Genomic DNA, 461,373 nt, shown 5'->3' on the forward strand with positions numbered 1-461,373 from the left:
ATTTCTTCATCATTGTATGCAGAGAATTTTGATTCTGTAAACCAATCAATTTCTATTTTATCAAAAAATACAATTAATTTTAATAATCCGACAAATCTTGCATCAGCACTTATTGGAACATCCGGTATTTTCATGCAACAATCTAATCATGGAGCTGGTTCGCCATTTGTAAGAGGTTTAACCGGAAATCAAACTTTAATTTTAGTTGATGGAATTAGATTAAACAATTCTACCTTCCGTTATGGTCCAAATCAGTATTTAAATACAATCAATCTTGCAGAAATTGAAAGAGTAGAAATTTTACGTGGGTCTGGATCTGTTCAATTTGGTAGCGATGCTATTGGAGGAGCTGTTCATATTATTACAAAATCACCAAAAATTGGATTGAAAAATAATTTATCATCCGAAATACAACTAAAGTGTTTATCTGATAATATGGAAAAATCTGCAAATGCTTTTATTGAATATTCTAGTGTGAATAGCGGATATTCTGCAAACTTTTCAGTTAAAAATTATGGAGATGTGATTGCCGGTAAGGGAATTGGTAAAGAGTCACCGTCCTCTTATAATGAATATTCATTCAATTTGAAAAATACTCATTTAATAAATGAAAAAATTTTACTTACTTATAATTATCAATATTTACAGCAAAATGATGTTGACAGATTTGATCAAGTTGATGAAAGAGGTTATGAATATTATAAATTTGATCCGCAAATAAGACAGCTTGCGTATATCAAAAATGAAATATTTTCTGAAAATGATTTTTATAAAAATATAAGTTTAACTTTTTCTTGCCAAAAATCTTCTGAAGTACGGAAAATTAAAAAACTTAATGAATTAAAAAGTACATATGAGAAAGATGTAATTGATACTTGGGGAGTAAATTTATTAGTACTTTCGCAGCCAATTAGAAATATGAAAATCAATTCTGGAATTGAATACTATTATGATTTTGTAAATAGTTTTGCAAAAGTAAATAATCTTGAAAATAATACTGTTGCAACCAAACGAGGATTATATTCCGATAAAAGTAAATTCCACAATTTCTCAATTTTTTCTTTAGCAAATTATGAATTAAATCAATTTGAATTTGGCGTTGGAGGTAGATTTAATTTAGCAAAATTGGATATAAATGATGAAGAGTTTGGAAAACCAAAAATAAATCCAAATGCAATTACCGGATATTTTTCTGTCGCATATAAATTGAATAAGATTTTAAAAATAATTTCGAAAGTTAATTCAGCTTATAGAATTCCAAATATCAATGATGTTAGTACATTCGGACTTTTTGATTTTGGTATTGAAGTCCCAAATAATAAACTTGCTCCCGAAAAATCAACTAATTATGAAATTGGGTTAAAACTTTTACATCCAAAAATATATTCTTCAATTTTTTTGTTTAGAAATAATCTCACTGATTTGATTGAAAGAATTAAATCAACATATAATGAAAGTGAATTTAATAATGGTGAAAATGTTTACACAAAAGTGAATTATGGCGAAGCTTATATTCAAGGTTTTGAATTTGATATGCAATTTATTTTACTTGAAAATTTATTTTTGACAAATAATCTAACTTACACTTACGGACAAAATACCACCTTAAATGAACCAATGAGAAGAATTCCACCAATTTACGGAGCATTTATAATTTCATATCATCTTTCGAATAACATTGAATTAAAGGTTGATTATTTATTTGCTGGTAAACAAAAAAGATTATCTTCCGGAGATTTGGATGATCATAGAATTGATAAAAGCGGAACACCAAACTGGAATATACTAAATTTTTATTCTCAATATTCTTACGCATTTTTAAATATAGGAATTGGTGTAAATAACATTTTTAATGAAGCTTACAGAACTCACGGCAGCGGAATTGATGGAATTGGAAGAAGTTACCAAATTATTTGTAAAGTTTTAATAAATAAATCGACTAATTAAACAAAAATATTTCAATCATAAATATCAAGTTTACCTAACAAATATAAAGTTACTTCCCAATTTCATTTCTTTCTTAAAACCTCAAATTTATCTTTAATCCATTCTTAAAAATAAGAGGATATTAAAGGTATTTCTAAAAATTAAGAGATAAGTTATAGAAAAATATATAATTAGTGTAAAAATCAACAAAAAGTTTTGTTGCATAATTGGCATAATTTTGGAATTAAATTCGAAATCGTTTTATAATCTAAAATAAAAATAGATAAGGGATAAAATGGAAAGACAGAAAATAACAATAGACGGCAATGAAGCCGCTGCTTATGTTGCTTATCATAACAGTGAAGTAATTGCTATTTATCCAATTACACCATCATCAGGAATGGGTGAAATGTCGGATGCTTGGGCCGCACAAGGCAAGAAAAATATATGGGGAACAGTTCCTCACGTTTCGGAATTGCAGAGCGAAGGTGGCGCTTCTGGAGCAGTACACGGAGCACTTCAAAGTGGAGCATTAACTACAACTTTTACAGCTTCTCAAGGTTTGCTTTTAATGATTCCGAATATGTATAAAATTGCCGGTGAATTAACTTCTACAGTATTTCATGTTTCTGCAAGATCTTTGGCTGCATCTGCTTTATCAATCTTTGGAGATCACAGTGACGTAATGGCAACTCGTCAAACCGGTTGGGCATTGTTGGCTTCATCTTCAATTCAAGAAGTTATGGATATGGCTGCAATTGCACACAGAGCAACTTTAGAATCAAGAATTCCATTTATTCACTTTTTTGATGGATTTAGATCATCTCACGAAGTTAACAAAATTGAACAATTATCTCTTGAAGATCTTAAATCAATGATTGATGATAAATTAGTAAGAGAACACAGAAAAAGAGCACTTACTCCGGATAATCCATTTATTAGAGGAACAGCACAAAATCCGGATGTTTATTTCCAAGGTCGTGAAGCTGTAAATAAATTTTATGATGCTTGTCCGGATTCTGTCCAAAACGCAATGAATAAATTTGCAGAATTGACCGGAAGACAATATCATTTGTTTGATTATTTTGGCGCTCCGGATGCTAAAAGAGTAATTGTGATGATGGGTTCGGGAAGTGAAGCTGCCCTTGAGGCAATTGATTATATGACAACAAGAATGGAAGAAAAAATTGGAGTTTTAAAAGTTAGATTATATAGACCATTTGCAATTGATAAATTTATTGAAGTACTTCCAAAAACTGTTGAAAAAATTGCAGTTTTGGATAGAACAAAAGAACCTGGTGCAATTGGTGAACCGCTTTATTTAGATGTAGTTACCGCGCTTATTGAAAATATGAATTCTGCTAATCCAAGATTTGAAAAATTACCAAAAGTTGTTGGCGGCAGATATGGATTATCATCAAAAGAATTTACTCCAGCAATGGTTAAAGCAGTTTTTGATGAATTGAAAAATGATAATCCTAAAAATCATTTTACTGTTGGAATAAATGATGACGTAACTTTTACAAGTTTAAATTATGATCCAAATTTTATTACTGAAGGGGAAGATGTTGTAAGAGCATTGTTTTACGGATTAGGTGCGGATGGAACTGTTGGTGCAAATAAAAATTCGATTAAAATTATTGGGGAAGAAACAGAAAATTATGCACAAGGTTATTTTGTATACGATTCGAAAAAATCCGGTTCAACAACAGTTTCACATTTAAGATTTGGTAAAAAAGAAATTCATTCAACATATTTAATCCAAACTGCAAATTTCATTGGTGTTCATCAATTCAATTTATTAGAAAATTTTGATGTTCTAGAAAATATTGTTGATGGAGGAACTTTTTTATTGAATAGTCCATATTCAAAAGAAGACACTTGGAATAAACTTCCGCAAAAAATGCAGCATCAAATAATTGATAAAAAATTAAACTTTTATGTAATTGATGGTTACGCTGTAGCAAAACAAACCGGAATGGGAGCAAGAATTAATACAATTATGCAAACTTGTTTCTTTGCAATTTCCGGTGTTTTACCAAAAGACGAAGCAATTGCACAAATTAAATATGCAATTAAAAAAACATACGGTGGAAAAGGTGAAATTGTTGTAAATAAAAATTATGAAGCTGTTGACAGCACTTTGGCTCATTTACATAAAATTGAAATTCCGAATGAAGTAACAAGTAATATTATTTTACCTCCAGTTGTTTCTAATAAAGCTCCTATTTACGTTCAAGAAACTTTGGCAATGATGATGAAAGGCAAAGGTGATTTAATTCCGGTTAGTCAAATGCCATTAGATGGAACTTTCCCTTCAGCAACAACACAATGGGAAAAAAGAAATATTGCTTTAGAGGTACCGGAATGGGACCCAGAAGTTTGTATCCAATGCGGAAAATGTGCAATGGTTTGTCCTCACGCAACAATTAGAATTAAAGCTTATGATAAAGAGTTAACCAATAATGTTCCAGAGACTTATAAATGGACTGAAGCTCGTGGAAAAGAATATGAAGGGTTAGCTTATACAATTCAAGTTGCAGTAGAAGATTGCACTGGTTGTGCACTTTGCGTTGATATTTGTCCAGCAAAAAATAAAAGAGAAACCGGTAAAAAAGCAATTAACATGGTTCCACAAATTCCATTAAGAGAAAAAGAAAGAGCAAATTATGATTATTTCTTAAATATTCCAGAATTTGATAGAACTAAATTAAACGTTGGTTCGATAAAAGGCAGTCAATTATTACAACCATTGTTTGAATATTCCGGAGCATGCGCTGGATGCGGAGAAACTCCATATGTTAAATTAGTTTCACAATTATTTGGTGATAGAGCAATAATTGCAAACGCAACAGGATGTTCATCTATTTATGGTGGAAATTTACCTACAACACCATGGGCAGTAAATCATGAAGGTAAAGGTCCTGCTTGGTCAAATTCACTTTTTGAAGATAATGCTGAGTTTGGTTTTGGTATGAGATTATCAATTGATAAGCAAAAAGAATTCGCAGAAGAATTGTTGAAAGCTTTTGAAAATGTTGTTGGTCATGATTTAGTGAATTCAATCCTTAATGCTGTTCAAAATTCTGAAGCAGATATTTATGAGCAAAGACAAAGAGTATCAGAATTAAAAGAAAAACTTAAATCCATAAATACAGATGAAGCTCAAAATTTATTAATGATTGCAGATTATTTGGTAAAAAAATCAGTTTGGATTATGGGTGGAGACGGCTGGGCTTATGATATTGGTTACGGTGGTTTGGATCACGTTTTAGCTCAAGGAAAAAATGTTAATATTTTAGTTCTTGATACTGAAGTTTACTCAAATACCGGTGGACAAATGTCAAAAGCAACCGGATTAGGTGCAGTTGCAAAATTTGCTGCTGCTGGAAGACCAAATCCTAAAAAAGATTTGGGAATGATGGCAATGGGTTATGGAAATGTTTATGTAGCTCAAATTGCAATGGGAGCAAATGATACACAAACTTTAAAAGCAATTCTTGAAGCTGAAGCATATGATGGTCCATCTTTAATTATTGCTTATAGTCACTGTATTGCACACGGTTATGATTTAGCAAAAGGTATGGAACATCAACAATTAGCAGTTGATAGTGGACATTGGCCATTATACAGATACAATCCAGAAAATGTGAAAGAAGGCAAAAATCCACTAAAACTTGATTCAAAAGCTCCAAAAATTAAACTAGAAGATTTCATTTACACTGAAACAAGGTATAAAATGCTGCAAAAAATTGATCCGGAAAGAACAAAGTATTTACTTGGTTTGGCACAAACTGAAGTTGATAAAAAATGGAGCCATTACGAACAACTGGCATCAATGGATTATTCTAAATCTAAACAAGTCTAAATTATGCCGCTAATTCATTTAGCGGCTTTATAAAAGTTTAATAAAATTTTGGAGAGAAAATGGATTTATCAACAAAGTATATGGGATTAAAATTAAAGAATCCAATAGTTCCATCAGCATCACCTTTATCACAAACCGTTGATTCTGTGAAAGCTATGGAGGATGCGGGTGCAGCAGCAGTTGTGGTTTATTCGCTTTTTGAAGAACAGATTACGCATGAATCCGGTGAATTAGATCATTATTTGAATTACGGAACGGAAAGTTATGCAGAGGCAACTTCATATTATCCCGAACAAGAAGATTACAACTTGGGACCGTATGAATATTTAGATCATATTGCAAATTTAAAGAAAGCTACTGATATTCCAATAATTGGAAGTTTGAATGGAGTTAGCAGCGGCGGTTGGGTAAAATATGCCAAAAATATTGAACAAGCCGGAGCTGATGCTTTAGAATTAAATGTATATTACATTCCGACAAATGTTAATCTTACCGGCTCAGAAATTGAAAATATGTATGTTGATACTTTGAAGGCCGTAAAAGATCAAATAAAAATTCCTGTTGCAATTAAACTTAGTCCATTCTTTACATCAATGTCAAATATGGCAAGAAGATTAGATAATGCAGGAGCTGATGCTTTAGTTATGTTCAATAGATTTTATCAACCGGATTTTAATTTAGAAAAGTTGGAAGTTTTTCCTAATCTTGTATTAAGCACAAATTGGGAAATGAGACTTCCACTAAGATGGATTGCAATTTTATACAGTAATATAAAAGCGAGCATGGCAGCAACAACCGGAATACATAATTACAAAGATGTATTAAAAGTTATGATGGCTGGTGGCGATGTTGCAATGATGTGCAGTGAATTATTAATGAATGGCGTTGGACGAATTACTGATATTCTTTCCGAATTAAAAGTTTGGATGGAAGAAAACGAATATGATTCAATTGATTTGATGAAAGGAAGTATGAGTCAAAAAGCCGTTAATGAACCAGCCGCATTTGAAAGAGCAAATTATATGAAAGCTCTGCAATCATACAGAACAAATCTTATTTAATTTCATAATTGTATATGAATTAAAAGCCATCTCAAAAGGATGGCTTTTTTTTTACTTTGTGAGTATTGGAATTATAAATAACTGTCAAAATTATGAATTATTTAATTTAAAGTAGTAATTCCAAAAAATGTGAAAAGTGAAATGTAGAATGTGAAAAATAGAATTAAAATTGTAGAGACTGGATAATTCATCTGTACTTTAAGTGATTTATGATATTCTTGTCAAAGAAGTTGCAACAATAGTAAATCAAAAACAAAAACCCGGTAATTATGAAGTTGAATTTGATGGAAGTAATTTAACTAGTGGAGTGTATTTCTATAAATTACAATCTGGTGATTTTATTGAAACAAAAAAGATGTTATTAATCAAATAATTTAAGTTATATTTAATATACTAATAATTTTAAGGAATCAATATTATGAATGTGGGTTCCTATAAATATTCAATTGTTTTATACCTTTTTTTCATTTCTACGTTTCATTTTCAGAATTTTAATAAACCAATTAGTATTGTTCCGGATTTTCAAGTAAATGAAAATGGAGGTTACAAATATTCAAGTCAAACCGATCCTAAAATAGCTTCCGATTGCGAAGGCAATTTTGTTGTTGTTTGGGAAGATGATAGAAATGCAGGGAAGGGGATTTATTTTCAATATTTTTCTAATTCAGCTATTCCAATTAAACAAAATATAAAAATTTTAGATAATATTTCTCCTTCCACAATAAGCAAATTTCCAAAGGTTTTAATGTTAAACGATGGTAGCTTTATAATAATTTGGTTTCAACTGAGTAATTCAAATTATGAAATTTGTTTTAATCATTATTCAAAAGAACTTGAGCAAATTGGAAATACAATAAAATTTGAAATTGGTAATTTGTATAGTGCCGAGTCTCAAATATTTATGAATGAATCGGGAAAAATCTTAATAGCTTGGATGGAATATAATGCAGATGAAAGTAAAAGTATTTTTGCTCAAATGTTTTCTTCAGATTTTACAGCTATTGGAAAAAGAATACTTCTTAAAAATGAAACGGAAAATCTATACATTGGATCTTATTCAATTTCATTTGATAATCTTAATAATTTTATTTTTGCTTGGAAAGAATGGAAAAGTGGAACACCAAAATTATTAATTCAAAGATTTTCAGAATTAGGTGAAAAGATTGGAATAGAAGTTAATGTAATTGATAACAATGCAGTTAATTCTAATCCATGTGATGTTACCATTGCAAATGATAGTAGCGGTAATTTCATTACAACTTGGTTTGACTCCAGAAATTCTATTTACTCAGTTGATGTTTATGCACAAAGATTCAATAAAGAAGGTGAAAAAATAGGAAACAACTTTAAGATCAATACAAGTGATTCTTATGATTCGTATACTATTGAAATTTATTACTCAGATTTCAATGAATATTTAATTACTTGGACTCAACATTCTGGAGACTTTAAAAACAATGTTTGGTATCAACGTTTAGATGAAAATGGAAATTTAATAGGAAATAATATTAAAGTAAATTCCATCCAAGATAGCATGAAAAATATTATGCCTACAATTACATCTGATTGTTTAGGAAATTGCTTTGTAGCTTGGGTAAAAGAAGAGCATTTAAGCGGACATTATAATTTTGATGTTTACTGTAAAAGTTTTGATATTAATAATAATCAACTTAGTGAAGAAATTAAAGTAAATGATGATGATGGAATTCCAGTTGCAGAACAATCCTCGCCGGATATTGCTGTGAGCCAAAATGGAAATTTCATTATTTGTTGGCTTGATTTTAGAAATAATTCTGGAATAGAAATTTATGCACAAAGATTTTTAAATGATGGAAGTTTTATTGGGAATAATTTCAAAGTAAGTAATAAAAAAAGTTATATTTTTTCCTCTCCGAAAATATCAATTACTCCTAATGAAAATTTTGTAATTGTTTGGATCCAAAATCCTTTAACACAAAATCCAAATGATTTTCCCAAAACACAAATAGTCGGGCAATTTTATAATTCTAAAGGCGAAGCAATTGATTCAAATATTATTCTTTCAGAACTTCCTTTGAATTATCAAAACGATATCGGTGTAATTTCTGCAAATGGTTTGGAAAATTATATTATATCTTGGAGAACAGCTGATGATTCAACAAATAATATAAAAATTTATTTTCAACTTTTTTCAAATAGTGGAATTGCACAATCTGATAAAATATTATTGGATGATGATATTAATTTTGAAGATCAATTTGTACCTTCAATTTCTGTTTTTCCTAATAATAATTTTATAATTAGTTGGCTTGCTTTGGACAAAAAAGATAGTACGGAAACTTTGTTTGCTCAAATATTTTCTGCAGATTGTAATAGAATTGGTGAAAAGTATAAAATCTCTAGTAGCGACAAAAGATTATATATTGCCGGTAATAAAGTTGCTGTAAACTCTGATGGAAGTTTTAAAATTTATTGGGTTGAAGCAGACGCAATAAATCAGAAAAGGTATCTTAAATTCCAAAAGTTTACAAATGAAGGAAATATTCAAGAATCAGTTAAAACTTTAGAAGTAAATAATAGCATTTATAATAGTATTTTTGAGCCATATGCAATTGATGAAAATGGGAACTTTATAATTTTAGATTTACAAGAAATTGATTTACATAATTACATTTACTATGCGCAACGTTTTGATAATGATGGAAATAAACTTAACTCAAATTTCAAACTTCTTAATCATGAAAATACAACAGCTGGAGGGTTTAATATTGAGATAAAAAATAGCAGAATTTATTCTACTTGGACTGAAAGTCAAAATGATAATGATAGTGATGTTTGGGCAAATATTTTAGATTGGAATAATCCGACTTCAATAAAAACGAAAGAAACTTCAGTAATACCTTTAAATTCAGAACTTTTCCAAAACTATCCAAACCCGTTTAACCCAACAACAAAAATAAAATATACAATTCCGCAAAACGTGAAAGGTGTATCAACAAATGTAGAGACGCAAAATATTGCGTCTGTACAGCTAAAAATTTATGATATTCTTGGAAGAGAGGTTAAAACATTAGTAAATGCAAACCAAAAACCCGGAAATTATGAAGTTGAATTTGATGGAAGCAATCTGCCAAGCGGAGTTTATTTCTATAAACTACAAACCGGAGTATTTACGGAAACGAAAAAAATGATTCTTTTAAAATAAAGGTGATAAAATGAAAAAAATAGTTTTTATATTCACAATTATTGCTTTCTATTTCAATATCATAGCTCAGACAGATAATAGAATAGTTATTGGGTGTATTGATAGTATTCAATCAAAAATATTGAATGAACAAAGAAAAGTCTGGGTCTATGTTCCTGACCAGGGTGCGAGTAGAATTTTTAGCCAACAGCATTATCCAGTAGTTTATTTATTGGATGGGGATGCGCATTTTTATTCAGTAGTGGGTATGATTCAACAGTTGAGCAGTGTCAATGGCAATATGAAGTGCCCCAAAATGATTGTGGTGGGTATACTGAACAAAGACCGAACCAGAGACCTAACTCCTACTCATATTAATGTAGAGCTTGATCCAGACCCACCATATGTGACTATTTCTGATAGTGCTTTCTATAAAACATCAGGTGGTGGCGAAGATTTTATCGCATTTATCGAGAAGGAATTGGTGCCACAAATCGATGCAAAATACCCAACAGCTCCATATAAAATGCTTATTGGACATTCTTTTGGAGGCTTAGCTGTTATGCAATCTTTCGTTCATCATATAAATCTATTCAATTCTTATATTTGCATCGACCCGAGTATGTGGTGGGATAAACAAAAACTATTGAAACAAGCACAAAAGGTTTTGTCAGAGAATAATTTTGATGGGAAATCCTTGTATTTGGGCATTGCAAATACTTTAAATGCAGATATGGATATTAAAAATGTTCAGAATGATACTTCTAGCAGCTTGAAGCACATACGTGCAATATTAGCATTGCAAGTCACTTTAGAGAAAAACAAACAAAATGGATTAAAATATAAAGGGAAGTATTACGATGATGACACGCATGGATCTGTTCCTCTTATTACAACTTACGATGCTTTACGCTTTTTCTTCGATTTTTATCCTTTAAAACTCTCCGAAAAAGACTTTACTGATTCTACAAGTACTTTAGTTAACAAATATCTAAGCCATTTTACCCAAATCTCGAAAAAAATGGGCTATGAAATAAAACCGGATGAAGAAGAGATCAATTCAATGGGTTATGATGCACTTGAAAGAAAATTCTATAAAAAAGCAGAAAGTTTTTTTAAACTTAATTTACAAAATTACCCCGAAAGTTATAATGTATATGACTCTATGGGGGATTATTATGAAGCCATAGGTGATAAATCAAATGCTATTAAATTTTTTGAAAAAACTTTATTAATTAAAGAGTATCCTGATACCAGAAAGAAATTAGAAAAACTTCAAAGCAAGTAAGAAACAGTCTAATACATCAGCTTAAATATATGCAGCCAGATTACTGCGTAAAGACTTTGATGTGTAAATACGCTACTTTGTAAAACTATTTATAATTACAATAGAACTCTTGCTTTTATGGTTTCTGGAATTGCTTTCAGTTCGCGAATAATTTCTTCCTTATGTTCTATACTATTAATGTCAATAATTACATAACCAATATGGGACTGTCTGTAAATACGGTGATGCAATATTAAGGTTTCTTGAGGTAAACACATTTGAATAGTAAGATTTATTCAACTTGGACTGAAAGTCAAAATGATAATGATAGTGATGTTTGGGCAAATATTTTAGATTGGAATAATCCGACTTCAATAAAAACGAAAGAAACTTCAGTAATACCTTTAAATTCAGAACTTTTCCAAAACTATCCAAACCCGTTTAACCCAACAACAAAAATAAAATATACAATTCCGCAAAACGTGAAAGGTGTATCAACAAATGTAGAGACGCAAAATATTGCGTCTGTACAGCTAAAAATTTATGATATTCTTGGTAGTGAAGTAAAAACATTGGTAAATCAAAAACAAAAACCCGGAAATTATGAAGTTGAATTTGATGGAAGGAATTTACCGAGTGGAGTGTATTTCTACAAATTGCAATCCGATGATTTTATTGATACAAAAAAAATGATATTACTAAAATAGATAAAATATTATTTACCACTTTTAAAAAGCTCTTCTAAAATGAAGAGCTTTTTTATTTTAAATTATGTTTTTATGAAAATACTTAATTATATTTACTCAAATTTGAAATTCTCAAATCATTAAATTCTTTAGGTGATATATGAAAAAAATTGGAATTCTATTTGGTCAAGAAAATACTTTTCCACAAGCATTTGTTGATAGAGTAAATTCAAAAAAAGAGAAGGGAATTATTGCGGAATTAGCAAAAATTAATGTTGTTGAACAAGGTAAACCAACTCAATATGATGTTCTAATTGATAGAATTTCCCAAGATATTCCTTTCTATAGAGCATATTTAAAAAATGCTGCATTAACCGGAACTGCCGTAATTAACAATCCGTTTTGGTGGAGTGCAGATGATAAATTTTTCAATAATGCAATTGCAACAAAAATTGGTGTAAATGTTCCAAAAACCGTAATACTGCCTTCCAATCAACATCCGCCGGATACAAATGCAAATTCAATGAGAAATTTAGCTTATCCATTAGATTGGAATTACATTTTTGATTATGTGGGATTTCCGGCTTTCTTTAAACCATTTGCCGGCGGCGGATGGAAAAATGTTTATAATCCCAAAGATATAAATGAGTTTTTTAGAGATTATCACGAAACCGGAACTTTAGTAATGTTGCTGCAAGAAGCAATTGATTTTACTGAATATTTTAGATGTTATTGTTTGGATAGAAGAGAAGTAAAAATTATGCAGTATGATCCTAAACAGCCGCATCAATTGAGATACGTGCAAAATCCAAAACCAATAGAAAGCAAATTATTAAAAACAATTGAAGAAGATGTTTTAAAAATTAATAACGCATTAGGTTATGATTTTAACACTGTTGAATTTGCTGTGAGAGATGGAATTCCTTATGCAATTGATTTTGGAAATCCCGCACCGGATGCAGATATAAATTCTGTTGGTGAAGAAAATTTTGAATGGGTAGTTGAAGCTGCGGCAAATATGGCAATTAGAAAAGCGAAAAATCATAAAAAAGGAAAAAATAATTTAACATGGGGAGATTTCGTTACTGCGTATACATCTGATCAAAAATTAACTTCAAATAAGAAGAAAAATAATTGAGGCAATTATGCTTTCTGATAAAACTTTTACATTAGGAATTGAAGAAGAATTTCAAATTGTTGATCCGGAAACCAGAGAATTAAGATCAAGAATTGAGCAAATTTTAAGCGGCGGGACAATTCATCTTAGAGAAAAAATTAAAGCTGAACTTCATCAATCGGTTGTTGAAACGGGATCAAAAATCTGCACAAATATTAAAGAAGCCCGACAAGAAGTTGTTCATTTGCGTTCGCAATTAGCAATGCTTGCAGAGAAAGAAAAATTAAAAATTGCCGCTTCGGGAACACATCCATTTTCAAGATGGGAAGATCAAGAAATTACAGATCAACCAAGATATGCCGGAGTTGTGCAAGATATGCAGCAAGTTGCAAGAGCAAATTTAATTTTTGGTCTTCATGTTCATATTGGAATTGACGATAAGGAATTGGCTATTCATATAATGAATGCTGCGAGATATTTTCTACCGCACATTTTTGCATTATCAACAAACTCACCTTTTTGGAAAGGTAGAAATACCGGATTGAAATCTTACCGTGCAAAAATTTTTGATAGATTTCCTCGAACCGGAATTCCGGATTATTTTGCAAGTCATGGGGAATTTCAATCATTTGTAAATATGCTTATTAAAACAAAATGCGTTGAAGACGCAAGTAAAATTTGGTGGGATATTCGTCCGCATCCAAAATATCCAACATTGGAATTCAGAGTCTGCGATTTGCCAATGACTGTTGACGAAACTGTTGCACTTGCTGCTTTGTGTCAAGCTGTAGTAGCAAAATTGTACAAGTTAATAAAACAAAATTTAGGTTTTAGACTTTATAGAAGGTTGTACATTAATGAAAATAAATGGCGTGCTGCAAGATACGGTATTAGCGGAAAATTAATCGATTTTGGAAAACAAGCTGAAATTGAAACTCCGTTGTTAATTGAAGAACTTTTGGAATTTATTGATGATGTTGTTGATGTTTTAGATAGTCGCGAAGAAGTAAACTATGTAAGGGAAATTTTGAAAAACGGAACCGGAGCCGATAAACAAATTGCTGTATGGGATCAAACGCAAAATTTGAATTCAGTTGTTGATTTAGTAATTTCTGAAACTTATAAAGGATTGAGTTATTAAAATATGATTAAAGAAATTAGAGAAAAATATATTTCGTTATTTGATGATAAAACTTATGAAATATTTATTCAGAAAATTAATTTAGAAACTAATAATAGATTGGATTTCAGAATCTCCGAAACACCTTTATTTATTGATGAAAACTTACGCGATAAATTAATTTTTGCTGGTGAAGATATTTTAAAACAAATTCAGAAAAGTGAATTTCTTGAAAAATCTAAAAATGCAGTTCCGGAAAAATATTTTGTCCCAAATGAAGATGATCATCCAATATTTTTACAGATTGATTTCGGAATTACAAAAAATTCAAATGGTGATTTTATACCGCAATTAATTGAGCTTCAAGGATTTCCATCACTTTATGCATATCAAATATTTCTCGATCAAAAATTAAGAGAACATTTTTATATTCCGAAAAATTTTACTACTTATTATAATTCATTTGATTTTAATTCTTATGTAGATTTACTTAAAAAAACTTTGATTGGAAATTCTAATCCGGAAAATGTTATACTTTTAGAAATTGAACCCGATAAACAAAAAACGAGAATTGATTTTTACTTAACCGAAAAATATGCAGATGTTGAATCGGTTTGCATTACGGAAATAATTAAAAAGAAAAGAAAACTTTATTATAAAAAAAAGGGATTTGAAATTCCGATTGAACGTATTTACAACAGAGTTATTTTTGATGAATTAGAAAAAAAGAATTTAACTTTTAATTTTGATTTCCGAGATGAGTTAAATCTTAATTGGGTTGGGCACCCAAATTGGTTTTATAGAATTAGTAAATTCAGTTTGCCGGAAATTAAAAGTGAATTTTCACCACAAAGTTATTATTTAAATGAATTGGAAACATATCCAAGTGATTTGGAAAATTATGTTTTAAAACCATTGTTTTCTTTTGCCGGTTCCGGAGTTGTAATTGATCTAACCAAAGAAATTTTAGATTCAATTAATGATAAACAAAATTATATACTTCAGAAAAAAGTTGATTACTTTCCGCTGATTAAAACTCCTGAAGGAAATGCTAAAGCAGAAATTAGAATGATGTACATTTGGAATGAAAACCCTATTTTGGTTAATAATTTATTGCGTACAAGTAAAGGTAAAATGATGGGAGTTGATTTCAATAAAAACCAAACGTGGATTGGCTCAAATACAGTTTATCATCCTCAATAAATTTAGATGATTTGATTTCAAAATAATGTTTCTTTTTGAATTCTTAAAATTATTCTACAAATAAAAATTATTCTACTAATTGGTTTGGTACACCATTCGGAAATAATTTATTTATTTCGGATTTAATTTGTGAAACTCTATTTGAAGGATTTGGATGAGTGCTGAAAAATTCTGCTTGATTTCCGCCACCGGATGCTTCTTCCAAAATTTTCATAACTCCAATTAATGCTTCCGGATTATAACCTGAATTTGACATAAAGTGAACTCCAATTTTGTCCGATTCAAGTTCATCTTCTCTTCCGTATTTCATATTAACTAATTGTGCAATATAAGCTGCAGCTTGCGCAGAACTGCTTGATGGATCGCTGGCAATCAAAACTCCGTTTAAAATTCCTTGTGTTAGATTTGATTTTGCCATTTGCTGAGCTGAATGTCTTGCAACAACATGTCCAATTTCATGACCTAAAACTCCAGCTAATTGTGCTTCGGTTTCTAATCTTCCAAACAATGCGGCAGTTATAAAAATTTGTCCGCCCGGAAGAGCAAAAGCATTTACGGTTTGTCTATCATTCAGCAAATGAAAATCAAATTGATATTCTGTTTCTGAAGCTTTAGAATTTTTGATTAAATTCATTCCAATTCTATCAACAATATCTTGATATTGCTGATTAGGATAAAGCCCGCCATATTGCTGAATCATTTGAGGTGCGGCTTGTAATCCCAATGCAATTTCTTGCTTCGGTGTCATTCCAATATATTGTTCTTCACCGGTTACGGGATTATATTCTTTTGAGCTAAGAAAAGAAATCAGAGAAAATCCAATAAAAAGTAATGCAATAAATATTCTTGATTTTCCAAAGCTTCTTGATGTTCCAGTTCCGCCAATCATTTTAACTCCTAATAATTATTCAGCTGGTACAAATTCTTCAACTTCTAATAATTCGTAAACTCCGCCGGCAATTGCTCCAAACAAAATGTGTGTAAGTACAAAAGGCCAACTTCCCAAAACGAAAAACCACGGGAAAAAATAACTTAACGAGTAAAAATTAATTAAATAAATTGCCAGTCCAAAAATTGCACCGCCAATAATTCCTGTTACCAAACCATATTTATGTAGAACGAAAGCAATTATTAATGTAAATAATTCTGATAAAACAAAATTTGTAATTACACATACAATTAGTGCTGTCGAATCAAAAGTTGCGGGTGGAGCTAAAATTGATTCACCTAAAAATATTGAAGCGAATAATCTAATTATAACCCACATATTTCCACCAAGTAAAAAGGGAATAAGAAAAATATTAAGCAACAAAAAAACAAAACTTGCTATCAATCCAGACCAAAGTGCTGCTTTCCAATCCATAATTTGTTTCATTTTTTTATTCATAAAGATTCCAACGAAATTTCTTAAAATTAGTTACAATTTAATAAAATTGCAAAAGGTAGAAATTTAAATTTATTTTCATAAAAGTCTTAAAAATGAAACAACTGAAACGCTTCAAATTATTTTTAATCAAGTTAAATAATTTAAAAATTTGTTAAATTTCAATGTTTAATTAAATTAGATATTTATATATTATTTTATAAAACTTAGAAAGGTAAAATATGAAAGACAAAAAAAACGAACCGACAAATTCTATTGGCGGATTAAAACAATTACGTGAAATTATTTTTGGCGAATATTTAGACAATTTGCAGAATCAAATCAACCAGTTACGTGAAGAAAATAAACTTTTAAAGCAACAAGTAAATACACATGATAAAAATATTGAAAAATCTTCAACGCAAATAACTGACTTGTTTTCAAAAAGTAAAAATTCGGATACAACAGTTCAAAAAACAAATGACGATATTGATAAATTACGTGCAGAATTTGAAAGTAAAATAAAAGATTTGAAATTAACAAAAATTGATAAAAATCAAATTGGTCAAGTATTTATTGAATGGGGAATGAAAGTTAAACAGGAAGAACAATAGGCAATTAAATTATGATTTTTGATGAAGAAAAATCTTTAGAAATTATTAAGCAAATTTTATTAAACGAAAACAATAAGAAATTGGAAGATCTTGAAAAAGAATTTTCCGATTATAAATTTTTGCTGAACGATAAAGAATATCAAATTACAACTTTGTACCCAATTCTTACTGATTTAATTGATAGAAAAATTATTGATTCAAAAAGCGATTTGGTTAGATCTCTATCGCCAATTATGGGACAAGCAATTAAACAGCAAGTTGTTGAATCAAGAGAAGATGTAATTGATGCTTTGTATCCAATTATTGGTTTTACAATTCAAAAATCAATTGCTGAAAAAATTAAGGAAATTTACCAAGCATTAAATGATAAAATTGAAGCATCTTTGCAAAAGGGAATTTTATCCAAAATTGTTAAATCAAAAATTTCCGGTGTTTCTACAACAGATTTAATTCTGCAAGATGTTTTTCCGTTTGAAATGAAAGAAATATTTTTAATTCATGAATCTACCGGAATTTTAATTTCACATGTTTCTTCTTTAAAATTTCAGAAAACAGTTGATGCAGATTTAATTAGCGGAATGTTAACAGCAATTAAAAATTTCGTTTCGGAGTCTTTCAAAATAAATTCGGAAAATCAGAATTTATATGAAATTCAATACGGCGATTCTAAAATTATTTTGGAAAGAGGAAGATATTCTTATTTGGCACTTGTAATTTCCGGACAAGAGCCGACAAGTTTAAATAATAAATTATCAGATCTGAATATTGAAATTCATAAAAAATTTCACAAACAGCTAAGAGAATTTGATGGAAATATTTATCCTTTTAGTAAAGTTGAAAATCCATTAATTGAATTCATCAATATTTACGAAAGTGAAAAATCTTCTCAAGAAAAACCTAAACAAAAACCGCTTGTACTATATGCTTTTGGAATTTTATTTGGATTTATTTTGTTGATAATTGCAATTTTCACATTGCCAAAATATTTTAGAGAAAAAACAATTTCTGATAAAGTTGAAGAAAAATTTACTTTGCTGAATAAAGCAGAAATTGAAAATATAAAGTGGGAAGTTGAAAATAGAGATTTAAATTTAAACGGAGTAATTCCGTCTTTTTCAGTAAAAAATAAAATTGATAGTTTAATTTCTACAATTTCTGAAATAGAAAAAATTAATAATAATTTGGGAATAATCTTACCAATTGTTGATGAAAAAATAATTTCGGAAAATGTTAAAAATATTCTTTCAAAATCTGAAATTTCTGAAAATCAAAAAATAACATTTGAAATTGATAACGATGAAGTTACACTTTTGGGAAATATTTCCACAATTGAAGAAAAATTGAAATTAGGATTTGATATTTCTCAAATAAATGGAATTAGAGTTTTAATAAACAACCTTGAAGTTTTAGAAAATTCAAATTTAAGTGAAGCTGATGCGATAAAAATTTTAAATGAAACCGTAATAAATTTTGATGTTAATAAAACTTCGTTAACAAAAACTCATATAGAAATTTTAGAAAAGATAATTCCATTTTTGCAGAAAAATAATCATCTAAAAATTGAGATTATTGGAATTTTAGATAAAACCGGAAATAAAAATGTAAATCTTCAAAAATCAAATGAAAGAATTGAAAGTGTAATAAATTATTTTAATACTCAAGGAATTTCAAAAAATATTTTCATTAAGAAAAATTCTGAATCAGATAAATATGTTAGAAGCGTAGAATTTAAAGTGAAGAATTGAGGAAAATTTGTCGGTACAAGTTATAACAAAAAAGAAAATTTGTTTGCTGGGTTCATACGGAGTTGGGAAAACTTCATTAGTTCGCCGTTTTGTTTTCAACAAATTTGAAGAAAAATATCTTTCCACAATAGGCGTTCATATAAGCAAAAAAACAATTTATATAAACGAAAGCGAAAGTAATAAGTACAACAAAGAAATTGAACTTTTTATTTGGGATATTGCAAATATTGAAAAGTTTGATTCGGTTACAAAAAGTTACATTAACGGAGCTCATGGAGCAATAATAGTTACGGATTTAACGCGACAAAATACAATTCAGCAATCACTGGATTATGCCAAAATATTTTTAGAATTAAATCCAAAAGCTAAAATAATTTTCGTAGGAAATAAATCAGATTTAGTAGAAAATTTACAAATTGATAAAGAAAAATATATTTCTAATTTTAATTTTTATAAAACTCACTTCCTTTTTGCAAGTGCAAAAACCGGAGAAAATGTTGAACAAATTTTCAGCATAATTGGTGAAAAATTATCAGAGGAATTATAATTTGATAAATATTTACAACCAGCTTTTAAGTGAAAAAAAAATTGGTTTTGCGCTTTATGATAATAAATTAAACCTAGTAGAAAAAAGTGAAAATCTTACATCAATTCTTCAAACTACCGAAATAAAATTTGAACATTCTATTTTTGATACTTTCCCAGAATTTTTTGGATCTGAGAAAGAAATTTATGAAGTTCAATCAAAAAAGAAATTTAAATTTTCTATTGAAAAGGTAAATAAATTAAGTAAATATGGCGAAATAAAATATTTAGATTTTACAGTAATTCCATCAAGTGAAAATCAAAATTACATTTTAGTAATTGTTTCAGATTCTACATCGGAATCGTCACTTCAGCAAAAAATAAAACAACAGCAAAATGAAATAAAAATTCTAAGAGAAAGTTTAACTCAAATAAAAAATGATTCCATTAACAATATTTTAGGTAAATCTGAATTAATAAATTCCGTAAAAAAATTTATAACAAAAGTTTCAAACGTAAAAGATACTTCAATTTTAATAACCGGAGAAAGTGGAACCGGAAAAACATTAATTGCACGCGCAATTCATAATTTATCCAACAGAAATGATTCACAGTTTGTAGAAATTAATTGTGCAACAATTCCCGCAACATTGTTGGAATCCGAAATATTTGGTCACGTAAAAGGAGCTTTTACAAATGCGGTTGAAAATAAAAAGGGACTTTTGGAAGAAGCAAATGGCGGAACTTTATTTTTAGATGAAATTGGTGAACTTCCTATTTCTCTTCAGCCAAAATTATTAACATTTTTAGAAACTAAAAAATATAGATCGGTAGGTTCTACAAAAGAAAATCAAGTAAATACGCGAATAATTACTGCGACAAATCGCGATTTGAAAAAAGCAGTTGAGCAAAAAGAATTCAGAGAAGATTTGTTTTACAGAATTAATGTTGTATCACTAGAAGTTCCGGCTTTGCGTGAAAGAAATGAAGATATTATGGTTTTAGCAAATCATTTTATTAAACATTTTTCAAATGAATTTTGCAAAACAAATATTCAAATTACTAGGGATGCAGAGAAAAAATTAATAAATCATTCTTGGCCCGGAAATATTAGAGAATTAAAAAATGTTATTGAAAGGGCAATGATTTTTTGCGAAAAAAATATTATTGATGCGGAAGATATTTTTATTTCCGAAAGTGGTAAAAAAAGTGAAATAAAATTAAATTCAGAAATTCCGGATGAAGGCATTTCTTTGTTGGATATTGAAAAAAAATATCTAAAAAATGCGTTAGAAAAATCAAATGGAAATCAATCAAAAGCTGCAAAATTATTAAATCTTTCTTTGGATACATTCCGTTATAGATTGAAAAAATTTAAAATTTCGTAAATAAAAATTACTTAAATAAATACATTTTAGTTATTAAACCAAATTAGGTTATATGTTTGGTTATTTCACCAAATTCATTCCTAAAACATTCTATAAAAAGCTTAAATAACTCAAAAATGCAATATAGTCACTCATTACTTTTTGGCATTATTAATGAATAAATAAATCAGAATTGAAAACAAAAATTGTGACTGAAACAAATGGAGAACTCCCCCTTTTCTCCAAGCGTGAATGTCACTAAGTAGGGAATTAGGCAACTAGTTCCCTATACTTTATTCAAAATATGGAACTACTTTTATGGATGATTTATTAAACTCAATTAGGTATTTATTTTTCATTATGATTTTGTACTTTTTAAGTTCTTTAGTTTCAATAATAAATCTTTAGTTAATTTTAAAATAATTAAACTTATAATTTTATAAGAGTTAGGATTTATTTAATGGAAAAATTAAAAATAATTGATGAGTTTGAACATTTTGATGAAGCGAGTGTAAAAATTCTATCAATTATTTCTCATGAAATCCGTGGATCATTTAATACAATTAATGGAATTAGCAGTCTTATCCTGCGAGATAATATAATTAAAGATCCGGATGTACGTGAATTAATTATGTTAATTCAATCAACTTCAACAAAAAGTTTTGATTTGCTTGATAAGCTTTTGCAGTTATCAAATATTGATTCAGATGTTGTTATAAATGATATAAAAAATATAAATATCAATAATATCATTAAAGAAATTATTGAATTTTATAAATTTCAAATTGATCAGAAAAAGCTCTTAATTATGCTTGATTTGGATAATAATGCAGATATTAAAATAAATGAAAGCATGATGATTTTTATAATTAGAAATTTGCTTTCGAATGCAATTAAATTTTCAAATATAAATGGGAAAATTGAAATTTCGTATAAATGGAAAAATGATTTCTTTGAATTTAGCATTAAAGATTTCGGAATTGGAATGAGTAAAAGTAAAATTGATGAATTGATGAAAAATATTTATCAAGTAAGTTTTGATGGAACAATTGGTGAAAAGGGAACTGGAATTGGATTAAATCTATGTCAACATTTTATAAAACAATATAAAGGAAGTTTTGAAATAGAGAGCAGTTTAGGAAAAGGAAGCAAAGTTACAGTTATATTACCTGTATAGAATATAACACAAAGATGAAACAGAAATTATTTTTGTACCGAAGGCCGGACTCGAACTATATATATATTGAAATATATCATATCTACGAAATTTTATTCAGCAGTTCCATAAGTGCTTATAATACAATATATTAACATTATATACTATGATACTGGTGCCTTTACCTTATTTCGTTTTACCCCAAGATCTGATAATTACGAAGAAATTGAAAGTATTAGTGCAAAGTTAAATAATCCTCTCATAATAAAAGCTGGTAATTAGCAACTAAAAATTCTACAAATTAATCCTAATTAAGTATTAATAATAAAATTCAAAATAGTTATTTAATTTTTAGAAATTTATGTTATTGAAAAATAGATTTCAGAAATACCGTTTATCATATACCTATTTGGTATTTAATTGGATTGATTAAATATTTCAAAATTGTGAACAGATATTAATATACAAAACTTAAAGGATCTTAATGATTATTCAAAAAAAACCAACTTTGCTTATACTTGCTGCAGGTTTAGCTTCTCGATATGGAAGTTTAAAGCAAATTGATAGAATCGGACCTTCTGGAGAAAGGATAATTGACTATTCTGTATTTGATGCGATCAAGGCTGGTTTTGGAAAAATAGTATATGTTATTAGAGAAAACTTTAAGATAGAATTTCATGAAGTAATAATAAATGAACTTCCCTCAGAAATTTACACTGATACTGTATGCCAAGAACTAAATGCGGTTCCAACAAAAATCAGATTTTCTAAGGAAAGAATTAAACCTTGGGGAACCGGGCATGCATTGTTAGTTGCTTCATCAGTGATTAATGAACCTTTTACGGTAATTAATGCAGATGATTTTTACGGAGCAGAATCATTCAAATTAGCTTATGATTTTTTGACATCAAATAAACAGTCTGCAGAACATGCATTAATTGGATTTAAGTTAAATAACACGTTGTCAGATTATGGATCTGTATCTCGCGGTGTTTGTGAGGCAGATAAAAATAATTTTATGACATCAATCATCGAAAGACCGGAAATAAAAAAAGAGAAAGAAAAAATTCTTTTCAAGAATGAATTTGGTCACTGGAATCCTCTAACTGGTAGTGAAATAGTTTCTATGAATATGTTTGCCTTTAAAGATGGAATATTCAAAATGTATAAGGAAAGCTTTAGTAAGTTTTTAAAAAACTATGGGAATGATCTAAAAGCTGAGTTTTATTTGCCTTCAGTGGTCGATGAATTAATAAAGAATAATATCGGCAAAGTAAAAATACTAGAAACACCGGATTCTTGGTTTGGATTAACTTATAAAGAAGATAAAAAAATAGTAACAGAACGTATTAATGAACTTGTTGAAAAAGGAATTTATCCTCAAAAATTATGGGATTAAAAAATGATTGAACAAATATTATCAAATTTTAAAATTTATGGTGATTTTATGTCTGCAATACCTTTTGGAAAGGGACATATAAACGACACCTTTTTAGTATCTTTTAACCAAGCAGGAATAAAAACAGAGTATATTTTAAGAAAGATAAACAAATTTGTTTTTAAAAATCCGGAAATAGTTATTTCAAATACAGAAAATGTAATAAATCATATTACAAAAAAATTAAAAGAGTCTGGTATAAAAGAAATCACAAATCATGTTATGCAATTAATTGAAACAAAAGATTCAAAATATTATCATATAGATGAAAAAAATGATTACTGGTGTTTAATGTTCGTTATTAAAAATGCATATACAGTAGAGTACACAGATTCTAATGAAAAAGCCTATCAAGCTGCAAAGGCGTTTGGACGTTTTCAAAAATATTTGATAGATGTAAATTTACATGATTACAAAGATACAATTCCAAATTTTCATAATCTTCAGAACCGTATAAATTCTTTCGAAATATCTTTAGAAAAAAATCCAGTTGGTAGGGTGAATTATGTAAGAAAAGAGATAGAAATAATTAATTCTTATCGATTTTTATCGGAAAAAATAACTATGCTTTTAAAAAACAAGAAGCTGCCAATTCGGTTGACACATAACGACACTAAAATTAATAATGTAATGCTAAATAAAGAAACGCACGAAGGACAATGTGTTATAGATCTTGACACCTTAATGCATGGTACAGTTTTATATGATTTTGGCGATATGGTGCGCACATCAACTAGTCCCGTTGAAGAGGATGAAAAAGATGCAACAAAAGTATTCATGGATATATCTACTTTTGAAGCACTTGTAAAAGGTTATCTTGAAGAATTAGCTGATGTTTTATTGGAAATAGAAATTAGTAATTTAGTTTATGGTGCAATGATAATAGTTTATGAACAAGCAGTCAGATTCCTAACAGATTATATTCTTAATGATGTTTATTATAATATTGAATATCCTGAACATAATCTTGTAAGAACAAGAACTCAAATCGCATTACTTGAGAGTATCAAAATTCAAAAAGATTCAATGGAAAGTATAGTTAAAAAATATTCAATATACCCACTCTACCATTCTTAAAGAAATAAAGTATTAAAATAAACTTGATATTCATAATGGACACAAATTAATGTCCAAACAAAAATTAGAATGCCCAAATCACTTATTATTTTTAATTAAAAAATATTTGATATTGATCGTTTAGAATTAGTAAAAATGAAAAAAGTATTGATAAGACATTTATTGCTCATTAAATTCAAACAATCAGCAAAATTCTCTGAATTAGAAGAAATTATGGTTTTATTTGAATCATTGACTAATAAAATAGAAGGAATACTATCTGTCGAGTGTGGAGTGAATGATAATCCTGATAATAAAAATAAAGTCTACACACATTTAGTTATGATTACTTTTGAAAATGATGAATATCGTCGTAACTACTTAATGCATCCCGAGCATGTGGAGCTCAAAAAAATCTTTAAACCCTTAGTAGAGGAACTGATAGTATTTGATTACAAAGTATTATTGTTACAAAATGAGTTAGATAAGAAAGGTACGATATATTAGAAATGATGATGAAAATTTTAGCGAAAGTATTGCAGATTTATTTTTAGTTTTTATTTACTATTTAAAGAATAATAGAATTATATCTAAAATTTTTAAATAAGCTGATTTTTTAACTTTAATAGTTTTAATACAAAAATACTTTATAAAATGTTAAATAATAATTACATTAAATTATTTCAAGAATTACAAACCATTATTCCGCATGAAAGATTATTTCAAGATGAATTAAATACTCTAGCATACGGAACCGATGCAAGTTTTTACAGACTTACTCCTAAAATTGTTGTTAAAGTAATTTCGGAAGACGAAGTTGTAAAAGTTATAAAAAGTTGTAATAACTTAAACATTGCAATAACTTTTCGCGCTTCTGGAACAAGTTTATCTGGACAATCAATTTCTGATTCTGTTTTATTAGTTGCAGATAGATCTTGGAATACAATTAAAATTTCAGAGGATAAATCAAAAATAACATTAGATCCAGCCGTTCTGGGAGCCAGAGCAAATTTTGAATTAGCTAGATTCAACAAGAAAATTGGGCCGGATCCCGCTTCTATAAATGCTGCAACTGTTTGTGGTATTGCATCTAATAATGCAAGTGGAATGACAAGTGGTGTAAAATATAATTCTTATAATACAATTTCTGATATGAGAATTGTTTTTGCAAATGGAGAAGTTCTAGATACTTCTGATTCTGTACAAAAAGTAAAATTTATTGAAAATAATAGAGAGTTTATTGCCGGGCTCTTTAATATTTCATTTGATTTGAATCATAATGATATACTAAAGACGAGGATTAAGAATAAATATCAAATTAAAAATACAACTGGTTATAGTGTAAATTCATTAATAGATTTTAAAGATCCCATCGAAATTATAAAACACTTAATGATTGGCTCTGAAGGAACCCTTGGATTCATTTCTCAAATAACGTTTAGTACTATTAAATCGAATCCAAATAAAGGAACAGCATTAATAATTTTCCCAAATATAAAAACAGCATGTTCAGTAATTCAAATTTTAAATGAACTTCCGATTGATGCAGCAGAATTGATGGATAGGGCTTCTTTAAAATCAGTAGAAAATAAAGAAGGAATGCCGATTTATCTTAAATCACTTGATATTGATGCGACTGCACTTTTAGTTGAAACATCTGCACCGGATGAAACAATCCTTGATTTTAATATTAACAAGATAATAAATGAGTTAAGTACCGTTAATACTATTTATCCAATTGAGTTTACCAAAGATAAATTTGAATATTTGAAACTATGGAATGTTAGAAAGGGTTTATTTCCTTCAGTAAGTAAATCTAGAAAAAAAGGGACTACAGTTATTATTGAAGATCTTAATTTCAATACTGAAGATTTAGCCGATGCAGTTATTGATTTAAAAAAACTATTTATTAAACATGGATATTCAGAAAATATAATCTGGGGACATGCTCTTTCCGGAAATCTCCATTTTGTATTTGCTCAAGATTTTAATATTCCAAACGAAATAGACAGATATCGAATATTTATGAATGAGGTGGTGGAATTAGTTATTAAAAAATATGACGGCTCACTAAAAGCAGAACACGGAACAGGAAGAAATATGGCTCCATTCGTTAAATATGAATGGGGTGAAGAAATTTATAATATTATGTGTGAAGTTAAAAATTTATTTGATCCAAAAGGAATACTGAATCCAGGTGTGTTAATAAATTATGATGATCAAGTTCACTTAAAAAATTTGAAACCAACGCCAATTGTAAACGATATAATTGATAAATGTATTGATTGCGGATTTTGTGAAAATAATTGCCCATCAAAAAATTTAACACTAACCCCCAGGCAAAGAATTACAGTTTGGAGAGAAATTAATAATCTTAAAATTATTGGAACAAACGAAACTAAACTAAGGAGTTTGGAAAACTCTTATAAATATTATGGAGAACAAACTTGTGCAACAGACGGCTTGTGTGAGTTAAGCTGTCCAGTAAATATTGATACCGGAAAACTCATTAAAGAAATCCGAAACTCTATCATAACAAAACATGAAAAATCCATTGCCGAATTTAGTTCGAAATATTTTAGTACCTTAACTTTTTTGATAAGAAAGATGTTGAATTTTGCCTCAGTGATGCGTAAGATTTTTGGCGATAATTTTTTATATCAAACATCAAACAAACTCAGAACAAAATTTAAACAAAATCTTCCTATTTGGAACAATGCATTACCTAAAGGCGCAAAGTTTAAATTCAATAGAGAAGAAATTTCACAATCTGAAAAAACAGTTGTCTATTTTCCAAGCTGCATAAGCAGAACTTTTGGCAATCAACCAAATACTAAATTTAAACATGAATTAAATTCTGCTATGGAAAATTTATTAAAGAAATCTGGTTATCAAGTTATATATCCCGACAACATAAATTCACTATGCTGTGGTATGCCATTTTCAAGTAAAGGATTTTTTAATGAAGCAAATAAAAAAAGTAATGAATTATATCTTCAATTATTAAAATCTTCAAATAATGGAAATATTCAAGTTGTCTTTGATACAAGTCCATGTGTAAAAACATTTAAAGATTATTTAAAAAAAATTGAAGATAAAAAATTGCATGTTTTTGATAGTATTGAATTTATACATGACTATTTACTAAATGAATTAGAAATAATATCAACAGACGAAGCAATTACGCTTCATAGTACATGCAGTGCAACTAAAATGGAATTACAAGAAAAGTTAGTTTCAATTGCTAAAAAATGCAGTAAAAATGTTTATGTCCCAGAAGAAATAAATTGCTGCGGTTTTGCTGGTGATAGAGGATTTACCTTCCCTGAATTAAATGAATCTGCTCTCCAAAATTTAAACACTTTTGTGGAAGAACATAAATGTACAAACGGATTTTCAACAAGTAAAACTTGTGAAATTGGATTAACAAAAAACAGTGGAATTAATTATCAGTCAATTATTTATTTGGTAGAAAGCTGCAGTAAATCAAAAAAATAAATTTTTCTTATTTTCTTAAACTATTCATAACAATTTTAAGCTATTATTTCTAATAAAAAATATTTTATAAAATGGGACATTGTAAAAGAATTCTAAAGTAAATCTAAATCATTGGAATAGAATATTAAAATAAAATCTAATTGAATTTCGATTATTAATTTTGTGAAACGTTAACATAGTATCTACCACGTTAATTGTTAAAGAATTAAACAATTTGGTAGACGATGGAAAATAAATTAGTTGTCATTGAAATAGATCATCTCTTTTCTCTAATTAAACAAGCATTAAATGAAGAACTTATTAAACGAGAAAAATCTGAAAAACAAAAAGATTTACTGAATTTTAGGGAAACTTGTGAATTTTTAGGAATTCATCCATCTACACTGAATAAATGGAAAGCAAAGAATAAGGTTCCTTATAAAAGGCTAGGTAAAAGAATATTTTTTCAAAGAGAAGAAATACTTAACTCACTTAAAGAATCCAATTACTATAAACTAAAAAAGATTTACAGTCAATATAATTGACATAGTAATTTTCATATCTCACTTCACGAACAACAAATTATCCTTAATTTTATAACAATAAAAATATTGCTAACCTTATTTTCTTCTCAATAATTAAAATTATTAAAAAAAATTATTTTCTGACCTGCCCCCGATAAATGTACCAATGATAAAGTTAGTTATACCTATCATCAAGCATTGGCTACTTGGTGTAGGAGTATTACCTCCGGTACCGGAGGTAAAAAATTTAATGAACTATGCGGTCTGATTTTATTAAATTCTTGCCGCCACCTTTCTGTTAAAACTTTTACCTCTAATATAGAATCAAATATCTCTCCATTCAATAATTCATCTCTTAATTTTCCATTAAATGATTCTATATATCCATTTTCCCATGGACTACCCGGTTCTATATAGGCTGTCTTGACTCCTATTCTTCTTAACCATTTTCTAAGTACTATTGTTGTAAATTCACTCCCATTATCTGATCGTATATAATCTGGAACTTCATGTGTAATAAACAACTCTGATAACTTATACAGAACTTCAGAGGACTTGATTTGAAGTTCAACATGTATTGCTAAACATTCCCTTGTATATTCATCAATTATGTTCAACATCCTCATTGTTTTTCCATCACTTGTTCTTTCATACACAAAATCATAGCTCCAAACATGATTTTTATATTCCGGCTTTAGTCTTATGCATGATCCGTCATTTAACCACAATCTCTTCCTTTTGGGTTGTTTTTGTGGAACTTTTAGTCCTTCTGTTCTCCATATTCTTTCAACCCTTTTATGATTTACTTTCCACCCCTTTATTTTTTAGTAATGCTGTTATTCGTCTGTAACCGTATCTTCCATAGTCTTTTGCCAGCTTTATTATATCATTTGTTAATGCTTCCTCATCGGCTCTCTTTTTCTCTCTTATTCTTTGGGTTGAACGTGCTTGACCTTATACTCGACACGCCTTCCGTTCTGAAACACTTAATATTTTCACTATTTCTTTTATTGCCCGATTTATCCGCCGTGGTGGACGCTTCTTTGCCGGGCTTAATAATTTCCCCGACTTGCTTTCTTCAATATTGAATTATCTAATGTCAATTCTGCTACTATTTTTTTTAAATCGACTATTTTCTTGTTCCAATACTTTCATTTTTTGCTTGATCTATTCGTATGCTTCCATATTCTTTCCGCCATCGGTAATATGTCTGTTCATGTATTCCTAATTGTTTACATATCAGATCTATACTCTTACCTTCCGTATGCATTACTTCTGCTTCTCGCAGTTTATTTATGATTTGTTCTGTTGTAAATTTAACCCTTCCCATATTTTTTCTCCTTTTGATCCTAATATACTAACTGGATCTCTTTTTGGGGGGCACGTCAGTTTAAAGATTTATTTTGAAGCCCATAAAATTGAAAATTCTCCTCATACTTTTTGGCTTTTTAATCCTTGGTTTAACACAAAAAATGAAATTATTTTAAATTTTCTGAATAAAATTTTTACAGAAAAAAGTAAATATTGATTGATTTTAATAATGATAAGTTCTAGAAAAAATCAATAATTTCTTGACTTTTTATCAAAATTTGATGAATTTAGTAACCGTTTAAGTAATCGATATAGTTACTGATAAAGTTAATTCACTTAAATTTTTTCTGTGTTGAATAATAATAATTTATGTTAGTTGACATAAGGCTTTTATGAAAAGATTAATTTTTATAATAATTTTGTTTATTTCAATTTCTACAAACGCTCAAATCGAAAATTCGCTAAATCCTGAAATTCAAATTTCACCAAAATTATCTTGGTCAGAAAGAATTGCACAATCATTTGTTTTGCGTCATCCCGGCTCAGTAACTTATGATAAATACATGACAAAAAATAATTGGAATTATGAGCAAGGCGTTATGCTTGAAGCAATGAAAAAAATGTATGAATTTACCGGCGATTTACAATATTATAAATTCATTAAAGAAAATATTAATCAATTTGTTAATGATAATGGTGAAATTAAAACTTATAAAATTTCAGAGTTTAATATAGATCACATCAATGCCGGAAGGGCTTTGCTGTATTTGTATGAAAATGAAAAATTAGAAAAATATAAATTTGCAATTGATTCTTTACGAAAACAAATTGAATTACATCCAAGAACGTTAAGTGGAGGATTTTGGCATAAAAAAATTTATCCATATCAAATGTGGCTTGATGGACTTTTTATGGCTCAACCTTTTTATGCAAATTATTCACAACAATTTAAAGAAGATAATTTTGATGATATTTTCAAGCAATTTAATTTGATGTATGAAAAAACTTTTGATGAAAAAACCGAATTACTTCATCATGCATGGAATGAAAATAAAGAACAAAAATGGGCAGATAAAGTAACCGGAAAATCTCAACATTTTTGGGGAAGATCAATCGGCTGGTATTTAATGGCAATTGTGGAAACACTTGATATTATTGATGAAAATGATAGTCGTAGAAATAATTTAATAAATATTTTGCAAAATGTTTCTGAAGCATTGTTAAAATTTAGAGATTGCAAAACCGGTTTATGGTATCAAATAATTGATATGCCCGAACGAGAAGGAAATTATTTGGAAGCTTCATGTGCAGCAATGTTTACTTATGTCTTTGCAAAAGGTGTAAATAAAAATTATTTGGATAAAAAGTTTTTAGTTATTGCAAAAGAGAATTTTTATTCAATAATTGAATATCATGTTAAAATTGATGAGAACGGTTTTGTAAATCTTTTTAATACTTGTGCTGCTGCCGGATTAGGCGGAAAGCCTTATCGCGATGGTTCTTTTGCATATTACATCAGTGAACCAACACGAATAAATGATTTTAAAGGTTACGGTCCGCTTATTTATTCTGCAATTGAATTAGAGAAAGCAAAAGTTTTGAGTAAATAATTTTTATGAAATTTATTACAGAAATAAAATGACAAGTAAATCAATAAGATTAAGTGATATAGCGGAGAAATTAAATGTTTCTACCGTAACGGTTTCCAAAGCTTTAAGAAATCATCCGGATATTTCTCCTCAGACAAAGAAAATGATTTCAAAAGCTGCTGCCGAAATGGGATATACTCCGAATTTCATGGCAAGAAATTTATCATCAAGAAAATCCAATACAATTGGAATTGTTGTTCCCAAAATTGCACATTTCTTTTTTGGATCAATCATTGAATCAATATATGATATTGCATTTAAAAACGGTTATGAAATTATTTTAACTGTTTCTCAAGAAAACGAAGAACGAGAAAAAAAACATATTCAAACTCTACTTTCTATGCGGGTTGATGGAATTATAATTTCAATTTCACAAGAAACAAAAAATTATGAAATTTTTGAAACTGTTAAATCCCGCGGAATACCAATTGTATTCATTGATAGAATTCCGCAAATCCCCAATATTGATACCGTTTTTGTTGATGATAGAGGCGGTGCATTTAGAGCTGTTGAACATATTATAAAATTAGGATACAAAAAAATTGGGCACTTTGCCGGTTATTCGGAAATTAATATTGGTCGACAAAGATATCTTGGATTTGAGGATTCAATGAAAAAATATAATCTTCCAATTAAAAAAGAGTGGGTTTGTCATGGTGGGTTTGGAGAAAAATATGGTTACGATGCATTCATGAGATTATATAAAGAAAATAATTTACCTGATGTAATTTTCTCAGTTACTTATCCAGTTGCGCTTGGAATTTATATGGCAGCAAGTGAAGTTAATGTAAGAATTCCGGATGAGATTGATGTTATTTGTTTTGGTGATGCAAAAGTTCAAAAGTTTCTTTCACCACCGTTGAGTTGTATTACTCAACCGACAAATTTAATTGCAGAGAAATCGATGGAAATTTTATTAAATAGAATTAATTATCCCGAAGAAAAACCTAGTCAAAATATTGAAATTCCAACAGAATTGGTTATTCGCGGAACTTGTAAAACATTTAATAAAAAATGATCAATTCCAACAATTATATTGAAATAAAACAAAATACAATTTATCTAAGTTTTGTATTGCTTTTAATTTTTATTTGCTTTAGTTGTTCAACAAATTCAATTGAACAAAATATCGATTGGAATTATGCTAACGAAATAATTTCGCAAATTGAAATTCCAAAATTTCCGAAAAAAAATTATAATGTAATAGAATTCGGTGCAAAATCAGATTTATTATTTGATAGCAAATTAGCTATACAGAATGCGATTGATAAATGCAATGAAAATGGAGGCGGAAAAGTTATAATTCCAGAGGGAAAATATTTTTGCGCCGGATCAATATTTATAAAAAGTGATGTAAATCTTCATCTTGAAAAAGATTCAGAGATTATTTTTAGTACAAACTCAAGAGATTATCTTCCACTTGTTTTGTCACGTTGGGAAGGAGTTGAGTTATATAATTACTCGGCACTTATTTATGCAAAGGATCAAAAAAATATTGCAATTACCGGTGAAGGAATTTTAAATGGAAATTCCAACAATAAAAATTGGTGGTGGTGGAAAGGTAAAAAAGAATATGGATTTAAAGATGGAATGCCGTCTCAGCTTGATAGTTTAAACCGACCATTATTGCTTAAAATGAATAATAAAAATATAAATCTTGAACAAAGAATTTTTGGTGAAGGAAAATATTTGCGACCAAATTTTCTTCAAACAATAAATTGTAAAGATATATTGATTGAAAATGTAACTTTTCTTGATTCACCAATGTGGTTTTTGAATCCGGTTCTTTCAGAAAATATTACAGTTAGAGGAATTACTGTTAAAGGCAAAGGACCTAATAATGACGGGCTTGATCCTGAATCATGTAAAAATGTTTTAATCGAAAATTGCGATTTTGATACTGGTGATGATTGCATTGCCATTAAATCTGGAAGAAATAATGACGGAAGAAGAATCAATATTCCATCGGAAAATATTGTTATTAGAAATTGTAAAATGAAAGACGGACACGGAGGAATTGTAATCGGCAGTGAAATTTCCGGTGGGTGTAAAAATATTTTTGTAGAAAATTGCAAAATGGATAGTCCTAATTTAGAACGGGCACTTCGTCTCAAGACCAATAAATTTCGCGGTGGAATTATAGAGAACATTTTTATGAAAGATTGCACAATCGGTGAAGTTTTCGAAGCTGTTGTAAAATTAAATTTAAAATATGATGAAAAAACTGAAAGTGGTGATATTCACTTTCCCATTGTAAAAAATATTTTTATAGAAAATATAAATAGTAAAAAAAGTAAATACGCGTTTTATTTTGATGGTTTGGAACAATCGCAAATTGAAAATATTTATATTAAAAATTCCAACTTAAACGGCGTATCAGAAAAAAGTATTCTTAATAATGTGAAAAATATTTCAATGGAAAATGTTTTTATAAATAATGATATATATAAAAATTAAAATGGTGAAGAAATGATCAAAAATATTGCCAAAATTATTTTGTTAATTATTTTATCAATAAATATTTCTGCCCAAAATACAGAATTTAATCTTTATGAAGAAATAAACATTGATGTTACTAATCCCACAAATATTGAGCGAAATGATGAATTGGTTTCGATCTATATCGATGATCTGAAAACGGTTAGAAGTAATTTCAACAAAGAAGCATTTATAATTTATCAAAACGAGAATGAAATTCCTTCTCAGCTTAATAACGATGATTTTGCATGCAACTTAATTTTTGTATACAATTTCAAACCGAATGAATCAAAAACATTTTCAGTGAAATATTTAGAAAATGGAAAATTAAGAAGAGATTATAAAAATAGAACTTATGCTGAATTAGCAATGAAGTTTGATGCAATTTACAAGGATAAAAAATTTAACGGAGATCGTTTTCAAAATTTTACAAAAGTTGTAGTTCCAAAAATACATACAGACCACGATGCTCTATTTAAATATGAAGGTCCAGGTTGGGAATCGGAAAAAGTTGGCTATAGATTTTATCTCGATTGGAGAAATGCGACTGATATTTTCGGGAAAAAAAATAATGAATTAATTTTGCACAAAGTCGGAATTAATGATGTAATTGCAAACGATGATTCATATCATAATATGCAAGAATGGGGAATGGATATTTTTAAAGTCGGCAATAGTTTGGGAATTGGTTCAATTGGAATGATGAATAATAATAAAATTGAAATGTTACACAAAACCGATGATGTAATTTGCGAAATAACTCATAACGGACCAATACTTTCCGAAGTGAAAACAAATTATAAAGGCTGGCTTGTTGGTGAAAATAAATTTGATGTTGTTTCAAAATATTCTATTTCTGCCGGAAGCAGAATTACAAAATCGAATTTGCTAGTTTATGAAAATGCAGAAAATATTACAACTGGTTTAGCAAAACATGCTAATGCTGAGTTTATTAAATCAAATCAAAATGGCGATTGGAATTATTTTGCACTCTATGGAAATCAAACTTTAAATAATGATAATGTTGGGATTGTTCTATTTTATAAAAATTCTGATTTAATAAATCAAGGTGAAGATGAATTAAATTATTTCGTTTCGTTAAAACCCAACAATAAAAAAGTTGAATATGCCATTGCAGCCGCATGGGAGCTTGAGAAGAACGGAATTAAAAATAAAATAGAATTCGAAAAATATATAAATGATGAATTAACAAAATTGAATAATCCATTAAAAGTTGAAATAAAATAGAGAATTTAAATGAGTGAATTTATTTTGAATGAAGACAGATTTTTTGATGCGAATCCGGCAATTAGAAATATTGCTCGTGAATTATATTTTGAAGTAAAAGATTTACCAATTGTAAGTCCGCACGGACATGTTGAACCAAAAATATTTGTTGAAAATAAACCTTTTCCAAATCCAACCGAATTATTTATAACTCCAGATCATTATGTTTTTAGAATGTTATATTCGCAAGGAATTTCTTTAGAAGAATTGGATATTCCTCAAAAAGATGGAAGCAGATTAGGAAAGGATCCAAGAAAAGTATGGCAGATTTTTGCTGAAAATTATTTTTTATTTGCGGGAACGCCCTCCGGCGTTTGGTTAGATTATGAATTTAACAAAGTGTTTGGAATCAAAGAAAAATTAAACGGAAGAAATGCTCAGAAAATTTATGATGATATTAATGAAAAATTACAAACTCCGGAATTTTTACCAAGAAATTTATTTAAGCAGTTTAAAATAGAAGTTTTATCTACTACTGATGCTGCAACTGATCAATTGGAAAATCATAAGAAAATTAAAGAATCCGGTTGGGAAGGAAAAATTGTTCCGTGTTTTAGACCGGATGGACTTACAAATCTTTTAAATCCAAATTGGAAAAATGAAATTGCTGAACTTGAAAAATTAACATCACTCGAAATAAATAATTATAAAAATTTCATTTCTGCTCTTGAAATGAGAAGAGAATATTTCAAGAAAAATGATGCTACATCTACTGATCATGGAGTTGTTTCACCAAATACACATAAGTTAAGCCAAAATGAAGCCGATGAAATATTTTCGCGTGCATTACAAAATAATGTGAACGAAAAAGACGCTAATTTATTTACTGCAAATATGTTGATGGAAATGGCACGTATGAGTTGTGAAGATGGTTTAACAATGCAGATTCATGCGGGTTCAAATCGAAATCATAATAAATTAATTTTTGATAAATATGGCGCTGATAAAGGCTGCGATATTCCGAAGCAGACAGAGTACACAAATAATTTACAAGAATTGTTGAACACTTACGGTAATAATCAAAATTTTACGGTAATTGTTTTTACGCTTGATGAAACAAATTATGCAAGAGAATTAGCGCCGCTTGCCGGACATTATCCCGCAATGAAATTAGGCCCAGCATGGTGGTTTCATGATAGTATTGAAGGCATGACTCGTTACCGCCAAAATATTACGGAAACAGCCGGTTTTTATAATACGGTAGGATTTAATGATGATACTCGTGCGTTTGTTTCTATTCCAGCACGACATGATGTTGCTCGTAGAGTTGATTCAAATTTCTTAGCCGGATTGGTTGCCAAACATATTATCAGCATTGGTGATGCACAAATATTAATTAAAGAATTAACTTATAATTTGGTTAAAAAAGCATATAAATTATAAAGGTATGAAAATGATATTGGATAAAATTATTGAGTTAAAAGAAGCTGCAAAAAATGGTAATAATGATTTATTGAAGTTAGAAAATTTAATTGGCGAAGAAATATTTATCTATCCCAAATCTATAAATCATTTAGGAGAAGTAACGTTTTTTATTGGAAAGAAAAATAACGAGAAATATCTTTTTTTAGGTTGCAAAAATAATTCAGAATTTATGGAGAATTTTGAAGGTAATAATTACGATTTGTCTGATATAAATATTTTACTAAAACAATGTCCGTTAAATCATAATAATGCAATTCAGCTTCAAAAAATATTTCCTTTTACAAAACCAATTTTATTGGGTCTATCAAATTCATTTGGACTTGGCGATAGAATTGGCTTAGCAAATCCGGCTCACATTCGAGCTTTAGAAGGAAGTGATTTTAAACCAATTATTGCTCAGCAATCAATTCGTGAATTAACAAGAACTCAAAGAACTCCAGATGAAGTTATGGATGCGGCAATCTGGGCAGTTTTTCAAGAAGGTTATAAAAACGGATTTGGTGCAGATGCAGATCATTTAAAAACTATTGAAGATATTGACTTGATGATCAATGCCGGATTTACAATGTTTACATTTGATCCCGGTGAATTTGTTATAAATGAAGCAGATTCTATTTCAATTGATGAGCTTGAGAAAAAATCAAATGATTTAAATTGGGAAAAATTAGAAGATACTTTTTCAAATTTAATAAATCGTTATTCTCACATTGAATTCGATTTGAAGGAAGGATTGATTATTCATCCCACTTATGAAAATGTTCTTCGAGCTATTGTAAAATATGGAAATGCAATTGCTCACATCAAATATTTATTTGATCATTTGAGCAAAAAATATTCTCATCTTCCATATGAGGTTGAAATATCAGTGGATGAAACCGAATCTGTAACTACTCCATTTGAGCATTTCTTTATGGTTTCTGAGTTAAACAGATTGGGAGTAAAAATAATTAGTCTCGCTCCAAGATTTATTGGAGATTTTGAAAAGGGAATTGATTATAAAGGTGATATTGAAATTTTCAAACAAGAATATTTAAAGCATGTGAAAATTGCAGAATATTTTGGGTCATATAAAATAAGTTTACATTCCGGAAGTGATAAATTTACTGTGTATAAAGCAATTGGTCAGCTCAAGCGAGGATTTACACATGTTAAAACTGCCGGTACAAGTTATCTGGAAGCTTTAAAAGTTGTGGCTTTTGCTCAACCAAACGAATTTAGAAAAATATTAGATTTTGCCAGAATTGAATTTGAAAAAGAAAAACATTCGTATCATGTTTCCGCTATTTTAGAAAATATTCATTCATCAGAAAATTATACAAATGAGCAACTGCTCGAATTGTTTTGTCAAAATGATGCAAGACAAGTTCTTCATGTAACATTTGGCAAAACGCTTACCACATTGGATGAAAACGGAGATTCATTATTTAAAGATACTATTTTAAAATGCCTAAAGGAGAATGAAGAAGTTCATTATAAATATTTAATTAACCATTTTAGAAATCATTTAAATCCATTTAAATAATATGACGCGAGAAGAAATTAGAAATAAAATTATTGCGAGAAAAGTTGTTGCGGTTATAAGAATGAAAAATTCTTCGCAATTATTAAAAGTTATAGAAGCGATTAAAATTGGCGGAGTTTCTGGAATTGAATTAACGATGACTATCCCAAATGCAATTCAATCAATTGAAATTGCGAACAAAGAATTTGGTGATGAAATATTATTAGGAGTTGGATCAGTTACAAATTCTCAAACCGCAATTGATGCAATAAATGCCGGTGCAAAATTTGTTGTTTCACCTATTTATAAACCGGATGTTGTCCAAACTGTAATTGATAAAAATTTAGTAGTAATTCCAGGATGCTTTTCACCAACAGAAATACAAACTGCATATGAACAAGGTGCGGATTTTGTAAAAATATTTCCAGCAGATAATTTGGGAATGAGTTTTATTAAATCAATAAAAGCTCCGTTGCCACATTTAAAAGTAATTCCAACTGGAGGTGTAACATTGACAAACGCCATCGATTGGATAAACCACGGTGCAAGTGCTGTTGGTATTGGCTCAGCGCTGGTTGATAATAAAGCAATTGAAAATAATGATTTTTTAACTCTCACAAATAATGCTATAAAACTTTGTGAAAATCTGGGAATTAATTAGGGAAAATTATGCAAAAATATTCATTCGAAGATTTAAACGAAAAAGTTTGTGTATTAACCGGCGGCGGTGGAATAATTGGAGCAGTTCTTGCAAAAGGTTTAGCAAGCGTTGGTGTTAAACTTGCAATTCTTGATATTAAAAAAGAATTAGCAGATAATGTTGCAAATGAAATTAACAATATTTATCATACTGATTCTATTGGAGTTGAAGCAAATGTATTAGATAAATCATCTTTAGAAAATGCTAAGAAAATTGTATTAAAAAAATTTGGAAAGATTGATATTCTGATTAATGGAGCCGGCGGAAATTCTCCAAATGCAACAACAAAAGATGAATTTATAACTGATGAAAATATTAATTCTTTGAATGATACTTTTTTTGGGTTAGAACTTGAAGGATTTCAAAAAGTATACAATTTAAATTTTCTTGGTACACTTTTGCCAACTATGGTTTTTGCAAAAGAAATGGTAGAAAAAAAATCCGGAGTTATTCTAAATATTTCTTCAATGAATTCTTTTAGGCCATTAACAAAAATACCAGCGTATTCTGCAGCTAAATCATCTATAAATAATTTTACGGAATGGCTTGCTGTTCATTTTGCAAAAATGAATGTTAGAGTTAATGCAGTTGCACCGGGATTTTTTCTTACAAATCAAAATAGATTTTTACTTATTGATGAAAAGACAAATGAACTTACACAAAGAGGTAAAAAAATTATTGATAATACACCTATGGGAAAATATGGTGAACCGGAAGATTTAATCGGCGGAACTTTATTTTTGCTTTCAGATATTTCCAGTTTTATTACGGGAATTGTTTTACCGATTGATGGCGGATTTAATATTTATAGTGGTGTTTAAAAATAAAATGGAAAATAAATGAGTATAGAATTAAAAAATAATTACAAATATTCTTTGGTTGTGCCCACAAGTATGGGTGTTAGAATTACACCGGCGAATGGTCAGCCGGTTCATAGCAGCGAACAGTTTACTTTATATGTTACCAGTGCAGAAACAAACGTTGCAAGTATTGCTTCATATTTAGGAATGCCGGTAAAAGTCTTAACAACTTTTGTAAAAGATAGCCCAATTGCAAAAATTATTAAATCAAATATAAAATCTAGAAATATGGATTTTGAAGGCAAAGAAATTTCACAAGACGGTCCTTGGGGATATCGTCATCAATTTAATATTGCAGATAGCGGAATTGGCTCGCGCGGACCTAGAGTTCACAATGATAGAGCTGGAGAAGTTGGTCGAACTTTAAACGCAAAAGATTTTGATCTTGAAAAGATATTTAATAAAGATGGAGTTCAAATTTTACATTTATCCGGATTGATTGCAGCGCTTTCTCCGGAGACAAGTAATTTTTGTTTGGAGTTAGCAAGAGCAGCAAAAAAGTATGGAACTAAAATATCATTTGATCTAAATTATCGCGCATCGTTTTGGAAAGGAAGAGAAAAAGAATTATCATCAGCATTTTCTGAAATTGCTTCAGTGTCAGATATTCTAGTTGGTAATGAAGAAGATTTTCAACTTTGTTTAAATATTGAAGGACCGGAAGCTGGTGGAAAAGGTTTGGAAAAAAAAATCGAAAGCTTTAAAGAAATGATAAATAAAGTGAAAGCTAAATATCCAAATACTTCAGTTTATGCAACAACTCTTCGTGAAGTTGAAAATGCCAATAAACATTTGTGGGGAGCAATTATGCTTGAGGGTGAAAATTGGCATATTGTAAACCCAAGAGAAATAAGTGTGTTAGATAGAATTGGCGGCGGAGATGGATTTGTCGGTGGATTGATTTATGGAATTCTGAAAAATTGGGAACCGGAAAAATGGATTCAATTCGGCTGGGCTTCCGGTGCTTTGGCAACAACATTTTTGACCGATTATGCCCAACCGGCAGATGAGGAAATGGTTTGGAGTGTTTGGGAAGGAAATGCTAGAGTTAAAAGATAGTATTTAAACATAAAATGATGGAAAGGTAAGTATAAATGTTATTGTTTGCTCGCGGATCAGAAAATGATGTTCTTGATTCACAAATATTGAGGGAAGCGCTTTTTACTTCTTTTGAAAAATTAGGAAATAAAAATAAAGTTCTTGCTATACCTCCCGATTTTACTCGTTATCATTCACGTGCCGGTGAACTTACAACCATTTCATATGAATATTATAAGAAAAATTTAACTGATATTCTTCCTGCGCTTGGAACTCATTTTGCAATGACGGAAAAAGAAATTGATAAAATGTTTCCGGGAATTCATCATAATTTATTTCGAGTTCATAATTGGAGAAATGATTTAGTTACATTGGGAAAAGTTCCATCGGAATATATAAAAAATGTTTCTGAAGGAAAAGTTGATTATGATTGGCCAGCTCAAGTAAACAAACTTTTAGTTGAAGGAAATTTCGATTTAATTCTTTCAATCGGACAAGTAGTTCCACATGAAGTTGTGGGTATGGCAAATTATAATAAAAATATATTTGTCGGAACCGGCGGAGCTGAAGGTATTAATAAAAGTCATTTCCTTGGTGCTGCATATGGAATGGAACGAATGATGGGCAGAGCTGATACACCGGTGAGAAAAGTTTTAAATTATGCATCAGATAATTTTGCTAATCAACTACCAATTATTTATGTGCAGACGGTTATTGGTAAAGATGAAAATGGTAAATTAGTTGTAAGAGGATTATATATTGGAGATGATTTTGAATGTTTTAAACTTGCTGCAGAATTATCTTTAAAAGTAAATTTTCAAATGCTGGATAATCCATTAAAAAAAGTCATAGTTTTTTTAGATCCATCAGAATTTAAATCAACTTGGCTTGGTAATAAAAGTATTTACAGAACCCGCATGGCTATTAAAGATGATGGTGAATTAATTGTACTTGCTCCGGGTTTAAGAGAATTTGGTGAAGATCCCGGGATAGATAAATTAATTAGAAAATATGGATATGTAACAACTCCCGAAGTTTTGGAGTTAGTAAAAAAAAATGATGACCTAAAAAATAATCTAAGTGCAGCTGCACATTTAATTCACGGTTCTTCAGAAGGAAGATTTAAAATTACTTACTGTCCCGGAAATATTTCTCAAAAAGAAATTGAAAGCGTAAATTTTAATTATGCTGATCTTAATGAAATGTTAAATATTTATAATCCAGAAAACCTAAAAGATGGTTTTAACACTATGCCAAATGGAGAAGAAATCTTTTTCATCTCAAACCCCGCTTTAGGTTTGTGGGCATGGAAAAATAAATTTATTGATTAAAAATAAAGATATCTCAATTGCAAAATCGCTGATTCGATATGAAAAGAGGAGTTGTCATTTCGAATCCGTTGGCTAACAGATGAGGAATCTCGTTTATAAAAAAAATTATGGTAAAAAAAATAAAAATTATTGCAGATGATAAAATTCCATTTCTAGAAGGAGTGCTTGAACCCTTTGCTGATATTGAATATTATCCTGGTAAAGAAATTACAAATAGAATTATAAAAAATGCAGATGCATTAATTACTCGTACAAGAACAAAGTGTAACAAAGATTTTCTTGATGGATCAACAATAAAATTAATTACAACTGCTACAATCGGTTATGATCATATCGATACAAAATATTGTGATGAAATTAATATAAAATGGGTAAACGCACCCGGATGCAATTCATCGTCTGTTATGCAATATATTACTTCTGCATTATTAACCATTGCGAAAAAAGAAAGTATAAATTTAGAAGAAAATACAATTGGAATTATTGGTGTTGGTAATGTTGGAAGTAAAATTCAAAAAGTTGCAGAAATTTTGGGAATGAAAATATTGTTAAATGATCCACCACGAGAAAGAAAAGAAGGAAGCGAAAAATTTTCCTCACTAAAAAAAATAATTGCTGAAGCAGATATTATTACTTTTCATGTGCCGTTAAATAAAGTTGGGATTGATAAAACATATCATTTAGCAGATGATAATTTTTTCAATCAACTAAAGAAAAAACCAATAATCATAAATTCTTCTCGGGGCGAAGTTGTTGAAACCAATGCTTTAAAATCTGCAATAAAAAATAAAAAAATTAGTAATGTAATTTTAGATGTTTGGGAAAATGAACCAAATATTGATTTGGAATTATTAGATCTAATTGATATTGCAACTCCACATATTGCGGGTTATTCAGCTGATGGTAAAGCAAATGGAACATCTGTTTGCGTAAATAAAATAAATGAATATTTCAATTTGGGTTTAGAAAAAAAATGGTATCCTAAAAATATTCCTTTACCCCAAAATGGCAATGAAATAAATATAAACTGTTCAAATAAACAAGATCAAGAATTATTATTTGAAATTGTTGAACAAACTTATTCAATTGTTGAAGATGATTATCGTTTGAGAAACTCAACTCATACATTTGAAAAGCAGAGAGGGGACTATCCAGTCAGAAGAGAATTCAATAATTATATTTTAAATATTGAAAACTGTAATAATGATGTGATATGTAAACTTTCTAAACTAGGATTTAACATCAAATAAAATATTTTCAAAAAAATATATGGATAGAAAGACAATGGAAAAAAAAGCTGATATTGGAATTGTTGGTTTAGCAGTAATGGGTGAAAATCTTATACTTAATATGGAGAGCAAAGGGTTTACTGTTGCAGCTTATAACCGAACAGTTGAAAAAGTTGATAATTTTATCAATGGAAGAGCAAAAGGGAAAAATATTATTGGAGCACATTCTGTTGAAGAATTTGTTGCATCTCTTAAAACTCCACGTAAAGTAATGATTATGGTTAAAGCTGGTAAACCAGTTGATGATTTTATTGATCAAGTAATCCCTTATTTGGAAAATGGCGATATAATTATTGACGGAGGGAATTCTCATTTTCCAGATACAACTCGTAGAACAAAATATGTTGAAAGCAAAGGATTATTATATATTGGTACGGGAGTTTCCGGTGGAGAGGAAGGTGCACTTAAGGGACCTTCAATAATGCCGGGAGGTTCGCATAAAGCTTGGGAACATGTAAAACAAATTTTCCAATCTATTTCTGCAAAGGTAAGTGATGGAAGTCCTTGCTGTGATTGGGTTGGCGAAAATGGTGCCGGACATTTTGTTAAAATGGTTCACAACGGTATTGAATATGGTGATATGCAATTAATTACTGAAGCATATCAAATTATGAAAGAATTATTAGGAATGTCAGCTGATGAAATGCATGAAGTTTTTAAAAAGTGGAATGAAGGAGAGTTAGATAGTTATTTAATTGAAATTACTCGGGATATTCTTGCTTATAAAGATGAAGATAATTTACCTCTTGTCGATAAAATTCTTGATACAGCCGGACAAAAAGGAACCGGAAAATGGACCGGAACAGCTGCATTAGATTTGGGCGTTCCACTTACACTTATTGGCGAAGCCGTATTTGCAAGATGTTTATCAGCACAAAAAAAGGAAAGAGTTGAAGCATCAAAAATTTTAAGCGGACCAGATCCAAAATTTGGTGGCGATAAAAAAGAATTTATAAAAGATCTTGAAAGAGCTTTATACGCAAGTAAACTTGTTTCTTATGCACAAGGATTTGTTTTAATGAAAGCCGCCGCCGAAGAATATGGATGGAATTTAAATAACGGGGGAATTGCGCTGATGTGGAGAGGCGGATGTATAATTCGTTCGGTATTTTTAGGCAAAATTAAAGAAGCATTTGATCGTAATCCAAATTTATCTAATTTATTGCTCGATCCGTTCTTTAAATCAAAAATCGAAGAAGCCCAAGAAAGTTGGAGGAAAGTTATATCAACTTCTATACTTAATGGTATTTGGGTTCCGGCTATGAGTACTGCGCTAAATTATTTTGATGGATTTAGAAATGAACGATTACCTGCAAATTTACTACAAGCTCAACGTGATTATTTTGGTGCACACACATATGAAAGAATTGATAAACCAAGGGGAGAGTTTTTCCATACAAACTGGACCGGACGTGGTGGCGATACTGCATCATCGACTTATACTGTATAATTGAAAAATAGAATATTGTAAAATAAAAATGGAGAAAAAATGGAAGTTCGAAATTCACCTGATAAAATCGGCTTTAGTTATCTATCAACTGATGAATTAAGAGAAAGTTTTTTGATAGATTCGTTATTTGTGAAAAATCAAATTCCGTTGGTGTATTCCGATGTTGATAGATCAATTACCGGTTCCGCAGTTCCGGTTGGTAAAATGTTAAAATTGGTTGCAACAAAAAAAGAAATGGCTGCCGATTATTTTACAGAAAGAAGAGAAATTGGCATAATCAATATTGGTGGAAAAGGAACAATTACTGTTGATAAAGTAAATTATGCAATGAACAACATTGATGCTCTATATATTGGTAAAGGGGCAAAGGATATTTCTTTCAAAAGCACTAATTCAAAAAATCCAGCTAAGTTTTATTTTGTAAGCTATCCTGCACATACTTCTTATCCAACTAAACAAATAAAAATAGATGATGCAGTTTCTGTAAATTTGGGAAGTGTGGCAGATTCTAATAAAAGAACAATTCACAAATACATTTTACCTGGCAAAGTTGAAAGTTGCCAGCTTGTAATGGGATTAACAATTTTAGATGAAGGAAGTGTTTGGAATACAATGCCGGCGCATACACATCAGAGACGCTCAGAAGTATATATGTATTTTAATTTACGTCCGGAATCTATTGTTGTTCATTTACTTGGGGAGCCTTCAGAAACAAGGCATGTAATTATTCGTAATGAGCAAGCTGTACTTTCTACAAGCTGGTCAATGCATTCCGGCTGCGGAACACAAAACTATTCATTTATCTGGGCAATGGGCGGTGAAAATCAAGTATTTGATGATATGGATTGGATAGATATGAAAGAGTTAAAATAAATTATTTTCTCACTTAAAAAGGGAAGAACAATGCTTGAAACAAAAACAGAATTGACGAAAACTGACGATGATCAAAAAAAGAAAATTGGTAATTACAGGTGGCTTATAGTTGCATTAATATTTTTTGCTACTACAATTAATTATGTTGATAGAGCAGTTTTGGGTGTTCTTGCCCCAACTCTTAGAGATGAAATAGGATGGAGCGACCAAGAATATGGTTATATTAGCGCTGCATTTACATTAGCCTATGCAATTGGTTTTCTTTTTGCCGGCTGGTTTATTGATAAGGTTGGATCAAAATTAGGTTATACTTTATATTTAACTATTTGGTCATTAGCTGCCGCAGCACATGCATTAGTCAAATCAACTTTCGGTTTTGGTATTGCACGCTTTGCTTTGGGCATTGGTGAATCAGGAAACTTTCCCGCTGCAATAAAAACCGTAGCAGAATGGTTTCCCAAAAAAGAGAGAGCATTAGCAACGGGAATATTTAATGCTGGTACTAATGTTGGAGCCGTAATTGCTCCATTGGTTGTTCCGTGGCTTGCATTAAATTGGGGATGGCAATCAGCTTTTATTGTTACAGGATTATCTGGATTAATTTGGATTGTATTTTGGTGGCCAGTTTATAAAAAACCATCAGAACATCCAAAAGTTTCAGAAGCAGAATTAGCGCATATTGAAAGCGATCCGCCTGATCCGGCAATAAAAATATCTTGGTCTAGATTATTGCAATTTAAACAGACTTGGGCTTTCGCATCTGGAAAATTTCTTACCGATGCTATTTGGTGGTTTTATTTATTCTGGTTTCCATTATTTATGAATGATAGATTTGGCGTAAACTTAAGCTCTATCGGGTTACCTATGATTGTTGTTTATGTTCTTGCAGATTTTGGATCTGTCGGCGGAGGATGGCTCAGTTCATTTTTACTTAAGAAAAATTGGACTGTGAATGCCGCTCGAAAAATTGCAATGTTAATTTGTGCATTATTAATTTTACCTGTTGCAGCTTCACCATATGTTGAAGATAAATGGATTGCTGTAATTCTAATTGGTGTTGCAGCCGCCGCGCATCAAGGATTTTCAGCTAATATTTTTACAACTACTTCAGATATGTTCCCGAGAAAAGCAGTTGGTTCGGTTGTTGGAATTGGAGGCTTCGCTGGTGCAATGGGAGGTTTCATTATGAATTTAGGTGCTGGATGGTTAAAACAAAATACCGGAAGCTATGAAATTATGTTTGCCATTGCTGCGGTTATTTATCTCATTGCTTTATTGATTATGCACGTGTTGGTTCCTAAACTTGAACCGGCTGTAATTGAATAAAATAAAAATTTATTAAATATATTTTTGGGTTAAAATTGATAATTGAATCAAGAGCATATGCAAGAGCCGGATTACTCGGAAATCCTTCAGATGGATATTTTGGGAAAACAATATCGCTAATTATTAAAAATTTTGGTGCGCATATTTCTTTATATGAATCCCCAGAATTAATTATTGAGATTCTTGATCAAGATAAAAATGTATTTAAAAATATCTATGATCTTGTTGATAGAATTAAACTACATGGATATTATGGCGGCGATAGACTAATAAAAGCAAGTATAAAAGCTTTTTTTGATTATTGTAGAGAAAAAGAAATTAAAATTAACAACAAAAATTTTTCTGTCAGATATAATTCTTCAATACCAAGACAAGTTGGTTTAGCCGGCTCAAGTGCAATCATTACTGCAACAATGAAAGCTTTGCTTAAATTTTTTGAAGTTGAAATTAGCAAAGAAATTCTTCCCACTCTTATTCTTTCAGCTGAAATAAAAGAACTTAATATTAATGCTGGACTTCAAGATAGAGTAATTCAAGTTTATGAAGGTTTAGTCTATATGGATTTTGAGAAAGATTTTGTGGAAAAAAATAATCATGGAAAATACGAGCAATTACCAATTGAAAATTTACCGAAAGTTTATTTAGCTTATAAGGATTCGTTAGGTAAGATTTCCGGTGTAGTGTTAAACGATATTGCAAGTCGATATAAACGCGGTGATAAGCTTGTTATAGATACTCTAAATGAAATAGCAAATTGCGCTGCTGAAGGTAAAGATGCAATTATGAAAAAGGATTTCAAACTTCTTTCAGAGTTAATTAACAGAAATTTCGACCTTCGCACAAAAATTATGAATATTAGCGAAGAGAATCTTGAAATGGTTGAAATAGCTCGTAAATGCGGAGCTTCGGCAAAATTTGCCGGTTCCGGCGGTTCAATTATTGGTACTTATTCAAACGATGAAATGTTACATAAATTAATTATGGAATTAAAAAAAGTAAATGTAAGAGTTGTAAAACCATTTATTTCTTAGGAGATTTTAATGATAAAAAAAGCTGTAATCCCGGCAGCAGGACTTGGTACAAGATTTTTACCGGCAACAAAAGCACAACCAAAAGAAATGCTGCCTATTATTGATACGCCAACAATTCAATATGTCGTCCAAGAAGCTGTGGATTCCGGAATTGAAGATATTTTAATTATTTCCGGTAAAGGAAAAAGAGCAATTGAAGATCATTTTGATAGAAACATTGAATTAGAAATTGCACTCGAAGAAAAAAATGAGCAAGCACTAAATGAGATTAAGAATATTTCTGACATGGCGAAAATTCATTATATCCGACAAAAAGAATTAAAGGGTTTAGGCGATGCAATTTATCATGCAAAACATCATGTTGGTAATGAACCTTTCGCTGTTTTGTTGGGAGATACGGTTGTAAGATCAGTTATTCCTGCTACTCAACAACTTATCGATATTTATGAACAATATAAGCAAATCGTAATTGGTGTAGAGCAAGTTCCAAAAGAAAAAGTTCATAGATATGGAATTGTTGGAGGTGTAAAAATTAATGATTCGCTTTATCAATTAAATGAAATGATAGAAAAACCAAGTATTGAAGAAGCCCCATCCACTTTGGCTGTTGCAAGCAGATATATTTTAACTCCCGATATTTTTAAAGCTTTGGAAGAAACTAAAGCAGGAAAGAATAATGAAATTCAACTTACCGATGCTTTAAAAATATTTTTATCAAGAGGGAGTGTATATTCTTATACATTCGAAGGAAAACGTTATGATATTGGCGATAAGCTTGATTATTTAAAAACTACTGTAGAATTTGGATTAAAAAGAAAAGAATTCAGAGAAGAATTTTTGGAATTTCTAAAGGAAATAATATCTAAGGAAAATGGGGACAAATTATGATTTTAGATAAATTTAAATTAGATGGAAAAGTTGCATTAATAACCGGTTCAAATCAAGGTATTGGACAAATGTATGCAATAGCATTAGCCGAAGCCGGTGCTGATATTATTGGCGTTTCATACACCGATGATTTTGAAGAAACCGAAAAATTGATAAAAAAAACCGGAAGGAATTTCAAGTATTACGTTAGTGATTTTTCAAACCGTGATTCACTTTACGAATTTATCAAAAACGTAAAAAAAGATTTTGAAAAAATTGATATACTGGTTAACAATGCCGGAACAATAATGAGAAAGCCAATCTCAGAACATCCGGATGAATATTGGGATAGAGTAATTGAAATAAATTTATCCGCACAATTTATTTTAACTCGTGAGCTTGGCAGAGATATGGCAGAAAGAGGTTACGGTAAAATTGTATTTATTGCGTCATTACTTTCTTTTCAAGGTGGAATTACTGTCCCCGGCTATGCTGCATCAAAAGGCGGAATTAAACAAATCACAATGTCTTTTGCAAATGAATGGGCTTCAAAAGGAGTTACGGTTAATGCAATTGCTCCGGGTTATATTGTTACTGAAAATACTAAAGCATTAAGAGAAGATGCAGTAAGAAATAAAGCAATTTTGGATAGAATTCCGCAAGGTAGATGGGGAACACCGGAAGATTTAATGGGAACAGTAGTTTTCCTAAGTTCAGATGCATCAAATTATTTAAATGGAAGTGTGGTAACAGTTGATGGCGGCTGGATGGGAAGATAAAATATTTATATACCAAATAATTATTCCATCTTGTAAAATTGATAAATTTAATCAGTAAAACTTTAAAGCAGAATTATAATTTTTGAAGTTGTGTTAAAATTTTTTTGACAAACCTTAAATCAATGTTCAATCCAAAACCAAATAACTTATTTTGCGTAAATTGGTTATAGAATTACTAAATTAGGCTTTTACAAAGAGTTGAGAGAATGACCTGCCCCCGATAAATGTACCAATGATAAAGTTAGTTATACCTATCATCAAGCATTGGCTACTTGGTGTAGGAGTATTACCTCCGGTACCGGAGGTAAAAAATTTAATGAACTATGCGGTCTGATTTCATTAAATTCTTGCCGCCACCTTTCTGTTAAAACTTTTGCCTCTAATATAGTATCAAATATCTCTCCATTCAATAATTCATCTCTTAATTTTCCATTAAATGATTCTATATATCCATTTTCCCATGGACTACCCGGTTCTATATAGGCTGTCTTGACTCCTATTCTTCTTAACCATTTTCTAAGTACTATTGTTGTAAATTCACTCCCATTATCTGATCGTATATAATCTGGAACTTCATGTGTAATAAACAACTCTGATAACTTATACAGAACTTCAGAGGACTTGATTTGAAGTTCAACATGTATCGCTAAACATTCCCTTGTATATTCATCAATTATGTTCAACATCCTCATTGCTTTTCCATCACTTGTTCTTTCATACACAAAATCATAGCTCCAAACATGATTTTTATATTCCGGTTTTAGTCTTATGCATGATCCGTCATTTAACCACAATCTCTTCCTTTTGGGTTGTTTTTGTGGAACTTTTAGTCCTTCTGTTCTCCATATTCTTTCAACCCTTTTATGATTTACTTTCCACCCTTTATTTTTTAGTAATGCTGTTATTCGTCTGTAACCGTATCTTCCATAGTCTTTTGCCAGCTTTATTATATCATTTGTTAATGCTTCCTCATCGGCTCTCTTTTTCTCTCTTATTCTTTGGGTTGAACGTGCTTGACCTTATACTCGACACGCCTTCCGTTCTGAAACACTTAATATTTTCACTATTTCTTTTATTGCCCGATTTATCCGCCGTGGTGGACGCTTCTTTGCCGGGCTTAATAATTTCCCCGACTTGCTTTCTTCAATATTGAATTATCTAATGTCAATTCTGCTACTATTTTTTTAAATCGACTATTTTCTTGTTCCAATACTTTCATTTTTTTGCTTGATCTATTCGTATGCTTCCATATTCTTTCCGCCATCGGTAATATGTCTGTTCATGTATTTAAATATCAGCTCTATATTCTTACCTGCCGAATGCATTACTTCGGCTTCTCGAAGTTTATTTATGATTTGTTCTGTTGTAAATTTAACCCTTCCCATATTTTTTCTCCTTTCGATCCTAATATAACATTTGGATCACTTTTTGGGGGGCAGGTCAAATCAAAGTATCGGCAGAACGGCAGACGATTTACTAGCTTCATTTAAAAGTATAATTAAAACTAATATGTGGGGACATAGACTTGAACATCTGTTAAGAAACGGATTTAACGGATTACTACACATCGAAAATTCAACATTATTTGATCTTCTAATAATATTTGAACAATCAAGAAACATGAGCAGAGAAAAAAGAATATTAACCGACATAATTAAAAATGCAGTTGAAAATGAGGTAGCAAAAAGATTTTGGCAGAAAGATTTTCCAAGCTATAAACGAGACGATTTTGCACCTTCACACCACAAATTGAGTATGCTGTTAAACTCAGATGAAACAGTTTCATTAATGCTCTCACAACCAGACAACAAATTAAATTTTAATGAAATAATTGAGCAAAATAAAATAATACTTCTTGATCTATCAAATGTAGGACCGGATACAAGAAAGATATTAGGATCATATTTGCTATCAACTTTACATAATTATTCAATTTCAAGAAATAACATAGATATGAATAACAGAAATCCTTTTAGTATTTATTGCGATGAAGCCCACAAATTCACACCGGATACATTAGAAGAAATGATAACCGATGCAAGAAAATTTGGAATAAATTTAATTTTTGCTCATCAATTTCTAAATCAATTCAATACAGATCAAAGAGATGCATTATTAAGCATGGGATCAACAATTATTTTCAACGTTGATTTATTTGATGCAAAAAACCTCACAAACAATTTACAAACCAAAGTAGAAGTAAAAGATATACTAACACTTAAAACCGGTGAAGCATTCTCAAGAATCGGAACACAAATAATAAAATTTGAGACTAATAAACCAGAACAAATACTTAAAGAAAATTATAAAAATGAAATAATCAAAAAATCCATAGAAAAATATTACAAACCAATAACTACAGTTAAGAAAATTGTCAATGAAAGATTAAAGAGATTCGGAATAGATACGGAACCAATAAGAATAATTGAAGAATTAGAATTAGATAAATCTGACTTCAAATTTGAATATGATGAATTTGACTGAAATACTACAACTTCTTGATGAAGAAACAATACAAGAAAAAATTGATAAACCAATCGATGAAATATTTAATCAAGTTTATTCAATAACTGAGCAATTAAATTCACAAAGGAAACTAAAAAGTATAATTTATTTCTTAATTCAGAAATTAAAGAAGAATAAAATAATTTTTACAACGAATAATAAATACTCGGATTTAGTTTGGTTCTTAAACCAATATTATTCAGCAGAAGGATCTCAAGGTTACGAAAGAGCAATCTTTGACATAAATAATTACAAAAAAGAAGGAATATTACATATACTAGAAACAACTTCAGAATCACTCAAAAAAGAACAAAAAGAAAAATATTTACAATGGATTTACACTTCGAAAATAGAACACACTAATTGGGAATCGAAACTTAAAATTGTAGAACAAATAAATAAAACATCAAATAATTCTTCAGAAATACATAGCTTAACTAATATTCAAAAAGCATTATATCTAAAAGAAATAATTCAACAACAAATTGAAACAAGTCAAGCCATAAAATCATTGTTGAAGCCCAAATCGTTTTAACAGTGAAACGATTTAGACTTTGATACCACAAATCAATAAAACAATTGATTAAAATGATTGATAACGAAAAATTATCGGACAAAGAAAAAATAAGATTATTCTTTTCACTCTTCCATGGATTAGAAAGTGTATATGGTACATACAGTACACAAAGCGGAAAACACTGGCAGATCAAAGGGAAAGTTACAGAAAAGGTAATCGAAAACCATCTGAAGGGAAAACAACCATATGGATTCTATCCACTGATTAGTGATAAAACATCTGTTGCAGTTGCAGACTTTGATAATCTTGATCCAAGACCACCTATCGAGTTCATTAAAAAAGCAGAACACTATGGATTATCTGCATATCTGGAAAAAAGCAAATCAAAAGGATATCATGTTTGGTTGTTCTTCCCAAAGGATGGAATAAATGCTAAAAAAGTAAGGCAAGTTATAAAATTTATTTTAATGGAAATTGATTCAATAAATACAGAAGTTTTTCCCAAACAAGATTCAATCACAGATAGCGGATCATTTGGAAATTTTATCAATGCACCAATATTTGGAAAACAAATTTCAAAAAATAAAACAATTTTTATCGAACCAAACTTTTCTTTAAAACCTTACCAAGATCAATGGGAATTTCTAAAATCTATAAAAAACAACTCTGAACAATTATTAGACTCAATAATATCTAACAATGATATAAAAAATGAATGCAGATCAAAGAAAACCAATAGTACAAACAATGGATATTCAAAATTTGGGTTACCAATTTGTGCAAAAAAAATATTACGAGATGGAGTTACATTTGATCAAAGAATTACGTGTTTCAGATTGGCAATAAACCTAAAAAGAATAGGAACTTCAAAAGGAAAAGTAATTGAGATATTAAATGATTGGAAGCAAAAAAACAAACCAATAAATGGAAAAAAAATAATCACAAGGGAAGAAATAATAGAACAAGTCAAATGGGCATATATAAAAGACTATAAAGGTTATGGGTGTGAAGCACCTATAATAAAAAGTTTCTGCGATTCAAAATGCAAAATAAATAAACGATAAAATTTAAATACTTGTAAAATAATTTTGAAAATCAACAATCAAATTGAAAATGGAAAACAAATTAGTTTTAATAAAAATCGATCAACTTTATGCTATCATAAAGCAAGCAATTTTAGAAGTAATCAAGAAAAAAGATGACGAGGACCAGCAAAAGGAGATACTGAATTTTAAAGAAACATGCGAATTTCTAGGAATCCATCCATCAACATTGAACAAATGGAAAGCTCAAAACAAAATACCATACAAACGATTAGGAAAGCGAATATTTTTTGAAAGAAAGAGAATTCAAGCTGCACTTAAAGAATCAAATTACTGTAAATTAAAAGAGATTCAAGTTAATTTATAAACTACGTTTCTTTTTATCATTAATAGCTTGGATTTCAAAAAATAATTAAAATATGATGATAAGCTAATGTTCTTAATTATGAAGATTTATTTTGATCTTTTTCTATCAAATATTTGTTAGCAAATAAAATAATATGGATTTACAAAATATTTTGTGATTAATTAAGACATTTTTAAAAATATGTAAAATGAAATAAAATGTTTGGTTATTTCAATAATTTTAGTAACTTAGTATACCAAGTATAACTATTTATTTTTGTTATGAAATTTTTTTATCTGATAATAATTTTACTTACACAAAGTTTAAATTACTTTGCTCAGACCAAATCAGTCACTCATGTAATTGATTTTGGGAATCAAACCATTGTTAACAAAAGTACTGGTTTTCAAAATTTTAAAATCCATACAAAAGATTTTGAGATTATTCATCAAAACTCAAAATGGGCAAATTATCATCCATTTTTAACAGACGGTATCGCCTGTAAAAATGAAATTCAATTTGAAATTAAGTTGAATCCCGGTAAATATTATTTAGAGTTAATAATGCCGGGTGGAAATTTCGGAAAATGGAAAGGGAAGATTGGTTTAAACAAAAAAATATTACCTTTTGAATTAGTTTCTTTTACGGCTGATCCTGAATCTGATGAACCGCCAAAATATTGGTCATATTTAAACGAAATTGAAATAACTGAAAGCACAACAATAATTTCAATTATTGCAGAAAATCAAACAACAGCTATAAACTCAATTTCATTTTATCCAAAAATTGTTGAAAAAATATTTTTGACAGAGGGAAAAATTCAAAATGAAAATATGAATTTTCCCAACATTAATCTTGTGGTAGAATTAATAAATAAAGGCAGTGTTAAAGAAGCATTGCGACTTGTCAATGCTGTTCCGGATAAAGATTTTCGATATGAAAAAGCGCTTCTTCTTATGTCAATTGCCGGAAGACTTGAAACAGAAAATCCGAAACAACTTGTTGAATATGCAAAATATTTACTTGAAGAAGAAATTCAGCAAAATCCAAACTCTGGATTAAAATTCAATCTAAGAATTGCAGAATTATTTACATACGGAATTGAATCATTTAATAGAGGTGGTTGGGATTGGAATAAGCAAATTACAGAATCGGGAATATTTGATCACATAAATTTTGCCGGAATGGCTTTCGAAGAAATTACTAAAATTGCAGATCACCCTCTAAATTTAAGAGCATCTTACGAATTAGCAAAAGTCTGTTATTGGAATTGGGTTGAACAGCACGGAGAGAGATTAATTATAAAAGCTGATGAACATTTTAAAAAAGTAAAAAAGTTTTATCCTAATAATGAAATATTAAAGATGTATTTGGGCGAAAATATTCAGTCAAATGAAATACCACAAAATATTGATAGTGTACCAGAGTGGGCTTTTTTACAAAAAATTGCTTTGGATGGAGTAACTGATATTATTCATTATTGGGTTGAAAACCGGCAAGCAGAAAATGGAGAATTTGGCGGTAAATTTGATGATGATGTTGAAATGATGAGATGGTGGCCTGTTGCAAGAACAGTAGCAAAAGATTCTTTAACTTTAGTCGGAATGGAAAAATTGGTTAACGGTATTTGGGAAAGCGGATGGATTGAAAATGGATTTTCTAAAAAATTAAGAGATGTTGAGCATTCTTCTGAGCCTGTTGCAGATACACAACCGATGATGATCGCACTCGATTATGGAAATCCTGTTTATATTGAAAGGTGTATGCAAAGTTTGGATAAAGTTGATTTGTGGACCGGCATTAATAAAAATGGTCATAGACATTTTAAATCAAGTTGGTATTCAGCTACAGATATTGATACTGCCAAACCAAAAGACTGCGATGTAGAAATGAATACCAGAACAGTAAAAGCAATTAGATGGCTTGCATGGTATAATCGACATCCAAAAGCAATGAAATTTTTAAGAGAATGGAGTGATTCATGGTTAGAGGATTGTTTAAGAACTGATAAAGGAAAGCCAAAAGGAATTGTACCAGCCGCAATACATTTTGAAGAAGATGAAATTTGTATTTATACAGATAATTGGTATGAATCGGGAATGTTCTGGCATTATTATGATTATACCGGCGGAACTAAAATGCTAAACGAATTTCTTTCAAGCTATCTTTTATTTAATGATAAAAAATATTTGGAACCCCTTGAATTAACATTAAAATTAATTGAGAAAAATATTAATAAAAGTTTGGATGAAGTTGAAAAAGGCAGCGAAGAATGGATCACAAAAATTTTATTGGAATCTGATAATTTTGCTGAGACAGTGGAAATTTGGAGATTATTAACAGGCAATAATTCTTTTGATAATTTAATTGAACAAATTGGTTCTGATTATTTAAAGTTTAGACTTAATGGAAATGAACAGCATTTAATTGATGGAAGTATAACCATAATTGATAATTCTTATTATAACAGAAATTTAATTACTACAGAAGCATATTTTACAGATAGAGTTGAACTTAAAAATTTAAGGGGGGGGAAAGATCAAGGTACTTCACACATTGAGGCAATGTATAACGGCAGTTCATTCGCTGATATTTTCTATCCATTCTCACCAATTTCTTGGAATAATGTAGGTAATAATTTATCTGCAGTTGTTAAAGAGTCATCAGATTCTGCAATTTCGATTATTGTGTTCAATCATTCAAAAGAAAAAATATTTCCTACTATAATGTTTAATCAACTTAAAGACGGGTTATACAATTTTAATTTAGCAGAAAAAAAATCTAATAAAGTTAACAAGGATGAAAATTTTGAAATAAGAAAAAGAAATACTGAATTTACATTTGAGCTTAAAAGTAATTCTGAAATGATTGTAGATATTTCACAAATAAAAAAAATGGAAACGGATGAAAACAATCGTCCGGATTTAGCAATTAATTTTTCTGAATTAAAAATATCTGAAACAAATAATGATAAAATTAATGTTGAAATTCCGATTCATAATATTGGTATTGAAAATGCAAAAGATTTCAATGTTAATTTATATTATTTGCATAATGGTACAAACCATTTAATACAGAGTGAAAGTATAAAAAATATTTCGGCTCCTTTTGATTTAAAATCAAAGACAGTTCAAATTAATTTTATAATAAATAATAAAGTTGGTAAGTATAGAATTATCATTGATAATGAAAATAAGATTAATGAAATAACGGAAATTAATAATCACATTGAATTTTATTTAAACTAGTTTTTGGTGCTAAATGAAAAAATATTTAAATCAAACAATTATTTTTATTATTATTTCTCAAGTTTCACTTTTTCCACAGTCAAAGATCACTGCAGATTTAAGTGATAAAATAATGCAGTCAATCATAAAGGGAGCAGATTTTACTGAGGAAATATTACTTGATGAAAATGGAAAAAGCCGTTGTGATTATGACATCGTAGAAGGTAAATGGTATGATTATGAACCTCCTTGGCATACTGGTCAATTGATTTATGCACTGACCAGAGTTTATAATATAACAAAAAATGAAAGGTACCTTGATGCAGCAAAAAAAGCCGGTGATTGGTGGGTAAGTTTAGAAATTAAAGATCATCCAAAACTGAAAGGAATGTTACGTGCAATTCACGGCGCAGGAGTAGACTATATAATTTATGCAACTGTTACAGATGGATCAGCTGGTTTATTTAGATTATACGATATAACTCAAACCGAGAAATATGCCAAAATTGCCAGTCAAGCTGGTGAGTGGATGAGGCAAAATATGTATGAACCACACTCAAGAATGTTTTATGATGCTGTTGATCCTGAAACAGGTGAAGTGAAAAAGGAATGGAGTCCATTTTGGTCAGACCGTAAAAACCAAGTTCTAAATGATGTTGCAAGACCAAACAACGAAGGTTCTATTTATAAAGATATGTATGAATACACTGGCAATGAAGAATACAAAAATCTCTTTATTGATTTATGCGAAAGTTTAGTAGAAAAGCAGGGTGAAGAAGGTTTGTGGATGGATTTTACTCCAAATGATAAATCGGAAGGTTCATTTCATCCAAGATTTAATATTTGGTATGCCGAATCACTTCTTGAAGGATATGATTTAACAGGCAATAAAAAGTATCTTGAAGCTGCACTAAAAACAGCTAGGTTTTATACAAAGTTTCAGCAGAAAAACGGAATCTTTTTTTATAAGAATTACATTAACGGAGAAAATGATCCTTATTCAATCAGTGGTTCAACTTCTGCTTTTGCTGGAATAATATGGCTTAGATTGTTAAAATATGGAGTAGGTGAAGAGTTCAAAGAAAACATAAATAAATCATTGAATTGGATTTTAGAAAATCAGATTAGTGAAGATCATCCCGATAAAAATTTAGCTCGTGCATTTCCTGAAATTCGTTCCAAATCTAAAAAAGGAATTCTAAATGTTTATAACAGAGATGTTGGAACATCATTCTGCCTAAGATTTCTTTGTGATTATTATGCGTATCTAAACAGTAAATAACAAAACTTTTTAGAAGTATTTATCAGAGATTTGAAATGAAATTAAAAATCAAAATAATAATTATGCTGTTTGTTTCAACCAGTTTTGTATTTGGCAGGTTACCAAAAAATAATTCTGGTAATATTTCTGAAGACGATACAGCAAGCTTTGTCGGGAAAAAAATATCTCCAGAGTTTAATTCGTGGAAGGATGAAAATTCCGGGTATGAAATTACGCAATGGACTTCAAACGGCTCAAGCTCTCATCCTTACTTTACAATTAATTCATTTATTGATGAAGAAAATGTTTTAATCTTTTCTAAAAGATCTGGAAAAAAACAATTATATAAATTAAATCTTACTTCCGGAGTAATGATTCAAATTACAAATCTAAACCGACTCAGAAATATTGAGCATTTACCAGATTTAAAAACAGTTTGGTTATTTGATGAAAAAAACCTTATTTCACTAAATACAGAAACCTTAGAAACAAATGAAATATTTAATTTCGAAGATTTTCCATATTCCGTTGGTTCTTTCACTGTTACCTGTGATGGTAAATGGTTTGTTTTTTCATCTAACAGAAAAGAACAAAAAGATGGAGATTGTGAATACGGTCCATATGAGATTTATAAGTTGAATCTTATTGATAAATCAATATCTCCAATAATTCATATAACCGGTTTTAATATTGGACATTTGCAAGCTAATCCAGTTGATCCAAATTTAATATTATACTGCTGGCAGTGGGAAGCTTTAGGCAGACAAAAATTAGTTGGTGATACACCAATCAGAATGTGGTGGATTAACATTGATGGCACAGATGGTGGACCATTAAAACAAGCTTTTGGGTTACACGCCACACATGAAGCTTGGAGTCCTGATGGGAAATTTGTTACTTATTCCGGCGATTTTAGATTCGGGCTTCAAAAAGGAAGGGAGATTCTGGGTTTTCAATCATTTGACGGTACTGTAAATAAAATGTATGATGCATCGGTATGGCATGCACATCAAACAATTTTTAAGGATAACAAACATTGGATTTCTGATCTTTATAATCACGACGATCGTAAATTAGTTATGTTTACACGAGGTGAAGATAAAATGGAAAAGGAAGAAATTCTATTTGAACACGGATCAAGCTGGGATGGACAAGATTCACATCCGCATCCAAGATTTAGTCCAAATGGAAAGTATATTTTATTTAGTACAGATAAAACTGGTGATGCCCAAGTTTATACTGTGAAAGTTAATTTAGAAAAAATTAAATAACTTTTAGTTAATGCAAAAGATATTTCTAAAAGTAGTAACTAAACTAAAAATTATAAAATTGTAGGATTTGATTTAATGAAAAAAAATATTTTTTTGATAGTAATTTTATTTTTAATAATACACATTAGTTGTTCAAATAAAGAAAATAAAGACATTTTATTAAAACCTGAATTAGCAAAAACTTTAATTGAACTTGATAATGCATTATTAAATCTTCAAATTAAAGATTCTACTCAAATAGATTTTGGCTCAATTCAATGTCCTCATTGTAATATTCTTCATACTCGAGCAGCGGAAGCTGTTTATCCATTATCTGTTGCATTTAAAATTACGAAAGAAAATAAATATTTAAATTCAGCAATTAGTTTAGGTAATTGGTTAATTAAACATCAAGAAGAAGATGGTTCGTGGAAAGAAACTCCCGAAGAATGGACTGGAACAACTACAGATCAGCTTTTAATGATGATACTTGCTTATTCAATATTGGAAAAATCTTTATCGGATTTTGAAAATGAAAGTTGGAAAAATTCAATGATAAAAGCCGCCGATTATTTAACTGAAGTAATGTCACCCGAATTTGCAAGTATAAATTATGTGGCAACAACCACGGCAACTTTGGCTGCAGCTAATAAATTATTAAGAAATGAAAAATATTTGCATAAAGCTAAAAGTTTAGCACACAGAACAATTTCAAAAATGGATGAAGATGGTTTCATTGAGGGTGAAGGCGGCAGAAGTCTTAATAATAAATACGGCGTTGATTTAGGTTACGATATGGAAATGTCACTTTGGGGTTTAGGGTATTATTCAAAGCTTACTAATGATTCATTGGTTAATAATTACGTTAAAAAAGCTCTGGCAAATCATATCTATTTTGTTTATCCCGATGGATCACTTGATAATTCTTGGGGAATTAGATCAAATAAATGGACGAATTACGGAAGTGCAACATCTGATGGAATGCAAGTTTTAATGGCATTATATAAAGATGAAGATCCAATTTACGCCAATGCATCAAAATTAAATTTGGAATTTCTACGAAAAAATATAAAAGATGGAATTGTAAGTTATGGCTCATTATACTGGGAAATATTTAATGATCCACCGTGTATTTATCCAACATTTGCTAAAGCCAAAAATTTAGCAATGGCATATGAACTTGATGATGAAAAACCTTTTGAAATAAAAAATATTTATACTCAAAATAAAAATTGGATAAAGCATTTCAATACATTAAATGTTGTGCTTTTTAGAACAGATGAAATTGTATCAACAATTACAGCATATAATTATAAAGATTATGAAAAAGTTAATAAAAGTAAATATATGTATAGACCAGCCGGTGGATCTATATCGAATTTGTGGATTGAAGGACACGGTTACTTGCAAGCCGGTTCTCAAACCGAATATCACAGATGGGAACCAATGCATTTCCCGGAAGCAGAAAATGTTAAAGCATTAACACCAAGAATTGAATTAAAAACTAAAGACGGATATTTTACAAATTTATATGAATTCGACTCACGTATTGTTTCGGAAAAAATTGCAGATAATAACTTTAAAGTAACAACTTATGGTGAATTGAAAAACAATAAATGGGAAGCAGTAGGTATAGCATATAAGCTTTCACATACATTTAAAAATAATACAATTACTAAAAATATTGAATTAAGATATCATGACTATTCTGATACCGTATTTGTTGTTGAACCAATTATTCAATATCCTAATGTGGAATTTGAAAAACTTGATTCCAAAAATGTTGATATAAGCTCACAAAATAAAAGTTTTCAATTTAAAATATTGCAAGGTGATTTTGAATTAATTTTAGGAGAAGAGAAAGAAAATTATTGGTCGCCATATCCGGCACTAAGAGCATATCCTATAAAGATTGTAATTCCGCCAAATGAAAATGGATTTATCAATACAATTGAATTTGAAATAAAAATAAAATAAGGATTTTAATGCAAGAACTATTAGGTGATAATTTAAATGTATACATTTATTTAAATCGACAAGAAATGGGTAAAAAAGCTGCGATTGATATTGTTGAGAAATTGAAATCGTTACTAAAAATAAAAGATGAAGTGAGAATGATTTTTGCTGCAGCTCCTTCTCAAGATGATATGACTTCAGAATTAATTAAGTATACAGAAGTTGAATGGAATAGAGTAGTTGCATTTCATATGGATGAATATATTGGTTTGGAACAAGATGCTCCTCAAAAATTTGGAAATTATTTAAAGAAAAAAGTTTTTGATCATCTGCCATTTAAAGAAGTTCACTATATCGATCAGCCTAATTTATCAGCTGAGGAAATTTGTTCAAAATACGAAACAAAGATAAATGAAAGACCAATTGATATAATTTGTATGGGAATTGGTGAAAATGGTCATATTGCTTTTAATGACCCCCCGGTTGCCGATTTTGAAGATAAAAAATTAGTCAAGATAGTTGAACTTGATAATATATGCAGACAGCAACAAGTTAATGACGGATGCTTTGCTTCATTCGATCAAGTACCGAAACACGCTATCACCCTTACAATTCCAGTATTTAAAAATGCTGAGAATTTATTTTGTGTTGTTCCTAATGAAAGAAAAGCTAAGGCAGTTAAATCTACACTTGAAGATTCTGTATCAACAGAATGTCCTTCAACAATTTTAAGAAAACATAAATCAGCTAAGCTTTACTTAGATAGAGATTCTGCAAAATTATTATTATTGCAATGATAAAAATTGTTTCAATTGATAGCTGCTTCAAGAAAATATTTATATATACTTTCATTTTTACAATTAATTTTAGCAATGCATTTTGTAAATATAGAAACAATTACTTAACAAATTTTCCATATGAAAAATTAAAAATATTTATTGATTGTGAGGATTGTGAAAAAGATTTTATAATCAGACAGTTATCCTTATTTGATATTGTAAGAGACCCTACCTTAGCAAATATTCATATAAAAGTAATAATGCAAAAAAATGCTTCTGATGGTAAAAATATTACAATTAATTTTTATGATTATAAAAATCTTAAAAAAAATGATTACCAATACAATTTTAACTCTCCAAATGATGAATCAGAACTCGATCTTCATAAAAAGTTAACGAAATTAATACTTATTGTATTATCTAATTATCTTGACGGAAATGCTATTGTTGAATTATATAATGTTAATACAATAAAATCCGACTCAAGTTTTACATATAATGTCGTAAATGATATATGGAAAGCGTGGGTTTTTACTATCGAATTTAATGGTGGGTATGAACTTGAAGAAAATGAAAGTTTAATTAATATTGAAGGCGAGCTATCTTCTGAAAAAATTACAGATGATTTGAAAATTCAAGGTATTTATACTTATGAAATCGAAAAGGAAAAATTTATTGATGATAATAGAACTATTGAAAATTCACTTTTAAGCAATTCATTTAATCTAAATATTATAAAATCCTTATCTGAACATTGGTCAACAGGCTTCAAAGGGAAAGTCTATTCTTCATCGTTTCACAATATTAATACTTCTTTCGAGACTTTTACTGCAATTGAATATAATTATTTACCTTGGAGAGAATCGTCCACAAAATATTTAACAATTGGATACTATGTGGGTTTTTCCAGATTTAACTATATTGATGAAACTATCTTCAATAAAAGCACAGAATTTCTTTTTAACCATTCATTAAAATTAGGTTCAAAATATTTATCAAATTGGGGGAGTGTAATGGGAGAAATAAATTATTCTCAATATCCATTTCTTGATAAAAAATATAATATTGAATTTAATTTAGAATTTGATCTTAATGTATATTCTGGTTTTGCATTTGAAATAGAACTTTCAGCTCAAAGTATACATGACCAGATTTATTTGGCAAAGGGAGACGCTTCCTTTGAAGAAATATTATTAAAAAAAAAACAACTTAAAACATCTTTTAACATGGAATCATCTATAGGATTAAAATATACCTTTGGATCAATATATAACAATATTGTTAACCAAAGGCTTTAATATGTTAAATTATATCTAAGGAATAAGATGACTTTAAAAATTCTTAATTTAATGACAAAAATGATAATTTTGATTTTACTCATTAAATCAATTTCAATTGCTCAAAATCAAAAAAAAATATCAAACTTTGGAGAGTTAAGCTTAATATTAAATGTTTTAGATTATGGCGCAATTGGTGACGGTATACAATTAAATACAAAAGCTTTTCAAAAAGCAATAAATGACTGTTCGATTAGTGGAGGAAAGATTATTATTCCACCCGGTAAATATTTAACTGGATCTTTAACAATCAAAAGCAATGTGACAATTGAAATACTAAATGGAGCTGCTATTTTAGGTTCAACAAAATTAACGGATTATGAAGAACATATTCCTGAACTTCAATCATATAATGATGTTTTTTTACGTTACAGTTTGTTCTATGCTGAAAAAGCTGAAAATATTAAAATTAGCGGAGATGGTACAATTGATGGTCAAGGTTCATCTTTTATCAGAACAACCAAAGAAAAACCGCAGAGATATATGAATCGACCATATGTGATACGTTTTGTTGAATGTAAAAATGTATCAATTGAAAATATTAATATGCAGAATTCTGCAATGTGGATGCAGCAATATTTAGCTTGCGAATATCTTACGATTAGAGGAATAAAAGTTTATAACCATGCAAATTATAATAATGATATGATGGATATTGACGGATGTAAAAATGTAATTATTTCCGATTGTTTTGGAGATACTGATGATGATGGAATTACTTTAAAAAGTACAAGCAATAGAATTACAGAAAATGTAACAATTACCAATTGTGTTGTTAGTAGCCATTGTAATGCAATTAAATTAGGCACAGAATCAATTGGCGGATTTAAGAATATCACAATTTCAAATATTGTTGTAAAGCCGTCTGAATCTAAAACAAAAATAACTGGCTATCACGCTGGAATTAGCGGAATAACATTAGGAATGGTAGATGGTGGAATTTTAGACGGTGTGATGATTAATAATATTATAATCGATGGACCGCAAGTTCCAATATTTTTAAGATTAGGAAATAGAGGAAGAACAATAAGAGATGATATGCAAAAACCAAATGTTGGCGTATTTCAAAATGTAAATATTTCTAATATAATTGCTTCAAATACTGGACAATTCGGTTGTTCAGTTACGGGCTTAGAAAATTATCCAATAAAAAATATTTCATTATCAAATATTAGCATTCACTATAAAGGCGGAATAACAGAAGAAATAAGTTTGGTTGTTCCTGAATTAGAGAATGAGTATCCTGAAAGTAACATGTTTGGAATACTTCCTTCATATGGATTTTATTTTAGAAACATTGAAAATTTGAAATTAGATAATATTGATTTTAGATTAACTGAGAAAGACACTAGGTATTCAATGATTTTTAAAGGTATTAATATTCTTACATTAAAAAATATTCTAATAAATAATAATTATTCTGAAAAAGGAGTAGTTTTATTTGATAAGGTAATGCGCACTAATCTGGAAAATCCAAAAATTAATTACGGAAGTTCTAAATATTTTGATTATATGAATGTGGATTAGTTTTCTTCGCGGTAATAAAATTCAAAAATTATTTAATAAAACATCGTAAGTAAAAAATATTGAAAAACACAAAAATACTTATTGCAGTTGATTCATTTAAAGGAAGTTTATCCTCAAGTAATGCTGCAAAAATTATTTCTAAAGGATTTTTAAAAATTAATCCAAATTTGGAAATTAAAACAGTTGCAATTGCTGATGGAGGAGAAGGAACTGTTGAAGCATTTATTGAAAATTTTGGCGGGAAGTACGTTTCAGCTTATGTAAGTAATCCTTTAAAAAAAAGGATTAGAGCAAAATTTGGTTTAATTGAAAATGAAAAAACTGCAATAATTGAAATGTCTGCCGCGTCCGGGATCAATTTAATTTTACCTGAAGAAAGAAACCCACTTTTTTCTTCAACTTTTGGGACCGGTGAACTGATTCTAAAAGCTTTAAAGAATAATGTAAATAAAATTATTTTAGGAATTGGTGGAAGCGCAACAAATGACGGTGGAATTGGATTAGCTTCTGCTCTTGGAATAAAATTTCTAAATAAAAATAATAAACAAATTGGAATTAATGCTGAAGTTTTAAGTGAACTGGAGTTTATTAATATTCAAGATAGAAATAAATTAATTAAATCAGTCCAATTAATTGTACTTAGTGATGTTACAAACCCTTTACTTGGCCAAAATGGTGCTTCATTTGTGTATGCAAAACAAAAAGGGGCAACTAATGATACAATTAAAATTCTTGAAGAAAATCTTAAAAATTTGGTTAGAGTTGTAAAAAAAGATCTCAATCTTCATATTGAGAGTTTACCATGTACTGGTGCCGGTGGTGGTTTAACTTATGGATTAGTTACATTTTTCAATGCCAAAACTGTAAATGGAATTGAATTTCTGATTAACCAGCTAAATTTGGATGAAGTAATAAAACAATTTGATTATGTAATTACCGGCGAAGGAAAAATGGATATCCAAACAACTTATAATAAGGCTCCATGGGGAATTATGAAAATTGCAAAAAAGTATGATAAAAAAATTATTGGAATCGCCGGAAAAATTGAAGATAACGAAGAAAAAATTCTAAGTAAAAATTTCAATTATCTTTATTCAATGGTAAATTCAAAAGTTTCATACAATGAATCAATAAAACACCCAAAAGCAATTTTAAATAAATTAAGTCAAAAAATTGCTAAAGAACTTTTTTGTTAATTATTATTATTGAATTTTAAATATGTAAACATTTGACAAAGAAAATAAAATTTTACTTTGAATAATTTGAGGGATTCATTAACTTAGTATACCTAATATATCCAATAAACCAAATGGTAGCTTGGTATGTTTTGCAGGATTAACAGTAAAATAGAATAAATCAATTTTATACTATTTGGTTAAAATGTAATTAATTTGGTTATTAGAAAAAATTGGAAGTTTTTGACAACTTTTCATATTTAATTAATCAAATAGTTGCAAAAGTAAAAATATTAAGAGGTGAAACTTGAAAATCGATTTAAATGATCCGACTCCTTTTTATGAGCAAATTGAAAATATTATCAGATACGAAATTAAAACTGGAGTTTTAAAAGAAGGTGATCAAATAGGATCACACAATGAACTTGCCGGAAAGTATAGTGTAAGTTTAATTACAATCAAAAAAGCATTATCAAATTTAATAAAAGATGGCGCATTAATTAGTAGAATTGGTAAAGGAACTTTCGTTAGTTCCGGTGAAAAAAAATTAGATTTATCCAAACATCAAAGCATTGGATTAGTACTAAGAGATCTAAATCATCCATTTTTCTCTCCAATTGTAAAAAGTGTTGAAAAAAAAGTATCAGATTTGGGTTATAATTTATTATTAGCAAGCACTTCCGGTGATATAGAAAAAGAAGAAAATCAAATTACCCATTTTAAGAGAATTGGTGTTAGCGGATTAATAATTGCCTCAATGTCATTAGATTATAATGCTTCAGATTATATCAAAAAACTTCAGATTACTAATTTCCCTTATATTATGATTTCTTATATGCATGACCCGGATTATTGGTATGTAGGAATTGAGCAAGAACTTGGCGGATATCTAGCAACAAGACATCTTATTAATTTAGGTTATAAAAAAATTGGCTGTGTTCACGGAGGAAAGGGAAATGTATTAGGGGAAATCAGAAAAAATGGTTACTCAAGAGCTTTATCCGAAAAGAATATTCCATATAACTCAAAGTATATTTATTATCTGGATCAGCAGAAAAGTAGATTCGAATCCGGAAATGATTTCGGCAAAATATTCACTCAAATTGATGATAAACCCGAAGCTTTGTTTTTCTATACAGACTCTTCTGCTTTAGGATTTCAGCAAGCCGTGATGGAAAAAGGTTTAAAGATACCGGATGATGTAGCAATTGTTGGATTTAATGATATAGAATTAGCAAAATACGCGGCTGTTCCATTAACAACTATTAAACAAGATGCATCCAAAATTGGAAAATTAGCAGCAGAAATTGTAATTAGCAGAATTGAAGGAAAAGAACAGCCAAATAGGACAATACTAAAACCGGAATTAATAATACGTGAATCTTGCGGAGCAAAAAAATTAGTATTGAAAATGAAAGTAAAATAATTTCGAATAATTAACATTTTTGGATTAAAAATAATATTAAATATTTAGCTAATAATATTGAATATACAAACGGATGAAATGATGTTAAATATTAAAGAAAACAAATTCAGAACAAAAATTAACTTATGTGGATTATGGAATTTTAGAGTTGATCGTCTTAAAATAGGCGAACAAGAAAATTGGTATAAAGAATATAAAGTAGAATTTGATATCGCTGTTCCGGGAAGTTGGAATGAACAGTTAGAAACCGAAGGATTAATGAACTATTTAGGTGATGTCTGGTACCAAAAAGAGTTTTTCATTCCAAAAGATTTTAACAAAGGTAAAATATTTTTGAGAATTGACTCTGCTGATTATCATTCTAAATTATGGATAAATGGAACTTATGTCGGTGAAAATATTGGCGGATTTTTACCATTTGAATTCGATATTACAAACTTTATTAAAACTGATGAAACAAATCTAATTTCTCTTAAAGTTGATAACGAATTAAATTGCAATACAATTCCGCAAGGCATTAGTTCATTAGATTATGAAAAAGAAGATAGAATAAGAGAGGAAACTTACCCTCCAACACGATTTGATTATTTTCCCTTTGGCGGAATTCATCGCCCAATTTATATTTATTCAACTCCAAAGGATTTTATTCATGATGTAAAAATCAAATCAAAAATCATTAGCGATAAAAACGCTAAAATTATAGTAACTACTTTAGTTAAATCTGAAAAAGCAAACTTAATTAGATATGAAATATCACATAGAAGTAAAAAGATTGAAAGCATATTTGATATTTTAAAACAAAAATCTTCAAATGAAATCAATATTGAAAATTGTCAACTTTGGGAAATTGAAAATCCATTTTTGTATAAAATAACTATTATATTACTGAAAGATGAAGAAATTCTCGATTCATATGAAATGGATTTTGGAGTTAGAGAAATTAAAGTTGATGGTGTTAAACTCTTACTTAATAACAAACCTATTTTTCTTAAAGGATTTGGTAAGCATGAGGATTTTCCAATAATTGGTAAAGGACTTAATTTACCGTTATTAGTAAAAGATTTTTCATTATTAAAATGGATAAATGCAAATTCTTTTCGCACTTCGCATTATCCATATGCTGAAGAATGGCTTGATTTTGCAGATAAAAAAGGAATTTTGGTAATAGATGAAATTCCGGCAGTTAGTTTGGATTTTAGAAAAATAACTGAGCATACTCTAAGCAATCATAAAGATTTTATTAAAAGACTAATCGACAGGGATTATAATCATCCTTCTGTAATAATGTGGGCTCCGGGTAATGAACCAAATTTGGTTGGTGAGAGCAGTTATTATAATGGAAGCGGAGATAATTACTGGAAAGAAATTTGCAGCTATACTAAATCTTTAGATGATTCACGACCAATTACAATTCCAAATTGCCAACGGGCTGGAATTGAGGATCCAGTATTCAAATATTCAGATATTATTTCACTAAATAGATATTATGGCTGGTATGAAAATCCGGGTAATTTAGAAACCGCAATAATCCGTATGGAAGATGAGATGGATGTTATTGCAAATAAATACAAGAAACCTGTTATTGTTACGGAATTTGGAACTGATACTGTACCTGGATTTCACTCCATTTCAGATCAGATGTATACGGAAGAATATCAGTCAAAGTTCTTAGAGCTTTATTGTAATTTAATTGAATCCAAAAATTATACAGTTGGTGAACATGTTTGGAACTTTGCCGATTTCAAAACTCCTCAGAATTTTAGAAGAGTTGTAAATAATCTGAAAGGTGTATTTACTCGAACTCGCGATCCAAAACAAGCTGCTTTTGTTCTTAAGAGGATCTGGAATAAAAATAAAAATAGAAGAGAATTATAAAATGTTTGGACTTTCTATTTGGGATATTTTAGTTGTTGGCATTTACATTTTTGTAATATTGATGTTAGGATGGCAATCAAAGAAAAAGGTTAATTCCACCGGTGATTATTTTATGGGCAACAGACGTGGCAGTAAAATTATGATGATTGCGAATGCAATTGGTGCAGGCACTCATACGAATCAGGCTGTTTTAGTAGCAGGTGCAACATACGAGATTGGACTGGCAGGTGTTTGGTATCAATGGTTTTTTTTATTTGCAACACCTTTCTTTTGGCTTATTGCACCAATATATAGAAGATTACGTTACATAACAATGGCAGATTTCTTTGAACGAAGATACGGTTCTAAAATGGGTGTTCTTTATGCATTTATGGGATTACTTTTTTTTACACTAAATATTGGATTATTACTTAAAGGTACAAGTACTGTTTTAGAATCAATAACAGGAGGAGAATTATCAACGGTATTGATTGTCTTAGGGTTAACAGTTTTCTTTTTGGCTTATAGTGTCCTTGGAGGATTAGTTTCTGCACTTAGAATAAATGTATTGCAGGGATTTTTTGTTGTAATACTCTCTTTTTTATTAATTCCTTTTGCACTTTTTGCCGGTGGTGGAATAACAGAAATTAAATCGAGTTTGCCAGAATATATGTTCAGCTTTGTGGCTCCAAAAGAAGTTACACTTTTTTTTATCGTCATGGTTGTTCTTAATGGACTTGTTGGTGTTGTAGTAGAACCACATCATATGGCAATTGGCGGTGCGGGTAAATCTGAACTTAATTGCAGAACTGGTTGGACTTATGGAAATTTTGTAAAACGATTTGCAACATTGGGGTGGGCATTTATCGGAGTATTTGCTGCAGCATTGTATCCTGGTTTAGATCATGCAAATCGTGAGCAAGCTTTTGGAATTGCAGTCTCAAAATTATTACCTGTTGGTTTACTAGGATTAATGATTTCTGCAATGATTGCAATGGTTCTTGGGGCAAGTCATAATTTTATGGTAGGGGGTTCAGCATTATTTACACGAAATGTTTATAAAAAATACATTCATAAGAATTCATCTGATGATAAATTGTTAGCTGTTGGCAGAATATCATCGCTTATAATTGTTATTGGCGGTGTAACTATCGCTCTTACACTTTCAAGCGTTCTTGAAGGTATTAAATTTTTATGGCAGATTACTTCATTCTTTGGATTATCGTTTTGGTTAGGAGTAATGTGGAAAAAGGCTAATAGAATTGGAGCCGCAGCAAGTATTATTGTTATGAGTATAATTGCAATTGTTACGGGTCCATGGATTTTAAAATTTCCATTTGAATATCAAATTGCATTATATCTTCCTGCGGGATTTCTAGTAATGATAATAACAAGTTTGCTAACTAAACCAGAATCAGAAGTTAAATTGAATGAATTTTATACATTACTGCATACGCCCGTTGGCGAAGAGTATAAATTAAAAGAAAAGGGTATTGAAATTTTGTTGGAAGGTCAAGCTGAAAAATCTATTTCTTTACAGAACTCAGATATTGCACTTGAAGATAAAGGATATGGATTGCTAATTGTGGATTTAATGAGTTTATATAAAAAATTTAACTTTAATAAATATAGTATAGATTTGAAAGGTTTTGGTTTTGCAATTCTATTTGTTTTGGCAATTCTGGCATTTGGAATATTCTCTGCAAACATTGGTTGAGAAATATATTAAAGAAAATGAAATTTATTATAAAATGATATTGTTACAGATTATTAATTAAAAATTTTAAATACACGAAATATTCTATATAAATTGAAAAAGTCTATGATAAAAAAAATAGCATTATTTTTAACCGCAATGGGACCCGGAATTTTCTTAGTTGGTTATAATATTGGAACGGGAAGTGTAACATCAATGGCTTCTGCAGGAGCTAGTTATGGAATGAACTTAACTTGGGCAGTTCTTTTATCTTGTGTTTTTACATTCATCCTAATTGTCACTTTTGGTCAGTATACTTTAATTACAGGCAAAACAGCAATTCAAAGTTTTAAAGAAAATTTTGGTAAAGTACCCGCTCAAATAGTTTTATGGTCATTAATTATTTCAGAAATGATTTCCAGTATTGGTGTAATGGCAATTGTTTCTGAAGTAATCCACGAGTATTCAAAAATTCTATCCGGCTCCGGAGATGGAATTAGCACTATTATAATAACTATAGTAATAGCTGTAATAATTGTAGGACTTCTTTTTAATGGCAAATATTCTTTAGTTGAAAAAATATCAATTGTTTTTGTTACAATTATGGGGTTTAGTTTTCTTCTTACATCTTTTATAGTAATTGATAATCCCTCTGAAATTTTAATTGGAATGATCCCCAATATTCCTAACGAAGCAAATGCCGGACTTATTGTTGCTGGAATGATTGGCACAACAATGGGTGGCGTTCTATATGTAATCAGATCGGTTACTGTTAAAGAAAAAAAATGGAATATATCAGATCTAAAAAATGAAAAGAAAGATGCTTTACTTTCTGCATTTTTAATGTTTTTGTTAAGTGCCGCAATTATGGCCGCAGCCGCCGGAACATTACATCCACAAGGATTGAAAATTGATAATGCAATAGATATGGTAAAATTATTGGAACCTTTAGCAGGAAGATTTGCAATTTCACTTTTTGTTGCCGGATTAGTTGCTGCTGGAGTTTCATCACTTTTTCCACATTATATGCTTGTGCCAATGTTATTTTCAGATTATCAAAATAAAAAATTGGATCTTTCGACATTTAGGAATAGAGGAATTATAATTTTTTATGCCTTACTTGGATTAGTGGTCCCAATTTTTGGAGGTAGTCCGGTTCTTGTTATGATTGTATCGCAAGCATTAGCATTAATTGCTACTCCAATAGTTTTAATATTAATGTGGATTCAAATAAATGATAAAAAGATACTTGGCGAATATTCAGCATCAAGAATTAAAAATATTGTAATTGGACTAATTACTTTATTTACCATTTATATTTCTATCATTGGTTTTTTAGGGATTATTGAACTTACATAATTATCATAAAAAAAATTATAGTATGAGAAAAGTTGATAAAAATATTATTTATACATTGTTCATTAGAATAATTATTTTATCAGGTTTTCCATTTAATATTGGTTACAGCCAAAATGATGAAATAAGATCGGCATCTCAAGTTGCAAGACAAATTGTTGATAAAATAATTAGTGAAAGTTCTTTTGAAACTAAAACTGTTAAGTTATTATCAGAATTAGGAATGCAAGTTTTAAATTTTGATGATTTGAATACAACTCAGAAAAATTATCATTATTACTCAATTACAAATATTTATTGCCCCTCAGATACATCATTAAATTTTGGTTTAAATTTTTCAGGTGATTTAGAAATTTATATAAATAACAAATCAGTGTTCGATAGAAAAAATGGCAATGAAACTTTTATAAAAGAAATTGCTTATACATTATTTAATTTCTCAGATACTTTCACTGTTGATTTAGAAAAAGGTAAAAACACAATTTTGTGTAGATTGAAATCTAATAATGATCAACCAATTGTTTTTCTAAGAGAAATACCTAAAATGGCTGAGGATGAATTAACCGCAGAATTTAAACTGAATATTTTGAGTAATGAAAATCTTTTGAATCAATGGTTAATTGTTGGCCCAATTGATCAATCTTTTAATCTATTGCCTGAGTTATTAGAAAATAAAATAAAAGATAATTATGTAATTGGTGATAAAAAGTATGAATGGAAGTTAATTGAAGAAAAATCAGTTGAAGAATTATTTATACCGAAAATAAATACTTATCAAAGAGAATCATATTTAGAATGGCATTATGCAAACGGAACTGTTTTATTCGGAATGCAAGAAGTTGCTAAAGTTTTGCATGATTCAAAGTACTCGGATTTTGTTGATAAAGCACTTAACTATACATTACAAAATTATGAATTATTTAAGAAGCAGTATTTTAACAAATTTGCTTTCAGAGGAAGTAATCATAGAATGTTTAGGAAAACAATGCTGGATGATACCGGTGCACCAGCTTTACCGTATCTTCAAAATTATTTAGAAACAAAAAATAAGAATCTAAAATATCTTATTGATGAAATGTGTGAATATGTTTCATCACAACAGATTAGACTAGAAGATGGAACTTTTTGCAGACCGGAACCAATCGAAATGACGATTTGGGCAGATGATTTATTTATGAGTGTTCCATTTTTAATTCGCATGGGAAAATTAACCAACGAGAATAAATATTTTGATGACGCTTCAACCCAAGTGATAAATTTTTATAATTATCTTTTTGATGAAGAAATTGGTTTATGTAAACATGCTTGGTTTAGTCCAACAAATGGAAAATCTGTTGCATATTGGGGAAGAGCAAACGGTTGGATGTTATGGGCAGTTTCTGAGGTACTATTGTATTTACCTAAAAACCATGCAAGCTATAGTAAAATTTTAAATTTATTTCGGAATCATTTGAATGGAATAATTAAATTTCAAGAAAAAAACGGTATGTGGCATCAAGTTTTAGATAAACCAGAATCTTTTGAAGAAACTTCTTGTACGGCCATGTATATAATTGCAATTAGCAGAGGAGTACAAAATAATTGGATTGATACAGACAATAAGAAATATGCTTCTCTTGCATGGCAATCGTTAAAGACGAAAATAAGTTCTAATGGAATAGTAAAAGATATATGTAGAGGAACATCTGTTGGTTACGATTATGATTTTTATTTCAATCGTAAAAGATTCGAAAATGATCCGAGAGGATTAGGTGCAGTTCTGACTGCTACGACCGAAATGATAAAACTTGGATACTAATTTTATAGATTTTAAATAAATAAGGTATCAAAATGTTATACTTGACAAAAAGGTATTAATTAACTAATTTTCAAGCAGGTATACCTATAATACCAAAACAACTAGGTAAGACTTAACAATAATCAACGGTTAACTATGAAATTAAAATATTTATTACTTAATTTAATTTTATTCCAACTATTTATAGTATTTAGCATTTATGCATCCGGAAAACTAAAGGGAGAAATATCTGATTCGCTAACAAATTCTCCATTGGGTGGAGCAAATATATACATAATTGGAACTGCATTTGGAGGTGTTGCTGATTACGAAAATGCGGATTATGAAATTTCTGGAATACCAGAGGGAATTTATCAAATCAGATGTTCTTATGTCGGATACAAATCAAAAACAATTCAAGTTAAGATAGAAGATAATAAAACACTTATCATTAATTTTGAACTTGTGCTAGATGTTTTGGAAGGAAATACAGTAATTGTAACCGCACAAGCTCTTGGTCAAGCGGCTGCAATAAATCAACAATTGAACTCAAATACAATAACAAATGTTGTATCTTCGGATAAAATTCTGGAAATACCAGACGCAAATGCCGCAGAATCCGTTGGACGTTTACCGGGAATTTCAATTATAAGAGAAGGTGGTGAAGGTAACAAAGTTACAATTAGAGGTTTAGCACCTACTTATAATTCAGTTACAATTGGAGGTGATAAAATACCATCGACAGATTTTAATGATAGAAGCGTTGATATGAGTATGATTTCTTCAGAAATTCTTGCTGGCATTGAGGTTACAAAAGCATTGACTCCTGATCAAGAAGCAGATGCTTTGGGTGGAACAATTGAATTTAAATTAGCTGAAGCTCCTAAGGGCGGATTCAAATATAATTTGAGGATGCAAAACGGTTACAATAATCAAAGGGAAGAATTAGGTCAATATCGTGGTAGTTTAACAATTAGTAATAGATATTTTACTGAAAAACTTGGTCTTTTAATTACTGGAAATGCAGAAAAAGCTCAAAGAGGATCAGATCAATATAAAGTTGCATATGATATGTTAAGAGAAAAACGAGATGATGAAGAATTTGCTCCACTATCTGCTTCTAGTGTACGATATAAGTATATTGAAGATATTAGGGAACGTCTAGGATTTACAGTATTAATGGACTATCAACTTGAAAATGGTAAAATATTAATTAGTAATTTTTTTAGCAGATTAGATAGAAGCAGACAAACACAAGAACGAAGATTTGCATTATCCGGAAATTATCAATACCACAATTGGTTTGATGAAGATACTCAAATTGATATTATGACAAATTCAATTAGCGGCGAACATGTCGTTTCTGCTTTTTTAGTTGACTGGAGAATTTCCAGATCTCAATCTTATTCAAGATTGCCATATAGTAATTTAGTTGAAATTAGAGAGCAAAGTGCCTTTGATTATTCCTTATTGCCAGAATTTAAGACACCAGATAATATTGTTGATGCGGCAAGAAATAATTTAGAAGAAACATATTTATATGAAATCTGGTTTGATACAGAAAAATCCTTAGAAAGAGATCTTGCTGGTCAATTAAATATTCAAATGCCGTTTAATTTTTCAAACAGTGTTGTTGGAAAGGTTAAAGCAGGCGCAAAAATTAAAAATAAACAAAAAGAAAGAGATCGTGGATCACTTAGCACAAGACTTGATGAACGTGCATATGGAACACGTATTGCGAATCTACTAGCACCTCATCACACTAATTATGGTAAAGAAGGATTCGAATATATGTTTACCACGCAAGGTTTTGCTCAAATTGTTAATTATATTGATCCAAATTTTAAGGCTGATGATTTTCTGAATGGAACAAGAGAATTTGGAATTGGTGTAAATGGTGAAGAATTGAATCATGCTTTATCATCATATATTTTAGACTCATTAACACATTCTTCAGCTGTAAGAGATATTGATGATTACGAATTAAGTGAAGAAGTTACTTCAGGTTATATAATGACTGAAATAAATTTCGGTCAATATATAATGTTTCTCCCTGGTATAAGATTTGAAAATACATTTGTCGATATGACCAGTCGAAAAGGAAATGTTCCTGATGACTATTCCGATTTGCCGTTAGATAGTCCGCCTCAAATATCAGATACTAGCGGAACTTTAACTTTTTCAAATTGGTTCCCAATGATTCATTTAAGAATAAAACCAACAAATTGGTTTGATATAAGACTTGCATATACACAATCTATTTCTAGACCAAGATTGGATTATTTACTTCCAAAATTAAGATTAAATGGAAGTTCAAGAACTATCACTCTTGGTAATCCAGAACTTAAACCACAAATATCTTCAAATTTCGATACATATTTGTCAATTTATGCAAACAGCATAGGTCTTTTTACAGGCGGTGTATTTTTTAAGAAAATTGATAATCTTATTTATGATAGAGAACAACGATTACTGCTTGATCCAGTAGCAGATGGATATGAAGCAAATTGGAAAGGATATTATTTAGATAAACCAGAGAATAGTCCATATGTTACAAATATTACCGGATTTGAAATTGAATGGCAAACAAATTTTAAATGGCTTCCAAGTCCATTTGATGGATTTGTTTTGAATATCAATTATACACATGTTTGGTCGGATACTAAATACCCTAGAACAATTGTTGAAAAAACAGTAATACCGGTTTTCCCATACGTAACAACCACAGTTAATGATACAAGTCGTTCTGGTAAAATGATTAATCAAGCAAACGATATTGCAAATATTTCAATAGGATATGATTACAAAGAATTTTCCGGCAGAATTTCAATGTTATTCCAGGGAAAAACTTTAGCTGAAGTAGGAGACAGACCAGAGTTGGATAGTTTTACAGATGATTATTTACGATGGGATCTTCTGTTAAAATATAATTTTACTAAAAATATTGGTTTATATCTAAATGTTAATAACTTCACAAATTCTCCAGATAGGAATTATACATTATCTCAAATTTATCAAACAGCTGAAGAATATTATAACTGGACAGCTGATTTAGGCTTGAATATTAGGTTAAAATAAACATAATAAGTTAAACAACTTAAAGGAGGCAAGACAATGAAACAAAAAATATTACTATTTGCATTTCTGTTTTTTATGATTCTGGTTTTTTCTATTGAACTTAATGCCCAAGAATTTGATTATTTAGATGTTGCCCCGGGCTACGAGACACTTAATCTGGCAATTTCTAGTGATACTACTTCTTCGGGAGAACCAGTTAGTGAAAATCGTGTTTACAGACTTAAACGCGGAGATGTTTATTTACTAAATGGGACAATAGAAAATGTTGGCGGAAGTGTTTTAAGAATATTTGCTGAGGAAGGAGAAGGTCCCAGACCAATGATTATGGCTACAGCTGATGATGCTGGTACAAGTTATCGTCCATTTGCACCAACAGCAGATGCGTATTTTAAAAATATTTATATATCTGGCAGAAATAATCTTGGAATTTATACAGATGACTCAAAAGATATGATTCGATTACAAGAAGAAGGTATTACACTTACTCTTGATGGTTGCTTTTTAGAACATGAATGGAAAGATTTTGTAAGAATGAATGCAAGCGAGCAATCAGTAATTATTAAAAATTCAATATTAAGAAATGCAGGCGATTTAGCTGATGGCAGTGATAATCAATTTATCGATACTCGTTCAAATGTTCAAGAATTAATTATGATGCAAAATTCAACTTTACATACTTCAACAGGCCGAGCATTTAGAACGGGAGGTGGTTCTTTCTATAAGAATTTTGTACTTGACCATTGTACTTTTTATCAAATTGGAAATGGTGATGGATCTAGAGGAGCAGTAGATTTTGAAGAAACTCCATTATTTTCTGTTGAACGTGCACAAAATGTTTCGGTAACAAATTGCCTTTTTATGGATGTAGTTTTTCATGGTGATGAAATAAATACATATGAAACTGATGATACATTAGATTACCCAATTTTTGGATTTTTATCACTTGATGATTCCGTAATAACGGATGATACCCGAAATATTGTAATGAGAAATAATGCACATGGTACAACTCAGGCATTGTTAGATTATTATGCTTCTGTAGATACTGTGAAACCCCCAGTTTTCTTAAATTCATATTCTATAAATAATTTCTTTAATAAATATCCTCAAACGTGGATTAATGAAAATAATTTCTCAGAAAATGTAATTTTTACTGATGCACCATCACCTGATCCAGTTGTAAATTATGCCTCATATAGAAGAGCAAATGGATTCACTGAAGAAAATGTTCCAGAATTTTGGGCGGATAGAAATGGAATAGGTGAAGATCCAACTACTTGGGGTCCGGCAAATGATGAATATGATTTTAGTTATAACACTTCTTCTATAGCTTATACTGCAGGAGATGAAGGATCACCATTGGGAGATTTAAATTGGTGGCCAGAATGGATAGTTGCAGTGAAAGAAGATGTCAAATTAACACCAACTGAATTAACATTAAATCAGAATTATCCGAATCCGTTTAATCCTTCAACATTAATCTCATATAATTTACCCAAATCAAGTAAGATTAGTTTAGATATTTACAATCTTTTAGGGCAAAAAATAGTTTCACTTGTAGATAATTTATTACAAAATAGCGGTAAACATCAAATTGTATGGAATGGAAAAGATCAATACGGTAATGCATTAGCAAGTGGTACTTATTTCTACAGATTAAATGCTAATAATAACGTAATAACTAAAAAAATGATGCTGATTAAATAATCATTTGGTGCAGCAGAATTTAACCTCTGCTGCACTTAAAAATTTTAAGATTAATTGAGGTAGTGATGTTCAAATCTTTACTAAAGACAATTATAATAATAATAGTTTTTACTTTTGATTTTATTGCCCAAAACTCTGAAACTAAAATTCAAGTTTATGGAATTGGATCAATCCCGATTGGACCTTATGGCGAGACAATTGGAAGTTCAATTGAATTAACAAGAAAAAGCGGTCTTGATTACGGCTCAGATGTAGGGTTGGCAATTTTTGGTTATGGGATTGGTGCCGAAATAAGCTCACCAGTATTGATTGATGGTTTGGCTTGGCAATTTGGTACAAAGTTTCTTTTAAATCCAACTGATAATTCTGATGTTACTGAAGCATTTAGTTCGGATGTAAGAATACTTAACGATTTAGTTTTAAAAACTGGTAATTGGATTAATATTCCGATTGTCTCAGGTTTCAGTTATGGAATCAACTTATTTTCAAAGTTTAATTTTTATTTACAACTTCAAGCTGGAATTAATATAAGTGATCAACCGGAAAGAAAGGCAACTTATCAAAATGTTATTGTTGAAGAAGTTAAATATAATACATTAGTTGATTTTGCATTTGAAACGGCAATAAGCATTGATTATGATGAATTTTATACTTTAAGTGTAAGGTATATAAATCTTAATTCTCCAAGATATGAAGGCACAAGATATTTAAACGAAAAATTATTTCCGGAAATATCCACAAGAAATTTTATTATTGCTGCTGAAGAAAAACCAGTGGAGATGTTATTATTTACTTTTGGTTTAAAGTTTTAATAAAAATATGGGAAAAAGTTCTACAATTTTTGATATTGCCAATAAACAAAACATCTCTATTGCAACTGTTTCAAAAGCGTTAAGTAATAATTCCGGAATATCAGAAATAACCAAAAAAAATGTTCTGAAAGCAGCCGATGATTTAAGTTATATGCCAAATTATTGGGCAAAAAATTTAGTTAATCTCAAATCAAATTTAATTGGTCTTATTGTTCCGAATCTAAAAAATAGTTATTTACAATTATTAGTTGATTCTTTATATGAGCAGGCAGATTTAAGAAATTTTAATATTATTCTATCTATTTCAAAAAATATTCCTTCAACAGAAATTAATCAAATTCATAAAATACTTGCTTACAATCCTTTAGGTTTTATAATAGTTTCGGAAAATTATATTAAAGAAGATTTTGATTTTTTAAATAAAAAAAATATTCCTATCGTGTTTATAAATCCAAGATTTCGAAATATTAATTTTAACTCAATTGTTGTTGATTATTCAAATGGTGCTTACCAGATAATTACTAAAGCAATCAACGAAGGCGTTAATAATTTAGCATGTTTTTGCAATGGATTAAGCAATTCAAGTGAGAATGAAAAATTTAACGGCTTCATAAATGCGATAGTGGACAAAAAAAAATCAATAAATCTTGAATGGATTAATTACGGAGATTTTAGTTATGAAAAGATATTCAATATTCTTGTTGAATTTAAAAAATTAAATAAACTTCCGGAAATAATATTTATTACGAACGAAGAATATACAATTTGGATAATATCGATCCTCGAGAAACTTAATTTAAAGATAGGTGAAGATATTGATTTAATATATTATGGTGAAGGTTCGGAATTTCGAACATTTATAACTCCATATTGTTTAATCAAACAGCCGATTGAATTGATATCTATAAGTTCAATTAATATTATAGCTGAACAAGCAGACAAAAAATTACCATATAAACCAATTATTAAAAAACTATTTAGTAAAAATGTATACCGTCAACTTAGAAAAGTTGAAACCACATAAAATTTAAAAACTTAATTAAAAAATATTTTTAGCCATTTACTTAAATGCGAATATTCATTTTTATACTATTAATTTCTATAAAAATCATAGGTCAAAATCAATCGACAAAAATTGATATTATTCCTCAAAGAATAATTTTAAATTTAACTGAATTGCCCGCTACAGAACTTGCCGTTACTTGGATGACAAAAGACTCTGTTGAAAATTCACTGATACAAATTTCCAAAGCAAAACCTTGGGCTGATTTTGTTGATTCTGTTTTTTCATATAATGCTTTTTCGTCCAGTTTGAATAATGGTAAAAGTAAAAATGTTTTTTTCCATTCTGTAAAAATTTCAGAATTATTACCTGATACAAAATATGTATATAGAGTAGGAGGGGATTCTATCTGGAGTGAATGGAATCAGTTTAAAACTTCAAATAATAAAAATGAGGAATTCGAATTTACATACTTTGGGGATATGCAACATGATGTTAAAAAGTTTGGCTCACGTGTTTTTCGAAAGGCAATTCAAACTTCTCCAAATTCAAGTTTTTGGCTTTTTAGTGGTGATTTACTTGATAGAGCAGAATTTGATTATCAATGGGAAGAATATTTTCAAGCAACAAGTTTCATATCTTCAATTATGCCGGCAGTATTTGCTGCAGGAAACCATGAATATGCAGATACAATAATTAATGGAAACGAAACGGAAATATTAGCTGAACTATGGAAATCACATATAACGCAACCAAGTTGTAGCATTAAAGGATTAGATGAAACAGTATTTAGTTTCGAATTTCAAGGTGTTCGATTTATAATTTTAAATGGAAATGAAAAACTTGAAGAACAAGCAAAATGGCTTGAACAAATTTTAGAAAATAATAATTCAATTTGGACTATTGTTACAATTCATCAGCCTATTTATTCAATGGGGAAGAATAGAGATCAAAGAAAAACTAAAAATGCATTTGTTTCTTTGTTTGATAAATATAATGTTGATATAGTGTTACAAGGACATGATCATGTTTATGCAAGAACACACAAAATAAAAAATGATAAAATAGTTAATAATTCTGAACATGGTACCGTATACATTACATCAAATTCCGGTTCAGATTCATATTCGGCAAAAAGTTTAAATTCACATTTAACAGTTAAACATGCCAATAGTGCTCAACTTTTTCAAGTAATATCGATTAAGAAAAGAAATCTACAGATGTGTACATATACAGCAACTGGAGAATTATATGATAAATTCGAATTAACAAAATAAGTGAAGAAAATAAAAAGGAATAATAAATGAATAATTTCATTTTAAAAATATTAATATTTATTTTTATCGTAAACTTGAATTATGCTCAAGATAATAAAATACCTGAACGAATCATTATTACTCTTACAGAAACACCAACAAATAGTATGGCAGTTAATTGGAGAACAGTTGAAGAAATTATGAAACCTGAAGTTCAAGTGGCAGAGCCAACTGCTTGGACGGAGTTTGAATCGAATACAAAATCGTTTAATGTTTTGAGTAAAAAATTATTAACTGATAAAAAAGTTGAAGTAAATGAATATTCGGCAAGAATGATTGATTTAAAACCAAATACCCTTTATGCTTATAGAGTTGGTGGTGACTCAGTTTGGAGTGAATGGAACCAATTCAGAACAGCGGAAGATACAATTGCTCCGTTTAAATTTGTTTATTTTGGTGATCCGCAAAATGATTTAAAGCAGCATTGTTCACGTGTGTTTAGAGGCTTTTAAAAATACACCAGACGCATCATTCTGGTTGTTTGCGGGAGATATTGTATCAGAGCCGGAAGATGAACAATATGAAGAATTATTTTATGCAGGTGGATTTATTTTTGGTACAATGCCTTCAATTATTGTAACTGGAAATCATGATATTGGCTATTTAATGGAGAATGGCAAAATTGTAAGAGATAAAAAAGGTAAAAAACAACGAGGAAATAAAGTTGCAGAAATGTGGAAAGAGCAATTTACATTACCGGAAAACGGAATTGCTGAATATAATGAAACATCATATTCTATTGATTATCAAGGCGTAAGATTCATAATTGTTAATACAAATGATGAAAAAGATTTATCTTTACAAATTCCTTGGTTGGAAAATTTACTTAAAAATAATATTAATAAGTGGACTGTTGTTGCTTTTCACCATCCAATTTATTCGGCTGGAAGAGATAGAGATGATGATGATACAAGGAATGCTTTTCTTCCACTTTTTGATAAATATGGAGTTGATCTGGTGTTAACCGGTCACGATCATGCTTACGCAAGAAGTTACAAAATTAAAAATGGCGAAAGAGTTGGAGAAGATGAATCTGGAACAGTTTATGTGGTTTCTGTATCTGGACCTAAAATGTATTCTGTAAATTCTAACTATAATCATATTATGGCAAAAACCGGAGGAAATGTTCAACTATTCCAAACGATTTCTATAAATAATAATATTCTAAATTATGAATCACTCACTGTAACTGGTGAACTTTACGATTCTTTTGAATTAAAGAAATAGCCAATTTAAAATATTAGGAGTACGATGAAATCCAAAACTGCTATAATTATTAGTATTCTGCTATTAAATTTTTCTATATATGCGCAACAAACTGTTAATTTAAAAAAAGAATATTTTGAAACACTAACAGTTTTAACGGAAGCTTTATTGTCTCTTCAAGAGAATGAAAATATGAGTTTAGATTTTGGCGCAATATCTTGTCCTTCATGTAATATTTTACATACACGTGCGGCTGAAGCAGTATTTCCATTTGCTATAATGTATAGAGAAACAAATGATTCTAAATATTTAAGTGCAGCAAAATCCCTTGGCAATTGGTTAATATCGCAACAACTTGAAGAGGGGCAATGGAAAGAAACACCGTGGGAATGGACAGGAACAACAGCAGATCAGCTTTTAATGATGAGTTTGGCTTATCCAATTATTGAGGAACAATTATCTTCTTCAGAAAAAGTGAATTGGAAAAAATCAATTAAAAATGCTGCTGACTATTTAGTTAAATATATGAGTCCGGATTTTGCAAGCCTTAATTACAATCCAACAACAGCGGCTTGCATGATGACAACTTATCAATTGATTCCAGATCAAAAATATAAAGATAAAGCCAAAATATTAGCTGATTGGACTATTGCAAAAATGGATGAAGATGGTTTTCTGGTTGGTGAAGCTGCAAGATCATTTGGAGTAAAATATGGAGTTGATTTAGGTTATGAGATGGACATGTCACTGTGGGGTTTAGAATTATATGCTAAACTTAATAATGATGGAGAAGTTCATAATACAGTAAAAAGATCTTTAGAGAAAAACCTCAACTTTGTTTATCCCAATGGTGCAATTGATGGATCATGGGGAAGCAGATGTTACAAATGGACAACTTTTGGAAGTAAAACTGCTGACGGAAGCCAAATTCTTTTTAGTTTGTTTGCTGATGAAGATCACCGATATGCAACCGCTTCAATTAGAAACCTTAACTATTTACGTACAATGATTAAAGATGGCTTAATTGGTAATGGTCCGCACTTCTGGGATATTATGCCAGATAAACTTTGTAACTATCCGACTTTTGCAAGAGCAAAAAATTTAGCACTTTCAATATTTTATACTGATAAAAACGAATTTGATCTTACACCGATTCCATCAGATATTTCAAATTGGTACCATTTTTATCCGACTGTTAATACGCTTGTTGCAAGATCAAAAAATTTTATGACTACTATTTCCGCTTATGAATATAAGGATTTGACAAATACAAATAATGGGCAGTATAATCAACACCCAACCGGTGGTTCGACTTGCAACATATGGCTCAAGGATTTTGGTTTTCTACAAACTTCAAGCCAAACAAAATATATTAGAGGAGAAACCGTGCATATGCCAATAATGAGTGATACTGTAATTGCACTTACTCCAAGAATTGAGTTTACAAATGAAAATGGATATTTCACAAATCTTTACGAATTTGAAGGCAGAGTAAAAGTAGGTGATGTTGAAAATGGTTTAGTGAAAATAAAAACTGTCGGTGAATTAAAAAACGAGCAATGGTTTCAAGGAGGAGTTGGTTATACTTTGGAACATCTTATAACAGATAACTATATTGAAAAAACAGTTACAATATTTTTTCATGATCGTAACCCAGAAGTAAAAATAATTGAACCAATTGTTGAATCGGAAGGAACAGAAATTCAAATCATTTCAAAGAAAAAAGCTATAGTAAAAGGAATGAAAGTGAATGTAATGTTTGAATTAATTAGTGATGATTTTGAATTAAGTATTGCAGATAATGCAGATAGATATTTATTCCCTTTCCCTGCAATGAAATGTTTTCCAATAGTTATCAAAGTTAATAAGCCTTTAAGCGGTTATGAACAAGAAATAAAATATAGAATTAGTCTTGTTGAATAATTGAAATATTTATTAAATATAAATTCAGAACAATAAGTATTCTAATAAATTGTAAATATATTTTTTGATCATCAAATCTGATTTTTATAATTGTTTTTTGTGAAATGGACTAAGAAATAAATATAATTTTAAGGAGTGACTAATGAGTAATCTAACAAGAAGAGATTTTATTAAAGTTGGTTCAGCGGCAGGAGCTGGAATATTACTAACCAATAATATTTTTGCAAACTCAATGAATAATTTAGATAGAAAAAAAAGATTTGCAATTGTGGGAGTTGGTCACAGAACAGAAATGTGGCAAGAAGCACTTTATAAGGATTATAAAGATAATTGTGAAGTGGTTGGTTTTTGCGATACAAACCTTGGAAGACTTAATCTATATAAATCCTATGCAAAAGAACTCACAGGAAGTGATATACCTATTTATTTAGATAATGAGTTTGATAAAATGATAAACGAAACCAAACCAGATACGGTAATTGTTACAACAATTGATGGTATGCATCACAAATATATTATTAGAGCAATGGAATTAAATTGCGATGTAATTACTGAAAAACCAATGACAATAGATGAAATAAAATGCCAACAAATTATTGATGCTCAGCATAAATACAAAAAAAAAGTTTTAGTTAGTTTTAATTATCGATATTCACCAGTTAGAACTCAAGTAAAAGATTTGTTAATGAACGATACGATTGGTGATATTCTTTCAGTTGATTTTCATTGGATGTTAAATACACAGCATGGTGCCGATTACTTTAGGCGTTGGCATAGTCAAAAAGAGGTTTCTGGTGGTTTGATGGTTCACAAGGCAACTCATCATTTTGATTTAGTAAATTGGTGGCTTTCAGCAATTCCGGTAACAGTTTATGCAAATGGTAAAAAAGAATTCTATACTCCTGAAATGGCAAAAAGATTTGGTTTATCAAATTACCACGAAAGGTGTCATACTTGTCCGGAAAAAAATACTTGCGGATTTGAATTAAAATTAGCTTCTAATAAAAGATTAAAAAAACTTTATCTTGATAATGAGCATCATGACAATTATTACAGAGATAAATGTGTTTTTAGACCAGATATTTCAATTGAAGATACTATGAATGTTATAGTTAAGTACAATACAAATGTAACACTTAGCTATTCACTTAATGCATTTAATTCTTGGGAAGGATATTATATAATATTTAATGGTACAAAAGGAAGGTTAGAACATAAGATAGAAGAAGGAATTTATGTAGCTGGAGATGGCAATGAACAAGGCGGAATTAAAGATGGAGGAGCTTTCATTAAAATATTTCCTTTAAGAGGTCCTTCTTATGATGTGGAAATTTGGGAAGGCACAGGAGGACATGGCGGAGGCGATGATATTATGTTAAAAGATATTTTTGGTTCTTCAAAAGAAAATGATAAATATTTAAGATTTGCTGATCATAGAGCAGGAGCTTATTCCATTCTTACTGGTATTGCAGCAAACCATTCAATGGCAACCGGGAAAGAAATATTAATTGCGGATCTCGTAAAAAATATTGAAATACCGGAATTTACTGAAATGCCAAACCACCATGATTCAATAATAATGCCTCAAAAATATTAATAAAATTAAATGCTGAATTTAATAATTCATTTAAGTTCGGCAAATTTATTGTTTAAGAAAAATAAACATTATTATATAAATGATAACTATTAATAAACTTATCTCCATTTTCAAATGAACAAATTAAAAATCGTCATTATATTTGTTTATTTCATTCAGTTACAAACTTTAATTTCTCAACAAAACATATTTGATGAAATTCAACTTATACCTTCACCCCAAAAAATAATTTGGCAATCCGGAAGTTTTGAGATAAATAAATTCACAAAAATAGATTCAATAAAAAATGCTAAAATTTCTGTTGATTTTTTAAACGACAAATTAACCAAAACTTTAGGATTCAAATTATTATTCAAAAATGATTCAAAAGATAATTCCATTGAATTTATTTTAGATCCATCTCTTTTGCAATATGGGAAGGAAGCTTATAAGCTCGAAGTAAATCCAAATAAAATTGTAATTTCCGCTAATTGCGATGTTGGATTTTTTTATGCAGTTCAAACTTTATTACAATTATTACCAAGTGAATTTGCTGGGGATATTAAATTAAATATCAATAAAGTTTTTATCCCAAGTGTTACTATCTTAGATTTTCCGAAGTATGAGTGGCGAAGTTTTATGTTGGATTCAGGCAGACAATTTCAATCCATCGATTTCATAAAAAGATATTTGGATTATTTGGCTATGATGAAAATAAATGTATTTCACTGGCATCTTACTGAAGGTCAAGGTTGGAGGATTCAAATTGACCAATATCCAAAACTTCATGAAATTGGTTCACGCGTTGCTTTTGGTGAAGAACAACAAGGTTATTACTCAAAGGAAGACATAAAAGAAATTGTAAATTATGCTGCAAAAAGATTTATTACAATTGTTCCAGAAATTGATGTCCCCGGACATGCAGAAGCTGCTTTAATTGCATATCCAGAATTGAGCTGCACAAAAAAGGCTCCTGAATCAGTCATGGGTTTTTCATCAAATATTTTTTGCGGAGGGAATGAAGAAACTTATATTTTCATGCAAAATGTTCTTGATGAAGTTTGTGAATTATTCCCCGGAGAATATATTCATTTGGGAGGCGATGAAGCACCAAAGGAACATTGGGATAAATGTTCATTTTGTCAGAAGAAAATAATAGATGAGCAATTAAAAAATTCGAATGAACTTCAAGTTTATTTTTCATCAAGATTGGCGAATTATTTAAGACTGAAATCAAAAAAAATAATACTGTGGGGAGATGTTATTGAAGAGAGTGCTTTTAAATTACCAGAGAATGTTATTATCTATTGGTGGAACTTTAGAAAAATGCAAGATTTAGCACTCCAAAACGCGAGAAAAATTGGCAACAAAATAATTTGCGGAACCAACTATTATACATATCTAAACTATCCTGTAACACCTTGGTCCAAATATAATCAAGATCGAACGTTTGACATTCGGGATGTTTATGAATCCAATCCTTCAAATATTAAAAATCCGGATTCACTAATAATTGGAATGGGAACAAGTTTATGGACAGACTGGAATGTTACGATGGAAATGATAGATAAAAGAGTGTTTCCAAGAGTTTTAGTTTTGGCAGATCAGATGTGGGGAAGTGAAAAGGAAATTCCTTTTGAAGTTTATTATAAAAATATTAAGAAATTTTATCCAAGATTAAAATCACTTGGAATAGATTATGGTCCGGCTCTTAGAAATGAAGTTCCCCCAAATTTCAGTTGGGATTAAAAACTATTAAAAATTAATTTTGAGATAATATGCGCACGTTAATTAATAATTTAAACTATTTTGAAATTGCGAAGAATAATACAATATCAAAAGAAAGGATAATCTCTGTGGATGCCTTGCGTGGGTTTGATATGTTTTGGATTATCGGCGGTAAAAAAATTATTAAAGGTTTAGACAAAGCTTTAGACAATTCGGTAACAAATTTTATTTATTCACAGCTTGATCATGCGGAATGGTTAGGTTTAACATTCTATGATATTATTATGCCGCTTTTTTTATACCTTGTTGGAATTTCGATGGTTTACTCCTTTAGAAAAAGGCTTAATTCTGATAAATCAAAAATAAATTTATGGAAACATATTTTTATTAGAATATTTTGGCTTTGGATTTTAGGAATGATGGTTCAAGGTAAATTATTAACTTATGATATAAATGAAATAAAACTTTATAGCAATACACTTCAAGCAATTGCAGCGGGTTATCTAATTTCTGCAATTATAATTTTAAATTTTTCAGTTATTAAACAAATCTTTGCAACACTTGGATTGCTTTTAATTTATTGGGGAATTATGACATTCTCTGCAATCCCAGAAATTGGGGCTAATAATTTTCTTCCGGAGAATAATTTTGCACTTTTTTTTGATAAATTATTATTGGGAAATTTCCAAGACGGAACAACATATACATGGATAATTTCAAGTATTAATTTTGGAGTTACAACAATGCTTGGTGTTTTCAGTGGATATATTCTTCAATCAAATCAAAAACCTTTAGCTAAATTTTCTAATTTATTTGCTTTTGGAATTGCTTTGATAATTTTTGGCGAAATGTGGAGTATATGGCATCCATCAATAAAACATATTTGGACAAGCTCATTTACATTAATTTCCGGAGGAATTTGTCCAATTCTTTTATCTTTATTTTATTTCATAATTGATGTTCTGAATTTCAAAAAGTGGACAACATTTTTTGTTATAATTGGATCAAATGCAATTTTTGCTTATGTAACCGCACATGTTTTTGATTATAGAGTTATTGCTCAAGTTTTTACAAGCGGTTTAGAAAAGTATACTGGTGACTGGTATCAATTTATTTATGCTTTAGGTGGATTCTTAGTTTTGTTTCTTATACTTAAATTCATGAATAAAAATAAGATTTATGTTAAAATTTAAAAATTATCTCAGAGAATTTTGTTGATTACACAATATTTTTTTCAATTAAATTCACACAAATTTAATTATATCACACTTACACATTATTTTAAAAAATAATCACACCAGATGTCACTTTTTATCTCCTCGTGAATACTAATTCAGTAAATCACACATAATTCATAAAATCAATGGAGATGAAAAATGAAATCATTACAAATAACAAATTCAATTAAAAAAAACTATAACCATTTTATTATGGCTTTTTTCATAACAGTTTTATCAACTTTAAATCTTTCCGCACAACAAGAAATAGAAGTTAAAGGAAATATTTCAGAACTTGGAAGTGACTTTTTAGTTGTAAAAAATCTTAAGTTTTCTGTTGATCAAAATACAGAATACCGAGACAGAAATAATAATAGTTTCAGTTTCTCAATTTTACAAGTGGGGGAACTTGTTGAAGTTAAAGGTTATAGCAAAGGAGACGGAACTTACTTGGCAGATAGGGTAAAACAAGAAGACGATTCAAGTAGTGAACATGAATCTGAATTTGAAGTAAAAGGGCACGTTACTTCATTGGGAGAATACTCAATTGAATTAAACAGTTATACCTTCTTAATAAATGCCAGTACAAATTTTGAAGGCAGAAGTAACACAACTTTTACATTTGATCAAATTAAAGTCGGTGACTTTATTGAAATTAAATCATATAAATCATCAAATGGAGATTTGGTTGCAGTTCGAGTAAAATTTGAGGATGATAATTCACACGAACACGAAGTTGAATTGACCGGAAGAATTGACAACATTCTTACTAATTCAGTAATTCTTGGCAAATGGGAATTTATTATAAATGATCAAACAATTATAATGAACAGAAATAAATCACTTATTTCATTTTCTGATTTGAATGTAAATGATTTGGTTGAAGTTAAAGCATATAAACAATTTGATGGTTCATTTTTAGCCGTAAGAATTAAATTTGAAGATCACAGCGATAGTAGTATGAATAATAGCGGAGAAACCGAATTAAAAGCTCAGATTGAATCGATAAACGGTTCGCAAATAACTGTAAGAGGAATTACATTTAACACAGATACAAACACTGTTTTCTTGGATAATAATAGAATCCCAACAAGTTTTTCTGCGCTTTCAGTAGGAATGTTAGTTGAAATTAAAGGTTACAGAAAATCAGACGGAAATTATTATGCATCAAAAATAAAAATTGAAGATTTCTTTAACAGCGAAATTGAGTTAAAAGGAAAAGTTGAAGAAATCGCAGAAACATATATTATCGTAAATGGTGTAAAATATTTAGTAACTAATACAGTTGTTGTTTTGGATCATTTAAATAATCCAATAGAATATTCATCTTTAAGTGTTGGACAGTTAATTGAAATAAAAGGTTACAATTTGAATGGAGTTGATTTAACAGCAGTTAGAATTAAAATTGAAGGAAACGAAGATATTGAACTCTATGGGAATATTTCATCAATCAATACAACTTATTTTGAACTAAATGGTTTGGTAATTAATGTTGATGATTTAACAGCTTTCTTAAATCATAGAAATGAAAGTATTAGTTATTCAGATTTTCAAGTTGGATATTTTGTTGAAGTAAAATATGTAGTTAATTCAGATGGCTCAGCAAAAGCATTACGAGTTAAAATTGAAGATCAGCCGGGATTCTTAAAAGTTGCTGGCTCAATCGGAAGTATCAATTCATCAAGTATTCAAGTAGAGTTTTCAGATTTTCAAATTACTACATCAACAATTTTTATAGATAAAAACTTTACTGTGATTTCAGCAAATAGTTTAAATTTTGGTGATGCAGTAAATGTCTGGGTTGATGCAACCGATGCTTCAAATAGAATTTTATTACAAGTTCAATCCAGCACTACTTCACCAACTTCCGTAAATGAAGAAAGGGAAATTGTAAATCAATTCACGCTAAATCAAAATTATCCAAATCCATTTAATCCATCAACAATGATTTCATTCTCTTTGCAGAATAATCAATTTGTTACATTAAAAATATATAATGCAATTGGTCAAGAAGTTAAAACATTAATTAGTGAAAATATGTCAGCCGGCTTACACAATGTTTCATTCAATGCTACGGATTTAACATCAGGTGTTTATTTCTACAGATTGGAAAGCGGAAATTCAGTTAGTGTTAAAAAAATGTTATTAATGAAGTAAGCATAAAAAATAATTGGACACAAAGAGTGCTGCCAAAATTGGCGGCACTTTTTTTTGGTTTAATTATTCATAACCCACTTAAGAGATTGTTAAATTAAAAGTCTATAGTTTTTATCATTAAATGAATGATTATCATGACCTAATTGGATATAAACGATTTTAGATTTACCGTAACTATTTGTCCAGCCAATAATTGTTTCACTTTCCGGATGAGTGGTTGTAAATATTGGAGAAACAGTTGTTAGTATTTTATACTTACCATAAATCTCATCATGAATAATAAAATCCTCCAAACCTTTTGTAATTGGATGATTTTTATCTACAATTTGTACCGGAATTTCTACATCATGCTTATAGGTTGATTGTGTAAATTTCAAACTATCTTTATAATTTGTAGATTGATAATATCTTCCGCCAATTATTTTTTCATACTCATCCCAACCTTGATAAGAAACTAGTGAATGATGAAGAAATAAAATTGATTTACCTTTATTTAATAATTCTAAGAATGCTTGTTTTTGAGGATCATTTATTTATTGAACGAAATCATAAAATACCAGTGCATCATAATTGTCAATTTCGGGTGAACCATACAAATTATTTACTTCAGGTTGAACAACTTCTTTGAAAGAAATGTATTCCATGTCTTCAAAAATTTTTAAAAAACTTTCTCTTTCAAAATTTTTTCCACCAGTAATAACCAAAACTTTGTGGTTACCGTAATCACTTTGACAGTTTGAATAAGAGGAAATAAAAATTAGAAGGAATAAAGAATACCCAAGATTTTTTAAGTATAAAAATAAATTTTTCATACTTACTGCTCAAATGTATTTTAGATCATCAATCAATAACCAGTAAAAACTAAGTTTAAAAATTTATTATTTTTTTTTTACAGTAGTTTTTAAAATAAGCTATTTATCAGAAAGTTAAAATGTTTTTAAAGCTAGAAGTAAACATTTTTGTTACATATTTGAATATAATGAGTGTAGTAATAGATTTTAAAGATGAAAAATTTATCAGATAAATATATGAAATATAATTGCAAAGTTTACGAACAAAAAACTTCTAACTTATTATAATTAAATAAATTAAAAGTTTATTACAATCTGATATTCTACAAAACTACTTTAATAATATAGCTTTATGATTTTTAATATATTTTATAGTTTCTAATCTTATAAAATAAATTCCGGAACTTAATTTACTTCCGTCAAAAGTAAATTGATGCAAACCAGTTTTTATTTTTCCTTCAAAAATTGTTGTAACTTTTTCACCTAAAATGTTAAGTACTTCTAAAACAATTTGGTCTTCATTCGGTAAAAAGAATTGAATGTTGGTATTTGGATTAAACGGATTGGGATAATTTGGAAATAAAATCGGATTATTAGGAATTTCTCTTTCCGAAGTAATTGAATTTATTAAAAAATTAATTTCAATCCCATTTATAGAAAAACTTGTAATATCAATTTCAATTGTATCTTGACCTTCATACTTGAGATTTCCGAATTGGTAGGCTGTTAATTTGTATTTTCCCAAAGGAAGATTAATAATATTGAAATTTCCCAAGGAATCAACTATTGCATAATTTGTAATGGAATTGTCAATCAAATTTTGTGCAAATAAAATAAATTCAATGTTTTGTGCTGGGTTAGAATTAATTAAAATTTTTCCGCTAATATTTCCGGCACCATAAGCAGAATCACGTACAACAAACAAATCTTTATTTGTTATATTGTTGCCGATATAAATTGAATCCGCATCCTGAATTGAAATTGCCGGAATATTTGCGTTGTTTGCAAAAGAAGGTGTATAAAAATCCGGAAATGTTTGTATGTAATAAAATCCGGGTTCGATTGTTTTATTGAATTTATAAGAACCATCAGATAATATATTTGTTGAGTATGAAACAAGTTCTGAATTATCTTCAAATATTTTATTCAAACTTCTTGTCGGGGTGTGTTTGCCTTTTCTTACAATTATAATTCCTTTTCTTGGTGCTGCTTTAGTTTTAAAATTGAAAATTTTTCCTTCTAAAATTGTATTGGTTTCAATTGTTTTTTCAATATTCCAATTTATATTTTTAGTTGAATCATGATCTATAAAAAATTGGTTGGCTTCATAAATATCAAATTTATTTTTATAAAAAGTAAAATAAAAACCTTCTTTTTGAGCTGCCGCAGTATAAAATCCTTCAGGTAAATTTATTGTAAAATTCCCTTCAGAGTCCGTCATTACAGAATCATACAAGTACTGGCCATTTCTATATAAATAGATCTCTGTATTTTCAACCGATAAACTGTCATTGGAAATTTTTCCATTTAGAATTCCAACTTTTTCATCATCATCAAAAAATTTAATTCTAACTCTAAGATGTTGATCTTTATCTGAATTTGATGTAAAAAATGAAATTGTATCAGCAGTATCCGCGGATGTTACCGAAAAAAAATTAGTTAAAATTATATCCATATTTATTGTGTCATTTGGAAAAATTTCAATTGGAAAAGCTGTGGGTCTATCAAAAACGATTTCAAATAATTTTTCATTAAAATTAATTTCGTTAATAAATAATGATTGATCTTCTTTATTAAACAACATCACATTTTCAATTCGGTGAAAACTATCTTTAAAATCTACATTTGATGGTTTTATTTCTAATTCACCTTGAGAATAATTGATATTTTGGAAAAACATAATTCCAATAAATATTTGCATTAAAGTTTTCATATGATAAATTTTATTTATGATTTGTATATTATTAGTATAAAATTTAACCAAAAAGTGACATTAATTTTTGAAAAATAAATCTTATCACTATACGAATTTTTCCAAAGACGAATTAAACGATCTTTTAGAACAAAGTAAAAATGGGAATAATCAATCCTATAATTCTTTAATAACAATAATTAGAGAAATAGCATTCAGTTATTTTGAATCAAAGTTTAAACTTGGCAAATTAAAATCTAAAGATGATGCTGATGATTTGGCTCAAAACATTTTTATCACATTTTCTAAACAATATCAAAATATTGATAAAATAGAATTTTGGCTTAGAAAAGTTATGTTTTTAACATATTCAAATTTCTATAAAAAAAATGCAAATCAAAATCACTTTGAATTCAATGAAGAATTTTATCAGACAAAAGATGAAAATGATTTTGATGAAAATGTTGATACTCAAAAAATTGTTGAGATAATAAATCAGCTTGATGATAAAAAACAAAATATAATTAAACTTAGATTTTGGGGCGGATTAAAATTTTCTGAAATTGCTGATAAATTTGAAAGCAACGAAGCAGCGATAAAAAAAATGTTTTACAGAACTTTGGAAGAAATTAAACAGAAATTTTAAATGTCACTTTTTAATAAAATCAAAATACTATTACAGTAACAAAGAGATTAAAAAATGAACGATAATTTAGAAATATATAATTTGCTAGAAAAAGAATTTCTGACTGATATCGAGAAAATACAATTAAGTAAAATGATTTCTGAAAATCCGGAGGTTTCTGAAATAGTTGATTTTTACAATAGATTAAAAAATGCTGTGAAAAAATCTGCTCACATTGATGTTGAAATTTTATCGGAATATATACTTTTTCAAAATTCAAACGAAGCTTCAGCTATTTTTCTTAAAAAACTTCAGCCCAAAATTGAAGATCATTTAAGAGTTTGCGGAATCTGTATGGAAAATTATAAATCACTCAACTCAGAATTTTTAGAAATAACTAAATTTGTTGATACTAAAATTGTTGATAAAAAAGCTGAGGAAACAAAAGTAAAAATTTATCCTATAAACGTTTTTAATAATTTTCGTTACACAAAATATATTACTGCAATTGCTGCTATTTTATTGATTTATGTTGGCTCGCTTTTTTATTCAAATTTCACTACTCCTAATTATCAAAACAAAGTTATGGAATATCAATCTGAATTAAATTTTAATTCAAGAGGAAGAACGACCGAGGAATTTTTATTAGGAATTTCCGAATTAGAAAATGGAAATTTTGAAAATGCAATTGAAGCTTTGAATTTGGATTTAAGTAAAAATCAGAATTCTCAAACAATTTTTTATACGCATTTTATTTTAGGACAAATTTATTTACAAAATTCCCAAAATAAATTCATTGGAATTAATTTTGGATTTGATAAAAATTATTTATCGCAAAGCATTTCCGAATTTAATAAATCAATTGAAACAAATAATGATGAAAGATTTGCAAATATTATTTCGGATTCGCATTACTTTATTGCACAATCGTATTTGCTTTTGAATGAAACAAAAACTGCAAAAGTTTATCTTCAAAAAGTTATTGATAGTAAAGGAAAATATTATTCAGAAGCTCTTGAGCTAAATAATGAAATTGAAGGCAAATAATGTGGAAGTCAATTCCCTTAATATTGCTCATTATAATTTCTTTTACTTCCATTTTATTTGCACAAGAAATTTCAGAAATAAAATCAGAATTAAAAACCTCAGGGTTTACAAAGGAAAATTCGCATAAATATATTCTGTATTTATTAAACAATGAAATCAATTCTAAGAACGAACTCAATTTTCTAAATCAATTCTCAAAAAATAATTTTGATAAAGAATTTGCAAATGCAATTATCTTAAAAAAGGAAAATAAATTTAATGAAGCTTTTGAAAAACTTTTTAGCCAACTAAACGGCAAACAATCTGATTTACTATTTTATGAAGAATTGGCTTGGCTTACAAACGCAACAAATCAATTTGAAAGATTAAATAGAAAACTTGTTTCAATAAATTCCGTTTATAAAAAATATTTAACTGGATTAGTAAAATTAAATGAAGGAAAATATAAGCAAGCGTTGGATGATTTAATTGCATTCAGCAAAATTGCCAATAAACATTTCGAAAATAATTACTGGCTTTCTTATACTTATAGATATTTGGGTGATTATCAAAATGCAATTTTAAAATTGAAAGATGCTGAGAGAATTATAGATTCAACTTACTTTGAATATTCGGCATTTTTAAATGCGAAAGGAAGTTTGTATTATCTTTCAAATAATTTAGATAAAGCAAAAACATTTTATGTATACGCAAATATTCATTCACAGAAATATGGCAATAACATTGAAAATACTAAATCACTTATAAACTTAGCTATTTTAGAGGATGAATCAGGCAAAGTGAATGAAGCAAGAAAGCTGTTTTATAAAGCTGAAAATATTGCTGAAAAAATAAATTCTCAAAACTTGCAAGCTCTAATAAATTCCGAACTCGGAGTTTCATTTACTTTTGATTCGCAATTTGATAAATCAAAAAAACACTACTTAAAATCCTTGGAAATTTATAAACAAATAAATGATAAGCTTAGAATATCTTTGGTCTACAACAATTTGGGAAATATTTATTTAACAACTTTTAATTATAATTCTGCAATGAAATATCTTCAGAAAGGTTTAGAAACTTCTTTTGAAAATAAGCGTTCTAAAATTCTAAATCTAATTTCTCTCGGCGATGTTTACTCAAATTTATCAAACTTTTCTCAAGCAATAAAATTTTATGAACAAGCAAAAAAGTTATCAAAAGAAATTAAAGAAATAACTTTGGAGTTTGAAGTTGAAATGAGTTTGGGAATTCTGGAATTTAATTTGGGCAAATATAAAAATTCACTTGATATTTTTTATTATGCAAAAAATATTATAAGCGAAGATTCTAATCCTAATTTAATTGCTGAAGTTTTACACAAAATAGGATTATCAAATTATGCATTAGCAAATTATAAAAACGCTGAAACTAATTTTTTAAAATCATCGAAGATTTTTTCTGAAAGTGGTGATGTTCAAAGTAATCTGAATGTAAGATTAGATCTTGCTAATACTTATTTAAATATCAAAGAAATAAAAGAATGCAAGAATATTATAACTGATATTGAGCCAACCATTAGATCAAATAATTTTGAATATATGTTTGCAAATATTTTACTTTTAAAAAGTGAAATTGCTGAATTAGAGAACCAACATAAAATTAGTAATGAATATTTACAAAAGGTTTTAGCAATTAGTAAAAAAATAATTGAGCCAAATATAGAGATTGAAGCAAATTATCAACTTGCAGAAAATTATTACAAAGAAAGCAAAGTTGATCTTGCTGAAGCTCACTATCTTAATGCGATTAAAATAATTGAAGAAATTTCAAATAATTTTATCTCTAATAATAAAATTCAAATTTCACATTTTTCCAAGTTTGATGAAATTTATCATTCACTTACCGAATTTTATATTCAAAATGCGAAATACAAATCTGCTTTTGAAATTATTGATAAATCCAGATCAAGAAATACATTTCAAAATATTAAAAATCACAAATTATTTTCAAACAATATTTATGAAAGAGATTATGATAAATTATTATTTCTCGATTGGCAAATGAAGCAAAGTTATTTTCTCGAAAAGAGAGATTCGCTCAAATCTGAATTAATAATTGTAAAAAATGATTTAATTAAAAAGAATCCGGAATTAAAAAATGTTTTTAACCCTAAGCAATATTTTTCATTGGAAGAAAAACAAATGAAGTTAAAAAATTCAGAAACATTTATTTCTATTTACATTTCTGAAAAATATTCGCAATATTTTATAATAAAGAAAAATGATTTCATCGCCAATAAAATCAATATTGGAAGAGAGCAATTAAAGAATTTAATTACCAAGATTTCGCCTTATTATACAAAACATTCTTCTGAAGAGATAATTTTCAATCAAGATTTGTTCTCTTTTAATTTGAAAAACTCAAATGATTTGTACAAATTATTTTTTAAAGAAATTATTAACAAATTTGCGAAGAATAAAAATTTAATATTTTCATTACCGAACGAGTTAATTAATTATCCTCTTGAAACTTTAGTACTAAATTTCAACAGTAATGAAAGTCCATATAACTATGAAAATGCAAAATTTTTAATTGAAGATTATCAAATTTCTTATGCGCCATCTTTTAATATTTTTTCAGAATTAGAAAAGTTACATGCAAAAAATAATAATAGTCATTTATTAATTGGTAATCCTAATGTGAATAATAATGATTTTTATATAAGTTTCAGAAGTTCGTTAGTGAATGAAAATTATAATTTAAATAGAAATATTAAACTAAATCCACTAAAGTATAGTGAAGAAGAAATATCATCAATAAATTCAATTTTAACTAATACAAATAAATTTACTTCACAAGATGCAACGGAAGAAAATTTTAAAAAGTATGCATCTTCTAGTAATATTATTCATATATCAACACATTCGTTCCTATTAAATCAACAACCGTTTATCGTATTTTCTGAAGATAGAAAGTCTTCGGAAGATGGGTTTTTAGAAGTTGGTGAGATTATTAATACAAATTTAAATTCTGATTTGGTTGTGCTAAGTTCATGCAAATCCGGTTTAGGTGTAATTGATAAACAAGAAGGAATATTAGGAATGCAAAAGTCATTCTTCGATGCCGGTGCGAAAAGTGTGATTGTATCTCTTTGGGATGTTAATGATAGAAATACGTTTTTATTAATGGAATTATTCTACGAAAATTTAAAAACCGGGATAAATAAATCCCAAGCATTACAGAAAGCAAAATTAGATTTTACCAAAAAGTATTCGCCAAATCCTTACTATTGGGCGGCATTTGTATTAAGCGGAAATAATTCAGAAATTAATATTACTTCAAAAAATTACAGTTTCTCATTCTACATATTAGTTATAATAATTATGTCTGCTTCAGTTTGGTATTTTTTTAAAAGAAGGAATTCTAGTACTTTCTGAATTTTAAAACATATTTTTATATATCATCATTTTAGATAATAATTGCAAACTCAAAAGTTAACAAAGAAGGGAATTAAAGCTACTTTAGTTGGAATTTTTACAAGTTTAATTCTTGCAAGTATAAAAATTATAAGCGGTATAATAGGTAACTCTTATGCTTTAATTGCCGATGGAATTGAGTCAATTTCTGATGTATTTACTTCATTTGTTGTTTTGACCGGACTAAAAATTGCGGCAAAACCTGCTGATGAAAATCATCCATATGGACATGGCAAAGCTGAACCACTTGCTGCAGCAGTTGTGGCTATTTCTTTGTTTCTTGCCGCATTTATAATTATTTACCAGAGTATTCATGAAATTATAACACCACATCATGCACCTGCAAAATTTACTTTAATAGTATTACTATTGGTGATATTTACCAAAGAATTTTTATTTAGAAAAATAATTAAAATTGGTTCTTCAATCGAAAGTACGGCTGTTAAAAATGATGCTTGGCACCATAGAAGTGATGCCATAACTTCATCGGCAGCATTTATTGGAATCCTTATTGCTATTCTTGGTGGAGAAGGGTATGAAAGTGCTGATGATTTTGCAGCACTATTTGCCTCACTGATTATTCTATATAATGGTTACAGATTATTAAAACCAACTCTTTATGAACTTTCAGATGCAAATATTTCTGAAAAATTAATTTTAGATATTAAAAATATTGCTTTACAAATAGATCAAGTTTTGGAAGTTGAAAAATGTTTTGTTCGTAAAATGGGTTTTGATTATTACGTAGATGCTCATATTGTTTTAGATGGAAATTTAACAGTTAGTGAAGGACATTTAATTGCTCATAAAGTTAAAGATCGAATAATAAATTCAAACCCAAAAATTAGAGAAGTTCTTATCCACGTTGAACCTTCTGAAGATACAAAAATATAAAACAATCAATTCATAAAATTCATAATTCTTCTTTCTTAAAAAGTAATTCATAAAGTATAAGGAATGCCATTGTATAAAACATAAAGCAGCTCTAGCACTTAAAACTTTGCTTGAAAATCCGAGACCTAATTCCAGTCTAAAACTTGAGTATTTTAATGAATCCTCTTGCGGAATAATTGTTTGGGTTAAAACAAGTAATAGAATTAAAATATAAATGACTTTCATTTTGATTATCCTTATTTATTCTTTTGACCAAGAAACTGAAGTATCACTTACTCCGGGAGCATTTGTAATCTGTGTTAAGTTATTACCGTTTTTATCTATTACATAAATGTGAGATTCAGTACCAGTTTTATTTTTATTAAATGCTATATATTCACCGTCTGGTGACCAGCATACAGAAAGCTCATAGGTGCCAGCCCAATCTATATGGTCTGCTAAATCCCATTTACAAATTACATTTACTTCATTTGTTGCAATATCTAGAACAATTATCTGTTCTTCGATAATTTCTTTCTCATTTTCGGTACGTTTTTTTCTTTCTGCAAATGCAATGAATTTATTATCAGGTGACCAACGAGGATTATATATAATACCAGTTTCAGAGGTATATAACTTATGCTTTTTGCGATCCTTATCTAGAAGTATTAGTGATGAACTTCCAAAAATAATTTGTTCATTACTATTTATTGAATAAGGCGACCAAGGGAAATCATAAGATGATAAATAAAGTTCACTTGATTTTGAAAAATCACTGAAATCCGTTTTAATAAAGTGAAATAGTATTTCTGGAATATTGATATATAAAAGATATGCTCCGTCAGCACTCCAATTTGGATATTGTCCATCATCAACTGATGTGAGTTTCTTTGAATTTAGGTTCAAAAGCTTTAGATCAAATTCATTGTAATCATAACTTCTAAAAAATATATTCTGACCATTGGGGGATATTACAGGTGTTTGATATAAACCCTGGAACGTCAATGCTGATTTATTTTTAGAATCTATAACAACTAATCCCGAATAATTATTTTCAAATGGTCCTATTCTTTCGAATGCAATTTTCCCTTTGCCAATTTTATCATAAGGAATTTCATCTTCAAGCTTTTCAGGAATTTGTGGAAGGTATGAATTATTTGATTCTAATGGAAGTTCTTTACTGCACCCAACAAATATTATTAGAATTATTATAGCAATTATCTTTTTCATATTCGCTCCAATTATTTAACCGTCTATGACTAAAATAAATTTCAGCGAACACTACGTTGTCATAAAAATGTCAAAGAATTTTAAAAATATTATGGAAGCACATTGTGAGAGATTCAATTAAATGTATTCAAATTTCGTCATTACAATTTTATCCAATAAAATTTTATTAATTCAGTCAAAATTATTAATCATCATACATTTGTATCAAATCAATCAACTAATCACAAACAATAAGGAGTATAAGTATGTCAATGGCAATATTATTAGCAATTTTCTTAGTCTTAGTTCAAGTAGCAAAGATATTTAACAAACATAATCTTGTAGACAAAACATTCAGTCTATTTGAAGATCCAAATTCTACATGCAATAGATGCGGTAGAGATGTATCGGTAGGATCTGGATTTTACAACAACAGGATAAAGGATAACGATTCCATCGAGATCAGGAAATCAAAAGGTGAAAAAATATTCGAGGTTAAAATTTACAATAGAACAACAAATTAACAAACTTCGAGAATCAAAAGTAATAAATTCAGAAGGTAAGAGTATAGATTTGTTATCAAAACAATTAATAATACATAGACAGACATTTTTTCGAGGGAAGGTCAAGCTTATTTTATGTATTTAATAGTAAAATTCTACTATTATATAATATGAAAGATTACGAATTAAATCTGATGCTGAAATTTATAAAAGTACTATCAAATCAATATTACTTGCACATTTTGTGTAGATAATGTGTAGATAAAAAATAAGCCCTTATAAAATAAGGACTTTTGTACCGAAGGCCGGACTCGAACCGGCACCTATTTGCATAGACTAGATTTTGAGTCTAGCGCGTCTACCAATTTCGCCACTTCGGCTAAAAATGAGTTGTAAATGTAATAAAGTTGTATACTTCTTACAACTAATAAAATTTAATTTTCTTTAATAAAAAGAACTTGAATAATTAATAAAATAATAGTTATTTTTAATTAGATATAAAGCTCCCAAAATAATTAAATAAAAGCGGGGATATTATATGTATGCAAGAATGACAACATTTTATTTAAATGTTAAAGCAATGGATCAAGCTTCAAAAGTTTATCAAGATAGCATAATTCCAGCAGCAAAAAATCAACATGGTTTTCTGAAAGCATTTTTCTTAACAAATAGCAATGCGGGGAAATTTGTTGCAGTAACAATTTGGGATAATATTGAACACGCATTGGCAAATCAGAAATCCGGATATTATCAAGCACAAATTGAAAAGTTTAGCGAATTTATGATTGGTGACCCGGAAATTGAAGGATTTTCGGTTGGAGCAATGTCCCTTTAGTAATTAATTGCTCAAAAAAGTTGAATTTGTAAATTGTTATAAAACAACAAATTACGATAGGTACAATCATATACTAATATATTAAAGTAGTGCTAATTTTATTTGGAAATTATTTTGGACCAAGTATCTTTTAAAGTAACAGTTCTATTAAATATTAAATTTTCATTTTTAGAATCTTTGTCCAAACAAAAATATCCATTTCTTTCAAATTGATAATTTTCACCAACTTTGGCAGAAATTAAACTTGGTTCAAGTTTACAATTCTTCAAAATTGTTAGTGAATTTGGATTTAAAAATTCTACAAAATCTTTTTCCTTATCTTCTTCCGGAAATTCTACACTAAAAAGTCTGTCATAAAGTCGTACTTCAGCATTAATTGCATTTTTAACAGAAACCCAATGAATTGTACCCTTTACTTTTTTCTCGCTATTTCCGCTTCCGCTTTTTGTAGCTTCATCATAAGTACAATGAAGTTCTAAAATTTTACCATTTTCATCTTTTATCACTTTTTCACATTTAATTATATAAGCATAGCGCAACCTAACTTCTTGCCCGGGTGAAAGTCTGTGAAACTTTTTATGCGGAAATTCTTGAAAATCATCTTGCTCAATAAATAACTCACTTGAAAAAGGTACTTTCCTTGTTCCCATTTTTTCATCTTGAGGATTATTTACTGCTTCTAATTCTTCCATTAAATTTTCATCATAATTTGTAATTACAATTTTTAAAGGATTTAAAACTGCCATAACTCTTGGTGCAGATTCATTTAAATCTTCACGTAAACTATACTCAAGAAGAGAAATATCAATTACTCCATCTCTTTTTGCAACGCCAACTCTTTCAGCAAAACTTCGTATTGATTTTGGTGTATATCCACGCCTTCTGAAACCGGAAATGGTTGGCATTCTTGGATCATCCCAACCGTTAACTAAATTTTCTTGAACTAATCTTAATAATTTTCGTTTGCTCATTACTGTGTAATTAAGGTTTAATCTTGCAAACTCAATTTGTTGCGGATGATGAATTCCTAATTTCTCAATAAACCAATCATATAAAGGTCGGTGATTTTCAAATTCCAATGTACAGATTGAATGTGTAATTCCTTCAATTGAATCAGATTGACCGTGAGCCCAATCGTACATTGGATAAATGCACCACTTATTTTCTGTTCTGTGATGATATGCATGACGAATTCTATACATTATTGGATCGCGCATATTCATATTTGGTGAACTCATATCGATTTTTGCACGCAAAATATGTTCGCCGTCATTAAATTCACCAGCTCGCATTTTTGAAAACAATTCCAAATTTTCTTCAACTGAACGATTTCTAAATTTGCTTAGTTTTCCAGGTTCAGTCGGAGTTCCGCGTTCATCTTTTATTTCTTCCAAAGTTGAAGAATCAACATAAGCTAATCCATCTTTAATTAATTTTATTGCATATTCATAAAGTTGTTCAAAATAATCAGATGCGTAAAGTTCAGTTCCTTCCCATTGAAATCCCAGCCATTTTATATCTTCTTTTATTGATTCAACATATTCAACATCTTCTTTTGTGGGATTTGTATCATCAAAACGTAAATTAGTTTTTCCATTATATTCTTTACCTAAACCGAAATTCAAGCAGATGGATTTTGCATGACCAATGTGTAAATATCCATTTGGTTCCGGAGGAAAACGCGTATAAACTTTTCCGTTATTTTTGTTTTCCTTCAAATCATTATCAATTATTTCTTGAATAAAATTTTTCGGTACTTTTTTCTCATCTTCCATTATTATCACAAATTTAATTATTTATAAATATTTAGGAATTTCTAAAATTCCTTTATCAATTCTGGTTATAACTTCTTCTTTGCCGATAATATCCAATAAATCAAAAACTCCGGGACCAATTCCAACTCCTGAAACCGCTAATCTAATTGGATGAATTAATTTTCCCGCACCAACATTATTTTGTTCAGCAATTTTATGTAAAATATTTTCATAATCTATTTTATTCGGATTTTCAATTTTTAATAATTCAGTTGAAAATTCTTTCAACAATTTTTCTGAATCATCTTTCCATCTTTTTTTAACAATTGCTTCATCATAAATTTTTGGAGTTTCATAAAAATAAGTGCAGCTGTTTATAAAATCTTTTACAAATTCAACGCGTTCTTTCATTGCTTCAATTATGGCAAAAAGTTTGAAATCGGAAATTTGAACATTTGCATAATTTGAATTCTGTAATTCAATCTTAAATAATTTTAATAAATCATCATTACTTTTATTTCGTAAATGTTGACTGTTAAGCCAATTTAATTTTTCAACATTAAAAACTGCGCCGGATTTATTTACACGATCTAAAGAAAATTTTTCAATCATTTCATCAATTAAATAAAACTCTTTGTCGTCGCCAAAATTCCAACCAAGTAAAGCAACAAAATTTATTAATGCTTCTTTCAAATAACCTTTATCTCTGTAATCTTCAACAGCAACATCACCTTGACGTTTGCTTAATTTACTTTTATCCGGATTTAACAAAAGAGGAAGATGAGCAAATTGGGGTAGTTCCCAGCCAAAATGTTGATAAAGTAAAACATGTTTTGGTGTTGATGAAAGCCATTCTTCACCGCGAATTACATGAGAAATTTCCATCAAATGATCATCAACAACATTTGCCAAATGATAAGTCGGAAATCCGTCACTCTTTATTAAAATTTGGTCATCAATTGTATCAGAATTAAACTCAACAATTCCTCTAACAATATCTGAAAATTTTACGGATTGATTTGGTTCAACATTTAATCGTATAACTTTAGGAATTCCGTTTTCCAATTTTTGCTTAATTTCAACTTTAGATAAATGAAGACAATGCTTATCATATTTTGCTTGAGGAAGTTTTAACTTTTGCTGCTCTTCTTTTAATGCTGAAAGTCTTTCCGGAGTGCAAAAACAATAATATGCTTTTTTTTCATCAAGTAATTTTTGAACTTGTGAGGAATAAATTTCTAATCTCTGAGATTGAAAATATGGACCAAAATTTCCGCCAACTTCCGGACCTTCATCATAATTTAATCCAACCCATTTTAGTGAATTTACTAATTTTTCAACTGCGCCTTCAACGTAACGAGATTGATCTGTATCTTCAATTCTTAAAATGAATTTTCCGTTATTTTTTTTTGCAAAAAGATAATTGTAAAGTGCGGTTCTTAATCCTCCAACGTGTAAATATCCGGTTGGACTTGGTGCAAATCTAACTCTAATTTCTTTATTCATTTGTTTAATTACTAAAATTTTGGAATGAAATATAAGAATTTTTTGCGGATTTCTTTGAATTGATTTAACGTAAAAAATTTGAAATATTTTTGAAAGTGTATTTTGGTAATTATTTTGTTATAAATTCATTACGAATTATTTCAACATTTTGATATAATAAAATTTTAGATTCCGAAACAATCCGTTGGCTAACGGACGGAATGAAAAAAAATTATATTTGGAATAAACTAATTCTCAATTTTTATTTGTGTATAGTATTTTACCTTCTCAATAAATTCTTTACTATCAATTGGTTTAGGAATATAATCTGTTGCACCGGCTTCTAAACATTTCTCACGATCTCCTTTCATTGCAAAAGCTGTTAATGCAATAATTGGTGTATCTTGGTAACCATCAATTTCTCTAATTTTTTGAGTTGCTTCAAATCCATTCATAACCGGCATTTGCATATCCATAAGGATTAAGTCTATTTTTTCTTTTTTACAAATATTTAAAGCTTCTTCACCATTCTCTACAACAACAACATTTTCAAATCCACTTTTTTTCAAAAGTCGTGTAACAATTATTTGTGAATGTTTATAATCTTCTGCCATTAAAATTGTTTGGGAATCACTTTTTACTTTTACTTCTTCAATCGATTTAGTTTCTTCAAAATTATTTATCATTGTAGAAATTGCATTTTCCAGTTCATTCAAACTTGTACTTTTTTTATCAAGCAGATCAACAAACATTCCATCAATTTTTTGTAAATCTTGTTGATAATCTTCTTTTCCGGTGTAAATAATTATTGGAAGTTTATCAAATTTTCCGTGAGATTTTATTTGTTTTATCAAATCAAAACCATTTAATTTTGGCATATCCAAATCAACAATTGCTAAATCTAAATCTTTATCTATAATTAAATCAAGAACTAATTCCGGTCTGTGTTCTGCAATTACATTAAATCCGGCGGTTTGTACAGCTTGCTGAACCAATTTCAAAGTCGGCTGATCATCATCAACACAAAGTACTGTTGAATCTCTTCTTAATTTATAACTTGTTAAAATTTCAACAAGATTATTATAATTTATTGGCTTTACTAAATATTCAACTGAACCCATTAAATAAACTTTTTCTTTTTCCGCTTCCATTGAAAATACAATTACAGGAGTATTTCTTGTATGCTTATTGTTTTTAATTTTTTGCAAAATTTCTAAACTGTTTTCAGTGCCTTGCTCTACATTTAAAATTACCGCAACATATTTATTTTGTTGAAGAAGTTTTAATGCAAACTCACCGGAATTTACAATATCAGTTTGGTAATTCCATTTTGATAAATAATTATTTAAAAGTGTAGATGAAGCTTGATCGCTTTCTATAACAAGAATTTTATCTTTTCCTAAATTATTATTTCCCATCAAAATTTCGTGAATTGATTTTTGAATTTCTTCTTGAAACGGCAAATTTAGATTTATTAAAAAATTATTTTCTTCAACATTTAGTTTTAATGATCCATCAAAAGATTCAATTAATTTAGTTAATAGATTTAGTGTTAAACCGCTTGTTTTATTTAATAATTCACGTTTTCCAAATGGTGTTTGAAGTTGATTTAATTCTATATTTTTAATTTTAGAATTTTTAGAAATAAAATTAAGATTTACATTATTTTCTGAAATTACTAAAGCATTTATTTCAACTTCGTTTAATTGAGATAAATCAATTGCAAGCTTTAAACAATTATCAAAAATTGATCTAAAAATATTCTCATCAAACTGAATTTCAATTTCGGAAATATTATTTAAAGTAATTTTACACTCAGTAAATTCATTATTTTTTTTGTTTAAATAATTCTCCGTGAAATTTTTAATATTGATTTTGCCTCTTAATTTATTCGTTTTATTTTCAAAAAGATTTAAAATATTCTCTAAATCTTCCAAAGTTGAAGAAATAAATTGATGAGAATTTTTAATTTGATTTAAATATTTATTAATGATGTTAGTAGGATTTTCTTCTTTTGCTAAAGTAACCAAACCGTTAATCGTTTTTAATTCTTTTTGAAAACCTTTAATACTTTTAGAGATTAGATTTTCGCTTGAATTTAATTTACTTGTAATAATATTTTCAGAATTTTTCCAAGTTGAAAAACAATTCTGCACAAATTGTGAAATGATTAAAAACTTTTTTCTATTTACTGATGAAGGAAGAATTTTGTGGATTAATAATAATATTCCAAACTTATTTTCATCTAAATTAAAAATTATTGATTGCACACTTTCATTACTAAAATTTAATTCCGGATTGCATTCTTTAAAAATATTTCCGGTGAAGTTTAATTCATTTTTAAAATTGTAAAATTCTTTTACTGAAATATTTCGCGGAATTGATTGATCATCAATATTGAAAGATTTGCCAATCTGTAAAAAATAATTTTCTGAATTTTCTTCGAATAAATAAACTGATTTAAGATTTAGTTCATCGCTTAAAAACAAACACAAATCATCAGGAAATGATTTACTTCCTTTTTTTGCTAACTTGCGAAGAATATTTAAGTTTTCAAAAAGATTTAATTTTATATCATTTATCATTTACAACTTTCCAATCTTTACCACAAAGTTAAAGGTGAATTTTTGAGAATGCAATATTATTATAATTGTAACTTATATTCGTTAAAAATTGCCATAATTTGAATATTATGAATATGTTTCAAAATTGGAATTAAAAATTCACAATATCTTTTTGAGATTTTTTTAACATTCCTAATTAAAATTAGTTGCAAAAAAAGTTTACAAAAATTTTAAAAAACATTAAAACCATATTTTTTACATTATTTTTTTTAATGAATATTTATTTAAATAATTTGGCATAGAACGTGAAAGTTGAATTTACCTTATGAAAAATTATAGTTAAAAATAATTTATAATTTGAAAGTGAAATACTTTTTAAAATTATTTTTGAATTTGGATAAATTTTAGCAAAGGGTATGGGGGAAATTAGCTCCGCTTTATGGCGGAGCCGATTTCCAAAATTTGATTAAAGATTATCGAAAAAGTAGTTTGAAATTTTTGTATATAGATGAAGCGCATCTTTTCCGCCAACTCCATGACCGTGTCCAACGTAAGGATAAAAATCTAAAGGTTTATTTAAGTTTGCAGCTTTTTTCGCAAATTCTAAAGTATTTTCCCAAACAACAGTCGGATCTGAAGTTCCATGAACTAATAAAAGTTTTCCGTTAAGATTTTCAATATAGTTTAACAAACTTGCATTTTTATAACCTTCCGGATTTGTTTCCGGAGTATCCATATATCTTTCACCGTACATAATTTCATAAAATTTCCAATCAATTACCGCACCTCCGCCAACACCAACTTTAAAAGTGTTATTTGTTCTCAACATTAATGAAGTTGTCATAAATCCACCGTAACTCCAGCCAAAAACTCCGATTCTTTCATGATCAATAAAATTTAGATTTTTCAAATAATTAATTCCTACCAGTTGATCTTCAATTTCAACAGTTCCCAAATTTCTAAAAATAGCTTGCTCAAATTCCAAGCCTCTATTAGCTGAGCCTTTATTATCAAGGGTGAAAACGATGTAACCATTTTGAGCCATAAATTGAAACCAAAAATCATAACGACCGAAATACCAATTATTTGTAACTAATTGTGCATGCGGTCCGCCATAAACGTAAATAATTACAGGATATTTTTTTGTTTCATCAAAATTTGGTGGAAGAATCATTCTGCAATAGAGATCAACATTATTTTTATCTTTTATTGTAAAAATTTTAGGCTTGGAGAAATTAAATTCCTCAATCGGATTTTCACTTTTATTAAGTTCAACTATTAATTCTCCATCTTCATCAATAATATTAGTAACAGAAGGAATGTCCAAACTTGTATATGTATCAATAAAATAATTATTAAAAGAATTGAATTTTACTCTGTGATTTACATTAGCGCTTGTAATCCTTTTAATATCATTATTTTTTAAATTAATTATGTAAACATTATCTTCGATTGGAGAATCTTTAGTTGCTGTAATAAATAAATTTTTCCCAGATTTATCAAAACCAATAATTTGTTTTACAATCCAATTTCCGGAAGTAATTTGTTTTATTAATTTTCCATTAATATCATATAAATAAATGTGCTGCCAATTATCTCTTTCAGAAAACCACAAAAACTTTGTTGGATCATTTGGTAAAAATGTTAATTCATTTTCAGGTTCAACATATTCATTATCTTTTTCTTCAAACAAAATTTGTAATTGTTCACCGGTTAGAACATCATATTTTGCTAATTTTAAATGATTCTGATCTCTATTTAAATGTGCAATAAAAATATATTTTTCTGTAGGATCCCAAGAAACATTAGTTAAATATTGATCATTTGGTTCACCGGTTTTCAACCAAGTTGTATTTTTATTTTCGAAATTATAAATTCCAACTCTAACAATTTCAGTATTCTGTCCCGCCATTGGATATTTTATATTTTTCAATTTAGCAGGAGTTTCACCAATATCCACAATTGGATAATCAGTTACATTAGATTCATCTTTTTGATAAAATGCCAAGTAATTACTTTTAGGCGACCAAAATATTCCATCATTTATACCAAATTCAGAACGACTTACAGTTTGACCGCTAACAATATTTTTATTTTCTTCATTTGTGATCTGAAATTTTTTTGATGAATCTAATGAAGCAAAAAGATTGTTATCTATAGTAAATGCAGAATAAATATCGTTTGAAGCTGTTTCAAGATTTTCAGAATTAGTAGAAATTTTATTTAGAATTTTGTGAGATTTATTTTTTAAATCGATTGAAACTAAATAATTATTATTCCAAAATGTAAGTGTTTTTGAATCAATAAAATTAACATTTGGAAATTTGGATAATTTGTTTTCAAAAATTGAATTACTTAAAATATTATTCAACTGATTTAGGTTTAGTAAATTATTTTTACTTTTTTTTGAAACATTAAATTCAATTAAAACCGAATCGCCATCGATAAAACCTACGCTATTTGTATTTGGAATCCAATTGAGTTGCTTTAAAGTTTTTGGCGCCAATTTGGAGTATGAATTAAAAACAACATCTTCAATAGTAAGATTTTTCTTCTGTGCAAAAGTTGAATTAATAATAAAAATAATAATAAATATTAAAATATTTGATTTCATACAAATCCTATTTACGTTCTAAAAATTTGTTAATACAGTAAAGTTACAAAATGAAATAATGTTTTTTTTGTTTTTATAAGAAATGTTTACATGTAAAAATTACATCTTATTGTAAAATTGAATATTGATCACGAAATGTTATTTGTAACAAAGTAAGAAAAATTTATAAATTTGGGATTAAATCATGTCTCAAATAAAACCACTATGTGATTAAAATCAAAATTATTGTTTTTACATTTTTACAAACATTCAAATTTCAACAAATAATATTGCATTTACTTCAGGAAAATAAATTCCCACAAATCAAATCATTTAAACTTTTATTGTGGCACAAAATGTGTTTATTATCACAAGTTTAAGATCACTTATAGGAAGAAAAATGACTGAAGCTCAATCAACAATTAATAATAATGGTAAAGCCGTTATTTCCGAAGAAAATTATTTATCAAATAAAATTTCTGAAATTAAAGAAAATCATCTAAAAAATATTTCACCAATAATTTTAATAAAGCCGGCAATATTTTCGTTTTTTGTTTTGTTGGGATCGATGTTTATTGATCTTTCTTCAGTTCCAATCTTGGGTAATATAACAATTGATATTGCAAAATCATTATATCCGGATTGGCAACAATCTGAAAAAACTATTGAGCCAATTCAATTTTGGTGGCTTCCATTAATAAGTTATTTATTTTTTATTTCAATTGCGATAAAAGAATACAAAGGATTATTTAGTCATGTTCGTTCAACAACTCCGCGAGAAAATATTGATAGAATAATTTCATCCTCAATAAGTTTGATTGACGGTTACGCAACTGCGCTTCCTTTAATTGGTGCTGCATTTTTATTAGTAAGTATAAAATTGGGTCCGGAAATATTTTTAGGTTTATCTGTTCCATTTGAAATTAAAGCATTAATAGTTTTGGCAATTGCAAAATTATTTGAGCCGGTTTTAGATTATATCGGTGTGAAATTTCAAAAAGTGATAAATGTTGCTTCAGATTATCAAGAACAATTTTATCAAAAACTTCAAGTGAAGCAAACAGATAAATTGATAAAATTACTTTCAGAAAATCACTCGCCAAAGGTTGCGGAAAATAATTTATCAATTGATAATTTGAAAAATCTCCGTGAAGAATTAGAAAAAATTAAAACATTAAGTTTTGAATCATATCAGAATTTTAACATACTAAATAAACTTACAACCCAATTAAATTCAAGTCTTGAAAATAACGGAAAACACTTATCTGTATTGGGTCAAATGAGTCAATCAATTGATTCTATGGCATCAAATTTAAATAATGATAAAGTTTTACAATCATTAAATAGTCTTGAACTTATTGTAAATAAAAGGTAAGTAAAATGGTTAGAAGAAGCAGAGATGCAAAATTTGTTATCTACCAAGTGCTTTACATTTTTGTAATTACAGTATTAGCATTAAAAGGTGCAGAAATAAACTTGGGTGAAGTTGTAAAAAAAGAAAACGTTGTTTCTAAAACTGTGAGAGATTCTTTAATAAATGTTGTGGATTCTTTAAGCAAACTTGGGTTGAAACTTAATATAGAAATTGATCAAGATGTGGTTTCTGAAAATAAAGATTTAAAAGAAAAACTTTCTCAACTAAATAATCAAGTTGCATCACTTTCTCAAAAAGTAAAAGAAACTCCAATTTTAGAACCTATTATTGAAAAAGAAATTAAAAAAGAAGAAAATGTTCCTTCGCCATTTTCTAAAAGTTTGGAATTTTTACAATATGCTACAAACACAGCTGAAAATAAAGGAGATTACACTGTTACTTTAATCGATCCGAAGAATAATTCCGAATTAGTTAAAGTTGAACCAAATTCTAAAAAAGATTTTGAACTTTCAAATCAAAATGAAGTATTAATAAAATTCGCAAATCAAACAGAAAGAATAAAAGTTAAAAATAATCTTCCGCCAGAAATTGATATTAAAAAAGTTACAAATAAAATGGATAAGGGAGATATTTATGTTAAAGATTTGCAAAAAACTACTTGCTTTACTGTAGAAGTAAGAGATGAAAAAATTGAACAACTAAAAATTACTTTCTCTGGACCAATAACAGTTTCAAGTGCGCAAAAAGATAAAAAGGGGAATTTGATTTATAACATTTCACTAAATCTTGCAAACACAGAAGAAAAATTCAATTCTTGGGCAGATAGAAATGAACAATTAGTAGATTCTGAAGGACGTTTTAAAACTAACTTTTTCTTTACCGCTTACGATACTAAATCTAAACAAAAAACGGAAGTTGGCGAAGCATTTTACTTTACTGAATTTTCAAAATAAACGAAATAAATTGACATGAAAAAAATTACTCTTATTATACTTTTAATTTTAAGTTTTGTAAATCATAATTCAATTTTTGCTCAAGATGAAGAAGAGCAAATTTTGTATTTCCAAATGGAGCCGCTTGATGACTCTTTATTCGTAAACATTCAAGAAAATTTATTTATTGATCCACCGGATCCCAAAGCTGAAATGATTGTTGATTTGCGTGATTCAAAAAATAATACGATTGAAATTAAAAGCAGAATTTATCCTCTTGCAGCTTTGAAAGAAGAACTTCGTGCAAGAATTATTACTTATCCATTTAAAATAAATTTACAAGAAAACATAACTTACACAACCGTTTTTACTGATGTTTTCAGCAAAATGAAATTCAATAAAATTTTTGATACGCCAACTAAATATCAAATAAGTGCAGATCTGGCTTATATAAATCCGTATTTACAACTTTTCGGAGGTGAAAGATTTGGCGTTCCAATTAAAAAGGATATTGGAATTTCAATGGGATTGGGAACTCCATATTCCGGTCCGATGGAAACAGATTTGGTTGAAGCAAATTTTCATATTTTGGGATTTAGATTTGGTATGTTTGGATTTGTTGAAGCATTTTCAAAATTGAAAGATGTAAACAACCATAATAATTTGTACGGTGCTCAAGGTTTTCAAGTAGGTTATGTAATTCCATTCGGAAATTTTTTTGAAATCAGTTACCATAGTGTGAATCAAGAATTAAGCGAGAGTGAATTTGCTTATCGAATGCAAGATTCAGTTGCGAGTTTAAACTATAAACCAATGATAATGAAAGATTCATATTTAAATTATGAATTGAGATATCCAGTTAGATTTTTAGGTTCAACAAGAAGTAGATTTTACGCAGCAAAATATTTGGATGAATGGCATTTCGGATTTGCAGGAAGAGAATTATCATTAGCTGGAAGTACATTTGATTTAAGATTAGACGCAATGCCAAAAAGTGAAGTAAGAAATCCGCAATATTTAATTGATATTTTAGTTCAAAGAATTATGGAAAATTGGGGATTTAGTTCATTTGCTTTAGGACCATCTGCAATATTTTCTAAAACGGATAATGGAAAATTTGGAGTCACTTCATTATTTGTAAATTTAAGATTAAAAGTTGGTACATCATTATAAATTTCATCTCTCACATGCAGAAACAAAAAACTCCGATTAGCGTCGGAGTTTTAAATTTTAAATAAAATTTAATTTTTATTTTTTATCAGAATCGCCGAGCATTTTTCTTCGTTCGTGAACTTTATCTATAATTTTATAATCAACAGCTTCTGTAGCTGTCATATAATAATCTCTATCGCAATCTTTCATAATTTGGTCAGTTGATTTTCCGGTATGATTTGCAAGAATTTTATAAAGTTTATCACGAGTTTTAATCATTTCTTTTGCATGAATTTCAATATCTGTTGTTTGTCCTTGTAAACCACCAACCCAAGGTTGATGAATCATAATTTTTGAATGAGGAAGTGAATAACGTTTATTTTCTGCTCCGCCAGCCAAAAGAACTGCTCCCATACTTGCTGCTAATCCAACACAATTTGTAGAAACATCCGGTTTAATAAATTGCATTGTATCATAAATTGCTAATCCGGCAGAAACACTTCCTCCTGGTGAATTTATATATAAATTTATATCCTTTTCATGATCTTCAGCTTCTAGAAAAAGTAATTGAGCAATTACAACGCTTGCAACATGATCATCAATTGCTTCTCCAAGAAATATAATTCTCTCACGTAAAAGTCGTGAAAATATATCCATCCCACGTTCACCGCGTCCGGATTGTTCAATTACATAAGGAATTAATGCATTATAAATTTTATCTGACATTTGATTTCCTAAATTTAGTTTAGAATTTTTCAGAAACTATTTTTTATCTTCGTCTGAATTTTCTTTTTCTTTAGTTTTAGAACCTTTTTTACTTTTTACTTCTTTAGCTTTTGTTTCCGGATCAACTTCTTTTGATTTATTATTTTCTCTTAAAAAGTTAAGAATTTTTTCTTCAACTAAAGATTCGCCTCTATTAGAATCTTTATAATATTTCAATAATTTTTCAACAGGAATATTAATTTTTTCAGATTCTTCTTTTGCTAAATCTTCCAACTCTTTTTCTGTCACTTCAATTTTTTCTTTTTCTGCAATATTCTCAAGAATAATCTGCCATTTTGCATTCCATTCTGCACGAGGTTTTAAATTTGTTTTTAAAACTTCATCATTTGGGATTGGAGATTTATATTGTTTTGCATTTTGTTTTTCAGTTTCAATTAATCTATTTAAAATTGTTTCAACATAACTTTTGGAAGGTTCAAAATCGTTATTTTTCACAATTTGATCTAGCAAAGTATTTTCATAAATTCTTATAGATTGATCCTTGTAATAATTTTCATAATTAGACTTTGTGAATGCTTTCAATTCATCCAAAGTCTTAGCTTTTTTACCGGACAATTGTTCGATTAAATCTTCAGTAATTTCAGGCGAAACAATTTTTTCTATTTTTTTAATTACAGCAACATAGCTAAATTCTTCTACATGTTTATGATCGCCGTGCATATGTTCATCAACAAAAGAAAAGCTAAATTCTTCACCGGATTTTTTGTTTTGAGCATTTTTAACAATATTTTCATTAACTTTTTTATCACTCAAATCAATTAAAATATTTGAACTTTTATTTCCTTCGATATCTTTACCTTCTGAATCAACTCTTTGCAAATCCACTGTTATTCTGAAATTATTATCAGTAATTTCTTCAGCAAGCTCAAAAGTTGCTTTTGATTTTAACAAATTATTTACTTCCGCTTCAATATCTTCATCATGAACTTTAAAGATTGGTTTTTCAATTTCTAATCCGGTATAATTTTTTAGATCGAGTGTTGGTTTAACTTCATATTTTACTTTGAAATTTAGAAACTGATTTACTTCAAAATCCAAAGAGGTCATTTGCGGCATACTAAGTGGTTTTAAATTTTGCTCTTTTACAATTTCCCAAAATTTTTTATTGGCAATATCTTCACTTGCCTTATATTCAATTGCTTCACCGTAAGCTTTTTTTAACATACTTAGCGGAACTTTACCTTTTCTAAATCCTGGCATTGTAATAGTTTTTAGTTCTTTCTGATAAGCTTCATCTATATCCGATTGAATTTCCGAATATAATAATTTTACTTCAAGTTCGTGTTCAGTATTACCTAATACATTTACTTTTGATTCCAAAAAATACCTCTAATTATTGTTAAAAAGGAGGAAAATTGGTACGAGAGGGGGGACTCGAACCCCCACACCGTGAGATACTAGATCCTAAGTCTAGCGCGTCTGCCAATTCCGCCACTCTCGCAAAAAATAAAGCACAAAGTTAAGGTAATTTTAAGTGATTTACAAATATTCAGATTATTATTAAGTGCGAATATCTTGTTAAATTATTTAGTTTTTATTACGAATATTAAAGTATAAATAAAATTAAGTTGCGAAAAAAATTACTTTCTATTATTTAATAACAAGAATAAAATTATGTGATCAAAATCACATATAAATATAAATTTGATAATTTATTAAAATATTTATGTTTGAATTAGCCCCCAATCCATATTCAGACCCAATTAAAAAATTCCTTTTGGAATTTAAATCTATTCAGTGGAAACCTCCATTTATTTTGCAAGCAATTCAAGCTATTGTTAGTGTAATAATCATTAGTGTTTTATCAATTCTTTATGTAACTGTTGGAATTATTGCACAAATTAGTACAACATTTTGGGATTTGATTGTAGGTTTGGGTGAGAAAATGAGTTTTTCTCAACCAATTGAAAGCACAGCTTATGCAATTGCATTAGCACTATATTTCATCTTATTTTTACCTTTTTTCATACTTCAATCTCCAATTTGGATGTGTGGATGGCTATCTTCAAAAATTGGATTTAAACCATTTATTGCAATTCTTTTTATTTTAGCTTTATCAACAACAATTTATTTTTATACTCCAGAAACTGCCACAAATTCATATACCAAAATTATTCAAATTCAAGATTCGATAAGAAAAGAGTATTTTGCAAAAGACACGCTTTCATCACCGCCAATTGAACAAATTGCTCAGGAACCAGATGAAATTGTTAAGGAACCAAGAAAAAAATCCATCCGTTCAAGAAAAAAGAAATAATTCCAAAAAATATTTATATTCATAAAGTATTTTCAATTGTTAGTTAATTAATATCGAATTATATTGCATTATACTTTTTATTCATCCAATTAATGTGCAACTAATTACAATTAAAAATTGTTTTTCCAAATTTTGGAGGTGGTTATGCGCATTGAAACAACACGTGATATATTAGAACATTCTAAAAAATTCCATCAAATTATTGCTCAATATTACAAACAGTTGAGAAAAATCGAAGAAAAAGAACGGGTAAAACTTTTACTAAATTACCTTGAAGAACGTGAAAATCAAATTGAAAAAACAATTTCTGAGATAGAAAATTCAGCATCGGCAAATGTTTTGAATGCATGGTTTTCTCATAGTCAATGCGAAAAAAAACTTGAAGTTTTAGCAACTTTAGTTAAGGAAGAAAAGGTAACTGTTGATGAATTAATTGATCTTTTTGTGTATGTTGATAATTGCTTAATTGATCTATACACAAAACTTGTCGATAATGCCGAAAACACTGATGTGCAAGAATTGTTTAAGAATTTGAGCAAAATGGAAGAAAATCACAAAATTAAAACACTTAAAAACGCTTCGCAAATTGAAGATATTTAAAATGAAAAATTGAATTTGGCACGTAAAATATTTTCTATTTTAATTAGAACTTCTATATTTAGCATATCAAAATAAAAATTAAGGAAATTTATGGATAAATTTGTAATTCATGGCGGAAATCCATTAACTGGCTCAGTAGAAATTAGCGGAGCAAAAAATTCTGCATTAGCTTTAATGCCGGCAGTTTTATTGAATAATGGTGTGAATAAAATTAGTAATGTACCGGAAGTAAATGATATTTTTACTATGTCAAAACTACTAAATCAACTTGGCATCAAATCGGAATTTAATAATCAGGAAATTATTTTAGATTCAAGTAATATTATTTCGCAAACAGCCCCTTATGAACACGTAAAAAAAATGCGTGCTTCCGTTTATGTTTTAGGTCCGTTATTAACAAAATATGGATATGCAAAAGTTTCGTTACCAGGAGGTTGTGCTTGGGGACCAAGACCAATTAATTTACATTTAGAAGCTATGAAAAAGTTAGGCGCTGAAATTGAATTAGATGAAGGTTATATTATTGCAAAATCAAGAAAACTTATTGGAGCAAGATTAAATTTTGATATTTCTTCTGTGGGAGCAACCGGCAATGCTCTTATGGCAGCAGTTTTGGCAAAAGGAGAAACACTAATTACAAATGCAGCGGCAGAACCGGAAATTACACAATTAGCACAATTACTTGTTTCAATGGGTGCAAAAATTGAGGGAATAGGTTCGAATATTTTAGAAATTCAAGGAGTTGATAATCTTTCTCCAGCTAATGTTTATAATATTCCAGATAGAATTGAAGCTGGAACTTTATTAATTGCCGCTGCTATGACGAGAGGAAAAATTGAACTTACAAACTCCAATTCAAAACATCTTAATTTGGTTATACAAAAACTTGAAGACTCCGGAGTTAAGTTATCTTATAATAATAATATAATGTCTTTAGATGCAAGTAATATAGATGCAAAAAGTATTGATGTTACTACAGGAGTTTATCCCGGATTTCCAACAGATATGCAAGCTCAATGGACTTCATACATGGCAATTGTAAATGGGTCATGTAAAATTACCGATACAATTTATTTGGACAGATTCAAACATATTCCTGAACTTAACAGATTAGGTGCCGATATTGAAATTTTAGGAAATAGTGCAATCGTTAATGGTGTGAAAAAGTTAAAAGGTGCAACTGTAATGTCGACTGATTTAAGAGCAAGTGCTTCTTTAGTTTTAGCCGGATTAGTTGCTGAAGGTACAACTGAAGTATTGAGAATTTACCATTTGGATCGTGGTTATCAAAGAATTGAAGAAAAATTAAGAAAATTGGGAGCACAAATAGAAAGAGTTAAAACTCAAGAGTTTTAGCTAAAAGTGTTTATCAATTGATAAGAATAAACAAATCCATAATTCCAATTATAATAATAGCTTTTGTTATAATTTTAAATATTTTCTTTACAAAATTTCCTTTAATAAGTCTTCTTGGATATGAATCTAGTTCAATAAACGGAATAATTTTCTATTTTGTTTCTGCATTTTTTCAATTTTTTCAAAATAAAAATTCGATAAACTCTAATCATAATAAATTTACAAATCCAAAATATTTTTATTCAACAATTATATTTTTGCCATTACTAATTTTAACTTTTTCAACTATAATTTGTGAAAAGTGTCCAATTTCTAATGGAATTTATTTCTATTTAGTATTGGCAATTCCCTCAATTCTTGTTGGAGCATCAATTGCAGAGTTAGCAATTTATATTTCCAATAAATTTAAGTTCTTCATTTTCGCAATTATTTCTATCATATTACTTTTAGGATTTGTTCCGGAGTTATATTTCAATCCACAAATTTATTTTTACAATCCAATTTTCGGTTACTATCCAGGTGTAATTTATGATCAAAATATTAAAATTTCAGATAAATTATTATTCTACCGATTTATAACAATCATTTTAACTTCTTCAATTTTAATAGTTGTTAAATTAGAAAAATATTTAAATAAGAAAGTACAATTTGTTGTAATATCGTTAGTTATATTACTTTACTTAACTTCAGATATCACAAAACCATTTTTAAAATTCTCAACAACAATAGACAGAATTGAAAATGAACTAAAAGGTAAATTTGAAAATCATAATTTTCTAATTCTTTTTCCAAAAAGCTTAAATGAAAAAGCGAAGAAAATTCTAATTGCAGAACACTTTTATTTTTTAGAAAAAAATAATCGTTTATTAGGAATTAAATTTAACGAAAAAGTAACTTCAATAATTTTTGAAACGGGAGCACAGAAAAAAGATCTATTTGGGTCACAATTTGCAGATGTTACAAAACCTTGGCTAAATCAAATTTATATTAATTTTGATAATTATGAAAATAGTTTAAATCATGAATTGCTTCACGTATTTTCTAAAAAATTTGGTAAAGGATTATTTAATCTTCCAACAAATTATAATCCTGGTTTAATTGAAGGTTTTGCAACTGCATTTGATAATAATTTTGATAAATTTGATATCGATTATTTTGCGTTTTTAGCTTATAAAAATAAGTATAAAATTTCTTTAGAAAATTTGTTTTCTAATTTCAGCTTTTTCAGCAATGTTTCTTCTCTTTCATATATTTATGCAGGTTCATTTATTAAATATCTTTCAGGAAAATATTCTATTCAAAAAGTTTTAGAATTTTATGCAAACCCGGATTTTGAATATGTATTCCAAAAAAATATTCAAACTTTGGAAAACGATTATTTTAATTATTTGGAAAATCTAAATTTCGATGTGAATATTCACAAAGCAAATTTATATTTCGGAAGAATTCCGTTGGTAAAACAATTTTGTGCGCGAGCAATGGAAAAAGATCTGCAAAATGCTTGGGAATTTTTTCATTCAAATAATTTCAAAGAATCGGGAAAATTATTTCGTGAAATTTTTAATTACTCTGATTCTTATGCTGCACTTAATGGAATTGTACAAAACAAAATTAAAACTCAAAATTTCGCTTCGGCAATTCAGCTTTTAGAAAATGAAAAACCAAATTTTCAAAAATCATCTTACTATTATAATATTGAGTATTTATTGGCATTTTTATATGGAAAAACAAAAAATATAAATTCTGCAATTGCAAATTATGATAGTTTAATTTTACAAAATGTTAGTGAATTTTATACAAATAGTTCAGTAGTTTATAAAACAATTGCGAAAAATGATTCTTCAGTTTTTAATAAATTTCTTGATGAAGAATTTTCACGAAAGAAAATTATTAAAAGTTTTTTAAGTAAAAATGATGATAAAATTTATCAATATTATATTGATAGATATTTGTTAGAAAATATTGATACTTTGCATAATTCCGAATTAGAAAATGAAATGAACGAAATTGAAAAATCTTTGAAAAATTTTAAACCAAGTTCCGATTTGTATTTTCTAATATCAAAGTATTTTTATAAAAATTTAAACTTTCATAAAGCGATTGAATATTCTAACTTGGCTTTAATAAATGCAAAAAAAGAAAAAAAGAAAATATTGGAAAAATTTATGCTCAAAGTGAATTGGATGAAAAATAATATTGATATTTTAGAAAATTATGAATTTTAGAGATTACTTAAATACAAAAGATTTTTTCAAAATTATTTCGCAATTGGCAAAAGATAAAAATGTAAAAGTTTTTATTGTTGGCGGATTTGTAAGAGATTTAATTTTAAATAGAGAAAAACATGAAATTGATTTTCTCGTGATTGGCGATGGAGTTTTGTTCGCAGAAAATTTAGCTGAAAAATTTGGTGAGAAAAATGTGAATATTTTTAAAAATTTTGGAACCGCACATTTTAAATATCAAAATATTGATTTTGAATTTGTTGGAGCACGAAAAGAATCTTATAAAAAAGAAAGCAGAAATCCGTTTGTGGAAATTGGAACTTTTGAAGATGATATTAATAGAAGAGATTTTACAATAAACACTTTGGCAATTTCGTTAAATGAAGAAAATTTTGGTGAAATGATTGATAAATTTAACGGATTTGAAGATATTCAAAATAAAATTATAAAAACTCCGCTTGATCCAAAAATTACGTTTGATGATGATCCTTTAAGAATTATGCGAGCATTTCGATTTGCTGCTCAACTAAATTTTGAAGTTGATGAGAAAATTTTAATTGCCGCAGAAGAATTATCTGAAAGATTAAAAATTGTTTCGCAAGAAAGAATTTCAGATGAATTTTTTAAAATTTTGGAATCTGAAAAACCTTCAATAGGATTAAAACTTATGCAAAACACAAAAGTTATGCACGTAGTTTTTCCTCAAATTGCAAATTTAGCTGGAGTTGATCAAAGGAAAGATTTTCATCACAAAGATGTATTTCTTCATACTTGTCAAGTTGTAGATAATATTTCTAAAAATACAAAAGATGTTTGGCTAAGATTTTCGGCTTTGGTTCACGATATTGCAAAACCTCAAACTAAAAAATTTGTTGAAGAAATAGGATGGACATTTCACGGTCACGAAGAACTTGGCGCAAGAATGATGAAATCAATTTTTAAACAATTAAAACTTCCTTTAAACAAACAAAATTATGTAGAAAAACTTGTACGTTTGCATTTACGACCAATTGCATTAGCTTCTGAAGAAGTTACCGATTCTGCAATTAGAAGATTAAGTGCAAATGCGAGCGAAGATTTAGATGATTTGATAATGCTTTGTCGAGCAGATATTACGAGCAAAGATCAAAACAAAGTTTCCAAATATTTGCAGAATTATGAAAATGTAATGAAGAAAGTTAGAGAAGTTCAAGAGAAAGATAATCTTAGAGCTTTTCAGTCTCCGGTAACTGGAGATGAAATAATGGAAATTTGTAATCTTAAACCTTCAAAGAAAGTTGGCGAAATAAAATCTGCAATTGAAGAAGCCATTTTAGATGGAATAATTCCCAATGAATATAATGCCGCATTTAATTATTTGATGAATATAAAAGAAAATTTTCTAAAATAATGCAACTGTCAATAATATTAGTTGTAAAATAAAAAATAATATTTTGTAACTTTTCTTTAATACTTTCGTCATAATTACATATGACTAAAATTTACAAGCTCAATTAACTAAAACTGGAGATTAAATATGAGTAGGATTTGGTTAGTGTTCATCTTTCTGATTAGCACAAATCTATTTGGTCAAAAAATTTTAACATTAGAAGAAGCTGTTAAAATTGCACTTCAAAGAAATTCCAACCTAATTAAAAGTAAAAATGCTTTAGAAATTGATAAGGCTACTATAAAAAATGCATATGGTGAATTGTTACCGGATTTAGGAGTTAGAGGAAGCTGGGGTTGGCAAAGTGTTAGTGATGCCGGTGGAACTCAATTGGATTATTTGGGAAATTCAATTATTACACCGGAAACAAAAACTGATACAAGAAATTATAGTTTGTCTGCCGGAGGAAACGTTATACTCTTTGATGGTTTGGCAAATTATGCAAGAATTTCTCAAGCAGAAGAAAATTTAGAATCAGCAGAATTTAGTTTGGAAAAATTGAAACAAGATATAATTTATACTACTACAACTCTTTATAATTTAATTATAAGCAATGAAGAATTGGTTAAAGTTAGAGAAGATAATGTAAAGTTCAATCAAAAATTACTTGAGCAAATTCAAGAGAGAAATAAACTTGGATCAATTCCAATTGCTGATGTTTATACTCAACAAGTAAGTGTTGGTAATGCTCAATTACTTTTAATTCAAGCTCAAAATGATTATGAAACTGCTAAAAATAATTTTCTTAATTATTTAGCTTTAGACATTTTTGAAAATTATTCAATGGTTGATCCTTACAAAACTTCAAATGCAACAGAAGAAGAATCTTTACTAAAAGATTTCGACAATATTGAAAATATGGTAACTGAAGCTTTGGAATCGAGAGCTGATTACAAAAGTGCAAAATTATCTTTATCAGCTGCTGAAAAAGGTGAAACAATTGCTTTTTCAGGAATGCTACCTTCACTTTCCGGAAATTATTCATATGGTACAAGTGCAACAAAACCTAATGCATTATTCGACCGCCAAAATTACAATGTGGGATTAACTTTAAGCCTTCCAATATTTTCGAATTGGAGTACAGAAGCAAATATGCAGATTGCAGAAGTTAACAAATTAAATTTGCAAGAAGATTTATTAGCACTTGAAAGAACAATAAAAATAGAAGTTAAAGAAAGTTATTTGAATTTAATTGCATCAAAAAAACAATTGGAAGTTACAAATTCAAATATTATTGCAGCAAAAGAAAATAGACGCGTAAATAATGAACGCTACAATTTAGGTTCCGGAACTATTTTAGATGTTCTGCAATCAGATAAAGATTATACTCAAGCATTGCGAGATAATATTAGTGCAAAATTCCAGTATTATCAATTTAGAGATAAGTTGATGAATGCTATTGGCAAATTGGAAATTGGAAAATATCAATAAAATCGGTAGAGGAGATTTATCAATGGGTAAAACTAACAGAAAAAAGTCAAAGAAAAAGTTGTTTATTTTTGGCGGACTTGGACTTTTATTGCTGATTGTCATACTATTAGTTTTGTTTAGCGGTGATAAAGAAACTATAGTTTCTGTACAAACTGAAAAAGTTACAAAGAGAAATATTACGCAAATAGTTTCAGCAAATGGCACAATTGATCCGGTAGAAAAAGTTGAATTAAGACCAGAAGTAACGGGAGAAATAGTTGAATTACCGGTTAAAGAAGGTGATAGAGTCAAAAAAGGTCAATTATTGATTAGGTTAAAACCAGATCAATATATTGCAAGAAGAAATGTTGCCCGCGCAAGTTTAAATTTAGCTGAAGCTTCATTAAGAGAAAGAGAAGCAACTTTAGCAGAAGTTGAGGCAAATTATAACAGAACTAAAGAATTGTACGAAAAGAAATTATCAAGCGATTCAGATTTAGAAGCAGTAAAATCTGCTTACATTGGCGCAAAATCAAGAGTTGAAGCTCAAAAAGCTTCAGTTCAACAAGCTCAAGAAAATTTTAATGATGCTGTTGTTGAGCTTGATAAAACTGCAATTTATGCTCCTTTGGATGGAACTGTTAGTGCGTTAAATGTTGAAAAAAGTGAAAGAGTATTGGGAAGTTCATTTAGTCAAGGTACGCATTTAATGACAGTTGCAGATTTAAGTAAAATGGAAGCAATTGTTGAAGTTGATGAAAATGACGTAGTACTAATTTCAATTGGTGATACGGCAACAATTGAAATAGACGCATTTGGTGAAGAGAAATTTACTGGAGTTGTTACACAAATTGGAAATAGTGCAAAAACATCGGAATTAGGCACGCAGAACGAAGTTGTAAATTTTGATGTGGAAATAAGACTTTTAAACCCAAGTGATAAAATTCGTCCGGGAATGTCTTGCGATGCTGATATAAAAACTGAAACACGAAAAAATGTTAATTCTGTTCCAATTCAAGCTGTATCTTCAAGAATGCCAAAACCAAAAATGAATGATGATAAAAAATCAAAAAATGAATCAAAAAATGCAGATGAAAATAAAGAGAAAATGAAACCGGTTGAAGTTGTATTTATTGAAGAAGGTAACATTGCAAAAATGGTAGAAGTTAAAACGGGAATTAGTGATGATGCATATATGGAAATTAGCAGCGGATTAAAAGAGGGACAAATGATAATAAGCGGTCCTTATAAAGCAATTTCTAAAGAACTTAGTGATAGTTCAAAAGTTAAAATTACAAATAAACGTGGTGGAAATATTCCAGAAAACGAAGAAGAAAGTAATTAACCAATTGGAATAATAATGAACATAATTACAATTCAACATATTGCCAAAATTTATCAAGTAGGAATGGAAGAAGTTCATGCTCTTAGGGATGTTTCTGTTAATATTGATAAAAACGAGTACGTAGCAATAATGGGTCCATCCGGTTCCGGAAAATCAACTTTAATGAACATTTTGGGATGTTTGGACACGCCGACAAAAGGATTATATACTTTTACAGGAAAAAATGTTAGTGATATGAATGATAACGAATTGGCATCAATAAGAAATAAAGAAATTGGATTTGTATTTCAAACTTTTAACTTATTACCAAGATCAAATGCCTTGCACAATGTTGAACTTCCTCTAATTTATGCCGGAGTTGGAAAAGAAGAAAGACGTGAACGTGCAAAAGATGCTTTGATCAAAGTAAACTTGGAAGATAGAATGGATCATAGACCAAATGAACTTTCTGGCGGTCAAAGACAAAGAGTAGCAATTGCACGTGCTTTAGTTACAAATCCATCAATAATATTAGCGGACGAACCAACCGGAAACTTAGATACCAAGACTGGTGAAGATATCATGGCTCTTTTCGAAAATCTATACACACAAGGAAACACAATTATATTAGTAACACATGAAGAATATATTGCGGAGCACGCAAACAGAATAATTCGTTTACGCGACGGAATTGTTGAAAAAGATGAAATACTTTCAAATAGAAGAGTTGCAAAACCACAACATTTAGAAGTCTAAATAAACATGACCAATTTTCTTTTTGAAATAAAAGAAGGACTGTTAATTTCACTAAATGCAATTAGAGCGAATAAAATTCGCTCAATTTTAACAACACTTGGAATTGTTATTGGAGTAACATCAGTTGTTTTAATGTCAAATGCAATTAAGGGAATTGACAAATCATTTCAAGATGGAATTTCCAGCTTTATGGGAACTGATAATTTATTTATTGATAGATGGGCTTGGTTTAGTAATGTTCCTTGGTGGGAATTGAATAAAAGAAGACCGCTTGAAATTGAAGATTATGAAAAATACAAAGAACTTGCAGAACTTCCTATTGCCGTTTCTCCGGTACATGATGCCGGTGAAGTAACTGTAATTAAAGGAAATAATTCGATTTCGAGTGCAAGAGTTTCCGGAACAAACCAAGATTATATTTACACAACTAATCTTGAATTTGCCGAAGGAAGATTTATAAGTGAATTGGAAAGTGAAAATGCAAGAAGGGTTATCGTTTTAGGTTATGAATATGCAGAAAAATTATTCCCTTTTGGAAATGCACTTGATCAAGAGGTTCAACTCAATGGAAAAAATTATAAAATTATTGGAATTCTGAAAAAACAAGGCAGTTTTTTAATGGGAGCTTTTGATCCCGATAATCAATCATTCATTCCTCTTAATGCACTTTTTAAGGATTTTCAAAGCAGATTTGGCGGAAGTGGAATTACAATAGTTTCCCGTGCTCCAAATAATCAAATGGTTCCAGAAGTTAGGGATGAAGCAATTGAAGTTATGAGAAGAATTCGTGGTTTAAAACATAATGAACCGGATGATTTTTCAATTAACCAACAAGATGCTTTTTTGGAAATGATTAACCAAAGTGTTGGTGTAATTCAAATTGCCGGATTGTTTATTACCGGACTTTCATTATTTGTTGGCGCTGTTGGAATTATGAATATAATGTTTGTTTCCGTTAAAGAAAGAACTCGCGAAATTGGAATTAGAAAAGCAATTGGTGCAAAAAAAAGTGTAATTCTCAGACAATTTTTGGCAGAATCTGCAATTCTTTGTCTTTTAGGCGGGCTAATAGGATTATTCTTTGCAATTATCGGCGGAAAAATTATTGAGCAATTTAATTTTCCAGTTGATTTACAAATTGATTCAATTATTCTCGCAATCGGAATTTCACTTATCACCGGTGTGCTTTCCGGATTAGCTCCGGCTTGGACTGCGGCAAAAATGGATCCGGTAGATGCTTTGAGGTATGAATAATGGAAGTTTTTAGAATTGCATTACAATCGCTTAAAACAAATAAGCTAAGATCGTTTTTAACAATTCTTGGAATAATTGTTGGAATTTTTTCAATTATTTCTATCAGTACAATTCTTTCAATGCTTCAAAATACAATAGAATCAAATGTTAATTCCGGATTAAGCTCAAATACTTTTAAAATTACAAGATTACCTGCAACAATAATGGGAGAAGACGAGTGGAATAGGGTTAGAAAAAGAAAAGATATAACTATTGATGAATATGAGCTACTTAAAGATAAGTTAGAAAATGAAGTAATGTATATTGGTGCGGAACAATCATCTGGTGGTAAAATATTTAAATACGGAAATAAAAAGACAAATCCCGATATAGGATTTTATGGCGGAACAACTGAATATTTTCCTAATAATCAATTAGTTATTGCAAACGGAAGAGATTTTAATAATCAAGATTACCAGAGATATGCAAAAGTAATTGTTTTAGGTGATGCCTTAGCAAAATTTTTATTTGATGAGAAAAATCCTGTTGGTGAAGAAATTACTGTTAATGGTTATAAATTGTTAGTAATTGGTGTAATTGAAAAAAGAGGTGATATGTTTGGGCAGAGCAGAGATAATTTTGCAGTTACTCCATTAACAACTTTTCAAAATATGTTTGGTAAAAGAACAAGAAGTGTGAACATTGCAATTAGTTTATTTAACAATGCAGATTATGAAGACATGGTTGAAAAAACTAAAGGATATTTTAGAACAATTAGAAAAATTTCTGCTGGTGATGAAGAAGATTTTTCTATTATATCCGGAGAATCTTTGTTATCCGATATTGACAATATGACAAGAGGAATAAGAATTGGTGCTTATGTAATTGCTCTTATTGCGCTTTTAGCTGCCGGTGTGGGAATTATGAATATAATGTTGGTTTCTGTAACAGAACGAACAAAAGAAATTGGAATAAGAAAAGCAATTGGTGCAAAGAAAAAAAATATATTGGTGCAATTTTTAATTGAATCTGTTGTTCTATCTTTATTTGGCGGAATTATTGGAATCATAATTGGTTTAATTATAGGTAATATTGCTGGTTCTGCATTAAACGCAAAAGCAACAATTCCAATAGATTGGGTAATTATCGGCGTTTTACTTTGCATTATTGTCGGCGTTGGCTTCGGAACTTATCCTGCCTATAAAGCTTCTAATCTTGATCCAATTGAAGCACTTCGATACGAATAATTTTTTAAGAAAGGAATTTTAATGGCACATTTTCTGTTTGAACTTAAAGAAGGTCTTATTATTGCTTTCAATGCAATTCGAGCAAATAAAATTAGATCAATTTTAACAACGCTTGGAATTGTAATTGGTGTTGCTTCGGTTGTCTTAATGTCAACAGCAATTAAAGGAATAGATGAATCATTTCAATCAAGCGCAACAAGTATTATGGGAACGGATAATATTTTTGTTGATAAATGGGCATGGTTCGGAACAGTTCCTTGGTGGGAATTAAGGAACAGACGTGATATTGATATGGAGGTTTTTGAGAAATTTAAAGAACAAGCTACACTTCCAATAGCAATTTCTCCTCGATCCATTAGGCGCGAAACAGCAACACTTAGAGATGTAGTTGTTGAAGGGTGTTTTATTGTTGGTACAAATCAAGATTATATCAAAACTACAGATTTAAAATTTACCGAGGGAAGATTCTTTACTGAAATTGAAAGTAATGCTGGAAGAAGAATTTGTGTTATTGGCGGTGAAATTGCTGAAAAATTATTCCCACTTGGAAACGGTGTAGATCAAATAATAAAAATTGGTGGAAATAAATATCAAGTAGTTGGTATTAATGATAAACAAGGAAGTTTCTTATTCGGTGATTTCAACCCGGATAATATGATTTATATTCCAATTGGAGCAATGTTTAAAGATTTTCAAAATAGACGATGGGGAGGTGGAATTTCTATTTGCGTTAGAGCTCCCAATAATCTTTCTGTTCCGGCAGTTAAAGAAGAAGCAATTAGTATAATGAGAAGAATTAGAGGATTAAAATATGATGAGCAAGATGATTTTTCTATTAATCAGCAAGATGTTTTGCTTGATATGATAAATCAGCAAGTCGGTGTTATTCAAATTGCCGGTTTATTTATAACCGGACTAGCACTTTTCGTAGGTGCAATAGGAATCATGAATATAATGTTTGTATCAGTTAAAGAAAGAACAAGAGAAATTGGAATTAGGAAAGCTATTGGTGCAAAGAAAAGAACAATTTTAGGTCAGTTTCTCACTGAATCCGCTGCAATATGTTTAATTGGTGGTTTAATCGGTTTATTTATTGCTGTACTTGGTGCAAAAATTATTGAACAATATAATTTCCCAGTTTCGGTTCAAATTGATGCAGTAATTATAGCAATTGGAATATCATTATTAACTGGGGTTTTATCTGGATTAGCTCCAGCATGGACGGCAGCTAAAATGGATCCCGTAGACGCATTGAGGTATGAATAATGGAAATATTATTAGTTGCTTTAAGCTCTTTAAGAGCAAATAAATTAAGGTCTCTTTTAACTATTCTTGGAATTATTGTCGGAATATTTTCAATAATTACGATTAGCACCATAGTTTCAATGCTACAGAACAGTATTGAGGAAGGTGTTTCTCAATTAGGACAAACAACATTCCAAATTCAAAAATATCCGGCAATGATGAATAGAGGTGATCGCGCAAAATTTAGAAATAGAAAAGATCTTACTATTGATGAATATTATGAATTGCGTGATAAATTGCAAGGTCAAGTTGAAGCAGTTGGGGCAGAACAATGGGAATGGGGAAAATTATTTACTTATGAAAATAAAGAGACAAATCCAAACGTACAGCTTGTTGGATGTACACCGGAAGCATTTCCAAATAATAAATGGATAGCAGAATATGGAAGAAATTTTAATTACAATGATGTAAATAGATATGAAAAATGTATTGTTCTTGGCAAAACACTTGCAGAAACTTTGTTTGGTGATCTTGATCCAATAGGATTGGAAGTAAAAGTTGATAACAAAAAATTAAAAGTAATTGGAGTTTTAGAAAAACAAGCAACTTCTTTTGGCGATGATAAAGATAATTTTGGTGCAATTCCAATTACAACTTTCCAAAACTTTTATGGCAAATACGGTGAAAGTGTAAATATTACAGTAAGTTCATTTAGCAAAGAAGATTATAATGATGTAATTGAAAAATCTGTGGGATATTTTAGAACAATTAGAAAAGTTCCTCCCGGAGAAGATGATGACTTTGCTATTTTCTCAAATGAATCAGTATTAAATGATATAAACAGTATGACAGCTGGAGTTAAGATTGGAGCTTACGTAATTGCACTAATCGCTTTACTTGCAGCCGGAATAGGAATTATGAATATTATGCTCGTTTCTGTTACTGAAAGAACTAAAGAAATTGGAATAAGAAAAGCAATTGGTGCCAAAAAGAGTAATATATTATTTCAGTTTTTAATTGAATCTGTTGTACTTTCACTATTCGGCGGAATTATTGGAATTATTATCGGCTTAGTTGTTGGTAATCTTGCCGGCTCTGCAATTGGTGGAGAATTTTCAATTCCAATGGATTGGGTAGCAATCGGAGTTTTACTTTGCGTTATTGTTGGAGTTGGATTTGGTACCTATCCAGCTTACAAAGCCTCAAACTTAGATCCAATTGATGCACTAAGATATGAATAGAGGAAATATCAAAAATTAAAAATCAAATTGCAAAAAGTAATATTTTAATTCTTGCATTAGTGGCAAATAATTAAATTCAATCCCATCAATTCGGTGGGATTTTTTATTTTATTGACTTGCATAAACTAATCTCACCTTTTAGTTTTGATAAATAAAATTCTCGACTTACAAAAAGTTTAATATTTGAAATCATTTAATAATTTTACAATAATATTTTTATTTTCAATTTATTTTTCAAATTTGCATGCACAAATTGATAGTTTGCAAATTTCTAAAATTGATACCTTTAAAATAAATTTTGAAAATGTATATGAATTAAATGCAATAAACTTCATTCCATTTTCTGAAAAAGTTGGAATAAATAACAGAGAATTAAACTCCACTCAATACAAAATCAATTTAGAAAATAATTCACTTTCACTTTCGGATACAATACAGTATTCAATTTTTGATACTTTATTCGTTCAATATAATTCGATGAATTTTAATCTGAAGAAAAATTATAAGAATCGTTCATTGATAAAATACTTTGATAATAATATTAATAATTATATAAGTACAGTTAAAACAGAAACTGTTGATCTTTCTGCAAAAAGTATTTTTGGGAAAGAGCTAAAAAGTAACGGAACTCTTTTACGCGGTTTTACGTTTGGTTCAAATAAAGATTTAGAAGTTAACAGCGGTTTACGACTTCAACTTGCTGGAAAAATCTCTGATGAAATAGAAATTGTTGCGGCACTAACAGATGAAAATACTCCAATTCAGCCGGAAGGAAACACTGAAAGACTTGAAGAACTTGATAAAGTTTTCATCGAAATAAAACATAAAAATGCCAACGCGGTTTTTGGTGATTATAATCTAAAACAAAATATTGGCGAATTTGGAAAAGTTGAAAGAAAACTTCAAGGTGTTGTAGGAAATTTTAATATCGAGAATTATAACGGTTCAGTTTCATTTGCTTCTTCACGCGGAAAGTTTAATTCAATGCAATTTGCAGGAATTGACGGAGTACAAGGTCCGTATAGACTTTCAGGAACTAATGGTGAAAATGACATTATTGTAATTGCCGGAAGTGAAAAAATTTATTTGGATGGCAGACAATTAAAACGCGGTGAAAATAATGACTACATAATTGAATATTCAATTGGCGAAATAACTTTTACACCAAAAATATTAATTACTTCTTTAAGCAGAATTACAATTGATTTTGAATACACAAATCGTCAATATGATAGAAATACAATTTCGGCAAATGCTCAAGGTAACTTTTTCTCAAATAAACTTAAATTTTATATTAATGCAATTCAAGAAGGAGATAATAAAAATAGTCCAATTGATTTTACAATTTCTGATGAAAGTGAACAATTACTAATTGATGCGGGTGATAACCAATTGCTGGCGGCTCAATCTGGAATTATCCAATTGGAAGGTGATTCATTAGGATTATATTATGATTTGGATTCACTTATAAATGGAGAAAATTATAAAATATTTATCTATTCTCCGGGTTCTGAAAATGCAAAATTTAATATTGTTTTTAGTTATGTAGGTGAAAATAATGGAAACTATATTCGCGAAAGTATTGGGAAATTTAAATTTGTTGGAATTAACAAAGGTGCGTATTTACCTATTCGACTTTTACCGCTGCCAGAAAAAAATCAGTTAGCAAATTTTGTTTTTGATTATTCTCCAATTGAAAAAATAAATATCAATTTAGAATTAGCTGGAAGCAGTTATGATAAAAATACTTTCTCATCAGTTGATGATAAAGATAACAATGGATTTGCTCGAAATCTAAAATTTAAAATTGAACCAATTGATGTGAATCTTTTCGAAACATATTTAGGAAAAATCAGTTCAAGTTATCGTGATAGACTTCTTAACAAAAGATTTAAATCAATTGATAGAATTAATGAAATTGAATTTGAAAGAAATTATAACACAAAAAACTCAACACTAAATGAAGAAATTTTGAGGGAGTTTCTTATAAACTTCAATCCGGTGGAAAGTATTGATTTTATTGGTCAATATGGAAATCTAAAAAAAGGAAATAATTTTTCATCAGAAAGAATTTATGCAAAAACAAACTGGAGAAATTATAAAAATACTAACATTAATTATGAATACGATTTTGTAAATTCAGATAATTCTATTTTACAATCTGATTGGCTGAAACAAAATGGTGAAATATCATATCAAATCAATATGTTCCAACCCGGATTTTCATTTAGATCAGAAGATAAAAATGAAAATAAATTATTTACCGATTCATTATTAAATAGCAGCCTAAAATATTTTGAATATTCACCATTTCTAAATTTAAGTTTTGAAAATAATTTAATAATTTCTGCAAAATATACTTTTACAAAGGAGTCTTCGCCACTTGATGGAATTATGGAAGAGGAAGCAAAATCATATGCACACACATATTCATTAAATTGGAATGAATTTAAAGAGTTCTCAACTTTATTGGATTTTACTTTCCGTAATAAGAAATACTCCGATAAATTTTCTCAATTAGGCTTTGGTGATAATGAAACAATTCTTTTACGTTCGCAATCAAATATTAATTTGTTAGATAGATTTTTTAGTGGAAATATTTATTACAACGCAGCTTCGGAGCGAAGCGCAAAATATGAAAAAGTTTATATCAGAGTTACTCAAGGCACCGGTATGTTTTCGTATCAAGGCGACTTAAACAATAACGGAATTGCAGATGAGAATGAATATATAATTGATCCTTATGAAGGAGATTATATTCAAACTACCTTACCTACCGATGAATTATTTCCGGTAATTGATTTAAAAATAAATTCACGTTTTCAAATTGACTTTGCAAAACAGTTTGATCAATCAAATTTATTCAACACAATTTTAAATTCTTTATTTACCGAAACGACTTTTAGAATTGAGGAAAATAGTAAAATAACTGATACAAGAAAAATTTACTTACTTAATTTTAATTATTTCTTAAATGATTCGCTTACTTTACGCGGTACAAATTATTTTCAGCAAGATCTTCATATTCTAAAAAATCAACGTGATTTATCTTTTCGATTGCGATTTACAGAAACAAAAAATTTAAATCAATATAGCTCTGGTTTAGAAAAATCTTTTTTGAAAGAAAGAAATATCCGTATAAAATTCAGAATGGTTGATGAAGTTAATAACGAAACAGAATTTATAAATAAAATAGAAAACGTATTTGCGCCCGTGAATACAAATCGATCGCGTTTTATTAACTCAAATGAATTGAAAACTGATTTTTCATATCGTCCTTATAATAATATTGAATTAGGATTTCTAATTAAAGTAGGAAGATTGGAAGATAAATTTCCAACAATTCCAACCATTCTTGATGAAAATAAACTAAATTTGCGATTAACATTATCTCTATTGGAAAAAGGTCGTTTAAGATTTGAAATTGAGCGAACCGAACTTTTGGTTAATACAAATGAAAATATAATTCCCTTTGAAATTACAAACGGAAATTTGATTGGGAAAAATTATATTTGGAGAACAAATTTCGATTATCGTTTTACCGGAAATTTGCAAACGAATATTAATTATTCCGGCAGACTTCAGGGTAAAGGAAAAGTAATAAATACTTTAAGAGCAGAAGCGAGAGCATACTTTTGAAAATAATAGGAAATAAAATGAGAATTGTATCAACTTTGATTGAAGCACACATTATTAGAATTAAAAATGATAATGTTGAATTTTTATTATTAAAAAGATCACCTAATGAAAAATACCCCAATATTTGGCAAATGGTTACTGGTAAGATTATAGTTGGTGAAAAAGCATACGAGACTGTAATTAGAGAGATTAAAGAAGAAACAAATTTGGAAATTGATGAACTATTTGTTGTTCCCAAAACAAATTCTTTTTATAATGAAATTGATGATACAATTGTGATGATTCCAGTTTTTGTTGCAACAATTAAAAATTTTGAAAATATTGCATTAAGTAATGAACATTGCGAATATCAATGGGTTGAATTGCAAAAAGTAAAAAAACTTTTAGCTTGGCCCGTACAAAAAGAATCTGCAAAAATTATTAATGATTATTTCACCAAGAAATATAAATCTCTAAATTTTATTAAAATTGAAAATTCATTATGAGTTTAAATTTCTTGATAAAATTATATTTTCTAATTTTCATTCTATTAATATTTTCACAAAAAATTTCAGCTCAAGAATTAAGTAATAGAATTGATTCATCAAAAATTACAAATATAATTTGTGATGATACAAAATTAATATTGGAAAATAATTTAGATTATTTTTCTCGTCCAGCTCAATTTAACACTTATGATTGGCTTATTTTTTCCGGAATAGTTGTTTCAACCGGATTGCTTTCAACAATTGATGAAGAAGTTAAAAACGAATTGAGATTAAATCAAACAATTTTCCAAAAAGATTTTACAAAAGTTGGAAAATTATACGGAGATTTAATTTCTTTATTTGGAATCCCTTTATCAATTTATGGAAGCGGTTTGGTTTTTAAGAATAAGGAATTGCGAACAACCGGAAGAATTTTGATTGAATCTTTAGCTGCAGCCGGAATAGCAACATCAGTAATTAAAATTATTACCGGAAGAAGCAGGCCAAAAAAAAATATGGGTGAATTTGATTTCAACTTTTTTGAATTCAAAAATATAAACGTTTCATTACCAAGCGGACACTCAACCGTTGCTTTTACAATCAGTACAGTTTTATCGGAGCGAATTGATAATATCTATGCCAGCATTGCATTATATGGATTAGCTTCATTAACTGCATATCAAAGAATTTATTCAAATAATCATTGGCTTTCTGATACTTTTCTTGGTGCTGCAATTGGAATTTCTGCCGGAAAGTTTTTCTCAAATTTGGAGAAGAAAAGAAATGAAAAAAATCCTGATAAATTCAGTTATCAAATTTTGCCAAGTATAAATTCATCTAATATTGGGCTTCAGATTCATATTCAATTTTAATACAATTTTCAAATCACTAATTAAATAAACAATTAATTATATTTCGGTTATAATTTTTGATTTTATTACGGAGGAAATTTGGATTTAGTAGTCGTTGGTTCTGTTGGTTTAGATTACGTAGAAACCCCATTTGGCAAAATCGAGAATGCTTTAGGCGGTGCTGCAACTTACATTTCACTAACTGCAAGTTATTTTACACAACCTGTTAAAATGATTGGAGTTGTTGGTGACGACTTTCCAAAGGAACATATTGAAATGTTAGAAAATCATATGGTTGATTTGGAAAATCTGGAAATTATAAAAAATGGAAAAACATTTCGCTGGGGCGGAAAATATCATTATGATTTAAATGTTAGAGATACACTTTACACACACTTAAATGTATTCGAAAATTTCAATCCAATTATTCCTGAAAAATCTAAAGAAAATAGTTTTGTAATTTTAGGAAATATTCAACCATCGCTTCAGCTTTCCGTAATTGATCAACTTAAAGGAAATAACTTTATTGTTTGTGATACAATGAATTTATGGATTAATACAACTTTGGATGATTTAAAAAAAGTTTTAGCAAAAACAAATGTTCTTATTATTAATGATTCGGAAGCGAGACTTTTAGCAAATGAGGCAAATCTTATTAAAGCTTCAAGAATTATTAGAGAAATGGGACCTGAATATTTAATAATTAAAAAAGGTGAACATGGTGCTTTGCTTTTTCATAATAATACAGTTTTTTCTGCACCCGCGTATCCGCTTGAATCAATTTTTGATCCCACCGGAGCGGGAGATACTTTTCTCGGTGGTTTTGCCGGATATCTTCATAGCACGATAGATTTGAATTTTGATAATGTAAAAAGAGCTGTAATTTATGGAAGTGCAATGGCTTCATTTTGTGTTGAACAATTCAGCACAAAAGGTTTGGAAGATTTAGATAAACTTCAAATTCATGACAGATTTATTGAGTTTAGGGAGCTTTCAAAATTTGATGACAAATAGTTTTAATTCAATAGAATTTATAAATGATGAATTAGTTTTAATTGATCAGACAAAACTTCCTTTGATTGAGTCGTATATAAAGACAAATGATTATGAAAGAATTGCAATTGCTATTGAGCGTTTAGAAGTTAGAGGTGCTCCGGCAATTGGAATTTCTACTGCATATGCAATTGCACTCAGTTTTAATAAAAATGTTGAAAATATTTCAACTCATTTTGAAAAAGTATTTTCACGGCTTTCTAAAACAAGACCAACAGCAGTAAATTTATTTTGGGCTTTAGAAAGAATGAAAAAAATTTTTGAGAAAAATCAAACATCAGCAAATTTGTATAACATTTTATTGGATGAAGCAAAACAAATTCACCAAGAAGATATTTTAATGTGTGATAAAATAGCTGAAAACGGTTTACAAATATTTAGAAAAGAAAGTGTTGTTTTAACTCATTGCAACACCGGAAAACTTGCAACTGGCGGAGATGGGACTGCATTTAATGTTATAAAAAATGGATTCGCAAAAGGGAAAGTCAAATTCGTTTATGCAGATGAAACTCGTCCACTTTTACAAGGCAGCCGACTTACAGCATTTGAACTTCACAAAGCCGGAATACCATTTTCTATAAATACAGATTCCACTGCGGCATTTCTTATGCAAAATAATAAAATAGATTTAGTAATTACCGGAGCAGATCGAATTGCAATAAATGGTGATTCAGCCAATAAAATTGGGACATACAACTTAGCAGTATTATGTAATTTTCACAAAATTCCATTTTATATTGCAGCTCCAACTTCAACAATTGATAAAAGTTGTAAAACCGGAAATGATATTCAAATTGAATTTAGAGACAAAAAAGAAATTAATTCATTTAGAAATGAAAAAATAACAGATGATGAATATAACTGTTTTTCTCCGGCTTTTGATTTAACACCAAATAAATTAATTTCCGGAATTATTACTGAACAAAAAATTCATTTCCCGCTTTATAATTTTGGATTAATCTAAATTTTCAAATGGTTGAAATTGTAAAAAATGAAGCAATTGTATTAAAGAAAGTTAATTTTGGTGATACAAGTTTGATTATTCATTTTTATACAAAAGAGCATGGAAAAATTTCCGCAGTAATCAAAGGCGCAAAAAGTGGAAAATCAAAAATTGGAAGTAAAGTTGATTTACTTAATTTGGTTGAAATTGTTTATTATAATAAAGAAGAAAAGGAACTTCAGCTTGTTACTCAAGCAAATTTGATTGAGTATTTCCCAATTATAAAATCTGATTTAGAGCGATTAAAATATGCTTCCGGAATTTGTGAGCTAATTATTAAATTAGTTTTGGAAAAAGATATTAATGCAAAATTATTCAGAGGTGTTGTAAAAATTTTAACATTATTAAATAAGAAAGAATCTGACCCAATTTTTTTATTTACACAATTTCTAATTTTCTTTATCAAAGAAATTGGATTCGAGTTGAATTTTAATAATTGTTCAATTTGTAGAAATTCGATAAGCGAAAATGATCAAAATGCATTCAGCTATCCGGACGGAATTATCTGCGAAAATTGTAATTCAAATAAAATCACTACTTTTGAATTTTCTAAGGAACTTTTCAAATTATTTACATGTTTAACCTCAAAAAACAAATCAATTTCTTATAAGAAAAACGATTTAGAAAATATAATTTTTATATTAGAAAAATTTTTAGTTTACCATAATTCAGAATTTAACGGAATCAAATCACTACAAATATTATAAAGGAAGGTTCAAAAAAATGAAATCGAGAAATTTAATTGGTAAAATTTCATTGATAGTAATAGGTATTGTATTTGGAGCAATTCTTGTTTCAAGCGCAGATTTAGTAAAATTTAGCAGAGCAGAAAATATAAGTATCGGAAGTGAAAGCTCGCCGGTTGAAAATTTAGCATTATCAAATTTTAATACAGCATTTATTGAAGTTGCAGAAAAAGTTACTCCATCAATTGTAAGTATAAACGTTGTGAGTTCGGTAAAAGAAGATCCTCATAGCAATTTATTTGATTTTCCATTTAACTTCCCGCAGTTTAAGGACAAGAACAAAGAATTCAAAAGAGAAGGCGGCGGAAGCGGAGTTATAATTTCTAAAGACGGATATATTTTAACAAATAATCATGTTGTAGAAAATGCATCTAAAGTTACAATTCATCTATTTGATAAAAGGGAACTTGAAGCTGAAATAATTGGGAAAGACCCATTAACGGATTTAGCTGTTGTTAAAGTTGATGCAGATAATTTACCAGCTGCGTATATGGGCGATTCAGATAAATTAAGAGTTGGCGAATGGGTTATGGCAATTGGAAATCCTTTGAGTTATTTAACATCAACTGTTACTGCAGGAATTGTTAGTGCAACAAGCAGAAATATAGGAATTATAAAAGATAATTACGGAATTGAAGATTTTATTCAAACAGACGCAGCAATAAATCCGGGGAACAGTGGCGGAGCTTTAGTTGATTTAAACGGTGCAGTTGTTGGAATTAATTCGGCAATTGCAACAAGCGGTTTTTCCGCAACATATATTGGTTATGGTTTTGCAATTCCTATAAATATTGCAAAATCTGTAGCTCAAGATTTAATAGAAAATGGCGAAGTTAGTCGTGGTTATATTGGTGTTAGTATTACGGAAGTTGATGCTGCAACAGCAAAAGCAATTGGTTTAGAAAAACCAATGGGCATAATGATTCAAAATGTTGTTGAAGATGGATCTGCTGCATCAGAAGATATTATAGCAGGAGATGTAATTTTAGAAATTGATGGCAAAGCAGTTGATAAACCAAATCAATTACAAAGTTATATTGCTACAAAACGTGCTGGAACTGAAGTTCACTTAACTTTATTTAGAGATGGTAAAAAAATAAATAGAGATGTAGTGCTGAAGGCAAGAAACAATGAAAAGGAAGAAAACACTGAAGTTGTTGAATTAAAAAAAGAAAAGAAAAAGGATTCAAATAAAGTTCAGGAAGTGAATTTCAAAGAATTGGGTTTAACTGTACAAGATTTAAATGATTCATTACTAAAAAAATATAAAGTTAAAAACGGAGTTTTGATTAAGGATGTAGAACAATTTGGCAAAGCTTCTGATCAAAAATTATTTCCCGGTTTGTTAATTACACAAATTGATAAAAAGAACATTAATTCTGCTGAAGATTTTGAAGATATAATTAATTCAAAAAGAGGTGAAGCAGTTTTACTAAAAGTTATGGATGAAAATGGTAATACAAGATTTGTTGGATTAGAGATTCCAAATGAATAATTGAATATAGAAAAATAATTAATTAAGAAAACGCCTATATCTCTTAGGCGTTTTTTTTATATTTATGAGTAAAATATTAAAGGAAAATAAATGATAAGAATTCTTACTGCAGGCGAATCTCATGGAAAATCTTTATCCGTAATTGTTGAAGGATTTCCATCAAACATTCCAATTACAAAAGAATTTGTTGATAATCAATTGCGTAGAAGACAAATGGGATATGGTCGCGGTGGAAGAATGAAAATTGAAACGGACCAAATCGAAATCTTATCCGGAATAAGATTTGGTAAAACTTTAGGTTCTCCAATTTCTTTTAATATCACAAACTCTGATTGGAAAAATTGGACAGAAATAATGAGTCATACTCCAATTAAAAATAAAGTTGAGAAAATTACAATTCCACGTCCGGGTCATGCAGATTTAACGGGAATAAGTAAATTTAATTTTGATGATATTAGAAATTCAATTGAAAGATCAAGTGCAAGAGAAACTGCAGCAAGAGTTGCGGGCTCCACAATTGCGAAAAGATTTTTAGAAGAATTTGGAATTTCCGTTGGAAGTTTTATAGAAAGTATTGGAAATATTTATTCCAAAAATAATTTTGCTCAAAATTTATTTGATAATAATTTACCGGATAATTTTTCCGCACAATTTTTAGCAGATGAAGCTGATAAAAGTGATGTAAGAGTTTTAGATATTGATCAAGAAAAAAAGATTATCAATAAAATTAAAATAGCGAAGAAAAACGGAGATACATTAGGCGGAAATATAATCGTTGTAGCTACCGGAATACCAGTTGGACTTGGGTCTTATATGCATTTTGATAAAAAATTAGATGCGGCAATTGCATTTGAGTTTATGTCAATTAATGCTATTAAAGGTGTAGAAATTGGTTCGGGATTTTATTCAGCAAGTTTATTCGGCTCAAAATCACACGATGAAATAATTTTACAAAATAACAATTTTTCTAGAAAAACAAATAGAGCCGGAGGAATTGAAGGCGGAATATCAACCGGTTTACCAATAATTGTAAGAGCCGCAATGAAGCCAATTGCAACATTAATGCAGCCGATTGAAACAATTGAATTAAAAGAAATGAAATCTGTTAAAGCAAGAAGAGAGCGAAGTGATTTTGTTGCTGTTCCGGCATGTGGCGTTATAGGCGAAGCTGCACTCGCTTGGGTTTTAGCTAAATTTATGTTAGAAAAATTCGGTGGTGATTCTTTGGAAGAAACTAAATTAAATTATAAAAATTACACTAAAAACTTATTCGCAAATATTAAAAGAAATTTTAAATAAAATTAAATGATAGAAATTCAAAAATTTATTTTTAATCCATTTCAAGAAAATACATATGTTGTTTGGGACAAATCTACAAAAGAATCGATTATAATTGATCCAGGTTGTAATTCAAATTATGAAGAAGAAATTCTTATTGAATTTGTTGAAAAAAATAATCTTAAAATAAAATACTTAATAAATACACATTGTCACATTGATCATATTTTTGGCAATTCATTTATTAAAGAAAAATATCAATGTGATTTTTTAGCACCGGAGCTTGACATTCCTCTTTTAGATAAATTACTTGATCAAGCAAATATGTTCGGTGTTTCGGCAAAAAAATCACCTCGGCCAAATAAATTTATTTCTGAAGATTTAAAATTAAATTTAGGTGAAAATAAGATATCTTTTCTATTCACACCGGGACATACTGCTGGAGAATTTAGTATTCTTATAAACAATAATATTTGTTTCAGTGGTGATGTATTGTTTCTTGAAGGAATTGGAAGAACTGATTTGTGGGGCGGAGATTATAAAACTTTAATAAACTCGATTGAATCAAAATTATTTAGATTAGATGATAACACAAAAGTTTATCCGGGACACGGCGATGAAACTACAATTGGATATGAAAAAATTAATAATCCATTTTTAAAATAGGGAATAATTGATTATACTAAACTGATTAAATAAATTTTAACATTTTCGAAATAAAATTTATATGTCCAAGACTAATATTTATATACCAAAAAATTATTATGTAACTTTTGCTTTTTTATCGTCACTATTTTTTGTCTATATAATTTTATTTGAATTTATCCTTCCAATTAATTCAATTTTTCCGCGCCCGTCTATTTTAATTGAATCAATTCCATCTCTTTATAAGGAATATTATTTTATACAAAATTTCCTTTTTACTGTTACTTTAATTTATTCAAGTTTTATTGCTTCATATTTTTTAATAAAATTATTCTTCGCAATAATATTTAGGATTTCCAACCAGTTTAATAAAATTTATCAGATATTAAATTCTGCAAATTATTTTCTTCCAATATTTCTAATATTTCTTTTTAATATTTGGTTTGATAATTCAATTCTTGGAGAAATATTATTTTTATTATTTATCACAATGGGAATGTTGAAATCTCAAGTTATTTTAAACTCCAATAAAGTTAATGAAGAGTATATTTTATCGGCTCAAAGTCTTGGTTTAGATCAGAAAGAAATTATATCAAAAATAATTTGGAAAAATTTCCAACCTCAACTTTTCAATGTATTTGTTAGAAATCATTTTTTAATTTGGACTTATTCATTGATTTATGAATTTATAAATAAAACCAATGGATTAGGAAAACTATTTTACTTAACATTAAAATATGATGACTTTGTAATACTAATTTTAACAATAATTGTATTGGTAATTTCATTTGTGTTCTTTAATTATTTAATGAAATTAATAAAAGATAAATTTTTCTTTTGGGAAAATTTTAATGAGTGAAAATATTTTGAAAGCTGAAAATATTTCTAAACATTATTCCGATCAAGTTGGATATACAATTCATCTTTTAGAAAATATTTCTTTCTCAATTAATAAAAATGAGTTTGCCACTATCTTAGCTCCAAAAGGTTCCGGTAAAACTTCATTGTTAAAAATTATTTCTGGATTAGAAAATCCTTCTGCTGGAAAAATTATTTCCGAAAGTAAAAAAATATTTTTCATTCCTTCAAAACCTTCATCTTTTCCTTGGCTAAATGTTTATGATAATATTTCTTTCAATACTAAATTGGATAGAAATAAAATTGATGAAATAATAAAATTAGTTGGATTACATGGATACGATGAACATTTTCTGCATACTAAAAGTGAAGGATTTAGATTTAGAATTTCCATTGCAAGAGCTTTAGCAAATGAACCAGATTTATTAGTTATTGATGAACCTTTCAATAATCTTAATGACAAAACTCGTGAAGAAATTTACATTTTGTTGCGAAATATTTTCAACATAAAAAAAATATCAATTTTGTTTGGAACAACCAATATTACAGAAGCTATTTTTCTTTCTGATAAAATTTATCTGATGAAAAAAAATCCTGGCGAAATTATAGAAAAATTAAAAGTTGATTTATCCAAAAAACGTGAAATATCTTTGATGGAAACTGAGCAATTTCAATCTTCCAGAAATGAAATTGAAGAAATATTTAAAACTAAACTTCAATGCACACTATATCATTTTTCGGTTTAAAATTTCTATGTTAGATAAAAATAAAAATCTTGAAAATATTAGAAGCGAAGCTAAACTTGGCGGCGGTGAAGAACGAATAAAATTTCAACATGAAAAAGGTAAATTAACTGCACGTGAAAGAATTGAATTATTGTTGGATGAAGGAAGTTTTGATGAGATTGATATGTTTGTAAAACATCGATCAAATGATTTCGGATTGGATAAACAAAAGTTTTTAGGAGACGGAGTTGTAACTGGATTTGGCAAAATTAATAATCGCCCAGTTGCAATTTATAGTCAAGATTTTACTGTGTTTGGTGGTTCACTTTCCGAAGCTCATGCCGAGAAAATCTGCAAATTAATGGATATGGCATTGAAAATCGGTATTCCAATAATAGGATTAAACGATTCCGGCGGAGCAAGAATACAAGAAGGAGTTGTGAGTCTTGGTGGTTACGCTGAGATATTTTTAAGAAATACTTTAGCTTCGGGTGTAATTCCGCAAATTTCTGCAATTTTAGGACCATGTGCGGGGGGAGCAGTTTATTCACCGGCAATTACTGATTTTATTTTTATGGCAAAAAAAACAAGTCACATGTTTGTTACTGGACCAAATGTTGTAAAAACTGTAACACATGAGGAAGTTTCATTTGAACAACTTGGAGGTGCAGAAACACACACATCAAAAAGTGGAGTTGCACATTTTGCTTATGACAGTGAAATTGAAGTTTTAAATAACATTAGAAAATTAGTCGATTTTTTACCATTAAATTGGAAAGATAAATCTTTTGAAAAGGAATTTGATTTTAATGCAAATTTATTAATACCGGAGTTAGATGAAATTATTCCGGAAAATTCCAACAAACCTTATGATATGCATAAAATAATTTCTAAAATTGTTGATGATGCTGAATTTCTGGAAGTTCACAAAAATTTTGCTGAGAATATTATTGTTGGATTTGGAAGAATTGGTGGAATTTCGGTTGGAGTAATTGCAAATCAGCCGGCAATTTTAGCCGGAGTTTTAGATATTAATTCATCTGTAAAAGGTGCAAGATTTGTTAGATTTTGTGATGCATTTAATATTCCGCTTTTGGTTTTAGAAGATGTACCAGGTTTTCTACCGGGAACAGATCAGGAATGGAATGGAATAATTAAACATGGCGCAAAATTACTATTTGCTTTCAGCGAAGCAACAGTTCCAAAAGTTACAATAATTACTCGCAAAGCTTACGGCGGTGCATATGATGTTATGAATTCAAAACACATTCGCGGCGATTTTAATTTTGCTTGGCCAACTGCGGAAATTGCAGTAATGGGGCCAAAAGGTGCCGTTGAAATTATATTTAAAAAAGAAATTCAAACATCTGAAAAACCGGAAGAAAAGTTAAATCAAATGTTGGAAGAATATATTGAGAAATTTGCAAATCCTTATATTGCTGCTGAACGTGGATATATTGATGATGTAATTAAACCAAGCGAAACAAAATTAAAATTAGTAAATGCATTTCAATTGTTAAAAACAAAAGTTGATACTAATCCAAAGAAAAAACATTCAAATATTCCTTTGTAAATTATTGTTAAATATTTCGATTAAAATCTTCCAATCAATTTTAATTAATTATTGTAAATTTCTGTATAACAAAATAATTTGTAATTAATAATAGGTGAAAAAATGAAATTAAAATATTTTTCACATTCGGCATTTCAGATTACAACAAATTCCGGAATCACAATTTTAATTGATCCATTTTTGGATGATAATCCAACTTCTCCGGTTAAATCTAAGGATGTTGATGCAAATTATATTATATTAACTCACGGACATGGTGATCATATTGGAGATGCTTTCAAAATTGCTAAAAGAACAAATCCCACTTTTATTTGTGTTAATGAACTAGCAAATTATTGTATTTCAAAAGGATTTAATGCACACAATATGCATATTGGCGGAGCACATAATTTTGAATTTGGTCGAATTAAATTTACAATTGCACATCACGGATCACAAACACCGGATGGAACTTACGCGGGTGAACCTGCCGGAGTTATTATAACAATTGAAAATAAAACAATTTATCATACCGGGGATACAGCTTTATTTTTTGATATGAAATTAATAGGCGAAATGAATAAAGTAAATTATATGCTGCTCCCAATTGGTGATAATTTTACAATGGGAATTGACGATGCAGTAAAAGCAGTTGAATTTGTAAATCCGGAAATTGCAATTCCAATTCATTTTAATACTTTTTCCATAATTGAAGCAAATCCAAATGAATTTAAGAAAAAAGTTGAATCAATAAATAAAAAATGTATTATTCTTAATTTTGGTGAAGAGATTGAATTGTAAATTTAGGAATTTAACATTAGATTGTAATTTTAAAAAAGTTTTTAAGTATTGTAATTTTAGGTATTCATGGCAAATATTATAGCAATTGCCAACCAAAAGGGGGGCGTAGGAAAAACATCAACAGCAATAAATTTATCTGCATCTGTGGCGGCGGCAGAATTTAAAACATTGCTTATTGATATTGATCCTCAAGCAAATTCATCGCATGGTTTAGGAATTTACAATAACGAAAATTCCATTTATAACGTAATTATTGGAAATGTTCCAATTGAAAATTGTGTAGTAAATTCTTATATGCCAAATCTAGATATTTTACCATCTCATATTGATTTAGTTGGAGCTGAAATTGAAATAGTCAATATGGAAAATAGAGAAAAATTGTTAAAAAAATCATTAACGGAAATTACTACTGAATATGATTTCATAATTATCGATTGTCCACCATCGTTAAGTTTACTAACATTAAATGCATTAACTGCAGCTGATTCTGTAATTATTCCGGTGCAGTGCGAGTATTTTGCTTTGGAAGGTTTGGGACAATTACTAAATACAATTAATATTGTTAAAAAGCAGTTAAATCCAAATTTGGCAATTAATGGTGTTTTGTTAACAATGTATGATCAAAGATTGAATTTATCAAATCAAGTTGTTGAAGAAGTTAAAAAATATTTTGGCGAAAAAGTTTTTACGACAATTATTCATAGAAATGTAAAAATTTCTGAAGCTCCAAGTCATGCAAAACCCGTAATTTTATATGATGCAATTTCAACGGGAGCAAAAAATTATATTTCACTAGCATCAGAAGTAATAAACAGATGTAATCATAAACAGTTGAGCATAAAAGATAAATGAGTGATAAAAATAAACCGGCTCTTGGAAGAGGTTTAGAAGCATTATTAAATCCTTCAATCAAAATTGAAAATCATGAAAATATTGATTTGGCAAATCAAAATCTTAGTAATGATGATGGAATTTCTCAAGATATTTTAGCAAAAATTGAAGTTGAAAATATTTCTCCAAATCCGTTTCAACCAAGAACTGAATTTGATGCGGAAGCTTTGGATGAACTTAAAAAATCTATTCTTCAAAATGGATTAATTCAGCCAATAACGGTTAGACGAATTTCAGAAAATAAATATGAGTTAATTTCGGGAGAAAGAAGACTTCGCGCTGTTAAAGAAATTGGATACAAAACAATTCCGGCTTATATTATTGTTGTGGAAACCAAAGAAGCAATGCTGGCTTTGGCTTTAATCGAAAATATTCAAAGGGAAAAATTAAATCCGATAGAAATTGCACACGCTTATAAAAAATTAATTGATGAGTGTAATTTATCACAAGAAGAAGTTTCTGAAAAAGTTGGAAAAGATAGAACAACAATTACGAACACAATTAGATTATTAAAACTTCCTATTGAAATTCAGAACAGTTTAGTAAAAGATGAAATTTCATTTGGTCACGCACGTGCAATAATTAATATTTATGATGAAAGATTACAGCTTCAAATTCTTGAGAAAATAAAAAAAGAAAATCTATCTGTTAGAAAAGTTGAGCAAATTGTAAAATCTTTTCTTGAAGGAAAAAAATCTGAAAAGAAAGAACAAACAATTTTAAATGATCAAGATTTAATTTCTCAAAGAGATATTGAAAATAAATTGCGGATAATTTTTGGAACCAAAGTAATTTGTAAACAAAGAAAAGACGGCGCCGGACAAATTACAATAGATTTTTATTCAAATGAAGAACTTGATAGATTATTTGAACTTTTTGATTTAATTGAAAAAGCTAATTCTTAAAATACTTTTCCTTAGTATCATAAGTTTTATTAGTGTTTTTTGTCAAAACATTGATAAAGATTCCGTTTCTACAATTAACGAAGATGACTCGACTTTTATTATGCAAAAATCACCAACTGGAGCAATGTTAAGAAGTGCGATAATTCCTGGTTGGGGACAATTATATAATGAATCATATTGGAAAATTCCAATAATTTGGGGAGCATCAGCCTGGTTTATTTATGCTTGGATTAGACAAGATGATAATTATAATTATTACAGAGATTTATACAACAAAAGTCTTATCGAAACGTCTAACGGTAATGCAAATTATAAAAAATTACGAGATTTTTACCGAGATGACAGAGATTTATTTGCAATTTATTTGGGCTTAACTTATTTCTTAAATATTATTGATGCATATGTAGATGCACATTTATTTGATTTTGATATTGGAATGAACAGTTTTACAAATGAACCGGAATTTAAAATTAAACTCAATTTTTGATGAATACAAATTTTAACATTTGCCAAAATTGCGGAGAAAAAAATCCATTATATTTAAATAAATGTACAAAATGTCATCATTATTTTAGGGCTGCGGTTGTTAATATTGATTTATGGAGCACGATTTGGAAAATTTTTGAAACACCAAATGATGCGTTAAAAAACATAATTTATGCGGAACACAAAAATTTTATAACATTTTTGACATTTTTTCTTTCCATTAAATTTCTACTGATTTCTGCATTTGTTCAGTCATTTATTGATGACAGCGTAATGAATTCTACGAGTTTTATTTATAATATTTTAATTCAATCGGCAATTTATATATTATTTTTGATACTATTTTCAATCATCCTAAATGTAAGTCTAAAGAAATTTACGAAAACAAAATTTAGAAATACTTTTTCCTTAACAATATTTTCATTTATTCCAATAATACTCTCATTGTTCGTTTTAACACCAATTGAATATGGAATATTTGGGAAACACTGGTTTATTTTTAATCCATCACCATTTTTAATAAAAGATATTCCAGCTTACATTTTAAGTTTTGTGGAAATTGTTTTTATTGCTTGGAGTTTTGTTATTTTATTTAAGGGAATTAAACTTCAATCGAATTCGAATATTTTTAGTTTTACGATGCTTTTATTTTTTATATGTTTTTTGATAACTATTATTTATAAAATACCTTATATTATTATTTAAGTTTATTAATGTAATCAATTATAATTCCATATCTTAAACCTCTTCCACTAACAAATATTTTATCAAGTTTTTTTAATTTCATAATTGATTCTAATATTAAAATTCCAGCAAATAAAACATCTTGTCTTCCTTCAACAACATTTCCAAAATTTGCATTCATTTCATCTGGTAAAATTTTTGCTATTTTTTCTTTTAATTGAATAAGTTCATTCAAAGTAATAAATGAACCTTCTACTTTTTTTTCATTATAATCTTTTAGATTTTGCTTGATGCAAGATAAAGTTGTTGGAGTTCCAGCAACAGCAATTGAATTTAAATTATCCGGAATATTTGATGCAAATTCTATAAATAATTTATTCAAAAAATCTTCAGCTTTGGAAATATCATTTTGAGATATTGGTCTAATGTTAAAATATTTTTCCGTTAAACTAACAACTCCGGTTTGAAAACTATGCTTGAAATAAATTTCTTTAAAATTTCCATAAATTATTTCCGTACTTCCGCCGCCAATATCAATTACCATCTTTTTATCAAATTGAGGGAAAGTCGAAGATGCTCCCAAAAATGAAAATTCTGCTTCAGTTTTTCCATCAATTATTTCAATATCTAAGTCAAGTTTAGATTTTACCAAAGTGCAAATATCATCTGAATTAGAAGCAATCCTCATTGCATTTGTTGCTTTTAATAAAATTTTTTGAGAATTGTATTTAGTTGCTTTTATTTTATATAGAGTTAAAATTTCGAGTAAATTATTAATTCTGTCATCCAAAATTTTCTTACCGGGAATCAAATCTTTTCCTAATCTAGGTGATTTATAAATATTAAGTAGGGGAATGAGATTTTTATTTTCAATTTTGGCGATTAATAAAAGAACAGTATTTGAGCCAATATCCACACTTGCAATGTTCATAATTTCCAAGTTTTAATTGAGTTAAAGAATTGTTATTTTCAAATTATAAATTTATTTTCTTTCTAAATATAAAATATCATAAATGAAAATTAAAGAAAAAGAATTTGAAGAAGTTCTAGAAGATTTGAAATCTGTTGCTTCTCAAATGGGAGCAAAAGTTAGATTTGAAAGAGGTGATTTTAAAGGTGGATATTGTATTGTTAAGGAAAGTAAAATTATTGTTTTAAATAGACTATCAACAACTCAGAGAAAAGTTATTACACTTTCTGCAGCACTTAAAGAACTAGGAGTTGATGAAATCTATTTACCACCAAAATTAAGAGAAATTATTGAACAAATGGATGAAACAAAATGAAAATATTAGTTATCAATGGACCAAATTTAAATTTATTAGGTAAAAGAGAAGAATCACAATATGGTAATTTAACTCTTGAAAAAATTGAAGAAATTATTAAAAATGAATTTCCTTCAATTTATTTTGAATTTTACCAAAGTAATTTAGAAGGTGAAATTGTTGAAAAACTTCATAAATCACAAAATAATTTTGATGGAATTCTAATAAATCCCGGCGGTTACACGCATACATCTGTTGCAATTAGAGATGCTTTGGAAATTGTTAAAATTCCTAAAATTGAAGTTCACCTTTCAAATGTGTCTGCAAGAGAAGATTTTAGAAAAGTTATGATAACTACGCCAATCACAAATGGTTATGTTTCGGGTTTTAAAGAAAATAGCTACCTAGCGGGTGTTTATTTACTTACCAAAATAATTTAAACAAAAAATCGTGCTCCCATCATCGATTATCCCAAAAACTATCAAATTCACAATAACGAATAATTATTCATTCTAGAAATCATTTAAAAATTTCATACATTTTTTCGAAAATAATTGTATAAAAATTTCCGGTAATAGTTACCTAAGTTAAGCAAAAGCTTGATATATTAGAAATATATTTTAATTTTAAATTATCTGATTGTTTGAAGCAAAAATTTAGATTAAATTCTAAACTTGCTATTTTTTAACACTTTATATATTTTAGCTAAAGTATAAATCGAGGAATTATATGAAAGATTTTGGCTTAAAAAAATTGTATTACTCCATTTCTGAAGTAAGTAAATTAACTGATTTGGAGCAATATATTTTACGCTATTGGGAAACTGAATTTGAACAGCTGAAACCTTCTAAAAATAGAGCCGGAAACAGAATTTATACCAACAAAGATATTAAAATGATCCTTTTAATAAAGCATCTTTTAAGAGAAGAAAAATATACAATTGAAGGCGCAAAAAAGATTTTAAGTGATCCAAGTGAATTAAATAAAATAAGCACAGAAAGTAAAAATAATTCAAATCAAAATACAGTACCTCAAGAAGTTGTTATACAAGAACAACGCGATATTAAAAGAGACCTTGAAGATTTAAAGAACTTTTTAGTAGATTTACGTTCTAAGATATAAAACTCGGAACGTAGCGCAGTCCGGTAGCGTACTTGAATGGGGTTCAAGAGTTAATTGAAAATTTGTTTCGAATTTGATTAAAAATCAAAGAAAATAATCGAGAAAATTTTCTTGGTTGCAGATTGGTTGCAAAATTGATTTTAAAATATTGAAAAAGATGGCAAAAAATTTGTCATTTTGTTGCTCATAAAATTTATAAGAATTTAAACATCAGCTTTCTTAATTGTAGTAAACCGTTTTTATAATGTTGAGAAATTAGTCCTTCCGAAACATCTGCACTTTTAGCAATAAATTTATTTGACATACCTTGTAATTTACATCCCATAATTATTTGTTGTGTTCTACCTAATTTTGGAATTAAATCGATCATCATTTTATATATCTCATTATTTTCCATCTCATCAAAAAATTCAATGTTCTCAGAAGTAAAATTTATCTCATCCGAATATTCATAATTTATTTTAACCTTTCTTATCACATCAATAATTCTAAATCGTATTAACCATATACAATATGTTGTGAATTTAATTTTACTATGAAAATTGAAATCATAGTTAATGCTGCTTAACAAAACGGTATTAGCGATTGAAAACTGAGAATCATAATCAGTTAAATTTTTCGGAATTCCTTGAATTGCTTTATGTATCATTAGCTGGTGGTTTTTAACGAGAATTTCCAAAGCTTTTGGGCTTTTCGTTTTTCGATAAAATTTAATAAGCTTTTTAGTATTTGTATCTTCCATAAAAAATAGGGAGCATATTATATGCTCCCAAAATTATTATGAAAATACTTCATTGGAAAGATTATAATTTTCAATATGAATTAAAGTTTCTAACGGTTCAACATCTTTCAACTCTTTGAATAGTTCTTCTAATTCTTGTCGTCTGAAATTCAATTCATTGGGTAACATTTTTTCAATTTCTGTTTTTGAAGTTGTACCAAATATTTTTTGAATAATTGCCGTTTTGACTTTTTTATCTTCATTGGCTCTTGGAGTTCCCAAATTATTTAATTCAAATACTCCTTCGATTTTTTCTATTTCGATTTTCCTTCTAAGTTCTCTTTCAAAATAATCTTTATCTGTTGGAATAAGATTTTTTTCAGTTTCCTCTGCAACAATTCCAGTCGGTAAATTTTGAATAAAGTTAATTACAGGTTTAAAATCTTTAAAAGTAGGGAAGGAAAGTACTTTACCATTTATTGAATCTGATCTATCTTTTAAAACATATCCAAAGATTTCTTTTGTAGGTTTACCTTCCTTATTGTAAATATCATTTGAATTCATCCAAACATTTAAATCTGTTTCATACGGAGTTTCTCCGGCAATTTTCATCTTAAATCCGGATTTTACAAATTGGCCTTTTTGCGTTACAACTCCATTTTCATCTTTTTCATCTTCTTCTTTTTCATATTCGAATCCACCTCTTCCGGTAAAAACGATATTACCTTCTGATTGAACAAATTTTTCTGAAAATTCCTCATTCCAAAGTGGAAGAATTTTTCCCCAGTCTTGAAGCGTCATAAAATTTTTATTATTTCTTAAGCGATAATCTTTTATATATCTGTAATAAATTTTAGTTAGTGAATCGATAAAGAGAAAATCAATTTCTTTTTTCTGCAAAAAGTTGAAAGATTCTTGAACATCTTTTAAAGATGTTGTTTCTTTTGCGATTGCTTCAATTTTATTTTTCTTGAATAAGTTGATTAAAAAACGTGATCCCTTTTCATTATCTAAAATCAGAATTGGTTTTGAAAGTTTCATTTGTTTGTAAGTTCCGGTAATAAACTCGAAAGCGGTCCGGGTTTTACCCGAACCTTGAAATCCGCCAAAACTTGCTTTAATGAAATGATCTTTACTAATTAACGGTTTTGCAAAATCTGATAAGTTCATTTTATAATACTCCTTTTTTTTTTAAGTTTTCCAAATTATTGTAATTGTTTTTAACTTCTTCCGATGCAATATTTCTTATTCTTTCAGAAGCGTTTAATATTACCGGTTCAGCAGATTCTTTTAATATTGTTTCAACTTCAATTCTAATTTTATTAAATGAATCAGAAATTTGTAAAATGCGATCAGCTATTATAAGAGCATCCATTTTGTTTATTCTCCTTTTAATTTATAAAGTTTGGTTAAGATCTCAGCCATTTCCAATTGTACCATGATTCTAAATTTATTAAGTATAAATCTTGAATCATTTCTTTTGAAAATATCTTGGCACTCTCTGGAAATTTTATTCATAATATTCCGGATAATTTCTTCGGAATCTTCATCGGCTTTAATTTCTGTCGGAATTTCTTCCGGCGTTGTAAATTCATCATAAGGTGTAAAATAATTTCTTGGGTAAATGTTTTGTTTCATTTCAATAAACCTTTTATTAATGTTTTAATTTCCTCAATTGTTGAATTTGGGCTTAAACGCATAACCAATTTTTTGTTTTTGTCTTTTAATTTGAAACAATTATAAAATTTTGAAATTGTATAAGATTTACCGTTAAGTGAAATTTTGATCGGTTTTTTACCCAATTCATTAAATCTTTCCAAAACTGTTTTTTCACATATTGATTTATTCATTTTCGTTTATTTCCTCAGTTTGAGAAATATCAAAAACAACTGCACTAAAAAAATTGCTTGGTTCTTCTGTTTCTTCACCTTCATTTTTCTTTTTATCAACTCCAACCGGATATAAAATAACTGCTCCGTGTTCACCTTTTTTTACAATTCTGCCGTGCTCCTTCCATTGATGAAAGCCGCCGCAAATAGTTGGAATTAAAATGTTTTCAAATTGTAAAGCGATTAACATTTGGTTTCTGCCGGAATAAACTCTTCCTTCAATTGATGAAATTACATAAGCTGATAACTCCAATTTTTGATCATCAGAAAGAGAATTTAATTTTTGAACTAAAATTTTTGTTCTTTCTTTTCTAGTTAATTTTTCTGTTGTTATCATTTTAAAGCCTCTCTTAGTTTATTGTTAATGTCTGCGATTATTTTTAAGATTTGTTCTAATTGTTTAATAATATCTTCCATTGTGTTCCTTTAGAAATAGTTAACTAAATGCATTTGTTTTTTGCTGAATTGCTTAAAGGAAGTAAGAAATTTCTTTTCTATTTTTTGCGGAATTGCCAAAAAAATTACTGCGTAAGATTTACCTTTATAATTAAGTGTAGTTTGAAAATACTCTGATGAATTATGGTTTATGCGTAACCACTGAAAGAAAAAATTATTATTATGCTGAGGATTAAAGAAAAAAACCAACTGACCCAAATAACCGGAAAGAACATTATTAAAAGGTTTACCTCCGATGAAAGAGCAATTATATTTAAATGCAAATGATGTTAATTGATTTATTGTATACATACTGCCACCTAAAAAAGATTTAATTGATTTTGTTGATTTTGCTTATTAATACCGGTTATATTAAAAAACTTGCTTTGTGCTTTTGATAATTGCTTAAACGAAAAATGATAATGCTGACCACTTACCAAATAAATATTTATGTTATAACTACCATTAAAGAATGTTAAGCGATAAAGAATATTGTTTTTACGAATTTGATTTAGAACCATAACCACCACACTTAAAAAGAAAAAAATGAAATAAAAAAACTGTAAATTGATTCATGTGCAGGGCGGAGAAAAAGCAAGGGCGGGCTGATATTTGCCCGCTTTGTACACCCTTGTCTTTTTTGAGCAACGAAACATATTTTGCTACATTTTTTTTAACATTTTTTTATTTGATTAAATGGTATGATTGAAGAAAAGTTATTTAACGAAGTTATATAACTGAAACTTGGGCGTGAGGAATGAGCGACCGGAATAATAAAAACTAAAAAAATACTTTATGAATGAATGATGGAGCGATTGACGAGGTTCGAGGATTGAGCGACTGAATGAAAGAATAATGTATTATAAAAACTAAACAAAGTTCCACGAACGAAGTGAGGTTGAAAGTTAAATAGTATTGAGGGACGAAACCGAAGGTGAGGAGTGAAATATTATTTACAAGTTTTGAGCTGAACAATGTTTTATTTGCCGGTTCAACCAGCAAATTGCTAAAACTTTGTGAAGTGCTTAAAGATTTGTTTTGAACGTGCTTTTATGTTTTTAATGAAAGTTAAATAGCTTTGAGTGAATAACTTAAGTTACCGAACGAAAAGTTATTTATAGGCTTTAACTGAACAATTTTGGCTAATGCTATAGCACTATACTACTTAATAATATTTTTGAAGGTATTAATTTTGTTGAAAAAAAACTAAAGTTTGATACCAACCCAAAATACTAAAAAAAACTGCAATAAATTCAAAAAATGATAAAATTGGACTATTATAACATTGTAGTACTGAAAAGAACAACTTTAAATGAACAGACAATTCTTTATTTAAGTTAAAGATATTGTGTAATTGGTACTTCTATGATCCAATCAAACTCAAAAAATAATTACATTATTTTAAAAAAACTGACTTTTATAACTACTATATGTTTAACATATCTATTTTTAATATTTAATTTATTTAACGAAAAAAGAGGATTTAATGAAAAAGTATTTTTCATTCGCAGTTTTTTTTATGTATATCAATTTGGTATATCCTCAACAATTCATTAAAACAATTTATGTTGAGCAAAAGGAATTGACCACTGGTAGTGCTGATAAAAAAAACCAAACTGTCCGTTGGACTAATGAACCACTAATATTTGTAGGAGATAATACAGGAATTGGATCAGGAGATTATAGAGGTTGGATTGAATTTAATGTAGATAACTTTCCAACTAAAGTTGTTGTAAATAAGGTTGAATTACGCATTTATTGTGCATCATCTTCAAATAGTGGTCATAAGCTTATGATTCGTCAATTTGGAATTGATGGTGATTATTTTTATCTGCACCCCACTGATCTTAGTCCACTAAATTATTCTTATTTATATGATCATGCGGCGACTGGAACCATTTATGTTGATAAATCTTCATTATTGGCTAATACAACAGTTGGGTGGAAAGTATTTGATTTAGGAAATAAAGCTGTTGCAGATTTTCAAAAAATTATTGATGATGGGGATGGCAGATTCTCATTAGGTTTACAAGAATACGGTGATGATGATAATCCACCAGCACAGGTTTATGGAAGTACTTCAAAATATAAACCCTACCTTACTATTACTATGACTGATATTAATCCACCAACTTCGCCAGGTACACCGACTGAAAATAATCCAGATATTGATTTTACAAATACTCAATTTACGGTTATGTGGAATTCATCTTATGATTATGAATCTGGATTTGATCACTATGAATTATTTGAGCAAGTAAATAATGGACAATGGTCTAGAATAGCATCACCCACTTCTACAACTTCATATGTGAGGGACCTACCTGAAGGGAATTATTACTATTATGTGAAAGCTTTTGACAAGGTAGGAAATGGAAGTGAAATTTCACTTAATGATGATGGAATACTAGTTGATAAAACAAAGCCAACCAATGGTATAATTAAAATTGAAAATGGCGCAGCGACATCTAGGACATTGAAGGTGAATCTAAATAATATTTCAGCAACTGATAATAGTTCTGGAATAGAAAAAATGAAGTTTTGTAATGATAATTCTAGTTGGTCAAGTTGGGAAAATTATTCTAGTACTAGAAGTAATTGGGATTTATCACAGAATGGTGGAAATTCTAATCCAGGAATAAAAAAAGTATATATACGATTTAAGGATAAGGCCGGTAATGAGTCTTCTTCGTTTTATGATGAAATTGAATACATTGTACCAACAATTTCAGTAAATAATCCCGAAATTGATTGCGGAAATGCTGTGGTTGGTTATGAATCGGAAGTAGTAAGTTTCAATATAAGTTGTAAAAATTTGGAAGGTGATGTAACTATTACTGCACCAAACAATTTTAAAGTTTCAAAATATTCTAATACAAACTTTACAAGTTCTTTAAATATATCAAATAATAATAATTCTTTTACAGGTACAATATACGTTAAATTTTATCCGAATGTGGTAAAAGAATATGCCGATAAAATTAAAATTACTTCGCAAAATGCTAATGATGTTTACGTAAATGTATATGGAGATGGAGAAGAACCTTTTATTAAAGTTAGCCCAACAAGTTTAGAAATAGGTTTTGGTTCTGGCAGCACTGGAAAATTTGAAATCACTTCAAATATAAATTGGAAAATTGCAGGAAAACCAGATTGGCTAAATGTTTCACCAGATAAAGGAAATGTAGAAGATGAGACAAATAATAGCAATGTAACAGTAACAGCAACAAGTGCCAATAGTACAACAAGCTCAAGAACAGCAACAATGACAATTAGTGGAACAGGTGTTTCAAATAAAACAGTAACAGTAACCCAAGCAGGTAACCCAAATACAGCACCGGTGATAACAACGGCAGCAGTAACAAACGGAGTTGTAGGACAGCTGTATAGTTATGATGTAGATGCAACAGGAAATCCGGCACCTACATATTCATTAACGACATCACCAAGCGGGATGACAATAAATTCAACGAGTGGTATAATACAATGGACACCGAGCAGTTCAGGAAGTTATAATGTAACGGTAAAAGCGACGAATGGAGTAAGTCCGGATGCAAGTCAATCATTTACGATAGTAGTAGCTTTACCAAATACAGCACCGGTGATAACAACGGCAGCAGTAACAAACGGAGTTGTAGGACAGCTGTATAGTTATAATGTAGATGCCACAGGAAATCCGGCACCTACATATTCATTGACAACATCACCAAGCGGGATGACAATAAATTCAACGAGTGGTATAATACAATGGACACCGAGCAGTTCAGGAAGTTATAATGTAACGGTAAAAGCGACGAATGGAGTAAGTCCGGATGCAAGTCAATCATTTACGATAGTAGTAGCTTTACCAAATACAGCACCGGTGATAACAACGGCAGCAGTAACAAACGGAGTTGTAGGACAGATGTATAGTTATGATGTAGATGCAACAGGAAATCCGGCACCTACATATTCATTGACGACATCACCAAGCGGGATGACAATAAATTCAACTAGTGGACTAATACAATGGACACCGAGCAGTTCAGGAAGTTATAATGTAACGGTAAAAGCATCGAATGGAGTAAGTCCGGATGCAAGTCAATCATTTACGATAGTAGTAGCTTTACCAAATACAGCACCGGTGATAACAACGGCAGCAGTAACAAACGGAGTTGTAGGACAGCTGTATAGTTATGATGTAGATGCAACAGGAAATCCGGCACCTACATATTCATTGACGACATCACCAAGCGGGATGACAATAAATTCAACTAGTGGACTAATACAATGGACACCGAGCAGTTCAGGAAGTTATAATGTAACGGTAAAAGCATCGAATGGAGTAAGTCCGGATGCAAGTCAATCATTTACGATAGTAGTAGCTTTACCAAATACAGCACCGGTGATAACAACGGCAGCAGTAACAAACGGAGTTGTAGGACAGCTGTATAGTTATAATGTAGATGCAACAGGAAATCCGGCACCTACATATTCATTGACGACATCACCAAGCGGGATGACAATAAATTCAACGAGTGGTATAATACAATGGACACCGAGCAGTTCAGGAAGTTATAATGTAACGGTAAAAGCGACGAATGGAGTAAGTCCGGATGCAAGTCAATCATTTACGATAGTAGTAGCTTTACCAAATACAGCACCGGTGATAACAACGGCAGCAGTAACAAACGGAGTTGTAGGACAGCTGTATAGTTATGATGTAGATGCAACAGGAAATCCGGCACCTACATATTCATTAACGACATCACCAAGCGGGATGACAATAAATTCAACGAGTGGTATAATACAATGGACACCGAGCAGTTCAGGAAGTTATAATGTAACGGTAAAAGCGACGAATGGAGTAAGTCCGGATGCAAGTCAATCATTTACGATAGTAGTAGCTTTACCAAATACAGCACCGGTGATAACAACGGCAGCAGTAACAAACGGAGTTGTAGGACAGCTGTATAGTTATGATGTAGATGCCACAGGAAATCCGGCACCTACATATTCATTGACGACATCACCAAGCGGGATGACAATAAATTCAACGAGTGGTATAATACAATGGACACCGAGCAGTTCAGGAAGTTATAATGTAACGGTAAAAGCGACGAATGGAGTAAGTCCGGATGCAAGTCAATCATTTACGATAGTAGTAGCTTTACCAAATACAGCACCGGTGATAACAACGGCAGCAGTAACAAACGGAGTTGTAGGACAGATGTATAGTTATGATGTAGATGCCACAGGAAATCCGGCACCTACATATTCATTGACGACATCACCAAGCGGGATGACAATAAATTCAACGAGTGGTATAATACAATGGACACCGAGCAGTTCAGGAAGTTATAATGTAACGGTAAAAGCATCGAATGGAGTAAGTCCGGATGCAAGTCAATCATTTACGATAGTAGTAGCTTTACCAAATACAGCACTGGTGATAACAACGGCAGCAGTAACAAACGGAGTTGTAGGACAGATGTATAGTTATGATGTAGATGCAACAGGAAATCCGGCACCTACATATTCATTGACGACATCACCAAGCGGGATGACAATAAATTCAACTAGTGGACTAATACAATGGACACCGAGCAGTTCAGGAAGTTATAATGTAACGGTAAAAGCATCGAATGGAGTAAGTCCGGATGCAAGTCAATCATTTACGATAGTAGTGCCAGAATTAAATACAGATCCAGTAATTACACTTCAACCAATTAGCCAAACAATAAATGAAGGACAGACAGTAACATTTAAAGTGGAAGCTAACTGTAGTAGTCCTCTTGAATTTCAATGGTGGGGTGTAGGCTCGAATCAATGGAACAATGGTGATAAAAATGGACGAATTACAATAGTAAATGAAAGTAATTCCTCAACACTTAAAATTACAAATGTAAATTTTACTATTGATAATAATAATGAATTTACTTGTGAAGTAATTAATACTTCTGGAGGTTATCCAGATCCAAAATATTGGGAAAATTCAAACACCGTAAAATTAACTGTAAACGTAAATATCCCTTCACCAACCGAATTAAATGTGGTCACATTTAATGATCAAAGTATAGAAATAAAATGGGTGGATAATTCTAAGACAGAGACAAATTACATAATAGAAAGAAAAGAAGGAAATAGTGGGTCTTGGAGTGAACGAGGAAGAGTAGATGCAAATGTTGTAACATATAAGGATATAAATTTAGGTCCAAATACAACATATTGTTATAGGGTGAGAGCATATAATGGTAACGGTAGTACATATTCTGGATATTCTAATGAAGTTTGTGCAACAACATCGCCATATATACCTAATACACCAACCGAATTAAATGTGGTCACATTTAATGATCAAAATATAGAAATAAAATGGGTGGATAATTCTAAGACAGAGACAAATTACATAATAGAAAGAAAAGAAGGAAATAGTGGGTCTTGGAGTGAACGAGGAAGAGTAGATGCAAATGTTGTAACATATAAGGATATAAATTTAGGTCCAAATACAACATATTGTTATAGGGTGAGAGCATATAATGGTAACGGTAGTACATATTCTGGATATTCTAATGAAGTTTGTGCAACAACATCGCCATATATACCTAATACACCAACCGAATTAAATGTGGTCACATTTAATGATCAAAGTATAGAAATAAAATGGGTGGATAATTCTAAGACAGAGACAAATTACATAATAGAAAGAAAAGAAGGAAATAGTGGGTCTTGGAGTGAACGAGGAAGAGTAGATGCAAATGTTGTAACATATAAGGATATAAATTTAGGTCCAAATACAACATATTGTTATAGGGTGAGAGCATATAATGGTAACGGTAGTACATATTCTGGATATTCTAATGAAGTTTGTGCAACAACATCGCCATATATACCTAATACACAACCGAATTAAATGTGGTCACATTTAATGATCAAAGTATAGAAATAAAATGGGTGGATAATTCTAAGACAGAGACAAATTACATAATAGAAAGAAAAGAAGGAAATAGTGGGTCTTGGAGTGAACGAGGAAGAGTAGATGCAAATGTTGTAACATATAAGGATATAAATTTAGCTCCAAATACAACATATTGTTATAGGGTGAGAGCATATAATGGTAACGGTAGTACATATTCTGGATATTCTAATGAAGTTTGTGCAACTACACTAGTACAGAGAAAATCTCCAACTATAACCTCAACAGCAGTAACAAACGGAGTTGTAGGACAGCTGTATAGTTATAATGTAGATGCCACAGGAAATCCGGCACCTACATATTCATTGACAACATCACCAAGCGGGATGACAATAAATTCAACGAGTGGTATAATACAATGGACACCGAGCAGTTCAGGAAGTTATAATGTAACGGTAAAAGCGACGAATGGAGTAAGTCCGGATGCAAGTCAATCATTTACGATAGTAGTAGCTTTACCAAATACAGCACCGGTGATAACAACGGCAGCAGTAACAAACGGAGTTGTAGGACAGATGTATAGTTATGATGTAGATGCAACAGGAAATCCGGCACCTACATATTCATTGACGACATCACCAAGCGGGATGACAATAAATTCAACTAGTGGACTAATACAATGGACACCGAGCAGTTCAGGAAGTTATAATGTAACGGTAAAAGCATCGAATGGAGTAAGTCCGGATGCAAGTCAATCATTTACGATAGTAGTAGCTTTACCAAATACAGCACCGGTGATAACAACGGCAGCAGTAACAAACGGAGTTGTAGGACAGCTGTATAGTTATGATGTAGATGCAACAGGAAATCCGGCACCTACATATTCATTGACGACATCACCAAGCGGGATGACAATAAATTCAACTAGTGGACTAATACAATGGACACCGAGCAGTTCAGGAAGTTATAATGTAACGGTAAAAGCATCGAATGGAGTAAGTCCGGATGCAAGTCAATCATTTACGATAGTAGTAGCTTTACCAAATACAGCACCGGTGATAACAACGGCAGCAGTAACAAACGGAGTTGTAGGACAGCTGTATAGTTATAATGTAGATGCAACAGGAAATCCGGCACCTACATATTCATTGACGACATCACCAAGCGGGATGACAATAAATTCAACGAGTGGTATAATACAATGGACACCGAGCAGTTCAGGAAGTTATAATGTAACGGTAAAAGCGACGAATGGAGTAAGTCCGGATGCAAGTCAATCATTTATTATACTAGTACCAGGACTTGAAATTACACCTACTAATCAGTTAGTATCATTTACATCAGGCAGTACAACATTTAATGTGAGTTCAAATATTAGTTGGAGTGTAAGTACAAATGAGAACTGGATAACGGGTATAAGTCCTTCAAGTGGAAAAAATAATGAAACAATAACAGTGAATTACGCAGAAAATTTAGGAAGTCAACGAGTTGGAACAATAATAATATCTGGTGGCGGCTTAACCAAATCAGTTACAGTAACTCAAGCTGAAGGGCCAATATTAACAGTAATACCATCAAATAAAGATGTAGAATATATTGCTGGCAGTACGACATTTAATGTGAGTTCAAATATTAGTTGGAGTGTAAGTACAAATGAGAATTGGATAACAAGTTTAATTCCTTCAAATGCGGCGCTAACAGTTCAATATACAGAGAATAAGGGGATTCAACGAGTAGGAGTTATTACAGTTAGTGGAAGTGGGTTAACGAGTACCGTGACAATTACGCAAGCAGAAAATCCACCAAAACTTTTAATTTCACAAGGAGAAATAAGTCATCAATTTGGCAGTTTTGCACAAGGCAGTAATCCTGAACCTAACAATTTTAATTTTGAATTAAAAAACAGTGGTGGTGGAATTTTATTCGGTACAATATCTTTTTCAGGAATTTGGTTAACTATTGATTACAATGAATTTAGTTTGAATGCTGATGAATCAAAATCATTTAATGTAACTGCAAATACAAGTAATTTAGAAATTGGAGAATATTCTGATTCGCTAAAAATATTTTCTAATGCAGGTAATTTAAATGGAGAAATATCATGTAATTTAATTACAGGGATTGATGATCTATCAAAAATTGGAAATATCCCAGAAGATTATTATATAGATAACAATTATCCAAATCCATTTAATCCAACAACAATCATTAGTTTTGGATTACCAGAACAAAGTACAGTTAGTTTAGTGGTATATGATATTACAGGAAATGAAGTAGAAAAATTCTTGAATAATGAGAGATTAGCAGCTGGAAGATATCAATATTCATTTGATTCAAAAAAGCTAGCTAGTGGAATATATTTTTATAGAATCTTGGCTGAAAAATTTGTGCAAACTAAAAAAATGATTTTGATGAAATAAAGGAAAGTAAATAAGAAAAAGTAATTAAGTTGTTATTAGGTGGTAATTCAGTGGGGAAGGAAGACGGAAAAAATTAAAATATTGCTAAGATTGCATGATTAATGATCCGTTCAGCGTTGGGTGACAAAAAAAGTTAAATAGTGAATAAGCTTAGAAAAGTTATTCACTATTTTTTTATACTTTCTTTTTCCAGTTACTTAGAGCAACGGTTAATTTTGAACTTATTGCGCCAAAGGTACCATTAAAATTGAATTTCTCCATTGCAGATTCTTTTTGACCTTTTAATGCTAAATCGAGAACATTAGCAGCGGTTTTATGGAAGCTTGAATGAAGCTCTTTAACAGTCTGAAAATCCGTTGATGATCTGTCAATAGCAGAAAGACTTTCCAACCATTTACCGAATTCACATACATTATCTTTTTGAACTTTAGCGACTTGGAATTCAGATTTCCCGGATTCAATAGCACTAATGAGGCGGCGTTTCCAAATTACATGATTATTTATAGCAGAATTAATTGCTTCTTTTGAAACCATATTTCCCCCAAAAAATAATTTATGATATAATCGGAGGAGATATCCAATATTTAAGACTATAATTAAAAAAAATTAAGAATTTAGTATTCAGAAGACAGAAATCAGTTATAAGGAGTTAGAAGAAAGGGAAGAAAACCGGAGAAAGAAATAGAAATAAAAATTTTTTAAGCTCACTAAATGTGGACATTTTTATTTTTAGCTGAATGAAATTAAATAGACTCAATTAACCATTAGCTTAGAATTATTAATAAAATAAGGACTTACTAATAATTTGAATAGTAGGATTAATATAATAAGTAAAATTCTGAGAATAAAAAATAAGCTAAATGCAATTTAATAAATATCCATTTAGTCTTCAAAAAATTAATTAGATACAATAATTATCCAAAAAATTAACTTTTTGGACTATTAATTAGTTGGCATTAAGCCAAATAATTGATAAAATTTTTTAGGAGAAATGATGAAAAAAATAACTCTTTTAGCAATCTTTCTACTTAGTATTTGCGCAAATATTTATGCACAACAAGAACCATTTATTTATTACCCCTTTAACAGTAATTCAAATGATGAAAGTGGAAATAATTACAATTTATTGAATGGGCATGCACAATTAACAAATGATAGGTTTGGTAATTCGAATAGTGCATACTCATTTAATGGAATTGATGATTATTTTGAAAGAGATGGCGGAATAACATTAAATAATAATATAACAATGGCAGTTTGGATAAAAAACTCTGGCACAACAAATTGGAGTATGCCAGTTTGTATTGGTAATAGTTACTTTAACATTAGACTAAGTTTTGATGGAACTAACAACAAAGCTGGATTTAATGGTTGGATGGGTGGATTTACTGGAATTGAAAATAGTGTTTTAACAATGCAAAATAATGAATGGTATCATCTTGTAGGTGTGAGAACCGGGAATTTATGGAAACTTTATATTAATGGTACGCTTGATAGTGAAATATTTGCTAAACCAGATACACATACTGATCTGAATATTGCTGTTTCAAAAAATGCATATTCAGAATATCATCAAGATTATTTTAAAGGAAAAATTGATGATATTAGGATATATAATACAGCATTAACTGAAAATGAAATTATAACACTTTATAATGAAAACAATTTTCAAAATAATGGTCTTGTTGCTTCCTATCCATTTAACGGAAATGCACAAGATGTAAGTGGAAATTCTCTTAATGGAATTGAACAAGGTTTAACTTATATTTTTAATAATAATAATAATCAAGCTGCAAAGTTTCTATCATCTAGTTCTGTCAATATAACTGATAATTATTTGTTTGATTTCTCTGCTGTAGCTGGTTTTACAATTGAAGCACAATTCAAATTACTTGAAGCAACCAATGGATATATTTTAATTAAAATGGGACCTGGAGGAGGAGAAGATGATGAATATTCTCTATCAATATCACCTGAAGGACAGATTTCAGGAGCATGCAATAGAAATGCTTCAGTTTATAATTCTGTTAATTCAATAGGTAGATTATCTTTAAATACTTGGTACAATGTAATATTTGTTTGGGAAAATAATGGCGATATGTCACTATACATTGATGGTGTATTAGATAATAAAATAAATTCACAAGTTACTTCGATTCAAAATACTAATACTCCAATTATTATTGGAGACCCAAATATGAATGCCCCACATTCTATTGTTGGTTTAATAGATAATATTAGGATATACAATCGAAAATTAAATCAAAGTGAAATTTCTGAACTTTATGCTAGTAATCAACAGAACGCAGATTTCATATTTAAATATGACTTTGAAACTATTACAGACAATATTATTATTGATAGATCCCCGGAAGGTTTACACAATGGAATTATTCAAGGTGAAAAAAGTATCGGTATGAGCTATTGCACAAGAGGCTCTGCAGCTTATTTTAATGGAGCATGGAGGTTTGTAGTTGAAAATTCAAAATTAGAAGACTTCCCTTTGACAAATGATTGGACTTTAGCATATTCAATCTATTTAACTTCGCAAAGTGACGGAGGGAATGGATTAATTACAAGAATGTCATCCAACAGTGGCTATTGTGGTGATAGAGGGTTTTATATTTATATAACACCCGAACCAGAAAATAATAGATTTATTGCAGCGTTTGATGATTCTTATATATGGGATGCTGGAAATAATGATAGAGTTAATATCACAGGCTTAGTAAATGATTCTTGGAATAGAGTTATAATTGTTCATCATTCCAATGGGTATGTTGATTTATATTCTAATGGGATTCTTGTGGCAGAAAATCAAAAATTATTTATGAGCGAAACAAATCAAAAACAAATGTCTATTGGGGGTAATTATTTAAATTTGCATTGTTATGGTGTAGGATTTGCAAATAACATTAAAATGGATGACATTGCTTTGTATTCAGGAATCTTAACAAATGAAGAATTATTAGCAGATAATCTATTGAATCCATTCGGATTTTATCAAAATGGAATTTGCAATGTTTTACCAATAGCTCAAGCAGGAGAGGATCAAGTTATTGAATGTGGAGGAGTAGATGGAACCGAAGTAACACTAAATGGGAGTGGCTCCACTGATTCGGATAATGATTCATTATCATTTACTTGGTATTTGAATGAAGAAGTTGTATCAACAGAAGCAATAGCTAATTTAAATTTAACTGTTGGAGAATATAATTTTACGTTAGTAGTTGATGATGGAAATGGCGGAACAGCAAGTGATGATGTTTTAATTAAAGTTGAAGATACAACAACACCAGTCCTAACATTAAAAGCGCCCATAAAGATTTGGCCGGTAAATCATAAATATGTTAATATAAATATTACTGATATGGTAAATGGAATTACTGACGGATGTAGTGGAAATTTACAAGTAAATGATTTAAGAATATTACAAGTAACAAGTGATGAATTAGAAGATGATCCAAGTGGCGGTGATGGTAACACATTAAATGACATAGTTATTAATGAAGGATGTAAATCAGTTGGATTAAGGGCAGAAAGATTAGGAAATGCAGATGGAAGAGTTTATACAGTAATAATTGGAGGCAAAGACTTAAACGGAAATGTAGGAACTGCAGAATTTGAAGTACAAGTACCACATAGTAAAAATGGAACAGCCGTAAAAAGTAATGTCCAATACTTAGTAGAAGGTACATGTGAAATACCATTACCAAATGAACAATTAGCAAAAGAAGTCAATGAAAACAGAGAAGAAGAAATTGCAGACGTTATACCAAGCAATTACATATTAAATCAAAATTATCCGAATCCATTTAATCCAACGACAAAGATAAGTTATTCGATACCAGAAAATAATTATGTTACTTTAATTGTATATGATGTTTTAGGAAATGTCGTAAGTTTATTGGAGAATGGATATAAATCAGCTGGAAATTACACATATAATTTTGATGCAAGCAGAATTTCGAATGGAGTATATTTCTACAAATTACAAGCTGGAGATTTTACTGAAACAAAGAAGATGATTTTGTTAAAATAAGATAATCTAAAATTTTATTAAACATTCAAGCCCTTCGAAATAGAAGGGCTTTGTTTTTAAAAATTAGTTAACTGTAAAAAGAGAAATATGAATTTGTTATTTTGAGAAAATTAATTCAATTGAATCAATTTCAATATTTTTGTTAAGTATGATTGGATTACTATTATCAACGCATCTAATAATTTCATTACTTGGAGAAATTTTCAGTTCGAAATTATTTACAGTATCTGAAGTTTCTGAAAAAATGTAAATTTTAGTAAAATTTGGTTCAGCATAAACTTTAATGAAATAAAAATTACTTTCATCAATAAAAGTATTATTGCTGATTTTTGAATTTAGTGGTGACTTTGCTGCAAGTTTATCAATTTCAGATATTATATTATCGGGCAAAGTAATTTTTTTTAACTTGACTGAATTAAAAAAAGTATATTCCGGAATTTTTTGTGAAAGTTTTATTTTAATTCCATGGCTTAATTCAGAAACTGTATTGTTCTTAAGTTCTTTGTAAAAGTCGATTATTTCAATATATGATCTTTCATTCTCGATGGTAATGTGTTTTTCTGCCGGTATATTATTTGGGAAAAAAACATAAGTGAATAAATCGACTTCTTCAATTTTCATTTGATTTTCTTTCATTTAACATTTAAATACTCTTAATTTGAGACATTTTGGAAAAGAAATTACTTATCCAACCTTATTTTTATCTCATTTTTCAAAAATTTAAACAAATACTCGAAAGTATTTTGATATTTGTTTTTATAATCATTGAAATTGGATTGAGGTAATTGATCTAATAAATAGTTATGTAAACCATTTGATATACCGCCATTTTTCATATCAATAAGAATATTACTTAAAGCGTTTGTAAAAGCTTCAGTTTCAAAATCATTAATTTTATTTTTTTCTGTATAAGTTTCTTTTAATTTTTTTATTGTATTATTATATGCAATTTGAGTTAGCGATTCAATTTCTGGTATATTTTCAAAACTCGTTGCTTCCGAATTATAGCAATTTGATAATCTTATTTTTTTTAGTTTCTGTACAAGTGCATTTAAAGGAATTGCTGGACTTTTATCGGTATTTTCTTTAAGAAAGTTAAAAAGCTTTAGTAACAAACTTGAGTTATCATCAAAAATTTCAATAGGGAGCTGATTAATAAATTCTGTATCTGGTAAAGAACCTAATTTTATAAAATCTTGACTTTCAACTATGTAGGTTGTGCCTAATATTTGTTTTTTAGTAAAGTTGTTTTTTGTAATTAAATAATTTACTGAATCTAAAATACTTGAAAAAAACGGGTCTGAATTTCTTAATAGTTCCGAAATATACTTTTCAGCACTTTTAGCTGCCAATTTATTAAGAAAAAATAAAGCTTTTTCTTCAGAATTTATTTTTGGTTCCCAAGAATTAAATGACTTAATAATTTTTATAAATCTGCCATTTCCATCCCTTTCGAACAATGGTGCAATTGCATCAATTGCCATTTCTTGTAGAGTTATATTTTCAGCAACAAAAACCTTATAAAGATTTCTGTTTTTGTATCTCAGATAAAAAAACGTAAAAGAATAAATTTTTTCGACAAGTTGATTGGTTTCAATTTTCGAAAGCTTATTCTCTGCAAGAAAATTTAATAATTGAAAATATGATGTTAAGCTTTTCATTAAAGAAAAATAACAAAAAAAGATAAAACTATTTGATATTGGATAAATATAAAAATTGTGTTTTTTCCGAAACCTTTTGGTTTTAGTGTATTTAAATTAGATATAAAAAGGGAGAATTTATGAAAAAGAGGCACCAATTAATAACATTTATTATTTTTATTTCAAATTTGATTTTTGCACAGGTACCAACAAATGGTTTAGTTGCTTATTATACCTTAGGAAATAATTTAAAAGATTACAGTGGGAATAAAAATGATGGTATTGTTATAGGTGAAGATCCAATTACTGCAATAGACAGATTTGAACATCAAGATTCAGCTCGTTTTTTCAATATCCAAAAGAAAAATTTTATTCAAATTCAAAATTCAAATTCTCTTGATAGTTTTGCCTCAATTACAGTTTCTGTGTGGATAAATAGTTTAGGTATGACAAATGATAATCAAACAATTATTGGAAAGTGGAACGGTAGTCTTTCGAATCAATCTTGGACTTTAGACTTAAGTTATCATAGTACCCAACCCCAATTTGGGATAAGGCGTTCCAATGGAGAAATAGTATCATTAATTTCAAATAAAAGTTTAGCAGCGGGTGAATGGTACAATATAACATGTGTTTATGATGGAATTAATACAAGCTTATATATTAACGGTAAGCGTGATTCAATGTTAACACATACATCTAATTTTTCAATTATTCCTGCAAATACCACGGTAACTATTGGCGCACATGACGAGCTGATTACATCAGATGTTAATCGATTTAACGGAGGAATAGACGACATAAGAATTTATAATCGAGCATTAAGTGAAAATGAGATTCTAGCACTTTATAACAATCAAAGTATTGAAGTATCAAAAATACCGATTATATTTATTCCTGGGATAATGGGATCTCCATTATATGATGATTTGAATAATAACAATTTATTATTAGATGAATTTTATTCAGACAAGAATGAAAGAATTTGGTTCAATTCATTAGTTCCACAACAATTTCTGTATGATCTGCAACTTGATGATAGCGGTGAGAATCCTTTAAATAAAAATAACAATATTAAAGTAGCTCCAATAAGGGGAGACATAAGCAATACTTTAAAAGATAATTACGAGACAAAACTTCCCTTAAGTGTATACAAAGGATTATTTATGTATTTTGATACAAAAGGGTATCAGATTGATGACACTGGACAAATGGAAGCAAATTCAAATACAAATTTATTTTGTTTCACTTATGATTGGCGAAAAAGTGTTATTGATAACGGTAATAAATTATCTGATTATATAAACAAAGTCTTGGCTTGGACAGGTGTACAAACAGTAAATATAATTGCTCATAGTCTTGGTGGATTAGTAACAAAAAGCTGTGTGAAGAATAATGGATCAGATAGAATAGACAAGATTATATTTGTTGGAACACCTCATTTGGGGGCGCCTAAAATATACTATACAATGCTTACAGGTGATGTTGAATTTGGATTTTTCAAGGATATTTTCTTAATTAATAAAATAATAAAAGATATAAGTAGGAATATGCCCTCAACTTATGAGTTATTTCCATCTGCTGAATATTTTAATGCAAAAATAAATAGAAACATTTCTGGTAATGATTTATATAATTATTCAATTTTAAATGCACACTATACACCATTAATTTCAAATATTGAATATTTTGGATATAATGATGCAATTAAATTTTTTGAAAATTTACAAGTTGGCAGTAATAATTTATATAATGTTGATTTAATTGAATCTGCAAAGACAATTCAAGATAACCTTTCAAATGTGGATTTTAAAGATATTGACGTTTATAATATAGTTGGATATAATACTTCAACGATTGGACAAATCTGGGTAAGGAATCTTTTTAATAATCAATATTCACAAGATGCCATCTATAATTTGGACGGTGATGGTACAGTACCTTTAAAAAGTTCTGAAACTATAAATGGGAATATTTATAACCCTAATAAAACATTTTACATAAAAGGTGGAAATCACCAAGCCTTACCCTCAGATAAAAATGTTTTAGACATTATTAACAATATCTTGAATGATTCAGCTAATAATTCATATAATTTACCCCAAGAATATAAATATTCTAATTCAAATTGGTTGCAGACGATAGTCGCTTGTCCGGTTATAGTTAATGCTTACGATGATTTTGGGAATAAAACAGGCCCCACATCTGATACTACTTATATTGAGGGAATTCCAGGTAGCAAATATATTCCCGCAAATCTTTTAGATCCAGAATCAAAAAAAATATTTTTATTACCAAGAAATGGTGAATATAGATTTGAAATAAATTCCCAAGATACAAATAGTACTTTTGATTTTTCTGTATTAGATATAAAAGATGGCAATATGGAATCATTATTAACCATTGATAGTATAAAAATGGAGAATAATACAAAAGCTTTTTGCAAAGTAGACTCTACAATATCTAAGACAATTATGTATGTAGATACAAATGGAGACGGCAGTATAGACACGACATATAATTCAAATTATAGTAAAATAACGTCAACTAAAAATTTAACTTTATTACCGTCAATATTTAGTTTATCACAAAACTTTCCTAATCCTTTTAATCCAACTACAAGAATTAGCTATACAATAAGTGAACAATCAAAAGTTGTTTTAATTGTATATGATATACTTGGTAGAAAAATAAAAACTCTTATCGATAAAATACAATCATCCGGAAACTATTCTATCGAATGGAATGCAAGTGAATATCCAAGTGGAGTTTATTTTTACAAGCTTCAGGCAGGAGAATTTACAGAAACCAAGAAGATGATTTTGTTAAAATGATATTAGTTAAATTTATTTGCATCTTAAAGCCGTTCTAAATTAGAGGGCTTTGTAATTTTGAGACTGTAAAATTATTGAAGTTGCTCTCGAGATACAAATTCTTTGCCGTTCCAATATTTTATTTGGGATTTTAAAATATTGCAATATTCTTCTGTATCAGTAAATGGAAGTTTTAATTTGCCGTGAACAACGAGTGAATCTCTTTTTACTCTATAAGTACTAGTAATTACAATATCTATATCTTTTAAATTAGGATTTATTTCGTAACCAATTGCTGGTTCTTCTTGGTTTAAACCTATCGATGTTGCCAGACAAAATTTTTGGCTTTCCTCTTTTTCATAAAAACTTCCAATATTAAAAGTTGGTGTTCTAACACCAATATATTTATCATAATCTGTTTTTTGAATTCGAATATACGCTTTCATCTTTCTTACTGGAAAATTGCTTATCAAATATTCGGCAGATGTTAGACGCACCGTTTTTAAAGTATCAAGATCATAAACAAAAAAAACTAAATCTTCAAATCCATTATCATAACCAATACCAATGATTTCTTTTTTTCCATCTTGTTCAATATCTTTAACCATACCATCAACTATGTGACCAGATGCCCAAAATGTACCAGGTAACCTTTTCCCAGTTTTTAACTCTAAACCATATATTGCAGAACTGAAGGAATTTACACTGGATGAAACTAAAAAAATGGATTTTTTTCCACCTAAGGTTGTTGTATCAATAATACTATAACCGCCGTAATCCGGAGCAATATGACCAGTATGAGTTTTCACTGTATCTTTAAATTGATAAGTCCAAATAATTTTTTTGTTTTTATCAAAACATGTTACAGCATTTGGTGTGTTTGCTGTTTTATTTATTGAATAATCTGGAAGACTAGAAATCACTTCATTTGAACCATCATTATTTACATCAACAATTTTCACAAATTGACAAGCATAATTTGTTTTTAAAGATGATGGACTTGCATGGGACTTAAAAGACCATATTGTACGCCCATTCTTATTTTTTATATAAATTGAATTACCATCAGCATAAAATGTATAAGGATTATCATCCCAATCAACAACAAATAAATAAGCAAACAGAATTGATAATATTAAAGAAGAAACGGCACTAATCCAATTCTTTTTAATGAATTTTGTGCTTCTGATGATAGGATTTTGTTTTTTAATTTCAACTAAATCACGGCGGTTTAGAATTGCTTCTATATTATCAAAAGATTCAATCCGTAATTTCCTATTCGGATATTTATTGTTAAGCAAATGCAGTGTTTGTTTCGCATGAATCTCATCATCTTTATGAAAAATAAAAACTTGGGAATCAGAATAGAATAAAGTATTTATTTTTTGTTCTATTATCTCATTCCCGGATTTTTGTATTTCACCGCATGTATTTATTCCGCCGGTAAACGCAATCTTACCAATTAGATTAATCGTATAGGTAGGATTATAAAATTTCAGTATTTCTTCCAAAAATGAAAAAGTTAATGCAATTCCTAGTGAATTACCTTCATAAAATCCTTCTTTCTTATCAAAGCTTAATATTACCTCATGAAACTCGTTAGTCTTTTTGACAAATCTTTTAGAGATTGAAACAGCCAATTCCCAAGAATTTTTACATTGTGAAAAAATATTTTCTTCTATCTTCTTTTCACTAGGAACTATAATAAATTTATTAGATGATGACGATTTATTTATTCTAACTGTAACTGATTCAACAATTCCATAAAATCCATGATTGCTTTTTTTGTAAATCAATGGAAAAGCAGCTTTTTGGTCTTGAGTTATATTGTGTTCTTTTCCATCAAGTATGTTCCCAAGTTTTATAACTTCATTCTGAAGTTTTAAAATTTCATCTTTCAGGAATGATAGAGGTATAAACAAAATTCTTTGATCAAAGATTTCCTTAAGCTGATTAACAATATTAGCAATAAAATCAATATCAGTTCCAAATGCACCGATTTTTGAAACCGCATATTTAAATTCATCAATAAATTCTTGTAAAAATGCTTCAGCGACATTTGGGTTATTAAATTTGAGAGCTGTAAGAAAATAACTATTATAATCAGAAATAAATAAATGAGGGAAGGATGAATTATTACGTTTTATAATTAAATTAATTCTTTGTTCTTCAAGTGAGTTAATTGATAAAGTAGAAGTCATAAATATTATTTAATTAATAAAAATTAACTTAATAATGTTAATATTAATAAAAATAATTTTTATTGTTTTAGTTATTTTAAAAAAGTAATTCAGTTGTTATTAGTAATAATGCGATAGGGAAAGGAAACGGAAAGCGAAGACAGAATGAAAAAGAAATTATGAATTAAGAATTCAGAAAACAGAAGACAGAATGAAATAAAATTAAACAAAAGATTTTAAAACAGAAAAGAGAAAGAGTAAGACCTTCCTACATACCTTCGGTACGTAAACCGGTAGGCAGGTTAAGAGTAAGATTAAGAATAAGATTAAGAATAAGATTAAGAATAAGATTAAGAATAAGATTAAGAATAAGATTAAGAATAAGATTAAGAGTAAGATTAGGAATTAGAAAAAAACTTGGTAATGACGAGATGTCAAATACCAAGTTTCTGCAATTAACTAAGATGGCAATGTTTATTTTAATAAAACTCTGATAAGCTGGTTTGCTCCGGTGGCAGCATCTAAAGCAAATCCGTTAAATTCTCCGGATGCGAAAACAATTGCTTGTCCATTTGCATTTGATTGAACTTTAGCACCAAGTGTAACAGCGGCGCCGGAAACAACAAGAGCAATACCGGATGTCATTACCGGTCCGTAATCATTTGCTTGAGTATCTGCATTTAACACACCAAGAGCTTTGGCACCGTTTCCGCACAAAGCACCGTCTAAACCAATGAATAAATTTTTTGTTCTATCTGCCGGCATTAAAACCGAAGTGATTAAAGTTGATTGTTCTGTCTGCATATCTTTTGTCCTTAATTTATAAAGTAAATAGGGATTACGCGCATAGAAAAAATGATTGTTGTCATATACCCAAGTCGCTGAATATAATGACGGCTGACCAAATCCGTTTAATTCCGTCCAATGATTGCTAAAAGTATTTTCATTTAATGAATTATAAGAATTTGGATAGGTAGAACAGATTAAAAGAACTCTTGCATCCCAAAAGGAAAGATTATACTCATACATTAAATAAGCGATATAGCCGGCAATTCTTCCGGGTGAAGATTGAGCATATTCATTTCCATCAAATACGCGCGGAGACATTGTATCGGGAAGCCAGAAATCGCAATTATAACCATACGAATTATTTTCATGGGGAAATGTTCCGGTGGAAACAAATTGAACTATCTGCAATTTGGGTAAAATATTACAATGTGAATTAGTTAAAGAATTACACGAACCAAAAATTAAATTAACCGAAGGGAAATAATGCCTTATCATCAGCAAATCAGCAGAATTAAAATAATTATAAGGCAATACTACTATTGAAAATTTATTATTAAGTGCATAAATAAGAGCTTCTTCAAGATCAATATAACCGAAATAATATCTTTCGATATATTTATTGCGGTTATAATAAACATTTTGAAGTTCTTGAAACCCTTGAACAATTTGATTTTCCAATTCAGCATAAACAAGATTTTTTGGTTCATCTTTATCACTGGGATCTGTTGGAACTTTACCGACGATTAATATTTTTGGAAATTCTTTCAATTATCTATTTCTTGATTTCTTTTTAGATTGAAGTACTTCAGCAGAAACGGAATTATTTATTTCGGATGAACTTTCATTTACAGTTTCCGGAACAATTATTTCAGATTCTTCTAAAACTTTCTCGTCTTGAATATCTGCAGATGAATTTTCAAGGAACGGTAATAATTCATCGGTTGGACTTCCAGGGAAATCCATACCGATTTTATAAATTGTTCCATCATGAACGAAATTTTCTATTACTTTCATATTAGATCACCGTATTACTAATTAAATAACCAGCATCCGGTCCAACAATTTTAGGCTGGAATATGTCGGTCGAGCGCACAAACAAAACTTTTCCATCACGGTCAAAAGTATCGACTGAAGGATAAGCTTTTTTCTTAAAAGTGTATCCAAAAGATGGTTCATAATAAGAACGCTTTTCATTTGTCTGTGCTTTTGGAAGGTAATACAAACCCATAAAATCGCCGAACAAATCGGCATTAACATTTGTATCATTAGTATAAACAGCATTGCCGATAAATAATTCATCAAAACCTAATAATTGGCGTAACAAATCCGGGGTAACAACTGCATTCATTGTGTATTTGATACGATCTACAATAGACGGATGATTTTTAAGAGCCATGTAAGTAATAGCTCCCAAAACAGCAACATTAGGATATTTTGCAATTTGCGCACGGACAGCATTTTTTGCATCGTCAATAATTTGAATAGGATTTGAAGCTGATTGATTAAAACCGCTTCCGGTAGTAAGAGTAATTCTGTTAGTTGCCGGATAATTAGCAGTATTCTGAAGTAAATCTGCGATTTGCTTTTCGAGACGTAAATTGATGCCATTTGAAACCACATTAGTAGCATGCATTTTTAAAGGAATATCATCTTCGTCTAATTCTCTGTAATCTATTGGGTAAGAAAGATCGTGCTCCGTTAAAACAAAATCAACAGTACTTCTACCTTCGGGAGAAATCTGATTAGAAGCTGCACGGATTGCTCTTTCAGTATTATAAATTTTGAAAGCTTCTTTGTTGAACAAAGGCACTTTTCCGCCTTCTTTAGAAACTACAACAATTGGGAAAATTTTAGTACCGATATGTTCGGCATTAGAGTAGCCTCTAGCTAATTCAGTAAGAACGGCGTCGTTAACTCTCTTTTGTTTTAATGTTCCATCCATATATGGACCTCATATTTAATTATGTTTTAATTATTCATTAATCTTAGAAGCGCATCCTTATAAGAAATTTTCTGTTCCTTGGATAACGCCAATACTTTTTTATGAAGTGCAAAAGATTCAGCATCAACTTCATAGTTATCATATTCATACTCAGATTTAGAACTGCCGAGATTTTTTGCGAAATCATCCAATAAAAGCATATTTGGGAATTGATCAATAAGCGAATCAAATTTTGACAAAAGAATTTTAGTCTGATTTAGCGGATCAGAATCGTGCTCCGCATTTATAAATTGCAAAATATCCATTATTGAATTTTTTACTGCGGGAGTAAGCGAACCGGATTTAATTTTATCATTAAGAGATGATTCAAATTTTGCGATATCAATTTTTAACTGAACGGAATAATTAAGCTGTTTGGTTAGATCATCTTTTAAATTTGTAAAATCTTCTTTAAGATTTGTAACAACAGATAACAAATCATTTGCTGAGGATTCTGGGGAGGATGAATTAATATTTTTCTCTTCAGATAGTGGTATTTCTTCCAAAGGATTTCCGGATTCATCAAGAATTGACGAATTAAAAGCGACAAATTTTTCCGTCCTATAATTTTCTATAATATCATCAACAAAACCCATTGCAAGAGCTTCATCGGCGTTAATGAAAGTTGATTTATTACAGAAATCCTTAAGTTTTTCATCATCCAAACCGGTTTTTGCTTTGTAAATATCTATTAGCGTATCCCGGAATTTCCCAAGATTGTTTGATTGGTCTTGAAAATCATTTGTATCACCGATTGCGATATTCCAAGGATTGTGAATAAACATGTAGGAATTTTTGTAAGCTAAGATCTTATTTCCGGCAAGAGCAATAACGGAAGCAATTGAAGCTGCGATTCCGTCAACAATAGTAGTTACGTTTCCGAAATCGCGTAATTGGTTAAAGATTGAGAAGCCTTCGAATAAACTACCTCCGGCTGAATTAATTCGAACTTCAATTTCAGAAATATTTTTTGATTTGAAATCTTCAAGAGTGTAAAGAATTGTTTTAGAAGAAATGCCAAAACTTGAAATGTGATCAAAAATGTTAATAATACCTTTATTCATTTTATCCTCGAAAAACTGTTTAATATTAGCCAATTGTTTGAATATAACCAAAATAATTTATAAGTTAGAATTAAACAAGTAAAAAAAATAGCGGATACGTAAAATTAAATATCATTTATCCGCACTAAAATGAGTGGACGAAATAAAAAGAGAATTAATCATAAAAAGGTTGAGGAATACATACGGATTGGGCTTTCCGGCAGAGAAATAGCGAAATTAGTAGGTGTTGATGAGAAGACGATTAGGAATAAATTTTCCGCACTTTTACAAAAAAGGGAACATGAAAATATTTTGGAATTCCAAAAAAAAAAGTTAAAAATAGCGGATAAGCAATATGAGAGAGCGATGGAAGGAAGTGATATTATGTTAATCTGGCTAGGAAAGAATTGGCTAAAACAAAGTGATAAAATGGAACAAAACGGAAGGCGGAAATTGGAAATAACTAAAAAAGAAATCAAATAAAACAGAATCCGTTAGCTAACGGAAGAATTCAGAAATCAGAAGTCAGAAGAAAAAATGAAGAATGTAAAAAAGATTTGAAAGAAAAATTAGGAATTATGAATTAAGAATTCAGAAGACAGAATGAAGAATGAAAAAATTAAAAAAATTAGGAATTATGAATTAAAAAAGTAAAGGAAATTTTGAATGAAGAATTAAGAATGAGGAATGAAGAATGAAAAAATTAAAAAAATTATGAATTAGGAATTAAGAATTAAGAATGAAAAAAAATAAAAAGAGAGATTGCTTCGGAAAAGCTCTCGCAATGACGGGATAAAAAAAAAGAGTAAGAAAAAGGAAAAAGTGAAAAATCCAAAAATTCAAGATTACAAGATTTCAAGATTGAAAAAAGTATTAAAAAAAATAAAAGCAGATTAAGAATAAGATTAAGACCAGCTTGCAGCTGGCAAGTTAAGAGTAAGAAATAAAAGAAATAGAATTTGAAGGCTTTAATAATTTATCATACTAATGCACTTGAACCGGCGCATTCAGACGCAGTAAAAACTGCGTTTATAAACGGCGGTGGAATTAATGCAGATATTTATTTAATAACAATTTTTAATCAAGCGATTTTGGATTATGCAAGAGATAATAATTATGATGCAATAATTTACAGTTATGAAGGATTGTCAAATTTTTTACAATTGGCAATAAATAATCCAGACATAATGATATTCATGCCGACTCATTCAAGTTATGCAGAACAAATACAGCAGTTAGTCGTTACCGAAAGCTTACAAGATTTGCAAGGCGGCGAATTTGAATTTAAAGATTCAACACAAAACAAGGATTCATTTAGCAATGGTTACATCTGCGGACAGTTATTCAAAATAGCCGAATTAAGAAATTGTAATTTACAAGATGCAAGATTTTTAGCGAATAAAACAAAAAATATAAACGGAATAATAAATGTCAATGACGCAATAAATTACCAAACAGAAATTTTTATTGATGAGCCAAAAGAAATAGAACTAGAATATTTACAAGACTACCAAGTAAAAGTAAATTGTGATATTGTTAGAGATGCAACTGAATATGAATATCAAATATTAAAAGAAAATAATTACATAGGTGAAAGAGAAAGAATAATTGAATTTAGTGATTCGGAAGAAAGATTTATAAAGTACAGAGCAATTAGAGGAAGCAATATTTCAAATTGGAGTGAATTATTTAAAATATATCCATTAGAAGAAAGGAGAAAAAAAATGGGAAAAGTATCAATGTTTAGTCAGGTTGGTGTTAGAAGAAAAGAATTAGTTGAAGATGTGCCAACCGATGAAGGTCAAAAATATGTGAGTAAAATTGTAAATGGCGTAATGCAGATGGTTAAAGTGCCGGATTTACGAATGTTGGTTGGAAGATTTACATGGGAAGATACTCCATCAATGAATGTGCAAATATACTATAATACAATTGGACCAATACTGGACATTGAATATTATGAAGATCAGTTATACATAATTTTCCCAAATAATTTGTTCAGTTATGCAAACGATAGAATAATAGCATTTGGATATCAAAATAGGGATTCAAAATTACAATATAATATCGAAACTGTTTATCCCGGACCAAGATTAGTAATAGATATTAAACTAGATAATGAAGATTCATTTGAAAATGGCGGAAGTTATGATTTTGCAATAGGATTAGTAAATAAGTATAACCAGCAGAATATTTATAAAGAATAATAAGATTAAAGATTAGTTAAAAATTAAGAATTAATAATGAGGAATTAGATGAAGATTAAGATTAAGACCAGCTTGCAGCTGGCAAGTTAAGAGTAAGAAAAGGAAAGAAAAATTAAGAATGAAAAAAAGTAAAAGAAATTATGAATTAGGAATTAAGAATGGAAAAAGAAAAACGTTGAAATGTTTAGACGTGAAAACAGAAAAAAAAAGAAAAAAAGAATATGATTAAGATTAAGAACAAGAAATAAAAAGAGAATGGAAGAAGAAAGTATTAGTCAGATTGAAATTAATTACCATAAAAATCAACTCAAGATATTTTTTGATTCGAAGAAAAGATATAAGGTAATTACAAAAGGGAGAAGGTTCGGGCTTACTAAAGGTATGGCAAATTTTCTCATTGAAAAAATGTTTGATGAAACCATTAAAGCTCTTTGGGTTGATACGACTTATTCAAATATTCAGCGATATGTAGAAAGATATTTTCTTCCCGTGTTAAAGAATGTTCCGAAAGAATTTTGGAGATGGCGAAAAAAAGAATCAATATTGGAAATACAAGATTCATATTGTGATTTTAGATCAGCAGATAGACCGGAAAACATAGAAGGTTTTGGATATAATTTAATAATTCTAAACGAAGCCGGAATAATATTAAAAAATAGAAAATTGTGGATTGAATCTATTCGTCCCATGGTAATGGATTATAAAGCCGATGTAATAATCGGCGGTACACCAAAAGGTAAGAAACATAAAGGTGAAAAGCATTTATTTTATGAACTTTCGGAATTATGCAAAGTTGAAAAAGATTGGGAGTTGTTTCAATTCTCGACTTATGATAATCCGCTTATTGATGTTGATGAAATTAAGCAGTTGGAAAGAGAAATTGCTTCATCAATTAGGGACCAAGAAATATACGGAAAGTTTATTGATGTAACGGAAAACGCAATCATTAAAAAAGAATGGTGGCAATATTTCAGAAATGAAAGTTATAAATCAGAAAACATAACCGGAATTTATCAGAGCTGGGACACTGCATTCAAAAAAAATGAGGAGAATGATTTTTCTGTCTGTACTACCTGGGCTATTACAAAAAATAAAATATTCTTAATTGATGTTTACAGAGAGCGATTAACATTCCCGGAATTAAAAAGAATTGCCGTTCAACTTTTTATGAAATATGATCCGAAGGAAATTTTAATTGAAGATAAAGCAAGCGGAACGAGTTTAATTCAAGAATTAAAAAGTGAATCATTACTTCCAATAAAAGAGATAAAGGTCGATGGTGATAAAATTGCACGAGCCAATGCCGTTACACCGCTAATAGAAATTGGGAAAATCTTCATTGATGAAAACGCAAGATGGAAAAAAGATTTTATTGATGAATGCGAAGAATTTCCAAACGGACAATTTGACGATCAGGTTGATTCCATCACGCAATTTTTGAATTACATAAAGAATAAGCAAAAAGAGAATGCTGATATTACTGCAAGAATTATAAAATATAAAAAACCGAAAAGGAATTTTAGGAATGTGAGAGGATGAAAGCAGAAAGTGACTAGTGATCAGTGATGAGTGAAGAGGAGTAAGAAGGAAAAAGTGAAAAGTGAAACGTGGAGAAGTTTAGACGGAAAGGGAAAAAGCAGAAGACAGAATTCTGAATTCTGAAGTCAGAATGAATGAAAAAAAACAATTAAAAATTAAAGAATAAGAGAAAGATCAAGATAAAGAGCAAAAAGAAAAAATTAAAAAAAGATTAAGATTAAGAATAAGATTAAGAAAAAAAAGAAAAAGGGATAAAAAATAAATTGCCGAAGATAATTATTAAGAAGGATTTTGCGACTGCGGAGAAGGTGGAGTGGTGGAAAAAGTTACAATATACAATACCAGATCCCGATAAAATTTTGCAGGATAATGGTTTTGATTATTCGATCTACAGAAATTTATTGAGTGATCCGCATTTATGGAGCACGATTCAGCAGAGAAAAGCACAAGTTAATCAAATGGGCTGGACTTTAGATAATGATGATTATGAAGATTTAGCAAATGAAATTATTGAAGTTTTAGAAAGAATTCAAATCAATAAGGCAATTGATCAGATTTTAGATTGTACTTTATTTGGTTTTGATGTTGAGGAAATTAGATATGATGTTATTAATAATAAAATTACACCCATTGAATTAAATCAGAAACCAGTGGAATGGTTTATTTACTCGAATGAAAATGAATTGAAGTTAAGAAAAATAACCGGCGGAAGTTACGTTTTTGAAGAAGGTTTAACATTACCGGAATACAAATTTATTTTATCTCAGCATAAAGCAACGTATCAAAACCCTTACGGTGAGAAATTACTTTCCAAAGTTTATTGGCCCATTACTTTTAAAAAAGCAGCGATTGATAATTGGGAGAAATTACTTAACGAACACGGCGTCCCTTATATAGTTGCAAGGCATCCAAGTAATGCAACAGAAGATCAAAAATTAATTATCGAACAGAATCTTATTGATTTATTAAATGATCATGTTGGAATGTTAAGCGAAGAAATAGGATTGGAATTTAAGGAAAGTCAGAAATACAATGCCGGTGATTTGTTCAAAAATATGATTGAGACTTTGAACATAGAAATATCCAAAGCAATATTAACAGTAACATTAACAACAGAAATAGGAAGTACCGGAAGTTATAAAGCTGCGCAAATCCATAGAGATATGCTTGAAATGATTGGACTTCAAGATAAAAAAATTGTTGAGCGTGCTATAAACAAACTGATAGAATATTATGTAATTCTCAATTATGGAACTAAAATAAAATATCCAAAGATTGTTCTTGAGAAAAAAGAAGGAATTGTTGATGCGACAGTAGAAAGGGATAAAACATTAAAAGAAATGGGCGTAAAGTTCACCAAAGATTATTTTGTAAGAAGGTACAATTTACAAGAAACAGATTTTGAATTAGAAATTGAACAGAAATAAAAAAAAATGATAATCGTTGAAATGGGAAAAAGAATACTGTCATTCAGTTGTCATTAATAGTCATTCAGTTGTCATTAATAGTCATTCAGTTGTAAAGATGAAAAAAAAGTGAAAAAGCAAAAGTGAAAAAAAACGGATATATAATGAAAGGAATACAGCAAAAGACAATCGGTGAATTGGAAAACCCAGTTGATGCGTTAAAGGAAATATTTAACGGTTACAGCATTGGAGAAATAAAAGCCGGAATTGATGCGCTTGTAGAATTCGGAAGAATAAAGAAAATGACAAAAAAATATAAACTCTTATTCATAATACCTACATTGTTATTTGCGATGTGGTTTTTTGGATGGGACTTTGAAACAATAGTTAAACTACTTAAATAAGGGGGAATGAAAAATGCAACAAATATTAAAAAACATTATTGCAATTATTGGGTTGGCAAAGTTATTAAACTATGTTTGGGAAATTGCCTTTGATGAGTTAAACAAGCTTGCAACGGACAGCGAAGCGGCATGGGATGATAAGGCTGTTAAGGTTTTGGATGAGATTGTGAAGGGAGTTATTAAGTCGTTAGAAGTCAAAAGTGAAAGGTGAAATGAAAGAAAAAATGTAATTCGGTAGTTATTCAATTGTGATTCAGTGAAAAAAGAAAGAGTAATTCGGTAGTTATTCAGTGGAAATTCAGTAGTGATGCGGTGTGAGAGGGAAAAGTGATTCAATTGTAATTAAGTTGTAATTCAGTGGGGATTCAGTGGGAAAAAAATTAAAAAGTAAAAAGTAAAAATTAAAAATTAAAAAGTAAAAAGTGAAAAATAAAAAGTGAAAAGTAAAAAGTAAAAATTAAGAATTAGAAATTAGGAATTTAAAAGACGGAAAAAGAATAAAGAATTAAAAATAGAAAAGGAAAAAAATAGAGCAAAGTGAGTAAGCCGGATATGAAAAGTTCGGCTTTTTTTTTGTAAAAGCGTATAATTTTGACCACAAAAATAATGACTTTGTAAGTAATTATACTTACAGTACGTACTTATACGTATTTACAAAAAGATATTTTTCTCTTATATTATATTTAAGATTTAAGTTAAAATTATAAAATAATTATTAATGTAGGTTAGTTGGCGAAGCAGTATTTATTCCGATTAAAGATAATTAGTATTATTATTGAAATATAATAGTAAATGAATTTAGAATAACTGAGAAAATATATTGAGAATTAAAATATATTCTTTTAATTTAAATTATAAGTTTTAGTTTTAATAAGATTATTAAAAAATAAAGTTTATTAGGAAAAGGTAGGAATGCAAGAAAAAAAGCCGAAATTAATTGAAGAAGTAATCAATTATTTACGACTTAAACATTACAGCATAAGAACCGAAGAGGCTTATATAAATTGGATAAAAAGATTTATAATATTTCACAATAAAAGACATCCGCTAGAAATGGGTGATAAGGAAATACGGGAATTTTTAACAAAATTAGCAGTTAAAGATAAAGTAGCAGCATCTACACAGAACCAAGCTTTATGTGCAATAATATTTCTTTACAAAGAAGTATTGAAAAAGAAAGTCGGCGAATTGGAAGAAATGGTATGGTCGAGTAAGCCAAAGAAATTACCGGTAGTTTTTTCCAAGGATGAAGTAAGAGCAGTATTAAAGAACTTAAACGGAATAGATTGGATAGTAAGCAATATACTTTACGGTGCCGGATTAAGATTGATTGAATGTTTAAGGTTACGAGTACAGGATATTGATTTTTCACTAAATCAAATAATTGTAAGAAACGGCAAAGGTGATAAAGATAGAATTACAATTTTACCAGAAATAGTAAAATCAGCATTAAAAGAAAGAATTAAAGAAATACAGATTCAACATAAAGAAGATTTAGAAAAAGGATATGGAAAAGTTTATTTACCGTTTGCCTTAGAAAAGAAATATCCGAATGCAAACACGGAAATAGGCTGGCAATATTTATTTCCGGCAGATAAATTATCAGAAGATCCGAGAAGTGGAGTAATAAGAAGGCATCATTTAGGAGAGAGCGCAATACAAAAAGCAGTAAAAACGGCAATGGGGAAAGCGGGAATTAAAAAAAGTGCAGGATGCCATACTTTTAGACATTCATTTGCAACACATTTATTAGATAGAGGCATAGATATAAGAACTATACAGGAATTACTTGGACATGAATCACTAAATACAACAATGATTTACACACATATAATAAATAAAGGTGCATTTGGGATAATGAGTCCCGTTGATACGTTGTAATAACAAATAATTAAATTTGAAAAAATCGGTTACATATAGAAGACTTACGGCGGGGCAACCAGGGACAAAAAGCATGGTTGAAAAATATGGTGAAAAATTATTATATATAAGATACAGATATGATTCAGAAAAAAGAGTAAAGTATAAAACAGTAGAATTAGTTGAAGAAAGCGGAATTTATGAAAGCAGCCAAAGCAGAAAAAAAGCTGAAAAGATAGTTGAAATAAAGATAGAATATCAGGAAGAGGAATTAAGGACACGTGTAAAAGAAGCCGGCGGGAAGTGGAATTTAGATAAAAAAGTGTGGGAAATAAAATTTAAAGAAGTAAAAAAGTTAGGAATAGAAGACAGAATAAATGATAAAAAAGTTTTCTGATATAAGAAAACCGAGTTTTCGGATATAAGAAAAGTTTTCTGATAACAGAAAACAATTTTCTGATAACAGAAAAATTAATTAACGGCGCTTGGCGCCTAATTATATATGTTATATTTTATGTTAGATGAAATGAAACAAGAAATAGTAGAATTAAAAAGAGAATGGAAATATGATAAAGTATTATTAAAAAATAACATTTTATTCTTATCTCCTAATTTGTGGTTTTATATAATGCCATTATTTTTAATTACAATAATGTTTAATATTATTTTAACTATGGCAACTGATATTTTCCCATTTTGGCTTGTAATTCTATTTTACTCATATTTGAACTTATCATTTCTTTACATTTTTATAAAAAAGAATAAATCTTTATCAATTAATTATCAAGAAAATTCAATAGCTCTAGAATTTCATTCTACATTACTAAAACTAATTTCATTAAATAATAAAATTAAATATAGATTTTCGCCAAGAATTTTAGAGTTTGATGAAGTAAATGAATTTTGTGTTGGTCATAGTATAAATGGAATTTGGCTTGGGTGGTTTGTCTTTGCAAAAAAACACAATGGTGAAGGAGTCCCTTTATATTACTCAAATAATAAGAAATTCATTTTTCAGTTAAAAGAAATTTTAATAAAATATAACCAACAAATCAACTTGACCGCCGTTCTGGTTCGGCGGAAATTGTAAAAAATAAGTTTGGAAATTTTATTTTTGTTTTTTGTTAAAGTGGAACAATGTTTTAAAAGTTAAGTCGCAATGTTTTTTAAGAAAATTAAACATTGCTCCGGTAATTTTACCATTCGTTATTAAATAAAATTATTGTTTTGGGCGGCAAGTTATTTGCCACACCGTTATACAACTTGTGAGAAAATATGAATTTAAATACATTATTAAATAAAAGTAAATTCAAACATCTAAAAAATTTGTGGGAAGGATTTAATTATTATTTTAATTCTGAGAATTCAATATTTGACGATATTATTAATAACGATACTGCTACAATTGCTTTCATATTAGTTCAATATGAAATTAATCGAAAATTTATTTCAGAGAAAATATTTAATTATGTTCAACTTGGTGATGAAAATAAAAATAATAAGATACCTTTTATAGAAATCCGTGATGAAATATTATTAAAAAATAAAATTAATATTAACCTTTTAAATATGGATTATAATACTAACTCAACTGATTGTATTAAATATCTAAAGAGTTGGAAAGGATATCGAATATATGGTGACATGGAAAATTCTTTGGCTTCATTTTTATCTCCATTTTTTTCATTTAAGGATTTCGAACAAAATCTATATTTAGTTGAAGAAAAATTAAATATAGGAACAGAAAATAAAAAATTAGACCACATTGAAGGTCTTATCAAAAATCATTGGCAAGGGCTTTTTGATTTTCTTAGTAATGAAACTAATTATTTTTTTAAGAATTTAGAAATTCTAATAATCAAAAACATTAGTTAATATTTAAAAGTTGTATAACCAACAAATCAACCCGACCGCCGTTCCGGCTTGGGTTTTGTGCAAAATAAAAGTTTGAAAGTTATTTTAGTTTTTTGTTAAAGTGAAGTACAATTTAGAAAAGTAAGTCGCAGTTTTTGTTAAATGTAAATTAAAAACTGCTCTTTAAAATAAATCATTCGTTATTAAATAAAATTGTTGTTTAGGGCGTCGGGTTATTTGCGCCGCCGTTATACTGCAAAAAGGAAAAATTATGATTAAGGAAAAGGATAGTGCAATTTGTGGAATTTGTGGAGAAAAGATTGAAAAAAATATTAGAAAAGTTGGAATTACTATTAACCTTGAAGATGGCGGAACACAGCATATTTTCACACACATAAAATGTTTAAAGAAAGTTTTACATAAATCAGTACCAGTTGCACTTTGGGAAGATGAAGAATAAAAGTAAAAAAAATGGGAATCGAAAGAAAATTCAAAAAGATGATTATTGAAATTGCTGAGAAAAAGTTAGAAAGAAGTTTGACAAAAGAAGAAAACAATATTTTGAATCTACCAAGATCATTTATTGCTTATGAAATGATTAAAGATTATTTGTCATCTCCAGAAATTTCTAAAAATGAAATACAAAATTAAATCAAAAGTATGATTAAAGAAGAATAAAAGTTAAAATAGTTATTTTTAATAAATGCAGTATAACCAGCAAATCAACTTGACCGCCGTTCCGGCTTGGGTTTTGTGCAAAATAAAAGTTAGAAAGTAATTTTAAGTATTTTGTTAAAGTGAAGTACAATTAAAAAAGGGAAGTCGCAAAGTTTGCTAAAGACAAGTTAAACTTTGCTTTGGTAATTCAATTATTCGTTATTTAATAAAATTGTTGTTTAGGGCGTCGTGTTATTTGCGCCGCCGTTATGTTGTTGGTCATAATTAAATACATATCATTTGAAATTAAATTATATAAAATTAGATAGGTACTAAAAACTAAAATGAGGTCAATATGAAGAAATCATTTGTTTTAATTTTATTCTTGGCATTTTCAACTGTTATATTTTCGCAAAATCCAGTATCAAAAAATACCTATAGTATTGGTGGAGAAATTAGTTATTATCACTATTCTGAAGATGAAGGTAGTTCTAGTCATTTATGGATGTATCCTAGTTTTGGTTATTTTTTTATTGATAATCTCTATACTGGAATTATGCTATCTTATTCTTACGTATCAAATGATGGATTTTCAAATTCTTCGTATGGAATTGGACCAGAGGTAAGGTATTATTTTACAAAAAATAATATTAATCCATTTATTGGATTAGATTATGGATATTCATTAAATATTGATAGTGATGATGATGAGGTTACATCGTCTTCTTTTACAGCTACTTTAGGTTTAGATTTATTTATTACAAATTATTTTGCTATTGAAGGCAGTATTAATTACAGTATAAATAATAGAGAATTTTCTTCTGATTATGGTTCAAGTAATAATGAAACAAATGTTTTTAGAATTGGATTTGGAACAAGGGTATTTATTCAATAACAACATAACCAACAAATCAACCCGACCGCTTCGCTAATTTGGGTTTGGTTTGTAAACAGAAAGTTAGAAAGTAATTTTAAGTTTTTTGTTAAAGTGGAGTAGAATTCAGAAAAGTGAGTTGCAGTTTTTGTTGATGAAAAATAAAAACTGCTCTTTAAAATAAATCATACGTTATTAAGTCAAATTGTTGTTTTGGGCGGACGGGTTATTTGCCACGCCGTTATAAGGTTAGAAATGAAATTTAAATATTTATACTTAATAATATATTTTCTATCGACAATTGTCTGGTGTCAAAATTATAAGTATAGAATTTATAACCTAACAGAGCAAAATCTTAACTTTATAGTTTTTAATACAGATGATCACGAAATAGTAACTGCAGATTCAAGTTTAGGAATCGAACTTATAAAAATTTGGACTGTCCCAATAATCGATTCAAAAAATTATCCAAATCCATTCTCACCTAGTCAAACATTTCAATTTGTGGTTGAAGATTGTGATGCTGTAAAACTTGAATTGTTAAATAAAAATAGAGAGCTACTTTCTGTAATATTTAATGAAAAATTTTCACCTGGTAGTTATACAATGGAATTGTTAAAAAAAAGTATAAATACTGGATATTTTATTTTGAAATATTATAAAAATGATAAAAATTGGGAATATCTTCTAAGAATAAATTAACCTTATAACCAACAAATCAACCCGACCGCTTCGCTAATTTAGGTTTGGTTTGTAAACAGAAAGTTTGAAAGTAAATTTTAGTTTTTTGCTAAAATGTAGTGCAATTCAGAAAAGTGAGTCGCAGTTTTTGCTAAAGATAAATTAAAAACTGCTTTGTAAAATTTCCCAATCGTTATTAAATAAAATTGTAGTTTAGGGCGGACGGGTTATTTGCCACGCCGTTATGCATTAAACAGATCGAAAAAATGTTAACAATATTTCTATGTAAATACATTTTAAATTATTCAAAATTTTGAAATTTTTTGGAATTTTTGCAAATGGGGTATAAATTTTTAAGGAAGTTCTAATGAACAAATATAAATTAATATTCATCATTTCTCTCACAATACAATCCATTGTAAATTGTCAATGGGTGCAGTCGGACCTAATTAATAAAGATTTATTCATTACTGCTATCTCCGCAAAGGATAGTGTAATTTTTCTAGGATGCAAAAACTTTGGGGATAGTGTTATTGTTAATTATTACTATTCAAAAGATTACGGTACTACATGGAAAGAAAGTTATAGTAACAATGCAAATCACCCAAATATTTTTATTATTTCGGATAATTATATTTTTGCTGGTGATGGATATGAAGGAGGCAATATTTATCGAACTTCTGACTGGGGAATAAGTTGGGAAAAATGTTTTAATAATGGTATTGGAGTAACTTCAATGGCTCAATATGGGAATAATATTTATGCTGGAACAACAAGTGATTTTAGCTTTCAAGGTGTATGGAAATCCACTGATTATGGCAACAATTGGATAGACATTTGGCAAGAAGGTAGTGTATTAAGTGTTCGGTCATTAATTGCAATCGATTCATTTATTATTGCTGGCACAAGTACAATTGGAGTTTATGGATCATCAGACAATGGAGAAACTTGGCATGAGTTGAATAATGGTTTACCGTCTAATAGTTACATAAAAAGTATGATATTATTTAATAATAAAATCTTTGCTGGAGTAACTTATGAAGAACAGAAATCAGGAAATTATTATTCTACAGATTTTGGATTAAACTGGTTACCATTAAATGATGGAATTGGAGATTTTTCTATTCATAGTTTTGCCTCAGATGGAAATTACTTATTTTCTATAGCAGGTTCAAAAGTATATGTTTTACTTGAAAATGAAAACAAGTGGAAAGAAATTACAGATGATTTACCAGATTTGTATATCTTATCTATTGCTGTTTCTGGAGATAATCTATTTTTAGGTGCTGTGGAGAATGGTCTTTGGTACCGAAAAATTTCAAATATAACAAAAGTAATAAATGAAAAAAAGAAACAAGATTTGTTTGCACTTTCACAAAATTATCCTAATCCGTTTAATCCAACAACGAAAATAAATTATCAATTAGGTCGAGCAAGTAATGTTACAATTAAAGTATTTGATTGTCTTGGAAGATTAATTAAAACCTTAGTTGACGAATATAAACCCCAAGGCTTATACTCACTTAATTTTGATGCTTCAACTTTGGTTAGCGGTATTTATTTCTATCAATTAAGCACTGATGAATTTATTACAACAAAAAAAATGATAATTTTACAATAATAATGCATAACCAACAAATCAACCCGACCGCCGTTCCGGCTTGGGTTTTGTGCAAAATAAAAGTTAGAAAGTAATTTTTAGTATTTTGTTAAAGTGAAGAACAATTTAAAAAAGTGAGTCGCAGTTTTTGTTACTGAAAATTAAAAACTGCTCTTTAAATAAATCAATCGTTATTTAATAAAATTGTTGTTTTTGGCGGACGGGTTATTTGCCACGCCGTTATATGGCTAAAATGTGAGATCAAAATATTATGCTAAAAACGTTAGTAACAATATTTTATTTACAAATAATTTTTCTGTTTACAGTTTCATTTGGACAGAATATTGAAAAATCTATCTATCCCAAAATTGATGTGAACGCTGGAATGTCTTATTCAAAAGGATCATATGTAGGAAGTACAATTATGTTATCCAATAAATACTCAATTGAAATGTCTTATGGTGGAAATGTTGGATTATTTTTGGTTCCTACTGATTCGCAAAGAAGAATAAGTTTTGGATTAAATTATCATATACTTTGGCCAATGATTCTAAATTGCACTTATACTTTTATGGAACAACTTCAACCAGCGTATTTTAAGGGGCAAATTATTTCAGCTAATGTTGGATTACTATCATTAAGAAATAAAGGCATTCATTTTTTTATTTCTGCTGGATTAAGATATCAGTATGAAAATAAATTTGGTTATAAAGAAGGACTATTTGCAGCAACAATGAATATAGGTATTGGTTTTACATTCCTTTAATAAAAAGCCATATAACAAGCAAATCTACCCGACCGCCGTTCCGGCTTGGGTTTTGTGCAAATTTAAAGTTAGAAAGTTTGTTTAAGTTTTTTGTTAAAGTGAAGTGCAATTCAGCAAATATAAAAACAATGTTTTTGGAAAATCAAAATAAACATTGTTTTAGTAAAATTTGAAATTCGTTATTTAACAAAATTGTTGTTTTTGGCGGACGGGTAATTTGCGCCGCCGTTATACGTATAAAAAACATGAAGAAATTTAATGATAAATATGAAACTTGTGAAAGAACTTATGCAACATTGTGTATTTATCCAAATAAATATGGACCAAATTTCATAAGTGAAACTCTAAATATTAAAGCGACTAAATTACAGTTTGCTGGTGAAAAAGTTCACGAGAAAATTGAGAGAAAGCATAAAATAAATGCATGGTTTTTATCTTCCAAAGATAAAATCGAATCAAAAGATTCAAGAAGGCATATTCAATGGATTATTGACCAAATTAAAGGAAATGAAGAACAAATAATAACTTTACAAAAGAAAAAAATAAGAATGTATATATTTTGTTTTTGGTCAAGTGCACATGGTCATGGTGGTCCGACAATTGATCCCGAACACATGAAATATTTGGGTGAATTGAATTTAGAAATAGTATATGATTTTTATTGTTAAATAAAAATACGTATAACCAGCAAATCAACCCGACCGCTTCGCTCAATTCTGGTTTGGTTTGTAAACAGAAAGTTTGAAAGTAAATTATAGTATTTTGTTAAAGTGAAGTACAATTCAGTTAAGTGAGTCGCAGTTTTTAGTAAAACCAAATTAAAAACTGCTTTGTAAAATTAACCATTCGTTATTTTGTAAAATTGAGTTTTTGGCAGCGGGTTATTTGCGCCGCCGTTATATTTTACATTTTATTCATAAGTGATGAAAGAATTTAATACTTGGAAAAGTTATAGGAATTTTGCCAAAACAATTAGATATGATAATAGATATTTCTTTAATCAAGAAATAAAAATATTCCTTGATACTTTAATCCATACGAGACAGTCACGGATAAATAAAATTGGTAAAGGGACAGTTTATTGGCGTGCTCAATTAGGTTGTCAATTAATTCCCAAATTCGAAAATGGAAAACACAATTATGATATACAACTACCTTACCCCAAAGAAAGAATGAAACCATTACCTAATCAAGCAAAGGAAGGGCGCGCAAACCCTGCTGGAATTCCATATTTATATGTTTCAACTAATAGGAATACTGCTCTTGCAGAAGTTCGACCTTGGATTGGTTCTGAAATTTCACTTGCTAAACTAAAAACAAATAAAGATTTGACTCTTATAGATTGTTCAAAAAATAATTCCACCATTAGATATCATCTTGATGAACCAAATCCAGAATTAAGAGAACAAATAGTTTGGGCAGATATAGACAATGCTTTTTCAAAACCTATTACCTCTGCCGATAGTTCAACCGATTATATACCAACTCAAATAATTTCCGAATTATTCAGAAATCACGGATACGATGGAATAATATATAAAAGCACTTTAGGAAAAGGGTTAAATATCACTTTATTCAATTTAGAATGTGCTGAGATCATTGATTGTCAACTATATAATCTTGAACATTTAAGTTTTAAATTCACTAAAACTAGTGGAAAGAAAAAAACAACAATAATATTACGTAATTCTAATTTGTAAAATATAACCTCTTAAATAAGTAAAAAGTCAAGAGGGTATAAAAATTTATCACAAAAATAAATTGTTAAAAAAAGTTGTACACGATAGGTGCATAAATTAGATAAACAATAATAAACAACAAACAAAGCCAGAATATCTTTAAAGGTTATCCAAATAGATGGCAACCAAACCTCTTAAGGAGCTTACTAACAAAAAAAATGTTAGGTGTTCCAAAATAAAAAAGGAACAATCTCAGATATTTAATAGGCAAACGAGTTGTTTCCCAATCCAGCGCGAGGATTACGGTGTAGCAGTAATCAGTTATGCGTAGGGGCTTACAACTCGTGGCCATTGTAAAGATTTAGTGTGTTCTAAAACCTTACCCTTAAATTTATTATTAAAGTTAGTTTTGTATTTAAGTACATGAAAAACAATATTCGCAATTTCTTTGGCAATAATAGTTTTAGCTATCTGTTTATTTTTTTTTCTCATTAAAGAATTATTGTATTTTTCTTATTACTGGGTAATATTGAATAGCATGAACAGCAGCATCAGAGAAAACAACCTTAAGATATTTGTTCCCATCTTTAGAGGAACGTTGTATAGCTTTGCCGGCAGAGTTACGAGCAGAAGGAGATAAACGGCAGTAAGAATAGAAGTTGTTAATAGATTCAAACCGGTTAATATCATCAACTTCTAGAACAATGTTGAAAGCATTCAACTTCCCAATACCGGGAATCCAGAGTAACCGTTGAATGTCTTGATTAGGAATTAAGATTGGATAGAGTTGTTTTTCAAGATCAAGAATTTGATCATTGAGTAAAGATTCTAAGTTTGCTAATTGTTGATATTGGTATTTAGAGATACCAAATAGCTGAGATGGATTATCGAAGTTAAATTTAGCTAAAAGCAGATACATAGAGTTGGTTACAGAAGTATGCCGTTGAACTATTTTTAATCTAGCTCTAAGAGCATCTCTGAGAGTTCTGTTTTGAATAGAAATTTTATAAGCTTCTGGAATGTAATCCATACGAAGGAGTTGCGCAAGAGTGTGAGAATCAACTTTATCGGTTTTAACTTTGGCATAAGCAATAGCTTTAACATATTTAGCATGGGCAAGGACTAATGGTATTTTTAGAGAATTGAGTAAATCATCTAACCAATACCAAGTCATAGTGGATTCAACAGTTGTTAAATTCTCAGTTCCAAGATCAGAAAAATATTGAACAAAATTATAATCTGTGTTCTTAATGTTTTGCTGTTTGATAATATTTCCGGATGAATCAACAGTTGTTAGATATGAAGTAAACTTGTGAAGATCGATTCCGGTGTAATACATTTGATACCTCCAATTGTTGTTAATGTTATTACTAACATATTTATTATTTTACTTATTGGAAATATCAAGCGCCTCAACCAGCGCCTCAACCCGACCGCCATTTTAGTTCGGCGGATTTGTAATTTTTGGCGTTTAGTTTTTGTTCGGCATTTTGTTCTAATTGTTCGTTCTAATTAATTAACTTACAAACTGCATTTACTGATGCAAGTTAAATGCAGTTTGTTTAATCATTGGCATTTGTGTTTTACTCGGCTTCCCTGTTATGGGCGGCGGGTTAGGCGCAACGTCGTTAGGCAACAAGGATTGTTAAAGTATAAAAGGAATAAAAATGGAAAAAAATATCTTTCTTTTCGTAATATCAATTCTCTTAACTATTCTAGGATGTAAAGAATTTTCAACTGAGCCTGAACCTACGCCTGCAGCTTCTTGGTCGATTATTACACTTGCTCCTGGAGAAGACACTGTGCATACGAGTAAAAAGAGAGCATGGAGTTCCGATATATATTCAAGTGATGTTGTTCTGCTCTCAATAGAAGCCCGAATTGGATGGCATAGCCTAGCAGGTGGCGCATGGATAATGGAGATATTGATAAATGATAAACCTGTTACTGGTGAATTGCTTGTAAATAAGCCGATTACTTTTACTTATGCGGATGGTCGGATTTTCAATTACTACAGTGGAGGAGCAGAGCTGGAATTGCCACCATATTGGATATTGTTTTACAGCCATGATTACGAGTCAAACAATACCCTTGAGTCTAAATATCAAGTACTTGAAGGTCAATCATGCTTGTACATATTTGATATTACAAGTTTAGTTGAATATGGACAGGAAAACACAGTGGAGCTGATTAATCGGGGAGAACGAGTAAGTGACATTTTAGATCAGCCGATTCCACTTGTATTTCGGCAAGTCAAGCTTATCAAGAAAACAAAGGTATAGTTGGTATAATATAAATTGCCTAACACTAATTGGGAATATGGATGATTGACTTTATGTTGAAAATATTAAAAATCAAGAAAATAAAAGTTGCCTAACCAACAAATCAACCCGACCGCTCTGCCACGGCAGACAAGTTCGCTAATTTGGGTTTGGTTTGTAAATAGAAAGTTTGAAAGTCAATTTAAGTATTTTGCTAAAGTGAAGTGCAATTTAGAAAGTTTAGTCGCAAAGTTTGCTAAGATAAATTAAACTTTGCTTTTAAATAAATCAATCGTTATTTAATAAAATTGTTGTTATTGGCGGACGGGTTATCCGTTAGCTAACGGAGCCACGCCGTTATATGCTTAGTAGAATTATAAAATAAAGTAAGTGAGATTATTTTATGAAAGGAAAAAACATATTTACCAAATCCGAAATAGCAGAATTACGAAGTCTTATTCAAAAACGAATCAGAGCTAATAGAAGTGAACAAAAGTCTATTCGTAATAAAATGAGAACCATTGGATTTTATGGAAAAGATGATTTTAATGTAATTGATATGCAACCAATTGATTTTGAAAATTTGATATTATCTGGAAGAATAAAAATATTAAACGGAAGTATTACTAAGGAAACCAAATTTAAATCAGAAGACATAATTCCATTTAAAAAAATCAAAACTATTTCTGAAAAGAATTCCAGCGAAATTGATTTAAAAAAATTTATAAGGTTTAATCCTTTGTTGGATAGCGATAAAATAATTCCAAATGCCCCCGGGAATTATATTATTTGCTTAAATACAAACTCATATTTACCAGAAATTGGTTTAACTTGTGAAACAAACACTTTCAATAAACTTGTTGTAATATATACTGGAATTGCTAGTCGGAGTTTACGAACAAGAGATTTTAGACAACATTTTTGCGGAAATAATGCTGGTAGGTCAACTTTAAGGAAAAGTATTGGCGCAATGTTTAAATACAAACAAGTTCCAAGAGATAAAGACCCGAACAATGGAAAGACTAAATTCTCAGAAAGTGATGAAGTAAAACTTTCTGAATGGATGAAGAAAAATTTAACACTATTTTATCAGCAGAATGATTGTCCAGATTCCTATGAAGAATTTCTAATTGCAAAATTAAATCCGCCATTGAATTTAGATAAAAATAAAACCACAGTTAATCAAACATTCAGAAAAGAATTATCTAGATTAAGAAATATAAAATAGTTAATGTCGCACATAACAAGTGGCTCAAGGCGACAGCGTTTTCGCATTCGGCATTTTACAAGTTTTAATGTTAGTCGTTCCGTTTTAAGTTTCTTGTTTTAGGTAGTTGTGCCATGAAAGTTTTTTGTAATTATAAAATTTATTAACAAGTTCGGCATTGTAGCTATGGGCTGCGCCTTAGCCACCACGCCGTTAGGCAACTTACAAAGGTTGAGGTTATAAATGAATAAGATAATATTACTATCAATTTTATTTATCTCAAATGTATTTTCTCAAGGCTTTGGATTTGGTTTAGGTTATAGCACTTCAAATGCGTTATTTGGTGATGTGTGCTATATTAGTGACAAAAGTAGTTTTCATATTGGTTATACATCTGAATCAAACGATGCAGTTGGAAAATTAGTAAGTGAACAAAAATCAAATTATGGCAGAACAATTAGTGGAACTGGTGAATACTTTTCATCATTTGATTTAGGATATGGTTATGAAGTTATAGAAAAAGTTAGATTAAACATTGAAATATCTTTCGCATCAAAAAATTATTATAGTAATTATGTAGATAGACGATTTGATGGAGGAGGATATCATATGATAACAAAAGATGAATCAGATGTTGGAATTGGTGGATTTGTTGGTTACAACATTGATAATTTTGATTTTTTTATTGGTTATAATTCAGTTCGAAAAATAGGATTTGGTCTACGTTTCATTTTTAAAAGATAATTCATTTTTAATTTAATTTGAGGTAATTATGAATAAAGGTGGATTTTCATGGAAGAGAGCACTCGGTGTAACAAAAGCAAAACAACAACTTTCACGACAAATTGGAATTCCATTAACTAAAAGTGGACGTCAAAGAAAAATTGGAAGTATGATAACTGGAAAAGGTTGTTTAATTGTCATTCTGATTCCTTTTATTCTTTCATCTTTTATAATATTCTTTTAATATAATTCAAATTTTTATGCAACTAAAAAATATTGTTGAAAATAACGAAACAAAGTCTGGAAGAATTTTTGATTTTGTAATTCAATTTTTAATAATAATTTCATTAATTAGTTTTACTATTGAAACAATCCCAAATTTAAGTAATCAAACAATATTTTGGTTAAATCTCATCGAAATAATTTGTGTTACTATTTTTACAATAGAATATTTACTTAGACTAGTTTTTGCAAATAAAAAGTATAAATTTATTTTTAGTTTTTATGGATTAATAGATCTTTTTGCAATTTTACCTTTCTACTTATCAAGCGGAATTGATTTACGTTCAATAAGAATATTTCGATTATTTAGACTTTTAAGAGCTTTTAAATTATTTAGATATAGCAAAGCATTACAAAGATTCAATGATGCTTTTAATTCAGTTAAAGCAGAATTGTTTCTTTTTTTAGTTGCAACTCTATTTTTACTTTATGTTTCTTCTGTTGGTATTTATTATTTCGAAAATGAAGCCCAACCAGACAAATTTTCTTCAATATTTCATTGTTTATGGTGGGCAGGCGCAACCTTAACAACTGTAGGTTATGGAGATGTCTATCCTATAACAATTGGCGGTAGAATATTTACTTCATTTGTTGTATTAATTGGAATTGGAATTGTTGCAATCCCAACTGGATTAATTGCCTCAGCATTAACAAAAGTTGTGAATGAAGAAAAATAAAAAAGTTGCCTAACCAACAAATCAACCCGACCGCCGTTCCGGCTTGGGTTTTGTGCAAAATAAAAGTTTGAAAGTAAATTTTAGTTTTTTGTTAAAGTGATCCGTCAGCTGACGGAACAATTCAGAAAAGTGAGTCGCAGTTTTTGCTGATGAAAATTAAAAACTGCTTCGTAAATAAATCATTCGTTATTAAATAAAATTGTTGTTTTCGGCGTCGGGTTATTTGCCACGCCGTTATACGTTTGTTAAAATTTGAAGGAAAGAATTAATGAAATATTTCATTTCCATAGTTTTATTATTCATTTTAGCAGCTTGTAGTACATATACTATTCCCGTGCAAAGCTTTAGAGAACAATTTAAAGATATTGATACAACTGATTTTAAAATTGTACAAATTAATATTCCATTGGGAACAACTTATGCTTACACAGAAATTGGAAGTTTTTACCCAGCAAATCCTATTGAAAATATTTTATGCTACGATGGCGAAAATCAAATTTCTTTAAAAAATGGTCCATCAATTGAAATTAGATTCACAGATAAAAATGATGATAGTAAAATATTTTATTTTGACACGGTTTATCTAAAAGATTCTTTAATAGTAGGTGCACAATCAAGATATTTTCCAACAATTAGGGATACAATTAAATTAAATAATGTCAAATTAATTGAAGTTCAAGACGGTAAAAAACAATTTTATTATATAGAAAAATAAACGTATAACAAACAAATCAACTTGACCGCTTCGCTCAATTCCGGTTTGGTTTGTAAACAAAAAGTTTGAAAGTTCATTTAAGTTATTTGTTAGAATGAAGTGCAATTTAGCAAAGTTAGTCGCAGTTTTTTCTGAATAAAATTAAAAACTGCTCTTGGTAATTTTAACCATTCGTTATTTAATAAAATTGTAATTATGGGCGGCAAGTTATTTGCACCACCGTTAGGCAACTTTATGAAAAAAATAATCATTCTAATATTTCTAAATTTGAACATTATTTTTCCTCAAAATAATGAACTAAATGAAGCCATATTATATTATCCCTTACATATTGGGGATTATTGGCAATATAGTCTTACTAAGTCCCACTTAGCCGGTTCAAATTATGAGCATTTGGGATATGCAAGTATTGAAATTGTTGGAGACACAGTTTTAGAAAATGAGAAAAGATATTTTCAAAAAAAGTTTGAGAATATGAACAACTATTATATTCTAGACCATTTAAAATCAAAGTACTTAAGAATAGATTCAACCAGTGGAATAGTTTATGGTAAAAGTACAACAGATAATGAATATGCAGTTGATAGTTTGTTAGCAAATATAGATGACTTTACGCAATCATTCAGATTAGTTGACTTAACAACAAAAAATATTCTTGGAAATGATAGACTAACAAAACACTATATCCCATATTGGATTTCAAGTTATGATTATTATGGATGGGAAATATCACAAGGTTTAGGACTTACATACACCTATTATGGAGATGCTACTCAAATGGAAAAGTATGAATACAGATTGTTATATGCAAAAATTAATGGGAATGAATATGGAGAATTAGTTTCAGTGGAATTAGAAAAAACTATATCAAATAATTTTATATTGAACCAAAATTATCCAAATCCATTTAATCCTAATACAACAATAAGTTTTACTCTAGGAAAAGGACAGAATGTAAAATTAAAAATATATAATACACTTGGGGAAATTATTGAAACATTAATTGATAATTATAAAAATCCCGGTTTTTATGAAGTCGAATTCAATGGAATTAAATATTCAAGTGGAATATATTATTATGTTGTTCAAAATGAGGATGTAACTTTAATTAGGAAAATGTTACTATTAAAATAGTTGCCTAACAAACAAATCAACCCGACCGCTTCGCTCAATACTGGTTTGGTTGTAAAATTTAAAAGTGAAAGTTCATTTTAGTCTTTAGTTAAAGTGGAGTACAATTCAGAAAAGTAAGTTGCAGTTTTTGTTGATGAAAATTAAAAACTGCTTATAAAATAAACCATTCATTATTAAATAAAATTGTTGTTTTGGGCGGACGGGTTATTTGCCACGCCGTTATACGTTTTGAGGAAATATGAAAAATATACTTTTATTTATTTTTATTTTAATAATAATTTCGTGTCAAAATAAACAATCAAATTTTGTAATAACAGACTTTCAAAATGGATTACCTCAAGAAATAAAGTTTACCTGGGAAAATACTTTTTTTACTCAAATTGAGGGAGGAGACTATTTTAAGAAGATATATTTGATTTCACGTGATTCACTTAAATCTGAAAATAATTTAGCTATTGCACCAATTCAATTAAATGGTAATTTTTCTTTTTTCAGAATCAACTTTGAGAAAATAGATGATAACTTATTTAGATCTGCAATTAATCTTAATACTGAAAATGAAGATTTATTATCAAAACTAATTTTACAAATTGACTTAGAACAAAAACAATTAAAATATAAATGGGAAAATACTGATTCAGCAAATATAAAATATCCAACAATTATTCAAGAGTATAAATTAAAAGTTGGAAAAACTTTTCCAATTGTTAAGATCGAGACTCAAGAAGGCAATTGGACAAACGAAAATAATAATAAAATTATTTTAATAAACTGGTGGGCAACTTCTTGTATTCCTTGTATTGAAGAAATTCCCGGCCTCAATAAATTAGTTGAAAAATATAAAAATGAATCAGTTGAATTTCTTTCAATAATCTGGGATGCTGAGAACTTAGATAAATTTTTATCAAAGCATAAATTTAATTATCTTCATGGATATTCAAGCGAATATTTAACTTCACTTTTAGGTGAAACTTTCCCCAGAAATATTATTATAAATAGAAATGGTGATATTCTGTATAATAAATTGGGTGCAACAAAAGATACTCATTTAGAATTAGATAAGATAATATCTAAATATTTATAAAAACGTATAACCAGCAAATGCCAATGACCACTTTTTATAATGTGCGAAACATGGCTAATTAAGTTTTTATATTTGTTTTTATTCATACATCTCAAAAATCACATTCTTCCATTTAATAAATTTAGTTTTATGGTTTTGAAAAGGTGATCTTTTATTCCGGAAAATAGTATCTGAATAAACAATAGCGTAAGTTTTATATACAATTGAATCGTGAAAATTCTGCGTGAAATAAAACCATGCTGATGAATCGATATCTACGAGAGTGTTGACAGTATCGACCAAATAGGTTAAAAGAGTATCGTATTCAATTACTTTGAAGGAATCTATTTTAACGATTTCCAAAGTATCAAAAATTACTTGTGGTTTTTGATCACTGGGTTGGCAGGAAGGAAAAAGTAAAAAGTTAAAAGTGAAAAGTAAAACCATGCCTAGCGGCCGGCAAGCGTGAAAAGTAAAACGAGAAACGAGAAAGGAGAAGTTATGCCTAGCGGCAGGTAAAAGTAAAAACAAAATGGGGATAAATAAAAAGTACTTCATCTTCTGACCTCGACATTTTTACGATTTCTTGTGCATCCGCATGTGCCATGCCTAACATGCCTATCAGCAGTCAAGCCGGCAGGCAAGCTTGTGTGTTTTGTTTTTACATCATACAGTCTGGATTGAAACAAATTATTGCAATGACATGATCCGTTATCCGTTGGCTAACGGAAACGGATAAACCGATTGAATTTCTGTGAATATCACTTCCGGTATGACGGATAAATTTTATTTTATTTTGCATAGTTTTAGTACCTCATATTATTTTGCATAACTTTATTATAAACTGTAAAATTCTTTTCATCTTTTACCGCGATTAAATTTCTGCACTTATTGTTTTTTGGATCATTAAGATTTGAGATGTGAATCCACTCGCTGAATTCCAAAATAAGCTGATCATATTTAAACCTACCAGCGTTTGCCAAATAAATAATCTTATAAAATACATCTTCCACGTCAAAACCCGGAATTATAAAATCGGCTGCCTTACCTTGACAATGTTTTGAATTAAAACTTCCGCCGATTCTTGAATTTAATTCCTTGCTTCTGAAACCGGATGTAATGATTATTGGTTTATTGTAATAAGCCCTAATTGGCTCCAAGACATTTCTGCATAATAATTTCATATTATTTATATGCTGTTGATTAGGAATATTTTTTATATTGAGCCTAACAGCGGTTTGAGATTTGTGGAATTCCGATAAATAAAAATGTTCTGAAAGTTGAATATCCGGCATATTAATTTTTATAAAAAATATTGAAAAATTTATGAGTAAGGATTTTAGAATAGTAAGAGCAGTTAGAGCAATAATATTTAAAATATCTGCTGTAGATTATTGAATAGATTTCAATAAAAGTAAAAGGGATTTTAATTGAGAATAAAACTTTTGCTTTTCTTACTTTAATAAATTTATTACCGCAAAAAGAACATCTTTTTGAAGATTCTTCAATTAGCGGCGGAGTTAATATTTTCAAGTTTTTCATAAATTTTTGTCGATGCCGAAAGATTTTTACCTTCCGTGATTAAAGTGTTAATTTCATTATATTCTTGATTAGAGAACAAAGAAACATTTTCGAGGAGCAATGTTTTTGTTTCTTTTGTTAAGAGTTCCTTATCTGATGGAATAACTGAGGAGCTTTCTTTTTTTCTTTCTTTATTTCTTTCTTTAGACGAACCGTTACTTTCATCAAGATTTATTGTTATTGTATCGTTACTTTCACCAAGATTTACTGTTAATGTACCATTACCTTCTTGATACTGTGTTGATACAGTATCGTTACCGCACTTATCGGCAGACAAGCCGTACCTATCGGTAGGCAAGCTGTAATGATTTGGTTTTGGTTCCGGAATTACGGAATCTTGAGGTTTGGGAACGAATTGGTGATTTTTCCAGCCATGAATTTTTATCACTTTTTCATCTGAAATAATAAGATTAAGATCGTGCAGATTTCTAATTGAATTGGATAAATAATCTTGAGTTAAATTATTGCATGGAAAAATTGATGCTTTAATAGAAAGAAGATCATACCAAAGTTTACCGTAGTCATCAGCGATAGAGAATAAACCAATAAAAAGAAGTTTCTCAAAATCGTTACATCTAAGAAACTTTCTGTTGGTCCATATGCTAGGATTTATCATTCGTTTGCGCATGAGTAACCGAATTTAATATGTGGAAGATTTCATTAAAATTGATTGGTGTAATGCTAATGTTGAATTTTTCTTGAAAATATTTTTTGAATGATTCACGAAATTGAACCGAGTCAAAGAAATTATAGAGACGAAAATATTTTATATCGTTAGGATAAATTTGGTTGAAGGTCCATAAAACATCTTGATCAATTTCATGGAAATTTTTAATGTCTTTTACTTCATCCGAGATATTTAGGAATAAAGTTATGGGTTCGTTTTCCATTTATTAATCCAAATTATTTAAGGTAGGTTCTTTAGATTCTTTGAAGTTTAATTCGTGCTGCAGAACTCCAATAACAGTATCACTATCAGAAATAATAAATCCGTTTTTATCGAGCTGGGTTGTTAGTTTAATGGATTTAATACCCGGATGTTTTTCTTTTATTTTATAGGAAATACTGCCGAAACGTTCATCCTTACTTGGGAAAATATTTATTTCCAAAGTAACTTGAGTTTCAACTCCATGATTTAAAGCTGAGAACTGTACCCGTTCAAAAGCTTTCTGCATATCGGCGGCGAGAGTACCATCGCCGATTTCAAAAAATGCCATTTTTCTTTTTTCGTTCATTTAAGCTCCATAGTTAAAGTAATTTTAATTGATTTGGATCTTCTGTAGGAAAGGCTAAGTTTATCATTTTATCTATTTTGCCGGTTAAAGCAAGAATTGATTTAGCACGTTCTGAATAATAACTGCGACCATTGATTGCTTCGTTTCTATTTTTTGCGATGTAATAACCATTGCCGGAAGAAAAAACCAAATGAAAAGGCTTTTTTAAAAGTGAATAATAGATTTGATCATTTTGAATTTCTTTAAATAGAGATACAATTTTCTTATTGTAGTTGAAAAAATCAGCTTCTTTGATTTTGTACTTATGGAAAAAGTAATAAGCATCAAGCGGTTTTTCAAAGGATGAAAAGTTTATAAGTTCGAATAAAAGAGTTTCTTTCGAAATCATATCAGAATACCAAAAAAAAAAAAAAAATACAGTAAACGAGATTCCTAAAAAGTTTGGGTGCGGGTCAAACTTTAGAAGAAAATAACGATTACTGTATTATTTATATATTAAAGATTTAATATAATAAAATATAAAATTAAATAAAGAAAATTTTTTATCTGCAATTGAAAAACTTGAAGATTTTTTTTTAAATGTATAAACGCAATAATTTCTATTGGATTCAATGCTAACCATCATTTTCAACCTCAAGGTTTGAATATCTTTTATGACTTAATTTATTTGCCGTAATAAAGATTTTAAGATGCAGATTTGGATTTGACTGCAAAGACTCGATAAAATTATCCAGGTCTTTGCGATAAATTTTAGGTTTCTTATAACCGGGAAGAAATGTGAGTCGGATTAAGTTATGAGAAATAAGAAATCTAAGCCAAAAGATATTTATGTTAAGATAATTTGAAGCACCGGAAAAGTTAAATAAACCCCCCTTGAAATCATTTATTTGTTTTTCTAGTGCCTCAACTCTTTTAATTAGAGAAGAATTAGTTTTTTCGTTCAGTTCCAACTTTGGAGATTCCGTCTAAAATTATGGATTCAACGAAGTATTTAATTTTGAGATTATTGGTCTTTGTAAAGCGAGTAAGCTTTTTATGAACTTTTTTTGAGATTTGAATAGTAGTATCTTGATTATTTGGATTCATAATATTACCTTTATACTAAGATATATAAAAATATAGAAATAAATATCTAATAAGATATATAAATATAGCTATAAAGATATTTACAAGCAAATTAATTATTCAAATAGATATATTATAAATTGCAACAAAATTTAAAAAAAGGGCGGGTAATATGGAAGAATTCGATATTGAGGGATTCTCCGAACGGTTAAAAGAAATAGCAATTGTACAATTTGGCAGCATAAAAAATTTATCGGAAAAAAGTGGGGTTGCTAATATTTCTATGTATACTCAAAAAAACGCACGAGAGCCGAGAGCTTCGGTATTGGCAAAATTGGCAAACGTGGGCGTTGATGTAAACTATTTGTTAACGGGAAACGCTTCACAAATTAATAGTAATACAAATGAGATTCATAAGCTAAAAGCAGAGATTTATGATTTACGTGAGATGGTGAATGATTTACGAAACAAAAATAAATCCATTGACAAATGATTTGTTGAACAAATAAAAACTTTTTGTATGGCTTCAATATTCTCTAAACGTGGCGAACTTTGGTTGGGGTGGATCGAACATCAAAACGGGAGCAAGATTCACCCGCAAATAAACTTAAATTTAGTCGACAATAAGCAGAACAGAAAAATAGCACTTGAGATAAAAAAGAAGAAAGAGTACGAATTAAAGCATACCGAAATATTTTACGTAAAGAAATTAAAAGTTGCGGAAGCAAAAGAAACTTTCCTTGAAATTAAGAAGAAGAAAAAAAAGAATACCTTTCTAATTTATGATTATTCTTTGCAGAAATTGAATAATTATGATGAAAAATTTATTAACGAAATAAGTAAAAAGGATATTGATAAGATTGTAGAAATCTTAAAAACTGAGGGAAAGAAGGAACAATCAATTATCACATACTTAAAGCATATCAAAATATTTTTTGATTACTGTTTAAAAAACAAGTTAGTTACAAGTAATCCGGTAATAATTCCGAAAGCAACAATCAATAATGTAGTAAAAGTTATTAGTGATGATGAAATTAAGGAAATTTTAGAGTATTTTAGAGAAAGAAATAAAAAACATTATTATCTTTTAGAATTATTGAATAATACGGGTTTGCGTGTAAGTGAATTGTTGAGTATTAAGTGGGAAGATATTAATTTTAATAAGAAAACAATAGTAATAAGAAATACAAAAGGGAACAGAGACGAAGAAATAATATTAACCGATACAGCAGAACGAATATTGAACGAAATGCCACGTGTTAATGAGCGGTTATTTGATTATAAGAGTAGACAATCGTTAAAAGGCATAAAAAGAGAATTAGCTAAGTTCGGTTATTCATTTCATGATTTTAGGCGGACATTCGGAACAAGATGTGCAAGAATATTGAAACCTTATGAACTTAAAAAAGTAATGAGACACAAAGATATAAGAACGACTGATAAGTATTATATAAATATAGAGTTGGATGAAATAAGGAGTAAGATTAATTTTTGATGGTTGCAGATTGGTTGCAGAAATTAAATAAAACTGTACAAAATTGTACAAAAACAGAAACAAGAAAAGAAAGAAAAGTAACAAATATTGCTAAAATAGCATAAAAATAAACTCGGAACGTAGCGCAGTCCGGTAGCGTACTTGAATGGGGTTCAAGGGGTCGCGGGTTCAAATCCCGCCGTTCCGACTCTTAATCATCTCTAACTAAATTTTCGGAAAAAAATTGAAAATTGATAAACCTCAATGTCATTGTGGTATTTTTGGTATTTTTGGTGTAAAAAATCCCGCTGTTTATACTTATTATGGTCTCCATTCACTCCAACATAGAGGACAAGAGGCGAGTGGAATAATTTCTGCTTCAAAGACTGATACCGGAAAAGTTAAATTTAATATTCATAAAGGTATAGGATTAGTTTCAGAAGTGTTTTCAAATTCTGAAGTTTTTGAATCAAAATTATTAGGTTTTTCTGCAATAGGACATAACAGATATTCAACTACCGGAGCATCTGAATCAGAAAAAAATATCCAGCCATTTAAAGTTAATTATAGAATGGGAAATCTTGCCATTGCTCATAATGGTCAATTGACAAATGCAGATATAATTAGAAAAGAATTGATTGATGACGGAGCAATTTTCCAAACAACGAGTGATACAGAAGTAATTTTACACTTAATTGCAAGATGTAAACTTGCATCACAAATTGATCAAGTTTTAGAAGCATTAAGAAAAGTTGAGGGAGCATATTCTGTTGTTATTCTAACTGATGATAAATTAATTGCTGCAAGAGATCCACATGGTTTTAGACCTTTGGTACTTGGCAAAATTGATAATTCTTTCGTTATTGCTTCGGAAACTTGCGCTTTCGATATAAACAGAATTGAATACATTAGAGATATTGAACCCGGTGAATTAATAATTATTGATAAGGATTCTTCAAATGTTGAAGAAATTAAATCTCATAAAATAAATTCTGAAAAAGTTGAAAAGAAACATTGTGTTTTTGAGTTCATTTATTTTTCAAGACCGGATAGCAGAATATTTGGATCAAATGTTGATAAAATGAGAAGAAAGCTCGGAAAAGTTTTGGCAAGTCATCATCCGGTTTTCCCCGATAAATCAGATGAAAAAGTAATAGTAATAAGTGTTCCGGATAGTTCAAATACAGTTGCTATTGGTTATCAAACTCAACTTGAAAAAATGGGAATTCGCTCAAAACATGAAATTGGATTAATTAGAAGTCATTATATTGGTAGAACATTTATTTTACCCGGACAAGGAAAAAGAGAAGTTGGTGTCAGAATTAAATTCAATACAGTAAAAGGTGTATTGGAAGATAAAAAAGTTGTTTTAATTGATGATTCAATTGTAAGAGGTACAACTTCTAAACAATTAATTAAGCTAATTAAAGAAGCTGGAGCGCGATCTATTCATGTAAGAATCTCATCTCCGCCAATTTTGCATCCATGTTACTACGGAATGGATTTTCCTTCATCTGAAGAATTAATTGCTAATAGATTTAATGGCGATATTAAGAAAATTGAAAATTATCTCGGAGTTGATTCTTTATCATATATGACTTTAGATCAAATGTTGGAAGCAATGGTTGATCATACACCAGATAATTTTTGTACAGCATGCTTTTCGGGAAATTACCCAGTTCCGGTAAATACTAATTTCGAAAAGTCAGCTTATGAAATTTAAACTTGCAATTATATTTTTTTTAACTTGCAATTATATATTTCCGCAAACTAAGTACTTTATAAAATATAAAGATCATGTACCTATTGAAGAATGCAAACAACATCTTTCCCAAAAAATAAAAAACGTAAAATTATCAAACCGATTTAATCAAACTCCCAAAAGCATTTATTCTAAAAATATATTTGATAGAATTTTCACTATTAACATTCCAAGTGACCAAGAATCAATATTATTAGAATTGAAAAGTAATTCTGAAATTGAGTATATACAAAAATCTGTAAACTATAAAATTGATTTAGCTCCGATTGATTCTTTGTACGATGAACAATGGGGATTGCAAAATATTAATGCTGAGAAATCTTGGGATTTAATTCCGCAAAATTCAGAAACTATTATTTTAGCTTTAATTGATACTGGAATAGATTATTTGCATCCCGATTTGAAAAATCAAATATTCAGAAATCAAGGTGAATTAGGAATTGATAAAAATGGAAATAATAAATCAAATAATGGAATTGACGATGACGAAAATGGTTTTGTTGATGATTTTTCGGGGTGGGATTTTGTTAACAAGACTGAAATTTATAATTCTGAGATTAATTATGATTTTACAAATTGGGATAACGATCCTATTGATGAACACGGTCACGGTACAAACATTGCCGGAATTATTGGCGCAGAACATAATGAAATTGGAATTGCTGGAATAAATCCAAAAATAAAAATATTAAATTTACGTGCATTTGATAAAAATGGTAATGGTGAAGAAGATGATGCCGCTTCTGCAATTATTTATGCAGTAAATATGGGTGCAAAGATTATTAATATGAGCTGGGGTGATTCAGAATATTCTCAAGTTTTAAAAGATGTTTTAGATTTTGCATATTCAAATGGTGTAATATTGGTAGGGAGTTCCGGCAATTCTGGTTCCAATCTTCCACACTATCCTTCAAGTTTTTCTAATGTAATAAGTGTTGGTGCAATTCAGAAAGATAAAACAATAGCAAGTTTCTCAAACTATGGTTCTACAATTGATTTAGTTGCACCGGGTTCACAAGTAATTACAACAAATTTGAATAATAGTTACAAATCGGTAAGTGGAACATCTATTTCTACTCCGTTTGTTAGTGCAGCAATTTCAATTATTCTATCATTCAATAATTTTAACAACGAAGAAATTAAACAAATAATTAAAACAACTTGTAATGATTTGGGTGAAGCAGGATGGGACGATAAGTTTGGTGCCGGAAATTTAGATTTAGAAAAAGCTTTAAAATTTTTATTACCTTCTGAAATAAAAATTAACTATCCTCCAAATGAATTTTATACTTCTGAAGAAAATATTAAAATAAATATTTCTTGTATTTCACCAAGTTTCAAATCTTATAATTTGCAATATGGTATTGGGCTTAATCCAACACGTTGGATTAATATTGATTTGCAAAATAATCAATACCAAATTTTGAATGAAGATGTTTATAGTTTTGATCTATCAAAATTAGTTGATACAACTTATACAATTCAACTTTATTTAAATACAATTGACAACAAGACTATTATTGAAAGATCTTATTTTACTATTGATAGAACACAACCGGAAATTCTGTCATTTAGTTTCTCTACAATTATATTAAACGATGAAGAAACTTTGCAAGCTTCAATAATTTCCGATGATAAAACTTCTGCGCAAATATTTTTTAGAAATAAATTTTCAAATGATAATTTTCAATCAACCTATTTAGATGAATTTAATTCCGATATAAAAAATATTTCACAAAAACACTTTAGTTTTATTCCGACTAACCTAATTAAGAATAATTTAGATATTGAATTTTACTTTGTTGTTACAAATCAAGCTGGAAAACAAATTTTGATTAAGGATGGTGATAATTTTTTCACATCTGAAAACTCTTTTAAAAAAAATCTGCAAAGTTATGAAAAGAAAAATTATACAATTCAAAGTGGAAGAATTTTTCCTAATAAAATTAAATTTAATGGATTGGAAAATAATTTTTTGCTTGTGAATGAAATTTTATCCGCAACCGATTTAAGTATTTTTGAATTTCAAAATTCTCAATTTGTAAAAGTAAATTCCTTGAAAAATCGTATTCCAATTTCTGTTGGTAATTTTAATGATAACGAAAATACGGAAATATTAAGTCTGTTTGTAAAAAGTGGATTTATTGAAACTCAGATTGAAAATGGAAGTATTAATTTTAGAAATGTTTTTAATGATTCATCACAAACATTTTGGCCGGCTTTAGCAGAAAATATTGATAGCGATTCAAATATTGAAATTATTGCTTTCAGCGATGATCGAACAATTTCTATTTGGGAAGTTCAAAATGATTTTCAGATGATCAAAGAAAACGATTTACAAATTTATAATTCCAATAATAATCAAAATTCAATTTTTAGAAATAATGAAATTTTAGTAGGAGATTTTGATAACGACTTAAGTAATGAAATTTGTGCATCGGATAATTTTGGAAATCTAATTTTTTATGAAATTAAAAATCATGGAAATTTTACAAATGATTTTTTGATTAAAATATTTTCCGGATATGAATCTCAAACCCAAATGGCAAAAGGAGATTTTAACGGTGATGGAATTTTAGATATTGCTTCATTAACAAAAATTGATGATAAAAATTATGAATTACCGATTTTTCATGTTTCGGTTTTTTCATTTATAGAAAATAAATTTGAGCGAATTTTTGAGAAATCAATATTAAAAACGGATGAAAATTTTACAAGCAGTTTCGATAAATCATATTCATCTATAAGATTTGCAAACATTATTGATGACGAAAAAGAGGAATTAATTATTTCTCAAAATCCGAATTTGTACATTTTTGAATTTGATGAAGAAATTGACAATTTAATTTTCCACCTGACAAACGTAAATTCGCAATCTATTTTTTGGGGAGATATTGACGAAAATGGAATAAATGAAATTGGTATTCCCCAAAATGATTTAATCAACTTTTTTGAATTAAATAATAAATCTGAAATTATTACTCCGCAAATTATAGATTACTATTCAATAGATTCAATAAAAAGTTATTTTGAATGGAAATCTGAAAATTCCCAAACAATTATTTATAAAGGAAAGAATCCGCAAAATTTGGCAAAATATGATTCGACTTTTAACAATTACTATATAGATTCAGTTAGTTCAAATGAAACGTATTTTTACGCAATTCAAATAAAAAATATCTTAAATAATTCAGTATCAAATAAAAGTAAAATAATTTCAATTTTTTCACATGCTCCCGGAAATTTCATTTCACTAAAAATATTGAATCAAAATTCAATTGAATTACTATTTTCAATTCATGTTGATAAAAGTTCTATAAAATTAAATAACATTTTTATAAATGATGAAAATCCAAATTCATTTGTTTTTAGTTCAGAAAAAAGTCTAATAATTTTCACTAACTCAAAATTGGAAAGTGATGATAACAATTTAATTTTTAAAAACTTTCGAGATATTTATAACACACCGTTTCCTGATTCATCGATAAATTTCCAAACTGATTTTAATAATTTCACAGAAAACGAGTTACTAATAATAAATTTTAAAATAATAGATAATTATAAAATAAATATTATTTTTAATTTTAATTTAGATTCATTAACTGCTCTAAATATAAATAATTATGAGTTTTTACCTAAAAATAATATTAAGCAATTAAATCTGGATAAATTTGAGGGAAAATCTTTAAATGTTATAGTTGAAAACCCAATTGGATCTGTTGGAAAAGATTATATTTTATCAATAAAAAATATTTTTTCATCCAAAGAAAGCGGATATTTCCCAATCAAAGAAAATGCGGGAAGTCAAATTATTTTAACTTCTAATTCAGAAAATCTCAATAAAATATTTGTTTATCCAAATCCAGTAAATTTAAATGAAGTTGAGGAAATGACTTTTGCAAATTTAACTCAATTTGCAGAAATTCTAATCTATTCATTAGATGGTATATTTGTGAAAAAATTAGTTGAAAATGACGGAAACGGTGGAATTTCATGGAATTTAATTAATGAAAATAATATCAAAATTTCTTCCGGAATATATATTTTTAAAGTAATTTCTAAAGATTTTGAAGGTAAAAATATTCAAGAAAAGTTAGGTAAATTTGCTGTAATTCGGTAAAATTATGAAAATTCAATTAAATAAAATTCATACAATTTCAAATTATATAAGTTTTTTAAGATTACTTCTCGCAATTCCAATTTTTTATTTCATCAGTAATATAAATGAAATTTCGGGATCACGAATTATTTTAGTTTCGATTTATTTATTTGCTTTTTTAACAGATATTCTTGATGGATATTTTGCACGAAAATTTAATGAAATTTCTGAGCTTGGTAAAATAATTGATCCTCTTGCAGATAAAATTCTGGTAATTATGATTGTGTTTTTTCTTTTTTACTTTAATATCATTTCAGAATTTTACTTTTGGTTAATTGTTTTGCGGGATTTAATTATCTTTACCGGCGGAATTTTTGTGAGTAAAAAAATCGGTTTTGTTTTACCTTCAAATTATTTAGGAAAAGCAACGGTTTTATCAATCGGAATTTATATTATAATTGTTACGCTGGGATATAATTCTTCGCACATTTCTCATCAAATTTTCTATTATTTATCAATTATTTTAAGTTTTCTCTCAGTAATTATTTATGCATTGAGAGGATATAAAGAAATTAAAAAGGGTAAAAATGAAGTTGTTTAAAAATCTTAATTTTGGAAAACTTAAAGACGGATTAACCAAAACCAGAGAGAAAATATTTAATAGTATTTCTGAAACAATTAGCGGAAAAGCTAAAATTGATGATGAAGTTTTAGATGAACTTGAAGAAATTTTAATTTCAAGCGATATTGGAATGGAAACCGCCGAAAGAATTATTGAATCAACTCGAAAATCCTTAAAGAATGAAAAAGAAAGATCAGAAGAAAAAATTATTGAAATTCTTAAAAATGAATTGATTTTACTTCTTGAAGAAAAAAGTTCTAAAGTTACAGAATATGATCTTATTGAAAAATTTAAACCATACGTTATTTTAATTGTTGGAGTAAATGGTGCTGGCAAAACAACAACAATTGGAAAACTTGCGCATAATTATAAAAAAGCTGGATTGAAAGTCGTTATTGGTTCTGCAGATACTTTTAGAGCTGCGGCCAATGAACAATTGGAAATTTGGGCAAATAGAGCTGGAGTTGAAATTATTCAACGGGAGCATGGTTCCGATCCTTCTTCTGTTGCATTTGATACTTTAACTTCTGCAAAAAAAAGTAATGCAGATATTGTAATAATTGATACTGCCGGAAGATTGCATACAAAAACAAATTTAATGGAAGAATTAAAAAAAATTAAACGTGTTTTAAATAAAGTTTTAGATTTTGCACCAAATGATACATTTTTGGTAATAGATGGAAATACCGGTCAAAATGGTTTAACACAAGCTCAAGAATTTGCAAAATCAACAGAATTAACTGGACTGATTGTAACAAAACTTGATGGAACCGCAAAAGGCGGAATAATTTTTCAAATAACTGCTGAACAAAATATTCCCGTAAAATATATAGGAGTTGGAGAGGGAATTGAAGATCTTCAAACTTTTGATGCAAAAGAATTTGTGAATGCAATTTTTGGGTAAAATCCATTCTTATTTTTTAATAATTGATTTTACAATAAAAACTAACTTTTTCGTTAAAGTGTACAATTAATCATACATGTATTTTATACTAAAATATACACAAAAATAAATTAAATTAAGTTTTTACATTATAAATTCGGCACAATATTGGAGGTTCTAAATTAAAAAGTTGTGCTGAGTTTATGAAAACTGCAATTATTACTTTTTTCATTTTCGTAATTGTAAATCTTTCTTCAAACATTCAATATTCTCAAACAAGAAACTTAAATCACAGAGTAAAAGAAAGAAAACAAACTGAAGAAAGAAACACAAATAAAAATGATAAACAACCTGGAAGAACAAGAAATGATGAATCTATAAATGATGAAATTCCAAAAAGAAAAAAAGAAAATCCAAGAATTGAAGAAACCAAAATTTCAAATCCGGTGAAATCTAATCGTCCAATTATAAAACCACAAAAACCCATTTATATTGAAGAAATAATAGAAATTCCGGTAGAAACATTTATTGTTGAAACTCCAGAAAATAAAAAATTTACAATAGATGATGTTTATCCAAATTTTCCGTTAAGATTTATTGAAGCAGAAATAAGTTATATTTATTCGGTAAAGAATGAAGATGATGAAAAATATACAGATTTTTATGAATTAAATTTCAGTATAAAACCTAAAACCGATTCTTACTTTTCTCAATTTGGAATTCAGATTTTCAGTTCGAATGATTACGAATATATTCAAATTTTTAATGAAGATGAAAATACTTTATTTCAAGATAGTACGTATAATTTTGTTTCAGAGATTGAATTGGAAAAATCCGGTTATGTAAATTTAAGAATCGGATTTTATGATAAAATCGAGGAAATATTTTATCCCGCAATTGAAATTCCAAATAAAACAGATTTTTTGATTTTTGTTAAAAATGTTGATGAAAAAATTTTATTAGAAGAATTAATATAATTTTAACATACCTAATTCAACTTCAGCGATTGCTAATTCTATAGATTCTTTACCTACAATTACCTAAATTATTTCCTAAAATTTTTGAAAGATTTATTTTGAATAAAAATAGAGTTATAGTTGCAATGAGCGGCGGAGTTGATTCATCTGTTGCGGCAGCTTTACTAAAAAATCAAGGTTTTGATGTAATCGGAATTACAATGAAAACTTGGGGATTTATGGAAGTCGGTGGAGCACCAAAACATGAATCCGGCTGCTGCTCTTTAGATGCAATCTTTGATGCAAAAAGTATTGCCACAAAATTTGGATTTCCACATTATACTGTTGATTTTACAAAAGCTTTTGAGGAAAATGTAATTACAGATTTTGTCGAAGAATATTTAAATGGAAGAACTCCAAATCCATGTGTAATTTGCAACAGAAAAATTAAATGGGAAGAACTTTTAACAAAAGCAGATTCTTTAGATGCTTTTTATGTTGCAACCGGACATTATGCAAAAGTTGAATATAATAATTTAACAAATCGTTATTGCCTAAAATTAGGAAATGATACAAACAAAGATCAGACTTACGCACTTTGGGGTTTAACACAAAAAAGTTTAAGCAGAACATTATTTCCTTTAAGTGATTTTACAAAAACTGAAGTTCGTAAAATAGCTGAAGAATTAGGAATCAAAACTGCAAATAAACCGGATAGCCAAGAAATATGTTTTGTATCAGATAATAATTATGAAAGATTTTTACGTGAAAGAGTTCCAGATGAAATGGAAAAAGTTGAAAAAGGTGATTTAATTTTTGAAGGCGAAAAAGTTGGAAATCACAAAGGAATTCCTTTTTATACAGTTGGACAAAGAAAAGGTCTTGGAATTGCTTTAGGAAAACCGGTTTATGTTAAATCAATAAATAAAGAAAATAATATTGTTGAATTAGGAAATGCCGAAGATTTATTCAAAACAAATGTAATTGCAGATCAAATTAACTATGTAAGTGTTGATAAATTGGAAATTGGAAATATTGTGAAAGCTAAAATTAGATATTCCGATAAAGGTTCATTAGCAAAAGTTGTTGACGCAAATTCTGATAAAATTATTTTGGAATTTTTGGAACCAAAAAGAGCAATTACTCCTGGACAATCTTTAGCAGTTTATGACGAGCAAGGATATTTATTAGCTGGTGGCATTATTTCAAAAGAATAAAAAGTAAAATGAGATTGGAGGCAATTTCGAACACACATATTCAAATAATGGTGTATTAAATGCACGAGTACTTTTACTAAATCAAAGTTATGAACCGCTTACATTATGCTCCGCAAAGAAAGCTGTTGTTTTGGTTTATTTAAGAAAAGCTGAACTAATTAAAGAAAATCCCAAACTTATTGTTAGGTCTGTTTCAACATCATTGCCATGGCCAAGCGTAATTCGATTAAAAACTTATATTAAAATTCCACATAATAATATAAATCTTACCAGAAAAAATATTTTAAGAAGAGATAATCACAAATGTGCATATTGCGGAAGAGGAGATTTGGCATTTACTGTTGATCATGTAATTCCAAAATCAAAAGGTGGAAAAGATTCTTGGGAAAATTTAGTTGCCGCTTGTCTTCCATGTAATAACAAAAAAGGTGATAGAACACCCGAAGATGCTGAAATGAAATTAAGAATTATTCCTCACAAGCCAAATCATATTATGTTTATTCTAAATTCCATCAGCAGAATTGATGAAAATTGGAAACCATATTTGTTTCAATAATAGGGAAATTATTTTGAAAAAATACCTAATTATTTATTTTGTTTTATTCGGTCAAATTATTGCTCAAAACCCATTTACCAAAGGAGTTAATCTTAGTGGATGGTTTCAAGAAGACAAAGCAACATTGATTCATTTTGGGAAATATACAAAACAAGATTTTAGAAATATTAAATTACTTGGTTGTGATGTAATCAGACTTCCAATTAATTTACACTTCATGACTGACGGAGCACCCAACTATAATTTAGATCCAATTTTCGTTCAATTTCTTGATAGTGCAGTAACTTGGGCGGAAGAAATAAATATTAATTTAATTTTAGATAATCATACTTTTGATCCGGCAGTAAGCACTAATCCAAATGTTGGAGAAATCTTAATTCCGGTTTGGCGACAAATGGCAGAGCATTATAAGAATAGATCAAAATTAATTTTTTACGAAATCTTAAATGAACCAAACGGAATTTCCAGAACTATTTGGAATTCAACTCAGCAAAATGTTATAAATGCAATTCGAGAAATTGATTCTGTACATACAATAATTGTTGGAGGCACAAGCTGGAATTCATACAATGAATTAAATTACCTTCCTCAATATTCGGATACAAATTTAATTTATACTTTTCACTTTTATGATCCATTTTTATTTTCGCATCAAGGAGCAAATTGGACAACTCCATCAATGGAAAATCTATCAAACATTCCTTTTCCATATTCTGCAACCGAAATGCCATCATTGCCAAATTCATTAAAAGGAAGTTGGATTGAAACTTCGTATAATTCCTATAAGAATGAGGGAACAATTCAAAAAGTTAAAAGCTTAATTGATATTGCAGCAAATTTTAAGAAGAACAGAAATGTCACCGTATATTGCGGTGAGTTCGGAATTTTTATGAATAATGCAAACAATGAAGATAGAATTGAATGGTATAAAATTGTTAGAGAATATTTAGAGGAAAAAGAAATTGCATGGACAAGCTGGGATTATCAAAATGGATTTGGAATTTTTGAAAAAGGTACAGAAGAACTTTTCAATTATGATTTAAATTTAGCTTTGCTTGAAGCATTAGGATTAAATCAAATTGAACAAGAGGAATTAGTTATTGAGCCCGATTCTATTGGGTTTGAAATGTACAAAGATAAATTTCCAAATTTTACGATAATCAATACATATACTACAAGTGGTGAATTGAATTTTTACGATAACTTAAATTCGCATCAAGGTGAATTTGCAATTTATTGGTCGAATGCAAAGCAATATGATTTTATAAACTTTAATTTTGTTCCAAATAAAGATTTATCGCAATTGGTAAATAATTTTTACTTGCACATTAATGTAAAATGTAAATCTCCCGGAACTCAATTTGATTTAAGATTTATCGATACGAAAAAATCCGATCAAAATGATCACCCTTGGAGACGAAGGTTTACAGTAACAGAAAGTTATATTGGTGCATGGGATGATTCATGGCACGATTTGTCAATCCCATTAAAAAATTTTGTTGAACATGGTTCGTGGGATAATAATCAATGGTATGTTCCAATTGGCGCATTTGATTGGAAGAATGTTGATAATTTCGATATTGTAGCTGAAGAATCAAGTTTATTAAATAAAGAAATTTGGTTTGATAATATTTACATTTCTGATAATCCAGTCGGAATTAAAGAAAATAAAATTAATTCCGAATTTTCACTTTCGCAAAATTATCCGAATCCGTTTAATCCAATTACCACAATTAAATATTCAATTCCGAAAAATGTGAAAAATGAAATTCCTAACGTACATTTAATCATTTATGATATTTTGGGCACCGAAGTTAAAACCTTAGTAAACGAAAAACAAATTCCCGGAAATTATGAAATACAATTTGACGGAAGCAAATTATCAAGCGGAGTTTACTTTTATAAAATTCAAGCTGGAACTTTTTCTGACATAAAAAAAATGATGTTAATTAAGTGAGAAAAATATTTTTATTCGTTTTAATATTTCTTTCTTTGCACAATGTATATAATGGTCAAACTCGATTTACAAAAGGTGCAAATCTTACAAATTGGTTTCAAACTCAAAATATTTATGAAATAAATTTTTCTAAATTCACCAAAGATGATTTTTTCTATTTAAAATCAATTGGCTGCGATATTATAAGAATCCCCATAAATTTTAAAGCAATGGTGGATGAAAATAATAATTACAAAGTTGATAATTATCTTTTATTTCTTCTCGATAAAGTCTGTGATTGGGCGGAAGAATTACAAATAAATATTATTATCGATAATCATCCTTTTAGGAAAGATATAACTAATGAAAATTATGATGAAATTTTAATTCCAATTTGGAAAGAACTAAGCAAACATTTTAAAAATCGTACAAATTTAATTCATTACGAAATCTTAAATGAACCGCATGGAATTTCAAATTTTAAGTGGAATAAAATTCTACAAAATGTTTTAAATGAAATTAGAAAAATTGATACTTCTCATTCAATTATTATTGGTGCAGCAAATTTCAATAGTTATAAAGATTTAGATTCTTTATTAATTTTTAATGATAAAAATATAATTTACACTTTTCATTTTTATGAACCGTTTTTGTTTACTCATCAAGGTGCAAGCTGGATAAATCCATCCATGGAAAAAGTTAAAAATATTTCATTCCCGTATAATGAAAATAAAATGCACATAGATAATTCTTACTCCAAAAGTTGGATACAAAGTTTATTTAAAAGATATAAAATAGAAGGAACTGAAAAATATTTATATGAAATGATTGATAAAATTGCTGAATTTAAAAAGAAAAATAATGTAAAATTATTTTGCGGTGAATTTGGCGTTTTGAATTTTAATGTTGATAAAAATGATAGAAATTACTGGCATAGAATTGTTTCTGAGTATTTAACAAAGAATAATATTGCTTGGACAGTTTGGGATTTTAACGGCGATTTTGGATTATTTGATAAAAATCAAAAAATAAATTTAGAACTTTTAGAATCATTGAATTTTAAATCCGTTAATTATGAAAATCAAATTCAAATTGGGAAAAATTATAAAATATTTTCTGATTACTGCGAAAAGGGAGTTAAGCCAATAAAATCAGCTAATATGAAAAATATTACTTTTTCAATTGAAGAAAAAACGGAAGGGAAATATTCATTAAAATGGAAAAATGCTGAAAAATATTCAACAATTACTTTTGATTTTTCACCTAATAAAAATTTACAAAATTTCGCAAACGAAAATGCTGTTGTAAAATTTTCAATTAAATTTAGTAATCCAAATACAAAAATTGATTTGAGATTTGTTGATTCAAAAATTAATTCTTCAGATCATGCGTGGAGAAAAAATTACTCAATAGAATCTGACAATTCAAATTCTTGGCAAAAGTTTGAAATACCATTAAATGATTTTTACGAAACTGGTTGTTATGAAAATGGGAAATGGTACAATCCTGAAAATAAATTTGATTGGAATGAAATCGATAAATTTGAAATTGTTGCAGAGCAAGAATCTTTAATGGGTAAAACAATTCTATTAGATGAAATTGAAATTTCAATCCCAAATTAAATTGAATATTTTTATTCTAATCTTATTCTTAATGTTAATCACATAGAAAATCGGATCAATAACTAAACTCAATTTTCTGAAATTTTATCAAACAATTTTTGTAATTTTGATACTCATTTTAAAATTATTACAAAATTATCTCGTTATGGAATTGGTAAATACAAAAAGAAGAATTTTAAGTGGAATGCGCCCTACTGGTAAATTGCATCTTGGACATTATGTTGGTGCGTTAGAAAATTGGGTAAAACTTCAAAATGAATATTTTAGTTTTCACTTAATTGCTGATTTGCATGTTTTAACTACTCAACTTGAAACGGATCAAATTTATCAAAATACAATTGATATGGTAATTGATTGGCTTGCCGTTGGACTTGATAATGAAAAAGCTCCTTTTTTCCGTCAATCACAAATTAAAGAACACAATGAATTATTTTTAATATTTTCAATGTTAATAACTAAAGCCAGACTTGAGCGAAATCCAACTTTGAAAGATCAAGTTAGAGATTTAAATATTGAAAATATTGTATTTGGACATTTAGGTTATCCGGTTTTGCAATCTGCAGATATATTATTGTATAAAGGGGAAGCTGTTCCGGTTGGTGAAGATCAAGTTCCCAATGTTGAAATCACAAGAGAAATTGCACGTAAATTTAATAATCAGTACGGATTTGTTTTTAGAGAACCAAAACCATTGTTAACAAAATTTTCTAGATTGGTTGGTTTGGATGGCGAAGCAAAAATGAGCAAATCTCTCGGAAACACAATTCTTCTTTCTGATGAACCTAAAGAAGTAATTAATAAATTGAAAAAAGCAAAAACCGATCCGCAGAAATTAAGAAAAAATGATCCCGGAAATCCAGATGTTTGTTTGGTATTCAGTTATCACAAAAAATTTAATGAATCAGAAATTAATGAAATTGAAACCGGATGCAGAAGCGGAGCTTTAGGCTGTGTAGATTGTAAATTGAATTGCGCTTCAATGATGAATTTATTTTTAGAACCGATTCTTGAAAAAAGAAAAATGTTCGAAAATAATATTACCAAAGTTGAAGAAATAATTTTTGATGGCGAAACGAGAGCAAGAAAAGTTGCACAAGATACAATGAAAGAAGTAAGAAATGCAATGCATTTGGGATAAAAATTGTACAAAATTAAATTAAATACTTTTGAGGGACCGCTTGATCTTCTTTTATTTTTTATCCGAAGAGACGAACTGGATATTTATGATATTCCAATTTCAAGAATTACAAAAGAGTTTATTGAATATTTAGGATTATTAGAAAAGTTAGATTTAGAGATTGCCGGGGATTTTTTGTTAATGGCTGCAACGCTTATGCAGATTAAGGTTAGAATGCTTCTTCCAAAAGAAATTGATGCAAAAGGTGAAGAAATAGATCCAAGAATGGATTTAGTTAATGCATTGATAGAATATAAAAGATATAAAGAAATGTCTGAAGAATTTTCATTTCTTGAGGCAAATCATAGAAAAGTGTCATATCGTGGAAATTTTGAAAATGATGAAATTGAACATCAAGGTGAAATAGAAACTTTGCTAAAGAATGTTACAATTTATGATTTAATAAAAGCATTTCAATCTGCCCTGATGGAAAAACCTAAACCGGTTTTGCACGAAGTAAAAAAATTAAATGTAACTATTGATGAACAGATTGATTTTATTTTATCTAAAATTGCTGAATTTGGAAAAGTACATTTTATTGCTTTAGTTAAAGAAATGCATGAGAAAATTAGAATAGTTGTTACATTTATTGCGTTACTTGAATTAGTAAAAATGGGAAGAATTGGTTTGAATGAATCTCCAAAATTTAATGATTTTGAAATTTACGCATTGAGCAATGGATAACATTTATAAATCTATTATTGAATCACTAATTTTTGCTTCGGATGATCCAATTCCACCGCAAGAAATTATTAAAGCAATTAAGGAAATTGACGGTGAAGATATTGAAATAAATATTTCCGATGTTGAAAATTCCGTAAATGAGTTAAATGAAAAATATAATAATGAAGAATCATCATATCGAATACTAAAAATAGCAGAGGGTTTTGTATTTGCAACAAAACCGGAATATGCAAAATATGTTGGATTTCTTTCAACAGAAAAAAGTAAACGTAGATTAAGTCAAGCGGCGCTTGAAACTTTGGCAATTGTTGCATATAAACAGCCAATTACAAAACCGGAAATTGAAACAATTCGTGGCGTAAATTCTGATTATATTATTAATACGCTTTTAGAAAAAAATCTCATTACAATAAAAGGTAGAGCAGATTCAATGGGAAGACCTTTGTTGTATGCAACTACAGATGAATTTCTGAAATATTTTGGTTTGAATAGAATTTCGGATTTGCCAAAGCCGAGAGAAATTGAAGAAATAGTTAAAGATGCTGATTTTATTGAACAAAAAAGAAAAATTATGATGAATGAAATTGAAGAAAATTTGGAACAAGAGATAATAGACTCGAGTGGAAATGATAACACGATTGAATAAATATTTATCAGAATGCGGAATTGCATCTCGAAGAAAATCTGATTTGCTAATTCAAGAAGGAAGAGTAAAAGTAAACTGTAAAATTGTTTTTGAACTTGGGACCAAAATTGATACTGAGCAAGATGAAGTTTCGATTGATGGCGAAAAAAGTAAAGCTCAGCGAAAAGTTTATTTTTTGCTTAATAAGCCAAAAGGTGTAATTACTTCAACCGATGATGAAAAAAATAGAGCTACGGTTGTTGATTTAGTTAAAACCAGAGAAAAAATTTTCCCGGTTGGAAGATTAGATTATAATACAACCGGACTTTTAATTCTAACAAACGACGGTGATTTTTCCAATTTCATTACACACCCAAAAAATGGAATTGAAAGAGAATATGAAGTTAAACTTGATAAACCTTTAACTAAAGAGCACAGAGAAGACTTGCTAAAAGGAATTTTTATTGATTACAGAAAAAGTAAATTTGTGAAAATTTCTTTTCCAAAAGATAATAATTTTTCGATTGTCAGAGTTGTAACGGTTGAAGGGAGAAATCATTTTGTAAAAAAAATGTTTGATCATTTTGAATATAATGTAAAAGATTTAACCAGAATTAGATTCGGAAAACTTACATTGAAAAATCTGCAAAGAGGCGAAAGCCGAATTCTGACTGAAAAAGAAATAAATTTTTTAATTAGTAAATAAATATTGAGATATTTTATTCGGAGGAATAATTTGGAAAATCAGTCTTTAGATAAAGATGTAAACACGTTGATTGCAAGAAGATTTGAAGAACTTGCAGAAATAAAAAATAAAAATGTTCGCCCATATGAATATTCGTTTGACGTTGATACATATTCGGTTCAAATAAAAAATAATTTTGAAAATTTTGAAAATAAAACAGTTAAAATTGCCGGAAGACTTATGGCAATTAGAAAAATGGGAAAAGCTTCATTTGCACAAATTCAAGATAAAGATGGAAGAATACAAATTTATTTGAAGAAAGAAGAAATCGGTGATCAATATGATATTTTTAAATTGTTAGATATTGGTGATTTAGTTGGTGTTGAAGGATTTGTGTTTAAAACTAAAACTGAAGAAATTTCAGTTCATACAAAATCTTTAACTTTGCTTGCAAAATCAATTCGACCAATTCCAATTGCAAAAGAAGTTATTGATGAAGAAGGTAACAAGAAAATATTTGATCAATTTGCTGATAAAGAATTGCGTTATCGTCAACGCTATGTTGATTTGGTAGTTAATCCGCATATTAAAGATGTATTTGTAAAACGATCAAAAATTATCAGCTCAATGAGAAATTATTTGGATAAAAATGATTTTCTTGAAGTTGAAACTCCGATTTTACAATCGCTTTATGGAGGCGCTTCTGCAAAACCTTTTATTACGCATCATAATGCCCTTGATATAAAATTGTATATGAGAATTGCTGATGAGCTTTATCTAAAAAGATTAATTGTCGGTGGATTTGATAGAGTTTATGAAATCTCTAAAGATTTTAGAAATGAAGGAATGGATAAAACTCACAATCCGGAATTCACAATGATGGAACTTTATGTTGCATACAAAGATTATGAATGGATGATGAAATTTGTCGAAGAAATGGTTTACCACATTGCCAACGAAGTTTTGGGAACATCAAAATTAAATATTGAGGGAAATGAAGTTGACTTCAAACCGCCGTGGAAAAGAATTTCAATGGTTGATGAAATTAAAAAAGAAACAAACATTGATGTGCTCACAATTTCCAAAGATGATTTAGTAAAAGAAGTTAAGATACGTGGAATTAAATTATCAGGCGGCGAAAGCAAAGGAAAATTAATTGATGAATTATTTTCAGCAGTTGTTGAACCAAAATTAATTGAACCAACTTTTGTTATGGATTATCCGGTTGAACTTTCTCCATTAGCAAAAAAACATAGAACACGCGAAGGACTTGTTGAAAGATTTGAAGGTTATATTTTAGGTCGCGAAATTTGCAATGCATTTAGTGAATTGAATGATCCGATTGATCAAAAAGAAAGATTTGAAGAACAAGTAAGATTTATGGAAGAAGGGGACGAAGAAGCACATCAAATAGATGAAGACTATGTTAGAGCTTTAGAATACGGCATGCCGCCAACTGCCGGACTCGGAGTTGGAATTGATAGATTGACAATGTTATTAACAAATCAACCATCGATTAGAGACGTAATTTTATTCCCTCAAATGCGTCCGGAAAAATAATTTTATTAAAAAATGATTGAGTTTAGGAGTAAGATTAAGATAAAAAATTCAAAGAATTTTAAAATTGCTAAATTGCAAATTTTTGTTAAATCAAATTTCTTGTTCTTAGTTTTTTTCTTAATCTTATTCAATCTAACAAAAGCTCAAAATAGTTCAGATTCAATTCAAGTTAAAATTCCAATTTGTTTGATGAATCAAAATTTTTCCGAAAAAATTAATCCATTTAAAACAGAAATTAATTACCCAATGTTAGCTGGAGTTGGACTAAGTTATTCATTTATCATTTATCAAATTAATAATTACTATCAAAATACTTGGTGGAAAAAAGATTCAAATTATGTTTACAATAATAAATTTAATATTGTTAGTGATAATACTTATGCGAGAAATATTGATAAAATTGGACATGCTTTTGGAACTGCAGTTATATCACATTTTTTTGCTGCGGGATTTGAAGCTGCAAATATTGATGAAGAAACATGTGTTTGGCTTGGGGCGCTTGGCGGATTAGGAATGCAAACTTTTGTCGAAATCAATGATGGTTATTCACCTATTGATAAAATTACCGGAAAACCTAAATGGGGATTTAGTACCGGTGATGCAATTTCAAATTTTATTGGAGCAAGTTATTTTGTTTCAAGATATTATTTCCCAGAATTAAATAATTTCCAATTGCGTGTAAGTTATTTTCCTTCTAAAGAAATGTTAAATGGAGAAAAACCCGATAATAATATTTCTGACGATTACGAAGGTCAAAAAATGTGGTTAGCGTTACGAATGAAAAATTTATTACCTAAAAGAATATCAGAATATTGGCCATCATTTTTAATGTTGTCAGTCGGATATCATGTTAGTAATGTTGGAGAAATTTACGAAAAACCAATCAAAGAAAATTACTATTTAGCTTTGGATATTGATGCAGAAACAATTCCGCTGTATGGAAAGTTTTGGACATTTATAAAAAACACTTTAAATTATATTCATTTTCCTATGCCGGGAATTCAATTTTCCAAAGATGGAATTTCTTTCGCATTAATTATTTATTGAAATTATGAATTACAGTATAATTATTCCAACATTGAATGAAGAAAAATTATTGCCAAATTTGCTCCAAAAAATTTGTGATAAAAATCTTCAGAAAAAATATAATTATGAAATAATAATTTCAGATGGAGGAAGTACAGATTTAACTTTAGAAATTGCAAAAAGTTTTGATGCAATAATTGTTAAAAAAAAATTTGAAGAAAAACAAAATATTGCAATGGGAAGAAATCTTGGTGCAAGAATTTCAAAAGGGGAAATTTTAATATTTTTTAACGGAGATATTGCAATAGAAAATTTTGAAAAAATTTTAATGGAAGTTGAGAATAAATTTTCACAAAGTAAATACTTAGCAATGACTACCAAAGTTGAAGTTTTTCCTGAAGAGCAAAAATTTATTGATTTAATTTTCCAAACATTTTATAATTTTCATTTTCATGCTTTAAATGTAATTGGGATGGGAATGGGAAGAGGCGAGTGTCATATAATTAAAAGAGAAATTTTCGAAAAATTAAATGGTTACAATGAAAAACTTGCCGCCGGTGAAGATTTTGATTTATTTAAGAGAATTAGAAAACATGGCAAAATTTTTTTCGATCGAAATTTAATCATTTATGAATCACCAAGACGTTATAGAAAACTTGGACATTTTAGAATTTTCTTTACATGGCTAATAAATAGTGTTTATATTATTTTTACTAAAACTTCAAAATCTTCTGAATGGGAAGAAGTTAGATAATTCATGAAAAATATTTTTCTTTTTATATTTTATTTTTTACCATTTTTACTTTATCCGCAAGTTGGATATGTTCCGGTTGAAGATGAAATTTATCTTTATTTAGAAAGAATGAGTTCGTTGGAAATTATTGAAAATTTTAACTCATTTGAAATACCAAAAACACGTAAAGAAATTTCCAAATATTTAATTGAAGTTAAAAATAATTCAAATAAAATTGATGAAATTGATTTAGCAAAACTTGATGATTATTTTATCGAATTTGAATTGGAAATTTCCTGGGAACTAAATAACTCGGAAACTTTATTTCCAAATTTTGATTTCAATTATTTAAAATCTGAGAAAGAAAAATTTTTATATAAATATTCAGATTCAAATGAAACTTCTTTATTTGTTAATTTCGTTGGAATGCTTGATTTTCTTAATCGAAATGATGATAAAAATAATCTCTCAAGTTTGCTTTACAGATTTGGTGGAGAAATTAGAGGAACATTGTTTGATAAAATTGGATTTTCCGTTAATTCAACAAATGGTTCATATACTGGAAGTAAAGAATTAGCACAAAATTATTCTTCATTAAAATATAATTTCAAATTCAATCAAGAAACTGCTTCACAAATTGGAGATAATTATTTCGATGAAACCACTTCATTTGTTACAACAGATTATGATTTTGCAAAATTAAAATTTGGTAATGATAGAAAAAATATTGGCTACGGTTTCCATAAATCAATTTTAAGTAATAATGCTCCGCGAATGGAATATGTTGAACTAAATTTAAATTATAACATTTTTAATTTTTCTTTCCTTCATGCAAAACTTTTAGGACCTTTTTCTTATAAATTTGATTCAATACGCGGCGGACAAAATTTAGTTGATGATAAATATTTTGCTTATCATAGATTGGGTTTAAATTTGGGTAAGCATCTTCAATTTGGTGCTGGAGAAATGATAATTTATGCAAATAGAAATATTGATTTTTCTTATTTAAATCCATTTAACTTTTACAAAAGTTCGGAACATGCAAATCAAGATAGAGACAATTCATTTTTATTTTTTGATTTTCAAAATAATTCTGTAAAAGGATTGAAATTTTATTCAACAATTTTAATTGATGATATTGATTTCGGTAAGATTGGTAGCGGTTGGTATGGAAATCAAACATTAATGAATTTTGGTATTTACTCAAGTTCACTTTATAATACTATTCCAATGGAATTTGAAATTCAATACCTCAAAATTGATCCATATGTTTTTACTCATCGATTTATAGAAAACAATTTTACAAATTCTAATTTTAATTTAGGTACAGATATTCCGCCAAATTCATCTTCTGCAATAATAAATTTTTTCTATCGATTACATCATCGTGTAAATTTAAATTTGGAATTTAGATATTCCGTTCATGGCGCAAATATGATTGACGAAAATAGTAACATTACAAATTACGGCGGTGATATTTTATTGGGATATAGATTTAATGATTCCGAAAAAGTTTATTTGTTAAAAGGTGAAAAAGAAATTCTTCGTTCCATAAAACTTAATTCACAATTTGAGCCAATTAAAAATTGGATTTTTATGCTTAATATAAATTATAATAATAATTCATTAGCCAGATCACAACATTTTGAAAATTTCTTCACTACTTTCTCTTTATATACAAAAATTTAATGAGTCAATCGATTGAAAAATAAAACATTTACAATTTTGTTCTCCATTATAATTTTACTTTCCGGAATTTTAATCGGATTTTTTCTAAATAATTATTTGGTTAATGAGGAAGTTTTAGAAGGTTCTAAAAAATTTAATGAAGTTTTAGGATATGCTCAGAAATATTATTATCAAGATGTTGAAACAAAAGATTTAGTAGATGATGCAATTACGGGAATGCTTAATGATCTTGATCCGCATTCAGTTTACATTCCGCCAACTGATCAAATTCACATTGAAGAAGAATTTAGAGGGAATTTTGAAGGCATTGGAATTGAATTTCAAATAAATAATGATACAATAAATGTTGTTTCACCAATAACCGGCGGACCGAGCGAAAGTGTTGGAATTGAAGCTGGTGACAGAATTATTAAAATTGATGAAAAAAATTGCATCGGTTTTACAAACAAAGATGTTGTTAAAAATCTTCGCGGAAAAAAAGGTACAAAAGTTAAAATTACTGTTTTCAGACCTTTCATAAAAAAGAAATTAGATTTCGAAATTATACGAGATCAAATTCCAATTTATACTGTAGATGCAGCAATTATGATTTCTGATACAATCGGATATATTTCTCTATCCAAATTTGCTGAAACTTCTATTTTGGAAGTTAAACAATCCTTAGAAAATCTGACAAAATTTGGAATGAAAAAAATAATTTTTGATTTAAGAAATAATCCGGGTGGATATTTGGACCAAGCGTTCCAGATTGCTGATTTATTTATTGATCAAAATAAATTAATTGTTTTTACAAGAGGAAGAATTTCAAATTTTGATGATAATTTAAATGCAGAAAAATCATATCCTTATGAAAAAATTCCAATAGTAATTTTAATAAATCGCGGAAGTGCATCAGCAAGCGAAATTGTTTCCGGAGCTATTCAAGATTGGGATAGAGGAATTTTAGTCGGCGAAACATCATTCGGAAAAGGTTTGGTTCAAAGACCATTTATTTTAGAAGATAGCTCAGCAGTAAGAATTACAATTTCAAAATATTTTACTCCATCCGGAAGAGCAATTCAAAGAGAATATAAAAACAAAGAAGATTATTATGAAGAAGTTATGAATCGTGAAGAAAATGAAGGTGAAAATATTAATCACACTATTGAAACAGACTCTACTAAAGAAATATTTTTTACTTCGGGTGGAAGAAAAGTAATTGGTGGTGGCGGAATAACTCCGGATTTTATTGTTAAAAATGAGGAACTTTCAGATTATTCGATTAATCTTAGAAGTAAAAATATTTATTATAAATTTGCACGAAGATTTATTGACGCAAATTCCGAATTAAATAAAATTTACAAAAACAATTTTAAATTGTTCAAAACGCAATTTAATTTTACTGAAAATGATATGAAATCATTTATTAAATTTGCGGAAGAAAATGGTGTTCAATATTCCAACCAAGATTTTTTGAAAGATGAAAAATTTATTAGAGCAAGATTAAAAGCTCACATTGCAAAAAACTTTTGGAATAATAACGGTTGGTATTCCATACTTTTAGATGAAGACGAACAATTTATAAAAGCAAAAGAATTGTTAGAAAAAAATTATCAACTTCCAATTTCAAAGAAAAAATAACAATGAATTACGAAACAAATTTTGATGATAAATTATTTCCATATTTAGATCTTTTCCCAAAATTAGATGAAAATGTTTTTTTGGCAGAAGGTGTAAAAATTATCGGCGATGTTGCAATTGGTAAAAACTCAAGTGTTTGGTACAATTGTGTAATTCGCGGCGATGTGCATTACGTAAAAATCGGATACGATACTAACATTCAAGATTTAAGTATGCTTCACGTTACGAATAAAAGATTTCCATTAAATATTGGTAATAAAGTTACAATCGGTCATTGTGTAAAATTACACGGTTGCACAATTAATGATTTATCATTGATTGGAATTGGAGCAATAATTTTAGATGGAGCAATTGTTGAAGAAAACTCAATGGTTGCAGCTGGTTCTGTTGTAAAACCGAAGTTTGTTGTTCCATCTGGAAAATTAGTTGCCGGAGTTCCAGCAAAAATAATCCGTGATTTAACAGAAGAGGAAATTAAAGATTTGGCTGCATCGGCAGAACGTTATAAAAAATATACGCAAATCACAATTGATTCACTTAAAAACAGAGTGAAAATTTGATAAAAAATCTTACAGTTTATTCAATTCCCAAAATTAAAATTGATAAAAGAAATGTTCACAAACTTGTGTTATTGATCAAGAAAGAATATTCTTTTAACATTTCTTCACTTATAATAAATTTTATTTCAGAAAAAGAAATTATTCCAATCAACCAAAAATATTTAGATCATAATTTTTCCACTGATATAATTACCTTTAATTATTCTGGAGAAAATGATACTTTAGACGGTGAAATTTTTATTTCTTTTGATGATGCATGTTTTAACTCAAAAAAATTTGATGTTTCTATAGATATTGAACTGATTAGGTTAGTTATTCACGGAATTTTACATTTATTGGGATTTGATGATAAAGACAAAATTGCGAGAAAGAAAATGAAAATTGAAGAAAATAGATTAGTAAATAAATTTCAGAATGAAATTAAAAAAATTACGATAAATTATGACTGCTAAAATTGTTGAAGTTCTAGCTAAAATTTTAGAGGGACTTAAAAAAAATTATACTATAGAAGAAGTAACAAAAAAACTTAAAACAAATAAAGATTTTGATGAACAAACAGTAAGTGCCGCATTTAGTTTGGTTTTCGATAAATTTTTAACAAACCGTTTAGAGCTAAGAAAAGAAGGAAAATTAGCAAATAAAGGTTTCAGAATTTTAACAAACGAAGAAATAAATATTGTTGGAACTGAAAATACCAAATACATCCAGCATTTAGTAAATGTCGGGCTTTTAGATCCAATCGATGTAGAATTACTTATTGAACAAATGACAATGTTTCCGGAAGAGAAAATTTCCAAGGATGATATAAATTGGATTATTCTTTTCTCATTAGTAGATTTCGATTCAGAAATATTACCGGGAAGCAGAGTTTTGTTATACTCATCCGATACAATAAACTAAGGAATTTTAAATGGCTAAAAATCTTGTTTTGGTGGAATCTCCATCAAAAGCTAAGACTATTAATAAATATTTAGGTAAAAATTATATTGTTGAAGCTACAGTTGGTCATATTAAGAATTTACCGAAAACAAAGTTAGGAATTGATATTGAAGACGGTTTCAAAGTTCAGCTTTTAAATATTAGAGGTAAAGGCGATACCATAAAGAAAATTAGAAAACTTGCCGGAAAAGCTGAAAAAATATTTGTTGCAACTGACCCGGATCGTGAAGGGGAAGCTATTGCACAAGATATTGTAGAAGTTTTAGAAGGAAAAACAGAAGCTCATATCTATAGAGTTTTGTTTAATGAGATTACAAAAAATGCTGTAAAAAAATCAATGGAAAATCCATTAGAAATTAATGATGCATTGGTTCAATCTCAAAGAGCAAGACGTGTAATGGATAGAATTATTGGTTACAGTATAAGTCCGTTATTGTGGCGTTCAATATTAGAAGCTTCCGGAAATTCACTTTCTGCCGGAAGAGTTCAATCAGTTGCACTTAGACTAATTTGTGAGCGCGAAGAATTAATTGATAATTTTATTCCAACAGAATATTGGGTAATTTCTGCTGAATTTAAATCTGAAAACGGTGATATTTTAACTGTAAAACTTGCAGAAAGAGACGGCAAACAATTAAAAATTCAGCCAAAACCGGAAATGAGTGATTCTGATTGGGAAGAATTTTTAGTTAAAAATTTTGCAATCACAAGTATAGATGAAGCTGAAAAAATTCTTGAAGAAATTAAACATGCAAATTCATTTATAATTAGTGATATTTCAAAAAAGCAATCAAAAAGAAATCCTTCACCTCCATTTATTACAAGCACATTGCAAGCGGAAGCTTCTCGCAAATTGGGTTTTAGACCAAGAAAAACAATGACAATTGCTCAAAGTTTATATGAAGGAATTAAACTTGATAAAGGTGAAATTACTGGTCTTATAACTTATATGAGAACAGATTCAACCAGATTAAGTGAAGATATTATTTCTTCTGCAAGAAATTTTATTAAAGAAAATTACGGGAATAATTATTTACCAAATCATCCAAAGTTATATGATAAGAACAACAAAAAAAATGTTCAAGATGCTCATGAAGCAATTCGACCAACTTCTTTGGATTATTCTCCTCAAGCTGTAAAAGAATTTTTAGAAAAAGATCAGTTTAAACTTTACCAACTTATTTGGCAAAGATTTGTTGCTTGCCAAATGGAATCTGCAGATGTTGAATCAACGAATGTTTCGGTAAAAGCAGATAAAAATATTTTAAAAGCATCCGGTTCCGTAGTAACTTTTGATGGATTTTTAAAAGTTTATCAAGAAGAAAAAGAAAACGGAAATGAAAATGGTGAAAGTTCACAAATTCCTGCTGGATTAAAAATTGATCAAAATTTATTTTTAAATTCTGCTGAAAAATCTCAACAATTTACAAAACCACTTCCACGTTATACAGAAAGCACTCTAATTAAAGAGCTTGAAAGTAACGGAATTGGACGACCAAGTACCTATGCTTCAATAATTGGAACAATTCAAGATAGATTTTATATCGATCAAAGTGAGAAAAAATTAGTTCCAACAGAATTAGGCAAAAAAGTAAATTCTGTTTTAGTGAAAAATTTTCCAAAAATTTTAGATGTAAATTTTACTGCTAAAATGGAAGACGAACTGGATATGATTGCTTCGCAAACAAATAATTATATCCAAGTTTTAGAAGATTTTTATAATCCGTTTTCTAAACAATTGAATATTGTTAAACATAATTTAGAAAAAGTAATTTGTGAAAAATGCGGCTCAGAAATGGAAATTAAAATTGGCCGTTTTGGAAAATATTTTGCATGTACGTCATATCCAAATTGTACAAATATTAAATCAACTAATGAACTTAAAACAAAAAATAGTGAGCCGGAATTTACCGGTGAAGATTGTCCAAAATGTGGAAGTAAAACTGTTTTTAGAAGTGGAAGATTTGGGAAATTTATTGGATGTGAAAATTATCCAGAATGCGATTTTACTAAACAAATTACATTGGGAATTAAGTGTCCGGTTTGCAGTGATGGTGAAGTTGTAACACGAAGAGCAAAAAGCGGAAGATATTTTTACGGATGTAGTAATTATCCAAAATGCGATTATGTAAGCTGGAACAAACCAGTTCAAGAACAAGTAAAAAGCGAAACTGAACAATCAGAATAAAAAAATTTAATGATATCAAATACTCTTAACGAAAGTATAAATGAATTTATTTCAAATCTTTCTGCAATTAAAAGAGTTTCCAATAATACAATTATTTCTTACCAAAATGATTTAAAGCAGTTTATCGATTTTCTGGAAGAAAAGAAAATTGAAGAATTAAAATTTATTTCTGAAAAAATTATTAGATCATTTATTCTGAATCTAAATGAACAAAATTTCGGCAGAACTTCAATTTCAAGAAAATTATCTGTATTGAGAGGATTTTTTAATTTTCTCATTCAGATTGAAAAATTGAAATCAAATCCACTTGAAAATATTCACAATCCAAAACTCCAAAGAAAACTTCCGGAGATAATTACTCTTGACTCTTATTTAAAAATTCTTAAATTTCTGGATGAGGAACAAAAAGATAATAGAAACAATAAACTTATTTTTGAATTATTATACGGTTGTGCACTTAGAGTTTCAGAACTCTGTAATCTAAATTTTGGAGATATTGATCTGAACCGTAAAAGTATAAAAGTTTTGGGTAAAGGAAGCAAAACGAGATTAGTTCCACTAGGTGAAAAATCTCAAATTATTATGGAAGATTATCTTTCATCTAGACCGCAAATAAAGAATTCTGATCCTTTAATTCTTACCGATTCTAATAAACGAATTTATCCAAAATATGTTGATAGATTAGTAAAAACATATTTTTCCAAAGTTTCTGATATTGCAAAAAAAAGTTCACATATTCTTAGACATTCTGCCGCAACACACATGTTAGATAATGGTGCGGATTTACTTGGAGTTAAAGAATTATTGGGACACGAAAATCTTTCAACAACACAAATTTATACACATGTTAGTGTTGAAAGACTAAAGCAAGCATATAAAAACGCTCATCCAAAATCATAAGGAGTTTTTATGAATGTTAAAATAACATCAAGAAAATTTAAGGCGAAAGATTCATTGAAAGAAGAGATTACAAACGAATTGAAATCTCTTGAAAAATACAATGATGATATTTTGGACGCAAATGTAATCTTAAGTTATACACACAATAAAGATAGTATAAAAACTGTGGAAATTAATATAAATATTCCAGGAAAAACTTTATCAGCAACAGAAACAAGTGATGAATACGGAAAAGCTTTAACTTTGGTAATTCAAAAATTAATTAAACAACTTAAAACACTTAAATCTAAAAGAATTTCTAAAGCAAGATAGTGAACATAAACAATAAAAATATATTTAGAAAAGAAAGTATAACGGTCGATTTTTTCTACCAAAAAACCAAAGAGCGTTTTGATATTGAGTTGCTCAATAAAGATGTAGATTTAAACCGACCGATAATCGAACAAAATTTACACAGACCCGGTTTAGCACTTGCCGGGTTTGTAGATTTATTTTCCTACAAGCGAGTTCAAATTGTCGGTAATACCGAAGTTCATTACATGAAAAAATTAACTTTGGAAAAACGAAAAAATGCTTTGGAAAAACTATTTGGCTTTAATATTCCGTGTATAATTTTTACAAATTACAATAAACCGGAAAAAGAATTTTTAGAATTAGCAAATCAATTTAAAATTCCAATATTTCTTTCAAGCTTAACAACTACAAAACTTTCTTATTTAGTAAGTGATTTTCTTGATGATCAATTTGCACCGAGACTTTCTGTTCATGGTTCTTTTATTGATGTTTACGGAATTGGAATGTTGATTGTAGGAAAATCCGGAATTGGAAAAAGTGAAGTTGCTCTCGATCTTATTGAAAGGGGACATAGATTAGTTGCAGATGATGTTGTGATTTTAACTAAAAAAGGTGAAGGAATTATTATGGGCTCCGGAACCGAATTAGTGAAACATTTTATGGAAATTAGAGGAATTGGAATTCTTGATGTTAGAAGTATGTTTGGAATTAGAGCAATACGTTTTCAAAAAAGATTGGAAGTTATAATTGAGCTAGAAGTTTGGGATGATAAAAGTGAATATACGAGAACCGGATTAGACGCAAGAACTTCAAGCATAATGGATGTTGATATTCAAACTGTTAAAATTCCAATTGTTCCAGGTAAAAATATAACAGTTATTTGTGAAGTTATAGCATTAAATTATGTACTAAAGCATTATGGATATGATGCCGCCGAAGTATTAAATCAAAGATTAAGAACCAAAATTAAATCGAAAAATGCGGATACAAACAGATCTGTTGATTATTTTGAGCACGATTTTGAGTAATTTTTTTCTTTATTTAATTAGGTAAAATTGCTTGCTTAAAATAATGTCTTTTTGTATTTTCAAAACCAAATTAGTCAAATTAAGGTATGAAGAAAAGTCTTTATTATTACTCAGATAAAAAACTCCAATTCATCGAAATAAAGAATTTTTACTCAAAATTTCTTTCGTTAGTTGCTCTATTTGGGTTACTGTCTTCATTAATAATTTTTGGTGGATATCTTTTTATTTCTAGTTTTATAAATTCCACTTTTGATATAGAATCATTAAGTACTGAGAATAAAATTTTAAAATCAAAATACAAAGAAGTTGCAAATCATTTAATTGCACTTAATGAAACAATAGATAAGTTGAGAGAAAAAGATGATGCTCTTAGAATTTCAGTAAATTTAAAACCTTTACAAAATGATGAAAAGTATTTTGGTATTGGCGGTTCTGAATTTAAAGAAATTCTTCCAACAAGTATTTCTGATGTAAGCAATCTTTTAGAAAATTTGGATAATTCAATTAATACATTAAAGACAAAAATTACAGTTGCTGAAGAAAATTATAACGAAATAGAAAATTCCTTAAAAAATAATATTAAACTTTTTCAATCAATTCCGGCAATTTTACCAGCAGATGGAAATATTGGAGATAGATTTGGAATGCGTTTTCATCCTATTTTAAAAATTAGCAGAATGCATACCGGTCTTGATGTGGTTGTTGATACCGGAACGGAAATATTTGCGCCGGGCGATGGAAAAGTAATTGAAGCTGGAGTTCATTACGGCTATGGGAATACAATACAAGTTGATCATGGATTCGGTTATGTTACACTTTATGCTCATTTATCCAAAATTAAAGTTTCAAAAGGACAAAAAGTTAAAAGAGGTGATTTAATTGGATTATCCGGAAGTTCCGGTGAACTTTCTACCGGACCACATTTGCATTATGAAGTTTTACATGACGGAGTTCATTTAAATCCGGAAAATTTTATATTTAGTGATATTAAAGTATTTGATATAAATAATGAAAAAGTTCAAAGTAGGGGAGTGATACAATAATGATTTGGACTATAGAATTAGCATCCTATTTAGTTGATGCACCTTGGCCGGCTACAAAAGAAGAATTAATCGAATATGCCGATAGAATTGGAAGTCCGGTTGAAGTTATAGAAAATCTGAATGAATTAGATGATGACGAAGAAATATATGAAAGCATCGAGGATATTTGGCCGGATTATCCAAGCGATGAAGATTTCTTTTATTTTGATGATGAGAACGAATTCAATTAGTGAATTCCAAGAATAATAATGCATGAATTATTGCTTGATGTTAAGGGTCAAACTTCTGCATTAAATATTTTATTCAATATCTATTCTTCAAAAAGAATTCCCAATGCAATTTTACTAACTGGAATAGAAGGTGTAGGTAAATTCTTCTCCGCTATTCAGTTTTTAAAATTGCTAAATGGAAATTCCAATTCAATTAATAACAAAATTTCAATTCTATCAGAACCGTTTGTAAAACTGATTTTTCCATTGCCAAGAGGTAAATCAGAATCAAATTTTGATATGCCGCTTGATAAATTAACCCAAGATGAAATTGAAACAATTAACGAACAACTGAAAGAAAAATCATTAAATCCATATCATCAAATCTCACTTAAAAATGCGAATAATATTAAGATCAATAGTATTCGTGAAATAAATAAAGTCCTTTCTCTTAATTATGATGAAATACAGTTTAGAGGAATAATTTTACTTGATGCTCATAAAATGAGTATTGAAGCACAAAATGCTTTTTTGAAAAATTTAGAAGAACCTCCAAACGGTGTAATATTTATTTTAATATCGAGCCAACCAGATAAACTTTTAACAACAATAAAATCAAGATGTTGGACAATAAATTTCTCACCTTTACCAGAAACTGAAATAAAAAAAATATTAAAATATCGATATAAATATTCCGAAGAAAACATATCTGAAGTTTTACCTTTCGTAAACGGCTCAGTAACAAATGCAGTTTTTTTGTTAGAAAATAATTTTGAAAAATATATTCAAAAAGCTATTACAATTTTAAGATATTCTTTAGCTGGTAAATTGTTTACGGCAACAAAAGAATTTTCTAATCTTCTTGATAATAATACCGTAAATAATCTAAGTACAATAATTGATTTAATAATTACGTGGTTCAATGATACTTTAAGATCAAAATATGAAATAAATAATATTAAGTTTTGTAACTATAAAGATACATTAGAAAAATTCAATAATAGATTTCGCAAATCTGATATTAATGAAATTATTGCAAAATTGGTTTTATTAAGAGATGCTGCGGATCGGAATGTTAACTTGAATCTTATAATGATGAATGTTATATTTGAGTTAGCGTCTATTGGAATGAAAGCAAAATGATTGATAAATCCCAACCGAATTCACACAACCATCACAGTCTATCAAACACTCTTATTGACGATAATTATTACAATTTAGTTCATGATAAAATTACTAAAGAATTAATTTGCTGTAATTCTGAAATTCTTGAAATTCAACCCAATGAAAAAATTATTGAAGAAATAAATAGTAACGGTAATTCAAAAATATTAATTGCAAAAAGTAAGGGTCTTTTAGGTATTCACTTTTGTGAAAACAGTGGAAATTTACCCATTAAATTATTTGATGATGTAATTTTAAAAGTAGATGATGAATTTGAATTTGCTACAATTATAGAAACCGGTAAAATTGTAGATTTCAAACTTTCCAAGATTGAAACTAGTGAAATGAAATTGCCAGTAATTGACAGAGTTGTAAATGAAAAAGATATTGAAAGAAATATAAGTAATGTTATTAATTGCTCAGAAGCAAGAAAAATTTTCTTAAAGTATGTTCATGAACTTTCTTTGGATATGAAATTAGTTGATATACATTTTCAATTTGATAGAAAAAAATTATTCTTTTTTTATACTTCAGATGGAAGAGTTGATTTCCGCGAATTGGCTAAAAAATTGGCTGCTACATTTAAAACCCGAATTGAATTAAGACAAATGGGTGTTAGAGATGAAGCTAAAAGAATCGGGGGATTAGCAACTTGCGGAAGGGAATTTTGCTGTACAACATTTATCACAAACTTTAAGAGAATTACTACAGACATTGCCGAAGAGAATAATGTGGCAAACAGCATTTCAAAATATACAGGTCCTTGTGGAAAATTAAAATGTTGCCTTTCTTTTGAATTGGAATAATTTAATTTATCGGGAGCACATAAGTTAAACAATATAATACTTCTTATCAGATTTAATTTAATGTGAAAGCTAATATGGAAATTAAAAAAATTGTAGTTATTGGTGCAGGAACAATGGGAAACGGTATTGCGCATGTTTTTGCACAGAATAATTTTAAGGTTGATTTTGTAGATATTTCTGAAGAATTAGTGAATAAAGGAATTTCAATAATTAAGAAGAATCTTGATCGCCAATTACAAAAAGGAATAATTTCGGAGTCTAATCTAAATGAAACAATTCTAAATATAAATCCAATAGTGGGAATTGAAAATATTTCAAGTAATGTTGATTTAGTTATTGAAGCAATAATTGAAAACAAATTAGCTAAAATCAATTTATATAATAAATTATTAGATATAATTAAACCAAATTGTATCATTTCTACAAATACTTCATCAATTTCCATTACTGAATTGAGTGCAAATATAAATGCTGATAAATTTATTGGAATGCATTTTATGAATCCCGTTCCAGTTATGAAATTAGTTGAAATTATAAGAGGATTTTCAACCAGCGATGAAACATTTTCAGCAATAAATGATTTAGTGATAAAAATTGGGAAAATTCCAGTAGAAGTAAACGATTATCCCGGATTTATTTCCAATAGAATTTTAATGCCAATGATTAATGAGGCAATTTTTGCACTTTATGAAAATGTTTCTAAAAAAGAAGATATTGATACGGTAATGAAATTAGGTATGGCTCATCCAATGGGACCGCTTGAATTAGCAGATTTTATTGGTTTAGATGTATGTCTTTCTATTATGAATGTTTTATATGAAGGATTTAATGATTCAAAATATCGTCCATGTCCATTATTAAAAAACATGGTTGCTGCAAAAAAATTAGGACGAAAGTCTGGTGAAGGTTTTTATAAATATTGACATTAATCTAAGTAAAAAAAATAACATTTATTTGTCATATAATGTATATTATGTAAACTAATAAATTCCCTATTTAATCAGATCTTGATATTTAATTATCAAATACAAAATAATTATTAACAGCAGAACAAATATTATTGGCGATCTTTTTCTTGTTGAATTATTAAAATTATTTCTAAACCCAAGTTTTCTTTTTCTTTTTTCTGATTTATCGGTTTCTGGTTTATAATATCTTGGCTGATAATCAAATTTTCTATTTTTGGGTTTCTTTAAAATCATTTTTATACCATTTCTATTATTTGTAATTTTTCTTCAAGAATAGAAATTTCCGCAGATTTCAAATTATCGCTTATTATTTCACCATCACAATGAAAATAATACGGTTTTTGCAAAATTAAATTTACTTTTTTTGTTTGCATTAATCTTGCTTCTGGAATTTCATTTACCTTATTAACTAGAGCTTTTGGCAATGCAACTAATAATCTTTTTCGAGAAATTTGTTCAAAAAAACTAACATCAAGTAAACCGTCATCAATTTTTGCATTCGGAGTTAAATAAAAACCACCTCCATGTGAAATTCCGTTTCCGAAAGTAATCATTAATTTATTTTCAACAATCTTTAAATTATTGATTTCAACATTTACATTTATCATTTTATAATTAAACAATGCTTTAACAACACTAATTAAATATGCTAAAATTCCGGATAAAACTTTATTGTTTTGAGTTAATGCACCAACATAGGCGTCAAATCCTATTCCGGCTCCGTTTATGAATTTATGATATTGATTATTTTGATTAACCGTATCATATTTTACTTCATATAAATCAATTTTTCGTGTTTTATTAGTTTCAATACCGCAAATAACTTTTAGATTTGAAATTAGATCTTTTGATAATTTTATATTTTTTGAAAAATCATTTCCACTTCCAATCGGGAGCACGCCAAGTTTAACTTTTGCAATTAGTTCATTTTTTATTCCGTTTACAACTTCATTTAAAGTTCCGTCTCCACCAACAGAAACAACAACTTCAAAATTCTGTAAATTCTCAAGTGAAAATTCAGTTGCAAATTTTGGATATTGAGTAATTATTAGTTTGTAATTTATACCTTCATTTTGTAAAAATTGTTCAATAATCGGAATAGATTTTTTTCCTCTTCCCTTTCCAGAAACCGGATTTACAATAAAGAGATATTTCATAATTTTAATTTATCATAGGAATTGATTTGATGAAATTAGTTTAAATGATTTGAATAAATAATCGCAAAACATGTAACGTAATTTTCTGAGTGACTCATGGAAATTTTTAACAATTTATCACTTCCAAGAAATTGTTGAAGTTTTCCGTGTAATTTAACATTTGGCATTCCGGAACTTTCATTAAATATTTCAATATCTTTCCATCTAAAACCCTTACTCCAACCAGTTGCCAAGGCTTTTGCAATTGCTTCTTTTGCTGCAAATCGTGCAGCCAAATGCTGAAATTTATTCTTCTTTTTTAAACAATATTCCAATTCTGTTTGAGTATAAATTTTATTAAGAAAAAGTTCGTCAAATTTTTCCACACTTTTTTTTACTCTCTCAATTTCAATTATGTCAATCCCAATTCCGAATATCATTTTAACTCGTTAAAAAAGATCAACATCGGCCTTAACTTCCAATCCGCCATTATCAAGTTGATTGTTTAATGTGTTTGTTAATTTTTTCAACTGTTCAAGAGATTCTTTCAAATTATTAAATAAATTTTCATCATATAAAATTTTTCCGATATTATTCTTACCGGATACAGTTTCATCTGCAATTTTATTAATATTTTGAACCAAAGAATCTGCATTTTGCAAAGATTTATTTGATTGTTTTAATAATTCATTAACTAAAGTTTTATTTTCAGAAATAAAATCATTAGTCTGATTTGTTAAATTTTTTGTATTATCGATAATTTGTGAAATATCACTTTTGTTAATAATAATCAATTCATTCAAATTTTTTGTAACTGATTGCAAATTAGAAATTGAATTATGCAGATTGAATTTAAACTCATCATTAGAAAAGTTAGAATTGATAAAATGCAAAGACGTTTTTAAATCTTTTATTACAGAAATCAAATCGTCTTCAACAGAGTTTAAAGTAGCCATAACTGTTGAAATATCTCCGGAAAATTTGCCATAATATGTCTTATCAAAATTTATTTTATTTTGAGAAGTTCCGTTTAATATTTCAATTTTTTTTCCGCCCATTAAATCCAGCATCATAATTGAAAATGTTGCATCTTCATTTAAATTTGGACTTTCTGTAAAATGAATTTTAACTAAGGCTGAATTCTCTTCAGAGTTTATTGATTCAACATAACCTTTTTTAACACCGTTCACACTTACTAAATCTCCAACTTCCAAGCCAGCAACTGTATTAAATTTAACATTCAACAACAAATTCTCTGAAGATAAATTAAAATTTCTTGCCCAGCCAAATATTAATGCTAAAAGAATGAGTGCAATAAATATAGTTATGCCAACTTTTAGTTCAATTTTTTTTTCTTCATTCATTTGTTTTTAGGGATTGTTTAATAAATGCAAATTCTAATGAATCTATTTTTGAATCTTTAATAATAAGTTCAATATTTTGTGATAGTTCTTCAAGTTTGTTAATTTTTTTTTCAACATTTTTATTTTCAAAACCTGTAAAGAATTTTTTCATTTCAAACTTTAATGAATCTACATACTCTTTATTTTGTAAATTATCTAAATCAGAATTTAACTTTGATTCTGCAAATTCTAAAACTTTATCTTTACCAATATTTATTAAGTCTTCGCCATGAAATTTAATTAAATAAAAAATTGTAGCAACAATTACTGTTAATGTAATAATTACCGTTAAAAAACATCCTTTTTTCATTGTGATAATTTTTCAACTTCTACTTTACTAATTCTGTTATTTTCTAATGCAATTACTTTAAATGAATATCCGTATTTTTCAAACTTATAACCAATATCCGGAATTGTTCCAGCATGATTAAAAATAAATCCACCCAAAGTTTCAAAATCTTCATTGGGAACTTCAATATCGATTTTCAATTTTTCTTCTAATTCATCAATATACACTTTTCCAAACATAATAAATTTATTTTCACTAATCTGCATAATTTCATCTTCTTCAGTATCGTATTCATCGCGGATTTCTCCGACAATTTCTTCCAAAATATCTTCTAAAGTTATCAATCCGGCTGTTCCACCGTATTCATCAACAACAATACTAATGTGCATGTTTTTCTCTTGAAATTCTTTCATCAATGCACTAAGTAATTTTGTTTCCGGAACAAAAAGACATTCTCTTGTAACTTTTTTAATGTTGAATAAACTTTCATTATTAAGATATGGAAGTAAATCTTTTGCATGAATTACGCCGATAATTGAATCTAAATCATTTGAATATACCGGTATTCTACTATGACCGGAAGTTTTAATTATTTCAATTAATTCGCTAAACGGAATATTTTCCGGAACAGAAATTATATCAACTCGCGGAGTCATCACTTCTCTTGCAAGTAAAGTTTTGAATGAAACTAATCCGTGAATTAATTCATGTTCTTCCTCTTCCAAAGTACCTTTTTCAATTCCGATATCTGCTAAATCAGCAATATCAGAAGTTGACAAAGCAGTTCTCGATTTATCATATTTTACATTAGATGTTAAAACTTTCATCAATAAAGAAAGTAATTTTGAAATTGGACTTATAATAATGCTTAAAAAATGTAATGGAATTGCAATAAGTTTTGAAGCTTTAACCGGATATTTATTTGCCCACACTTTTGGAGTAATTTCGGAAAATAAAATAACAATTATTGTTAGAATTATAATTTGAATTAGCAAAACTATATCAACCGGATAGTTATATATTTTTGCAATATCTAACGAAATAGAAACAGCAATAATTGATAAGGCTACATTGCTGATTGTGTTTCCAATAAGAATAGTAATTAATAATTTTTTTGGAAAAGCAATTAATTTTGTAATGTATTTCCCTAAGTGCTTAGAACGTTTATTAATTTCATCTAATTTTTTATCATCTAATGAAAATAATGCAACCTCAGAACCGGAAAATAATGCGGAAAATAATAGAAGAACAATAAGTAAAATTGTTCGATAAAACCAATCAACGTCCAAAAAATATTCTTAACCTATGTTATTTTACATAAAAACTAAAATGGGAGATCATCGTCTTCCGCAGTAGAATTATTTGTAGATTCTACTTGAACAAAATTGGCTGAATCACGTGAGCTATAATTTTGTGATCCGCCTTCCGAACTATCTAGAGGAATAATGCTAAGTTTATCAGCAATAATTTCTGTAATATAAACTTTTTGACCTTCTTTATTTTCATAATCTCGTTTACTTATTCTTCCTTCAATATAAAATTTTCTGCCTTTTTTTAAATTAGCTTTTAAGAAATCAGTAACACCAAATAATACTATATTATGCCAAGTTGTTTCATTAACCCAATTTCCATCTTTTCCTTTGAAACTATGTGAAGTGGCTATAGAAAAAGTTGTAACTTCAGTATTATTAGTTGTAAAACGATGTTCAGCATCTTGTCCCAAATTGCCAATCAACATTACTTTATTTAATGAAAATGCCATTGAAATTTCTCCAATAAATTATAAATATTATTCAGATACAATAAATGCATCTTTAAACATATTTTGATTCCATAAACCTTCTCTAACCATTTGCGCTTCTGGTTTAGTTTGGTAAGCAGAACTTCTAACCGTATAAAGTGAATTGGTACTATTAAAAACTATTGATAAGCTAAAAGGGACTTTTGATTTATTCTCATTTAAAAATTGTTCTGCTCTATCTTTTGTAGAAAATGCACCGAGCTGTAAGAAAAATCCATGTTGATTTGATTTAAAGTATTCATCTTTTTCGCTGTCATCATCATCAAAAGTAGTTTCAACTTCCTTTTTAACTTCATCAACTTTATTAGTTTTATTTTTTGAGTCATCAACTTCATCAAAAACGTAAACTTCTTCAGCATCAGCTTTTGCTTGTTTTTCTTCTTCTTCAGATGATTGAAAAATTGAACATGCTGAGAGAGATAAAATAAGAAACAGAATTAATAATATATTTTTCATTTTTTACACTTTGATTTGTTGGTAATACTCAAAAATAATCAGCTTAAACTAAAATATCAATTAATAAAATATTCTCTCAAAAGTACCTTTTTCAAATTTAGGAAGATTATTTTTATCATATTTAATTTTTTTCGCTAATTCCAAACTTCCCGGAACTTCCGATACATTTATTTTATCAATTTTAGCATTAAATGATTCATTAATTTTCTCAATAAATAAATTTGCAATTATTGCATAACCTTGACTTGTTGGATGAACTCCATCCAGACTAAAAATTCCACCTGAAATATAATCAGTTGTAAATTCAACTCCATTTGATAAATAGCCGTTTTCAGCTACTTCATTAAAAAAGTTATTAACATCAACTAAATGAAAACCATATTTTTGAGCTATGGTTGTGATTGATGAATTAAAACTACTTACTACATTTTTTACGATAATTTGCTCAGATGGATCTAAAACAAAATTATTTGGAAATGGATTTTCCGGAGCTAATCCAAACGGATAAGCAGTATTTACTCCTTCCGGAACGGAAATTGAATTTGATGAATAATATAAACCTTTTGTATCACCAATAAATTCAGCAGCTGCTGAACCTCTTAAAGTTATCATTGTTTTGTTTGTTGCTAAATCAGAAACCGAAGCTATTCCAATTGGAATCTCAGTAGAAGAGGATGAATAAACTAATCCTTGAATTTGCGGATTTTGTGATTGTGCAGTTTGTATATTTCTTCCGATAATTGGCGCTGCAGTTGTAAAAAATGGAATTGCACTAACATTAGGAATATTTGCAAGAACAACTGGAATATTTGCTTGTGCCAAACTTCCACAAAGCTGATCATATAAAAATGTAAAAGTTTCTGTTGGAGTATGAGGTAAAGTTCCTCCGCTTGTTGCATAACCTAAAATATCATTATTGCCAATCCATAAACTTACTAATGTTGGTTGAGCAGCTATTGCCATTTCAATTGGAGTTTTATCTTGATTTCTTAAAACAATGTCAAAGAAAACATTACTTTTGTCAAGTGCAGTTGCTGTACTTTTTGCAGTTAAAATATCCGGTAAAAGTGCTCCGGGAATCCCTAAATTATTATAAATTCCATTGTAATTCAGATTTGTTGGAGTTCCGGCATTTAATGATGCAGTTGAAGTTACAAGAGGATTTAAAGTTTTAATTTCAATTCTTCCGCCAATTCCGGGATCACTAATTGTCGGTTGAATAAATTCAACTCCAACTTGATCTGCAATTTGCTTTCCGAATGAAAATTCTTGTGCAGATTCATAAAGTGAACTTGATTGAAATCCTGCAGTTAAACTATTTCCTATAGTAACAAATTTTGTAAAGTTAGCTGTTCCAGTATCCGGTGTTGAAGGTTCTGTCAGTTCACTTCTGTCTTCGCAAGATAAAATAAAAAATCCAATAAAAATTATTATAAAAAATTTCTTCATAAGTTCTCCAAACATTAAAATTTATAAGCCAATGTAACTGAAAATAAATGTGCAATTGAATTATACATCCCGTTCATTGGTGAAATACTATTTTCAATACCGCTATAATTTTCTGCAGAATTTGTAATTTCTCTTTCATCAAATCTTAAAAACATATATGCAGCTTCCAATGCTATATTTTCATTAAGATTTAAAGTTCCACCAAAATTAAATCCCAATCTATCGGAATCCGGTAAAGTTGGGTCTAATCTTTCATCAGAAACCGGATTTCGATCATATAGAAACCCACCGCGAACAGCTAAAGATTTACTGTAATTATATTCTGCTCCGATTCTAGCAATAAAACCATTATCATATAATCTATCTGAAGTTGAAACAAGTAGTTCACCGGTTTCAGAATCAATAAATTCTTCAAACTGAACTTCAAGTTTATCATAACTATCCCAGCCAACATATTGATAATCTGCGGTTAATGTAAAATTATTCAAAGGTCTAATTGCAACCCCAAGAGTAATATTTTGCGGAGTTGTTAATGGTGCAGTAATTTTTCCATTTGGAAGCAAACCTTCAAATTGTGAAGAATATTCTGAAGGAATTGCATCACCTTCAAAATCAAATTTTACTTGACTTCTAAATGACAACCCAAGTGAAATTGCTTTTATTGGATGAACAAAAATTCCTGCTGTAAATCCTGCTCCATAACCTGTACCTTCTAAATTCAAAGATGGTTCACTGTTAAAAGGTGTTAAATTAATTTTTCTATTTATCAATACATCTCCGTAAGCAAAAACGTATCCAAAACCAACAGAAACTTCTTCCATAATTTTGTATGAAGCAACTGCGTTGAAAAAGAATGTTCTAATTTCGGTTTGAACCGTCATAAATCTGCCAACCCAATTTTCATCCCATTTTGTACCAAGTCCGTAATTATTGCCAACTCCAACACCAAGAAAAAATTTATCAAAAACTTGATGTGTAGCATATAAGTGAATTGGATTAAAAACTTGAGATTCCATTTTCGTTTCCGAAATTGATGGATAGGGACCTCTAAAAGTTGAACTTGGAAGAATTAATGTTGCTCCGCCAATAAAATGTGTGCCGTATAGTTGAGTAATACCTGCAGGATTAAAATAAATTGCTGATGGATCATTTGCTAATCCGGTAAACGCTCCGCCTAATCCCATTGCTCTTGAGCCTTGTTCGTTAATTTGAAATCCGCTGGAATAAAAATTTGAGAATGAAAGAATAATTAAATATAAAGTTGTAAGATATTTTTTCACCAAACCTCCTTTTAGAGTATAAAGCATTTTAAAGATAGCAATTAAAAATATCCAATTGCAACATTTATATTATTCTATAGTAAGTAAAAGTTGATTTTTTTCTACGGAATTTCCCGGTTTAATAAGAATATTTTTTATCTTTCCGGTTTTTGGTGAGTGAATTTCGTTTTCCATTTTCATGGCTTCAAGTAAAATTATTGGTTCTCCTTGATTTACATTTTCATATATATTTTTATAAACTTTTAATATCAAACCCGGCATTGGAGAAAATATTTCTTCGATTGAATTATTTGTTTCGGATTGCCTTAAATAATTTTCTGCCTTTTCTTCCAATAAAGTTTTTATTGATGTTTCAATGTAATGACCATCAATTAAAAATGTAATTTTATTATTATTTTTTTGTGTAACTGTAACGTGAAAAATTTTATTATCAATTTCTACTTTGTAGGTAAATTCAGAAAGTTTTGATATTTCACAATTGGATTTTTGTTCATTTATTTCAACTACAGAAAAATCTGAAGTTTTAATTAATATTTTTTGATTATCGATTGTTGAAATAAACTCATTCATAATTTTGATTTGACCAATTATTATTTGTTGAAATACAATTTTTTGATGGTTTTAAATTATTATTTCCAAACTTTAAGTATGCGCTAAGAATTGCTGAAATCTCTTTATATTTTTGATTTACATCTTTACGCCATTCATTCTTCTGCAATGTTAAAAAATGATTATCTAAAAAATTATTGTCAAATGTCGAATTCAAAAAAATCTCGTTTTCTAAAATCCAATTGAAAAAATTAATATTGGTTTTAACACCGGCAATTTGATATTCCCCAAGTGCTCTTTTCATCCTTTCTATTGCTTCATTACGATTTTTTCCCCAAGTAATTAATTTTGAAAGCATTGGATCGTAATAAATTGAAACATCTGAAAGAATATCAATTCCTCTATCAACTCTAACTCCGTTTCCGGATGGCAATCTATGATGCAATATTTTCCCAGTTGATGGAGCAAAATTGTTGTCAACATCTTCTGCATAAATTCTACACTCAATTGCATGTCCATTAAAATATATTTCATCTTGAGTAACAGATAATTTTTCTCCAGCAGCAATTTTAATTTGTTCTTTTACAACATCAATTCCGGTAATCATTTCGGTTACCGGATGCTCAACTTGCAATCTTGTATTCATTTCGAGAAAATAAAAATTCTCTTTTTGGTCGTATAAAAATTCAATTGTTCCTGCATTAAAATAATCAGCGGCTTGTGCTGCTTTTATTGCAATATCTGTAACTTTTTTTCGTAATTCATTTGTGAGCGAACCGGAAGGTGCTTCTTCTAAAACTTTTTGATGTCTTCGCTGAACAGAACATTCACGTTCAAATAAATGAACATAATTTCCGCATTCATCTGCTAAAATTTGCACTTCAATGTGTTTCGGATTTACAATAAATTTTTCAATATAAACCGAAGAATCTCCAAAAGCTTTCTGAGCTTCATTTTGTGCAAATTCTATTCCCTTTTGTAATTCAGCTAGTGAAGAAATTTTTCTCATGCCTTTCCCACCACCGCCAGCTGAAGCTTTTATCATTATCGGAAACCCAATTTCATTTGCAATATTTTCAGCTTCAGAAATATTTTTAATTGGATCAATAGTTCCCGGCACAATTGGAATTCCGTTTTCAATCATTAATTTTCTTGCGGCAGTTTTGTTTCCCATTAACTTAACAGAGTGAAAATTTGGACCAATAAATTTTATTCCTTTTTCAGTAACTTTTTTTATAAATTCAAAATTTTCCGAAAGAAATCCGTACCCTGGATGAATTGCATCAGCATTTATTTTAGTCGCAATTTCAATAACTTTATCAATATTTAAATAAGAATCCGAACTTGGCGATGCACCTATTCTGTAAGCTTCATCAGCAGATCTAACATGAAGAGAATTTTTATCAGCATCCGAATAAATTGTTGCAGACGTAATTCCCATTTCTCTGCAAGCATTAGTTATTCTCACCGCAATTTCACCGCGATTTGCAATTAATATTTTTTTGAAATATGACAAATTGATAGAATGGTTAAAATATTTATTTTAAGATAGGAAAAAAAAATGAGAAAAATTATTTATTTTAATTTTACAAAAGTTGTGCCTGCTCCGCCAAAATCTGCGTTAGCTAATTCAAATGATAAAACCATTTCATGGTTCTTTAATATTTGATGAACAGTTTCGCGCAAAACTCCTGTTCCTTTTCCGTGAATAATTTCAACATTTTTCAAATTGCTTAAAAAAGCATCATCAATAAATTTTATTAGCTCAAATTCAATTTCTTCGGGCTTTTTCCCTCTAATATCAAACCGCGAGCTTTCAACAGAATTTAGCATAAATGAATTTATCAATTCAGATTTTTCATCTTTATTTTTTTTGGTGTGAATTAAATTTTTGGATTTTACTTTTATTCTTAATTTTCCGGTATCAATAGTTATAATATTTTTTTCATTATCTATTTCAACAATTTCACCAGAAGTTCCGGAATCTTTTATTAGCACATAATCATTGACTTCAAATTTTTCTTTTGAATGAATTTCATTTTGAGGAATTTCAAAATTAATTTTTGTAAAATTTTTTATTTCTGCAATTTTTTGTTTTTCTTCAATTATAACTTTTTTATCTGCATTTGATTCTTTGATTTTTTTTATCGTATTCTCAAATTTACTATTTACATCATTCAAAAATTCTTCAGCCTTTTGTTTTGTTTCTTTTAATATTTTTTCTTTCTGTTCTTTTAATTTTTGATTTTCTCTTTCATATAAACTTGTTAAGCCTTGCAATCTTGAGTTTTCAATTTCAAGCTGATTTAATTTTTTATTCAATTGATGAGATTTATTTTCCAACTCTGCAATAAAATTTTCAACTTTAAATTTATTAGAATCCAAATGTTCTTTTGCTAAATCAATTATATTTTTTTCTAAACCAATTTTTGTTGCAACTTCAAAAGCATAACTCGAACCAGGAATTCCTTGTCGAAATTTATAAGTTGGGAGCAAATTTTCAATATCATATTCCATTGATGCATTTTGAAAATGCTCTAATTCTGAAGCGATAATTTTTAAATTTCCGTGATGAGTTGTTGTAACAACTATTGAATTTAATTCAGATAATTTTATTAAAAATGAAGTTGCAAGAGCAGTTCCCTCACTTGGATCAGTTCCGGTTCCGATTTCATCAATTAAAATAAGCGAATTTTCATCTGCATTTTCTAAAATATTTTTAATATTTCTAAGATGAGAACTAAATGTCGAAAGATCATCTTCAAGCGATTGTTCATCACCAATATCCATCATGATATTTTCAAAAAACATAAATTCAGAATCGGGATGAACCGGAATATGAATTCCCGATTTTACAAGAAGTGAAAGTAAACCTATTGTTTTTAAAACTACAGTTTTTCCGCCAGCATTTGGTCCCGTAATAATTGTAATATTGTTTTTATCAAAATTAAAATTAAGAGGAACTGTATTTTCTCTTCCAATTTTTTTTAACAAAATTGGATGGCGACCATCAATAATTTTAATTTTTCTATTCGAATTTATTTGCGGAAATGTTCCAATTATTTCAAGAGAATATTTTGCATTTGCAAAAATATTATCAAGATCGGTTATTGCATCAAATGCTAAAAGTAATGAATCGGAATTTTTACCTATTATTACTGTCAATTCACGCAAAATTCTTTCTACTTCCCTTTTCTCTGCAAAAATTAAAGATAAAATTTCGTTATTAAGTTCAAGTGTTTGTTCCGGTTCAATGTAAACAGTTTGTCCAGTATTTGATTCTGAATGAATAAATCCTTTTACGTGGCGCTTATGCTCAGCTTTTACGGGGATTACTAATCTACCTTCACGCTGTGTAATGTATTCTTCTTGAACTAAATATGAATTGCTTAAATCTTTTAGAATTTTTTCAACAACATTAGTTAGAATCGAATTCTTTTTAATTATTTCTTTTCTTATTTCATTTAATTTAGGACTTGCAGAATCTCTCACTTCTCCGGTTTCGCTAAAAATTTTGGAAAAAAGTGCTTCGAAATTTTTATCGACAAAAAACAAATTTGAATATTTGTTAAATAATTCTGAATTAGTTGAATTTGATTTTAAGAATGATAAAATTTTTCTTGAAATCTGCGCAAGTTCAAAAATTTTAATTATATCTTCCTTCTTTAAAACTGTACCTAAAACTTTACTTTGTATCAAAATCTTTTGAAGATTTGGCAGATAATTTATAGGAGGATATTCATAATTGATTAAAATTTCTTTGGCTTCAGAAATTAATTTACCTTTTTTGATTGCCGATTCTTTTTCCGAAAAAGGTAATTGTGATTGAATTTGAATTTTCCCAAACTCTGTTGCTGCATAGTTTGAAATGTAGTGTAAAACTTTACTATACTCAATTTTTTCTAAAACAGAATTATTTATCATTTTTGGAATTTAATGTATCTAAATCGATTGGTTCAGAAAAATCCTCGGGAATTTCTTTATCATTTTTACTATTAATATAATCTTTAAGGAAACCTTCAGTTTTAAAATTTGAACCAATGATTAAATCAATTATAGTTGGAGTTACATTGTAAATTGAACTGTAAAGAAGTGAGTTATCTTTATCATTCTGTTTGGGAACATTTAAAACATTTAACAGCAATAAAAATACACTTACAAAAAAAATAATTTGAATTGTTCCTGTTATTCCACCAAGAAGCTGATTGATAAATTTATTTACTTTATCAACCGGATGAACCAATCTTTTAATAATTGATGCAAACAAAATTGTTCCTAAAAAAATTACCAACCCGCCAATCATTTTAGCAAGATAAGTTTCATCGTTAAAGATTGGAGCTAATTTTTCTCCAATAACATCAGCGTAAGAAATCGCAAGATAAATTCCGAGAATTAAACCCAATAAACCAATCAGTTTTCTAACTAATCCGTCTTTATATCCAAGAATAAATCCGATAAAAATAATTACAATTAAGATGTAATCAATATAATTCAAAATCTAACCTAAAAGTGATTCCACGATTTTTCTAATTTCGTTTCCATCTGCTAAACCTTTAAGATTTTTCATAGCAGCTGGCATAAGTTTACTAAAATCCGCTTTGGAAGTTGCGCCAATCTCTAGAGCAATAATTTTTATTTTTTCTAAAATTTCCTCTTGCGAAAGTTGTTTTGGTAAATAACTGTGAATTATTTCCAATTCTTGAGTTTCTTTTTCAGCAAGATCAATTCTTCCGGCATTTGTAAATTGCTCAATTGAATCTTTTCTTTTTTTTGCTGCAGAACTTAACATTTTAATTTCATCATCCGGAGAAAGTTCCTTTACAGCTCCACTTTTTTCATATTCTAAAATTAATGCTCTAATTGATCTAATTGTATTCAATTTAACTTTATCTTGCGATTTCATCGCTTCTTTTAAATCGTTATTAATCTTTTCTTTTAATGTCATTTCAATACCTATTACAAATAATATTTAAAAAAAAAGCAGATTATAAAACTATAATCTGCTTAAAAATACTTTAAAATATTTTCTACAGTTTACCAACAGCAGAATAATTTATTCTTCTTGCATCAGCTTTTCTAAGAGATTGTTGAATATCCATAATTAAACCCATACTAGAATTTTTATCAACTCTTAATGAAACAATAACTTTTGGAATATCAACTCTTTTTTTATACATAATATCTTGAATTTCTTTTAGTTCAACAATATTATCATCAATTTGAATTCTTTCATTATCGCCAATCCAAATGTAGGATACAAGTCTTTTATCCTCAATTTTTTGAACTGCTTTTGCTTCGGGAAGAACAAATTTAACAAATATTTCCTGCTCTCTCATAGTTGTTGCAACCATGAAGAATAGAAGAAGCATAAAAATAATGTCTGGCATAGAAGCTGTGGAAACTTCAGTTTTTGCATTAGCACGTGATTTTTCAAATTTCATTTTCAATCCTTCAAATATTTTTACTACTTCTTAATTGATTCTGGTTCGGCAAAAGATACAACTTTATAAACCTTTTCTTTAAGTTCATCAGTTTCTTCTTCAGTTAAATCCATAACTTTTTTGCCCCATCTCGAAGTTGCATATTCTTCTCTAACTTCGGAAAAAGCGATTTCAACTTGATCAAGAGTTTGGATAAAAATATTATAATTAGTTTCTCTATCTGTTTTTATAGATACGACTAATTTTTTGTTTTTAGGTAAATCGATTTTACTTTTTATTCTTTCCTTTAGTAAATCTTTTATTTGAGGTATTGCAATAATTTCATTATTTAACAAAACATCGCCATTTTCATTTACCAGAATAGCTACTAACCTATCTTTTGATAGCGGTTGTTCAATTCTTTCATCTTCTGGAACATATTCCGGAAGAACCATACCAATACCTGTGTCAACATCAATATTTGTTGTTACAAGAAAGAATAAGAGAAGTAAGAATGTTATATCTGCCATTGAAGCAGCAGAAAACTCTCCGCCAGGTCTTGTTTTTTTCTTATCTGCAATCATTATTTTCTCAGTTTATTAGATTATTTTTTCATTTCGTAAAGTGCATCAATAAGCTCAATTGAACTTTCTTCCATATCGCCAACTATTCTATCTATTCTTGAAATAAAGAAATTATAGAAAAATTGTAAAGTCATTGCGACGATAAGCCCAAATAGTGTTGTTAACAATGCAACAGAAATACCGTTTGCAACAATTGCGGGAGACATTGTGTTTGCAGCTGCAATATCATCAAAAGCTTGAATCATTCCTTGTACAGTTCCGGTAAACCCAAGCATTGGAGCTAAACTGATAAATAGTGAAATCCAAACCAAACCTCTTTCTAAGAAACTCATTTCAATTGCACCATATGTCATGATAGCTTTTTCTGCAGCTTCAACGCCTTCATCTGCTCTTAATAAACCAGCATGAAATACAGAAGCTATTGAACCCCTTGTGTTTTCACACAATTTCATTGCTTCCTTAACTCCACCTTTTTTCAATGCATCTTTAACAGTAACAATGAATTTTTTTGTATTTGTGCTTGATCTTGTAAGAGTCCACATTCTTTCAAAAGAAAAAGCTAAACCTAAAATCAAACATCCTAAAATTGGCCACATGAAACCGCCGCCAGCAACAAATTTTTCTTGTAGATAACTAAGCATGCTGGTAGATTCAGCTTGCGCCAAAATGTAAGTAATTGATCCAAATATTTCAGTAATTTGCATGAGAACTTTCCTCCAATATTATTTTTATTGTTCTTTAATTTAATTGCAAAATTAAGTTGGTTAACATTAAGTATTTAGTAAAAAAAAGTCAATAAGTAAATTTAAGTGTTGTTTTCATTGAATAAAAGACATTTCTCTCTCAAAATTAATTTTTTATCATGAAATTGGCACCAATGGGGAAATGATCGCTAAATCCGCCTAAATATTTTTTCCCACCGTATGTTGGAAATGGATTGCCTTTATACTTACCTTCCTTTTCAATCATAAATTCCGGTTTAATAATTTCAAAACTATCACAATCATATTCAGAATTCTTGGAATCAAAAAATCCTTTTGAAATAATTATTTGATCAAGCATATTCCAATGATCTTTATATTTGTAACTGCCTTCTCCTTTTTGAAATAAATTATACGACAAATTATATAAGAAATTTTCAGAATCATATTTTTTGCAATTTAATTTTACGGCACCAAGTACTTTAGCAATAGAGTGATTTGATGGTAAATCATTAAAATCTCCAATTATAATAATACTACAATTCTCGTCATTATTTTTTAATTTCTCGATAGTTTCTATTAAAGATTCTGCAGCATCAATTCTAAATTTTTCTGTTTCTTTTAAACCTTCTCTTCTGCTTGGCCAATGATTAACAAAAACGTGTATGAGTTCATTAGTCATTTTTAGTTTAAAAGTTGTAAACAATATATCACGCGAAGATTTTTTTTCATCAAACTTAATTTTAATGGATTCAGAATATTGCAAATCAAATTTCTCTGAATTATATATTAGTGCATTATCAATCCCTCTTCCGTCCGGAGACTCGGAATGAGTAATTTTATATTTTGAGTTATCTAAATATTTATCGACTAGCAACTCAACCACAAATTTATTTTCTACTTCTTCAAATCCTAAAATATCCGGACCATTTCCGTCATTCATAAACTTTATAACTTTTGCCAAATTATTCAATTTGGTATTTAACTTTTCTTCATCCCAATTAATTTCACTTTCCGGTAAAAACCATTCATCATCTTTTTGGGGATCGTCAACGGTATCAAATAAATTTTCAACGTTCCAATTTGCAACATAAAATTCATTGTTTGATTGAGCAATTGAATTTGAATTCTGTGAACAAGAATTGCAAATTAAAATAGTATAAAGTATTAAAAATGTTTTATGATATTTTTTCATATTTCACAAATTTTAGTTATTGTTATAAAGAATTTATATTTTGAGGAAATAAAATAACTATAAAATTTTAGAAAGTATTGGAATAAAATGGCAAAGAAAAAATTTGTAATTATAGATGCAATGGCAATTACTTATAAAGCGTATTTTGCTTTTATGAGCAGACCGTTGCAAACCTCAAGCGGTGAACCAACTTCTGCAGTTTACGGATTTATTACTCAACTTATAAGAATTATTGAAGAAACCAAACCGGATTATTTAGCAGTTGCAACAGATTCAAAAGAAAAAACTTTTAGACACGAAATGTTTGAAGGTTACAAAGCAAGCCGTTCAGCAATGCCCGAAGATATGATTCCACAAATTAATAGAATAAAAGAGATTATTTCCGCATTCAGAATTCCACTTTACATAAAACCCGGATTTGAAGCTGATGATATTATTGGAACTGCTGTAAAATTAGCTGAGCAAAATAATTTAGAATCTTTTGCTGTAACTCCCGATAAAGATTATATTCAATTAGTTTCGGAAAATATTAAACTAATAAAAACCGGAAAATCAAACGATGAACTTATAATTACCGATGTAGAAAAAGTAAAAGAAGAATTAGGATTTGAACCAATTTATATGATTGATTATTTGGCATTAGTTGGTGATTCATCAGATGATATTCCCGGAGTTGCCGGAATTGGGCCTAAATCAGCCCAGCCATTAATTCAAAAATTTGGTCACCTTGAAAATATTTATGAAAATTTGGATAAAATTGATAAAGTGGCAATTAAAAATAAACTTGAACAAAATAGAGAAAACGCATATCTCTCAAAAAGATTGGCAACAATTGTAACAAATGTTGAAATGGATTTTGATTTCGAAACCAAAATTAAAAATCCAGATTTTGAAAAATTGCAATCAATTTTCAATGAATTAGAATTTAAAACACTTTTTGATAAAGTAAAAAAATTATATAATTCTCAATCAGTTGAACAAGTTGAAGAAATTCAAACAGAGAAAAAAGTTTTTGAAAAAGGGAAAGTAAATTATCATCTAATCACAACGAAAAAAGGCGCAGAAAATCTCGCATCACTTCTAGAAAAAAGTGATGAATTTGTGTTCGATACAGAAACAGATTCACTTGATACTATTGATTTAAACATTGCCGGTGCTTCTTTCTGTTTGAAAAAAGGTGAAGCATATTTTATTGCAATTAATCCAAATATGAAAAATAATTCACTTTTTGAGTATGATTTAAGCAATCGATTAGATGTAGAAATTTTTATAAAAATATTTAAGCCAATTTTCGAAAATGAATCGATTAAGAAAATTTGTCAAAACGGGAAATATGATTTAAGCGTTTTAAAACGTTATGAAATAAATTTAAAAGGATTTTACTTTGATACAATGCTAGCAAGTTATTTACTCGATCCAGATCAGAAACATGGAATGGATGCGCTTTCTGAAAAATATTTAAATTACGAACCGATTCATCTTAAAGATTTATACGATGTTAACAAATATCCGACGCAAATATTTTCTGTTGAGCCGGAAAAACTTAATGAATATGCGAGCGAAGATGCAGATGTAACTTTTCAGCTTTATACAAAGTTTAAGAATGAACTTAAAAATAATGATTTGGATGAAGTAGCTTATTCTATTGAGTTTCCACTTGTACCGGTTTTAGAAAATATGGAAAGAACCGGAGTTAGAATTGATAAAAAAGGTTTGAACGATTTCAGTATTGATTTAGAAAAAATGATTTCAAAATCAACAGAAAATATTTATAATTTTGCCGGTGAAACTTTTAATATAAATTCTACAAAACAACTTCAAACTTTACTTTTCGAAAAATTAAAACTTAAGCCGACAAAAAAAACAAAAACCGGATTTTCGACTGATGCAAAATCTTTAGAATTACATCAGGGTGAACATGAAATTGTTGATGAACTTTTAAATTATCGTCAATTATCAAAATTGAAATCAACTTATGCAGATTCACTTCCCAAATTAATTCATCCGCAAACTGGGAAAGTCCATACTACGTATAGTCAAACTGTTGCTTCAACCGGAAGACTTTCAAGTTTAAATCCAAATTTGCAGAATATTCCAATCAGATCTGAACTTGGCAAGGAAATTAGAAAAGCATTTATTCCAACCGATGAAAATTATTTAATTCTCAGTGCCGATTACAGTCAAATTGAATTAAGAATTATGGCTCATTTAAGCAAAGATGAAGCTCTAATTGATGCGTTTGAAAAAGGCGAAGATATTCACAGAGCAACTGCCGCTTTAGTTTTTTCTGTAAAACCGGAAGATGTAACTCCGGATATGAGAAGAAAAGCCAAAGAAGTAAATTTTGGAATTTTATATGGAATTGGAGCTTTCGGTCTTGCTGGAAGATTAGGAATTCCAAGAAGTCATGCTCAAGAAGTAATTGATACATATTTTAAGACTTTTAAAAATGTAAAAGGAATGATGGATACTTTAATTGAAGAAACTAAGAAAAATAGTTTTGCTAAAACAATTATTGGAAGAAGAAGGTTTTTGAGAAATATAAATTCAAGCAACCGAGTTGTTCGTCAGTTTGAAGAAAGAGTTGCGATAAATATGCCAATTCAAGGAGCTGCCGCAGATTTAATAAAATTGGCAATGATAAACATTCACAATGAACTGGAAAAAAGAAAAACGAAAACTAAAATGATTTTACAAGTTCACGATGAATTACTTTTTGATATTCACAAAAATGAAGTCGATGAATTGCGACCAATAATTAAAAATATTATGGAAACTTCTATGAAATTTAATGTACCAATTGTTGTAGATACCGGAATTGGAAAGAATTGGTTGGAAGCGCATTAGAAAGTGAAAAGTGAAAAATTAAATATCAAAAGTCAAAGAATAGAAGAAGCGAAATCTGTTTTATTTCAAAATGTTTAGATATGATTTTAATTTATTTCCTTCAATTAAAATTGTATTACACTCAGAACCTTTTAATCTATATTTAAGAATATTCTGATATTCTTGTGAAAAATACCAATCATCAAAATCTTTTTTTGAATCAAATTGAATTAAAACACATTTCGTGTAATTCCACTTCCCTTCCAAGATTATTGGATTTTCATCGACCGAAATATACTTTCCATTAAATTTTGAGAAAATATTATCAACTTCATCTAAATATTTTTTATATTCTTTTTCATCATTGATTTTAATATTTGCAATAAAATAGTAACTCAATTTCTTTAATGGTTTATTTAATTTTTTGTTTAAGTTCAATTAACAATTTCACATTTTCAATATCTTTTTGCTTTGAAAAATCAATACTAATAGCTCTAATTTTTCCAAATTTTTGTCCGGTTAAAAATTGAACTTTCAATTCTTCTGAAATTTTGCTGTTTATAATTTCTGCTTCAGCTTTTTCGCCAAAATAAAATGTAATCCTAAAATTCTTTTCAAAAACTGTTAACCAAAAAATAGTTTTAGTTTTTTTAGTAACTTTTAAAAGCCAACTCTTTCCATCATTGTAATATCTCCATTCTTTATTTATTTCGGGATAATTTAATGAAATCATTGAGAATAAAATTTCCCAAAATTTTTGTTTCTTTCCGATAATTGAAAAAATTAATTCATCATTCGGAAAAATATTCGGATCTGTAAGAATTGGCTTTTCCATTTTCAATCCCAATTTTTAACTTTTCATTTTTGACTTTTAACTTTCTTAGATTTCAAATTTAATACCTTGAGCCAAAGGCAAAGTTTTCCCATAATTAATTGTATTAGTTTGTCTTCTCATATAAGCTTTCCAAGAATCTGAACCAGATTCACGTCCGCCGCCTGTTTCTTTTTCACCACCGAATGCTCCGCCAATTTCAGCTCCGGAAGTTCCAATATTTACATTTGCAATTCCGCAATCTGAACCAGAAGCGGATAAGAATATCTCTGCTTCTTGTAAATTATTTGTAAAAATTGCAGATGACAATCCTTGTACAACACCATTGTGAAGTTCAATTGCATTTTCAATTGAACCTTTATATTTAATTAAATATAAAATTGGAGCGAATGTTTCTTCTTGAACAATTTTAAAATGATTTTCAGCTTCAACAATTGCGGGTTTAACATAACATCCGGATTCAAATCCTTGTCCTTGTAAAACTTCTCCTCCAAAAATAATTTTACCACCTTCTTTTTTTGCAAGATTTAAAGCATTTGTAAAATCAGCAACGGCCGATTTATCAATCAATGGTCCAACGTGATTTTTCTCATCTAACGGATTTCCAATTTTCAAACTTTTGAAAGCTTTTAGTAATGAAGATTTCATTTGATCATAAATCGATTCGTGAACGATTAATCGACGAGTAGTTGTGCATCTTTGTCCGGCTGTTCCAACTGCACCAAATACAATTGCCGGTAAAGCAATTTTCAAATCAGCTTCCGGAGTTAAGATAATTGCATTATTTCCACCAAGTTCCAAAATCGATTTTCCAAATCTTTTAGAAATAACTTCAGCACCGTGTCTTCCAACATGAGTTGAGCCGGTAATAGAAATCAAAGGAACTTTGAGATCATTCAACATTTTTTCACCGACTGAAGAACCTTTACCAATTACTAAAGTAAATAATCCTTCCGGCAAATTATTTTCTTTAATTACTTCACCAACAATATTTTGTACTGCAATTGCCGAAAGAGGAACTTTTGACGAAGGTTTCCAAAGATTTGTATCTCCGCAAACTGTTGCCAGCATTGCATTCCAAGCCCAAACAGCAACGGGAAAATTAAATGCGGAAATTGTACCAACAACTCCAAGCGGATGATATTGATCATACATTCTATGATTTGGTCTTTCCGACTTCATTGTAAATCCATAAAGCTGTCGTGACTGGCCAACTGCAAAATCACAAATGTCAATCATTTCTTGAACTTCACCCAAACCCTCTTGCAAAGATTTTCCCATTTCATATGAAACTAAATGTCCAAGCGGACTTTTATATTTTCTAAATTTATCACCAAGTTGTCTTACAATTTCTCCTCTTTTGGGAGCTGGAATATTTCGCCATTCAAGAAATGTGTTGTGAGAAATATGAGAAACCTTTTCATAATCATCAATTGAAGCTTGGTAAACCGAAGCAATGAATTTTCCATCAACCGGTGAATAAATCTTTAATTCACCTTGATTTTTTGTTGTATTCCATTTTAATCCCGTTGATGAACCGAAATTATTTTTTTTAATTCCAAGTTTTTTTAAGAAATCCATATCACACCTTAATTATTTTATATTTTATGAATGATAAATTAGTAAGAATTTTTCGAAATGGCTTAAAATTTATTTTAATTTTTCATTCAACTATTTTGATTGTTTCAGTAAAATAATTTATTTTGAATTGCACTAAAAATAAAAGGATATCACTACTTGCAAATTAGCGGCTCCAATGGAGCCGTTAATGTTTAATTATGGATCAAGGTAAATTATATATTGTTGCAACTCCAATCGGAAATCTTGAAGATATTACTTTGCGCGCAATAGAAACTTTAAAAATGGTTGATTTTATTATATGCGAAGATACAAGAACAACTAAAATACTTCTTGATAGAATTAATATTTCCAAAGAATTAATTTCATTTAATGCACAATCTGAAATAAGAAAAATTGATTATGTAATCAAAAAAATAATCAACGGTGAAAATTGTGCATTGGTTTCCGATGCCGGAACTCCATGTATTTCAGATCCGGGAGTTAGATTAGTAAATTCGGCAATTAAAAGTGAAATATTAATTTCCGGAATTCCAGGAGCTAACGCTGCAATTCTTGCATTAAGCATTTCCGGATTACCAACTGATGCATTTATTTTTGAAGGTTTTCTCCCTCAAAAAAAAGGTCGTCAGAAAAAACTTATACAACTCTCGAATGAAGAACGAACAATTGTACTTTACGAATCGATGTATAGAATTGAAAAATTGTTAAGAGAATTAAATGAATTTATACCAAACCGATTTATTGTTATTCAAAGAGAACTAACAAAGAAATTTGAAGAAAGTTGGCGTGGTTTTCCAAATGAAATTCTTTTAGAATTACCAAATAAAATTATTAAAGGTGAATTTGTAATAATTATTTCTCCACTTAATTGGAAGATTTGAATATTCATTCACTTTTCTATTGATTATATTAAAAATATTTTTTTATAATTCCGCTACGAAATAAAGTGCTTTGTTATTTTCTAATGATGTATATAACTTTGCACAATTTTTTAAACCTAATTCATAAGGAATAAAAATATGTCAGAATGTCCAGTATGCGGTGCAGAAATTGTTTTAGAACGCGGAACCGTTAAAGGAGAATTAATTGAATGTACAGATTGTGGAACAGAGCTAGAAGTTGTTAGTGTTAATCCAATAATTGTTACAGAAGCTCCGCAAGAAGAAGAAGACTGGGGAGAATAATTGCTTCAAATACTTGATACAACTCTTCGCGAGGGAGAACAAACTCCCGGAGTTTATTTTAATCGTCATATCAAACTTGCAGTTGCAAGAATGCTGGATGAAATTGGAATTGATATTATTGAAACCGGACATCCGGCAGTTACCTCTGAAATATATGATTCGGTGAAAACTATAGCTCATGGTGGATTTAATGCAATAATTGGTGCTCATTCAAGATCTATTAAAAGTGATGTTGAATTAGCATTGGAATGCGGTGTAAATTTTCTTGGAATCTTTTATTGTGTTTCCGATGAAAGATTAGATTCAGTTTTCAAAAAAGATTTAGATGAAGCAATCAGTCAAATTACGTCGGTAATTTCATTTGCAAAATCTCAAAATCCAAATTTGTTAATTAGATATACACCGGAAGATACAGTTCGCTCGCAATTTGAAAATGTAATCAAAGCTGCAAAAGCTGCAGTAATTGCCGGAGCTGATATTATTTCGGTTGCTGATACAACCGGTTATATGGTTCCCGGAACTGATAGAAATATGTTTGATTATATTTCAAGATTAAAAAAAGAATTAGCTGCAAGCAATTTATTTCCCAAAATTGCAGTACATTGTCATAATGATAGAGGTTTTGCACTTTCTAATGCACTTGATGCATTTAGAGCCGGTGCAGAAATTATTGATGCTTCTGTCTTAGGATTAGGTGAAAGAGCAGGCATTGTTGATCTAGCTCAACTTCTTGTTGTCCTAACAGCAGATTATAGTATCAACAAATGGGATCTAAAAAAACTTGATGAACTTTATCAATTTGTTAGCAAACATTCCGGAATTCCAATTCCCGTACATTTTCCAGTAATGGGAAAAAATGCATTTACACATTGTGCCGGAGTACATACTCATGCTGCCTCTGTTAATCCAACACATTATGAGAGTTTAAGTCCAGATTTACTTGGGAAAGAAAGACATTTTTCACTTGATCATATGTCCGGAATTGCTTCATTAAAATATGCATTCAAATTATTAGATATAAGCGATATAGATTTAGAAATACAGATTGCAGTATTGAATGAAGTCAAATCTTTAGGACAAAAAGGGAAAGTTGTAGAACTAAATGAACTTCCTCATATTGTTGAATTTACAAAACAAAATTATAAACATAACCAAATCAAGGCTAAGTGATTTCGCTTAGTCTTTTCAGAATAAATCCAAATAACTAATTGAAAAGAACTAAATTAAGGGAAACCAAAAATGGAAATTGGCTTTTTACATTCAGTGATGAGAAAAGATGAAAAACTTCTTATTGATGAATTTAGCAAAAGAAAAAATGTTAATCTCACAATGATTGATGACCGAGAATTGAAATTTGACCTTAAGAAAAATAAGTTCCCTTTTGATGCAGTTATTGAAAGATCAATAAATCATTCGCGAGCTTTACATGCCTTAAGATTATTTGAAAGTGCCGGAATTAAATGTGTAAATTCTTTTAAAGTTGCTTCAATTTGCGGTGATAAACTACTAACTTCAACAGCATTGCAAGATGCCGAAATTCCACAGCCAAATGTAAAAATTGCTTTTACAGAAGAATCGGCACTGAAGGCAATTGAAGAAATGGGATATCCGGTTGTGCTAAAACCGGCTGTGGGTTCGTGGGGCAGGCTCTTATCAAAAGTTAATGATCGTGATGCTGCAGAATCAATTCTTGAACATAAGACTGTGCTTGGTTCATATCACCATTCAATATTTTATATTCAGCAATATGTTGAGAAAAAAGGAAGAGATATTAGAAGCTTTGTAGTTGGTGATGAATGCATTGCTGCTATTTATAGAACTTCGCCACATTGGATTACAAATACAGCGCGAGGTGGTGTTGCAACAAAATGTGAAGTTACAAATGAAATTGCAGAACTATCCCTAAAAGCAGCGAAAGCCGTCGGTGGAGGAGTTGTAGCATTAGATATTTTTGAAACTTTAGAAGGCTACCAAATTAATGAAGTGAATTATACAATGGAATTCAAAAATAGTATCTCAACTACTGGTGTGAATATTCCAGAGCATATTGTTGATTATGTAATTAAAGTTGCGCAAGGAAATTAAAATGGACAAAATTAAAGTTTCGATTGCCGGTGCTTCCGGTTATACCGGTGGAGAATTATTGCGTTTGCTTTTATTCCATCCAAATGTTGAAATTTTTCAAGTTACTTCAGAAAGTAACTATGGGAAATTAATTTCGAAAATTCATCCAAATTTACGTGGAATAACTAATTTAAAATTTACTGGATTAGCAGATTTAGAAAAATGTGATTTGCTTTTTCTGTGCTTGCCGCATGGTTCATCGATGAAAAGTATGGGAAAGTTTATGAACATCTCAGATAAAATAATTGATTTATCCGGCGATTTCAGATTAAAGAATAAAGATGATTATATCAAATGGTATAAAGAGGTACATACAAAACCAGAATTGCTTGAAAAATTTATTTACGGAATTCCCGAACTTCATCGTGAAGAAATGAAAAATTCAAATTACATTTCAAGTGCCGGATGCAATGCAACAACTACAATATTAGCTCTTTATCCCCTCTTCAAGAATAATTTAATTGATGAAACTAAAACAGTTGTTGAAGTTAAGGTTGGTTCTAGCGAAGGCGGAAAAAAATCTTCGCAATCATCTCATCATCCAGAAAGAAGCGGCTCTTTAAGATCATATAAACCAACTGCTCACAGACACGTTGCCGAAATGCTTCAAGAACTTTGTTTAGGGAAAAAAATTGATATCCATTTTTCTGCAACAACAACGGATTTGGTCAGAGGAATTTTAGCTACAAGTCATGTTTTCTTAAAAGATGATTTGGATGAAAAAGAAATATGGAAAGTTTACAGAAAAGAATATTCAGAAGAACCATTTATTAGAATTGTAAAAGAGAAAGAAGGTAATTACAGATTTCCAGAACCAAAATTACTTTACGGAACAAATTATTGCGATATTGGTTTTGAGAAAGACACATTTTCAAATAGATTAGTTGTAATAAGTGCAATTGACAATTTGATGAAAGGTGCAGCTGGACAAGCTTTGCAAGCGTTTAATATAATGTTTGGATTTAATGAAAAAACGGGTTTGGAATTTCCGGGATTACTTCCAATTTAATTATCTTTACTTCCTCTTAATCTATTTTTTATTTGTTTTTTTTAACATAAAAAAAGATAAGTTGCAGATTAAGAATAAGAGTAAGATAAAGATTAAGAAGAATATAAAACTATGTGCAGATTATTATTTGTAAAATCTGATTTGGATTTTGAAATATCATACCATCTTGAAAAATTTGCTGAAGTTTGTAAATCAAGTAAAGAATTTCAAGGGCATGGTTGGGGCTGCAGTTATTTGAATGAAGAAAATGATTGGCAGCATTATAAAAATATAAATCCAATTTGGGAAGATGATTTTACAAAGTTTGAAACAACAAATCGGTTAATCGTACACGCTAGAAGTGCTTTTGAAGATAAAGATATTTTTATTGAAAACAACATGCCGTTTTATGATGATGAATTTATCTTCATTTTTAACGGTGAATTAAGAGGAGTAAAAATAAACTCTGAAGGTAGAATCGGTGCAGAAAAAATTTTTAATTTCATTAAAAGATTTCATAATTATGATATGAAAAAGGCAATTGAAAAAGGAACTGAAATAATTGTTAAAAAATCAAATTCCATTCGGGCTATGAATATAATAATTGCAGATAAAGAAAATGCTTACGTATCTTCCCTATTCAACGTGGAACAAGATTATTTTCAAATGTCATATAAAAAATCAAATGATGAATTAATTATTTGTTCTCAAAATTATGTTGGCGAAAATGATTGGATAAAAATCAATAATAAGAGTTTAGAGGTTTTTTAATGTATATAGTAAAAATTGGCGGCGGCAAAGATTTAAATTTGCAAGGAATTATTAACGACTTAGTTAATCTTAATGAAAAATTTATAATTGTTCATGGAGCAAATGCTTTAAGAGATGAGCTAGCTGAAAAATTAAATAAACCGAAAAATGTTATAACTTCTGCTTCCGGTTATTCAAGTGTTTTTACAGATGAAGAATCATTAGATATTATGATTATGGCTTATGCTGGTTTAAAAAATAAACGAATTGTTGAAATGTGTCAGCAAGTTGGAATAAATGCTGTTGGGCTTTCTGGCATTGATGGAAAAGTAATTCAAGGTAAAAGAAATAGTGGGATTAGAATTAAGGATAATGGAAAATTAAAAATAGTTCACGATTTTTCCGGCAAGCCAAAAACAATTAATATTTCATTATTAAATATATTATTGGATAATGGATATATTCCGGTTTTGTCCGTTCCAATAATTGATGAAAATAATTTTGCAATCAATTCTGAAAATGATGATATAGTTGCTGTTTTAAAAAATGATTTGAATGCCGATAAAATAATTCAGCTTATTGAAGCTCCCGGATTTTTAGAAAACCCCAAAGATCCAAATTCTTTAGTTAAATATATTTCGAAAGATGAATTAGAAAGAAGAGAAAATCAAGTTGAAGGAAGAATGAAAAGAAAAATCTTAGCTTTTAGAAAACTTTTTGAAAAAGGAGATGCAACAATATATATTGGCGATGGAAGAACCGAAACTCCAATTTCAGACGCAATAAACGGAAAAGGAACTATAATAAAATGAGTATTTACAAAGAATTGATTGATAAATATGAAGTAAATGTTTATCCCAAAAGAGACGTTGTAATAGTTAAAGGAAAAGATGCAAAACTTTGGGATGAGAATGGTAAAGAATATATTGATTGTGCAGCCGGCATTGGTGTTGCAACAATTGGTCATTGCAATGAAAAAGTTACCGAAGCAATTTCGAATCAAGCTAAAACTTTGATAACAAATCCCGCAATTTTTTATAATGATAAACGTGCACAAGTTTTAGAAAAATTAATTTCAATTGCACCAAAAAATTTAACAAAAGCATTTTTAACAAATTCCGGTACAGAAGCAGTTGAAACAGCCATAAAATTTGCAAGGGTTTCAACGGGAAAAACAGATTTTATTACAGCGATGAAAGGATTTCACGGAAGGACTTTAGGAGCATTAAGCGGGACATATAAATCAGAGTATAGAGAACCATTTGAGCCTTTAGTTCCGGGATTTTCTTTTGTTCCGTTTAACAACTTGGAAAAACTTGAAGCCGCAATTACTGAAAAAACAGCCGGAATAATATTAGAAGTTGTTCAAGGCGAAGGCGGAATAAATATTGGGTCAAAAAAATATTTTGATGGAGTTAGAAAGATTTGTGATGAGAAAAATATCCTTTTCATAGTTGATGAAATTCAATCCGGATTTTGCAGAACCGGAAAAATGTTTGCTTGTGAATATTTTGATATACAACCGGATATTTTAACTTTGGCCAAAGCAATTGCTGGAGGTTTCCCAATGGGTGCAGCATTATGTTCTGAAAAAATTAATATTTCTGTTGGAAAACATGGAACAACATTTGGCGGAAATCCGCTTGCTGCAGCAGCTTCAATTGCGGCAATTGATTTTATGTTAGAAAATAATTTAGCAAAACAAGCTGAAGAAAAAGGTAAATATTTTATTTCAAAATTTAATATTGAAAAATTATCCAAAGTTAGAGCAATTAGAAATCTTGGATTAATGATTGGAATTGAACTTAAAGAAAAAGTTCAGCCATATATAATTGAGCTAATGAACAAAGGAGTTTTAGCAATGCCCGCCGGTACAACCGTTTTGCGATTACTTCCTCCGATTGTAATTAGTTATGACGAATTAGACAAGGTTGCAGAAATTTTAAATGAAATGTTGAAGTAAAATATTTACGATTTTATTAATACTTTTGTAAATCCTAATATTGTGGGAATTGCTTTCATTTTAGAATTATCATTACCGTAAATAGTTGGAATAGAGATAAATCCCAATTTGTAATTTTGTTTACAAAGTTTTACAATCATTTCACTTTCCGCTTCAAATCCCATATATTCCGGCAAAATATTTTCAAGTATATTTGTTTTAAAAGCTCTAAAACCAGATTGGCTATCAAGAATTTTCGTTCCGGTTTTTATACTCAATAATTTTGAAGTTAAATAATTGCTTAATCTTCTGTGAATTGGCATTTGTGTATTTCTCGTTTCCCTTTTCCCTATTAAGCAATCATAATTTTCAATGTGATTCAAAAAGTTTGGAATTTGTTTTGGATCATGTTGAAGATCAGCATCCAAAGTAATTGTGAATAATGTTTTTAATTCAATACTTTTTGTAAACCCGTTTTTTAATGCTGCACCTTTGCCTAAGTTATTTTCATGTGAAATTAAAATTAATTTTTCATTCGTTGGAATTTCAGTTTGCCAATTATCTGTTGATCCATCGTTTACTAAAATTAATAAATCAACAAAATTTAAAGTTTCGGAAATAATTTTATCTAGAGTGGATTTTTCATTGTAGAATGGAATTACTGCACAAATTTTATTTTTGTTTTCTGAAATATTCAAATACGTGTTTTATCCCTTTTTCTTTGGATGAAATCATGCTTTTTACAATTTGATTTTTTAATCCTTCTCTTGAAAGTCCGGATATCAATTTTCCTTTATCAGCAATTGATATTCCGCCGGTTTCTTCGGAAACAATAATGCTTATTACATCTGCATTTTCCGTTATTCCAATTCCAGCTCTATGACGCATTCCCAAATTTCTACCATCAATTGAAGTTCTTTCTGTAAGTGGCAAAGTGCAACGAGCTGCTTCAATATTATAATTATTAATAATAACTGCTCCATCGTGTAAAGGACTTCTTGGGAAAAAAATTGATCTGAGCATATTTTTACTAAGTTTAGCATTTAAAATTTCACCACTTTCAATAACACTCCGCAATCCCGTTGATTTTAAGTAAACTATTAAAGCTCCATGTTGATGTTGAGCTAATTCAAATGCAGCTTCAGTAATTATATCGGCGGCAGAATTGATTTCATCATTTTTTACAAAAACATTAAATAATGGATTTTTACCAAGAATAACCAAAAGTCTTCTAATTTCTGGTTGGAATAAAACTATAAAAGCTATTACCCAAATATCTGTTATTAAATTTAATAACCAGCCTAAAGCCCTCAAATTTATTGCTTGTGCAACAAAAGAAAGAAATAAAATTATTACTAATCCAATAAATATTTGTGCGGCAATAGTTCCACGGATTTTTTTGTATAATTTGTAAATTATGAAAGAGACCAATAGAATATCAATAAAATCGAGAAGTGTGAAAGGTAAAAATCCTATTTTAAATATTTCTAACATTTTCAGTTATTTGATTCAATTAAATTTTTATAAATTTTTTTTAGTTCAACTGCATTTTTAACATTATGTGTTCGAATTATTTTTGCACCTCTCATTACCGCAATTGTTTCGGAAATTATTGTTGAATTTTCTCTATCACTCACTTCAAGATTTAATGATTTACCAAGAAATGATTTTTTTGATAATCCAACCAAAATTGGGAAATTAAATTTTAATAATTTTTCAAGATTATTTAATATTCGAAAATTATCTTCAACTCTTTTGCCAAATCCAATTCCCGGATCAATTATAATTTTTTCAATTCCAAATAATTTTAGTTCAGAAATTTTATTTTGAAAAAAATCGAATATTTCATAAATAGTATTTTCATAAAAAGGTTTATTCTGCATATTTTTCGGATTACCTTTCATATGCATAAGAACATAAGGAATTTTATTTTTCTTAACAATATCTAAAATTTTTGGATCAAAACTTCCTGCACTAATATCATTAATTAAATTTATTCCACAATTTATTGCTTCTTTTGCTACTTCGGATTTTGTTGTATCAATTGATAAAAAAACATCATTGTTATTTTTTCTAATATTTTCCAAAACCGGAATCACACGTTTTAACTCTTCTTCAGAGGAAATTTGGTCTGCTCCAGGTCGTGATGATTCTCCTCCAATATCAATTATATCTGCTCCAAAATCAATAAGATTTAATACATGATTTAAAGCCGAATTTGCATCTAAATATTTTCCACCATCAGAAAATGAATCCGGTGTAACATTTACAATTCCCATTATTAAAGGAATTGAAGAATTTTTTAATTTAGTGTAAAAATCATCCATTCATATTTAATTTTTCTGAAATAAACCTAATTTCCCCATTCATAATTGTCATTTCAACATTTAACTCTTTATCTAAGACAACAAAATCTGCCGGTTTTCCACTTGCTATAATTCCGCTATCCAATTTTATAACTTTTGCTGGATTAACAGTAGCCATTCTTACAGATTCAGTTAATTTTGCTCCGGTTGTTTCATACATATTTTTTATAGCACGATTAAGTGTCAACGTGCTCCCGGCAATTGTTCCATCTTCCATAACTGCTTTGTTTCCAGAAAGAGTTACATTTTGATCAGAAAATTGAGTTTTTTCACCTTCATGCATTCCACCAACTCTGATTGAATCCGTAATTAAAATTATCCCTTTTGATGTTTTAGATTTCAGCAGAAATTCCATAGTTGCTGGATGCACATGATAAGTATCTGCAATAAGTTGTAATTTTAATTCATCCCTTAAAAGTGCGGCAATTGCAACCCCGGGATTTCTATGATTTATCGGTTTCATTGCATTGAACATATGAGTTACATGTGCGGCACCATGATCAATTGCCAAATCAACTTGTTCATAACTTGCCGTTGAATGTCCGATTGAACAAACAACTCCATTAAATGATGCTTCTCTAATTACATCCAAAGCTCCATCAAGTTCGGGAGAAATTGTCATCATTTTTATTAAACCTTTTGAAGCCTCCCACATTTCTTTAAAAGATTCAATTGATGGTTTCCATAGATAATTTTCATTCATTGCACCTTTTAATTCCGGATTTAAATATGGTCCTTCCATATGAATCCCAACAATATTGGTTTCAGGATTATTTTGAATAAACCGAGCAACTCTATCCAAATCATCCAAAAGTGCTTGTTTGGGTTTCGCATGCAAACTTGCTAATATTGAAGTAGAGCCTTTTGTTATAAAATATTCACTAATTTTTTTTATACTTTCATCTGATTCATCAGAAAAACCGTAACCTCCAGCTCCGCCATGTACCAATAAATCTATGAATCCAGGAAACATATATTTATTCGAAACATCAAAAATTTTAATTTCCTTTGGAAGTGTAATTTTATCTTCGGGCCCAACATGATAAAATTTTCCTTCTTTAGTAGTAATAATTCCTTTTTTAAGAATTCTGAACGGAGTTACAATATCTCCGCCAATAAATGCTAATTCCATAAATATTATTCCATTAATAAATTTTTTAGTTCAACCGTTGTCTTTGTGATATCTTCATTACCAAAAACAGCTGTTCCGGCAACAATAATATTGCATCCGGCATTTTTAACTTTTTGAATATTTGCTTTAGTTATACCACCGTCAACTTCAATGTAATATTTATAATTATTATTTTTTTTCAAATTATCCAATTGAATAATTTTATCTAAAGTATATTCAATAAATGATTGACCACCAAACCCCGGATTTACTGACATAACAAGTACCAAATCAACGTTTTGCAAAACAGGTAAAAGTGTTTCAACTGATGTTGCGGGATTTATTGCAACTCCAGCTTTTAAATTTAATTCTTTTATTTGTTGAATTACTCCATCCAAATGATCATTATTTTCTTGATGTACGGTAATAATATTTGCTCCAGCTTCAGCAAATTTAGGAATTAAATTTTGCGGATTATTAATCATCAAGTGAACATCAAGTGGAATATTTGTTATTTTTTTTAATGCAGAAATTACTAATGGACCAAATGTTAAATTTGGTACAAATTGTCCGTCCATAATATCACAGTGAATAAAATCACAATTGCCTAATTCTACTGCTCTTATTTGTTGTGATAATTTAGTAAAATCTGCTGCAAGAATTGAAGGAGCTAAATAGGCCATTTTTAATCTTGATTTTTTGTAATAAATATATCTACAGAATCTCCAATTTCTATTAGAGAGTTTTTACTTGGATATTGTGAAATTACTGTATTTGGTAAAAGATTTCTGGATTCTTCATAAGTTATATTTCCAATTTCTAATGAATTTGTTTCAAGAGTTGATGAAGCTTCTTTGAGCGACATACCCAACAAATCCGGAACTCTAACCATTCCCCTATTTGGACCAATACTAACCATCAGTTTTATTCTAGAACTTTTTGATAAATTCATTCCGGCAGAAGGATATTGTTCTACTATTGTGTTTGAAGAGAGTTCAGATTTAACTTCGTCAATTTCAGAAATTTCAAACCCCAATCTTTCAATAGTAAGTTGTGCATCTCTAACAGATTTACCAAATAAATCCGGCATCTTTTTTAATGGATTTCCACCGCTTACATGTAGAGTTATTCTTCTATTTTTCTTTACTGAATTTCCGGCAAATGGTTTTTGAAAAATTATATGATCCCTCGGGATTTTTTCATCAAACCTTGTAATATCGAAAGAAGCAACCAAATTATTGTCTGCTAGAATTTCCTCTGCTTCCTCTTTGGAAAAACCAATCACATTCGGAACTTCGATTTCATCGCTATCAACATATAATGGCATTATAAAAACATCTAAAATAAATGCGAGAATTGCGATAATTGCCGCCGCAATTGAAGTTATTGTTAAAATCTTATAAAATAATGCTTTCATTGGCTCAAATATATTAAATGACTTTTTTTATAACAACTTATAATTTTTTATTATTATTAAAATATTGTAATTTTACTTTTATACGGACTAAAAAAATAATTTTTCAAATTTATTTGGGGTGTTATGTTCAAAAACCATCCGCAAGGCCTTCCGATTTTGTTCTTTACCGAAATGTGGGAACGTTTCGGATATTATACAATGTTGGCAATTTTTGTTTATTATTTACAAGAAAATTTTGGCTGGGACCAAGCAACAGTAACTAATATATATGGAATATTTTTAGCAGCAGTTTATTTTACACCAATTTTAGGAGGTTGGATTGCTGATAATTTTTTAGGTTACGGCAAAACTATTTCAATCGGTGCAGTAATAATGGGAATTGGTTATGCTTTAATGGCTGTACCAACTGATCAGCCATATTTATTATTTACAGCTTTGGGAATTGTAGCATTTGGGAATGGTTTGTTTAAAGCAAATATTTCAGTTCTTGTGGGAAATTTATATGCGCATTCACAAATCTCCTTAAAAGATGCTGGATATAATATTTTTTATATGGGAATTAATGTCGGAGCTTTTTATGCCCCATTTGCAGCAGCTGGAATTAAAAACTTTTTTATGGAAAATTTTGGAACAAGTTTAGCTCAAGGTTATAATGCTGGGTTTGGAATTGCATCAGTAGGAATGATTTTTTCATTAACAATTTTTACACTTTTTAGAAAATATTATAAAGATGCAGATTATCAATCAAAAAATGTTACCAAAACCGAAAAAGATGTAGTTTTAACTAAAGAACAAGAACGTGATAGAATAATTGCACTGTTAACTGTTTTTGGAATTGTAATATTTTTCTGGATGGCTTTTCATCAAAATGGAGCTGCTTTGTCCTTATTTGCACGAGATTATACGCATCAATTTGTTGGGAAATTTACATATTTACTTTTTGACGTAATTAGTCTTCATGCAATTTTATTTATAATATTTGGTTTTGCTGCAATTCTAAAAAAATCTTCTTCCGGAAGAACAAAATTAATTGGAGGAATTTTTTCTGCAGTAGGTTTATTGGTGTTATTATATAAAATTAATTCGTTACCAGATTCAGGAAAAATTTCACCCGAACAATTTCAAGCATTCAATCCTATGTTTATTGTGTTGATGACTCCAATTATAATTGGATTGTTCACAAAATTTAATAAACAAGGCAAAGAGCCATCATCACCCGCAAAAATTGGAATTGGGATGTTAATTACGGCACTTGCTTATGTAATTATGGTTTTTGCATCAATAGGTTTAGCACCGGTTCATTCACTAAATGGAACAACTTCAGCAATTACTGTTAGTCCTTTCTTTTTAATCTCTACATATTTTACTTTAACTATTGCAGAATTACATTTAAGTCCAATGGGACTTTCATTTGTTTCAAAAGTAGCACCTCCAAAAATGAAAGGATTGTTAATGGGAGGATGGTTTGGTGCAACAGCAATTGGAAACTACTTAGCCGGTTTTGTTGGAAGATTTTATCAAGAATGGGAATTATGGCAATTCTTTTTGATATTAATAATTTGTGCATCACTCGCATCATTTATGGTTGTATTAACTTTAAAGAAATTAAAACGAGCAACATCTTAAAATTTAAGGGATAAATAAATGTTAGTTATTATTAAAAATGATTATGAATCATTAAGTAATGAAGCTGCAAAAGTTATTGCAGATAGATTAAAGAAAAAACCAAATTTAGTATTGGGACTTGCTACGGGGAGTACTCCTTTGGGTTTATACAAAGAACTTATTAGAATGCACAAATACGAAGGTCTTGATTTTTCAAAAGTTGTAACATTTAATTTGGATGAATATATTGGTCTTCCACCTTCACATGATCAAAGTTATCATTATTTCATGCAGAAGAATTTTTTCTCAGAAATTAATTTAGATCCGAGGTTTATTCATGTTCCACAAGGAATGGCAAATGATATAAAATTATTTTGCAACTGGTATGAAGAAAGAATTAAAAGTTTTGGAGGAATTGATATTCAAGTTTTGGGAATTGGTGCAAACGGACATATAGCATTTAACGAACCAGGTTCTTCATTAGGTTCTAGAACAAGAATTAAAACTCTAACCCCAACAACAAGAGATGATAATAGAAGATTTTTTGAAAAAGGTGAAGATGTGCCAAAATATGCAATTACAATGGGCGTTGGAACTATTATGGATGCAAAAGAATTATTGCTAGTTGCCTCTGGAGAATCAAAAGCAGAAGCAATAAAAGCTGCAGTTGAAGGACCAATTACTGCAATGTGTCCGGCATCTATAATTCAAATGCATAAAGAAGCTTTTGTAATTATTGATAAAAATGCTGCTTCAAGTTTAAGCGGAACTTATGTTGATACTTGGGAATCTCTAATTCTTTAAATTAAATAAAGGTTAAAAGTGAAAAGTATTTGCATTTTTGAAGATGAAGAATATAAGCAACTTCAACCATTAACATTTTTTCGTCCATCATATCATTTAAAATGTGGAATATTATCTCTTCATCGAAAAATTAGAAGAAATTATCCAAATGTTAGAGTTGAGTTAAATACACGCGGATATTTAAGAAATGTAATTAAACAAAATCATCCATCGGAAATTGTAAATCATGTAATGTCAGATATGATGTTATTTCTTAATGGCAGAATTCTTGTTGATGACACTTTGGTTAATCAAATTCCACTTGATGGGAAAGATGAAATTTTTGTTTCTAAAAATAATTTTATTGGTGCTAGAGTAAGCGAAAAAAATTTGGAAAGTATCAGCAATTCACTTAAAGACGTTTTATCAATAAATGATTTTCCGGAATTACCAAGAAAAGAAGTTGATGTAACAATTATAAATTATCCTTGGGATTTAATTACTTATAATCATCAAGAATTAATTAAAGATTTTAAAAAGCTTACAAGCGAATCAGAAAATTTTATTAAAGATTTTCCGGGTGTTTATTTCTTAAATAAGGAAAATATTTTTTTAGGTAAAGATGTAAAAATAAAACCCGGCGTAATTTTAGATGCTGAAGAAGGACCAATTTTTATTGGTGATAATGTTCAAATTTTACATAATGCTTCAATTCAGGGTCCGGTATTTATTGGTGAAGAAACAATTGTAAAAATGAGTGCAACAATTTATCACAATACAAGTGTTGGAAAAGTTAGCAAAATTGGCGGCGAAATAGAAAACACAATTATTCATAGTTATTCTAATAAACAACATAATGGGTTTTTAGGAAATTCATATTTGGGTTCTTGGGTAAATCTTGGTGCCGGAACAACAAACAGCGATTTGAAAAATAATTATGGAACAATAAAAGTTTTAATTAATAATCAACAAATTGATAGCGGAAAACAATTTGTTGGTTTAACTATGGGAGATCATTCAAAAGCTGCAATAAATACTTCATTTAATACCGGTGCGGTAGTTGGCGTTTCCAGCAATATTTTTGGAGGAACTTTCCCACCTCGTTATATTCCCTCTTTCAGCTGGGGAGGCTCCGAAGCATTAACGACGTATGATATTGATAGAAGTATTGAAGTTGCTGAGAGAGTTATGCAAAGAAGAAATGTTATTCTTACAGATATTGATAAAGAACTATTTAGAACTGTTTTCAAATTGACTGAAAAAGAACGAAGAGATAAAGGTTTCCCAAAATAAGCTCGAAAATTATTTTGAATGTATAAAAATTATTTTTACTTACTCAGATCGGTTAATGAGTTACTTCCGAAAATATTAAATTCAACTATTACTGATATTTATTCTCAAGAAAAAGATAAACTTTTTCTAAAAATTCCGAATGAAGAATTTCCTGATAGGCATTTAATAATTTCTGCAAATCCTAATTCAACATTTTTACAAATCAAAAATTCTCACTTCAAAGCAAAAAAAAATGTTATTCAAATTTTTAGCGATATATATTTTTCGAAAATTCAAAATGTCCTAATTGCGCAGAAAGATAGAATTGTAAAAATAGAATTAGATTATTCTTCAATCTATTTTTCTATTAGAGGAAATAAAACAAATATTTTTCTTATTACAAAAAATGGTGCAATATCTTCATTTAAAAAAAATAATAATGATAATTTTAATTATGAATTGGAACAAGAATATTTTAATGGAAACAATTTCTCTCTAAAATTAAATAATGAAAATAATGTTATTGAAATTTCTGATTTGAAAAAAATATTCCCAATGATTTCTAATGAAATTAAAAATGAAATTGAATTTAGAAAAACATTTGAGCAAAATTCAGTTTTGCAAATCTTTGAAAATATTTTTTATGATATATTAAATTCACATATCAGAATTGGGTTTAATCAACATTTGCAAAAAATTATCTTTTATCCCAATGCATTTAAAACTTTGGAAGTTGTAAATGATTTCAAAGATTTTGATAATTTTAATGAAGCTTTGCAATTTTATTTTTCATCATTTTATAAACTGACTTCCAAAACAAATATTTCAAATGAACTGGAAAAATATTTTGATAACGAATTATCAACTTTATCTTCAAAATTAAATAAGTTAAAAAATAGGATTGAAAGTGGTTCTAATGAGCAATTATATTACAGTTACGGAAATTTACTTTTATCAAATATAAATTTGCTTAAAAAAGGTTTAAGTGAAATTACTCTGAAATTTCCAGAAGACGAAAATATTTGTAAAATTAAACTTGATCCAAAATTAAATTCCAAAGAAAATATTGATCGATATTTTGAAAAAGCAAAAGATGAAAAAGTAAATTATAAAAAGTCTGTTGAATTATATAATTTATCTTTGGAAAAGTTTGATAAAATTAAGAATGAAAATGAAAAATTTAAATCGGCAAAAACAATAAATGAAATTGAAGAAATTTATAATCGAGTAATTCCTAAAAAAGAAAAATTAGTTAAAATGGATTCGGGAGAAAAATTTAAATATTGGCTTTATATTATTGATGAAAAATACAAAGTTTACATTGGTAGAGATAGTAAAAGTAATGATTATCTTTCAATAAAATTTGCAAATCAAAATGATTATTGGTTTCATGCAAGAGGTTTACCCGGTTCTCATGTTGTTTTGAGAATTGATAATTCTAAAGAAGTAGTTCCAAAAGAAATAATTAAAAAAGCGGCTTCACTCGCGGCATTTTACAGTAAAGCAAAAACTGCCGGTTCCGCACCGGTTTCATTCACATTTGCAAAATTTGTACATAAGAAAAAAGGAATGGAACCCGGAAAAGTTTTATTGCAAAAGGAAAATTCAATTTTGGTAAAACCGGAAATTCCAAAGAATTGCGAATTAATAAATGAATAATTTTTAATTATGAAAATAAATTTTAATTACAAAGCTATATTTATAATTTTAAGTGCATCAGTTTTACTTGGAATAATTTATAATACTTTTTCATCAAGTGGAATTGACTTTATTCGGAAAGAAATTAAAATTGAATTTGTAGATATAGGCGATTCCGAAAATTCTGGTAATTTGAAAGGAATTAAACTTTCCCAAGTTCTTGAATTATATAATTCGAAATCAGCAATTTTTGTCGATGCAAGAGATCAATGGGATTTTTCTGAAAATCATATTACCGGTGCAATTAATATTCCTGAATTCAGTTTTGATGAAAATGAATTTATGCAATTAAACATTCCGAAAGAATCAGTTTTAGTAATTTACTGCGATGGTGATGATTGCGATACTAGTAAAAGATTGGCAATACAAATTTATAAATTAGGTTATAAAAACATTTATGTTTTTCTTGACGGAATCAAAACTTGGATAGAATCCAAACTTCCAATATCAAATGTGAAAAAATGAAAAAAGAAAATGTTATAAATTATTTAATTGCAATTACTCGAATTTATCTTGCAGTTTATTTTATTTTAAGCGGATTGGGAAAAATTAATAATTTAGATTTCTTCGCAAACTCCATTGAGAATTATAAAATTTTTCCAACTGAAATTATAAACATTCTAGCAATTATAATTCCATGGATTGAAGTAATTTCCGGCGCACTACTATTATTGGGAATTTATATTCGAGAAAATTCCTTGATAATTGCTTCATTACTTTTTGTATTTACGATTGCAGTAATTTCTGCTGTGTTAAGAAATTTAGATATTGATTGCGGATGCCACGGAACTATTGACGGACAAAAAGTTGGAATTCTAAAAATTATAGAAAATATTTCTTTGTTTATTGTTTCAATTCTTAGCATAAAATTTCCTAAACAAGAATTAACTTTTATAAAGCAACCACAATTCATTTCAAAATAAATTGAAAAATATTCAAACATATTTCGCAAATTTATTTTTACAACTCGCAATTAAACTATTAAAAAAAAGTAAATCTTCACATAAAATTTCAATAAATCGGGATTCAAAAATTTTAATAATAGTTTTGCGAAATAAATCTGAATCACTTTTGATTACTCCGCTTTTGCAATTAATTTATGAAAAAACAAATTCGCAAATTTCTGTTTTAACTAATGAAGAAAATGAAATTATATTTTTAAATAATCCTTTTGTAAAAAATATTTATAGAATTGATGATAATTTATCATCCCAATTTTCGCAGATTCTGAAATTTAATAAAAATAATTTTGATGTAATTGTTAACCCGAATGAAATTTATAGTCAAACTGAAATTCTATATTCAGCTTTTATAAAATCAAAATTCAAAATTGGATTTAAAAATATAAGTGATAATATTTTCTCACATATTTTAGAAAAACACAATCCTGTAACAAATCATTTTGTTGATAGAATTATTAGCTTATGTGAAGTATTTGAATTTGATATTGATAAATCTCACTTGAATTTGTTTTATCAACCATCACAATTATCCTTGGATGAAGTTGAAAGGTTTTTGCTGACAATTTTTAACTCTAACAAATTATTGGTTATCATTAATATTTCGGATGAAACTAATAATAATTTTTGGGGTGTTGATAGTTTTAAAAAATTAATCAGATATCTAAAGAATTATGATGTGAATATTATAATTACAACGTTGCAAAAAGATGTTGAGTTTGCTGATAAAATATCTGATGGAAAAGAGAAAATATTTTTTATAGATGAATTTGATAAATTTGCGGCTTTGATTTCATACTCAAATTTTATTTTTACACTCGATAATTTTGCCTTACAGTTAGCAACAGTATTTAAGAAACCTGTTTTTTGTCTTTTTGGTAAACAGAATAATAATGAGTTAATCAGAGTTCCGTATATTTCTGATTTTGACTTTATACGAAGTGATGAAAGTGATTTAAGCGATTTACATTATGGGAAAGTACTGAACAGTTTTATCCCCTATTTTGATTATGTTTTTGAGAATTTTCAAATTAATAAATTTTAGAAAGTTTACCATTGAAGAAAATAGAAAAAACATTTTGCGAATTAACAAAATCAGAAATTGAAAAACATAGTGAAGAAATTTTAAAGTTAATTGATAAACCCAAATATTTTTGTAAAAAATGTTTACGTGTTTCAATAGATAAAAAATATTTGTGTAAATCAGAAAAGATTAAATAAGTTTTAGAATTTATGAGAATTAAAAAGAGTAAAATTTTAGTCACAAAAATTGTATTAATGTTTTTATCAATTTTTATTTTAAAATGTAATGAGAATTCAGTTGAACCAAAATTTCAGCCAATAAATATCGATGTTAGAATGGAAGTTCAAGTTTTAGATTCAACTTACCATTTTTATAAGCGACCATTCACACAAATTTATTTTACAACTTATAAACTAACTTCCAATAATGAAAAAGTTGAATTACTTCAATCTGATACAACATCTTGCAGAAATGGCTGGGGTGTAAAATTACTAAATTTTACTTTTAATAATTCTAATGAAAAAATTATTCTTGGTGCCTCATGTGAAAATTATAACGGAAATAATTACCGAGAAGAAGAAATTTCTTATAATGAAATTGAATACAGAATCGATGAATCAAATTATGTAAGCATTACAAAAACTTTTGCAATTTATTATAAATAAAAAGTAAAATGCTTAAAAATAATTCAACGCAAAAAATAATTTTATTTGATGGAATTTGTTCTCTCTGCAATTTTGCAATTGCCAATCTTCAAAGAAATCTACAAAATCAAAATTATAAATTTATTCCATCTCAATCAGATGAAGGTCTAATTTTAATTGAGAAATTTAAACTCGGTGATATTACGAATAATTCAATAGTACTTTTTTACACAAATAAAATCTATTTTAGAAGTGATGCAATTTTAAAAATTCTTGATGATATGCCAAGCATATATAAGATATTTAAACTTGCAAAATATTTACCAAAATTTGTTAGAGATAAACTCTACGATATTATTGCAAAATATCGATATTTTTTATTCGGAAAAATTTAAAATAATATGAATATGGAACGAATTAATATTTCATCAAATGCTGTTTGGGAAAATATTGTAGGTTATTCCCGACTTGTAAAAATCGGCTCGCAAATATATATTTCCGGAACAACTGCAACAGATGATAATGGAAAAATTATCGGAATTGATAATCCATACGAGCAAACAATCAAGTGTATTAAAAACATAGAAGCTGCTTTAATTAAAGTCGGTGCTAATTTATCCCACATTGTTCGAACAAGAATTTATGTTAAAAATATTAATCATTGGGAAATTATTGGGAAAGCTCATGGTGAATATTTTGATAAAATTAAACCAGCTACAACTATGGTAGAAGTTAGTAATTTAATTCTTCCGGAAATTTTGGTTGAAATTGAAGCAGAAGCAATTTTATTTAAATAAATATTTGGGCGTTAAACATGAAAGTATTATCAGTTTTTTTAGCAATTATTATTTTAAGTACTTTATTTATTTCTTGCAGAGATGAAGATGAATTAATTGCCGGATCTCCAATAAATATTGATTTACCAGAGTATGATAATATTCCGGTAATTGCAAATATTAATAATAATTTTGTTCTTACTCTTAATGCCAAAAACTTTAACTACAACTATAATGATTATCTGTATTTTACGAATGATTCCTTGGTGATATCAATTACAAATAGCAGATCGAGTTCATCAAATAGTGATTTTATACTTTTTGATAATTTGAATGAAGAAATATTTTCGGAGAATTTTAATACGGATAAAGTTGTTGTAAAGGATAATTTAGGCGGAAAAGTTCCGGCAAGAATTAAGATTAAACTTGAAAATTATACTGGTATGTTAAATATTGTTGTTGCCGTAAAAGATTAATATTAAACATTTCATTGTAATTTTATGCAATTTTATTCTTTATGAATAAAGACAATATTTTGTCGTTATTTTCAAATTCAAGAAAACCACTACTACTTGATGGAGCAATTGGAAGTCTGCTTCAGCAAAAAGGATATAGGTCCGATAAACATTTGTGGACAAGTTATGTAAATTTTAAATACCCAAATGTTATCAAAAAAATTCATGAAGAATATATAAAAGCCGGATGTGATTCAATCACAACAAATACCTTTAGAACAAATCCAATTGCTTTTAAAAAAACGAGTTTTGAAATTGATCAAGAATTAATAATTGAACAAAGTGTCAATTTAGCAAAACAAGCTATAGGAAATGCAAATGTTATTATTGCCGGATCAAATCCTCCAGCAGAAGATAGTTATCAAAATTATCGATCAATTTCAAAAAATGAGTTAATTCAAAATCATCATCAACATATTGATTTGCTATATAAATATGGTTGTGATTTTATTCTTAATGAAACTCAAAGTCATTTTGATGAAATAGAAATTATTTGCAAATATTGTTATGTAAATAATTTTCCTTATGTAATTAGTTTACTTATAACAGATGATATGAAAATTTTTAGTGGAGAGAATCTTACTGAAGTTTTGTCCATGATAAATTTATATAATCCACTGTTGATAAGTTTTAATTGCATATTTCCAAATACATTTTACAAATTATTGAATACGAATTGCCTAATTAATAATTGGGGTTTTTATTTAAATTGCGGTAAGGGAAATTATTCCGATAAAAATATTTCTTGCGGAATTTCTCCTAAAGAATATTTAGAAATTGTTAGAAATTCAATAGTTTTTAAACCAAAACTAATTGGTACATGTTGCGGTTCAAATCCACATCATACAAAAATTATAAGAGATTTTTTAGATGAAAATTTTAGTACTTAATTCTCCAGCAAAAATCAATTTAGGTTTAAATATCGTTGAAAAAAGAATTGATGGTTTCCATAATTTAAATACATTTTTTTACCCGATTTATGATTTATGCGATAAAATTACTTTTGAGCATTCTGCAAAATATATTTTCGATTCTAATAATATAGATTTGGTGAAAGATGAAAATAATTTAATTCAGCGCGCTGTCACAATTCTAGAAAATATTTTTAATAAAAAATTCAAAGTGAAAATTTATTTGGAAAAAATAATTCCAATTGGTGCCGGGTTAGGCGGTGGAAGTTCAAACGCAGCTTCAACATTAATGGGATTAAATGAAATGTTTGAATTAAAAATCAGTAATGAAAAATTACTTGAAATAGCTTTAGAACTTGGTTCAGATGTTCCATTTTTTATTTATTCAAAACCTTGTGTTGGTACTTCAAGAGGTGAAATTTTACAAATAAGTAAAATGTACATTGATGATGTTTTTTTAATAGTAAATCCAAATATTCATATTTCTACAAAAGAGGCTTTTTCCAATATTAAGCCTAAACCATCAAATTTTAATTATGATTATTTTATTAAAAATGAATCAATTGATTACAAGGATTTAAAAGGAAAATTATCAAACGATTTTGAGTATTATGTTTTTAATAAATATCCCGAAATCGAAAACATAAAAAATACTATGATTGCAAACGGAGCTGAATTTTCTTTAATGAGTGGAACCGGATCAACAGTTTATGGAATTTTCAAAAGTATTGAACAAGCAAATTATACTTCAGAGATTTTACCAAATAATTATTTTAAATTTATTTCATCGAATTAATTTTTTCAATTTCATAAAAATTAACTCAATATATAAGCACCAATTAAAATTAGAATAATTCCAATTCCCTTCTTTAAAAGATTTTTTTCATTAAATAATTTTCCGCCAAGAATTGATGCAAAAAATACGGAAGTTCTTTTCACGGTTAAAACAAGTGCAACCGGAGCTAATTTAATTGCCTCAATCTGAGTATATCTATAACCAATTGTTAAAACAGAAATTAATATTATCCAAAGAAAATTATTTTTTGAAACTTTACTTAATATTTGAAATGGATTTTTTAGTTTTAAAAAAACTAATAATGTAAAATTAATTGCTAAAAATATTTGTTGAAAAACAACAAAGTTAAATGGTGTTAGATTGAAATCTTTTATAATCAGTTTGTCAATTACAGATGAAATTGATAAAAGTAATAATGCATAAAAAATATAACGATGGTAGTTTGTTCCTAATAAAGTTTTAAAAGGATCTAAAAAATTATTTCCTCTTTTTAATTCTAAAACGTATGTCCCAACTAACAAAATTAACATTCCTAAAAATTCAAGACTTGTTATAGATTCCCCAAGAATTATGAATGATAGTATAACAACAATTCCCGGAGTTAAAGTCATTAATGGCAGAGCGCTGCTTATTTCCAAATTTTTAATTGCAAGCATTATATTTAAAAATGCTGCTGCTCCTAAAATAGTTTTGAAATATAAAATCACTAAACCTTGCAATGATAGTTTGGAATAATCCATTTGCGGGAAAAGAAACAGTGCAATTATCAAATTGAAAATTGAAAGGATAAATGAAAATTCTAACGCATCAAAATTAAACAGAACTTTCTTCTGGAATATTGCTGCAAATGCTGAAAGTATTGCGGAAACTAAAGCAATTAAAAACCATTCACTCATTTTATTTTAGAGCAATATTTATTTTTGCAAAAATATTTCTACCGGGTTCTAACAAATTAATTCCTCTAAAAGTTGAAAGATGATTTCTAAATGCTCTATTAAATATATTTTCCATTCCAATTGATATTCTTACAAATGAACCGAAAAATATTATTTCATCACTATTTAATGAAAAATTAAAAACAGTATAACCACCAGTACGGTTTTCATCATTTGCAATTTTATCTTGATTCGCAAAAATATTCATATTTACATCGCAGTTTATCTCATCAATTACTTCAATTTGAGTTCCTAATACAAAATTTAATGGCGGAATTTGAGGAAGATAATTATTTGATATTAAATCCTTTCCAATTACAAATGATGCAGTTCCATAAAATGAATTATTTTTAAAATATTTATAATCCGTACTCAAATCAAATCCATAAAGCATTGCTTTACCAATATTTTCTTTTCTATAAACACTATCAGCAAATATTTCTTTATCGATTACAAGATTTGATAAATTATTTAAAAATGTATTGAATCTTAAATTGTAGTTATCTTTCCAAATTCTTAAACCGGCATCAAATGAAATACCTTTTTCCGGATTTAGATTTGGATTACCAAAACTTTTAATACCGCCAAGATCAATATATTGATATCTTTCTTCTATTGACGGAGATCGGAAAGTATAAGCCGCATTTATTGTAAAGTTAATTTCTTTATTTAATTTATATAACGCTCCAAAATTTCCACTAAACGATTTATTATTTTCGTTAAAAGCCAAATATGAAGCATCTTCATTTTTTGTATTATAATTTATTGTTCCGTTATTATTTACGTAAACTGGATTTTTTGTTTCATCATTTTTAATATTTATAAAATCATATCTTCCACCTATTGTAATCGCAATTTCATTTTTTATTAATTCAAATTCATTAGTGATAAAAATCCCAAAATTCTTAAATTTAGAATCCGGAACTGGTTTTTCCACTGTAACAATTTTAGCTTTTTTATTTGTTGTTGTTCGCAAACCTTCATATTCCCTTTGCCAATAATCAATACCGGTGATAAGAATATTTGATTCGTTAAAAATCCAATTATTTTGAATTGTAAAACCATTCATTGTATGGGTTGCATTTGGATTAGAGACAGCATTTGCATTGGGTTTTACTTCAACATTTCTTTTTATTTTTTGATGATAAAACTTTAGCTGTGTTTTTGCAGAATATTTGGAAAGATTATAAAAATAAATTTCTCCATTAATTATTTCCCTCTTTGCAAAAATATATTTTGCTTCAGCAGTTTCTTGAAAAGGCTCTCCACCCGGAAGTCCAACATCATATGCAGAAAATTTATTATACGATAAATTAACTTCAATATTTTCGATTGGCGAAATTTTGATTTTCCCGTTTAAGCTTTCATCTTTAAATGAGCTGTTTTTTAAAATGCCATTAGGTGTTTCGATATCATCAGCGGTTCTGTATAATCCGCTTAAATAAAAAGACCAAATTTGGTTTCCTGTTGATATACTTAAATTATTACTTACACCATTATTTACTGAATTATATGAAGATGTAAAATTTGGTTGAATGAAAAAATTACTATCAAATTTTGGTTCTTTACTTTTAATATTTATTATTCCGCCAGTTGCTCCGCTTCCGTATAAAGAAGAAATACCACCTTTAACAATTTCAATATTTTCAACATCGTTTAGATTAAATAATGATAATCCGGCAGAAAGATTTGTTGAAGTTTCAATTCGGTAGCCATCAACCATGTAAATAATATTTTGTTTACTTAATCCTCTAATATTAATCGATGTTCCCCATGGGGCATCTTTTATTAATGATATACCGGCATTTTTACTTACCATTTCTGATAAAGTTAAGAAATTCGTTTTTTCAATTGTTGAATTATCAATAAATTCAATTGGAATTACTGTTTCTTTTAATAGCTTCTCATAACGACTACTACTCACCACGGCTTCACCAATATTAATAAGACTTTGCTCTAAAATTATATTTAGTTCATAATTTTCATTTTCCTTTATGAAAAAATTTTTCTCAACTGATAAATATCCAATGTGAGTAAACATCAATTTTAAATTTGCATTTGAAAATACCTCAATTTCGTATTTACCATTTTTATCTGTATAAAATTGATTTTTATTTCCATTAAGATAAATCGATACATTACTCAAAGTTTTCCCTTTCGAACTAACAATTCCAAATATTTTTGATTTTTGTGCAATTATAATATTTGCAAAAATGAATGTAGCAATGACAATTAAAATTATATTTTTCATAAAAAACGATTTCTTTCTTGGTTATTGATTAATTGGAAATTTAATTGTAACACTTGTGCCGGGAAACTCACTATTGCCGATTTTCGATGGGCTAATAATACTTATGCTTCCATTCAATCTTTCTACAATTTCTTTAACTAGAGATAAACCCAAACCACTTCCTTCAATATATTTACTTGGTAAATTTGTTGCTCTATAAAATTGTTGAAATATTTTATCTATTTCATCTTTAGGGATTCCAATTCCATTATCAGAAATATCGATTTTAACATATTTTTGATCTTCATTCAAATCAATAAAAACAGCTTGATTTTCTTTTGTATACTTAACTGCATTTCCAATTATATTTGATAATACTAGTTCAAGCATAATTGGATCGCAATCAATTTCGTGTTTATGATTTCTAAGATCATTTACTTTTAATTCAATGTGTTTATTTTTTATCAAATCAGTTTTTTGAGATAAAACAATTTTCAATGTTTTTAATAAATCAACTTTTGAAAATGTAATATCATTTAGCAATTTTAATTTAGATATTCGCAAAATATTATTTATTAAATTCAAAGCTTCATCGGTTCTTGTTTTTGTGCGAACAAGTTTTCTTTTCATCTGTTCGTTAACTTCACCAACATAACCATTTTTAATAAGTTCTATAATTGATTGTGCAGCTACAATTGGACTTTTAATTTCATGAACAACGGCCATTATATATTTTTGCTTAGCTTCTTCAACATTATTTAATTCTTCCAAAGTTTCTTTTAACTGTTGTTCACGTTTATAAAGCCTTTTTGCAATTCTGCTTGTAATTCCAATTGTTGTATAAATTGTAAAAATAAAAATTCCGAGAGAAAAAATTATAAATTTTACATTGTGAACATTTTCGCTAAAATATATTTCATTTATATGATAATGTGGAATACTTCCCAAATGTTCAAGAGTAACTATGCTTGAAAATGATAGAAGTAATAATGTAGCCATTATAAAAATTACATGCACCGGAAGAATCAAACTTCCAATTATCATGTGAAATATATAAAGCATATAAAGCGGAGTTTCAATGCTTCCCGTAAAATAAACAAGTAAAGTTAAAGCAATTAAATCTAAAACCATTTGCAAAAGTGAGTAATGCAAAACATTGAATTTCCCAGGTGTGCATTTTACCTTATTACTAAATAAAATTAGAATAATATTATAAATTGCAATACTTACCGAAATAAAGATAAACCACTTTACTTGATGTTCGCTGAATTGAATTTCAAATAATTTTTGAGCAATTAGAAACATTAGAATAAGCATTACAACCGCACCAAATCTTAGCTGAATAAACCAAATATTTCTAGCTCTAATTGATTTCCAATACTCTTCGTAATTATACGCCCATTTAGGTACAAGTTTAAACATATTTCTCAAAATTAGACTCACTAATTGAGTGAGTCTAATAAATAATTTTAGTTATGCAATATATTTTCCACGTTTAACATAAGTTGTATGCAAAAGCTTATGTGATAAATGTCCACAAGGTCCTTCCGTTAAAAAGTTTTCATAAATAAAATTTATATGAGGATTTTCATGTGACTTTCTTATTGGAAGTCCTTCTTCTTCTTTATAAATAGCTTCAGCACGTTTCTTTCTTATTTCAAGACTTGTTGGTATTGGCTGTCCTCCTCCGCCCAAACATCCGCCGGGGCAACCCATAAATTCAATAAAGTGACATTCACTAAATTTACCTCCTGCTTTTATATCTTCCATAACTTTTTTAGCATTTGCTGTTCCATGAGCGACCGCAACTTTTAATGTTGCACCTTTTAACCAATCCCAACTTGTAAAATATTTTTTATATATTTCTGGCACCAGACCAACTTCTGTTATTGGAAATTCAACAAATCTAATTCCCTCAAAACCTCTAATTGGAGTTATGTTGGCATTTTCAAAAATATTTTCAACTTTCTTACCGGTTACTAATTCAATTACTGTTCGTAATGCAGCTTCCATTACACCACCGGTTGCGCCAAAAATTAAACCGGCTCCGGAAGCATTACCAAAGGGATCATCAAAATCTGATTTCGGCATTTCCGGCAAAAATATACCGGCTTCTTTAATCATTTGTGCTAATTCACGCGTGGTTAAACCATAATCAACATCTTTATAACCGGAATCAACCATTTCGGGCCTATTACATTCAAACTTCTTTGCCGAACATGGCATTAAAGCAACAGTAATAATATCTTTTGGATTTATTCCGCAGATATTAGCATAAAATGTTTTTATCACCGAACCAAACATTTGCTGTGGTGATTTTGCAGTACTTAAATTATCAATATAATCTGTGTAAAAATGTTCTAAATATTTTACCCATCCTGGTGAACATGAGGTAAATTGAGGTAAAACAGCATTCGGATCGTTTTTTACCAATGCATTATATAATCGTAGTATCAATTCTGTACCTTCTTCCATAATTGTTAGATCAGCTGTAAAATCAGTATCAAATACTTTATCAAATCCTATTCTTCTTAATGCAGTATTTAATTCACCAGTTAGTGAGTGCCCTGCTTCAAGTCCAAATTCTTCACCAATTGCAGCTCTTGGTGAAGGCGCAGTTTGAATAACAACATGTTTATTAGGATCATCAATAGCAGCCCAAATTTCATCTCTGGGATCGTTAGCTCTTAATGCACCAGTTGGGCACCTATTTATACACTGTCCGCAATTAATGCAAATTACATCCGATAATTGTTTTCCAAAAAATGTTCCAATATGAGTTTCCGCGCCTCTATCAATTGCTTCCAAAACTCCAACTTCTTGTAAATCGATACAAGTTCTAACACATCTTTTGCATAGAACACATTTATCCATATCTCTCACAACAGAGTAGGAGGAATTGTCAATTTCAAATTTCGGTTCTGATTTATGTCCAAAATTGTAATGATCAACGCCATATTCTTTTGCCAGCGCTTGAAGTTCGCAATTATTATTTCTAAAACAAGAATAACATTCGCCGTAATGTTCACTTAATAATAAATCAAGAATATGTTTTCTTGCTTTTCTTACCATCGGTGTAGAAGTATGAATTTTAATGGGTGCAGTTATTGGGAATGCGCACGATGCTTGTAAAGTTCTCATGTTTTCTACTTCAACAACACATAATCTGCAAACGCCGGCAACGCATAAATCCGGATGATGACAGAGTGTGGGTATATGAATATTATGTTCTTTGCATGCTTCTAAAATTGTAGTTCCCATTGGTACAACAATTTGCTTTTCATTTATTTGAATTTTAACTGATCCCCCAATATATTCTGGGTTTTTTGGTTTTTCAATAATATGGGATTTTTGGCTTATCGGAGCTCGATCATGTTTATATTCTTCCATTATTTCCTCCGTTGGAGTAATTTAAAACTTCATCTTTGAAATTTTCTAAAATTGAAATAAATGAATTTGGGCTTGATTGACCCAATCCACATTTTGAAGCGACTTGCATTGTTTTTCCTAAATCTTTTAACTTATTCAGATATGTAAATGTATGTTCACCCTTTTCAATCATTTCAACGCCTTCTAGCAATTTAACATTTCCAATTCTGCAAGGCGTGCATTGACCGCAAGACTCTTCAACAAAAAATTCCATAAAGTTTTTCAGAACTTTTAACATATTTCTTGATTCATTAAAAATTATAACTGAACCACCGGTTGAGATATCCTCATAAGAAAGTTTTCTATCAAATTGTGATTTTGGAATGCAAAATCCGGAAGCTCCTCCAATTTGCACAGCTTTTGTGTTTTTAGCTTCTACTAAATTTAGAAGTTCATTAATTGTTGTACCCCAAGGTAATTCATATACACCTGGTTTTGCACAATCTCCGGAAACAGAAAATAATTTTGATCCGGAAGAATTATCAGTTCCAACATTTAAAAACCATTCTGCACCTTTTAAAACTATGTGAGGAATTGTTGCAAGTGTTTCAACATTATTAACAGAAGTTGGTTTTCCGTTATAGCCCGTATTTACTGGGTATGGAGGTCTATTTCTTGCTTCACCTCTGTTGCCTTCTAAAGATTCAATTAGTGCAGTTTCTTCACCGCAAACATAAGCTCCTGAACCAAGAAAAATTTCTATATCAAATTCAAATCCAACTTTTCCTAAAATATCTTTCCCAAGTAAATTATCTTTTCTCATTTCATTCAAGTAATCTTGCAGAGATTTTAGTAGATATTCATATTCTCCGCGTAAATAAATAATTCCCTTTTTTGCTCCAATTGTATATCCGGCTATTACCATACCATCCATTACAAGTTCCGGATATTCAACAAGCAATACTCGATCTTTAAAAGTTCCCGGTTCGCCTTCATCAGCATTACAAATTATATATTTTTCATCACTGATTGAAGCTGCTGTAAGCATCCACTTTGTAGAAGTTGGAAATCCAGCACCACCGCGACCTTTTAATTTTGATGTTTTTAATTCAAGTAAAATTTCTTCTCTTTTTAATGAAATAGCTTTTTTAATTCCATCTCCTCTTAAATATTCAGAGAAAATGACTTTGCCTTGTCTATTTTTATTCTTATTCATTTTCTCCCTCACTTAACTTCATTTAAAAGTTTAATTGCTTTTTCCGGTGTTAATTTTGTATATACTCGATCATTAATTGACATTGCAGGAGATTCATCGCAAAGCCCAAGGCAATTTGCAAATTCAACAGTGAATTTATTATCCTTGGTTGTATCTCCAATTTTAATTTTAAGTTCTCTTTCAATTGCTTTAACAAGAGATTCTTTTCCCTTCATATCACAAGAAATTGTTTGGCAAATTCTTACAATATTTCTTCCTTTAGGTTTTGAGTTTAAAAATGAATAAAATGAAATTACGCTGTACACTTCAACAGGATGAATATTAAGATGACGTGCAATTTCTTGTTGTGCATAATCAGAAATGTAACGGTGTTTTTTTTGAATCTCATGTAGAATGGTTAATAAAGCAGATCGATTGTTACCATGCTTTTTTACTAATAATTCGATTTCTTCGGCAAGCGAAGTTTTCTCTTCAACAAACATAATTAACTCCCCAAATTTCTTAAAGTAAGTTTTGAACTTTCTTAATTAATTCTTCCGGTGAAATTGGCTTTTCGACAAAATCATCTACTGGAACTAAATCATTAGCTCCAAAATGTAATCCAATAGCTTTTGAAATTGAAGTATACATTAAGATTGGGGTTTTAATACCTTCTTTTCTAAATCTCTGGGCAAGAAAAAAACCATCGTCAGCTTCATCCATCATAACATCAAGAATAATTAAATTGGGTTTCTCTTTTGTCACAATTTCAAAACCAGTTGTAGGATTAGATGCGGTTACAACTTCATAGCCATTCGCTTCTAAAATTAATGTACTTGCTTCCAAAATATCTGGATCATCATCAATCACAGCGATTAGTGCCATATTGTTCTCCTAGTTAAGTGTCTATTTATTTAAATGGAAAGTGTACAGTGAAGTTACTTCCTTCGTTATATACACTTTCTACATTTATCTTTCCTTGGTTTGCATCTACTAATCTTTTAACAATTGATAAGCCTAAGCCTGTTCCACTAACTAACTTTGTATGTTTGTTTTTCGCTCTATAAAATTGCTGAAACAAATTTTGTTTTTCATCATCTTTTAAACCAATCCCAGTATCAGAAATAGAAACTGAAATAAAATTTTTATTCAGCAAATAGTTAATATTTATTTTACCATTCTCTATGTTATATTTTACTGCATTACTAAGTAAGTTTGAAAATATTTTTGTAATATCATTTCGGTCAATTTTTATTTCTGGAATTTCAAATATTTTATTATGATTTATCGAAATTGATTTTTTCTTAATTTCGAGTTCTAATATATCAAGACAAGATTTTATAACTTCCGGTATTGATACAAATTCAGTTTGCTTAACTATATGATTTGTGTCGATTCTTGAAATATCAAGTAAATCATTTACTAAATCCAACGAACCTTTTAACCTTAAAAGTGATCTTTGTAAATATTGTTTTTGTTTGTCAAGCGGTACAACTAATGAATCATTGGTTAGAATATCCAAATATCCTAAAACTGCTGCAAGAGGGGTTTTCAATTCATGTGCAACCATAGAAACAAACTGCGATTTTATTGTTTCAATTTGTTTTAACCCCGTAATATTCTTAAGCACAACTACAACTCCAGCAAAGGTTCCATCCGGATGTGGAACTCTTGTGCAAGTTGCTTCAATTATTAATTCATTATTTGGATGTATTTCAACTTCTGTTGTGTAAGATTTTCCTTTGGGATTTTCTGAAGCTAAAATTTCATTAACAAGTTTTGCAATATTTGCAGGAAGTTTTTCAATAATTTCATCTTCAATTTTGAGTTCATCAAAATTTAATTTTTGCAAACATGCTTTATTATAATAGACAAGTTTTCTTTCTTTATTAATTAACAAAACACCGCTGCTAATTGCCTCGATAATTGTATTTAGTCTACTTTTCTCATGAGCAATTGTGGTAAGATTTCTTTCCCTTTCCTTTTTTAATTCAAGAGATTCAATAATTAGTTTTCTTTGTCTTATTCCCTTTTCGATTTGATGAAGTAATTCTTTTGGCGTGAATGGTTTTGTAAAATAATTAAATGCTCCTAATTTTGCTGCTTGAATTGCAGATTCATAAGTTCCATAAGCTGTAAAAATGATATAAACTGAATTTGGCTTTTTACTTACTAATTCTTTAAGAACTATAAGTCCATTTTTATCAGGTAGATTAAGATCAATTAATACAACATCAAAATCATTTTGAGAGCCTAAGGAAATTCCTTTTTCAGCATTTTCGGCGCAAATTACATCAAACTTTTTTTTCTTTAATAATTTTTCAGTTCCTAATCTTAATCCTTTTTCATCATCAATAAACAATATTTTTGGATAATCAATATCCATAAAACTATTATTCCAAGTTCATTCGTAATATTTATTTAGCTGTGTAATTAATTCATCAATAACAATTGGTTTGTTTAAAATTGCATCACATTTAATCCACTTTTTTTCTTCAGATGTTGCCGTACTAAATTTGAAACCGGTATCATATGTTGCGGAAGTTAAAATAATAACCGGAATTTTTTGACCAATTTCATTTTTCTTTAGTTTATGGCATAAAACAAATCCGCTATCATGTTCTTCCATAATTAAATCAACAATTGCGGCATCCGGTTTAATTTCTAAAAATTTTTTTAATCCTTCTTTTCCGGATTCAGCTGTAATAACTTCAAGTCCTTTATTTTCAAGCAATAATTTATTTTGTTCTAATAAATCCAAGTCATCATCAACAAGAAGTATTTTTTTTATTCTACTAGTAATTTCCATTTATATTCTCCGACTCAATTTTATTTATTGCTTAAGTATAGTTTTTCTATCAACGTAAGTTGTATGTAAAATCTCATGCGCTTTATGGCTATTAGGTTTTTCAAAATATTCTTCATATAGTTTTTTAACAGATTCATTTTCATGCGATCTTCTATTCTGCATATTTTTATCAATTTGGTAAAGTACTTTTACTCTTTGAATTAACTTTTCCGTTTTTTGATGTATTGGTTGACCACCGCCGTTTATGCAACCTCCTGGACAAGCCATTACTTCAACAAAATGATATTTTGAATTACCATTTTCAATTTCATCCAAAATTGGTTTAATATTTCCAATTCCGTTTACGACTGCAACATTAACTTCCAAATCATTTATTTTAATTGTACTTTCTTTTATTCCTTTCATTCCTCTGATATCTTGAAGTTCTAAATTATCCAATTCGGTTCCAGTTAAATTAAAATATGCTGTTCTAAGTGCAGCTTCCATTACTCCTCCAGATGTTCCGAAAATTGCAGCTGCGCCGGTTGATTCGCCAAGCGGATTATCAAATTCCGATTCCGGCAAATCTTCAAATTCAATTCCGGCAATATTAAAGAGACGAACTAGTTCTCTAGTTGTAAGAACTTCATCAACATCCATCAATTTATTTTCAGAAAGTTCTGGTCTCTCTGATTCAAATTTTTTAACTGTACAGGGCATAATTGAAACAATAAATAAATCTTCTGGTTTAAGTCCAGTTTTTTGAGCAAAATAAGTTTTTAAAACTGCACCTTCCATTTCATGCGGAGATTTACAAGTTGAAACATGATTTAATAATTGCGGTCTGTTCTGCTCTATATATTTTACCCATCCCGGGCAGCAGCTTGTAAACATTGGCATTGTTTTATTGTTTACAATTCTATTCTGAAGTTCTGCAGCTTCTTCAATAATTGTTAAATCCGCTGCAAAGTTTGTATCAAAAACATATTTAAATCCGAGTCTTTTTAATGCTGTTACAAGCTGACCGGTAACATTTGTACCTAAAGGCAAATTATATTCTTCACCAAGAGATGCTCTAACTGCCGGGGCAACTTGTACAATTGGAATTTTTGTTTTGTTGTTTAATGCACTTGTAACTTCTTTGAGTGAACTTTTTTCCCTTAATGCAGCTGTTGGACAAACCAAAATACATTGACCACAAAGAATACAATCACTTACGTTCAATCCTTTATTATACGGAGTTGTTACATTACTTTTAAAACCGCGGTTAGTAAAATCTATAGCTCCAATTTTTTGAACTTCGTTGCAAGTTCTTACACATCTTCCACATAAAATACATTTTGCTGGATCTCTTTCCATTGATGCACTTGAAATATCAATTGCATGGCATTTACTTTCTCCAGAAAATCTATGTTCTCTAATACTGTATTGTTCCGAGAAATTTTGCAATTCACAATTTTTATTTCTTACACACACTAAACAATCTTGCGGATGATTTTCTATCAATAACTCAACTATAGTTTTTCTTGCTCTTCTAACTCTTGGTGAATTTGTTTCAACTACCATTCCGTTATTAACCGGATATGCGCAGCTTGGTATTAATCCTCTTGATCCGGCAACTTCAACAACGCACATTCTGCAAGCTCCGGTAGGCATCATATTGCTAAGATGACAAAGTGTTGGAATCTTTATACCAACAGATTTTGCAGCATCTAAAATTGTCATGCCTTCATCAGCTTTTACTTGTAAATTATTTATTGTTAGTTCTATCATTATTTCTCCGAGTCAAAATTTTAATTTGCTTCAATTGCTTCAAATCTGCACGTCTCAATGCACATTCCACATTTAATACATTTTGATTCAACAATTGTATAAGGATGTTTTGCTTCTCCAACAATTGCTTCGGATGGACATTTTCTTGCACACAATCCACAACCGTTACAAATTTCTGTAATAACTTTATACGTTAATAATTCTTTGCAAACCCCAGCTGGACATTCTCTATCAAATAAATGACTTTCATATTCATCTTTGAAATATCTTAACCCAGATAAAACCGGATTTGGTGCTGATTGTCCTAATCCACATAACGATGTATCTTGAATTACTTCTGCCAGTCTTTCAAGATGAATAATTCCTTTAAATCTTTGAAGCTGATCTAATTTATTTGTTGTTCCTTTGTAGCTTATTGGAATTCTTTCAATAATTTCCAACATTCTTTTTGTTCCTTCACGACAAGGGACACATTTTCCACAAGATTCATTTTGAATAAATGTTAAAAAGAATTTTGCAACATCAACCATGCAAGTTCCTTCATCCATTACAACAAATCCTCCAGAACCCATCATTGCACCAACTTGCTTAAGTGATTCATAATCAACTTTTGTATCTAAAACACTGTCCGGCAAACATCCGCCAGAAGGACCGCCAATTTGAACTGCTTTAAATTTTTTCCCGTTTGGAATTCCGCCGCCAATATCAAATACAACTTCGCGTAAAGTTATTCCCATCGGTACTTCAACCAAGCCGCTAAATTCAACCATTCCGCTTAATGCAAAAACTTTTGTACCTTTACTAGATTCAGTTCCGATTTTTGCAAACCACTCACCACCATTTTTTATAATTGATGTAATATTTGCAAATGTTTCAACATTATTAATTACTGTTGGTTTTCCCCAAAGACCCGATACAGCTGGGTAAGGCGGACGGGGTTTTGGCATTCCTCTTTTTCCTTCAATCGATGCAATTAATGCAGTTTCTTCACCGCAAACAAATGCACCAGCACCTTTTTTAATTTTTATTTTAAAATTAAAATCACTTCCTAAAATATTCTCACCAAGAATTCCGTAATTTTCGCATTGATGAATTGTATTTTCTAATCTTTCAATAGCGAGAGGATATTCAGCACGACAGTAAATATATCCAAAGCATGCACCTATTGCATAAGCTCCAATTATCATTCCCTCAATTAATTTAAAAGGATCGCTTTCTAAAACTGATCGATCCATAAAAGCACCAGGATCACCTTCATCTGCATTGCAAATTAAATATTTTATTTCTGATTTTTGATTATAAGCAAATTCCCATTTTTTACCTGTTGGAAATCCACCTCCACCTCTTCCTCTTAAACCGCTTTTAATTATATCATCTACAACATCTTTTCTTGAATATGATTTCAAAATTTTACTTAATGCCGAAAAACCGCCGTTAACAATATATTCATCAATAGATAAAGGAGAGATAATTCCACAATTTTCTAAAACAATTTTTTTCTGTCTTCTGAAAAATGGTAAATCCGAAATATTTTTAATTCCTTCAATTCCGTTACCAAAACTCCCTAAAACTTTTTCTCTGTAAATGTCTTGTTCAACAATTGTTTTTCTAATGAATTTAGGAATGTCGTTTGGAGTAATTTCACCGTAAGAGATTCTTAAATTTCCGGGAAGTTTAATATCAACAATAACTTCTTTTGCACAATATCCTATACATCCGGTGGGAATTATTTGAGCTTTAAGATTAAGTTTTAGCAATTCTTTCTCAATTGCCGTTTTAACTTTATCAGCACCAGAAGCTAATCCGCAAGTTCCCATTCCAATAAATATCAACGGATAATCGTGTATTTCATATTTCAGATTTTTATTCAAACTAATAATTTCATTTTTTAACTCGGCAGAAATATTATGATTTTCCGGATTTGTACATGCGGAAATAAATTCTTTTTTCTCAATTTGATTTGATTCTAATAATTCTATATATGAATTCATACAGCACTCTCTGCTAATTTTTCTTCATCTAATTTTGCCATATTCTTATACTTTTTAATAATCTTTGGAATTTCTTTAATTGTAACTCTTCCAAAGTATTCTTCATTAATATTAATAACTGGAGCAATACTGCAAGCACCAATACATGCAACTGTTTCCAAAGTAAAAACTTTATCACGAGTAGTTTGTCCCGCTTTGATATTTAATTCTGTTTCCAAAGCAATTAAAATATTTGCAGAATTTTTAACATGACAAGCAGTTCCTCTGCAAACTCTAATTACATTTTTACCAAGTGGCTTTAATCTAAATTGATTATAAAAAGTTGCAACTCCGTAAACACTTGCAAAAGGTATGTTAATATATTCAGCAACTTCAGCCAAAATATTTTCAGGCAAATATCCATATTCTTGCTGGATATCTTGTAAAATTGGAATTAGATTACTTCTTTCATTTCGGGGATAATCCTCTAAAATCTTTTCCACAAAATTTTCTCCATAACTTTGAAATTATGGTACATTTACAATTTGTATGCCATTGGGTTAATTGAATAATAATTTATAATTACTAATAATAATTTTATTTTTATAAAGGATTTGTTTATCCTTTTCTTATTGGTGGGAAATAAAAATGAAAATTTCCAAAATTTGATATTTATAAAGTAATTTAATATCAATTTATGTGAATTAGCCTTTTTTCGATAATATTCTTAATTTTAATACGGAAATAAAAATTACTAAATGGCAAAAAAAGACAACTTCATAAAAATTAAAACTGCTCAAATTAGCTTAATTGTTGGATTATTAATTTTCGTAATTAAAATTTCCGCATTTATTTTAACCAATTCTAGTGCAATATTTTCCGACGCCGCTGAATCAATTGTTCACATTCTTGCTACAGGAATGGTTTTGTATAGTATCATATTAAGTTCACGTCCACCGGATAAATCACATTTATATGGACATGGAAATATTGAATATTTTTCTGCAGGAGTTGAAGGATTATTAATAATAATTGCAGCTTTATCAATAATTTATTTTGCGGTAAGCGATTTAATTTTGGGATTAAAACCAAACCAACTTGATACTGGAACAATATTAATTGGAATTGCGGGAATTATAAATATATTTCTTGGATTATGGATTGTAAGAAAAGGAAAAACTACAAATTCTCTTGCGCTAGTTGCTGATGGGAAACATATTTTAACAGATGCTTACACAAGTATTGGAGTTGTTATTGGATTAATTTTGGTTTTAATAACAAAAATTTATTTAATCGATCCTTTGATCGCAATTTTTGTTGCTACAAATATTATTTTCACAGGATACCAGCTTATTAGAGAATCTGTTGGCGGATTAATGATGGAAACTGATAATGATCTTCTAAATAAAATTTCAGAATTACTAAATAAAATTAGAACAAATTATTTAATTGATGTTCACCAATTAAGATTCTGGAAATCTGCAAATAAAGTTTTTATAGATTTTCACTTAACTCTACCATACTTTTTTAACATAAAACAATCGCATGAAATTGAAGAAGATATATTAGAGAATTTCCAAAATACAATTCCAAATTCAGAAATTAGAATTCATTTTGATTTTTGCATTTCTAAACATTGTAAATTTTGCAATTTCGAAAATTGTGAAGTAAGACAAGAAAATTTTATTCAATTAATTGAGTGGAACCATACTAAACTTTTAAACGGACCAAATATTAAAACTTCGGATAAAGATTAAGAATATTTTAATAATTCAACTTTTCATTTTTTTTCATAGATTCTTCAGCCATTTTCGTTTTGTATAGAATAAACTTTTGCTGTAAATTTTTATCACTTGTAGCTAAAATTTGAACAGCTAGAAGTGCTGCATTTTTTGCTCCATCTATTGCTACAGTTGCAACAGGAATTCCAGGTGGCATTTGCACAATTGATAAAAGTGAATCTAATCCATCTTGAAATTTTGATTTAATTGGAACACCAATTACCGGCAAAATTGTATTTCCGGCAGTTACACCAGGAAGATGAGCTGCCATTCCTGCTGCGGCAATTATAACTTTTAAACCTCTTTCTGATGCAGATTTTGTATAATTTGAATGTTCATCCGGTGTTCTATGAGCAGATAAAATTTTAACTTCAAAAGTTACTTCAAATTCTTTGAAAACATCAAAAGCCTTTTCCATTATAGGCAAATCTGAATCGCTGCCCATAATTATTCCAATTAATGGATTATTCATAAAATTTTCCCAAAATTGATTTTAATTTTCTAATAGAAATATAGGAAGAATTGTTAAAATTTGTAATTCGAAATTTTCTAATAGGACAAATCTATTTTCTTTCTAACGAACCGGCTCCGGAAATATCGGTTGTAATATCGTTTGCATCACCATATAATTCAATATTTCCCGCTCCAGAAACATCAGCATTGATTGATTTTGAAGCATAAACCTTTGCATTTGCTGCCCCGGAAACATCAATTTTAATATTTTCCGACATAAAATCCTTTGCCATTAAATCTGCGGCTCCAGATAAATCGATATTTAAAATATTAGTACTTCCTTCAATTTCAACATAACCAGCACCGCTTAAATCAATTTCAAATCTTTCGGAATTAACTTCTTTAGCAATAACGTTATTTGCACCGGAACAATTTATTGATGAAAGTTCCGGAACAGTAATTGAAATCAGCATTTTTTTTGTGGGTCGTAAATTTTCTTTAGAATAAATGAACAATGTATTTTTTTTAACTTTTGTTTTTATTAAATCAACTAAATTTGATTCGGCATAAATTGTTAATGTTTGAGATTTTCCACTTTCTATCTCAACATCAAAATTTCCCGAAACATCAACCATTTCAAATGAATCAATATTTCTAATTTCAGAAATCTCTTCACCATTTCCTTTAATTCCACCAATTTTGCATGCATAAAAACTAACTGAAGCAATTATAATTAAAATTAAATTTTTGGTCATTTTATCTTCCAGCTTTTTGATTAAGACGAATAAATTAAAATTTTGTTCCGTAAACAATTACTCAATTTGTGATAAAAAATAAATTACTTTTAACTAAATTCATTATATTTTGCACACTAATAAATTTAATGGATTGAAAATGAAATTTCCAACCCCCTTTTTTAAATGGAGGCCTCATCCTTGGCATGGATTAGAGCTTGGAAAAAATCCGCCGTTTGTTGTAAATGCATATATTGAAATTACGCCCTTTGACTTTGTGAAATATGAAGTTGAAAAAATAACTGGATATTTAAGAGTAGATAGGCCGCATAGAACATCCTCTCAGCCACCATCTTTATATGGATTTATTCCAAAAACATATTGCGGAAATCGTGTAAGAGATCTTTCACCAAGTTCAAAAAAAGGTGATGGTGATCCTCTTGATATTTGCATTATTACTGAAAGACCAATCAATAAATCGGAAATTATTCTTGATGCAAAAGTTGTAGGCGGAATTCAAATGGTTGATCACAAGGAAGCAGATGATAAAATAATTGCTGTTTTGCATAATGATAATGTTTGGCAAGGTGCTGAAAATATTGATGATTTACCAAAAGTTATGATTGACAGATTGCGACATTATTTTCTAACCTATAAGTTAATTCCCGGCGAAAAACCAGATGTAAAAATTGATAAGATTTATGATCGGGAGCATGCATTAAAAGTAGTAGAAGCTGCAATTCTTGATTATAAAGATGAACACGGCGATTGATTTAATCTCACTAAAGGTTTTAAAATGAATTATTTGGAATCAGAAGATGTTCATCTTGTTGAATATCAGAATAAAAAAATACTATTGATTGGAACAGCACATATATCCAAAAAATCTGCTGAATTAGTTAAAGAAGTAATTACTTCTGAAAATCCAGATACTGTTTGCATTGAATTAGATGAAAACAGATTGGATGCTATTCTTAATAAAAATAGGTGGGAAAATTTAGATCTTAAAACAATTATTAAACAAAAGCAGTTAACTACTTTAATTATAAACATATTACTATCATCATATCAGAAAAAACTTGGGACTAATATTGGTGTAAATCCCGGAGTTGAACTTTTTGAGGCATATAACATTGCGAAAGAAAACAATATAAATATACAACTTTCCGATCGTGATGTAAAAATCACATTAAAAAGAGCTTGGCGGAAAATGAGTTTTTATCAAAAAGCAAAATTTATGTCAATTATAGTAGCAAGCATTTTTACAAATGAACAAATTTCCGAAGAACAATTAGAAGAATTAAAAAATAAAGATATTTTAACTGAGCTATTGAATGAACTTGGTAGTGAAATGCCAACATTGAAAACAGTTCTAATTGATGAGCGTGATTCTTATTTGGCAGAAAAAATAAAAAATGCTCCCGGAGATAAAATAGTTGCTGTTGTTGGCGCTGGTCATGTAAATGGTATAATAAATAAAATTAACAACAATGAAAATATTGAATTAAATAAAATAACAGAAATACCAGATAATTCATTGTTTACAAAAATTGCTGGTTGGTCAATTCCAATTTTAATAATTGGGTCTATTTTCTTAATTGGAATTAATAAGGGATTTGATGAAGCTGGAAATGCTGCATTAATTTGGATATTGGCAAGTGGATTACCAGCTGCAATAGGAACTTTATTCGCTTATGGACATCCATATTCAATAATTTCAGTATTTTTTGCTGCTCCAATTACAACTTTATCACCATTGATTGGTGCTGGTTATGTTGCGGCTTTTGTTCAAACTTATTTCAAACCTCCAAAAGTTTTGGAAATTCAGAATGTAAGTAATGATTTAAATAAAATCAGTAACTGGTGGAAAAATAAACTTTTACGAATTTTACTTGTATTTACTTTTTCGAGTTTAGGAAGTGCTTTAGGTGCTTATATTGGAGCTTACAAAATTTTTACAAATATCTTTTAATAAATTTTATTAATAAAATTCTAATTTATATTTTATATCATTTCGCTTAAAAGTTCTTTTCTTGGTTGCGGAATTACAACTTTATTTACAAGTAAACCCTTTTCGCTAATTAAATTTGCACCAGCATCAACAGCAGATTGAACAGCCGCAACTTCTCCGGTTAGTGTACAAAATGCTTTTCCTCCCAATGCCATTGCCAATCTAATTTCTATAATTTGCACAGAAGCAGATTTTACAGCTGCGTCTGCTCCTTCAATTAACGAGGAAACTGAAAATGATTCAATAATACCTAATGCTTCTAAATTTTCCACACCAGAATGTCCGGATAACGCTGGGAAAATATCTTTGTGAACATTTGGAATTACAAAAGTATCAATAACTGCAAATTCAATTTGAGACGCAGCTGTTTCAACTGCAGATTGAACTGCAGCAACATCTCCGCCAACTAAAACCATATATTTTCCGGAGCAAATTGTTCTCGATAAAATTAATTCAACTTCTGAAGTTTTTAACATAATATCTGCCGCTTGCATTCCAGCTGCAATACTTGATAATTCTATTAATCCAATTGAATTCATTTGCATTTTATTCTATCCTTTCAAATTCATTTTGCTGAAAATTTTAGAAATTAATTTTCAATAATTATAAAATCAGAAGTTACTTCTTTTATTTTTCCGCTAATTGAGGCATGAATATTTGCTCCCAATTTTCCATTTTCTATATTTGCAATTAATTGTCCAAAATTTACTTTTTCATCAACTTTTACAATTGGATTTGCAGAAAATCCAACATGTTGTTTCAGTAAAATTTTTACGATTTTGGGATCCGGGAAATTTCCACAATATGGGGTGTGATAATTATATTGCTCAACATTTAACCTTTTCATTAACTGTTTTATAGGAACTCTTCTGCCCTCTTTAATTGGATGAACTTTTAAAGGTTTAGTTTGCTCAAATTTTATTGAATTTTCTTTTAAATAATTTTTCCCTTGATCACATGCTTCGCGCGGATATAAATCTTCGGGACATGCATAAAGTGAACATAATCCGCATGAACAGCATAAATCAGCATATTGGTTCCAAACTTTTTCACCGCTTGCTGAAAAACCAAGTGATCTCATTACCTTATGCGGTTGAACATCATATCCTAATAAATATCTTGGGCAAAATTCTGTACAATAACTACATTGATCGCAAGCAGATTTTCCAATTCGATTCATGCTTGATTTTGAACGATTCATTCTATTTATCAAATAATGATCATTTGGTAAAATTATAAGTCCGGCAGTTGTTTTGGTAATTACTTCATCCAAATTAAACGATAATTTTCCCATCATGATTCCGGAAACAAAAATTCCATATTCTTGAATTGTTGTTCCACCAACAAAACTCAAAATATCTCTAAATGAAGTTCCAATTGGCACAAAAAAAGTTGAAGGATTTTTTACAGCTCCGGTAATACAAACGAATTTTTTCGTTACCGGAATATCTTGCGAAGCATTATAAATATTGTAAAAAGTTTCAACATTATTTACAACACAGCCAACATCAAGTGGTAAACCTTTTGGTGGAATTAATCTTTTTGTTGCATGATAAACAAGTTCATATTCATCACCGGAAGGATAAAAATCACCCAAATAGCTCATTTGAATATTAGAATTTTTTAAAAGCGGTTCAATTTCGGAAATTGCATTAGCATTTTTTGATTTTATTCCAAAATACCCCTTTTTTGCATTTGTGCTTTCATACATCAATTTCATTCCGGAAACAATTTCCGGAGCATGATTTAACATAATTTCATAATCTTTGTGTAATAGTGGTTCGCATTCAGCTCCGTTTGCCAAAATAATTTCAACATTGGATTTTGCTTTTATATGAGTTGGAAATCCAGCACCGCCAGCCCCAACAACTCCGGCATTAAATATTTTTTCCGATAAATCCAATTCTAATTCCTTTTAATTACAACTATAGTTTTATCATCTTGATATTTACTATCTGCAGTTGAAAATTTTTGAACATCTTCAATAATTAAAGCGGCAATTTGTTTTGGTGTTTTTGATTTGTTCACAATAATCAAATTTGCTAAACGATTTTCTTCATAAAATTCATATGCATTATTTGCGGCTTCGGTAATTCCATCAGAATAAATTACTAAAACATCACCCGAACTAAAATTTATACTATCTGTTTCATATTTTGAGTTTGGTGCCGGACCTAATAATGGTCCAGTTGGTTCAAGCATTAAAATTTTATTTGTTTTATTGTGATAAAACATTGGCGGATTGTGTCCGGCATTTGCATATAAAAATAATCCTTTTTTATCATCCGATAATTCACCGTAAAATAGTGAAGCAAACTTGTCATCGCTAAAAATTTTATTTACAAGTTTGTTCATCCTATTCATCATTGGTGAAATTTTCATTTGGAAATTTCCAGCCATTCTAATTGCACCGGAAATGTACATTGCTTCTGCGGACGCACTTAATCCTTTTGAGGCAGCATCACCAACAACAATCCCCAATCTTTCTTCATCATCGCCGACTTTTATATAATCATAAAAATCTCCGCCAACAATTTCTGCCGGAATTGTAACGCCAAAAATATCATACCCATGAAATTTATATTCATGTTCTGGTAATATACTTCTTTGTAATTGTTTAGCTTTATCTATATCAGCTATTAAATTTTTTCGTGAAAAGGATAATCTTCTTTCTCTAATTTTTGATGTTAAAACCGTTGCAACAATATTTAGAATATAACGGAGTTCATCTTTAATTTCGTTGCTGTTTACGGCAAGTAAATATTCGTAATATGAATTATCACCAATTTTTTTCTTTGAACCAATTCCGGATGCAGAATATTTAAATATTCCCTTTTTAAGTAAAACTTCATTTGTTTCATTTGCTAAAATTGTTCTGTATTTTGAAACAATATTTAGTATAGGATTTTCTTCAAGAGTAAGTTTAAAATCTTTTTTTATTCTTTGCACTTTCCCCATTTGATGCATTAGGAAATAAGATTTTTCTTCTACATTTAAAATCCATATTCTACCGCCGGAAATATTAATATCTGAATTTTCAATTAATTGCTTTAACACTTCAAAAAGTAATTCGCTTTCAGAATCAAAGTGTTTTGAAGCGAGTGCATCAATAGTTTTATAAAGTCTTTTTTGTTCCATTCAGTAAAGTTAAGATTTTAATTGATAAAATATTTAATCACTTTTTCAATTGCTTTTTTACTAACCAAATTAAACTCATCAATATCAAATGCTTTCATAATACTGTTTGGTGTTGATCGATAAACTCCCCTTGCAACATAACCGCCACCTTCGTAAACTCCTAATTCTAAAGCATTTTTATTCTCAGTATTCGTAGGAATTTCAATCTCTTTATCTAATAAGTTTTTCCATTTCGATTCAAAATTTACAAGTGTTGTAATATTTGCTTCCCAAGGTTCAACATCAAGTGGATAAAAATCTTGATAAGAAACATCCGAAGTATAATATTCATCAGCTAATCCTACAAGTCCGTGACCAAACTCATGAATAAATATTTTCTTTGAAGCTTCATTATCAACTGCGGTTGTTGAATAATAATTATAAATTGAGCCTCCGCCGTATTTATCTGTATTTACCAAAATATAAATTTGATCATATGGAACATTTGATGCATAATTTCTTACGGATTTATTATCCATTGTCATTATGTATCTTTCACTATCAAAAGTATAAAATGTTGAACCGACGGCGGTTGATTTCCAAATTGAATCTCTCGGAATATCAATACCGGAATCATTTGAAATAGCTTTTACACACCAAATATTTATATCATTTTTATAGTTTGTAAATGGTTCATATTCAAATAAATATTTTGCAAATTTCTTTGCATCGTTTTCAAATTTTAACATTTCATCTTTCGTATATCCATCTGGAATAAAAACTATATCTAATTTTTCCGAATGATTTCCGGAATAATGAATCTTTAAATTTTCACATTTGTTTAATTTCTCTTTTTTTACGAAATATGAATTCGGATCAATTATGAATTCATGTTTTTTTTGGAAATTGTTTTTTCTGTCTCTATCATGAATTTCTACTCTTACAGAATCTTTTGGATAAGGGAAAACCAATGTTTCCGAAAATGTTCTTTCTATTTTTTTTGCTTCTTCTGTAGTTTGCCATTCTTGAAAAAGTGACGAATATCCATGAGAGAAGATTAACTTATTAGATTTTAAATCATACATAAAAAACATAAAATTTCCGTAACCAAGTGTATCAATCAAATTCTTTTTTGATCCGCTCCAGTATGGTTCTTCAATCAATTCATCAAATGTGTAATAATCATTTTGATTATTCCCGGAATGAAAATAATCCAGGCGCAATTGCTTATCAAAAAAATATTCATCAAAATTTATTTGGGAAAAATAAATATTTGTAAAAGTTAGAATTAACAAAATAGCTTTCATTTTTATTTTCCTTAATTCAAAAATAAATAGAATACTAATAACACAAATCTTATAAGATAAATAATTATACTTTCCTACTTCCGGGTTTTATTAATGGAATATCAGTTTTACAAATTGGGCATTCATCTGGTTGATATGAAATAACCTCCAATTGTATTGTGCTTTTTTGTGAAACACCAAAATTTACCTTTCCATTGCTTCTATCAACAATCATTCCTACAGCAACAACATTTGCATTTGCTTTTTTTACAATTTCAATAACTTCAAAAACAGAACCGCCGGTTGTTACAACATCCTCGCAAACTAAAACATTTTCACCTTCTTGAATTTCAAATCCTCTTCGTAATGTTAAATTTTTTTCTTCTCTTTCTGCAAAAATAAATTTTTTATTTAATTGTCGTGCAACTTCTTGACCCACAACAATTCCGCCAATAGCTGGTGAAATTACCAAATCAATTTTGTAATCCTTAAAAAAATCTGTAATTACTTTGCAAATTGCTTCAGTATAATTTGGATATTGTAAAACTTTTGCACATTGAAAATATTGGTTACTATGTCTACCGGAAGTTAATAAAAAATGCCCTTCTAAAAGGGCATTGCTTTTATAAAACATTTGTAATAATTCTTGATTTGTCATAATTAGGTAATCCAGATTTAATTTTTTTGTTACGTTAATTTACAAAACTAACTTGGATTATTCTCCTCCTCATGTTTATTTTCTTCAATTTTATTAATACGTTCACCTGCAACAAAATATAATTCTTCAGTTTGAAGTTTATGTTTAACAATTATTGTATCACCTTCTTTAAAGACTTCGCGTAAAATCTCTTCAGCAAGAGGATCTTCAATATATTGCTGAATTGCTCGTCTTAATGGGCGTGCTCCATACTTGGGATCAAATCCTTTTTCAGAAATGAAATCTTCAGCAGATTCATCCAAAATAATCTTCATTTTATTTTCTTTCAGATTATTAATTAAATCTTTCATTTCTACTGAAGCAATTTTCTTGATATCTTCTTTCTCTAAATTTCTGAAAACAATTGTTTCATCAATTCTATTTAAGAATTCTGGATTAAATAAATTTTTCATTGCATCTTGAACCGTACTCTTTAGATTTGCATATTTATCAGAAACTGTTTCACTACCAAATCCGTAACCACCGGTTGCTTTAATATTTTTTGTACCAACGTTTGAGGTCATAATTATAATTGTATTTTTGAAATCAACTCGTCTTCCCAAACTATCTGTTAATTGTCCATCGTCAAGAACTTGAAGTAAAATATTAAATACATCGGGATGAGCTTTTTCAATTTCATCAAACAAAACTACTGAATAAGGTTTTCTTCGAACACGTTCAGTAAGTTGTCCGCCTTCTTCATAACCCACATATCCCGGAGGTGCTCCAACTAATCTTGATACGGCAAATTTTTCCATATATTCACTCATATCAATTCTAATTAGTGAATCTTCCGAATCAAATAGATATTTTGCTAATTCCTTTGCTAATTGAGTTTTCCCAACGCCGGTTGGACCTAAAAAGATAAAACTTCCTATTGGTTTGTTTGGATTTTTCAATCCGGCACGTGTTCTTCTTATTGCTTTTGATAGTCGTGTTACAGCTTCATCTTGACCGACAATTTTTTTCTTAATTACTTCTTCCATTTTCATAATTTTTTCAGATTCAGCTTGAACTACACGTGTTACCGGAATTCCAGTCATCATTGAAACTACTGTTCCTATTACTTCTTCGCTTACATCGTAAACTTCATTTTTAGTTCTTTCTTCCCACTCATTTTTCGCATTTTCTAATTCTATTTGAAGCTGTCTTTCTTGATCACGAAGACGTGCAGCTTGCTCATAATCTTGTTGTTTTACTACATCTATTTTTTCTTGTTTGATTTTTTCAACTTTTTGTTCAAGCACTAAAATATCTTCAGAAACCGTAAAATTTCCCATGTGAACGCGAGATCCAGCTTCATCTAAAACATCAATCGCTTTATCCGGTAAATATCTATCGGTTATATATCTATCACTTAGTTTTACAGCAGAGATAATTGCTTCATCCGAATATTTAACATGATGATGTTGTTCATATTTGAATTTGATGAAATCCAATATTTTTATTGTTTCATCAACAGTTGGCGGTTCAACCATAACTTTTTGGAATCGTCTATCTAATGCTCCGTCAGTTTCAATATATTTTCGATATTCATCTAAAGTTGTTGCTCCGATACATTGAATATCTCCACGAGCTAAAGCAGGTTTGAACATATTTGAGGCATCGAGTGAACCAGATGCTCCGCCAGCACCAACAATTGTATGCAATTCATCTATGAATAAAATTACATCGTGAGCTTTTTCGAGTTCATTCATCAATGCTTTCATTCTTTCTTCAAATTGTCCGCGGTATTTTGTTCCAGCAACTAAACCAGCTAAATCAAGAGTTACAACTCTTTTATCTTGCAGTATTCTTGGAACTTTTCGTTGATCAATTCTTAAAGCTAAACCTTCCGCAATTGCAGTTTTGCCAACTCCAGGCTCTCCAATTAAAACTGGATTATTCTTTTTCCTTCTGCTTAAAACTTGTGCAACTCTTTCAATTTCTTTTTCCCTTCCTACAACCGGATCTAATTTATCTTCGGCAGCTAGTTTTGTTAAATCTCTACCAAAATTATCCAAAACCGGGGTTTTTGTCTTTTCAGGTTTTTTGCTCTGTGGAAACGAAACAATTGGTTTATCTTGCTGAGAAAAACTTTTTCCACTTAAAATATTATTTAATTCTGCTCTAGCAGTTTCATAAGTTATACTGAATTGATTCAAGATTTGAGTGGCTACATTATCTTCATCTCTTAGAAGTGAAAGAAGAATATGTTCGGTTCCAATTACATCCGATTTATAAATTTTTGATTCAATTTGTGTAATCTTTAGAACTTTTTCAGCTTGTTTTGTTAAAGGAATATTTCCAATTGTTAAAGTTCCACCAGTAGATTTTACGGTTTCTTCTATTGTTTTTTTAAGATGAGCCAAATCAACACCTAAGTTTACCATAATTTTTACGGCTACACCATGACTTTCTCTAATAATTCCTAAAAGAAGATGCTCGGTTCCAATATAATCATGACCAAGTCGTAATGCTTCTTCACGACTAAGTCTAATTACTTCTTGAACTCGTTCCGAAAAGTTTCCTTCCATATTTTTTCCAATCTTTAAATTTTCGTACTTATTTAATTAACTAATAATAAATATAAATATTGAAAACTGTGTAATCAAGGTAAACAAATTTATAAATAATTATCGCTCTATTTTGAAAAATGTTCATTCTGGAATTTCTCATTCTTTTCAAAATTTTTTAAGAATAAATAAAATTTTCCTTCAAATGTATTTCTTTAATTCATACGTTTTGCTAAATTATACATCAAATAAATAGATTAGATTATTTTTATCAAGGAGTTATTATGGAAGCTTTTACTGGTCTTTCTGTAGTTTTAATTATTGGAATAATATTTTTATTAATTCTATTTACATATTTTGTTCCGGTAGGACTTTTTATAACCGCGTATTTTTCTGGTGTTAAACTTAAAATATTTAAAGATTTAGTTGGAATGCGATTGAGAAAAGTACCACCATCAATAATTGTAAGAAATTTAATTTCTGCAACTAAAGCCGGTATAACCTTAGAAGCTTCTGCATTAGAAGCCCATTATTTAGCTGGTGGAAATGTTACAAAAGTTGTTAATGCTTTAATCTCCGCAAACAAAGCGAATTTGGATTTATCTTTTGAAAAAGCTGCTGCTATTGATCTTGCTGGAAGAGATGTTTTGGAAGCAGTTAAAATGTCGGTTGTTCCAAAAGTTATTGAAACTCCCTTAGTTGCTGCAGTTGCAAAAGATGGAATTCAACTTAAGGCAATTGCAAGAGTTACTGTTCGTGCAAATATTGAAAGATTGGTTGGAGGTGCTGGTGAAGCAACAGTTTTAGCTAGAGTTGGTGAAGGAATTGTTTCAACAATTGGTTCAAGCAATACGCATAAAATGGTTTTAGAAAATCCGGATAATATTTCAAAATCAGTTTTATCAAAAGGATTAGATGCTGGAACAGCATTTGAAATTCTTTCAATTGATATTGCAGATGTTGATGTTGGTACAAATATAGGCGCAATATTACAAGCAGATCAAGCAGAAGCTGATTTAAAAGTTGCACGTGCAAAAGCCGAAGAAAGACGTGCTGCAGCTGTTGCTTTAGAACAAGAAATGCGTGCAAAAGTTGTAGAAGCTGAAGCTGAAATTCCTTTAGCAATGGCTGAAGCTTTTAGAAGTGGAAACATGGGAATTATGGATTATTATAATCTTAAAAATGTTCAATCAGATACTAATATGCGTAATTCAATTGCAAAGGGTGATTCAGAAACTGAGAAAAAATAATGGAAGATTTTTTACAAATAATTATTGTTATCATTTTTATTCTTAGCGCAATATCTTCATCAAGAAAGAAAAAGGATAAAAGTAATATTCCAAATTCTGAAAAGCAAAAGTTATCAAAACCTAATTTTGAACCAAATAAAAATCGAAATTTACCAAAAACCGGTACTCAAGTTTTAGAAGAAATTTTAGGTTTCAAATTAGAATTACCGGAATCTCAGAAATCTGAGATTCCAAATTATTCAACTGATAATTTGCCAACTTTAGAATCACGGAATTTAGATTATGAAAATTATGATTCTGAAAAAAGTCTTGAAGAAATAAATGATGGAAATGAAGATAATTATTCAGAAAAATATTTGACACATAAATCTGAAATCAAATCATTAAAAGAAAAACATAGTTCATTTAAAGATAAAGTAATAATTGGACAAGAAAAGAATCAACCAAATCGATTTGCAAAATTATTAGAAGAAAAAAATAATCTTAAGAATTTTATAGTTGTTCAAGAAATTTTAAGTAAGCCAAAAGCTCTCCGAAAATAATGCAAAAAAAATATCGATTATCAAAAATCAATAAACTTGAAATTCAAAAACATAAATTTGATGAAAGCAAGTTTGAAATTGATTATCAAAATGAATTAAATCCTGCACAATATGAAGCTGTTGCATCTACCGAAGGTGCTTATCTTGTAATTGCCGGAGCCGGAACCGGAAAAACTAGAACTCTAGTTTATCGCGTAGCTCGACTAATAGAAATGGGAATTGACCCAAAATCAATCTTACTTCTTACTTTTACACGCAAATCTGCAAAAGAAATGATGAATCGCGCAGCAGTTTTATTAGATAATCGATGTTCAAAAATTAATGGCGGAACTTTTCATTCATTTGCAAATTTGACTTTAAGAAAATATTCAAAATTAATTGGATTAGATTCAGCATTTACAATTCTTGATCAAAGCGATAGCGAAGACGTAATTAATCTTATTCGCGCTCAACTTGATTTAGTGAAACTTAAAAAGAGATTTCCCAATAAACAAACAATTGCAAAAATTATAAGTTTAAGTGTAAACACCGGGAAAAAAATAGAAGAAATTCTTGTAGAAGAATATCCGCATTTTGCTGAAAATTTAGAAAAGATCATTGAAATTTCTAATCTGTACAAAAATTATAAAAAGAAAAGTCTCCTTTTAGATTATGATGATTTATTGGTTTATCTTCGGGATTTTTTAAATGATAAAATCAAATCACAAATTCTTACAAGCACCATAAAATATGTAATGGTTGATGAATACCAAGATACGAATAAACTTCAAGCAGATGTTGTTTTGGGATTAGCTCAACATAATAATAACATAATGGTTGTTGGCGATGATTCGCAATCAATATATTCTTTTCGTGGTGCGAATTTTAAAAATATCATGCAGTTCCCAAAATTATTTAAAGATGTAAAAGTTATTATGTTGGAGGAAAATTACAGAAGCACTCAAGAAATTTTAGATTTTGGAAATCATGTAATTGATGCAGCAATTGAAAAATATCCCAAACAACTTTTTACAAGAAAAACCGGCGGCGAACTTCCGGCAATAATTGCATCAACAACAGAAAATATGCAATCAAAATTTATTGTAGATAGAATTTTAGAATTGCGTGAAGAAAATATTCCTCTTAATGATATTGCTGTTTTGTTCCGTTCTTCATTTAGTTCATTTGATTTGGAAATTGAACTGAACAAAGCAAATATTCCATATTTAAAATTTGGCGGAATGAAATTTATTGAAACTGCACACGTTAAAGATGTTTTAGCATTTTTGCGAATTGCTGAAAATCCAAAAGATGTTGTAAGCTGGTACAGAATTTTGCTTTTGCATGAAGGTGTTGGTCCCAAAAAAGCTCAGGAAATTATTGAAAAAATTATTAGCGGTGAAATAAATATTAGATCTCATCCGGAAAATATTTTAAGTAAAAGTTATAAAGAAAATATTTTCAATTTATTTCTTGCACTTCATAGAATTCATACGAGCCGACAATTGCCAACAGAATTGGCTGAAATTGTTTTGGATTACTATGAACCTATTTTCAAATCAAAATATGATGACTTTAATAAGCGCAAAAAAGATTTGGAAATTTTTATAAATATTACGGAAAATTACAAATCGCTAAATTCTCTATTAGCTGATATGGCATTAGAACCTCCTACTGAAAGTTTAGCAGATATTAGTGAAGAAGATAAAGAACAAGAAGTTCTAACATTATCAACAATACATTCTGCAAAAGGTTTAGAATGGCATACGGTGTTTATAATTCATGCTGTTGAAGGATTTTTTCCATCAAGCATGAGTTATGATAAAATTGAAAGTTTGGAAGAAGAACGCAGACTTATGTATGTTGCTTCAACTCGCGCTAAACAAAATTTATACATTTCTTATCCGATTAATATTTTTGATAGACATAATGGAATGACGCTTTCAAAACCTTCTCGATTTATTGCAGAAGTAAGTGAAGAACTTGCAGAGGAATGGTTATTAGAAGAGGATTTCTAAAATGTTATTCTTCTTAGTCTTTTTATTTTTTTTATTTGTCGTTGTTTTTTTTGAATTCAAATCAATTATATCCAAAACTGATTTTATTGAATTTGAAGATTTAAAAATCAGCATTGTAGTTTCTGCAAAAAATGAAGAAAATAATATTGTATCACTAATTCAGCATTTAACTAATCAAAATTATCAAAAGAAAAATTATGAAGTTATAATAATTGATGATAACTCAAATGATTCAACATTTATAAAAGCAATAAATGTAATTAATGATTTAAATAATTTTAGAATTTGCGAAGCAGAAAATAAAAAGTATGAAGGTAAACGCGGTGCCTTGCAAATTGGAATTGAAAAAAGCAATTTCCCTTATATTCTAATTACCGATGCCGATTGTGAGCCATCAAAAAATTGGATTAAATCTTTTTCAAATAAATTTCATGAAGAATATGATTTTATATTTGGAAAAGCCCCTCTTATCCAAACTAAATCATTAGTAAATAGAATTTCTTGTTTTGATAATTTGTGGGCACATATTTTAACTTTTTCTTTTGCAAATATTGGATTTCCCTATTCTGCTGCATCAAGAAGCTTTGGATTTAAAAAAGATTCTTTTATTAAAATTGATGGATATAAAAATACAACAAAAACTTTAAGCGGCGATGATGATTTACTATTACAAGAAGCAATCAAAAATAAAATGAAGATTGGAATTAATACTGAAATTGATTCTGAAGTTTTTTCAAATACAAAAATATTTTTTTTTGATTTTATAAAACAAAAATCACGACATACTTCATCATCAAATTATTATTCACTAAAATTAAAAATCATTCTTGGTGTTTGGCACTTAATTAATTTATTTTTTTTATTTTCACCATTATTTTATTGGGTTAATTCAAATTTCATCTATTTATTTTTAATAAAAATTGTTACCGATATTTTTATTGTTATATCATTTAAAAAAGATTTTTCATATCGATTTAGTATATTTGAAATTTTTTATCTACAAATATTCTATGATTTATTTATCATTTTAAATTTTGTTCTAAGTCATTTTAGAAAAGATAAATGGTGATTTTGATTTAAATTTGTTTACTCATATTTTTAACAAACAATTTAAGTGATCTATGAATTACACAGAACTTATTCAAATTGCCAATGCGGCAAAATTAAAAGCTTACGCACCATACTCAAAATTTAGAGTTGGTGCTGCACTACTTTCAGAAAATGGAGAAATTTATACTGGAGTTAATATTGAAAATTCTTCATATGGGTTAACAAACTGTGCTGAGAGAACTGCAATATTTAAAGCAGTTTCAGAAGGCGAAACAAAATTCAAGACAATTGTTATTACAAGTGATGCGGAAGATTTTATTTCTCCTTGCGGAGCTTGCAGACAAGTAATGATGGAAATTAGCGGAAAAAATTTAGAAGTCGTTATGACAAATAGAGATAACGAAATTAGAATTTTAACTTTGGAAGAATTATTGCCATACTCATTTAACAAGGAATCACTAAAAAAATGATGGAATTTACTCCTCACTCAAATCCCGTAAATACTGGCTGGATAGAAGTAATTGCCGGTTGTATGTTTAGCGGAAAAACCGAAGAATTAATCAGAAGACTTCGAAGAGCAAAAATAGCAAAATTAAATGTAATAGTATTTAAGCCGAGAATTGATATCCGGTATTCAAAAGAAGAAATTGTTTCGCACAGTGAACAATCACTTTCTTCACAAGTTGTTGAAACTCCACAAGAAATTCTAGAATTTTCTAAGAATGCTCAAGTTGTTGGAATTGACGAAGCCCAATTTTTTAGTGAGGATTTAGTAGAAGTTTGCAATAAACTTGCAGATTCCGGGAAAAGAGTTATAGTTGCCGGACTTGATCAAGATTATAGAGGAATTCCATTTGAACCAATTCCGCAGCTTCTTGCACACGCAGAATATATTACAAAAACTCTAGCAATTTGCGTTAAATGTGGTAATCCCGCTGATAAAACTCAGCGAACAATTAAGACAAATGAAAGAGTTGTTGTTGGCGCTGCTGATAGCTATGAAGCAAGATGCAGAAAATGTCATTATATACCCAGTGAGGATTAAATATGGACTTTATTTCTATTCTTCGCGGATTTTTTGGAATATTTGTAATTCTTCTTATTGCATTTCTTTTTTCAAATAATAAAAAAAATATAAATTGGAAATTGGTTGCAACTGGTTTGGTTATGCAATTTGTATTTGCAATTTTCATTATTAAGGGCGAATATCTTGGAAATATTTTTTCACCTCTTGGCTGGCCAAAATTATTCTTTAAATGGATAAGCAGCTTTTTTGTATTAATATTAAATTTCACAACTGATGGAGCAGTTTTTATTTTTGGAAATTTAGCAAAAGCTCCCGGAGCAGAAGGTTCGCTAGGGTTCTTCTTTGCATTCCAAGTTTTACCAACAATAATTTTCTTCGCAACATTGATGGGTGTTTTATACCATCTTGGCGTAATGCAAAAAATTGTACAAATAATGGCTTTGGTTATGTCAAAATTATTAGGAACTAGCGGTGCAGAATCGCTTTCGGTTTCTGCAAATATTTTCGTGGGACAAACAGAAGCTCCATTAATGATTAAACCTTATTTGAAAGGATTAACAAAAAGTGAACTTTTAACAATTATGACTGGAGGAATGGCAACAATTGCCGGCGGAGTAATGGCAGCTTATATACAAATGTTAAGCCAATCTTTTGGAGAATCAATGGGTTTATCTATTACTGAAGCTCAATTAATGTTTGCTTCACATTTACTAGGCGCAAGCATAATGGCCGCACCGGCATCATTATTAATTTCGAAAATTATTTTTCCGGAAATTGAAGAACCAGAAACTAAAGGACAAGTAAAAGTTGCTGTTGAAAAAACTGCATCAAATACAATTGAAGCTGCAGCAATAGGAGCTTCCGATGGTCTTCAACTTGCATTAAATGTTGGCGGAATGTTATTAGCATTTATTGCTTTAATTGCATTAACGAATTATTTCCTTGAATTTATTGGCGGATTAACGGGACTAAATTCAATTTTAATGGAAACTTATAACAAACCTCTAAACCTTCAATTAATTTTTGGAATTATTCTTCAATATTTAGCATTAGCAATTGGAGTTCCGAGTGAAAGTGCTTTGCAATTCGGAAGTTTGATTGGTTCCAAAGTTGTTCTAAATGAGTTTGTTGCATATTTTGAATTAAGCAATTTAATTAAGCTTAAAGAAATGGTAAATGAAAAATCAATAATTATGGCAACTTATGCTCTGTGTGGATTTGCTAATTTCAGTTCGATTGCAATACAAATTGGTGGAATTGCACCAATTGCTCCAAACCAAAGAACAGCCTTAGCCAGCTTAGGAATGAAAGCAGTCCTTGCCGGTTCTCTTTCAACTTTAATGACCGCAACTTTAGCTGGAATTTTATTTTAATGATTGACTTAGAATTTAAATACAAAAAATTAATTCAGTATCTAAAATCTGAAATTCCTTTCGATCCAGATATTTCAATAATTCTTGGCAGCGGACTTGGTGATTTTGCAGATAAAATCAAAATTGAAAAAACGATTGCCACAAATGAAATTCCAGATTACCCAATTTCTACAGTTGAAGGACATAAAGGATATTTACATTTTGCCAAAATTTATGATAAAAATGTTATGATTTTTCAAGGTAGAATTCACTTTTATGAAGGTTACGAAATTGATAAATGTATAATTCCCTCTTTTATTTCATCACAATTAAATGTTAAAAAATTATTAGCAACAAATGCTGCTGGAGGAATAAATTCAAATTTTTCGCCGGGTGATTTAATGCTTGTAACCGGATTTATTTCACAAAATATTTTAAAAGAAATTTCAAATGTTTTAACAATTCCAACAACTGAACAAAAATATTTTATACATAATCTTCCTTCAAAAAAGTTTAATGAAATAATTAGAAATGCTTCACTTGAAGAAAAAGTTTTAATTAAAGAAGGAACGTATTGGTTTAACAAAGGACCAACATATGAAACTCCCGCGGAAATAATTATGCAAAAGAAATTTGGAGCTGATGCAGTTGGAATGTCAACTGTTCACGAAGCAATTTTTGCTGCTTACCACGGAATTGAAGTTTCTGCAATTTCATTAATTACAAATTATGCTGCCGGACTTTCACCTCAAAAACTTTCACACAAAGAAGTTATGGAAACTGCAGATTTAGCTAAAGAAAAATTTGAAAGATTAGTTAAAAGAATTATTAAATTCATATAACCATAAAATTTTGCTTGGCAATTTTTTGAAAAAATTTATTTCCATATTTCTAATCTTTATTTTATTCATACCTTTTTGGCTTTCATTTTCACTTTATCAAATTGAAAAACGAGCAATAAAAAAAAGTGTGAAGAAAATGTTGATTGAAAAAATTGATAAATCGGAATTAGTTTTATTAAAATTTAAAACCGAAGAAATTAATTCAAAAATTGAATGGGAACATTCCAAAGAATTTAAATATCATAATAAAATGTATGATATTATTGAAACAATTTTTTGGGGAGATTCCGTTGTTTTCCATTGCTGGCTTGATGATGAGGAAACTCAGTTAAACAAAACATTATTCAATTTACTAACCTCTTCACTTGAAAAAAAAAATAAATCAAATAAAATTTTTAATCAGTTAAACTCCTTTAATTCAATTTTTTATATTAATCAAATTATTGAATCAAATAATATATTTTTAAATATTTTTATAAGAATATTTGGCAGCTATCTGAATAAGCTTTCCTATTATTTTATCTGTCCTTTATCACCTCCTCCAAAGTAGTTATAAATTTTTCAAAACATTTCTACAATTTTTAATTTTTAGATTTGGGAAGGATTTATAATGAAAATTTTTATACTTCTCTATTTTTTAATTTTATTTTCTTGCAAAATAAATGCTCAAAATATTTTGATTAAAGATAGAGAAACCGAAGATGTTTTAGCTTCAGTGCTGATTAAATCTAATAGTCCAAATGCAATTACATCAACAGATTATAATGGTGTTGCTGATATAAGCAATTTCAGAAATTCTGAAAAAATATTATTTCAACATTTAGGTTACGAAACTCTAGAGAAATCATTTTCAGAAATTGAAAAAGAAAATTTTATTCTTTTTATGAGTCCAACAAATATTTCGCTTGATCAAATTGTTGTATCTGCTACAAGATGGAATCAAACACAAAATGAAGTTTCTTCAAAAATTATAAATATTTCTCCTAAAGATATTGAATTACAAAATCCTCAAACAACTGCAGATTTATTAAACTCTACGGGACAAGTTTTTATTCAAAAAAGTCAACAAGGCGGCGGAAGCCCAATGATTAGAGGCTTTGCTACAAATCGACTTTTAATTTCCATTGACGGAATTAGAATGAACACTGCAATTTTTAGAAGTGGTAATCTGCAAAATGTAATATCATTAGACAATTATTCGCTTCAAAATGTTGAAGTTTTGTTTGGACCCGGTTCAGTAATTTATGGAAGTGATGCAATTGGTGGAGTAATGAGTTTTTACACTTTACAGCCAAAATTGAGTTTAACAGAAAATATTTTTTATAGTGGAAATTCAAGTTTGAGATTCTCTTCTGCCAATAATGAAGCAACCGGACATATAGATTTTAACTTGGGTTGGCAAAATTTTGCAATGCTTTCAAGTGTAACGTATTCTAAATTTGGAAATGTTAAAATGGGTGAATTTGGGCCGAATGAATATTTAAGAAATGAATATGTGAAACGAATAAATTCAGAAGATATTGTTATAACAAATTCAAACCCATTGATTCAAAAACCAGTTGATTATAATCAGCTAAATATTTTACAAAAATTTATTTTTTTATTAAATGATGAAATTAAACTTGATTATGGGTTTCAATATTCTGAAACATCAAATTATTCTCGTTATGATAGATTATTAATTTACAGAAATGATTTGCCTCGAAGTGCCGAATGGTATTACGGACCGCAAGTTTGGATGATGAATAATTTTAATGTTTCTTATAGTAAATCAAATATTTTCTATGATAATTTAATTTTTAGAATTGCACATCAAAATTTTAAAGAAAGTCGTCATAATAGAGACTTAAATAATAATATTCGATTCGATAAATTTGAAGAAGTAGATGTATATTCAATTAATTTTGATATGAACAAAAAACTTACGGAAAATTCATCTGTCATTTATGGAATTGAAGAAATTTATAATAATGTTAAATCAGCTGGAAAAGATACAGATATCAATAATAATCATTCTGTAAAAGGTGTTTCGAGATATCCTCAATCAAAATGGAATTCAATATCAGCTTTCATAGATTATAAAAACTTTCTTACAGATAAAATAATTTTTGAAACCGGATTTAGATACAGTTACTTTAGTCTTAGCGCAGATTTTGATACAACTTTTTATCCATTTCCATTTACAAATACAGACTTAAATGAAGGATCTTTTTCCGGAAGTTTTGGTTTAGTTTTCAATCCAAATAAATCAACTACAATAAACTTAAATTTATCAAACGGATTTAGATCGCCAAATGTTGATGATTTGGGAAAAGTTTTTGACTCTGAACCGGGATCTGTTATTATACCAAATCCAAATCTTAAAGCTGAATATGCATATAATATTGATTTAGGAATTGCAAAAGTTTTTAGTGATTTTCTTAAAATTGATTTTACTACATTTTATACTTATTTAGATAATGCAATGGTGAGAAGAGATTTTACACTTAATGGATTAGATAGTATAATTTATTCCGGCGAAATGAGTAAAGTACAAGCACTTCAAAATGCCGCAAATGCAAATGTGTGGGGAATCCAAGCCGGAATTGAAATAAAACTACCTTATGGATTTGGATTTACGGTAAATACAAATTATCAAAAAGGTGAAGAAATTTTAGATGACGGAAGTAAAAGTCCATTACGACATGCAGCGCCAATATTTTCTTCTGCTCATATAACTTATTCATATAGAAATTTTAAATTGGATTTTTACAATTTTCAAAATGGTAAAATTTCATTTAAGAATATGCCAGAAGAAGAAAAATCAAAGAATTATATTTACGCAATTGATAAAAATGGAAATCCATATTCACCAAGTTGGTACACATTAAATTTAAAGTTTGATTATCGATTTATAGAAAAAATATCAATCGGTTGTGGAATAGAAAATATTACTGACCAAAGATATCGTCCATATAGTTCGGGCTTGGTTTCATCCGGAAGAAATTTTATTTTTTCAATCAGATATAAAATATAACTTAATTGAGATGGATAAATTTCTATCTCAATATTTTTTAAATAAATTTCACAAAACTCCTCTTCTTTATTTAAATTGTAATAAAAATTATTAAGCATAAATCATGTCATTATTGTCCGATATAATTGTTCTTCTATCACTTGCAATTTTAATCATTTTAATTGCAACTAAATTAAAAATTCCCGTTTTAATTGGTTTTTTAATTACGGGCATTTTAATTGGACCAACTGCTTTAAGTCTTGTGAGTAATATTTCAGCTATTGAAATCCTTGCCGAAATTGGAATAATTCTTTTGATGTTTACAATCGGATTAGAATTTTCGATTGACAAAATAAATCAAATGAAAAAAGATTTTTTTACATACGGAAGTTTGCAAGTTTTTATTACTTGGATTTTCCTTGCCATTGTATGTTATATTTTTGGATTATCAATTTCTCAATCCATATTTATTGGGTTTACTTTGTCATTAAGTAGTACGGCAATAATTTTAAAATATTTAAAAGACAAGGACAAATTAAATTCTCAATCCGGAATAAAAATAACCGGAATCTTATTATTTCAAGATGCTGTATTAATTCCTTTCTTGATTTTTTTGCCAGCTTTAACAACTACTTCAAATATTTCAACTTCACTTTTGTATGATGTATTAATTTCCTTTGCAAGCTTATCAATTCTGCTTTTACTCAGCAAATTTTTAATTCCTAGACTTTTCACATTCATAATTAATTTGCGTTTAGCAGAATTATTTATTGTAACAATTTTTGTTATCATATTCGGAATTTCACTTGCCGCATATAAATTAGGTGCTTCACTTGCTATGGGAGCTTTTATTGCCGGACTTTCAATTTCAGATACTGAACATGCGCATCACGTAAATACCGAACTTATTCCCTCAAGAAATTTATTTAACTCAATTTTCTTTATTTCAATCGGGATGTTTATTGATCTAAATTTCGTAACTTCATATTATTTACAAATTGTGTCAGTTACATTATTACTTATAGTTATCAAAGGTTTCATCTTATTTTCAATATTTAATTTATTAAAAAATCCAATTAGTATTGGAGTTTTTACAGCTTTAAGTTTATCTCACATTGGTGAATTCTCTTTTATATTGTTAAGACTTTCTAACCAAAGTAATTTATTTTCAGATTATATTTATCAACTTTTTCTTTCTTCTTCAATTCTAAGTATGTTTTTTATTCCGATGTTAATAAAAATCGGAGAAAATATTTCAAGAAAAAGTATTATAAAAACCAAAGTTGGATATATAGAAAACGATGAAAATATAACGAAGAAAAATCATGCAATAATTGCCGGATTTGGTGTAAATGGAAAAAACATTTCTAATGTTTTAAAACTTATGGGAATTCCATTTATTATAATTGAAGCAAATCCGAAAACAGTAAGCAAATATAAAAAGTTGAATTACCCAATTTATTATGGCGAACTCGATAGAAAAGAAAATTTAGATTCAATGGGAATTATCAATGCAGCATTGCTTGTAATTGCAATCTCAGATATTGAAGCAACACAGCGCTCAATCAAAATTGCGAAATCTATAAATCCAAATATTAAATTAATTGTTCGCGCAAATTATGTAACACAAGTTGAGGAAATGTACAAACTTGGCGCTGATTTAGTTATTTCTCAAGATCTTGAAACTTCACTAGTTTTTATAAATCACATTTTAGACTATTATAATTTGCCAAGAAATATTACGCGACTTCAAACAAATTTGCTTAAAAAAGAACATTACAAATTTTTTACATCAAACAATCAAAATTACGATTGGAATATTTTTGAATCTGATATTGTTCAGAAAGACAATGAAATGTTTTTTATCAGCTCAAGTTCAAAATTAATTTCTAAAAATATAATTGAAATTGATCCGGTTAAAAATGATCTGATTAAAATAATTGGGATTGTTAGAGAAAATAAAATTATTTCGGATAATTTTGATGAAGAGAAAATTCAAAAATTCGATACTTTAATTTTATCGGGAACTCACAGAAATCTTGAAACGGCATTAAATTGGTTTGAAACAAATAATTAGAATTATTTATTCAGAAATTTATTTATTTAAAATGTTAGTTAAAATTGATGCTGCAGAAATTACTGCAGTTTCAGATCGCAAACGATTTTTATTCATATTCACAAAAACCGGATTTGGTATTTTATCAATATCAGCTTTTGTTAAACCTGCTTCTGGTCCAAAAAATAAATTTAATTTTCTTTTAAGGTTTTGAGAATTTTCTGAATTAGATAAAAAATAAACAAAGTCAATTTCTGCATTTTGTTCGAAAACTAAATTTAAATCACTTGAAATTTCTTGATATTTCAATTCAATAAATTCGATTGTTGGAAGATGAGTTTGCAAGCTTTGTTTCATTGCAGAAATTAAAACATTTTTCCATCTTTCAATTTTTATTCCACGTGTTTGACTTTTCTCAGCAGAAAATATTTTAAAATTTTTAATTCCTAATTCCACACATTTTTCGAGTGAAAATTCAAATCTATCGGAAAATTTTAATATCGGAATATAAAATGTAAAATTCGAAAAAAATTTTGTTATTGTATTTCTATTTAAAACTGTAAGATGAATTTCATTTTTTTTTATAACATCAATTTGCGATTTGAATAAATTTCCAATTCCATCAGTTACTAAAATTTCATCACCAATTTTATATCTCATTACTGATGCAATATGTTTAGCTTCTTCTTCTAAAATTAGAATTCTATCTTCAATAATATTTTGCGGATCCGTGTAATAAAATTCCGTGTTTGAAAAATTCATTTAAATTTATCCTTTCTTAAAACCAAAGATAAATCCAACCAATGCGGCAATTGCAAATGGAGCATTTCTAAGAAATAAATCTTTAATTGAATCAGTGGAAATATCTGCGCTTTTCACCAAATCAGCAGCTTTATTTCCCCATGATAGCCAGTCAACTTCCAAATATCCATTATAAACTGCTACTTGTATTAAAATAAATCCAACAGCCAAAAAGAATACTAAAATCTTTGAAACTTTTTTTGAAATAAAACCAATTGCAATTCCGGAAAGCAAACCAATTCCTCCGGATTTTAATGCAAAAATTATTTCTTCCATTTATTCCTCAAAATTTAAAATGAAAAACCGGATTCTAAAATAAATTCTCCTTTCCCGAATTCATCAAATGCATATTCAAATCTAAACGCATTGTATGGTAAAACTAGAACTGTTAAACCAAATCCCCAACCGGAATCAAAAGCATTTAAAGTTAATGGTTCACCATTATTGTAAGTTGTGCCGGTATCAAAAAATAAATTTGTATAAATTCCAATTCGCGCTGATGTTAATCTATTTGGCAAATATGGAAGTGATAGTGAGAAATCCCAAGATTTAATAATTGGATAATTCATTTCAAGGGAACCAAGTAAATAATTATTTCCTTCTCGCTTATCAAATTTATGTCCGCGAATAAATTCAAAATCTCCTAAAACCGATAATTCGTAAAACGGAACTTGTTCCCCGAAAGTATGGCGAAAATAACCTCGCCATTTTGCCGAAAGTTCACCAAATATTTTTCTGTATTCTCTGAAATCCACTGAAAAAATATTGTAGTCAGCATCGTTAATTCCAAAGCCCTTTTTCGAAAAAAATGTTGAGGCAAAAAGTCCATCATCTGAAAATTGTTTTAAATTTCTATTATCAAATTCATATTTAAAAATTAAAGAAAAAATTCTATCAATGTTTTTATTTGTAGCCGATAAGTTTGAAATTTTTTTTGGAATCTCAATATATTCAAACGAAGGTGAAATCGATAAGTTGTTAAATAAATTTAATCGATAACCTAAGCTTAAATTTGAATAAATATAATTGTATTCAAAATTTTTACCATTTAGATTTTGGGAAATTAAATTTCTGTTTAACACATCTGTATAACCTAAGCCAATTCCAAACGTAAAATTTTCTCCCGAAATTAATACCGGATTATAATATGAAATTGAATAACTTGGATTGTAACCAAAAGTTGCTAATCCGGTTATGGTTTCATTTCTTCCACGAAAATTTTTATAAAGCAGAATTATTCCATATGAGGCGCGGGATATTCTATTATCTCGAATACTTAAATATGGTAACGGATATATGTACCAGCTTTCAAAAACCGAAATTTCCAAAATGTTAATTTCGTTTTCTTCATGAATATTTAATTCAACTTTATTAAATAAACCTAAGCTAAAAATTCTTTCTTTGTTAAAATTTAACTGAGCTTGAGTAATTAATTGTCCAACATTAAAATCTAATTCTCTTAAAATAATTTCATCTTCGGTAATTTCATTTCCGGAAATTTTTATTGAATCAATTTTATAAAATATTTCAGTAGAATTTAGTTCATCATTTTGTGCAAAAATTGAAGTGAAGATAAAAAATAAAACTGTTAATAAAATTCTTTTCAAAATTTAATTTCCTATCAGAAACAATAAGAATGTTCAACTTTTATACATGAATCTTGAATAACAGTTATTCCCTTTTCAATAGAACTTTTTACTGCCTCATCATTTCTAATTCCCAATTGAAGCCAAAGAACTTTTGGATTTATTTCATTCACATCTTCAATAATTTGAGGAATATCTTCAGATTTTCTGAAAACATTTACAATATCAATTTTGTGCGGAATTTCTTTTAATGAATTATAAACTTTTATTCCATCTGCATTGGAAAAAGTTTTATTAGGATTTACTCCAACAACATCATAACCGTTACGTCGAAGGTAATCGGCAATATTTCTGCTAGTTCTAAACGAATTGCTTGAAATTCCAACAACAGCAATTGTTTTAGAATTTTTCAATATTTCACAAGACTCGCTCATTGTTTTCATTTATTTGTATGATTCAATTGGTTCGCAACTGCATACTAAATTTCTATCACCATAAGCATTATCTATTCTATTTACAGTTGGCCAAAACTTATTTTTCATTACCCAATCAACCGGCGCAACAGCTTTGGAAATTGGATAAGGGTGAGTCCATTCTTTAACAACATCATTTAAAGTATGCGGCGCATTTTTCAAAACATTTTCTTCTTTTGAATATTTTCCGTTTTCTATTTCATCAATTTCAGAATAAATCAATTCCATTGCATTACAGAATTTATCAAGCTCAAACTTTGATTCACTTTCAGTAGGTTCAATCATTAAAGTTCCAGCAACTGGAAAAGAAACCGTTGGAGCGTGATAGCCATAATCCATAAGTCTTTTAGCAATATCTTCAACTTCAACGTTCGCACGAGTTTTAAACTCTCTTGTATCTAAAATCATTTCATGAGCAACAAATCCATTTTTGCCTTCATAAAGAGTTTTATAATTTTTACCTAATTTTGATTTTATATAATTCGCATTTAAAATTGCTATTTGAGTGGCCATTTTTAAACCTTCACTACCCATCATTCTTATATATGCATAAGAAATTGTAAGCACACTTGCACTTCCAAACGGTGAAGAAGAAACAGCATGTATTGATTTTTCACCTCCAATTTTCACAACAGAGTGGCCGGGTAAATATTTTTTTAATTCTTCTGAAACTGCAATTGGTCCAACTCCCGGACCGCCGCCGCCATGCGGAATTGCAAAAGTTTTATGTAGGTTTAAATGACATACATCAGCACCAATTTTTGCTGGATTAGTTAAACAAAGTTGAGCATTTAAATTTGCTCCATCCATATAAACCAATCCGCCATTATCATGAATGATTTTCGTTATATCAATTATATTTTCTTCAAAAACTCCGTGTGTTGATGGATATGTAACCATCAATCCAGCCAAAATATTTTTGTTTTGTTCAGCTTTTATTTTTAAATCATCAAGATCGATATTTCCATATTCATCACACTTTACAACAACTACTTTATTTCCTGCTAATACTGCACTTGCTGGATTTGTTCCATGCGCAGAGGATGGAATAAGAATTACATTTCTTTCAAAATTCCCTCTATCTAAATGATATGCACGGATTACAAGAAGTCCTGCATATTCACCTTGCGCGCCAGAATTTGGTTGAAGAGAAACACCCGGCAATCCAGTTAATTCAGCAATTTGATTCTGCAATTTTTCAATCATAATTGAATAACCTTCAACTTGATCAAACGGTGCAAACGGATGAATATTACTAAATTTAGGATTTGACAAAGCATATAATTCACTTGCTGCATTCAATTTCATTGTGCAAGAACCAAGAGGTATCATTGATGAAGTTAAAGATAAATCTTTCTTCTCTAAACTTTTTATGTATCTCATCATTTCGGATTCTGAATGATAATTTTCAAAAACTTGATTTGTTAGAAATTCAGAATTTCTTTTAAGTTCTTTTGGAATACTTTCAAAATTATTTTCAGTGTGAATAAAAGGTTTGTTTATAGCTTGCGAAATTAATTCGATAAGTTTTACAATATCATCAAAATTAATATCTTCGCCGATTGAAATTCCTACCTTACTATTTTCAATCCAATTTAAATTTATTTCATTTTCAAGTGTTAAGTCTTTTAGTTTTCGATAATGCTCTAAATTTAGAGTAAATGTTAAAGTATCAAAAAAAGTTTCTGAAATAAATTCAATTTCCATATTCTTTAAATTTGAATATAAATATTTTGTTAGTGAATTTATTCTTTCGGCAATTTTTAAAATTCCATTTTTCCCATGATAGACAGCATACATTCCAGACATTATTGCAAGCAACACTTGAGCAGTACAAATATTACTTGTTGCGCGTTCGCGTTTAATGTGTTGTTCTCTTGTTTGAAGCGCCATTCTTAATGCGCGATTCCCTTTTGAATCAACAGAAATACCAATAATTCTTCCAGGTATAGATCTTTTAAATTCTTCTTTTGTTGCAAAGTATGCTGCATGAGGTCCGCCAAATCCCATAGGAATTCCAAATCTTTGAGTAGAGCCAACAACAACATCGGCATCAAATTCTCCGGGAGGTTTAAGTAATGATAAGCTTAAAATATCAGCGGCAACAATTTTGTAAATTCCTTTTTCTTTTGCATCACAAAACAATTTTGTTAAATCAAAAATGCTTCCATCCTCATTTGGATATTGAACTAAAATTGCAAAAATATTATCAGCAAGATTAAAATTTTCCACTGCATCAATTTTGATTTTAATTCCTAATGGAATTGCTCGAGTTTTAAGAACATCAACTGTTTGAGTAAATACTTTATCTGATACCAAAATTGTATCGGCATTTTTTTTATTTTGTTTTCGTAATCCGAATAGCATATTCATAGCTTCAGCTGCGGACGTTCCTTCATCAAGTAAAGATGCATTTGCAATTGGCAATGCTGTTAAATCGGAAATCATTGTTTGAAAATTCAATAATGCTTCTAATCTTCCTTGTGAAATTTCTGCTTGATACGGTGTATATTGCGTGTACCAGCCGGAATTTTCCAAAATATTTCTTTTGATAACCGAAGGAGTAATTGTGCCGTAATATCCCTGTCCAATAAAATTTTTAAATATTTTATTTTTTGAACCAAGGTTTTGCATTTCATTTAAAAGTTCTGTTTCTGTTAATGCACTATCAAGTTGCGGACTTTTCTCTAATCTTATAGAACTTGGAATTGTTTTTTCAATTAACTCATCTAATGAATCAATGCCAATAGTTTGAAGCATTTCTTTAATTTCTTTCTCAGTATGCGGAATATGTCGGTTTACAAACTTGTCATAATTTGAATAAAAATTCATAATTTTTCTCTAAATAATTGAAAAGATTTTAATAGGGAAATTTAATTAAATGTGAGCTTAATACGAATAAAATCTTGAATTAAATTTATGATTCTTTTAATATTTTATTTTTCTTTATTAGTAAAAGTGCTTCTTTTGCAGCTTCTTGTTCTGCGGTTTTTTTATTGGGACCGCTGCCAATTCCATAAATATTTTCGTTTACATCAACTCTAATTTTATAAGTTTTATTATGTTGAGGACCGGTTTGCTCAATAACTTTATAAACCGGTTGGCTAAGTTTGTTTGCATGAAAATATTCTAACAATTGACCTTTATAATTTTTATCATCTTTAATTACACCGCTTGAAATCTGAGGCATAATAATAAAATCTTCAACAAATTTCATTGCTATCTTTTCACCAAACTCCAAATAAATTGCAGCAATAATTGCTTCCAGACAATCTGCAACAACATTACCCATTTTCTTTTTTTCAACTGAAAGATATTTATTATTGAGAAAAATTAAATCTTGCAGATTAAGATTGAACCCAATAATTTCTAAAGAATTTTTATTTACAATTTGGGAGCGAGTTTTTGTTAGTAATCCTTCATCGGCATCAGGAAAATTATGAAATAGAAATTCAGCTGTAATTTTACCAAGAATGGAATCACCTAAAAACTCAAGTCTCTCATTTGATTTAATATTATCTCGAGCTAATTCGAGAAATGAGCGATGTGTGAATGCTTTTAAAAAATACTCTTCTTTAGATGGTTTTAAACCAGTAAGATTTTCAATTTTAGCTAAAATTTTTTCCTTTTTAATTTTATCAAAATCATCTGATATCGTAAGATTTTGTTTTCTAAAAAGGTTGAAGAATCTTTTAAACATTAACCTTCATATTTTTTAAAAAGTAACGACGCATTGTGTCCGCCAAAGCCAAAAGTATTACTAATGGCAAAATTAATACTTTTTTTAACTGCAACTTTTGGAGTATAATTTAAATCACATTCCGGACTTGGTTCATCAAGATTTATTGTTGGAGGAATAATTCCTTCTTTTAATGCCATCAAAGTTGCAATACTTTCAATTGCACCGGCAGCGCCAAGTAAATGTCCGGTCATAGATTTTGTAGAACTAACAGAAAGTTTATAGGCATGTTCCCCAAATAAATTTTTTATCGCTTGAGTTTCATTTTTATCATTTAATTCTGTTGAAGTTCCATGTGCATTTATGTAATCAATATCAGTTAAATTAATTTCTCCATCCCGAACAGCTTCTCTCATAGATCTAAAAGCGCCTTCACCTTCCGGCGGTGGAGCAGTTACATGATATGCATCACCGGTTAAACCAACTCCAATAATTTCTCCATAAATTTTAGCACCTCTTTTTACTGCATGTTCGTATTCTTCAAGTATAATTGAACCGGAACCTTCGCCCATTACAAAACCATTTCTATCTTTATCGAAAGGTCTTGAAGCAACTTCCGGTTTATCATTCCATGTAGATATTGCACGAGCTGAATTAAATCCACCAATTGACATTGGAGTAATTGCAGCTTCAGATCCACCCGAAACCATTAAATCTGCAGAACCTCTTTGAACAAGCATAAACGCATCTGCAATTGCGTGAGATGAAGTTGCGCATGCAGAAGTAGTTGCATAATTAGGTCCTTTTAAACCATATTTAATTGAAATATGTCCCGCAGCAATATCAGAAATCATCATTGGTATAAAAAACGGACTTATTTTTCTTGGACCACCTTCAATATAGTTTGTGTGTTGACTTTCCCAAGTATCCATTCCACCAATTCCGCTTCCATAAATAACCCCAAATCTTTCTTTATTAACTTGATCTAGATTAATTCCGGAATCATTCATTGCCATTTCCGCAGTTACTAATGCATAATGTGTAAAAGGATCCATTCTTTTTAAAGCTTTTATATCAATAAAATTAGTTGCGTCAAAATTTTTAAGTTCGCATGCAAATTTTGTTGCAAATTCAGTTGTATCAAATTTCGTAATTAATGCTGCACCAGATTTTCCGTTGAGCAATCCATTCCAAAATTCACTTAAACTATTACCAATTGGAGTTAGTGCGCCCATTCCGGTAATTACAACTCTTCTTTTATTCATATAAAACCTTAAAATTATTTTATGATATTTTGAAGGACAACAAATAATATATTCCGCTGCAAATCAGTAAATTGATTTGCGCGGAATTAATTTTATTTTTTGTAAAAATTATTTTGCAACTTTTTCCGATAAATATTTTGTAGCATCCCCAACTGTTGTAATTTTTTCTGCATCTTCATCTGGAATAGATATATCAAATTCTGATTCGAAACCCATTACTAATTCAACAATATCCAAAGAATCAGCGCCTAAATCATTTGTAAAAGAAGCTGTTGGTGTAATTTGTGATTCTTCAACACCTAACTTATCCATTATTATCTCTTTTACTTTTGCTTCAACATCCATATTATACTCCTTTAATTTATGAAATTGAATTTGTGGTTACATTACCATTCCGCCATCAACGGAAATTACTTGTCCGGTTATATAATCGGCTTTATTGCTGCAAAGAAATTTAACTAAATTTGCAACATCTTCTGCTTTGCCCATTCTTTTAAGTGGAATATTTTGCAACAAAGTTTCTCTTTGTTTTTCATTGAGTTCAGCAGTCATTTCGGTTTCTATAAAACCAGGCGTAACTGCGTTAACATTAATATTCCTTGAGGCAAATTCTTTTGCAGTGGATTTTGTAAATCCAATTATTCCAGCTTTGGAAGCTGCGTAATTTGCTTGCCCAGCATTTCCAATTAAACCAACGACGGAACTAATATTAACAATTCTTCCAAACTTTTGTTTCATCATTGGTTTAAATGCAGCTTTTGTTAGATTAAAAACGCTCTTTAAATTTATATTTATTACATCATCAAAATCTTTTTCACTCATTCGTAACAATAAATTATCTTTTGTAATTCCGGCATTATTAACAAGAAAATCAATCCTACCAAATTTATTTAAAACTTCATCAATAATTTTTTGCGAATCCTCTGTTGAAGAAATATTAACTTTATAACCAATTACAGAAATGCCAGAATTTAAAAATTGATTTTCAATTTCTTTAGCTATTAATTCACTACTATTGTAAATAAAAGCAATATTTGTTTGAAATCCTAAATTTGAATTATCAGCAAACGCATTAACTATTGCTCTTCCAATTCCTCTTGTTCCACCGGTAATTACAGCAACTTTATTTTCTGACATATTCAACTACTTTTTAATTACAATAATTTATAAAAAAAAATGATTTTATAAAATTTTATTTAAATCTTCAAATTTATCTATTCCAGTTACAGTAACACTTGGATTTATTCTTTTTACCAAACCTTGTAAAACTTTACCGGGTCCAATTTCAATAAATTCCGTTATTCCGTCATTAATCATATTTGAAATTGACTCTTCCCATCTAACCGGAGATGTTAATTGATCAAGCAATTGTTTTCTAATAATTTCACTTTGCATTGATGGTTTTGCAGTAACATTTGAATAAACCGGAATTTGAGTTTGAGAAATTTCTGTATTATTCAAACTTTCTTCCAATTCGGTTATTGCAGATTCCATTAATGGAGAATGAAATGCGCCACTTACAACCAACTCTTTAACTATTTTTGCTCCCGCATTTTTGGATAATTCCATTGCTTTTTTCACACCGAATATTGATCCAGAAATTACAATTTGTCCGGGTGAATTAAAATTTGCACATTGCACAATTCCTTCAACTGATGCTTCTGAGCAAATGTCAATAAGTTTTTCAGAATTTAATCCAACAACTGCTGCCATAGTACCGGGTGATTTAATTCCAGCAGATAACATTGCTTCGCCTCTTTTTCGTACAAGTTTGAACGCATCAATGGAATTCAAACATTTATTTGCAACTAAAGCACTGTATTCACCCAGAGAGTGTCCAGCAACGGCATCAAAATTTAAATTTTCAATTTCATTCAATAATAAAATGCTGTGGAGAAAAATTGCTGGTTGTGTAATATTTGTTAATTTTAATTCTTCTTCCGGTCCTTCAAACATTTCTTTGGAAATATTGAAATTAATTGAATTTTCAGCTTCTTGAATAAAGTATTTAGCTTTCTCAGATTTTTCAAAAATATCTTTCGCCATACCAACATATTGAGAACCTTGTCCGGGAAATATTAAAGCTCTTTTACTCACTAATCCAATCCCCAAGTTAAATATATTGATCCCCAAGTAAAACCGGCACCAAAAGCAGCTAAAATTAAATTATCGCCTTTTTTTAATTTTCCATCACGATAATATTCAGTTAAACAAAGCGGAATTGTAGCAGCTGTTGTGTTTCCATATTTGTGAATATTTACCATAGCTTTTTCTTTTGGAATTCCCATTCTATTCGCGGTCGCATCAATAATTCTTAAATTTGCTTGATGTGGAACAAGGTATGAAATATCATCAGCGGTTAGATTATTTTTCTGCATAATTTCGACAGAAATATCCGCCATTCCTTTAACTGCTTCTTTAAAAACAGTTTTACCATCTTGATACAAAGTATGATATCCTAAATCTACAGTTTCATGTGTTGGAGGATTTAAGCTTCCACCACCTTTCATATATAGATATTCAGATCCAGCTCCATCGCAATGAAGAATTGAATCTTTAACTCCAATACTTAAATCTTCTGTCGGTTCCAATAAAACCGCAGATGCAGCATCACCAAATAATAGACAGGTATTTCTATCTTTATAATTAATTATTGTACTCATTTTATCGGCACCGATAACTAAAACTTTTTTGTATCTACCACTTTCAACCAATCCGGCTCCAGTTTGAAGTGCAAATAAAAATCCCGAACAAGCTGCGGATAGATCAAATCCCCATGCATTTTTGGCTCCAATTTTATCTTGAACGAGACAAGCTGTTGCAGGAAAAAACATATCCGGGGTAACAGTTGCAACAATTATTACATCAATTTCTTCTGGTGATAAATTTGTAGATTTCAATAAATCTAAAGCAGCTTTTGCAGCCATATCACTTGTTGCACCGTTTTCTTCTTTTCTTCTTTCTTTAATTCCGGTTCTTGAAACAATCCATTCATCGCTTGTTTCAACAATTTTTTCAAAGTAATGATTATCCAAAACTTTTTCTGGAAGATACATACCAACGCCGGTAATTTGAGCATTTAAAATTTTTCCATTTTTAGAGGTTTCCATAGAATTCCTTACCCTCCTTTAATTTTTTTAATAAATCTTTTTCAAACATTTCGTATGCTTTTAATATCATATTTTTAATGGCAATTGGCGAGCTGGAACCATGTCCGATTATACTAATTCCATCAACACCCAAAAGCGGCACTCCACCATGAGTTTCATAATCCATATCTTTTAAAGAATCTTTAAAAACATTCTTTGTGATTAATGCTTTTAATTTATTTATTATTGATTCATCCGCATATGATCTAATTCGTGTTTTAAGAAAATTGATAAAACTTTCGCCAAATTTTAAAATTATATTTCCAATAAATCCATCAACAACAACAATATCAACTTTCCCTTTTAAAATATCTCTACCTTCAACATTTCCCACAAAATTCAGTTTAGATTTTCTGAGAAGTTCAAAAGCTTCAAATGTTAAAGAATTTCCCTTAGAATCTTCTTCACCAACATTTAATAAGCCAATTGTTGGATTTGTTATTCCATCAATTTCCTTAGCATAAATAGTTCCCATAATTGCATATTCAAGCAGATGATTTGGTTTGCTATCAACACTTGCGCCAACATCATAAACGGTGCAAATTCTTTTATCAGTTGTTGGAAATTGTGCTCCAATTGTTGGTCTGCCAAATCCTTTAATTCTTCCAATAATCAATGTTGATGCTGCCATCATTGCACCGGTATTTCCTGCACTCACGAAAGCATCTGCGTGTTTATCTCTAACCAACTCTGCACCTTTAACTATTGATGAATCTTTTTTAAGTTTTAGGGCATTTGTGGGTGAATCTTTCATTGTAATTACTTCACTGGAATGAATAATTTTAGATGAATCAAAAGTTAAATTATTTTCTAAAATGACTTTTTCAATTTCAGATTTAATTCCAATTAATGAGATATCAATATTTGGATTTTGTTGAATTGCTTGAACTGCACCAATCACTGGATTTAGGGGAGCAAAATCTCCCCCCATTGCATCCACAATAATTTTACATTTTTGAGAACTTATCGACATTTTAGATTATGATTCTGGAACAAATAAAGAACGTCCAGCATAATATCCACAACTTGGGCAAGCACGGTGACTTAATTTAATTTCACCACAATTTGAGCAGGTACTTAGAGAAGATGCAGCAGCTTTATAATGTGTTCTTCTTTTATCTCTTCTGCTTTTTGATAATTTTCTTTTCGGGTGTGGCATTTCTTTTTAACCTCTTTAACTTAATTTAATTTATTTTTTAATTTCAGCAGCGGTTCCCATGTTGGGTCCGTTTCTTCATTTTTACAATTACATTTTTCTAAATTTAAATTCACTCCGCAAGAGTAACACAAACCTTTACAATCATCTTCACATAATTTTTTCAATGGAATTGAAAGATTTGCATAATCAATTACATCATTCGTAATATCTATTTTATCTTCTTTTGAAGAAATAAAATATACATTTGCGCTATCAACAATTTCTTTTTTTTCAAATAAATATACAAGTGAAAATTCAGAATTTAATTTTGTTTTATATTCAGCATTACATCTATCGCAGATAAATTGCGCGGGAATTGTTAAATTACAATTGAGAATTATTTGATGTATGGATTTATCCATCATGCAGACTAAATTCAATTTATCAATGAACGGTTCACCAAGTTGAAGTTCACTAATTGATTTTTCAAATTCAATTTTGTGTACACCAACCGGAAAATTGGTGATTTTAATAATCATACTTATTCAAAAAAATATAGTTTTGAAATATATAAAGTGTATTTTTGATAAGCAAGATATGAAATCCTAACAATTTATGAATATAATATGATGTTTTACTTCAATAAATTCAATTTTTATGCTTAAAATTAGAAATATTTCAAAGTACTTTTCTTCTAAAACTGTTGTTGATAATCTTTCTTTCGAAGTCAATAAAGGAAGAATTTTCGGTTTAATTGGTCCAAATGGAGCCGGTAAAACTACAACTTTGAGAATTATTCTTAATATTTTAATTTCAGCTTCCGGTGAAATAATTTTTGAAGGAAACAAACTTGATCAAAAATATCTAAATATTACTGGATATCTTCCCGAGGAAAGAGGTTTGTATCCAAAAAGTAATGTTGTTAATACATTAACTTATTTAGCAGAATTAAAAGGAAAATCTCGATCTGAATCTCTAAAATTATGCAATTTTTGGTTAGATAGACTGAATTTATCCGAATATAAAAATTATCATCTCGAAGAACTTTCTAAAGGAAATCAGCAAAAGGTTCAATTTATCGCCTCAATTCAACATAATCCCAAAATTTTAATCTTAGATGAACCTTTTTCCGGATTTGATCCGTTAAACCAAACAATTTTCACGGAAATTATTAATGAAATGAAAGATGAAAAGTACATTATTCTTTCAACTCATTTAATGGATTTGGCAGAAAAACTTTGCGATGATTTTCTTTTAATAAATCAAGGGAAAGAAGTTTTAAAAGGTGATTTGGAAAAAATTCTTAATTCTCATCAAAAAAATATTTATGAAATTGAAAGCAAAAATCCATTCAACTATGATTTAATAAAAAATTTGGGCGGAGTAGAAATTTTAGATTTTTCTGAAAATAAATTTCTGGTTGATTTGAAAGAAAATAATTCGGATGAATTTCTAAAATTTTTGGTTTCACAAAATTCAATTACCACTTTTACAAAAAAAAATCCTTCTTTGCATGAATTATTTATTTCCCAAGTTGAAGGAAAGTAAAATGAATAAATTACTAACAATTGCAAAATGGGAATTTTTTGAAAAAATTAAACGCAAAAGTTTTATAATTTCTACAATTATGATGCCTTTCATTGTTTTACTTTTCAGTTTACTTCCCTCCTTTTTAATTAATAAAGGAAATGATTTTCCGCTGCCAATCGGAATTTTAGATTTTTCAAATAAATATGGGAAAAATTTTTCCGATGAATTAATGCAAAATTCTCTTCCAAACAATCAGCCGGCTTTTTTTGCATTTAATTTGGCACAAATTTCCAAAAACAAAAATGAAATTTTAAAATATGCTGATGATAAAGTTCTTAAAAATTTTGTAATCGGCTATATTATTATTGAAGAAAAAAACGGAATTGAATTAACTTTTAGAACTAACGATTTGTTCAATCAAGAAAAATTAAATTTAATAGAAAATTCATTTATTAAAACTTTTGTTTCAGTAAACGGAAATTCTCTTGGTTTGGAAAAAAGTAAAATTGATTTCGTTGTTTCACAAATTCCAATAATGAAAAAATCTTACATACAAGCAAATTCAGAGGAAGAAATTTTCAAATCATTTATAAATTCATATTTATTTATCATTCTTTTAGTAACAATGATTTTATTTTCTGGCGGAATGTTTGTAAGAAGTTTGGTTCTTGAAAAATCGAATAGAATTATAGAATTAATTTTATCAAGTTGTACATCAAGAGAATTACTTTTCGGTAAAGTTTTAGGTTTAAGTTTTTTCGGAATTTTTCAATTTGCGGTTTGGCTGTTTTTAGGATTTTTACTTCATCAAACAAATACTTTAAATTTTAGTACAATAAATAATTTGGGTTATCAATTTTTATTTTTCGTATTAGGTTACATTTTATATTCTGCAATTTTTATCGGAATTGGCTCAATTGTTTCTTTGGATCATGAAGCTCAACAATTAACGGGTTATATAAGCATATTTTTAATTTTCCCAATTATTCTTGCTGTTGAAATTATTAGAGCTCCAAACTCGGTTTTATCACTTTTGCTTTCATATTTTCCGTTAACTTCAGCACAGGTTATGCTTTTACGTTTAAATACTACAAAACCATTTCTCGAAGAAATATTTTCAATTGTTCTTGTTTTGGTTTTCAGTATTTATTTAGTGGTTTTTATTTCTTCTAAATTATTTAGAATCGGAATTTTGAACTCCGGAAAAAAACCAACATTTAAAGAAATAATTGATTGGTTAAAAATAAAATAATATGCCAATAATTTCTTCAATATTAGCTGCCATAATTCCAATGTTTTTATATTTAATTTTGATTTGGAGATTAGATAAAAACGAGCGCGAATCATTCGGAAATATTTTTAAACATTTTTTGTGGGGAGCTTTTGGCGCAATTATTCTAGGAGTTATTTTTGCATCAATTATAGAAAATTTTGCAGAATTTTATTTTCATCATGAAAACCAAATGCAATTTATAGGAGCTGTTTTTATTGCACCTTTTACCGAAGAAATTACAAAAGGAATTAATCTTTTAAAAAATTCAAATGGAAAACACTTTGATAATATTACAGACGGATTAGTTTACGGCGGTGCAATTGGTTTAGGTTTTGGAATGACTGAAAATTTTATGTATTTCATAAATTACGATGAAAATTTTACACAATGGATTTCTCTTGTTTTCGTTAGGTCTGTGTTTTCTGCGGTTATGCATGCAATTGCAACGGCAACATTCGGCGCATTTTTGGCAAAATCAAAATTCACAATTTCAAATTCAAAATTTTTATTTCCGTTAATTGGAATTTCACTTGCTATGTTTTTTCACTTTATGTGGAATTTTTCACTGATGTTTGAATTCACATATTTTTTCGGAATTTTATTTATGTTGATTCTCATTATTAGCTTTTTTGTAATTTTCAAAATGTCGATTAAAACTGAACAAAAAATAATTTCAGATGAACTTTTGGAAGAATCAGTCTTTTTAGGTTTGCCGGAATTGAAAAACATAAATTTTGCTAGATCGAAAAATCAGATTTTTACTAATAATTCTAAAAATAAGTCACTTCTAAATTTTGCAACAAAACTTGCTTTCAGAAAGTATCAAGAAAGAAATTCAAAAGAAAATTTGAAAGAAATTTATAATTTAGATATTGAATTATATCGTAAAAAAATTCTTAATCTTTTTGTTCAAGAAAACTCAGAAAATACTTAGGAAAAATTTTGGAAACTGTGGGAATATTTGGCGGAACTTTTGATCCAATTCATTTTGGACATTTAATTACTGCGCAAACTTTACTTGAAAAGAGAAAATTATCAAAAATAATTTTTGTGCCAAGTTATATTTCTCCGCATAAATTAAATTATAATTATTCTGATCCAATTCACAGACTGGAAATGACGAAACTTGCAACGGAATCAAATCCAAATTTTGAAGTTTCTGATTTTGAAATAAATCGTGATGAAATTTCTTATTCATTTAACACACTTTTGGAATTTTCTAAAATTTATAAAAATATTGAACTGATAATTGGTTTTGATAATCTTGTAACTTTTGATACTTGGCACAAACCGGATGAAATAATTAAGCTTGCAAAATTAGTTGTATTAAAAAGAATTTATGATAAAGAAATAAAATCAGCTCATAAATATTTTGGCGAAGCCGAATATATAAATACTCCAACAATAGAAATTTCTTCAACAGAAATTAGAAATAGAATTTCTAGAAAATTAAATGTTGAATATCTTTTGCCGTGTTCGGTTTTCGATTATATCAAAAAAAATAATTTATATTCTGCAAAAATATGAGTGATTTCAATAAACTCATTTCCGGAATTTTGGCAAAAAATAAAAGATCAATATCTAAGGGAATTTCTTTAATTGAAAATGATGAAACCCATTCAGAAAATTTTCTAAAAGAAATTTTTCCACATACTGGAAATTCATATAAAATTGGAATTACTGGCCCTCCCGGCGCCGGAAAATCAACACTCACAAATGAATTAACAAAATTATTAATTAAACAAAATTTTTCTGTAGGAATAATTGCTGTAGATCCTACAAGTCCTTTTACCGGTGGCGCTGTTCTTGGTGATAGAATAAGAATGAATGAAATTGGAATTTTGCAAAACGTTTATATAAGAAGTATGGCAACACGCGGAAGTTTAGGCGGGTTAAGCAAAAAAGCAATTGATGCTTCCGATATTTTAGATTCAGCAAAATTTGATTTCATAATTTTTGAAACTGTCGGCGTTGGTCAATCTGAGCTTGATATTGCAAAAACTGCAGATACAACAATTGTTGTTTTAGTTCCTGAATCCGGTGATTCAATTCAAGCAATGAAAGCCGGACTTATGGAAATTGCAGATTTTTTTGTAATGAATAAAAGCGATAGACCAGGATCAGAAAATGCAATTTTATCTTTGCAAACTATTTTGGGATTGAAAGATCACAATGAATTTTCATATTTTCCGAAAATTATAAAATGTATAGCAACGGAATCTTTTGGAATAAATGAAATTCTCGAAGAAATTCAAAATCATAAAGTTCATATTCAAAAAGTTGGGAAGTTTCAAGCAAACAGAGAACTTAATATTTATTCAAGAATAAAAGAAATAACGGAATTGAACTTTTCTTCTAAAATTTGGAAGAATGAAAAAATTAATATTTTGATAGAATCACTAATAAAATCAAATGTATCTCCTTATTTTATTTCAGAAAGAATTATAAAGGAATTTGAAACGGAATTTTGTAGAAATAATGTTTCTAAAATTTAATTTAAAATTATTTGAATTAAATATTATTTGCTGAAATACATTTTTCTGAAAAAATATTCAAAAACTCAAAAAAGAAATATTATCTAATTGAGATTTTTTTTAGATTTTAATTGTCAATATTAAATTATGGAGTAAAAATTGTACGTACCTAAAGAAATTTTTTTTACCAAGGGAGTTGGAGTTCATAAAGAATATTTAGCTTCTTTTGAGCTTGCTTTACGAAGCGCACATATTGAAAAATATAATATTGTAACTGTTAGCAGTATTTATCCCGTTGGTGTTAAAAAAGTTACTATTGCAAATGGAATTAAAAAATTAAGTCCCGGACAAATTATTCACGCAGTTATGGCAAGAAACGCAACAAATGAACCTAATAGACTAATCGCTTCTTCTTTAGGAATTGCAATTCCTTCTGATCCAACAATGTATGGATATTTATCAGAACATCATCCTTTTGGTGAATCTGCAAAAAAATCTGGAGATTATGCAGAAGATCTTGCAGCATCTATGCTTGCAACAACATTGGGCATTGATTTTAATCCGGATACAGCTTGGAATGAAAGAGAACAAGTTTTTAAAATGTCGGGACAAATTGTTAATACAACAAATGTTACACAATCTGCCGAAGGAAATAAAGACGGATTATGGACAACTGTAATTGCGTGTGCAATTCTAATTCCATAATTTTTATATTTTGAAAAGCGCAGAATTTTTCTGCGTTTTTATTTTAAGATTTGAATTTGTAAATAAACTTAATTTCTGATTTTTATAAATTTTATAATTATAAAAAAATTAAAATTTGACACCACAAGAAGAAATAAGATATTTAATTCAATCCCACGGAATAAAGCAAAATTGGCTTGCAAAAAAACTTGCGTTAAAACCACAAACATTATCTTATATTTTAAATGAAAGTTCAAAATTTGATAATCACCTTTACAAAACAATAAAAGATATTATTGAGAATAATGAAGATGAATTGGAAATGTTTAATGGTTTTGGTGAAACTAATTTTGATCTTTTTGCAGAAGAAAAATTAAGAATTGGAATTGGTGGAAGAATTAGACTTTTTGCTAAAAAAAAATACGGTACTTTAAAAAAATTAGCCGAAGCAATGGAAATTTCTCCTCAACAATTGCATCAATATATTAGTGGAAAAAGAGAACCGGGCTCTAAAATTTTATTAAAACTACTAAAACATGGCTGCGATATTAATTGGCTTTTAAGCGGTTCAGAATCTATGGAATCTTTTAAAATTGACAAATTGGAACGAGAACTCACAAAACTTCAAGAAAGTTTACTACAAATTTCTTCAATTGTAAAATCCAAATATTAGAACAAATTTTTCCCCATTATTTTAATAATCTAATCTAAAAATGATATTGTATTCCATTTGATTTTTATCATATTTTGCTCAAATTCAATAAATATCTAAATAAATTCATCGATAATCTTAAAAGAAATAAAAAGAAATTTAATTGAGGTAAAAATGTTTGAAAATTCCAATTGCAATTTGTTTTCAAAAATAATAAAAGAAAGGGATGGAATTTCTTACGAATTTAAATATTGCATAGAAATGAGTTTTGATGAGAAGAAAAAATTAAAGGAATTTAGAGAGGAATTTGCAAAAACAAGTCCAATTCATTTCAATTTTGATGAGCAAAATTTCCAGTTTAGTCAAAAAAAATATTTTAAGATAAATCAGTTTATAACTGATCCGCCGAAATTAAAAGATTTAGAATCCAAATTTATAAATGATATTAAACTAACAATTACTCAGTTTAACAATTTTCTTGAATTTGAAAAGATTGAAAATCTCGAAAAGAAGGAAAATATTGGTATTTCTAAAATTTTGGGAAATAATACAGAAGCATAGTAGTATAAATGTGGAGTTAAGGGGGATCGAACCCCTGACCTTTTGACTGCCAGTCAAACGCTCTCCCAGCTGAGCTATAACCCCAATTTTAATTATTTATTGAACATTCATTTGTTCACTGAATTCAAACTCTATTTGCCTTCCACCTACTTTATTTCCTGAGAAATTAAATATCCATGTTCCTGTAATTTTTTCCGCGTAAACCCAATCTATCTTTCGATCTTTCGGAATTAGTTGATTATTATAGTTTGAAGTTTGATTACTTCCGTTAGGAAAAGTTACATCAACTTTATCCAATCTTATATCTTGATTAAATACAAATGAAAAAACTAATTGTTGATTATCATTTATCAAATAGTCAATTATAACATCAACGGCTGGAACAATATCTCTAAGAAAAACTGTGCCTAAATCAATTAAATTATCTTTTATTAAATTAAATGTAATTGTTGTATCTGCAAAATCCTTTAATTTTAACGTTACACTATATTCTTGTACTAACAATTTTTCAAAAGTTTGTGGTGTAGTTAATCCAGTAATTACATCATTTATATAAATTGATGCACCTTTAGGATCAGAATTAATTTTAAAATCACCAATTTCTGGAAGCGGAGTTAAATTAACAATTGGTACAGTTGTATTTAAATCTTCTTCAACAATTACAGAAAATGTTGAATCATAATAACCAAGCAACTTTAAAGTTATATCATACTGTCCGGCTTCTAATTTTCTCAGTTTATTTGGTGTTGTTAATTCAGTATTAGTTCCATCTAAATAAATCAAAGCATTTGATGGATTTGAACTTAAAGTAATACTTCCTCTTGGTTCATATAGAGTTAAATTTACACTTGCAGTTTTTGTTTCTCCAGCAAGAACATTAATAGAAACAGTTGTATCTCTATAATTTAATAAAGAAAGCGTTATATCATAATTTCCGGCTTTCAAAGGTTTGAAAGTTTTTGGTGTAACAAATGTTGTATTTTCTCCATTTATTTCAATCGATGCACCGCTTGGTGAAGATTCAACAATTAATCCACTGGAAGTTCCGGCAATGTTCATTTGCAAATTTCTTGTAATTGTTTGATCTTTTGTTAAAGTTATGGGCAAATCATAATCATCATACAAATCCAATTTAAGTTTAATGTTGTAATTTCCCCTTTCCAAATTTTCTAATGTATCCGGAGTAAATTCTCCTATATTTACGTTATTTAAGAAAATTTGCGCATTTGTTGGAGAAGAAGTTAAAATTATTTTCCCTTTGGGATTTGATTCATACAAATAAATGTTTGATGAAATATTTGATTGATTGGAAACATTTATGTAAAAAACCGTGTCTTTATACTCATTCAATTTTAGAGTTATTTTATATTCACCTTCAAGAAGATTGTTTAAAGAATCAGGTGTAACTTTACTTTGATCTTCATCATCAATAAATATTTTAGCTCCGGTTGGATCTGAAGTAATAAAAACATTACCCAAATTTGGCATTACATGATCTTCAACACAAGAATTTATTATTATGAAAGTTGAGATTATGACTAACGATAATTTAATAAATGAAAATTTCATAACTTAGTTTGATAACCTTTTAATTACAATTCTCTTGTTTTTCATTTTTCCGTAAACTGTTGTATTACTTGAAATCGGTGAAGAATCTCCCATACCTACTGAAATTAAATTACTTGAAGAAACGCCTTGAGAAATCAAATAATTTGAAACAGAACTTGCTTGTTGTTTCGTAATTGAAGATGCTTCACTAACAGAAGTTTGCTTATCAATATGTGCTTCAATTCTCCATCTTACAGTTGGAAATTTTTTCATTTGTTCAGCAATCTCATTTAATTTTCCGAAAGCAGAACTCTTAATTTGCGAAGAATTTCCAGAAAAAGTTGTTTCGCCTTGCAATGTAAAACCTGATGGTGCCCCAGTGATATTTACATTTTCTTTTTTTTCTTCTTTCTCTTTTGTTTTCTTTGGTTTTTCTTTTACTTCAGGTTCTTTTTCTTTTTCAATAATTATTGGCTTTGGTGCTTCATCCGGACATCCATCATCATCCAAATATCCATTAAAAGTTTCAGGTGCATTAGGACAACCATCTTCAGCATCTAAAATTCCATCTTGATCATTATCTACTTCCGGACATCCGTCTTCATCTTTAAAACCATCAAAATCTTCTTTATTATTTTGGCAAACATCATCAGCATCTTTTATTCCGTCACCATCATTATCTTCATCCGGACAGCCATCTTCATCTTTAAATCCATCAAAATCTTCTTTAAGATTCGGACACATATCTTTATCGTCCTTTATTCCATCACCATCATTGTCTAAGTCTGGGCATCCATCTTCATCAAAATATCCATCCAAATCTTCTGCAGAATTAGGACAAGGATCATTCGGATCAACAATTCCATCACCATCGGAATCCGGGTCTTCACCAAATAAGTTAATAACTAATCCCAAATTTGCAGTAACAAAAAAATCTTCAAATTCACCCACTTTTATCGCATCTAAATTATCATTTGCAATATAATGATATCCAACTCCGGCAACTATTCCAATTCCGTTTGCTATATTAAATTTAATTCCTCCGTTAATATCATATGCAAGTGTATTTTTTTCGTCACCATTTACATAATCAAAAAACTCACTTTCAATTCCTTCGGATTCAAATGTATACCAATAATATGATGCTCCAGCGGAAATATATGGACAAAAAACTTGTGTGAATGAATGGGAATAAATTATTCCTAGTCCAGCGGCGTTAATATCAGTACTATAAGTTTTGGGTAATCCTAAAAAATTTTCTTCGCCGGAAATATTTTGTTGTGAAAGATTGAGTTTTAATCCTACTACATTTCTATTACTTGAAGGTAAATAATATTCTATTCCGCCGGAAAATGATAATCCCAAATTAGATTTTTCATAATCAGTTAACCCATAATTTGGACCAACTTCAAGTATTAATAACAAATTATTTGATAACGGATGAACATCTTTATTTTGTGTAAACATTGAAATATTTATTGCCAGCACTAATAAAAATGTGTAAGATTTAATTCTTCTCATAAATCAAAAATATATAATTGAATACTAATATAACAAACCAAAATAATTATTTAAGTAAAATAAATTTACCAGATTTTCTAAAATTTTTATCAGAAATATTTGATTGTGCATTTATTACATAAAAATAAATTCCGCTTGCAAGATTACTTCCGTTAATGTGGTTTATGTAATTTCCAGCCGGTAGAAAAATATTATCAATAACTGTTTGAATAATTCTTCCAGTTACATCAATCACTAATAAGTTAACTGTTGATTGTTCCGGTAATCCAAACTTGAGATTAGTTTCCGGATTAAATGGATTGGGATAAGCATTCGATAAATAATATTCATCGGGAACAATAGCCGATTCATCCATTTCAATTGAGTTGACAAAATCAAATACTGCTACAATATCCCTATTTTTTGTTACTATAAATTCATATTCAATTTCAGTAGAAACAACAACTTCATTTTCAGTCCAATTTACAAATTTATATCCGTTATTAGGTTCAGCTTTTATTTTCATTGTTTGATTGTAACGAGCGATTCCACAACCGGTTGTAAATCCAGCTTCACTTGGTTGACTTGAACAATTTATTGTAAAATCGGTTAGTTTAAAATTTGCAACTAAACTTGAAGAACTATTTACAGTGAAAATATAATTAGAATCACTAGAAACCACAGTTCCGTTTTTTGTCCAATTTACAAAAGTCCAGCCGGGATTAGCAGCAGCAATCAATGTTGCAATTTGTCCATAATAAAAAGAACCGGTTCCCGAAATACTTCCTCCTTCAATTGGTGAAGGAACTGCTGAAATAGAATAAACATCTTTTGAAAAATTTGCAATTAAATTTCTATTTTTATTAGCAACAAAACTATAACTAGAATTGCTTGAAACATTTATGTTATTTTCAGTCCAATTTACAAAAAGCCATCCAGAAGCCGGTGTGGCTTGAACCGTAACATTTTGACCATGAGTATATGAATTTTCGCCGGTTACTGTTCCAGAATTTATTGGATTAATTGATAAATCAATATTGTAGGTTCTTAGTTTGAAATTCGCTATCAGAGTTCTATTTTTATTGGCAATAAATGTGTAAGTAGTATTATTCGAAACTTCATTTCCATTTTCAGTCCAATTAACAAAATCGTATCCATCTTGACTTTTCGCATTTGCAATAACCGTAACAGTATCTCCATGAGAATAAGTCGAATCCCCAAGTGTAGTTCCACCAACATCTGGAGATGAGCTAAGATTTATATCATATTTTTTCTTTTCATAATTTGCAATAAAATTTCTTGGTTTATCAATTACAAATACAAATGATGAATTTTCTGAAATTAATTGATCGTTTTCTGTCCACCTTTTAAATAACCAACCTTCATTAGCTGAAGTTGAAATTGTAACTGTTGCGCCATGCTGATAAGCTCCTGCACCATTTAAAGTACCGCTTTCTACCGGCAAAAGAGAAAGTGCAACTGAATATATTTTTTTTGTAAAATTTCCAGTAATTGTTCTGTCATTTTCAACACTAAAGGTATAGATTGAATCTGAAGAAACAATATTTCCGCTTTCTGTCCAATTTACAAATCTCCAACCTGTTGAAGGAACAGCAATTAAATTAGCAGTATTGCCTTCCGGATAATTTCCTCCACCAGTTATACTTCCACTCAATGCTGGATTTACAAGCGTTGTAATTTCATGAGTTCTTCTTGCAAAATTTGCGGTTAATGTTCTGTTTGTATCAACAATAAATTTATATAGAGAATCAAATGAAACTGGAATATTATTTTCTGTCCAATTAGTAAAATTCCATCCTTTATTAGGAGTAGCAATAACTGTTGCTTCCGACTTATAATTATAATTACCCTGTCCGGTTACATTTCCACCTTGTGAAGGAGCCTTAAACAAGGCAATAGAATATATTTTTAGTGTAAAATTAACAGTTATATTTTTTGCTGATGCAATTAATAGATTTGTTGGATTTGTATTTCCCGTTAAATCACCAGTCCATGAAGTAAAATTAGAACCAATATTTTGAACTGCTTGAATTGTAATTTGACTATTATAATTAACAATTTCAGTGTGCGGAAGATTATACACTATTCCATTTACTTTAATTTTACCTGAACCTGTTCCCCCCAATGTAAATTTGATTTCAAATTGGTCAATAACATCATTAAAATTTTGATTTACTTGATTTGTTGTTACATTTGTATAACTTCTATTTGCCGGAACAAATGTATATCCAGTCTTACTTGGTGTTACTGTCCCACTCCATCCATATGGAATTGTGACTGTATAACTTCCATCTGTTCCAGATGTTGTTGTTTTATTCGTTCCATCAAACCAGCTTAGTGTTACTTCTCCAACTCCGGTATTTCCGGTTATTGTATAACTATTTAATGTTCCAGTATAATTCTGATTTACTTGATTTGTTGTTACATTTGTATAACTTCTATTTGTCGGAACAAATGTATATCCAGTCTTACTTGGTGTTACTGTCCCACTCCATCCATATGGAATTGTGACTGTATAACTTCCATCTGTTCCAGATGTTGTTGTTTTATTCGTTCCATCAAACCAGCTTAGTGTTACTTCTCCAACTCCGGTATTTCCGGTTATTGTATAACTATTTAATGTTCCAGTATAATTCTGATTTACTTGATTTGTTGTTACATTTGTATAACTTCTATTTGTCGGAACAAATGTATATCCAGTCTTACTTGGTGTTACTGTCCCACTCCATCCATATGGAATTGTGACTGTATAACTTCCATCTGTTCCAGATGTTGTTGTTTTATTCGTTCCATCAAACCAGCTTAGTGTTACTTCTCCAACTCCGGTATTTCCGGTTATTGTATAACTATTTAATGTTCCAGTATAATTCTGATTTACTTGATTTGTTGTTACATTTGTATAACTTCTATTTGTCGGAACAAATGTATATCCAGTCTTACTTGGTGTTACTGTCCCACTCCATCCATATGGAATTGTGACTGTATAACTTCCATCTGTTCCAGATGTTGTTGTTTTATTCGTTCCATCAAACCAGCTTAGTGTTACTTCTCCAACTCCGGTATTTCCGGTTATTGTATAACTATTTAATGTTCCAGTATAATTCTGATTTACTTGATTTGTTGTTACATTTGTATAACTTCTATTTGCCGGAACAAATGTATATCCAGTCTTACTTGGTGTTACTGTCCCACTCCATCCATATGGAATTGTGACTGTATAACTTCCATCTGTTCCAGATGTTGTTGTTTTATTCGTTCCATCAAACCAGCTTAGTGTTACTTCTCCAACTCCGGTATTTCCGGTTATTGTATAACTATTTAATGTTCCAGTATAATTCTGATTTACTTGATTTGTTGTTACATTTGTATAACTTCTATTTGCCGGAACAAATGTATATCCAGTCTTACTTGGTGTTACTGTCCCACTCCATCCATATGGAATTGTGACTGTATAACTTCCATCTGTTCCAGATGTTGTTGTTTTATTCGTTCCATCAAACCAGCTTAGTGTTACTTCTCCAACTCCGGTATTTCCGGTTATTGTATAACTATTTAATGTTCCAGTATAATTCTGATTTACTTGATTTGTTGTTACATTTGTATAACTTCTATTTGCCGGAACAAATGTATATCCAGTCTTACTTGGTGTTACTGTCCCACTCCATCCATATGGAATTGTGACTGTATAACTTCCATCTGTTCCCGATGTTGTTGTTTTATTCGTTCCATCAAACCAGCTTAGTGTTACTTCTCCAACTCCGGTATTTCCGGTTATTGTATAACTATTTAATGTTCCAGTATAATTCTGATTTACTTGATTTGTTGTTACATTTGTATAACTTCTATTTGTCGGAACAAATGTATATCCAGTCTTACTTGGTGTTACTGTCCCACTCCATCCATATGGAATTGTGACTGATAACTTCCATCTGTTCCAGATGTTGTTGTTTTATTCGTTCCATCAAACCAGCTTAGTGTTACTTCTCCAACTCCGGTATTTCCGGTTATTGTATAACTATTTAATGTTCCAGTATAATTCTGATTTACTTGATTTGTTGTTACATTTGTATAACTTCTATTTGTCGGAACAAATGTATATCCAGTCTTACTTGGTGTTACTGTCCCACTCCATCCATATGGAATTGTGACTGTATAACTTCCATCTGTTCCAGATGTTGTTGTTTTATTCGTTCCATCAAACCAGCTTAGTGTTACTTCTCCAACTCCGGTATTTCCGGTTATTGTGTAACTGTTTAATATAGCATCAAAATTTTGAAAATTTCTATTATTAGTTACAGTTGTATATGTTCTTAAAGTTGGTGAAAAAGTATAACCCGTTTTACTCGGTGTAATACTTCCACTCCAATTATATGGAACTGTTATACTATAACTTCCATTTGAAGCTGATGTTATGGTTTTTTCAACCTCATCAAACCAAGTTAATGTAACGTCTCCGACGTCAGTGTTTCCGTTAATATTAAAAGTAATAACGCTAAAATTTGCAACTAAATTTCTATCTGAATCAACCGTAAAATTGTAAGTTGAATTATTTGATATTTCAATGTTATTTTCTGTCCAGTTTTCAAAATTAAAGCCTAAATTTGGTGTTGCAATTATAACTGCTTCATCGCCAAAATTGTATACTCCGTCTCCAGAATAACTTCCTCCGCTAAAAGGATTTGATGATAATGTTATCGTATGTTGATTCAAATCAAAATTAGCATAAATTATTTTATCTGAATCCATTAAAATACTTTCAGTGGAATTTGATGATGACAAATCACCTGACCAATTAACAAAATAACTCCCAATATTTGCAATAGCAGATAAATTTACAGTTGAATTTTCTGCAAATTGATCTATATAAGTAAGTGTTTGGGGATTTCCATCAACAGTTATGTGTCCAGTTCCAGCTCCAGAAGAAATTATTTGCAATGTATATTGACTAAAACTTTGTCCTGCTAGAACAAGTAAAATTGTTACTGAATAAAAAAAGTATTTTATCATTTTCTTTTTTGATTATTTAATTTTCAAATTAACAAATTATTTTTCTATACAAAACCATAAAATATTTCTCTATAGAATTTCAAAATAAAGAAATATAATTATTATTATATTTTAGTATCCCAAATCACAAAATTATATTTGACTCATGAAAATTTATATAAAACTATTTTCTTTTTTAGCAATTTTTATAGCATTTCTCGTTTCTTGTGATGGCACTGGAGAATCAGATAATATTGATGACATAATAATTCCATCACAAAATGTTAGTTATTCACAATACATACAGCCAATTTTTAATTATAAATGTACAAATAGCGGATGCCATGATAGCGAATCACGTTCATCAAATTTAGATTTAACAACATGGGCCGGAGCAACATCAGATCCACTAATTGTTTCACCCGGATTTCCAAACAATAGTAAATTAATTTGGTCAGTTGAAGGAAATTCTGGCGCATCAATTATGCCACCACCATATGGAACTGTTCCTCCTTTAACTGAGAATCAGATTGAAGGATTGAAAACTTGGATTGAAGAAGGTGCAAAAGCAAATTAATAGCGGAATTTATTTTCTAGAAATAAAAATTTTGCGTAAGTGTTGCATTGAGATAAAAAAATTTGGCAGAATTAGTTTTGAAAAAGGATTTTATTATTACGTTGGAAGTGCACAAAGAAATTTAAAACAAAGAATTTTAAGACATCACCGCAAAATAAAAAAACTACATTGGCATGTTGATTTTATTACTGCTAACGAAAATTCAAAAATCGAAAATATTTTTACTTTTCCAAATAATTTAAAAAAAGAAGAATGTTTTTTTGTAAACTTTTTAGAAACTGAATTTCAACTAGTACATAAAATAAAAAATTTTGGTAATTCTGATTGTAAAAATTGTACATCACATTTATTATTTAGTAAAAATAAAATTGATTACAACCATTTATTTTCACGATACCAATCTACAGTACTTTTCATTCCTTCATCTAATGAAATAGTTTGAGTAAATCCAAAATCAATTTTTGCTTTTGAAACATCACAAGTCCAATTTTCTTGAACGAAATCTTTCGCTTTTTCCCAATTAAAAGTTGCCGGTTTTGATACAAAAAAATTCACCAAGTGAGAAATTCCACCCACTACATAAATTATAAAATGTGGAATTCTTATTCTTAAAGCTTTTTTACCGATTGCTTTTTCCATTGCATCGCTAACTTGGTTCCAATCATAAATTTCTTCGGAGCTAATAAAATAAATTTGATTTTTTGAGCTATCAGATTGTGATGCTAAATAAATTCCATTAACAAAATCCCGACCGTGAATTAAACTTAATTTTTTATTATTAAAACCAACCAAAGTCATAATACCTTTTTGAAATCCTTTGAACATTGCATAAATATCTTCTTCCCTTTCTCCATAAATTGCCGGTGCTCTGCAAATTGTAATCGGAATTTTATCCATATATTTTTTAGCAAGTTCTTCTTCGGCTAATTTACTTTTCCCGTAAGTTGTAATTGGATGCGGAATCGTTTCTTCCGTACAAGGTTTTCCATTTTCCGCCGGACCACAAGCGGTTAAACTGCTAACAATTACTAGTCTTTTTAAATTAGGGTTTACTTCAATTAAAGAATCTAAAATTGTTTGGGTTGTTTCAACATTTCCCTTAAAGAAACCTTCTTTATTTTTTGATCTTACTACTCCCGCAACATGATAAACAAAATCTGCATCTTTAAATATTGATTTTAATTTCTCTTTATCATAAAGTCCGGTTTCATGAATTTCAACATTTTTACCTTTTAACCATCTTAAATTACTTGATTTTCTTATTATGCATCTTACCGTAAAATTTCTTTCAAGTAACAAATCGACTAAATGACTTCCGACAAATCCGGTTCCGCCGGTTACAACTGCAATAGAATTTTTCATAATCGTTTTAATTTGATTTTAAGTAGATATAATTATACTTTTTTGTTTAGAATAAAATTTGTTATATAAAATATACAAAAACCGTAATTACAATTGGAGGTTTGTTTTGGATCTTTTTAAAAAATGTTATGACTTTACCAGAGCTGATGAAATTAAAGCAATGGGCGTCTATCCTTATTTTAGAGCGGTAGAAGAAAACGAAGGACCTATTGTTTCTATTGAAGGTAGAAAAATTATAATGGCTGGTTCAAATAATTATTTGGGTTTAACCGGTCATCCAAAAGTTAGAGAAGCTGCTATTAATGCAATTCACAGATATGGAACTGGATGTTCGGGATCAAGATATTTAACTGGCACAATTGATTTACATATTGAATTGGAAAACAGATTAGCAAAATTTTTAGGAAAAGAAGCTGTTTTATTATTTAGTACCGGCTATCAGACTGCTCAGGGAATTATTCCGACTTTAGTGCAACGGGGCGATTATTTAATTTCTGATAAAGATAACCACGCATGTATTGTTGCTGGAAATTTAATTGCTCGAGGAGCAACTGTTGAACTTTTAAGATATAAGCATAATGATATGCATGATCTTGAAAGAGTTTTAAGTAAATTACCAAAAGATGCCGCAAAATTAATTGTAAGTGACGGTGTTTTCAGCACCGGCGGTGAAATTGTAGATTTGCCCAAACTGGTAGAACTTGCAAAAGCTAATAATGCTAAATTACTAATTGATGATGCTCATTCAGTTGGGGTTATTGGAGTTGGCGGCAGAGGAACCGCTAGTGAATTTAATTTAGTTAAAGAAGTAGATATGACAATGGGAACTTTTAGTAAAACTTTTGCTTCTTTAGGAGGATTTGTTGCAAGTGAAGCTAAGGTTATTGATTATATCAAACATCATGCTCCGGCATTAATTTTCAGCGCATCTCCAACTCCTGCTTCTGTTGCAGCTGCTTTGGAAGCACTTAATATTTTAGAAGCTGAACCAGAAAGAGTTGATAAACTTATTTACAATGCTCAGTTTATAAGAAAAGGACTTTTAGAAGCCGGATTTAATGTTATTGACGGAAGAACCGGAATAGTACCCGTTATTGTTGGTAGTGATGAACTTGCATTTACAATGTGGCGCATGTTATATGATGAAGGAATTTTTGTTAATGCGTTTATTGCTCCTGGAGTTCCTCCGGGAAGACAAATGATGAGAACAAGCTATATGGCAACCCATGAAGAAAGTCACCTAAATCAAATTATTGATAAATTTAAAATAATTGGCAAAAAGTTAGGTTTAATTTAATTTTCAAATTTTCTATAAAAAGCATACTTCAAAAAAGTATGCTTTTTTTTTGAAGGGGATAAAATGGATCAAATAACTGTTAAAAATATTTCTGCAAATGAAATTAAAAATTTTCTAAAACTTGCGTTTAATATTTATAAGGATGATCCAAATTGGGTTCCACCTCTTTTTATTGACAAAATGAAAATTTTAAATAAACAGAAAAATCCATTTTTTATAAATACAAATAATGATATAGAGTTATTTATTGCATATAAAGGAAATGCTCCCGTTGGAAGAATTGCAGCAATAAAAAATGATACTCATAATAAAATTCATAACGAAAATGTAGGATTTTTTGGGTTTTTCGAATCAATAAATGATCAAAATGTTGCTAACAAATTATTAGATACGGCAAAAGATTGGCTTAAAAAACAAGGATTTTCCACAATGCGTGGACCAACAAATCCCACAAGTAATGATGAATACGGAGCATTGCTTGAAGGATTTGACGATACACCAAGATTACTTATGCCTTATAATCCAAAATATTATTTGAATTTATATGATAATTATGGATTAAAAAAAGCGAAAGATCTTTATGCCTATGATATTCAAAATTCTGAAATGAAGAAAAATGAGAAAATTAAACGAGTTAATGATTTAGTTGTGCAAAGATATGGTTTAAAAATTCGCTCAGTTAATATGAAAAATTTCCAAAAAGAATTGGAAATATTCAAAATGATTTATAACAAAACCTGGTCTGCTAATTGGGGATTTATTCCAATGTCAGAAGCAGAAATTGATGCTGCTGCAAAAGATTTAAAACCTTTAATAAATCCGGATTTTGTTTTCTTTGCAGAAATAAAAAATGAAGTAATCGGCGTAGTTTTGGCAATGCCAGATTACAATCAAATTTTTAAAACAATGAAAGGCAGATTATTTCCATTTCAATTTTTAAAATTATATACACAAAAGAAAAAAATTACTTGGGCGCGAGTAATTGCATTGGGCGTTTTACCAGAATATCAGAAAAAAGGAATTGACGGAGTTCTATATTACGAATGTTTGGTTAGAGCTGCAAAACACGGAATTTATCAAGGTGAAGCAAGTTGGATTCTTGAAGATAATTTAATGATGAATCGCGGCGCTGAAACAATGCAAGGCCGAATTTATAAAAAATACAGAATTTACGAAAAGGAAATTTAATCCTCTAAACCTTGTTCATATGTAGAAATATGTGTTGGATCAATTTTCTTCAATAATTTAAGAATTGATTTGTCAGGATAATCTTTCAAATTGCTGAAAATTTCTTTATGCTTTGTATCAAAAAAAACTTTTAATAGTAAATTCATTCTGCTGATTTGATCATAAATTCCATCTAAATTAGTTACTAATTTTGCAATATTTTTTACAGCTTCATCTTTATCTTCCGATAGCAAATCTAAGCCATTGTAATGATAATCATAAAAATCTATTCTAAATTGCTGGAAATTTGATCTTAATAAATCTTCAACTAATCCCCTTTTGTTAAAAGCGGAAGTTTCCAAAGCCCAACCTTTTGAGAAAGCACTATTAGATCCTAGAATTGCTATATCTGATGCTTTATTAAAATATTCATTTCCAGCAAGTGGTTGGTATGAATCCATATCTAAACCAATTATTACAAAAGCATAATAATCTAATAAACTTGTTAATGAGTTAAATTCAGAAGGATTAAAATACATTGATTGATTTTTTTCATAAATAAAACTTACATTGTTATCCTGAACTTTTAGCATTAATGAATTGGATTCGGAATTGTATATTGGTCGCTGACTTGTAATCACAGCTTGAGCATTGTAAGTATTTCCATCAAATGAATTAAAAAAAATGGAGAAATTACAAGTTATCTGTTCGCCTTGCCAGTCTTCGCTTGTAAATTTATTATTATTCAAATAATCTTCAACAATTCTATCAAAATTTTCTAAATTATCTCTTCCCAATGTTTCTAATTGCTCCGTATTTATTACAACTTTTGCATTCAGTTCTTGTGCAAAATTGTTTGAACACATAACGAATAACAAAATCAAAGTTAATTTCTTCATTTTCTTACCATTTTTTAAGAATCTTTTAGTCAAAATAAATATTTGCAGAATGTATTTCAATATTATTTATCACATTAAATTATTGACCTACAATCTATTACTGAAATTTTGTAAAAAAAGTTTCAAAAATAATTTCAATTTTAAAAATTTTAATTATATCTTAAATTGCAATTTTCAGAATTTCATTATTAATAAATCTTTATTATTTGATGAAAAACTATAAATCAATTTTAGTAATAATTTTTCTGCTTATATTCAAAACTCAATTTGGGCAATCACTTCCCGGAGCAAAACAAATTGCATTATCTCACTCGGATATTGCAAGTTCTAATGATGTTTTTTCAATATTTATAAATCCTGCCGGATTATCAAAAATAAATAAAACTCAATTCGGAATTTTTTATTCACCATCACCTTTTGGAATAAAAGAATTAGCAAACGGATTTTTATCGATTAATCAGCCAACAAATCTAGGTAGCTTTTCAATTGGCGCAATGAATTACGGTTTTGAACTTTTCAAAGAAAATAGAATTTATTTAGGTTATTCAAACAATTTGAGCAATCAGTTTCTAATTGGAATTTCTACAGTTTACCAAATTGTTAAAATTCAAAATTACGGAAGCACAAACTTTTTCAATTTTTCTCTTGGAAATATTTTTTTAATTGATAACAATTTTTCAATAGGATTTACGCTTCATAATATTTTGAGAAATAAAAATTATTCTTCGCTTACAACAAATTTTAGAACCGGAATTACATACAAAGTTTCTGATAATGCAAAAATTCATTTGTCCGCTTTCAAAGAAATAAATTTCCCAATTTCAATAAGCTCAGGAATAGAGTACAGCATTATTAAGTATTTTTCACTTCGTTTTGGAATACAAAATAATCCAAATAATTTTTCTGGCGGATTTGGAATAAATTATTCCTTCTTCAATGTTGATTATGCGATAAATAACCATCCGGATTTGGGTTTAACTCATCAAGTTGGAATAATAATAAATTTTTCAGATGAAAATTAAATTTCGCATAACGATTTTTATACTTTTTAATCCAATAATTTTATTCTCACAAATTGATTCAACAGAAATTTTAGATTCAAAAATATTTGAGTTATTTGAAGATTTTTCAAGCGAAGATGACGATAATAATTATTATGATTTATTAGAAAATTTTATTGAAAATCCAATAGATATAAATTCTGCTGATAAAAACGAATTATTGAAAATTCCGTTTTTAAAATTGAATGATGTAAAATCAATTTTGAAAACAAGAAAAATGCTCAATGAATTTACTTCAATTGAAGATTTGATTTTAGTAAAAGATATTCATCCGGATATTTTAATGCTTCTAAAATTATTAATAATTGTTAAACCAAAAAATGATAAATCAGCTAAATTTAATTTTAATAATTTTTATTTACGATCAAGAATTATCAATGATTTACAAGAACGTTCCGGATTTACCGAAAATAAATTTTCCGGGAATAGTTTAAAAAATTATAATAGAATTAAATTTAATTATTCAGATTTTTCTTTAGGATTTTTAACTGAAAAAGATGCCGGCGAAAAATTATTTACTGATCACTATTCCGGGTTTTTATCATACAAAGATTTAGGAATTGTTAAAGAAATTTTAGTTGGTGATTTTAATATTGAGTTTGGACAAGGCTTAGCAATTTGGAGTCCTTATTCATTTTCAAAAAGCTCTGAAGCGACCAATATAATTAAACAAGAGCATAATTTTATTCCGCATATTTCTTCTGAAGAAAATAAATTTTTACGTGGAATTGCAATTCATTCTAAACTAAATAAATTTGAAATAAAAACTTTTTATTCACAGAATTATAAAGATGCTTCTATTGATGATTTTGGAAATGTAACAAATTTTAATTTTACCGGATTTCATAGAACGGAAAATGAAATCAGCAATTTTGAAAATTTAAAGGAAACTACGTTTGGAGGAATTATAAATTATTTTTTAAATGAAAATTTGAGTTTGGGAATTTCACATATTAAAAATAATTTCAATAAAATTTTGATGTTCCAAAATAATTTTGGTTTGCACGGAAATAAATTTTCTTTTACTTCATTAAGCTACAATTTTAATTGGGATAATTTAATTTTCGCCGGAGAACTTTCTAATAATACAAAATCAAATGCAATTATAAATAATTTATTTTTGGATTTATCAAAATCGTTTCAAGTTTCAGCTTCATATAGAAATTATCAAAAAGAATATTACAATATTTACAGTTTTGGATTTGGCGAAAGTTCAAATACACAAAATGAAAACGGATTTTATTTCGGTGTAAAATTTAATACGGATTTTGGAAAAATAAATTTGTATTACGATATTTTTAATTTCCCATATTCAAATTCGTTGAACGGTTTTTCATCAAATGGAAATGATTTTTTATTTAATTATGAAAATAAAATTTTACCGAATTTGAAAGTTGATTTGAAGCTTAAAGATGAAGTTAAAGAAATATTTATCCTAGAAAATTTAGAAGAAAAATTTTCCGAACAAGAAAAATTGAATTTGAGATTTACGTTGGATTATAATTTGTCAAAATTAATTTATGGCAAATCCAGATTTGAATATGTTAAATTTATTGAAGCAACAAATATCGAAGAAGGTTATTTACTTTTTCAAGATTTAAAATTAAAAATCAAAAAAAATATTACAGTTTCAACTCGATTTATATTCTTCCAAACGAAAACTTATAATTCCAGAATTTACGAATTTGAAAATGATGTTAAAGGAGTTTTAAATAATTTAGCTTTATTTGGTGAAGGATTGAGATTATATTTTTTGATTCAATATAATCCAATAGAAAATTTAGATTTATATATAAAATACTCCGAAACTTTCAAACCAAACGAAAAATCATTAAGCTCCGGTTATTCAGAAATCATTGGAAATATTGATAACAAAATTTCCGCACAAATTGATTTGAGATTCTAAAATTAATTCTTCAATTTACTTTATCTTGCATAATAATTTTTGTCTATCTAATTTTACCTAATAAACTTAACTATTTACAGAGGATATTGAATGAGAACAATAGTATCATTACCAGGGGATGGAATAGGAAAAACTGTTTTACCGGAATCAATTAGATTATTAGATGCTGCTGGATTTAAAGCAAATTATGTACACGGAGATATTGGCTGGGAATTTTGGCAAAAAGAAGGAAACGCACTTCCGCAAAGAACTATAGATTTATTGCAAGAACACAAAATTGGTTTGTTTGGCGCAATCACAAGTAAAGCTAAAGATGCCGCCGATGCTGAACTTGATCCTTTGCTAAAAGGAAAAGGTTATGTATATTTTAGTCCGATTGTAAGTTTACGTCAGCATTTTGATTTGGATATTTGCATTCGTCCATGTCAATCGTTTAAAGGAAATCCTTTAAATTTTATTCGTAAAGATGGTAAAGGCGGATTTGAAGAACCATTAGTTGATACAGTTATTTTCCGACAAAATACAGAAGGTATGTACGGCGGAATTGAATGGACAAATCCTCCAAAACAAGTAAGAGATGCTTTTGAAACACATCCTAAAATGAAAACTTTTGCAAATATTCCAAGTGAAGAAATGGCAATTTCCACGAGAATAGTTTCAAAAAAATATACTGAAAGAATTATTCGTGCTGGATTTGAATACGCCAAAAAGTTTGGATATAAAAATGTTACAATTTGCGAAAAGCCAAATGTGCTGCGGGAAACTTCCGGAATGTTTATGAAATTGGGAAAACAAATTGCCAAAGAATTTCCGGGAATTGATTTATGGGATACAAACATTGATGCACAAATGATGTGGTTAACAAAAAATCCGGAAAATTATGGAGTTATAGTTTCCGAAAATATGTTTGGTGATATTATTAGTGACGGTTTTGCCGGTTTAATTGGCGGATTAGGTTTTGCATGCTCAGCAAATATTGGTGAAGAAGTTGCTGTATTTGAACCAACTCATGGTTCGGCTCCAAAATATCAAGAATTAAATCCAAGTATTGTAAATCCAATTGCAATGTTTTTAAGCGCATGCATGATGCTTGATCATATTGGAGAAAAAGCATTGGCATTAAAAATTAAAAAAGCAATTGCAGATGTAATTGAAGAAGGAAAAGTAAAAACTTACGATATGATGAAATTACGTGGCGGCGCAGATGTATTTTCAAAAGGCGCTTGCACAACACAAGAAATGACGGATGAGGTAATCAAAAAATTGTGAAAAGTAAAAAGTGAAAAAGCAAAAGTAAATGTTAGAATTAAATCATAAAAAGTTAGAAGTATATAAAAAATCTTCAGAATTAGTTAAAGAAATTTATAAACTAACTTCAGATTTCCCAAAATCTGAAGTTTATGGTTTAACATCTCAAATTAGACGAGCAGCAATTTCTGTAATCTCTAATTTATCTGAAGGTGCTTCTAGAAAAACCGATGCAGAAAGAAAAAGATTTTATGAAATTGCAAGATCATCATTGGTTGAATTAGACTCAGAAATTGAAATTTCAATTTCACTAAATTATATAAATACAGATATTATAAATTTAACAAAACTTAGTAATGAAGTATTTGCAATGTTATCTAAAATGGTAAAGTGATTAATTTTACTTTTCACTTTTGCCTTTTTATTTTTCACTTTATTGGATAAAATTATGCGAGAAAAAATACAACAAATCTGGCCAGAAATTGAATTAATAAAAGATGAAGATATTAAAGAGAAAACATATAAATGTTGGGAATATGCAATTGAAAATTCCCCACTTGAGCCGGAAGATTTAGAAAAAATTCCGTTTAGTTTATTGATTGATAATTGTGACATTTCCTTTATGAACCACAAAAGAACCGCTGTTCATCTTTCAATTGATATTGCAAAAAGAATGGAACAAAATTTTAAAATGAAAATAAATTGGGATTATTTAATCTCTGGTGCAATTTTGATTGATGTCGGTAAACTTTTAGAATATGAAATTAAAGATGGAAAATTGGGAACGAGTCGTGATGGAAAATTATTGCGTCATCCATTTAGCGGAGTGTCTATAGCAGATAGATTCGGTTTACCTTTCGATATTCAGCATATAATTGCCTATCATTCAAAAGAAGGCGATTTGGGAAAACGAACTATCGAATCAATAATTGTTCATCATGCTGATTTTGTTAGCTTTGAGCCGTTTCAAGAAGTGAAATGTTTAAATGTATAGAAGTTGAAAAGTTAAAACGTGCAGCAATTTCAGTTTCATCATACATTGCAGAAGGTTATGCAAGAAAATCAAAAATTGAAACAAAGAGATTTTTAGATATTGCAAGATCATCTATAGTTGAAATAGATACTCAAATTACAATTTGTTTAACTTTAAATTACTTTTCAGAATCTGATATTACTGAATTATGCGATTTGATAAATCATAACTTTGCTCTAATTTCGAAATTAATTAGTTCCATTAAATAAATTTTACATTTTAACACCTCAACGTTTTAACGTCTAAACGGAGTAATCATGTCACAAAATCTTGTTGAAAAAATCGTACAAAAATTTGCAGTTGGATTAGAAGAAAATCAAATAGTTCAAAGCGGAGATATTCTATCAATAAAACCGGCTTATGTAATGACGCACGATAACACCGGAGCTGTTATTCCAAAATTTAAATCAATTGGTGCAACAAAATTAGCAAATCCCCGACAAGTAGTTCACACTCTTGATCATAATATTCAAGATAAATCTGAAGCAAATTTAGAGAAGTATAAAAAGATTGAAGATTTTTCAAAATCTGTCGGTGCAGATTTTTATCCCGCTGGAAGAGGAATTGGTCACCAAATTATGTGTGAAGAAGGTTATGCATGGCCCGGAACTGTTGTTGTTGCTTCGGATAGTCATTCAAATATGTATGGCGGACTTGGCGTTTTGGGAACTCCGGTTGTTCGTACAGATGCAGCCGGAATTTGGGCAACCGGAAAAACTTGGTGGGAAATTCCTCCAATTGCAAAAGTTGAATTGATTGGAAAACTATGTAAAGGTGTTGTTGGTAAAGATTTAATAATTGCACTATGCGGTTATTTCAATAATGATGAAATTTTAAATTTTATTATTGAATTTTCCGGTAATGGAATTAAAGATTTAAATATTGACCAGCGTTTAACAATTGCAAATATGACAACCGAATGGGGTGCACTTGGTGGAGTTTTCCCTATTGATGAAATTACAATTAAATGGCTTGAAGAAAGAACAGAGTTTATTAAAAATCGTGGATTATCTGGAGTGCCTTCTGATATTGATGAAAATGGTGAACATCCAAGATTGAATAAAAAAAGAATTGATGAATTGAAAAGTGAATTACCGTATTTGCAACCCGATCAAAATGCTTATTATGCAAAAGAATTAACTATAGATTTAAGCACAATTCAGCCAATGGTTTCCGGACCAAATTCTGTAAAAGTTATGAATTCAACAACTGAATTAAGCAAGAAGGAAATTAAAATTCATAAAGCATATTTAGTTTCTTGCGTAAATAGCAGATTAGATGATATTTCTGAAGCAGCAGAAATTTTACGAAATAAGAAAATCGCGGATGGAGTAAAATTCTATATTGCTGCAGCATCTAGTGAAGTTCAAGCAGAAAGTGAAAAACGCGGTGATTGGCAAGCTTTAATTGAAGCAGGAGCAATTTCACTTCCTCCTGGATGCGGACCTTGCATTGGACTTGGAACCGGTCTGTTTGAAGATGGCGAAGTTGGAATTTCTGCAACAAATAGAAATTTTAAAGGAAGAATGGGTTCGCCCAATGCCCAAGCTTATTTGGCTTCACCTGCAGTTGTAGCTTATTCCGCTTTAAATGGTAAAATTGATTTTGATTGGAATGAACTAAAAGAAATCAAAGCAGAAATTATAACAAACAAACCAAAAGTTCGCAAAGCTGTAAAAGTAAAAATTATTGATGGATTTACGGAAAAAATTAATGGCAATATAATTTTCTGTCATCAAGATAATTTGAATACAGATGGAATTTATCCCGGCAAATATACTTATGTAGATGATTTCAAACCGGAAGATCAAGCTAAAGTTGCAATGGAAAATTATGATCCCAAATTTCAACAAATTGCAAAAGTTGGTGATATACTTGTCGGCGGCTATAATTTTGGGACCGGAAGTTCGCGCGAACAAGCTGCAACAGCATTGAAATATAGAGGTATTAAATTAGTAATCGTCGGTTCTGCAAGTCAAACTTATAAACGAAATGCTCTCAATAATGGTTATTTGGTTATTGAAATTCCGGAATTAGTTGATGATCTCAAAAATAAATTTAGTAACAAAAACTTAACAGTAAATACTAATTCTATTGCATATCTTGATTTTGTAAATTCAGAATTAATTTTTGAAAATAAAAAATATAATTTTGCACCAATTGGAACTGCAGCCCAAGAATTAGTTGTAACCGGTGGATTGGAAAATTGGATTAAGAAAAATTTATAAAATTTTAATAGGAATTTGTTATGAAAAATATTTTAAGAAATTTTAAATCCTCATTAATCTTTTTGCAAATATTTGTTTTATCAATTTATGTAAATGCTCAAAATGAAGAATTTACTTTTGTTTTTGCAACAGATATTCACATTCAAAAAGAAAGAAATGCCGATAAAGGTTTTACAAAGGCAATTGAAGAAATAAATAAACTAAATCCAGATTTTGTAATAACCGGCGGCGACTTGGTTATGGATGCTCTTGGAGCAAATTTTAATCGAGCCGATAGCCAATATAATCTATACAACGAAACAATAAAATTATTAAATGCTCCTCTTTTCAACACAATTGGAAATCACGAAATTTTTGGTTGGTACAAAAAAAGTAATGTTGATAGATCTCATCCTGAATTCGGCAAAAAAATGTATCAAAACAGAATTGGTAAACTTTATTATTCTTTCATTCACAAAGGTGTAAAATTTATAATACTTGATTCAATTGAAGAAGTTGCTGAGGAAAATGGATATTATGGTTTTATAAATTCCGAACAAATTGAATGGCTAAAAAAAGAACTTTCAGAAACAGAAAAAACAATGCCGATTATCATTTCTACACATATTCCACTCTACACAATGTTTGCCCAAATGGCAAATGGATCAATGGCTGCAAGTGATCGCGGACTTGTAATTGAAAACTCGAAAGAAGTTTTGGAATTATTAAAAGAACATAATTTGAAATTAATTTTACAAGGTCATTTACATGTTTTTGAAGATTTAAATATAATGAACAGATTTAGCATCATTACTGGTGGAGCAGTTAGTGCAAGATGGTGGCAAGGACCAAATCAAGGAATGGAAGAAGGATTTTTAATCGTAAAAGTTAAAAAAGACAAAATTGAATCCGAATATTTTGATTACGGCTGGCAAGTAGAATAATTATAATTCCTTAAAAGTCCCCTCTTGAGAGGAGATTTAGGGCTGTGTAAAAATATAGAATTAACCTCTTATAACGTGAGTGTTAGGAAATATAAAACTGACGAAAATTTATTTGTTTTATTAGATAATTATTATGTAATTTTTCATCATATTTAACGCAAATTATTGATGTTAATTAAAATCGCAAAAAGCATATTTATTTATTTACCATATCTCAACATCCCAAAGTTGTACCAAACTTACTGGCGCAATAGTTAATTTTAAAATTTAATAATAAGGAATTCTTGTTATGGGAAAATCCATTTCTCGTATACTATCCGAATTTTCTATCGGATTGAAATATGAAGATTTACCGGAAAATGTTATACATGAAGTTAAAAGATATTTATATGATTCTATTGGATGTGCATTTGGTGCTAAAGAAACTAAAGACGTAAATATTATTCGTGATATATATAAAAATATTTCTGGAAAAGAAGAAGCAACCGTAATTGGTTTTGGCGATAAAATGCCAGCAGTTAATGCAACTTTAATAAATTCGTTAATGATAAGAGCTTTGGACTTCAATGACATTTATTGGAAAGATGATCCTTCGCATCCTTCTGATATAATTCCCGCAGCACTTTCCGTTGGAGAACTTGTAAATGCTTCAATGAAAGATGTAATTGTAGCAATTGTTTTAGCTTACGAAATTGAACAAAGACTATGCTTATTTGCAAAGCCCGGTGTGCGTGAAAGGAAATGGCATCATGCAACTTTAACACAATTTGTTTCTCCTATTGTAGCCGGAAAATTATTAGGATTAACAGTTGATGAAATGGTAAATGCAATTGGAATTAATGGTTCACATAATCATACTATCGGCTGCCCCACTGCCGGGAAATTAACAATGATGAAAAATACAGTTGATCCAATGGCTGTTCAATCCGGAGTTTTTGCAGCTTTAATGGCACAAAAAGGTTTCAGCGGAACTGAAAAAGTTTTCGAAGGAAAAGAAGGATTTATGGATGCATTTATAGGTTGGAATGCAAAAGATGAAAATCTAAATCCAACCGAAATGAAAGGACGCGATGGAATTTCTAAATGGAGTTGGGATGTTGATGCTTTAATTGGAAATTTGGGAAAAGATTTTAAAATTTTAGATTGCGGAATGAAGGCATTTCCAACCGAAGCTTTAACGCACACTCATATATCTTGCGCTATAAAAGTTATGACAGAAAATAATTTGAGCTATACAGATATTGATGAAGTTAGAGTTACGGCATTTGCTCAAGCTTATGATATACTTTTTGATCCGGCAAAATATAGACCGGAATCTCGAGAAACCGCAGATCATTCACTTCCCTATTGTTTAGCGGCTGCAATTGTTGATAAAAAAATCACGACAAATTCTTTCAGTGAAGAAAAATTAAAAGACTCTAGAATTTTTGAAGTAATTGATAAAATTAAAGGTGAACCTTCAATTGAATTTGAAAAAATGTTCCCTGCAAAACAGCCATCAAAAGTGGTGATAAAAACAAAAGACGGAAAAGAATATTCTGAATATTTGGAATATCCGAAAGGAAATCCAAAAGAACCAATGACGATGGAAGATTTAGAAAATAAATTTAGTGGATTAGCTTCACCTTGGTTAAATGAAGAAAAACAAAAAGAAATAAAAAGTGTAATTTTTAATTGTGAAAATTTATCTGCAAGAGAATTTATGGAGAAATTAATTGTGTAATTGTGAAATTGATGCATTGCTAAATTGCTTAATTGTTAAATGGCTAAATGGTTGTTTTAAATTTTCTTCCAATAAAATTTAATCTTTCAACAATTTAGTTATATGACAATTCAATAATAATTTAGAGATTTATAATGGAAAATGAACCAAAAAAATTCTTAAAATTAAATGATATCGAAGCATATAAAATTGCTTTCAATTTAAGTAACTATATTTGGGATATTGTAATTACTTGGGATATTTTTGCAAAGAAAACAATTGGAGAACAATATGTCGATGCAGTTGATTCTATCTCTGCAAATATTGCTGAAGGTTTTGGAAGATATTCAAAAAAGGATAAAATCAGATTTTATCGAATAAGTTTTGGTTCGGTCTTTGAATCATTGGACTGGAATCAAAAATCAATAGTGAGGAATTTATTAACTAAGGATCAATACAATTATATTTTCAATGAACTCCAAAAATTACCCAAATCAATAAATTCTTTAATTAGTTTTACGAATAATAAATTACAAATTTGATTCAAATTGCTTTTAACAATTAAGCAATTTATCAGTTTAACAATTCAAGAGAGTTTTATGCAAAAATCATTCGCCGGTCAACAAGGACCAAAAGTTAGATCTGATTGTTACATCGAAATTGAAGAAACAAATTCCGGTGGAATTAAAATTGATCTGAAAAGTAAAGTTGATGTAATGTACGGAAGCTCAATAAAATCAATGCTTTTGGAAATGTGCAAGTATTTCAAAATTAAAAATGCAAATATTTTGTGCGAAGATTCCGGAGCTTTGCCATTTACAATTTCTGCTCGATTTGAATCTGCAATTAAAAGATTACATCCGGAAATTACTGATGAATTTTTATTGCCAATGAATAAAAATAATTTGTATTCAACTTCTAAAGATAAATTACGAAGAAGCCGTTTGTATCTTCCCGGAAATGAACCAAAATTTTATCCCAATGCCGGACTTCATTCCCCGGATGGAATTATTCTTGATTTAGAAGATAGCGTTTCTCCAACCGAAAAAGATTCTGCACAATTAATAGTAAGAAATGCATTAAGAAATATAAATTTCTATGGTGCTGAAAGAATGGTGAGAATTAACCAATTACCAAAAGGTTTAGAGGACTTAAAATTTATAATTCCGCATAATGTAAATCTTATCTTAATTCCAAAATGTGAATCTAAAGATCAAGTTTTAGAAACTGAAGAAATTGTAAATGAAATAAAAAGTAAAAATAAAATTTCCAACGAAATATTTTTTATGCCGATTATAGAAAGTGCGCTTGGAGTTGAAAAAGCTTTCGAAATTGCTACAGCTTCAATTGACAATTGTGCTTTGGCTGTTGGACTTGAAGATTACACTGCCGATATTGGTACTCAACGTACAGCAGAAGGAACTGAAAGTTTTTATGCAAGAAGTCAAATTATTATTGCTGCAAAAGCTGCAAAGATTCAAGCAATTGATACAGTTTTCTCAGATATAAATGACATGGAAGGCTTGCGTAAAAGTGTTCTAGAAGCTAAACAATTGGGTTTTGAAGGAAAAGGTTGCATTCATCCCCGACAAATAAAAGTTATAAATGAAGCTTTTCTTCCAGAAATAAATGAAATTGAAAAAGCTAAAAAAATTGTTATAGCTTTCGATGAAGCAAAATCAAAAGGTTTAGGAGTTGTATCGTTAGGAAGTAAAATGATTGATGCGCCAATAGTTAAACGTGCAGAAAAAACAATCAAACTTGCGGTTGAAAATAATTTGTTAGATAAAAATTGGAAATCAAATGAAATTAGTTAAAAATTCCGCCGGAAGATTTGTTCCAACAAAAGTAAATAAACGTGATGAAATTCCATATAAAGGAATTGGCAAATTTAGACCAAAAGGAAACAAAGCAAAACCGCCAATTAGAACTTGTATTGATTATCCGGAAGATGGTAATAAATTAGTTTCAAGTTTAGAAGAAGCATTAAAAAAATCCGGATTGAAAGACGGAATGACTATTTCCACACATCATCACTTAAGAAATGGTGATGTTCTTACAAATCAGCTTTTTGATACAGTAAAAAAAATGGGAATCAAAAATATTCGATGGTTTCCGAGCGCTTCCTTTCCTTGCCACCAACATTTAATTCAATATTTGGAAGATGGAACAATTCATCACATTGAAGGAAGCATGAACGGACCTTTAGGAAAATTTACGACTGATGGAAAAATGAAAGGAATTGGAGTTCTACGTTCGCATGGCGGAAGATATCAATCTATTCAAGATGGTGAAGTACATAATGATATTGCAGTAATTGCCGCTCCAACTGCAGATCCTTTTGGAAACGCAACTGGAGATCAAGGAAAATCTGCATGCGGATTATTAGGTTTTGCACTTGGCGATTCGGAATATGCAGATCGTGTAATTGTTGTAACGGATAATCTCGTTCCCTTCCCTTGCATTCCTTGGCAGATTCAAGGAAATAATGTTGATTTTGTTGTGCAGACAGATTCGCTTGGAGATTCATCAAAAATTGTTTCCGGAACTACTGAAGTTACGAAAAGTCCCGATAGATTATTAATTGCAGAATATGTTGCTCAATTTTTTGAAGATGCCGGAATATTAAAAGATGGATTTTCATTTCAAGCCGGAGCCGGAGGAACAAATTTGGCTTTTGCACTTTTCCTCAAAGAAAAAATGAAAGCAAAAAATATTAAAGCAAGATTTATTCGTGGTGGTAGCACAAAATATTTAGTAGAAATGTTGGAAGAAGGATTAACAGATTATATTTTAGATGGACAAACTTTTGATTTGGAAGGTGTTCGATCAATGCATGAAAATGCAAATCATGTAAATACTTCTCCTTTCACAAGTTATAATTATCATGGTAAAGGAAATTTTGCATCAATTTTGGATGCTGTAGTTTTGGGCGCAACTGAAGTTGATCTAAATTTTAATGCAAATGTGGTTACACATTCCGATGGATATTTATTACACGGAATTGGCGGATGGCAAAATTGTTTATTCTCAAAATGTACAATTTTAGCAATTCCCTCTTTCAGAGATCGCATTCCCGTAATTGTTGATGAAGTTACAACTTTGTGCGGGCCCGGAGAATTAATAGATGTAATTGTAACCGAGCGAGGAATTGCAATTAATCCCAAAAGAAAAGATTTGATTGAAGCTGTAAAGAATACTAAATTACCTATCAAAACTATAAAAGAAATTTACAACGAAGTAAATGAAATTTGCGGCGGTGTTCCAGCAAAACCAAAGGTTAATAAGAAAAAAGTTGTTGCAGTTGTTAAATGGGTTGATGGAACTATTTTGGATTCTGTATTTCAAAAAGTTTAGGTAAGGAAATTTTGAATGGAAAATTTAATTAGAAAAACACGTAATCGCTCAATTACAGTTTTGATTATTGCATTTCTTGCGCTTACTTGGCAGTTTATAAATTATATGGTAGTAAAAAATTTAATTGCTGAATCGATCACTATTGATGAATTTGAAAAAGCAATGTTATATGCAAGTTATATGATTTTCATACTTTTAATCTTCGCTATAATTTTACTTGTTTATTCTGTTTTTCGCGTAAGTATAAAATATTTCTCTATTCAAAAAAAGGAAGCCACTAAAATTTCGCAAACCGATTTTGTTCAAACTCCTAAAAATTAATTTCTATAATGAAAAAAATTGGAATAACGTTTGGTTCCGGCGGAGCACGAGGTTTAGCACATATCTTAATGATTCAAGCATTTGAGGAATTGGGAATTAAACCCTCAATTATTTCTGGATCAAGTATTGGAGCAATTGTCGGAGCAGCTTATTCTTCTGGTTTAACTTCTCACGAAATGTACGATATTGTTTTTGATATTCTTCGTCACAAAAACAGCAGATTTTGGGAAATCCATAAAAAATCTGATATTACCAAAATGTTTAACCTGATTGATCCCGGCATTTCAATTGGCGGAATGTTAAAAGGCGATAAATTTGTTAATATAATTTCTAATGCAATAAAAATTAATAATTTCAAAGATTTAAAAATTCCGTTAAAAATTGTTGCGACTGATTACTGGGAAAAGAAACAAGTTATTTTACGAAGAGGTGAATTAATTCCCGCTGTGCGTGCAAGTTATTCATTACCCGGATTATTTGCTCCGGTTAATTTTGGTGAGAAATTATTAATTGATGGCGGAATGGTAAATCCGCTGCCATATGATTTAATAAAAGATAAATGCGATATAACAATCGCAATTGATGTTTCAGCAAATAAAATAAAAACCGGAAATTACTCCCCGCCCGCTTGGGAAATTCTTTTTTCAGCATTTCAGATTATGCAAAATTCAATTGTTACCGAAAAGTTAAAACAATCACAGCCGGATATTTTAATTAAAATAGATATTCAAAATGTACGTGTTCACGAATTTTACAAAGCCGAAAATATATTTCAGCAGGCAATTCCTTATAAAGATGAGTTGAAATTCAAAATTGAAAAGTTGCTAAATCAATCTAAAAATATTTAGCATAATAAAAACATTTCAATTATATTTTCAATCAAAAGTCGAAAATCCTTCACAAATATAAAATATCTAAGAAAGGAATTTACTCTTTGTAAAAATTCTTGTATTCACCGAGAAAAATTTATCATTTACCGAATACATCTGAAATAATTTAAGAGTTCACAATATTTTTACAATAACTTAATTTGAACCTTTGAAAAAAGTTTAAGAAGTTTCATAAACAATAATCTAGAATATTTTTGAGAAAATGATGGAAACACAAAAAGCTGATTTATCTTCATTGAGAATTGACAGAACAAAGAAAAATGTTAATCCAGAATTGAAAGGTAGAAACGTAAGATTTATAATTTACTCGATATTATTAATTGCAGTTATAACCGGAATTTACATTGGCTGGAAAAATTTAACTTCTCCGGAAGTTGAAGTAAAAGTTACAACCGCAGTTTTGCAATCCAATGCTCAAAGCAGTGCTGTGCTTACTGCAAGCGGTTATGTAGTTGCTCAACGTAAAGCTGCAATTGCATCGAAAGGAACCGGAAGATTAGTTTATTTGGGAGTTGTTGAAGGCGATCAAGTTAAAAGCAATCAAATTATTGCAAGATTAGAGGATAATGATATTAGAGCTCAATATGAACAAGCAAAAGCAAATTTAAAACTTAACGAAGCATCATTAAAGGAAGCTGAAAATAATTTTAATCGTGAAAAAAAATTAAACGAATCAAAATTATCAAGTGAAATGGCATTAGATTTAGCGGAATCAAATTACTATAAAGTTCTGGCATCTATAGATGTTGCAAAAGCTACATTGCTTGCAGCAGAAGTTGCAATGGAAAATACAATAATCCGCGCTCCATTTGATGGAACTGTTTTAAGTAAAAATGCAGATGTCGGAGAAATTGTTGCTCCTTTTGCTGCAAGTGTAAATTCAAAATCTGCTGTTGTAACAATTGCCGATATGACTTCGCTTCAAGTTGAAGCTGACGTTAGTGAATCTAATATTGAAAAAATTGAACCAAACCAAGAATGTCAAATTACAATTGATGCCTATCCAAATTTTAATTATGCTGGATTTGTTGCTAAAATTGTTCCCACAGCTGATAGAGGGAAAGCAACAGTTATGGTAAAAGTTGGGTTCAAAAATTATGATAAAAAAGTTTTACCGGAAATGAGTGCAAAAGTTTTATTCTTGCGTGAAGCAATGCAGAATGAAATTGTTGAAGAAAAACCAAGTTTGGTAATTCTTAAATCCGCGATGAAAATTGAGAATAATCAAAATGTAGTTTTCAAAATAAAAGATAATAAAGCATATAAGGTAATCGTTAATACTGGTAAAGATTTTAACGAATTTATAGAAATTTTAAGCGGTGTAGAAGTTGGTGAAGAAATCATTGATAATCTCAATGAAAATATTAAGGAAGGAATAAAAGTAAAAATTAATAAATAAGTTTGAGAGGAAATTATGTCAGATATTATTGAAGTAAAAAAATTATCTAAATCATATTGGAGGAACAGTTTAGAAATTCCTGTGTTAAATGAACTTTCCTTAAATGTTAAAGAAGGTGAATTTCTAGCACTTATGGGACCTTCCGGCTCGGGAAAAACAACTTTGTTAAATATTATCGCCGGAATTGATAGACCCACGAATGGGAACGTAACTGTTGCAAATACTGATATTGCAAAACTAAGTGAATCGGCTTTGGCAAAATGGCGATCTTCAAATGTTGGATTTATTTTTCAATTCTACAATTTAATACCCGTTTTAACAGCATTTGAAAATGTTGAACTTCCTTTGCTTCTCACAAAACTTTCCAAAGCAGAAAGAAAGAAACATGTGGAAACTGCTTTAACTATTGTGGGACTTGGCGATAGAATTCATCATTATCCCAAACAACTTTCCGGAGGTCAAGAACAGCGTGTTGCAATTGCCCGTGCAATAGTTACAGATCCTTCACTTCTAGTTGCGGATGAACCAACCGGCGATCTTGATAAAAATTCCGCAAATGAAATTTTAATTTTGATGGATCGATTAAACAAAGAGTTTAACAAAACAATTGTGATGGTAACACACGATCCGCACGCAGCAGAAAAAGCATCAAGATTACTGCATCTTGAAAAAGGTGAATTATCCTCAAACGGAAAAAATTAGTGAGGGATTATGAAAGTATTAAAATTAATTTTTAAAAATGCATTAAGACATAAATTGAGATCAATTCTTACAATTTCCGGAATTGCAATTGCAATTATTGCTTTCGGATTGTTACGAACTGTTGTTACAATTTGGGATTCAAGCGTTGATGCTGCAAGCGCAAACAGATTAATTACGCGACAAGCAATTTCTTTTATCTATCCTTTACCCAATGCACATAAGGATAAAATCTTATCTGTTCCGGGAGTTACAAATATTAGCGGAGCAAATTGGTTTGGCGGAGTTTACAAGAATAAAGATAATTTTTTTGCACGAATGGCTGTTGATGATAATTATTTTGAACTTTTCCCGGAATTTATAATTTCCAAGAATGAGCTGGATGAATATAAAAAAAATAGAAATTCTTGTATTATTGGCTCTCAAATTGCAAATCAATATAAGATAAAAGTTGGCGATCAAATGGTTTTAGATGGTGATATTTATCCCGGAAGATGGGAATTTGAAGTTAAAGGGATTTACAAACCACGAGATAAAAATACAGATGCAACGCAAATGTTATTTCACTCAACTTATTTAAATGAGCGAATGCTTGTTGAGAGCCCAACCAGAGCTAACGAAACCGGCTGGTATATTGTGCAAGTTGATGATCCAAAAAATTCTGCAAATATTTCTGCAAAAATTGATGCGCAGTTTAAAAATTCAATTGCCGAAACTAAAACAGAAACAGAAAAAGCTTTTACGCAAGGATTTGTTTCAGCATCCGGTGCAATTATTAGTGCGATGAATATTATGTCATTTGCAATTATCGGAATTATAATGTTAGTTCTTGCAAACACAATGATAATGGCGGCAAGAGAAAGAACTCGAGAATATGCAGTTCTAAAAACTCTGGGATTTTCTGCAAAGCATTTAGTTGGATTAATTCTTGGCGAATCTTTGCTCATTTCATTTATTGGCGGTGGAATTGGATTATTTCTAACCTTTCCGCTTGTTGCCGGATTTGAACAAGCAATGCCAAAGGGTTTTTTCCCATTTTTCTATATCGAACCAATTACAATAATTTTGGCAGTTATCGCAACATTATTAGTGGGAATTGTTTCAGCAATCTTCCCTATTCAAAAATCTTTAAGCACAAAAATTGTAGATGGATTTAGATATGTTGGATAAATTTTGTTTAACTCGAAAATTGAATTTTCACAAAATTCTGAAAAATTTTTAGGAGTAAAAATGGCCGTTCCATTTAAATATATGATAAAAAATTTCAAAACCAGAAAACTTACAACAATTATAACAATTACCGGTATTGCACTTGTTGTATTTGTGTTTGCCGCAGTTTTGATGATGGCATTTGGTGTTGAAAAAACTTTGGTTGCAACCGGTGAAAAAGATAATGTTAAAGTTCAAAGAAAATCTTCGCAAGGAGAAATTTCAAGCTTAATTGATGGAGACACACAAAATATAATTAAAGCACTTCCTCACATTGCAAAAAACGCTAATGGTAAACTTTTAATTTCTGAAGAGCCGGTTTTAATTATAAATTTAGAAATTAAAGATGGCGGTATGAGCAATATTACTTTGCGAGGTGTTTCTCAAGTAGTTAAAGATTTACGTCCTCAAGTAAAAATGATTGAGGGAAAAATGTTCAATCCCAATTTACGTGAACTAATTGTTGGGAAATCTATTTCAAATAAATTTGATGGAGCACAAATTGGCAGTGAACTAAAAATTGCCGGAGCAAATTGGAAAATTGTGGGAACTTTTGAAGCAAACGGTAGCGGATTTGAATCAGAACTCTGGGGTGATGCATCACAACTTTTAAATGCTTTTAATCGCGGAAATACTGTTTCTACAATTACATTAAAATTAGATAATGAAAATAACTTCGAAAAATTCAAACATTCATTTTTAACGGATAAAAGATTATTACAATTTGAAGTTATGTCCGAGCAAAGATTTTTCGAAATGCAATCAGAAATTTTAGCAACATTTATTAGAATTCTTGGAACATTCATTACAATAATTTTCAGCTTTGGAGCAATTATTGGAGCAGCAATTACAATGTATGCGGCAGTTTCAAATCGTACAATTGAGATTGGAACTATGCGCTCTTTGGGATTTAGCAGAAGAAGTATTTTAACGGTTTTCGTTACTGAATCATTATTGATAGCAATTATTAGTGCTGCAATTGGATTATTCTTTGCATCATTTTTACAGTTTTTAACAATCTCAACATTAAATTGGAATTCATTTGCAGATTTATCATTTTCATTTGCACTAAACCCGCAAATAATTATTTCGTGTTTTATTTTTGCAATTTCAATGGGATTTGTCGGCGGAATTTTCCCAGCGTTTAGAGCTGCCAGATTAAATATTGTAAGTGCTTTGAGAGGAAGTTGATAATAATTATTGTAAAGATTCTTAAATCTAATTTTGATTTTTGTTATTCAGATTTTATTCATATATTTTGACTTCAAAATTTGAAATTCAGCTAATTGGAGAGGTGGGTGAGTGGCTGAAACCAACGGTTTGCTAAACCGTCGTAGGGGTTAAACTCTACCGCGGGTTCGAATCCCGCCCTCTCCGCCATTTATCAATAAAAACAACAACTTACAGACATACCGCACAAATTAAGCACAAATACTCTTGATTTATCAAAAAAAAAATAGTTGTCTTAATGTAATTTAAATAATAATTTAAACCTTAAACTATGAATACTTATGTTATAGAAAAATCATGGGACAAATAACTGATTCAGATTTTAGCATACCAATAATATTTCCAGAAGTTATTCATAAGGAATTCCAATATTCACAAAACAAACCTATTTTAATTGAAGGTAGAAATTTAAAAGATGGTGTTAACAGAAGTTATGTTTTAAAACCTACCGGAGCTTCAAGAATGTATGGTGATGCAATAACTAAAGAATTAGTTGCCTCTCTTATTGCGATTGAATTAGGCTATTTTACTCCTACTCCAGTACTAATTAGCATTGATAGTTCATCGTTATTACTATTCAAAGGTCTTATTTCTTATGAAACAATGACAAAAAGTATTGGACTTAATTTTGGAAACTTGTACTTTGAAGGTATGCCCGTTTGGAATCAAGACGATTTTAATAAGAAAAGTTTGTTTAATCAAATCCAGTCAATTTTGGTTTTTGATTTATTTATTGAAAATCCGGATAGAACAATAAATAAACCAAATATGCTTACTAATGGTCTTGATATTTTAATTTTAGATCACGAACTTGCATTTAGTTTCACAGATTTAATTGGTTATAAAAATCCGACACCTTGGAAATTAACTCAACAAGATTTATTTTTACTTGAAAATCATATTTTTTTCTCTTTTTTAAAAAAGAAAAAATTTTCATCTGAATTTTATGTTGAAAAGTTTAATAAAATAAATGATAATTTTTGGTATAAAGTTGAAAAAATAATTCCCGATAATTATTTACATGGTAAGTATATTGACATAAAAAATTATGTGCAGAATAGAGTTTCTAATTTAGAAATTTATTGTAAGGAAATGGAAAAGGTATTAGCATGAAAACATACGAGTTTTCAATATTACGGTATTTACATGACCAAGTTACTGGTGAATTTATAAATGTTGGTGTAATTTTATATTCAAAAGAAGAAAAGTCGTTACAAGCAAAGTTTATTGAAAATGCAAAACGACTTTCAGACTTTTTTCATGGTATAGATGGCCGCAGGATAAAAAACCTAATACAAGGTTTAAACACAACAATAATAAAAATTGATAAAAAATTAAAAAGTGAATTAAATTTAGATGGATTAGATAGTCTTGAAAAAATTTGTAATTATATTTTGCCTAAAGATGATTCAGCACTTTATTTCAGTGAAACTAAATTTGGTAGAACAATTGAATTAGAAAATGCACTAGAGAATTTATCCAATAAAATCATTCGAAAATATGAATTTACCTATGATAAAAAATCATTTTCGGATGAAGAAGTTTGGCAACAAGTTTATAAAAAGTATTTTGATGAAAATCTCATTACAGAAAAATTAAATGAAGAATTTATCTCTACCGAAAATGATTCCTTTCATTTTAACCTTTGTTGGACAAATGGTAAATTAAATATTTACAAACCAATATCATTCGATTATGTTGAACAAGATAGATTAAAAAACAAAATTTATCGATGGGATGGAATTTTAAGAGAGCTTATTACTTCGGAAAAAATAATATCATTAAATTTTTTAACTAAATATCCATCTAATAAACTGGAAGATAATATTTACAACCTGATAAAAGAAAAATTATTAATTGATGCAGGGAAAATTCAAACAAAAATTATTTATGAAAGTGATATAAAAAATTTTATTTCAGATTTGAAAGAAGAAATTATTTCACATAAATAATTTTCTAGACTGTCATTTTTTGTCATTTTTTTTAAATACCTCAATTAAGATCTAACATTAAAATCCTAACATTTTTAGGATGTTGCCAATTCAGAAATAAAATACATTTAAGACGTTATTTCTCCTGAATTGAACTGATTTTAGAATTACTTACATAACTATTGTACAAATTCTTCACAAAACAATTTCGTTGTAATTTTTGCAGAGCATAGAATTATTTTGTATTCCTCACTACTTAAATCTTAGAAACACATGGAATTGATCTTCCGCTGTATTTCATCAATGCTTTAATCTTTGTGAGATTGGGTTTAATAGATTCGGGTACAATAGTGAGAATATCATTTGTTGCGGATTTTAAGAATAAATCCAAATCTGATATTTCTATTCGGTCTGGTTTCTTATGAAGTTTTAGAATACCATTTAGGAATGATATTGTTTTCACATTGGGATCAAGACGATTTTTTTCACGAATATATTCTTCCAAAATGCGCTCGAGACCGTCTATGGCTTCTTTAATTTTAGAATTCTTCTTCAGATAGAAATCATTTATTATTTTAACTTCTTCCTCTGCTATTTTGAAATTCCTGCTGATTTGAGATTCCAATCCTGAAATCTTTTTAATTAATAAATCAAAATATGCTTCAGACTGTAATTCCTCTTTAATTTCAACTTCTGCCAATAGTTCATCCATAAAATTAATTTCTGTTTCCACTACTACCTCCTTGAATATTATTGTTATTTACTTTGTTATTTAAATACATCTCAACTGCTTCATTGATTAAAACAGTCATTGGTCTTTTCTCAACCTGCTTAAGTTGATAAAGTTTCCTGATTAGCTCCTCAGATAGAGCCGGTGTGTACATTCTGATGCCTCCTTTTTGTTTTAGTTGATTGTTGAATTGGATTGATTGGGGTTGGGATTAGGGTTGTACTAAATAAAATATTATTTTAAACGATATATTTAAGAATTGAAAGTTTTTATAAAATTATAATTTGCTTCAGTTAAAAGAATTAAATATTATACTAAAATATTATTATAATTTTATATTTTAATATTAATAATATTTTAATATTGTTCTACATCTCGGAAAAACTATGAAAAAGTTGCTATTCAGTTTATTTTTTGTTTTTGCAATTCTACAAGCTCAAGAAGATTTGAAAAATAATAGTGATTTTGGTCAATTAAAAATAATCCAACATATAAATATAAATTCATATTATTTCATCATTGATAAGAATTATGAAAACATTATTGAAATTATTAGCGATAGTATCATAACACTATCTGTTGGTAGACATGAATTGATTATCATATCAAAGGATTATGAAGACTATGAATTTGAAGTGAATATTGAAGAAGGTAAAACCGAATCATTTACATGCAACTTTATGACTAAAATAGAAGATAAGAATAATTATAAAAGAAGTAGTTATCCATGGATTAAATCAAAAATAAATACTGTTATATATACTGATGATGATTCTGAATTGTTTGTAAACGGAGAATACTTCGGTAAAGGATCAATATCAAAAGACTTTGAAGAAGGCAAATACATAATTGAATCTAAAAATACTTTAGCAGGCACTTCAACTAGAACAATAAATATTACTTCAAAACAACTTCAAACAATTTTAATTTATAATAAACCAGAGAAATCTTGGTCGCAATTATTAAGTTTTTCCCCTGGAGCAAGTCAAATATATAAGGGTCATACATTTAGAGGTTATATGTATATTGGACTAACAGCGACTTGTCTTGGTTTAGCTGTTAAATATAATGATTCATTTGAAGACAATAATGATATTTATAAAGAATATAAACTATTGTATAATGCTAGTAAAGATAAATCAATTCTTATTGATGGCAAGATTATATATCCAATTTTAGAAAATGCAAATAAAGCAAAGAAATTTTATAGTCTAGCAAAAAACGATGCGAAAATTAGAGATATACTAATCTATACGACTTTAGGCATTTATCTAATCAATATTTTAGATGCATTATTAATCGACCCGGATGGAGGATATCGTCAGACAGGTAAAAAAAGTTTATTACAAGGATTTTCAATGCATTTAGGAAGAAATCAAATGGGAATTAATTATTCAATAAAATTCTAAAACATAATAAATGAAAAATATTATTAAAACTTTATCACTGACTATAGTTTTCGCATTGTTATTAATAAACTGTGAGCATCCATCCGAATTTAAACGTGATAATAATTTTGATCGATTGGGTATTAATTTTGGAATTGAAATAAAGGGTCCAAAACAAAATGAAATAGTCGATGGTAATTTTTCAATTAAAATAGTACCTAAAGATTCTAGCACCCAGTTTAATTTAAAAATTATGGATGTATTTATTGATGATTCACTAGTAGCTTCAAGTAGTAAAATTCCTTTTACAATCGAAACAAATACAAACAGAATAAAATATGGATTTCATATTTTGAAATGCAAAATATATACGAAAGATAGTAGAGAGGATGAAGAATTTGTACAATTCTTTCATGGTCCTTTTGAACAGCTAAAAGAAATATTAGTTGAAAATAATTCAATAAGTATTGGATGGGATTTTGGGATTAAATTTTCAAAGTATATAATCAATAGCTCATTAAATAAAGAAATGATGAATTCAGACCATGTTGTAACTATTACAGATCCATTTATGGATAATTATACAGTTGTGTTGGATCAATCCTTGAATATTTTATATTATCAAATTATTGCAATAAATGAAAATGGTGATAGTGTTAAAAGTAATATCCAAGGTATAGAAAGAATTTTATTGAATACTGCTCACATAAATGATGGGTTTAGCGCTGTTGGAGTTGCTGTAAATAATTCTGGAACTATTTTTCTTGCAACTGGAAGAAACGGATTATTTGCTTATAACTATAGTGATTCTATGTTAATAAAAACTGCTGAAAAATATTTGGGTGGTTATGTAAGTCGAGTTTTAGTAAGTAAAGAAAATACTCTTTTCCTTTTGCTAAATGTTGGGGAAGGAGGCGATGAAGGATTAAATGCATACAACTATAATGGATATTCATTTAGTAAAATTGCTCACACTAAAAATGGTGTAAATGGGCTTGATTTGATTGAAGGACCGAACGGAATAATTTATATTGCGAATTATTGTGAAGGTTTGCGCGCATATTCATTTAATGGTTTAGATTTTACTTTTAAAGCGCAATTAGAAGTAATAGAAGGCTGTGCAAATGGCATCACTTTAAGTTCCAATGGAACAGTTATATTAGCAAATTCCTATAACGGTATCAAAGCATATTCGTTTGACGGTACTAGATTCACAAAAACAGCCCAAGTTGAAGGATACGCTAATGATATTGTAATTGATAATGAAGGAAGGATAATTGTTGCGGGTGGTATAGCTGGTTTAAATATTTATTCTTTTGACGGTATGAGCTTTTCGAATATTGATATGATTGATAATGGAGGGACTGCAAATAGACTCTCAATTAGCAAAGATGGAACTATTTTTCTTGCAAATGGAAATGATGGATTAAGGGCCTATTTTATAAGTAATTCAAAAATATTCAATACTGCTTATACCAACACTAATGGCAATGCGCAAGATGTTGCTATTGGTAACGACGGCACAATATTTTTAGCTAACGGAGAAGATGGATTAAGAGTTTATGAATATAAATGGATAACGCTATAAAGAATTAAATAGTTCTCTGCTCAACAAATGAAGTAAATTCATTATCAGTAAATATGATATGATCCAAAACTGAAATGTCTACAATTTTGCCGGCTTCAACCAATTTCTGAGTAATATTTATATCTTCTCTTGATGGTTCCAGATTTCCTGAAGGATGATTATGAGCGATAATTATATTTGCACATGTTGCTACAATGGCTCCGCGAAATATTTCCCTTGAGTGAACCAATTTGATGCTCCTAAATTGTAAATATTATAATTAATTGGTTTAAAATGAAAAGTCCTTCTTTAAGGGAAGGGTTAAAACTAAATTAATTTTTAATGCTTGAAAGTTTCTTATCGGTCGCGGCTCTGAGCAATGGCGGGTTAATCCCTAAAGCTTTCGGGACACTTCATTTTGGTTTTTCACAAAAGTTGGCATTTGCGTTGGCTCATTGCAAATATATAAAAAACTTTGAATAACACTCTTTTCTGCAATGACTTATATGTGATGTTGTGCAACGTATTCATTTTAGTTTTTTTCTCATTACATAATAAGCATCATGCTCTTTATGAATCTTGAAATCATTTCTTTTAAATAATTCCAAGGGACCATTAAAATTACTATTGCTCGTTTCTCCTTTTTTGGGATATGCTTCAATATAATCATAGTCTGTATTTGAATGCTCAGTAATAATTTTTTCAAGAATTTTTTGAGTAATCCCTTGTCTTCGATAATCGGGATGTATTAAAAAACAAACAACTGAATAAACCTTGTCATCAGGGTTATCGATTAAATCATAGTCCCTTAATAGTCTTTGATAATTTGATCGGTTGTTTGCATTACACCATCCAATTGGTTTATCATTTTCAAAAGCTAAATAGCCTTGTAGCTCATCATCATTTATACGATTAATTATCAGAGTACGACTTAATTCACGTGTACAAGTCTCAACATTTCCAAGGAAATGATAGTCGTTACAGTAGCATTTTGACCATTCAGGGTTTTCTTTGTGAATCATATTATCAAAAAGAAATAAATATTGGTCTTTTAAATCTTTGGTTAATGGTCTGATTTCAATATTCATATTATTTATTTTAAGGTTTTTGATATAGTGTACAACGTTTCGCTTATGTTTTGTTGAGGATTTTTAGCACTACTGTTCATACGAAGCACAAATGTTGAACCTTGCACAAATGTTTCTAAGAAGCACATCAGCCCGCCTTTTGCCAAACCGATGTTGGCAATTATACATTAAAATCTTGATTAGTTTTTAGTAGTATGAGCTTTTTTATATTCATCAAACTCTGCTTGGGTCATAAAGTTTGTTCCTTGTCCAAGAACATAATACCATTTTCCGTTATCTTTAATATAAGTTTCTGCTCTAATTACTTTAAAATGTAAATCACCGTCTGGCGTTGAAAAAACCACATCAGCAATTTTTGTTTTTATGGCTGTATGACCATTGAAAATTCTAACAAGTTCTGTCCCGGGAACGGATACCACTGATTTGAAGGTCATGCCGTTTCTTTCAAATTTTTTTAATTCTTCTTCGAGGCCGTAAGCTATTGAACCATCTGCGCCAATACTAATTGAATTGTCATTTAAAGACAGTGCAGGGTCGAAAATATTTGAGATAGAATTAATGAATTTTCTGTCTTCAGAATAATTGGTTGTATCATATTTACCTGGAGGTGGAACTTGTCCAAAGACTTTTACAGTTTGTAGGACAATGAATATCAATATCATTGTCATTTGAGATGCATTGTTAATTGGATTCATGATTATTTTATTTTTGGTTATTAATTTGTATGACTGCTAACTTATTTCTATACGCAATTATATAAAGTTTAAGTCATATTTGTAAGTTTACTGCAGATAAACCACCAAATTAAGTGTTATACAGCAAGTAATCTACTAAATTATATTTATAGCGGGAAGTCTACTTCTAATAAAATTAATAAGACTAATTTTTCAGTATTATAAACTTCATGACTATAAATTAAACTTAAATATATTATTCTTTTTTTCAAAGAGTATTTTAATATTCACATTATTAATATTCTATATAATTCTCTGCTCCACAAATGATGTAAATCCATTATCCGTAAATATGACATGATCTAAAACTGAAATGTCTACAATTTTGCCTGCTTCCACTAATTTCTTTGTAATATTTATATCCTCTCTTGATGGCTCCAGATTGCCGGACGGATGATTATGGGCGATAATTATATTTGCACATGTTGCTACAATGGCTCCTCGAAATACTTCTCTTGGGTGAACTAAACTGCTGTTTAATAAACCCTCTGAAATTATCTCAAAGCCTATAACTTTATTATTTGAGCTTAACCAAAAACTACAAACCTTTCTTTTACTTCTCCTGCAAATAGAAAGTTAAAGTTCTCATAGATATCTGAGGGAGATGTTACCTTAACCTGTTTGTCTTTAAGCTCCGGATATGATTCACTCGTATCCTTAAATTTCCAAGTGATTGTTTTAATACATTGTTTCATAGGTTGCTCCTTGAATGAATATTGTGATTTAGTGAATTGGTTTAAAAAGAAAAAGCCCTTCTTTACGGGAAGGGCAAAATCTTGATTATAAATATTTATGATAAATTATTTAATTAATAGCATCTTTCTTGATTGAACAAAGTCACCAGCTTTTATTTGATAATAATAAATTCCGCTGCTGAGATGGCCTGCATCAAAGGTTACTTCATAATTTCCATATCTTTGGTTTTCGTTAACCAATGTTTTAACTTCCCTTCCAAGAATATCAAAAACTACTAATTTTAGGTTTGACGTTTGAGGTTTTTCGTCTATCGGAATAGAATATTTTATTTTTGTTGTTGGATTAAAAGGATTAGGAAAGTTTTGATACAATGAATATTCAGTTGGGATTCTATTTTTTTCAACTTCAATACTCGTAACAACAAAGGGAAAACTGAACTCCGATGTATTACCCTCACTATCAGTGCATGTTGCAGTGATATGAGGAGCCGGTGCAGTATCAGACAAGGCAACAATAAATTTTCCAGTTCCATCAGCAATGGCTGAACCAAGGAAGTATCTTCCTTCATCTTGATCATCTGCAAGGACTTCAACATAATAACTCGGACTTGTAGTACCTGTTACTTCAGTTTTAGTCACTGAAAGCACAACGGGTGGAGTAAGTTCGTTATTTCCTCCATCAATATTCTCAATTCCTTTGCTGCCATTTTTTGAGATTGAATTCCTGCTTAAGGAATTATATTTACCTTTTTCAATCCTAACTCCGTCCCCGCCATTAAACACAATGCGGTTATTTTCAAATGAGTTGTAATCTGGAAATAGTGAGTGACCAGCAAGGACGATCCCATTTAAACCGTTACCAAGATCATATTGCCAATTTTCATCAGTTCCAATGAAGTTATCTATAACAATATTGTATTTTGAATCATCCATAAATACTAGACCATTTTGCGAATTACCGCCAATTTTGTTATTAAATATGTAATTACTATTAGATCCCAGCTCAATTTGAATACCATCAGAGTTTCCTATTTTAGTAGTACCAGTGCGATCAAGACCAACGTAATTGTTTTGTATTATGTTATACGATGATTGTGACAAGTATAAGCCTTGTGTAATACTATTTGAAATAATATTTTCTAATCCATCTACTGCACCACCAATTAAACAAGACTGTGAGTGGTGAATTACAATTCCAATTGTATTGGCAAGATGTAATAAGCCCGAGACATCCGTACCGATATAGTTACCTTGAATATTATTATTCATACAGCCTAAAAAATATATTCCGTGACCATTGCCAGAAATGAGGTTACGGGCTTCAGGATTTTCGCCTCCTATCTGGTTATAATTAGAACTGTCAACATTGATACCAACACCATTACCAAGCGCTCCCGATCCAGTTATATCTGTACCAATGTAGCAGCCCTCTATTTTGTGTCCTTCTCCACCGGATAGTTGAATACCTGAATCAAATCTATTTACAGCTAAACCACGGATTGTACAGTTATCGGACTTAATATTTAATCCTGGTGAGAGAGTCGAAACACTGGTACCGCTCAATTCTATTTTAATTTCTGCATTGCTACCTTCAGAAAACGGATAGATGTTGGGATGACTTCCTGGTTGGCTATAGCCATCAATAATAACTGGATCAATTATCGTAGGCAGTTCTGTGTTTGGAAGGATTGTGAAAGGTCCGGTTCCAGGAATATTAAAAGCAATAGAATCTAGTCCTGGATTATTATTTGCATCGATAATGGCTTGTCTTAGTGATCCAATTCCTGAGTCATTTGTATTATTGACTACATATGTTGTTGGTGCTGGAGTTTTAATCCAATTAGAAAACTCCGATGTGTTTCCGACAGGATCAGTTGTAGTTGCAGTAATTACATGGCCAGCTGGAACAACAGTGCCGATCGACACATAAAAATCAACATTACCGTTAGCGTCAGTAGTTACTTCTGTCCAGCCAATTGGTGTTTGTCCTTCACCATAACCCGAAGGATCACCAACTGGATTTGAATAGAAATCAATGCGATAAGTTGTGTTAGGCGTACTATTAAGTGAACCTGTAACGAATGTTGCAATATCAACTTCAATTTGTGTTAGAACGGGATAGTTTTGAAGATCGTTGGAACCAATATCATTATCACCCGCATCATTAAAGGTTACATCATTTGTATTTTCATTTCCCCCATCTAAATTGATTCCTAAACTGTCATTGTGATTAATGTGATTGCATACAATACGGTTTCCTAGACATGTAGTATCCGATGCATTTCCACGAGTTATCATTATCCCTGCTTTTTTATTTCCCAAAGGATTGGTGCCATTGAATTGAACTCCAACTAGATTACCTTCAATCGTGTTGTTATTAGCTGATTCAATTAATATTCCATTACCAAAATTACCTGATATTAAATTAGCAGAACCGGATTCAGTTCCTCCTATAACATTCAGACTATCACCAAGTAAATGAATTCCTTGATCAGTGTTTGGTAATGAATTGGTTCCCGAAATATCCGTACCTATAAAATTTCCTTCCACCTTACTATTTACTGCTGAAGAAATAACAATACCACGCTGATTTCCAGAAATTAAGTTTCGGGCTTCAGTTAAAGTACCACCAATTTTATTTCCAGATACATTTGCATATTTGTTGTAGACTAAAACACCGCTTTGATTTTCAAGAGAATTGAGACCAGTAATATCTGTACCTATAAAATTACCTTGTACCAAATTATTATTCCCTTCAACCGAAACACCGCAAACATCATTTCCCGAAATAATATTTCTTGCAGATGCTTCTGTTCCCCCTACAAGATTACCGTCGCTAAAAATTCGAACTCCATAATTGTTCTTAGCAATGCTGATTGCATTATAGTTAGTACCTAAATAATTTCCTTCGATAATGTTATGACCTACATTCGTTAATAATATTCCGTTTCCAATAGAGAAATTATTTATTATTAAACCTCTTACTACACTGTTACCGCAACTGATTATTAATCCATCAGCTATACCAGCATTAGTTCCATCTAACTCAATGTTCAAATATGCATTGCAACCTTGAAAAATTGGATTGGTGTTGGGACTGCTGCCCGGCTGTGAAAATCCATCTATCAAAACCGGATCAGTTATTTCCGGCAACTCAGAGAACGGTTGAATTGTGTGAACTCCATTACCAGGTATCTTAAATATTATTGTATCAGAGCCAGCGGTATTATTTGCATTAATAATAGCTTGTCGAAGTGAACCATGTCCTGAATCATTTTTGTTTGTAACTACCTTCTTTGTTGTTGTAATTGAAAATACTTGATCACTAAGGTCAAAAGGATCACTATCGGTCGCATCTGAAATCTTTACAACACAATAATCTGATAAAGTACATGGAATATTCCATAAAAATGAACCATCGTTAGCTGTTGAGTTTACAATTTCAATATATGTAGCTCCACCGTTAGTTGAATATTCGATTCTTACAGGGTTTGAATAATCATAGCTTGTCCAAGTTATTTCATATTCTGTATCTATGAACAAATTTTCTCTCCCGTTGGGTTTGGTTACTGTTATTGATGGTACGGAAGGAATTGAATAAAGGTTACCGTAAATATCGCAATCAGTCGTTGAAAAAGTGCGGTAATCATCCCAGGTTATGAGTGCGGTTGGATTTATAGTACTAGCAGCTATTGCCGGTTCTTTTGGCTTTTCATTACCGCTTATAGCTGAAATAATAAAATTAGGAGTGTAAAACGATCCTCCTGTGTATTCTTTGTCCGCTCTGATATGATTTACTTTGGTATCATTTTGTGAATTAGTAGTCGGTGTTTCTCTCCAGGCTACCATAAATTTCTGACCAGCATTATTGTAAGCGACTTTTGGTTTCCATGACTTTGCGTATTCTTTAGTATTATAAGCATAATGATCATAAATAGCTGAAATAGGAAATGAATTATCCTGTACCGGGTCGGTTGTTAAATAATCAAGTTTGTAAGGATTAACAAAACTGCCGTAAATTCCGGACCATTCTTGTCCATCCCAGGTGTTATTGTTATCTCCCCAAACGACAAAAAACGCTGGACCCGGTAAATTGTAGCCTGCTTTCATTCCGAAAGAAACATCCACGCTAAACTCACCACCAACTACACTACCCTCGCTGAATGGGATGTATCTAAAATACTGCTGACTTTGAGGATCGTAAACAACATCGATTGGACCACCATCACTATCGAGCATAGTTAAATTTATTCCAGTATGTGTTTGTACAGCAAGGAGAAATCTACCGTTAGGAGTTTCTGGAGATTGTATTGGAGCAAAAGCCAGATCATAACGGGATTGGTCAAATTCATTTCCAATTGGCGACTCCTCCCACTGACGTGTGGTATGAACAAAATATTGCTGATTATCTATTGAAAAAGTTGATAAAAGGATTCTAAGAAGATAATTGCTCGATGAAGGTGGAGTTTCGTCTATGTATGAAGAAATTGATAGATATCTTCCGGAAAGTGAGTTATAAACAATACGCGGCCAGCTTGGCAATCCAGAGACTAACTCAAACGGACTTCCTAACAGATTACCAGTGTTTGAAACTTGCTGCGCGCTAACAATATTGAGGTAGGCACTGACTACTACATATTCATTTTTTTGCGAGTTGTAAGCCACATCAGGTAGAGTCCCCAATGAAAATATTGTAAATGCACTGCCAATGGGATTGCCATTTTTGTTCAACCGCTGTCCCATGATCGGGCCAATTACATAAAAACTCCCCATTTTAATATTTTCACTCCAGACAACAAGGTATTCATGGGCTATTGAGTTGTAAGCTATTGCAGTGTTATTTTCAGAATTTATTCCTGACTTTATTGGAAAATCAGCAAGAATTTGAAAAGTATTGGTAAGGGTTAAGAATACTAAAAAAGTAATAATCTTTTTCATTTGATTCTCTTTTCTTTTGATATTTACATTATCAAAAATCTGCAGCTGGAGAGAATGTCTTTGGATTTATAAGAAGAATATTTTTCTATACAATAATCTAGATTATTGCTCTCGCGAAGTAGGAATATTTTACTCATATATTGTGCATATAATTTTAATTATTGTCAATATTAATATTTAGATTTAGATAAATTATTTATTAAGTATAGGACAAAATGTATTATTTATTTAAACAGCGAATTTTAACAAACCATTATTTTTATATTAATACTAATAATTCAATTAAATTATTCCATTTTCAACAAATGATGTAAATCCATTATCCGTAAATATGACATGGTCTAAAACTGATATGTCTACAATTTTGCCTGCCTCAACTAATTTCTTTGTAATATTTATATCTTCTCGAGATGGCTCCAGATTTCCTGATGGATGATTGTGAGCTATAATTATATTTGCACATGTTGCTACAATAGCTCCTCGAAATACTTCCCTTGGATGCACTAAACTGCTGTTTAATAATCCTTCTGATATTATCTCAAACCCTATAACTTTATTGCTAGAGCTTAACCAAAAACTACAAACCTTTCTTTTACTTCTCCTGCAAATAGAAAATAGAAGTTTTCATAGATTGTTGATGGTGACGTGATTTTAACCTGCTTATCCTTTAATTCTGGATATGTTTCACTTGTATCTTTAAATTTCCAAGTGATTGTTTTAATGCATTGTTTCATAGGATGCTCCTTGAATGAATATTGTGATTTAGTGAATTGGTTTAAAAAGAAAAAGCCCTTCTTAATGGGAAGGGCTAAATCTTGATTATAAATATTTATGATAAATTATTTAATTAATAGCATCTTTCGTGATTGAATATAGTCACCGGCTTGTAGTTTATAGAAATATACACCGCTCGGTAAATTACTTGCATCAAAATCTACTTCATAATTTCCGGGTGATTTATTTTCGTTTACTAGTGTTTCAACTTCTTTACCTAAAATATCGTAAACCATAATTTTTACATTTATCTTTTCACCTTTTTCGTTTTGAGGAATTGCATACTTTATTTTTGTAGTTGGATTAAATGGATTGGGATAGTTTTGTGAAAGAGCATATGTTGTTGGTAATACATTTTGAATACCTTCAAGATTTGTTATTTTTTTCGTCAATTCTAATATTTTAACTTTTATATCAAAATCAAATAACTCAAATAAATCTTCTCTAACTATATATAATCTGTTATTTTTAAAAATAATTTTTGATTTGTAAACTGGAGTAGCTGAATCATAACTGATTGGCAAATCATAAATTTCATTTTCACTCTCAATTTTTTCCCCTTTATCAGAAAATATTTGAAAATGTGTTTTATTGTACTTAATGAAATTCTTATTTTCGTCGATTGCAATTGTAGGCAAACCTCCTCCGCCCCAACGCCATGGTTCAGTATAATTGACAGTTGAATAAAAACGACCATCACTTAAAACAATTCTAAAATTTAATTCATTATCTTTATCTAACCAACTTACTGGAATTTTTTCAGTGTTTTCATCAGAAATATCAAATAAATTTTCATTGGAATTTATCTGAAAAACTTCACCTAATTTATTTCCTAAGGAATCAACAAATTGACCATATACTCTATTGATATTTTCTGAAGTATCATAACAATTATAATAGAAAAGATATTTACCTAATTTTGTATTTCCGATATCCCAATTTTTCAATTTTTCATCAATGTTTTCAATATAATTATTGAAAAGATTAGTATATAAATGTTTCCCTTCATGCGAATAAATTCTACAAATAATTCCTTCTGAACTATTATAACTAACAATAAATTTATTTTCGAAAGAATTTAGTTTTACTGTTTCTATTCCACTTAAAGATAAAACTTCAAATTTATTTATTACTATTTCTGAATTGCAATTTTGAATTTGTGCAAACATTTTTTCTTCATCATTAATACTTTCAACCCAACATATCATTATGTAGTCATTAGAAGATGAAGCTATCATTGGTGATTTTTTAATATTCTTTACAGAATCTTCAGAAATGCTATGACCATTTCCAAGAATATTTCCCATTGAATCTAATTTTTGTAAGTATACATCATCAAATCCATTTCTATCTTCTTCATATACTATTATTAAATCTCCATTGTTACATATAGTAAAATCATGATTTTGTTGAAATGAATAAGAATCATTCGTTGTTATTTTATAAATAGGATTTTTAACATTATTTGACTCAAGTATATTTTGCAAATAAATATTATTATGCTCATTCCAAATAGATAAAATTTTGTCATTATTTATAGGAATAAAATTATAATAGTACTTACCATATTTATATGGATAACTAAAATAATTTAAATTGACTAAATCACTCAATTTTTGCCCATCATGGTTGAACTTTTGATATTTTAAATATTCCCCATATATTATACCACTATCTTCTCCACCGATGTTCATATTAATAATTTGAAAAACAATAAAATTACCATCTTCAAAAAATACAATTTTAGGACGTCCTTCAATTTCTAAAACTATTTGGTTGTCCGATAAATACTCTCTTGAATCTACATATTGAATATAAAAATGATTGGTCATATCTTTCCAACAAATAGCAAATTTTGAAGAATCAACATTATTTATACTAATAATACCACTTGCACTAAATATTTTTTGTTCTTTTATAAAAGTTAAATTTTCATCAAAAGAATTTATTTTTATATTATTTTCAATTTGTGAAAGTGATATCAAATCTTCATTTTCCGATAAACAAATTTTATATATAAAATTATTTATACCACTTACTTTTTTAATCTCTGTGCATTCATAATTATATTTTGCAATACATGATTTATAATTGTAATCTGTATAGGTTATTGCGAAACTCCCTTTTAGATTTGAAGAAATACTAATTAAACCATTAACCGAATCGATTAAACATGTATTATTCCCAATTTTATTTCCATGTTTATCAAATTTCTGCATCATTATTTTCCCACTAGCGTCTGATTGATACCAAAGAATGGTAAATTCGCCTTCTTGATTTATAACTATTTCTGGTGCATTAAATTCTTTGACTACTGAATCTGTTACAACAAAATTTGAACCTTGCGAAATTCCTTCTTTGAGAAAAATTTGGGCGTAAATTTTTGAACTAAAATTTCTGTTTTCATACCACACTAAAATATATTTATCACTATTACTATTAATATTTATAAGTGTTCTTTGGACAAAATTTGGTTGATTTTCCTCTGCAGTTATGGAAAATTCTTGAACAATTGTTCTAAACAAACTATCTTGTGCAAAGCAGATAGAAGAGAAAATTATTATAATTAGAAATAGTAAGTGTAGCTGAGTTTTCATATGAAACCTTAACTTAAGTTTATCATTTTATCAAAATCATCTTTTTAATTGATGTATAATTGCCCATATCAATTCTGTAGAAATATATTCCGCTTGATAAATTACTACCGTTAAACTGATATTTATAATGTCCCCTTTCCATTGTTTTATCAACTATTGTTGTTATCAACTGTCCGGTTATGTTATATACTTTTAACTTTACTTTTGTGGCTTCTTTTACGTCAAATTCTATATTTGTCTCAGGATTAAACGGATTGGGATAGTTTTCATATAATTTATATTCTTTTGGAAGATCTGTATTTCCAGCAATTCCGGTTGAGTTTAATGCAACAATGTAATTTTCTTTTGTTAATGTATCTGATTTACTCGGATTTGAAATAATAAGCATAACTGTAAATGAATCCGGATAAGCATAAGTATGAACTGGATTTTTTTCAGTGCTGGTTTGTCCGTCTCCAAAATCCCAATGCCGATTAAAAACATTACCGTAAGAAGTATCAGAAAATTGAACAGTAAAAGGAATATTACCTGATAAAGAATCAACAGAAAAACCAGGAATAATATAATGAGACATTCCGGAATTAAATTTATTCCCTCCAATCTTTGACCAAAGACTATCTGCTAAACCTTTGCACTCAGTTTCTAATGCATAAAGTGAATTCCCGGAAATTGTATAAATTGTTCCGTCATTATTTATTGTTGGAGAAGAATATCTATTATTAGGTAAATCAAACTTATAAATTAATTCTCCATTAGGATTTAACATGCAAAAACCTAATGAATTTATATATATATTTCCATTCTTTCCAATAGTGGGAGTAAAATATCCGGAATAAAAATCAGTATCAAATCCAAATTTTTTAGTTCCATCTTGATTTAATGCAATAAGAATTCCATTATTTGACATAATATAAAGTGTTCCATCATTTCCTATTATTGGAGAAGATTCATAAAAGACGGATGATTCGTTATCATATTTCCATTTTAAAGTACCATTTGAATCAAGGGCATAAAAAGTACCATGATAATATGTTAGGTATATGGAACCATCCTTATCAATTGCCGGTGAAGTAAAAGGAGCTTCAAACTGTTCTTCGGTATAATATTTCCATTTTTCAGAACCGTCTGGATTCAATGCATATATGTTTTTGTCTCTTGAGCCAAAATAAATACTTCCATCCTCACCAATTGAAGGTGAATAACATTCTCCACCTGCTTGAAATGTCCAAATAATATCTCCTGATTTATTTAAAGCATACATTTCATAATTCCACGGTGCTGATGCAATATAAATTACTTTTTCATTTTCCAACGAATTAATAGTGGTAAAACCTATCGCAGGTGGATGATTATTTACATCTTTAAATTCCCAAATTTTAATTCCGCTAGGATTAATTACTTGTAATTTCCAGTCAGAGGTTGTTATATAAATCCATCCATCTTGGTCGATTATCGGAGGACATCTTATTTCACTTCCTATATCTAACTCCCATTTTAAGGTTCCATCAGGTTTTATTGAATATAAAATTTGATTAGCAGAAACATAAATATTCCCTTCTGAATCAATAGCAGGAGAAAATCTTGACTCATAAGGTAGAGAAAACTCCCATTTGTTCTCATTATTTACAGTTACACTAGTATATGATGTTCCGTCATTATCATCAGTAACTTTTAACACGAAAATAAATATTCCAGGTATTTTTGGAATTGTTACTTCAGTAATTGCTGAAGTTGAGTCCTTTATGTTTACAATACATCCCTTTGGTTTTTTAAAGATACTCCATTTAAAATTTAGGTTATCGCCATCCGGATCATAAGATGGAGAACCATCCAAAATAATTGTTCCATATTTCATTGAAAAATTATTCTGTGAAACAAAAGCTTGCGGAGCTAATGGATTAAGAGTAGATATTGAAGTGTTTTGATTATTTTTTGAAGATTTTGGCCACGGAGTATCAGCCAAACCTGTACAATCACTATACAATGCATAATTACCAAAATAAATAGTACCGTCATTTCCAATTGCAGAATTAAATTGACGTCCAAAATTAAAATTGTATTCCCATTTTTTTTTCCCATCAGAATTAAACGCAAAAAATTTAACTTCGCCTCCAGAATCGTAAGTACCAAAAAAAATAGTCCCATCGTTTCCTATAATTGGAGAAGAATAAATTGTACTATTTGCATCAAATTCCCATTTTTTTGTGCCATCTGGATTTAGTGCGAAAAAAGTACCCCCTTGAGTTCCAAAATATAATGAACCATCGACACCGATTACTGCTGATGAATAAATTCCATCATCTGCTAAAAATTTCCATTTAATTGTTCCATCCGGATTTATTGAATACATATTATGGTCTCCGGATCCCATATAAATAGTTCCATCTATGTCAATGGCTGGTGAAGAACCGAAAAATCCACCAATTGATGTTTTCCATTTAATGGAGCCATCTGGATTAAAAGCATATAAATTATTACACCCGATATAAATTGTCCCGTCATTTTCAATTGAAGGAGAGGACTCAATGTGATGTTCAGTTTCATACTCCCATTTTTTTGTACCATCTGAATTCAAAGCATAAAACTTTCTTGCCCAAGTTCCAAAATATAATGTTCCATCAGAACCAATTGCTGGGGCATTTCTGAAACCTCCATCAGTTTTAAATTTCCATTTCTCAATTCCGCTTGGATTTATTGCATACAAATAATCAGCACTTGTACCAAAATAAATTGTACCGTCATTTCCGATTGATGCACCAGAAATATTCGTAGGATTAAAATAATATGGATCAAATAAACTGAATTCCCATTTTGTTGTTCCATCAGGATTAATTGCATAGTATTTTGAATCATCAAAATAATATATGGTACTATCCAAACCAATTGCCGAATAATTTTTGTCCCATGATAATTGCCGTTTGTGTAATGTACTAACGTGTACAACATTGGTTGAATATTTTTCTTTACTATTTATAACTTTAACTTTGAAAAAGAATTCTCCTCTAAATGACGGAATATTTACTTCAATTTTGGGAGAAGTTGAATCTGTTAGGACTATTGAACTTCCTTCAGGTTGTTTTATTACTGACCATAAAAAAGATAATTGTAGCCCCTCTTTATCATTTGATAGAGATGCATCGAGAGTTATAATGCCAGGATCCTTTTTTGAAATAAAATTTTCGGCAACAATAGCATTTGGAAATTTTTCCGCTCTTGCGGTATTCTTATAATCTTTATTAAATTTTGGCCATGGACTGTCTGCTAATCCTGTACTTGTTGTTGATATTAACGTAAGTTTTCCACCACTTTGCGGAACAAGAAGATTTCCTTTTCTATCCATGGCTAAAGGGGCACAATCATATAAACTTATATCCGCATCCCATTTAACTTCACCATCAAAATTAAGTGCTAAAAGTTTACTATTTCTTTTAATGGTATAAATAGTTTCGTCATTTCCCATTATAGGAAAGTATAAATAAGAATCATTACTCCATCTATTTTTCCAATCTTTATCGTCTGATGCAAACCAGTAATAATCTCCTTCACCATCTCCATCTGCTAAGGAACGGTAATAACAACTATCATTATCAATAATTCCTCTAAATAAAATATCAACGTTTGACAACACATTATCATTTATATTTCCATCTGAATTTAATCCAATAAATTTTCTACTTGCTTGTAGATATAAGAAAATGAGACCACTTTCATCTATTATTGCTGAACTAAAAAGCCATTTAAAATTTTCAGTAGTAGAATCATTATGTAAATAAGTCCATTTTATTGATCCATCAGAATTAAATGCATAAAAATACTTATCATAAGATTTAATATATATGGTTTCATCTTCTCCAATAGCTGGAGAATAATATATTTTACCTCCAGTTTCATACTCCCAATTAACTATACCATCCGGATTTATGGCATATACTTTGTGATCATGTGATCCAAAGTAAATCGTGCCATTTTCCCCAATAGTCGGAGATGAAGTAATACTACCACCAGTTTTAAATTCCCATTTTTTAGAACCATCTGAATTTAACGCATATAAACTACTATCGCTTGAACCAAAGTATATTGTTCCATCTTCATCAATAGCCGGTGATGTTATTTCATTTCCTCTTGTTTGAAATTCCCATTTTATTGTTCCTGGTGTTTGAGAATAAATTGTATTAAATAGCAAAAGCGAGGTTAGAATTGATGTAAGTATTTTCATAATATCTCTAAGAAGAAATTCTTATAATTTTTGTAATTACATTTAATTTACTTTCTTTTTTATTACAACATAAGTTTTTAGTTATTTAAATTCAATATACTATTAATTGTATTATTTGATGTAATATAGTAAAAGTAATTTGTGTATATTTGATATAAATCACTCAATCAGCAGAGCTTAAAAAACAATTGCTGTAAAGCTGTTATTAAGGTAAGAATTTTTAGATTGGCTGAACTTCAAAGATAAATTATGAAACGAAGAAATTCGGTCTATAAACTGATATTATCACCAAGATTTTATAGTGATTGAATATCCAGCCTTAGAAACTTAATTCTTCAAGTTCCTTATTCTGATCAAAAAACATACTACTGAACTCACTTCGTTTAATCCAAACTGAGATAGATCAAAAAAATGACTTCTGTATTTACCTTGAGAGATATTAGACTTAACAAGATTAACTGGTTGCTTCATTAAATGTGACATAATTATTTCTCCATTAAAATGAAAAAAGACCAGCCCCAATGAGATATTATTCCCTTCAGAACTGGTCTTAATGAATTAGTTATTTATTTTATTTAGTTAATTGTACTTTGATATGTGGAGATACCCGGGGGTTCGCATCGAAAATAGGAAAGAGTCCCAAATGCAGAATAACGTGTTACCTAGAGATTCGTTTGTCGATGGGTTTTATGGTCAATGACGTTTATAAAGAAGGCAAGTTATAATTTAGAATATACTTTCTAACCCTAATATACTAATTAAACCAGTATAATGCGAAGCTGCTTGCCCCGATTCATCGGGGGTCGGGTCGAGTTCGCAATAAAGACCTTGTCTTTATTCAAAAAGAAAGTGACCATACTAGAATTTATTATTTTCCTAATAATTTGAAAATCCATTTTTTAGCCTATTTTATTTTTTGAAAAGTGGTTAATGGCATTTGTTGGTTAAGTGCTTTATATATTTTATTCAAATTAAATCTTAATTAATGGATAATAGTTTTTTTCAATGAAATTAATATGATGAATTTGATGTCCAATAATATTGAAACCCATTGCAAGTATACTTATTGCATGTTTCCAGTTAATACCGGTCTTGAAATAATCAGAATTGTCAAAACTTTTGTAAAGAGATATTGTTGCTTTTCTAACAATAATTAATTCATCAATCAAATCTGATATTATTTTTCCTTCTGCATTTGCATTTTTAGCAAGTTCGTCTTCATTAAATGAAATTACATATTTACTTTCATTTCTTGCAAATCGTAAAACACCCACACTTAAAATTCTTTCAACATCAATTATATGTTGTATAATACCATTTACTGTCCACTTTTCAGGTAAGTATCTTTTACCTTTTAGTTGAGAAAATTGATTTATATTTAAAGAGTTTATTTGTTTTAAACTTTTTAAAAAAGCTTGGTCCAACTCAATATTTTCTACTAAATTGATGTATCTATCAAAATATTCTGGCATTGGATTTATATCGGATTTTTTCAATTTATTCTCAATTTTTAATATGTTGTAAATATTTAGATATCAAAGCAAATAACGGCGTGGCTCCGTTAGCTAACGGATAACCCGTCCGCCCAACACAACAATTTTACTTAATAACGAATGGTTTATTTTAAAGAGCAGTTTTTATTTTTCATTTACAAAAACTGCGACTAACTTTTCTGAATTGTACTTCACTTTAACAAAAAACTTTAGTTAAACTTCCAAACCAACTTTTTACAAAATTCCGCCAAGTGAAAACGGCGGTCGGGTTGATTTGTTTGTTATACAAACATTTTTATTTTAATAATAATAATTTTTTTGTATCAGTATATCCACTTGTCTGCATTTTATATAAATAAATTCCACTTGATAATTTTGAACCATCAAATTCTAAACTATAACTTCCAACTCCTTTTTCTTCATTTATTAACGTTAATATCTCATTTCCCAAAAGGTCATATATTTTTATACTCACTTTTGTTTGATTAGGAATTGAGTACTCAATTATTGTTTTAGGATTAAATGGATTTGGATAATTTTGTAATAACTTGAATATTTCTATTTTATTTTTTTCATCAATATTTGATGTTATATTTTTATAATAGAAACTACAGCTCGCACAAATCATTAAAAGATTATTTCCATTTTTATCTTTAAATTTATACTCATAATCAAGTGGTTTCCAAATGCTGCCATCCCAAAATTCTGATTCAAATTGTATAATATTATTATTTGCATCAAATGTTTGTACAAATCTTGCACTATTTACCCAATTTTCACCGTCCCAATGTTCTTTTAGATATGAAATATTATTCCCATTTTCATCATATTCATATAACTCTTTGTAAGTATAATTCCAGCCAGTATCATTACTTTCCTCATATAAAGTTGATTGAAGAAAATTATTGATATTATAATTATTTGTTTTCCTTGTCCGATTATAGAAGTTCTGTCCATCGGAATATTCTTCAACTATAATTGAGTCTTTTCCAGAATTTGCATATTGAAATGTTGTTTTCCAATTTGATTGCCAATCTTCTCCATTCCATAAATAAATAATTTCAGATGAAACTTTATCGGACTGATAAACAAAAATATTTTTGGAAATTTTACTCCAGTTTTCATTGTTCCAATCTTGATATTCTATTGATACTAATTGATCTAATTCATTATAAGAATATAATTTTTGAGTAGAATTTTCCAATTTGTTATCATTCCAATTTTCATATAAAATAATATCTGTTTTTCCATTTGGGTTTAGAACATAAGTTGTTCTAGACTCTTTTACCCATTCTTGATTTACCCATCCTTCAAGTAGATATAAAATTAAATGGTTATCATTATTATAAGAAAAAGATTTTCGCCAAATAAATACGTTATTCCTTTCATATATTTCTGAAATTATATTGTTATTAAAATCATAACTAAATTGTTTTCTAACTGTTTGTGGTCCATTATACAAATCATACTGCTCAATCGTAAGATTTTTTAACAAACCATTTTCATAATAATCCAGTTTATATTGTTGAGGATTTTCTACTTGCCTTACTAAATAAATACTATCAACAATGGAATTTGCTTGAATTGAATTATAACTATCAAATTTATTTTGACCTAAACCACTGTTAAACGAAAGAACAAAAATTGTAAAGCTAATTAATGTCCAAAATATTTCTTTAATAATTATTTTCATATTTCACCTTATTTGTTTGTATTACCGCGATGCTCCGTTATCCGTTAGCTGACGGATTTCTAAATTGCACTTCACTTTTACAAAATATTTAAATGAACTTTCATACTTTCTATTTACAAACCAAACCCAAACTAGCGAAGCAGCTTGCCCCAATTCATCGGGGGTCGGGTTGCCAACTCGCTTGTTTTAACGGGGATTTGTTTGTTAGGTTTCATCTAAAAATAAATGGATAAAAATATTATTGTTGCCGTATTAATATTTACTTCATCAGGATTGCCAAATCTTAATGATTTAATATCTGAAATACTGAAATTTAATTGTGTTTCAATTCCAAAACTAAACTGTTCGTCAATAAAATATTCACCACCACCAAGTAACCCAACCAAATAATCAGTAACAGCATCACCTTTTTCCGGTGTGGAATTTAAGTAAATAGCCCGACCCCCTAAAAATGGTTTTACAACTCCTTGGGTGAGATAAATTTTGGGAGCTATTGATAGATGTAATTCGGTATAATTATTACCAAAACTTGCTATTCCTACTCCTGGAGATAATGTAAATTGATCACCAATTCGTATTGGGAACAATATATCTAATTGTGCGCCTGAAAATGATGCAGTCAGCCCAAATGAGTGTTTTGCTGATTCCTGTGCATAAGTACTTGTTAAAATAATAAATAAAAAGAGTATGGTTTGCTTACAGTATTTCTTCTTCATAATTCCCTTCAAAAATGATTATTTATAATTATTAAATTTCTCCACATTAGTTGATTATCAACCCGGATATAAACTCTATAAACTCCATCTGGATAATTATTTGCCTCAAAGCTTTGTTGATATGTGCCTGGTGCAAGTTTTCTATTAAGTAGATAGTTCTCTGAATTTATATTGTTCGTGTTAATTAGATAACTGTTTGAATAAAGAATCTTCAATTCTGTTATGCTTTCGTCTAACTTCCCTCTTACTATCCATATTTTAACATTAGCTGTTCTATTTAAAGAAAAACTAATCTGAGTTAAGTAATTAAATGGATTTGGATAAGGAGCATAAATTTTGGTATATAATGGAAGTCCTGATCCAGTATCCGAATCATGGGCTGCTTCCAGTTCAATTTCTCCCTTTTCATTTGGAGTTCCAATAATGCCAATAGGTTCTGGTGATTCTTCACCAGTGCGAATAATTCCTTTAATAACGGGAACTTCATTTCCTAAATAGTAATAATCATTTTCATCAGTGGGATTTGAACAAAAAGCAATGACTATACTTATTAAAACTAGAAATATTATTCTCATTAAATCACCTTTCTTATTAGAAACATAATAGAGTTACGATTAAACTACTGTCCAAGTACGAATTCAGTAATAAAATTAATACCAATAATTATTTATAAACTTTTCTTAAAACTATTCAGATTTAGAAACTTAAAATGAAAAAACAATTATTAAAAATTCACAAAACATAAATGCAAAATGGTATTTGCTAAATCAATCTCATTTTTTTTAGTTTGTTATTTATACAATAATTTTATTTAACTAAAAGTAACTTTTTTATATCTGAAAATTTGTTGACTTGTAGTCTGTAAAAATATATTCCACTAGCTAAACTTGATGCATCAAAATCAACTTGATAATTACCTCTACTTTTTATTTCATTTACTAATGTTTTAATTTCTTTTCCAAGTATATCATAAATCTTAATTGTTACTTGTTCTTGTTTTGGTATTGAATATTTTATTGTTGTAGTTGGATTAAATGGATTGGGATAATTTTGAAATAGTTTATATTCTTTCACAATATCTTTTTCAATATTTACCATAATAGTGGAATAGTGTAAAATTATTTCACCGCCAATAAAATTATATTCTGTCGCAAGACTATCTTTGATTAATAACGATTCATCAACAAGCCCCCAATTTCCACCACTAAACATTTCTGCTCTTCTATTTACCAACAGATTATTTTCGTTATAATCATAGATGAATTTCTTAAAATCTGACCAATTATTTGATGTCCATGATTGCTGTAGTTCATAAGTAATCTGACTATTTGTATTATAGTCATAAGTAATTAAGTTTATATTTTGTAATTCTCCAAGTCCACCTTTTGTTATCAATGAATCCAAATTATTGTTTTCATCAAATATTTTTGCTTTTTCTTGAAATAAAGTCCAAGCATTTTCATACCATATTTCTTTCGTTTCGATTATTTTTTTTATTGAATTAGAATAGATATATTTTTCTTTATTTGTAAAATCGATGCCATTCCATACTTGATAAATTTCTTCAATCAATTCATTATTGTCATTAAATGAGTATATTTTTTTATCTCCTCTCGAAATGGTTCCATCGATAGTATAAAGGTATGTATACAGTATCAGATTATTATTCTCATCATATTCATTTTCGGTCTTTGCTTCAATAAAAATGTTATTTATGTTCCAAAGTTCACTTGATGTAATTAAATTATCAGATTCATATAAATTGATCTTTTTATAATTCTCAACCCAATTGTTATTTATCCAATCATATTGGTATAGCTCAATAATTTGAGAATTAAGATTTCTTATTGTAGTTGTTTTATGGGTATTAGTCCACAAACTATCAATTTTCGTTTGACTTATTGTAACTTCACCATTTGTTAAGAATTCTGTCGTTGTTCGCGTATTCTTTGTTTTGCTTTCAATAATTCTATTTATTTCTCTATTCACATCGTCATAACCATAATATGTAGTGCTCCATAACTGCCATTGACCATCCAGCCAATTTTCTGCTGTTAATTGGATTCTATTCATTCTTTCATCATATTTTTCTGATGTTCTATAATGATTATGCCATGTTGAACCATTAAATCTTTTTTCAATTGTTTGAACTATATAACCTTTATTGTTTCGTTTATATAATATCTTTGAATGTGAATCATATTCCCCATAAATTTCCACACTATCAATGAAGTAAAGGGCATTGTCAAAAACATCTATATATTTGTTTTTAATTTCTTGGGCATAAACGATACTAAAAGAACACAAAATAATAAATTGAAGAGTGATGACTTTTTTCAAAAATCCCTCATTTTAATTAAAGTGATAATATTATTTTAAAATTAGTAGCTTTTTTGTTATTACATTATTTGAAGAAATCAAACTATAAAAATATATCCCGCTCGATAGATCACTTCCATCAAATTTATATTTATAATTTCCCATATTTTGAGTTTCGTTTATAAGAATTTTTACAAGTTCACCAATTGAATTGTAGATAACTAGTTTTATATGTGAAGATTTGGGTAATGAATATTCTATTGTTGTTGTTGGATTAAATGGATTAGGATAATTTTGTTCTAATCTTACATTTGCATGAGTTAATTTTGAAGTAACTTTTATATCTGTTATTTTATCTATGTCAATTTCAAGTAAACGACCCAGATCATCAAATCCCCATATTTTATTTTCACTTGCTCTTAATTCATTAATATTTGAAAAATCGATAATATTGTTAAAAGTTAATCCACCGTCTTTTGTGTATTTAATTGAAGCTGGACCAGTTATGAAATCTCCTAATAAAAACCCTATTTTTTCATCAATAAATAATAATTGTTTTATCTGAAATTCTATATTTTCATTAACAATTTCCCAAGTTAAGCCAGAATTATTAGTTTTATATAAATCATTTTCATTTACAATCCAACCGATATTTGCATTGATAAATTGAATGTCTTTAACATAAAATTCGAGTTCATTACTTTCCCAAGTTTTTCCTCCATCGGAAGAATGATGCACAATTGTAATATCTGTTTCTAAAGGATTATCAAGAAGCCATAAATTCATACTATCTAAAATTTCAGAATCATAAGTGTATAGTTCAGTAATAGTTTCCCAATTTAAACCGCCATCAGTAGTTTTTAGCAAATTAGAATAATCTTCGAATGCAAACCCAATTTGCGAAGAAACAAATTTTAACTCTTTATTGGAATATTTTTGAAATGGGTAAGTAATTTGCCAAGAATTTCCTGCATCGATTGATCTGACAAACTCACCATTTATTCCCGTTAAATAAACATTTTTTTCGTTCGGATAAGAAACACTTGAAATATCAAAAGAAAATAAATCTAATTTATTCCAGTTAATTCCATTATCTGAAGTCATTAGAATTAAGCCATTTGAACCAACAATCAATCCATTATTTTCATCACAAAAATCAATATCAGTAATTGTTGAATTAGTAAATGACTTACTTATTTCTTTCCAATGATTAATTGTACCATAAAATATTTTTCCATGATGATTTTCTTCACCAACAATCCAAAACTTTTCAGCACAAATAGAAATTCCATTGAAAGCTTCACAAGTTATATTTTCTCCAAACCATATTTTACCTCCGTCATTTGTATATCTAAATAAATTATTAGACCCTAATGCTATAGCATTTAATGAATCAATTACTACCAAATCTTTATATTTTTGACCTACAACACTGTCTTGAAGTTTCCAAGATTCCCCACCATCAATAGTTTTATAGATTCTTCCTTCATTTGAATACAGACCTGCGGAAACTAAAAATCCAATTTGATTATTTACAAAACTTATTTTTCTATGCCAAATAAATTTCATATAGTGAACTAATTTCCAAGATTCACCTCCATTGGAAGTTTTATAAATTTCACCAATTGTATTTCCAAACCAGCCGTTTAATGAATCAATAAAAAATATTGTTGATGCCCATCCTGAAGTATGAATTTTATTACTCCAATTAATTCCACCATTCGTTGATTTATATACTCCTTGTATTCCTGTCACAAACAATACATTTTCTGAAACTACATATAAATCAGTCCAACCATAATCAACCGGGCTATAGTTTGTCCAACTATTCCCACCATCAATAGTTTTTAAAATTGGTGAATCTAATCCATCTCCTACAATCCAGCCGATATTCTCATCTATAAAAGATACTTTTTGCAGATTAGAATAGACTGGCATATTTAATGGCACCCATGAATCTCCACCGTTTGTTGTTTTTAGACATGTACTATTTTGTCCGACTGACCAACCTATTAAAGAATCAATAAAAAATATATCATTTAGCGGGTAAGCGGATGGACGTGAATTATTCCAGCTATATTGAGCATTTATTATAATTGGTATTGTTATTAAAAGTAAAATAAATTTTTTCATAATTTATTAAAATATCTAATGTATAAATTTAATATAAGAGATTTTCAACTATTTGTAAATACGTATAAAAACGTACAAAGTAAAATTTCTAATATCCGGAAAGCTCGCAATTGATAAAGGAAAAATTCCGTATTAGTAGATTTGTGTAAATGTTTAATAAATAGGTTTAATTAAATGCTTTTGAACGTAACGAAATATCATTTAATTGTTCAAAAATTATTGTTAATTTATTAACATATTCCGAAAGGAAAATTGAACTCTTCGAGAAAATGATCGAACAATTGAAAGTCAATCTCAAAAAGGCAAAAACATATGATGTTCATTAACTAACGGAACAAAACTTGACTATTACTTCATCAAATTTTTCTGTTAAATTTAAGAATAGATTTCATTATTTAAAATAACTCAATTTTCCACTTATACCAAAAACTTTACACTCTCATAACAAAAGAAAATGTTTTTGCCGTATCAAAATATCATTTGGATAAATATTATCTTTTATTTTCTTTAAAAAACTGAATTGATTTTTTTAAAATAAATTCAACATTTCTATTTTCAGAAATTGAATGATCTTCGTCTTTAATAATGCTAAAACCAAATTTTTTGCCTATTTCTTCAGCCTCTTCAATAAATTCTTCTGTCTGTGAAACTGGTATCGTTTCATCTTTTTCACCATGAAAGAAATAAATCGGACGTTTAATTTTTTCTATGTTATTAATTGGTGAAATACTCTTTAAGAATTCATCTTCATCGCTTGGATCACCAACAGCTGTTTTCCAAAACTCATAATTAAATTCATTATCAAGATCATCAAAGTAATCAATTATGCTAACAATATCTGTTGGAGAAGCAACCGAGACAGCTGCATTATATAAATCCGGATATTGAATTATACTTTCAATTGCTGCATATCCACCGTAACTATGCCCATAAATAAAAATATTGTTGCTATCAGAATAATTTTCTTGAATCAACCACTTAGCCCCATCAGCTATATCATCAACCATTGTTGTAGAGATTTTTTTAACCCCTGCTAGTAAATGGTCTACTCCATAACCTGTTGAACCTCTAAAGTTCATTCGTAAAACGCCGTAACCTTGATTTGTGAAGAACTGAACTTCCGGTAAATAACCCCAATAATCTCTAACAAATGGACCTCCATGAGGTAAAATAACGAATGGTATATTCTTATCATTCGTAATGGGTAAATTTAGATATCCTTCAATACGGTACCCATCACGTGTTTGGTAGTTTATTGTTTTTGTATAAGAAACTTTATGCTTTAATAAATCCTTTGCAAATGAACAGAATAATAGTTTTTTATTTTGAATGGTATTAAAAATAAGAATATGACCTGGATCAACATCACTGTATATTTTAACCAATATTATTGATGCATCATTGTTCCAATCAAATATATCCGCAAAGTATTCGGGATAATGACTTTTTAATGTATCTTGATAAGCTTTGAATTTTTCACTAAACCATTCAGTATAAGGTTTATCTCTCTCATATCGGATTCCAATTAGTTTTTGTTCGGAATCCAAAAAAAGTAATTTGGTATCATTATGAATTGGGTTACCAATATCATATTTACTATCTTCAAGAATTGTATCAATATATTCCTTTTTGTTGATATCAAATGAAAGAATTCGCCATCTTGGATTATCAATTGAAGAACTAAAAAAGACAATATTTTCATCATAATCAAAATCTAAAAAATTCAATTTTTTATTGATAAATGAATTTCCGTCCATATCTAAATTAATAGTATTCTTACTCTCCCATTTTTTATTATTCTTCGTGAAAAATTTGATTTTTCCATCATCGTTTTGAATACCAAGTCTCACTATACCTTTTTTGTCTACCAACCATTGATTTATTTTATAATCATTGCCATTTTCAACTTCAACTTTTTCTCCAGTATATATGTTTAGTTTATAAATTACTGGAAAGTCATCAATTCCTCGAGTTTCTATTAAAATATTCTCAAAATCATCTTTAAGCACATTAACCATCTTTGAGGTTTGAATATTATTTAACAGACTTCTTTCACTAAAATAATATTGCTTTTCTTTTTTCCAAATACTCATTAATTGTTCTTTTTCAGTTCCATCTGCATTAATTGCATATAATACACCCATTTGCTCATATGATAATCTGTTTTCTGATATCCAATTTAAATTTAAAATAGGATATTTTTCCAATGGGATATCACTTTTTAATTTTCCCTGTTCAATATCTGTTATAAATATGGAATAACCTGTAGAACGCTTCCTGACTGATGCCATATACTTTCCACTTCCCGATATAGAAAATTCATAGTCATTAACCGGATACAATAAATCACTGATAGGAATTTCTTGAGCAAAAGTTAGTGAGTGTAATAGTATAATAAGTACAATATTTTTCTTAAGTGTGTTCATGGTTCTATTTTATTTAATTTTGATAATTCATTATTTCCCAGTTTATATCTATGATTTCTTTATAAAAGATTTTAAGAAAAATTAAATTATAAATAAATTAATAATACTTTATATAAACTAAATGCGTCATATTAAAAATAAAACTTATTTAATAATCTAATATTTAATTTTATAATTAAGATATAAATTAGAAGAAAATTATCATTTTGTAAATACGTATAAATACGTACAATGTAAAATTAATTATAACCCGAATTGCTGAATTTACTCTGGTATCAGCAAAATTGATTGTAAAAGAGTCACGCCGGGGGCTCGCAATGGATTTTAGAAAGAGTCTCAAATGCAGAATAACGGGTTACCTAGGGATGCGCTTGTCGACGGACATTATGGTCAACGACTTTTATAAAGATGAAAACTAAGTAAACTTAGGATTTACTGAAAGAGTTAAAATTCAAATATATTTGATTTAAGTGAAGTTGCCTAGCTTGTTCAAATGATTTTATTAATTGAGTTTTTTTTCTTTTTAATTCTTATACATTATCTTATAAGTTTAATTTAAGTTTTTTCATTATAAGTTTTTTCCAATCTTTTAATTAATGGTCAAAAAAAAGATAATTAATAAATCATAAAATATTATTTATTCTATTATTAAATAATTAAGTTCTGATATTTATTACTTATTAAAGTATTATTATTAGTTAGATTTGTAGTAGTTGATGATTTTCACAACATTGTTGATAATCTGATAATGATTGTATGGAATCTTATTATCAAACCACGTTTCTTCAATAAAATCAAAGATATATCTCTTCCAATTATCTTCCAGCAAATGAACAATAACTCGACTGAAATTTTTATTAAGACCAACATACATAGAAGTATTATTAATTAAACTATAGGTTAAAATTTCTTGACCGAACCAAAATTTTGCATGAATAAGTAACTTTGTTATTTCATCAAAATACTGGTCACCTTCATTTGTAATCTTCATATAAATATGACTACAAATTCTTCTTATATCTCTATTTGGAAATAATTTTGCCATAGTTCTATAATATTTGCATGAGCACTGAAGTGTATATAGATTTACCTCGTTTCTTGAAACTTTGAGTGTCTTTTTCGTCACGTTATCGTTATAAGGAATGATATAAGACTCTGATAAAAAAGGTTTCTCGTTATCAATATAAAGTTCTATAAATTTATCTTGTATATTATTCATGGCGTTATAAATTATCCATAGAAAACTATTTTAAAAGTTTTATGAGCCAACTTCTATTTTCCCTTTTTGATTAATATTGATTATGTGAGCATGGTATGGTATAAGATTGTTTGTAAGTACATATTCTTTAGTTTTGTTATCCCAATAGAAAATATTTCCCTGAAGTATGTTTTGAGGATAGCTTTTAATATTGTTTTTGTCAATTGTAGTAGGTAAAGAACCAATCCAATAATATCCTGAAGAATTTATTTCCACATCAAATTTGCTTAATGGTTTACCATACAATTCTACTATTTTTTTATTTTCAACAAATACCCAATAGCAGTTTCCTTTTTTAAGTGTATCATCAAGTACTAAATGAGTTTGATTATTTATTGTTTCAAAAGGGCCATTATCAATTTCCAATTTTAAATTTTCATATTCTTGTTTAGAAATCTCAAATGGGATGGAAATCGCATTCCACCCTGGATATAAATTAAAAAGTGCGACATTATTAGAAGTGTAAAAATTATTAGAATATATTTTGTGGTTTAGTTTATTTGTAACATTTACATAATCCGCTCCCAATACAATTGTTTCATAAATGTTATCAAAACTCCATTCTAATTTTAATTCACTAAATAAGAATTTTTTTGAACTATAAAACCTAAATCTTCCTACTCTAACTTTATTAATTATTGTTTCTGATCCAACATTTGACGAAAATCCAATTATACAGTCATTGAATCTTTTAAAATTATGAGTTTTATATATTGGATTTTGTAATTGTGAGGAATTAGAAATAACTTCTAAGTTTATCTGATCAAAAATATTTACATCATAATTCAAAATTAAAAAACATTGATATGCATTAAGAAGCAAGCCATTTTTGCTTTCTAAAAAAATTTCGAATTCAAGATTATGAGAATTTATTTGATGAATATTTTCTACTGTAAATGAATAAATATATCCTGAACCATTTATAACATTTTGAAACATTATAAAAACTAATGTTGCTTGTATAAAAAAAACTATTTTTTTAATTCTTTCCATAAACCATTATTCGCAGAAATTATAAAATTTGTTTTATTAAATTCACATATTCCCCAACAATTATTTTTAAATGTTGAAGGTTTAATTATAAATTTGTCGTAATCGATAGTATATAAACCAGTGATAGAAGAAATATATTTTTCACTAATATCTATTCCATTAATTGAGGAAATTTCTTCCCAATCATTTACATTTTTTCTTTTCAAGTAAATTTTAAATCCCGCAATTATTAGATTCTCAAATTCATCCTCATAAATTGAATAAATTTTCCAAGGGGGGAATTTATGTATTTTACTAAATTCAGAATGTTGAGCTTCATAAAAAGTGCCGTCTTCGCCTCCGGCGTACATTTTACTTTTACCAACTTTAACTGAATAAATGGGATTTTCCAAATCTTGAAAATTCCATGTTTTACCAAAATTTTCACTAATGAATATTCCCCCATTACCTGGGAAACCTACTCCTAATAAAATTGTGCTATCATTAATACTTATTGATTGAACTTCATCATTTATGCCTTCTACCCAAGTCCAAGAAAGACCATCATCAAGTGAATAAAGAAAAGTACTCGGCTTTTGGGCACCCCATAAACCAACGAAAATTTTTTCATCAATTACTTTAATTGAACGTACAGGTTTTTGAATCAATGAATCCCATCTTGTTATATCTATACTTTTGAACAAGCCTTCTTTACATCCTATATAGAATGAAACACCACTATCAATACAATAAATTTGGTCTGAAGGAGCATTTGTCTTTATCCAATTATTGTCGTAATCTTCAAAAAATAGACTTAACCCGTTAATAAATATTAAACTATTTAGAATAATAAATAGCACATGTTCTCCTTATTTAACAAACATCATTTTTCTTGAATGAACAAAATTCTTAGTTTTTAACTGATATATATAAAGTCCAGTTGTTAATTTATTTGCATTAAATTTTATGTTATGAAAACCAGCATTTAAAGTTCCGTTGATTAGACTAGCAACTTGTTTTCCAAGAATGTCGTAAACTTTTAATGTAACTTCACTTTTAGTATTTAATGAAAAAGAAATATTTGTTTCCGGATTAAATGGATTGGGATAGTTTTGATATAATTCAATATTTGATGGTATCGTTTCATTTTCCTTAATATCAGTTAGAGGATTAAAATTAGTAAATCTTAATTTGAAATTATATTTTGTTAATGCCGGATTTAGTTCAATTGAGTCCCGCCCCGAAAGTATTGTTTCCGGAATTATTAATCCGCCCAATTGATCTGAAATAATTGCTTCAATTCCAACCGGATAATTAATTTTTAATTTGTTTCCAGCAACCATATTAATAACTTCTAAAGTTAGTAAATGCTCACCGGTATACGGGAATCCTGTATAGTTGCGTACGTCTGGAATTATGCCTGTTGGATAATTTGTTATTAAAAATCTTCCATAAATTCCTCCTGGAGGTGCTGGTGGACCCTCAATTTCATATACTCCTGTTTGATCATGAGGCCCATCAAAGTTATCAGATGCTTTTGTATCAAGAGCCCATAAAATTCTAGTTTTTTCAAATGTATCAGTAACTTGATTTACTATAACTGAATCCAAATAACCATCATAATCCGAAGATTTTTGAGCATTAACAATAACGGAAGTGATTGTTAAAATATAAATTAGAAACCAAAATTTTTTCATATAATTATTCCTATAAATACTTTATGAGTTAATTAAAACTATCTCATCTATAAAGATGAGATAGTTTATTTTAAATTATTTCAACATCATCATTTTTCTAACAGCATTAAAATCTCCCTTACCTGCATTCATTCTAACAATGTAAATTCCGCTATTAACAAATGATCCATTATTATTTGTTCCATCCCAATTTAATACTACTCTTCCACGATCTACTTCACCAAGGAAAAGAGTTTTAACTTCTTGTCCTAAAACGTTATAAATAATCAGAGAAACATTATTTGTTTCAGGAACAGAAAATTCAATTTTAGTTGATGGATTAAATGGATTTGGGTAATTTTGTTCTAATGCATATTCTGTTGGTAAAATTGGAGCTGATTCAAAAGCATAAACTATTTCAACATCCTCAATTTCTTGATTTTCAGTATTGGCAACTATAAAGCTCTCAAGTTTAACATTTTCAGGATTTACAACTTCCAATGGTATAGAAACAAGAGAGTGTTTTCCGGGTTCAAGAATTTTACTATTACTATTATCGTATATAAGTACTCTTAGTTTTTGAGCTACTTGCTGATAATATACTTTTCCCAATTCAGTTGATAAATCAAGATTTTTACTTACCAAATTAAGAATGTTATTATAATTTAATTGAACGCCTTTAACTGCGATCTTATTTTCAATTACTGCACTTAATTCGTTTTCAGTAACATAAACAGTTATTCTCGCATCTGCATTATAATTTGATTTACTTAAAGTATTTGATTCTGCAACTATTTCAAATGATTTTACTGATAAATTTCCACGAGAAGGAGTTCCATCTGGGAATTCTCCATCTAGGATTATTTTTTGAATTAGAGCTAAATCTTGAACGTTAACTATACCATCACCATTACTTGACCAAGGAGCAATATCTGCCCTTTCAAATTTACTTCCAGCCATAAGTTTAACTTCCAAAATGTGATCAACAACATCTAATAAATCAAGTAAATTTATAGTTCCATCATTATTAACATCACCTTTTGAACCATGAGTTGATCCGTTTCTTATTTCTATAATTTGAGTTAATGTATCAGCACTTGGAACTGTGGTAATTTGTGTTGCATCAACTTCACTTGCATAAACTTCAATTAATTCAATTGATGTTCTTTGGGTATCTGGTTGATTAATATCGGCAACATAGTAATCAAAAACAAAAAGGTCTTTATAATCTCCTGCTAATAATGTTGTAGTTCCATTTCCATAAAGAAGAATATTAATTTCATCAACAGTTGTTAACATATCAGAAGATAAATTTCCTCTAACTATATTTGTTAAAAAATTCCAATTACCTAGTTGTGCTACAGGAATTGCATTTCCCAATCTAACTTCATCTAAGATAATTTTACCATTAGTAACTAATTTTAATTCAAGTGCATGTAAGCCTTCTGTTCCTTCATATTTTAAACCAAGGCTATCCGTAAAACTTCTTTTGTCTACTCTAACAACCGTATCAACTTTTAATTCATTTGCTGCATTGTATCCATGGAAATAGAAAACACCTCTTGAGCCCACAAATCCTGAACCCGAAGCAGTAATAACATTAGGTGAACTAGTTGCATCGCTAACAAAGCTTATATTTGCATTTGAATTACCACCTGCTGTTGGTGAAAATCGAACTGTATAAACTTCTGAAGCACCTGGTGCAATTGTCGCAGTTACATTGCCTGTAACAGTAAATGACGGATTATCAGAAGTAACATTACTCATAATCATTGGATTTGAAGCTCCTTGATTAGTAATTGTAATATTTACATTACTAAAGGAACCAACGGCAACAGAACCAAATGATAACGAAGAAGGATTTGCAGAAAATGTTGCTCCCGGAACTTGTCCAAAACCAGTTACAGCAACTAAGTCAGTGCTTGATGATATAAATTCAATATTACCTGAATAAGTCTGAGCTGCAGTTGGTGCAAAAGTAACTGTAAATGCTTGTGATCCACTGGCAGCAATATTTGCTGTAGTTGGGTTTATTGAATATCCTGCTGGAAGATTAATTTGTGTTATATCAAGAGCTTGTGTGGGACTTGTATTATTAACAGTTAAAGATAAATCTGACGTATTACCTACCGCAACACCATTAAAATTTAGAGATGCTGGTGAAGAAGAAAAATTTGAAGGAGGTGCTGGTGGGGTAAAATTAGTAAATGTTATAACAAAATCATAAGAAGTAAGTGCGGAATTAAGTGCAACGCTTGCATTCCCAGTTAAAGTTTGATTATAAATTGTTCCAGTTAGTTTATCCTTAATTTGAATTGAAATACCTGTTGGTAAATTAACTGATAATTGGTTAGGTGTTGTTAGACCTACTAATTCTAATGTTAAAGTTGTAGAACCGGAATATGGAAAACTTGTATAACCTCTAACATCCGGTATCAAACCAGTAGGACGTCCAGCTATTGGAAATCTTACATAAAGTCCAGCTGGCGGAGCTGGCGGTCCTTCTAATTCAAATGCAGCAATATCATCAAATCCATCAGTTGCTAAAGGATGAAGTGCCCAAAGGGCTCTTGACCTTTCTGTTCCTTGTGTTACAACTACTGAATCCATATAAGAATAGTTACTTGCATTTTGAGCAAGCATACTACTCAAATTCAGCAGAACTAGTGCAAAAATAAATATTAATTTTTTCATTTTTTTATCCTCATGCTTAACTATTAGTTTATTTTATATAAGTTTTTTCATATATTTATTTGTTTTTTGTTACTGAAAGTAGCATTAAACCATGATTTACTCGGCAATCCTATGAAAATAGGATTGCCATTTTTTTTTAGATTATTTTAATAACATCATTTTTTGAACAGAAACAAAGTTGGAAGAAGTTAATTCGTAGAAATATAAACCTGATGATAAACCTTTTGCATTCCAATTAACACTATGGAAACCAGCTTCAACAGTCTCATCAACCAAAGTTTCTACCAATTCCCCTAAACTATTATAGATTCTCAATTTTACATTTGCAGTTTCTGGAAGAGAAAATCTTATTACTGTTGTTGGGTTAAATGGATTTGGATAGTTTTGTTCCAAAGTATATTCTGTAGGCACAGATAATACTGAAGAACCGCTTATATTTATCAAATAATTAACTGCTTCACTAACAACAAATTCTTCACCATTTTTTACTTGATGGCCTGTTATTTCTAAATTTGTACCTTCGAGTTTTACAGTTACCGGATATTTCACACCATTTAATTTGATATCTTTTGAACCGTTTATTACATCAACTAATCTGTTACTTGAGAATCTAATATCAAATACATCTTCTGAAGGAACTGGAGGCATTTCAAATCTTTCCAAATTTTCATCTTTATCAGCTATATATAAAGTATATCTCATACCATTAGCATCAGAAATGATAATTTTTGCCCATTCTTCATTTATTATACTTTCGTTCTTTGGCAATGCAGGGCCATCTTGAGTTGGAATTATTAGTTCTCCGGCAGCTAATGATTTAACCCAAACTGCTGTGCCAGGATTTACTGTACTTTTAATTTCATAACCATTGGAATAACCCCAATAAACTGTACTTGAATTAATTGCACTTGAAGGAGCTGTTCTAATATCTGCAGTTGCATATGCGTAATCATAAGCACCTATTAAATTCCAACCAGTTGAAATTTGTACATTATTTCTTTGTACATTATTTCTTTGTACATAAGATAAATTGGTTTGTGTAATTGCAGCATTTCCAGTACTCTTTAACCAAAATGCTTTAGCAGGAACTATATTTGATGTTGTTGCTATATTTTCATAAACTCCAGTTGCATTATTCCATCCCCAAGCAACAGACATAGTTGGATAAATTGAAGAAGCCTGCATACTTGTCATATTATAACCAGGGAAAGAAATCAAATTCCAACTTGTAAGAATATTTTGTGAATGATTAAATGTAGTAGCAACTTCTATTGTTATTCCGGCAAAAGTTGCTCCAGGTTGAGTAAAAGATACAGAGCTTTGTGTTTTCATATTTACATCAGCAAATATTGCACCACTAAGACCATCTTTTAGAGTAAATCTTCCTGGTCCTAATTGAGCTGGATTCCATGTTAAAGTTGCTGTACCAGAAGAAGAACCAAAATCACCTTTTAAAGAATAAGTCACTGCAGAGCTTGCATTTTGTAAATTAAGAAATACATCGTCAGAACCTGTTATATCAAATCTAATATCGATATTTCCTGCTATATTTGTTGGAGCTGCTAATTCTCCAAGAGAATTATCCAAACCTGAAGTTGCAGTTGTTGCACTGCCAAATACAACTTGTCTTGATTCGTAATTATTGTTTGTTAAAACAATCGATGCTGTCCAATCTATATCATCTCTATAAGATACTGATTGAGGATCATAATGTGCCCAACCTGCATCCCATCTGTTTTCTTTTGAAAAAGCACCAACATAAGTTGTTGTTTCAAAACCTGCTAATTTTGTATTTGAGAAACTTGCACTGCCTAATAAGGGCGAACCAGTTGTTGGTTCAACATTTGGATTAATAAAATTAAATGGGTCAGCTAAGTTTAAATTAGCTACTTCAGCAGCACTATAGTTATCAGCATTAAACCAAGCCAATGCATCAATAACAGTTCCATCGTTATCTGAAGCAGAAACTAAAGGTTTTGATGATGCAAGACCAGCAATATAATTTTTTTCATATTCTACAGTATTATCAAGAAGCAAATTCACTTGATTAACTGCATTACTACCATCAAAGAAAATTCCTCCTTCATCGAATCCTGTAATTACGGAATTGAATAAATTCATTTGTGAACCTTCACGTTGGTGAATACCATAATAGTATTCAGGATCAAATGCTGTTTGAGATGAATTTTGTTTTGGACCAACAGCAGTAATATTTGAAAATATGGGTTTTGAAATTGGTGCTGTTAAAGGAGAACCAGATTTACTATCTTGTTCAAAAGCTTCACTTTTGCTTACGTCAGCAGTCCATGAGTCTCTAAAAATAAATCCATATTGAATGTTTCCTCTGTAACCTTCATCACCATCGAAATCATCATCTAAAGATTTTATCGCAATTAAATGACTTGCATCATGATTTCCACCAAACCACTCAAATGCATCATCTCTTGAATAACTAACTTGAACGTGGTGAATTTCTGTTCCACTTCCAACTGAACCTAAGGTTAAGCCATTTATTTCGTTATTTGCTGAAAGTTCAATTCCAGGGAATTCAATTCTGACATATTTAAAAACACCACTGTTATCTGCATCATTTGTACCGCCGTATACTGCACCTTCACTTGTTGGAACACCTTCTATAGCAACATTTAAACCTTTCCAGTTAGAAGCAGCGCCTAAAATAATAACACCGCCCCAATCTCCCATTGCTCTTGAACCTGCGGGTAACTGGCTGGTAAATACTATTGGATTTGTTGCAGTACCATTTGCATATATTTTACCACCTCTTTTTACAATTAAAGAACCCTTTGTTGAACTCTCGCCTAAAATCACAGTCCCTGCTGGAATTGTTAAAGAGACAAGTGAATCAACATAAACATACCCACTCAGCAAATAAACATTATTTGCATCAAGTGTTGTATTACTTGTAATATGGCCAGACAACACAACATCATGGGGTGTTAAGTGTGTTTGCCCAAAAACTTGACTAAACAAGCCAATTGTTAAGATTATTAAAAATATTTTTTTCATGATTTACTCCATTTGTTATTTTTTATGATTTTTTTTACTTCAAAAGATTTTTTTGTTTCATCAACCTCCTCATTTGTTTTGTAAATCTGTTATTTATAGTTTATATGAAATTCCAAGTGAGTATGAGGTATGTTTCTCTTTTAACTTTTGCAGTTCGTTGTATTGAGAATATGTTTCATCTTCATCAAGGATATTGCTAATTGATAATTTGAGTTCAAGATTTGATATAATTGTCTGTTTATAGATAAAATCAATAATATTTTTGGGATCTTCGTAAATATCACCTTCAAGAATTTCACCGATTCCAGCCTGAATAATTCTTTTACCAAATCTATTATAGAGGATGCTGATGTTGCTTTGCCAGATTGGATTTTCATATTCTAATCTAACATTTATTACGTAAGGTGATTGACCTTGCAATGGACGTGATTTTCTTGACTTATTTAATAAATCATCCACTTTTGTTTTAATAAAGCTATAATTAGTGTTAAGAAAAAAATATGATAAATAGTCAGTTATAACCCTTAGACTATATCTACTTTCAAATTCGAAACCCCAAACTTCTGCTTCAGCTGCATTTTTAAACGTTTCCTCATAATTTCCGGAAGTTGGAACAACTGCCTGTTCAATTGGATTTTTAATGGTTTTGTAAAATGGACTTACGGATAAATACTCATTTATGCCTGGGAAATATTCAAAACGTATGTCATAATTATCTAGATTTGCAGTTTTTAGATCGGGATTACCTCTGACAATTGCCATTGTTTCAAAATCAAAATAACCAAATGGTGTTACTTCTCTTAACTGAGGTCTGTTAATTGTTTGGCTATATGCAAACCTTAAATTAATATTTTCATTTATTTTATATATTAAGTTATAAGAAGGAAATACTTTGTCTGAATTATCGCCATTAATTTTCATTGGAGTTTGGTTTATTCCAAATCCAGTTTTTGTATTTAATGTTAGTTGATATTTTTCAAATCGTAATCCGCTAATAAATATGAAATTTTGATCCCATAAATTGAATGGAATTTCGAACATCAAATAGATACCGATGTTTTCTAATATTGAACTATAATTATGAGTGCCCTCAAAATACTCCTCGTATCGAATATCACTATAATATTCAAAATTATTGATATCAAAAGCCGAATCAGGTTCAAGATAGTAAAGTTGACTTAAACTCCCGCTTAAATAGCCTCTGGGAATAACTACTGAAAGATGCCTTGCATTGTAAAATCGATTTGAAGTATTATATATTGTACCAAATTTAATTTTTGTTGTATTAACTGGAAGTTCAAAGTCAAAATTCAGACTTCTCAAGTATTCATTCAGATTTGTAAATATTCTTGCACCGTAATCACTTGGAGATACTGTTAATTTGAGTCTCCAAGGGTCATTAATTTCATCTTTTGCATAAACGTATTTTCTACTATCTGGTTCATCTCTTTTTGTTTGAGAATAAGATCCTTGCCATTTTAATTTTAAATCTAAAAGTTCAGGAAAGAAATCTTCTCCAACTAATTGAGTAGATAAGAGTTCTCTTGAAACAAATTCTAATTCATTTCTTTGTTCGTACTGTGAATGGTAATAATAATAACCTCCTATCTGTGTTGTTTCCTTGTCTGAATTCACAGAATAGGAATTCTTGAAACTAACTTTATGATGATTTCCTAATTTATAACTTAAGTTCAAAATGGCACCACCAAAAACATTCCAATCAGATTTGTAACCTTCAAAATCTAAATCCGGAATTTCGTTTTCACCTCCTGGGCCTCCCCAAACAATTGTACGTATTTTTTTATTATCAAATTTTGATTTATATAATAAAGAAGATACCAAACCAATTTCTTCGCCAAACAATGGAAATATATCCGAATAACTAATTCCAAAACTTTGATTTAATGGTGATTTAACTTTGTTAATATTCCAATAGTGATTTAAACTATTTACAGCTTCGTAATAATCTTGACGCTGCTCAGAATTAAATAAATCCAACTGCGAAAAATCTTTTGGGAAATTATTTGGTAACGTTCTTATTCCATCATCAAATCCTAACCAATCATATGCGCCGCCATGATAAGTAAGAAAATCTTGATTAGTTACTCCTTTAGTATAACCTAACGAGTAATTAATAGAGATTGATCTATTATTTGGAAATTCTATTGTGTTAACTTTTACAAGTCCACCACCAAATTCACCTGGCTGATCTGGCGTAAATGTTTTAATAACGATTGTGTTTTCTATTATTCCACTTGGAATTAGATCAAATGCAAATGATTTTTTATCAACCTCGGTTGCTGGCAATTGTGCATCATTTAACATTGCATTACTATATCTTTCACTTGTTCCGCGTACATAAACAAACTTATTATCCATTAATGTTATTCCAGATACTCGTTTAAGTGCATCTGCAGTACTTGCATCTGGTGATTTGCTTATTAATTCTGCACTTAACCCATCACTAATTACAGATGAATTTTTTTGCTTGTTAAGTAGAGCACCTTCAAAACTTAAATCAGCCTTTTCTGTTACTACAACTTCATTTATTACTAATGCTTCTTGTGAAAGTGCAATATCAACTATGGTTGTTTCATTATCTTTAATTAAAATATTTGATTTGGTAACTGTAGAATATGAAATGAATGAGTATACTATTGTATAATAACCCGGTGATAAGTTTTTAATTTTATAACGACCATCAAGATCAGTTGATGCACCAATATTTGTATTTTTAATTAAAATATTTGCACCAATTAATACTTCACCACTCTGTGCATCAACAATTTTTCCTGAAAGTTGTCCAAATGCAAAAGCTTGTAATGAAACACCTAGACTTAAAATGAAACTAAATATTGATCTGTTGAAATTATTTTTCATGGGGGTACTGATAAAAATTTTTTAGGTTTATTTGATGCGGTTAAAATATTCTTAGTATGTTATTGGAAAATTAAGTGATAATTAAAAATACGTTATTATCATATTAAGCTGGTATTAAGCATTTATTAAGCCAGTATTAACAAAGCAAGAATACTTTTTAAATACTATTCCAAAATATTTTATAGACATTATTTAAAGTACATAATTAAGCAGCACTATAATATTTGACTAAACTACTTAACAATTTGTTAACTTAAATTTTAATACCAAGATTCGATAATCAAGTAATAAATAAAGAATGTACTATGATGAGAATATTATTAGCAGCTTTTATAATTTATACTATTTTTATTGGAACAACACAAGCCTCAAATTTTGAATTTAAAAACCCAAAAAAAAATCTTAAAGTAATTGAAAATTTGAATTCAATAATCGTTAACGATACAATAGTTTTAAATAACCAAGAAAAAACTGCTATATATGCTTTTATGTTTAAAATAGTAACAAACAATAATTTAACTGATAAAAAAATTATAGATTTGATTGAGATTAAGGAAGGTAATCAATTCAATAGAGATTGGAATTTATTTTCTAATATAAAGTCTGGGTTAGATAATAAAGATACACTTATTGTAATTGGATTAGGTAATACAACAAAATTGAATATGATGAAATATGATGATTTTCTTGAATTGAATTATAAATTGAACATCCCAAATTTTTCAGAAGAAATAAATTCTTCAATTGAAATAATCTATTCTGAATTTAGTGATGAAAATGGGAATTTATTAATAAACAATCAAATAGATAAAAGTTTAAAGACAATTCATATGATAATTAATAAATCAGAATTGGAAAATGTTAATAATATTGAATTACACCAAAACTATCCAAATCCTTTTAACCCCAAGACAATAATTGAATTTTCAATTCCTTCTTTTCATGAATCAAGTAAGAACTTTTCTGAATTATTTGTTTACAATTTACTAGGTCAGAAAATCTATAATTATGAAATACAAAATTTAGAGCCAGGAAATTACAAAGTTGAATTTGATGGAAGTCGGTTATCAAGTGGAATTTACTTTTATGAACTTAAGTCAAATTTGTATTCAAAAAAAAGAAAAATGTTATTAATTAAATAATGATTTAACTACTTTGTAAAATGAAATTTAACTATTCTCAAATTTTGACTTGTTAAACATTTTTAAATTTCCTTAATAATATTTTGAGAATTTACATTCATTTAAATACCAATATTTTTCTAACCTATTTACAAAATCATAAGGCTTTTCAGCAAAGATCCAGAAAGCAATTGGCAATAATTTTTTTTCTAATTTAATTTCTTCATTTTTCAGCATATTAAGTATTTCATACTTAAAAATTTCATCAGTTTCAAAATAGTTTTTTTCAACTATGTGGTGTTTTAAAACAGAAATATCATGGAATTTTCCTAAAATTTCAGATAAACGATAAATTTCCAAAGCAAAGGAATCAAGGATAGGATTCCATATGAATTTTAAAAATGAATGTAATAAAATAAATATTTTACGTTTTTCTTAAGTTGTGATATTTTTTTCAGTCGGTTTTTTAATTCTTCTTTCTAATAATTTCTTTCCTTTTTCGTAATTTTTTCTTAATCCAACTTTAACAACATCAAATTTTTCTGAATTAATTTGTATCATTTCTACTCTAGGTCTGAATAACACAATTTATCGAAAATTTGTTATTAGTAAAGTTTTAAATTACATTTTGGGTTCACCTAGAAAGATAAAAAGACTTCAATATTCTAAATATGCCAAGCTCGCAATGAAATCCGATTACCTCACCTATCTGAATATTTATGGCTACTAAGATGCTGATTTCGATGTGTAATTTGCAAGTACCTCTTGATCTACAGTTAATCAAGATTTTATTTTCTACTTCCTTGTTATTAGTTTATTTTTGGCGAATATATGGATTAAAATATCAATTAGACTGGAAATTAATTCATTAGTTTATCAACTCATATTTATCCACTAAAAAAACAAAAAAATGATCAAATTACTTTTTCTCATTATGAATTTGTAATAAAAATCCTATACATCATTTAATTTTAGCTAAATAAAAAATATCACTTGTTATTCGTCTATTATAATTTCAATAACATTTTCATTATTATCTAATTCTAAATTTAGAATACCATTATCAGATTTCATTTTATTGTAAAGTTTATTATTCAAGTAAATGCTGTAATTTTTATTCGATTCCAGATTTGAAATCTCATATTTTATTTTATCAGAGTTATTTTCTTTTGATAATTGAATCCATGATTTTCTTTCGCGATTCCAAGATAAAATATCTAATAATAGATTTTTATTCGAAATAGCCTTTAATGAATATTTATTATCATCTCCATCAAAATAATACAGTTCATTATTTAATGAATAATAACCAAAATCAGTTTTAGCTTTTACTTCAAATTGATCATTTGTGATAGAATAATTATTTGTATTCAATTTTATTGCAAGTTTATCATTTCTAAAATTATAAAATAATTCTGTGCCAGCTATTTCTTCAATTAAATTTGGATTTAAGTAAAGTCTATTAAATTGCGGATTAATTCCGTAAACAGCTTTGTAAAGACCAATAATTGCAAGACTATTACCGGAGAGAATATCATCGCCAAGACCATCTTGTTTAACTCTTCCATACCTTTGAAATGCTAAACCGTCCTTTGCATATTGATCCAAAACATTATTCACATATTTAATTGCTAACTCCGGTTTATAATTTGCATAAGCTTCAACACCAATACTACCCCATGATAAAAATAAATCACCGTTTTCATAATTTGGGAATGGAAATTGCCAATCATTACCCTCACCAATTGTATAAGGATAAAGACAAATCGGCCAAAAGAAAAGATTTTCCTTACTTGTTTGTTCTTCAATTTTATCTAAAATAGAATTCCTTTTAATTTCATCATCACAAATTCCATAGACAATGGCCATAAAATTGACTGGCACAACGAGGTTGTCTCCATGAATTGAATTATCTTTTTCTCTCCAATGTACATACCATTTATTTTTATCATTCCAAAAACCGCCCTCATTCACTGATTTGTTAAAACTTTTTTTAAGTTCAGCAGCATATGCAGCATAATAATTGGCCTTATCTGCATCATTTAATTGCATTTCAACATCTGTCCATAAAGTTAGAGCATAATATAATTTCGCATTTACAAATGCATTTTCATAAGAAGCCCATATTATATCAATCCAGTCACTCCCTCTTTTTTCGTCTTTGGAATCTGACATCATTTCGACAAGATAATTATTATTAGAATCTCTTTGCATTAAATATTCCAGTGCAGATTCACAAGATTTTTTATGTTTTGATACCCAATTTAAATCACCAGAAATATTAAAAAGCTGCGCTACATTAGAAACAAAATCCGGATTAGAATCCATTAGATATCCCCATTGAGCTTCATAAAATCCTTTTTCTGTAATCGATCCGGGTATGGCATCTTCATCTAAATAAGCCCATCTTGCAATTACACGTCCGTCTTTTTGAATTGCATTATCTTTATAATAATCAAGGCATTGTTTGTATCCTTCAATATACTTTTCATCATTTACACCAATTGCAAAATCAGCAATATATTGTTCATGCAGACAAATAGGTCCGTAAGGTGTATGCCAGCTATTTCCACCAAATAGATTTTTATCAATAACTCCAATTCTTGCAACAGTATTCAGTAAATTAGTTACCTGTTCCTCATTTATGCCTTTAAAATTTCCTCGATCAAAATCTTTATTATAATCAAAAAATGATAAGGTAATTGTTTGATCATAATTTTTTTTACTGATTTTAAACGAATCCCAAACGTCTGTTTTTCCTCTTATAAATCTGCTTCTCTTTTCAGCTTCATAACGGTAAGTTAAATCTTCATCAGAGATTGAAATATTATAAATAAGTATATCATCGTTTGCACGTGTATATTTCATTGCAATTTGATTACCCTCAGATTCAACAGAAATATTAAGTCCGTTTCCATTGGTACTATTCCAAAAAGCTGAGCTATTTGAATGTACACCATAAGTACAAAGTTTTTGATTAAATAAATAAAACCATGCAATTCCGCCATAACTTAAAAATGCTCCGTCCCAAACATTAATATTATCAAAATTAAAAGACGGGAATGCAACTTCTTCTAATATTAAATTATTATTAAAATTTCTTTCAATGTTAAACTTGATATCACTTTCAGAAATATTGAAAATCCAGGTCTCAGAAATAATTTCATCATCTTCGCCATAAATAATTTTATTAATAGTAATTTTTTCTTTTTCAATTTCAATCAATGGATTTGAATTAAGCTGAAGAGTTGAATAAGCAGCCTTTTGTGTTGTAACTTCTGAATAAATACCTGCGGAACTTGATATTACGGTTTGATTGTTAACCTTTAGTTCTGAAATATTACATTTTTTGTTATACTCGAGAACAATACTAATTTTATTATTTCCGAAAGTTATTTTTCTATTTAGTTGATCATGGTTAATAAAGATATTTTCTGCAAAAAGAATAGAGTTTGATAAAAGTAGAATAGCAACGAGTTTATACAGAATATATTTTATTTTCATAATAAGTCTTAAATTTGTAAAAAAATAAATAGTAAAATTAGTTTTATTCAACAGTTGCAAGACTGTTTTATTTTCGAGAAACTTAATTTATTTCAAAAAATTGTTCTTTAACATTCCAGCCGAAAACCGAAACTTCCAAATCATTAATATCTAAATTTTTATTATAATCAATAAAGATAGTTTTTTCTTCTCCGGGTAATACGGAAATATAATTATCACTATAAAAAACAGGTAGAATCCTTTTCCGCGTTGACTTATTAACAATCGAGATTCGGTTAAAAAATGCAACCGGTTCATACTTTGGATTACTAATTACTAATTCAATTCTACCGTTACTTATTTCATTTGCTTTAAAACCAACATTTGAAATTTCAATTTCTTGTAAACCACTGTAATTCCCTGTTGAATCAGGTAGCCAATAAAGATTTTCATCTAAGATTTTTTTTGAAGAATTAAATAAACGAAGAGATAAAAATCCTCCTTTGTTTTTTAATAAATTATCCAAAACTTTCTTTATCGATTCAATTTTTTGTGAAGTGCTTGGAGCAATTTCAACAAACCATTGAAATACTAAAGAATCATTTCCAACAATATCATAAACTTTCGCTTGTATCATTATATCATGTTGAGTAATAAAGGTATGATTAGCAACATTTAGCATTCCGTCAACAGGATTATACATAACATGCAGATTTTTATTTGCATGATTAAGGCCATATAATCCGGCATTTGGATCGAGATAATAATCATACATTTGCCCTCGCAATGCAGTCCAAGGATTTTGAGTTTTCCAAATAATTAAACCCGTGTACCAGTCCCACATATGAGAAGTATAGCCTTCCATCAAACATCTGTATTGATCATAGTTTAGGAGCTGTGCTTTATTTGCAAAATCTTTTAAATCTTTTGGTTTTCCATAAGCATCCATAAATTTTCCGTACCAGCTTGGTTTATGATAATTCCATACTGAGTCTGAACTTGACCTTGACATGCTTGGAAGTATTAAATCTTTCTTTGGAATAAAACGTTCAAGCGATTCAAAATCACCAACGCCAACCGATCCTATTTCTGAATTAAATGAAAAAGATTTCTTTTCCCAAAAATAGCTTAAAGGCTGAATATGATAAGTCCCGTCACCATTTCCGCCAATGAAGTTATGTGACATACTTTCGGCATTTGAATAATCAAAAAAATATCGAGTACTATCAATTGCAGGAAGTATTGAATCGACCATAACATCTAAAATATCTTTCGGAGGAGGAATTTCATTACCGCCACAATAAAAAGCTAATGAAGGATGATTACGTATCATTTTTACCTGATCATCAACAGATCTTAGAAACAAATTATGATCATTCGGATATTGTCTTCTTACCCATTGATCCTCTTTTTTCATTGGATCAAGCCATTTACCATTACAATCACCTGACATCCAAAAATCCTGAAATACTAAGATCCCATATTTATCGCAAGAGTTGTAAAATTCGGGTCTTTCTGTTAAACTTCCTCCCCAAATTCTGATTAAGTTAAGATTCATATCACGATGAAAACGAACTTCAGCATCGTAACGATCTTGAGAAAGTCTCAACATTGCATCCGATGAAATCCAGTTACCGCCTTTGATAAATATTTTCTGACCATTCACCAAAACTTCCCTACTCTTAGTATCATTATTCCATTGTGTTTTAATTTCTCGTATTCCAGTTGTTATAAATATTTCATCTAATAAATTATTGACTGAATCAACAAATTGAAATTTCACAATATATAAAGGATGTTCTCCATATCCGTTAGGCCACCAGGTTTTTGGATTTTCAAAAATTAAATCATCAAGCTTAATTTCTGTAATTGATCCTGGTTTAAGAATTACTCTCTTATTTACTTCATTATTTTCAATTATAAATTTTATGCAACCTCTTATCGAAACACTGGTTGGATTTTCGACAGTAACGCTGCTTTTAATTATTGCCGGGTTTTGTAATTTTTCAGGATTTCGTACTCCTGGAACAATGGTTATTACTTGCGGGTCTTTTAATATAATTCCTTTAGTTTTTTTAATTGTAACTTTATCCCAAATACCGGTATTTCTGTCACGGATGGGCTGAATCCAATCCCAACCAGCTACATATTGATTTGTTATATTTCTTGCAATTGTTCCATCGCCTCCTTGTCCGCCGTTTGGATTTCCAACAGGATCAGGCGGATAAACGATAACGGCCAACCGATTTTTCCCATTCTTTGAAAGCAAACTTGTAATATTATATGTTTGACGAAGAAACATTCCATAGTGAGTTTTAATATTTAGCTTATTTCCATTTAAAAATATATCACAACTATAATTTACTCCTCTTAAGTTTAACCATACTTGTTCCATCCCAACCGGAGTTTTTTCCTCAAATTCTTTTACAAACCAATATGTATAATAATCTCTTCCTATATCAAATATATCCGGGATTTTTTTATTATTCATACCGTAAAACGGGTCTGGAATTAAATTATTATTCAATAAAGTAGTCAATACTGTTCCCGGGACTGTTGCCGGAAGCCAGTTTGTAAGTACAAAGGAGGTTTTTGATAACTGCTCACCTGCTACATCAACGGTTTTAATATTCTTACAAACCCATCCTGAATTTAGTTCATAATGATTACTATTATTTGATTCATTAACGGTTGTGAATTCTGATGAGTAAACAAAATGTGTAATAAGGAAGAAACTAAATAATAATTTATAAATTTTATTTTGCATTTCTGGAACCTTCTAAAAAATTTATATGGATTAAATATTCAACCTGAATCGTAAAAATATGTTTTAAAAATTATTGAAACTTCCATTTTTTCATAAAAGGCTTGACCTGCCCCCGATAAATGTACCAATGATAAAGTTAGTTATACCTATCATCAAGCATTGGCTACTTGGTGTAGGAGTATTACCTCCGGTACCGGAGGTAAAAAATTTAATGAACTATGCGGTCTGATTTCATTAAATTCTTGCCGCCACCTTTCTGTTAAAACTTTTGCCTCTAATATAGTATCAAATATCTCTCCATTCAATAATTCATCTCTTAATTTTCCATTAAATGATTCTATATATCCATTTTCCCATGGACTACCCGGTTCTATATAGGCTGTCTTGACTCCTATTCTTCTTAACCATTTTCTAAGTACTATTGTTGTAAATTCACTCCCATTATCTGATCGTATATAATCTGGAACTTCATGTGTAATAAACAACTCTGATAACTTATACAGAACTTCAGAGGACTTGATTTGAAGTTCAACATGTATCGCTAAACATTCCCTTGTATATTCATCAATTATGTTCAACATCCTCATTGCTTTTCCATCACTTGTTCTTTCATACACAAAATCATAGCTCCAAACATGATTTTTATATTCCGGTTTTAGTCTTATGCATGATCCGTCATTTAACCACAATCTCTTCCTTTTGGGTTGTTTTTGTGGAACTTTTAGACCCTTTGTTCTCCATATTCTTTCAACCCTTTTATGATTTACTTTCCACCCTTTATTTTTTAGTAATGCTGTTATTCGTCTGTAACCGTATCTTCCATAGTCTTTTGCCAGCTTTATTATATCATTTGTTAATGCTTCCTCATCGGCTCTCTTTTTCTCTCTTATTCTTTGGGTTGAACGTGCTTGACCTTATACTCGACACGCCTTCCGTTCTGAAACACTTAATATTTTCACTATTTCTTTTATTGCCCGATTTATCCGCCGTGGTGGACGCTTCTTTGCCGGGCTTAATAATTTCCCCGACTTGCTTTCTTCAATATTGAATTATCTAATGTCAATTCTGCTACTATTTTTTTAAATCGACTATTTTCTTGTTCCAATACTTTCATTTTTTTGCTTGATCTATTCGTATGCTTCCATATTCTTTCCGCCATCGGTAATATGTCTGTTCATGTATTCCTAATTGTTTACATATCAGATCTATACTCTTACCTTCCGTATGCATTACTTCTGCTTCTCGCAGTTTATTTATGATTTGTTCTGTTGTAAATTTAACCCTTCCCATATTTTTTCTCCTTTTAATCCTAATATAACATTTGGATCACTTTTTGGGGGGCACGTCAAATAAACCACCATAATTACTGTTATTCAGTAGGTAGAATATTAAATTATATTTATTGTGGTAAGTCCACTTCTACTGAAATTAAATTTGAATAATTTTTCACTATTATAAACTTCTTATATCATTACAAATTAAACTTAAATATTATTATTTTTTTTCATAGAGTATTTTAATACTCATATTATAAAATATTAAAAGAGAGTAATTAATTCTTTGCTCAACAAATGATTTTGTAAATTGGTTTAAAAAATATAAAGATCTTATTGTGGGTAAAGCTAAATTTTTTTAATTTAAATATTAATTTTTTTTAAATTAACTAAAGTTTTTAACGTTTACACATTGGCAATTGTGGTGCATTTGAAAAACAATAACCCAACATTTATACAAATGTCCAATAAAATTATAAATGTTGAATATGCAGCTGTTAACCTCACTATTGCCAATATGATGTTGTTATCGTTATTTTTTATTTATTATCAATTTGTTCTTCTATAAGTTTCTCTAAAATCAGTTCCAGCTTTTCATCCAACGTTTTGTTTCCAATAATTTCCAAAATCGGGCTTTCAGATTTCCTCAACCAGATTTGATGCGCTTTTAAAGTTCTATTTGCAATTCCAGTATTGTTGTCATAATCTGTCGCCCAAGTAATAAAGTCACTAAACTGTTTTAATCTTTTTTCGTCTGTGAAAATGATGTTACCATATCTCTCAAATTCTCGTTTTTTAAGTCTTTCTAATCTTATCTTATTTGGAAGATATAGGAAAATTATTAAATCAAATCTTGGGAATAGATTTCCTCCCCAATGAATAATTGAACCACCCAATATCCAGTTTTCAGTTTGCCTTAAGTCTTTTATAATAAGCTTATTTCTTTTATTTGGGTCTCGTCTTTGAGTGAATGGTGGTTCTGTTTTTATCCAAAAATAATCATCACTATCAAAATATTTTATGCCTAATTTTATGGCTAATAATTGTCCTAACGTTGTTACCCCACTCCCTGATGCACCCAAAATATATAGTTTCATTGTCTAATTATGTTGTCATAAAAGTACAGCTAACTTTTGTTAGTTGCATGTATGCATTTTTAATTAAAATTCATATTACCAAGGTATTCTAGTGCCTTTGTGTACTAATTGACCGTGAGGAAACTGGTCTCTTGCAATTGTTACGAGACTAACAACTGTACTTGCTCCTTCTTCAACTTCCATAGGCGCAGCATCTGTGCCTAAGTCAGTCTTTACCCACCCGGGATGCGCTGCTGCAACTGCTATCCCCTTAACTTCTAATGTTTTTGATTGAATTTGAGTTAGCATATTTAGACCAGCCTTTGATGTCGCATATCCCACAGTCATGAAACCTGAAATATACTTCCACATTTTCTCTGCTGCATCAATTGAACCTAATTGCGAAGAATGGTTAATCACCCTTGCATCGTCACTCAATGAAAGCAGTGGCACTAATGCTTCTGTGATTGCATAAGGGGCGATAAGGTTGGTTTCTAGTGTACGACGAATCTTTTCCGAATTTGTTGGTTGTCCGTCCCATTCAATAGCAATTCCAGCGTTATTTACTAAAATATCCAGTTTCCCGAAATTTTTTTCGAGATATTCCGCAAGATTGTCAATATCGGAAACACTTGTAACTTCAAGTGACACAGAATGAGCATCGCAACCTGATGCAACAAGTTCTTCAACCGCTTTTGAACCTGCATTTTGGTCACGAGCTGTGAGCACAACTGTATATCCGAGTAAACCTAATTGTCGTGCTATTTCTTTGCCAATTCCTTTGTTTGCTCCAGTAATCAGAGCTACTTTTCCAATTTTATTTTCCATAAAATTACTCCATTGATTTATAAATATTTAATATGTTTTTTAGTTTGACATATGTTGCAACTAACTTATTATTACATGCAATTATACAAAATTTCAGTTAATTTAATAAGTTTACTGCGGATAAACCATCATGTTAGGTATTATAGAGCAGTTAAACAATAAAATTATATTTATTTAGGGAAGTCCATATCTATTAAAATTAATAAATGTATTTTTCAGCATTTTAAACTTCCCTTAAGAACACAAATTAAACTTAAATATATAATTTTAAATTTTAAAGTTAGTCGAAAAATATTTATTATAAATAAGAAATAAACAGGGAATTAGACACTTAATTGTTTCTTCAATCAGCGGAGCTTAACAAACCCTTGCTGAAAAGCTGTTATTTCGGTATGAATTTTTAGATAGGCTTAACTGCGGAGTTAAATTAAGAAGTGAGTAAATCCCATCTGTAAGATGACATTCATCACCAAGATTTAGAATTGTTTTTCCAATCAGTGCTTGATTCTTCACAATTAAAACCTCAGATGCGGAGCTTATCTTTTTAAGATCAACTTTCTTCTTAGTCCAAAGTCTGACTTCGGAAACTACCTTGATTTCCAGTTTAGGTTGTTCTCATTTTACACATCCGTTCTTTTTAACCTTGTACGCTTCTCCCATTTCTGAATTATGTATATCATCTGAAAAGCTGTTCCTTTTGTTCCATTTATCCATAAAATGCTGTCGTGAACTGCCGATTTGGATTTGTAAATCTCATACGACATCGCCAAAAAAATTGTTCTTTCTGAACCTTCTTAAGTTAATTGAGCTTATCAATAAAGATGATATTTACAAAATGATTTTCCTCCTTAGTTTAGTTGATTTTAATTTGAAATTTAAAATGAAAGGCTATTCTTTACGGTAAGGGTTATGTCTTAATTGATTTTATTGTTTTAATAGTAGCAAGTTTCTTAATGATTAGCGGTAGTTCATTTCTATCTTTTACCTGATATCAATTTTATTGTATTTCGTTTTAAGTCGTCATACGCACCATTATCTTGATTACTGAAAACAATGAATGTAATTTCTTGCTTAGGAAAATATCTAAACTCAAAATTAACTCCTTTTGCTGTTCCACCATGTCCATATGTTTTTTCATTATCAAAAGTTTGAATGATAAAACCGTATCCGTAATTTTCTGTAGTATCATATCCTTTGTTATGAATAGTAATCATTTTTTGAAAGGATACAGATGAAACGATACGATTGGTTCTAAGAGCCTCAGAAAAATTAAGCATATCAAAAGCATTTGAATAAACTCCACCTGCAGAACTACCTCTTCCAGTACCACTTTCAAGTTTAATCCATTGGTTGCCTTCTTCGTTTCGTTTCAAACGGGTAACAATGTTTGGGTGATTGGCATAAAAAAAACCACTATTTACCATATTCGCTTTGTCTAAAATATTTTTCTTTACAAAAGTAAAATAATCCATTCCCGAAACTTTTTCCAATATAGCTCCAAGTAAAATATAATTTGAATTGTTGTATTCATATTCCATTCCTGAATCGTTTTTCAATCCTGCTTCCAAAACCATTTTTAAATGATCGTCAATGGATTTAGCCTTATAAAAGGCATTACTTTTTTGTCCCCACCAATACTGCTCCACTCCTGAAGTATGCGTAAGCAAATGATGAATAGTAATTTTATTCGCTTTGGTTTTGTCGGCAAATCCTTCAATATATTTTGTAATTTTATCGTTGTAATTTATTTTGTTTTCTTCTACCAACTTGGCAATGCAAAGAGCAGTAAACATTTTGCCACCAGAAGCAATACCAAACAAAGAATTTTTATCAATTGGCAATGTTTTCTCCAAATCCGAATATCCAAAATACCTCTCAAACAGAACTTTATTACCTTTAGCAATTAAAATACTCCCTGATAAATCATTATCAGACTGCAATTTTGTAATATAATTGTTTAGCCATTTTATGGTTTCATCTTGCTCTATGGTTCCATTAGGCAGATTAATTGGTTCAGCAACTTCTGCAATAAAAGCTAAACTATTTATTTTATAAGTTTGAGTATTATCCATATATAACTGAAAATCTTGCCACATCACATCACCTTTTTTCTTTGCATAAATGTGCATTACATAAACAATACCAGAAGGCTTATTAAATTGATTGATTTCTGAATGATGATAATCCAAGGGCGAATATGTAGATTGAAGTGTGTTGAAAAGATTTACCATAGCATCTATACCTTTCTCTGTAATCAATTTTTCTGAAAATACTTGAGAAACAATTTCCTTCTTACTTTCACTAGATGGGTTATTAATCCCTTCAATAAATAAAACACCAATTTCATTTGCTTTGATTGAAAAATCATTTTGATTATATAGTGTGTTTAATGTTAAAAATAAGGATAGGAAAGTATAAATTGCATTTTTCATATCGTAATTATTTAATTATTTTTTTTATTCTAAATATTTGATTGAATTATATCTTACGTCCGCGGCTAAGCACAGTAAGGGATTAAAATGCACTAACCTATCAACCGTAAACATATATAATTTATAACTCTGAAAACCGCAAGCCACCTGACCCCCGTATTGAGTATGAGCCGATGTTAGCCTTCGTAAATTTTATTTCTTTATAGCATTAATCAATACAAATGGAATACTTAGCTTTATTCCTCCAAATTCCTTTGATAGATTATTTAAGCGTAATTCAATTGTTCCAAATATTTGTTCAATCATATTTGCCGGCAAGAATCTTATCCATGAATCCATAAATGCTAATCGGATAAAATAATGATTTAACATTGCTGTCCCATTAGCGAATTTATAATTAAATTGATTACGTTCTAAATCCTTAATCACAAATCCATTATCCTCAATCCTTTCTATTAATCTATCAATTGATGGACGCTTATGCGAAATATGCTGGCGCATTAATTCAATCTCTTTTGGCATATTTAACTCATCCAATACTTTCTCTAATTCATTATAGAATTCAATCATGCTCAAATCTGTATTTAAAGTCTGAACAAATTGTCCTCCCAGTTTCATTACCCTTGAGCATTCGGTTAGAACTTTGTCTATATCAGTAACATTGTTAATTCCGTTATTACTTGTAATCAAGTCAATTGAATTCGTGTCCAATGGAATTGATTCAGCAATACCTTCGATTAACTTAACATTCTTTATCCTATAATAATCAATCTTTTTGTTTACACGTTCAAAAGTCTCCTTCCATGGGTCAATTCCATAAATCGTAGAAGTATTACCAAGTCTCAATGCGAGTTCGGTTAATGGAAATCCAACACCAAATCCAATATCTAAAACTGAAATGTTTGTCCTATATTCTACGTAGTCTAGTAATTTAAGTCCAAATGGAGCCGACCAGATTGATAATTCATCTGCAACATCAATATATTTAACAAAATCAAAATCGTTATTTAAATATTCCTTCATAATTATATCATTGCGTTAGAGACTCTTTTATAGGGGTTCCTTATTATTATATGCAACTAATCAAAATTTCATTTACTTTAGTAAGTTTACTGCGGAAAAACCATAATTAGTGCTATTCATTAGATAAACTATTAAATTATATTTATTGCGTGAAATCCACTCTAAAAAATAAATAAGACTAATTTTTCAGTATTTTAAACTTCCTTTATGTCTATAAATTAAACTTAAATATATTATTCTTTTTTTCAAAAAATATTTTAATATTCACATTATAAAATATTAAAAGAGATTATATAATTCCCAAATCCACAAATGATGTAAAACCATTATCTGTAAATATCATATGATCCAATACTGAGATATCTACAATTTTACCGGCTTCTACTAATTTCTGTGAATTTGATTGAACGAAATTCTAACTTATTAAACCTAGGAAATTTAAAGAGTTTGCAAGCTTTGTTTTAATTATATGACAAAGCTTGCAAAAGGCTCAATATGGTGTTTTTGAGTAACGTCAATTCAATAAATATTTTTGTAAAAATAAAATGGTTGCCAATTGTTCATATGTCCAGTTTTCTTTTTTCCTAAATCCATGCCCTTCATCTTTGGCTAATAAGTACCAAACTTCATTGCCTTTTTCCTGCATTTTAATTTTCATTTGTTCCGATTCCGATGCTGGCACTCTTGGGTCATTCAGTCCTTGGACAATTAATAATGGTTTAGTAATTTTGTCAACATTGTTAGCAGGTGAAATCTTTGTCAAGAATTCCTTCATGTTGGGATCACGCTCATCACCATATTCTACCCTTCTTAAGTCTTTTCGATAGTCTTCGGTGTTTTGTAAAAAAGTGACAAAGTTACTAATTCCTACAACATCTACCCCACAACGAATTCGATCGTTAAAGTGAGTTAGTGATGCAAGTACCATGTAACCACCATATGAGCCTCCTGTTATGGCAATTTTTGAAGCATCTAGCTCTGGTTGTGCTGAGATCCAATCCAGAAGTTTACCAATATCTTGCACAGATTCTTCCCGTTTATAACCATTATCTAATTTAAGATATGATTTACCATATCCCGCAGATCCACGCACATTTGGTTCAATTACAGCAACCCCTATTTCATTAGTCAGAAAACTTCGGAATGCATCGAAGTATGGTATAGATTGTCCCTCTGGTCCACCATGTATTTCAATAACAACAGGTATTTTTCCGTTGACATTTGACGGCTTATAATAAAAAGCTGGGATTTTTCTTGGTTTACCATTTACTGTATCAAATGTTTCGTACTCTATTAAAGTTGGCAAAACAAATTTACTATTATCAAGTCCTCCAATTTCACTGTAAGTCCACTGAGTAAGTTTATTGGTTAATAAATCATACGAATAAATATCACTTGGTGATTTTGGCGAATTAATCAAGAGGCTGAATAGTGTGCCATTAGGATGGAATTCGATAGGATATATTATACCTTGCGGTAATTCGCCGATTGGTTTATACTCATTACTTGGCATAACCAAACTATACAATTTGTTAGTACCATTTTCATTAACTGAAAATACCAACGAATTCCTTTGTTTATTTATAATAAAACCATCTACATCCCAATTCATTTCTTTTGTTAGGATTGTTGACTTTTTAGTGGCAACATCGTAATATTTCAAAGTCATAAATTCACCACCTTCATCGGAAATATAGTAAATACCTTTCGAATCAGCAGTCCACGCACAACTTCCATAGGATACATCTTCTTTTGCTGAAGGATTAATTTGCTCTAAAGAGCCAGTTTCTATATCAAGAAAGTAAATTAGAGATTTGTTGGCAGATATATAATTGGTAACAATAACTTTTTCCCCTTCTTTACTCCAGTCAATTGGAGCCCAGTTACCCTCCCGTTCAAGGATTGATTTGACATTCTTCATATCATCCATTTTTCCAAGATACAAATCGTAATCTTTCATATTACGTCTCGTACTTGTGTAAATAAACTTTGTTCCATCTTCAGACCATAAAACGTTTGAATTTTGAGTTCTTCCACCGTCGGATATCATTTCATATTTTCCGTTTGATAAATCAAACCAATGAAGTTGTCTAAATTCATTACCGCCAATATCTTTTGTAAACATAAAACCATTATATAATGGATTCGGGCAAAAATTGCCCCCTGAAACTGGTTCTTTGAAAAATGTCAACTGTCTTCGTGCCCCACCAGGCATGTTTATTATATGAATTTGTGACGTCTCGCCAAACCGAGTGCTCATAAGCATAGCATCTCCATTTGGACTCCAACCTGATGGTGATGAGCCTCGTGTATTTTGATATTGGTTCAACCTATCCCTTAGCTCGTTGGGAATATCAGGAATATTTTCAATAACAAGATTACCGATTTCCTTCTTAGTTTGACCTGTAATTTTATATGTTATAAAAATACAAGCAATAATTGCTGCTAAAAAAATGTACTTTTTCATAATATTAGCTTTATTAGTTTTGAAATATGCGTTAATTATTTAAACTCCACAATAATTTGAATGTAATTTATACAAAAAAGTTCACTGAGAAAGTTCTCGGAATACATTGTACAATTTGAATTAAAAGTGAATACATCTGCTGGGTTCAAAAATAATAAAGAATAATAAACCCAAAAGTTATTTAATTCTCAATCTTGTGAACTTATTTTACACCATTAAAGAAAACTTAAAAATATTATTTAAGTATTCAAATACTAAAATTATATCAAAGACATTTAGTGCATAATTAACTAATTTGTCTTCATTCTGCGGAACTTAGCAAACCACTGCTGAAAAGCTGTTATTGAGGTAAGAGTTTTTAGACTGGCTGAAATGAGGAGTCTGTAAAATAATTTGAGTAAATGGGATTTATCATGATTAAAATTCCTGAAATCTATCCTTAAAATAAACAGAAAAATTAGAAAGAATAAACGCCCAATTTTGAATTGGCATCCTCCATTTTTTAGATAAATCTCTGTAAGCCAAATATAACATTTTTTAAGAGCTTCATCGTTTGGGAAAAGAGCTCTGTTTTTAGTTACTTTTCTAAATTGACGATGCACAGATTCCACTGCATTCGTGGTATAAATAACCGTTCTAATTTCTTGGGGATATTTGATAAATGTAGCAAGATTATTCCAATTATTTCTCCAAGATCTGATAGCAAGAGAATATTTATTTGTCCAATTTTCTTCCAAAGAGTCAAGATTTAATATAGCAGCTTCTTCAGTTGGAGCTTTATAAACTTCTTTTAGTTGATTCATAAATTTCTTTTGGTCTTTTGAAGCAACATATTTTAGCGTATTTCTTACTTGCCTGCTGCAAGCAGGTTTGGTGAATAACACAAAGCTGGATTTCAGCTTTTGGGAAAACAGAATTCATTGCTTCGTGGAATCCTTTCAATCCATCAATTGATGCAATGAAAATATCTTCAACACCTCGATTCTTTAGTTCTGTTAAAACATTAAGCCAGAAGTTTGATCCTTCTGCTTCACCGACCCATTATCCAAGTAGATCTTTGTGTCCTTCAATATCAACCACAATTACCTTTTGCATATAACTCAAGATTGGAAATTGTATCAATTAATTTCCAGTAAGAAATTTGTTGGAATTATGAGAAGTGAGCGAATTTATTAATTCCATTTTTTTAGTATTTTTATTTTAATAATTGGATATATAGTATTTTAGATTGAAACTATTAATTGGATACTTAAAGGTTATTTTAATAGTTTTTACACATACCTAAAGTAACTATTTATTATTGTGTATGTTCCATTTTTATAAATTTAAAGGAAATAAAATATGAACCTTACATTTGAAAATATTTATTCAAATATTTCACATGAACAATTGAAAACATCGCAAATAATTGCAATTGCCTTAGGACTTGGAATTTCTTTATTTTTTGGTGTAACAATGATTATGTATTATAACAATTTACCAAATGATCCAAATGTTTATGAAGAACCAAATAATTTATTATACCTTAAATTTGTGTGCATTTTGGTTTTCTTTACTACTTTAGTTCTATCATATTTCCAACCAACAAGAATAGTAAAAGCTCAATTTGAAACCTTGAAAAATACAGACTCATCAAAAGTTGATATTAATTCTTTAGAAGCAATTCACAGAACCTATTTAATTATCAGACTTGCAATATTGGAAGGTGGAGGACTATTTGGGTTAGTAATCTTTTTTTTAAGTGTACTTGATTTTACGATATATGCATTCCCTATTTATTGGATTTGTGTCATTCCAGCTTTGGTGATGGTTCTTCATGTAATTTTACTTTTTCCAACTAAAACAAAAGTAAGCAATTATATTTTAGAAAATTTGCAGTCAGAAAATTTCTGAAAAGTATTGATTTACTTTATATGTCATTAAAAATTGACTTTATGTGTTCATTTTAAAACTATATTTTACATTATCTATAAAATATATGAGGTGTAAATGTTTAGTATTAAAAAGAATATTTATGTTCTATATTTATCAATTTTTGTCAGCAACTTATTTGCTCAAACCAATAACTCTATCGAAGTATCCGGAGGGTTTATTTTTCCAATGAGTTCAACAAATGGACTTATAGGTAACATTCAATTCAATTATCCATTAACTGATGATTTTTATTTGTACATTTATACCGGATATTCAGAATGGGATAAATTTAAAATTTCAATTGATTATAGGTATTCTGAAATTGAAAGTACGATAAATAATCAGAAGAGATTTATTCCTTCATATTCCGCGAATAGTCATATAAAAATTCCTTTATACCTGGGAACAAGACTAAATTTCAGAACAAATAAATTATTTACTTCATTTATAAATTTTGAATTTGGATATTCATATTTAAGTTATAACAGTTATGATAAATGGAATCCGGTTTATTCAAATTCAGGTGAAGTAATAAATTATATTCCTGAAGAAGCTACCAAAGAAAAAAATACTGAATATTTATTTGGAATAGCTATTGGACTTGGAGCTTCAATACCAATATCAAAAGATTTGAATGTAATATTAAATTATAAAGTTAATTCAAGTACAAATTTCAAATACATTGAAATGTTAAGTATAAGAGGCACTAATTCAATGTTAGTTGGTGGTGTAAATTTCATTATTTAATATCTGTTTAAAATTTAAAATACACTAGTTCTTAATAGTTGTTTCTGAATATTAAAATCACAATCATAAACTATTTATTTAAATAATATATTTATTGCGATTAGATTTTACTACTTATTTGTAAAATAAGGTAGATAAAACTCATTTATTTTCGATAATTTTTCATTTAATATTAAATCACTTATGGGAAAATAAATGAAACCTTTCTTCATATCCTTTTTTTTTATTTTGATTTTCACTTCTTCCTTTTTTTCACAAGATATCGAAAAAGAAATTTTGAATTATAATGACATTGATATTCAAATAATTGGTAAATCGAGAAAATTAATTATTGATAAATTAAAAGAAGGCGATTTTAATAAAGTAAGAGAAATTCTAAACTATCTTGATAATAAATTTGATACTTCAAAAGTTATTGTATTTTGGGATACTGAACGATGGCAAATTGAATATTTAATAAATAATTTAAGTTATATTTTAAATTCGTCAAAAATATTCAAACACTCTTCGTATGAATATCTAAATACGAAACTTCAAGCGCCGCAAGATTTGATTTGGCAAGAAATTAAAGAATTAACAAAATCAAAATATTCTGAATTACAAAATAACATTGAAGTAAGTTTGCTAAACAATGAAGAAAAGGATTTGCTAAATCTGACATTAAATTATTTAGTACAGGATGAAGTTGAAAGAAAAATAACACAAGAAAATGTAAATTCTCAAGCAGATATATTTTTGGAAAAATATAAATATTCCAGTTACACATATTTTGTAAGAAATTACATTAGGTTTGTTTATAAATTTTCTGATTGGGCATATGGATATGGAATTGATTTAGGATTTGGTTCATTTACTGATGGAACTATACATTATATTAAAAGTTATTTGCCTTTAGGAATGCAATTGGATTTATATTATAAAGATTTTGTGTCAAGTCTAAGATTTTCTGCCGGAGTGATTAGTAAAGTAAAACAAGAATTTGAGTATATAGGTATTTGGAAAAAAGATTTAAAACTAAATATATACCATGCAGAATTATCTTTAGGATTTCCGATAATGTATTTTTCAAATCTTAGAGTTAATCCATATGCTGGAGTTGCACTTGGCAATATTTCTCCCCCATCCGAAGTTGCAAAAGAAGATGGCAATGATGTCGATCTTGGAACTGAATTCGGATTTGTTTTTGGTTTTAATACAACTATAAGTTTTTCAAGCACTGTAAACAAATTTGATGATTTTTCTTTATTCGGTGATTGGTTATTAAATATAAGATTCGGTTACAGTACGGTATCATTTAAGGACCGAAATCCACTATTAAATGGCAATACCTATTTTATTACCTTGGGTTTCGGGGGAATTTCTAGGTCTTTATTTAGAGATTTGTAAAAACTTTTATTTCTACTTCCTGACATTTTGTAAAAATATGAAAGATGAAATAATTTCCTACCATAAAATGTGTGATAGAGAAAATGTTCAAATTTTTACATCCTTATTTTTTTAAATTTGAAAAGTTAAGTTGGAGTTATTGTCTCATTTTAGTTTCTGATAATTTTGTGTATTTTCTGAACAAATTAATTTCAGAAATGAAACCAACTCAACTACACAAAAGGGTAATCATGTGAAACGAAAATGGTGAAAGGTGAAAGGTGAAAGGTGAAAAGTCAAAATAAAAATGGATAATTCTAAATTCTTTTTTAGTTTTTTAGATTTCTCCGCGGAAGGATTTTGAGATTAATTCTCCTTTTAAATTTATGTCTTTTATTAAAAATTCTTTTATTTGTAATTGTGACATATTTGATTTAAATCCACTTCATAAGAAATATTTGTCTATTTAATTTCCAGTAATTCATTTTAATTGCAAATATTAGACATAGAATTTCTATTTTTAGTTTTAGGAGGAAAAGTTAATTACTTATTGGTCACTATTTTAATATCAGTCTCAGTCATCCACAGCTTGTTCAACAAGCAGGCGAAACTTCCAACCTGTGTCATCAGATACTGAACCAATTGTTTGCTTCATTAAAATTCCAATTATTTTTTCTTTCGGATCTGCAAAATATTGAGTATTAAAATAACCTCCCCAATCGAATGTTCCAATGCTACCTTGACCACCAATTGATTGCCCTTTTTGATCTACAATTCCAAATGCCAAACCATAATATTTTCCGGAGTTTTGACCCCATAAATCACCTGTTTGATTTCCCATAATGGACTGAATTGTTGTCCTGCTAAGAATACGTATACCGTTTAACTCACCCCCATTAAGATACATTTGTAAAAATGTCGCATAATCTTTTGCTGAGCTACATAAACCTGCACCACCCGAAAAAAATCGTTTTGCTCCTTTCACAGGATAATCTGGATCGAAAAATTTGTTTGAAGTAGATTTCCATTCACCTTCATCCGATTGTTGTTGAACTGAAACAAGTCGTTTAGCTTTGTCATCTGTTAAGTAAAACCCAGTATCATTCATTTCGAGTGGATTGAATAATCGTTCTTTTAAGAAAACATCAAACGGCATTCCTGATACAACTTCAATAAAATAACCTAGAACATCAAGTCCTTCACTGTAAGTATATTTTTCGCCTGGGTTATGATGCAATGGTAGTTGTGCAAGCTTTTTAATATTCTCTTCAATAGTAATATTTTCTGTTGTAAAAGCATCCACTATTCCAGCTTTTTGATAAATTAATTTAAAGCGTTCATCTGAGTCAATTTGTCCATAGCCAATTCCTGAGGTATGAGTAAGTAAGTGTCTGATAGTTATTTCACTATTTGCTGCAACAGTTGTATAACTTGTATCACTATAGTTAAAATTTTCCAGAACTTGAGGATTCTTAAATTCAGGAATGTATTTAGAAATTGGATCGTCAAGTCTAAATTTTCCATCTTCCCATAGCATCATTACAGCGGTAGATGTTATTGCTTTTGTTTGAGAAGCGATTCGGAAGATATCATCTATTTTTAATAATCGACCAGTTTGATTATCCGCCATTCCAAATGCTTTCCAATATACGATTTTTCCATTTCGTGCAACAAAAGCAACAGCACCTGGTATATTATTTTCAATTACTGCTTTTTCAAGCATGGCATCAATTTTTTCTAAACGTTCCGCGGACATACCAACACTTTCTGGTGTTGCTTTACTTAAAGGTGGTGATTTTTTAATTGATTTTGTCTGAGCATACACAGTTAGACTAAAAAATAAAACTACAATTATAAAAAATAATTTTATAGTCAACGTTTTCATTTCTTTCTCCAATTTCTAAATCAAAGAATTAAGTCGTGAATATAGTTATTAAAGCAAATAACATATTCTTATAATTATATCTCTAAATAAAGTAATACAAAATAATGCTCCAACTTAAAATAATAATATTCTATAAAAATTTAGGCATTTTTATATTTCTTTTATTCAATTCTATATTTATTGAATCCTTATATAGTATAAGTTTCTATTTCAATAACCGGATAAAGATCCTTTTGCAGTTTGCTAATTTTGTATCGCTGGCTTCCAATTAATGTTTTAAATTTTATTGACTTTAATCAATAAATTTATTTTACATCAAAATTAGTTTTACTTAGGAGAAAAGTTAAAACATTTTGGAATTTAAATTCCCTTTTGCGTAGCTGTAAAAAAATAATATTTTTTAAATTTTTGATTTTTTTTGAGAAAAAACCTAAAATAAGTAATAATACAAATGTCCCAATTAAACTTTCTTCGGGATCGAAAATTATTCTATTTGATCCTAAAAAAAGTCCATTTTGATTTGCGAAACCAAATAAATTGTATTCAAGCGTGTTCCATAAAGCATGAAAAATAGCAACCGGAATTAGACTCTTTGATTCTTGAAATAAAAGAGAAAGTATAGTACCAAGTAAAAACATATTAAATATGTAAATAGAAGTTCTTACAGGATCAAACCCAATCAACCAAATTGAGATTGGTAAATGCCACAATCCAAAAATTATTGAGCTGATGAAAATTCCTTTCATTTCACCAAAAGTAAATGTCAATTTATTTAAAAGATAACCTCTAAATAAAAGTTCTTCTGTTATAAATTCAAGCATCAAAAGAATTACAAAATTTAGAAATAGAAAAAGTGAAAAATCAAAAAATGACGAAACTGGCTCACCCGAGTTAAATGGATTTGACAAATTACTAATTGATTGAATTTTTACTGATCCAATTAAAATATCAATTAGAAAAATTAGTCCAAAAATTAAAATTGGTAATAATAATACTTTACCAATATTTCTTAATTTGCACATTCTAAACCCAAGATTTTTTATTGTGTCTTTGTGTACAAATTTCTGTAGTGGAAAAACTATCAATCCCATTAAAAGGACTAAAACTTGACCATAAGGACCTAACCCATAAATAAAGGATAAACAACTAACAAGGATACATATCAATAAGTAAATAATTGGAATATTCATTTCGTTCTCCTTTTAATAAATATTAACTATGAAGCAATTAATAAAATTTAATTATAGAAATCTTTTTTTTGCGCTTAATTCTTAAATATTTAGACTAAGTTTTTAAAAAAGAAGTTACATTCGAGATGAGAAAATGAGACCTTAATTAATTTGTTTAAAAGTGATTTTGAGTTTTAAAAAATTATGAAATCTATTCTTAAATTTAATAGAAAAATTTGAAGAAGTAATAGTCAAGTTTTGTTCCGTTAGCTAATTGACATCAAATGACTTTGCTTTAGAAAGATCGGCTTTCACATGTTCGATCATTTTTTCAATGAGCCTTCAGTTTGTAGGTTCCATTATGTATTTTCAATTCGGATTAAGTTAATTAGTAATTATGATTTCTTAAGAATTAAATGCTGTTTCGATACAGCTTATCCCGTCGTAGCGGGAAAAATTACTTTTTATTAAATTTCTTTATTAATCATTAACACAAATCTTTTTGCACACCATTGTCACTGGATTTTTAGAAAAGTGTGTTTTTAATTGAGTTTTTGATAATGTAAATTCAATCCCGCACTTTCAGCTAACCCATGTAATACATCTCAATACCTTTTTCGTTTATAATGTGTTTAAGTGTTACAATTACTTCATTAATTAAAACTTTCATAGGTCTTTTCTTATCCTTCTTAAGTTAATAATGTACCCTCATTAATTACTTAAATAGAACTGTTGTGTACATTTGGATGCATCAATTGAAAAAGCCCTTCTTTAGAGAAATAGCTAACTTAAGAAAATATTATTTATCCTAATTTATTTGATTAGCAACATCATCTTTGTCTCAATAAATTCATCCGATTGTAAGCTATAGAAATATACTCCGCTTGATAAATTTGATGCATCAAATACAATTTCATAATTTCCAGGTTTTTTGTTTTCGTTTACCAATGTTTTAACTTCCCTACCAAGAATATCAAATACTACTAATTTTAAGTTTGACATTTGACGTTTTTCTTCTTTCGGAATAGAATATTTTATTTTTGTAGTCGGGTTAAATGGATTAGGGTGGTTTTGTTTTAATTCAAATTTATTCGGCAGAGGTAATTCATTTATAGAAACTATATTTGATGTGTAAAAATTCCAAACCTGACTCCATAATGAATTTGAGGACTCTTTATCAATAGATCTAACCCTCCAGAAATATTTAGTAAAAGGTTCAAGTTGAGTTATTTGAAAAGTATCTTTTTTTATATCCATTTCATTTATTAAAATATTTGCAAACAAACTATCAGTGGCTATCTGTAGATTAAATGAATCTACAAAATGTTTATTAGTCCATATTAAATTGGAATTAAGATCAACATTAGTCGAGTTATTTATTGGCAAAAATAAATTTGGTGACTGATAAACTCCTCCTTTGGTAGTTCGAATAAATACAGCAACATCTGCTAGTAATCCGCCACCGTAACCTGTGAATAATATTCCACCATCACTATCAATGTTATTAGGTAAAACACGATAATCATAACCAACTTGCGACCACAATGTATCTCCTTGAGGATCAATTTTTAGTATTGTTCCAATAGAACTCGTATAACCGTCTTCTCTTTTAACATAAACTAAATATTCATCTGTTGGTAATTTCATAATTTTATAAGCTACGTTTTGTTGGAATTCATTTGCCGGATTAAAATATTTTTTCGTCCAAATACTATCACCTAAATTATCCAATTTCATCACAAGTGCATTAGAACCCCAAATACCTGGTTCTGTAACATATCCTGCTATCATACAACCGCCATTATTTGTCGGTGCGACAGAATAACCAGTTGATAACATTTTATCACCGTTATCAAAAAGTCCTGAATAATATGTTTTATACCAAAGATTTTCACCCTCGTTGTTAAATTTTGCGACTAAAAGGTTGGTTAAACCTGTAACATTATTGTGATTACGACCAGTAACAATATATCCGCCATCGGATGATTGGCAAATACTGCTAAAATATGTATATATAAATGCTTTAATAATTGTTTTCCATTCAACTTTCCCTTCTGAATTTATTTTTATAATTCTTGGATCGCCTCCTGCAGAACCATATCCAACTGCGACGCAACTATTATCTGTTGATATTGCAATAAGGTCTTTATATCCTGCTCCTGCCCATAAATTTGTGTCACTTATTGTTACTTGCCAAAGTGAATCACCTTGATTATTTGTTTTAAGAATTGTGTTGAATAAACATGAATAAGATCGTTTACTATTTCCACAAAGAATAAAATATCCTGCATCTGAAGCAACTGCAACTTTAATTGCCCAACGAGTATTTATATCTTCATTACTTTTAAATAGTCTAGTCCATAATGTGTCACCATTTTTATCTAATTTGTAAAGCCAAAACTTTTCTTCAGTATGAAAATTTACAATTCCAATATATCCACCGGTTAATAATGGCTGAATATCTACACTAGGTCCTGTATTGAGCCAGTATTTTTCAAATGGTGTTTGTGGATAAGCGAAAGCAGATAATAAAAAAGTGCCAATAAAAACATACTTAGAAATATTCGTTTTTTTCTTAAAGTTCAGTTTTTCAAAATAAAAACAAACAGAAATTAAGTATTTTTTGAGCACATAAAATAAATAACTCTTATGAATTTCTTTTGGGTCATTAATTTTAAATTGAAAAGAATGAAATATTGTTTTCATCACATCCTCCTATGAAAAATGCAATTAATATTTCAATCAAACAGTCTGCTTCGGTAGAGAATTTTTTCGTGGTTAGAATTACAAGCATTATACATTCAGTAATTATTATTCGTACTCTCGGAGTAGAGAAAAATTACTAAGATTAATTAGCAAAGATTTTCTGAAATAAGCAATATTTATTTTATCAATATAAATTTTATCTACTTCTAAAAGCATTACTTAACAAATCACAACAGAAAAGCTGTTATTAGGATATTAGTTTTTAGAATGGTTTAACTGCGAAGCTAAATTTAAGGCAAATAAATTCTATCACGTAGATAACGTTTATCAATAATTTCGGAAATTGTTTTCCAATAAAAATACATTTAGAAATTTCTTTTAAATAATTATTATATCCAGTCAGAATCTTTTAATCAACAATAGATAATCTATACATTGGCTTCTAACAATATTTTTTTTGCTTTATCCATCATATTTGGATAAAGATTATTTGGAACATGTTCTTTCCCCAAGGCAACTTTTACTTTATGTCTTGCACATTCCATAAAATTACCTAAACAGTAATCTCTCTTAAATATTTTACCAATACCGCTTTCGATTGACATTTTATCATTAAAAAAAGGACATCCAGCTAAACAATCACATTGTTGCATATTTCCCCCATTTTTTTTGACTAATAATTTATAATCGTTAATTTATAAATTATTTTAATATTAACTTTATGAATTATTATACTTTTTAGAAAATTTAATTATTCGAGTATTCGTTTTAATAAATCAATAAAAGTGTTGATTACAATTTTTGATAATTTTTTTTTGCAGAGCTTAACAAACTAGTGCTGAACGATTATTATCACAAAAATGTGATAATAAAATTAAAACTTGCTTTCTATTTGCTAAACTTCTTTATGTCCAATTAGTGGTAATTTTAATTTATTTTAAAATCATTTAGATGATTATTTATTTTTGATATCATAAAATTTTTAATATCTGTTTATTCTTTCTAAAATTCACAATCTTTCTGTAAATCAAATAAATGAAACCTAGCAGAAATAAAATAATAATTACTATTATACCAAGTGATAATTTAGCAATGTCATTAAATCCAAAACTTACATTAAAATCCATTGGAACATATTTTACTAGTGACGATTCAATTTTCCCTTTGCTGAAAAATTGAGTAATTATTTTATCACTCATTGATTGATTCAAATATCTTAAATCCCCAACATGTCCAAATTCTGAAAGTATAATTTGTTTACCATTTTTAAAGTACTTTAAAAATTCCGTTGCAAATTTGGGAGGATTTGCAAAATCTAAACTTCCGCTTAACATTAACGTCTCAACATTAGTTTCGTTGAATGTCTTTAAATTTTCTGGAATCATTTTTATATCAATTCCACTAAAAATAAATGGTTCCCAAATTATTTCATTGAGTGGTGCACCCAAAATTATATTATGATCATTATTATATTTAATATTTTTTGCATATGCTAAATCTGCACTTGCTGCTTTTACTAAAAGATCTCCATAAACCATCATTTTAGGAAATGTATAATCAAAGGCAAGTGACATAAGAGCCAAACCACTAAAATCTCCATTTTCTGCAGCAATATATGCATCAAAAACCAATGCTGATGTGTTTCTATGCATTAGCAATCCAAATGTAGCAGCTTTAACTTTTCCGGGATTGATTGAAAAAAATAGCCATTTTTTAGGCATGTTATTTAATACTTTTTTCATAGAGCCAGCTAGGTTTATGCCCAATTTAGATTTCTCGTCATCCTCTGCCCATAAACCAGAATAATATTTAATAAGCTCATCAGTTTGTTTTGCAGCCCAAATAAAATTTCCGGGAGTATTTACTCCAATCATAACAGTGCGATAAATACTGGAAGGATGCATTATTCCATAAATATATGCAATTCGTGTTCCGTAACTTTCGCTTATAATATTTATTCTTTCATAGTTGAAAATCTTCCTCATTACTTCCATATCTTCAACAGTTTCTGGAATTGTATATCCATCTAGATCAATTCCAATAGATTTAAGACGATTAATACTTTTTTTCCAACTTTTACTTAAATACTTTCTAGATTTTTCACTCAGAAGATCATCACCGCAATTTATCATGGCTTCTGTAACTTCTGGACAATCAAGAACGGAAGAACCATCCACACCTCTGTAACCTACCATCACAAAGTCGTGATCATATAGCAAAGAATCAATTGGCGACCAATTCAAATTGGTTTGACCGGGTCCGCCAGCAAATGCAAAAATTGGTTCTTTTGGATTTTTAGATTTTGAATGAATACGAATTACCGGAAGGTGTATTAATCTCGAATTATTTTTACTTCTATTTTCTGGAACCGTTAGTGAGCCATAATCAGCTTTATATTCTTTTTCGCCAATTTTGAATATATCCGAAAGAAAAATATAACTTTCATTTTTTGAGTTCTTATCTGGTTGTGGGAATTCAAATGTTTTATTATTGCAACTAAAAGAAATTAATACTAGTAGAATTGAAAAGATTGCAGCTACAATGATTTTTTTCATTACAATTGCTACTATTTTGATTACATTATTTATAAATATAAAATAATTTTAATTCAAAAAATATATTTTAGTATCCGTTTAAATTTTTTCATCATCCAAAATTTATTGACATTATTCTCAAATCTAACACACATAAAATTCACTTTCTTTAAGTCTATAAGTTAAATTTAGAAAATATTTTTGATAACAAAAATGATAAGTTTTCGAAAGAATTTTGATAGTGTTTAATCGATTTTTGTGTAGTTCATCAAGAAGATATATTTTTAAGCTTTAAGAAAATCTCCGTCAATTATAAGTAATTTTACACCATTTTCAGTATTCGAACGGTGGGTACTTTGATTATCGGATACAACATACGTCATTCCTTTAGTTAATATTGTTTTGGTGCCGTTTTCGAATTCTGATACAAATTCACCTTCTAAGCAATGCACAATATGCCCTTTTGTACACCAATGATCAGCAATATATCCTTTCGAATATTCAACTATTCTGATTCGTAAACCATTAAATTGTTTTGTTTTCCAAAATGCAATTCCGCGTGCTCCCAAATGCTCACTTTTTAATATTTCTTCCCAAGTTATTACTTCAAATGGTATATTCAAATTATTCATCTTGAATTCCAAATTAAATTAGTTTAATCATTCTCTTAACTATATTAGAAATTTTTATCCATTAAAATCATTTTTGTAAAGTTTTTTTTAGTTAATCTTTTAACAAATAACTAAATCTGTTTAATTTTTATTATAAATAACTGGAGTTTTATGATTCCATTCATTCCATAATTTTTCGTTCGTAATTAACTCAACCATGAAATCAGCTACATTTATTCTGCTTGTTTTTCCTGGGTTAAAAATCGGACTACTAATTTTTTGTGGAAATATTTCATAATTACTTTTACTATTTTCATCAATTAATGAATCTGGTCTAACTGCAATCCAATCAATTATATTTTGCGATCCTATTTTATATACTAAAAAATCACCTGCAATCATATTATCACGATGTGGTGGTAAAAAAAGTTTTAATAATGAAAAAACTACTTTTTCACCTATTGTGTTTTTTTCTCCAGTTTTTTTATTTGTATATGCCGTTGTACTCATTAGTATAAATTTCTTTTTTATGTTAAATGATTGGAGCGCAAAAATTATATTTTCAACTGAATTTGAAACAAGTTTATAAGGAGGACCAAATATTCCTTTAAAACTTATATTATGGCCAAGGCAGCAGACAACAGCATAGCAATCATTGACCAGATCTTTAATTCGTTCTAAAGTAAATTCACTTATATTTCCTTTTATTATTTTAACTTTATTATTATCAAGTAAATTTTTATTGATTGTTGCATTTTCTCTAATTACAATTTTAATATTGATATCTTTTTCTAATAAATTTTGTACCACCAATTTACCGGTTGCTCCGCTTGCTCCTATAACTAATACATTCATATTTTCTCTCGTTGTATAAAATATTTTGTAATTGCAAAGTATCTAATTAAATTGCACGAAGCAGCTTACTCTGCTTCTAATTTACAATTTCTGATTTTATTTATTGCAAAAATCTGTTTCTAACAAACAATATATTTCACTATCTAGGTATTTTCCGTTATATAAATAGTCTTCTCTGAAATAAGCTTCTTTTTTAAATCCAAATCTTTCTAATAGTTTTATAGATCTTTTATTTTGAGGATTAACATTACCAAATATACTATGCAAACTTAATTCGTTAAATCCAAATTCGAGTATTTTAGATAAAGATTCAGACATTATTCCTTTTCCCCAATATTCTGGATTTAATGCATAACCAATTTCAGCTCGAACATTTTCTCTTATTAAGTTCCAATATCCAATATATCCCACAACTTTAGAAAAGGATTTTTCTCGAATAATCCAATTAATTCCGGTTTTGTCTTCATACGACTTAATTATTCTTTGAATCATTTCCATTGTTTCATCAATTGATTTATGATTGTCTCTATCTAAATATTTTGTAACTCTATTATCAGATCGAATAATAAAAATTTCATTTGCATCAAGAACCGTAAAACTTTCTAAAATCAAGTTCTTTGTTTCAAGGTTTGGAAATTGATTAAATACTTTATCATTAATACTAAAGTTCATTAATGTCCTTGTCTTTATTCCTTTTTAGTAAATAACAATCAAACTCATTTACTCATTAGTACTTTTACAGATTTTGCAAACATCAAATTATAATTTTTCTTCAAGATAATTGACAACTGTTGCCATACAATTTTTACAAACTTTATTTTTCAGATCTAATATTTTAAAACTAGTTTGTCCTTCAGCCGTTGTTAAATCACATCCGTTAATAAGTTTTCTGCAAATATAGGTGCCATGTATTTCCGAAAAACGATGCATCAATTCTCGCGCTTTGGAATAAGTTATTTCAGTATTTTCAATTTCACCAAATGAACCCTTACCATATTTCATCCCAATTACCATAATGCCGCCGGTTATTGTTCCACAAACTTCTTCAGTTCTTCCCATTCCACCGCCAAAACCACAAGATATTTTAAGTGCCATATCTTTATCAAGATTCAGATCTTCACAAAATGAATACAATACTGATTGTGCACAATTATATCCATTGTCAAATTTGGAGATTGCTATTTCAAAATGATTTTTCATACATTCCCTACTAATAAATTTTTTAAAATAAAGTTTAATCAGTTAGCAAAAGGATTTCTCAATTTCACAATATTTTAACAAACTTTGTATTGAGTTTGTTGTAAGAAATATAATTGTGGTTTTATTTATAATAAATTCCCATTGTTCAAAATTATAATTATATTTTTTATAATTCTCTGAATTACTTAAAAATAAATTTAAATAAGGAAATATCTTTTTGTAAATATGTATAAATACTTACAAGACGAATGATTTCATAACATGTCATTATTATTTGATTTTTAGAATTATCTTAGTTTAGTCTTTTATTTAAGTCTTGCTAATTTACTTTCTATAATTTAAACAAAAACTAAATTGCAAGTTTAGATGTTCAAATTAAAATTGTTGTTTTGATAATCAATCATTTAATTTTAATTTATTATTTTCAATATTTATATCATTCCTTTTTGTGAAGTGATCAGAAAGTACAAGATATACAGAAATAATAATGATAACAGTTGCAACTAATAATTCAAAAGTAATTTGTTCATTAGCAAATAACCATCCAAGAAAAACCGCAATTATTGGATTTACATATGTATGTGTTGAAATCCGTGTAACTGATGTACGCCCCAATAACCAAACATAAGCACCAAAAGCTAATACAGAACCAAAGATAATTAAATATAATAGCCCTAAAAATGATTTTGAATTAACATTGCTTAAGTGAAATTGAGATGGTTCACCAATTATAAAACTGGTTATCAAAACCAGTATTCCGCCAAAAATCAGTTCTATACCGGATGTTAATAACGGTGGCTTTGGTAGATTTGCAACTCTCGAATAAACAGCTCCACCGCCCCAAGAAAAAGTGCCTAATATAATTAATGCTGAGCCGAGTAGATCATTATTTGATGTTGTACTATTTGTAGTCGTTAAAATTAGATAAATAACACCAATGAATCCAAGGATCAATCCAATTATGCCTCTAATTTTTATTTGAGTATCTTTTAAGAAAAACCATTCAATCCCCATAATCCATAATGGTTCGGGTGTAATAAGTACAGCTGCCATTCCCGATGGTACATACTGTTGTGCCCATGCTAGTAATCCATGTCCGACCAAAAAGAACATTGCTCCCAATATAAAAAGTGGAAAAATATTTTCTCGTTTGATCTTTTCTTGGTTATTAAGCTGACTTATAAAATAAAGGATAATTCCAGCTGAAGTTGATCTTATTCCGATCATCATTAAAGGCGGAATTGTTTCAATTGCGTAACGGGTTGCAAGGTAAGTTGAACCCCATATAATATATATAGCTCCAAAAGCTAAAAATGTCTGTAATTTTTGTTTTTTCATAATTAACCTATTGTTTAAATAAGAATACAAAACCGATTAAAGAATTCAGAGTTTAGTCATATTTTTATTCCCAATAAAATTGGGATAACAAAATAATTTCTTGATTAACTTTAAGCAGCTTACATGATTCTAATTCCTAATTAAACCATTGGCTAATTAATAAAATTACACATATAAAAATATGGTTTCATAAAACAATATCAAAAAGAAGTAAATAAAAATTTCAAACTTATAAATTTACTAATCTCCTTTCTAATTTATTTTCCGAGCTAAGCTCAATAAAAATTCGTATTAATTTTTGAACATATAATTGTTTTTTATTGCACTCAACTGCATTTAATTAAATCTATTTTTTAAAATTTTCACAAAGTTTTTACACTCCACAAAATTTATTTTGATATTTGTGTAAATTTCTGAACTGTTAATAGACTTTCTATTTTCTGCATTCTTGCTTCAAATTCTTTTTCTTTTAAACAATTTTCTGAATCTTTTGTTTTAATTGCTGCAATTTGCCTGACTAATTCTTCATTTTTAATTTTTAGTTCATAATTATTTTTTCCAATTCCTTTATAGCTTCAACAAGCAAAGCTGTAATTGGTGCATATTGCATAGAATAATATTCTCCACTATCGTCTACAACTTCGGGAATTACTTCATTTGCTTCCTGTGCAATAAATCCCATTTGTAAATCTTTAGAATATTTTTCAGAGTCTTTCCACTCATAATTTACGCCGCGTAAATTTTTAACTTTTTCAAGAGCGTTTGCAATTGTTGAAATATTTTTTTTCAATCTTTCATCACTTAAATTATTCCAAGATTGAGTTCCTCCAGCATCTCCATTTACAAAAAATTCATAGTTCTGATTTCCATGGGTTCCATTCCCATTAATTACAACTCTATCTGTATTGAAATTTCCCCATATAAGTGGTGAATCAGAATTTGAATTTTCTATATAAAGTCTATTATCATTAGTTTCATTATATCCGGCTTGGTAACCAATGAACACATTGCCACTTTTATTATGAATAGATGAACCCTTACCAGCTTCAAAACCAATTATTGTATTGTTAGAACCAGTTTGATTATAATAATTCGCTGAAACTCCTATGCCAACATTATTATTCCCTATTGAATTATTATAAAGTGATAAAGAACCACTGCCGATATTGTTAGAGCCAAGCGTGTTTTGATTAAGTGCACTACTTCCATTTGCGGTATTGGCGTTACCAGTTGCATTTGAGTATAGTGCCTCTGAACCATTTGCAGTATTATAATCGCCATCAACGTTTAATAAAAGTGCATTATAGCCATTTGCGGTATTAGCAAGTCCAGTTTCATTTGTATAAAGTGCACTATAACCATTTGCTGAGTTATAATGTCCAGTTGTATTTGAAAAAAGTGCACCAGCTCCGGTTGCTGTATTATTATTCCCAGTTGTGTTACTATTTAGTGTACTACTTCCGTTTGCCGTATTATAATTTCCTGTAGTGTTTGAAAAGAGAGCTTGAAAACCGTTTGCCGTATTATAATTTCCTGTTGTATTTGAATAAATTGTCTGATAACCAATTGCAGTGTTACTATTTCCTGTATTATTTAGGAAACTGTGATTTCCCTTTAGACTTTCATATCCAACACTTGTATTGGAGTTTATAAAGGGAGTTGCCGAGCCATTTGTATTCATTTGAGAACTATAACCAATTGCGACACCATTTCTACCTGCTTTGCTGTTTTGTAGTGCTCCAACTCCAACTGCGGTGTTATCGTTACCACTTATATTAGAATACAACACATTTGTGCCTATTGCAATATTATGATCACCAGTAGTATTTGAACGCATTGCTACATGTCCAATTGCTGTGTTATCAAATCCTGTATTATTGGAATTTAGTGTTTCCCAGCCTACACCAACATTAGCTGTGCCGGTTGTATTTTGATTCAAAGCACTTTTTCCTATTGCTGTATTTGCATTTGATCCGTCATCAGCGTTTCCGGCAAATTGACCTAAAAATAAACTTGAACCATCATATTTGGCATCAGACAAGCTATTAATATCTGACGCACCACCGCTTCCAATTGCTGTATTTCCCCAAAATAAACTTCCACCGTTGTTATATAATTTATTGCCAGATATGGTTGTTCCAACATTTAGTAACTCGATGGATCCACCACTTCCTTCATCAATAATTTTAATAAGTGAGTTATTTGATTCATCCTTAAAATCTATTACATCTCCGGTTGCAGTTGGTGAATTGATTTTATTTGAAATAGATTTCTCTTCTTTTTTACTTTGTTTTCCATCTTGTGCAGAAATCTGTATAACTGAAAAAACAAAAATAATTAATAATGAAATTGAAAAAGTAACAGGATGATCATATTTAACAACTTTGTTAGCTTCATTATTATTTGAATTATGTTGGAGTTTTTGTCTCATTTTAACCTCTGGTAATTTTGTTTATTTTCTGAACAAATTTACTTCAGAATAAAAAACAACTCAACTACACAAAAGGGTAAGAAAGTGAAACGAGGTAAATAAATTGAAAAGTCAAAAGTGAAAGGTGAAAAGTTAAAATAAAAATGGATAATTCTAAATTCTTTTTTTAGTTTTTTAGATTTCCCCGCGGAAGGATTTTGAGATTAATTCACCTTTTGAATTTATTTGTAATTTTTTATAAATATTTTTGCAATGATATTTTATTGTATCAACTGTTACATTTAAATTTGCTGCAATCATTTTCATACTTAATCCATCAACTATAAAATCAGCAACTTGTTTTTCACGTTCACTAAGATTATTCTCAGTATGTGAGGATTTTGTTTCATCAAAAAATTTTACAACTTTTCTAGCAATTAGCGGAGACATTGGTGCGCCTCCTTTTGATACTTCTAATATTGCATTTTTAATTTCTGCAAGTTTTGTACTTTTTGATAAATATCCCGAAGCTCCGGATTTTAATGCTCTAAAAATTACTTCAGCTTCTTCATGCACGGTAAGCATTACAATTTCAACATTTGGAATTCTTTCTTTAATTAATTGAATAGCGCTTAGTCCGGAAATTCCTGGAAGTCCAATATCCAAAAGTATTACATCCGGTGGAATTTCTTTGTCATAGTTTTCAAAAAACTCTTCAACAGATTCTGCAGATACATTACATAAAAATTCATCTTGATCGCTCAAGAATTCCTTTATTGGAATTCGAATTTCTTTAATATCTTCAACTACTGCTACGTTTATCATACTTAAATTTACTTTCAAAATTTTTATAAATAAACTACACAAAAGTGTGGATAAATTAAAAAGTCAAAAATGAAATTTAAAGTTTCGATTTTGTTAGATGAATTTTAAGTCCGTTTTCATTTTTAATTTCAATCTCAGCATAAATATTTTTTGCACGCATTTTCATATTTTTTAAACCATTACCACTTTTAGGATTATCGAAATTTATTCCTTTTCCATTATCTGCAATTATTATTTCAAAAATATCATTTTTGTATTTAAGAATAATTTTAATTTCTGAACATTCCGAGTATTTAATAGCATTATTAATTGCTTCCTTTGCAATCATCATTATGTTTTGGCGGAAATCAATCTTTAAAGGTTTTTGCAATTCAGTAATTTCATTTACAAAAATTAATTGAATTTCATTTTGCTCTAAAAACTTTTGTGCAAAATTATGAATTCGGTCAACCAAACTTTCCATTGTATCATTTCTTGAATCAATCGACCAAATAACATCGCTCATCATGCTAATTACTTCACCAGCTTTGGTATTGATGAAATTTGTTTTTTCTTTAATTTTTTCTAAATCTTTTGTATATGTTAGCGAATCTGCATTTACAGAAATTTGGGTTAATAAAGAACCAACTTCATCATGTAAATCACTTGCAATTTTTGTTCTTAGTCTTTCAAGTTTTAATAAATAATTCAATCGATATTGAAAAGCCAACCAAAGTATAAAACCAAATAATGAAATAATAATTAATCTAAACCACCAAGTTTCCCACCAAGCTGGATTAATAACAAAAGTTATTGAAACCGGTTCACTCCAAAACCCCCATTCATTTTGTGCTTTTACTTCAAATATATATTTTCCATTATCCAAATTTGTATATTGAGCATGATCATCACTGCTTGTAACCCAATTATCATTTATTCCACTAAGTTTGTACTTATATAAAACTTTATTTGGTGCTGTTAAATTTATTCCGGTAAATATGAATTTAAGATAATTTTGATTGTAATTTAATTCGTTAGAATTTTTAAATTCTTCAATCGGGTAATCTTTATCAAATATTTCTAAACCGGATAAATATATTTTTGGGGGAATTTTATTAATCAAATCTTTTTCAGGATTGTAAACCGACAAACCTTTTGAAGTTCCGACTAACAATTTTCCCTTATCATCAATAAACATTGAACTTTTCAGACAATTATCATAAACCAATCCATCTTTTTGAGTTATATTTTTAATGAATTGTTTTGATGAATTAATATTTAGAATAATATTTAATCCTTTATTTGTGGAAACGAAAATTCTTCCCTTTTCATCTTCCGAAATTCCAACAACTGCATTATTGCTTAATCCGTCATTCATATCAATTGTATCAATAACAATATTATTTTTTAAAATATTTAATCCATTTTGCGTACCAACTAACATTGAACCATCATTTCTTTTAAATAAACAATTTATAACATTTTCGCTCAAGCCATTTTTCTTTGTAAGATTTATAAATTCATTTCCATTTTGATAAAAAATTCCTTTATCAAAACTTCCGAAATAAATTTTGTTTGAATCAATTGGCAGAATTGAAATTATAAAATTGCTTTCAATTTTATCAAAGTAAGAAATTTTATTAACTTTTTTTTCCTTAATAGAATAAACACCAAAGTAAGTTCCTACATAAATTCTATCATCAATTTCTGCAATCGAATAAATTTCATTATTTAAAATCTGTGTATCATTAACAAAATTTATGAGTGAATTATTTTTTAAGATTTTCAATCCGTGATATGTACCAACTAAAACTTCGCTATTTTTTTTTTTATAGAGTACGTTAATTAAACTTCCTCTTTCATCTTCTGCTTTAATGAAAGACTGAATTTTAAAATCACTTAATTTATATAATCCGGACTTTGTTCCTAAAAATTGATTACCATAATTGTCTTGAGTAATTGAAAGAATTTTTTCATCAATAAATCCATAAGAAGAATTATAATTAACCAAATATTCTTTAGGATTGTAAATGCTTACTCCACCGCCATTTGTGCCAAAATAAAGTAAACCATTTTTATCTTCGGTTAAAGTCCAAATATCATTACTTACCAAACCGTTTTCAGTTTTTATTTCATTAAGATTTCCATTTTGCTCAATTAAAATTCCAGCATTTGTAGCAAAGAAAATTTTTCCATTATCAGAAATATGAATTTTATAAATAGCTGTATTTTTTTTTAGAGTTGTGATTTTCCAATTAGTAATTTTGTTTGCGGCTAAATTTGTACCAACATAAATAATACTATCACCAATTGTGTTAACACTCCAAAGCAGATCTGATGAAAGACCGTTCTTTGAGTTAAAAATTTCACAACGATTATTTTTAATTGTTACGAGACCGTTTGAAGTAGCACAATAAATTATTCCGGAATTTGAAATATGAACATCCCAAATATCTGTTTTGGGAAAATTAATCTTTGAACTAAAATCTGAAAATTTTCCATTTTCCAGTTTTGAAATTTTTCCTCCATTTCCAAAGAAAAGGATTATATTTTCTGCAAGAATTAAAATTCGTGTAACATTATTATCTAATAATCCATTTTCAACATTTATTGTATCAAATTTATTTTCTTTAATTTTTAAAATTCCA

At 29.1% G+C, this 461,373-nt stretch carries 394 protein-coding genes, 5 tRNA genes and 4 pseudogenes (2 of these 403 only partly in view); 245 read left to right on the forward strand and 158 right to left on the reverse strand.

Annotated elements, in window-relative coordinates:
* The 10 genes from IPM32_13610 to IPM32_13655 form a co-directional block, all read left to right on the forward strand.
* Window positions 1-1,947 carry the 3' portion of a TonB-dependent receptor gene (locus IPM32_13610; protein MBK8946289.1) on the forward strand. The gene continues 126 nt to the left of window position 1, outside the view, so the window shows 1,947 of its 2,073 coding nt (coding positions 127-2,073); the start codon falls outside the window, past its left edge; it ends in the stop codon at window positions 1,945-1,947.
* 274 nt (window positions 1,948-2,221) lie between these two features.
* On the forward strand, window positions 2,222-5,794 hold the full coding sequence (gene nifJ / locus IPM32_13615) for a pyruvate:ferredoxin (flavodoxin) oxidoreductase (GenBank protein ID MBK8946290.1): 3,573 nt from the start codon (window positions 2,222-2,224) through the stop codon (window positions 5,792-5,794).
* Window positions 5,795-5,853: 59 nt separating this feature from the next.
* The gene (locus IPM32_13620; GenBank protein ID MBK8946291.1) at window positions 5,854-6,855 is read left to right on the forward strand and encodes a dihydroorotate dehydrogenase-like protein; all 1,002 of its coding nucleotides are present in this window, start codon (window positions 5,854-5,856) and stop codon (window positions 6,853-6,855) included.
* A 202-nt stretch (window positions 6,856-7,057) separates the two neighbouring features.
* The gene (locus tag IPM32_13625) at window positions 7,058-7,228 is read left to right on the forward strand and encodes a T9SS type A sorting domain-containing protein (protein MBK8946292.1); all 171 of its coding nucleotides are present in this window, start codon (window positions 7,058-7,060) and stop codon (window positions 7,226-7,228) included.
* A gap of 1,173 nt (window positions 7,229-8,401) precedes the next feature.
* Window positions 8,402-10,039 (forward strand): T9SS type A sorting domain-containing protein, encoded by a 1,638-nt coding sequence (locus tag IPM32_13630; protein ID MBK8946293.1) that lies wholly within the window; start codon window positions 8,402-8,404, stop codon window positions 10,037-10,039.
* A gap of 10 nt (window positions 10,040-10,049) precedes the next feature.
* Window positions 10,050-11,306: an alpha/beta hydrolase gene (locus IPM32_13635; protein MBK8946294.1), complete on the forward strand. Its 1,257-nt coding sequence runs from the start codon at window positions 10,050-10,052 to the stop codon at window positions 11,304-11,306.
* 257 nt (window positions 11,307-11,563) lie between these two features.
* Window positions 11,564-11,992 carry a T9SS type A sorting domain-containing protein gene (locus tag IPM32_13640; protein MBK8946295.1) on the forward strand — a complete coding sequence of 143 codons (429 nt, stop codon included), beginning with the start codon at window positions 11,564-11,566 and terminating at the stop codon, window positions 11,990-11,992.
* 139 nt (window positions 11,993-12,131) lie between these two features.
* Window positions 12,132-13,109, forward strand: a complete 978-nt coding sequence (locus IPM32_13645; GenBank protein ID MBK8946296.1) for a hypothetical protein — start codon at window positions 12,132-12,134, stop codon at window positions 13,107-13,109.
* A gap of 7 nt (window positions 13,110-13,116) precedes the next feature.
* A complete protein-coding gene (locus IPM32_13650; protein ID MBK8946297.1) occupies window positions 13,117-14,229 on the forward strand; it encodes a carboxylate-amine ligase in 1,113 nt (370 codons plus the stop codon).
* 3 nt (window positions 14,230-14,232) lie between these two features.
* The gene (locus IPM32_13655) at window positions 14,233-15,411 is read left to right on the forward strand and encodes a hypothetical protein (protein MBK8946298.1); all 1,179 of its coding nucleotides are present in this window, start codon (window positions 14,233-14,235) and stop codon (window positions 15,409-15,411) included.
* A gap of 67 nt (window positions 15,412-15,478) precedes the next feature.
* Here IPM32_13655 and IPM32_13660 read toward each other — a convergent pair whose 3' ends face one another.
* Window positions 15,479-16,300: a M48 family metalloprotease gene (locus IPM32_13660; GenBank protein ID MBK8946299.1), complete on the reverse strand. Its 822-nt coding sequence runs from the start codon at window positions 16,298-16,300 to the stop codon at window positions 15,479-15,481.
* Between the two features lie 15 nt (window positions 16,301-16,315).
* Entirely contained in the window at window positions 16,316-16,798 is a 483-nt protein-coding gene (locus tag IPM32_13665) for a hypothetical protein (protein ID MBK8946300.1), read from the reverse strand.
* Window positions 16,799-17,016: 218 nt separating this feature from the next.
* On the opposite strand from IPM32_13665, the gene IPM32_13670 reads away from it, so the two are divergent.
* The 10 genes from IPM32_13670 to IPM32_13715 all read left to right on the forward strand — a co-directional run bounded on the left by IPM32_13670 (window position 17,017) and on the right by IPM32_13715 (window position 28,697).
* The gene (locus IPM32_13670) at window positions 17,017-17,388 is read left to right on the forward strand and encodes a hypothetical protein (protein ID MBK8946301.1); all 372 of its coding nucleotides are present in this window, start codon (window positions 17,017-17,019) and stop codon (window positions 17,386-17,388) included.
* 11 nt (window positions 17,389-17,399) lie between these two features.
* Window positions 17,400-19,133 (forward strand): BON domain-containing protein, encoded by a 1,734-nt coding sequence (locus tag IPM32_13675; protein MBK8946302.1) that lies wholly within the window; start codon window positions 17,400-17,402, stop codon window positions 19,131-19,133.
* Window positions 19,134-19,140: 7 nt separating this feature from the next.
* Window positions 19,141-19,680 (forward strand): GTP-binding protein, encoded by a 540-nt coding sequence (locus tag IPM32_13680; GenBank protein MBK8946303.1) that lies wholly within the window; start codon window positions 19,141-19,143, stop codon window positions 19,678-19,680.
* 1 nt (window position 19,681) lies between these two features.
* Complete coding sequence (locus tag IPM32_13685; protein MBK8946304.1) at window positions 19,682-21,046, forward strand: sigma-54-dependent Fis family transcriptional regulator; 1,365 nt, start codon at window positions 19,682-19,684, stop codon at window positions 21,044-21,046.
* Window positions 21,047-21,485: 439 nt separating this feature from the next.
* Window positions 21,486-22,202: a HAMP domain-containing histidine kinase gene (locus IPM32_13690; GenBank protein ID MBK8946305.1), complete on the forward strand. Its 717-nt coding sequence runs from the start codon at window positions 21,486-21,488 to the stop codon at window positions 22,200-22,202.
* A gap of 463 nt (window positions 22,203-22,665) precedes the next feature.
* Complete coding sequence (locus tag IPM32_13695; protein MBK8946306.1) at window positions 22,666-23,580, forward strand: nucleotidyltransferase; 915 nt, start codon at window positions 22,666-22,668, stop codon at window positions 23,578-23,580.
* 3 nt (window positions 23,581-23,583) lie between these two features.
* Complete coding sequence (locus IPM32_13700; protein ID MBK8946307.1) at window positions 23,584-24,696, forward strand: aminoglycoside phosphotransferase family protein; 1,113 nt, start codon at window positions 23,584-23,586, stop codon at window positions 24,694-24,696.
* 135 nt (window positions 24,697-24,831) lie between these two features.
* A complete protein-coding gene (locus IPM32_13705) occupies window positions 24,832-25,182 on the forward strand; it encodes a Dabb family protein (GenBank protein MBK8946308.1) in 351 nt (116 codons plus the stop codon).
* Window positions 25,183-25,329: 147 nt separating this feature from the next.
* Complete coding sequence (locus IPM32_13710) at window positions 25,330-28,173, forward strand: FAD-binding oxidoreductase (protein ID MBK8946309.1); 2,844 nt, start codon at window positions 25,330-25,332, stop codon at window positions 28,171-28,173.
* Window positions 28,174-28,397: 224 nt separating this feature from the next.
* Entirely contained in the window at window positions 28,398-28,697 is a 300-nt protein-coding gene (locus tag IPM32_13715) for a helix-turn-helix domain-containing protein (protein ID MBK8946310.1), read from the forward strand.
* Window positions 28,698-28,867: 170 nt separating this feature from the next.
* Here IPM32_13715 and IPM32_13720 read toward each other — a convergent pair.
* Window positions 28,868-30,006 (reverse strand): annotated as a pseudogene (locus IPM32_13720) (IS3 family transposase).
* A 373-nt stretch (window positions 30,007-30,379) separates the two neighbouring features.
* Here IPM32_13720 and IPM32_13725 point away from each other — a divergent pair.
* From IPM32_13725 to IPM32_13805, 17 genes are all read left to right on the forward strand, one after another.
* Entirely contained in the window at window positions 30,380-31,597 is a 1,218-nt protein-coding gene (locus tag IPM32_13725) for a glycoside hydrolase family 88 protein (GenBank protein MBK8946311.1), read from the forward strand.
* Window positions 31,598-31,625: 28 nt separating this feature from the next.
* Window positions 31,626-32,654: a LacI family DNA-binding transcriptional regulator gene (locus tag IPM32_13730; GenBank protein ID MBK8946312.1), complete on the forward strand. Its 1,029-nt coding sequence runs from the start codon at window positions 31,626-31,628 to the stop codon at window positions 32,652-32,654.
* Window positions 32,651-34,093: a glycoside hydrolase family 28 protein gene (locus IPM32_13735; protein ID MBK8946313.1), complete on the forward strand. Its 1,443-nt coding sequence runs from the start codon at window positions 32,651-32,653 to the stop codon at window positions 34,091-34,093. Before IPM32_13730 ends, IPM32_13735 begins: the two co-directional genes overlap by 4 nt.
* A gap of 12 nt (window positions 34,094-34,105) precedes the next feature.
* Window positions 34,106-35,362 (forward strand): DUF4861 domain-containing protein, encoded by a 1,257-nt coding sequence (locus tag IPM32_13740; GenBank protein ID MBK8946314.1) that lies wholly within the window; start codon window positions 34,106-34,108, stop codon window positions 35,360-35,362.
* A gap of 9 nt (window positions 35,363-35,371) precedes the next feature.
* Entirely contained in the window at window positions 35,372-36,784 is a 1,413-nt protein-coding gene (uxaC, locus tag IPM32_13745; protein MBK8946315.1) for a glucuronate isomerase, read from the forward strand.
* Between the two features lie 10 nt (window positions 36,785-36,794).
* Complete coding sequence (locus tag IPM32_13750; GenBank protein ID MBK8946316.1) at window positions 36,795-38,348, forward strand: hypothetical protein; 1,554 nt, start codon at window positions 36,795-36,797, stop codon at window positions 38,346-38,348.
* 1 nt (window position 38,349) lies between these two features.
* Window positions 38,350-38,988, forward strand: a complete 639-nt coding sequence (locus tag IPM32_13755; GenBank protein MBK8946317.1) for a bifunctional 4-hydroxy-2-oxoglutarate aldolase/2-dehydro-3-deoxy-phosphogluconate aldolase — start codon at window positions 38,350-38,352, stop codon at window positions 38,986-38,988.
* 8 nt (window positions 38,989-38,996) lie between these two features.
* Window positions 38,997-39,848 carry an SDR family oxidoreductase gene (locus tag IPM32_13760; protein MBK8946318.1) on the forward strand — a complete coding sequence of 284 codons (852 nt, stop codon included), beginning with the start codon at window positions 38,997-38,999 and terminating at the stop codon, window positions 39,846-39,848.
* Between the two features lie 18 nt (window positions 39,849-39,866).
* Window positions 39,867-40,946 carry a sugar kinase gene (locus IPM32_13765; GenBank protein ID MBK8946319.1) on the forward strand — a complete coding sequence of 360 codons (1,080 nt, stop codon included), beginning with the start codon at window positions 39,867-39,869 and terminating at the stop codon, window positions 40,944-40,946.
* Window positions 40,947-40,981: 35 nt separating this feature from the next.
* A complete protein-coding gene (locus IPM32_13770) occupies window positions 40,982-42,256 on the forward strand; it encodes a DUF2088 domain-containing protein (GenBank protein MBK8946320.1) in 1,275 nt (424 codons plus the stop codon).
* A 119-nt stretch (window positions 42,257-42,375) separates the two neighbouring features.
* A complete protein-coding gene (gene pdxB, locus IPM32_13775) occupies window positions 42,376-43,506 on the forward strand; it encodes a 4-phosphoerythronate dehydrogenase PdxB (protein ID MBK8946321.1) in 1,131 nt (376 codons plus the stop codon).
* A 34-nt stretch (window positions 43,507-43,540) separates the two neighbouring features.
* On the forward strand, window positions 43,541-44,995 hold the full coding sequence (gene gnd / locus IPM32_13780; protein ID MBK8946322.1) for a decarboxylating NADP(+)-dependent phosphogluconate dehydrogenase: 1,455 nt from the start codon (window positions 43,541-43,543) through the stop codon (window positions 44,993-44,995).
* A gap of 39 nt (window positions 44,996-45,034) precedes the next feature.
* Window positions 45,035-45,868, forward strand: coding sequence for a 5-dehydro-4-deoxy-D-glucuronate isomerase (gene kduI, locus IPM32_13785; GenBank protein ID MBK8946323.1), 834 nt, complete (start codon window positions 45,035-45,037; stop codon window positions 45,866-45,868).
* A 30-nt stretch (window positions 45,869-45,898) separates the two neighbouring features.
* Window positions 45,899-47,194, forward strand: a complete 1,296-nt coding sequence (locus IPM32_13790) for an MFS transporter (GenBank protein ID MBK8946324.1) — start codon at window positions 45,899-45,901, stop codon at window positions 47,192-47,194.
* 35 nt (window positions 47,195-47,229) lie between these two features.
* The gene (locus IPM32_13795; protein ID MBK8946325.1) at window positions 47,230-48,225 is read left to right on the forward strand and encodes a GHMP kinase; all 996 of its coding nucleotides are present in this window, start codon (window positions 47,230-47,232) and stop codon (window positions 48,223-48,225) included.
* Window positions 48,226-48,234: 9 nt separating this feature from the next.
* Window positions 48,235-49,113 carry a UTP--glucose-1-phosphate uridylyltransferase GalU gene (gene galU / locus IPM32_13800; protein MBK8946326.1) on the forward strand — a complete coding sequence of 293 codons (879 nt, stop codon included), beginning with the start codon at window positions 48,235-48,237 and terminating at the stop codon, window positions 49,111-49,113.
* Complete coding sequence (locus IPM32_13805; GenBank protein MBK8946327.1) at window positions 49,113-49,871, forward strand: SDR family oxidoreductase; 759 nt, start codon at window positions 49,113-49,115, stop codon at window positions 49,869-49,871. The genes galU and IPM32_13805 overlap by 1 nt, the downstream gene beginning before the upstream one ends.
* Window positions 49,872-50,128: 257 nt before the next feature.
* On the opposite strand, the pseudogene IPM32_13810 reads toward IPM32_13805, so the two are convergent.
* A pseudogene (locus IPM32_13810) lies at window positions 50,129-51,256 on the reverse strand (IS3 family transposase).
* A gap of 43 nt (window positions 51,257-51,299) precedes the next feature.
* Here IPM32_13810 and IPM32_13815 point away from each other — a divergent pair.
* The 29 genes from IPM32_13815 to IPM32_13955 all read left to right on the forward strand — a co-directional run bounded on the left by IPM32_13815 (window position 51,300) and on the right by IPM32_13955 (window position 92,626).
* A complete protein-coding gene (locus IPM32_13815) occupies window positions 51,300-52,355 on the forward strand; it encodes an ATP-binding protein (GenBank protein MBK8946328.1) in 1,056 nt (351 codons plus the stop codon).
* Complete coding sequence (locus IPM32_13820; GenBank protein ID MBK8946329.1) at window positions 52,348-52,911, forward strand: hypothetical protein; 564 nt, start codon at window positions 52,348-52,350, stop codon at window positions 52,909-52,911. Before IPM32_13815 ends, IPM32_13820 begins: the two co-directional genes overlap by 8 nt.
* 53 nt (window positions 52,912-52,964) lie before the next feature.
* Window positions 52,965-53,957, forward strand: coding sequence for a hypothetical protein (locus tag IPM32_13825; GenBank protein MBK8946330.1), 993 nt, complete (start codon window positions 52,965-52,967; stop codon window positions 53,955-53,957).
* A gap of 49 nt (window positions 53,958-54,006) precedes the next feature.
* A complete protein-coding gene (locus IPM32_13830; protein MBK8946331.1) occupies window positions 54,007-54,303 on the forward strand; it encodes a helix-turn-helix domain-containing protein in 297 nt (98 codons plus the stop codon).
* 260 nt (window positions 54,304-54,563) lie between these two features.
* Window positions 54,564-57,530, forward strand: coding sequence for a hypothetical protein (locus IPM32_13835; GenBank protein ID MBK8946332.1), 2,967 nt, complete (start codon window positions 54,564-54,566; stop codon window positions 57,528-57,530).
* A 13-nt stretch (window positions 57,531-57,543) separates the two neighbouring features.
* Complete coding sequence (locus tag IPM32_13840) at window positions 57,544-58,791, forward strand: hypothetical protein (GenBank protein ID MBK8946333.1); 1,248 nt, start codon at window positions 57,544-57,546, stop codon at window positions 58,789-58,791.
* A gap of 35 nt (window positions 58,792-58,826) precedes the next feature.
* Entirely contained in the window at window positions 58,827-60,041 is a 1,215-nt protein-coding gene (locus IPM32_13845) for a PD40 domain-containing protein (protein ID MBK8946334.1), read from the forward strand.
* Between the two features lie 75 nt (window positions 60,042-60,116).
* Window positions 60,117-61,997 (forward strand): hypothetical protein, encoded by a 1,881-nt coding sequence (locus tag IPM32_13850; protein MBK8946335.1) that lies wholly within the window; start codon window positions 60,117-60,119, stop codon window positions 61,995-61,997.
* Window positions 61,998-62,005: 8 nt separating this feature from the next.
* Window positions 62,006-62,773, forward strand: a complete 768-nt coding sequence (locus IPM32_13855) for a glucosamine-6-phosphate deaminase (protein ID MBK8946336.1) — start codon at window positions 62,006-62,008, stop codon at window positions 62,771-62,773.
* Window positions 62,770-64,053 carry a hypothetical protein gene (locus tag IPM32_13860; GenBank protein ID MBK8946337.1) on the forward strand — a complete coding sequence of 428 codons (1,284 nt, stop codon included), beginning with the start codon at window positions 62,770-62,772 and terminating at the stop codon, window positions 64,051-64,053. The genes IPM32_13855 and IPM32_13860 overlap by 4 nt, the downstream gene beginning before the upstream one ends.
* A gap of 27 nt (window positions 64,054-64,080) precedes the next feature.
* A complete protein-coding gene (locus tag IPM32_13865) occupies window positions 64,081-65,619 on the forward strand; it encodes a glycoside hydrolase (protein ID MBK8946338.1) in 1,539 nt (512 codons plus the stop codon).
* Between the two features lie 59 nt (window positions 65,620-65,678).
* The gene (locus IPM32_13870) at window positions 65,679-66,815 is read left to right on the forward strand and encodes a glycerate kinase (GenBank protein MBK8946339.1); all 1,137 of its coding nucleotides are present in this window, start codon (window positions 65,679-65,681) and stop codon (window positions 66,813-66,815) included.
* A gap of 286 nt (window positions 66,816-67,101) precedes the next feature.
* Window positions 67,102-68,220 carry a GntR family transcriptional regulator gene (locus tag IPM32_13875; protein ID MBK8946340.1) on the forward strand — a complete coding sequence of 373 codons (1,119 nt, stop codon included), beginning with the start codon at window positions 67,102-67,104 and terminating at the stop codon, window positions 68,218-68,220.
* An 81-nt stretch (window positions 68,221-68,301) separates the two neighbouring features.
* Entirely contained in the window at window positions 68,302-70,095 is a 1,794-nt protein-coding gene (gene uidA / locus IPM32_13880; GenBank protein MBK8946341.1) for a beta-glucuronidase, read from the forward strand.
* Between the two features lies 1 nt (window position 70,096).
* A complete protein-coding gene (locus IPM32_13885; GenBank protein ID MBK8946342.1) occupies window positions 70,097-71,791 on the forward strand; it encodes a sodium:solute symporter family protein in 1,695 nt (564 codons plus the stop codon).
* Between the two features lie 105 nt (window positions 71,792-71,896).
* A complete protein-coding gene (locus tag IPM32_13890; protein ID MBK8946343.1) occupies window positions 71,897-73,129 on the forward strand; it encodes an Nramp family divalent metal transporter in 1,233 nt (410 codons plus the stop codon).
* On the forward strand, window positions 73,116-74,924 hold the full coding sequence (locus IPM32_13895) for a glycoside hydrolase family 88 protein (protein ID MBK8946344.1): 1,809 nt from the start codon (window positions 73,116-73,118) through the stop codon (window positions 74,922-74,924). The genes IPM32_13890 and IPM32_13895 overlap by 14 nt, the downstream gene beginning before the upstream one ends.
* Window positions 74,925-75,059: 135 nt before the next feature.
* Window positions 75,060-77,981 (forward strand): TonB-dependent receptor, encoded by a 2,922-nt coding sequence (locus tag IPM32_13900; GenBank protein ID MBK8946345.1) that lies wholly within the window; start codon window positions 75,060-75,062, stop codon window positions 77,979-77,981.
* A 36-nt stretch (window positions 77,982-78,017) separates the two neighbouring features.
* The gene (locus IPM32_13905; GenBank protein ID MBK8946346.1) at window positions 78,018-79,688 is read left to right on the forward strand and encodes a T9SS type A sorting domain-containing protein; all 1,671 of its coding nucleotides are present in this window, start codon (window positions 78,018-78,020) and stop codon (window positions 79,686-79,688) included.
* A 65-nt stretch (window positions 79,689-79,753) separates the two neighbouring features.
* Window positions 79,754-80,500, forward strand: a complete 747-nt coding sequence (locus IPM32_13910) for a hypothetical protein (protein ID MBK8946347.1) — start codon at window positions 79,754-79,756, stop codon at window positions 80,498-80,500.
* A gap of 7 nt (window positions 80,501-80,507) precedes the next feature.
* Window positions 80,508-81,524, forward strand: a complete 1,017-nt coding sequence (locus tag IPM32_13915; protein ID MBK8946348.1) for a LacI family DNA-binding transcriptional regulator — start codon at window positions 80,508-80,510, stop codon at window positions 81,522-81,524.
* A gap of 44 nt (window positions 81,525-81,568) precedes the next feature.
* Window positions 81,569-82,780, forward strand: a complete 1,212-nt coding sequence (locus tag IPM32_13920; GenBank protein ID MBK8946349.1) for a metallophosphoesterase family protein — start codon at window positions 81,569-81,571, stop codon at window positions 82,778-82,780.
* A 26-nt stretch (window positions 82,781-82,806) separates the two neighbouring features.
* Window positions 82,807-83,271 (forward strand): fibronectin type III domain-containing protein, encoded by a 465-nt coding sequence (locus IPM32_13925; protein ID MBK8946350.1) that lies wholly within the window; start codon window positions 82,807-82,809, stop codon window positions 83,269-83,271.
* A complete protein-coding gene (locus IPM32_13930; GenBank protein MBK8946351.1) occupies window positions 83,252-84,046 on the forward strand; it encodes a metallophosphoesterase in 795 nt (264 codons plus the stop codon). The genes IPM32_13925 and IPM32_13930 overlap by 20 nt, the downstream gene beginning before the upstream one ends.
* Window positions 84,047-84,070: 24 nt before the next feature.
* Window positions 84,071-85,948, forward strand: a complete 1,878-nt coding sequence (locus IPM32_13935) for a hypothetical protein (protein MBK8946352.1) — start codon at window positions 84,071-84,073, stop codon at window positions 85,946-85,948.
* Between the two features lie 232 nt (window positions 85,949-86,180).
* Entirely contained in the window at window positions 86,181-87,545 is a 1,365-nt protein-coding gene (locus IPM32_13940; protein MBK8946353.1) for a Gfo/Idh/MocA family oxidoreductase, read from the forward strand.
* Between the two features lie 114 nt (window positions 87,546-87,659).
* Window positions 87,660-89,273 (forward strand): beta-N-acetylhexosaminidase, encoded by a 1,614-nt coding sequence (locus IPM32_13945; protein ID MBK8946354.1) that lies wholly within the window; start codon window positions 87,660-87,662, stop codon window positions 89,271-89,273.
* Window positions 89,274-89,302: 29 nt separating this feature from the next.
* Complete coding sequence (locus IPM32_13950; protein MBK8946355.1) at window positions 89,303-90,445, forward strand: DUF5009 domain-containing protein; 1,143 nt, start codon at window positions 89,303-89,305, stop codon at window positions 90,443-90,445.
* A gap of 183 nt (window positions 90,446-90,628) precedes the next feature.
* Window positions 90,629-92,626 carry a T9SS type A sorting domain-containing protein gene (locus tag IPM32_13955; protein ID MBK8946356.1) on the forward strand — a complete coding sequence of 666 codons (1,998 nt, stop codon included), beginning with the start codon at window positions 90,629-90,631 and terminating at the stop codon, window positions 92,624-92,626.
* 89 nt (window positions 92,627-92,715) lie between these two features.
* Here the strand turns inward: IPM32_13955 and IPM32_13960 are convergent, their stop codons facing one another.
* From IPM32_13960 to IPM32_13970, 3 genes are all read right to left on the reverse strand, one after another.
* On the reverse strand, window positions 92,716-93,159 hold the full coding sequence (locus IPM32_13960; protein MBK8946357.1) for a ThuA domain-containing protein: 444 nt from the start codon (window positions 93,157-93,159) through the stop codon (window positions 92,716-92,718).
* Window positions 93,160-93,438, reverse strand: coding sequence for a hypothetical protein (locus tag IPM32_13965; protein ID MBK8946358.1), 279 nt, complete (start codon window positions 93,436-93,438; stop codon window positions 93,160-93,162). It abuts the gene before it with no gap.
* A 310-nt stretch (window positions 93,439-93,748) separates the two neighbouring features.
* Window positions 93,749-95,338 (reverse strand): T9SS type A sorting domain-containing protein, encoded by a 1,590-nt coding sequence (locus IPM32_13970; protein ID MBK8946359.1) that lies wholly within the window; start codon window positions 95,336-95,338, stop codon window positions 93,749-93,751.
* Between the two features lie 79 nt (window positions 95,339-95,417).
* On the opposite strand from IPM32_13970, the gene IPM32_13975 reads away from it, so the two are divergent.
* Genes IPM32_13975 through IPM32_13990 form a run of 4 tightly spaced genes read left to right on the forward strand, consistent with a single transcriptional unit; the run spans window position 95,418 to window position 101,332 of the window.
* Window positions 95,418-95,975 (forward strand): sigma-70 family RNA polymerase sigma factor, encoded by a 558-nt coding sequence (locus IPM32_13975; protein MBK8946360.1) that lies wholly within the window; start codon window positions 95,418-95,420, stop codon window positions 95,973-95,975.
* 54 nt (window positions 95,976-96,029) lie between these two features.
* Window positions 96,030-97,001: a hypothetical protein gene (locus IPM32_13980; GenBank protein MBK8946361.1), complete on the forward strand. Its 972-nt coding sequence runs from the start codon at window positions 96,030-96,032 to the stop codon at window positions 96,999-97,001.
* Complete coding sequence (locus tag IPM32_13985; protein MBK8946362.1) at window positions 97,001-100,399, forward strand: CHAT domain-containing protein; 3,399 nt, start codon at window positions 97,001-97,003, stop codon at window positions 100,397-100,399. Before IPM32_13980 ends, IPM32_13985 begins: the two co-directional genes overlap by 1 nt.
* A 42-nt stretch (window positions 100,400-100,441) precedes the next feature.
* A complete protein-coding gene (locus IPM32_13990; GenBank protein MBK8946363.1) occupies window positions 100,442-101,332 on the forward strand; it encodes a cation transporter in 891 nt (296 codons plus the stop codon).
* A 240-nt stretch (window positions 101,333-101,572) separates the two neighbouring features.
* On the opposite strand, the gene IPM32_13995 is transcribed toward IPM32_13990, so the two are convergent.
* A complete protein-coding gene (locus IPM32_13995; GenBank protein ID MBK8946364.1) occupies window positions 101,573-102,541 on the reverse strand; it encodes a PD40 domain-containing protein in 969 nt (322 codons plus the stop codon).
* 245 nt (window positions 102,542-102,786) lie between these two features.
* On the opposite strand from IPM32_13995, the gene IPM32_14000 reads away from it, so the two are divergent.
* Complete coding sequence (locus tag IPM32_14000) at window positions 102,787-103,044, forward strand: hypothetical protein (protein MBK8946365.1); 258 nt, start codon at window positions 102,787-102,789, stop codon at window positions 103,042-103,044.
* Window positions 103,045-103,319: 275 nt separating this feature from the next.
* On the opposite strand, the gene IPM32_14005 is transcribed toward IPM32_14000, so the two are convergent.
* Window positions 103,320-103,403, reverse strand: a tRNA-Leu gene (locus tag IPM32_14005).
* A gap of 158 nt (window positions 103,404-103,561) precedes the next feature.
* Here IPM32_14005 and IPM32_14010 point away from each other — a divergent pair.
* Window positions 103,562-103,858 carry a hypothetical protein gene (locus IPM32_14010; GenBank protein ID MBK8946366.1) on the forward strand — a complete coding sequence of 99 codons (297 nt, stop codon included), beginning with the start codon at window positions 103,562-103,564 and terminating at the stop codon, window positions 103,856-103,858.
* A gap of 98 nt (window positions 103,859-103,956) precedes the next feature.
* Here IPM32_14010 and IPM32_14015 read toward each other — a convergent pair whose 3' ends face one another.
* The 4 genes from IPM32_14015 to IPM32_14030 all read right to left on the reverse strand — a co-directional run bounded on the left by IPM32_14015 (window position 103,957) and on the right by IPM32_14030 (window position 112,275).
* Window positions 103,957-105,633 (reverse strand): glutamine--tRNA ligase/YqeY domain fusion protein, encoded by a 1,677-nt coding sequence (locus IPM32_14015; GenBank protein ID MBK8946367.1) that lies wholly within the window; start codon window positions 105,631-105,633, stop codon window positions 103,957-103,959.
* Between the two features lie 21 nt (window positions 105,634-105,654).
* Window positions 105,655-107,118, reverse strand: coding sequence for a glutamate--tRNA ligase (locus tag IPM32_14020; GenBank protein ID MBK8946368.1), 1,464 nt, complete (start codon window positions 107,116-107,118; stop codon window positions 105,655-105,657).
* Between the two features lie 227 nt (window positions 107,119-107,345).
* Window positions 107,346-109,682, reverse strand: a complete 2,337-nt coding sequence (locus tag IPM32_14025; protein MBK8946369.1) for a response regulator — start codon at window positions 109,680-109,682, stop codon at window positions 107,346-107,348.
* A 445-nt stretch (window positions 109,683-110,127) separates the two neighbouring features.
* On the reverse strand, window positions 110,128-112,275 hold the full coding sequence (locus IPM32_14030) for a DPP IV N-terminal domain-containing protein (protein MBK8946370.1): 2,148 nt from the start codon (window positions 112,273-112,275) through the stop codon (window positions 110,128-110,130).
* A gap of 379 nt (window positions 112,276-112,654) precedes the next feature.
* Here IPM32_14030 and IPM32_14035 point away from each other — a divergent pair, with 379 nt between their 5' ends.
* The 3 genes from IPM32_14035 to IPM32_14045 are packed head-to-tail and all read left to right on the forward strand — an operon-like array spanning window position 112,655 to window position 115,734.
* The gene (locus tag IPM32_14035; GenBank protein MBK8946371.1) at window positions 112,655-113,629 is read left to right on the forward strand and encodes a hypothetical protein; all 975 of its coding nucleotides are present in this window, start codon (window positions 112,655-112,657) and stop codon (window positions 113,627-113,629) included.
* Between the two features lie 5 nt (window positions 113,630-113,634).
* Window positions 113,635-114,582, forward strand: a complete 948-nt coding sequence (locus IPM32_14040; protein MBK8946372.1) for a hypothetical protein — start codon at window positions 113,635-113,637, stop codon at window positions 114,580-114,582.
* Between the two features lie 15 nt (window positions 114,583-114,597).
* Entirely contained in the window at window positions 114,598-115,734 is a 1,137-nt protein-coding gene (locus IPM32_14045) for a hypothetical protein (protein ID MBK8946373.1), read from the forward strand.
* 75 nt (window positions 115,735-115,809) lie between these two features.
* On the opposite strand, the gene IPM32_14050 is transcribed toward IPM32_14045, so the two are convergent.
* The 3 genes from IPM32_14050 to IPM32_14060 all read right to left on the reverse strand — a co-directional run bounded on the left by IPM32_14050 (window position 115,810) and on the right by IPM32_14060 (window position 117,940).
* Window positions 115,810-116,439 (reverse strand): ATP-dependent Clp protease proteolytic subunit, encoded by a 630-nt coding sequence (locus tag IPM32_14050; GenBank protein ID MBK8946374.1) that lies wholly within the window; start codon window positions 116,437-116,439, stop codon window positions 115,810-115,812.
* 36 nt (window positions 116,440-116,475) lie between these two features.
* Window positions 116,476-117,819, reverse strand: coding sequence for a trigger factor (gene tig, locus IPM32_14055; protein MBK8946375.1), 1,344 nt, complete (start codon window positions 117,817-117,819; stop codon window positions 116,476-116,478).
* A 36-nt stretch (window positions 117,820-117,855) separates the two neighbouring features.
* Window positions 117,856-117,940 (reverse strand) — tRNA-Leu (locus tag IPM32_14060).
* 225 nt (window positions 117,941-118,165) lie between these two features.
* Here IPM32_14060 and IPM32_14065 point away from each other — a divergent pair.
* From IPM32_14065 to IPM32_14205, 29 genes are all read left to right on the forward strand, one after another.
* Window positions 118,166-118,756 carry a hypothetical protein gene (locus IPM32_14065; GenBank protein MBK8946376.1) on the forward strand — a complete coding sequence of 197 codons (591 nt, stop codon included), beginning with the start codon at window positions 118,166-118,168 and terminating at the stop codon, window positions 118,754-118,756.
* Between the two features lie 144 nt (window positions 118,757-118,900).
* Window positions 118,901-119,356: a hypothetical protein gene (locus tag IPM32_14070; protein MBK8946377.1), complete on the forward strand. Its 456-nt coding sequence runs from the start codon at window positions 118,901-118,903 to the stop codon at window positions 119,354-119,356.
* Between the two features lie 90 nt (window positions 119,357-119,446).
* Window positions 119,447-120,712 (forward strand): UDP-N-acetylglucosamine 1-carboxyvinyltransferase, encoded by a 1,266-nt coding sequence (murA, locus tag IPM32_14075; GenBank protein ID MBK8946378.1) that lies wholly within the window; start codon window positions 119,447-119,449, stop codon window positions 120,710-120,712.
* Window positions 120,713-120,729: 17 nt separating this feature from the next.
* Window positions 120,730-122,937: a hypothetical protein gene (locus tag IPM32_14080; GenBank protein ID MBK8946379.1), complete on the forward strand. Its 2,208-nt coding sequence runs from the start codon at window positions 120,730-120,732 to the stop codon at window positions 122,935-122,937.
* The gene (locus IPM32_14085) at window positions 122,927-124,327 is read left to right on the forward strand and encodes an HD domain-containing protein (GenBank protein MBK8946380.1); all 1,401 of its coding nucleotides are present in this window, start codon (window positions 122,927-122,929) and stop codon (window positions 124,325-124,327) included. The genes IPM32_14080 and IPM32_14085 overlap by 11 nt, the downstream gene beginning before the upstream one ends.
* Window positions 124,328-124,453: 126 nt before the next feature.
* Window positions 124,454-125,797, forward strand: a complete 1,344-nt coding sequence (locus IPM32_14090) for a TolC family protein (GenBank protein ID MBK8946381.1) — start codon at window positions 124,454-124,456, stop codon at window positions 125,795-125,797.
* A complete protein-coding gene (locus IPM32_14095; protein ID MBK8946382.1) occupies window positions 125,760-127,121 on the forward strand; it encodes an efflux RND transporter periplasmic adaptor subunit in 1,362 nt (453 codons plus the stop codon). The genes IPM32_14090 and IPM32_14095 overlap by 38 nt, the downstream gene beginning before the upstream one ends.
* Before the next feature lie 21 nt (window positions 127,122-127,142).
* Window positions 127,143-127,856: an ABC transporter ATP-binding protein gene (locus IPM32_14100; protein ID MBK8946383.1), complete on the forward strand. Its 714-nt coding sequence runs from the start codon at window positions 127,143-127,145 to the stop codon at window positions 127,854-127,856.
* Between the two features lie 6 nt (window positions 127,857-127,862).
* Complete coding sequence (locus IPM32_14105; GenBank protein ID MBK8946384.1) at window positions 127,863-129,110, forward strand: ABC transporter permease; 1,248 nt, start codon at window positions 127,863-127,865, stop codon at window positions 129,108-129,110.
* Window positions 129,110-130,336: an ABC transporter permease gene (locus IPM32_14110; protein ID MBK8946385.1), complete on the forward strand. Its 1,227-nt coding sequence runs from the start codon at window positions 129,110-129,112 to the stop codon at window positions 130,334-130,336. Before IPM32_14105 ends, IPM32_14110 begins: the two co-directional genes overlap by 1 nt.
* A 21-nt stretch (window positions 130,337-130,357) precedes the next feature.
* Entirely contained in the window at window positions 130,358-131,602 is a 1,245-nt protein-coding gene (locus IPM32_14115; protein MBK8946386.1) for an ABC transporter permease, read from the forward strand.
* Complete coding sequence (locus IPM32_14120; GenBank protein ID MBK8946387.1) at window positions 131,602-132,822, forward strand: ABC transporter permease; 1,221 nt, start codon at window positions 131,602-131,604, stop codon at window positions 132,820-132,822. Before IPM32_14115 ends, IPM32_14120 begins: the two co-directional genes overlap by 1 nt.
* Window positions 132,823-133,005: 183 nt before the next feature.
* Window positions 133,006-136,461 carry a hypothetical protein gene (locus tag IPM32_14125; protein ID MBK8946388.1) on the forward strand — a complete coding sequence of 1,152 codons (3,456 nt, stop codon included), beginning with the start codon at window positions 133,006-133,008 and terminating at the stop codon, window positions 136,459-136,461.
* Between the two features lie 17 nt (window positions 136,462-136,478).
* Complete coding sequence (locus tag IPM32_14130) at window positions 136,479-136,946, forward strand: NUDIX domain-containing protein (GenBank protein ID MBK8946389.1); 468 nt, start codon at window positions 136,479-136,481, stop codon at window positions 136,944-136,946.
* Window positions 136,943-137,800 carry a phosphatase PAP2 family protein gene (locus IPM32_14135; protein ID MBK8946390.1) on the forward strand — a complete coding sequence of 286 codons (858 nt, stop codon included), beginning with the start codon at window positions 136,943-136,945 and terminating at the stop codon, window positions 137,798-137,800. The genes IPM32_14130 and IPM32_14135 overlap by 4 nt, the downstream gene beginning before the upstream one ends.
* Window positions 137,801-137,878: 78 nt before the next feature.
* Window positions 137,879-138,793: a sugar kinase gene (locus IPM32_14140; GenBank protein ID MBK8946391.1), complete on the forward strand. Its 915-nt coding sequence runs from the start codon at window positions 137,879-137,881 to the stop codon at window positions 138,791-138,793.
* The gene (gene mtnA, locus IPM32_14145; protein MBK8946392.1) at window positions 138,783-139,796 is read left to right on the forward strand and encodes an S-methyl-5-thioribose-1-phosphate isomerase; all 1,014 of its coding nucleotides are present in this window, start codon (window positions 138,783-138,785) and stop codon (window positions 139,794-139,796) included. Before IPM32_14140 ends, mtnA begins: the two co-directional genes overlap by 11 nt.
* A gap of 8 nt (window positions 139,797-139,804) precedes the next feature.
* The gene (gene recO, locus IPM32_14150; GenBank protein MBK8946393.1) at window positions 139,805-140,542 is read left to right on the forward strand and encodes a DNA repair protein RecO; all 738 of its coding nucleotides are present in this window, start codon (window positions 139,805-139,807) and stop codon (window positions 140,540-140,542) included.
* Window positions 140,543-140,558: 16 nt separating this feature from the next.
* A complete protein-coding gene (locus IPM32_14155) occupies window positions 140,559-142,076 on the forward strand; it encodes a Do family serine endopeptidase (GenBank protein MBK8946394.1) in 1,518 nt (505 codons plus the stop codon).
* A gap of 90 nt (window positions 142,077-142,166) precedes the next feature.
* Window positions 142,167-143,375, forward strand: a complete 1,209-nt coding sequence (aroC, locus tag IPM32_14160) for a chorismate synthase (protein ID MBK8946395.1) — start codon at window positions 142,167-142,169, stop codon at window positions 143,373-143,375.
* A 6-nt stretch (window positions 143,376-143,381) separates the two neighbouring features.
* Window positions 143,382-144,020, forward strand: a complete 639-nt coding sequence (locus tag IPM32_14165) for an MBL fold metallo-hydrolase (GenBank protein MBK8946396.1) — start codon at window positions 143,382-143,384, stop codon at window positions 144,018-144,020.
* 61 nt (window positions 144,021-144,081) lie between these two features.
* Entirely contained in the window at window positions 144,082-144,858 is a 777-nt protein-coding gene (locus IPM32_14170; protein MBK8946397.1) for an ABC transporter permease subunit, read from the forward strand.
* Complete coding sequence (locus tag IPM32_14175) at window positions 144,851-145,603, forward strand: ABC transporter ATP-binding protein (protein MBK8946398.1); 753 nt, start codon at window positions 144,851-144,853, stop codon at window positions 145,601-145,603. The genes IPM32_14170 and IPM32_14175 overlap by 8 nt, the downstream gene beginning before the upstream one ends.
* 7 nt (window positions 145,604-145,610) lie before the next feature.
* Window positions 145,611-147,155, forward strand: coding sequence for an acyl-CoA carboxylase subunit beta (locus tag IPM32_14180; GenBank protein MBK8946399.1), 1,545 nt, complete (start codon window positions 145,611-145,613; stop codon window positions 147,153-147,155).
* 102 nt (window positions 147,156-147,257) lie between these two features.
* Entirely contained in the window at window positions 147,258-147,935 is a 678-nt protein-coding gene (locus IPM32_14185; GenBank protein MBK8946400.1) for a metal-dependent hydrolase, read from the forward strand.
* Window positions 147,936-148,001: 66 nt separating this feature from the next.
* On the forward strand, window positions 148,002-148,787 hold the full coding sequence (locus IPM32_14190) for a ParA family protein (protein ID MBK8946401.1): 786 nt from the start codon (window positions 148,002-148,004) through the stop codon (window positions 148,785-148,787).
* On the forward strand, window positions 148,784-149,731 hold the full coding sequence (locus tag IPM32_14195) for a ParB/RepB/Spo0J family partition protein (GenBank protein ID MBK8946402.1): 948 nt from the start codon (window positions 148,784-148,786) through the stop codon (window positions 149,729-149,731). Before IPM32_14190 ends, IPM32_14195 begins: the two co-directional genes overlap by 4 nt.
* 100 nt (window positions 149,732-149,831) lie before the next feature.
* Window positions 149,832-150,218, forward strand: a complete 387-nt coding sequence (locus IPM32_14200; protein MBK8946403.1) for a hypothetical protein — start codon at window positions 149,832-149,834, stop codon at window positions 150,216-150,218.
* On the forward strand, window positions 150,218-150,922 hold the full coding sequence (locus IPM32_14205) for a hypothetical protein (GenBank protein MBK8946404.1): 705 nt from the start codon (window positions 150,218-150,220) through the stop codon (window positions 150,920-150,922). Before IPM32_14200 ends, IPM32_14205 begins: the two co-directional genes overlap by 1 nt.
* Here the strand turns inward: IPM32_14205 and IPM32_14210 are convergent.
* Complete coding sequence (locus tag IPM32_14210; GenBank protein ID MBK8946405.1) at window positions 150,915-151,832, reverse strand: hypothetical protein; 918 nt, start codon at window positions 151,830-151,832, stop codon at window positions 150,915-150,917. The two genes, IPM32_14205 and IPM32_14210, sit on opposite strands and share 8 nt — an antisense overlap.
* Window positions 151,833-151,914: 82 nt before the next feature.
* Here IPM32_14210 and IPM32_14215 point away from each other — a divergent pair, with 82 nt between their 5' ends.
* From IPM32_14215 to IPM32_14225, 3 genes are all read left to right on the forward strand, one after another.
* Window positions 151,915-152,187: a hypothetical protein gene (locus IPM32_14215; protein MBK8946406.1), complete on the forward strand. Its 273-nt coding sequence runs from the start codon at window positions 151,915-151,917 to the stop codon at window positions 152,185-152,187.
* Window positions 152,184-152,606 (forward strand): 3-dehydroquinate dehydratase, encoded by a 423-nt coding sequence (locus tag IPM32_14220; protein MBK8946407.1) that lies wholly within the window; start codon window positions 152,184-152,186, stop codon window positions 152,604-152,606. The genes IPM32_14215 and IPM32_14220 overlap by 4 nt, the downstream gene beginning before the upstream one ends.
* Before the next feature lie 289 nt (window positions 152,607-152,895).
* On the forward strand, window positions 152,896-153,288 hold the full coding sequence (locus IPM32_14225) for a MerR family transcriptional regulator (protein ID MBK8946408.1): 393 nt from the start codon (window positions 152,896-152,898) through the stop codon (window positions 153,286-153,288).
* Window positions 153,289-153,481: 193 nt separating this feature from the next.
* Here IPM32_14225 and IPM32_14230 read toward each other — a convergent pair whose 3' ends face one another.
* From IPM32_14230 to IPM32_14260, 7 genes are all read right to left on the reverse strand, one after another.
* Window positions 153,482-153,937: a sigma-70 family RNA polymerase sigma factor gene (locus IPM32_14230; GenBank protein MBK8946409.1), complete on the reverse strand. Its 456-nt coding sequence runs from the start codon at window positions 153,935-153,937 to the stop codon at window positions 153,482-153,484.
* A 129-nt stretch (window positions 153,938-154,066) separates the two neighbouring features.
* Window positions 154,067-155,179 carry an AAA family ATPase gene (locus IPM32_14235; protein MBK8946410.1) on the reverse strand — a complete coding sequence of 371 codons (1,113 nt, stop codon included), beginning with the start codon at window positions 155,177-155,179 and terminating at the stop codon, window positions 154,067-154,069.
* Window position 155,180: 1 nt separating this feature from the next.
* On the reverse strand, window positions 155,181-155,384 hold the full coding sequence (locus IPM32_14240) for a hypothetical protein (GenBank protein ID MBK8946411.1): 204 nt from the start codon (window positions 155,382-155,384) through the stop codon (window positions 155,181-155,183).
* Between the two features lie 5 nt (window positions 155,385-155,389).
* Entirely contained in the window at window positions 155,390-155,647 is a 258-nt protein-coding gene (locus IPM32_14245; protein MBK8946412.1) for a hypothetical protein, read from the reverse strand.
* On the reverse strand, window positions 155,644-155,859 hold the full coding sequence (locus IPM32_14250) for a hypothetical protein (protein MBK8946413.1): 216 nt from the start codon (window positions 155,857-155,859) through the stop codon (window positions 155,644-155,646). Before IPM32_14250 ends, IPM32_14245 begins: the two co-directional genes overlap by 4 nt.
* Window positions 155,852-156,235, reverse strand: a complete 384-nt coding sequence (locus tag IPM32_14255; protein ID MBK8946414.1) for a DUF1738 domain-containing protein — start codon at window positions 156,233-156,235, stop codon at window positions 155,852-155,854. The genes IPM32_14250 and IPM32_14255 overlap by 8 nt, the downstream gene beginning before the upstream one ends.
* A gap of 89 nt (window positions 156,236-156,324) precedes the next feature.
* Window positions 156,325-156,645 (reverse strand): hypothetical protein, encoded by a 321-nt coding sequence (locus IPM32_14260; protein MBK8946415.1) that lies wholly within the window; start codon window positions 156,643-156,645, stop codon window positions 156,325-156,327.
* 1,174 nt (window positions 156,646-157,819) lie between these two features.
* On the opposite strand from IPM32_14260, the gene IPM32_14265 reads away from it, so the two are divergent.
* Both IPM32_14265 and IPM32_14270 read left to right on the forward strand, forming a co-directional pair.
* Window positions 157,820-163,225: a putative Ig domain-containing protein gene (locus IPM32_14265; GenBank protein ID MBK8946416.1), complete on the forward strand. Its 5,406-nt coding sequence runs from the start codon at window positions 157,820-157,822 to the stop codon at window positions 163,223-163,225.
* Between the two features lie 2 nt (window positions 163,226-163,227).
* Window positions 163,228-165,648 (forward strand): putative Ig domain-containing protein, encoded by a 2,421-nt coding sequence (locus IPM32_14270; GenBank protein ID MBK8946417.1) that lies wholly within the window; start codon window positions 163,228-163,230, stop codon window positions 165,646-165,648.
* Between the two features lie 174 nt (window positions 165,649-165,822).
* Here IPM32_14270 and IPM32_14275 read toward each other — a convergent pair whose 3' ends face one another.
* Window positions 165,823-166,182, reverse strand: coding sequence for a CZB domain-containing protein (locus IPM32_14275; GenBank protein MBK8946418.1), 360 nt, complete (start codon window positions 166,180-166,182; stop codon window positions 165,823-165,825).
* Window positions 166,183-166,642: 460 nt separating this feature from the next.
* On the opposite strand from IPM32_14275, the gene IPM32_14280 reads away from it, so the two are divergent.
* A complete protein-coding gene (locus IPM32_14280; GenBank protein ID MBK8946419.1) occupies window positions 166,643-169,690 on the forward strand; it encodes a T9SS type A sorting domain-containing protein in 3,048 nt (1,015 codons plus the stop codon).
* A gap of 96 nt (window positions 169,691-169,786) precedes the next feature.
* Here the strand turns inward: IPM32_14280 and IPM32_14285 are convergent, their stop codons facing one another.
* A complete protein-coding gene (locus IPM32_14285; protein MBK8946420.1) occupies window positions 169,787-170,311 on the reverse strand; it encodes a hypothetical protein in 525 nt (174 codons plus the stop codon).
* Window positions 170,312-170,370: 59 nt separating this feature from the next.
* Window positions 170,371-171,351, reverse strand: a complete 981-nt coding sequence (locus IPM32_14290; protein ID MBK8946421.1) for a hypothetical protein — start codon at window positions 171,349-171,351, stop codon at window positions 170,371-170,373.
* 119 nt (window positions 171,352-171,470) lie between these two features.
* Between IPM32_14290 and IPM32_14295 the strand changes: the two genes are divergently transcribed.
* On the forward strand, window positions 171,471-174,164 hold the full coding sequence (locus IPM32_14295) for a T9SS type A sorting domain-containing protein (GenBank protein MBK8946422.1): 2,694 nt from the start codon (window positions 171,471-171,473) through the stop codon (window positions 174,162-174,164).
* Between the two features lie 71 nt (window positions 174,165-174,235).
* Here the strand turns inward: IPM32_14295 and IPM32_14300 are convergent, their stop codons facing one another.
* The 5 genes from IPM32_14300 to IPM32_14320 all read right to left on the reverse strand — a co-directional run bounded on the left by IPM32_14300 (window position 174,236) and on the right by IPM32_14320 (window position 180,157).
* Window positions 174,236-176,344 carry a hypothetical protein gene (locus tag IPM32_14300; GenBank protein MBK8946423.1) on the reverse strand — a complete coding sequence of 703 codons (2,109 nt, stop codon included), beginning with the start codon at window positions 176,342-176,344 and terminating at the stop codon, window positions 174,236-174,238.
* A gap of 453 nt (window positions 176,345-176,797) precedes the next feature.
* Window positions 176,798-177,880 (reverse strand): DUF2190 family protein, encoded by a 1,083-nt coding sequence (locus IPM32_14305; GenBank protein ID MBK8946424.1) that lies wholly within the window; start codon window positions 177,878-177,880, stop codon window positions 176,798-176,800.
* Window positions 177,881-178,126 carry a hypothetical protein gene (locus tag IPM32_14310; protein MBK8946425.1) on the reverse strand — a complete coding sequence of 82 codons (246 nt, stop codon included), beginning with the start codon at window positions 178,124-178,126 and terminating at the stop codon, window positions 177,881-177,883. It abuts the gene before it with no gap.
* Between the two features lies 1 nt (window position 178,127).
* Window positions 178,128-179,054 (reverse strand): hypothetical protein, encoded by a 927-nt coding sequence (locus IPM32_14315; GenBank protein MBK8946426.1) that lies wholly within the window; start codon window positions 179,052-179,054, stop codon window positions 178,128-178,130.
* A 26-nt stretch (window positions 179,055-179,080) separates the two neighbouring features.
* On the reverse strand, window positions 179,081-180,157 hold the full coding sequence (locus IPM32_14320) for a Clp protease ClpP (protein MBK8946427.1): 1,077 nt from the start codon (window positions 180,155-180,157) through the stop codon (window positions 179,081-179,083).
* Window positions 180,158-180,286: 129 nt separating this feature from the next.
* Between IPM32_14320 and IPM32_14325 the strand changes: the two genes are divergently transcribed.
* From IPM32_14325 to IPM32_14410, 18 genes are all read left to right on the forward strand, one after another.
* Entirely contained in the window at window positions 180,287-180,619 is a 333-nt protein-coding gene (locus tag IPM32_14325; GenBank protein MBK8946428.1) for a hypothetical protein, read from the forward strand.
* Between the two features lie 476 nt (window positions 180,620-181,095).
* Window positions 181,096-182,343 (forward strand): hypothetical protein, encoded by a 1,248-nt coding sequence (locus IPM32_14330; GenBank protein ID MBK8946429.1) that lies wholly within the window; start codon window positions 181,096-181,098, stop codon window positions 182,341-182,343.
* Between the two features lie 255 nt (window positions 182,344-182,598).
* Window positions 182,599-183,882, forward strand: a complete 1,284-nt coding sequence (gene terL / locus IPM32_14335) for a phage terminase large subunit (protein MBK8946430.1) — start codon at window positions 182,599-182,601, stop codon at window positions 183,880-183,882.
* 263 nt (window positions 183,883-184,145) lie between these two features.
* Window positions 184,146-185,309 (forward strand): DUF935 family protein, encoded by a 1,164-nt coding sequence (locus tag IPM32_14340; GenBank protein ID MBK8946431.1) that lies wholly within the window; start codon window positions 184,146-184,148, stop codon window positions 185,307-185,309.
* A 143-nt stretch (window positions 185,310-185,452) separates the two neighbouring features.
* Window positions 185,453-185,692, forward strand: a complete 240-nt coding sequence (locus tag IPM32_14345) for a hypothetical protein (GenBank protein ID MBK8946432.1) — start codon at window positions 185,453-185,455, stop codon at window positions 185,690-185,692.
* A gap of 13 nt (window positions 185,693-185,705) precedes the next feature.
* Window positions 185,706-185,903: a hypothetical protein gene (locus tag IPM32_14350; GenBank protein MBK8946433.1), complete on the forward strand. Its 198-nt coding sequence runs from the start codon at window positions 185,706-185,708 to the stop codon at window positions 185,901-185,903.
* Between the two features lie 701 nt (window positions 185,904-186,604).
* On the forward strand, window positions 186,605-187,573 hold the full coding sequence (locus IPM32_14355; GenBank protein ID MBK8946434.1) for an integron integrase: 969 nt from the start codon (window positions 186,605-186,607) through the stop codon (window positions 187,571-187,573).
* A gap of 73 nt (window positions 187,574-187,646) precedes the next feature.
* Window positions 187,647-187,949: a hypothetical protein gene (locus tag IPM32_14360; GenBank protein MBK8946435.1), complete on the forward strand. Its 303-nt coding sequence runs from the start codon at window positions 187,647-187,649 to the stop codon at window positions 187,947-187,949.
* Between the two features lie 129 nt (window positions 187,950-188,078).
* Entirely contained in the window at window positions 188,079-188,642 is a 564-nt protein-coding gene (locus tag IPM32_14365) for a hypothetical protein (GenBank protein ID MBK8946436.1), read from the forward strand.
* 185 nt (window positions 188,643-188,827) lie between these two features.
* Window positions 188,828-189,427, forward strand: coding sequence for a hypothetical protein (locus IPM32_14370; protein MBK8946437.1), 600 nt, complete (start codon window positions 188,828-188,830; stop codon window positions 189,425-189,427).
* A gap of 250 nt (window positions 189,428-189,677) precedes the next feature.
* A complete protein-coding gene (locus tag IPM32_14375; GenBank protein ID MBK8946438.1) occupies window positions 189,678-189,866 on the forward strand; it encodes a hypothetical protein in 189 nt (62 codons plus the stop codon).
* An 11-nt stretch (window positions 189,867-189,877) separates the two neighbouring features.
* Window positions 189,878-190,057 (forward strand): hypothetical protein, encoded by a 180-nt coding sequence (locus IPM32_14380; protein ID MBK8946439.1) that lies wholly within the window; start codon window positions 189,878-189,880, stop codon window positions 190,055-190,057.
* Between the two features lie 361 nt (window positions 190,058-190,418).
* Window positions 190,419-190,958: an outer membrane beta-barrel protein gene (locus IPM32_14385; GenBank protein MBK8946440.1), complete on the forward strand. Its 540-nt coding sequence runs from the start codon at window positions 190,419-190,421 to the stop codon at window positions 190,956-190,958.
* A gap of 234 nt (window positions 190,959-191,192) precedes the next feature.
* Window positions 191,193-191,639 (forward strand): hypothetical protein, encoded by a 447-nt coding sequence (locus IPM32_14390; GenBank protein ID MBK8946441.1) that lies wholly within the window; start codon window positions 191,193-191,195, stop codon window positions 191,637-191,639.
* Between the two features lie 346 nt (window positions 191,640-191,985).
* Window positions 191,986-193,239, forward strand: a complete 1,254-nt coding sequence (locus tag IPM32_14395; protein MBK8946442.1) for a T9SS type A sorting domain-containing protein — start codon at window positions 191,986-191,988, stop codon at window positions 193,237-193,239.
* Window positions 193,240-193,489: 250 nt separating this feature from the next.
* Window positions 193,490-193,984 (forward strand): hypothetical protein, encoded by a 495-nt coding sequence (locus IPM32_14400; protein MBK8946443.1) that lies wholly within the window; start codon window positions 193,490-193,492, stop codon window positions 193,982-193,984.
* A 245-nt stretch (window positions 193,985-194,229) separates the two neighbouring features.
* Window positions 194,230-194,652, forward strand: a complete 423-nt coding sequence (locus IPM32_14405) for a DUF4279 domain-containing protein (GenBank protein MBK8946444.1) — start codon at window positions 194,230-194,232, stop codon at window positions 194,650-194,652.
* A gap of 255 nt (window positions 194,653-194,907) precedes the next feature.
* Window positions 194,908-195,684 carry an RES family NAD+ phosphorylase gene (locus IPM32_14410; GenBank protein ID MBK8946445.1) on the forward strand — a complete coding sequence of 259 codons (777 nt, stop codon included), beginning with the start codon at window positions 194,908-194,910 and terminating at the stop codon, window positions 195,682-195,684.
* Window positions 195,685-196,162: 478 nt separating this feature from the next.
* Here IPM32_14410 and IPM32_14415 read toward each other — a convergent pair whose 3' ends face one another.
* The gene (locus IPM32_14415) at window positions 196,163-197,002 is read right to left on the reverse strand and encodes a transposase (GenBank protein MBK8946446.1); all 840 of its coding nucleotides are present in this window, start codon (window positions 197,000-197,002) and stop codon (window positions 196,163-196,165) included.
* Between the two features lie 328 nt (window positions 197,003-197,330).
* On the opposite strand from IPM32_14415, the gene IPM32_14420 reads away from it, so the two are divergent.
* From IPM32_14420 to IPM32_14455, 8 genes are all read left to right on the forward strand, one after another.
* On the forward strand, window positions 197,331-197,945 hold the full coding sequence (locus tag IPM32_14420) for a hypothetical protein (GenBank protein MBK8946447.1): 615 nt from the start codon (window positions 197,331-197,333) through the stop codon (window positions 197,943-197,945).
* Window positions 197,946-198,327: 382 nt separating this feature from the next.
* Window positions 198,328-199,152, forward strand: a complete 825-nt coding sequence (locus tag IPM32_14425) for a hypothetical protein (protein MBK8946448.1) — start codon at window positions 198,328-198,330, stop codon at window positions 199,150-199,152.
* Window positions 199,153-199,374: 222 nt separating this feature from the next.
* Entirely contained in the window at window positions 199,375-199,875 is a 501-nt protein-coding gene (locus IPM32_14430; protein MBK8946449.1) for a hypothetical protein, read from the forward strand.
* A gap of 28 nt (window positions 199,876-199,903) precedes the next feature.
* On the forward strand, window positions 199,904-200,098 hold the full coding sequence (locus tag IPM32_14435; GenBank protein ID MBK8946450.1) for a hypothetical protein: 195 nt from the start codon (window positions 199,904-199,906) through the stop codon (window positions 200,096-200,098).
* Between the two features lie 16 nt (window positions 200,099-200,114).
* Window positions 200,115-200,813: an ion transporter gene (locus tag IPM32_14440; GenBank protein MBK8946451.1), complete on the forward strand. Its 699-nt coding sequence runs from the start codon at window positions 200,115-200,117 to the stop codon at window positions 200,811-200,813.
* A gap of 268 nt (window positions 200,814-201,081) precedes the next feature.
* Complete coding sequence (locus IPM32_14445) at window positions 201,082-201,528, forward strand: hypothetical protein (protein ID MBK8946452.1); 447 nt, start codon at window positions 201,082-201,084, stop codon at window positions 201,526-201,528.
* Between the two features lie 234 nt (window positions 201,529-201,762).
* Window positions 201,763-202,662 carry a T9SS type A sorting domain-containing protein gene (locus tag IPM32_14450; GenBank protein ID MBK8946453.1) on the forward strand — a complete coding sequence of 300 codons (900 nt, stop codon included), beginning with the start codon at window positions 201,763-201,765 and terminating at the stop codon, window positions 202,660-202,662.
* A 238-nt stretch (window positions 202,663-202,900) separates the two neighbouring features.
* Window positions 202,901-203,746, forward strand: a complete 846-nt coding sequence (locus IPM32_14455) for a TlpA family protein disulfide reductase (GenBank protein ID MBK8946454.1) — start codon at window positions 202,901-202,903, stop codon at window positions 203,744-203,746.
* Window positions 203,747-204,531: 785 nt separating this feature from the next.
* On the opposite strand, the gene IPM32_14460 is transcribed toward IPM32_14455, so the two are convergent.
* The 5 genes from IPM32_14460 to IPM32_14480 form a co-directional block, all read right to left on the reverse strand.
* Window positions 204,532-205,020, reverse strand: coding sequence for a hypothetical protein (locus tag IPM32_14460; protein ID MBK8946455.1), 489 nt, complete (start codon window positions 205,018-205,020; stop codon window positions 204,532-204,534).
* A gap of 209 nt (window positions 205,021-205,229) precedes the next feature.
* Window positions 205,230-205,922 carry a hypothetical protein gene (locus IPM32_14465; GenBank protein ID MBK8946456.1) on the reverse strand — a complete coding sequence of 231 codons (693 nt, stop codon included), beginning with the start codon at window positions 205,920-205,922 and terminating at the stop codon, window positions 205,230-205,232.
* A complete protein-coding gene (locus IPM32_14470; protein ID MBK8946457.1) occupies window positions 205,909-206,196 on the reverse strand; it encodes a hypothetical protein in 288 nt (95 codons plus the stop codon). Before IPM32_14470 ends, IPM32_14465 begins: the two co-directional genes overlap by 14 nt.
* Before the next feature lie 3 nt (window positions 206,197-206,199).
* Window positions 206,200-206,541: a hypothetical protein gene (locus IPM32_14475; protein ID MBK8946458.1), complete on the reverse strand. Its 342-nt coding sequence runs from the start codon at window positions 206,539-206,541 to the stop codon at window positions 206,200-206,202.
* Window positions 206,542-206,554: 13 nt separating this feature from the next.
* Window positions 206,555-206,929 carry a hypothetical protein gene (locus tag IPM32_14480; GenBank protein ID MBK8946459.1) on the reverse strand — a complete coding sequence of 125 codons (375 nt, stop codon included), beginning with the start codon at window positions 206,927-206,929 and terminating at the stop codon, window positions 206,555-206,557.
* Window positions 206,930-207,778: 849 nt separating this feature from the next.
* Between IPM32_14480 and IPM32_14485 the strand changes: the two genes are divergently transcribed.
* The 33 genes from IPM32_14485 (at window position 207,779) to IPM32_14645 (ending at window position 242,586) form a co-directional block, all read left to right on the forward strand.
* Entirely contained in the window at window positions 207,779-208,099 is a 321-nt protein-coding gene (locus IPM32_14485) for a hypothetical protein (protein MBK8946460.1), read from the forward strand.
* Window positions 208,100-208,126: 27 nt separating this feature from the next.
* Window positions 208,127-209,101: a tyrosine-type recombinase/integrase gene (locus tag IPM32_14490; GenBank protein MBK8946461.1), complete on the forward strand. Its 975-nt coding sequence runs from the start codon at window positions 208,127-208,129 to the stop codon at window positions 209,099-209,101.
* 113 nt (window positions 209,102-209,214) lie between these two features.
* A tRNA-Pro gene (locus IPM32_14495) sits at window positions 209,215-209,288 on the forward strand.
* Window positions 209,289-209,330: 42 nt separating this feature from the next.
* Window positions 209,331-210,803, forward strand: a complete 1,473-nt coding sequence (locus IPM32_14500; GenBank protein ID MBK8946462.1) for an amidophosphoribosyltransferase — start codon at window positions 209,331-209,333, stop codon at window positions 210,801-210,803.
* Window positions 210,793-214,962 carry a S8 family serine peptidase gene (locus IPM32_14505; GenBank protein ID MBK8946463.1) on the forward strand — a complete coding sequence of 1,390 codons (4,170 nt, stop codon included), beginning with the start codon at window positions 210,793-210,795 and terminating at the stop codon, window positions 214,960-214,962. The genes IPM32_14500 and IPM32_14505 overlap by 11 nt, the downstream gene beginning before the upstream one ends.
* A 4-nt stretch (window positions 214,963-214,966) precedes the next feature.
* Window positions 214,967-215,542 (forward strand): CDP-alcohol phosphatidyltransferase family protein, encoded by a 576-nt coding sequence (locus tag IPM32_14510; GenBank protein ID MBK8946464.1) that lies wholly within the window; start codon window positions 214,967-214,969, stop codon window positions 215,540-215,542.
* Window positions 215,529-216,467: a signal recognition particle-docking protein FtsY gene (ftsY, locus tag IPM32_14515; GenBank protein MBK8946465.1), complete on the forward strand. Its 939-nt coding sequence runs from the start codon at window positions 215,529-215,531 to the stop codon at window positions 216,465-216,467. Before IPM32_14510 ends, ftsY begins: the two co-directional genes overlap by 14 nt.
* 182 nt (window positions 216,468-216,649) lie before the next feature.
* Window positions 216,650-217,423, forward strand: a complete 774-nt coding sequence (locus IPM32_14520) for a hypothetical protein (GenBank protein MBK8946466.1) — start codon at window positions 216,650-216,652, stop codon at window positions 217,421-217,423.
* Between the two features lie 125 nt (window positions 217,424-217,548).
* A complete protein-coding gene (mnmA, locus tag IPM32_14525; protein MBK8946467.1) occupies window positions 217,549-218,619 on the forward strand; it encodes a tRNA 2-thiouridine(34) synthase MnmA in 1,071 nt (356 codons plus the stop codon).
* Window positions 218,620-218,632: 13 nt separating this feature from the next.
* Window positions 218,633-219,175 (forward strand): HNH endonuclease, encoded by a 543-nt coding sequence (locus IPM32_14530; GenBank protein MBK8946468.1) that lies wholly within the window; start codon window positions 218,633-218,635, stop codon window positions 219,173-219,175.
* A 13-nt stretch (window positions 219,176-219,188) separates the two neighbouring features.
* Window positions 219,189-221,132 carry a cellulase family glycosylhydrolase gene (locus IPM32_14535; protein MBK8946469.1) on the forward strand — a complete coding sequence of 648 codons (1,944 nt, stop codon included), beginning with the start codon at window positions 219,189-219,191 and terminating at the stop codon, window positions 221,130-221,132.
* The gene (locus IPM32_14540; protein MBK8946470.1) at window positions 221,129-222,733 is read left to right on the forward strand and encodes a cellulase family glycosylhydrolase; all 1,605 of its coding nucleotides are present in this window, start codon (window positions 221,129-221,131) and stop codon (window positions 222,731-222,733) included. Before IPM32_14535 ends, IPM32_14540 begins: the two co-directional genes overlap by 4 nt.
* 145 nt (window positions 222,734-222,878) lie before the next feature.
* Entirely contained in the window at window positions 222,879-223,871 is a 993-nt protein-coding gene (gene trpS, locus IPM32_14545) for a tryptophan--tRNA ligase (protein ID MBK8946471.1), read from the forward strand.
* A 3-nt stretch (window positions 223,872-223,874) separates the two neighbouring features.
* On the forward strand, window positions 223,875-224,594 hold the full coding sequence (locus IPM32_14550) for a segregation/condensation protein A (protein MBK8946472.1): 720 nt from the start codon (window positions 223,875-223,877) through the stop codon (window positions 224,592-224,594).
* Window positions 224,587-225,240: an SMC-Scp complex subunit ScpB gene (scpB, locus tag IPM32_14555; protein ID MBK8946473.1), complete on the forward strand. Its 654-nt coding sequence runs from the start codon at window positions 224,587-224,589 to the stop codon at window positions 225,238-225,240. Before IPM32_14550 ends, scpB begins: the two co-directional genes overlap by 8 nt.
* Window positions 225,221-225,925 carry an rRNA pseudouridine synthase gene (locus tag IPM32_14560; protein MBK8946474.1) on the forward strand — a complete coding sequence of 235 codons (705 nt, stop codon included), beginning with the start codon at window positions 225,221-225,223 and terminating at the stop codon, window positions 225,923-225,925. Before scpB ends, IPM32_14560 begins: the two co-directional genes overlap by 20 nt.
* A gap of 30 nt (window positions 225,926-225,955) precedes the next feature.
* Window positions 225,956-227,464: a lysine--tRNA ligase gene (gene lysS, locus IPM32_14565; GenBank protein ID MBK8946475.1), complete on the forward strand. Its 1,509-nt coding sequence runs from the start codon at window positions 225,956-225,958 to the stop codon at window positions 227,462-227,464.
* A 99-nt stretch (window positions 227,465-227,563) separates the two neighbouring features.
* Window positions 227,564-228,511 carry a DUF2279 domain-containing protein gene (locus IPM32_14570; GenBank protein MBK8946476.1) on the forward strand — a complete coding sequence of 316 codons (948 nt, stop codon included), beginning with the start codon at window positions 227,564-227,566 and terminating at the stop codon, window positions 228,509-228,511.
* Between the two features lie 4 nt (window positions 228,512-228,515).
* Window positions 228,516-229,244 (forward strand): glycosyltransferase, encoded by a 729-nt coding sequence (locus tag IPM32_14575; protein ID MBK8946477.1) that lies wholly within the window; start codon window positions 228,516-228,518, stop codon window positions 229,242-229,244.
* 3 nt (window positions 229,245-229,247) lie between these two features.
* The gene (locus tag IPM32_14580) at window positions 229,248-230,912 is read left to right on the forward strand and encodes a hypothetical protein (GenBank protein MBK8946478.1); all 1,665 of its coding nucleotides are present in this window, start codon (window positions 229,248-229,250) and stop codon (window positions 230,910-230,912) included.
* 12 nt (window positions 230,913-230,924) lie between these two features.
* Entirely contained in the window at window positions 230,925-232,532 is a 1,608-nt protein-coding gene (locus IPM32_14585) for a S41 family peptidase (protein MBK8946479.1), read from the forward strand.
* Between the two features lie 2 nt (window positions 232,533-232,534).
* A complete protein-coding gene (locus IPM32_14590; protein ID MBK8946480.1) occupies window positions 232,535-233,092 on the forward strand; it encodes a gamma carbonic anhydrase family protein in 558 nt (185 codons plus the stop codon).
* Window positions 233,089-233,544 carry an rRNA maturation RNase YbeY gene (gene ybeY / locus IPM32_14595; GenBank protein ID MBK8946481.1) on the forward strand — a complete coding sequence of 152 codons (456 nt, stop codon included), beginning with the start codon at window positions 233,089-233,091 and terminating at the stop codon, window positions 233,542-233,544. The genes IPM32_14590 and ybeY overlap by 4 nt, the downstream gene beginning before the upstream one ends.
* On the forward strand, window positions 233,534-233,992 hold the full coding sequence (locus IPM32_14600; GenBank protein MBK8946482.1) for a DUF494 family protein: 459 nt from the start codon (window positions 233,534-233,536) through the stop codon (window positions 233,990-233,992). Before ybeY ends, IPM32_14600 begins: the two co-directional genes overlap by 11 nt.
* Window positions 233,993-234,002: 10 nt before the next feature.
* Entirely contained in the window at window positions 234,003-236,219 is a 2,217-nt protein-coding gene (gene topA, locus IPM32_14605) for a type I DNA topoisomerase (GenBank protein ID MBK8946483.1), read from the forward strand.
* 9 nt (window positions 236,220-236,228) lie between these two features.
* Window positions 236,229-237,119 carry a tyrosine-type recombinase/integrase gene (locus IPM32_14610; GenBank protein MBK8946484.1) on the forward strand — a complete coding sequence of 297 codons (891 nt, stop codon included), beginning with the start codon at window positions 236,229-236,231 and terminating at the stop codon, window positions 237,117-237,119.
* Between the two features lie 9 nt (window positions 237,120-237,128).
* Window positions 237,129-237,431 carry a ribosome-associated translation inhibitor RaiA gene (gene raiA / locus IPM32_14615; GenBank protein MBK8946485.1) on the forward strand — a complete coding sequence of 101 codons (303 nt, stop codon included), beginning with the start codon at window positions 237,129-237,131 and terminating at the stop codon, window positions 237,429-237,431.
* Window positions 237,431-238,441 carry an HPr kinase/phosphorylase gene (locus IPM32_14620; protein ID MBK8946486.1) on the forward strand — a complete coding sequence of 337 codons (1,011 nt, stop codon included), beginning with the start codon at window positions 237,431-237,433 and terminating at the stop codon, window positions 238,439-238,441. Before raiA ends, IPM32_14620 begins: the two co-directional genes overlap by 1 nt.
* Window positions 238,442-238,527: 86 nt before the next feature.
* Window positions 238,528-239,484: a peptidoglycan DD-metalloendopeptidase family protein gene (locus IPM32_14625; protein ID MBK8946487.1), complete on the forward strand. Its 957-nt coding sequence runs from the start codon at window positions 238,528-238,530 to the stop codon at window positions 239,482-239,484.
* Window positions 239,484-239,714, forward strand: coding sequence for a DUF2795 domain-containing protein (locus tag IPM32_14630; GenBank protein MBK8946488.1), 231 nt, complete (start codon window positions 239,484-239,486; stop codon window positions 239,712-239,714). Before IPM32_14625 ends, IPM32_14630 begins: the two co-directional genes overlap by 1 nt.
* An 18-nt stretch (window positions 239,715-239,732) precedes the next feature.
* Window positions 239,733-240,836 carry a hypothetical protein gene (locus IPM32_14635; protein MBK8946489.1) on the forward strand — a complete coding sequence of 368 codons (1,104 nt, stop codon included), beginning with the start codon at window positions 239,733-239,735 and terminating at the stop codon, window positions 240,834-240,836.
* On the forward strand, window positions 240,833-241,663 hold the full coding sequence (locus tag IPM32_14640; protein MBK8946490.1) for a stage 0 sporulation protein: 831 nt from the start codon (window positions 240,833-240,835) through the stop codon (window positions 241,661-241,663). The genes IPM32_14635 and IPM32_14640 overlap by 4 nt, the downstream gene beginning before the upstream one ends.
* Window positions 241,664-241,743: 80 nt before the next feature.
* Window positions 241,744-242,586 (forward strand): 3-hydroxybutyryl-CoA dehydrogenase, encoded by an 843-nt coding sequence (locus IPM32_14645; GenBank protein MBK8946491.1) that lies wholly within the window; start codon window positions 241,744-241,746, stop codon window positions 242,584-242,586.
* 69 nt (window positions 242,587-242,655) lie between these two features.
* On the opposite strand, the gene IPM32_14650 is transcribed toward IPM32_14645, so the two are convergent.
* The 19 genes from IPM32_14650 to IPM32_14740 all read right to left on the reverse strand — a co-directional run bounded on the left by IPM32_14650 (window position 242,656) and on the right by IPM32_14740 (window position 258,894).
* Window positions 242,656-242,865, reverse strand: a complete 210-nt coding sequence (locus IPM32_14650) for a hypothetical protein (GenBank protein ID MBK8946492.1) — start codon at window positions 242,863-242,865, stop codon at window positions 242,656-242,658.
* Window positions 242,866-242,867: 2 nt separating this feature from the next.
* Window positions 242,868-243,788 carry a diacylglycerol kinase family lipid kinase gene (locus IPM32_14655; protein ID MBK8946493.1) on the reverse strand — a complete coding sequence of 307 codons (921 nt, stop codon included), beginning with the start codon at window positions 243,786-243,788 and terminating at the stop codon, window positions 242,868-242,870.
* Window positions 243,789-243,823: 35 nt separating this feature from the next.
* Window positions 243,824-244,207: a holo-ACP synthase gene (gene acpS, locus IPM32_14660; GenBank protein ID MBK8946494.1), complete on the reverse strand. Its 384-nt coding sequence runs from the start codon at window positions 244,205-244,207 to the stop codon at window positions 243,824-243,826.
* A gap of 9 nt (window positions 244,208-244,216) precedes the next feature.
* Window positions 244,217-245,131: an MCE family protein gene (locus tag IPM32_14665; protein ID MBK8946495.1), complete on the reverse strand. Its 915-nt coding sequence runs from the start codon at window positions 245,129-245,131 to the stop codon at window positions 244,217-244,219.
* Window positions 245,124-245,480 (reverse strand): hypothetical protein, encoded by a 357-nt coding sequence (locus IPM32_14670; GenBank protein ID MBK8946496.1) that lies wholly within the window; start codon window positions 245,478-245,480, stop codon window positions 245,124-245,126. The genes IPM32_14665 and IPM32_14670 overlap by 8 nt, the downstream gene beginning before the upstream one ends.
* On the reverse strand, window positions 245,477-246,748 hold the full coding sequence (locus IPM32_14675) for an HlyC/CorC family transporter (GenBank protein ID MBK8946497.1): 1,272 nt from the start codon (window positions 246,746-246,748) through the stop codon (window positions 245,477-245,479). The genes IPM32_14670 and IPM32_14675 overlap by 4 nt, the downstream gene beginning before the upstream one ends.
* A gap of 35 nt (window positions 246,749-246,783) precedes the next feature.
* The gene (gene ssb, locus IPM32_14680; GenBank protein MBK8946498.1) at window positions 246,784-247,221 is read right to left on the reverse strand and encodes a single-stranded DNA-binding protein; all 438 of its coding nucleotides are present in this window, start codon (window positions 247,219-247,221) and stop codon (window positions 246,784-246,786) included.
* Between the two features lie 27 nt (window positions 247,222-247,248).
* Window positions 247,249-247,716: an SPOR domain-containing protein gene (locus IPM32_14685; GenBank protein MBK8946499.1), complete on the reverse strand. Its 468-nt coding sequence runs from the start codon at window positions 247,714-247,716 to the stop codon at window positions 247,249-247,251.
* 60 nt (window positions 247,717-247,776) lie between these two features.
* Window positions 247,777-249,165: a hypothetical protein gene (locus IPM32_14690; GenBank protein ID MBK8946500.1), complete on the reverse strand. Its 1,389-nt coding sequence runs from the start codon at window positions 249,163-249,165 to the stop codon at window positions 247,777-247,779.
* A 14-nt stretch (window positions 249,166-249,179) separates the two neighbouring features.
* Window positions 249,180-250,445, reverse strand: coding sequence for an outer membrane protein transport protein (locus IPM32_14695; protein ID MBK8946501.1), 1,266 nt, complete (start codon window positions 250,443-250,445; stop codon window positions 249,180-249,182).
* Window positions 250,446-250,514: 69 nt separating this feature from the next.
* Window positions 250,515-251,015, reverse strand: coding sequence for a hypothetical protein (locus IPM32_14700; protein ID MBK8946502.1), 501 nt, complete (start codon window positions 251,013-251,015; stop codon window positions 250,515-250,517).
* Window positions 251,008-252,510 carry an acetyl-CoA carboxylase biotin carboxylase subunit gene (locus tag IPM32_14705; GenBank protein ID MBK8946503.1) on the reverse strand — a complete coding sequence of 501 codons (1,503 nt, stop codon included), beginning with the start codon at window positions 252,508-252,510 and terminating at the stop codon, window positions 251,008-251,010. The genes IPM32_14700 and IPM32_14705 overlap by 8 nt, the downstream gene beginning before the upstream one ends.
* 59 nt (window positions 252,511-252,569) lie before the next feature.
* Window positions 252,570-254,918 carry an endonuclease MutS2 gene (locus tag IPM32_14710; protein MBK8946504.1) on the reverse strand — a complete coding sequence of 783 codons (2,349 nt, stop codon included), beginning with the start codon at window positions 254,916-254,918 and terminating at the stop codon, window positions 252,570-252,572.
* Complete coding sequence (locus IPM32_14715; GenBank protein MBK8946505.1) at window positions 254,908-255,489, reverse strand: CvpA family protein; 582 nt, start codon at window positions 255,487-255,489, stop codon at window positions 254,908-254,910. The genes IPM32_14710 and IPM32_14715 overlap by 11 nt, the downstream gene beginning before the upstream one ends.
* A 3-nt stretch (window positions 255,490-255,492) precedes the next feature.
* Window positions 255,493-255,939 carry a GatB/YqeY domain-containing protein gene (locus tag IPM32_14720; GenBank protein ID MBK8946506.1) on the reverse strand — a complete coding sequence of 149 codons (447 nt, stop codon included), beginning with the start codon at window positions 255,937-255,939 and terminating at the stop codon, window positions 255,493-255,495.
* Between the two features lie 82 nt (window positions 255,940-256,021).
* Entirely contained in the window at window positions 256,022-256,435 is a 414-nt protein-coding gene (locus IPM32_14725) for a biopolymer transporter ExbD (GenBank protein ID MBK8946507.1), read from the reverse strand.
* Between the two features lie 23 nt (window positions 256,436-256,458).
* On the reverse strand, window positions 256,459-256,998 hold the full coding sequence (locus IPM32_14730; GenBank protein ID MBK8946508.1) for a biopolymer transporter ExbD: 540 nt from the start codon (window positions 256,996-256,998) through the stop codon (window positions 256,459-256,461).
* Window positions 256,999-257,018: 20 nt separating this feature from the next.
* Window positions 257,019-257,702, reverse strand: coding sequence for a MotA/TolQ/ExbB proton channel family protein (locus IPM32_14735; protein ID MBK8946509.1), 684 nt, complete (start codon window positions 257,700-257,702; stop codon window positions 257,019-257,021).
* A gap of 145 nt (window positions 257,703-257,847) precedes the next feature.
* Window positions 257,848-258,894 (reverse strand): hypothetical protein, encoded by a 1,047-nt coding sequence (locus tag IPM32_14740; protein ID MBK8946510.1) that lies wholly within the window; start codon window positions 258,892-258,894, stop codon window positions 257,848-257,850.
* An 87-nt stretch (window positions 258,895-258,981) separates the two neighbouring features.
* Between IPM32_14740 and polA the strand changes: the two genes are divergently transcribed.
* Complete coding sequence (polA, locus tag IPM32_14745; GenBank protein MBK8946511.1) at window positions 258,982-261,741, forward strand: DNA polymerase I; 2,760 nt, start codon at window positions 258,982-258,984, stop codon at window positions 261,739-261,741.
* Window positions 261,742-261,801: 60 nt separating this feature from the next.
* On the opposite strand, the gene IPM32_14750 is transcribed toward polA, so the two are convergent.
* The 3 genes from IPM32_14750 to IPM32_14760 are packed head-to-tail and all read right to left on the reverse strand — an operon-like array spanning window position 261,802 to window position 264,133.
* Entirely contained in the window at window positions 261,802-262,158 is a 357-nt protein-coding gene (locus IPM32_14750) for a DUF1330 domain-containing protein (GenBank protein ID MBK8946512.1), read from the reverse strand.
* A complete protein-coding gene (locus IPM32_14755; GenBank protein MBK8946513.1) occupies window positions 262,133-262,555 on the reverse strand; it encodes a DUF3788 family protein in 423 nt (140 codons plus the stop codon). Before IPM32_14755 ends, IPM32_14750 begins: the two co-directional genes overlap by 26 nt.
* A gap of 45 nt (window positions 262,556-262,600) precedes the next feature.
* Complete coding sequence (locus IPM32_14760) at window positions 262,601-264,133, reverse strand: aldehyde dehydrogenase family protein (protein MBK8946514.1); 1,533 nt, start codon at window positions 264,131-264,133, stop codon at window positions 262,601-262,603.
* A 197-nt stretch (window positions 264,134-264,330) separates the two neighbouring features.
* On the opposite strand from IPM32_14760, the gene rsmI reads away from it, so the two are divergent.
* From rsmI to IPM32_14800, 8 genes are all read left to right on the forward strand, one after another.
* Window positions 264,331-265,014, forward strand: coding sequence for a 16S rRNA (cytidine(1402)-2'-O)-methyltransferase (gene rsmI / locus IPM32_14765; protein MBK8946515.1), 684 nt, complete (start codon window positions 264,331-264,333; stop codon window positions 265,012-265,014).
* Between the two features lie 138 nt (window positions 265,015-265,152).
* Window positions 265,153-265,317 carry a lysine biosynthesis protein LysW gene (lysW, locus tag IPM32_14770; protein MBK8946516.1) on the forward strand — a complete coding sequence of 55 codons (165 nt, stop codon included), beginning with the start codon at window positions 265,153-265,155 and terminating at the stop codon, window positions 265,315-265,317.
* Window positions 265,318-266,487 (forward strand): 2-isopropylmalate synthase, encoded by a 1,170-nt coding sequence (locus IPM32_14775; GenBank protein ID MBK8946517.1) that lies wholly within the window; start codon window positions 265,318-265,320, stop codon window positions 266,485-266,487. It begins immediately after the preceding gene.
* Window positions 266,488-266,556: 69 nt separating this feature from the next.
* Window positions 266,557-267,402 carry a lysine biosynthesis protein LysX gene (gene lysX, locus IPM32_14780; protein ID MBK8946518.1) on the forward strand — a complete coding sequence of 282 codons (846 nt, stop codon included), beginning with the start codon at window positions 266,557-266,559 and terminating at the stop codon, window positions 267,400-267,402.
* A 1-nt stretch (window position 267,403) separates the two neighbouring features.
* Entirely contained in the window at window positions 267,404-268,450 is a 1,047-nt protein-coding gene (locus IPM32_14785; GenBank protein ID MBK8946519.1) for an N-acetyl-gamma-glutamyl-phosphate reductase, read from the forward strand.
* Window positions 268,451-268,561: 111 nt separating this feature from the next.
* The gene (locus IPM32_14790; GenBank protein ID MBK8946520.1) at window positions 268,562-269,200 is read left to right on the forward strand and encodes a hypothetical protein; all 639 of its coding nucleotides are present in this window, start codon (window positions 268,562-268,564) and stop codon (window positions 269,198-269,200) included.
* Window positions 269,200-269,991 carry a [LysW]-aminoadipate kinase gene (locus IPM32_14795; GenBank protein ID MBK8946521.1) on the forward strand — a complete coding sequence of 264 codons (792 nt, stop codon included), beginning with the start codon at window positions 269,200-269,202 and terminating at the stop codon, window positions 269,989-269,991. Before IPM32_14790 ends, IPM32_14795 begins: the two co-directional genes overlap by 1 nt.
* Window positions 269,988-271,142 (forward strand): acetylornithine/succinylornithine family transaminase, encoded by a 1,155-nt coding sequence (locus IPM32_14800; protein ID MBK8946522.1) that lies wholly within the window; start codon window positions 269,988-269,990, stop codon window positions 271,140-271,142. The genes IPM32_14795 and IPM32_14800 overlap by 4 nt, the downstream gene beginning before the upstream one ends.
* Window positions 271,143-271,147: 5 nt before the next feature.
* Here IPM32_14800 and IPM32_14805 read toward each other — a convergent pair whose 3' ends face one another.
* Genes IPM32_14805 through IPM32_14830 form a run of 6 tightly spaced genes read right to left on the reverse strand, consistent with a single transcriptional unit; the run spans window position 271,148 to window position 276,015 of the window.
* Window positions 271,148-271,819 carry a glycosyltransferase family 2 protein gene (locus IPM32_14805; protein MBK8946523.1) on the reverse strand — a complete coding sequence of 224 codons (672 nt, stop codon included), beginning with the start codon at window positions 271,817-271,819 and terminating at the stop codon, window positions 271,148-271,150.
* Window positions 271,794-272,615 (reverse strand): TIGR00159 family protein, encoded by an 822-nt coding sequence (locus tag IPM32_14810; GenBank protein MBK8946524.1) that lies wholly within the window; start codon window positions 272,613-272,615, stop codon window positions 271,794-271,796. Before IPM32_14810 ends, IPM32_14805 begins: the two co-directional genes overlap by 26 nt.
* Window positions 272,616-272,617: 2 nt before the next feature.
* Window positions 272,618-273,448, reverse strand: coding sequence for a dihydropteroate synthase (folP, locus tag IPM32_14815; GenBank protein MBK8946525.1), 831 nt, complete (start codon window positions 273,446-273,448; stop codon window positions 272,618-272,620).
* Window positions 273,441-274,619, reverse strand: a complete 1,179-nt coding sequence (gene nagA, locus IPM32_14820; protein ID MBK8946526.1) for an N-acetylglucosamine-6-phosphate deacetylase — start codon at window positions 274,617-274,619, stop codon at window positions 273,441-273,443. The genes folP and nagA overlap by 8 nt, the downstream gene beginning before the upstream one ends.
* A gap of 5 nt (window positions 274,620-274,624) precedes the next feature.
* Window positions 274,625-275,281, reverse strand: coding sequence for a ribulose-phosphate 3-epimerase (locus IPM32_14825; protein MBK8946527.1), 657 nt, complete (start codon window positions 275,279-275,281; stop codon window positions 274,625-274,627).
* 2 nt (window positions 275,282-275,283) lie between these two features.
* Window positions 275,284-276,015, reverse strand: coding sequence for a PASTA domain-containing protein (locus IPM32_14830; protein MBK8946528.1), 732 nt, complete (start codon window positions 276,013-276,015; stop codon window positions 275,284-275,286).
* Between the two features lie 123 nt (window positions 276,016-276,138).
* On the opposite strand from IPM32_14830, the gene IPM32_14835 reads away from it, so the two are divergent.
* From IPM32_14835 to ispE, 13 genes are all read left to right on the forward strand, one after another.
* The gene (locus IPM32_14835; protein ID MBK8946529.1) at window positions 276,139-277,641 is read left to right on the forward strand and encodes a peptide MFS transporter; all 1,503 of its coding nucleotides are present in this window, start codon (window positions 276,139-276,141) and stop codon (window positions 277,639-277,641) included.
* An 18-nt stretch (window positions 277,642-277,659) separates the two neighbouring features.
* Window positions 277,660-278,424 (forward strand): glucosamine-6-phosphate deaminase, encoded by a 765-nt coding sequence (gene nagB / locus IPM32_14840; protein MBK8946530.1) that lies wholly within the window; start codon window positions 277,660-277,662, stop codon window positions 278,422-278,424.
* A gap of 18 nt (window positions 278,425-278,442) precedes the next feature.
* Complete coding sequence (locus tag IPM32_14845) at window positions 278,443-279,696, forward strand: glucose-1-phosphate thymidylyltransferase (GenBank protein ID MBK8946531.1); 1,254 nt, start codon at window positions 278,443-278,445, stop codon at window positions 279,694-279,696.
* Window positions 279,697-279,714: 18 nt separating this feature from the next.
* Window positions 279,715-281,334, forward strand: coding sequence for a DUF814 domain-containing protein (locus IPM32_14850; protein ID MBK8946532.1), 1,620 nt, complete (start codon window positions 279,715-279,717; stop codon window positions 281,332-281,334).
* Between the two features lie 9 nt (window positions 281,335-281,343).
* On the forward strand, window positions 281,344-281,838 hold the full coding sequence (locus IPM32_14855) for a hypothetical protein (protein ID MBK8946533.1): 495 nt from the start codon (window positions 281,344-281,346) through the stop codon (window positions 281,836-281,838).
* Complete coding sequence (locus tag IPM32_14860) at window positions 281,835-282,296, forward strand: DoxX family membrane protein (protein ID MBK8946534.1); 462 nt, start codon at window positions 281,835-281,837, stop codon at window positions 282,294-282,296. The genes IPM32_14855 and IPM32_14860 overlap by 4 nt, the downstream gene beginning before the upstream one ends.
* A gap of 1 nt (window position 282,297) precedes the next feature.
* Window positions 282,298-283,377 (forward strand): glycosyltransferase family 9 protein, encoded by a 1,080-nt coding sequence (locus IPM32_14865; protein MBK8946535.1) that lies wholly within the window; start codon window positions 282,298-282,300, stop codon window positions 283,375-283,377.
* A 188-nt stretch (window positions 283,378-283,565) separates the two neighbouring features.
* Entirely contained in the window at window positions 283,566-284,021 is a 456-nt protein-coding gene (locus IPM32_14870; protein MBK8946536.1) for a hypothetical protein, read from the forward strand.
* A gap of 8 nt (window positions 284,022-284,029) precedes the next feature.
* Window positions 284,030-284,395: a DUF393 domain-containing protein gene (locus tag IPM32_14875; GenBank protein ID MBK8946537.1), complete on the forward strand. Its 366-nt coding sequence runs from the start codon at window positions 284,030-284,032 to the stop codon at window positions 284,393-284,395.
* Between the two features lie 12 nt (window positions 284,396-284,407).
* Window positions 284,408-284,797, forward strand: coding sequence for a RidA family protein (locus IPM32_14880; GenBank protein ID MBK8946538.1), 390 nt, complete (start codon window positions 284,408-284,410; stop codon window positions 284,795-284,797).
* Window positions 284,798-284,814: 17 nt separating this feature from the next.
* Complete coding sequence (locus IPM32_14885; GenBank protein MBK8946539.1) at window positions 284,815-285,252, forward strand: hypothetical protein; 438 nt, start codon at window positions 284,815-284,817, stop codon at window positions 285,250-285,252.
* Between the two features lie 41 nt (window positions 285,253-285,293).
* Window positions 285,294-286,181 carry a homocysteine S-methyltransferase family protein gene (locus IPM32_14890; GenBank protein ID MBK8946540.1) on the forward strand — a complete coding sequence of 296 codons (888 nt, stop codon included), beginning with the start codon at window positions 285,294-285,296 and terminating at the stop codon, window positions 286,179-286,181.
* Window positions 286,162-286,998, forward strand: coding sequence for a 4-(cytidine 5'-diphospho)-2-C-methyl-D-erythritol kinase (ispE, locus tag IPM32_14895; GenBank protein ID MBK8946541.1), 837 nt, complete (start codon window positions 286,162-286,164; stop codon window positions 286,996-286,998). Before IPM32_14890 ends, ispE begins: the two co-directional genes overlap by 20 nt.
* 20 nt (window positions 286,999-287,018) lie before the next feature.
* Here ispE and IPM32_14900 read toward each other — a convergent pair whose 3' ends face one another.
* The 12 genes from IPM32_14900 to nuoE (IPM32_14955) are packed head-to-tail and all read right to left on the reverse strand — an operon-like array spanning window position 287,019 to window position 301,761.
* Window positions 287,019-287,894, reverse strand: a complete 876-nt coding sequence (locus IPM32_14900) for an EamA family transporter (protein MBK8946542.1) — start codon at window positions 287,892-287,894, stop codon at window positions 287,019-287,021.
* Window position 287,895: 1 nt separating this feature from the next.
* Window positions 287,896-290,184 (reverse strand): TonB-dependent receptor, encoded by a 2,289-nt coding sequence (locus tag IPM32_14905; GenBank protein MBK8946543.1) that lies wholly within the window; start codon window positions 290,182-290,184, stop codon window positions 287,896-287,898.
* Window positions 290,185-290,205: 21 nt separating this feature from the next.
* Complete coding sequence (locus IPM32_14910) at window positions 290,206-291,585, reverse strand: HAMP domain-containing histidine kinase (protein ID MBK8946544.1); 1,380 nt, start codon at window positions 291,583-291,585, stop codon at window positions 290,206-290,208.
* A 51-nt stretch (window positions 291,586-291,636) separates the two neighbouring features.
* Window positions 291,637-293,553, reverse strand: coding sequence for an iron hydrogenase small subunit (locus IPM32_14915; protein ID MBK8946545.1), 1,917 nt, complete (start codon window positions 293,551-293,553; stop codon window positions 291,637-291,639).
* Window positions 293,540-294,748: an iron hydrogenase gene (locus IPM32_14920; protein ID MBK8946546.1), complete on the reverse strand. Its 1,209-nt coding sequence runs from the start codon at window positions 294,746-294,748 to the stop codon at window positions 293,540-293,542. Before IPM32_14920 ends, IPM32_14915 begins: the two co-directional genes overlap by 14 nt.
* 8 nt (window positions 294,749-294,756) lie before the next feature.
* Window positions 294,757-295,230 carry an NADH-quinone oxidoreductase subunit NuoE gene (gene nuoE, locus IPM32_14925; GenBank protein MBK8946547.1) on the reverse strand — a complete coding sequence of 158 codons (474 nt, stop codon included), beginning with the start codon at window positions 295,228-295,230 and terminating at the stop codon, window positions 294,757-294,759.
* 19 nt (window positions 295,231-295,249) lie between these two features.
* Complete coding sequence (locus IPM32_14930) at window positions 295,250-295,612, reverse strand: response regulator (GenBank protein ID MBK8946548.1); 363 nt, start codon at window positions 295,610-295,612, stop codon at window positions 295,250-295,252.
* Window positions 295,613-295,637: 25 nt separating this feature from the next.
* Window positions 295,638-297,113: a response regulator gene (locus IPM32_14935; protein MBK8946549.1), complete on the reverse strand. Its 1,476-nt coding sequence runs from the start codon at window positions 297,111-297,113 to the stop codon at window positions 295,638-295,640.
* An 18-nt stretch (window positions 297,114-297,131) separates the two neighbouring features.
* On the reverse strand, window positions 297,132-297,536 hold the full coding sequence (locus IPM32_14940) for a response regulator (GenBank protein ID MBK8946550.1): 405 nt from the start codon (window positions 297,534-297,536) through the stop codon (window positions 297,132-297,134).
* Between the two features lie 24 nt (window positions 297,537-297,560).
* Window positions 297,561-299,288, reverse strand: a complete 1,728-nt coding sequence (locus IPM32_14945) for an iron hydrogenase small subunit (GenBank protein ID MBK8946551.1) — start codon at window positions 299,286-299,288, stop codon at window positions 297,561-297,563.
* Between the two features lie 20 nt (window positions 299,289-299,308).
* On the reverse strand, window positions 299,309-301,279 hold the full coding sequence (locus IPM32_14950; GenBank protein ID MBK8946552.1) for an NADH-quinone oxidoreductase subunit NuoF: 1,971 nt from the start codon (window positions 301,277-301,279) through the stop codon (window positions 299,309-299,311).
* Window positions 301,276-301,761: an NADH-quinone oxidoreductase subunit NuoE gene (gene nuoE / locus IPM32_14955; GenBank protein MBK8946553.1), complete on the reverse strand. Its 486-nt coding sequence runs from the start codon at window positions 301,759-301,761 to the stop codon at window positions 301,276-301,278. The genes IPM32_14950 and nuoE (IPM32_14955) overlap by 4 nt, the downstream gene beginning before the upstream one ends.
* A 255-nt stretch (window positions 301,762-302,016) precedes the next feature.
* Between nuoE (IPM32_14955) and IPM32_14960 the strand changes: the two genes are divergently transcribed.
* Window positions 302,017-303,015 carry a cation transporter gene (locus IPM32_14960; protein MBK8946554.1) on the forward strand — a complete coding sequence of 333 codons (999 nt, stop codon included), beginning with the start codon at window positions 302,017-302,019 and terminating at the stop codon, window positions 303,013-303,015.
* A 7-nt stretch (window positions 303,016-303,022) separates the two neighbouring features.
* Here IPM32_14960 and purE read toward each other — a convergent pair whose 3' ends face one another.
* Both purE and IPM32_14970 read right to left on the reverse strand, forming a co-directional pair.
* Window positions 303,023-303,511, reverse strand: coding sequence for a 5-(carboxyamino)imidazole ribonucleotide mutase (gene purE / locus IPM32_14965; protein MBK8946555.1), 489 nt, complete (start codon window positions 303,509-303,511; stop codon window positions 303,023-303,025).
* 91 nt (window positions 303,512-303,602) lie between these two features.
* Window positions 303,603-304,247, reverse strand: coding sequence for a DUF2807 domain-containing protein (locus IPM32_14970; GenBank protein MBK8946556.1), 645 nt, complete (start codon window positions 304,245-304,247; stop codon window positions 303,603-303,605).
* Window positions 304,248-304,386: 139 nt separating this feature from the next.
* Between IPM32_14970 and IPM32_14975 the strand changes: the two genes are divergently transcribed.
* Both IPM32_14975 and IPM32_14980 read left to right on the forward strand, forming a co-directional pair.
* Window positions 304,387-304,998 (forward strand): inorganic pyrophosphatase, encoded by a 612-nt coding sequence (locus tag IPM32_14975; GenBank protein ID MBK8946557.1) that lies wholly within the window; start codon window positions 304,387-304,389, stop codon window positions 304,996-304,998.
* 24 nt (window positions 304,999-305,022) lie between these two features.
* Entirely contained in the window at window positions 305,023-306,198 is a 1,176-nt protein-coding gene (locus IPM32_14980; protein MBK8946558.1) for a TraB/GumN family protein, read from the forward strand.
* A gap of 32 nt (window positions 306,199-306,230) precedes the next feature.
* Here IPM32_14980 and IPM32_14985 read toward each other — a convergent pair whose 3' ends face one another.
* The 6 genes from IPM32_14985 to IPM32_15010 all read right to left on the reverse strand — a co-directional run bounded on the left by IPM32_14985 (window position 306,231) and on the right by IPM32_15010 (window position 313,853).
* Window positions 306,231-306,776: a BMC domain-containing protein gene (locus IPM32_14985; GenBank protein MBK8946559.1), complete on the reverse strand. Its 546-nt coding sequence runs from the start codon at window positions 306,774-306,776 to the stop codon at window positions 306,231-306,233.
* Window positions 306,777-306,826: 50 nt separating this feature from the next.
* Entirely contained in the window at window positions 306,827-308,140 is a 1,314-nt protein-coding gene (locus tag IPM32_14990; protein ID MBK8946560.1) for a 4Fe-4S dicluster domain-containing protein, read from the reverse strand.
* Window positions 308,141-308,142: 2 nt separating this feature from the next.
* Window positions 308,143-309,375 (reverse strand): serine/threonine-protein phosphatase, encoded by a 1,233-nt coding sequence (locus tag IPM32_14995; protein ID MBK8946561.1) that lies wholly within the window; start codon window positions 309,373-309,375, stop codon window positions 308,143-308,145.
* A 17-nt stretch (window positions 309,376-309,392) separates the two neighbouring features.
* Window positions 309,393-310,661, reverse strand: coding sequence for a peptidase M64 (locus IPM32_15000; protein ID MBK8946562.1), 1,269 nt, complete (start codon window positions 310,659-310,661; stop codon window positions 309,393-309,395).
* 64 nt (window positions 310,662-310,725) lie between these two features.
* Window positions 310,726-311,298: an orotate phosphoribosyltransferase gene (locus IPM32_15005; protein ID MBK8946563.1), complete on the reverse strand. Its 573-nt coding sequence runs from the start codon at window positions 311,296-311,298 to the stop codon at window positions 310,726-310,728.
* A 47-nt stretch (window positions 311,299-311,345) separates the two neighbouring features.
* On the reverse strand, window positions 311,346-313,853 hold the full coding sequence (locus IPM32_15010) for an ATP-dependent Clp protease ATP-binding subunit (GenBank protein MBK8946564.1): 2,508 nt from the start codon (window positions 313,851-313,853) through the stop codon (window positions 311,346-311,348).
* Window positions 313,854-314,116: 263 nt separating this feature from the next.
* Here IPM32_15010 and floA point away from each other — a divergent pair, with 263 nt between their 5' ends.
* From floA to IPM32_15065, 11 genes are all read left to right on the forward strand, one after another.
* On the forward strand, window positions 314,117-315,082 hold the full coding sequence (floA, locus tag IPM32_15015) for a flotillin-like protein FloA (GenBank protein MBK8946565.1): 966 nt from the start codon (window positions 314,117-314,119) through the stop codon (window positions 315,080-315,082).
* Entirely contained in the window at window positions 315,082-315,624 is a 543-nt protein-coding gene (locus IPM32_15020; GenBank protein ID MBK8946566.1) for a hypothetical protein, read from the forward strand. The genes floA and IPM32_15020 overlap by 1 nt, the downstream gene beginning before the upstream one ends.
* Window positions 315,624-317,621: an ATP-dependent helicase gene (locus IPM32_15025; protein ID MBK8946567.1), complete on the forward strand. Its 1,998-nt coding sequence runs from the start codon at window positions 315,624-315,626 to the stop codon at window positions 317,619-317,621. Before IPM32_15020 ends, IPM32_15025 begins: the two co-directional genes overlap by 1 nt.
* Window position 317,622: 1 nt before the next feature.
* Window positions 317,623-318,690 carry a glycosyltransferase gene (locus IPM32_15030; GenBank protein MBK8946568.1) on the forward strand — a complete coding sequence of 356 codons (1,068 nt, stop codon included), beginning with the start codon at window positions 317,623-317,625 and terminating at the stop codon, window positions 318,688-318,690.
* Between the two features lie 52 nt (window positions 318,691-318,742).
* Window positions 318,743-319,141 carry a cytidine deaminase gene (cdd, locus tag IPM32_15035; protein ID MBK8946569.1) on the forward strand — a complete coding sequence of 133 codons (399 nt, stop codon included), beginning with the start codon at window positions 318,743-318,745 and terminating at the stop codon, window positions 319,139-319,141.
* A complete protein-coding gene (locus tag IPM32_15040) occupies window positions 319,141-319,716 on the forward strand; it encodes a thymidine kinase (protein MBK8946570.1) in 576 nt (191 codons plus the stop codon). Before cdd ends, IPM32_15040 begins: the two co-directional genes overlap by 1 nt.
* A gap of 2 nt (window positions 319,717-319,718) precedes the next feature.
* Window positions 319,719-321,071 carry a NupC/NupG family nucleoside CNT transporter gene (locus IPM32_15045; protein ID MBK8946571.1) on the forward strand — a complete coding sequence of 451 codons (1,353 nt, stop codon included), beginning with the start codon at window positions 319,719-319,721 and terminating at the stop codon, window positions 321,069-321,071.
* On the forward strand, window positions 321,071-321,892 hold the full coding sequence (locus IPM32_15050; GenBank protein MBK8946572.1) for a purine-nucleoside phosphorylase: 822 nt from the start codon (window positions 321,071-321,073) through the stop codon (window positions 321,890-321,892). Before IPM32_15045 ends, IPM32_15050 begins: the two co-directional genes overlap by 1 nt.
* A 25-nt stretch (window positions 321,893-321,917) precedes the next feature.
* A complete protein-coding gene (locus IPM32_15055) occupies window positions 321,918-322,442 on the forward strand; it encodes a hypothetical protein (protein MBK8946573.1) in 525 nt (174 codons plus the stop codon).
* Between the two features lie 60 nt (window positions 322,443-322,502).
* On the forward strand, window positions 322,503-324,908 hold the full coding sequence (locus IPM32_15060; protein MBK8946574.1) for a TonB-dependent receptor: 2,406 nt from the start codon (window positions 322,503-322,505) through the stop codon (window positions 324,906-324,908).
* A 103-nt stretch (window positions 324,909-325,011) separates the two neighbouring features.
* On the forward strand, window positions 325,012-326,964 hold the full coding sequence (locus tag IPM32_15065) for a cation:proton antiporter (GenBank protein MBK8946575.1): 1,953 nt from the start codon (window positions 325,012-325,014) through the stop codon (window positions 326,962-326,964).
* An 18-nt stretch (window positions 326,965-326,982) separates the two neighbouring features.
* Here the strand turns inward: IPM32_15065 and IPM32_15070 are convergent, their stop codons facing one another.
* The 14 genes from IPM32_15070 to IPM32_15135 all read right to left on the reverse strand — a co-directional run bounded on the left by IPM32_15070 (window position 326,983) and on the right by IPM32_15135 (window position 339,573).
* On the reverse strand, window positions 326,983-327,705 hold the full coding sequence (locus IPM32_15070; GenBank protein MBK8946576.1) for a 16S rRNA (uracil(1498)-N(3))-methyltransferase: 723 nt from the start codon (window positions 327,703-327,705) through the stop codon (window positions 326,983-326,985).
* 6 nt (window positions 327,706-327,711) lie between these two features.
* A complete protein-coding gene (locus IPM32_15075) occupies window positions 327,712-328,020 on the reverse strand; it encodes an FUN14 domain-containing protein (GenBank protein MBK8946577.1) in 309 nt (102 codons plus the stop codon).
* Between the two features lie 14 nt (window positions 328,021-328,034).
* The gene (locus tag IPM32_15080) at window positions 328,035-329,351 is read right to left on the reverse strand and encodes a hypothetical protein (protein ID MBK8946578.1); all 1,317 of its coding nucleotides are present in this window, start codon (window positions 329,349-329,351) and stop codon (window positions 328,035-328,037) included.
* Window positions 329,352-329,365: 14 nt separating this feature from the next.
* Complete coding sequence (locus tag IPM32_15085) at window positions 329,366-329,773, reverse strand: CoA-binding protein (GenBank protein ID MBK8946579.1); 408 nt, start codon at window positions 329,771-329,773, stop codon at window positions 329,366-329,368.
* Complete coding sequence (gcvP, locus tag IPM32_15090) at window positions 329,774-332,635, reverse strand: aminomethyl-transferring glycine dehydrogenase (GenBank protein ID MBK8946580.1); 2,862 nt, start codon at window positions 332,633-332,635, stop codon at window positions 329,774-329,776. It abuts the gene before it with no gap.
* Between the two features lie 85 nt (window positions 332,636-332,720).
* On the reverse strand, window positions 332,721-333,503 hold the full coding sequence (gene rnc / locus IPM32_15095; protein ID MBK8946581.1) for a ribonuclease III: 783 nt from the start codon (window positions 333,501-333,503) through the stop codon (window positions 332,721-332,723).
* Window positions 333,503-334,747, reverse strand: coding sequence for a beta-ketoacyl-ACP synthase II (gene fabF / locus IPM32_15100; protein MBK8946582.1), 1,245 nt, complete (start codon window positions 334,745-334,747; stop codon window positions 333,503-333,505). The genes rnc and fabF overlap by 1 nt, the downstream gene beginning before the upstream one ends.
* Before the next feature lie 108 nt (window positions 334,748-334,855).
* Window positions 334,856-335,092, reverse strand: a complete 237-nt coding sequence (locus tag IPM32_15105) for an acyl carrier protein (protein MBK8946583.1) — start codon at window positions 335,090-335,092, stop codon at window positions 334,856-334,858.
* A 36-nt stretch (window positions 335,093-335,128) separates the two neighbouring features.
* Window positions 335,129-335,884: a 3-oxoacyl-[acyl-carrier-protein] reductase gene (gene fabG / locus IPM32_15110; GenBank protein ID MBK8946584.1), complete on the reverse strand. Its 756-nt coding sequence runs from the start codon at window positions 335,882-335,884 to the stop codon at window positions 335,129-335,131.
* Window positions 335,885-335,929: 45 nt separating this feature from the next.
* Complete coding sequence (gene fabD / locus IPM32_15115; protein ID MBK8946585.1) at window positions 335,930-336,844, reverse strand: ACP S-malonyltransferase; 915 nt, start codon at window positions 336,842-336,844, stop codon at window positions 335,930-335,932.
* Window positions 336,844-337,857, reverse strand: a complete 1,014-nt coding sequence (locus IPM32_15120; protein ID MBK8946586.1) for a ketoacyl-ACP synthase III — start codon at window positions 337,855-337,857, stop codon at window positions 336,844-336,846. Before IPM32_15120 ends, fabD begins: the two co-directional genes overlap by 1 nt.
* Window positions 337,844-338,869: a phosphate acyltransferase PlsX gene (gene plsX, locus IPM32_15125; GenBank protein ID MBK8946587.1), complete on the reverse strand. Its 1,026-nt coding sequence runs from the start codon at window positions 338,867-338,869 to the stop codon at window positions 337,844-337,846. Before plsX ends, IPM32_15120 begins: the two co-directional genes overlap by 14 nt.
* Before the next feature lie 6 nt (window positions 338,870-338,875).
* Complete coding sequence (gene rpmF / locus IPM32_15130) at window positions 338,876-339,055, reverse strand: 50S ribosomal protein L32 (protein MBK8946588.1); 180 nt, start codon at window positions 339,053-339,055, stop codon at window positions 338,876-338,878.
* A gap of 20 nt (window positions 339,056-339,075) precedes the next feature.
* A complete protein-coding gene (locus IPM32_15135) occupies window positions 339,076-339,573 on the reverse strand; it encodes a DUF177 domain-containing protein (GenBank protein MBK8946589.1) in 498 nt (165 codons plus the stop codon).
* Window positions 339,574-339,691: 118 nt separating this feature from the next.
* On the opposite strand from IPM32_15135, the gene IPM32_15140 reads away from it, so the two are divergent.
* The 8 genes from IPM32_15140 to IPM32_15175 all read left to right on the forward strand — a co-directional run bounded on the left by IPM32_15140 (window position 339,692) and on the right by IPM32_15175 (window position 346,208).
* Window positions 339,692-340,582 (forward strand): ATP-binding cassette domain-containing protein, encoded by an 891-nt coding sequence (locus tag IPM32_15140; protein MBK8946590.1) that lies wholly within the window; start codon window positions 339,692-339,694, stop codon window positions 340,580-340,582.
* Window position 340,583: 1 nt separating this feature from the next.
* The gene (locus IPM32_15145) at window positions 340,584-341,816 is read left to right on the forward strand and encodes an ABC transporter permease (GenBank protein ID MBK8946591.1); all 1,233 of its coding nucleotides are present in this window, start codon (window positions 340,584-340,586) and stop codon (window positions 341,814-341,816) included.
* A 1-nt stretch (window position 341,817) separates the two neighbouring features.
* Window positions 341,818-342,771 (forward strand): PrsW family intramembrane metalloprotease, encoded by a 954-nt coding sequence (locus tag IPM32_15150; protein MBK8946592.1) that lies wholly within the window; start codon window positions 341,818-341,820, stop codon window positions 342,769-342,771.
* 5 nt (window positions 342,772-342,776) lie between these two features.
* On the forward strand, window positions 342,777-343,364 hold the full coding sequence (gene nadD, locus IPM32_15155; GenBank protein ID MBK8946593.1) for a nicotinate (nicotinamide) nucleotide adenylyltransferase: 588 nt from the start codon (window positions 342,777-342,779) through the stop codon (window positions 343,362-343,364).
* Window positions 343,361-344,332 (forward strand): methylmalonyl Co-A mutase-associated GTPase MeaB, encoded by a 972-nt coding sequence (gene meaB, locus IPM32_15160; GenBank protein ID MBK8946594.1) that lies wholly within the window; start codon window positions 343,361-343,363, stop codon window positions 344,330-344,332. Before nadD ends, meaB begins: the two co-directional genes overlap by 4 nt.
* Before the next feature lie 138 nt (window positions 344,333-344,470).
* Window positions 344,471-345,016 (forward strand): arginine decarboxylase, pyruvoyl-dependent, encoded by a 546-nt coding sequence (locus tag IPM32_15165; protein MBK8946595.1) that lies wholly within the window; start codon window positions 344,471-344,473, stop codon window positions 345,014-345,016.
* Window positions 345,017-345,131: 115 nt separating this feature from the next.
* On the forward strand, window positions 345,132-345,668 hold the full coding sequence (locus IPM32_15170; protein MBK8946596.1) for a helix-turn-helix transcriptional regulator: 537 nt from the start codon (window positions 345,132-345,134) through the stop codon (window positions 345,666-345,668).
* 153 nt (window positions 345,669-345,821) lie between these two features.
* Window positions 345,822-346,208, forward strand: a complete 387-nt coding sequence (locus IPM32_15175) for a hypothetical protein (protein ID MBK8946597.1) — start codon at window positions 345,822-345,824, stop codon at window positions 346,206-346,208.
* A gap of 11 nt (window positions 346,209-346,219) precedes the next feature.
* Here the strand turns inward: IPM32_15175 and IPM32_15180 are convergent.
* The 5 genes from IPM32_15180 to IPM32_15200 all read right to left on the reverse strand — a co-directional run bounded on the left by IPM32_15180 (window position 346,220) and on the right by IPM32_15200 (window position 354,284).
* A tRNA-Ala gene (locus IPM32_15180) sits at window positions 346,220-346,292 on the reverse strand.
* A gap of 12 nt (window positions 346,293-346,304) precedes the next feature.
* The gene (locus IPM32_15185) at window positions 346,305-347,777 is read right to left on the reverse strand and encodes a PEGA domain-containing protein (protein ID MBK8946598.1); all 1,473 of its coding nucleotides are present in this window, start codon (window positions 347,775-347,777) and stop codon (window positions 346,305-346,307) included.
* Between the two features lie 3 nt (window positions 347,778-347,780).
* Window positions 347,781-349,277: an OmpA family protein gene (locus tag IPM32_15190; protein MBK8946599.1), complete on the reverse strand. Its 1,497-nt coding sequence runs from the start codon at window positions 349,275-349,277 to the stop codon at window positions 347,781-347,783.
* A gap of 46 nt (window positions 349,278-349,323) precedes the next feature.
* Complete coding sequence (locus IPM32_15195; protein MBK8946600.1) at window positions 349,324-351,402, reverse strand: T9SS type A sorting domain-containing protein; 2,079 nt, start codon at window positions 351,400-351,402, stop codon at window positions 349,324-349,326.
* A 1,757-nt stretch (window positions 351,403-353,159) separates the two neighbouring features.
* Window positions 353,160-354,284: a hypothetical protein gene (locus IPM32_15200; GenBank protein MBK8946601.1), complete on the reverse strand. Its 1,125-nt coding sequence runs from the start codon at window positions 354,282-354,284 to the stop codon at window positions 353,160-353,162.
* A 145-nt stretch (window positions 354,285-354,429) separates the two neighbouring features.
* Here IPM32_15200 and IPM32_15205 point away from each other — a divergent pair, with 145 nt between their 5' ends.
* Entirely contained in the window at window positions 354,430-354,840 is a 411-nt protein-coding gene (locus tag IPM32_15205) for a hypothetical protein (GenBank protein ID MBK8946602.1), read from the forward strand.
* Window positions 354,824-355,282 (forward strand): GIY-YIG nuclease family protein, encoded by a 459-nt coding sequence (locus IPM32_15210; protein ID MBK8946603.1) that lies wholly within the window; start codon window positions 354,824-354,826, stop codon window positions 355,280-355,282. Before IPM32_15205 ends, IPM32_15210 begins: the two co-directional genes overlap by 17 nt.
* Here IPM32_15210 and IPM32_15215 read toward each other — a convergent pair.
* Complete coding sequence (locus IPM32_15215; protein MBK8946604.1) at window positions 355,213-356,202, reverse strand: NAD(P)-dependent oxidoreductase; 990 nt, start codon at window positions 356,200-356,202, stop codon at window positions 355,213-355,215. The two genes, IPM32_15210 and IPM32_15215, sit on opposite strands and share 70 nt — an antisense overlap.
* 160 nt (window positions 356,203-356,362) lie before the next feature.
* Here IPM32_15215 and IPM32_15220 point away from each other — a divergent pair, with 160 nt between their 5' ends.
* Together IPM32_15220 and IPM32_15225 are read left to right on the forward strand one after the other, a co-directional pair.
* Complete coding sequence (locus IPM32_15220; protein ID MBK8946605.1) at window positions 356,363-357,499, forward strand: aminotransferase class I/II-fold pyridoxal phosphate-dependent enzyme; 1,137 nt, start codon at window positions 356,363-356,365, stop codon at window positions 357,497-357,499.
* A gap of 63 nt (window positions 357,500-357,562) precedes the next feature.
* Window positions 357,563-358,687 (forward strand): hypothetical protein, encoded by a 1,125-nt coding sequence (locus tag IPM32_15225; GenBank protein ID MBK8946606.1) that lies wholly within the window; start codon window positions 357,563-357,565, stop codon window positions 358,685-358,687.
* Here the strand turns inward: IPM32_15225 and IPM32_15230 are convergent.
* Window positions 358,684-359,565: a DUF4835 family protein gene (locus IPM32_15230; GenBank protein ID MBK8946607.1), complete on the reverse strand. Its 882-nt coding sequence runs from the start codon at window positions 359,563-359,565 to the stop codon at window positions 358,684-358,686. The genes IPM32_15225 and IPM32_15230 overlap by 4 nt on opposite strands.
* Before the next feature lie 209 nt (window positions 359,566-359,774).
* On the opposite strand from IPM32_15230, the gene IPM32_15235 reads away from it, so the two are divergent.
* The 21 genes from IPM32_15235 (at window position 359,775) to IPM32_15335 (ending at window position 380,723) form a co-directional block, all read left to right on the forward strand.
* Entirely contained in the window at window positions 359,775-360,587 is an 813-nt protein-coding gene (locus tag IPM32_15235) for a hypothetical protein (protein MBK8946608.1), read from the forward strand.
* A complete protein-coding gene (locus IPM32_15240) occupies window positions 360,577-362,532 on the forward strand; it encodes a helix-hairpin-helix domain-containing protein (protein ID MBK8946609.1) in 1,956 nt (651 codons plus the stop codon). Before IPM32_15235 ends, IPM32_15240 begins: the two co-directional genes overlap by 11 nt.
* Before the next feature lie 90 nt (window positions 362,533-362,622).
* Window positions 362,623-363,801: an isocitrate/isopropylmalate dehydrogenase family protein gene (locus IPM32_15245; GenBank protein ID MBK8946610.1), complete on the forward strand. Its 1,179-nt coding sequence runs from the start codon at window positions 362,623-362,625 to the stop codon at window positions 363,799-363,801.
* A gap of 28 nt (window positions 363,802-363,829) precedes the next feature.
* The gene (locus IPM32_15250) at window positions 363,830-364,174 is read left to right on the forward strand and encodes a four helix bundle protein (protein ID MBK8946611.1); all 345 of its coding nucleotides are present in this window, start codon (window positions 363,830-363,832) and stop codon (window positions 364,172-364,174) included.
* A gap of 54 nt (window positions 364,175-364,228) precedes the next feature.
* Window positions 364,229-364,774: an HD domain-containing protein gene (locus IPM32_15255; protein MBK8946612.1), complete on the forward strand. Its 546-nt coding sequence runs from the start codon at window positions 364,229-364,231 to the stop codon at window positions 364,772-364,774.
* Entirely contained in the window at window positions 364,759-365,022 is a 264-nt protein-coding gene (locus tag IPM32_15260) for a four helix bundle protein (GenBank protein ID MBK8946613.1), read from the forward strand. The genes IPM32_15255 and IPM32_15260 overlap by 16 nt, the downstream gene beginning before the upstream one ends.
* 48 nt (window positions 365,023-365,070) lie before the next feature.
* Window positions 365,071-367,041, forward strand: a complete 1,971-nt coding sequence (lysF, locus tag IPM32_15265; GenBank protein MBK8946614.1) for a homoaconitase — start codon at window positions 365,071-365,073, stop codon at window positions 367,039-367,041.
* A gap of 20 nt (window positions 367,042-367,061) precedes the next feature.
* Window positions 367,062-367,964 (forward strand): metallophosphoesterase, encoded by a 903-nt coding sequence (locus IPM32_15270; GenBank protein ID MBK8946615.1) that lies wholly within the window; start codon window positions 367,062-367,064, stop codon window positions 367,962-367,964.
* Between the two features lie 289 nt (window positions 367,965-368,253).
* Window positions 368,254-369,687, forward strand: coding sequence for an MmgE/PrpD family protein (locus IPM32_15275; GenBank protein MBK8946616.1), 1,434 nt, complete (start codon window positions 368,254-368,256; stop codon window positions 369,685-369,687).
* Window positions 369,688-369,821: 134 nt separating this feature from the next.
* Window positions 369,822-370,208, forward strand: a complete 387-nt coding sequence (locus IPM32_15280; GenBank protein MBK8946617.1) for a four helix bundle protein — start codon at window positions 369,822-369,824, stop codon at window positions 370,206-370,208.
* A gap of 57 nt (window positions 370,209-370,265) precedes the next feature.
* A complete protein-coding gene (locus IPM32_15285; GenBank protein ID MBK8946618.1) occupies window positions 370,266-371,483 on the forward strand; it encodes an HpcH/HpaI aldolase/citrate lyase family protein in 1,218 nt (405 codons plus the stop codon).
* Complete coding sequence (citF, locus tag IPM32_15290) at window positions 371,470-373,023, forward strand: citrate lyase subunit alpha (protein ID MBK8946619.1); 1,554 nt, start codon at window positions 371,470-371,472, stop codon at window positions 373,021-373,023. The genes IPM32_15285 and citF overlap by 14 nt, the downstream gene beginning before the upstream one ends.
* A 15-nt stretch (window positions 373,024-373,038) precedes the next feature.
* Window positions 373,039-373,344, forward strand: coding sequence for a hypothetical protein (locus IPM32_15295; protein MBK8946620.1), 306 nt, complete (start codon window positions 373,039-373,041; stop codon window positions 373,342-373,344).
* 8 nt (window positions 373,345-373,352) lie between these two features.
* Window positions 373,353-374,192 (forward strand): patatin-like phospholipase family protein, encoded by an 840-nt coding sequence (locus IPM32_15300; protein ID MBK8946621.1) that lies wholly within the window; start codon window positions 373,353-373,355, stop codon window positions 374,190-374,192.
* A gap of 247 nt (window positions 374,193-374,439) precedes the next feature.
* Entirely contained in the window at window positions 374,440-375,633 is a 1,194-nt protein-coding gene (locus tag IPM32_15305) for an efflux RND transporter periplasmic adaptor subunit (protein ID MBK8946622.1), read from the forward strand.
* A gap of 15 nt (window positions 375,634-375,648) precedes the next feature.
* Window positions 375,649-376,335 (forward strand): ABC transporter ATP-binding protein, encoded by a 687-nt coding sequence (locus tag IPM32_15310; GenBank protein ID MBK8946623.1) that lies wholly within the window; start codon window positions 375,649-375,651, stop codon window positions 376,333-376,335.
* A 9-nt stretch (window positions 376,336-376,344) separates the two neighbouring features.
* Window positions 376,345-377,502, forward strand: coding sequence for an ABC transporter permease (locus IPM32_15315; protein MBK8946624.1), 1,158 nt, complete (start codon window positions 376,345-376,347; stop codon window positions 377,500-377,502).
* 60 nt (window positions 377,503-377,562) lie between these two features.
* Entirely contained in the window at window positions 377,563-378,732 is a 1,170-nt protein-coding gene (locus tag IPM32_15320; GenBank protein ID MBK8946625.1) for an ABC transporter permease, read from the forward strand.
* 97 nt (window positions 378,733-378,829) lie between these two features.
* A tRNA-Ser gene (locus tag IPM32_15325) sits at window positions 378,830-378,921 on the forward strand.
* 147 nt (window positions 378,922-379,068) lie between these two features.
* Entirely contained in the window at window positions 379,069-379,884 is an 816-nt protein-coding gene (locus IPM32_15330) for a hypothetical protein (protein ID MBK8946626.1), read from the forward strand.
* Window positions 379,881-380,723 (forward strand): DUF3037 domain-containing protein, encoded by an 843-nt coding sequence (locus IPM32_15335; GenBank protein ID MBK8946627.1) that lies wholly within the window; start codon window positions 379,881-379,883, stop codon window positions 380,721-380,723. The genes IPM32_15330 and IPM32_15335 overlap by 4 nt, the downstream gene beginning before the upstream one ends.
* 235 nt (window positions 380,724-380,958) lie before the next feature.
* Here the strand turns inward: IPM32_15335 and IPM32_15340 are convergent, their stop codons facing one another.
* Together IPM32_15340 and IPM32_15345 are read right to left on the reverse strand one after the other, a co-directional pair.
* A complete protein-coding gene (locus IPM32_15340) occupies window positions 380,959-381,435 on the reverse strand; it encodes a host-nuclease inhibitor Gam family protein (protein MBK8946628.1) in 477 nt (158 codons plus the stop codon).
* Window positions 381,419-381,586: a hypothetical protein gene (locus tag IPM32_15345; GenBank protein MBK8946629.1), complete on the reverse strand. Its 168-nt coding sequence runs from the start codon at window positions 381,584-381,586 to the stop codon at window positions 381,419-381,421. Before IPM32_15345 ends, IPM32_15340 begins: the two co-directional genes overlap by 17 nt.
* 232 nt (window positions 381,587-381,818) lie before the next feature.
* On the opposite strand from IPM32_15345, the gene IPM32_15350 reads away from it, so the two are divergent.
* Together IPM32_15350 and IPM32_15355 are read left to right on the forward strand one after the other, a co-directional pair.
* Window positions 381,819-382,841 carry a hypothetical protein gene (locus IPM32_15350; GenBank protein MBK8946630.1) on the forward strand — a complete coding sequence of 341 codons (1,023 nt, stop codon included), beginning with the start codon at window positions 381,819-381,821 and terminating at the stop codon, window positions 382,839-382,841.
* A gap of 10 nt (window positions 382,842-382,851) precedes the next feature.
* Window positions 382,852-384,408 carry a hypothetical protein gene (locus tag IPM32_15355; GenBank protein ID MBK8946631.1) on the forward strand — a complete coding sequence of 519 codons (1,557 nt, stop codon included), beginning with the start codon at window positions 382,852-382,854 and terminating at the stop codon, window positions 384,406-384,408.
* A 4-nt stretch (window positions 384,409-384,412) separates the two neighbouring features.
* Here the strand turns inward: IPM32_15355 and IPM32_15360 are convergent, their stop codons facing one another.
* From IPM32_15360 to IPM32_15475, 24 genes are all read right to left on the reverse strand, one after another.
* A complete protein-coding gene (locus IPM32_15360; GenBank protein ID MBK8946632.1) occupies window positions 384,413-384,643 on the reverse strand; it encodes a hypothetical protein in 231 nt (76 codons plus the stop codon).
* A 271-nt stretch (window positions 384,644-384,914) separates the two neighbouring features.
* Window positions 384,915-385,475 (reverse strand): GNAT family N-acetyltransferase, encoded by a 561-nt coding sequence (locus IPM32_15365; protein MBK8946633.1) that lies wholly within the window; start codon window positions 385,473-385,475, stop codon window positions 384,915-384,917.
* A 179-nt stretch (window positions 385,476-385,654) separates the two neighbouring features.
* Window positions 385,655-386,170, reverse strand: coding sequence for a hypothetical protein (locus IPM32_15370; protein MBK8946634.1), 516 nt, complete (start codon window positions 386,168-386,170; stop codon window positions 385,655-385,657).
* A gap of 282 nt (window positions 386,171-386,452) precedes the next feature.
* Window positions 386,453-386,779 carry a JAB domain-containing protein gene (locus IPM32_15375; GenBank protein ID MBK8946635.1) on the reverse strand — a complete coding sequence of 109 codons (327 nt, stop codon included), beginning with the start codon at window positions 386,777-386,779 and terminating at the stop codon, window positions 386,453-386,455.
* Window positions 386,737-386,904, reverse strand: coding sequence for a hypothetical protein (locus IPM32_15380; protein MBK8946636.1), 168 nt, complete (start codon window positions 386,902-386,904; stop codon window positions 386,737-386,739). Before IPM32_15380 ends, IPM32_15375 begins: the two co-directional genes overlap by 43 nt.
* Window positions 386,905-387,009: 105 nt before the next feature.
* Window positions 387,010-391,842: a right-handed parallel beta-helix repeat-containing protein gene (locus IPM32_15385; GenBank protein ID MBK8946637.1), complete on the reverse strand. Its 4,833-nt coding sequence runs from the start codon at window positions 391,840-391,842 to the stop codon at window positions 387,010-387,012.
* A gap of 282 nt (window positions 391,843-392,124) precedes the next feature.
* On the reverse strand, window positions 392,125-392,451 hold the full coding sequence (locus IPM32_15390; protein MBK8946638.1) for a hypothetical protein: 327 nt from the start codon (window positions 392,449-392,451) through the stop codon (window positions 392,125-392,127).
* Window positions 392,409-392,576: a hypothetical protein gene (locus IPM32_15395; protein ID MBK8946639.1), complete on the reverse strand. Its 168-nt coding sequence runs from the start codon at window positions 392,574-392,576 to the stop codon at window positions 392,409-392,411. Before IPM32_15395 ends, IPM32_15390 begins: the two co-directional genes overlap by 43 nt.
* 105 nt (window positions 392,577-392,681) lie before the next feature.
* A complete protein-coding gene (locus tag IPM32_15400; protein MBK8946640.1) occupies window positions 392,682-394,448 on the reverse strand; it encodes a T9SS type A sorting domain-containing protein in 1,767 nt (588 codons plus the stop codon).
* Window positions 394,449-395,235: 787 nt separating this feature from the next.
* Complete coding sequence (locus IPM32_15405; protein MBK8946641.1) at window positions 395,236-399,429, reverse strand: PQQ-binding-like beta-propeller repeat protein; 4,194 nt, start codon at window positions 399,427-399,429, stop codon at window positions 395,236-395,238.
* Between the two features lie 971 nt (window positions 399,430-400,400).
* Window positions 400,401-400,925: a DinB family protein gene (locus tag IPM32_15410; GenBank protein ID MBK8946642.1), complete on the reverse strand. Its 525-nt coding sequence runs from the start codon at window positions 400,923-400,925 to the stop codon at window positions 400,401-400,403.
* Between the two features lie 292 nt (window positions 400,926-401,217).
* Window positions 401,218-402,615, reverse strand: a complete 1,398-nt coding sequence (locus IPM32_15415) for a T9SS type A sorting domain-containing protein (protein MBK8946643.1) — start codon at window positions 402,613-402,615, stop codon at window positions 401,218-401,220.
* A gap of 215 nt (window positions 402,616-402,830) precedes the next feature.
* Complete coding sequence (locus tag IPM32_15420; protein ID MBK8946644.1) at window positions 402,831-403,331, reverse strand: hypothetical protein; 501 nt, start codon at window positions 403,329-403,331, stop codon at window positions 402,831-402,833.
* A gap of 8 nt (window positions 403,332-403,339) precedes the next feature.
* A complete protein-coding gene (locus IPM32_15425; protein ID MBK8946645.1) occupies window positions 403,340-403,906 on the reverse strand; it encodes a hypothetical protein in 567 nt (188 codons plus the stop codon).
* A 232-nt stretch (window positions 403,907-404,138) separates the two neighbouring features.
* A complete protein-coding gene (locus IPM32_15430) occupies window positions 404,139-405,671 on the reverse strand; it encodes a T9SS type A sorting domain-containing protein (GenBank protein MBK8946646.1) in 1,533 nt (510 codons plus the stop codon).
* 30 nt (window positions 405,672-405,701) lie between these two features.
* Window positions 405,702-407,783, reverse strand: a complete 2,082-nt coding sequence (locus IPM32_15435) for a T9SS type A sorting domain-containing protein (protein ID MBK8946647.1) — start codon at window positions 407,781-407,783, stop codon at window positions 405,702-405,704.
* Window positions 407,784-408,274: 491 nt separating this feature from the next.
* Window positions 408,275-410,209, reverse strand: a complete 1,935-nt coding sequence (locus tag IPM32_15440; GenBank protein ID MBK8946648.1) for a S9 family peptidase — start codon at window positions 410,207-410,209, stop codon at window positions 408,275-408,277.
* A 694-nt stretch (window positions 410,210-410,903) separates the two neighbouring features.
* Window positions 410,904-411,335 (reverse strand): hypothetical protein, encoded by a 432-nt coding sequence (locus IPM32_15445; GenBank protein MBK8946649.1) that lies wholly within the window; start codon window positions 411,333-411,335, stop codon window positions 410,904-410,906.
* Window positions 411,336-411,467: 132 nt separating this feature from the next.
* Window positions 411,468-412,460, reverse strand: coding sequence for a hypothetical protein (locus tag IPM32_15450; GenBank protein MBK8946650.1), 993 nt, complete (start codon window positions 412,458-412,460; stop codon window positions 411,468-411,470).
* Complete coding sequence (locus IPM32_15455; GenBank protein MBK8946651.1) at window positions 412,439-413,299, reverse strand: hypothetical protein; 861 nt, start codon at window positions 413,297-413,299, stop codon at window positions 412,439-412,441. The genes IPM32_15450 and IPM32_15455 overlap by 22 nt, the downstream gene beginning before the upstream one ends.
* 9 nt (window positions 413,300-413,308) lie before the next feature.
* Window positions 413,309-414,136, reverse strand: coding sequence for a T9SS type A sorting domain-containing protein (locus IPM32_15460; protein ID MBK8946652.1), 828 nt, complete (start codon window positions 414,134-414,136; stop codon window positions 413,309-413,311).
* 75 nt (window positions 414,137-414,211) lie between these two features.
* Complete coding sequence (locus tag IPM32_15465; protein MBK8946653.1) at window positions 414,212-416,809, reverse strand: choice-of-anchor D domain-containing protein; 2,598 nt, start codon at window positions 416,807-416,809, stop codon at window positions 414,212-414,214.
* Between the two features lie 141 nt (window positions 416,810-416,950).
* A complete protein-coding gene (locus IPM32_15470; protein MBK8946654.1) occupies window positions 416,951-419,836 on the reverse strand; it encodes a T9SS type A sorting domain-containing protein in 2,886 nt (961 codons plus the stop codon).
* A 93-nt stretch (window positions 419,837-419,929) separates the two neighbouring features.
* On the reverse strand, window positions 419,930-422,716 hold the full coding sequence (locus IPM32_15475) for a TonB-dependent receptor (protein MBK8946655.1): 2,787 nt from the start codon (window positions 422,714-422,716) through the stop codon (window positions 419,930-419,932).
* A 305-nt stretch (window positions 422,717-423,021) separates the two neighbouring features.
* On the opposite strand from IPM32_15475, the gene IPM32_15480 reads away from it, so the two are divergent.
* Window positions 423,022-423,858: a T9SS type A sorting domain-containing protein gene (locus IPM32_15480; GenBank protein ID MBK8946656.1), complete on the forward strand. Its 837-nt coding sequence runs from the start codon at window positions 423,022-423,024 to the stop codon at window positions 423,856-423,858.
* Between the two features lie 72 nt (window positions 423,859-423,930).
* Here the strand turns inward: IPM32_15480 and IPM32_15485 are convergent, their stop codons facing one another.
* From IPM32_15485 to IPM32_15540, 12 genes and pseudogenes are all read right to left on the reverse strand, one after another.
* Entirely contained in the window at window positions 423,931-424,197 is a 267-nt protein-coding gene (locus tag IPM32_15485) for a hypothetical protein (protein ID MBK8946657.1), read from the reverse strand.
* 636 nt (window positions 424,198-424,833) lie between these two features.
* Entirely contained in the window at window positions 424,834-427,341 is a 2,508-nt protein-coding gene (locus IPM32_15490) for a hypothetical protein (GenBank protein MBK8946658.1), read from the reverse strand.
* Window positions 427,342-427,423: 82 nt separating this feature from the next.
* Window positions 427,424-430,087, reverse strand: a complete 2,664-nt coding sequence (locus tag IPM32_15495) for a glycosyl hydrolase (protein MBK8946659.1) — start codon at window positions 430,085-430,087, stop codon at window positions 427,424-427,426.
* A 152-nt stretch (window positions 430,088-430,239) separates the two neighbouring features.
* Window positions 430,240-431,377 (reverse strand): annotated as a pseudogene (locus tag IPM32_15500) (IS3 family transposase).
* A gap of 523 nt (window positions 431,378-431,900) precedes the next feature.
* Window positions 431,901-432,458: an adenylate kinase gene (locus tag IPM32_15505; protein ID MBK8946660.1), complete on the reverse strand. Its 558-nt coding sequence runs from the start codon at window positions 432,456-432,458 to the stop codon at window positions 431,901-431,903.
* Between the two features lie 75 nt (window positions 432,459-432,533).
* Window positions 432,534-433,265 carry an SDR family oxidoreductase gene (locus IPM32_15510; GenBank protein ID MBK8946661.1) on the reverse strand — a complete coding sequence of 244 codons (732 nt, stop codon included), beginning with the start codon at window positions 433,263-433,265 and terminating at the stop codon, window positions 432,534-432,536.
* A 357-nt stretch (window positions 433,266-433,622) separates the two neighbouring features.
* On the reverse strand, window positions 433,623-433,778 hold the full coding sequence (locus IPM32_15515) for a hypothetical protein (protein ID MBK8946662.1): 156 nt from the start codon (window positions 433,776-433,778) through the stop codon (window positions 433,623-433,625).
* 461 nt (window positions 433,779-434,239) lie between these two features.
* A complete protein-coding gene (locus IPM32_15520; GenBank protein ID MBK8946663.1) occupies window positions 434,240-435,697 on the reverse strand; it encodes a beta-lactamase family protein in 1,458 nt (485 codons plus the stop codon).
* Window positions 435,698-435,889: 192 nt separating this feature from the next.
* Window positions 435,890-436,720 (reverse strand): methyltransferase domain-containing protein, encoded by an 831-nt coding sequence (locus IPM32_15525; protein MBK8946664.1) that lies wholly within the window; start codon window positions 436,718-436,720, stop codon window positions 435,890-435,892.
* A 289-nt stretch (window positions 436,721-437,009) separates the two neighbouring features.
* Entirely contained in the window at window positions 437,010-437,090 is an 81-nt protein-coding gene (locus IPM32_15530) for a hypothetical protein (GenBank protein MBK8946665.1), read from the reverse strand.
* A 144-nt stretch (window positions 437,091-437,234) separates the two neighbouring features.
* Complete coding sequence (locus IPM32_15535) at window positions 437,235-439,187, reverse strand: S9 family peptidase (protein MBK8946666.1); 1,953 nt, start codon at window positions 439,185-439,187, stop codon at window positions 437,235-437,237.
* A gap of 551 nt (window positions 439,188-439,738) precedes the next feature.
* Window positions 439,739-440,270, reverse strand: a pseudogene (locus tag IPM32_15540) (transposase).
* Window positions 440,271-440,528: 258 nt separating this feature from the next.
* Here IPM32_15540 and IPM32_15545 point away from each other — a divergent pair.
* The 3 genes from IPM32_15545 (at window position 440,529) to IPM32_15555 (ending at window position 443,234) form a co-directional block, all read left to right on the forward strand.
* The gene (locus IPM32_15545; protein ID MBK8946667.1) at window positions 440,529-441,080 is read left to right on the forward strand and encodes a hypothetical protein; all 552 of its coding nucleotides are present in this window, start codon (window positions 440,529-440,531) and stop codon (window positions 441,078-441,080) included.
* 96 nt (window positions 441,081-441,176) lie between these two features.
* Entirely contained in the window at window positions 441,177-441,848 is a 672-nt protein-coding gene (locus IPM32_15550) for a hypothetical protein (GenBank protein ID MBK8946668.1), read from the forward strand.
* Window positions 441,849-442,043: 195 nt separating this feature from the next.
* On the forward strand, window positions 442,044-443,234 hold the full coding sequence (locus tag IPM32_15555; GenBank protein MBK8946669.1) for a hypothetical protein: 1,191 nt from the start codon (window positions 442,044-442,046) through the stop codon (window positions 443,232-443,234).
* Between the two features lie 553 nt (window positions 443,235-443,787).
* On the opposite strand, the gene IPM32_15560 is transcribed toward IPM32_15555, so the two are convergent.
* The 13 genes from IPM32_15560 to IPM32_15620 all read right to left on the reverse strand — a co-directional run.
* A complete protein-coding gene (locus IPM32_15560; GenBank protein MBK8946670.1) occupies window positions 443,788-445,098 on the reverse strand; it encodes a serine hydrolase in 1,311 nt (436 codons plus the stop codon).
* Between the two features lie 305 nt (window positions 445,099-445,403).
* The gene (locus IPM32_15565) at window positions 445,404-446,288 is read right to left on the reverse strand and encodes a CPBP family intramembrane metalloprotease (protein ID MBK8946671.1); all 885 of its coding nucleotides are present in this window, start codon (window positions 446,286-446,288) and stop codon (window positions 445,404-445,406) included.
* A gap of 792 nt (window positions 446,289-447,080) precedes the next feature.
* A complete protein-coding gene (locus IPM32_15570) occupies window positions 447,081-447,524 on the reverse strand; it encodes a T9SS type A sorting domain-containing protein (protein MBK8946672.1) in 444 nt (147 codons plus the stop codon).
* Between the two features lie 1,877 nt (window positions 447,525-449,401).
* Entirely contained in the window at window positions 449,402-449,626 is a 225-nt protein-coding gene (locus IPM32_15575; GenBank protein MBK8946673.1) for a hypothetical protein, read from the reverse strand.
* A 318-nt stretch (window positions 449,627-449,944) separates the two neighbouring features.
* Window positions 449,945-451,528 (reverse strand): alpha/beta hydrolase, encoded by a 1,584-nt coding sequence (locus tag IPM32_15580; protein MBK8946674.1) that lies wholly within the window; start codon window positions 451,526-451,528, stop codon window positions 449,945-449,947.
* 263 nt (window positions 451,529-451,791) lie between these two features.
* Window positions 451,792-452,139 (reverse strand): DHCW motif cupin fold protein, encoded by a 348-nt coding sequence (locus IPM32_15585; GenBank protein MBK8946675.1) that lies wholly within the window; start codon window positions 452,137-452,139, stop codon window positions 451,792-451,794.
* A gap of 120 nt (window positions 452,140-452,259) precedes the next feature.
* Window positions 452,260-452,973 (reverse strand): NAD(P)H-binding protein, encoded by a 714-nt coding sequence (locus IPM32_15590; GenBank protein MBK8946676.1) that lies wholly within the window; start codon window positions 452,971-452,973, stop codon window positions 452,260-452,262.
* A 96-nt stretch (window positions 452,974-453,069) separates the two neighbouring features.
* On the reverse strand, window positions 453,070-453,645 hold the full coding sequence (locus tag IPM32_15595; GenBank protein ID MBK8946677.1) for a GNAT family N-acetyltransferase: 576 nt from the start codon (window positions 453,643-453,645) through the stop codon (window positions 453,070-453,072).
* Window positions 453,646-453,732: 87 nt separating this feature from the next.
* On the reverse strand, window positions 453,733-454,173 hold the full coding sequence (locus tag IPM32_15600; protein MBK8946678.1) for a C_GCAxxG_C_C family protein: 441 nt from the start codon (window positions 454,171-454,173) through the stop codon (window positions 453,733-453,735).
* A gap of 396 nt (window positions 454,174-454,569) precedes the next feature.
* Window positions 454,570-455,511, reverse strand: a complete 942-nt coding sequence (locus tag IPM32_15605) for an EamA family transporter (GenBank protein MBK8946679.1) — start codon at window positions 455,509-455,511, stop codon at window positions 454,570-454,572.
* Window positions 455,512-456,049: 538 nt separating this feature from the next.
* Window positions 456,050-457,942 (reverse strand): tail fiber domain-containing protein, encoded by a 1,893-nt coding sequence (locus IPM32_15610; GenBank protein MBK8946680.1) that lies wholly within the window; start codon window positions 457,940-457,942, stop codon window positions 456,050-456,052.
* A 174-nt stretch (window positions 457,943-458,116) separates the two neighbouring features.
* The gene (locus IPM32_15615; protein MBK8946681.1) at window positions 458,117-458,746 is read right to left on the reverse strand and encodes a response regulator transcription factor; all 630 of its coding nucleotides are present in this window, start codon (window positions 458,744-458,746) and stop codon (window positions 458,117-458,119) included.
* Between the two features lie 76 nt (window positions 458,747-458,822).
* On the reverse strand, window positions 458,823-461,373 hold the 3' portion of the coding sequence (locus tag IPM32_15620; protein MBK8946682.1) for a hypothetical protein. Its footprint extends 287 nt past the window's final position; only the last 2,551 of its 2,838 coding nucleotides appear in the window; its start codon lies off the right edge, out of view — the gene reads right to left on this strand; it ends in the stop codon at window positions 458,823-458,825.

Source organism: Ignavibacteriota bacterium (genome assembly GCA_016716225.1).
In the GTDB taxonomy this organism is placed as follows: domain Bacteria; phylum Bacteroidota; class Ignavibacteria; order Ignavibacteriales; family Melioribacteraceae.

Bases quoted from the DNA above. Each gene is read 5' to 3' on its own strand.
- IPM32_14120 (MBK8946387.1), top strand. From the start codon at position 131,602: ATGGAAATATTATTAGTTGCTTTAAGCTCTTTAAGAGCAAATAAATTA.
- IPM32_15120 (MBK8946586.1), bottom strand. From the start codon at position 337,857: ATGGAAACCTCTAAAAATGGAAAAATTTTAAATGCTCAAATTACCGGC.
- IPM32_13845 (MBK8946334.1), top strand. From the start codon at position 58,827: ATGAAATTAAAAATCAAAATAATAATTATGCTGTTTGTTTCAACCAGT.
- IPM32_13750 (MBK8946316.1), top strand. From the start codon at position 36,795: ATGATATTGGATAAAATTATTGAGTTAAAAGAAGCTGCAAAAAATGGT.
- IPM32_15475 (MBK8946655.1), bottom strand. From the start codon at position 422,716: ATGAAAAATAATTTCAACAGATCAATATTTAGTTTCATTTTAAGTCTA.
- IPM32_13865 (MBK8946338.1), top strand. From the start codon at position 64,081: ATGACTTTAAAAATTCTTAATTTAATGACAAAAATGATAATTTTGATT.
- IPM32_14835 (MBK8946529.1), top strand. From the start codon at position 276,139: ATGTTCAAAAACCATCCGCAAGGCCTTCCGATTTTGTTCTTTACCGAA.
- IPM32_15030 (MBK8946568.1), top strand. From the start codon at position 317,623: ATGTTATTCTTCTTAGTCTTTTTATTTTTTTTATTTGTCGTTGTTTTT.
- galU (MBK8946326.1), top strand. From the start codon at position 48,235: ATGATAAAAAAAGCTGTAATCCCGGCAGCAGGACTTGGTACAAGATTT.
- IPM32_13660 (MBK8946299.1), bottom strand. From the start codon at position 16,300: ATGATTGGCGGAACTGGAACATCAAGAAGCTTTGGAAAATCAAGAATA.
- IPM32_15000 (MBK8946562.1), bottom strand. From the start codon at position 310,661: ATGAAAGCTATTTTGTTAATTCTAACTTTTACAAATATTTATTTTTCC.
- IPM32_13630 (MBK8946293.1), top strand. From the start codon at position 8,402: ATGCCTACAATTACATCTGATTGTTTAGGAAATTGCTTTGTAGCTTGG.
- IPM32_14935 (MBK8946549.1), bottom strand. From the start codon at position 297,113: ATGGATATTGATTATCCAAAAATATTGTTTATTGATGATGAAAAAGGA.
- IPM32_14945 (MBK8946551.1), bottom strand. From the start codon at position 299,288: ATGATAGAACTAACAATAAATAATTTACAAGTAAAAGCTGATGAAGGC.
- IPM32_14435 (MBK8946450.1), top strand. From the start codon at position 199,904: ATGAATAAAGGTGGATTTTCATGGAAGAGAGCACTCGGTGTAACAAAA.
- IPM32_15345 (MBK8946629.1), bottom strand. From the start codon at position 381,586: ATGTACACACCGGCTCTATCTGAGGAGCTAATCAGGAAACTTTATCAA.
- IPM32_15355 (MBK8946631.1), top strand. From the start codon at position 382,852: ATGAAAAATATTATTAAAACTTTATCACTGACTATAGTTTTCGCATTG.
- IPM32_14560 (MBK8946474.1), top strand. From the start codon at position 225,221: ATGATAACACGATTGAATAAATATTTATCAGAATGCGGAATTGCATCT.
- IPM32_13710 (MBK8946309.1), top strand. From the start codon at position 25,330: ATGTTAAATAATAATTACATTAAATTATTTCAAGAATTACAAACCATT.
- IPM32_13760 (MBK8946318.1), top strand. From the start codon at position 38,997: ATGCAAAAATATTCATTCGAAGATTTAAACGAAAAAGTTTGTGTATTA.
- IPM32_13925 (MBK8946350.1), top strand. From the start codon at position 82,807: ATGAATAATTTCATTTTAAAAATATTAATATTTATTTTTATCGTAAAC.
- IPM32_13690 (MBK8946305.1), top strand. From the start codon at position 21,486: ATGGAAAAATTAAAAATAATTGATGAGTTTGAACATTTTGATGAAGCG.
- IPM32_15460 (MBK8946652.1), bottom strand. From the start codon at position 414,136: ATGAAAAAATTTTGGTTTCTAATTTATATTTTAACAATCACTTCCGTT.
- IPM32_14285 (MBK8946420.1), bottom strand. From the start codon at position 170,311: ATGAAAATTGAAGAAGTCGATTTATTCACTTATGTTTTTTTCCCAAAT.
- IPM32_14370 (MBK8946437.1), top strand. From the start codon at position 188,828: ATGAATTTAAATACATTATTAAATAAAAGTAAATTCAAACATCTAAAA.
- IPM32_14085 (MBK8946380.1), top strand. From the start codon at position 122,927: ATGAATTTTAGAGATTACTTAAATACAAAAGATTTTTTCAAAATTATT.
- acpS (MBK8946494.1), bottom strand. From the start codon at position 244,207: ATGATATTCGGAATTGGGATTGACATAATTGAAATTGAGAGAGTAAAA.
- ssb (MBK8946498.1), bottom strand. From the start codon at position 247,221: ATGGCATTTTCATTAAATAAAGTAATGTTGATTGGCAATTTGGGACAA.
- IPM32_14045 (MBK8946373.1), top strand. From the start codon at position 114,598: ATGAAAAAAATTACTCTTATTATACTTTTAATTTTAAGTTTTGTAAAT.
- IPM32_14470 (MBK8946457.1), bottom strand. From the start codon at position 206,196: ATGGAAAACGAACCCATAACTTTATTCCTAAATATCTCGGATGAAGTA.
- IPM32_13675 (MBK8946302.1), top strand. From the start codon at position 17,400: ATGATTTTTGATGAAGAAAAATCTTTAGAAATTATTAAGCAAATTTTA.
- IPM32_15315 (MBK8946624.1), top strand. From the start codon at position 376,345: ATGAAAGTATTAAAATTAATTTTTAAAAATGCATTAAGACATAAATTG.
- IPM32_14315 (MBK8946426.1), bottom strand. From the start codon at position 179,054: ATGGATGGAACATTAAAACAAAAGAGAGTTAACGACGCCGTTCTTACT.
- folP (MBK8946525.1), bottom strand. From the start codon at position 273,448: ATGGATGATTTTTACACTAAATTAAAAAATTCTTCAATTCCTTTAATA.
- IPM32_13730 (MBK8946312.1), top strand. From the start codon at position 31,626: ATGACAAGTAAATCAATAAGATTAAGTGATATAGCGGAGAAATTAAAT.
- IPM32_14035 (MBK8946371.1), top strand. From the start codon at position 112,655: ATGACTGAAGCTCAATCAACAATTAATAATAATGGTAAAGCCGTTATT.
- IPM32_15295 (MBK8946620.1), top strand. From the start codon at position 373,039: ATGGAAAATTTAATTAGAAAAACACGTAATCGCTCAATTACAGTTTTG.
- IPM32_14295 (MBK8946422.1), top strand. From the start codon at position 171,471: ATGAAAAAGAGGCACCAATTAATAACATTTATTATTTTTATTTCAAAT.
- IPM32_15060 (MBK8946574.1), top strand. From the start codon at position 322,503: ATGAAAATTTTTATACTTCTCTATTTTTTAATTTTATTTTCTTGCAAA.
- IPM32_15615 (MBK8946681.1), bottom strand. From the start codon at position 458,746: ATGATAAACGTAGCAGTAGTTGAAGATATTAAAGAAATTCGAATTCCA.
- nifJ (MBK8946290.1), top strand. From the start codon at position 2,222: ATGGAAAGACAGAAAATAACAATAGACGGCAATGAAGCCGCTGCTTAT.
- aroC (MBK8946395.1), top strand. From the start codon at position 142,167: ATGATAAGAATTCTTACTGCAGGCGAATCTCATGGAAAATCTTTATCC.
- IPM32_15335 (MBK8946627.1), top strand. From the start codon at position 379,881: ATGAAAACATACGAGTTTTCAATATTACGGTATTTACATGACCAAGTT.
- lysX (MBK8946518.1), top strand. From the start codon at position 266,557: ATGGAAATTGGCTTTTTACATTCAGTGATGAGAAAAGATGAAAAACTT.
- fabF (MBK8946582.1), bottom strand. From the start codon at position 334,747: ATGAATAAAAGAAGAGTTGTAATTACCGGAATGGGCGCACTAACTCCA.
- IPM32_15350 (MBK8946630.1), top strand. From the start codon at position 381,819: ATGAAAAAGTTGCTATTCAGTTTATTTTTTGTTTTTGCAATTCTACAA.
- IPM32_13755 (MBK8946317.1), top strand. From the start codon at position 38,350: ATGACGCGAGAAGAAATTAGAAATAAAATTATTGCGAGAAAAGTTGTT.
- IPM32_14455 (MBK8946454.1), top strand. From the start codon at position 202,901: ATGAAAAATATACTTTTATTTATTTTTATTTTAATAATAATTTCGTGT.
- IPM32_14790 (MBK8946520.1), top strand. From the start codon at position 268,562: ATGTGCAGATTATTATTTGTAAAATCTGATTTGGATTTTGAAATATCA.
- IPM32_13840 (MBK8946333.1), top strand. From the start codon at position 57,544: ATGAAAAAATATTTAAATCAAACAATTATTTTTATTATTATTTCTCAA.
- IPM32_13770 (MBK8946320.1), top strand. From the start codon at position 40,982: ATGTTATTGTTTGCTCGCGGATCAGAAAATGATGTTCTTGATTCACAA.
- IPM32_14665 (MBK8946495.1), bottom strand. From the start codon at position 245,131: ATGAATGAAGAAAAAAAAATTGAACTAAAAGTTGGCATAACTATATTT.
- IPM32_15480 (MBK8946656.1), top strand. From the start codon at position 423,022: ATGATGAGAATATTATTAGCAGCTTTTATAATTTATACTATTTTTATT.
- IPM32_13725 (MBK8946311.1), top strand. From the start codon at position 30,380: ATGAAAAGATTAATTTTTATAATAATTTTGTTTATTTCAATTTCTACA.
- IPM32_13945 (MBK8946354.1), top strand. From the start codon at position 87,660: ATGAACAAATTAAAAATCGTCATTATATTTGTTTATTTCATTCAGTTA.
- IPM32_13980 (MBK8946361.1), top strand. From the start codon at position 96,030: ATGAACGATAATTTAGAAATATATAATTTGCTAGAAAAAGAATTTCTG.
- IPM32_13950 (MBK8946355.1), top strand. From the start codon at position 89,303: ATGCGCACGTTAATTAATAATTTAAACTATTTTGAAATTGCGAAGAAT.
- IPM32_15395 (MBK8946639.1), bottom strand. From the start codon at position 392,576: ATGAAACAATGCATTAAAACAATCACTTGGAAATTTAAAGATACAAGT.
- IPM32_13740 (MBK8946314.1), top strand. From the start codon at position 34,106: ATGATCAAAAATATTGCCAAAATTATTTTGTTAATTATTTTATCAATA.
- rpmF (MBK8946588.1), bottom strand. From the start codon at position 339,055: ATGCCACACCCGAAAAGAAAATTATCAAAAAGCAGAAGAGATAAAAGA.
- IPM32_15495 (MBK8946659.1), bottom strand. From the start codon at position 430,087: ATGCAAAATAAAATTTATAAATTATTATTTAGTTTCTTCCTTATTACA.
- fabG (MBK8946584.1), bottom strand. From the start codon at position 335,884: ATGTCAGAAAATAAAGTTGCTGTAATTACCGGTGGAACAAGAGGAATT.
- IPM32_13705 (MBK8946308.1), top strand. From the start codon at position 24,832: ATGAAAAAAGTATTGATAAGACATTTATTGCTCATTAAATTCAAACAA.
- IPM32_15235 (MBK8946608.1), top strand. From the start codon at position 359,775: ATGAAAAACTATAAATCAATTTTAGTAATAATTTTTCTGCTTATATTC.
- IPM32_14920 (MBK8946546.1), bottom strand. From the start codon at position 294,748: ATGAATAAGAATAAAAATAGACAAGGCAAAGTCATTTTCTCTGAATAT.
- IPM32_13790 (MBK8946324.1), top strand. From the start codon at position 45,899: ATGCTTGAAACAAAAACAGAATTGACGAAAACTGACGATGATCAAAAA.
- IPM32_14245 (MBK8946412.1), bottom strand. From the start codon at position 155,647: ATGAAACAAAACATTTACCCAAGAAATTATTTTACACCTTATGATGAA.
- IPM32_13900 (MBK8946345.1), top strand. From the start codon at position 75,060: ATGAAATTAAAATATTTATTACTTAATTTAATTTTATTCCAACTATTT.
- IPM32_15555 (MBK8946669.1), top strand. From the start codon at position 442,044: ATGAAACCTTTCTTCATATCCTTTTTTTTTATTTTGATTTTCACTTCT.
- IPM32_14575 (MBK8946477.1), top strand. From the start codon at position 228,516: ATGAATTACAGTATAATTATTCCAACATTGAATGAAGAAAAATTATTG.
- IPM32_15175 (MBK8946597.1), top strand. From the start codon at position 345,822: ATGTTTGAAAATTCCAATTGCAATTTGTTTTCAAAAATAATAAAAGAA.
- IPM32_13885 (MBK8946342.1), top strand. From the start codon at position 70,097: ATGTTTGGACTTTCTATTTGGGATATTTTAGTTGTTGGCATTTACATT.
- IPM32_13830 (MBK8946331.1), top strand. From the start codon at position 54,007: ATGGAAAACAAATTAGTTTTAATAAAAATCGATCAACTTTATGCTATC.
- IPM32_14130 (MBK8946389.1), top strand. From the start codon at position 136,479: ATGAGAATTGTATCAACTTTGATTGAAGCACACATTATTAGAATTAAA.
- IPM32_15370 (MBK8946634.1), bottom strand. From the start codon at position 386,170: ATGAATCCAATTAACAATGCATCTCAAATGACAATGATATTGATATTC.
- IPM32_13670 (MBK8946301.1), top strand. From the start codon at position 17,017: ATGAAAGACAAAAAAAACGAACCGACAAATTCTATTGGCGGATTAAAA.
- IPM32_15535 (MBK8946666.1), bottom strand. From the start codon at position 439,187: ATGAAAAAGTACATTTTTTTAGCAGCAATTATTGCTTGTATTTTTATA.
- IPM32_15585 (MBK8946675.1), bottom strand. From the start codon at position 452,139: ATGAATAATTTGAATATACCATTTGAAGTAATAACTTGGGAAGAAATA.
- IPM32_13765 (MBK8946319.1), top strand. From the start codon at position 39,867: ATGAGTATAGAATTAAAAAATAATTACAAATATTCTTTGGTTGTGCCC.
- IPM32_15140 (MBK8946590.1), top strand. From the start codon at position 339,692: ATGCTTAAAATTAGAAATATTTCAAAGTACTTTTCTTCTAAAACTGTT.
- IPM32_14850 (MBK8946532.1), top strand. From the start codon at position 279,715: ATGTATAAAAATTATTTTTACTTACTCAGATCGGTTAATGAGTTACTT.
- IPM32_15420 (MBK8946644.1), bottom strand. From the start codon at position 403,331: ATGAAGAAGAAATACTGTAAGCAAACCATACTCTTTTTATTTATTATT.
- IPM32_13935 (MBK8946352.1), top strand. From the start codon at position 84,071: ATGAAATCCAAAACTGCTATAATTATTAGTATTCTGCTATTAAATTTT.
- IPM32_15380 (MBK8946636.1), bottom strand. From the start codon at position 386,904: ATGAAACAATGTATTAAAACAATCACTTGGAAATTTAAGGATACGAGT.
- IPM32_15065 (MBK8946575.1), top strand. From the start codon at position 325,012: ATGTCATTATTGTCCGATATAATTGTTCTTCTATCACTTGCAATTTTA.
- IPM32_14355 (MBK8946434.1), top strand. From the start codon at position 186,605: ATGCAAGAAAAAAAGCCGAAATTAATTGAAGAAGTAATCAATTATTTA.
- IPM32_15450 (MBK8946650.1), bottom strand. From the start codon at position 412,460: ATGGAAAGAATTAAAAAAATAGTTTTTTTTATACAAGCAACATTAGTT.
- IPM32_14215 (MBK8946406.1), top strand. From the start codon at position 151,915: ATGAAAATTAAAGAAAAAGAATTTGAAGAAGTTCTAGAAGATTTGAAA.
- IPM32_14395 (MBK8946442.1), top strand. From the start codon at position 191,986: ATGAACAAATATAAATTAATATTCATCATTTCTCTCACAATACAATCC.
- IPM32_13695 (MBK8946306.1), top strand. From the start codon at position 22,666: ATGATTATTCAAAAAAAACCAACTTTGCTTATACTTGCTGCAGGTTTA.
- IPM32_14275 (MBK8946418.1), bottom strand. From the start codon at position 166,182: ATGGTTTCAAAAGAAGCAATTAATTCTGCTATAAATAATCATGTAATT.
- IPM32_14440 (MBK8946451.1), top strand. From the start codon at position 200,115: ATGCAACTAAAAAATATTGTTGAAAATAACGAAACAAAGTCTGGAAGA.
- IPM32_14280 (MBK8946419.1), top strand. From the start codon at position 166,643: ATGAAAAAAATAACTCTTTTAGCAATCTTTCTACTTAGTATTTGCGCA.
- mnmA (MBK8946467.1), top strand. From the start codon at position 217,549: ATGAGCGGCGGAGTTGATTCATCTGTTGCGGCAGCTTTACTAAAAAAT.
- IPM32_14960 (MBK8946554.1), top strand. From the start codon at position 302,017: ATGGCAAAAAAAGACAACTTCATAAAAATTAAAACTGCTCAAATTAGC.
- IPM32_15280 (MBK8946617.1), top strand. From the start codon at position 369,822: ATGGAAAATGAACCAAAAAAATTCTTAAAATTAAATGATATCGAAGCA.
- IPM32_14030 (MBK8946370.1), bottom strand. From the start codon at position 112,275: ATGAAATCAAATATTTTAATATTTATTATTATTTTTATTATTAATTCA.
- IPM32_14980 (MBK8946558.1), top strand. From the start codon at position 305,023: ATGAATTATTTGGAATCAGAAGATGTTCATCTTGTTGAATATCAGAAT.
- raiA (MBK8946485.1), top strand. From the start codon at position 237,129: ATGAATGTTAAAATAACATCAAGAAAATTTAAGGCGAAAGATTCATTG.
- IPM32_14385 (MBK8946440.1), top strand. From the start codon at position 190,419: ATGAAGAAATCATTTGTTTTAATTTTATTCTTGGCATTTTCAACTGTT.
- terL (MBK8946430.1), top strand. From the start codon at position 182,599: ATGGAAGAAGAAAGTATTAGTCAGATTGAAATTAATTACCATAAAAAT.
- IPM32_14205 (MBK8946404.1), top strand. From the start codon at position 150,218: ATGAATACAAATTTTAACATTTGCCAAAATTGCGGAGAAAAAAATCCA.
- IPM32_14480 (MBK8946459.1), bottom strand. From the start codon at position 206,929: ATGATTTCGAAAGAAACTCTTTTATTCGAACTTATAAACTTTTCATCC.
- scpB (MBK8946473.1), top strand. From the start codon at position 224,587: ATGGATAACATTTATAAATCTATTATTGAATCACTAATTTTTGCTTCG.
- IPM32_15105 (MBK8946583.1), bottom strand. From the start codon at position 335,092: ATGGATGTTGAAGCAAAAGTAAAAGAGATAATAATGGATAAGTTAGGT.
- topA (MBK8946483.1), top strand. From the start codon at position 234,003: ATGGCTAAAAATCTTGTTTTGGTGGAATCTCCATCAAAAGCTAAGACT.
- IPM32_15085 (MBK8946579.1), bottom strand. From the start codon at position 329,773: ATGAAAACAATGAGCGAGTCTTGTGAAATATTGAAAAATTCTAAAACA.
- IPM32_14685 (MBK8946499.1), bottom strand. From the start codon at position 247,716: ATGAAAAATATATTATTAATTCTGTTTCTTATTTTATCTCTCTCAGCA.
- IPM32_15310 (MBK8946623.1), top strand. From the start codon at position 375,649: ATGTCAGATATTATTGAAGTAAAAAAATTATCTAAATCATATTGGAGG.
- IPM32_14225 (MBK8946408.1), top strand. From the start codon at position 152,896: ATGAAAGATTTTGGCTTAAAAAAATTGTATTACTCCATTTCTGAAGTA.
- citF (MBK8946619.1), top strand. From the start codon at position 371,470: ATGAAATTAGTTAAAAATTCCGCCGGAAGATTTGTTCCAACAAAAGTA.
- uidA (MBK8946341.1), top strand. From the start codon at position 68,302: ATGTTAAATATTAAAGAAAACAAATTCAGAACAAAAATTAACTTATGT.
- IPM32_15245 (MBK8946610.1), top strand. From the start codon at position 362,623: ATGAGAACAATAGTATCATTACCAGGGGATGGAATAGGAAAAACTGTT.
- IPM32_14735 (MBK8946509.1), bottom strand. From the start codon at position 257,702: ATGCAAATTACTGAAATATTTGGATCAATTACTTACATTTTGGCGCAA.
- IPM32_15305 (MBK8946622.1), top strand. From the start codon at position 374,440: ATGGAAACACAAAAAGCTGATTTATCTTCATTGAGAATTGACAGAACA.
- IPM32_15135 (MBK8946589.1), bottom strand. From the start codon at position 339,573: ATGATTATTAAAATCACCAATTTTCCGGTTGGTGTACACAAAATTGAA.
- IPM32_14905 (MBK8946543.1), bottom strand. From the start codon at position 290,184: ATGAAAAATATAATTTTAATTGTCATTGCTACATTCATTTTTGCAAAT.
- IPM32_15200 (MBK8946601.1), bottom strand. From the start codon at position 354,284: ATGATAAAATACTTTTTTTATTCAGTAACAATTTTACTTGTTCTAGCA.
- IPM32_14255 (MBK8946414.1), bottom strand. From the start codon at position 156,235: ATGATAACAACAGAAAAATTAACTAGAAAAGAAAGAACAAAAATTTTA.
- IPM32_15385 (MBK8946637.1), bottom strand. From the start codon at position 391,842: ATGAAAAAGATTATTACTTTTTTAGTATTCTTAACCCTTACCAATACT.
- IPM32_14095 (MBK8946382.1), top strand. From the start codon at position 125,760: ATGCTATTGGCAAATTGGAAATTGGAAAATATCAATAAAATCGGTAGA.
- IPM32_14505 (MBK8946463.1), top strand. From the start codon at position 210,793: ATGAAATTTAAACTTGCAATTATATTTTTTTTAACTTGCAATTATATA.
- IPM32_15185 (MBK8946598.1), bottom strand. From the start codon at position 347,777: ATGAAATTTTCATTTATTAAATTATCGTTAGTCATAATCTCAACTTTC.
- IPM32_14800 (MBK8946522.1), top strand. From the start codon at position 269,988: ATGAGTATTTACAAAGAATTGATTGATAAATATGAAGTAAATGTTTAT.
- IPM32_14105 (MBK8946384.1), top strand. From the start codon at position 127,863: ATGACCAATTTTCTTTTTGAAATAAAAGAAGGACTGTTAATTTCACTA.
- IPM32_14195 (MBK8946402.1), top strand. From the start codon at position 148,784: ATGAGTGATAAAAATAAACCGGCTCTTGGAAGAGGTTTAGAAGCATTA.
- IPM32_14325 (MBK8946428.1), top strand. From the start codon at position 180,287: ATGAGTGGACGAAATAAAAAGAGAATTAATCATAAAAAGGTTGAGGAA.
- IPM32_13850 (MBK8946335.1), top strand. From the start codon at position 60,117: ATGAAAAAAAATATTTTTTTGATAGTAATTTTATTTTTAATAATACAC.
- IPM32_15470 (MBK8946654.1), bottom strand. From the start codon at position 419,836: ATGAAAAAAATATTTTTAATAATCTTAACAATTGGCTTGTTTAGTCAA.
- recO (MBK8946393.1), top strand. From the start codon at position 139,805: ATGGTTGAAATTGTAAAAAATGAAGCAATTGTATTAAAGAAAGTTAAT.
- IPM32_14740 (MBK8946510.1), bottom strand. From the start codon at position 258,894: ATGAAAAAATATCATAAAACATTTTTAATACTTTATACTATTTTAATT.
- IPM32_14855 (MBK8946533.1), top strand. From the start codon at position 281,344: ATGAAAATAAATTTTAATTACAAAGCTATATTTATAATTTTAAGTGCA.
- IPM32_14490 (MBK8946461.1), top strand. From the start codon at position 208,127: ATGGCTTCAATATTCTCTAAACGTGGCGAACTTTGGTTGGGGTGGATC.
- IPM32_14860 (MBK8946534.1), top strand. From the start codon at position 281,835: ATGAAAAAAGAAAATGTTATAAATTATTTAATTGCAATTACTCGAATT.
- IPM32_14650 (MBK8946492.1), bottom strand. From the start codon at position 242,865: ATGATTTTAAAGAAACCCAAAAATAGAAAATTTGATTATCAGCCAAGA.
- IPM32_15285 (MBK8946618.1), top strand. From the start codon at position 370,266: ATGCAAAAATCATTCGCCGGTCAACAAGGACCAAAAGTTAGATCTGAT.
- IPM32_14300 (MBK8946423.1), bottom strand. From the start codon at position 176,344: ATGACTTCTACTTTATCAATTAACTCACTTGAAGAACAAAGAATTAAT.
- polA (MBK8946511.1), top strand. From the start codon at position 258,982: ATGGCAAAGAAAAAATTTGTAATTATAGATGCAATGGCAATTACTTAT.
- IPM32_14135 (MBK8946390.1), top strand. From the start codon at position 136,943: ATGAGTTTAAATTTCTTGATAAAATTATATTTTCTAATTTTCATTCTA.
- IPM32_14165 (MBK8946396.1), top strand. From the start codon at position 143,382: ATGATAGAAATTCAAAAATTTATTTTTAATCCATTTCAAGAAAATACA.
- IPM32_14230 (MBK8946409.1), bottom strand. From the start codon at position 153,937: ATGATACATAAAGCAATTCAAGGAATTCCGAAAAATTTAACTGATTAT.
- IPM32_14175 (MBK8946398.1), top strand. From the start codon at position 144,851: ATGAGTGAAAATATTTTGAAAGCTGAAAATATTTCTAAACATTATTCC.
- IPM32_14320 (MBK8946427.1), bottom strand. From the start codon at position 180,157: ATGAATAAAGGTATTATTAACATTTTTGATCACATTTCAAGTTTTGGC.
- IPM32_15205 (MBK8946602.1), top strand. From the start codon at position 354,430: ATGAAAATTTATATAAAACTATTTTCTTTTTTAGCAATTTTTATAGCA.
- meaB (MBK8946594.1), top strand. From the start codon at position 343,361: ATGAGTGATTTCAATAAACTCATTTCCGGAATTTTGGCAAAAAATAAA.
- IPM32_14185 (MBK8946400.1), top strand. From the start codon at position 147,258: ATGAAATTAAAATATTTTTCACATTCGGCATTTCAGATTACAACAAAT.
- IPM32_14200 (MBK8946403.1), top strand. From the start codon at position 149,832: ATGCAAAAATCACCAACTGGAGCAATGTTAAGAAGTGCGATAATTCCT.
- IPM32_15525 (MBK8946664.1), bottom strand. From the start codon at position 436,720: ATGAAGGAATATTTAAATAACGATTTTGATTTTGTTAAATATATTGAT.
- IPM32_14930 (MBK8946548.1), bottom strand. From the start codon at position 295,612: ATGGCACTAATCGCTGTGATTGATGATGATCCAGATATTTTGGAAGCA.
- IPM32_15510 (MBK8946661.1), bottom strand. From the start codon at position 433,265: ATGGAAAATAAAATTGGAAAAGTAGCTCTGATTACTGGAGCAAACAAA.
- IPM32_14725 (MBK8946507.1), bottom strand. From the start codon at position 256,435: ATGAAATTTGAAAAATCACGTGCTAATGCAAAAACTGAAGTTTCCACA.
- IPM32_14090 (MBK8946381.1), top strand. From the start codon at position 124,454: ATGAGTAGGATTTGGTTAGTGTTCATCTTTCTGATTAGCACAAATCTA.
- purE (MBK8946555.1), bottom strand. From the start codon at position 303,511: ATGAATAATCCATTAATTGGAATAATTATGGGCAGCGATTCAGATTTG.
- IPM32_14465 (MBK8946456.1), bottom strand. From the start codon at position 205,922: ATGATAAATCCTAGCATATGGACCAACAGAAAGTTTCTTAGATGTAAC.
- IPM32_15575 (MBK8946673.1), bottom strand. From the start codon at position 449,626: ATGCAACAATGTGATTGTTTAGCTGGATGTCCTTTTTTTAATGATAAA.
- IPM32_14900 (MBK8946542.1), bottom strand. From the start codon at position 287,894: ATGAGTGAATGGTTTTTAATTGCTTTAGTTTCCGCAATACTTTCAGCA.
- IPM32_15365 (MBK8946633.1), bottom strand. From the start codon at position 385,475: ATGAATATTGAAATCAGACCATTAACCAAAGATTTAAAAGACCAATAT.
- IPM32_13655 (MBK8946298.1), top strand. From the start codon at position 14,233: ATGATTAAAGAAATTAGAGAAAAATATATTTCGTTATTTGATGATAAA.
- IPM32_14910 (MBK8946544.1), bottom strand. From the start codon at position 291,585: ATGTTTAAACTTGTACCTAAATGGGCGTATAATTACGAAGAGTATTGG.
- IPM32_14625 (MBK8946487.1), top strand. From the start codon at position 238,528: ATGAAGAAAAGTCTTTATTATTACTCAGATAAAAAACTCCAATTCATC.
- IPM32_14400 (MBK8946443.1), top strand. From the start codon at position 193,490: ATGCTAAAAACGTTAGTAACAATATTTTATTTACAAATAATTTTTCTG.
- IPM32_14025 (MBK8946369.1), bottom strand. From the start codon at position 109,682: ATGATAAATGATATAAAATTAAATCTTTTTGAAAACTTAAATATTCTT.
- IPM32_14190 (MBK8946401.1), top strand. From the start codon at position 148,002: ATGGCAAATATTATAGCAATTGCCAACCAAAAGGGGGGCGTAGGAAAA.
- IPM32_15600 (MBK8946678.1), bottom strand. From the start codon at position 454,173: ATGAAAAATCATTTTGAAATAGCAATCTCCAAATTTGACAATGGATAT.
- IPM32_14590 (MBK8946480.1), top strand. From the start codon at position 232,535: ATGAATTACGAAACAAATTTTGATGATAAATTATTTCCATATTTAGAT.
- IPM32_13940 (MBK8946353.1), top strand. From the start codon at position 86,181: ATGAATAATTTAGATAGAAAAAAAAGATTTGCAATTGTGGGAGTTGGT.
- IPM32_14345 (MBK8946432.1), top strand. From the start codon at position 185,453: ATGAAAGGAATACAGCAAAAGACAATCGGTGAATTGGAAAACCCAGTT.
- IPM32_14425 (MBK8946448.1), top strand. From the start codon at position 198,328: ATGAAAGGAAAAAACATATTTACCAAATCCGAAATAGCAGAATTACGA.
- IPM32_14375 (MBK8946438.1), top strand. From the start codon at position 189,678: ATGATTAAGGAAAAGGATAGTGCAATTTGTGGAATTTGTGGAGAAAAG.
- IPM32_15250 (MBK8946611.1), top strand. From the start codon at position 363,830: ATGTTAGAATTAAATCATAAAAAGTTAGAAGTATATAAAAAATCTTCA.
- IPM32_14405 (MBK8946444.1), top strand. From the start codon at position 194,230: ATGAAGAAATTTAATGATAAATATGAAACTTGTGAAAGAACTTATGCA.
- IPM32_15610 (MBK8946680.1), bottom strand. From the start codon at position 457,942: ATGAGACAAAAACTCCAACATAATTCAAATAATAATGAAGCTAACAAA.
- IPM32_14830 (MBK8946528.1), bottom strand. From the start codon at position 276,015: ATGAAAGCATTATTTTATAAGATTTTAACAATAACTTCAATTGCGGCG.
- IPM32_15045 (MBK8946571.1), top strand. From the start codon at position 319,719: ATGGACTTTATTTCTATTCTTCGCGGATTTTTTGGAATATTTGTAATT.
- IPM32_15570 (MBK8946672.1), bottom strand. From the start codon at position 447,524: ATGGATATAAAAAAAGATACTTTTCAAATAACTCAACTTGAACCTTTT.
- IPM32_14155 (MBK8946394.1), top strand. From the start codon at position 140,559: ATGAAATCGAGAAATTTAATTGGTAAAATTTCATTGATAGTAATAGGT.
- kduI (MBK8946323.1), top strand. From the start codon at position 45,035: ATGGAAGTTCGAAATTCACCTGATAAAATCGGCTTTAGTTATCTATCA.
- IPM32_14065 (MBK8946376.1), top strand. From the start codon at position 118,166: ATGTTTGAATTAGCCCCCAATCCATATTCAGACCCAATTAAAAAATTC.
- IPM32_14050 (MBK8946374.1), bottom strand. From the start codon at position 116,439: ATGTCAGATAAAATTTATAATGCATTAATTCCTTATGTAATTGAACAA.
- ispE (MBK8946541.1), top strand. From the start codon at position 286,162: ATGAAAATTTTAGTACTTAATTCTCCAGCAAAAATCAATTTAGGTTTA.
- IPM32_14985 (MBK8946559.1), bottom strand. From the start codon at position 306,776: ATGAATTCAATTGGATTAATAGAATTATCAAGTATTGCAGCTGGAATG.
- IPM32_15150 (MBK8946592.1), top strand. From the start codon at position 341,818: ATGCCAATAATTTCTTCAATATTAGCTGCCATAATTCCAATGTTTTTA.
- murA (MBK8946378.1), top strand. From the start codon at position 119,447: ATGGATAAATTTGTAATTCATGGCGGAAATCCATTAACTGGCTCAGTA.
- IPM32_14760 (MBK8946514.1), bottom strand. From the start codon at position 264,133: ATGGATTTCTTAAAAAAACTTGGAATTAAAAAAAATAATTTCGGTTCA.
- IPM32_13915 (MBK8946348.1), top strand. From the start codon at position 80,508: ATGGGAAAAAGTTCTACAATTTTTGATATTGCCAATAAACAAAACATC.
- IPM32_14600 (MBK8946482.1), top strand. From the start codon at position 233,534: ATGACTGCTAAAATTGTTGAAGTTCTAGCTAAAATTTTAGAGGGACTT.
- IPM32_15580 (MBK8946674.1), bottom strand. From the start codon at position 451,528: ATGAAAAAAATCATTGTAGCTGCAATCTTTTCAATTCTACTAGTATTA.
- nagA (MBK8946526.1), bottom strand. From the start codon at position 274,619: ATGGAATTAGCATTTATTGGCGGAGATATTGTAACTCCGTTCAGAATT.
- IPM32_13700 (MBK8946307.1), top strand. From the start codon at position 23,584: ATGATTGAACAAATATTATCAAATTTTAAAATTTATGGTGATTTTATG.
- IPM32_14640 (MBK8946490.1), top strand. From the start codon at position 240,833: ATGATTGATAAATCCCAACCGAATTCACACAACCATCACAGTCTATCA.
- IPM32_15565 (MBK8946671.1), bottom strand. From the start codon at position 446,288: ATGAATATTCCAATTATTTACTTATTGATATGTATCCTTGTTAGTTGT.
- IPM32_13955 (MBK8946356.1), top strand. From the start codon at position 90,629: ATGAAATCATTACAAATAACAAATTCAATTAAAAAAAACTATAACCAT.
- IPM32_15490 (MBK8946658.1), bottom strand. From the start codon at position 427,341: ATGAAAATAAAATATATTCTGTATAAACTCGTTGCTATTCTACTTTTA.
- IPM32_15405 (MBK8946641.1), bottom strand. From the start codon at position 399,429: ATGAAAATACTTACATCAATTCTAACCTCGCTTTTGCTATTTAATACA.
- IPM32_14430 (MBK8946449.1), top strand. From the start codon at position 199,375: ATGAATAAGATAATATTACTATCAATTTTATTTATCTCAAATGTATTT.
- IPM32_15520 (MBK8946663.1), bottom strand. From the start codon at position 435,697: ATGAAAAATGCAATTTATACTTTCCTATCCTTATTTTTAACATTAAAC.
- ftsY (MBK8946465.1), top strand. From the start codon at position 215,529: ATGAAGTTGTTTAAAAATCTTAATTTTGGAAAACTTAAAGACGGATTA.
- IPM32_15440 (MBK8946648.1), bottom strand. From the start codon at position 410,209: ATGAACACACTTAAGAAAAATATTGTACTTATTATACTATTACACTCA.
- IPM32_14825 (MBK8946527.1), bottom strand. From the start codon at position 275,281: ATGGCCTATTTAGCTCCTTCAATTCTTGCAGCAGATTTTACTAAATTA.
- cdd (MBK8946569.1), top strand. From the start codon at position 318,743: ATGAATTACACAGAACTTATTCAAATTGCCAATGCGGCAAAATTAAAA.
- IPM32_14445 (MBK8946452.1), top strand. From the start codon at position 201,082: ATGAAATATTTCATTTCCATAGTTTTATTATTCATTTTAGCAGCTTGT.
- IPM32_14995 (MBK8946561.1), bottom strand. From the start codon at position 309,375: ATGGAACAAAAAAGACTTTATAAAACTATTGATGCACTCGCTTCAAAA.
- rnc (MBK8946581.1), bottom strand. From the start codon at position 333,503: ATGTTTAAAAGATTCTTCAACCTTTTTAGAAAACAAAATCTTACGATA.
- IPM32_14730 (MBK8946508.1), bottom strand. From the start codon at position 256,998: ATGATTGCAGATAAGAAAAAAACAAGACCTGGCGGAGAGTTTTCTGCT.
- trpS (MBK8946471.1), top strand. From the start codon at position 222,879: ATGGAATTGGTAAATACAAAAAGAAGAATTTTAAGTGGAATGCGCCCT.
- IPM32_14010 (MBK8946366.1), top strand. From the start codon at position 103,562: ATGTATGCAAGAATGACAACATTTTATTTAAATGTTAAAGCAATGGAT.
- IPM32_14210 (MBK8946405.1), bottom strand. From the start codon at position 151,832: ATGAACATTGCAAGTGTGGATATTGGCTCAAATACTGTTCTTTTATTA.
- IPM32_15590 (MBK8946676.1), bottom strand. From the start codon at position 452,973: ATGAATGTATTAGTTATAGGAGCAAGCGGAGCAACCGGTAAATTGGTG.
- IPM32_14015 (MBK8946367.1), bottom strand. From the start codon at position 105,633: ATGGAAGATGAGAAAAAAGTACCGAAAAATTTTATTCAAGAAATAATT.
- IPM32_14250 (MBK8946413.1), bottom strand. From the start codon at position 155,859: ATGAATAAATCAATATGTGAAAAAACAGTTTTGGAAAGATTTAATGAA.
- IPM32_14450 (MBK8946453.1), top strand. From the start codon at position 201,763: ATGAAAAAAATAATCATTCTAATATTTCTAAATTTGAACATTATTTTT.
- IPM32_14265 (MBK8946416.1), top strand. From the start codon at position 157,820: ATGAAAAAGTATTTTTCATTCGCAGTTTTTTTTATGTATATCAATTTG.
- IPM32_15040 (MBK8946570.1), top strand. From the start codon at position 319,141: ATGGAATTTACTCCTCACTCAAATCCCGTAAATACTGGCTGGATAGAA.
- gcvP (MBK8946580.1), bottom strand. From the start codon at position 332,635: ATGAATTTTTATTCAAATTATGACAAGTTTGTAAACCGACATATTCCG.
- IPM32_13665 (MBK8946300.1), bottom strand. From the start codon at position 16,798: ATGAATAAAAAAATGAAACAAATTATGGATTGGAAAGCAGCACTTTGG.
- nuoE (MBK8946547.1), bottom strand. From the start codon at position 295,230: ATGTTTGTTGAAGAGAAAACTTCGCTTGCCGAAGAAATCGAATTATTA.
- IPM32_14975 (MBK8946557.1), top strand. From the start codon at position 304,387: ATGAAATTTCCAACCCCCTTTTTTAAATGGAGGCCTCATCCTTGGCAT.
- IPM32_14110 (MBK8946385.1), top strand. From the start codon at position 129,110: ATGGAAGTTTTTAGAATTGCATTACAATCGCTTAAAACAAATAAGCTA.
- IPM32_13920 (MBK8946349.1), top strand. From the start codon at position 81,569: ATGCGAATATTCATTTTTATACTATTAATTTCTATAAAAATCATAGGT.
- IPM32_15435 (MBK8946647.1), bottom strand. From the start codon at position 407,783: ATGAAAAAATTTATTTTACTTTTAATAACAATACCAATTATAATAAAT.
- IPM32_15550 (MBK8946668.1), top strand. From the start codon at position 441,177: ATGTTTAGTATTAAAAAGAATATTTATGTTCTATATTTATCAATTTTT.
- IPM32_15300 (MBK8946621.1), top strand. From the start codon at position 373,353: ATGAAAAAAATTGGAATAACGTTTGGTTCCGGCGGAGCACGAGGTTTA.
- IPM32_13860 (MBK8946337.1), top strand. From the start codon at position 62,770: ATGATAAAAATTGTTTCAATTGATAGCTGCTTCAAGAAAATATTTATA.
- IPM32_14810 (MBK8946524.1), bottom strand. From the start codon at position 272,615: ATGTTAGAAATATTTAAAATAGGATTTTTACCTTTCACACTTCTCGAT.
- IPM32_13715 (MBK8946310.1), top strand. From the start codon at position 28,398: ATGGAAAATAAATTAGTTGTCATTGAAATAGATCATCTCTTTTCTCTA.
- IPM32_14870 (MBK8946536.1), top strand. From the start codon at position 283,566: ATGAGAATTAAAAAGAGTAAAATTTTAGTCACAAAAATTGTATTAATG.
- IPM32_13910 (MBK8946347.1), top strand. From the start codon at position 79,754: ATGTTCAAATCTTTACTAAAGACAATTATAATAATAATAGTTTTTACT.
- IPM32_14580 (MBK8946478.1), top strand. From the start codon at position 229,248: ATGAAAAATATTTTTCTTTTTATATTTTATTTTTTACCATTTTTACTT.
- IPM32_13965 (MBK8946358.1), bottom strand. From the start codon at position 93,438: ATGAAAAATTTATTTTTATACTTAAAAAATCTTGGGTATTCTTTATTC.
- IPM32_15400 (MBK8946640.1), bottom strand. From the start codon at position 394,448: ATGACCAATCATTTTTATATTCAATATGTAGATTCAAGAGAGTATTTA.
- IPM32_15010 (MBK8946564.1), bottom strand. From the start codon at position 313,853: ATGGAAGGAAACTTTTCGGAACGAGTTCAAGAAGTAATTAGACTTAGT.
- IPM32_14630 (MBK8946488.1), top strand. From the start codon at position 239,484: ATGATTTGGACTATAGAATTAGCATCCTATTTAGTTGATGCACCTTGG.
- IPM32_14360 (MBK8946435.1), top strand. From the start codon at position 187,647: ATGGTTGAAAAATATGGTGAAAAATTATTATATATAAGATACAGATAT.
- IPM32_15145 (MBK8946591.1), top strand. From the start codon at position 340,584: ATGAATAAATTACTAACAATTGCAAAATGGGAATTTTTTGAAAAAATT.
- IPM32_14380 (MBK8946439.1), top strand. From the start codon at position 189,878: ATGGGAATCGAAAGAAAATTCAAAAAGATGATTATTGAAATTGCTGAG.
- IPM32_15215 (MBK8946604.1), bottom strand. From the start codon at position 356,202: ATGAAAAATTCTATTGCAGTTGTAACCGGCGGAACCGGATTTGTCGGA.
- IPM32_14940 (MBK8946550.1), bottom strand. From the start codon at position 297,536: ATGGAAATTACTAGTAGAATAAAAAAAATACTTCTTGTTGATGATGAC.
- IPM32_15230 (MBK8946607.1), bottom strand. From the start codon at position 359,565: ATGAAGAAATTAACTTTGATTTTGTTATTCGTTATGTGTTCAAACAAT.
- IPM32_13995 (MBK8946364.1), bottom strand. From the start codon at position 102,541: ATGAAAAAGATAATTGCTATAATAATTCTAATAATATTTGTTGGGTGC.
- floA (MBK8946565.1), top strand. From the start codon at position 314,117: ATGGAAGCTTTTACTGGTCTTTCTGTAGTTTTAATTATTGGAATAATA.
- IPM32_14520 (MBK8946466.1), top strand. From the start codon at position 216,650: ATGAAAACTGCAATTATTACTTTTTTCATTTTCGTAATTGTAAATCTT.
- IPM32_15465 (MBK8946653.1), bottom strand. From the start codon at position 416,809: ATGAAAAAATTAATATTTATTTTTGCACTAGTTCTGCTGAATTTGAGT.
- IPM32_14235 (MBK8946410.1), bottom strand. From the start codon at position 155,179: ATGAACTTATCAGATTTTGCAAAACCGTTAATTAGTAAAGATCATTTC.
- IPM32_14475 (MBK8946458.1), bottom strand. From the start codon at position 206,541: ATGAACGAAAAAAGAAAAATGGCATTTTTTGAAATCGGCGATGGTACT.
- IPM32_14220 (MBK8946407.1), top strand. From the start codon at position 152,184: ATGAAAATATTAGTTATCAATGGACCAAATTTAAATTTATTAGGTAAA.
- IPM32_14890 (MBK8946540.1), top strand. From the start codon at position 285,294: ATGAATAAAGACAATATTTTGTCGTTATTTTCAAATTCAAGAAAACCA.
- IPM32_13905 (MBK8946346.1), top strand. From the start codon at position 78,018: ATGAAACAAAAAATATTACTATTTGCATTTCTGTTTTTTATGATTCTG.
- IPM32_14040 (MBK8946372.1), top strand. From the start codon at position 113,635: ATGGTTAGAAGAAGCAGAGATGCAAAATTTGTTATCTACCAAGTGCTT.
- gnd (MBK8946322.1), top strand. From the start codon at position 43,541: ATGGAAAAAAAAGCTGATATTGGAATTGTTGGTTTAGCAGTAATGGGT.
- IPM32_15595 (MBK8946677.1), bottom strand. From the start codon at position 453,645: ATGAACTTTAGTATTAATGATAAAGTATTTAATCAATTTCCAAACCTT.
- IPM32_15070 (MBK8946576.1), bottom strand. From the start codon at position 327,705: ATGAATTTTTCAAACACGGAATTTTATTACACGGATCCGCAAAATATT.
- IPM32_14365 (MBK8946436.1), top strand. From the start codon at position 188,079: ATGAAACAAGAAATAGTAGAATTAAAAAGAGAATGGAAATATGATAAA.
- IPM32_15075 (MBK8946577.1), bottom strand. From the start codon at position 328,020: ATGGAAGAAATAATTTTTGCATTAAAATCCGGAGGAATTGGTTTGCTT.
- IPM32_14880 (MBK8946538.1), top strand. From the start codon at position 284,408: ATGGAACGAATTAATATTTCATCAAATGCTGTTTGGGAAAATATTGTA.
- IPM32_14875 (MBK8946537.1), top strand. From the start codon at position 284,030: ATGCTTAAAAATAATTCAACGCAAAAAATAATTTTATTTGATGGAATT.
- IPM32_14755 (MBK8946513.1), bottom strand. From the start codon at position 262,555: ATGGAAAAGCCAATTCTTACAGATCCGAATATTTTTCCGAATGATGAA.
- IPM32_13970 (MBK8946359.1), bottom strand. From the start codon at position 95,338: ATGCAAATATTTATTGGAATTATGTTTTTCCAAAATATCAATTATTCT.
- uxaC (MBK8946315.1), top strand. From the start codon at position 35,372: ATGAGTGAATTTATTTTGAATGAAGACAGATTTTTTGATGCGAATCCG.
- IPM32_13890 (MBK8946343.1), top strand. From the start codon at position 71,897: ATGATAAAAAAAATAGCATTATTTTTAACCGCAATGGGACCCGGAATT.
- IPM32_14000 (MBK8946365.1), top strand. From the start codon at position 102,787: ATGTCAATGGCAATATTATTAGCAATTTTCTTAGTCTTAGTTCAAGTA.
- IPM32_14690 (MBK8946500.1), bottom strand. From the start codon at position 249,165: ATGAAGAAATTTTTTATAATAATTTTTATTGGATTTTTTATTTTATCT.
- IPM32_14350 (MBK8946433.1), top strand. From the start codon at position 185,706: ATGCAACAAATATTAAAAAACATTATTGCAATTATTGGGTTGGCAAAG.
- IPM32_15425 (MBK8946645.1), bottom strand. From the start codon at position 403,906: ATGAGAATAATATTTCTAGTTTTAATAAGTATAGTCATTGCTTTTTGT.
- IPM32_14290 (MBK8946421.1), bottom strand. From the start codon at position 171,351: ATGAAAAGCTTAACATCATATTTTCAATTATTAAATTTTCTTGCAGAG.
- IPM32_15270 (MBK8946615.1), top strand. From the start codon at position 367,062: ATGAAAAATATTTTAAGAAATTTTAAATCCTCATTAATCTTTTTGCAA.
- IPM32_14260 (MBK8946415.1), bottom strand. From the start codon at position 156,645: ATGTATACAATAAATCAATTAACATCATTTGCATTTAAATATAATTGC.
- IPM32_15330 (MBK8946626.1), top strand. From the start codon at position 379,069: ATGGGACAAATAACTGATTCAGATTTTAGCATACCAATAATATTTCCA.
- IPM32_13735 (MBK8946313.1), top strand. From the start codon at position 32,651: ATGATCAATTCCAACAATTATATTGAAATAAAACAAAATACAATTTAT.
- IPM32_15025 (MBK8946567.1), top strand. From the start codon at position 315,624: ATGCAAAAAAAATATCGATTATCAAAAATCAATAAACTTGAAATTCAA.
- IPM32_14700 (MBK8946502.1), bottom strand. From the start codon at position 251,015: ATGAATGAGTTTATTTCAACAATCGATAATCAAAAAATATTAATTAAA.
- IPM32_14915 (MBK8946545.1), bottom strand. From the start codon at position 293,553: ATGGAAGAATATAAACATGATCGAGCTCCGATAAGCCAAAAATCCCAT.
- IPM32_14310 (MBK8946425.1), bottom strand. From the start codon at position 178,126: ATGAAAGTAATAGAAAATTTCGTTCATGATGGAACAATTTATAAAATC.
- IPM32_14710 (MBK8946504.1), bottom strand. From the start codon at position 254,918: ATGATAAATAATTCTGTTTTAGAAAAAATTGAGTATAGTAAAGTTTTA.
- IPM32_14390 (MBK8946441.1), top strand. From the start codon at position 191,193: ATGAAATTTAAATATTTATACTTAATAATATATTTTCTATCGACAATT.
- IPM32_15240 (MBK8946609.1), top strand. From the start codon at position 360,577: ATGAAAATTAAATTTCGCATAACGATTTTTATACTTTTTAATCCAATA.
- IPM32_13650 (MBK8946297.1), top strand. From the start codon at position 13,117: ATGCTTTCTGATAAAACTTTTACATTAGGAATTGAAGAAGAATTTCAA.
- IPM32_15275 (MBK8946616.1), top strand. From the start codon at position 368,254: ATGGGAAAATCCATTTCTCGTATACTATCCGAATTTTCTATCGGATTG.
- IPM32_15560 (MBK8946670.1), bottom strand. From the start codon at position 445,098: ATGAAAACGTTGACTATAAAATTATTTTTTATAATTGTAGTTTTATTT.
- IPM32_14950 (MBK8946552.1), bottom strand. From the start codon at position 301,279: ATGAATTCATATATAGAATTATTAGAATCAAATCAAATTGAGAAAAAA.
- IPM32_14410 (MBK8946445.1), top strand. From the start codon at position 194,908: ATGAAAGAATTTAATACTTGGAAAAGTTATAGGAATTTTGCCAAAACA.
- IPM32_15005 (MBK8946563.1), bottom strand. From the start codon at position 311,298: ATGACAAATCAAGAATTATTACAAATGTTTTATAAAAGCAATGCCCTT.
- IPM32_14970 (MBK8946556.1), bottom strand. From the start codon at position 304,247: ATGACCAAAAATTTAATTTTAATTATAATTGCTTCAGTTAGTTTTTAT.
- IPM32_14420 (MBK8946447.1), top strand. From the start codon at position 197,331: ATGGAAAAAAATATCTTTCTTTTCGTAATATCAATTCTCTTAACTATT.
- IPM32_15050 (MBK8946572.1), top strand. From the start codon at position 321,071: ATGATTGACTTAGAATTTAAATACAAAAAATTAATTCAGTATCTAAAA.
- plsX (MBK8946587.1), bottom strand. From the start codon at position 338,869: ATGTCGATAAGTTCTCAAAAATGTAAAATTATTGTGGATGCAATGGGG.
- IPM32_14180 (MBK8946399.1), top strand. From the start codon at position 145,611: ATGTTAGATAAAAATAAAAATCTTGAAAATATTAGAAGCGAAGCTAAA.
- IPM32_14485 (MBK8946460.1), top strand. From the start codon at position 207,779: ATGGAAGAATTCGATATTGAGGGATTCTCCGAACGGTTAAAAGAAATA.
- IPM32_14635 (MBK8946489.1), top strand. From the start codon at position 239,733: ATGCATGAATTATTGCTTGATGTTAAGGGTCAAACTTCTGCATTAAAT.
- IPM32_13645 (MBK8946296.1), top strand. From the start codon at position 12,132: ATGAAAAAAATTGGAATTCTATTTGGTCAAGAAAATACTTTTCCACAA.
- IPM32_15545 (MBK8946667.1), top strand. From the start codon at position 440,529: ATGAACCTTACATTTGAAAATATTTATTCAAATATTTCACATGAACAA.
- IPM32_13635 (MBK8946294.1), top strand. From the start codon at position 10,050: ATGAAAAAAATAGTTTTTATATTCACAATTATTGCTTTCTATTTCAAT.
- IPM32_13985 (MBK8946362.1), top strand. From the start codon at position 97,001: ATGTGGAAGTCAATTCCCTTAATATTGCTCATTATAATTTCTTTTACT.
- IPM32_14020 (MBK8946368.1), bottom strand. From the start codon at position 107,118: ATGAATAAAGAAATTAGAGTTAGATTTGCACCAAGTCCAACCGGATAT.
- IPM32_14720 (MBK8946506.1), bottom strand. From the start codon at position 255,939: ATGACATTAAAAGAAAAGATTAATAACGATTTAAAAGAAGCGATGAAA.
- IPM32_15020 (MBK8946566.1), top strand. From the start codon at position 315,082: ATGGAAGATTTTTTACAAATAATTATTGTTATCATTTTTATTCTTAGC.
- IPM32_15255 (MBK8946612.1), top strand. From the start codon at position 364,229: ATGCGAGAAAAAATACAACAAATCTGGCCAGAAATTGAATTAATAAAA.
- IPM32_13620 (MBK8946291.1), top strand. From the start codon at position 5,854: ATGGATTTATCAACAAAGTATATGGGATTAAAATTAAAGAATCCAATA.
- lysW (MBK8946516.1), top strand. From the start codon at position 265,153: ATGTCAGAATGTCCAGTATGCGGTGCAGAAATTGTTTTAGAACGCGGA.
- mtnA (MBK8946392.1), top strand. From the start codon at position 138,783: ATGACAAATAGTTTTAATTCAATAGAATTTATAAATGATGAATTAGTT.
- rsmI (MBK8946515.1), top strand. From the start codon at position 264,331: ATGGATCAAGGTAAATTATATATTGTTGCAACTCCAATCGGAAATCTT.
- IPM32_14785 (MBK8946519.1), top strand. From the start codon at position 267,404: ATGGACAAAATTAAAGTTTCGATTGCCGGTGCTTCCGGTTATACCGGT.
- IPM32_14170 (MBK8946397.1), top strand. From the start codon at position 144,082: ATGTCCAAGACTAATATTTATATACCAAAAAATTATTATGTAACTTTT.
- IPM32_14510 (MBK8946464.1), top strand. From the start codon at position 214,967: ATGAAAATTCAATTAAATAAAATTCATACAATTTCAAATTATATAAGT.
- IPM32_15190 (MBK8946599.1), bottom strand. From the start codon at position 349,277: ATGAGAAGAATTAAATCTTACACATTTTTATTAGTGCTGGCAATAAAT.
- IPM32_14795 (MBK8946521.1), top strand. From the start codon at position 269,200: ATGTATATAGTAAAAATTGGCGGCGGCAAAGATTTAAATTTGCAAGGA.
- IPM32_14415 (MBK8946446.1), bottom strand. From the start codon at position 197,002: ATGTATTACACCGGAATCGATCTTCACAAGTTTACTTCATATCTAACA.
- IPM32_15225 (MBK8946606.1), top strand. From the start codon at position 357,563: ATGGATCAAATAACTGTTAAAAATATTTCTGCAAATGAAATTAAAAAT.
- IPM32_15260 (MBK8946613.1), top strand. From the start codon at position 364,759: ATGTTTAAATGTATAGAAGTTGAAAAGTTAAAACGTGCAGCAATTTCA.
- IPM32_14670 (MBK8946496.1), bottom strand. From the start codon at position 245,480: ATGAAAAAAGGATGTTTTTTAACGGTAATTATTACATTAACAGTAATT.
- IPM32_14115 (MBK8946386.1), top strand. From the start codon at position 130,358: ATGGCACATTTTCTGTTTGAACTTAAAGAAGGTCTTATTATTGCTTTC.
- IPM32_14460 (MBK8946455.1), bottom strand. From the start codon at position 205,020: ATGCCGGATATTCAACTTTCAGAACATTTTTATTTATCGGAATTCCAC.
- IPM32_14610 (MBK8946484.1), top strand. From the start codon at position 236,229: ATGATATCAAATACTCTTAACGAAAGTATAAATGAATTTATTTCAAAT.
- IPM32_13825 (MBK8946330.1), top strand. From the start codon at position 52,965: ATGATTGATAACGAAAAATTATCGGACAAAGAAAAAATAAGATTATTC.
- IPM32_14655 (MBK8946493.1), bottom strand. From the start codon at position 243,788: ATGAAATATCTCTTTATTGTAAATCCGGTTTCTGGAAAGGGAAGAGGA.
- IPM32_15505 (MBK8946660.1), bottom strand. From the start codon at position 432,458: ATGAAACTATATATTTTGGGTGCATCAGGGAGTGGGGTAACAACGTTA.
- IPM32_15320 (MBK8946625.1), top strand. From the start codon at position 377,563: ATGGCCGTTCCATTTAAATATATGATAAAAAATTTCAAAACCAGAAAA.
- IPM32_15415 (MBK8946643.1), bottom strand. From the start codon at position 402,615: ATGAAAATAATTATTAAAGAAATATTTTGGACATTAATTAGCTTTACA.
- IPM32_13835 (MBK8946332.1), top strand. From the start codon at position 54,564: ATGAAATTTTTTTATCTGATAATAATTTTACTTACACAAAGTTTAAAT.
- IPM32_13855 (MBK8946336.1), top strand. From the start codon at position 62,006: ATGCAAGAACTATTAGGTGATAATTTAAATGTATACATTTATTTAAAT.
- IPM32_14240 (MBK8946411.1), bottom strand. From the start codon at position 155,384: ATGGATGCTCTTATAATAGCTGATCGCATTTTACAAATTTCTGATTCA.
- lysF (MBK8946614.1), top strand. From the start codon at position 365,071: ATGTCACAAAATCTTGTTGAAAAAATCGTACAAAAATTTGCAGTTGGA.
- nagB (MBK8946530.1), top strand. From the start codon at position 277,660: ATGTTAGTTATTATTAAAAATGATTATGAATCATTAAGTAATGAAGCT.
- IPM32_14070 (MBK8946377.1), top strand. From the start codon at position 118,901: ATGCGCATTGAAACAACACGTGATATATTAGAACATTCTAAAAAATTC.
- IPM32_14885 (MBK8946539.1), top strand. From the start codon at position 284,815: ATGAAAGTATTATCAGTTTTTTTAGCAATTATTATTTTAAGTACTTTA.
- IPM32_15220 (MBK8946605.1), top strand. From the start codon at position 356,363: ATGGGCGTCTATCCTTATTTTAGAGCGGTAGAAGAAAACGAAGGACCT.
- IPM32_15605 (MBK8946679.1), bottom strand. From the start codon at position 455,511: ATGAAAAAACAAAAATTACAGACATTTTTAGCTTTTGGAGCTATATAT.